Annotated in this window: 415 protein-coding genes, 7 tRNA genes, 1 other RNA gene, 8 pseudogenes and 1 riboswitch (2 of these 432 only partly in view); of the genes and pseudogenes, 278 read left to right on the top strand and 153 right to left on the bottom strand. The window is 73.5% G+C overall.

Translation table 11 applies throughout. The features are described 5' to 3' along the window. A protein-coding gene (locus H0S66_RS07845) for a M15 family metallopeptidase (RefSeq protein WP_258017158.1) crosses the window boundary here: on the top strand, positions 1–826 show its 3' portion. It extends 509 nt beyond the left edge of the window; only the last 826 of its 1,335 coding nucleotides appear in the window; the start codon falls outside the window, past its left edge; the stop codon is at positions 824–826. Positions 827–930: 104 nt separating this feature from the next. Next, positions 931–1,380, top strand: a complete 450-nt coding sequence (locus H0S66_RS20055; RefSeq protein ID WP_218876252.1) for a hypothetical protein — start codon at positions 931–933, stop codon at positions 1,378–1,380. A 15-nt stretch (positions 1,381–1,395) separates the two neighbouring features. On the opposite strand, the gene H0S66_RS07855 is transcribed toward H0S66_RS20055, so the two are convergent. Further along, entirely contained in the window at positions 1,396–2,214 is an 819-nt protein-coding gene (locus H0S66_RS07855) for an alpha/beta hydrolase fold domain-containing protein (RefSeq protein WP_218876253.1), read from the bottom strand. Between the two features lie 80 nt (positions 2,215–2,294). Between H0S66_RS07855 and H0S66_RS07860 the strand changes: the two genes are divergently transcribed. Beyond that, positions 2,295–3,269, top strand: coding sequence for an NADPH:quinone oxidoreductase family protein (locus H0S66_RS07860; protein WP_179614895.1), 975 nt, complete (start codon positions 2,295–2,297; stop codon positions 3,267–3,269). Positions 3,270–3,317: 48 nt separating this feature from the next. Here the strand turns inward: H0S66_RS07860 and H0S66_RS07865 are convergent, their stop codons facing one another. After that, positions 3,318–3,614, bottom strand: a complete 297-nt coding sequence (locus H0S66_RS07865) for a putative quinol monooxygenase (RefSeq protein WP_179614896.1) — start codon at positions 3,612–3,614, stop codon at positions 3,318–3,320. A 61-nt stretch (positions 3,615–3,675) separates the two neighbouring features. Here H0S66_RS07865 and H0S66_RS07870 point away from each other — a divergent pair, with 61 nt between their 5' ends. Both H0S66_RS07870 and H0S66_RS07875 read left to right on the top strand, forming a co-directional pair. Further along, positions 3,676–4,008, top strand: coding sequence for a hypothetical protein (locus H0S66_RS07870; protein ID WP_179614897.1), 333 nt, complete (start codon positions 3,676–3,678; stop codon positions 4,006–4,008). Positions 4,009–4,089: 81 nt separating this feature from the next. After that, entirely contained in the window at positions 4,090–6,057 is a 1,968-nt protein-coding gene (locus tag H0S66_RS07875; protein WP_276529363.1) for a M13 family metallopeptidase, read from the top strand. A 24-nt stretch (positions 6,058–6,081) separates the two neighbouring features. Here the strand turns inward: H0S66_RS07875 and H0S66_RS07880 are convergent, their stop codons facing one another. Continuing rightward, a complete protein-coding gene (locus tag H0S66_RS07880) occupies positions 6,082–6,522 on the bottom strand; it encodes a hypothetical protein (protein WP_179614898.1) in 441 nt (146 codons plus the stop codon). 126 nt (positions 6,523–6,648) lie between these two features. Here H0S66_RS07880 and H0S66_RS07885 point away from each other — a divergent pair, with 126 nt between their 5' ends. Both H0S66_RS07885 and H0S66_RS07890 read left to right on the top strand, forming a co-directional pair. After that, complete coding sequence (locus H0S66_RS07885) at positions 6,649–8,781, top strand: DEAD/DEAH box helicase (RefSeq protein WP_179614899.1); 2,133 nt, start codon at positions 6,649–6,651, stop codon at positions 8,779–8,781. A 90-nt stretch (positions 8,782–8,871) separates the two neighbouring features. Continuing rightward, positions 8,872–9,750 carry an LLM class flavin-dependent oxidoreductase gene (locus tag H0S66_RS07890; RefSeq protein ID WP_179614900.1) on the top strand — a complete coding sequence of 293 codons (879 nt, stop codon included), beginning with the start codon at positions 8,872–8,874 and terminating at the stop codon, positions 9,748–9,750. Between the two features lie 85 nt (positions 9,751–9,835). Here the strand turns inward: H0S66_RS07890 and H0S66_RS07895 are convergent, their stop codons facing one another. Then, the gene (locus H0S66_RS07895) at positions 9,836–10,336 is read right to left on the bottom strand and encodes an inorganic diphosphatase (protein ID WP_179614901.1); all 501 of its coding nucleotides are present in this window, start codon (positions 10,334–10,336) and stop codon (positions 9,836–9,838) included. Between the two features lie 125 nt (positions 10,337–10,461). Here H0S66_RS07895 and H0S66_RS07900 point away from each other — a divergent pair, with 125 nt between their 5' ends. After that, a complete protein-coding gene (locus H0S66_RS07900; protein WP_179614902.1) occupies positions 10,462–12,072 on the top strand; it encodes a sulfatase family protein in 1,611 nt (536 codons plus the stop codon). 3 nt (positions 12,073–12,075) lie between these two features. Here the strand turns inward: H0S66_RS07900 and H0S66_RS20395 are convergent, their stop codons facing one another. Together H0S66_RS20395 and H0S66_RS21120 are read right to left on the bottom strand one after the other, a co-directional pair. After that, a complete protein-coding gene (locus H0S66_RS20395) occupies positions 12,076–12,546 on the bottom strand; it encodes a helix-turn-helix transcriptional regulator (RefSeq protein WP_258017159.1) in 471 nt (156 codons plus the stop codon). A gap of 109 nt (positions 12,547–12,655) precedes the next feature. Next, positions 12,656–13,060 (bottom strand): annotated as a pseudogene (locus H0S66_RS21120) (AraC family transcriptional regulator ligand-binding domain-containing protein); the annotation flags it as partial. A 138-nt stretch (positions 13,061–13,198) separates the two neighbouring features. Between H0S66_RS21120 and H0S66_RS07910 the strand changes: the two are divergent. The 5 genes from H0S66_RS07910 to H0S66_RS07930 all read left to right on the top strand — a co-directional run bounded on the left by H0S66_RS07910 (position 13,199) and on the right by H0S66_RS07930 (position 17,705). Continuing rightward, positions 13,199–14,551 (top strand): flavin-containing monooxygenase, encoded by a 1,353-nt coding sequence (locus tag H0S66_RS07910; RefSeq protein ID WP_179614904.1) that lies wholly within the window; start codon positions 13,199–13,201, stop codon positions 14,549–14,551. Then, entirely contained in the window at positions 14,548–15,465 is a 918-nt protein-coding gene (locus tag H0S66_RS07915) for a bile acid:sodium symporter family protein (RefSeq protein ID WP_179614905.1), read from the top strand. The genes H0S66_RS07910 and H0S66_RS07915 overlap by 4 nt, the downstream gene beginning before the upstream one ends. Then, the gene (locus H0S66_RS07920) at positions 15,462–16,412 is read left to right on the top strand and encodes an SDR family oxidoreductase (protein WP_179614906.1); all 951 of its coding nucleotides are present in this window, start codon (positions 15,462–15,464) and stop codon (positions 16,410–16,412) included. The genes H0S66_RS07915 and H0S66_RS07920 overlap by 4 nt, the downstream gene beginning before the upstream one ends. Positions 16,413–16,422: 10 nt before the next feature. Continuing rightward, on the top strand, positions 16,423–17,205 hold the full coding sequence (locus tag H0S66_RS07925) for an SDR family oxidoreductase (protein ID WP_179614907.1): 783 nt from the start codon (positions 16,423–16,425) through the stop codon (positions 17,203–17,205). A 173-nt stretch (positions 17,206–17,378) separates the two neighbouring features. Continuing rightward, positions 17,379–17,705 (top strand): hypothetical protein, encoded by a 327-nt coding sequence (locus H0S66_RS07930; RefSeq protein WP_179614908.1) that lies wholly within the window; start codon positions 17,379–17,381, stop codon positions 17,703–17,705. Positions 17,706–17,898: 193 nt separating this feature from the next. Here the strand turns inward: H0S66_RS07930 and H0S66_RS07935 are convergent, their stop codons facing one another. Both H0S66_RS07935 and H0S66_RS07940 read right to left on the bottom strand, forming a co-directional pair. Then, positions 17,899–19,473: a DHA2 family efflux MFS transporter permease subunit gene (locus H0S66_RS07935; protein ID WP_179614909.1), complete on the bottom strand. Its 1,575-nt coding sequence runs from the start codon at positions 19,471–19,473 to the stop codon at positions 17,899–17,901. A gap of 79 nt (positions 19,474–19,552) precedes the next feature. Beyond that, positions 19,553–20,041 (bottom strand): glutathione peroxidase, encoded by a 489-nt coding sequence (locus H0S66_RS07940; RefSeq protein WP_179614910.1) that lies wholly within the window; start codon positions 20,039–20,041, stop codon positions 19,553–19,555. Positions 20,042–20,112: 71 nt separating this feature from the next. On the opposite strand from H0S66_RS07940, the gene H0S66_RS07945 reads away from it, so the two are divergent. From H0S66_RS07945 to H0S66_RS07960, 4 genes are all read left to right on the top strand, one after another. Further along, positions 20,113–22,917, top strand: a complete 2,805-nt coding sequence (locus tag H0S66_RS07945) for a DEAD/DEAH box helicase (protein WP_179614911.1) — start codon at positions 20,113–20,115, stop codon at positions 22,915–22,917. A gap of 241 nt (positions 22,918–23,158) precedes the next feature. Continuing rightward, positions 23,159–23,614, top strand: coding sequence for an SWIM zinc finger family protein (locus tag H0S66_RS07950; protein WP_258017160.1), 456 nt, complete (start codon positions 23,159–23,161; stop codon positions 23,612–23,614). A gap of 110 nt (positions 23,615–23,724) precedes the next feature. Further along, the gene (locus tag H0S66_RS07955) at positions 23,725–24,786 is read left to right on the top strand and encodes a class I SAM-dependent methyltransferase (RefSeq protein ID WP_179614912.1); all 1,062 of its coding nucleotides are present in this window, start codon (positions 23,725–23,727) and stop codon (positions 24,784–24,786) included. 37 nt (positions 24,787–24,823) lie between these two features. Further along, positions 24,824–26,296: a protein adenylyltransferase SelO gene (locus H0S66_RS07960; RefSeq protein ID WP_179614913.1), complete on the top strand. Its 1,473-nt coding sequence runs from the start codon at positions 24,824–24,826 to the stop codon at positions 26,294–26,296. Here the strand turns inward: H0S66_RS07960 and H0S66_RS07965 are convergent. Continuing rightward, entirely contained in the window at positions 26,272–26,853 is a 582-nt protein-coding gene (locus H0S66_RS07965) for an SACE_7040 family transcriptional regulator (RefSeq protein WP_179614914.1), read from the bottom strand. The genes H0S66_RS07960 and H0S66_RS07965 overlap by 25 nt on opposite strands. Positions 26,854–27,031: 178 nt before the next feature. On the opposite strand from H0S66_RS07965, the gene H0S66_RS07970 reads away from it, so the two are divergent. From H0S66_RS07970 to H0S66_RS07995, 6 genes are all read left to right on the top strand, one after another. Continuing rightward, positions 27,032–28,597 (top strand): carboxyl transferase domain-containing protein, encoded by a 1,566-nt coding sequence (locus tag H0S66_RS07970; RefSeq protein ID WP_179614915.1) that lies wholly within the window; start codon positions 27,032–27,034, stop codon positions 28,595–28,597. Positions 28,598–28,608: 11 nt separating this feature from the next. Then, the gene (locus H0S66_RS07975; RefSeq protein WP_246305118.1) at positions 28,609–30,558 is read left to right on the top strand and encodes an acetyl/propionyl/methylcrotonyl-CoA carboxylase subunit alpha; all 1,950 of its coding nucleotides are present in this window, start codon (positions 28,609–28,611) and stop codon (positions 30,556–30,558) included. Next, a complete protein-coding gene (locus H0S66_RS07980) occupies positions 30,555–31,550 on the top strand; it encodes a hydroxymethylglutaryl-CoA lyase (protein ID WP_179614916.1) in 996 nt (331 codons plus the stop codon). The genes H0S66_RS07975 and H0S66_RS07980 overlap by 4 nt, the downstream gene beginning before the upstream one ends. Next, positions 31,547–32,650 carry a hypothetical protein gene (locus tag H0S66_RS07985; protein ID WP_179614917.1) on the top strand — a complete coding sequence of 368 codons (1,104 nt, stop codon included), beginning with the start codon at positions 31,547–31,549 and terminating at the stop codon, positions 32,648–32,650. The genes H0S66_RS07980 and H0S66_RS07985 overlap by 4 nt, the downstream gene beginning before the upstream one ends. A 141-nt stretch (positions 32,651–32,791) precedes the next feature. Next, positions 32,792–33,880: a hypothetical protein gene (locus H0S66_RS07990; protein ID WP_180923852.1), complete on the top strand. Its 1,089-nt coding sequence runs from the start codon at positions 32,792–32,794 to the stop codon at positions 33,878–33,880. Then, entirely contained in the window at positions 33,877–35,094 is a 1,218-nt protein-coding gene (locus H0S66_RS07995) for a hypothetical protein (RefSeq protein WP_179614919.1), read from the top strand. Before H0S66_RS07990 ends, H0S66_RS07995 begins: the two co-directional genes overlap by 4 nt. Here the strand turns inward: H0S66_RS07995 and H0S66_RS08000 are convergent. Beyond that, complete coding sequence (locus H0S66_RS08000; RefSeq protein WP_258017161.1) at positions 35,055–35,747, bottom strand: EcsC family protein; 693 nt, start codon at positions 35,745–35,747, stop codon at positions 35,055–35,057. The genes H0S66_RS07995 and H0S66_RS08000 overlap by 40 nt on opposite strands. Before the next feature lie 85 nt (positions 35,748–35,832). Here H0S66_RS08000 and aat point away from each other — a divergent pair, with 85 nt between their 5' ends. The 3 genes from aat (at position 35,833) to H0S66_RS08015 (ending at position 37,698) form a co-directional block, all read left to right on the top strand. Next, positions 35,833–36,513 (top strand): leucyl/phenylalanyl-tRNA--protein transferase, encoded by a 681-nt coding sequence (gene aat / locus H0S66_RS08005; RefSeq protein ID WP_338037235.1) that lies wholly within the window; start codon positions 35,833–35,835, stop codon positions 36,511–36,513. A gap of 32 nt (positions 36,514–36,545) precedes the next feature. Beyond that, positions 36,546–37,010 carry a hypothetical protein gene (locus tag H0S66_RS08010; protein ID WP_179614922.1) on the top strand — a complete coding sequence of 155 codons (465 nt, stop codon included), beginning with the start codon at positions 36,546–36,548 and terminating at the stop codon, positions 37,008–37,010. A 190-nt stretch (positions 37,011–37,200) separates the two neighbouring features. Then, the gene (locus tag H0S66_RS08015) at positions 37,201–37,698 is read left to right on the top strand and encodes a hypothetical protein (protein WP_179614923.1); all 498 of its coding nucleotides are present in this window, start codon (positions 37,201–37,203) and stop codon (positions 37,696–37,698) included. 13 nt (positions 37,699–37,711) lie between these two features. On the opposite strand, the gene H0S66_RS08020 is transcribed toward H0S66_RS08015, so the two are convergent. Next, positions 37,712–38,047 carry a rhodanese-like domain-containing protein gene (locus H0S66_RS08020; RefSeq protein ID WP_179614924.1) on the bottom strand — a complete coding sequence of 112 codons (336 nt, stop codon included), beginning with the start codon at positions 38,045–38,047 and terminating at the stop codon, positions 37,712–37,714. Between the two features lie 70 nt (positions 38,048–38,117). Here H0S66_RS08020 and chrA point away from each other — a divergent pair, with 70 nt between their 5' ends. The 3 genes from chrA to H0S66_RS08035 are packed head-to-tail and all read left to right on the top strand — an operon-like array spanning position 38,118 to position 40,530. Then, positions 38,118–39,476, top strand: a complete 1,359-nt coding sequence (chrA, locus tag H0S66_RS08025) for a chromate efflux transporter (RefSeq protein ID WP_179614925.1) — start codon at positions 38,118–38,120, stop codon at positions 39,474–39,476. A 32-nt stretch (positions 39,477–39,508) separates the two neighbouring features. Continuing rightward, positions 39,509–39,874, top strand: coding sequence for an ArsR/SmtB family transcription factor (locus tag H0S66_RS08030; protein ID WP_218876254.1), 366 nt, complete (start codon positions 39,509–39,511; stop codon positions 39,872–39,874). Beyond that, on the top strand, positions 39,871–40,530 hold the full coding sequence (locus H0S66_RS08035) for a cation diffusion facilitator family transporter (protein ID WP_258017162.1): 660 nt from the start codon (positions 39,871–39,873) through the stop codon (positions 40,528–40,530). Before H0S66_RS08030 ends, H0S66_RS08035 begins: the two co-directional genes overlap by 4 nt. Positions 40,531–40,545: 15 nt before the next feature. Here the strand turns inward: H0S66_RS08035 and H0S66_RS08040 are convergent, their stop codons facing one another. Further along, positions 40,546–41,412 carry an Fpg/Nei family DNA glycosylase gene (locus H0S66_RS08040; RefSeq protein ID WP_179614926.1) on the bottom strand — a complete coding sequence of 289 codons (867 nt, stop codon included), beginning with the start codon at positions 41,410–41,412 and terminating at the stop codon, positions 40,546–40,548. Between the two features lie 139 nt (positions 41,413–41,551). Between H0S66_RS08040 and H0S66_RS08045 the strand changes: the two genes are divergently transcribed. From H0S66_RS08045 to H0S66_RS08060, 4 genes are all read left to right on the top strand, one after another. After that, positions 41,552–42,757: an ATP-binding protein gene (locus tag H0S66_RS08045; RefSeq protein WP_179614927.1), complete on the top strand. Its 1,206-nt coding sequence runs from the start codon at positions 41,552–41,554 to the stop codon at positions 42,755–42,757. A gap of 218 nt (positions 42,758–42,975) precedes the next feature. Further along, positions 42,976–43,260 carry a hypothetical protein gene (locus tag H0S66_RS08050; RefSeq protein ID WP_179614928.1) on the top strand — a complete coding sequence of 95 codons (285 nt, stop codon included), beginning with the start codon at positions 42,976–42,978 and terminating at the stop codon, positions 43,258–43,260. A 40-nt stretch (positions 43,261–43,300) separates the two neighbouring features. Further along, a complete protein-coding gene (locus H0S66_RS08055; RefSeq protein ID WP_179614929.1) occupies positions 43,301–44,092 on the top strand; it encodes a glycerophosphodiester phosphodiesterase in 792 nt (263 codons plus the stop codon). A 29-nt stretch (positions 44,093–44,121) separates the two neighbouring features. Next, positions 44,122–45,084, top strand: a complete 963-nt coding sequence (locus tag H0S66_RS08060) for a DUF5926 family protein (RefSeq protein WP_179614930.1) — start codon at positions 44,122–44,124, stop codon at positions 45,082–45,084. 16 nt (positions 45,085–45,100) lie between these two features. Here the strand turns inward: H0S66_RS08060 and H0S66_RS08065 are convergent, their stop codons facing one another. The 6 genes from H0S66_RS08065 to larB all read right to left on the bottom strand — a co-directional run bounded on the left by H0S66_RS08065 (position 45,101) and on the right by larB (position 50,576). Further along, positions 45,101–46,141: an adenylate/guanylate cyclase domain-containing protein gene (locus H0S66_RS08065; protein ID WP_179614931.1), complete on the bottom strand. Its 1,041-nt coding sequence runs from the start codon at positions 46,139–46,141 to the stop codon at positions 45,101–45,103. A 16-nt stretch (positions 46,142–46,157) separates the two neighbouring features. Next, a complete protein-coding gene (locus H0S66_RS08070; protein WP_179614932.1) occupies positions 46,158–46,547 on the bottom strand; it encodes a Crp/Fnr family transcriptional regulator in 390 nt (129 codons plus the stop codon). Between the two features lie 210 nt (positions 46,548–46,757). Further along, on the bottom strand, positions 46,758–48,017 hold the full coding sequence (locus H0S66_RS08075) for an arginine deiminase (RefSeq protein WP_179614933.1): 1,260 nt from the start codon (positions 48,015–48,017) through the stop codon (positions 46,758–46,760). 34 nt (positions 48,018–48,051) lie between these two features. Continuing rightward, positions 48,052–48,663, bottom strand: a complete 612-nt coding sequence (locus tag H0S66_RS08080) for a TMEM165/GDT1 family protein (protein ID WP_179614934.1) — start codon at positions 48,661–48,663, stop codon at positions 48,052–48,054. 9 nt (positions 48,664–48,672) lie between these two features. Continuing rightward, positions 48,673–49,896 (bottom strand): nickel pincer cofactor biosynthesis protein LarC, encoded by a 1,224-nt coding sequence (gene larC / locus H0S66_RS08085; RefSeq protein WP_180923855.1) that lies wholly within the window; start codon positions 49,894–49,896, stop codon positions 48,673–48,675. Continuing rightward, complete coding sequence (gene larB / locus H0S66_RS08090; protein ID WP_179614936.1) at positions 49,893–50,576, bottom strand: nickel pincer cofactor biosynthesis protein LarB; 684 nt, start codon at positions 50,574–50,576, stop codon at positions 49,893–49,895. Before larB ends, larC begins: the two co-directional genes overlap by 4 nt. A gap of 125 nt (positions 50,577–50,701) precedes the next feature. Between larB and H0S66_RS08095 the strand changes: the two genes are divergently transcribed. Beyond that, positions 50,702–51,052 carry a hypothetical protein gene (locus tag H0S66_RS08095; RefSeq protein WP_179614937.1) on the top strand — a complete coding sequence of 117 codons (351 nt, stop codon included), beginning with the start codon at positions 50,702–50,704 and terminating at the stop codon, positions 51,050–51,052. Positions 51,053–51,073: 21 nt separating this feature from the next. Here the strand turns inward: H0S66_RS08095 and H0S66_RS08100 are convergent, their stop codons facing one another. Next, complete coding sequence (locus H0S66_RS08100) at positions 51,074–51,916, bottom strand: prephenate dehydratase (protein ID WP_179614938.1); 843 nt, start codon at positions 51,914–51,916, stop codon at positions 51,074–51,076. 23 nt (positions 51,917–51,939) lie between these two features. Here H0S66_RS08100 and H0S66_RS08105 point away from each other — a divergent pair, with 23 nt between their 5' ends. Then, positions 51,940–52,335, top strand: coding sequence for a DUF4446 family protein (locus H0S66_RS08105; protein ID WP_179614939.1), 396 nt, complete (start codon positions 51,940–51,942; stop codon positions 52,333–52,335). Between the two features lie 43 nt (positions 52,336–52,378). Here H0S66_RS08105 and H0S66_RS08110 read toward each other — a convergent pair whose 3' ends face one another. Then, entirely contained in the window at positions 52,379–53,953 is a 1,575-nt protein-coding gene (locus H0S66_RS08110) for a bifunctional phosphatase PAP2/diacylglycerol kinase family protein (protein ID WP_179614940.1), read from the bottom strand. An 83-nt stretch (positions 53,954–54,036) separates the two neighbouring features. Here H0S66_RS08110 and serS point away from each other — a divergent pair, with 83 nt between their 5' ends. Genes serS through H0S66_RS08135 form a run of 5 tightly spaced genes read left to right on the top strand, consistent with a single transcriptional unit; the run spans position 54,037 to position 58,157 of the window. Beyond that, complete coding sequence (serS, locus tag H0S66_RS08115) at positions 54,037–55,326, top strand: serine--tRNA ligase (protein WP_179614941.1); 1,290 nt, start codon at positions 54,037–54,039, stop codon at positions 55,324–55,326. Between the two features lie 20 nt (positions 55,327–55,346). Continuing rightward, complete coding sequence (locus tag H0S66_RS08120) at positions 55,347–56,150, top strand: HAD family hydrolase (protein WP_246305417.1); 804 nt, start codon at positions 55,347–55,349, stop codon at positions 56,148–56,150. Next, the gene (locus H0S66_RS08125; RefSeq protein ID WP_179614943.1) at positions 56,147–56,671 is read left to right on the top strand and encodes a GNAT family N-acetyltransferase; all 525 of its coding nucleotides are present in this window, start codon (positions 56,147–56,149) and stop codon (positions 56,669–56,671) included. Before H0S66_RS08120 ends, H0S66_RS08125 begins: the two co-directional genes overlap by 4 nt. Continuing rightward, positions 56,668–57,474, top strand: coding sequence for an HAD family hydrolase (locus H0S66_RS08130; RefSeq protein WP_258017163.1), 807 nt, complete (start codon positions 56,668–56,670; stop codon positions 57,472–57,474). The genes H0S66_RS08125 and H0S66_RS08130 overlap by 4 nt, the downstream gene beginning before the upstream one ends. A 17-nt stretch (positions 57,475–57,491) precedes the next feature. Continuing rightward, on the top strand, positions 57,492–58,157 hold the full coding sequence (locus H0S66_RS08135) for a hypothetical protein (RefSeq protein WP_179614944.1): 666 nt from the start codon (positions 57,492–57,494) through the stop codon (positions 58,155–58,157). A 268-nt stretch (positions 58,158–58,425) separates the two neighbouring features. Here H0S66_RS08135 and H0S66_RS08140 read toward each other — a convergent pair whose 3' ends face one another. The 4 genes from H0S66_RS08140 to mobA all read right to left on the bottom strand — a co-directional run bounded on the left by H0S66_RS08140 (position 58,426) and on the right by mobA (position 61,325). Next, entirely contained in the window at positions 58,426–58,956 is a 531-nt protein-coding gene (locus tag H0S66_RS08140) for a bacterial proteasome activator family protein (protein WP_179617266.1), read from the bottom strand. A gap of 170 nt (positions 58,957–59,126) precedes the next feature. After that, positions 59,127–60,101 carry an NAD(P)H-quinone oxidoreductase gene (locus H0S66_RS08145; protein WP_179614945.1) on the bottom strand — a complete coding sequence of 325 codons (975 nt, stop codon included), beginning with the start codon at positions 60,099–60,101 and terminating at the stop codon, positions 59,127–59,129. A 22-nt stretch (positions 60,102–60,123) separates the two neighbouring features. Then, positions 60,124–60,546 carry a DUF6457 domain-containing protein gene (locus H0S66_RS08150; protein WP_179614946.1) on the bottom strand — a complete coding sequence of 141 codons (423 nt, stop codon included), beginning with the start codon at positions 60,544–60,546 and terminating at the stop codon, positions 60,124–60,126. Between the two features lie 209 nt (positions 60,547–60,755). Next, on the bottom strand, positions 60,756–61,325 hold the full coding sequence (gene mobA, locus H0S66_RS08155) for a molybdenum cofactor guanylyltransferase (RefSeq protein ID WP_179614947.1): 570 nt from the start codon (positions 61,323–61,325) through the stop codon (positions 60,756–60,758). 45 nt (positions 61,326–61,370) lie between these two features. Here mobA and H0S66_RS08160 point away from each other — a divergent pair, with 45 nt between their 5' ends. From H0S66_RS08160 to H0S66_RS08170, 3 genes are all read left to right on the top strand, one after another. After that, the gene (locus H0S66_RS08160) at positions 61,371–62,135 is read left to right on the top strand and encodes a carbon-nitrogen hydrolase family protein (protein WP_179614948.1); all 765 of its coding nucleotides are present in this window, start codon (positions 61,371–61,373) and stop codon (positions 62,133–62,135) included. Between the two features lie 11 nt (positions 62,136–62,146). Next, the gene (locus H0S66_RS08165; RefSeq protein WP_179614949.1) at positions 62,147–63,172 is read left to right on the top strand and encodes a hypothetical protein; all 1,026 of its coding nucleotides are present in this window, start codon (positions 62,147–62,149) and stop codon (positions 63,170–63,172) included. Between the two features lie 75 nt (positions 63,173–63,247). Continuing rightward, positions 63,248–63,478 (top strand): biotin/lipoyl-binding carrier protein, encoded by a 231-nt coding sequence (locus tag H0S66_RS08170; RefSeq protein ID WP_179614950.1) that lies wholly within the window; start codon positions 63,248–63,250, stop codon positions 63,476–63,478. Between the two features lie 5 nt (positions 63,479–63,483). On the opposite strand, the gene H0S66_RS08175 is transcribed toward H0S66_RS08170, so the two are convergent. After that, a tRNA-Ser gene (locus tag H0S66_RS08175) sits at positions 63,484–63,571 on the bottom strand. A 98-nt stretch (positions 63,572–63,669) separates the two neighbouring features. Between H0S66_RS08175 and H0S66_RS08180 the strand changes: the two genes are divergently transcribed. The 3 genes from H0S66_RS08180 (at position 63,670) to H0S66_RS20400 (ending at position 64,664) form a co-directional block, all read left to right on the top strand. Continuing rightward, on the top strand, positions 63,670–64,143 hold the full coding sequence (locus H0S66_RS08180; RefSeq protein ID WP_179614951.1) for a hypothetical protein: 474 nt from the start codon (positions 63,670–63,672) through the stop codon (positions 64,141–64,143). 84 nt (positions 64,144–64,227) lie between these two features. Further along, a tRNA-Ser gene (locus tag H0S66_RS08185) sits at positions 64,228–64,321 on the top strand. 208 nt (positions 64,322–64,529) lie between these two features. Then, positions 64,530–64,664: a hypothetical protein gene (locus H0S66_RS20400; protein ID WP_258017165.1), complete on the top strand. Its 135-nt coding sequence runs from the start codon at positions 64,530–64,532 to the stop codon at positions 64,662–64,664. Between the two features lie 95 nt (positions 64,665–64,759). Here H0S66_RS20400 and H0S66_RS08190 read toward each other — a convergent pair whose 3' ends face one another. Beyond that, the gene (locus tag H0S66_RS08190; RefSeq protein WP_179614952.1) at positions 64,760–65,797 is read right to left on the bottom strand and encodes a phospholipase D-like domain-containing protein; all 1,038 of its coding nucleotides are present in this window, start codon (positions 65,795–65,797) and stop codon (positions 64,760–64,762) included. Between the two features lie 178 nt (positions 65,798–65,975). Beyond that, a complete protein-coding gene (locus H0S66_RS08195) occupies positions 65,976–67,793 on the bottom strand; it encodes a phosphoenolpyruvate carboxykinase (GTP) (RefSeq protein ID WP_179614953.1) in 1,818 nt (605 codons plus the stop codon). A gap of 341 nt (positions 67,794–68,134) precedes the next feature. Between H0S66_RS08195 and H0S66_RS08200 the strand changes: the two genes are divergently transcribed. Together H0S66_RS08200 and H0S66_RS08205 are read left to right on the top strand one after the other, a co-directional pair. Further along, positions 68,135–68,207 (top strand) — tRNA-Arg (locus H0S66_RS08200). Positions 68,208–68,699: 492 nt separating this feature from the next. Continuing rightward, a pseudogene (locus tag H0S66_RS08205) lies at positions 68,700–69,148 on the top strand (transposase); the annotation flags it as partial. Between the two features lie 301 nt (positions 69,149–69,449). On the opposite strand, the gene H0S66_RS08210 reads toward H0S66_RS08205, so the two are convergent. After that, complete coding sequence (locus tag H0S66_RS08210; RefSeq protein WP_218876255.1) at positions 69,450–70,403, bottom strand: alcohol dehydrogenase catalytic domain-containing protein; 954 nt, start codon at positions 70,401–70,403, stop codon at positions 69,450–69,452. A 202-nt stretch (positions 70,404–70,605) separates the two neighbouring features. Between H0S66_RS08210 and H0S66_RS08215 the strand changes: the two genes are divergently transcribed. The 4 genes from H0S66_RS08215 to H0S66_RS08230 all read left to right on the top strand — a co-directional run bounded on the left by H0S66_RS08215 (position 70,606) and on the right by H0S66_RS08230 (position 74,666). After that, positions 70,606–71,835 (top strand): acyl-CoA dehydrogenase family protein, encoded by a 1,230-nt coding sequence (locus tag H0S66_RS08215; RefSeq protein WP_179614955.1) that lies wholly within the window; start codon positions 70,606–70,608, stop codon positions 71,833–71,835. A 26-nt stretch (positions 71,836–71,861) separates the two neighbouring features. Then, complete coding sequence (locus H0S66_RS08220) at positions 71,862–72,977, top strand: acyl-CoA dehydrogenase family protein (protein WP_179614956.1); 1,116 nt, start codon at positions 71,862–71,864, stop codon at positions 72,975–72,977. Continuing rightward, on the top strand, positions 72,952–73,845 hold the full coding sequence (locus H0S66_RS08225) for an alpha/beta fold hydrolase (protein WP_179617267.1): 894 nt from the start codon (positions 72,952–72,954) through the stop codon (positions 73,843–73,845). Before H0S66_RS08220 ends, H0S66_RS08225 begins: the two co-directional genes overlap by 26 nt. A 71-nt stretch (positions 73,846–73,916) precedes the next feature. Further along, positions 73,917–74,666: a FadR/GntR family transcriptional regulator gene (locus H0S66_RS08230; protein ID WP_180923857.1), complete on the top strand. Its 750-nt coding sequence runs from the start codon at positions 73,917–73,919 to the stop codon at positions 74,664–74,666. A 15-nt stretch (positions 74,667–74,681) separates the two neighbouring features. On the opposite strand, the gene H0S66_RS08235 is transcribed toward H0S66_RS08230, so the two are convergent. Continuing rightward, the gene (locus H0S66_RS08235; protein WP_179614958.1) at positions 74,682–75,518 is read right to left on the bottom strand and encodes an SDR family NAD(P)-dependent oxidoreductase; all 837 of its coding nucleotides are present in this window, start codon (positions 75,516–75,518) and stop codon (positions 74,682–74,684) included. 86 nt (positions 75,519–75,604) lie between these two features. Here H0S66_RS08235 and H0S66_RS08240 point away from each other — a divergent pair, with 86 nt between their 5' ends. Beyond that, positions 75,605–76,060, top strand: coding sequence for a MaoC family dehydratase (locus H0S66_RS08240; protein WP_276529364.1), 456 nt, complete (start codon positions 75,605–75,607; stop codon positions 76,058–76,060). A gap of 13 nt (positions 76,061–76,073) precedes the next feature. On the opposite strand, the gene H0S66_RS08245 is transcribed toward H0S66_RS08240, so the two are convergent. Genes H0S66_RS08245 through H0S66_RS08260 form a run of 4 tightly spaced genes read right to left on the bottom strand, consistent with a single transcriptional unit; the run spans position 76,074 to position 80,189 of the window. After that, positions 76,074–76,856: an enoyl-CoA hydratase/isomerase family protein gene (locus tag H0S66_RS08245; protein WP_179614960.1), complete on the bottom strand. Its 783-nt coding sequence runs from the start codon at positions 76,854–76,856 to the stop codon at positions 76,074–76,076. After that, positions 76,853–77,881, bottom strand: a complete 1,029-nt coding sequence (locus tag H0S66_RS08250) for an acyl-CoA dehydrogenase family protein (RefSeq protein WP_180923859.1) — start codon at positions 77,879–77,881, stop codon at positions 76,853–76,855. The genes H0S66_RS08245 and H0S66_RS08250 overlap by 4 nt, the downstream gene beginning before the upstream one ends. Further along, positions 77,878–79,008: an acyl-CoA dehydrogenase family protein gene (locus H0S66_RS08255; protein WP_179614962.1), complete on the bottom strand. Its 1,131-nt coding sequence runs from the start codon at positions 79,006–79,008 to the stop codon at positions 77,878–77,880. Before H0S66_RS08255 ends, H0S66_RS08250 begins: the two co-directional genes overlap by 4 nt. After that, the gene (locus tag H0S66_RS08260; protein ID WP_179614963.1) at positions 79,005–80,189 is read right to left on the bottom strand and encodes a CaiB/BaiF CoA transferase family protein; all 1,185 of its coding nucleotides are present in this window, start codon (positions 80,187–80,189) and stop codon (positions 79,005–79,007) included. The genes H0S66_RS08255 and H0S66_RS08260 overlap by 4 nt, the downstream gene beginning before the upstream one ends. A 75-nt stretch (positions 80,190–80,264) precedes the next feature. Here H0S66_RS08260 and H0S66_RS08265 point away from each other — a divergent pair, with 75 nt between their 5' ends. From H0S66_RS08265 to H0S66_RS08275, 3 genes are read left to right on the top strand one after another with little or no spacing between them, the layout of a single operon-like run. Further along, complete coding sequence (locus tag H0S66_RS08265) at positions 80,265–80,678, top strand: Zn-ribbon domain-containing OB-fold protein (protein ID WP_179614964.1); 414 nt, start codon at positions 80,265–80,267, stop codon at positions 80,676–80,678. Further along, positions 80,678–81,841, top strand: coding sequence for an acetyl-CoA acetyltransferase (locus H0S66_RS08270; RefSeq protein ID WP_179614965.1), 1,164 nt, complete (start codon positions 80,678–80,680; stop codon positions 81,839–81,841). Before H0S66_RS08265 ends, H0S66_RS08270 begins: the two co-directional genes overlap by 1 nt. 13 nt (positions 81,842–81,854) lie before the next feature. Next, positions 81,855–82,502: a GntR family transcriptional regulator gene (locus H0S66_RS08275; RefSeq protein ID WP_179614966.1), complete on the top strand. Its 648-nt coding sequence runs from the start codon at positions 81,855–81,857 to the stop codon at positions 82,500–82,502. A gap of 2 nt (positions 82,503–82,504) precedes the next feature. On the opposite strand, the gene H0S66_RS08280 is transcribed toward H0S66_RS08275, so the two are convergent. Continuing rightward, a complete protein-coding gene (locus tag H0S66_RS08280; RefSeq protein ID WP_179614967.1) occupies positions 82,505–83,134 on the bottom strand; it encodes a cysteine hydrolase family protein in 630 nt (209 codons plus the stop codon). Beyond that, a complete protein-coding gene (locus H0S66_RS08285; RefSeq protein ID WP_179614968.1) occupies positions 83,131–83,595 on the bottom strand; it encodes a nuclear transport factor 2 family protein in 465 nt (154 codons plus the stop codon). Before H0S66_RS08285 ends, H0S66_RS08280 begins: the two co-directional genes overlap by 4 nt. 92 nt (positions 83,596–83,687) lie before the next feature. Between H0S66_RS08285 and H0S66_RS08290 the strand changes: the two genes are divergently transcribed. Beyond that, a complete protein-coding gene (locus tag H0S66_RS08290; RefSeq protein WP_179614969.1) occupies positions 83,688–84,530 on the top strand; it encodes a TIGR03619 family F420-dependent LLM class oxidoreductase in 843 nt (280 codons plus the stop codon). Between the two features lie 60 nt (positions 84,531–84,590). Here H0S66_RS08290 and H0S66_RS08295 read toward each other — a convergent pair whose 3' ends face one another. After that, positions 84,591–85,319 carry an SDR family NAD(P)-dependent oxidoreductase gene (locus H0S66_RS08295; RefSeq protein ID WP_179614970.1) on the bottom strand — a complete coding sequence of 243 codons (729 nt, stop codon included), beginning with the start codon at positions 85,317–85,319 and terminating at the stop codon, positions 84,591–84,593. A gap of 83 nt (positions 85,320–85,402) precedes the next feature. Between H0S66_RS08295 and H0S66_RS08300 the strand changes: the two genes are divergently transcribed. Genes H0S66_RS08300 through H0S66_RS08310 form a run of 3 tightly spaced genes read left to right on the top strand, consistent with a single transcriptional unit; the run spans position 85,403 to position 88,334 of the window. Continuing rightward, positions 85,403–86,572, top strand: a complete 1,170-nt coding sequence (locus H0S66_RS08300; protein WP_218876257.1) for a thiolase domain-containing protein — start codon at positions 85,403–85,405, stop codon at positions 86,570–86,572. After that, a complete protein-coding gene (locus H0S66_RS08305; protein WP_179614972.1) occupies positions 86,569–87,003 on the top strand; it encodes a Zn-ribbon domain-containing OB-fold protein in 435 nt (144 codons plus the stop codon). The genes H0S66_RS08300 and H0S66_RS08305 overlap by 4 nt, the downstream gene beginning before the upstream one ends. A gap of 11 nt (positions 87,004–87,014) precedes the next feature. Then, positions 87,015–88,334, top strand: a complete 1,320-nt coding sequence (locus H0S66_RS08310) for a phenylacetate--CoA ligase family protein (protein WP_179614973.1) — start codon at positions 87,015–87,017, stop codon at positions 88,332–88,334. 47 nt (positions 88,335–88,381) lie between these two features. On the opposite strand, the gene H0S66_RS08315 is transcribed toward H0S66_RS08310, so the two are convergent. Next, positions 88,382–89,173 (bottom strand): enoyl-CoA hydratase-related protein, encoded by a 792-nt coding sequence (locus H0S66_RS08315; RefSeq protein WP_179614974.1) that lies wholly within the window; start codon positions 89,171–89,173, stop codon positions 88,382–88,384. Beyond that, a complete protein-coding gene (locus tag H0S66_RS08320) occupies positions 89,170–89,940 on the bottom strand; it encodes a crotonase/enoyl-CoA hydratase family protein (protein ID WP_179614975.1) in 771 nt (256 codons plus the stop codon). The genes H0S66_RS08315 and H0S66_RS08320 overlap by 4 nt, the downstream gene beginning before the upstream one ends. A 65-nt stretch (positions 89,941–90,005) precedes the next feature. Here H0S66_RS08320 and H0S66_RS08325 point away from each other — a divergent pair, with 65 nt between their 5' ends. From H0S66_RS08325 to H0S66_RS08340, 4 genes are read left to right on the top strand one after another with little or no spacing between them, the layout of a single operon-like run. Next, a complete protein-coding gene (locus H0S66_RS08325) occupies positions 90,006–91,172 on the top strand; it encodes an acyl-CoA dehydrogenase family protein (RefSeq protein ID WP_179614976.1) in 1,167 nt (388 codons plus the stop codon). Continuing rightward, positions 91,162–92,178, top strand: coding sequence for an acyl-CoA dehydrogenase family protein (locus tag H0S66_RS08330; RefSeq protein ID WP_180923862.1), 1,017 nt, complete (start codon positions 91,162–91,164; stop codon positions 92,176–92,178). Before H0S66_RS08325 ends, H0S66_RS08330 begins: the two co-directional genes overlap by 11 nt. Next, a complete protein-coding gene (locus H0S66_RS08335) occupies positions 92,168–94,291 on the top strand; it encodes an acetate--CoA ligase family protein (protein WP_179614978.1) in 2,124 nt (707 codons plus the stop codon). The genes H0S66_RS08330 and H0S66_RS08335 overlap by 11 nt, the downstream gene beginning before the upstream one ends. Further along, the gene (locus H0S66_RS08340; RefSeq protein ID WP_179614979.1) at positions 94,288–95,058 is read left to right on the top strand and encodes an SDR family NAD(P)-dependent oxidoreductase; all 771 of its coding nucleotides are present in this window, start codon (positions 94,288–94,290) and stop codon (positions 95,056–95,058) included. The genes H0S66_RS08335 and H0S66_RS08340 overlap by 4 nt, the downstream gene beginning before the upstream one ends. Before the next feature lie 6 nt (positions 95,059–95,064). Here the strand turns inward: H0S66_RS08340 and H0S66_RS08345 are convergent, their stop codons facing one another. After that, complete coding sequence (locus H0S66_RS08345) at positions 95,065–95,772, bottom strand: FadR/GntR family transcriptional regulator (protein WP_179614980.1); 708 nt, start codon at positions 95,770–95,772, stop codon at positions 95,065–95,067. Between the two features lie 145 nt (positions 95,773–95,917). Between H0S66_RS08345 and H0S66_RS08350 the strand changes: the two genes are divergently transcribed. From H0S66_RS08350 to H0S66_RS08405, 12 genes are all read left to right on the top strand, one after another. After that, positions 95,918–96,676 (top strand): SDR family NAD(P)-dependent oxidoreductase, encoded by a 759-nt coding sequence (locus tag H0S66_RS08350; protein ID WP_218876258.1) that lies wholly within the window; start codon positions 95,918–95,920, stop codon positions 96,674–96,676. A 41-nt stretch (positions 96,677–96,717) separates the two neighbouring features. Continuing rightward, complete coding sequence (locus tag H0S66_RS08355) at positions 96,718–97,626, top strand: cyclase family protein (RefSeq protein ID WP_179614981.1); 909 nt, start codon at positions 96,718–96,720, stop codon at positions 97,624–97,626. Beyond that, on the top strand, positions 97,623–99,554 hold the full coding sequence (locus H0S66_RS08360; protein ID WP_180923863.1) for a flavin-containing monooxygenase: 1,932 nt from the start codon (positions 97,623–97,625) through the stop codon (positions 99,552–99,554). Before H0S66_RS08355 ends, H0S66_RS08360 begins: the two co-directional genes overlap by 4 nt. A gap of 122 nt (positions 99,555–99,676) precedes the next feature. Next, the gene (locus tag H0S66_RS08365) at positions 99,677–100,435 is read left to right on the top strand and encodes an ABC transporter ATP-binding protein (protein ID WP_179614983.1); all 759 of its coding nucleotides are present in this window, start codon (positions 99,677–99,679) and stop codon (positions 100,433–100,435) included. 89 nt (positions 100,436–100,524) lie between these two features. After that, complete coding sequence (locus tag H0S66_RS08370; protein WP_179614984.1) at positions 100,525–101,712, top strand: ABC transporter substrate-binding protein; 1,188 nt, start codon at positions 100,525–100,527, stop codon at positions 101,710–101,712. Between the two features lie 70 nt (positions 101,713–101,782). Further along, positions 101,783–102,745 carry a branched-chain amino acid ABC transporter permease gene (locus H0S66_RS08375; RefSeq protein WP_179614985.1) on the top strand — a complete coding sequence of 321 codons (963 nt, stop codon included), beginning with the start codon at positions 101,783–101,785 and terminating at the stop codon, positions 102,743–102,745. A gap of 22 nt (positions 102,746–102,767) precedes the next feature. Next, a complete protein-coding gene (locus H0S66_RS08380; RefSeq protein ID WP_179614986.1) occupies positions 102,768–104,531 on the top strand; it encodes a branched-chain amino acid ABC transporter ATP-binding protein/permease in 1,764 nt (587 codons plus the stop codon). Between the two features lie 49 nt (positions 104,532–104,580). Beyond that, positions 104,581–105,312 carry an SDR family NAD(P)-dependent oxidoreductase gene (locus H0S66_RS08385; RefSeq protein ID WP_180923866.1) on the top strand — a complete coding sequence of 244 codons (732 nt, stop codon included), beginning with the start codon at positions 104,581–104,583 and terminating at the stop codon, positions 105,310–105,312. Then, positions 105,309–106,130, top strand: coding sequence for an SDR family NAD(P)-dependent oxidoreductase (locus H0S66_RS08390; protein ID WP_218876259.1), 822 nt, complete (start codon positions 105,309–105,311; stop codon positions 106,128–106,130). The genes H0S66_RS08385 and H0S66_RS08390 overlap by 4 nt, the downstream gene beginning before the upstream one ends. Continuing rightward, positions 106,127–106,903 (top strand): SDR family NAD(P)-dependent oxidoreductase, encoded by a 777-nt coding sequence (locus H0S66_RS08395; RefSeq protein ID WP_218876260.1) that lies wholly within the window; start codon positions 106,127–106,129, stop codon positions 106,901–106,903. The genes H0S66_RS08390 and H0S66_RS08395 overlap by 4 nt, the downstream gene beginning before the upstream one ends. Before the next feature lie 34 nt (positions 106,904–106,937). Beyond that, a complete protein-coding gene (locus H0S66_RS08400) occupies positions 106,938–107,741 on the top strand; it encodes an SDR family NAD(P)-dependent oxidoreductase (RefSeq protein ID WP_179614988.1) in 804 nt (267 codons plus the stop codon). A gap of 88 nt (positions 107,742–107,829) precedes the next feature. Next, on the top strand, positions 107,830–108,537 hold the full coding sequence (locus H0S66_RS08405; RefSeq protein WP_179614989.1) for an SDR family NAD(P)-dependent oxidoreductase: 708 nt from the start codon (positions 107,830–107,832) through the stop codon (positions 108,535–108,537). Positions 108,538–108,601: 64 nt separating this feature from the next. On the opposite strand, the gene H0S66_RS08410 is transcribed toward H0S66_RS08405, so the two are convergent. Continuing rightward, the gene (locus tag H0S66_RS08410) at positions 108,602–109,528 is read right to left on the bottom strand and encodes an SDR family NAD(P)-dependent oxidoreductase (RefSeq protein WP_179614990.1); all 927 of its coding nucleotides are present in this window, start codon (positions 109,526–109,528) and stop codon (positions 108,602–108,604) included. 30 nt (positions 109,529–109,558) lie between these two features. After that, on the bottom strand, positions 109,559–111,124 hold the full coding sequence (locus tag H0S66_RS08415) for an acyl-CoA synthetase (RefSeq protein ID WP_179614991.1): 1,566 nt from the start codon (positions 111,122–111,124) through the stop codon (positions 109,559–109,561). A gap of 116 nt (positions 111,125–111,240) precedes the next feature. Here H0S66_RS08415 and H0S66_RS08420 point away from each other — a divergent pair, with 116 nt between their 5' ends. From H0S66_RS08420 to H0S66_RS08500, 17 genes are all read left to right on the top strand, one after another. Then, complete coding sequence (locus H0S66_RS08420; RefSeq protein WP_179614992.1) at positions 111,241–112,404, top strand: acetyl-CoA C-acyltransferase; 1,164 nt, start codon at positions 111,241–111,243, stop codon at positions 112,402–112,404. Positions 112,405–112,454: 50 nt separating this feature from the next. Then, complete coding sequence (locus H0S66_RS08425) at positions 112,455–113,207, top strand: enoyl-CoA hydratase/isomerase family protein (protein WP_179614993.1); 753 nt, start codon at positions 112,455–112,457, stop codon at positions 113,205–113,207. 13 nt (positions 113,208–113,220) lie between these two features. Beyond that, positions 113,221–113,838 (top strand): nitroreductase family protein, encoded by a 618-nt coding sequence (locus H0S66_RS08430; protein ID WP_179614994.1) that lies wholly within the window; start codon positions 113,221–113,223, stop codon positions 113,836–113,838. Then, the gene (locus H0S66_RS08435; RefSeq protein ID WP_179614995.1) at positions 113,835–115,421 is read left to right on the top strand and encodes a class I adenylate-forming enzyme family protein; all 1,587 of its coding nucleotides are present in this window, start codon (positions 113,835–113,837) and stop codon (positions 115,419–115,421) included. The genes H0S66_RS08430 and H0S66_RS08435 overlap by 4 nt, the downstream gene beginning before the upstream one ends. A gap of 80 nt (positions 115,422–115,501) precedes the next feature. Continuing rightward, entirely contained in the window at positions 115,502–117,448 is a 1,947-nt protein-coding gene (locus tag H0S66_RS08440) for a flavin-containing monooxygenase (RefSeq protein WP_179614996.1), read from the top strand. 1 nt (position 117,449) lies between these two features. Beyond that, positions 117,450–118,079: a TetR-type transcription factor C-terminal domain-containing protein gene (locus H0S66_RS08445; RefSeq protein WP_218876261.1), complete on the top strand. Its 630-nt coding sequence runs from the start codon at positions 117,450–117,452 to the stop codon at positions 118,077–118,079. Between the two features lie 113 nt (positions 118,080–118,192). After that, a complete protein-coding gene (locus tag H0S66_RS08450; RefSeq protein ID WP_179614997.1) occupies positions 118,193–119,518 on the top strand; it encodes an MFS transporter in 1,326 nt (441 codons plus the stop codon). Between the two features lie 894 nt (positions 119,519–120,412). Then, entirely contained in the window at positions 120,413–121,015 is a 603-nt protein-coding gene (gene cofC / locus H0S66_RS08455; protein ID WP_246305432.1) for a 2-phospho-L-lactate guanylyltransferase, read from the top strand. 327 nt (positions 121,016–121,342) lie between these two features. Then, a complete protein-coding gene (locus H0S66_RS08460; protein WP_179614999.1) occupies positions 121,343–121,789 on the top strand; it encodes a VOC family protein in 447 nt (148 codons plus the stop codon). Between the two features lie 334 nt (positions 121,790–122,123). After that, positions 122,124–123,659, top strand: a complete 1,536-nt coding sequence (locus tag H0S66_RS08465) for a Re/Si-specific NAD(P)(+) transhydrogenase subunit alpha (RefSeq protein ID WP_179615000.1) — start codon at positions 122,124–122,126, stop codon at positions 123,657–123,659. A 34-nt stretch (positions 123,660–123,693) separates the two neighbouring features. Continuing rightward, positions 123,694–125,124 (top strand): Re/Si-specific NAD(P)(+) transhydrogenase subunit beta, encoded by a 1,431-nt coding sequence (gene pntB, locus H0S66_RS08470; RefSeq protein ID WP_218876262.1) that lies wholly within the window; start codon positions 123,694–123,696, stop codon positions 125,122–125,124. Between the two features lie 701 nt (positions 125,125–125,825). Further along, positions 125,826–128,609, top strand: a complete 2,784-nt coding sequence (locus tag H0S66_RS08475) for an amidase (RefSeq protein ID WP_179615001.1) — start codon at positions 125,826–125,828, stop codon at positions 128,607–128,609. A gap of 392 nt (positions 128,610–129,001) precedes the next feature. Then, the gene (locus H0S66_RS08480; protein WP_258017167.1) at positions 129,002–129,766 is read left to right on the top strand and encodes a transporter substrate-binding domain-containing protein; all 765 of its coding nucleotides are present in this window, start codon (positions 129,002–129,004) and stop codon (positions 129,764–129,766) included. A gap of 47 nt (positions 129,767–129,813) precedes the next feature. Further along, positions 129,814–130,599 (top strand): amino acid ABC transporter permease, encoded by a 786-nt coding sequence (locus tag H0S66_RS08485; RefSeq protein WP_179615003.1) that lies wholly within the window; start codon positions 129,814–129,816, stop codon positions 130,597–130,599. A 4-nt stretch (positions 130,600–130,603) separates the two neighbouring features. Continuing rightward, positions 130,604–131,353: an amino acid ABC transporter ATP-binding protein gene (locus H0S66_RS08490; protein ID WP_258017168.1), complete on the top strand. Its 750-nt coding sequence runs from the start codon at positions 130,604–130,606 to the stop codon at positions 131,351–131,353. 31 nt (positions 131,354–131,384) lie between these two features. Next, the gene (locus tag H0S66_RS08495; RefSeq protein ID WP_179615004.1) at positions 131,385–131,888 is read left to right on the top strand and encodes a mycothiol transferase; all 504 of its coding nucleotides are present in this window, start codon (positions 131,385–131,387) and stop codon (positions 131,886–131,888) included. Positions 131,889–131,999: 111 nt separating this feature from the next. Next, complete coding sequence (locus H0S66_RS08500) at positions 132,000–133,364, top strand: short-chain fatty acid transporter (RefSeq protein WP_179615005.1); 1,365 nt, start codon at positions 132,000–132,002, stop codon at positions 133,362–133,364. A 22-nt stretch (positions 133,365–133,386) separates the two neighbouring features. On the opposite strand, the gene H0S66_RS08505 is transcribed toward H0S66_RS08500, so the two are convergent. Together H0S66_RS08505 and H0S66_RS08510 are read right to left on the bottom strand one after the other, a co-directional pair. Beyond that, on the bottom strand, positions 133,387–134,721 hold the full coding sequence (locus H0S66_RS08505; protein ID WP_179615006.1) for a M20/M25/M40 family metallo-hydrolase: 1,335 nt from the start codon (positions 134,719–134,721) through the stop codon (positions 133,387–133,389). After that, complete coding sequence (locus H0S66_RS08510; RefSeq protein ID WP_179615007.1) at positions 134,718–136,907, bottom strand: prolyl oligopeptidase family serine peptidase; 2,190 nt, start codon at positions 136,905–136,907, stop codon at positions 134,718–134,720. Before H0S66_RS08510 ends, H0S66_RS08505 begins: the two co-directional genes overlap by 4 nt. Positions 136,908–136,985: 78 nt before the next feature. Between H0S66_RS08510 and H0S66_RS08515 the strand changes: the two genes are divergently transcribed. The 5 genes from H0S66_RS08515 to H0S66_RS08535 are packed head-to-tail and all read left to right on the top strand — an operon-like array spanning position 136,986 to position 142,762. Continuing rightward, positions 136,986–138,815, top strand: a complete 1,830-nt coding sequence (locus tag H0S66_RS08515; RefSeq protein WP_179615008.1) for an ABC transporter substrate-binding protein — start codon at positions 136,986–136,988, stop codon at positions 138,813–138,815. Continuing rightward, positions 138,812–139,855 carry an ABC transporter permease gene (locus H0S66_RS08520; protein WP_179615009.1) on the top strand — a complete coding sequence of 348 codons (1,044 nt, stop codon included), beginning with the start codon at positions 138,812–138,814 and terminating at the stop codon, positions 139,853–139,855. The genes H0S66_RS08515 and H0S66_RS08520 overlap by 4 nt, the downstream gene beginning before the upstream one ends. Continuing rightward, the gene (locus H0S66_RS08525) at positions 139,852–140,772 is read left to right on the top strand and encodes an ABC transporter permease (protein WP_258017169.1); all 921 of its coding nucleotides are present in this window, start codon (positions 139,852–139,854) and stop codon (positions 140,770–140,772) included. The genes H0S66_RS08520 and H0S66_RS08525 overlap by 4 nt, the downstream gene beginning before the upstream one ends. Further along, positions 140,769–141,737 (top strand): ABC transporter ATP-binding protein, encoded by a 969-nt coding sequence (locus tag H0S66_RS08530; RefSeq protein ID WP_179615010.1) that lies wholly within the window; start codon positions 140,769–140,771, stop codon positions 141,735–141,737. The genes H0S66_RS08525 and H0S66_RS08530 overlap by 4 nt, the downstream gene beginning before the upstream one ends. Beyond that, complete coding sequence (locus H0S66_RS08535) at positions 141,734–142,762, top strand: ABC transporter ATP-binding protein (protein ID WP_179615011.1); 1,029 nt, start codon at positions 141,734–141,736, stop codon at positions 142,760–142,762. The genes H0S66_RS08530 and H0S66_RS08535 overlap by 4 nt, the downstream gene beginning before the upstream one ends. Positions 142,763–142,775: 13 nt before the next feature. Here the strand turns inward: H0S66_RS08535 and H0S66_RS08540 are convergent, their stop codons facing one another. Beyond that, positions 142,776–143,174, bottom strand: coding sequence for a hypothetical protein (locus H0S66_RS08540; protein WP_179615012.1), 399 nt, complete (start codon positions 143,172–143,174; stop codon positions 142,776–142,778). Positions 143,175–143,267: 93 nt separating this feature from the next. On the opposite strand from H0S66_RS08540, the gene H0S66_RS08545 reads away from it, so the two are divergent. Next, complete coding sequence (locus H0S66_RS08545; RefSeq protein WP_179615013.1) at positions 143,268–144,626, top strand: NupC/NupG family nucleoside CNT transporter; 1,359 nt, start codon at positions 143,268–143,270, stop codon at positions 144,624–144,626. A gap of 78 nt (positions 144,627–144,704) precedes the next feature. Here H0S66_RS08545 and H0S66_RS08550 read toward each other — a convergent pair whose 3' ends face one another. Beyond that, a complete protein-coding gene (locus H0S66_RS08550) occupies positions 144,705–145,007 on the bottom strand; it encodes a hypothetical protein (protein ID WP_179615014.1) in 303 nt (100 codons plus the stop codon). Positions 145,008–145,219: 212 nt separating this feature from the next. Continuing rightward, the gene (locus tag H0S66_RS08555) at positions 145,220–145,774 is read right to left on the bottom strand and encodes a type 1 glutamine amidotransferase domain-containing protein (protein WP_179615015.1); all 555 of its coding nucleotides are present in this window, start codon (positions 145,772–145,774) and stop codon (positions 145,220–145,222) included. 150 nt (positions 145,775–145,924) lie between these two features. Here H0S66_RS08555 and H0S66_RS08560 point away from each other — a divergent pair, with 150 nt between their 5' ends. Then, complete coding sequence (locus tag H0S66_RS08560) at positions 145,925–146,809, top strand: aldo/keto reductase (RefSeq protein WP_179615016.1); 885 nt, start codon at positions 145,925–145,927, stop codon at positions 146,807–146,809. A 140-nt stretch (positions 146,810–146,949) separates the two neighbouring features. Continuing rightward, positions 146,950–147,993 (top strand): alcohol dehydrogenase catalytic domain-containing protein, encoded by a 1,044-nt coding sequence (locus H0S66_RS08565; protein WP_179615017.1) that lies wholly within the window; start codon positions 146,950–146,952, stop codon positions 147,991–147,993. A 156-nt stretch (positions 147,994–148,149) separates the two neighbouring features. Here the strand turns inward: H0S66_RS08565 and H0S66_RS08570 are convergent, their stop codons facing one another. The 3 genes from H0S66_RS08570 to H0S66_RS08580 are packed head-to-tail and all read right to left on the bottom strand — an operon-like array spanning position 148,150 to position 150,784. Beyond that, positions 148,150–149,439 carry a patatin-like phospholipase family protein gene (locus H0S66_RS08570; protein ID WP_179615018.1) on the bottom strand — a complete coding sequence of 430 codons (1,290 nt, stop codon included), beginning with the start codon at positions 149,437–149,439 and terminating at the stop codon, positions 148,150–148,152. Between the two features lie 26 nt (positions 149,440–149,465). Continuing rightward, positions 149,466–150,272, bottom strand: coding sequence for a DUF2786 domain-containing protein (locus tag H0S66_RS08575; protein WP_179615019.1), 807 nt, complete (start codon positions 150,270–150,272; stop codon positions 149,466–149,468). Further along, positions 150,269–150,784, bottom strand: coding sequence for a TIGR04338 family metallohydrolase (locus H0S66_RS08580; protein WP_218876263.1), 516 nt, complete (start codon positions 150,782–150,784; stop codon positions 150,269–150,271). The genes H0S66_RS08575 and H0S66_RS08580 overlap by 4 nt, the downstream gene beginning before the upstream one ends. Positions 150,785–150,889: 105 nt before the next feature. On the opposite strand from H0S66_RS08580, the gene H0S66_RS08585 reads away from it, so the two are divergent. Further along, the gene (locus H0S66_RS08585) at positions 150,890–151,282 is read left to right on the top strand and encodes a hypothetical protein (protein ID WP_179615021.1); all 393 of its coding nucleotides are present in this window, start codon (positions 150,890–150,892) and stop codon (positions 151,280–151,282) included. A gap of 66 nt (positions 151,283–151,348) precedes the next feature. Here the strand turns inward: H0S66_RS08585 and H0S66_RS08590 are convergent, their stop codons facing one another. Then, positions 151,349–152,296: an NAD(P)H-binding protein gene (locus tag H0S66_RS08590; RefSeq protein WP_179615022.1), complete on the bottom strand. Its 948-nt coding sequence runs from the start codon at positions 152,294–152,296 to the stop codon at positions 151,349–151,351. A 207-nt stretch (positions 152,297–152,503) separates the two neighbouring features. On the opposite strand from H0S66_RS08590, the gene H0S66_RS08595 reads away from it, so the two are divergent. After that, positions 152,504–153,388, top strand: coding sequence for an SDR family NAD(P)-dependent oxidoreductase (locus H0S66_RS08595; RefSeq protein ID WP_179615023.1), 885 nt, complete (start codon positions 152,504–152,506; stop codon positions 153,386–153,388). Beyond that, positions 153,385–154,269 carry an SDR family NAD(P)-dependent oxidoreductase gene (locus H0S66_RS08600; RefSeq protein ID WP_179615024.1) on the top strand — a complete coding sequence of 295 codons (885 nt, stop codon included), beginning with the start codon at positions 153,385–153,387 and terminating at the stop codon, positions 154,267–154,269. The genes H0S66_RS08595 and H0S66_RS08600 overlap by 4 nt, the downstream gene beginning before the upstream one ends. 2 nt (positions 154,270–154,271) lie before the next feature. On the opposite strand, the gene H0S66_RS08605 is transcribed toward H0S66_RS08600, so the two are convergent. Further along, complete coding sequence (locus H0S66_RS08605) at positions 154,272–154,847, bottom strand: cysteine hydrolase family protein (RefSeq protein ID WP_179615025.1); 576 nt, start codon at positions 154,845–154,847, stop codon at positions 154,272–154,274. 136 nt (positions 154,848–154,983) lie between these two features. Further along, positions 154,984–157,782: a phosphoenolpyruvate carboxylase gene (ppc, locus tag H0S66_RS08610; protein WP_179615026.1), complete on the bottom strand. Its 2,799-nt coding sequence runs from the start codon at positions 157,780–157,782 to the stop codon at positions 154,984–154,986. Positions 157,783–157,877: 95 nt separating this feature from the next. On the opposite strand from ppc, the gene H0S66_RS20405 reads away from it, so the two are divergent. Both H0S66_RS20405 and H0S66_RS08615 read left to right on the top strand, forming a co-directional pair. Next, positions 157,878–158,072, top strand: coding sequence for a hypothetical protein (locus H0S66_RS20405; protein ID WP_258017172.1), 195 nt, complete (start codon positions 157,878–157,880; stop codon positions 158,070–158,072). Further along, positions 158,033–159,139, top strand: a complete 1,107-nt coding sequence (locus tag H0S66_RS08615; RefSeq protein WP_258017173.1) for a cysteine desulfurase-like protein — start codon at positions 158,033–158,035, stop codon at positions 159,137–159,139. The genes H0S66_RS20405 and H0S66_RS08615 overlap by 40 nt, the downstream gene beginning before the upstream one ends. A gap of 119 nt (positions 159,140–159,258) precedes the next feature. On the opposite strand, the gene H0S66_RS08620 is transcribed toward H0S66_RS08615, so the two are convergent. The 3 genes from H0S66_RS08620 to egtB are packed head-to-tail and all read right to left on the bottom strand — an operon-like array spanning position 159,259 to position 161,946. After that, positions 159,259–159,606, bottom strand: coding sequence for an MmcQ/YjbR family DNA-binding protein (locus tag H0S66_RS08620; RefSeq protein WP_219633637.1), 348 nt, complete (start codon positions 159,604–159,606; stop codon positions 159,259–159,261). A 13-nt stretch (positions 159,607–159,619) separates the two neighbouring features. Continuing rightward, positions 159,620–160,597 carry an L-histidine N(alpha)-methyltransferase gene (gene egtD / locus H0S66_RS08625; protein ID WP_179615028.1) on the bottom strand — a complete coding sequence of 326 codons (978 nt, stop codon included), beginning with the start codon at positions 160,595–160,597 and terminating at the stop codon, positions 159,620–159,622. Next, complete coding sequence (gene egtB, locus H0S66_RS08630; protein WP_179615029.1) at positions 160,594–161,946, bottom strand: ergothioneine biosynthesis protein EgtB; 1,353 nt, start codon at positions 161,944–161,946, stop codon at positions 160,594–160,596. The genes egtD and egtB overlap by 4 nt, the downstream gene beginning before the upstream one ends. Before the next feature lie 228 nt (positions 161,947–162,174). On the opposite strand from egtB, the gene H0S66_RS08635 reads away from it, so the two are divergent. Next, a complete protein-coding gene (locus tag H0S66_RS08635) occupies positions 162,175–163,128 on the top strand; it encodes a phosphotransferase (protein WP_179615030.1) in 954 nt (317 codons plus the stop codon). Between the two features lies 1 nt (position 163,129). On the opposite strand, the gene H0S66_RS08640 is transcribed toward H0S66_RS08635, so the two are convergent. After that, complete coding sequence (locus tag H0S66_RS08640) at positions 163,130–163,717, bottom strand: class F sortase (RefSeq protein WP_258017174.1); 588 nt, start codon at positions 163,715–163,717, stop codon at positions 163,130–163,132. Between the two features lie 13 nt (positions 163,718–163,730). After that, on the bottom strand, positions 163,731–164,975 hold the full coding sequence (locus H0S66_RS08645) for a hypothetical protein (RefSeq protein ID WP_179615031.1): 1,245 nt from the start codon (positions 164,973–164,975) through the stop codon (positions 163,731–163,733). A gap of 179 nt (positions 164,976–165,154) precedes the next feature. On the opposite strand from H0S66_RS08645, the gene H0S66_RS08650 reads away from it, so the two are divergent. After that, entirely contained in the window at positions 165,155–165,364 is a 210-nt protein-coding gene (locus tag H0S66_RS08650) for a hypothetical protein (protein ID WP_179615032.1), read from the top strand. A 39-nt stretch (positions 165,365–165,403) separates the two neighbouring features. Here the strand turns inward: H0S66_RS08650 and H0S66_RS20410 are convergent, their stop codons facing one another. From H0S66_RS20410 to H0S66_RS08660, 3 genes and pseudogenes are all read right to left on the bottom strand, one after another. Then, the gene (locus H0S66_RS20410; protein ID WP_258017212.1) at positions 165,404–165,784 is read right to left on the bottom strand and encodes a hypothetical protein; all 381 of its coding nucleotides are present in this window, start codon (positions 165,782–165,784) and stop codon (positions 165,404–165,406) included. Then, positions 165,785–166,677: pseudogene (locus H0S66_RS20415) on the bottom strand (pyridoxal-phosphate dependent enzyme); the annotation flags it as partial. 143 nt (positions 166,678–166,820) lie between these two features. Beyond that, on the bottom strand, positions 166,821–167,987 hold the full coding sequence (locus H0S66_RS08660; protein WP_179615034.1) for an acyl-CoA dehydrogenase family protein: 1,167 nt from the start codon (positions 167,985–167,987) through the stop codon (positions 166,821–166,823). Positions 167,988–168,073: 86 nt separating this feature from the next. Here H0S66_RS08660 and H0S66_RS08665 point away from each other — a divergent pair, with 86 nt between their 5' ends. Then, positions 168,074–168,700 carry a TetR/AcrR family transcriptional regulator gene (locus tag H0S66_RS08665; protein WP_179615035.1) on the top strand — a complete coding sequence of 209 codons (627 nt, stop codon included), beginning with the start codon at positions 168,074–168,076 and terminating at the stop codon, positions 168,698–168,700. A gap of 78 nt (positions 168,701–168,778) precedes the next feature. Continuing rightward, positions 168,779–170,350, top strand: coding sequence for a hypothetical protein (locus H0S66_RS08670; RefSeq protein WP_179615036.1), 1,572 nt, complete (start codon positions 168,779–168,781; stop codon positions 170,348–170,350). A gap of 27 nt (positions 170,351–170,377) precedes the next feature. On the opposite strand, the gene H0S66_RS08675 is transcribed toward H0S66_RS08670, so the two are convergent. Beyond that, entirely contained in the window at positions 170,378–171,280 is a 903-nt protein-coding gene (locus tag H0S66_RS08675; protein WP_179615037.1) for a sulfite exporter TauE/SafE family protein, read from the bottom strand. Positions 171,281–171,468: 188 nt separating this feature from the next. Here H0S66_RS08675 and H0S66_RS08680 point away from each other — a divergent pair, with 188 nt between their 5' ends. The 9 genes and pseudogenes from H0S66_RS08680 (at position 171,469) to H0S66_RS08710 (ending at position 182,781) form a co-directional block, all read left to right on the top strand. Further along, complete coding sequence (locus tag H0S66_RS08680; RefSeq protein ID WP_179615038.1) at positions 171,469–171,927, top strand: PGPGW domain-containing protein; 459 nt, start codon at positions 171,469–171,471, stop codon at positions 171,925–171,927. Then, positions 171,924–172,418 (top strand): PGPGW domain-containing protein, encoded by a 495-nt coding sequence (locus tag H0S66_RS08685; RefSeq protein WP_179615039.1) that lies wholly within the window; start codon positions 171,924–171,926, stop codon positions 172,416–172,418. The genes H0S66_RS08680 and H0S66_RS08685 overlap by 4 nt, the downstream gene beginning before the upstream one ends. A 65-nt stretch (positions 172,419–172,483) precedes the next feature. Next, complete coding sequence (recC, locus tag H0S66_RS08690; RefSeq protein WP_179615040.1) at positions 172,484–175,825, top strand: exodeoxyribonuclease V subunit gamma; 3,342 nt, start codon at positions 172,484–172,486, stop codon at positions 175,823–175,825. Then, positions 175,822–176,733, top strand: a pseudogene (locus tag H0S66_RS20420) (UvrD-helicase domain-containing protein); the annotation flags it as partial. The gene recC and the pseudogene H0S66_RS20420, both read left to right, overlap by 4 nt. Positions 176,734–177,244: 511 nt before the next feature. Continuing rightward, positions 177,245–179,248 (top strand): 3'-5' exonuclease, encoded by a 2,004-nt coding sequence (locus H0S66_RS20425; protein ID WP_258017175.1) that lies wholly within the window; start codon positions 177,245–177,247, stop codon positions 179,246–179,248. A gap of 175 nt (positions 179,249–179,423) precedes the next feature. Next, positions 179,424–180,728, top strand: a complete 1,305-nt coding sequence (locus H0S66_RS08700) for an AAA family ATPase (protein ID WP_420873736.1) — start codon at positions 179,424–179,426, stop codon at positions 180,726–180,728. Then, positions 180,689–181,147, top strand: coding sequence for an ATP-binding domain-containing protein (locus H0S66_RS20430; protein WP_258017177.1), 459 nt, complete (start codon positions 180,689–180,691; stop codon positions 181,145–181,147). The genes H0S66_RS08700 and H0S66_RS20430 overlap by 40 nt, the downstream gene beginning before the upstream one ends. A gap of 9 nt (positions 181,148–181,156) precedes the next feature. Then, positions 181,157–181,762: an ACT domain-containing protein gene (locus tag H0S66_RS08705; protein WP_179615042.1), complete on the top strand. Its 606-nt coding sequence runs from the start codon at positions 181,157–181,159 to the stop codon at positions 181,760–181,762. Between the two features lie 101 nt (positions 181,763–181,863). Then, positions 181,864–182,781, top strand: coding sequence for a 1,4-dihydroxy-2-naphthoyl-CoA synthase (locus H0S66_RS08710; RefSeq protein ID WP_179615043.1), 918 nt, complete (start codon positions 181,864–181,866; stop codon positions 182,779–182,781). Positions 182,782–182,811: 30 nt separating this feature from the next. On the opposite strand, the gene H0S66_RS08715 is transcribed toward H0S66_RS08710, so the two are convergent. Continuing rightward, positions 182,812–183,681 (bottom strand): sulfotransferase family protein, encoded by an 870-nt coding sequence (locus H0S66_RS08715; protein WP_179615044.1) that lies wholly within the window; start codon positions 183,679–183,681, stop codon positions 182,812–182,814. A gap of 338 nt (positions 183,682–184,019) precedes the next feature. Here H0S66_RS08715 and H0S66_RS08720 point away from each other — a divergent pair, with 338 nt between their 5' ends. Then, positions 184,020–184,718, top strand: a complete 699-nt coding sequence (locus tag H0S66_RS08720; protein ID WP_179615045.1) for an NAD-dependent deacylase — start codon at positions 184,020–184,022, stop codon at positions 184,716–184,718. Between the two features lie 20 nt (positions 184,719–184,738). Here the strand turns inward: H0S66_RS08720 and H0S66_RS08725 are convergent, their stop codons facing one another. Further along, positions 184,739–185,497, bottom strand: coding sequence for a TetR/AcrR family transcriptional regulator (locus tag H0S66_RS08725; RefSeq protein WP_179615046.1), 759 nt, complete (start codon positions 185,495–185,497; stop codon positions 184,739–184,741). A 146-nt stretch (positions 185,498–185,643) separates the two neighbouring features. Between H0S66_RS08725 and H0S66_RS08730 the strand changes: the two genes are divergently transcribed. Continuing rightward, positions 185,644–187,833, top strand: coding sequence for an MMPL family transporter (locus H0S66_RS08730; RefSeq protein ID WP_179615047.1), 2,190 nt, complete (start codon positions 185,644–185,646; stop codon positions 187,831–187,833). A gap of 34 nt (positions 187,834–187,867) precedes the next feature. Next, positions 187,868–188,614 (top strand): hypothetical protein, encoded by a 747-nt coding sequence (locus H0S66_RS08735; protein WP_179615048.1) that lies wholly within the window; start codon positions 187,868–187,870, stop codon positions 188,612–188,614. 20 nt (positions 188,615–188,634) lie between these two features. Here H0S66_RS08735 and H0S66_RS08740 read toward each other — a convergent pair whose 3' ends face one another. The 4 genes from H0S66_RS08740 to glgX are packed head-to-tail and all read right to left on the bottom strand — an operon-like array spanning position 188,635 to position 196,011. Then, on the bottom strand, positions 188,635–189,588 hold the full coding sequence (locus H0S66_RS08740) for a hypothetical protein (RefSeq protein WP_179615049.1): 954 nt from the start codon (positions 189,586–189,588) through the stop codon (positions 188,635–188,637). A 27-nt stretch (positions 189,589–189,615) separates the two neighbouring features. Further along, positions 189,616–191,391: a malto-oligosyltrehalose trehalohydrolase gene (gene treZ / locus H0S66_RS08745; RefSeq protein WP_179615050.1), complete on the bottom strand. Its 1,776-nt coding sequence runs from the start codon at positions 191,389–191,391 to the stop codon at positions 189,616–189,618. Beyond that, positions 191,391–193,772: a malto-oligosyltrehalose synthase gene (gene treY, locus H0S66_RS08750; RefSeq protein ID WP_179615051.1), complete on the bottom strand. Its 2,382-nt coding sequence runs from the start codon at positions 193,770–193,772 to the stop codon at positions 191,391–191,393. Before treY ends, treZ begins: the two co-directional genes overlap by 1 nt. 1 nt (position 193,773) lies before the next feature. Then, on the bottom strand, positions 193,774–196,011 hold the full coding sequence (glgX, locus tag H0S66_RS08755) for a glycogen debranching protein GlgX (RefSeq protein ID WP_179615052.1): 2,238 nt from the start codon (positions 196,009–196,011) through the stop codon (positions 193,774–193,776). Between the two features lie 143 nt (positions 196,012–196,154). Between glgX and H0S66_RS08760 the strand changes: the two genes are divergently transcribed. The 7 genes from H0S66_RS08760 (at position 196,155) to H0S66_RS08790 (ending at position 202,191) form a co-directional block, all read left to right on the top strand. After that, positions 196,155–197,300, top strand: a complete 1,146-nt coding sequence (locus tag H0S66_RS08760) for an acyl-CoA dehydrogenase family protein (protein ID WP_179615053.1) — start codon at positions 196,155–196,157, stop codon at positions 197,298–197,300. 66 nt (positions 197,301–197,366) lie between these two features. Continuing rightward, entirely contained in the window at positions 197,367–198,107 is a 741-nt protein-coding gene (locus tag H0S66_RS08765) for a VIT1/CCC1 transporter family protein (protein WP_179615054.1), read from the top strand. Between the two features lie 165 nt (positions 198,108–198,272). Then, complete coding sequence (gene thpR / locus H0S66_RS08770; protein WP_180923870.1) at positions 198,273–198,839, top strand: RNA 2',3'-cyclic phosphodiesterase; 567 nt, start codon at positions 198,273–198,275, stop codon at positions 198,837–198,839. Between the two features lie 37 nt (positions 198,840–198,876). Further along, a complete protein-coding gene (locus tag H0S66_RS08775) occupies positions 198,877–200,016 on the top strand; it encodes an NAD(P) transhydrogenase subunit alpha (RefSeq protein WP_179615056.1) in 1,140 nt (379 codons plus the stop codon). Next, entirely contained in the window at positions 200,013–200,327 is a 315-nt protein-coding gene (locus H0S66_RS08780; protein WP_179615057.1) for an NAD(P) transhydrogenase subunit alpha part 2, read from the top strand. Before H0S66_RS08775 ends, H0S66_RS08780 begins: the two co-directional genes overlap by 4 nt. Continuing rightward, a complete protein-coding gene (locus H0S66_RS08785) occupies positions 200,327–201,697 on the top strand; it encodes an NAD(P)(+) transhydrogenase (Re/Si-specific) subunit beta (RefSeq protein WP_179615058.1) in 1,371 nt (456 codons plus the stop codon). Before H0S66_RS08780 ends, H0S66_RS08785 begins: the two co-directional genes overlap by 1 nt. A gap of 62 nt (positions 201,698–201,759) precedes the next feature. Beyond that, on the top strand, positions 201,760–202,191 hold the full coding sequence (locus tag H0S66_RS08790) for an organic hydroperoxide resistance protein (protein WP_179615059.1): 432 nt from the start codon (positions 201,760–201,762) through the stop codon (positions 202,189–202,191). Between the two features lie 90 nt (positions 202,192–202,281). On the opposite strand, the gene upp is transcribed toward H0S66_RS08790, so the two are convergent. Beyond that, the gene (gene upp, locus H0S66_RS08795) at positions 202,282–202,923 is read right to left on the bottom strand and encodes a uracil phosphoribosyltransferase (RefSeq protein WP_179615060.1); all 642 of its coding nucleotides are present in this window, start codon (positions 202,921–202,923) and stop codon (positions 202,282–202,284) included. Between the two features lie 140 nt (positions 202,924–203,063). Between upp and H0S66_RS08800 the strand changes: the two genes are divergently transcribed. Together H0S66_RS08800 and H0S66_RS08805 are read left to right on the top strand one after the other, a co-directional pair. Continuing rightward, entirely contained in the window at positions 203,064–203,549 is a 486-nt protein-coding gene (locus H0S66_RS08800; protein WP_179615061.1) for a tRNA adenosine deaminase-associated protein, read from the top strand. Positions 203,550–203,587: 38 nt separating this feature from the next. Beyond that, positions 203,588–204,019 carry a nucleoside deaminase gene (locus H0S66_RS08805; protein WP_179615062.1) on the top strand — a complete coding sequence of 144 codons (432 nt, stop codon included), beginning with the start codon at positions 203,588–203,590 and terminating at the stop codon, positions 204,017–204,019. 182 nt (positions 204,020–204,201) lie between these two features. Here the strand turns inward: H0S66_RS08805 and H0S66_RS08810 are convergent, their stop codons facing one another. After that, positions 204,202–205,227, bottom strand: coding sequence for a LacI family DNA-binding transcriptional regulator (locus tag H0S66_RS08810; protein ID WP_179615063.1), 1,026 nt, complete (start codon positions 205,225–205,227; stop codon positions 204,202–204,204). Positions 205,228–205,407: 180 nt separating this feature from the next. Between H0S66_RS08810 and H0S66_RS08815 the strand changes: the two genes are divergently transcribed. From H0S66_RS08815 to H0S66_RS08910, 20 genes are all read left to right on the top strand, one after another. Continuing rightward, positions 205,408–206,943 carry a sugar ABC transporter ATP-binding protein gene (locus H0S66_RS08815; protein ID WP_179615064.1) on the top strand — a complete coding sequence of 512 codons (1,536 nt, stop codon included), beginning with the start codon at positions 205,408–205,410 and terminating at the stop codon, positions 206,941–206,943. Then, on the top strand, positions 206,940–208,076 hold the full coding sequence (locus tag H0S66_RS08820) for an ABC transporter permease (protein WP_219633638.1): 1,137 nt from the start codon (positions 206,940–206,942) through the stop codon (positions 208,074–208,076). Before H0S66_RS08815 ends, H0S66_RS08820 begins: the two co-directional genes overlap by 4 nt. Next, on the top strand, positions 208,073–209,161 hold the full coding sequence (locus H0S66_RS08825) for an ABC transporter permease (RefSeq protein ID WP_179615065.1): 1,089 nt from the start codon (positions 208,073–208,075) through the stop codon (positions 209,159–209,161). Before H0S66_RS08820 ends, H0S66_RS08825 begins: the two co-directional genes overlap by 4 nt. Positions 209,162–209,256: 95 nt before the next feature. Next, a complete protein-coding gene (gene rhaS, locus H0S66_RS08830; RefSeq protein ID WP_179615066.1) occupies positions 209,257–210,288 on the top strand; it encodes a rhamnose ABC transporter substrate-binding protein in 1,032 nt (343 codons plus the stop codon). An 88-nt stretch (positions 210,289–210,376) separates the two neighbouring features. After that, entirely contained in the window at positions 210,377–210,733 is a 357-nt protein-coding gene (locus H0S66_RS08835; protein ID WP_218876265.1) for an L-rhamnose mutarotase, read from the top strand. Then, complete coding sequence (gene rhaI / locus H0S66_RS08840) at positions 210,726–211,904, top strand: L-rhamnose isomerase (protein ID WP_179615068.1); 1,179 nt, start codon at positions 210,726–210,728, stop codon at positions 211,902–211,904. The genes H0S66_RS08835 and rhaI overlap by 8 nt, the downstream gene beginning before the upstream one ends. Before the next feature lie 28 nt (positions 211,905–211,932). Beyond that, complete coding sequence (locus tag H0S66_RS08845) at positions 211,933–213,978, top strand: bifunctional aldolase/short-chain dehydrogenase (protein WP_179615069.1); 2,046 nt, start codon at positions 211,933–211,935, stop codon at positions 213,976–213,978. Beyond that, positions 213,975–215,453 carry a rhamnulokinase gene (locus H0S66_RS08850; RefSeq protein WP_179615070.1) on the top strand — a complete coding sequence of 493 codons (1,479 nt, stop codon included), beginning with the start codon at positions 213,975–213,977 and terminating at the stop codon, positions 215,451–215,453. Before H0S66_RS08845 ends, H0S66_RS08850 begins: the two co-directional genes overlap by 4 nt. Beyond that, positions 215,453–216,244, top strand: a complete 792-nt coding sequence (locus H0S66_RS08855; RefSeq protein ID WP_420846870.1) for a (Fe-S)-binding protein — start codon at positions 215,453–215,455, stop codon at positions 216,242–216,244. Before H0S66_RS08850 ends, H0S66_RS08855 begins: the two co-directional genes overlap by 1 nt. Then, positions 216,241–218,550, top strand: a complete 2,310-nt coding sequence (locus H0S66_RS20435) for an LUD domain-containing protein (RefSeq protein ID WP_179615072.1) — start codon at positions 216,241–216,243, stop codon at positions 218,548–218,550. Before H0S66_RS08855 ends, H0S66_RS20435 begins: the two co-directional genes overlap by 4 nt. Next, the gene (locus tag H0S66_RS08865; RefSeq protein WP_179615073.1) at positions 218,547–219,818 is read left to right on the top strand and encodes an FAD-binding protein; all 1,272 of its coding nucleotides are present in this window, start codon (positions 218,547–218,549) and stop codon (positions 219,816–219,818) included. Before H0S66_RS20435 ends, H0S66_RS08865 begins: the two co-directional genes overlap by 4 nt. Positions 219,819–220,072: 254 nt before the next feature. After that, on the top strand, positions 220,073–220,834 hold the full coding sequence (locus H0S66_RS08870) for a DeoR/GlpR family DNA-binding transcription regulator (RefSeq protein WP_179615074.1): 762 nt from the start codon (positions 220,073–220,075) through the stop codon (positions 220,832–220,834). 104 nt (positions 220,835–220,938) lie between these two features. Then, positions 220,939–222,303 (top strand): ABC transporter substrate-binding protein, encoded by a 1,365-nt coding sequence (locus H0S66_RS08875; RefSeq protein ID WP_179615075.1) that lies wholly within the window; start codon positions 220,939–220,941, stop codon positions 222,301–222,303. Positions 222,304–222,424: 121 nt separating this feature from the next. Then, positions 222,425–223,429, top strand: coding sequence for a carbohydrate ABC transporter permease (locus H0S66_RS08880; protein WP_179615076.1), 1,005 nt, complete (start codon positions 222,425–222,427; stop codon positions 223,427–223,429). Further along, the gene (locus H0S66_RS08885) at positions 223,426–223,599 is read left to right on the top strand and encodes a hypothetical protein (RefSeq protein WP_180923872.1); all 174 of its coding nucleotides are present in this window, start codon (positions 223,426–223,428) and stop codon (positions 223,597–223,599) included. Before H0S66_RS08880 ends, H0S66_RS08885 begins: the two co-directional genes overlap by 4 nt. Beyond that, the gene (locus tag H0S66_RS08890; RefSeq protein ID WP_258017179.1) at positions 223,593–224,363 is read left to right on the top strand and encodes a carbohydrate ABC transporter permease; all 771 of its coding nucleotides are present in this window, start codon (positions 223,593–223,595) and stop codon (positions 224,361–224,363) included. Before H0S66_RS08885 ends, H0S66_RS08890 begins: the two co-directional genes overlap by 7 nt. Further along, positions 224,360–225,862, top strand: a complete 1,503-nt coding sequence (locus H0S66_RS08895) for a mannitol dehydrogenase family protein (protein WP_179615078.1) — start codon at positions 224,360–224,362, stop codon at positions 225,860–225,862. The genes H0S66_RS08890 and H0S66_RS08895 overlap by 4 nt, the downstream gene beginning before the upstream one ends. Positions 225,863–225,900: 38 nt before the next feature. After that, positions 225,901–225,988, top strand: a tRNA-Ser gene (locus H0S66_RS08900). 92 nt (positions 225,989–226,080) lie between these two features. Continuing rightward, entirely contained in the window at positions 226,081–226,614 is a 534-nt protein-coding gene (locus H0S66_RS08905) for a gamma carbonic anhydrase family protein (protein WP_179615079.1), read from the top strand. Further along, complete coding sequence (locus H0S66_RS08910) at positions 226,611–227,411, top strand: crotonase/enoyl-CoA hydratase family protein (protein WP_179615080.1); 801 nt, start codon at positions 226,611–226,613, stop codon at positions 227,409–227,411. The genes H0S66_RS08905 and H0S66_RS08910 overlap by 4 nt, the downstream gene beginning before the upstream one ends. Before the next feature lie 110 nt (positions 227,412–227,521). Here the strand turns inward: H0S66_RS08910 and H0S66_RS08915 are convergent, their stop codons facing one another. From H0S66_RS08915 to H0S66_RS08925, 3 genes are read right to left on the bottom strand one after another with little or no spacing between them, the layout of a single operon-like run. Further along, a complete protein-coding gene (locus H0S66_RS08915) occupies positions 227,522–227,866 on the bottom strand; it encodes a hypothetical protein (protein ID WP_179615081.1) in 345 nt (114 codons plus the stop codon). Between the two features lie 38 nt (positions 227,867–227,904). After that, positions 227,905–228,093 carry a hypothetical protein gene (locus H0S66_RS08920; protein WP_180923874.1) on the bottom strand — a complete coding sequence of 63 codons (189 nt, stop codon included), beginning with the start codon at positions 228,091–228,093 and terminating at the stop codon, positions 227,905–227,907. After that, a complete protein-coding gene (locus H0S66_RS08925) occupies positions 228,093–228,269 on the bottom strand; it encodes a hypothetical protein (RefSeq protein WP_180923876.1) in 177 nt (58 codons plus the stop codon). The genes H0S66_RS08920 and H0S66_RS08925 overlap by 1 nt, the downstream gene beginning before the upstream one ends. 70 nt (positions 228,270–228,339) lie before the next feature. Between H0S66_RS08925 and H0S66_RS08930 the strand changes: the two genes are divergently transcribed. Both H0S66_RS08930 and H0S66_RS08935 read left to right on the top strand, forming a co-directional pair. Further along, positions 228,340–229,215, top strand: a complete 876-nt coding sequence (locus tag H0S66_RS08930) for an AAA family ATPase (RefSeq protein WP_179615083.1) — start codon at positions 228,340–228,342, stop codon at positions 229,213–229,215. Between the two features lie 6 nt (positions 229,216–229,221). Then, positions 229,222–230,700, top strand: coding sequence for a vWA domain-containing protein (locus tag H0S66_RS08935; protein ID WP_179615084.1), 1,479 nt, complete (start codon positions 229,222–229,224; stop codon positions 230,698–230,700). Position 230,701: 1 nt separating this feature from the next. Here H0S66_RS08935 and H0S66_RS08940 read toward each other — a convergent pair whose 3' ends face one another. From H0S66_RS08940 to H0S66_RS08955, 4 genes are all read right to left on the bottom strand, one after another. After that, positions 230,702–231,001 carry a hypothetical protein gene (locus H0S66_RS08940; protein ID WP_180923878.1) on the bottom strand — a complete coding sequence of 100 codons (300 nt, stop codon included), beginning with the start codon at positions 230,999–231,001 and terminating at the stop codon, positions 230,702–230,704. Then, positions 230,938–231,951 carry a hypothetical protein gene (locus H0S66_RS08945; RefSeq protein WP_180923880.1) on the bottom strand — a complete coding sequence of 338 codons (1,014 nt, stop codon included), beginning with the start codon at positions 231,949–231,951 and terminating at the stop codon, positions 230,938–230,940. The genes H0S66_RS08940 and H0S66_RS08945 overlap by 64 nt, the downstream gene beginning before the upstream one ends. A gap of 124 nt (positions 231,952–232,075) precedes the next feature. Then, a complete protein-coding gene (locus H0S66_RS08950; protein WP_179615086.1) occupies positions 232,076–233,065 on the bottom strand; it encodes a hypothetical protein in 990 nt (329 codons plus the stop codon). Between the two features lie 7 nt (positions 233,066–233,072). Further along, positions 233,073–233,525, bottom strand: a complete 453-nt coding sequence (locus H0S66_RS08955; RefSeq protein WP_179615087.1) for a hypothetical protein — start codon at positions 233,523–233,525, stop codon at positions 233,073–233,075. Positions 233,526–233,727: 202 nt separating this feature from the next. Between H0S66_RS08955 and H0S66_RS08960 the strand changes: the two genes are divergently transcribed. Next, positions 233,728–235,149 carry a YncE family protein gene (locus H0S66_RS08960; protein ID WP_179615088.1) on the top strand — a complete coding sequence of 474 codons (1,422 nt, stop codon included), beginning with the start codon at positions 233,728–233,730 and terminating at the stop codon, positions 235,147–235,149. A 17-nt stretch (positions 235,150–235,166) separates the two neighbouring features. On the opposite strand, the gene H0S66_RS08965 is transcribed toward H0S66_RS08960, so the two are convergent. The 4 genes from H0S66_RS08965 to H0S66_RS08980 all read right to left on the bottom strand — a co-directional run bounded on the left by H0S66_RS08965 (position 235,167) and on the right by H0S66_RS08980 (position 239,933). Next, positions 235,167–236,630 (bottom strand): hypothetical protein, encoded by a 1,464-nt coding sequence (locus H0S66_RS08965; protein ID WP_179615089.1) that lies wholly within the window; start codon positions 236,628–236,630, stop codon positions 235,167–235,169. Then, positions 236,627–237,010 carry a hypothetical protein gene (locus tag H0S66_RS08970; protein ID WP_179615090.1) on the bottom strand — a complete coding sequence of 128 codons (384 nt, stop codon included), beginning with the start codon at positions 237,008–237,010 and terminating at the stop codon, positions 236,627–236,629. The genes H0S66_RS08965 and H0S66_RS08970 overlap by 4 nt, the downstream gene beginning before the upstream one ends. A gap of 117 nt (positions 237,011–237,127) precedes the next feature. Further along, complete coding sequence (locus H0S66_RS08975) at positions 237,128–238,351, bottom strand: pyridoxal phosphate-dependent aminotransferase (protein ID WP_258017180.1); 1,224 nt, start codon at positions 238,349–238,351, stop codon at positions 237,128–237,130. A 94-nt stretch (positions 238,352–238,445) separates the two neighbouring features. Then, the gene (locus tag H0S66_RS08980) at positions 238,446–239,933 is read right to left on the bottom strand and encodes an FAD-binding protein (RefSeq protein WP_179615092.1); all 1,488 of its coding nucleotides are present in this window, start codon (positions 239,931–239,933) and stop codon (positions 238,446–238,448) included. Positions 239,934–240,010: 77 nt separating this feature from the next. Here H0S66_RS08980 and H0S66_RS08985 point away from each other — a divergent pair, with 77 nt between their 5' ends. Next, the gene (locus H0S66_RS08985) at positions 240,011–241,522 is read left to right on the top strand and encodes a potassium/proton antiporter (RefSeq protein ID WP_179615093.1); all 1,512 of its coding nucleotides are present in this window, start codon (positions 240,011–240,013) and stop codon (positions 241,520–241,522) included. Between the two features lie 6 nt (positions 241,523–241,528). Here the strand turns inward: H0S66_RS08985 and H0S66_RS08990 are convergent, their stop codons facing one another. Together H0S66_RS08990 and H0S66_RS08995 are read right to left on the bottom strand one after the other, a co-directional pair. Beyond that, a complete protein-coding gene (locus H0S66_RS08990) occupies positions 241,529–242,056 on the bottom strand; it encodes a LytR C-terminal domain-containing protein (RefSeq protein ID WP_179615094.1) in 528 nt (175 codons plus the stop codon). 97 nt (positions 242,057–242,153) lie between these two features. Beyond that, positions 242,154–242,426 (bottom strand): hypothetical protein, encoded by a 273-nt coding sequence (locus H0S66_RS08995; protein WP_179613739.1) that lies wholly within the window; start codon positions 242,424–242,426, stop codon positions 242,154–242,156. Positions 242,427–242,610: 184 nt separating this feature from the next. Between H0S66_RS08995 and H0S66_RS09000 the strand changes: the two genes are divergently transcribed. From H0S66_RS09000 to H0S66_RS09010, 3 genes are all read left to right on the top strand, one after another. Next, positions 242,611–243,096 (top strand): nuclear transport factor 2 family protein, encoded by a 486-nt coding sequence (locus H0S66_RS09000; RefSeq protein ID WP_258017181.1) that lies wholly within the window; start codon positions 242,611–242,613, stop codon positions 243,094–243,096. Positions 243,097–243,268: 172 nt separating this feature from the next. Beyond that, a complete protein-coding gene (locus tag H0S66_RS09005) occupies positions 243,269–243,955 on the top strand; it encodes a type IV toxin-antitoxin system AbiEi family antitoxin domain-containing protein (protein WP_179615095.1) in 687 nt (228 codons plus the stop codon). Between the two features lie 94 nt (positions 243,956–244,049). After that, on the top strand, positions 244,050–244,805 hold the full coding sequence (locus H0S66_RS09010) for a hypothetical protein (protein ID WP_258017182.1): 756 nt from the start codon (positions 244,050–244,052) through the stop codon (positions 244,803–244,805). Positions 244,806–245,151: 346 nt separating this feature from the next. Here H0S66_RS09010 and eccCa read toward each other — a convergent pair whose 3' ends face one another. Further along, a complete protein-coding gene (eccCa, locus tag H0S66_RS09015; RefSeq protein WP_258017183.1) occupies positions 245,152–249,186 on the bottom strand; it encodes a type VII secretion protein EccCa in 4,035 nt (1,344 codons plus the stop codon). Between the two features lie 220 nt (positions 249,187–249,406). Between eccCa and H0S66_RS09020 the strand changes: the two genes are divergently transcribed. From H0S66_RS09020 to H0S66_RS09050, 7 genes and pseudogenes are all read left to right on the top strand, one after another. After that, positions 249,407–250,792 (top strand): ubiquitin family protein, encoded by a 1,386-nt coding sequence (locus H0S66_RS09020; protein WP_179615096.1) that lies wholly within the window; start codon positions 249,407–249,409, stop codon positions 250,790–250,792. A 153-nt stretch (positions 250,793–250,945) separates the two neighbouring features. Then, entirely contained in the window at positions 250,946–251,272 is a 327-nt protein-coding gene (locus H0S66_RS09025; RefSeq protein ID WP_179615097.1) for a WXG100 family type VII secretion target, read from the top strand. A 49-nt stretch (positions 251,273–251,321) separates the two neighbouring features. Then, positions 251,322–251,615 (top strand): WXG100 family type VII secretion target, encoded by a 294-nt coding sequence (locus H0S66_RS09030; protein WP_179615098.1) that lies wholly within the window; start codon positions 251,322–251,324, stop codon positions 251,613–251,615. A gap of 126 nt (positions 251,616–251,741) precedes the next feature. Then, a complete protein-coding gene (gene eccD / locus H0S66_RS09035; RefSeq protein ID WP_179615099.1) occupies positions 251,742–253,127 on the top strand; it encodes a type VII secretion integral membrane protein EccD in 1,386 nt (461 codons plus the stop codon). Positions 253,128–253,130: 3 nt separating this feature from the next. After that, complete coding sequence (locus H0S66_RS09040; RefSeq protein ID WP_179615100.1) at positions 253,131–254,594, top strand: type VII secretion protein EccB; 1,464 nt, start codon at positions 253,131–253,133, stop codon at positions 254,592–254,594. Positions 254,595–254,872: 278 nt separating this feature from the next. Continuing rightward, positions 254,873–255,229 (top strand): annotated as a pseudogene (locus H0S66_RS21005) (S8 family serine peptidase); the annotation flags it as partial. Between the two features lie 179 nt (positions 255,230–255,408). Beyond that, positions 255,409–255,927 carry a S8 family serine peptidase gene (locus H0S66_RS09050; RefSeq protein WP_420873732.1) on the top strand — a complete coding sequence of 173 codons (519 nt, stop codon included), beginning with the start codon at positions 255,409–255,411 and terminating at the stop codon, positions 255,925–255,927. A gap of 172 nt (positions 255,928–256,099) precedes the next feature. On the opposite strand, the gene H0S66_RS09055 is transcribed toward H0S66_RS09050, so the two are convergent. Beyond that, a tRNA-Ser gene (locus H0S66_RS09055) sits at positions 256,100–256,187 on the bottom strand. A 149-nt stretch (positions 256,188–256,336) separates the two neighbouring features. On the opposite strand from H0S66_RS09055, the gene ffs reads away from it, so the two are divergent. The 7 genes from ffs (at position 256,337) to H0S66_RS09090 (ending at position 263,063) form a co-directional block, all read left to right on the top strand. Beyond that, positions 256,337–256,427, top strand: an RNA gene (gene ffs / locus H0S66_RS09060) — signal recognition particle sRNA small type. A gap of 91 nt (positions 256,428–256,518) precedes the next feature. Beyond that, on the top strand, positions 256,519–258,849 hold the full coding sequence (locus tag H0S66_RS09065; protein ID WP_180923884.1) for a DNA polymerase III subunit gamma and tau: 2,331 nt from the start codon (positions 256,519–256,521) through the stop codon (positions 258,847–258,849). A gap of 99 nt (positions 258,850–258,948) precedes the next feature. Continuing rightward, a complete protein-coding gene (locus H0S66_RS09070) occupies positions 258,949–259,341 on the top strand; it encodes a YbaB/EbfC family nucleoid-associated protein (protein WP_179615103.1) in 393 nt (130 codons plus the stop codon). Positions 259,342–259,353: 12 nt separating this feature from the next. Beyond that, positions 259,354–259,950, top strand: a complete 597-nt coding sequence (recR, locus tag H0S66_RS09075) for a recombination mediator RecR (protein ID WP_179615104.1) — start codon at positions 259,354–259,356, stop codon at positions 259,948–259,950. Next, a complete protein-coding gene (locus H0S66_RS09080; RefSeq protein WP_179615105.1) occupies positions 259,947–260,591 on the top strand; it encodes a DUF5063 domain-containing protein in 645 nt (214 codons plus the stop codon). Before recR ends, H0S66_RS09080 begins: the two co-directional genes overlap by 4 nt. A gap of 124 nt (positions 260,592–260,715) precedes the next feature. Next, positions 260,716–262,020 (top strand): aspartate kinase, encoded by a 1,305-nt coding sequence (locus tag H0S66_RS09085; protein ID WP_218876267.1) that lies wholly within the window; start codon positions 260,716–260,718, stop codon positions 262,018–262,020. Then, a complete protein-coding gene (locus H0S66_RS09090) occupies positions 262,017–263,063 on the top strand; it encodes an aspartate-semialdehyde dehydrogenase (RefSeq protein WP_179615107.1) in 1,047 nt (348 codons plus the stop codon). The genes H0S66_RS09085 and H0S66_RS09090 overlap by 4 nt, the downstream gene beginning before the upstream one ends. Positions 263,064–263,120: 57 nt before the next feature. Here H0S66_RS09090 and H0S66_RS09095 read toward each other — a convergent pair whose 3' ends face one another. The 3 genes from H0S66_RS09095 to H0S66_RS09105 all read right to left on the bottom strand — a co-directional run bounded on the left by H0S66_RS09095 (position 263,121) and on the right by H0S66_RS09105 (position 265,183). Then, positions 263,121–263,948, bottom strand: coding sequence for a hypothetical protein (locus tag H0S66_RS09095; protein ID WP_179615108.1), 828 nt, complete (start codon positions 263,946–263,948; stop codon positions 263,121–263,123). Between the two features lie 114 nt (positions 263,949–264,062). Then, positions 264,063–264,136: transfer RNA gene (locus H0S66_RS09100), tRNA-Pro, on the bottom strand. A gap of 108 nt (positions 264,137–264,244) precedes the next feature. Continuing rightward, positions 264,245–265,183 (bottom strand): metallophosphoesterase, encoded by a 939-nt coding sequence (locus H0S66_RS09105; RefSeq protein ID WP_179615109.1) that lies wholly within the window; start codon positions 265,181–265,183, stop codon positions 264,245–264,247. Between the two features lie 26 nt (positions 265,184–265,209). Here H0S66_RS09105 and H0S66_RS09110 point away from each other — a divergent pair, with 26 nt between their 5' ends. After that, positions 265,210–265,668: a GatB/YqeY domain-containing protein gene (locus H0S66_RS09110; protein WP_179615110.1), complete on the top strand. Its 459-nt coding sequence runs from the start codon at positions 265,210–265,212 to the stop codon at positions 265,666–265,668. Positions 265,669–265,772: 104 nt separating this feature from the next. On the opposite strand, the gene H0S66_RS09115 is transcribed toward H0S66_RS09110, so the two are convergent. Beyond that, positions 265,773–268,145 carry a transglycosylase domain-containing protein gene (locus H0S66_RS09115; protein ID WP_179615111.1) on the bottom strand — a complete coding sequence of 791 codons (2,373 nt, stop codon included), beginning with the start codon at positions 268,143–268,145 and terminating at the stop codon, positions 265,773–265,775. A 296-nt stretch (positions 268,146–268,441) separates the two neighbouring features. Here H0S66_RS09115 and H0S66_RS09120 point away from each other — a divergent pair, with 296 nt between their 5' ends. After that, entirely contained in the window at positions 268,442–268,744 is a 303-nt protein-coding gene (locus tag H0S66_RS09120; RefSeq protein WP_179615112.1) for a WhiB family transcriptional regulator, read from the top strand. A 363-nt stretch (positions 268,745–269,107) separates the two neighbouring features. Here H0S66_RS09120 and bagB read toward each other — a convergent pair whose 3' ends face one another. Together bagB and bagA are read right to left on the bottom strand one after the other, a co-directional pair. Then, a complete protein-coding gene (gene bagB, locus H0S66_RS09125; RefSeq protein WP_179615113.1) occupies positions 269,108–270,316 on the bottom strand; it encodes an ArsA family ATPase in 1,209 nt (402 codons plus the stop codon). After that, entirely contained in the window at positions 270,313–271,314 is a 1,002-nt protein-coding gene (gene bagA / locus H0S66_RS09130) for an ATPase BagA (RefSeq protein ID WP_258017184.1), read from the bottom strand. Before bagA ends, bagB begins: the two co-directional genes overlap by 4 nt. Before the next feature lie 270 nt (positions 271,315–271,584). Between bagA and H0S66_RS09135 the strand changes: the two genes are divergently transcribed. The 5 genes from H0S66_RS09135 (at position 271,585) to H0S66_RS09155 (ending at position 275,781) form a co-directional block, all read left to right on the top strand. After that, positions 271,585–273,309, top strand: coding sequence for a BCCT family transporter (locus H0S66_RS09135; RefSeq protein ID WP_179615114.1), 1,725 nt, complete (start codon positions 271,585–271,587; stop codon positions 273,307–273,309). Between the two features lie 132 nt (positions 273,310–273,441). Next, on the top strand, positions 273,442–273,597 hold the full coding sequence (locus H0S66_RS09140; protein WP_179615115.1) for a Sp36 family protein: 156 nt from the start codon (positions 273,442–273,444) through the stop codon (positions 273,595–273,597). Between the two features lie 5 nt (positions 273,598–273,602). Then, positions 273,603–274,073, top strand: a complete 471-nt coding sequence (locus H0S66_RS09145) for a RidA family protein (RefSeq protein WP_179615116.1) — start codon at positions 273,603–273,605, stop codon at positions 274,071–274,073. Next, on the top strand, positions 274,073–274,942 hold the full coding sequence (locus H0S66_RS09150) for an NUDIX hydrolase (protein ID WP_179615117.1): 870 nt from the start codon (positions 274,073–274,075) through the stop codon (positions 274,940–274,942). The genes H0S66_RS09145 and H0S66_RS09150 overlap by 1 nt, the downstream gene beginning before the upstream one ends. Then, positions 274,939–275,781, top strand: coding sequence for an MBL fold metallo-hydrolase (locus H0S66_RS09155; RefSeq protein WP_338037236.1), 843 nt, complete (start codon positions 274,939–274,941; stop codon positions 275,779–275,781). The genes H0S66_RS09150 and H0S66_RS09155 overlap by 4 nt, the downstream gene beginning before the upstream one ends. Here the strand turns inward: H0S66_RS09155 and H0S66_RS09160 are convergent. The 3 genes from H0S66_RS09160 to H0S66_RS09170 all read right to left on the bottom strand — a co-directional run bounded on the left by H0S66_RS09160 (position 275,760) and on the right by H0S66_RS09170 (position 278,448). Then, entirely contained in the window at positions 275,760–277,163 is a 1,404-nt protein-coding gene (locus tag H0S66_RS09160; RefSeq protein WP_179615118.1) for a PD40 domain-containing protein, read from the bottom strand. The genes H0S66_RS09155 and H0S66_RS09160 overlap by 22 nt on opposite strands. Then, positions 277,160–277,684, bottom strand: coding sequence for a SigE family RNA polymerase sigma factor (locus tag H0S66_RS09165; protein WP_179615119.1), 525 nt, complete (start codon positions 277,682–277,684; stop codon positions 277,160–277,162). The genes H0S66_RS09160 and H0S66_RS09165 overlap by 4 nt, the downstream gene beginning before the upstream one ends. Positions 277,685–277,770: 86 nt before the next feature. Next, positions 277,771–278,448, bottom strand: coding sequence for a Crp/Fnr family transcriptional regulator (locus H0S66_RS09170; protein ID WP_179615120.1), 678 nt, complete (start codon positions 278,446–278,448; stop codon positions 277,771–277,773). Positions 278,449–278,646: 198 nt separating this feature from the next. On the opposite strand from H0S66_RS09170, the gene nth reads away from it, so the two are divergent. Genes nth through H0S66_RS09190 form a run of 4 tightly spaced genes read left to right on the top strand, consistent with a single transcriptional unit; the run spans position 278,647 to position 281,924 of the window. After that, positions 278,647–279,351: an endonuclease III gene (nth, locus tag H0S66_RS09175; RefSeq protein ID WP_179615121.1), complete on the top strand. Its 705-nt coding sequence runs from the start codon at positions 278,647–278,649 to the stop codon at positions 279,349–279,351. Continuing rightward, positions 279,348–279,971, top strand: coding sequence for a TlpA family protein disulfide reductase (locus tag H0S66_RS09180; protein ID WP_179615122.1), 624 nt, complete (start codon positions 279,348–279,350; stop codon positions 279,969–279,971). The genes nth and H0S66_RS09180 overlap by 4 nt, the downstream gene beginning before the upstream one ends. Further along, positions 279,968–280,750 (top strand): NUDIX hydrolase, encoded by a 783-nt coding sequence (locus H0S66_RS09185; RefSeq protein WP_258017185.1) that lies wholly within the window; start codon positions 279,968–279,970, stop codon positions 280,748–280,750. The genes H0S66_RS09180 and H0S66_RS09185 overlap by 4 nt, the downstream gene beginning before the upstream one ends. Positions 280,751–280,754: 4 nt before the next feature. Further along, positions 280,755–281,924, top strand: coding sequence for a MarP family serine protease (locus tag H0S66_RS09190; protein ID WP_179615123.1), 1,170 nt, complete (start codon positions 280,755–280,757; stop codon positions 281,922–281,924). Between the two features lie 109 nt (positions 281,925–282,033). Here H0S66_RS09190 and H0S66_RS09195 read toward each other — a convergent pair whose 3' ends face one another. The 5 genes from H0S66_RS09195 to H0S66_RS09215 all read right to left on the bottom strand — a co-directional run bounded on the left by H0S66_RS09195 (position 282,034) and on the right by H0S66_RS09215 (position 288,180). After that, positions 282,034–282,444 carry a phage holin family protein gene (locus H0S66_RS09195; RefSeq protein WP_179615124.1) on the bottom strand — a complete coding sequence of 137 codons (411 nt, stop codon included), beginning with the start codon at positions 282,442–282,444 and terminating at the stop codon, positions 282,034–282,036. An 85-nt stretch (positions 282,445–282,529) separates the two neighbouring features. After that, positions 282,530–283,903 carry a Na+/H+ antiporter NhaA gene (gene nhaA, locus H0S66_RS09200; RefSeq protein WP_179615125.1) on the bottom strand — a complete coding sequence of 458 codons (1,374 nt, stop codon included), beginning with the start codon at positions 283,901–283,903 and terminating at the stop codon, positions 282,530–282,532. A gap of 246 nt (positions 283,904–284,149) precedes the next feature. Further along, a complete protein-coding gene (acs, locus tag H0S66_RS09205; protein ID WP_179615126.1) occupies positions 284,150–286,129 on the bottom strand; it encodes an acetate--CoA ligase in 1,980 nt (659 codons plus the stop codon). 102 nt (positions 286,130–286,231) lie between these two features. After that, positions 286,232–287,905: a sodium:solute symporter family protein gene (locus tag H0S66_RS09210; RefSeq protein WP_179615127.1), complete on the bottom strand. Its 1,674-nt coding sequence runs from the start codon at positions 287,903–287,905 to the stop codon at positions 286,232–286,234. Next, positions 287,902–288,180 (bottom strand): DUF4212 domain-containing protein, encoded by a 279-nt coding sequence (locus H0S66_RS09215; RefSeq protein ID WP_179615128.1) that lies wholly within the window; start codon positions 288,178–288,180, stop codon positions 287,902–287,904. The genes H0S66_RS09210 and H0S66_RS09215 overlap by 4 nt, the downstream gene beginning before the upstream one ends. A 310-nt stretch (positions 288,181–288,490) precedes the next feature. On the opposite strand from H0S66_RS09215, the gene H0S66_RS09220 reads away from it, so the two are divergent. Continuing rightward, a complete protein-coding gene (locus H0S66_RS09220) occupies positions 288,491–288,934 on the top strand; it encodes a hypothetical protein (RefSeq protein WP_218876268.1) in 444 nt (147 codons plus the stop codon). A 3-nt stretch (positions 288,935–288,937) separates the two neighbouring features. Here the strand turns inward: H0S66_RS09220 and H0S66_RS09225 are convergent, their stop codons facing one another. Beyond that, the gene (locus tag H0S66_RS09225; RefSeq protein WP_179615129.1) at positions 288,938–289,459 is read right to left on the bottom strand and encodes a metallophosphoesterase family protein; all 522 of its coding nucleotides are present in this window, start codon (positions 289,457–289,459) and stop codon (positions 288,938–288,940) included. A 199-nt stretch (positions 289,460–289,658) separates the two neighbouring features. Between H0S66_RS09225 and H0S66_RS09230 the strand changes: the two genes are divergently transcribed. From H0S66_RS09230 to H0S66_RS09260, 8 genes are all read left to right on the top strand, one after another. Continuing rightward, complete coding sequence (locus H0S66_RS09230) at positions 289,659–291,188, top strand: MFS transporter (protein ID WP_179615130.1); 1,530 nt, start codon at positions 289,659–289,661, stop codon at positions 291,186–291,188. Positions 291,189–291,253: 65 nt separating this feature from the next. Beyond that, positions 291,254–293,278, top strand: a complete 2,025-nt coding sequence (locus H0S66_RS09235) for a molybdopterin oxidoreductase family protein (RefSeq protein ID WP_246305124.1) — start codon at positions 291,254–291,256, stop codon at positions 293,276–293,278. Continuing rightward, on the top strand, positions 293,275–294,561 hold the full coding sequence (locus H0S66_RS09240) for an NAD(P)/FAD-dependent oxidoreductase (RefSeq protein ID WP_258017189.1): 1,287 nt from the start codon (positions 293,275–293,277) through the stop codon (positions 294,559–294,561). The genes H0S66_RS09235 and H0S66_RS09240 overlap by 4 nt, the downstream gene beginning before the upstream one ends. Beyond that, on the top strand, positions 294,558–294,713 hold the full coding sequence (locus H0S66_RS20440) for a hypothetical protein (protein WP_258017190.1): 156 nt from the start codon (positions 294,558–294,560) through the stop codon (positions 294,711–294,713). Before H0S66_RS09240 ends, H0S66_RS20440 begins: the two co-directional genes overlap by 4 nt. Positions 294,714–294,825: 112 nt before the next feature. Then, entirely contained in the window at positions 294,826–297,402 is a 2,577-nt protein-coding gene (gene nirB / locus H0S66_RS09245; RefSeq protein ID WP_179615133.1) for a nitrite reductase large subunit NirB, read from the top strand. Next, positions 297,399–297,797 carry a nitrite reductase small subunit NirD gene (gene nirD / locus H0S66_RS09250; protein WP_179615134.1) on the top strand — a complete coding sequence of 133 codons (399 nt, stop codon included), beginning with the start codon at positions 297,399–297,401 and terminating at the stop codon, positions 297,795–297,797. Before nirB ends, nirD begins: the two co-directional genes overlap by 4 nt. Before the next feature lie 417 nt (positions 297,798–298,214). After that, a complete protein-coding gene (locus tag H0S66_RS09255) occupies positions 298,215–298,979 on the top strand; it encodes a uroporphyrinogen-III synthase (RefSeq protein ID WP_258017213.1) in 765 nt (254 codons plus the stop codon). Then, positions 298,976–299,665 carry a sirohydrochlorin chelatase gene (locus H0S66_RS09260; protein ID WP_179615135.1) on the top strand — a complete coding sequence of 230 codons (690 nt, stop codon included), beginning with the start codon at positions 298,976–298,978 and terminating at the stop codon, positions 299,663–299,665. The genes H0S66_RS09255 and H0S66_RS09260 overlap by 4 nt, the downstream gene beginning before the upstream one ends. Positions 299,666–299,687: 22 nt before the next feature. On the opposite strand, the gene H0S66_RS09265 is transcribed toward H0S66_RS09260, so the two are convergent. The 10 genes from H0S66_RS09265 to H0S66_RS09310 all read right to left on the bottom strand — a co-directional run bounded on the left by H0S66_RS09265 (position 299,688) and on the right by H0S66_RS09310 (position 309,335). Beyond that, the gene (locus H0S66_RS09265; RefSeq protein WP_179615136.1) at positions 299,688–300,413 is read right to left on the bottom strand and encodes a fibronectin type III domain-containing protein; all 726 of its coding nucleotides are present in this window, start codon (positions 300,411–300,413) and stop codon (positions 299,688–299,690) included. 126 nt (positions 300,414–300,539) lie between these two features. Further along, entirely contained in the window at positions 300,540–301,298 is a 759-nt protein-coding gene (locus tag H0S66_RS09270; RefSeq protein ID WP_179615137.1) for an iron ABC transporter ATP-binding protein, read from the bottom strand. Then, positions 301,295–302,308, bottom strand: a complete 1,014-nt coding sequence (locus H0S66_RS09275) for an iron chelate uptake ABC transporter family permease subunit (protein ID WP_218876269.1) — start codon at positions 302,306–302,308, stop codon at positions 301,295–301,297. Before H0S66_RS09275 ends, H0S66_RS09270 begins: the two co-directional genes overlap by 4 nt. After that, a complete protein-coding gene (locus H0S66_RS09280; RefSeq protein WP_218876270.1) occupies positions 302,298–303,227 on the bottom strand; it encodes an ABC transporter permease in 930 nt (309 codons plus the stop codon). Before H0S66_RS09280 ends, H0S66_RS09275 begins: the two co-directional genes overlap by 11 nt. A gap of 116 nt (positions 303,228–303,343) precedes the next feature. Next, positions 303,344–304,309, bottom strand: coding sequence for a siderophore ABC transporter substrate-binding protein (locus tag H0S66_RS09285; protein WP_218876271.1), 966 nt, complete (start codon positions 304,307–304,309; stop codon positions 303,344–303,346). Between the two features lie 235 nt (positions 304,310–304,544). Continuing rightward, a complete protein-coding gene (locus H0S66_RS09290) occupies positions 304,545–306,089 on the bottom strand; it encodes a sodium/solute symporter (protein WP_219633640.1) in 1,545 nt (514 codons plus the stop codon). Beyond that, positions 306,086–306,487, bottom strand: coding sequence for a hypothetical protein (locus H0S66_RS09295; RefSeq protein WP_179615138.1), 402 nt, complete (start codon positions 306,485–306,487; stop codon positions 306,086–306,088). The genes H0S66_RS09290 and H0S66_RS09295 overlap by 4 nt, the downstream gene beginning before the upstream one ends. Further along, complete coding sequence (locus tag H0S66_RS09300; RefSeq protein ID WP_338037241.1) at positions 306,484–307,230, bottom strand: LytR/AlgR family response regulator transcription factor; 747 nt, start codon at positions 307,228–307,230, stop codon at positions 306,484–306,486. The genes H0S66_RS09295 and H0S66_RS09300 overlap by 4 nt, the downstream gene beginning before the upstream one ends. Next, positions 307,227–308,360: a sensor histidine kinase gene (locus H0S66_RS09305; RefSeq protein ID WP_179615139.1), complete on the bottom strand. Its 1,134-nt coding sequence runs from the start codon at positions 308,358–308,360 to the stop codon at positions 307,227–307,229. Before H0S66_RS09305 ends, H0S66_RS09300 begins: the two co-directional genes overlap by 4 nt. Before the next feature lie 33 nt (positions 308,361–308,393). Further along, entirely contained in the window at positions 308,394–309,335 is a 942-nt protein-coding gene (locus H0S66_RS09310; protein WP_179615140.1) for a class I SAM-dependent methyltransferase, read from the bottom strand. Between the two features lie 35 nt (positions 309,336–309,370). Here H0S66_RS09310 and H0S66_RS09315 point away from each other — a divergent pair, with 35 nt between their 5' ends. Further along, a complete protein-coding gene (locus H0S66_RS09315; protein WP_179615141.1) occupies positions 309,371–310,102 on the top strand; it encodes a Fic family protein in 732 nt (243 codons plus the stop codon). A gap of 310 nt (positions 310,103–310,412) precedes the next feature. Here H0S66_RS09315 and H0S66_RS09320 read toward each other — a convergent pair whose 3' ends face one another. Then, positions 310,413–311,198, bottom strand: coding sequence for an HAD family hydrolase (locus H0S66_RS09320; RefSeq protein WP_179615142.1), 786 nt, complete (start codon positions 311,196–311,198; stop codon positions 310,413–310,415). Positions 311,199–311,360: 162 nt separating this feature from the next. Between H0S66_RS09320 and ssd the strand changes: the two genes are divergently transcribed. The 7 genes from ssd to H0S66_RS09355 all read left to right on the top strand — a co-directional run bounded on the left by ssd (position 311,361) and on the right by H0S66_RS09355 (position 316,409). Then, positions 311,361–312,467, top strand: coding sequence for a septum site-determining protein Ssd (gene ssd, locus H0S66_RS09325; protein ID WP_179615143.1), 1,107 nt, complete (start codon positions 311,361–311,363; stop codon positions 312,465–312,467). After that, positions 312,464–313,642 carry a TadA family conjugal transfer-associated ATPase gene (locus tag H0S66_RS09330; RefSeq protein ID WP_179615144.1) on the top strand — a complete coding sequence of 393 codons (1,179 nt, stop codon included), beginning with the start codon at positions 312,464–312,466 and terminating at the stop codon, positions 313,640–313,642. The genes ssd and H0S66_RS09330 overlap by 4 nt, the downstream gene beginning before the upstream one ends. Beyond that, a complete protein-coding gene (locus H0S66_RS09335; protein ID WP_179615145.1) occupies positions 313,639–314,514 on the top strand; it encodes a type II secretion system F family protein in 876 nt (291 codons plus the stop codon). The genes H0S66_RS09330 and H0S66_RS09335 overlap by 4 nt, the downstream gene beginning before the upstream one ends. Next, positions 314,511–315,251, top strand: a complete 741-nt coding sequence (locus H0S66_RS09340) for a type II secretion system F family protein (RefSeq protein ID WP_179615146.1) — start codon at positions 314,511–314,513, stop codon at positions 315,249–315,251. Before H0S66_RS09335 ends, H0S66_RS09340 begins: the two co-directional genes overlap by 4 nt. Before the next feature lie 152 nt (positions 315,252–315,403). After that, on the top strand, positions 315,404–315,622 hold the full coding sequence (locus H0S66_RS09345; RefSeq protein WP_179615147.1) for a DUF4244 domain-containing protein: 219 nt from the start codon (positions 315,404–315,406) through the stop codon (positions 315,620–315,622). Between the two features lie 89 nt (positions 315,623–315,711). Further along, positions 315,712–316,044 (top strand): TadE family type IV pilus minor pilin, encoded by a 333-nt coding sequence (locus H0S66_RS09350; RefSeq protein ID WP_219633641.1) that lies wholly within the window; start codon positions 315,712–315,714, stop codon positions 316,042–316,044. Continuing rightward, positions 316,041–316,409, top strand: a complete 369-nt coding sequence (locus tag H0S66_RS09355) for an Rv3654c family TadE-like protein (protein WP_258017191.1) — start codon at positions 316,041–316,043, stop codon at positions 316,407–316,409. The genes H0S66_RS09350 and H0S66_RS09355 overlap by 4 nt, the downstream gene beginning before the upstream one ends. A 7-nt stretch (positions 316,410–316,416) precedes the next feature. On the opposite strand, the gene H0S66_RS09360 is transcribed toward H0S66_RS09355, so the two are convergent. Then, positions 316,417–316,725 (bottom strand): hypothetical protein, encoded by a 309-nt coding sequence (locus H0S66_RS09360; protein ID WP_179615148.1) that lies wholly within the window; start codon positions 316,723–316,725, stop codon positions 316,417–316,419. Between the two features lie 9 nt (positions 316,726–316,734). Continuing rightward, complete coding sequence (locus H0S66_RS09365; protein WP_179617294.1) at positions 316,735–319,074, bottom strand: DEAD/DEAH box helicase; 2,340 nt, start codon at positions 319,072–319,074, stop codon at positions 316,735–316,737. A 252-nt stretch (positions 319,075–319,326) separates the two neighbouring features. Between H0S66_RS09365 and H0S66_RS09370 the strand changes: the two genes are divergently transcribed. After that, positions 319,327–319,665: an anti-sigma factor antagonist gene (locus H0S66_RS09370; RefSeq protein ID WP_179615149.1), complete on the top strand. Its 339-nt coding sequence runs from the start codon at positions 319,327–319,329 to the stop codon at positions 319,663–319,665. A gap of 266 nt (positions 319,666–319,931) precedes the next feature. Continuing rightward, positions 319,932–322,244, top strand: coding sequence for a sodium-translocating pyrophosphatase (locus H0S66_RS09375; protein ID WP_179615150.1), 2,313 nt, complete (start codon positions 319,932–319,934; stop codon positions 322,242–322,244). Between the two features lie 106 nt (positions 322,245–322,350). On the opposite strand, the gene H0S66_RS09380 is transcribed toward H0S66_RS09375, so the two are convergent. Next, a complete protein-coding gene (locus tag H0S66_RS09380; protein WP_179615151.1) occupies positions 322,351–323,982 on the bottom strand; it encodes an Ig-like domain repeat protein in 1,632 nt (543 codons plus the stop codon). A gap of 147 nt (positions 323,983–324,129) precedes the next feature. Here H0S66_RS09380 and H0S66_RS09385 point away from each other — a divergent pair, with 147 nt between their 5' ends. Further along, positions 324,130–325,677 (top strand): DUF7059 domain-containing protein, encoded by a 1,548-nt coding sequence (locus H0S66_RS09385; RefSeq protein ID WP_179615152.1) that lies wholly within the window; start codon positions 324,130–324,132, stop codon positions 325,675–325,677. A 90-nt stretch (positions 325,678–325,767) separates the two neighbouring features. Here H0S66_RS09385 and H0S66_RS09390 read toward each other — a convergent pair whose 3' ends face one another. The 3 genes from H0S66_RS09390 to H0S66_RS09400 form a co-directional block, all read right to left on the bottom strand. Next, a complete protein-coding gene (locus tag H0S66_RS09390; RefSeq protein ID WP_179615153.1) occupies positions 325,768–326,505 on the bottom strand; it encodes a hypothetical protein in 738 nt (245 codons plus the stop codon). After that, the gene (locus H0S66_RS09395) at positions 326,502–327,044 is read right to left on the bottom strand and encodes a sigma-70 family RNA polymerase sigma factor (RefSeq protein ID WP_179615154.1); all 543 of its coding nucleotides are present in this window, start codon (positions 327,042–327,044) and stop codon (positions 326,502–326,504) included. The genes H0S66_RS09390 and H0S66_RS09395 overlap by 4 nt, the downstream gene beginning before the upstream one ends. A gap of 138 nt (positions 327,045–327,182) precedes the next feature. After that, positions 327,183–328,055 (bottom strand): hypothetical protein, encoded by an 873-nt coding sequence (locus H0S66_RS09400; protein WP_179615155.1) that lies wholly within the window; start codon positions 328,053–328,055, stop codon positions 327,183–327,185. 240 nt (positions 328,056–328,295) lie between these two features. Between H0S66_RS09400 and topA the strand changes: the two genes are divergently transcribed. The 5 genes from topA (at position 328,296) to H0S66_RS09425 (ending at position 335,853) form a co-directional block, all read left to right on the top strand. Further along, on the top strand, positions 328,296–331,037 hold the full coding sequence (gene topA, locus H0S66_RS09405) for a type I DNA topoisomerase (RefSeq protein ID WP_179615156.1): 2,742 nt from the start codon (positions 328,296–328,298) through the stop codon (positions 331,035–331,037). Between the two features lie 194 nt (positions 331,038–331,231). Then, complete coding sequence (locus H0S66_RS09410) at positions 331,232–332,308, top strand: spore photoproduct lyase family protein (RefSeq protein ID WP_179615157.1); 1,077 nt, start codon at positions 331,232–331,234, stop codon at positions 332,306–332,308. A gap of 79 nt (positions 332,309–332,387) precedes the next feature. After that, positions 332,388–333,059 carry a dTMP kinase gene (gene tmk / locus H0S66_RS09415; RefSeq protein ID WP_179615158.1) on the top strand — a complete coding sequence of 224 codons (672 nt, stop codon included), beginning with the start codon at positions 332,388–332,390 and terminating at the stop codon, positions 333,057–333,059. Further along, on the top strand, positions 333,056–334,270 hold the full coding sequence (locus tag H0S66_RS09420; RefSeq protein WP_258017193.1) for a DNA polymerase III subunit delta': 1,215 nt from the start codon (positions 333,056–333,058) through the stop codon (positions 334,268–334,270). Before tmk ends, H0S66_RS09420 begins: the two co-directional genes overlap by 4 nt. Then, entirely contained in the window at positions 334,267–335,853 is a 1,587-nt protein-coding gene (locus tag H0S66_RS09425; protein WP_258017194.1) for an alpha/beta hydrolase, read from the top strand. The genes H0S66_RS09420 and H0S66_RS09425 overlap by 4 nt, the downstream gene beginning before the upstream one ends. Before the next feature lie 34 nt (positions 335,854–335,887). Here the strand turns inward: H0S66_RS09425 and H0S66_RS09430 are convergent, their stop codons facing one another. Both H0S66_RS09430 and H0S66_RS21010 read right to left on the bottom strand, forming a co-directional pair. Continuing rightward, positions 335,888–338,359, bottom strand: coding sequence for a DUF2309 domain-containing protein (locus H0S66_RS09430; protein WP_258017195.1), 2,472 nt, complete (start codon positions 338,357–338,359; stop codon positions 335,888–335,890). A gap of 590 nt (positions 338,360–338,949) precedes the next feature. Next, positions 338,950–339,828: pseudogene (locus H0S66_RS21010) on the bottom strand (proton-conducting transporter transmembrane domain-containing protein); the annotation flags it as partial. A 78-nt stretch (positions 339,829–339,906) separates the two neighbouring features. On the opposite strand from H0S66_RS21010, the gene H0S66_RS09440 reads away from it, so the two are divergent. Next, positions 339,907–340,212, top strand: coding sequence for a helix-turn-helix transcriptional regulator (locus H0S66_RS09440; protein ID WP_179615160.1), 306 nt, complete (start codon positions 339,907–339,909; stop codon positions 340,210–340,212). On the opposite strand, the gene H0S66_RS09445 is transcribed toward H0S66_RS09440, so the two are convergent. Together H0S66_RS09445 and H0S66_RS09450 are read right to left on the bottom strand one after the other, a co-directional pair. Next, the gene (locus H0S66_RS09445) at positions 340,209–340,604 is read right to left on the bottom strand and encodes a limonene-1,2-epoxide hydrolase family protein (protein ID WP_179615161.1); all 396 of its coding nucleotides are present in this window, start codon (positions 340,602–340,604) and stop codon (positions 340,209–340,211) included. The genes H0S66_RS09440 and H0S66_RS09445 overlap by 4 nt on opposite strands. Positions 340,605–340,642: 38 nt before the next feature. Continuing rightward, a complete protein-coding gene (locus H0S66_RS09450) occupies positions 340,643–341,569 on the bottom strand; it encodes a LysR family transcriptional regulator (protein WP_179615162.1) in 927 nt (308 codons plus the stop codon). 106 nt (positions 341,570–341,675) lie between these two features. On the opposite strand from H0S66_RS09450, the gene H0S66_RS09455 reads away from it, so the two are divergent. The 9 genes from H0S66_RS09455 (at position 341,676) to H0S66_RS09495 (ending at position 352,763) form a co-directional block, all read left to right on the top strand. Beyond that, the gene (locus H0S66_RS09455; RefSeq protein WP_179615163.1) at positions 341,676–341,858 is read left to right on the top strand and encodes a hypothetical protein; all 183 of its coding nucleotides are present in this window, start codon (positions 341,676–341,678) and stop codon (positions 341,856–341,858) included. Between the two features lie 118 nt (positions 341,859–341,976). After that, positions 341,977–342,052 (top strand) — tRNA-Thr (locus H0S66_RS09460). Between the two features lie 34 nt (positions 342,053–342,086). Beyond that, positions 342,087–342,500, top strand: a complete 414-nt coding sequence (locus H0S66_RS09465) for a hypothetical protein (RefSeq protein ID WP_179615164.1) — start codon at positions 342,087–342,089, stop codon at positions 342,498–342,500. Positions 342,501–342,583: 83 nt separating this feature from the next. Next, positions 342,584–342,844: a hypothetical protein gene (locus H0S66_RS09470; RefSeq protein WP_180923889.1), complete on the top strand. Its 261-nt coding sequence runs from the start codon at positions 342,584–342,586 to the stop codon at positions 342,842–342,844. A 199-nt stretch (positions 342,845–343,043) separates the two neighbouring features. Continuing rightward, a complete protein-coding gene (gene cls / locus H0S66_RS09475; RefSeq protein ID WP_179615166.1) occupies positions 343,044–344,507 on the top strand; it encodes a cardiolipin synthase in 1,464 nt (487 codons plus the stop codon). Positions 344,508–344,649: 142 nt separating this feature from the next. Beyond that, on the top strand, positions 344,650–348,210 hold the full coding sequence (locus H0S66_RS09480) for a SpoIIE family protein phosphatase (RefSeq protein ID WP_179615167.1): 3,561 nt from the start codon (positions 344,650–344,652) through the stop codon (positions 348,208–348,210). 86 nt (positions 348,211–348,296) lie between these two features. Next, positions 348,297–349,958, top strand: coding sequence for an amidohydrolase (locus tag H0S66_RS09485; protein ID WP_179615168.1), 1,662 nt, complete (start codon positions 348,297–348,299; stop codon positions 349,956–349,958). Between the two features lie 148 nt (positions 349,959–350,106). After that, on the top strand, positions 350,107–351,378 hold the full coding sequence (locus H0S66_RS09490) for an HNH endonuclease signature motif containing protein (protein WP_179615169.1): 1,272 nt from the start codon (positions 350,107–350,109) through the stop codon (positions 351,376–351,378). Between the two features lie 170 nt (positions 351,379–351,548). Continuing rightward, positions 351,549–352,763, top strand: a complete 1,215-nt coding sequence (locus tag H0S66_RS09495; protein WP_218876272.1) for a YibE/F family protein — start codon at positions 351,549–351,551, stop codon at positions 352,761–352,763. A gap of 12 nt (positions 352,764–352,775) precedes the next feature. On the opposite strand, the gene H0S66_RS09500 is transcribed toward H0S66_RS09495, so the two are convergent. Further along, entirely contained in the window at positions 352,776–353,387 is a 612-nt protein-coding gene (locus H0S66_RS09500) for a flavin reductase family protein (RefSeq protein ID WP_218876273.1), read from the bottom strand. An 82-nt stretch (positions 353,388–353,469) separates the two neighbouring features. Between H0S66_RS09500 and H0S66_RS09505 the strand changes: the two genes are divergently transcribed. Genes H0S66_RS09505 through H0S66_RS09515 form a run of 3 tightly spaced genes read left to right on the top strand, consistent with a single transcriptional unit; the run spans position 353,470 to position 356,312 of the window. Next, on the top strand, positions 353,470–354,042 hold the full coding sequence (locus H0S66_RS09505) for a thermonuclease family protein (RefSeq protein WP_179615170.1): 573 nt from the start codon (positions 353,470–353,472) through the stop codon (positions 354,040–354,042). Positions 354,043–354,094: 52 nt separating this feature from the next. Next, the gene (locus H0S66_RS09510) at positions 354,095–355,090 is read left to right on the top strand and encodes an alpha/beta fold hydrolase (RefSeq protein WP_218876274.1); all 996 of its coding nucleotides are present in this window, start codon (positions 354,095–354,097) and stop codon (positions 355,088–355,090) included. A 10-nt stretch (positions 355,091–355,100) separates the two neighbouring features. Then, entirely contained in the window at positions 355,101–356,312 is a 1,212-nt protein-coding gene (locus tag H0S66_RS09515; RefSeq protein WP_179615171.1) for a thiolase family protein, read from the top strand. Between the two features lie 66 nt (positions 356,313–356,378). On the opposite strand, the gene H0S66_RS09520 is transcribed toward H0S66_RS09515, so the two are convergent. The 3 genes from H0S66_RS09520 to xylB are packed head-to-tail and all read right to left on the bottom strand — an operon-like array spanning position 356,379 to position 359,824. After that, positions 356,379–357,173, bottom strand: a complete 795-nt coding sequence (locus H0S66_RS09520) for a siderophore-interacting protein (protein ID WP_219633642.1) — start codon at positions 357,171–357,173, stop codon at positions 356,379–356,381. 54 nt (positions 357,174–357,227) lie between these two features. Continuing rightward, positions 357,228–358,397, bottom strand: coding sequence for an ROK family transcriptional regulator (locus H0S66_RS09525; protein WP_179615172.1), 1,170 nt, complete (start codon positions 358,395–358,397; stop codon positions 357,228–357,230). A gap of 41 nt (positions 358,398–358,438) precedes the next feature. Next, positions 358,439–359,824, bottom strand: coding sequence for a xylulokinase (gene xylB / locus H0S66_RS09530; RefSeq protein WP_179615173.1), 1,386 nt, complete (start codon positions 359,822–359,824; stop codon positions 358,439–358,441). 193 nt (positions 359,825–360,017) lie between these two features. Between xylB and H0S66_RS09535 the strand changes: the two genes are divergently transcribed. The 8 genes from H0S66_RS09535 to H0S66_RS09570 all read left to right on the top strand — a co-directional run bounded on the left by H0S66_RS09535 (position 360,018) and on the right by H0S66_RS09570 (position 374,970). Continuing rightward, on the top strand, positions 360,018–361,301 hold the full coding sequence (locus tag H0S66_RS09535; RefSeq protein ID WP_179615174.1) for an ROK family transcriptional regulator: 1,284 nt from the start codon (positions 360,018–360,020) through the stop codon (positions 361,299–361,301). Beyond that, positions 361,298–362,821 (top strand): sugar ABC transporter ATP-binding protein, encoded by a 1,524-nt coding sequence (locus H0S66_RS09540; RefSeq protein WP_218876275.1) that lies wholly within the window; start codon positions 361,298–361,300, stop codon positions 362,819–362,821. Before H0S66_RS09535 ends, H0S66_RS09540 begins: the two co-directional genes overlap by 4 nt. Positions 362,822–362,959: 138 nt before the next feature. After that, entirely contained in the window at positions 362,960–363,898 is a 939-nt protein-coding gene (locus H0S66_RS09545) for an ABC transporter permease (RefSeq protein WP_180923891.1), read from the top strand. Between the two features lie 80 nt (positions 363,899–363,978). Then, positions 363,979–365,034: a substrate-binding domain-containing protein gene (locus tag H0S66_RS09550; protein ID WP_179615176.1), complete on the top strand. Its 1,056-nt coding sequence runs from the start codon at positions 363,979–363,981 to the stop codon at positions 365,032–365,034. A gap of 44 nt (positions 365,035–365,078) precedes the next feature. Next, positions 365,079–366,254 carry a Gfo/Idh/MocA family protein gene (locus tag H0S66_RS09555; protein WP_179615177.1) on the top strand — a complete coding sequence of 392 codons (1,176 nt, stop codon included), beginning with the start codon at positions 365,079–365,081 and terminating at the stop codon, positions 366,252–366,254. Continuing rightward, complete coding sequence (gene xylA / locus H0S66_RS09560) at positions 366,251–367,411, top strand: xylose isomerase (protein ID WP_179615178.1); 1,161 nt, start codon at positions 366,251–366,253, stop codon at positions 367,409–367,411. Before H0S66_RS09555 ends, xylA begins: the two co-directional genes overlap by 4 nt. A gap of 113 nt (positions 367,412–367,524) precedes the next feature. Beyond that, positions 367,525–373,665, top strand: coding sequence for a ThuA domain-containing protein (locus H0S66_RS09565; protein ID WP_218876276.1), 6,141 nt, complete (start codon positions 367,525–367,527; stop codon positions 373,663–373,665). Between the two features lie 297 nt (positions 373,666–373,962). Next, on the top strand, positions 373,963–374,970 hold the full coding sequence (locus tag H0S66_RS09570) for a sugar phosphate isomerase/epimerase family protein (protein ID WP_179615179.1): 1,008 nt from the start codon (positions 373,963–373,965) through the stop codon (positions 374,968–374,970). Positions 374,971–375,008: 38 nt separating this feature from the next. Here the strand turns inward: H0S66_RS09570 and H0S66_RS09575 are convergent, their stop codons facing one another. Continuing rightward, positions 375,009–376,223 carry an alcohol dehydrogenase catalytic domain-containing protein gene (locus tag H0S66_RS09575; protein WP_258017196.1) on the bottom strand — a complete coding sequence of 405 codons (1,215 nt, stop codon included), beginning with the start codon at positions 376,221–376,223 and terminating at the stop codon, positions 375,009–375,011. A 207-nt stretch (positions 376,224–376,430) separates the two neighbouring features. Beyond that, entirely contained in the window at positions 376,431–377,075 is a 645-nt protein-coding gene (locus H0S66_RS09580) for a flagellar type III secretion system protein FlhB (RefSeq protein WP_179615181.1), read from the bottom strand. A 471-nt stretch (positions 377,076–377,546) separates the two neighbouring features. On the opposite strand from H0S66_RS09580, the gene H0S66_RS09585 reads away from it, so the two are divergent. Further along, positions 377,547–378,815, top strand: coding sequence for an ATP-binding protein (locus H0S66_RS09585; protein WP_179615182.1), 1,269 nt, complete (start codon positions 377,547–377,549; stop codon positions 378,813–378,815). Between the two features lie 29 nt (positions 378,816–378,844). Here the strand turns inward: H0S66_RS09585 and H0S66_RS09590 are convergent, their stop codons facing one another. From H0S66_RS09590 to H0S66_RS09610, 5 genes are all read right to left on the bottom strand, one after another. After that, on the bottom strand, positions 378,845–379,768 hold the full coding sequence (locus tag H0S66_RS09590; RefSeq protein ID WP_179615183.1) for an alpha/beta hydrolase fold domain-containing protein: 924 nt from the start codon (positions 379,766–379,768) through the stop codon (positions 378,845–378,847). Continuing rightward, positions 379,761–380,831: an NADH:flavin oxidoreductase gene (locus H0S66_RS09595; RefSeq protein ID WP_179615184.1), complete on the bottom strand. Its 1,071-nt coding sequence runs from the start codon at positions 380,829–380,831 to the stop codon at positions 379,761–379,763. The genes H0S66_RS09590 and H0S66_RS09595 overlap by 8 nt, the downstream gene beginning before the upstream one ends. A gap of 69 nt (positions 380,832–380,900) precedes the next feature. Continuing rightward, a complete protein-coding gene (locus tag H0S66_RS09600) occupies positions 380,901–381,374 on the bottom strand; it encodes a GAF domain-containing protein (protein WP_258017197.1) in 474 nt (157 codons plus the stop codon). Further along, positions 381,371–381,589, bottom strand: coding sequence for a CDGSH iron-sulfur domain-containing protein (locus H0S66_RS09605; RefSeq protein WP_179615185.1), 219 nt, complete (start codon positions 381,587–381,589; stop codon positions 381,371–381,373). The genes H0S66_RS09600 and H0S66_RS09605 overlap by 4 nt, the downstream gene beginning before the upstream one ends. After that, entirely contained in the window at positions 381,586–382,644 is a 1,059-nt protein-coding gene (locus H0S66_RS09610; protein ID WP_179615186.1) for an iron-containing redox enzyme family protein, read from the bottom strand. Before H0S66_RS09610 ends, H0S66_RS09605 begins: the two co-directional genes overlap by 4 nt. Before the next feature lie 76 nt (positions 382,645–382,720). On the opposite strand from H0S66_RS09610, the gene H0S66_RS09615 reads away from it, so the two are divergent. Then, entirely contained in the window at positions 382,721–383,344 is a 624-nt protein-coding gene (locus H0S66_RS09615) for a methyltransferase (RefSeq protein ID WP_179615187.1), read from the top strand. A 26-nt stretch (positions 383,345–383,370) separates the two neighbouring features. Here H0S66_RS09615 and H0S66_RS09620 read toward each other — a convergent pair whose 3' ends face one another. Continuing rightward, the gene (locus H0S66_RS09620; RefSeq protein WP_179615188.1) at positions 383,371–383,622 is read right to left on the bottom strand and encodes a hypothetical protein; all 252 of its coding nucleotides are present in this window, start codon (positions 383,620–383,622) and stop codon (positions 383,371–383,373) included. 199 nt (positions 383,623–383,821) lie between these two features. Between H0S66_RS09620 and H0S66_RS09625 the strand changes: the two genes are divergently transcribed. After that, positions 383,822–384,472: a response regulator transcription factor gene (locus H0S66_RS09625; RefSeq protein ID WP_179615189.1), complete on the top strand. Its 651-nt coding sequence runs from the start codon at positions 383,822–383,824 to the stop codon at positions 384,470–384,472. A 20-nt stretch (positions 384,473–384,492) separates the two neighbouring features. After that, positions 384,493–385,578, top strand: coding sequence for an FUSC family protein (locus tag H0S66_RS09630; RefSeq protein ID WP_179615190.1), 1,086 nt, complete (start codon positions 384,493–384,495; stop codon positions 385,576–385,578). A gap of 21 nt (positions 385,579–385,599) precedes the next feature. Here the strand turns inward: H0S66_RS09630 and H0S66_RS09635 are convergent, their stop codons facing one another. After that, positions 385,600–386,046, bottom strand: a complete 447-nt coding sequence (locus H0S66_RS09635) for an SRPBCC family protein (RefSeq protein WP_179615191.1) — start codon at positions 386,044–386,046, stop codon at positions 385,600–385,602. A 119-nt stretch (positions 386,047–386,165) separates the two neighbouring features. Here H0S66_RS09635 and paaA point away from each other — a divergent pair, with 119 nt between their 5' ends. Genes paaA through paaE form a run of 5 tightly spaced genes read left to right on the top strand, consistent with a single transcriptional unit; the run spans position 386,166 to position 390,141 of the window. Further along, positions 386,166–387,206, top strand: coding sequence for a 1,2-phenylacetyl-CoA epoxidase subunit PaaA (gene paaA, locus H0S66_RS09640; protein ID WP_179615192.1), 1,041 nt, complete (start codon positions 386,166–386,168; stop codon positions 387,204–387,206). 14 nt (positions 387,207–387,220) lie between these two features. After that, positions 387,221–387,544 (top strand): 1,2-phenylacetyl-CoA epoxidase subunit PaaB, encoded by a 324-nt coding sequence (gene paaB / locus H0S66_RS09645; RefSeq protein WP_179615193.1) that lies wholly within the window; start codon positions 387,221–387,223, stop codon positions 387,542–387,544. Positions 387,545–387,552: 8 nt separating this feature from the next. Next, a complete protein-coding gene (gene paaC / locus H0S66_RS09650) occupies positions 387,553–388,488 on the top strand; it encodes a 1,2-phenylacetyl-CoA epoxidase subunit PaaC (RefSeq protein WP_179615194.1) in 936 nt (311 codons plus the stop codon). A 2-nt stretch (positions 388,489–388,490) separates the two neighbouring features. Next, the gene (gene paaD, locus H0S66_RS09655) at positions 388,491–389,039 is read left to right on the top strand and encodes a 1,2-phenylacetyl-CoA epoxidase subunit PaaD (protein WP_179615195.1); all 549 of its coding nucleotides are present in this window, start codon (positions 388,491–388,493) and stop codon (positions 389,037–389,039) included. Position 389,040: 1 nt separating this feature from the next. Continuing rightward, positions 389,041–390,141: a 1,2-phenylacetyl-CoA epoxidase subunit PaaE gene (gene paaE / locus H0S66_RS09660; protein ID WP_179615196.1), complete on the top strand. Its 1,101-nt coding sequence runs from the start codon at positions 389,041–389,043 to the stop codon at positions 390,139–390,141. Here paaE and H0S66_RS09665 read toward each other — a convergent pair. Then, a complete protein-coding gene (locus tag H0S66_RS09665; protein ID WP_179615197.1) occupies positions 390,119–390,763 on the bottom strand; it encodes a TetR/AcrR family transcriptional regulator in 645 nt (214 codons plus the stop codon). The two genes, paaE and H0S66_RS09665, sit on opposite strands and share 23 nt — an antisense overlap. 116 nt (positions 390,764–390,879) lie before the next feature. Between H0S66_RS09665 and H0S66_RS09670 the strand changes: the two genes are divergently transcribed. Then, positions 390,880–391,743, top strand: coding sequence for a serine/threonine-protein kinase (locus H0S66_RS09670; protein ID WP_179615198.1), 864 nt, complete (start codon positions 390,880–390,882; stop codon positions 391,741–391,743). A 19-nt stretch (positions 391,744–391,762) separates the two neighbouring features. Here H0S66_RS09670 and H0S66_RS09675 read toward each other — a convergent pair whose 3' ends face one another. The 4 genes from H0S66_RS09675 to H0S66_RS09690 are packed head-to-tail and all read right to left on the bottom strand — an operon-like array spanning position 391,763 to position 395,815. After that, positions 391,763–392,581, bottom strand: a complete 819-nt coding sequence (locus H0S66_RS09675; protein WP_179615199.1) for a glycosyltransferase family 2 protein — start codon at positions 392,579–392,581, stop codon at positions 391,763–391,765. Beyond that, positions 392,578–393,621, bottom strand: a complete 1,044-nt coding sequence (locus tag H0S66_RS09680) for a glycosyltransferase (RefSeq protein WP_179615200.1) — start codon at positions 393,619–393,621, stop codon at positions 392,578–392,580. The genes H0S66_RS09675 and H0S66_RS09680 overlap by 4 nt, the downstream gene beginning before the upstream one ends. Further along, positions 393,618–394,694, bottom strand: a complete 1,077-nt coding sequence (locus tag H0S66_RS09685; RefSeq protein WP_179615201.1) for a glycosyltransferase — start codon at positions 394,692–394,694, stop codon at positions 393,618–393,620. Before H0S66_RS09685 ends, H0S66_RS09680 begins: the two co-directional genes overlap by 4 nt. Then, the gene (locus H0S66_RS09690) at positions 394,691–395,815 is read right to left on the bottom strand and encodes a glycosyltransferase (RefSeq protein WP_258017198.1); all 1,125 of its coding nucleotides are present in this window, start codon (positions 395,813–395,815) and stop codon (positions 394,691–394,693) included. Before H0S66_RS09690 ends, H0S66_RS09685 begins: the two co-directional genes overlap by 4 nt. 174 nt (positions 395,816–395,989) lie before the next feature. Here H0S66_RS09690 and H0S66_RS09695 point away from each other — a divergent pair, with 174 nt between their 5' ends. From H0S66_RS09695 to H0S66_RS20445, 3 genes and pseudogenes are all read left to right on the top strand, one after another. Further along, positions 395,990–396,859 (top strand): pyruvate, water dikinase regulatory protein, encoded by an 870-nt coding sequence (locus H0S66_RS09695; RefSeq protein ID WP_179615202.1) that lies wholly within the window; start codon positions 395,990–395,992, stop codon positions 396,857–396,859. Continuing rightward, positions 396,856–398,724, top strand: a pseudogene (gene ppsA, locus H0S66_RS09700) (phosphoenolpyruvate synthase); the annotation flags it as partial. The gene H0S66_RS09695 and the pseudogene ppsA, both read left to right, overlap by 4 nt. 97 nt (positions 398,725–398,821) lie before the next feature. Continuing rightward, positions 398,822–399,298, top strand: a complete 477-nt coding sequence (locus H0S66_RS20445) for a putative PEP-binding protein (RefSeq protein WP_258017214.1) — start codon at positions 398,822–398,824, stop codon at positions 399,296–399,298. A gap of 69 nt (positions 399,299–399,367) precedes the next feature. On the opposite strand, the gene H0S66_RS09705 is transcribed toward H0S66_RS20445, so the two are convergent. Then, positions 399,368–400,513, bottom strand: a complete 1,146-nt coding sequence (locus tag H0S66_RS09705) for a hypothetical protein (protein ID WP_179615204.1) — start codon at positions 400,511–400,513, stop codon at positions 399,368–399,370. 172 nt (positions 400,514–400,685) lie between these two features. On the opposite strand from H0S66_RS09705, the gene H0S66_RS09710 reads away from it, so the two are divergent. Then, positions 400,686–403,229, top strand: a complete 2,544-nt coding sequence (locus tag H0S66_RS09710) for an AMP-binding protein (protein ID WP_218876278.1) — start codon at positions 400,686–400,688, stop codon at positions 403,227–403,229. Between the two features lie 190 nt (positions 403,230–403,419). On the opposite strand, the gene H0S66_RS09715 is transcribed toward H0S66_RS09710, so the two are convergent. From H0S66_RS09715 to H0S66_RS09740, 6 genes are all read right to left on the bottom strand, one after another. Then, complete coding sequence (locus H0S66_RS09715; RefSeq protein WP_179615205.1) at positions 403,420–404,547, bottom strand: ABC transporter ATP-binding protein; 1,128 nt, start codon at positions 404,545–404,547, stop codon at positions 403,420–403,422. After that, entirely contained in the window at positions 404,544–405,767 is a 1,224-nt protein-coding gene (locus tag H0S66_RS09720; RefSeq protein ID WP_180923893.1) for an ABC transporter permease, read from the bottom strand. Before H0S66_RS09720 ends, H0S66_RS09715 begins: the two co-directional genes overlap by 4 nt. Next, entirely contained in the window at positions 405,716–406,315 is a 600-nt protein-coding gene (locus tag H0S66_RS09725; protein WP_180923895.1) for an ABC transporter permease, read from the bottom strand. Before H0S66_RS09725 ends, H0S66_RS09720 begins: the two co-directional genes overlap by 52 nt. Position 406,316: 1 nt before the next feature. After that, the gene (locus H0S66_RS09730) at positions 406,317–407,351 is read right to left on the bottom strand and encodes an extracellular solute-binding protein (RefSeq protein WP_179615207.1); all 1,035 of its coding nucleotides are present in this window, start codon (positions 407,349–407,351) and stop codon (positions 406,317–406,319) included. A gap of 244 nt (positions 407,352–407,595) precedes the next feature. Next, positions 407,596–408,288: a response regulator transcription factor gene (locus H0S66_RS09735; RefSeq protein ID WP_179615208.1), complete on the bottom strand. Its 693-nt coding sequence runs from the start codon at positions 408,286–408,288 to the stop codon at positions 407,596–407,598. Between the two features lie 254 nt (positions 408,289–408,542). After that, positions 408,543–409,499, bottom strand: a complete 957-nt coding sequence (locus tag H0S66_RS09740; RefSeq protein ID WP_179615209.1) for a MerR family transcriptional regulator — start codon at positions 409,497–409,499, stop codon at positions 408,543–408,545. Between the two features lie 234 nt (positions 409,500–409,733). Here H0S66_RS09740 and H0S66_RS09745 point away from each other — a divergent pair, with 234 nt between their 5' ends. Beyond that, a complete protein-coding gene (locus tag H0S66_RS09745; protein ID WP_179615210.1) occupies positions 409,734–409,970 on the top strand; it encodes a hypothetical protein in 237 nt (78 codons plus the stop codon). A gap of 57 nt (positions 409,971–410,027) precedes the next feature. On the opposite strand, the gene H0S66_RS09750 is transcribed toward H0S66_RS09745, so the two are convergent. Then, positions 410,028–410,675, bottom strand: coding sequence for a sigma-70 family RNA polymerase sigma factor (locus tag H0S66_RS09750; RefSeq protein ID WP_258017215.1), 648 nt, complete (start codon positions 410,673–410,675; stop codon positions 410,028–410,030). Here H0S66_RS09750 and H0S66_RS09755 point away from each other — a divergent pair. The 3 genes and pseudogenes from H0S66_RS09755 to H0S66_RS20450 form a co-directional block, all read left to right on the top strand. Continuing rightward, positions 410,674–410,850, top strand: a complete 177-nt coding sequence (locus H0S66_RS09755) for a hypothetical protein (protein WP_180923899.1) — start codon at positions 410,674–410,676, stop codon at positions 410,848–410,850. The two genes, H0S66_RS09750 and H0S66_RS09755, sit on opposite strands and share 2 nt — an antisense overlap. Before the next feature lie 92 nt (positions 410,851–410,942). After that, on the top strand, positions 410,943–412,568 hold the full coding sequence (locus H0S66_RS09760) for an adenylate/guanylate cyclase domain-containing protein (protein WP_218876279.1): 1,626 nt from the start codon (positions 410,943–410,945) through the stop codon (positions 412,566–412,568). Between the two features lie 236 nt (positions 412,569–412,804). Beyond that, positions 412,805–413,614: pseudogene (locus tag H0S66_RS20450) on the top strand (acyltransferase family protein); the annotation flags it as partial. A 137-nt stretch (positions 413,615–413,751) separates the two neighbouring features. On the opposite strand, the gene H0S66_RS09765 reads toward H0S66_RS20450, so the two are convergent. The 3 genes from H0S66_RS09765 to H0S66_RS09775 all read right to left on the bottom strand — a co-directional run bounded on the left by H0S66_RS09765 (position 413,752) and on the right by H0S66_RS09775 (position 418,512). Beyond that, the gene (locus tag H0S66_RS09765; protein ID WP_179615213.1) at positions 413,752–414,501 is read right to left on the bottom strand and encodes a helical backbone metal receptor; all 750 of its coding nucleotides are present in this window, start codon (positions 414,499–414,501) and stop codon (positions 413,752–413,754) included. Between the two features lie 188 nt (positions 414,502–414,689). Next, positions 414,690–417,911 (bottom strand): fused isobutyryl-CoA mutase/GTPase IcmF, encoded by a 3,222-nt coding sequence (gene icmF / locus H0S66_RS09770; protein WP_179615214.1) that lies wholly within the window; start codon positions 417,909–417,911, stop codon positions 414,690–414,692. Positions 417,912–418,014: 103 nt separating this feature from the next. Next, positions 418,015–418,512, bottom strand: a complete 498-nt coding sequence (locus H0S66_RS09775; RefSeq protein ID WP_179615215.1) for a MarR family winged helix-turn-helix transcriptional regulator — start codon at positions 418,510–418,512, stop codon at positions 418,015–418,017. A 76-nt stretch (positions 418,513–418,588) separates the two neighbouring features. On the opposite strand from H0S66_RS09775, the gene H0S66_RS09780 reads away from it, so the two are divergent. From H0S66_RS09780 to H0S66_RS09795, 4 genes are read left to right on the top strand one after another with little or no spacing between them, the layout of a single operon-like run. Next, the gene (locus tag H0S66_RS09780; protein WP_179615216.1) at positions 418,589–419,794 is read left to right on the top strand and encodes an oxidoreductase; all 1,206 of its coding nucleotides are present in this window, start codon (positions 418,589–418,591) and stop codon (positions 419,792–419,794) included. A gap of 21 nt (positions 419,795–419,815) precedes the next feature. Next, entirely contained in the window at positions 419,816–420,916 is a 1,101-nt protein-coding gene (locus H0S66_RS09785; protein WP_179615217.1) for an NAD(P)H-dependent amine dehydrogenase family protein, read from the top strand. Further along, positions 420,913–421,716, top strand: coding sequence for an SDR family oxidoreductase (locus tag H0S66_RS09790; RefSeq protein WP_179615218.1), 804 nt, complete (start codon positions 420,913–420,915; stop codon positions 421,714–421,716). Before H0S66_RS09785 ends, H0S66_RS09790 begins: the two co-directional genes overlap by 4 nt. 33 nt (positions 421,717–421,749) lie before the next feature. After that, on the top strand, positions 421,750–422,856 hold the full coding sequence (locus H0S66_RS09795) for an MBL fold metallo-hydrolase (RefSeq protein ID WP_179615219.1): 1,107 nt from the start codon (positions 421,750–421,752) through the stop codon (positions 422,854–422,856). A gap of 80 nt (positions 422,857–422,936) precedes the next feature. Here H0S66_RS09795 and H0S66_RS09800 read toward each other — a convergent pair whose 3' ends face one another. Further along, on the bottom strand, positions 422,937–423,389 hold the full coding sequence (locus H0S66_RS09800) for a GNAT family N-acetyltransferase (RefSeq protein WP_179615220.1): 453 nt from the start codon (positions 423,387–423,389) through the stop codon (positions 422,937–422,939). A 35-nt stretch (positions 423,390–423,424) separates the two neighbouring features. Next, positions 423,425–423,546, top strand: a riboswitch (TPP riboswitch). Here H0S66_RS09800 and H0S66_RS09805 point away from each other — a divergent pair. The 5 genes from H0S66_RS09805 (at position 423,545) to H0S66_RS09825 (ending at position 430,461) form a co-directional block, all read left to right on the top strand. Then, on the top strand, positions 423,545–424,639 hold the full coding sequence (locus tag H0S66_RS09805) for a thiamine ABC transporter substrate-binding protein (protein ID WP_179615221.1): 1,095 nt from the start codon (positions 423,545–423,547) through the stop codon (positions 424,637–424,639). (Overlaps the previous riboswitch by 2 nt.) Next, entirely contained in the window at positions 424,639–426,297 is a 1,659-nt protein-coding gene (locus H0S66_RS09810; protein WP_179615222.1) for an ABC transporter permease, read from the top strand. The genes H0S66_RS09805 and H0S66_RS09810 overlap by 1 nt, the downstream gene beginning before the upstream one ends. Continuing rightward, positions 426,297–427,322, top strand: a complete 1,026-nt coding sequence (locus H0S66_RS09815; RefSeq protein WP_179615223.1) for an ABC transporter ATP-binding protein — start codon at positions 426,297–426,299, stop codon at positions 427,320–427,322. The genes H0S66_RS09810 and H0S66_RS09815 overlap by 1 nt, the downstream gene beginning before the upstream one ends. Before the next feature lie 25 nt (positions 427,323–427,347). Next, positions 427,348–428,394, top strand: a complete 1,047-nt coding sequence (locus H0S66_RS09820; protein ID WP_258017199.1) for a phosphatase PAP2 family protein — start codon at positions 427,348–427,350, stop codon at positions 428,392–428,394. A gap of 39 nt (positions 428,395–428,433) precedes the next feature. Next, a complete protein-coding gene (locus H0S66_RS09825; RefSeq protein ID WP_179615224.1) occupies positions 428,434–430,461 on the top strand; it encodes an acyl-CoA dehydrogenase family protein in 2,028 nt (675 codons plus the stop codon). A 120-nt stretch (positions 430,462–430,581) separates the two neighbouring features. Here the strand turns inward: H0S66_RS09825 and H0S66_RS09830 are convergent, their stop codons facing one another. Beyond that, positions 430,582–431,070, bottom strand: coding sequence for an inorganic diphosphatase (locus H0S66_RS09830; RefSeq protein WP_179617306.1), 489 nt, complete (start codon positions 431,068–431,070; stop codon positions 430,582–430,584). A gap of 128 nt (positions 431,071–431,198) precedes the next feature. Here H0S66_RS09830 and dacB point away from each other — a divergent pair, with 128 nt between their 5' ends. From dacB to H0S66_RS09905, 15 genes are all read left to right on the top strand, one after another. Continuing rightward, complete coding sequence (gene dacB / locus H0S66_RS09835) at positions 431,199–432,713, top strand: D-alanyl-D-alanine carboxypeptidase/D-alanyl-D-alanine endopeptidase (protein ID WP_179615225.1); 1,515 nt, start codon at positions 431,199–431,201, stop codon at positions 432,711–432,713. 13 nt (positions 432,714–432,726) lie between these two features. Further along, a complete protein-coding gene (locus H0S66_RS09840; RefSeq protein WP_179615226.1) occupies positions 432,727–433,764 on the top strand; it encodes a zinc-dependent metalloprotease in 1,038 nt (345 codons plus the stop codon). Positions 433,765–433,786: 22 nt separating this feature from the next. Continuing rightward, on the top strand, positions 433,787–434,767 hold the full coding sequence (tilS, locus tag H0S66_RS09845; protein WP_179615227.1) for a tRNA lysidine(34) synthetase TilS: 981 nt from the start codon (positions 433,787–433,789) through the stop codon (positions 434,765–434,767). Positions 434,768–434,980: 213 nt separating this feature from the next. Then, positions 434,981–440,731, top strand: a complete 5,751-nt coding sequence (locus tag H0S66_RS09850) for a peroxidase family protein (RefSeq protein ID WP_180923901.1) — start codon at positions 434,981–434,983, stop codon at positions 440,729–440,731. A 108-nt stretch (positions 440,732–440,839) separates the two neighbouring features. Beyond that, positions 440,840–442,150: an HNH endonuclease gene (locus H0S66_RS09855; RefSeq protein ID WP_179615229.1), complete on the top strand. Its 1,311-nt coding sequence runs from the start codon at positions 440,840–440,842 to the stop codon at positions 442,148–442,150. A gap of 48 nt (positions 442,151–442,198) precedes the next feature. Beyond that, entirely contained in the window at positions 442,199–442,933 is a 735-nt protein-coding gene (locus H0S66_RS09860) for a hypothetical protein (protein ID WP_179615230.1), read from the top strand. A gap of 52 nt (positions 442,934–442,985) precedes the next feature. Further along, complete coding sequence (hpt, locus tag H0S66_RS09865) at positions 442,986–443,537, top strand: hypoxanthine phosphoribosyltransferase (protein WP_179615231.1); 552 nt, start codon at positions 442,986–442,988, stop codon at positions 443,535–443,537. Between the two features lie 111 nt (positions 443,538–443,648). Next, positions 443,649–445,706, top strand: coding sequence for an ATP-dependent zinc metalloprotease FtsH (gene ftsH, locus H0S66_RS09870; protein ID WP_420846871.1), 2,058 nt, complete (start codon positions 443,649–443,651; stop codon positions 445,704–445,706). 23 nt (positions 445,707–445,729) lie between these two features. Next, positions 445,730–446,335: a GTP cyclohydrolase I FolE gene (gene folE / locus H0S66_RS09875; protein WP_218876917.1), complete on the top strand. Its 606-nt coding sequence runs from the start codon at positions 445,730–445,732 to the stop codon at positions 446,333–446,335. A gap of 19 nt (positions 446,336–446,354) precedes the next feature. Beyond that, positions 446,355–447,236 carry a dihydropteroate synthase gene (folP, locus tag H0S66_RS09880; RefSeq protein WP_246305127.1) on the top strand — a complete coding sequence of 294 codons (882 nt, stop codon included), beginning with the start codon at positions 446,355–446,357 and terminating at the stop codon, positions 447,234–447,236. Next, positions 447,229–447,600 (top strand): dihydroneopterin aldolase, encoded by a 372-nt coding sequence (gene folB, locus H0S66_RS09885; protein WP_179615234.1) that lies wholly within the window; start codon positions 447,229–447,231, stop codon positions 447,598–447,600. Before folP ends, folB begins: the two co-directional genes overlap by 8 nt. Continuing rightward, a complete protein-coding gene (gene folK / locus H0S66_RS09890) occupies positions 447,597–448,166 on the top strand; it encodes a 2-amino-4-hydroxy-6-hydroxymethyldihydropteridine diphosphokinase (protein WP_179615235.1) in 570 nt (189 codons plus the stop codon). The genes folB and folK overlap by 4 nt, the downstream gene beginning before the upstream one ends. After that, complete coding sequence (locus tag H0S66_RS09895) at positions 448,163–448,672, top strand: DUF3180 domain-containing protein (protein ID WP_258017200.1); 510 nt, start codon at positions 448,163–448,165, stop codon at positions 448,670–448,672. The genes folK and H0S66_RS09895 overlap by 4 nt, the downstream gene beginning before the upstream one ends. 9 nt (positions 448,673–448,681) lie before the next feature. Further along, positions 448,682–449,332 carry a hypothetical protein gene (locus H0S66_RS09900; RefSeq protein WP_179615236.1) on the top strand — a complete coding sequence of 217 codons (651 nt, stop codon included), beginning with the start codon at positions 448,682–448,684 and terminating at the stop codon, positions 449,330–449,332. 55 nt (positions 449,333–449,387) lie between these two features. Then, a complete protein-coding gene (locus H0S66_RS09905; protein ID WP_179615237.1) occupies positions 449,388–450,512 on the top strand; it encodes a GNAT family N-acetyltransferase in 1,125 nt (374 codons plus the stop codon). A 34-nt stretch (positions 450,513–450,546) separates the two neighbouring features. On the opposite strand, the gene H0S66_RS09910 is transcribed toward H0S66_RS09905, so the two are convergent. Then, positions 450,547–451,548, bottom strand: a complete 1,002-nt coding sequence (locus H0S66_RS09910) for an ABC transporter ATP-binding protein (protein ID WP_218876281.1) — start codon at positions 451,546–451,548, stop codon at positions 450,547–450,549. Between the two features lie 3 nt (positions 451,549–451,551). On the opposite strand from H0S66_RS09910, the gene H0S66_RS09915 reads away from it, so the two are divergent. The 3 genes from H0S66_RS09915 (at position 451,552) to H0S66_RS09925 (ending at position 454,049) form a co-directional block, all read left to right on the top strand. Next, positions 451,552–452,250, top strand: a complete 699-nt coding sequence (locus H0S66_RS09915) for an ABC transporter permease (RefSeq protein ID WP_179615238.1) — start codon at positions 451,552–451,554, stop codon at positions 452,248–452,250. Positions 452,251–452,254: 4 nt separating this feature from the next. Beyond that, positions 452,255–453,037 (top strand): ABC transporter permease, encoded by a 783-nt coding sequence (locus H0S66_RS09920; protein ID WP_179615239.1) that lies wholly within the window; start codon positions 452,255–452,257, stop codon positions 453,035–453,037. Between the two features lie 73 nt (positions 453,038–453,110). Continuing rightward, a complete protein-coding gene (locus tag H0S66_RS09925; protein WP_179615240.1) occupies positions 453,111–454,049 on the top strand; it encodes an ABC transporter substrate-binding protein in 939 nt (312 codons plus the stop codon). A gap of 1 nt (position 454,050) precedes the next feature. On the opposite strand, the gene H0S66_RS09930 is transcribed toward H0S66_RS09925, so the two are convergent. Then, a complete protein-coding gene (locus H0S66_RS09930; protein ID WP_179615241.1) occupies positions 454,051–455,157 on the bottom strand; it encodes a glycosyltransferase family 2 protein in 1,107 nt (368 codons plus the stop codon). A gap of 58 nt (positions 455,158–455,215) precedes the next feature. On the opposite strand from H0S66_RS09930, the gene H0S66_RS09935 reads away from it, so the two are divergent. From H0S66_RS09935 to panC, 4 genes are all read left to right on the top strand, one after another. Further along, the gene (locus tag H0S66_RS09935) at positions 455,216–456,334 is read left to right on the top strand and encodes a sulfotransferase family protein (RefSeq protein WP_218876282.1); all 1,119 of its coding nucleotides are present in this window, start codon (positions 455,216–455,218) and stop codon (positions 456,332–456,334) included. Between the two features lie 7 nt (positions 456,335–456,341). Next, positions 456,342–457,256 (top strand): glycosyltransferase, encoded by a 915-nt coding sequence (locus tag H0S66_RS09940; protein WP_179615242.1) that lies wholly within the window; start codon positions 456,342–456,344, stop codon positions 457,254–457,256. A gap of 188 nt (positions 457,257–457,444) precedes the next feature. Next, entirely contained in the window at positions 457,445–458,368 is a 924-nt protein-coding gene (locus H0S66_RS09945; RefSeq protein WP_179615243.1) for a Rossmann-like and DUF2520 domain-containing protein, read from the top strand. Positions 458,369–458,462: 94 nt separating this feature from the next. Beyond that, positions 458,463–459,209, top strand: partial view of a pantoate--beta-alanine ligase gene (gene panC, locus H0S66_RS09950; RefSeq protein WP_258016852.1) — the 5' portion only. The gene runs 75 nt beyond the window's last position; the window shows 747 of its 822 coding nt (coding positions 1–747); its start codon is at positions 458,463–458,465; its stop codon lies off the right edge, out of view.

Genomic DNA, 459,209 nt, shown 5'->3' on the forward strand with positions numbered 1-459,209 from the left:
CGGCCAGGTCCCGCAGAGCCGCGAGGTCTGGGACCGCGTCGCCGGCGGTGAGCTGGCCATCGCCCCCGAGCTGCAGAAGAAGCTGCCGATCGACGAGCAGGGCTTCGTCGAGCTCGACCAGGGCAGCCCCCAGGTGCATCTCGGCGCGCTGGCGCCGCAGATCGAGAACGCCGTCGACGCCGTGGTCAACGTCAAGTGGGGCGAGGAGCTGGGCGCCGAGCCCGGCAACGCACTGCTGATCTCCACCGGCATCACCGCCCCCGACAAGGTGGTCAAGCCGCTGACGGCGCTGCTGCCCCGGCAGACCTCCGTGCAGCGCCTCGACTCGGTGGCCCGCTTCGGGCTCGACATCAACGCCAAGCAGACCGCCTTCGTGGTCGGCTCGGTCTCCGAGGCGGTCGGTGTCTTCAACTACACCGTGCTCGGCGGCGGCCGGATCGCCCCCGCGGAGTCGTGGGTGCGCACCCACATCACCACCGCCCAGGTCCCGATCCTCGGCTCGGTGACCTGCAACAAGGCGATCATCCCCCAGCTCACGGCCGCCCTGCGCGAGGTCGTCGAGACCGGGCTGGCCGACGAGATCAACCCCGGCGAGTACGCCGGCTGCTACTACCCGCGCTTCATCGCCGGCTCCACCACGCTGTCCAACCACTCCTTCGGGCTCGCCCTCGACCTCAACACCCCCGGCAACCAGCGCGGCACCGTGGGCGAGATGGACCGCACCGTGGTGGCCATCTTCAAGAAGTGGGGCTTCGGCTGGGGCGGCGACTGGCGCTACACCGACCCCATGCACTTCGAGGCCGTGCGCATCGTCGACGTGCGCTGAGGCCGGGCAAAACCTCCAGCGAACTCCGGCGGCGCCACCGGCCGCTCGTCCACCATGGGGGCGACTGGCCGGCCCCCGCCGGTCCCTGAAGGAGGAGTCCCCCCATGGCTGCATCTCGTCTCACCACCCCGCTCGCCGGCCTCGCGGTCGCCGCCCTGCTGGCCGTCGGCCCCGTCCCCGGCGCCCAGGCCGCGCCCCCCGCCGACGGCGACTGCGCCAAGCAGCAGACCCAGGTCGACCGCGCGGCTGCCAAGCTCGAGCGGCTGCAGGACGTCTTCACCCGGGCCAAGCGCGAGGTGCGCAAGACCAAGAAGGCCGCGGCCCAGGCGGAGACCGAGGAGGAGCAGGCCGTGGTCGAGGAGGACCTCGACGAGGCGAAGCAGGACCGCACCAAGGCCAAGAAGGCGAAGAAGGCGCAGGTCCAGCGCCTCGCCAAGGCCGAGCAGCGGCTGGCGAAGTGCCAGGGCGCCACCGAGCCGATCGAGCCGACCGAGCCGACCGAGCCCACCGAGCCCACCGAGCCCACCGAGCCCACCGAGCCCACCGAGCCCTGAGCCGCAGCCGGGCGCTCAGCCGAGCGCCGCGCAGACCTCGGCCGCGACCCGTGCCATCGTGGTGCGGGCGCGGACCGGGTCCTCGGTGAGGAAGTAGTGGTCGACGCCCGGCGTGACGTCGTGCCACACCTCGACCCCGGCCTCGCGCAGCCGCGTCGCGTAGTCGTCGCCGTCGCGGCGCAGGGTGTCGCGCTCGGCGGTCAGCACCAGCGCCCGCGGCAGCCCTGCCAGCGAAGGCGCCAGCAGCGGCGAGGCGTGGGGGTGGGCGCGGGTCGCGGGGTCGGGGAAGTACGCCGCCCGCACCAGCGCGCGCAGCGACGGCGAGATCGCCCCCGCACCCCGGGGCAGCTCGCTGGCCAGGTCGAGCGCCGGCACCCCCAGCACCTGCAGCCGCGGCGTGAAGGAGTCCGCGTCCCGCGCCATCAGGCACACCGCCGCGGCCATCCCGCCGCCGGAGGAGAACCCGCCCACCGAGACCGGCGCCGTGCCGGCGGCCCAGGCCGCCACGTCGTGGGACTGCTCCTGGGCGCGCGGGAAGACGGCGTACGGCGCGGCGGTGAAGTCGACGTTGAGGACCCGCACCCGGGCGGTCGCCGCCAGGTAGCGGCACCACCAGTCGTCCATGAAGGGGTGCCGCATCAGCCACGCGCCACCGTGCAGGTGCACGTGGGCGGGGGCGTCGTCGCGGCCGGCGAGCGCGGGTGGGGCGTACTCCCAGACCGGGACCGGGCCGTGGCGGGTCGCGACCCGGCGCCGGCGCGGACGGGGCAGGTCGGAGCCCGCGAATCGCAGGTCCTCGCCGTAGCGGACGGTGAACCGGGCGGAGGCGTGCATCAGCATCGCCTGGAGACGTTGGGCGGGTCGCACAACGGACCTTCGGACCCGACGCCGTGACGGATGGCTACGGTGGCGCCATGCGAGCAGTCCAGGTCATCGACACCACCGGTCCCGAGCACCTCCAGGTCAACGACGTCGCGGAGCCGAGCCCCGGCCCCGACGACGTGCTGGTGGAGGTGCACGCCGTCGGCACCTCCTTCCCCGACCTGCTCCTCAGCCGCGGCGAGTACCAGCTGCGCCCCGAGCCGCCCTTCACCCTCGGCGTCGACTTCGCCGGCGTCGTGGTGCGCGGCCCCGAGGGGCGCGACGACCTCGCGCCCGGCACCCGCGTCGCCGGGGTGGCGCCGTACGGCGGCGCCGCCGAGCTGGTCGCGAACCCGGCCGTCTCGACCTTCGCGCTGCCCGACTCGATGAGCCTCGAGGAGGGCGCGGCGCTGCCGATGAACTACCTCACCGCCCAGTTCGCGCTCGCCGAGCGCGGCGACCTGCGCGAGGGCGAGACCGTGCTGGTGCACGGCGCCGCCGGCGGGGTCGGCACCGCGACCATCCAGGTCGCCAAGGGGTACGGCGCCCGCACCATCGCCGTCTGCTCCACCGAGGCCAAGTGCCAGGTCGCGCGCGACGCCGGCGTCGACGAGGCCGTGCTGCTCGACGGGTTCAAGGACGCCGTCAAGGAGCTCACCGGCGGGGCCGGCGTCGACATCGTGATGGACGTCGTGGGCGGCGACGTCTTCACCGACTCGCTGCGCTCGCTGGCCCCGCAGGGCCGGCTGCTGGTCGTCGGCTTCGCCGCCGGCCAGGGCATCCCCGAGGTCAAGGTGAACCGGCTGCTGCTCAACAACATCGACGTGCGCGGCGTCGGCTGGGGCGCCTACGCCATGGTGCGCCCCGGCTTCATGGAGGCGCAGTGGGCCGAGCTGGTGCCGATGATGGAGGCCGGCACGATCCGCCCGCCCGTCGGGGCGACGTACGGCATCGAGGACTTCGGCCGGGCGCTGCTCGACCTCGACGAGCGCCGCACGCTCGGCAAGGGCGTCGTCCGGATCCGCTGAGGCCCGCCGACCCGGCCGGTTCGCACCAGCCGGGTCGCGGGCACCGGCTCAGCCCAGCGGGCGCAGCGGGTGGATCGCCACGTCGCCGGCGAGCGCGGGGCCCAGCACCTTGAAGACCTCGGCCATGTGCGGGGTCGTCATGTGGGCGTCCATGGCCTCCTTGCTGGCCCACTCCTCGACCATCACGAAGGTGCCGGGGGCGGCGGCCGACTCGAAGCAGTCGTAGGCCACGCAGCCCTCCTCCTGCTGGGTGGCGGCGACCAGGTCGCGCAGCCCGGCGCGCACCGCCTCGGCCTGCTCGGGATCGGTGGGGATGGTCGCGACGACGCGCAGGTTCTGGCTCATGCCGCGAACCTAGCGGGCGCCGGGTGCGCGGCGACAGGGGGTGACCGGGGATGATGGGGGCGTGGACGAGCCCCCGCTGGACCCCGAGGAGCGGCTGCGCCGCGCCGGCCACGTGATCCTCGACGGCGTGGTGGCCGCCGAGGCCGACCCCGACGTGCTGCCCGGTGCGCCCAACCCGGTCGAGCTGGCCTTCGGCCACCTGCTCGAGATCGGCGCGGTCGAGCTGAAGATGGACGAGGACAGCGAGGAGCTCGAGCTCGACATCTCCCCGCTGATGGGCGGGGTGATGCTGGTCGTGCGCCGCCTGGTGGCCGAGCTCGCCGCGCGCGACCACGTCGACCCCGAGAGCGTGGTGATGTCGGTGCGCGCCGCCATCGACCAGGCCGCCGGCTGAGCACCGCCTGCTGCACCTCGCCTGTTCGCCCTGCGCGAAGCCACCCGTGGGGGCGGGGGAGCGGCGGCTAGGGTCGCGGACGTGAGCATCCTCGACGACGCCCGCCCGGGCATGGACCCTGACACCCGCCCCCAGGACGACCTCTTCGGCCACGTCAACGGGCGCTGGCTGGAGGAAACCGAGATCCCCTCCGACCGGTCGAGCTGGGGCCCCTTCGTGCAGCTGGCCGACGCCGCCGAGGCCCAGGTGCGCGACATCATCACCGACCTCGCCGCGCTGGCCACCGCGCCCGACCAGGAGGCGCCCGACGAGGACGCCCGCAAGATCGGCGACCTGTTCGCCTCCTTCATGGACACCGACGCGATCGCGGCCCGGGGCCTGGAGCCGGTGCGCCCGCTGCTCGACGCGGCGGCCGGCCTGCGCGACGTGCGCGACCTGGCGGCGTTCCTGGGTGAGTTCGAGCGGATCGGTGGCCACGGCCTCTTCGGCTCCTACGTCGACACCGACGACAAGCAGTCCGACCGCTACCTCTTCCACCTGGTGCAGGGCGGGCTCGGGCTGCCCGACGAGTCCTACTACCGCGACGACAAGCACGCCGAGACCCGCGAGAAGTACGTCGCCTACCTGACCCGCCTGCTCGGCCTGGCCGGCCACGCCGACCCCGAGGGCGCGGCCCGCACCATCCTGGCCATCGACACCCGCCTCGCGAAGGGCCACTGGGAGCGCGCGGCCACCCGCGACGTGCAGAAGACCTACAACCTGCGCACCCTCGCCGAGCTGCAGGAGCTGTGCCCGGGCTTCGACTTCGAGGTCTACACGACCAACCTCACCGCCTCGACCCGCACCGCCGCCGACGTGCTGGGCGAGGTCTGCGTGCGCCAGCCGTCCTACTTCGAGCACCTCTCGACGGTGCTGGAGGAGGTGCCGGTCGAGCAGTGGCGCGACTGGCTGACCAGCCGCGTCCTGCGCGCCACCGCGGCGTACCTGCCCGACGACTTCGTCGAGACCAACTTCGACTTCTACGGCCGCACCCTGTCCGGCACCCCCGAGCTGCGCGCGCGGTGGAAGCGCGGCGTGGCGCTCGTGGAGGGCGCGCTGGGCGAGGCGGTGGGCCGGGTCTACGTCGAGCGGCACTTCCCGCCGACCTCGAAGCAGATGATGGACGAGCTGGTCGCCAACCTGCTGGCCGCCTACCGGGTCTCCATCTCGCGCCTGGACTGGATGACCGAGGAGACCAAGGAGCGCGCCTACGAGAAGCTCGCGACCTTCCGGCCCAAGATCGGCTACCCCGAGAAGTTCCGCGACTACTCCGCGCTCGAGGTCAGCCAGGACGACCTGATGGGCAACTTCGCGGCGGCCTCGGCCTTCGAGACCGACCGCCAGGTCGCCAAGATCGGCTCGCCGGTCGACCGCGACGAGTGGTTCATGCTCCCGCAGACCGTCAACGCCTACTACAACCCCGGCACCAACGAGATCTGCTTCCCCGCCGGCATCCTGCAGGCACCGTTCTTCAGCCCCGACGCCCACCCCGCCGAGAACTACGGCGGCATCGGCGCGGTCATCGGCCACGAGATCGGCCACGGCTTCGACGACCAGGGCGCGCAGTACGACGGCGAGGGCAACCTCAACGACTGGTGGACCGCCGACGACAAGGCCGCGTTCGAGGTGAAGTCCAAGGCGCTCATCGAGCAGTACGACGCCTTCGAGCCGCGCGCGCTGCCCGGCGAGAGCGTCAACGGCGCGCTGACCGTCGGCGAGAACATCGGCGACCTCGGCGGGCTGACCATCGCCCACGAGGCCTACCTGATCTCCACCGACGGGCAGGCCTCCGTCGAGGACCGTCGCACCCTGTTCACCAACTGGGCCTACGTGTGGCGCACCAAGCGCCGCAAGGAGCAGGAGGCGCAGTACCTCACCATCGACCCGCACTCCCCGCCGGAGTTCCGCGCCAACATCGTGCGCAACCTCGACGAGTTCCACGAGGTCTTCGAGACCCAGGAGGGCGACGGGCTGTGGCTCGACCCGTCCCTGCGGGTGCGCATCTGGTAGCAGGGCCGCGGCCGGGGCGGGACGTCATGCGGGCGGGACGTCCGTCCCTGCGGGGGGTATGACGTCCTGGCTGGCGCCGGCGCGCAGGCTCAGGCGGTGCGAGTCCTTGAGCAGGGCGAGCGCCACCAGCACCGGAGCCACGGCGCCGAGGCTCCAGGGCAGGTCGCTCGTCAGCAGCGCCGCCCCTGTGCACAGCACCCCGAGCACCGCGATGCCGCGCAGCGCCCAGGCGAGCTCCCGGGCGGTGCCCGGGCGGTCGCCGCGCCACAGCGGCACCAGGGCCAGGGTGCCCAGGGCCAGCGCCACCAGCCCCACGGCCAGCGGGACGAAGACCCCGAGCGCCTCGGCGGGCCGGTCGCGCGGGCCGAGGAGGAAGAAGCCCGCCAGGGCGAGCGAGGCGAGGGCGACGAGGATGCCGACCAGGCCGCCGCGTCGGACCTCGACGGGGGACATCGGTGACGGCACTGCGGCTCCTCCTGAGGGAACCGCCAGAGTAGCCAGCGCCCTCGGAGCGGGGGCGGGGTGTGGTGCTCTCCACAGGTCCGGGCCCGTCCGGGTCGCGACGTCGGTGGGCGCTGGTAGACAGGCACCATGACCTCAGCAGCCTCGGCCACCATCGACCGCACTGCTGCCCGCGAGGCCGCGGAGACCCACCTGCGCGCGCTCGTCGGGCGCGACGACGCGGTGCTGCGCGAGGACCAGTGGTCGGCGATCGAGGCGCTGGCCGTCGACCGGCGCCGGGCGCTGGTCGTGCAGCGCACCGGCTGGGGCAAGTCGGCGGTCTACTTCGTCGCGACCCTGCTGCTGCGCGAGCGCGGGGCGGGCCCCACCGTGATCGTGAGCCCCCTGCTGGCGCTGATGCGCAACCAGATCCAGGCCGCCGAGCGCGCCGGCATCCGGGCGGTGACCATCAACTCGACCAACATCGGCGACTGGGAGCCGATCAACGAGGCCATCCAGGCCGGCGAGGTCGACGTGCTGCTGGTCAGCCCCGAGCGGCTCAACAACCCCGGCTTCCGCGACGAGGTGCTGCCCCGGCTCGCGGCCACGTGCGGCCTGCTGGTAGTCGACGAGGCGCACTGCATCTCCGACTGGGGCCACGACTTCCGCCCCGACTACCGGCGCATCCGCACCCTGCTCGACGACCTCACCGAGGGCATCCCCGTGCTGGCCACCACCGCGACGGCCAACCAGCGCGTCACCGAGGACGTCCAGCAGCAGCTGGGCCGCGACGTGCTGGTGCTGCGCGGCTCGCTGGACCGCGAGTCGCTGCGCCTGGGCGTGGTGCACCTCAAGACCGCCGACCAGCGGCTGGCGTGGCTGGCCGACCACCTGGCCGAGCAGCCCGGGTCGGGGATCGTCTACTGCCTCACCGTCGCCGCCACCCAGGAGGTCGCCGACTACCTGCGCAGCCGCGGCCACGAGGTGGCGGCGTACTCGGGCCAGACCGAGACCACCGAGCGGCAGGCGCTCGAGGGCGACCTCGCCGCCGGGCGGGTCAAGGCGCTGGTCGCGACCTCCGCCCTCGGGATGGGCTTCGACGCCAGCCTCGGCTTCGTGGTCAACCTGGGCGCGCCCAGCTCGCCGGTGGCCTACTACCAGCAGGTCGGTCGTGCGGGCCGCGGCCTCGACGCACGCAGCGAGTCCGCCACGGTGGTGCTGCTGCCGGCCGTCGAGGACCGCGACATCTGGGCCTACTTCGCCTCCCTGGCCTTCCCGCGCGAGGAGCAGGTGCGCGAGACGCTCGCCGTGCTGGCCGAGGAGGGCCGCCCGATGAGCACCGCCGCGCTCGAGACGCGCGTCGAGCTCAACCGCACCCGCCTCGAGACGATGCTCAAGGTGCTCGACGTCGACGGCGCCGTACGCCGGGTCCGCGGCGGCTGGGAGTCGACCGGGCGCGAGTGGGTCTACGACGAGCCGCGCTACCGCCGCGTCAGCGAGGCCCGCCAGCGCGAGCAGGACGCGATGCTGGAGTACCTGCGCACCGACCAGTGCCGGATGCTCTTCCTGCGCAGCCAGCTCGACGACCCCGAGGCGCAGCCGTGCGGCCGCTGCGACAACTGCGGCGGCCTCGAGCTCTCGACCGACGTCTCGGCCGCGGCGATCGAGGAGGCCCAGGCCCGCCTGGCCCGCCCCGGTGTCCCGGTCGCGCCGCGCAAGATGTGGCCGACCGGCATGGACCGTCTCGGCATCGAGCTCAAGGGCAAGATCAGCGACGGGGCCGCCGAGGAGGGCCGGGCCGTGGCGCGGCTGACCGACCTCGGCTACGGCCAGGCGCTGCGCGAGCTGTTCCGCGAGGGCGCCGACGGCGTCGTCGACAAGCCGGTGCCGGTGCCGCTGGTGCAGGCGGTCATCGAGGTGCTCGGCGATTGGCGCCCGCCGGTCGACGCGATCGTCTCCGTCGAGTCGGTGCGCCGCGGCGAGCTCGTCGACAGCTTGGCCGACGGTCTGTCCCGCTACCTCGGGGTGCCGCTGCTGGGCACCTGGGCGGTCGTCGACCCCGACGTCGCCCCCGGCCAGGGGTCGATGAACTCCGCCCAGCGGGTCGCCGCCGTGGGCCGCCGCTTCGACCTGCACGTCGACCCCGGCGCCCTCGAGGGCCGCTCGGTGCTGCTGGTCGACGACCTCACCGACACCGGCTGGACGCTGACCATGGCCGCCCGGGCGATCCGGCGCGCCGGCGCGGTCGCCGTCCGCCCGTTGGTGCTCGGCGTCTCCGGCTGAGCCGGTCGGTGCCGCGGGACGTCATACCTCCCGCACGCACGGACGTCCCGCCCGGATGACGTCCCGGCAGGGCGGGCCTAGGGTCGGGGCATGCGCTTCGGGCTGACGATCCTGACCGACCTGCCGTGGACCGAGGCCGCGCCGCGGTGGCGGGCGGTGGAGGAGATGGGCTTCGACCACGCCTGGACCTACGACCACCTGGTGTGGGGCGGGCTGCCGGAGAGCCCGTGGACGGGGGCGCTGCCCACCCTGGCCGCGGCGGCGGCCACCACCGGCCGGATCGGCCTCGGCACCCTCGTGACCGCGCCCAACTTCCGCCACCCCTACCCGTTCCTGCGCGACGTGCAGGCGCTCGAGGGCATCGCCGACGGCCGGGTGCTGCTGGGCCTGGGCGTCGGCGGCGACCGCGACTCCCAGGTGCTGGGCGGCGAGGAGCTGAGCACCCGCGAGCGCGTCGACCGGTTCCAGGAGTTCGTCACCCTGCTGGCGCGGCTGCGCGACGAGGACCACGTCGACGCCGACGGGCGCTGGTTCGCCACCCGCGACGCGCGCACCCTGCCGCCGCTGCGGCGTACGCCGTTCCTGGTCGCGGCCAACGGCCCCCGCTCGGTGCGCTTCTCGGCGCGGGCCGGCGACGGCTGGGTGACCACCGGGCCGCACGCCGAGACCACGCTCGACGGCTGGTACGCCGGGCTGGCGCGCTCGCGCGAGATCTACGACGAGGCGCTGGTCGAGGCGGGGCGCGACCCGGCCACGACGCCGCGCTACCTGCTCGCCGACACCGGCCGCGTGGGCCCCGACGGGTTCGCGCTGGCCAGCGTCGGGGCGTTCGAGGACATGGCGGGCCGGGCCGCCGAGCTCGGCTTCACCGACCTGGTCACGCACTGGCCGCGCCGCGAGCAGCCCTACGCCGGCGACGAGCGGGTGCTCGAGCAGGTCGCCGACGCCCTGCCCCGGCTGCGCGGCTGACCGGTCCCCGCCCGGCGGGGAACTGGCGCCGGCTCGGCGAGGAACTGGCGCCGGCTCGGCGGGGAAGTGGCGCCGGCTCGCGGGCTCAGCCCTGGCCGGCGACCAGCAGCTCGAGGGCGGTGGTGCGGTCGAGGCGCTCGCGCACGCTCACCGGCACCTCCTCGAGCATCCGGTAGGCGGTGAAGAACGAGTCCAGCTCGTCGAGGAAGGCGGGGGCGAGGTCGTCGAGGTCGCGCAGGTGGTCGGCGTGGTGGTCGGTCTCGGGCACCACGATCAGCTTGGTCTCCGCGATGTCGCCGACCTGGAGCGCGAAGCCCCCGATGACGCGGCAGCGCATGTGCACCCCCGGGAAGGTCGCCTCCTCCAGCAGCACCAGCGCGTCGAGCGCGTCGCCGTCCTCGCCGTCGGAGCCGATGACGTAGCCGTAGTCGCCGGGGAAGCCGGCCGGGCCGCCCAGGCGCCGGTCGAACCAGATCTCGCCGTCCTCGGAGGCCTCGTACTTGTTGCGGCTGCCGCGGGGTATCTCCACCACCACGTCGCAGCGGCCGTCGCGGTGCAGCTGGTCACGGTCCTGGTCGGTGCTCATCTGCTCGACCGTAGCCGCGCTCGGCCGGTGGCGACTCACCCGTCTGCGACGGCCGCGGGGCGGACCCGGCCGCAGGGGGGACCTGCCGGGGGATCGGGTGCCCCCGTCAACTAATCTTCCGCGCTGTGAGTCTCGCCCGCCGTCCCGGCCACCGCATCCCTCTGGCCCTAGGCGGGCTCGTCCTGGGGCTCGGCCTGCTGCCGCTCTCGGGCGCCCTGGTCGCCGGTGCCGGGCCGAGCGGGGCGAGCGAGGCCGCGGGCCCGCCGCCGGTGGCCTCGGAGGGGATCCGTCCGCTGCCCGAGGTGCAGCGGGCGGCGGCGCCCGACGCGCCCAACGTCGTGCTGATCACCACCGACGACCAGCGGCTCGACGACCTGCGCCACATGCCGCAGACCCGGAAGCTGCTGGGCCAGCAGGGCGCGGTCTTCAAGGACATGGTCTCCCCGCACCCGCTGTGCTGCCCGGCGCGCGCGGAGATCCTCAGCGGCCAGTACGCCCAGAACAACGGGGTGCTCTCCAACGGCGGGGAGTGGGGCGGCTACATGGCGCTGCGCGAGCCCGACAACACGCTGCAGCGCTGGGTCTACGAGGCCGGCTACCACACCGCGATGATCGGCAAGTTCATCAACTACTGGTTCCCCGACTCCCAGCCGGTGCCGCTGGGCTGGGAGTGGTTCGACGCGTCGGCGAGGAACTCCTTCGGCTACTACGACTTCGACATGTTCACCAACGGCGAGCGCACCCGCTACGACGACGGCGAGGCCTACTCGACGACGTACACCACCAACCGCACCGTGCAGCTCGTCGAGGACTGGAGCGCCGGGCGCGACCCGCTGCGCGACGGCAAGCCCGGCGAGGACAAGCCGTTCTTCATCTGGACGTCCTACTACGCCCCCCACGGCGAGTGCGGCGAGGGCTCCTGCAAGGTCGGCCCCGCCCCCGAGGCGCGCTACCGCGACCTCTACCCCGACGCGAAGCCGCCCAGCTTCGCCTCGTCGGCGTACGACGCCCGCCTCGACGACCCCAACCCGCACCTCAAGGGCAAGCGGGTGCTCGACCGCGCGAGGATGACGCAGTTCCACCGCCAGCGGATCCAGTCGCTGCGCAGCGTCGACGACGGGGTCGCGAGGATCGTGCAGGCGCTGCGCGAGACCGGCGAGCTGGACGACACGCTGGTCGTCTTCACCTCCGACAACGGCTACCTGCTGGGCGAGCACCGCTACCTGGGCAAGACGCTGGCCTACGAGGAGGCGCTGCGGGTGCCGCTGCTCGTGCGCGGCCCCGGCATCGCGCCGCGCACGAAGGTCGAGGAGCCGGTGACCACCGTCGACCTGGCCCCCACGATCGTCGACCTCACCGCCGCCGTCCCTGGGCGCACCCTCGACGGTCGCAGCCTGCTCGCCGCCGCACGCCAGGAGGGGCCGCGGCTGCGGGCCGACACGGTGCTGGTCCAGGCCGGCGCCCGCTCGGCCAAGGACGGCACCGGGCCCTGGATGTTCCGTGGGGTGCGCACCGACCGCTACACGCTCACCAAGTGGGTCAAGCGCTCGGGCCGTCTGCACATCGACCTCTTCGACCGCCGCCGCGACCCCGACCAGGTCGACAACCTGGCGGGCAGCCGCGCCTACCGGCCGGTGCGGCGCGAGCTGAAGAAGCGGCTGCGCTCGCTGGTCGGCTGCGTCGGCAGCGACTGCTTCCGCGAGTTCGGGCCGGTGCCCGACCCGAAGCGCCGCTGAGGCTCACCCGGGGGCCGCACCGGCCGACCGGGCCCGCAGCTGGCCGGGCGTCTCCCCGCGCCAGCGGCGGAAGGCCCGGGTGAAGGCGGTCTCGTCGGAGTAGCCGAGCCGCAGCGCCACGTCGGAGACCCGCTCCCCCTGCTCGAGCGCCCGCACGGCCAGCTGCTCGAGGGTGCGCTCACGCACCGCCGAGAAGCTCAGGCCGTCCTCGGCCAGCAGCCGGTTGAGGTGGCGCCCGCTGTGCGCGAGGTGCTCGGCCACGCGCTCGCGGCCCCAGTCGGGGTGGGCCAGCACCACCTCGCGCACCCGCACCGCGAGGTCCTGGCTGCCCAGGCGGGCCAGGGTGCGGTCGGCCAGCTCGCGCAGGTGGTCGCGCAGCGCCGCGTTGGCCTGCACCAGCGGCAGGTCGAGCTCCTCGGCGTCGAGCACCAGCGCGTCGACGGCGGCGCCGAAGCGCACCGGCACGCCCAGCACCGCGGAGTGCGCCGGGTCGGGACCGGGCGCGGGGTGCGCCAGGTCGAGCGCGGACCGCCCCGACGTGGCCGCCGGTGGCCCACCGGGCCAGGTGCAGCAGCGTCGTCAGCGCCGCCTCGGTGCGCTCCAGCGGGCGTACGGCGAAGTCGTGCTCGAACTCGACGCGCACCAGCGGCCCCTCGTGGCGCAGCGAGAACGACCCCGCCCCGATCACCGGTGCGTAGGCGGTCAGCTCCTCGAGGGCCTCGCCGAGGGTGGCGCAGGTGACCAGCAGCATCCCGGCGCTGTCGAGGTGCCCGACCTGCATCCGCAGCCCCAGCCGCAGCCCGGCCAGCGGGTCGGCGGCCCCCGCGCAGTACTGCTCCCACAGCTCGTCCTGCCAGGCCAGCGGCACCCGCTCGGCGCTGCGCAGCCGGGCGACCAGCGCCTCGTCGAGCGCGATGCCGGTTTCCTGCGCGGCCTGCAGCAGCGCGCGGGCGTACTGCGCGGTGACCTCGCGCCCGGCTGCCTGCATGGGCCGATCATCCCCCGCCCGTCGCCGCGGCGCGTCCCGGATTGCCGAGCGGCGCGTCCCGATCGGCCGGGCGGGGCCCCGGCGCCGCTCCTAGGGTGACGTGGGTCACGGCGCCGCCGTGGCGGGGAGGAGCAGACCATGCAGACGCACGGGTACGCCGTGGTGGGCGCGGGACCGATGGGGCTGGCGTGCGTGCGCAGCCTGCTGCGGGAGGGCCTGCCGGTCACCGGTCTCGAGCTGCACACCGACGTCGGCGGGCTCTGGGACATCGAGAACCCGCACTCGACGATGTACGACAGCGCGCACCTGATCTCCTCGCGGCACATGACCGAGTACGCCGAGCACCCGATGGACCCCGGCGGCGCGGCGTACCCGCACCACAGCGAGGTGCGCGACTACCTGGCCTCCTACGCCGACCGCTTCGCCCTGCGCGAGCACTACGAGATGGGCACGCGCGTGGTCTCGGCGCGGCCCCACGAGCTGGGCTGGGAGCTGGTCACCGAGCACGACGGCGAGCAGCGCACCCGCGTCTTCGACGGGCTGCTGGTGGCCTCCGGCACGCTGCACACCCCGCGCGTCCCGCGCCTGCCCGGCGAGTTCACCGGCACCGTGCTGCACTCCTCGCAGTACCGCTCGCCGTCGGTCTTCACCGGCCAGCGGGTGCTGGTCGTGGGCTGCGGCAACTCCGGGGCCGACATCGCCGTCGACGCGGTCCACCACGCCGCGAGCGTCGACCTCAGCGTGCGCCGCGGCTACCACTTCCTGCCCAAGTTCGTCGCCGGTCGCCCCATCGACACCCTGGGCGGCAAGGTGCGCCTGCCGCGCGCGGTCAAGCAGCGCGTCGACGGTGCGCTGATCCGCGCCCTGGTGGGCCGGCCCAGCGACTACGGCCTGCCCGACCCCGACTACCGGCTCTACGAGTCGCACCCGGTGGTGAACTCGCTGGTGCTGCACCACCTCGGCCACGGCGACATCACCGCGCGCCGCGACATCGCCGCGATCGAGGGCCGCCGGGTCACCTTCGGCGACGGCGAGAGCGCGGAGTACGACGTCCTGCTGCTGGCCACCGGCTACGAGCTCGACTACCCCTACCTCGACCGCGACGACCTGGCCTGGCCCGCGGGCGTCGACGCGCCGCAGCTCTACCTCAACGTCTTCCACCCCGAGCGCGACGACCTGTTCGTGATGGGGATGGTCGAGGCGACCGGGCTGGGCTGGGAGGGCCGGCACCAGCAGGCGCTGCTGGTGGCCCGCTACCTGGCGCACCGCCGGGCCGGCACCGGTGCCACCGGCGCCCTCGACCGGGCCCGGCGCGAGCGCGCCACCGAGCGCGAGGACGGCGGCTACGACTACCTGCCGCTGGCCCGGATGGCCTACTACGTCGACAAGCAGACCTACCTCGACGCGCTCGCCACGCACCTCGGCGAGCTGCCGGCGCTGGACCCGACGAGCACCGCTGTGGTGGGCCCACGCGAGCGGGTGGACGCATGATCGACATCGCGCTGCCCGACCTGACCCTGCTCAACATCCTGCTCGGGCTGATGATGTTCGGCGTCGCGCTCAGCCTGCGTCCCGCCGACTTCGTGCGCATCGTCAAAGCGCCCAAGGCCCCGGCCGCCGGGCTGGTGGCGCAGTTCGTGCTGCTGCCGGCCGGCACCTGCCTGGCCGCGTGGCTGCTGCCCGTCAGCGCCGAGGTCGCGCTCGGGATGATGCTGGTCGCGGCCTGCCCCGGCGGGTCGTTCTCCAACATCCTGACCTGGCTGGCGCGCGGCAACGTGGCGGTCTCGGTCTCGATGACGGCCGTCTCGAGCCTGGCCGCCACCGTGCTGACCCCCTTCAACTTCGCGCTCTACGGCACCCTCAACCCCCGCACCCGCGACCTGATGACCGACATCTCGCTCGACCGGGTCGACCTGCTGCTCCTCGTGCTGCTGGTGCTGGCCCTGCCGATGGCGCTGGGCATGCTCGTCGGGCGCCGGTTCCCGGGCTTCGCGGCGCGCAGCGAGAAGCCGTGGCGCATCGGCTCGATGCTGGTCTTCCTGGCCTTCGTCGCGATCGCCTTCGGCAACAACCTCGACCTCTTCCTCGACCAGATCGGCACCTTCTTCTGGGTCGTGGTCGGCCACAACGCGCTGGCGCTGCTGCTGGGCCAGGCGATCGGCCGCGGCCTGCGGATGCCGGTCAGCGACCGCCGCGCCGTCACCCTCGAGGTCGGCATCCAGAACTCCGGGCTGGGCCTGGTCATCGCCTTCACCTTCTTCCCCGAGCTCGGCGGGGCGCTGCTGGTCGCGGCGTTCTGGGGCGTGTGGCACCTGGTCTCCGGGCTCACCCTGGCCCAGGTCTGGTCGCGCCGCCCGCTGCCCGCCGACGACCCGGTCCACCGCGACCCTGTGGGTGCGCGATGAGGCGCCGCGTCGTCGTCACCGGTGCGGCCGGCTACCTCGGCCGCCAGCTCGCCACGCGTCTCGCGGCGTCGTACGACGTGCTGGGGCTCGACGTGCGCGACCCCGCCGAGGTGGCGCAGCCCGGCGAGCTGGGCTTCGAGCTGCGCCGCGGCGACGTGCGCGACCCGGCGCTGGTCGAGACGCTGCGCGGCTTCGGCGCCACCCACGTGGTGCACCTGGCCTCGGTGCTGGTCGCCTCCCGCGACCGGGCCCGCGACTTCGACATCGACGTCAACGGCACCCGCAACGTGGTCGAGGCCTGCCTGGGCGCCGGGGTGGAGCACCTGACGGTGACCAGCTCGGGCGCGGCCTACGGCTACCACCCCGACAACCCGGCGTGGATCGACGAGCGCGACCCGCTGCGCGGCAACCCCGAGTTCGCCTACAGCGACCACAAGCGCCAGGTCGAGGAGCTGCTGGCCGGCTACCGCCAGAGCCACCCGCGGCTGCGCCAGCTGGTGCTGCGCCCCGGCACCGTGCTCGGCGACAGCACCGACAACCAGATCACCGGGCTGTTCACCGGCCCCCGGGTGGTCGCGCTGCGCGGCTGCCCCTCGCCGTTCGTGCTGATCTGGGACCAGGACGTGCTCGGCGTGCTCGAGCAGGGCATCGCCACCGACCACGCAGGCATCTACAACCTCGCCGGTGACGGCGCCCTGACCATGCCCGAGATCGCCGAGCGGCTCGGCAAGCCGCTGCTGGCGCTGCCGGTGCCGCTGGTGCGCGCCGGGCTCCAGGTGCAGCGCTGGCGGGGGAGGCCGGTCGGGCCCGAGCAGGTGGCGTTCCTGCGCTACCGCCCGGTGCTGTCGAACCGGCGGCTCAAGGAGGAGATGGGCTACGTGCCGCAGCGCACCACGCTCGAGGTGCTCGAGGGCTTCGCCCAGGCGCGCGGGATGGTGCTGGCGTGAGGGGGCCGGCGTGAGCGTCGTCCTCGTGACCGGCGCGGCCTCCGGGCTGGGCTGGGCGATGACCCGGCGCTGGTACGAGGCCGGCCACGACCTGGTGCTCGCCGACGTCGACGCCGCCGGCCTGGCTGCCAGGACCGCCGGGCTCGACGCCGAGCGGGTGCTGGGCGTGGTCACCGACGTGACCGACGCGGGCGACCTGGCGGCGCTGGTGGAGGCCACTCGGGAGCGGTTCGGTCGCCTCGACGTGCTGGTCAACAACGCCGGCATCACCCACCGCAGCCCCGCGCACCGCACCGACCCCGCGGTCTTCCGCACCGTGATGGCCGTCGACTGGCAGGGCCCGGTCGAGCTGACGCTGGCGGCGCTGCCGCTGCTGCGCGAGAGCGGCGGCACGGTGGTGTGCATCTCGTCGATGGCGGGCTGGATGCCGGTCCCCGGCCGGGCGGCGTACGGCGCGGCGAAGGCGGCGCTCACCCAGTTCTTCGAGGTCCTGCGCCTCGAGCTCGAGCCGCAGGGCGTGAACGTGCTGGTGGTGCACCCCTCGTTCCTGGACACCCCGATCGAGCAGCATGCCCTGGGCGAGGACGGCCGGCCGACCGGTCGGGCCCGCTCGACGGTTGGGCGGCTGCGCTCGGCCGACGAGACCGCCGCGCGCATCGACCGGGCGCTGCAGGCCGGCCGCCCGCGGCTCTTCCCCGACCGGGGCACCGTGCTGGCGAGCCTGCTGTGGCGGGTGGCTCCGGCGGTCTACCAGGCGCAGGTGCGACGGCGCTTCGCCGAGGACCTGGGGTAGGCGCCCCGGCGTCGCGTGACCGCCCGCGCCGGAGCGAACTCCTGGCCGGTAGGTTCCGGCCGGGACGGTCCCGGCCCCGGGGGCCCTCGACAGCCGAAGGTGGGTCTCAGATCAAGCTGACTGCCGAAGAGTTCTCGCGCCGACTCACGTACGGAACCCTGCTCCTCACGCCCATGTTCGTGTTGGGAGTCTGGCTGACCATCCGGTTCTCCCCTTGGTCATTGTCTGGGTCCCTGGTCGCGCTCGCCGTCAGCCTGGTAGCCGCGGTCTGTGTGGGCTGGCTGCTGAGATCACGCGTCCTCACCCTGACGGACGAGCCCGGTCGGACGAGGAGATCGTCTGCGCTCGGCGCAGTGCTGACGCTGGCGCTCGTCTACGTGGTGATGGCCTTCGGCCAGGAGTTCTTGCTGTTCCTGGCTTGCTGCTCGGTTGTCGGTTTCTACGTGAGTGCTGGGCTGGGTTCGCTCGTCGACCTGCGACGGCTGCAGGTGCAGGACTGACCGGTCCCCCCTCTGCTGGTCGGGATCCACACGGCTCGCGCGGCGGGTCAGCGGTGAGCGAGCAACCATCGGTCGCCCCGAACCGGTTGCCAGCCCACCGCCGGCCACGGGGTACGGAGCCCAGCGGTGCGCTGGCAACCGAACCGGTACTGCGAACGGTTGCTGACGCACCGCCCGCGGCGACGGGCGCCGCTCAGTGCACCAGGGCGCCGGGCTCGACCTGGCGGGCCGGCTTGCGGCGGGGCAGGAAGAACGCCGGCACCAGCACCAGCGCCACCAGCACCGTGGCCACCACGAACGAGCTGCCGAAGGCCTCCGACATGTCGGACAGGCCCTGGGCCAGCACGCCCGGCTCGACCGGGGTGCCGTCGCGCATCGCGGCCTGGGCCTGGCCGACGGCCGGGGAGTCCTTGAAGCCGTTGGTCAGCAGCACCGAGAAGACGGCGGTGCCGATCGAGGCGGCGACCTGCTGGGTGATGTTCATCAGCGTGGAGCCGCGGGCGATCTCGTGGTCGCTGAGCGTCTGCAGCGCCGAGGTCATGATCGGCATCATCGTGCCGCCCATGCCCAGGCCCATGACGAAGAGCGCGCCGATCAGGTAGGCGTACGACGGGTCGCCGACCTTGGCGAAGGCCTCGCCGAGCTCGACGGAGCCGGGGCCGACCGAGACCTGGGTGAACATCGCCATGCCGACCACGATCAGGCTGATGCCGCTCATCACGATCTTGCCGGGGCCGATGCGGTCGGTCAGCACGCCCGCGACCGGCATCGTCAGCATCGCGCCGATGCCCTGCGGGGCCAGCAGCACGCCGGCGCCCAGGGTGGTCTCGTCACGCAGGAAGAGGAAGTACTGCGGGAAGAGGAGGCTGGCGCCGAAGAAGGCGATCGCGAAGAGCGACATCGCGAGCACCGCGGTGGTCAGGGTGCGGTTGCGGAAGAGGTGCAGGTCCATCAGCGGGTGCTCGGGCGGCGCCTTGAGGGTGCGCAGCACGAACGCCGCGACCAGCAGCAGACCCAGGGCGGCGGTGACCAGCACCTTGGCCGCCAGCACGGTGCCCTCCTCGGGGATCGAGGAGACGCCGTAGAGGAACAGCGCCAGGCCGGGGGAGAGCAGCAGCATCCCGACGAAGTCGAAGCGCTCGGAGGGCGTGGGCGCGTCGGCGGGCAGCACCTTGGCGGCGTACACGATCGCGCCGATGCCGATCGGCAGGTTGATCAGGAAGATCCAGTGCCACGAGGCGATGTCGATCAGCCAGCCGCCGAGGATCGGGCCGAAGATCGGGCCGAGCAGCATCGGCACGCCCAGCACGGCCATGACGCGCCCGATCCGGTGCGGGCCGGCGGCGCGGGTCATGATCGTCATGCCCAGCGGCATCAGCATGCCGCCGCCGAGACCCTGCAGCACCCGGAAGAGCGTCAGCATCTCCACGGTCGTGGCCGCCGCGCACAGCAGCGAGCCGGCGGTGAAGAGGCCGACGGCGAGCATGTAGAGGCGCTTGGTGCCGAAGCGGTCGGCCGCCCAGCCGGTCAGCGGGATCACCGTGGCCAGGGCCAGGGTGTAGCCGGTCATCGTCCAGGCGGTCTGCGCCGGGGTGGCGTCGAAGTCGGCCTGGAAGGTCGGCTGGGCGACGCTGACGACGGTGATGTCGAGGATCGACATGATCGCGCCGAGCACGACCACGCCGGCCACGAGCAGCACGTTCTTGTCGAGCTTGTCGTCGTCGTGGCGAGGGGCGGGTGCCGGGGTCGGCGCGGTGTCGGTGCTCACCGACCAAGGCTAGGTAGGGAACCCTCTCAGTGCGAGCCGATATCGCGTGCGTTGGGTCACGTCGCGGCGTGGGAGTGGCTCAGCCGCACGCGGCCTCGATGGCCGCCACCAGCCGCGGGTCGTCGGGCGCGACCGTCGGGCCGAAGCGGGCCACGACCGCGCCGTCGGGGGCGACGAGGAACTTCTCGAAGTTCCACCGCACGTCGCCGGCCTCGCCGTCCTGGTCGGGCGCCTTGGTCAGCTCGGCGTAGACCGGGTGCCGCGAGGGCCCGTTGACCTCGACCTTCTCGCTCATCGGGAAGGTGACGCCGTACGTCGCGGAGCAGAAGGTGGCGATCTCGTCGGCGGAGCCCGGTTCCTGCTCGCCGAACTGGTTGCACGGCAGCCCGACCACGGTGAACCCGCGCCCGGCGTAGGTGTCGTGCAGCTCCTCGAGCCCGGTGTACTGCGGGGTCAGCCCGCAGCGGCTCGCGACGTTGACCAGCAGCGCCGCGCGGCCACCGGTCAGGTCGCGCAGCGTCGCGTCGGTGCCGTCGAGGCGGGCGAGGGGCGCGTCGAGGATGCTCATGGCGCTGAGCCTAGGGCGAGCCCGGTCGGCCCCTGGACCGACGGTCGGTGGCGGGGGCTAGCGTCGCGGACGTGAGCTTCGTCCCCGTCACCGGCACGGCGACGTTCCTGCCGGCCGACCCGCCGCGCGAGGGCGTCGTGGAGTTCGTCGACGCCCGGCGCACGGTCGCGCTGCCGGTGCGTGCGGCGCTGCCGGTGCTGACCAAGGCCCACGCCCGCGACGACCTGCACCCCAGCGTCGGCCTGCTCTCCGGGGCGGTGCTGCTCGGCATGCGCCTGGTCGCGGCAGGCGCGTTCGAGCCGGCCCCCGACGACGGCCGCCCGCCGCAGTGGCGGGTGGCGCCGCTGGGCGACGACGACGAGGACCGGGTGCGGATGCTGGCCCGCGCCCGCGCCCACGAGGGGTGCGACGAAGCAGCGGCCGAGCAGGTCGTACGCCGGGTGCTCGACGCCGTGGTCGACGCGATGCCGCGCGGGGCCCCGGTCGCGCCGGCCCGACCCACGCGCCCCCGGCCCGTCCGCGGGGGCGGCCCCGAGGGGGCACCTCCGGCGGGCGGCGCGCTCCAGCCCTCCGCCGACTTCCGCGACCGGCTCCAGCGCCGCATCGCTCGCCACCGCCACGCCGGGCAGCTGCCGCACCTGGTCTCGCTGAGCCTGCGGGTCGAGGCCGACGAGGAGGAGCTGGTCGGCGGCACCGTGCGGGTGGTGCTGCAGGTGCACGACGAGCGCGACCCGCTGCACGTCACCGACGCCTCGTCGCTGTGGCTCGACGAGCCCGAGGTGCACGGCTTCGGCGAGCGCGCCCGCACCCACGCGACCATCGCGCTGCGCTCGGCCGCCGAGGCCTGGCCGGTGCTGGAGCGGCTGCTCGACCTGCGGGTCCCCGACCAGCTGACGCTCGACTCCGACGAGCTGGTGAGCCTGCTCGACGACGGGGTCGGGGCCCTGGCGGGCGCCGGCGTCGACGTGCTGTGGCCCAAGAGCCTCGGTCGCGAGCTGACCACCCGGGCCGTGCTCGACCGGGCGCCGCGCGACAAGGGCCCGCGCGAGGAGCCGCTGCAGACCGGGCTGCTGACCCCCGAGAGCATGTTCGCCTTCCAGTGGCAGGTGGCCCTGCACGGCGACCCGCTCACGCCCGAGGAGATGGACCGGCTCGCCGAGGCCGCGAGCCCGGTGATGAAGCTGCGCGGGGCGTGGATGGTCGTCGACCCGGCCGTCGCGCGGCGGGCCCGCAAGCGGCTGGTGCGCGAGGTCCGCCCCGCCGAGGCGCTGGCCTCCGCGCTGACCGGGGTGGCCGTGGTCGAGCGCGGCGCCGAGAGCGAGGAGGGCGTCGTCGTCGGCGCCAGCCTGCTGGCGGTGCGCGAGCGGCTGACCACCGCCGCCACCCGCGAGCCGGTCGAGGCGCCCGCGGGCCTGGCCGCGACCCTGCGCGACTACCAGCGGCACGGGCTGACCTGGCTGGCCGACCTGACGTCGTACGGGCTGGGGGCCTGCCTGGCCGACGACATGGGGCTGGGCAAGACCGTGCAGGTCATCGCGCTGCACCTGCACCGGGTCGAGGCGGCGCGCGCCGAGGGGCGTGAGCCGCTGCCGACGCTGGTGGTCTGCCCGACGAGCCTGCTCGGCAACTGGGAGGCCGAGGTGCGCCGCTTCGCCCCCGGCGTGCCGGTGCGGCGCTTCCACGGCTCCGCGCGCAGCCTCGGCGACCTCGAGGCGGGGCTCGACGGCGACCCCGGCTTCGTCCTGACGACGTACGGCACGATGCGCAGCGACGCCAAGGACCCCGACACCTCGACGCTGCGCCCGGTGGTGTGGGGGCTGGTGGTCGCCGACGAGGCGCAGCACGTGAAGAACCCCCGCGCGGCGACGGCGCGGATGCTGCGCACCCTGACCAGCCAGGCCCGGGTCGCGCTGACCGGCACCCCGGTCGAGAACGACCTGACCGAGCTCTGGGCGATCCTCGACTGGGCGATCCCGGGCCTGCTCGGCAGCCGCAACGCCTTCCGCCGGGTCTGGGCGGCGCCGATCGAGACCGGTGACGAGCCGACCAAGGCGCGCCAGTTCGCCGACCTGGTCGCGCCCTTCCTGCTGCGCCGGCGCAAGTCCGACCCGGGCATCGCCCCCGAGCTGCCGCCCAAGACCGAGACCGACCACCCGCTGAGCCTGACCCGCGAGCAGGTGGTGCTCTACGAGGCGTTCGTGCGCGACACGATGGAGTGCATCGAGCGCGCCGACCCCGACTCCCGTCGCGGGCTGGTGCTGATGCTGCTGACCGGGCTCAAGCAGATCTGCAACCACCCGGCCCACTTCCTCAAGCAGTCCGGCGGGCGCCTCGGCGGCCGCTCGGAGAAGCTCGACCTGCTCGACGAGCTGATCGGCACCGTGCTCGCCGAGGACGGCGCCGTGCTCGTCTTCACCCAGTACGTCGCCATGGCCCGGCTGCTCGAGCGCCACCTCGGCGCCGCGGGCGTGCCGACCCAGCTGCTGCACGGCGGCACCCCGGTGCGCGAGCGCGAGGCGATGGTGCGCCGCTTCCAGGACGCCCCGCCCGGCGAGGCCCCGGTCTTCCTGCTCTCCCTCAAGGCCGGCGGCACCGGGCTGAACCTGACCCGCGCCGACCACGTCGTGCACTTCGACCGGTGGTGGAACCCGGCCGTCGAGGAGCAGGCCACCGACCGGGCCTACCGGATCGGTCAGACCCGGCCCGTGCAGGTGCACCGCCCGGTCGTGCGCGGCACCATCGAGGAGAAGGTCGCCGAGCTGCTGACCCGCAAGCGGGCCCTGGCCGACGCGGTGCTCGGCAACGGCGAGGCCGCCCTGACCGAGCTCAGCGACGACGAGCTGCGCGACCTGGTCACCCTGCGCCGGGAGGACTGAGCGGTGGGCGGGCAGGGCGTGGTGCACCGCGGCTGCCGGCGCGGCGCCGCACCACCCGGGCCGAGCGGTGGTGGGGCAAGGCGTGGGTGCGCGCCGTCGAGGAGTCGGCGTACGCCGAGGGCGACCTGGCGGCCGCCCGCACCCTGTCGCGCTCCGGGCAGGTCGGGGCCATCGAGGTCGTCCCGGGTCGGCGGTCGCGGTCGTCGACGACCGCGACGGGCGCTGGCGGGTCGAGGTCGCGGTGCCGGTGCTCGACGACGCCGGCGCCGAGGCCCTGGTCGAGACCGTGGCGGCGCAGGCGGGCCGGGTCGGCGCGCTCCTGGCCGGCGACCTGCCGCACGAGCTGGTCGAGCACGCCGAGGAGGCCGGCGTCGAGCTGCTGCCCTACGGGGGCGAGCTGGCCACCACCTGCACCTGCGAGGGCTGGGTCGACCCGTGCGTGCACGCGCTGGCGGTGCTGCACCAGCTGACCTGGCTGATGGAGGCCGACCCGTTCGTGCTGCTGCACCTGCGCGGCACCGGTCGCGAGGAGCTGCTGGCCCGGCTGCACGCCCGCGCGCCCGCGCCCTCCGCCGGCGTCGACCCGGAGGACGGGGACGACGACCTGACCACGGCGTACGACGCCGCCGAGCGCGCCGCCCGGCTGCTCGAGCTGCTCGAGGGTGACGGTCCGCCCGACATCGACCACCTGCTCTGAGGCCGGGGACACCCCCTACCCACAACCGGTGAGATCCGCGGCGGCCCGGCTCCGGCCGGCTCCCGGAACCGGACACTGGCGGGTGGACCACCCCCGACGCAGGAGCCCCCATGCGCACCGACGAGCTCGCCGACCACCTGCTCGCGTCCGTCATCGGCGGCCTCGACGTGCTGACCGTGGCGGTCGGCGCCCACTTCGGGCTCTACGACCTGCTGCACCGCCGGCCGCGGACGGTGGGCGAGGCCGCGGCCGCGTCGGGCATGGCGCCGCGCTACGCCCGCGAGTGGCTCGAGCAGCAGTGCGTGGCGGGCCTGGTCGACGTCGACGACCCCGCGCTGCCCGCCGAGGAACGCCGCTACCTGGTCAGCGACGAGCACGCGGCGGTGCTGTGCGACCCCGACAGCCTCAGCTACACGACCCCCTTCGCGCAGATGGTCGCTGCCGCCGGCGTGCAGCTGCCGCGGCTGCTGGCGGCGTACGCCGCGGGCGGCGGTGTGGGCTGGGAGCAGTACGGCGAGGCGATGCGCCGCAGCCAAGCCGACGCCAACCGGCCGCTGTTCCTGCAGCTCCTCGGCTCCCAGTGGCTGCCCGCCCTGCCCGAGGTGCACGCGAGCCTCGAGCGCGGTGGGCGGGTCGCCGACATCGGCTGCGGCGACGGGTGGGCGGCCATCGGGGTGGGTCTGGCCTACCCCGGCGCCCGGGTCGACGGCTACGACATCGACGCGGCCTCCATCGCGGCCGCCGCCGCCAACGCCGCCGCGCACGGGGTCGCTGATCGCGTGCAGTTCCACCACGCCGACGCGGCCGGTGCCGAGCAGGAGGGCGTCTACGACCTGGTGCTGGCCATGGAGTGCGTGCACGACATGGCCGACCCGGTGGCGGTGCTCGGCTCGGCGCGGCGGCTGGCCGCCGAGGGCGGGCACGTCGTGGTCATGGACGAGCGGGTGCCCGACGCCTTCACCGGCCCTGGCGACCAGGTCGAGCAGCTGATGTACGGCATCTCGATGATTGTCTGCCTGCCCGACGGCCTCTCCCACCAGCCCTCGGTCGGCACCGGCACGGTGATGCGGGCGCCGGTGCTGCGCGGCTACGCCCAGCAGGCCGGCTTCGCCGACCTCGAGGTGCTGCCGATCGAGCACGACGTGTTCCGGTTTTACCGGCTCCTGCGCTGAGACGCCCGCCCTGGCCCGGCGGCGTAGCGTGGCAGGCATGAGCGTGAGCACCCTCGACGACCTGCGCCTCGGCACCCGGTTCGCCGACGTCCTGCCCGAGCTGGCGGTGCGCTGGCAGGCCGAGGAGGCACCCGAGCCGCAGCTGGTGGTGCTCAACGAGCCCCTGGCCCGCGAGCTGGGGCTCGACCCGGGGTGGCTGCGCACCGAGGCCGGGGTGCGGCTGCTGGTCGGGGCCGACGTGCCCGAGGGCGCGACCCCGGTGGCCCAGGGGTACGCCGGCCACCAGTTCGGCGGCTACTCCCCGCGCCTGGGCGACGGGCGGGCGCTGCTGCTCGGTGAGCTGGCCGGCCCCGACGGCGACCTGCGCGACCTGCACCTCAAGGGCTCGGGCCGCACCCCGTGGGCCCGCGGTGGCGACGGGCTCGCCGCGCTCGGCCCGATGCTGCGCGAGCACGTCATCAGCGAGGCCATGCACGCGCTGGGCATCCCCACCACGCGCTCGTTGGCGGTGGTGGCCACCGGCCGCGGTGTGCACCGCGACCAGGTCCTGCCCGGCGCGGTGCTGGCCCGGGTCGCGGCCAGCCACCTGCGCGTCGGCAGCTTCCAGTACGCCCGCGCCACCGGCGACCTCGACCTGCTGCGCCGCCTCGCCGACCACGCGATCGAGCGCCACCACCCGGCCGCGCGCGCCGCCGGCCTCGGGGGAGCGGCGTACCTGGCGCTGCTGGAGGGGGTCGCGGCCGCCCAGGCCCGGCTGGTCGCCCGGTGGGTGCTGGTCGGCTTCGTGCACGGTGTGATGAACACCGACAACATGACGATCTCGGGCGAGAGCATCGACTACGGGCCGTGCGCGTTCCTCGACGCCTACGACCCGAGCACGGTCTTCAGCTCGATCGACACCGGCGGTCGCTACGCCTTCCGCAACCAGCCCGCGGCCGCGCAGTGGAACCTGGCCCGGCTCGCCGAGGCGCTGCTGCCGCTGATCGACGACGACGAGGAGCGCGCCGTGGCCGCGGCCACCGCCGCCCTCGAGCGCTTCGCGCCGGCCTACACCGAGGCCTTCACGTCGGGCGCGGCCGCCAAGCTCGGGCTGCCCGAGGGGTTGGAGCAGGCCGTCGTCGCGCCCCTGGTCGAGGACCTGCTGGGCCTGATGGCCGCGGCGCGCGTCGACCACACGTCGTTCTGGCGCTCGCTGGCCGACGCGGCGCGCGGCGAGGCCGAGGGCGTGCGCGGGGTGGTGCTCGACCTGCCCGGCCTCGACGCGTGGCTCGAGCGCTGGCGGGCGCTGGACCCCGACGGCGACGCGATGGACCGGGTCAACCCGGTCTACGTGCCGCGCAACCACCTGGTCGAGGAGGCCCTCGAGGCCGCCACCGCGGGCGACCTGGCGCCGCTGCACCGGCTGCTCGACGCGGTCACCGCGCCGTACGACGAGCGGCCGGGGCTGGCGGCGTACGCGCAGCCGGGGCCGGAGGGGGCCGGGCCCTACGTGACGTTCTGCGGCACCTGAGCGTCCACCGGCTCCAGGCCCAGCGCGCCCAGCGCCATCCGGTGCAGCAGCTCGCCCATCGCGGGGTCGGGCAGCAGCGCGCTGTGCGGGGTGGAGTTGATCAGCCCGAAGGTGGCGTGCGCGGTCGCGCGCGCCTGCTCGAGACCGAGACCGGGGTGCACCGAGCGCAGCTGGGTGGCCCACACGTCGACGTACTCGCGCTGCAGGGCGCGCACCTGCTCGCGCGCCTGCTCGGGCAACGACTCCCAGTCACGGTCCTGCACGACGATGAGCGGGCGGTGGCGCAGCGCGAAGTCGACGTGCCAGTCGACCAGCGCCACCACCGCGGCCCGGGCGTCGGGCGCCGCGGCGGCCCGCTCGCGGCCCACCTCGAGCAGCTGCTCGCTGATCGAGACCAGCATCGCGGCCAGCACGGCGTCCTTGGAGGCGAAGTGCTTGTAGAGCGCGGGCCCGGAGACCCCGCAGGCGGCGCCCAGGTCGGCCACCGAGACCCCGTGGAAGCCGCGCTTGGCGAACAGCTCGGCCGCGGTGGCCAGGATCTGCTCGCGCCGGGACATGCCCCCGAGGTTATCGCCCATTAACCCCGACCCGGCTCATATCTCGCGCCCACCCGGCGCGAACCGGCACCCGGGGCGTCGGTTCGGGCCGGCTCGGCGGGAGATTCGGGACGGGTCAGCGTGAGATTTGCGACGGGTCGTGGTGGTGGGGGAGGTTAATGATCGCTAACCTGAGCGCGTGAGCGATCTCAAGGACCTCGTCGACGACCTGCGCGAGCGGCTGGCGACGGCACGGACGGGCGGCAGCGAGTCGGCGCGGGCCAAGCACACCGGGCGCGGCAAGATGCTGGCCCGCGAGCGCGTCGACCGCCTCCTCGACACCGGCAGCCCGTTCCTCGAGCTGAGCCCGCTGGCGGCGACCGAGATGTACGGCGCCCCGGGGGAGACGCCGGTGCCCAGCGCCGGCATCGTGACCGGCATCGGCCGCATCCACGGCCGCGAGTGCGTCGTCGTCGCCAACGACGCCACCGTCAAGGGCGGCACCTACTACCCGATGACGGTCAAGAAGCACCTGCGCGCCCAGACCATCGCCGCCGAGAACCACCTGCCGTGCGTCTACCTCGTCGACTCCGGCGGCGCGTTCCTGCCGATGCAGGACGAGGTCTTCCCCGACCGCGAGCACTTCGGCCGGATCTTCTTCAACCAGGCCAACATGTCGGCCGCCGGCATCCCGCAGATCGCCAGCGTGATGGGCTCGTGCACCGCCGGCGGCGCCTACGTGCCGGCGATGAGCGACGAGACCGTTATCGTCAAGGGGCAGGGCACGATCTTCCTGGGCGGCCCGCCGCTGGTGAAAGCCGCGACCGGCGAGGTCGTCACCGCCGAGGAGCTCGGCGGCGGCGACGTGCACGCGCGCACCTCCGGCGTGGTCGACCACCTCGCCGACGACGACGCCCACGCGCTCGCGATCGTGCGCAGCGTCATCGGCACCCTGCCCCCGGCCCGGCCGCACCGCACCCCGGCCGCCGAGGTCGAGGAGCCGCACGAGCCGCCCGAGTCGCTCTACGACGTGGTGCCCACCGACACCCGCACGCCGTACGACGTGCGCGAGGTGATCAGGCGGGTCGTCGACGGCAGCCGCTTCCACGAGTTCAAGAAGCTCTACGGCGACACCCTGGTCTGCGGGTTCGCCCGCATCTGGGGCCACGAGGTCGGCATCGTGGCCAACAACGGCATCCTCTTCAGCGAGTCGGCGCTCAAGGGCGCCCACTTCATCGAGCTGTGCAACCAGCGCGGCATCCCGCTGGTCTTCCTGCAGAACATCTCCGGCTTCATGGTCGGGCGCGAGTACGAGAACAACGGCATCGCCCGCGACGGCGCCAAGCTGGTCACCGCGGTCGCCTGCAGCGTGGTGCCGAAGTTCACCGTCGTCATCGGCGGCTCGTACGGCGCCGGCAACTACGGCATGTGCGGGCGGGCCTACGACCCGCGCTTCCTGTGGATGTGGCCCAACGCCCGGATCTCGGTGATGGGCGGCGAGCAGGCGGCCGGGGTGCTCTCCACGGTGCGCCGCGACGGGATCGAGGCCCGGGGCGAGGAGTGGAGCGCCGAGGACGAGGAGCAGTTCAAGGCCCCGATCCGCGAGCAGTACGAGACCCAGGGCTCGCCCTACTACGCCACCGCTCGACTCTGGGACGACGGCGTCATCGACCCCGCCGACACCCGCCGCGTGCTCGGGATGGGCCTCGCGGCCACGGCGTACACGCCGATCCCCGAGCCCCGCTACGGCATCTTCCGAATGTGATGGAGACACACATGCACACGCTCCTGGTCGCCAACCGCGGCGAGATCGCCCGACGGGTGCTGGTCACCGCGCGCCGCCTCGGCTGGCGCACCGTGGCCCTGCACACCGACCTCGACGCCGGCGCGCTGCACGTCACCGAGGCCGACGTCGCGGTGCGGGTCGGCTCCTACCTCGACATCGACGAGGTGGTCGCCGCGGCCCGTGACTCCGGCGCCGGCTACGTCCACCCCGGCTACGGCTTCCTCTCCGAGCGCGCCCCCTTCGCCCGCGCGCTCGCCGAGGCCGGCCTCACCCTGGTCGGCCCGACCGCCGAGGTGATGGACGCGATGGGCCGCAAGGACGCCGCGCGCGACATCGCGGTCGAGGCCGGCGTGCCCGTCGTGCCGTCGTACGACCTGGCCGACGACCCGGCCTCGTTCGCCTACCCCGTGCTGGTCAAGGCCGCCGCGGGCGGCGGCGGCAAGGGCATGCGGGTGGTCCGCTCGGCGGGCGAGTACGCCGAGGCGCTGGGCGCCGCGCAGCGCGAGGCGCGCTCGTCGTTCGGCGACGACACGATGCTCATCGAGAAGTACGTCGAGTCGGGTCGCCACGTCGAGGTGCAGGTCATGGGGGACACCCACGGCCACGTGGTGCACCTCTTCGAGCGCGACTGCTCCACCCAGCGCCGCCACCAGAAGGTGCTGGAGGAGGCGCCCGCGCCCACGATCAGCGAGGAGCAGCGGGCCGCGATCACCGCCTCGGCCGTCGCGCTGGCCGCGCAGGTGGGCTACACCGGCGCCGGCACGGTCGAGTTCCTGCTCGACAACGCGACCGGCGAGTTCTACTTCCTCGAGATGAACACCCGCCTGCAGGTCGAGCACCCGGTCACCGAGGAGGTCGCGCGGGTGCGCGGCGAGCGGGTCGACCTGGTCGCGCTGCAGCTGCAGGTGGCCACCGGCGAGCCGCTCGGCTTCGACCAGGACGACGTGACCCTCGAGGGCCACGCGATCGAGGCGCGCGTCTACGCCGAGGACTCCTTCGGCGGGTTCCTGCCGCAGGCCGGCCGCGCCTCCCTGGTGCGCTGGCCGGCCGCCGTCGAGCGTGCCGGCACCCGGGTGCGGGTCGACCACGCGCTGGTCTCGGGCCAGGAGGTCTCCACCGCCTACGACCCGATGCTGGGCAAGGTCGTGGTGTGGGGCGCCGACCGCGAGGCGGCGCGCACCGGCCTGGTCGCCGCCCTCGACGACACCGCCGTGCTGGGCCTGACCACCAACACCGGCTTCCTGCGCGCGCTGGCCGCCGGTGCGGAGTTCCGCGACGCCACCATCGACACCGCCTGGCTCGACCGCCACGAGGTGCCCGCCCCCGACGGCGACCTGGCCCGGGTCTTCGCGGCCTGGACCCAGGTGCTCCTCGACACCCTGCCCGCCGCCGGCGCGGGCCCGGGCGGGGCCGCCGCCGGCAGCTGGCACGCCGACGGCTGGCGGATGGGGGCCGACCCGGCCCCCGACACCGTCACCCTCGACGGGCACAGCCTGGTCGTCGACCGGCACCGCGGGCGCGTCGACGACCACCGCGTCCAGGAGGTCTCGGTCGCCGACCACACCGTGCACCTGATCGTCGACGGCCACGCCGAGCACGCCGTGCTCGACGTGCGCTCCGGCGACGTCGAGGTCGCCCACCGCGGCCAGCGCTGGGCCTGGCAGCGCCCCGACCCGTTCGCCGACCACGGCCCCGAGGCCGGCGACGGCTCCCTGGTCGCGCCGATGCCCGGCACCGTCCTCGACGTCCGCGTCGAGCAGGGCCAGCAGGTCGCGGAGGGCGACGTGCTCGGCGTGCTCGAGGCGATGAAGATGGAGCTCGCGCTCACCGCGCCCTTCGCCGGCACGGTCACCACCGTCGACGCCACCACGGGGCGCCAGGTGCCCCTGGGGCACGTGTTGTTCCACGTGGAACCAACGGGCCAGGAGGAGCAGGGATGACCACCACCCCCGACCGCGAGCCCGCCATCGGCGCCCTGCCCATGCGGGTGCCGGCACCCGGCCTGCCCGAGCGGGTCACGATCTACGAGGTCGGCCCCCGCGACGGCCTGCAGAACGAGCAGGCGCTGGTGCCCCTGGCCACCAAGGCCGCGTTCGTACGACGGCTGGTCGCCGCCGGGCTGCCGGTGGTGGAGGCCACCAGCTTCGTGCACCCGAAGTGGGTGCCCCAGCTCGCCGACGCCGCCGAGCTCGTGGCGCTGCTCGAGGCCGACGACCAGCTCGGCGACGCGGCCCGCGACCTGCCGGTGCTGGTGCCCAACGAGCGCGGCCTCGACCGGGCGCTCGAGCTCGGGATGCGCCACGTCGCGATCTTCGGCTCGGCCACCGAGACGTTCGCCGCCAAGAACCTCAACCGCACCCTGGCCTCGCAGATGGAGATGTTCGAGCCCACCGTGGCCCGCGCCCGCGAGGCCGGGCTCGACGTGCGCGCCTACGTCTCCATGTGCTTCGGCGACCCCTGGGAGGGGCCGGTGCCGATCGAGCAGGTCGTCACCGCGGGCCGTCAGCTGCTCGACCTCGGCGCCTCCCAGCTGAGCCTCGGCGACACCATCGGCGTCGGCACCGCCGGCCACGTCACGGCGCTCGTCGAGGCCTTCGGCGCGGCCGGCGTCGGCCCCGAGCGGCTCGCGCTGCACTTCCACGACACCTACGGCCAGGCGCTGAGCAACGTGCAGGCCGGGCTGCGCGCCGGCGTGACGACGTACGACGCCTCGGCGGGCGGCCTGGGCGGCTGCCCCTACGCCGTGAGCGCGACCGGCAACCTGGCCACCGAGGACCTGGTGTGGCTGCTCGACGGTCTCGGCATCGAGCACGGGGTCGACCTCGAGGCGTTGGTGGCGACCAGCACCTGGATGGCCGGCGAGCTCGGACGACCCAGCCCGTCGGCCGTCGTTCGGGCCCTCGGGGCCGATCGGGCACAATCACCCGCGTGAGCAACCGACGCGTCTACCTGCACATCGGCGCGCCGAAGACCGGCACGACCTACCTGCAGGACCGGCTGGCCCGTAACGCGAAGTCGCTGGCTTCCCACGGCGTCACGCTGCCGACCCGTAGCCCCGTGGTGAGCCCGGGCCTCTTCCACTTCCGCGCGGCGCTCGACCTGCTCGGCCAGGACTGGGGCGGCGAGCCCGGCCACGCCGAGGGCAGCTGGGAGGCCCTGGTGCGGCGGGTCAAGCGCAGCAGCGGCACCGTCATCATCAGCCACGAGATCCTGGCGCCCGCCCCGGCCGAGGCGGTGGCCCGCGCCAAGCGCGACCTGGGCGGCGGCGACGACGTGCACGTCGTCTACTCGGTGCGCGACCTGGGCCGCCAGCTGCCGGCCGCCTGGCAGGAGAGCATCAAGCAGGGCCGCAAGTGGACCTACCGCCAGTTCCTCAAGAAGGTGCGCCAGCGCCAGCCCTGGTTCTACCGCTCCTTCGACCTGCCCTCGGTGCTCGGCACCTGGAGCGCGGGCCTGCCCCCCGAGAACATCCACGTCGTCACCGTGCCCCAGCGCGGCAGCGCCGCCGCCCCCGACGAGCTGTGGCGCCGGTTCTGCACCGCCTTCGGCATCGACCCGGCCTGGGCGCCCGAGGAGTCCGAGCGGCGCAACCCCTCGCTCGGGGCGGCCGAGACGGTGCTGCTGCGCCGGCTCAACAAGCGGCTGGGGCGCCGTACCCGCCGCGAGGTCACCTACGACGCGCTGGTGCGCGACCTGCTCGCCGAGCAGGAGCTCGCCGGCCGCAAGGGCGCCGCGCCGCTGGGCCTGCCGCCCAAGATGTACGACTGGGCCGAGGACGAGGCCGAGCGCTGGATCGAGTACGTCGAGGGCTCGGGCGTGCAGGTCCTCGGCGACGTCGCCGACCTGCGCCCCCAGCGCCCCGCCGAGGGCACCGGCTGGGTCAACCCCGACAAGATCTCGGCGCGCGAGCAGCTCTCGGTGGCCGTCGACGCGCTGACCGCGATGACCCGCGAGGCCGCGCGCCGCGAGGACCCCGACCAGCAGCTGGTCAACCGGGTGCGTTCGCAGGCCCGGCGGCTGCGCGACCAGTGAGCGAGCGGCCCTCCGGACCTGCCGGGGACCCGGCGGGACCCGGAGGGCGAGCGCCGGGCCTGGGCCTGGGTCGCCCACCTGCGCGAGGGCGGTGCGACGCCGTGGTCGCAGTGGGCCGCGACCGGTGAGCGCAGCGGCCGGGTGCTGCCCGGCGCCCAGCAGCTGGAGCTGCTGCGACGCCTCAACGTGGCCGGTCGGCCCGGCCGGGCGCTGGCCCGCCGGGTGCTGGAGGCCAGCGCGCCCGGCCGGGGCCGGCCCGACCTCGAGCTGCTCGGCGCCGCGCCGCTGTCGCGCTTCGGCCCGGCGCCGGTCGACCCCGCGCAGCTGCCGGCCGACGAGCTGATCCGGGTCGCCACCAGCCTGCTCGCCGAGGACCTCGTGGCGCGCCCGCTGCCGGCGGCCGGGCCGACCTCGGTGGCCGCCCGGCTGCGCACCGGCGCGCTGCTGCGCCGCTGGCGCCCGCGCTACCGCCTGGTCGGCGACCCGTGGCGGGCCGACGCCGCGCGCCGCCACCTCGTCGCCGCGGGCCGCCCGCCCGGCGGACCGGACCCGACCGTGCTGGTCCTCGGCGGCGGCCTCTCCTTGATGCTGGTCGACCTGTGGACCGACCGCGCCTTCTCCACCGGTGGGCCGGTGCCGTCGTGGCGCAGCTGGATGGACACCGTGGTCGAGACCGGCCGGCTGGGCCGCGGCGCCGACCCGGTCGCCTCCGCCCGCCGCTGGACCGCCCGGGTCGGCCCCGACCGGGTGCGCCTGGTGCTCGACCCGACCGCCCTGCCGGGCGAGGTCGGCGTACGCCGGGTGCCCGCCGCGCCGCGGCTCTCCGTCGACGCCATCGACCTCGGGCGCCGCGTCGGGGGCGTGCTGGGCCTGCTGGTCACCCCGCCCGAGGGCCGCCAGGTGCTGCGCCGCGCGCTGCTGCTGCCGCGGCTGCTCGACGCGCCGGGGCCGCTGCTGGGGGTCCCGCCCGAGCACCACCGCTGGGTGGTGCGCCGCTCGCGCCGCCTGCGCGACGACCTGCTCGCGGCGCCGTACCCTGTCGTCGGCACGGTCCTGGGCCCCGCCGACGCGCTGCTCGACCACCCGCGCCGCCTGGCGGCCGCGGAGCCGGGGGAGCCGCACGACGACCGGGTGCTCGACCTGGCCGTGCGGATGCTCCTGGAGCACCCCACCGCCGACCGGCCGACCGACCACCAGCCCGACAGCCCGACACAGGAGGACCCCAGGTGAGCGCACGGGTCCTGCTGCACGTCGGCACCCCCAAGACCGGCACCTCGCACCTGCAGGACGTGCTGTTCCGCAACCGCGAGCGGCTGCTCGAGGCCGGCGTGCTCTACCCCGCCGACCGCTTCGACGCGCACTTCCTGGCCGCGCTCGACCTGATGCGGCTGCCCTGGGGCGGGCTGGAGACCGAGGCGATCGGGGCCTGGGACGAGCTGGCGGCCCGGGTGCGGGCCCACGAGGGCACCGCGATCATCAGCCACGAGATCCTCGCCACCGCCTCGCGCAGCCAGGTCGGCCGCGCGCTCGCCTCGCTGGGCCACGACGACGGCACCGAGGTGCACGTCGTGGTCTCGGTGCGCGACCTGGTGCGCCAGATCCCCGCCGAGTGGCAGGAGAACGTCAAGCACCGCAGCACCATCACCTTCGAGCGCTTCCTGGCCGAGCTGCGCGACCCCGAGCGCGCCACCCGCATCGCCACCTGGTTCTGGGGCGTGCAGGAGATCCCCGACATCCTCGACCGGTGGGGCCACGCGCTGCCGCCCGAGCAGGTCCACGTGGTCACCGTGCCACCGCCCGGCGGGCCCCGCGACCTGCTGTGGCAGCGCTTCTCCCACGCCTTCGGCCTCGACGAGCTCGGCGAGGTCGAGCTCGACCTCGAGGCCGAGCGGGCCAACCCCTCGCTCGGGGTCCCCGAGACCGCGCTGCTGCGCCGCATCAACAAGGCCGTCAACCCGGTCCTCGACCCGCCCGACTACCGCCCGCTGGTGCGCGAGCTGCTGGCCCACCAGACCCTCTCGGCGCGCACCCGCTCGGCCCGCCTGGGCCTGCCGCCCGACGTGCACCCCTGGGCCGAGGAGCTGGGCCACGCCTGGGTCGCCGAGCTGCGCGAGCGCGGCTACACGGTGGTCGGCGACCTCGACGACCTCACCGGCGCCCCCGCGGCCCCGCACTGGGCCGACCCCGACTCCCCGCGGGAGAGCCAGGTGGCCGCCGCGGGCGTCGACGCGATCCGGGCGCTGCTGCTCGACAACGCGCGGCTGCGCCACGAGGAGGCCCGCCTGCACGGCGAGGTCGACCACCTGCGCCGCGAGCTCGACGCCGCGCGGCCGGTGCAGCGGGCCAAGGAGCGCGCCCTGCGCGTCGTACGACGCTCACGCGCGGGTCGCGCGCTGCACCGCGGCTACCGGGTGGTCAGGGGCCGCAGCTCGCGCTCGGCGTAGCGCCCGATGCGCCAGGTGGCGTAGCCGTCGGCACCCATGCCGACCACGCCCCCGACCACCGGCACGCGACGACCGACGGTGACCGCGAGCCGCTTGCCCAGGATGCGCGAGACGATGTCGTCGGCCACGGCCGCCGAGACGGCCCGGTCGAGCGCCTGGTCGGGCTCGGGGCCGGTGGCCAGGTCGGCCGGGTGGGCGGGGATCGTGCCGGCCTTCACCAGGCGCGCCACGCTGTCCTCGCCGAGCAGGCAGACCAGGATCGCGTTGCGCACCCGCGGATCGGCGAGGTCGTAGCCGCGCAGGTGGGCGATGCCGGCGATCATCCGGCACTGCACCAGCGCCAGGCCGGTGATGTTGGCGGGGATCGCGACGGCGGCGGTGACCACGCCGCCGAGGTTGGTCAGGAACCCCTGGGCGCCGGCGTAGCGCACGTGGTTCTCGATCACCTCGTGCACGCCCTTCTCGACGTCGCCGTGCTGCTCGCGCAGCTGCTCGTCGGCGGCGGCCGCGGCGGGCGGGAGCGGGCCGACCCCGCTGATGGCGCGGTGCAGCGCCTCCCGCACGAACGACGACGTCAGCCCCGGCGCCATCCCGGTCACCCGGGGCGCCAGCCGGCGACCGATCTGCCCGGTCAGGGCTCCTCGCTTGCTCACGCCACCGATCCTACGAACCACCCGGTCACCCCCCACCTCCTTCCGGGTCTGTGATCGAGGTGGCGTGCTCGTTAACGTTCGACGAGTGCCGATCGAACCCCCCGCCTCGCCGTGGTCGTTCGGCGACCCGCGCCGCTTCGACGCGCGCGACGACCTGGTGGGCGTCGGCGCCGACCTCGAGCCGGGCACCCTGCTCTCGGCGTACCGCCAGGGCCTCTTCCCGATGCCCTCGGGCCACGCCGGCGACCCGATGTACTGGTTCTGCCCGGTCGAGCGCGGGGTGCTGCCGCTCGACGGGCTGCACGTCTCCCGCTCGCTGCGCCGCTCGGTGCGCACCTTCGAGACCCGCGTCGACACCGCCTTCGAGCAGGTCCTCGACGCCTGCGCCGACCCGCGCCGGCCCTCCGGCTGGATCGACGACGACATCCGCGAGGCCTACCTGTGCCTGCACGACCTCGGCTGGGCGCACAGCGTCGAGACCTGGCACGAGGGCCGGCTGGTCGGCGGGCTGTACGGCGTGGCGACCGGTGGGCTCTTCGCCGGCGAGTCGATGTTCCACCACGAGACCGACGCCTCGAAGGTCGCCCTGGTGGCGCTGGTGGGCCTGCTCGACGACGAGCACGCCGCCGACCGGCTGCTCGACGTGCAGTGGAGCACCGCCCACCTGGCCAGCCTCGGGGTGGTCGAGATCGAGCGGGCGGAGTACCTGCGACGCCTGGCCGTGGCGGTCGCGTTGCCGCTGCCGAAGGTCTTCTCCGACGCCTGAACCCGCCCCGTCCCCCCTCCCAGGAGCTGACCGTGCACCACCCCCTCCGTCCCCTCCACCGCTCCGCCCTGCGCCCGCTGGCCGGCGTCGCCGGGCTGGCCCTCGTCCTGGGCGGCGCTGCCGCCTGCGGCAGCGACGAGCCCTCCGCCGCGCCCGAGGACGCCTCCCAGGAGGACTTCTGCCAGGTCTACGCCGACATCGAGTCTGACGGCGGCGAGGACCTCGACAGCGTCAAGGAGGCGGTCGAGCAGCTCATCGAGGTCGGCACCCCCGACGACATCCCCGACGAGGCCCGCGCGGGCTTCGAGACCCTCGGCGAGCTGGTGCGGGAGGCGGACGACGAGACCGACCTCGAGACCCTGGGCGAGGACCTGGGCCCGGAGGTGCAGGGCAGCTTCGTGGCCTTCCTCGGCTACGTCACCGAGACCTGCGCCGACGAGCTCGACCTGCCCACCGCGGACGACCTCGGCCAGCTCGACCCCGACCTGCAGGAGTAGGGCCGAGCAGTCACTTGTGAACCCTCGAGCGGTCACTTTCGAACCCGGCCGTGGGTCGAAAGTGACTGGTCGGTGGTTCAGAAGTGACCGCTCGGCCGGCGGCGCCGTTCAGGTTCCTCTCGGGAAGGTGTGGCACCGTCGAGGGCTGCGTCGGGCGGCTGCCCGGCGCCCTCGATCGGAAGGACCCCCCGTGAAGCACGCTCTCGCCCCCCTCGCGGTGCTCGTCGCCCTGACGGCCACCGCCTGCGGCTCCGACGACGAGACGAACGACGCGGCCGCCGAGCCCACGACGGCGTCGTCGGCCTCGGCCGGCGGCGAGCCGGGCAGCGACGCCGCGTTCTGCACCGCGCTCGTCGGCAACGGCGCCCTGGAGGACGGCTCGGACGTCGAGCAGCTCGAGGCCGGCCTGACCGCCAGCGGCATCCCGGACGACGCTCCGCAGGACGCCGCGAAGGGCTTCGACGTCTACCTCGACATCCTCGCCGACATCGACGCCGACGCCAGCGCCGAGGACCTCGCGGCCATGGACGACTTCGACCTCTCCAAGGCCCAGCAGGACCAGATGAACGCGCTGGTGCAGTACGCCGGCGCGACGTGCGCCGAGACCGGCACCGAGGGCGGTGCCGAGGACGGCACCGACGAGGAGTCGGCGCCCGCCGAGGAGCAGGACGGCTCCTCCGAGCAGTGAGCAGCGGCCCCTGCTAGACGACCTGGGGCGGTCGGCCGGTCTCGCTGACCATCGGCCGGCCGGCCGCCTGCCAGTCGAGCATCCCGCCGTCGAGGTTGACCACGTCGTGGCCCTGCTGGCCCAGCCACGCCACGGCCTGGGCCGAGCGGCCCCCGATGCGGCATACGACCAGCACCTGGCCGTCGGGCACCTCCCCGACGCGGGCCCCGAGCTCGCCGAGCGGGATGTGCACGGCGCCGTCGATGTGGCCGTGCTCCCACTCCGCGGGTTCGCGGACGTCGAGCACCCCGAGGCCGTCGGGCACCGGGTCGGGCACGCCGTCTACGTGGACGGTCGGGATCGTGGTCATGGGTTCCTCCCCTGGACGACCCGTCCATCCTAGGGCCGCCGGCGGACCTGCGCGCCCGTAGTCTCCTCGCGTGAGCCGACCCGCTGGCGACGTCATCGCGCTGCGTGCCGCAGCGCGGGTGTGGTTCGCGATCTCGCTGCAGACCTTCGGCGGCCCGGCGGGCCAGATCGCGGTCATGCAGCGGGTGCTCGTCGAGGAGACCCGCTGGATCGGCCAGCAGCGCTTCCTCTTCGCGCTGTCCTACTGCACCCTGCTGCCAGGTCCCGAGGCCCAGCAGCTCGCGACGTACGTCGGGTGGCTGCTCAACGGCGTGCGCGGGGCGCTGGTCGCGGGCGTGCTGTTCATCCTGCCCGGGGTCGTGGCGCTGCTGGTGCTCTCCGGCGTCTACGTGACGTACGGCGAGACCACGCTGGTGCAGGCGCTGTTCCTGGGGCTGGCGCCCGCGGTGGTCGCGATCGTCGCGCAGGCGGTGGTGCGGGTGGCCCGCCGGGCGCTGGTACACCGCTCGCTGCTCGGTGTGGCGGTGGCCTCCTTCGCCGCGCTCGCCCTGCTCGGCGTGCCCTTCCCCGCGGTGGTGGCCCTGGCCGGGCTCGTCGGGTGGCTGCTCTCGCGGGTGCTGCCCGGTCTCGCCCGGCCGGCGGCGCCCGCGGCCGGGGGCGGCCCGCCGCCGCTCATCGCCGACGACGCGCTGCACAGCGAGCCGCCGGGGGCGCGCCGCTCGGGCCTGGTCCTGGCGGTGGGCCTGACCCTGTGGGCGGCCCCGGTGGTGGCGGCGGCGCTGCTGCTGGGCCGCTCGAGCATCCTGGTCGACCAGGGCCTGTTCTTCTCCGGCGCGGCGCTGGTCACCTTCGGCGGTGCCTACGCCGTGCTGGCCTACGTCGCGCAGCAGGCCGTGGAGGTCTACGGCTGGCTGGGGCCCGGCGAGATGGTGCGCGGCCTGGCGCTCGCCGAGACCACGCCGGGGCCGCTGGTGATGGTCGTGCAGTTCGTCGCCTTCGTCGGCGCCTACCGCGCACCGGGCCCGCTGGACCCGTGGGTGGCGGCGGTGCTGGCCGCGCTGCTGACCACGTGGGTCACCTTCGTGCCCTGCTTCCTCTTCATCCTGCTCGGGGCGCCGTACGTCGAGCGGTTGCGCGGCAACCGCGCCCTGGCCGGCGCGCTGGCCGGGATCACCGCGGCCGTGGTCGGGGTGATCGCCCACCTGGGCCTCTACTTCGCGCTGCACACGCTGGTGCGCAGCACCGGGACGGCCGCCTGGGGGCCGTTCTCGGTCGAGTACCCGCTGCTCGACACGGTGCGCTGGCCGGCGCTCGCCGTGGCCCTGCTCGCCGCGGTGCTGGTGCTGCGGCTCGACTGGCCGGTGCTGCGGGTGCTGGGCGTGTGCGCGGCGGCGGGCGTGGTGCTCGGGCTCAGCGTCGGGGTCGGGTAGCCGCTGCCGCATGCCGCCGCTATCATCGGCGCATGACGATGATGAGCGCGGGTCCGTGCGCGTCGCTCGGCTCCGCCGCCGCCCTCTTCCACGGCTTCTCCGACCCCTCCCGCCTCGCCATCCTGCGCCGGCTGGCGCAGGGCGAGCAGCGGGTCACCGACCTGGTCGCCCACCTGGGCCTGGCGCAGTCCACTGTCTCGCAGCACCTGGCCTGCCTGCGCGGCTGCGGGCTCGTCGACTCGCGACCCCAGGGGCGGGCCTCGGTGTGGTCCCTGGCCCACGGCGCGGAGCTCGACGACCTGTGGGTCGCCGCTGAGCGCCTCTTGGCCGCCACCGGCGAGGCGGTCGCGCTGTGCCCGAGCTCGGCCCCCGCCGCCGCCACGGGGGTCGACCGGTGAGCGCCACCCGGCATGCGACGATCCTGGGCGCCGAGGAGCGGGCGCGCCTGGGCCGCCGCGCCCAGCAGCTGGCGGCGGTCTCGGTGGTCTACAACTGCGTCGAGGCGGTCGTGGCGATCGCCGCAGGGATGGTGGCCGGCTCCGTGGCCCTGGTCGGCTTCGGCCTCGACTCCCTCGTCGAGGTGTCGTCGGGGCTGATCATCCTGTGGCAGTTCCGCCACGCCCTGCCCGAGTCGCGCGAGCGGGTGGCGCTGCGGCTGATGGCGATCTCCTTCTTCGCGCTCGCCGGCTACGTGGCGTGGGAGTCGCTGCGCGCCCTGGTCGGCTCCCACGAGCCGGACACCTCGACGGTCGGCATCGTGCTGGCGTCGCTGTCACTGGCCGTGATGCCGTTCCTGTCGTGGGCGCAGCGGCGTACCGGCCGGGCGCTCGGCTCGGGCGCCGTCGTGGCCGACTCCACCCAGACCCTGCTGTGCACCTACCTGTCGGCGGTGCTGCTGGTCGGGCTGGTCCTCAACGCGACGCTCGGGTGGTCGTGGGCCGACCCGGTCGCGGGCCTGGTCATCGCCGCGGTTGCGGTGCGCGAGGGCCTCGAGGCCTGGCGCGGCGAGGCCTGCGGGTGCGCGCCGGCGCCGGGGGAGCCGGGCTGCTCCTGACCGCCCGGCCCGCGGTCACTTCAGCAGCTTGCTCATCCGGCGGTCGGCCAGCGGCTTGCCGCCGGTCTGGCAGGTGGGGCAGTACTGCAGGCTGGAGTCGGCGAAGGAGACCTCGCGCACGACGTCGCCGCAGACCGGGCAGGCCTCGCCGGTGCGGCCGTGCACCGCGAGGTGGGTCTTCTTCTCGCCCTTCAGCTCGCTGGCCGCCAGCCCGCGGGAGCGGTCGACGGCGGCGCCGAGGGTCTCGCGCAGGGCGTCGTAAAGGACGGTGAGCTCGTCGTCGTCGAGCGAGGAGGCCGGCTTGTACGGCGACATCCGCGCCGCGTGCAGGATCTCGTCGGAGTAGGCGTTGCCGATGCCGGCGATGGTGCCCTGGTGGCGCAGCACCCCCTTGAGCTGCTTGCGGCCCTCGGCCTGCAGGATCTCGCCGAGCCGCTCGCGGGTGAAGTCGTCGGTCAGCGGGTCGGGGCCCAGGCTGGCGATGCCGGGCACGTCGAGCGGGTCGCGCACGACGTACATCGCCAGGCTCTTACGGGTCCCGGCCTCGGTGACGTCGAGGCCGGTCTCGTCGTCGAGCACGATGCGGGCCGCGATCGTCGACCTCGGGCTCGGCTTGGGCGGGGTCGCGGGCACCTCGTCGCGCCAGCGCACCCAGCCGGCGCGGGCCAGGTGCATCACCAGGTGGGTGCCGGAGAGGTCGATGTCGAGGAACTTGCCGTGCCGGGTGACCCCGTCGACCAGCACGCCCTCGAGCGCGGTCAGGGGCGGGTCGAAGGTCTTGAGCGCGCTGAACTGGGCCAGGTGCACCTTCGTGACCGCTCGCCCCTGCAGCCGGCCCCCCAGGTCGAGGGCCAGCGCCTCCACCTCGGGCAGCTCCGGCACGGGCCCACTCTAGGCCGCGGGCCGTGCCCCTGGTGGTGACTCCGGCGCCACACGCGGGCGCACGACCCGGCGCCGATCGGCGCTACGACTCGCTAGCGATGTATGCCGCCGGCGCTAGAGATCCCGATACCGTCCGATCGTGGACCCCGTGCGCAACCCCTACGCCCCAGGCGCCGGCCAGCGCCCGCCCGAGCTGGCCGGGCGCGACGAGCAGCTGCGCGCCTTCGACGTCGTGCTCGAGCGGGTGGCGCGCGGGCGCCCCGAGCGCTCGCTGGTGCTGACCGGGCTGCGCGGTGTCGGCAAGACGGTGCTGCTCAACGCGCTGCGCTCGGCCGCCGTACGCCGCGGCTGGGGCACCGGCAAGCTCGAGGCGCGCCCCGAGCAGGGGCTGCGCCGCCCGCTCTCCAGCGCGCTGCACCAGGCGATCCGCGAGCTCGGCCACCCCGAGCAGGACCAGGTCGACCAGGTGCTGGGGGTGCTGCGCGCCTTCGCGCAGCGCGAGGCCGGCGCCGACGCCAAGCTCAAGGACCGGTGGAGCCCGGGCATCGACGTACCCGCCGCCCGCGGTCGCGCCGACTCCGGCGACATCGAGATCGACCTCGTCGAGCTGCTCACCGACGTCGGCGGGCTGGCCTCCGACGTCGGCAAGGGCGTGGGCGTCTTCATCGACGAGATGCAGGACCTCGGCCCCGCCGACGTCTCGGCGCTCTGCGCGGCCTGCCACGAGATCAGCCAGTCGGGGCTGCCGGTGATCGTCGTGGGCGCCGGCCTGCCGCACCTGCCGGCGGTGCTCAGCGCCAGCAAGTCCTACTCCGAACGGCTCTTCAGCTACCAGCGCATCGACCGGCTCTCCCGCGACGCCGCCGACCGGGCGCTGTGCGCCCCGGCCGCCGAGGAGGACGCCGAGTTCACCGACGACGGCCTGGCCGCGATGTACGCCGCCACCGGCGGCTACCCCTACTTCATCCAGGCCTACGGCAAGGCGGTCTGGGACCACGCCCCGCGCTCGCCCATCAGCGCCGACGACGTGGCCGTCGCGGCCCCCGAGGCCGAGCGCGAGCTGGCGGTGGGCTTCTTCGGCTCCCGCTACGAGCGCGCCACGCCGGGGGAGCGCGACTACCTCTGCGCGATGGCCGACGCGGCCGCCGACCGGGGCGAGGACCCGGTGGGCGCGGTGGCCACCGCCGACGTCGCCGCCGTGCTCGGCAAGAAGCCCCAGTCGCTCTCGCCCGCCCGCGACGCGCTGCTCAAGAAGGGCCTGATCTACTCCGGCGAGCGCGGCCGGATCGCGTTCACCGTCCCCCACTTCGGCCGCTACCTGCGCGACCACGCCGACCCGGCGTGAATCTCGCGCCGACCCGGCGCAGATCTCGCACCGACCCGGCGCAAATCTCGCGCCGACCCGGCGCACACCTCCGTACCGGCTCAGGACGGCCCGCACTCGACCGCTCGGTGGTTCGAAACTGACCGGTCGGTGGTGCAGAAGTGACCGCTCGGCCGGCCCCCACCCACGCACCCCTCGGGGGGAGTGGCGGGGTACGCCGCCGTGGCAGCGTCGGAGGCATGAGCAGCCACGACCCCACGTCCGAGGCCATGGGCCCCACCGACGACGCGCGGCGCCACGAGCCCGAGCGGGGCCCGGGCCTCGCCGACCAGGAGGCCGAGCCGACCGTGGCGCTGCAGCGGGTGCTGCGCAGCGTCGGGGAGGAGCTTGCGGGACGCCCCGAGGAGGAGGTGCTGGCCGAGCTGCGGCGCCGGCTGCCCGAGGACTCCCGACCCCCGGAGGCCAACCTGCGCGCCGCGGCGACCGCGATCGCGGAGGGGCGGCACGAGGACGGCAGCCGCTGAGGTGCTCGCCCGGGCGGGCGAGGTGCGCGATGATCGCCGCATGAGGCCGCAGGTCCTTGCCCACCGCGGCGCCAGCCACGACCACGCCGAGCACACGCTGGGGGCCTACATCGCCGCGCTCGACGACGGCGCCCAGGGGCTCGAGTGCGACGTCCGGCTCACCGCCGACGGCCACCTGGTGTGCGTGCACGACCGCGACCTGCGGCGTACGGCGGCCACCCGCGGCACCGTGTCGACGATGGACCTCGCCGACCTCTCCGAGCTCGACTTCGCCACCTGGAAGCACCCCTGGGCCGAGCTCGACGACGAGCGCCCCGACGTCGACGAGGAGCACGGCAAGGTGCTCACCCTGCGCAAGCTCTTCGAGGTCGCGGCCGACTACGACCGCCGCGTCGAGCTCGCGGTCGAGACCAAGCACCCCACCAGGTACGGCGGCCTGGTCGAGCAGCGCGTCGTCGAGCTGCTCTCCGACTTCGGCTGGACCGGGCCGGACAGCCCGGCCCGGGTGATGAGCTTCTCGTGGCAGGCGCTGCGCCGGGTACGCCGCCGCGCCCCCGACGTGCGGGTGGTCCAGCTCGTCGACCAGATGGGGGCCTGGCCGCTGGTGCGCCGCGGCGTGGGCCGCGACTGGATCCTCGGGCCCGGGGTGCAGGAGCTGCGCGAGCACCCGCGCACCGCCCGGCGGATCGCCGACAGCGGCCACGAGATCCACGTCTGGACCGTCAACACCCGCGCCGACCTCAAGCTGTGCCTGGAGCTGGGGGTCAGCGCGGTGATCAGCGACCGGCCGGCGTACGTGCTCGAGCTGCTCGACGACCTCGGGGTCCACTAGCCGCCCGCGCGCCCGGTAGGTTCACGCCCATGGCGAAGAAGTCCCGCACCAAGGCCCGCGACCAGCGCACCACCGACTCCACCCCCGGCGAGGTCGGCCCGCGCCAGCCCTGCCCGTGCGGGTCGGGCAAGCGCTACAAGGCCTGCCACGGCGCCCCCGGCGGCGGCGCCGACGCGTTCGTGAACCGTCCCTTCGAGGGCCTGCCCTCCGAGTGCGACATCATCGCGCTGCGCGAGCTGGTGCCGGCCGGCACTGCCCCGCTCACCCTCGCGTCCTCGGTCGAGGGCTCCGACCGCACCGTCACCCTGTGCTCGCTGCTGCCGATGGCGGCGCCGGCGATGGTGCGCGAGAGCGGCGAGATCTGGCTGGGCCTGCAGGTCCAGCACTCCTTCGGCGACCCCGCCCGCGACCTCGGCGCGGTGCTGACCAAGGCGCTCGCGGCCGCGGAAGCCGGCGAGACCGGCGTGGTGGGTCTCACCGACGCCCCCGGCCAGGGCCCGCGCCTGCAGGACCTGGTCACCGGCGACTCGCTCGACGTCACCGTGCACGAGGGCTTCGACTACTGGATCGCCGACGTCGAGGACAAGGACTCGATGGCCGGTGCCCTCGACCCGGCCAACGAGGCGGCCTACCCGACCGCCCGCCTGACCCAGGTCGAGGCGGCGTACTGGACCAACGTCGGCACCAAGGAGCACCTGCGCTGGGTGATGCCCGAGCCCGAGGACCAGCTCCTCGACGCGCTGGCCCGGCTGCACGCCTCCGGCAAGGACGACATCGCCCCCGGCTCGCGCCTGGTCGGCATGTTCCGCGCCCACGGCCTGCTGGCGCCGGTCTGGGACCTGCCGGTCGGCACCGGCCCGGAGGCCCTCGAGGACCCGGCCGCGCAGTTCGCCGCCGACCTGGCCGCCGCGCTGGCCGACGAGTCGCCGCTCACCGCCGAGGAGCGCTCGGCCCGCAACGGCCTGGCCAACCGCCAGGTCACCATCCGCTGAGCGCGGCCGAGCACCCCTAGGCGCGGCGCAGCACCCACGGCTGCAGCCGCGAGTAGCCCTTGACCGACGCCCGCTGCGGGCGCCGGAACGTGTACGACGCCTGCTCGCGCTCGGCCTCGAGCGCGGCCAGGTGCTCGTGCGCGCTGTCGTCCACGAGCACCGTGCCGGGCCGGGCCAGCGAGGTGAGCCGCGCCGCGATGTTGACGGTGGGGCCGAGCACGTCGCCCAGGCGCAGCACCACGTCGCCGTGGGCGATGCCGGCGCGGACCGCGGGGAACGCGTCGTCGGGGTCGGCGCCGCGACGCGTCATCTCGAGCGCGATCTCGGCGGCGGTGGCCACGTCGTCGGCCACCAGCAGCACCTCGTCGCCGATGTTCTTGATGACGCGGCCGCCGTGCTCGACCACGATGCTGCTCGAGACGTGCTCGAACTCCTCGATCCAGGCCACCAGCTCGGCCTCGCGCAACGACTTCGACCGCGAGGTGAAGCCGACGATGTCGACGAAGCAGACCGCCTGCACGAGCACCGGCTCCCCGGGCCGACCGGCCTCGCCCGGCTGACCGCTCAGCGCCAGCAGCCGGCTCGACGCGCCGGCCAGGTGCCGCTTCCAGGCGTAGGCCTGCAGCTGCTCGACGCGCGGCAGCACCTCGGCGGTGAGGGCCGCCATCGCCTCCACCGGGTCGACGTCCGACTGGCCCGCCTCCCCGGCCCGCTCGGCGTGCTCGGCGGCGACCCGCGCCAGCAGCGTGGTCTGCCACTCCGCGAGGCGGGCGAAGGAGCGGCCCCAGGTGCGCACCAGCGCGGCCTGGGAGTCGTCGCCGAGGATGCCGAGGCCGGTCAGCTCGGCGCTGAGCCGCAGCGCCTCGACGTCGGCCTCGGTGAAGGCGACGTCGTCGTCGGCGGTCTCGGCGAAGCCCAGGAGCCGCCACAGCTCACGGGCCAGCTCGAGGGGCACGCCCGCCCGGGCGCTGACCTCGCGCCGGGTCAGGTGCGGGGCGTGCCCCAGCAGCAGCTCCTCGACGCGGTCGGCCGAGACGCCGGGCTCCGACGCCTCCACGCGACGTACCGCCGGCTCAGGGGTGCTTGGCGCGGTCGGCCTCGAACCGTTCGCGGGCGACGTTCTCGAGGGCCTCGCCGAAGCTGGGCATCTCGACGGCGAGGCGGTTGAGCGCCTCTGCGGTGAAGTGGATCAGCTCGAGCGGGCTGAGCGCGACCACGCTGGCGGTGCGCAGCGAGTGGTTGACGATCGCGGCCTCGCCCATGATGTCGCCGGGGCCGAGCTGGGCGATCTCCTCGCCGTGCTGACGGACCGACACGGAGCCCGACAAGATGATGTAGGCCTTGTCGGCGCCGGTGCGCTCGGAGATGGGCGCCCACCCCTCGGGCAGCGTCACGCGGGTGCCGGCCGAGGAGATCTTGGCGATCTCCTCGGGTGTGAACGCGCTGAAGAACGAGCTGGCCATGGGGACGACCTTTCGGGGGTTCGGGGGTGCTCCCGCGGCGATCCTCGCGGACCGGTCACGGGCTGGCAAGCACCCGTCGGGCGGGTCACAGGGTCAGGAGGCGCCGCCGCGGGGGAACTGGCGCCGGCTCGGCGGGGAACTGGCGCCGGCTCGGCCGGGAAGTGGCGCCGGTTCGGCGGGGAACTGGCGCCGGGTCGGGGTACGGGCGGGTCAGAGCGGGTCGCGCACGATCGGGCAGCTCATGCAGCGCGGCCCGCCGCGGCCCGAGCCCAGCTCGGAGCCGGCGATCCGCACGACCTCGATGCCGGCCTCCTCGAGCCGGTCGTTGGTCTCGTCGTTGCGCTCGTAGGCCACGGCCACCCGCGGCGCGAGGGCCAGGGTGTTGTTGCCGTCGTCCCACTGCTCGCGCTCGGCGGTGACCGGATCGAGGCCGGTGTCGATGTGGTGCAGCTGGTCGATGCCCATCGCCTTGGCGGCCGCGACCAGGAACGGCTCGGCGCCGGAGACCTCCAGGCGCAGCGTCGACTCGTCGTCGGTGTCCTCGGCGAGGGTGACGGTGTAGGCCTGCAGCGAGTCGGCGACGTTGGGGTACATCACGACCTTGTCGACGTCGACCAGCGTGCAGATCGTGTCGAGGTGCATGGTGGCGCGCTCCTGGGTGATCGGCACCGCCAGGACCGTGCGCGCGAGGCCCGCGTGGAAGACCTGGCGCGCGAAGCGCTCGACGCCCGCGGGGGTGGTGCGCTCGCCGACGCCCACGGCGATGACGCCGGGGGCCAGCAGCAGCACGTCGCCGCCCTCGACGTGCTCGGAGTGCCAGCCGTGGATCTTGCGGGTGCCGCGGAAGCGGGGGTGGTCGGTGTAGATCAGCTCGGTCAGCTGGGTCTCGCGGGTGCGCGCGGGCATCGCCAGGGAGGTCACCGCCACCCGGTCGCGCACCCACACGCTGGAGTCGCGGGTGAAGAGCAGGTTGGGCAGCGGGTCGACCAGGAAGTCGTAGGGCGAGAGCAGCGAGGTCACCAGGCCGTGGCCGCCGCGCACCTCGTCGTTGCGGATGCCCGCGGTCAGGTACGACGTGAGCTCGTCGGGGCTGGCGTCGTGCAGGAAGCCGGCCAGGTAGCTGCGCAGCGTGTCGCCCAGGTGCAGCCCCGAGAGCGCCGCGGTGACGGCGTGGTTGCGCGCCATCTGGTCCTGCAGCGTCTCGGTGAGCAGCTCGGTCAGGTAGAGCACCTCGACGTCGCGGGCGCGCAGCGCCTCGGCGAACGCGTCGTGCTCCTCCTGGGCGCGCGCCACCCACGGGATGCCGTCGAAGAGCAGGCGGTCGTTGTTGCGCGGGGTGAGCCGCTTGAGCTCGTTGCCGGGGCGGTGCAGCATCACCGTGCGCAGCCGGCCGACCTCGCTGTCGGCGCCGTGCTGGGGCTGGGCAGCGCTGTGGTCGGCGCTGTGGTCGGCGCTCGGGCTGGCAGTCATGGGCGACACCCTAGTGCCGCCGCCCGGGTGGGTGTCAGGCCAGCAGCTCGTACGTCGTCAGGGTGGCCAGGGCCAGGCAGACGGCGGCGCCGCCCCACATCAGCACGTGCACCGGCACCCGCCGGGTCAGCGCCCGCCCGACGAGCACGGCCAGGGCGCTGACGCTCAGCAGCGCGGCGAGCGCGCCGACGAAGACGGGGAGCACGGCGTCGAAGCGGGCCACCAGGGTGATCGTCAGCAGCTGCGACAGGTCGCCCCACTCGGCGGCGAAGAGCACCAGGAACGACGCGAGCACCGCGCGCCACCCGGTCGCCGGGGCCGCGCGCTCGAGGATCTCGGCGCCCTCGTCCTCGTCCTCCGCCTCGTGGCCGGCGCGGGCCTGGCGGGCCTCGCGCGCCAGCAGTGCGGCGCCGACGAGGAACATGGCCGCGGCCAGCCCCCGCACCAGGTCGTCGGGCAGGAACGAGACCGCGCGGCCCAGCAGCACCGCGACCCCGGTCTGCACGGTGAAGGCGAGGCCGACCCCGAGCCAGACCAGCAGCGGCCGGTAGCGGGTGCTGAGCACCAGCGTGGCCAGGAAGGTCTTGTCGGGCAGCTCGACCAGGAAGATCGTGCCGAAGGTGATGAGCAGGGCGCTCAGCTCCACGCTGTGTCCTCAGGGATCGGGGTGTCGCTCGTCGAGCAGGTCGTGGGCCAGCGCCTGCGCCTGCGCGAGGACCGCTCGCGCCGGGCGCCCCGTGGCCCGCGCCGCCGCGGCGACGTCGTCCCACTCGGGCTGGGCGGTGATCCTACGACCGGCGTGCTGCGCGACCTTGACCCGCACCCGGGTCCCGTCGACCTGCACCTCCACGACCTCCCGCGGCAGCGGGCGCTTGGTGACGGGGTGCTCGCGCAGGCCGATGGTGGTGGTCTCGGCGACGACCACCGCCCGCACCCGCTCGGCCAGCTCGGGGCGCACCAGCACCGACAGCGTGTGGGCGGGCCTGCCCTTCTTCATCACGATCGGCGTCAGCCACGCGTCGGCCGCGCCTGCCTCGAGCAGCGCCGCCAGCACCCCGGGCCACAGCCGCGGGTCGAGGTCGTCGACGTTGGCCTCGACGACCAGCTCGGTGGAGGGGTCGGTGGCAGGGCCGGCGGAGGGCCCCGTGGGGACGCCGGGCCCGGTCAGCAGCCGGACGACGTTGGGATGGGTGGCGGGGTCGCGGCCGCCCGCGCCGACCCCCACGGCCTCGACGCCCATCGCGGGCTGCGGGCCCCAGGTGTCGGCGAGGCTGACCAGCAGGGCCGCACCGGTGGGGGTGCACAGCTCGGCGGGCGGCGCCCCGGTCGGGCCGGCGTACGACGGGACCCCGCGCAGCAGCTCGACGACCGCCGGCACCGGCACCGGCAGCGACCCGTGGGCGGCGCCGACGCGCCCCGAGCCGACCGCGACCGGGCTGACCACGACCGGGCCCTCGTGGCGCCGGCGCAGGTGGTCGAGCCCGGCGCAGACCCCGACCACGTCGGCGATGGCGTCGAGCGCGCCGACCTCGTGGAAGGTCACGTCGTCGGGGGAGTGGCCGTGCACGGCGCCCTCGGCCGTGGCCAGCCGGGCGAAGACGCCCAGCGCGGCGACCCGCACCGGCTCGGCGAGGTCGGCGGCGACCAGCAGGCGGCGTACGTCGCGCCAGCTGCGGTGCGTGGTGGAGTCGGCGACCTCGACGTGGCAGCGGGTGGCCGCCAGCCCGGCGCGCCGCACCTCCTCGACGCGCAGGGTGACCGGCTCGGGGGAGGCGGCCTCGACGGCGCCCCGGAGCACCTCGAGCGGCACGCCCGCGAGCAGGGCGCCGAGCAGCATGTCGCCGCTGGCGCCGGCGGTGGCGTCGACCCAGGTGGTCATCGGGCGCTCTGCCGGGCGATCCGGGCGGCGAGGACGCCGGCGCCGTAGCCGTTGTCGATGTTGACCACGCCGATGCCGGGGGCGCAGCTGTTGAGCATGCCGAGCAGTGCCGAGACCCCGCCGAGCGAGGCGCCGTAGCCGATGCTGGTGGGCACCGCGACCAGCGGCACGCCCACCAGGCCGCCCACGACCGAGGGCAGCGCGCCCTCCATGCCGGCCACGACCACGAGCGCGTCGGCCGCGGCCAGCTCGTCGCGCACCGCGAGCAGCCGGTGCAGCCCGGCGACGCCGACGTCGTCGATGCGCGCGACCCCGGCCCCGTGGGCGGCCACGCTCAGGGCCGCCTCGGCGGCCACCGGGGCGTCGGAGGTGCCGGCGGCGACGACCAGCACCCGGCCGCGCGGGGCCGGGGGCGGGCCGAGGGTCGCGGCGCGGGCCACCTCGTCGACGTGGGCGTCGGGCAGCTCGCCGGCCACCAGGTCGAGCGCCTCGGGGCCGAGCCGGGTCGCGAGCACCATCCGGTCGGGGTGGCGCTCGTGCAGGGTGCGCAGCAGCGCGACCACCTGCTCGGGGCGCTTGCCCTGGCCCAGCACCACCTCCGGGTCGCCGGTGCGGGCGGCGCGGTCGACGTCGACGCGCGCGAAGCCCAGGTCGTGGGTGCGAGGATCGGTCGGGTCCACGGCGACGAACCTACTCGCCGGGGGCCCCGTCGTGTTGATGCAGATTTCACGTACCCAGGTTTGCTTCGTGGGTCCGGGGGTAAGGACCTCGAGAGGAACGACACGAGGACATGGGGGTCCGCGACGTGGAGATCGATCTGGAGCACGAGGTGAGCCGGGTCTCGGCCAGCCTGCTCGCCTTCGACCGGCTGGCGCACACGCTGACCTTCCGGCCGCGGGGCGCGAAGCCCGTCGAGATCGGCGTCGACGAGCAGACCCTGCGCAACTGGCTGCAGGGCACCCTGCTGGCCGCCGAACAGCCGGCCAGCCACGCCTTCCCGCACGAGCGGGCCATCGAGCTGCTGGTGCGCCGGCTCCAGGAGCTCCACGAGGGCGGACAGGACCCCTTCACCCCGTTCCGCGACCGGCTGCGCGCCGCGCTGACGCCGTCGCTGGACTTCTCGTCGCGTTCCCGGCCGGTCGAGCTGGTCTCCTAGCGCCGGTCCGGCTGCTGCGCCTCAGTCGGCCCGGAACGGGTCGGCGGGGTAGGTGCCGAGCACCTTCACCTCGGTGGTGAAGAACGCCAGCTCCTCCAGCGCGCGCCGCAGCGGCGGGTCGTCGGGGTGCCCGTCGACCTCGGCGAGGAACTGGGTGGCGGTGAAGTGCCCGTCGACCATGTAGCTCTCGAGCTTGGTCATGTTGACGCCGTTGGTCGCGAAGCCGCCGAGCGCCTTGTAGAGCGCGGCGGGCAGGTTGCGCACGTTGAAGACGAACGTCGTCACCAGCGGCCCCGAGCCCGCCTCGGCCGGCTGCGCGTCGCGGGAGAGGACCACGAAGCGGGTGGTGTTGTGCTCCTCGTCCTCGACGTCCTCGGCGAGCACCTGCAGCCCGTAGATCCCGGCCGCCAGCGGTGGGGAGATGGCCGCCTGGGTGGGGTCGCCGGCCTCGGCGACCTCGCGCGCCGCGCCCGCGGTGTCGCCGGAGATCTGCGGCGACAGGCCGTGCTCGCGGATGATCCGGCGGCACTGGCCCAGGGCGTGCACGTGGCTGTGCACGGTGCGGATGGTGCCCAGGTCGGCGCCGGGCACCGCCATCAGGTGGAAGCGGATGCGCAGGAAGTGCTCGCCGATGATGTGCAGCGGGGAGCCGGGCAGGAAGTGGTGGATGTCGGCGACCCGGCCGGCGATCGAGTTGTCGATCGGGATCATCGCCAGCTCGGCCTCACCACCTTCGACGGCCGCGAAGACGTCCTCGAAGGAGGCGCACGCCAGCGCCTCCCACTCGGGGTAGTGCTCCTGGCACACGATGTGGGAGTTCGCTCCGGGTTCGCCCTGGTAGGCGATGCGTCGCACGGTCGGCACGCGGTGAGTCTAGGGTCGGCCGCGTGCTCGCCCTCGCCGTCGTCTCCCTGGTGGTCGCCCTGGCCGCCCTCGCCCTCGCCGCCGCCGCGCTGCGCCGTACGCCGACCGGGGTCGCCGACGGCCCCGACGCCCTGCCCGAGGACGTCGTCGGGCTGCGCCAGGAGGTCGCGGCCCTGCGCGCCGAGGCGGTCGACGCGCTGCGCCACCTCGCGGTGGTGCGCTACGACGCGTTCGGCGACATGGGCGGGCACCTCTCGTGGTCGGTGGCGCTGCTCGACGACGGCGGCAACGGGATCGTGCTGACCTCGATCCACGGCCGCAGCGAGGCCCGCACCTACGCCAAGTCGGTGGCCGGCTGGACCTGCGAGCAGCAGCTCTCCCCCGAGGAGGAGGAGGCGATCGGGGCGGCCCGCCCCTGAGCCGGCCGCCGTACGCCGCCGCCGACCGGGCCCAGCCCGGCCCTCAGCGCGGCACCCGCACCAGCAGCCGGCCGTGGATGCACTCCATCCGCAGCTCGCGGCCCGGACCGATGGAGTCGCCGTCGAGCTGACGCGGGGTCTCGTCCTTGGTGCGCACCACCACCGAGGCGCCGGTCTTGCGGTCGACCAGCTCGTCGGTGTGCTTGCGCTTGAGCAGCACCCGCCAGGCCAGCGGGATCCAGGCCAGGAAGTTGCGCGGGTGCAGGATCACCACGTCGAGCTGGCCGTCGTCGATCGTGGCGTCGGGCAGCAGCGGCATCCCGGCCTGCAGGAAGCCGACGTTGCCGACGACCACGGTGCGGGCGCGGTGGGTGGTGAACTCGCCCCCGTCGACCGAGACCTCGACCTTCATCGCCGGGAACATCAGCGACTTCAGCCCGCTGAGCACGTAGGCCAGCCAGCCGACCCGCTTCTTGATGTCCTCGTTGACGCCCTCCATGATCGCGGCGTCGAAGCCCATCCCGGCCATCACCATGAAGTGGGTGCCCTCGATGCCGTCGCCCTCGACGGCGACCATGTCGATGGCGCGGTCCTGGCCGGTCAGCGCGACGTCGATCGCGGCGCGCAGGTAGAGCGGGATGCCGAGGTTGCGGGCCAGCAGGTTGCCGGTGCCGGCGGGCACGATCCCGACCGGGATGCCGGTGCCGGCCAGCTCGGCGCACACCTCGCGCACGGTGCCGTCGCCGCCGCAGACCAGCACCATGTCAGCGCCGGCCACGGCCGCCTCGGCGGCCATCCCGGTGCCCGGGTCCTCGATCGTGGTCAGGTGCCACGTCGGCTCCGACCAGCCGGCCTCGCGCGCCATCGTGGAGACGGTGTGGCGGAAGGCGCCCTCGTCCTCGACCTTGATCGGGTTCAGCACGACCGCGAGGCACCGCTGCGTCGGGATCGCCTCGGGCAGCGGCTCGGCCTTGACCGCGTGGCTGCGCGGCAGCGGCGAGTAGAGCGCCAGCACCAGCAGGCCCACACCCACGCCGAGCAGCACCCCGGCGACCACGTCGGTGGCGTAGTGGCGCCCCAGCAGCACCCGGTCGAGCCCGGCGACGACGACGAGCAGCGCCGCGGCGACGTACACCAGGCGGCGGGTGCCGAGGCGGCGCACCAGCATGATCGCCAGCACCACGCCGACGGTGGCGTAGGCCGCCGTCGAGGAGGCGTGGCCCGACGGGAAGGCGTTGCTGCTCAGCGAGCCGGCCTCGAGCTGCCAGTCGGGCCGGTCGCGGGCCACCAGCAGCTTGAGGCCGGTGGTGGCCAGCGCGGTCAGCGACATCACGGCCACGGCGTACGCCGCGGCGCGGCGGTGCCCGCGCACGAACATCGCGACGGCCAGCAGCACCGTCAGGACGGTCATCGCGATCGTGCCCAGCGCGGTCTCCACGACCCGCAGCGGGCCCTGCAGCCAGTCGGCGTCGACGGCGTCCGCGGCCAGCGGCTCCCCGCGGCCGTCGAGGCCCGAGAGCGGGCCCCAGCCACCGGAGACGGCGAGCGCGAGCAGGGCGAAGACCGCGAAGCAGGCAGCAGCCCAGCTCAGCAGCACGTATCGGGAGCGGTCCAGCACGCCGACCAGTATGGGCGACGCCCGGGAGGCGGCTGTCCACAACGGGGGTGAGGCGCCGCTCGGCCCGGCGATAGCCTCTCCCCATGATCGATCCCCGCATCCTGCGCGACGACCCCGACCGCGTCCGAGCCTCGCTCGCCAAGCGCGGCCTGTCCGCCGAGGTGGTCGACCGCGCCCTGGCCGCCGACACCGCGCGCCGCGCCGCCATCGCGTCGTACGAGACCAGGCGGGCCGAGCAGAAGCAGCTCGGCAAGCAGATCCCGCAGGCCCAGGGCGAGGAGAAGCAGGCGCTGCTGGCGCAGACCAAGACCCTGGCCGCCGACGTGAAGGCCGCCGAGGCCGCCCAGGTCGAGGCCGAGGCGACCTGGCAGGAGGCGCTGTCCTCGATGCCGAACCTGACCTCGGAGGAGACCCCGCCCGGCGGCGAGGACGACTTCGTGGTGCTCGAGACGGTCGGGACGCCCCGCGACTTCGCCGCCGAGGGCTTCGAGCCGCGCGACCACATCGAGCTCGGCCGGATGCTGGGCGCCATCGACATCGAGCGTGGCGCCAAGGTCTCCGGCAGCCGCTTCTACTTCCTCACCGGCGTCGGCGCCCAGCTCGAGCTGGCGCTGGTCAACCTGGCGATGGAGCAGGCCCGCGCCGAGGGCTTCACCCAGGTGGTGCCGCCCTCGCTGGTGCGCCCGCGCGCCATGGAGGGCACCGGCTTCCTGGGCCAGGCCGCCGACGACGTCTACCGCATCGAGGGCGAGGACCTCTACCTCGTGGGCACCTCCGAGGTGCCGATGGCGGCCTACCACTCCGACGAGATCCTCGACGGCGCCGACCTGCCGCTGCGCTACGCCGCGTTCAGTCCCTGCTTCCGCAAGGAGGCCGGCTCGCACGGCAAGGACACCAAGGGCATCATCCGGGTGCACTGGTTCGACAAGGTCGAGATGTTCGTCTACACCACCCTCGAGGACGCCGAGGCCGAGCACCGGCGGCTGCTGGACTGGGAGAAGGCCTTCCTCGACAAGCTCGAGCTGGCCTACCAGGTCATCGACGTGGCCGCCGGCGACCTGGGCCTCTCGGCGATCCGCAAGTTCGACTGCGAGGCCTGGATCCCCACCCAGGGCAAGTACCGCGAGCTGACCTCCACCTCGAACTGCACCGACTTCCAGACCCGTCGTCTCGACACCCGCGGGCGCTTCGCCACCGAGACGGGCAGCGAGATGCGCCCGGTCGCCACCCTCAACGGCACCCTGTGCGCGATGACCCGCACGATCGTGGCGATCCTCGAGACCCACCAGCAGGCCGACGGCTCGGTGCGGGTGCCCGAGGCGCTGCAGCCGCACATGGGCGGGCTGAAGGTCCTCGAGCCGGTCGCGCGATGAGCGGGGCCTGGACCCCGCGCCTGGTCGCGCTCGACATCGACGGCACCCTGCTGCGCTGGATCGACGGCACCGGCACCTCCCACGAGGAGATCACCCCCGCGGTCCACGACGCCGTACGCCGCGCGCGCGAGGCGGGCACGCACGTCGTGCTCGCCTCGGGCCGCTCGCCCGACGGGATGACCGGCGTCGCCGACCTGCTGGGCCTGGCCACCGAGGAGTCCCCGGTGTGGGTGGTGGCCTCCAACGGGGCCGTGGTCTTCCGCTACCCGCCGATGCAGGTGGTGCACGAGGAGACCTTCGACGCCCGGGCCGCGGTCGCGGCGGTGCTGGCCGAGCACCCGCGGGCGCTGGTCGCGGTCGAGGAGCGCGGGGTCGGCTACCGGGTCAACCGGCACTTCCCGATGGGCGAGCTGTCCGGCGAGATGATCCTCAGCGACGTCGACGACATGGTCGCCGAGCCGGTCAGCCGCGTGATCATCCGCGACCCCGACGCCACCGTCGACGACTTCGTCGCGCTCGCCGGGCGGCTCGGGCTGCACGGCACCGACTACGTCGTGGGCTGGACCGCCTGGCTCGACCTGGCCCCGGTGGGGGTCTCCAAGGCCTCCGGGCTGGCGGCGGTCTGCGACGACCTGGGCGTCGACGCCTCCGACGTGCTGGCCATCGGCGACGGCCGCAACGACCTCGAGATGCTCGCGTGGGCCGGGCGGGGCGTGGCGATGGGCCAGGCGATCGAGGAGGTCCGCTCCGCCGCCGACGCGGTGACCGCGACCGTCGACGAGGACGGTGCGGCCGTCGAGATGTCCCGGTACTGGCCGGCATGAGCGGCCCCGCCGCGCCCCCGCTGGAGATCCGCACCGAGCGGCTGCTGCTGCCGGTGTGGAGCCCCGGCGAGGCCGCCGACATCGCCGCGGGCCGGCGGCGTCCCGAGTGGCACGCCGACTACCCGCAGGCCGACGACGGCGACGCCGCGACCCTCTACGTGCCGCACAGCGCCTGGAGCCCGCGCCACGTCGTGCGCGGCACCACCGTGCTCGGCTCGATCGGCTGCTTCGGCCCGCCCGCGCCGGCCGCCGACGACGTGCCCGAGGTCGAGGTCGGCTTCGGGCTGGTGGCACAGGCCCGCGGCTGGGGCTTCGCCAGCGAGGCGCTCGCCGGGTTGGTGGCCGCCCTCGACGGGGTCGGCGTGCGGGTGCGCGCCGCCGTGCGGCCCGACAACCGCGCCAGCCTGCGGGTGCTGGCCCGCTGCGGCTTCACCGGGCTGCGCGGCTCCGACGAGGACGGGCGCCTGGTGATGGTGCGCCCGCTGCCGGCGCCGCCGGTGTCGTCCGCGGGGGACTCGTGAGCAGGCTGCCCCGGCTGCCCCGGCTGGTCGCCACCGACCTCGACGGCACGCTGGTGCGCAGCGACGGCACCGTGTCGGCGTACACCCGCGAGGTGCTGCTCGAGCTCGACCGGCGCGACGTGCCGGTCGTCTTCGTCACCGGCCGCCCGCTGCGCTGGGCCGCCGACGTCTTCGAGCACGTGGGCGCCCACGGGCTGGCGATCATCTCCAACGGCGCGCTGGTCTGGGACGTCACCGGCGACCGGGCCGTGCTCGAGCGGCCGATCCAGCCCGACCTGGGGCTCGAGGTCTGCGCGGCGCTGCGCGCGGCCGTGCCGGGTACGGCGTACGCCGTCGAGACGATGCGGGGCATCGAGCTCGAGCCGGGCTTCATGGAGCGCTACCAGGTGCCCGACGCGGCGCGCCGCGCCCCGGTCGAGGAGCTCTTCGACGCGCCGGCGCTCAAGCTGCTGGCGCGCCACGAGGAGCTGGAGCCGCAGGAGTTCTGGGACGTCGCCGAGGAGGTCACCGGCGGGCGGCTGGTGGTGACCTGGTCGTCCTCGACGACCCTGCTCGAGATCAGCGGGCCGGAGGTCACCAAGGCCTCCACCCTCGAGCTGCTGTGCGCCGAGCGCGGCATCGAGGCCGCCGACGTGATCGCCTTCGGGGACATGCCCAACGACCTGCCGATGCTGGGCTGGGCCGGCACGTCGTACGCCATGGCCGACGCGCACCACACCGTCACCGCAGTCGCCGACCACGTCGCGCCGGGCCACGACGAGGACGGCGTGGCGCGGGTCCTGGCTGGTGTGTTCGACCTGTGATCTGGTCTCATGTCACCGTGCCGAGCCCCCGCCCCGTGACCCCGCGCCCCTCCGGGCCGGTCGGCGTGCTCGCCACCCTGCTGGTCGCGGTGCTGCTGGGCTCGGCCCTGCTGCTGGGCCTCGGGGCGCTGCTGGCCCCCGCCGGGGCGACGGGCGAGAAGTGCGACAGCGACACCACCGTCAGCTCGCAGGCGCGCCAGGCCGCGGCGGTCTTCACCGGCTCGGTCGTCTCCAGCAGCGCCGAGCGCCGCTCCGGCGGGCAGCGCGGCGTCGACCTGACCCACCAGGTCGCGGTCGACCTGGTCTACAAGGGCACCAGCCGCATCACCGACATCGAGGTCGAGGTGATGACGACCCGCAGCTCGGGCGGCTGCGACCTGGGGCGGCTCCAGGACGGGACGACGTACGTCTTCTTCGTCAGCGCCGACCCCGACACCGAGGGCGTCTTCGTGGCCGCCGGCGACAGCGGCACGGCCGCCAGCGACGCGGCGCTGCTGCGCGAGGTCGAGGACATCTTCCCCAACCCCAAGCCCCCGGTGGCCGCCGAGCCGCCCTCGGCCGAGTTCGAGCGCCTCGAGCTCGACGAGCCCACCCCGCTGACCCGCGCCCTGGCCCCCGGCGCCGCGCTGGTGCTCATCGGCACCCTGGGCCTGGTCCTGGCCCGCCGCCTCGGCCGCCACTGACCACGCCCCGCCGACCCGGCGCAGATCTCCCCCTGACCCGGCGCATACTTCGCGCTGACCCGGCGCAGATCTCAGCCTGACCCGGCGCATACTTCCCGCTGACCCGGCGCACATCTTCCCGCGCAGCTGTGAGCCGGCTCGACGGGAGATCCAGGCCGGGTCGGTGAGAGATATGGGCCGGGTCGGTGAGAGATATGGGCCGGGTCGGTGAGAGATATGGGCCGGGTCAGTGGGAGATGCGACGGGTCGGCGTGGTGGCCGCGACAGGTCAGAGGTACATGCCGCCGGAGTCGCCGGGCTGGACGCCGGGGTCCCCGCCCTGGCCGGGCTGACCGGGCTGACCGGGGTGGCCGTGGCCGCCGGGACCGGCGGGCAGGCTGCGGCGCATCTGCTCGAACTGCGCCTTCGCGGCCATCTGCTGGGCGTAGATCGCGGTCTGGATGCCGTGGAAGAGCCCCTCGAGCCAGCCCACCAGCTGGGCCTGGGCGATGCGCAGCTCGCCCTCGCTGGGGATGCCGTCCTCGGTGAAGGGCAGGGAGAGCCGGTCGAGCTCCTCGACGAGCTCGGGGGCCAGGCCGTCCTCGAGCTCGGCGATCGAGGCCTGGTGGATGCCCTTGAGCCGCTGGCGGCTGGCCTCGTCGAGAGGAGCGGCCTTCACCTCCTCGAGCAGCTGCTTGATCATGCTGCCGATGCGCATCACCTTGGCGGGTTGCTCGACCAGCTCGGTGATGGAGCGCTCCCCGGCCTCGTCGTCGTCATCGTCCTGCGCGGTGGCCAGGTTGAGCGCGGAGGCCGGCATGGTGGCCAGGGGCTGGCCGTCGGGCCCGACGATCACGACGTGCTGCTCCTGCTCCCCGGCGGGAGCGCCGGTGCGCTCGGTCGGGGGCTGGTCCTGGGGCTGGTCCTGGGCGTCGGGCTCCTGGGTCATGGGCCCCAGCCTAGGAGGCGGCACCCGGCGGTGGTGCGGCCCTACAGGGTGAGCAGGATCTTGCCGGTGTGCGACCCCGAGCCCATCAGCTCGTGCGCCTCCCGCACCTGCTCGAGCGGCATCGTGCCGTGCACGACCGGACGCACCGACCCGTCGGCGACCAGCGGCCACACGTGCTCGACGACCGCGGCGCAGATCGCTGACTTGTCCTCGACCGGGCGCGAGCGCAGCGAGGTGGCGATGACCGCGCCCCGCTTGCGCAGCAGCACGCCGAGGTCGAGCTCGGCCTTGGTGCCGCCCTGCATGCCGATGACCACGAGGCGTCCCTCGAGGGCGAGGGCGTCGACGTTGCGGGCCAGGTACTTGGCCCCCATGTTGTCGAGGACCACGTCGACACCGCCGTCGGTGCTCTCGCGCACCACCTCGACGAAGTCCTGCTCGCGGTAGTCGATGGCCACGTCGGCGCCGAGCTCGCGGCAGAACGCCAGCTTCTCCGGGGTGCCGCCGGTGGTGAGGACCCGGGCGCCCATCGCGTGGGCGAGCTGGATGGCGAAGGTCCCGATGCCACCGGCGCCGCCGTGCACCAGCAGCGACTCGTCGGGGCGCAGGCCGGCCACCATGAACACGTTGGACCACACCGTCGCCGCCACCTCGGGCAGCGCCGCGGCCGTGACCAGGTCGACGCCCGCGGGCACCGGCATCACCTGCCCGGCCGGCACCACGACGTACGACGCGTAGCCGCCGCCGGCGAGCAGGCAGCAGACCTCGTCGCCCACCGCCCAGCCCTCGACGCCCTCGCCGAGCGCCGCGACGGTGCCGGAGCACTCCATGCCGATCACCTCGGAGACGCCGGGCGGCGGCGGGTAGAAGCCCTGGCGCTGCAACAGGTCGGCGCGGTTGAGGCCGGCCGCGGCCACCTCCACCAGCACCTCGCCCGGCCCGGGGATCGGGTCGGGGAGCTCGGCCACGGACAGGATCTCGGGTCCGCCGGACCCGTCGGCGACGACAGCACGCATGGCCCCACCCTAGGGGCCGCGGCTACTCCTCCTCGCCCGCTCCCGCGCTCGACCCCGTACCGGCGTCCGGCTCGGGGTCGCGGCCCAGGAGGTCGTCGAGGTCCTCGATCTCGGTCAGCGGGTCGGCCGCCCCGTCGAGCTCGTCCTCGGCGTCGTCGGTGCCGCCGGGGCCGTCGGGGCCGTCGAGCTCGTCGGCGGCCGCGGTCGCGGGCTGGTCCCACCCGTCGGCCAGGGCGCGGACCCGCTCGGCCAGCTCCTCCACCACCGCGGGGTCACCGCCCTTGGCGCCGGCGGCCAGACCGAGCAGGTACGCCGACAGCGGGGCCGCCGGTCGGGTCACGGCGTGGGCGACGTCGCGGGCCAGGTCGAGCAGCAGCGTCTCGTCGACCTCGGCGTCGAGGTCGAGCGCGTCGCAGAGCTCGTCGATCCAGTCGTGCAGGTTCACGTCCACAGCCTCCCGACCCGAACCGCCCGGCGCAAGACCTCCTGGGTCGTGGTCCGCGTCGTGGGTGGAGTCGTGGGTCGGGTCGTGTGGCTGAGGACGCGTCCAGGCGCGTCCAGGGGCCACGACCCGGGCCACGACCCGGACCACGACCCGGGCCACGACCCGGGCCACGACCCGGACCACGACCCTGGGGGCGGGGCGGGGCGGTGTCAGCCGTCGGCGAGGTCGCGCAGGTCGGCCCAGGTGTCGACGTCGCGGTGCTCGCGCCCGACCGAGGCCACCTCGGCGAGGTCGAGGCGGCCCAGCAGGCGGCGCAGGGCCATGCCGTGCTGCTCCTCCAGCGAGGGTCGTACGTCGTCGAGCCGGTCGAGCTGCACCACGAGCGCCAGCGCGTGGCGGCCGTCCGGCGCGACCAGCACCGCCCCGTCGCGCCCCGTCGCGGCGTGGCGCAGCCGGTCGAAGGTCGAAGGGCCCACATGGGGCATGTCGACGGCGAGCACGCCCAGGGTGCGGGTCGGGCGCAGCAGCGCGTCGCGGCCGGTCAGCAGCGCGGCCACCGGCCCGCCGTGGCGCGGGTCCTCGCGGGTGAAGGTGACCGGGCGGTGCGTGGGCACCGGGTCCCCGACCACGACGACCTCGGCGGCGTCGAGGCACGCGTCGAGCGCATGGGTCAGCAGGGTGCGGCCGTGCAGCTCCACGGAGGCCTTGTCGGCGCCGTCGAGGCGCACCGCGGTGCCTCCCGCGAGCACGACGGCGCTGAACGCGGCGGTCTCGCTCATGCCCACCAGGATGGCAGCACCGGCCGACGGTGGCAGGCTGGGTCCATGACCACGCTGCGCGTCGCCCTGGTCCAGGAGGCCTCCGACACCGACCCCGGGGCCAACCGTGCCCGCCTCGAGCAGCTGGTGCCCGAGGGGCACGACCTGGTGGTGCTGCCCGAGGCCTTCGCCCGCGACTTCGGCCCGGCCGGTTCCGACGTCAGCGCCGACGCAGAACCTGTCGACGGGCCGTTCGGCTCCGAGCTGGCCCGGGTCGCGCACGAGCGGCGTACGACGGTCGTGGCGGGCATGTTCGAGACCGGACCCGACCCCGAGCGGCCGTGGAACACCCTGCTGGTGCGCGGCGCGGCGCAGGCGGAGTACCGCAAGATCCACCTCTACGACTCCTTCGGCTACCGGGAGTCCGACCGGCTCAGCGCCGGCGAGCCGACCCCGGCGGTCTTCGAGGTCGGCGGGGTCAAGGTCGGGCTGATGACCTGCTACGACCTGCGCTTCCCCGAGCTCGCGCGCCTGCTGGTCGACGCGGGCGCCGAGCTGCTGGTGGTCCCGGCGGCCTGGGTGGCCGGCGAGCGCAAGGTCGAGCACTGGCGCACCCTGCTGCGCGCCCGCGCCATCGAGAACACGGTGTACGTCGCCGCCGCCGGCCAGCCCGCGCCGCGCTACAGCGGCCACTCGATGCTGGTCGACCCCCTGGGCGACGTGCTCGCCGAGGCCGGCGACGACGCCGGCCTGGTCGCGGGTGTGGTGGACCTCGCTCGGCTGGCCGAGGCGCGGCGCACCAACCCGTCGCTGGCCAACCGTCGGTTGTAGCCTTCCTCGTCGTGTCCCCAGCCGTCTCCACCCGCATCGCGCAGGCCAGCGACGCGGTCGACCGGTTGGCGGCCTCGCGCTGGCCCCTGGTCGCCTGGGCGGTCGCCGTCGTCGCCGGGCTCGCGGCTCTCGTGACCGGCGTGGTCGGGGTCGGCCCCGCGTGGCTGCCCGGCGCCGGTTCGGTCGCCGTCTCCGGTGCCTTCACCTGGGCCCTGGTGGCCCGTGCCGGAGGTCGCCCCGTCGTCTTCGGCACGCTCGCGGTCGCCGTGGGCGTGGCGGTGCTGGTCCTGGACGAGGACCGGCTGCGCACCGGCGCCGCGGTCTGGACCTGCGTGGTCTCCGCGGTGCTGGCCGTGATGGGCACCGTGCCTGCCCGCCGGCTGCGCCACGCCGCCCGCGAGGCGGTGCTGGCCACGGGCGTGGCGGCCGTGGGCGCCCTCGCGGTGGTCGGCTTCGAGCCCGTCATCAGCGTCGTCAGCTTCGAGTACGCGACCCTCGGCCTGGCCCTGGTGGCCGTCTTCGCGCTGGTCTTCCGCCTCGGCGCCGGCTTCCACGGCCTGGGCCGCCGCGGGCTGCTGATCGTGCTGGTCGGCGGCGCGGTGCTGCTGCTGACCCTGGCGTACGCCGAGCTGCTGCGGCGCTACGGGCCCGGCGAGGTGGTCACCGACCTCCTCGACGGGGTGCGCTGGTCGCGCGAGAACCTGGGTGCCTTCCCGCGCCCGATCGCCACCGTGCTGGGCGTGCCCGCGCTGGTGTGGGGCTGCCACATGCGCGCCCGTCGCCGGCAGGGCTGGTGGGTCAGCGCCTTCGGTGTCGCCGCCACCGCCTCGGTGGCCAGCTCGATGATGAACCCGTCGGTGGCCCTGCTCGAGGTCGGTCTCTCCATCGTCTACGGCCTGGTGATCGGGCTGCTGATCGGTGCCGCGCTGATCCGCCTCGACCTGCGCCTGACCGGCCCCCGGGGGCGACGGGCCCGCCGCGCCGAGGAGCGGGCGGCCGGTCGTCCCGAGCCGGCCCGCGGCCAGGCCCTGCTCTGAGACCACGCCCCGCCGCAGGGGCGTCGCCGGGTGCACGGATCCGGCGTACCTGCCGGTAACGGTTAGGTTCGAGAGGTGGCTCGCGAACAGGTGACGCAGATCGTGGCGGAGATGGTGGCCAACGTGCTCGAGGTGGCCGTGGCCGCGGGGGAGCACGTCGAGGTCGGCGACACCGTGGTGCTGCTGGAGTCGATGAAGATGGAGATCCCCGTCATCGCCGAGCTCGCCGGCACCGTCGTGGCGATCAAGGTCGCCCCCGGCGACGTCGTCCAGGAGGGCGACCTGCTGCTCACCCTCACCCGCTGAGGTCCTGGCAGAGGGGGCGGGATTCGAACCCGCGGTAGGTCTCCCTACGACCGCTTTCAAGGCGGTTCCGATAGGCCACTCCGGCACCCCTCCGTGCCCGCGCCGCTGGCGGCGCGTGCCAGGTCACTCTAGAAGACCGCCACCGACCGCCCGGGTGGCGCCCCGCGCGCGGGGTGGTGTGGAATCGAGTCATGCCCGACGCGCCGCTCCCGACCCCCTACGACTACCGCTTCGCGCAGTCCTTCACGGTGCGCCTGGTCGGCCTGAGCGTGATCGGTCTCGGGCTGGTCATGTTCGTCGGTACCGCGCTGGTCGCGATGACCGGGGTCAACGCCGACGTCCTGGTCGTGCTGCTGGTCCTGGCGCTGCTGGGCGTCTTCTGGCTGGGCTGGTGGCTGCGCAACCGCGCCTACGTCCTGCGGGCCGAGGAGGACGGGTACGTCGTGGGGCCGGTGCGCGGCGCCGGGGTCAAGCGTGCGCGGTGGAGCGAGGTCGTCGAGGCCGGGACCGCCCGGCGCCACGACATCGACTGCCTGGTGCTGGAGCTGGGCGAGGGGCGCAGCACCACGATCCCGGTGCAGGCGCTGGCCCTCGACCGCGAGCAGTTCGTGCGCGAGATGCAGCGTAGGCTGCGCGCCGGCCAGGGCCACCGGCCCCTCGGCTGAGACCTCGCCACCCGGCCGCCGCGGTGCCCGACGCCCCTGATTGGTGGCGGGCGGCCCCGGCCTTGTAGCCTGTCGGCGCTGCCGGGAGGCGTCGCCTAGTCCGGTCTATGGCGCCCGCCTGCTAAGCGGGTTTGGGGCTACAACCCCATCGAGGGTTCAAATCCCTCCGCCTCCGCCAGCGCACGACCCCCGCAGGTCCTCGACCAGCGGGGGTCGTGCCATGCCCGGGTCCCGCGGTGCGTGCGGGACCACCTGGGTCGTCCTGCAGGTTTGTGCATTGCAGGAACCTGGGGCAACGAGCACGGTCTCCCCGCACCGCTCCTGGGGCACACTTGGCGTTCCAGGGCCATGACCTGGTCCGACAAGAGTTGCGAGGAAGGTTCCCCATGAAGATCGTTCGCAAGGCCGGCGTGGTCGTCGCCTCCGCCGCCGTCACCGTCAGCCTGCTCGGTCTCATGTCCCCGGCCGAGGCTCGGGACAGCAGCTGGGGTTGTGGCGGCTACTGCCGCCAGGCTCCGTGACCGGCGTCCCCCGGTCCACCTGACCTGAGTCCCCCGCTGCGGCGTCGCCGCGCACGAGAGGCCCCATCCGTCCCGGTGGGGCCTCTCGTGCGTCCTCAGCGCTCCCGGTCGGCTGCGTCGTCGCCCTGGGCGGACTCGGCGTCCGCGTCGGTGCCCGAGAGCCCCAGGCGGCCCATCGTGTAGCCGAGCTGGAAGCGGGTCTCGGCCTCGTACTCGTCCTTGAGGTCGGCGACGTACCCCGCGTAGGTCCGCGGGCTGACCCCCAGCCGCTTCGCGCTGACCGGGTCGGCGTGGCCCTCGATCAGCATCCGGATCGTCATCTGCCGCTGCTCGACGGCGATGTCCTTGAGCAGCGAGGACTCCTTGTTGGTGAAGGCCCGGCCACGCTCCCAGGCCCGCTCGAAGACGTCGACGAGGTAGGCGACCACCGACGGCTCGCGCACCGCGATCGCCACCCGGAGGTCGTCACCGCCGGGGATCACCGCGACACGCCGGTCCACGACGATCATCCGGTTGAAGAACTCGTCGAGCGTGCGGACCTCGGCGCCCCGCTCGGTCACGGACGCGACGTAGCGGTGCGTGACGGTGCTGCGCCGCGCGCTGTGCTGGTAGAGCGTGCGGATCCGCACGCCCCGGTCGAGGGCGGCGATGTCGCGGCGGGCCGCGGCCTCGAGGGTCGCGGCGTCGCGGCCGGCCTGGGGTTGCGCGGTGAGCATCTCCTCCTCGACCTCGGCCACCAGGCCCTCCAGGTAGGTGCTGATGGCGTGGTCGCGCAGGTAGGTGAACGGGCCACCGCGCTCGCTCTGGGGGGCCCGGCGCCAGGTCTGGGCCAGCCCGCCGAAGGCGCGCGCCCACTGCGAGGACTCCTCGAGCAGCCGGCTGCCGTCCTGGCTGAGCGGGGAGACGACCCTTGACTGCACGCTGGCCGGGTCCTCGGGCAGGTACGACGCGCCCTCGGGGTCGAGGTGCAGGAGACCGAGCTCGAGCAGCAGGTCGAACGCGGGGCGGGTCTCGGCGCCGTCGGCGACGCGGGGGTCGTCGACGCGCAGCCCGCCCTCGGTGACGGCAGCCTCGTACAACGGGGCCGCCTGCGACTCCAGGAGCGTTCGCTGCTCGGGGCCGTAGCTCGACACCTGTTCCTCCTGGGGGGCGTGGGGGGGGTCTGCCTGGGGCTGGGTCTCCGAGGGGCTCGATCCTGTCACACCTCGCACACCCCCGGGGGCAGTCGACACCGCGGGCGCTCGACGCAGCGGACCCCGCCCCCGGAGCGGGGGCGGGGTCCGTCGTGACCTGCTGAGGTGCCGCGGGGGCTCAGACGCCCAGGCGGGCCTTGAGGCCGTCGAGCTCGCTCCACAGCACGCCGGGGAGGTCGTCGCCGAACTTCTCGAACCATTCCTGGATCTGCGGGATCTCGGCCTTCCACTCCTCGGCGTCGACCTCGAGCGCGGCGGCCAGGGCGGCCTCGCTCATGTCGAGGCCGTCGGTGTCGAGCGCCTCGGGGGTCGGCACGTGGCCGATCGGGGTCTCGACCGCGGCGGCCTGGCCGTCGATGCGCTCCACGACCCACTTCAGCACGCGGCTGTTCTCGCCGAAGCCGGGCCACAGGAAGCCGCCCTCGTCGTCGCGGCGGAACCAGTTGACGTAGAAGATCCGCGGCAGCTTGGAGGCGTCGTTGTCCTTGCCGACGTTGATCCAGTGGCTGAAGTAGTCACCGGCGTTGTAGCCGATGAAGGGCAGCATCGCCATCGGGTCGCGGCGCACCACGCCGACCGCGCCGGTCGCGGCGGCGGTGGTCTCCGACGACAGCGTCGCGCCGAGGAAGGTGCCGTGGGTCCAGTCGCGGGCCTCGAAGACCAGCGGGACGGTGGTCTTGCGGCGACCACCGAAGAGGATCGCGTCGATCGGGACGCCGCGCGGGTCGTCGTACTCGGCAGCGAGGATGTCGCACTGCTTGATCGGGGTGCAGTAGCGGCTGTTGGGGTGGCTGGAGAGCTCCTCGGACTCGGGCGTCCAGGGCTCGCCCTTCCACGAGGTCGCCTTGGCCGGCGGGTTCTCCAGGCCCTCCCACCACACGTCGCCGTCCTCGGTGAGCGCGACGTTGGTGAAGACCGAGTTGCCCTTGTTGATGGTGCGCATGGCGTTGGGGTTGGTGTGCTCGTTGGTGCCCGGCGCCACGCCGAAGAAGCCGTACTCGGGGTTGACGGCCCACAGGCGGCCGTCCTCGCCGATGCGCATCCAAGCGATGTCGTCGCCGAGGGTCTCGACCTTCCAGCCCGGGATGGTGGGCTGCAGCATCGCGAGGTTGGTCTTGCCGCAGGCGCTCGGGAAGGCCGCGGCGACGTACTTGGTGACCCCCTGGGGGCTGGTGAGCTTGAGGATCAGCATGTGCTCGGCGAGCCAGCCCTCGTCGCGCGCCATCACCGAGGCGATGCGCAGCGCGTAGCACTTCTTGCCCAGCAGCGCGTTGCCGCCGTACCCGGAGCCGAACGACCAGATCGCGCGCTCCTCGGGGAACTGCACGATGTACTTGGTGTCGTTGCAGGGCCACTTCACGTCGGGCTCGCCCTCGGCGAGGGGGTGGCCCACCGAGTGCACGGCCTGCACGAAGTCGGCGTCCAGCTCGGTCATGCGCTCGAGCACCTTGGAGCCCATCCGGGCCATGACGCGCATCGAGGCGGTGACGTAGGCGGAGTCGGTGAGCTCGATGCCGAACATCGGCTTCTCGGCGTCGAGGTGACCCATCACGAAGGGGATGACGTACATGGTGCGACCGGTCATGCAGCCGTCGTAGAGACCGCGCATGATCGACTTCATCTCGTCGGGCGCCATCCAGTTGTTGGTGGGCCCGCAGTCCTTCTCGTCGACCGAGCAGATGTAGGTGCGGTCCTCGACGCGCGCCACGTCGATGGGGTCGGAGGCCGCGTAGTAGGAGTTCGGCTTGATGCTCGGGTTGAGCTGGGTGAACGTGCCGGTGCCGACGAGCGCGTCGGTCAGCATGGTCCACTCGTCGTCGGAGCCGGTGCACCAGTAGATGGCGTCGGGCTTGGTCATCGCCGCGACCTCCGCGACGAAGTCCAGGATGCCCTGGTGGGTCGTGGGGGCGTCGTTCAGTGCCTGGTCGGCGGTCATCTGCCTTACCTCTCGCGCATTCGCGGGGACCTGGCCTCGCGGAGCGGGGTCGGCAGGCGCCCCGGCCGTCGAGCGTATCGACGGTGTGTCGTGGAGCTGGTGTGGATCGCGTGGCGTCGTTGCCGGCGACTTTTGTAGGGTCCTGGTGCGGTGCCGATGAGGGTCTCCGCCTGGGACTTCGGCGAATGTACCGCCGCGCTTTAACCCCGCATATTGGATCGTTCAACGCTGTGTGCCGCGGGTCACAGCCCGGCCGGCGTACGTCGTGGGGCACGGCCCGATTTCAACTCGCCGGGCGACTCGGCTACTCTTCTCAGGTCGCTCGGCACGCTGGGCGACGGGCGCCTGTAGCTCAACGGATAGAGCATCTGACTACGGATCAGAAGGTTTGGGGTTCGAATCCCTACAGGCGCGCAAGACACGAACATCCGCTGACCTGGTGAGAGACAGGGAAGCGGTTGTTTTGCTTGCAGGGCGCGGTAGCTCTGCGCAGGGCACGGACACGCTAGGGACACAGGTCCGTCGCCCGGAAGAGCGAGTCTCATGGGCCATCGGCTCTGGCTCCCGCGGAGGTAGTTCGCTCGTGCTGCGGTCGATCGCGCCGCAATGGTGTTCCAGGGGTTCCGGTACCCACCCGTTTCTGCGGCCGGCATGGCACCTCATCCCGATCGGGCTGGCCGAGCTGCATGCACGTCGAAGGCACCGCTCGGGACCGGCAGCCGTTGAGGCCGGGCTCCCTGCGTCGGCTCCAGGCTCCGTAAGGACACTGCGCCCGAGTTGGCTCGTTGCAGCGATGGAGCCTCAGGCCCTCGGGGGAACCCGCCTGTCATTGAGGAGAGTCCCGTGGAGTGGTGGGGTTTAAGGACCGGCGTGGTGGCGTGAAGTAGGCGGCCATCAGCGGGATCCTCCCTGCTCGCGCACGTCCCGAAGACGCACGCCGACATGGTCGCCGCGGTGTTCCGGACGATCTTCGCTCAACCCGACCCCGAGGCCGTCTCGACGGCTGGGACGAGGTCCGTGACCAGCTCGCCGGCTCGTTCCCGAAGGTCGGGCCGCTGATGGACGCAGGCAAGTCCGAGGTCCTCGCTTTCACCGGCTACCCCAAGGCCCACTGGCGCAAGATCTGGTCGACCAACCCACTCGAGCGGATCAACAAAAAGATCAAGCGCCGCAGCCGGGTCGTGGGGATCTTCCCCAACGCCGCCGCGGTCCTCCGCCTCGTCGGCGCGATCCTGGGCGACATGCACGACGAGTGGATCTCAGGCGACCGCCGCTACCTCACAGAGGAGTCCTTGGCCCTGCTCGCCGGCACCATGGATACTGGACACCGCGCCGCCACCAACAGCGGCACGTAGGGCTCCGAGGACCATCTCAAGGCCCACCACCCAGCGGGCCCTGTCCTCGGCGCCATTCCGGCGACCCGAGACACGTTCTCTCGACGTTTTGAGCCAGGACACCTACAGGCGCGCAAGACCCGACAGGTCCTGACCTGCGGCGTGGCGGATCCGGGGCTGATCGTCGTCAAGGCCCCAGCAGCCTGGAGACACAAGGACTCGTCAGCAGTCGCTGAGCCCCCCGACTTATGGTCTGCTCGCGTCTAGGCAGTCCCGGGGCTCCGGTTGCCGATGTGATGCTTGCTTCCTCGGGCTGGAGGTCTCACGGGACCAGGACGGCTCTGCCCGTTACGTCGCCGTTGAGCAGATCTGCGAAGGCGGCGGGTCCTTCATCGAGGGTGTACAGCACGGTCTCGACCGCGATGCTGCCGATCTGAGCTAGGTGCAGCACCTGGCGCTGATCGTCTCGAGTCCCTGTGTAGGAACGTCTGACGTCCACGCCCCAGGCAAGTGATCGCGGGCGGGGGATCGACGGGTATGTCACGGTGCCTCCACCGGCTCCGACCAGTCGCAGCGCACCGTCGCAGGCCATGGATTGGGCGGCCACATCCAAGGTGGCTTGGCTTCCGACGAAGTCGAAGGCAGCGTCGACGCCGTGCCCGTCAGTCAGCTCGCGGATTCCGGACACCACCTCCGCGCCGTTGAGCAGGACTTCGTCCGCACCTGCCAAGGTGGCGGTCTCCAGCTTGTCCCGACTCACATCGACGGCAACGATGCGCGCGTCTGTGGTGGCCTTGAGAATCTGCACTGCGATGTGCCCGAGTCCGCCAGCACCCAGGACGAGCGCAGTCGAGTGTGCACCGAGGCGGTGGCGAGCGCCGTTGATCGCGTGCATCGGTGTCAGGCCGGCGTCCGCGAGCGGCCCCGCTGTCACGGGATCGAGTGTCCCGAGAGGCTCGAGATGCCGGGCCGGCGCCTTCATGTACTCGGCCATCCCGCCGGCCGGGCCGAGGCCCGGGCACGGCGGGGTCCCGATCGCGGTGGCGGAGGTCGAACAGACGTTGTCCCTCCCGTCGAGACAAGCGCGGCAGGTGCCGCAGGCCCAGACCAGGCACACCAGGACCGGGTCTCCTTCGGACCAGCCCGTCACAGCCGACCCCATGGCTGCGATGGTTCCGGCGGTCTCGTGTCCGAGGGTCAGAGCGGGAGTGGGCCGTTGGGGACCGTGGAGCACCGACACGTCGGTGTGGCACAGGCCTGCGCCCGACACCTTCACCAGTACCTCGTCAGGCCCGATCTCGGGTAGGGGGACGTCTCGGAGCTCAAGCACGTGAGGAGCGAGAAGTTGGAGTGCGCGCATGCGGGCCTTCCGATCAGGTCGGGTGCGGGCCGCCGAGGATTCTGTTGCCTGGGAGCGCTGGTGCGCCACTCCGGCGGAGAGAGTGACGCGGTTCCTTGGATCTAGTATCATAATTGGTATGAATGACGGTGTGAAAGACCTGGTTGGGTCCGTCGACCCGGCCGACGCGTTCAGGCTCCGCGTGCGTTCCATGCTCGTCGAGGAGCTGCCGGAGGACTGGGCAGGGGTCGGCAGGCTCGACCATGACGAAGCGAGGGACTTCGCCGAGCGATGGCGTGGCGTGCTGGCGGAGCGCGGCCTCCTGGCAACGTCGTGGCCCATCGAATACGGAGGCGCGGGACTGACCGAGCTCGAACAGGTCGTCATGGCGGAAGAGTTCGCCAAGGTTGGTGTGCCGACCGGCACGATGAACGATCTCTTCAGCATCACGATGATCGGCAACACGATCCTGCACTGGGGCACCGAGGAGCAGAAGCAGCACTTCCTGCCCCGGATCCTGTCTGGCGAGGACGTCTGGTGCCAGGGCTACTCCGAGCCCGGCGCGGGCTCAGACCTCGCTGCACTGTCGACGCGGGCGGTGCTCGACGGCGACGAGTGGGTCATCAACGGACAGAAGATCTGGACGTCCGGCGGACACCTGGCCAACTGGATCTTCGTGCTGGTCCGCACCAATCCCGACGCCCCCAAGCACGGTGGCATCTCGATGCTCCTGGTCCCGATGGACCAAGAGGGTGTTGATGTCCGGCCGATCCGCAACATGGGCGGCGAGACTGATTTCAACGAGGTCTACTTCACCGACGCTCGGTGCCCCAAGAAGAACGTGCTCGGCGAGGTCGACAACGGGTGGCGCGTCGCGATGACCCTGCTGGGCTTCGAGAGGGGTGAATCGGCTGCGACGCTGCCGATCATGTTCCGCGCCGAGCTCGAGCGTCTCTTCGACCTGGCGCGCGAGAACGGTGCTGTGGACGAACCGGCTATGCGCGACAAGCTGGCCGACGCCTACATCGGCAACGAGGTCATGCGTTTCCTCGGCAACGACTCGCTGGCCCGCTACCTCGCCGGCAATCCGCCCGGGCCGGACGCGGCGATCAACAAGCTCTACTGGAGCGAGTACCACCAGGACGTGACGGAGCTGGCGCTCGACGTGCTCGACCGCGAGAGCCTCGTTGCCGAGGGTCGCCGCCCGACGAACACGATCATGTTCCAGACCGACGACGTCGGCGCTCCGAGCACCAGCGCCTCGTGGATCATCACGTTCGCGATCTCGCGCTCCGGGACCATCTACGCCGGCACCTCCGAGATCCAGAAGTCGATCATCGGCGAGAAGCTGCTGGGTCTCCCCAAGTGACGACGCACGCACAGAAGGCAGCAACCATGGAAACCTTGCTCGACGACGACCAGGTGTCGTACCAGCGCAGCCTGCGCAAGTTCTTCAGCACGCAGTGGACCGACGACCAGGTGCGAGCGGACATGGTTGCCGAGGCGCCCGACCGCACGACCTGGCAACGTCTGTCGGCCGAGCTCGGAGTGGCGGGGCTGAACATCCCCGAGGAGCACGGCGGTTCTGGAGGGGCGCCGGCCGAGGCGCTGCTCGTCGCCGAGGAGATGGGTCGCGCACTCTACGGCGGTCCCTACCTGAGCACCGTCGTGCTGGCCGCCAACGCGATCGTGCTCAGCGGCGACGCTGCGATCGCGGGGCAGACCCTCCCGGGGATCGCCGCCGGCGAGGAGACCGCAGCCCTCGCACTCATCGAGAACGGTCGCGACCGCTCCCGGGCCCCGGCGCCGGAGGCGACGTCGACGGACGAGGGGTGGGTCGTCAGTGGCGAGGCCCGGCGGGTCATCGGTGGCGCCGATGCCGATCACTTGCTGGTCGAGGCGTCGACGCCTGCGGGGCGGTCGCTGTTCCTGCTGACTGGCACCGGCGGCATCGAACGCATCGCAACGGAGACCCTCGACCCGACCCGACGCATGGCCACGCTGATTCTCGACGAGGCTCCCGCGCAGCTCGTCGGCAGTGACGGCCAGGCGGCCGAGATCGTCCTGGCACTGAAGCCACTCGTGTCGCTGGCGCTCTCGGCGGAGGCTGTCGGCGGGGCCGCTCGTTGTGTGGACGACACGGTCGAGTACGCGAAGGTCCGCCAGCAGTTTGGCCGACCCGTCGGGTCCTTCCAGGCCGTCAAGCACCGTTGCTCCGAGATGCAGGTCCGTCTGGACGGCGCCCGGGCCGGCGTCCGTCACGCCGGCAAGGTGCTCGTCGACCGCGACGAGGACCTCGACCTGCTCGCGTCGGTCATCAAGGTCTTTGCGACCAGGTCGTACTTCGAGACGGCAGCAGACATGATCCAGCTGCATGGTGGCATCGGCTTCACCTGGGAGCACTCGGCCCACCTGCACTTCAAGAGGGCCAAGTCGTTGGAGCTCTTGGGTGGAACCCACGCCGAACACCGAGCGGCCATCGCCGATGTCGTGCTTGCGTCCCGAGGCTGAGGTCGCCCCAGCCTGGTTCGTCGAGGCTCTGGCAGACCCCGGCGTGACCCGCGCCGTCCAAGTCTGCGGCGTCCGTGTCGAGTACCGGGTGTGGGGGCCGGAAGGCGCGCCCGTCGTGGTTCTGATCCACGGTGGGGCCGCGCACGGTGGGTGGTGGGACCATCTTGGTCCGCACCTGGCGAAGGGGCGCCGCGTGGCGGCCCTCGACCTCTCGGGCCACGGCTCGAGCGGTTCTCGCGTGGACTACGACTTCCTCACCTGGGCCGACGAGGTTGTCGAGGTGGCCTCGGCGGAGGGCTCGGACCAGCCGGTCGTCATCGGTCACAGCATGGGCGGCGTGGTGGCCCTGACGGCCGCCTTCCGTCATGCGGCGCGCCTGGCCGGCGCGGTCATCGTCGATCTGCCGGACTGGGTGCTGGAGGGTCGAGTGCCCCCACGGCTCGAGCAACTGCCCACGCGACGCCACCACGCGTCGCGCGAGTCGGCCGTGCGGCGCTTCCGCGCCCGCCCGGCGGACCCCATGCGGCAGGAGTACATCGAGCGGCACGTGGCGGGGCGCTCGGTCCACCTGACCGCCGATGGCTGGACCTGGCGGTTCGACCACGCGGTGACGACCCACGACTCGTTTCCGGCCGACCTCTGGGGCACTGCGAGGTGCCCAGTCGCCATCGTGCTCGCCGAGCGGAGCCTCCTGGCGTCAGAGGCTGTCGACCAGATGACCGACCGCCTTGGTGGCGTGGAGGTCGTCACCATCGCCGACGCCGGGCACCACATCATGCTCGACCAGCCGTTGGCGCTCCTGGCTGGCCTGGAGGACATCCTCGGCGGATGGTCATGGCGACGCGCGTCAGGTGCGGGATCGGGCTGAGCTGCGGAATCGTCGGAGAGGCACGCTCGGCCGAATGTCGATCGGGCAAAATCCTGCGTATCATAGTGCGAGTGAAGCCCGTCGAAATGAATGCGTTCAGACAGCGCACCCCCAAGGCGTCCGAACGACTCGCTCGCCACCTGGCGACGTCCATCGTCGAGGGGGAGATCGAGGAGGGCGCCCGCCTCCCGCACGAGGGCGAGATGCTGTCGCAGCTGCAGGTGGGCCGCGCAACCCTGCGCGAGGCGCTGCGCCTGCTCGAGGTGTGGGGACTCGTCGTCATCCGCACAGGCCCCGGCGGAGGGCCCACGGTCCGCCGCCCCAGCTCCGGTGAGTTCGCCGAGCAGCTCGCGCTCATGCTGCAGTTCCAGCAGCTGACCCTGCAGGACGTGTCCGACGCGCGGCTGGCCCTGGAGCCGATGATGGCTCGCCTGGCCGCCGAGCGAATCACCCCCGAGGCGATCGCCGAGCTCCGGGACTCCATCGAGATCATGCGGCGCAGCTACGACGACCCGGCCGAGTTCTGGTTGCAGAACGCCCGGTTCCACTCGGCAGTCGCCAAGGCCGGCGAGAGCACGATCATCAGCACGATCATCGACGCGCTGAAGTTCATCGGTGACGGAGCCTCCAGCGGCGTCCACTACGCCCGGCCGGAGCTCGAGGAGGTGGTCCACGCCCACTCGCAGGTCGTCGACCGTCTGGAGGCCGGAGATGCTGAGGGTGCTGCGTCGTCGATGCACCGCCACCTCGACGCCGGGCGTCGCTTCATCGGCAAACAGGCGCCGCAGGCATTGAAGGCCCGCATCCTCTGGCCGGAGTGACCGCGCTCGACCTGCTCAGATGAAGTCGCGCGGCACGTTCGTGAACCGCCGTTCGTCCCGCCGGAACCAACCCGACGAGGCCAGCGTGCCGCCATCCACGCGGATGGACTCACCCGTGATCCACTGGGCGGCGTCGGAGGCCAGGAAGGCGACCAGATCGCCGTGGTCGCGTGGCGTTCCGAACCTGCCCATGGGCACCCAGTTGCCGATCTGGTCGTGGTACTTCGGTGCGATCAGATCGTGCAGGGGGAACTGAGGGGTGTCCGTGACGTCGGGCGCGATCGCATTGACCCGGACGCCGAACTGGCCCACCTCGGTCGACAGGCCGGCGGTGAAGTTGAGGACTGCGGCCTTGTGCGCTGCGTACACCGCACAGTGCGGGACGCCGCGGAAGCCCTCGACGGAGGACACGTTGATGATCGAGCCTGAACGCCGCTCGATCATGCCGGGGAGGAATGTCCGCGTCACGCGCAGCACGTGCTCGAAGTTGACGGCGTAGATGGCGTTCCAGTCTTCCTCGCTGCTCTCCGCGAAGGGGCCCCAGGGTTGATGGTCGCCGACGTTGTTCACCAGGATGTCGAGCCCGGTGTCCATGCCCTGGGCGGCAGCCGCGGCGGTGAGTGCGTCGATCGACGAGCGCTCGCGGACGTCGGCTACGACCCCGGTGGCCTCGTGACCACCGGCGCGGATCGCCTCGACCTCGGCCTCGAGAGCGTCCGCGTCGATGTCGACGAGCAGGAGACGTGCGCCCTTGCGTGCGAGCGCCTCCGCCACCCCGGCGCCGATACCAGCTGCGGCTCCGGTGACGAGGGCGAGCCGGTCGTCGAGGCGGGTCAGGTCGTCGTTCTGCATGGGAGCCTCCGCGTGGAGTTGATGGATACTGGACGAAACTGCATACAGTAAGGATAATAATAACTATGACTATAAATACTGATCCAGTGGCACCCCTCACCGTCGATATCGCGGACATGGCCTCAGCGGTGGGCGCTGAGATCGGTCCCAGCGGGTGGTTGCTGATGGAGCAGTCGCGCATCAATGCCTTCGCAGACGCGACGGGCGACCACCAATGGATCCACGTGGACGAGGAAAGGGCAGCGTCGGGGCCGTTCGGCGCGACGGTCGCGCACGGTTACCTGACCCTCGCCATGGTTCCGCAGCTGCTGGCGGAGATCCTCCACGTCACCGGCCGCACCAGTGGCGTCAACTACGGCATGGAGAAGGTGCGGTTCATCAGCCCCGTGCGCGAGGGCGCAAGGATCCGGATGAGCGGGCGCATCGCCGGGGCAACGCCCCGAGCTGGCGGTATCCAGTACCGGCTCGAGATGGTCATCGAGCTTGAGGGTTCGGAGAAGCCAGCCATGGTCGGTGAGTTCCTGGTGCTCGCCTTCCCCTGACGCCGGCCACTCGTCAGCGACCGGTGAAGATCGGTGCACGTCGCTCCAGGCTCGCCGCGATGCCTTCGCGGCTGTCGGCTGACTGCCACAGACGTGCCTGCTCGCTCGCCTCGCGGTCGAGAGCCTCGACCACCCGGTCGGCGAAGTCGCCGCGCAGCGTCTCTCGGATCGAGTGCACGGCCAGCGGCGCACGGGCGGCAAGCTCCTGGGCCAGTGCGATCGCTCCGTCTCGTTCCTTGCCCGGCTCGGTCAGCCGGTCGGCCAACCCGAGCTCGAGCGCGCGGCCACCGTCGATCCGCTCTGAGCCGACCAGCATCAGTGCGGCAGCCTGCGCGCCGATGATCCGCGGCAGGCTGACCGACAGGCCGAAGCCTTGGTGAAAGCCGAGCGTGGAGAAGTTGGCCAGGAAACGGCTGTGCGTCGATGCGACCCTGAAGTCGGCGGCACACGCCAGCCCGAGTCCTCCGCCGACCGCCGATCCCTGGACGGCGGCGACGACAGGCAGGGGCGACTTGAACAGCCGTGCGCCCTCGGCGTAGAGGCGTCGGGACTCCGCCGCGCGGTCGACACCCTGGGCGGTCACCCCGAAGTTTGCGCCGGCGCAGAAGTGCTTGCCTTCCGAGGCCAGTACAGCGGCGCGGGTCGTGCCGTCCTCAGCCAGGGCGTCGAGGGCGTCGGCGATCGCCGTGATGAGGGGACGGTCGAAGTAGTTGGCCGGGGGCCGAGCGATCTCGAGTATCGCGACCTGACCGTCGTGATCGATCCGCAGCTCGTCGAAGATGGGCAGCGCGGTCATGAGGCCAGCTCCGGTCGGGTGTCGTCGAGGATCATCTGGGCGAAGGACGGCGCCTGGCTGGCGGTCGCCCCGAGTCGTGCCGACAGGTCGATGGTCTCGCCGAAGTCCCCGCTCCACGTGTGCAGCCGCCGGGTCAGCGTGTGGAGTCGGTACTCGCGTGTCATGCCGATAGCGCCGTGCGCCTGGTGGGCGGCTCGGCAGGCCTCGACCGCGTTCTCCGCGCTGACCACCTGGGCGGCGACGACGTCGAACGGATGCAGCTCGGGCTCGATCGCGAGGCGGTCGGCGAGACCGGTCGTCATGACGGCCATCTGCTCGAGCAGAACCACGTGCGCCTGAACGGCTTGAAAGGCGCCTATCGGCCTGCCGAACTGCACGCGCTCCCCGGCATATCGTCGCGTCAGGTCGGCCGTGGCCTGCAGGGCGCCGGCCGTCTGGGCTATTCGTAGGGCTGCGGCCCGGTGGCGGAGCTGCTCGGCCGACGCGCCGGTCGCGACGCCTCGGGGCCTGACGTCCTCGAGCACGAGGGTGTCGCGGGGCTGGCCGGCGAGATCGACCCCGGGCCGGGTCGTGGCGTCGGACGACGCGACCAGCACCGTCTGCCCGTCGTCGTCGACGGCGACGACCAGGTCTACGCTCGCCCCCCACGGCACGTCGATCAGTGTGCCGCTGACCGTGCCGTCGTCGCCTACGACGAGGTTCGTCGGGCCGATCGGGATGGAGTGGCTCGCGGCGCCGTCGATGGGCAGACCGGCCCGCTCGAGCAACCAGGCGGCCGTGGTCGCCTCCACGACGGGCACGTCGACCGCGTGGTACCCCGCGAGCTCAGCGAGCGCCATCAGGTCAGCGAAGGTCCCACCGGAGCCGCCGGCCGCCTCGTCGATCCCGACGAGGTGCAGGTCGAGTCCCCTGAAGGAGTTCCACGGCGACTCGGACAACGGGCCGCACTCCCCGGCCGCGGCGTCGGGCGGCCAGGTCGCGGAGAAGAAGTCCGCAAGAGCCGCGGTCAGGTCAGAGGTGCTCATCGCTGCACCAGTCCTTTCGAGATGACGGAACGCAGGATCTCGGTCGTGCCTCCGCGGAGGGTCCACGACGGAGCGACCAGGATGGCCTGGGCCAGGAGCGCCTCCCACGGGTCGGCAGAGTTCAGCGAGGGGGCGCGCCCGTAGTGTCGCCGAACGAGCGCAAGCGACTCCTGCTCGAACTGGGTCGCCATCTCCTTGACCAGTGCGGCCTCAACCACGGGGAAACGCCCCGCGTCGACGAGCCGGGCGATCGACAGGCTCATGCCCCTGTAGGCCCACAGCCGAGCAAGGATCCGCCCCAGGTCGATCTGAGCGGCCGCGGAGTCGCGGACCGTCTCCGTCGTCGCCCAGCGCTCGAGGATCGGCATCAGTGACATCCACCGATCGACTCCGCCGCGCTCGAGGGCGAGCTCGCTGGTGTTCTGGCCCCAACCTGCCCCGACCTCGCCCAGCCGGGCTGCGTCGGAGAGCTGCAGGTCGTCAAACACGACCTCGCAGAAGTGCTGGGTGCCGTCGATGAACGGAATCGGCGAGATCCTCATGCCGGGGGTGCCCGCCGGGATGATGAACTGCGTCATCCCGCCGTGGCGGTCGTCCGAGGTCCGGAAGAGGCCGAGGATGTGGGTGGCGGTGGCGGCGCCGGACGTCCAGATCTTGGTGCCGTTGACGTGCCAGGTGTTGCCCTCGCGCACGGCTTTCGACCGCAGCGACGCGAGATCGGACCCGGCGTCGGGCTCGCTCATGCCTATGGCGAAGGAGTACTCGCCGCGGGCGATCCCGGGCAGGAGCTCGCGGCGCTGTTCCTCGGTGCCGTTGTGCAGGATGTTCAGACCGGACTGACGGTCGGCGGTCCAGTGGAAACCGATGGGTGCGCCGCGCGTCAGCAGCTCCTCGACCACGATCTGGCGTTCGACTGCCGTGCGTCCGCCCCCGCCGTACTCGGTCGGCAGCGCCATGCCGACCCAGCCCTGGGCTGCGAGGTCGCGTGAGAAGTCGGGGTCGACGTCGCCAGCCATGCCCAGCCCGAGCGGGTAGGTGCCTGGAGGCAGTCGTTCGTCGAGGAATGCGCGGACCTCCGTCTGGAGGTTGCGCTCCTCGTCGGTGAGCTTCGTGGGTGCGAGATTCATGGTGCCTCCGTGGCGGCGGTGAGGTTGTCCGCGTCGAGCTCAGCCAGGACCTCGCCGGTGTGCTCGCCGACGAGGGGCGCCGGCGAGGGAGTCCCCGTGACGAGGCCGTGGAACAGGGACATCGGGGGGATGACCCGGTACCGGCCGGCGTGGGGGTGGTCGACGAGCGGCAACTGGTCGACCAGGTCCTGCAGGCTGGCGACGGCAGTCGCTGGAATGCCTGCCCCGCGGCAATAGGTGAGCCAGGCCCCGGTAGTGCGAGTCGGCGTGATGCGTCGGACGTCGCGGTACAAGGAGTCGGAGTTGGCGATGGTCGCGCGCAGGTCGGCGTACCGGGGGTCGTCGGCCGCGCCTGGCAGGCCGGCTTCGCTGAAGAGCGCCGCATAGTGCTCGGGGCGGTAGGGCAGCAGGTGGACCCAGCCGTCACTCGTCGGGTGAGGTCGCCGGTCGGGAGACAGCACTCGTGGGTACCCCGTTGCGGCACGGTTCGGCGCGAGGGCCGGAGGTTCGCTGATCGCGCCGGCGCCGTGCTCGACGAGCATGAAGGCGCTCATGGCCTGGGTCATCGGAACCTCGACGTGGCGGCCTCGGCCGGTGCGCTCGCGCTCGAGCAACGCGGCCGTGATCGCCTGTGCCATCACCAGCCCGCAGACCTTGTCGGCGAAGATCGTAGGCATCAGACCGGGCTGGCCCGTGACGCGCTCGACGATGTCGGAGACGCCGGTGGCCGCTTGGATGATGTCGTCGTACGCGGGTTCGTCGGCGCGGGGGCTGTCCAACGCGAAGCCCTGCGCCTGACAGTAGACGATGTCGTCACGCAGCGTCTTGACCGATGCGAAGTCCAGGCCGAGACGGGCCAGTGCGCGAGGCCGCATGGTCGACACCACGACGTCGCACCCGCGCACCAGGTCCCCGAGGATCCGGCGTCCCTCGGCGGACTTCAGGTCGACCGAGATCGAACGCTTGTTACGCAACAGGTTCAGGGCGATGCCCGACAGCTCTGGGTGCGGCCCAGGGCCCATCACGCGGTTGGTGTCACCGTCGTGGGCCTCGAGGAGGATCACGTCGGCACCCTGATCGGCGAGGACCTGGGTCGCCAGCGGTCCCATCACGACCCGAGTGAGGTCGAGGACCCGGATGCCTGTTAGGGGCCCACGGGATGTGGTGTCGTCTGTCGTCATGTCTGCTCCAGGTGGGGTGGATGAAACGTATGCTTAAATGAATACATCGTCAACGTCGGTGAACAGGATGTACAGATGACGCGAGATCTTCCAGGTGTCGCACACGACGCCCCCGCGCACGTCAGCGGGCCACACGAGGCATACCTCGCACTCCTCGCCGAGGGCGTCCTCGGCTTCCAGGCCTGCGGGTCGTGCGCCTGCGTCGTGTTCCCGCCGCGCGGACGCTGCTCCGGGTGCGGGGCCGACGCCCTCATGTGGCGGGCCTCGGCCGGGAGAGGTGCGGTGTACTCCACGACGGCGCTGTCCCCCCGCGACAAACCGCCCTACGCCATCGTGCTGATCGACCTCGACGAGGGGTATCGGATGATGTCACGGATCGAGGGGGTCGACGCCGAGGCCACTCGCATCGACGATCGTGTGTCCGTCCGGTTCACGCCGGCTGGCGAGGACGTGCTGCCGCTCTTCGTCCCCGATCGAGGAGACCGCTGATGGACGAGCGCCAGCTGCGTGGCCACACCGCGATCGTGGGCGTCGCCGAGTCCGATCTCGGCGAGGTGGGGCCGGGCGTCACGGCTCTCGACCTGGCCGAGCAGGCGGCTGGACGCGCGCTCGACGATGCCGGCCTGAGCATCGCGGACGTCGACGGGCTCTTCACCCACTCGGCCTTCTTTCCGATGCCGTCCGTGGTGCTGGGTGAGCGGCTCGGCGTCCGACCCCGCCACAGTGACAGCACCGCGACTGGTGGCAGCTCCTTCCTGGCCCACGTCCGCCACGCGGCAGCCGCGATCGAGACAGGGATGTGCGAGGTCGCACTCATCGTCTACGGCAGCAACCAGCGCTCAGCCTCCGGTGGCCTGGTCTCGTCCGGTCAGAATGCGATCCCGTCGTACGAGGTCCCGTTCGGCCCCCGCCTGCCCGTGTCCGCGTACGCGCTGGCTGCCGCGCGCCACATGCACGAGTTCGGCACCTCCCGAGAACAGCTGGCGGAGGTGGCCGTCGCGGCGAGGCGCTGGGCCCAGCTCAATCCGGTGGCCTTCGAGCAGGGAGACCTGACGATCGACGACGTCCTTGGCGCGCGCACGGTGTCGTCGCCGCTGACCGTGCGTGACTGCTGCCTGGTGACAGACGGCGGAGGCGCGGTCGTCATCACGACGTCGGAGCGCGCTCGCGACCTGCCCCGGCCACCGGTCTTCTACCTGGGCGGCGCCGAAGCGCACTCACACATGAGCATCTCGCAGATGCCCGACCTGACCCGGACCGCAGCAGCGGAGTCCGGGGCTCGCGCGTTCGACCTCGCCGGCCTGAGCCCGGCGGACGTCGACGTCGTCCAGCTGTACGACGCCTTCACGATCAACGTGCTGTTGTTCCTGGAGGACCTGGGCTTCTGCGCCAAGGGGGAGGGCGGTGACTTCGTGAGCAACGGGGGGATCGCCCCCGGCGGCCACCTGCCCGTCAACACCAACGGCGGCGGGCTGTCGTACTGTCATCCCGGGATGTACGGCATCTTCACCCTGATCGAGGCGACCCGTCAGATCCGCGGCCAGGCAGGGGACCGTCAGGTGCCCGACAGCCACGTCGCTCTCGCGCACGGGAACGGTGGCATGCTGTCCAGCCAGGTGACGGTGTTGCTCGGCGACGCGTCGGTGCTCTGAGGGGGGCGGTTCGATGGGCTCGCAGTCCGCGTCGCATGCCGACAGCTGCCTGGTCAGACTCCGCCAGCTCATCCTCACCGGCGTGTTGCTCCCGGGGGAGAAGGTCAACCAGGCCGAGCTCGCCGATCGGCTGGGTGTCAGCAGGGTGCCGGTCCGAGAGGCCCTCGCCTCGTTGCGCTCCGAGGGCCTGGTCGAGGCCCGACCCAACTCAGGTTTCACCGTGGTGCGGCCCACGGTGGAGGACCTCGCCGAGATCTACCTGATGCGCGGGCTCCTGGAGGACGCGTTGCTGGCGACCGTCGACCTCTCGGCAATCGATGTCGCCGAGCTGCGTCGTCTGAACGAACGGCTCGCGCAGCTCGACCCGTTGGCGGAGTTCGGCGACTACCGTGAGGCCAACGAGCAGTTCCACTTCGCGATCTTCGATCGCTCGCCGCAACGCATGGTGCGCCGCCAGGTGCACCAGTTGTGGGTCCTGTCGGAGTTCTACCGATCCATCTACATCCGGACCGACTCGGCCCACCGCCGCGTCATCGACGACCACACGCGGATCATCGACGCGATCGACCGTGGGGATCGCCCAGGGCTGGTCGCTCTGAGCAGTGAGCACCGGGCCGAGACGCAGGACTGGATGGCGCAGGTGCTGGCCCGGAGGTCGTGACCCTACCTTCGGGCAATGGCCTCGATGACGTCCTGCGACGTCGTGATCGTCGCCAGTGCTGGGAGGATGGTGCGGAACGTGACCTCCTGCACCTCGGCCGTCGTGGCGGCTGTCGCGTCCTCGGGGATGACGACCGGTAGGCCGCGGTTGACTGCCTCGACCGCCGTGCCTGGGATGGCGATGTTCACCGAGATGCCGACCAGCACCACGGTGTCGACGCCGCGCTCGCGCAGAGCGGCGCCCAGGCCGCTGCGGAAGAACGACGTCATGGCAGTGCGGCGGGGGAAGCGCAGGTCACCTGCCTGCGGGGTGAGGCCGGGATGGATGTCGGGTAGCGGGGTGCCGGCCCGGAACTCGCCGCGCTTGACGGTGACGGCAGCCAGCGGGGAGGCGACGTCGAAACCCTCGTACCCTTCGGCGGGCTCGATCGTCGCATGGGCGACCGGCAGGTCGGCTGCGCGGAATGCGTCGGCCAGCGCCGCGATCTTTCCGACGATGTTGCGCTCCTCAGCCTGCTGTGCGAGTCCGGCCATCGTGGTCGCGTGCTCGGGGTTGATCAGTCCGTTCTGGCACTCCGAGACGAGTAAGGCTGGGTGGCGGTCGGACCCCAGCCAGCGGTCGAGGTCGGTCATGACGGGTCCACCGTTCCACGGGCAGCCTCGTGCCTGTCGAGCCAGCCGCCGGGTGCGCGTCCCTCCAGCTGGAGGAGTCGGTGATGGATCAGCCACGTCGTTCCGTCGTGGCGAAGCGTGTCGCGGTACCGGCCCCAGTGGTCGGGCCCGGAGTCCGTGATCGCCAAGAAGTAGGCGGTCGTGCGGGCCTCGGTCGGGCTGCGCAGGTCGATGTTGATGCTCGACAGGTGGTGGCGCAGCGACGGGCTGGTCATGTGCTTGCGGATGCTTCGACCTGCGCGCTCGAAGTAGGCCCGGATCTCGTCCCGACCGGTGCATCCGGGGTCGCCGGTCGCCTCCATGAGCGCGTCGGGCGCGAACAGCTCGAGCATGCGCTCAGTGCGTCCCCCGTCAGCGCACTGGACGTACTCGATCAACAGGTTGCGGATCTCCTCGCGGGCGATCACCTCGGGTTCCAGCATCTGACCTCGCCTCTCTGGTGAAGAAGTAGCCAGTACAGGCTAAATATAGTAATTATGATACTACATTAGTCGACGACGTTCGCGAGGCTCCCATGCACATCGGCATCATGATGTTCTCCACCGACCAGACGGTGGCACCCGCTCCCTTGGCCCGCATGATCGCGGACCGTGGCTTCGAGGCGATGTTCCTGCCCGAGCACAGCCACATCCCGGCAACTCGCAAGACGCCCTATCCTCGTGGCGGCGACCTGCCGCCGGAGTACTACCGCACCTACGACATGTTCGTCGGCCTGGCCGCGGCAGCCGTTGCTGCTCCGACCCTGACGATCGGCACGGGCATCACCGTCGTGCCGCAGCACGACCCGATCTACCTGGCCAAGCAGGTTGCCAGCCTGGACCACGTGTCCGACGGCCGGCTGATCTTCGGGATCGGTTTCGGGTGGAACCAGGACGAGATCGAGGACCACGGTGTCCCGTACAAGAAGCGTCGAGGCGTGACGCGCGAGAAGATGCTCGCGGTTCGCCGGTTGTGGACCGAGGAGCTTGCTTCCTTCGAAGGCGAGCACGTCAGCTTCTCGCCGTCCTACATGTGGCCCAAGCCCGCCCAGCCGGGCGGTCCGCCGGTCGTCGTCGGTGGCCTCGCTGGTCCCAAGCTCTTCGAGCACATCGCGGAGTACGCTGACGGCTGGGCGCCGATCGGTCCCCGCACCATCATGGAGGGACTGCCGAACCTGCAGAGGGCGTTCGAGGAGGTCGGTCGCGACTCCGCCTCGATCCGGCTCCACGCCTTCGACAGTCGAGCCGAGGCGAGCCTCGTCGAGCACTACGCGAGTCTTGGTGTGGAGCGGCTCGTGATCAACATCGACCCGTTCGAACGAGCGGGCCTCGAGACGCGGCTCGATGAGCTCGCGCCCCTGGTGGACCTCGTCCGCTGACCGGTCATCCGGTGAGTGGGGCCGCGGCCCCGGACCAACGACGTCCGGGGTGCGGCGGGGTCAGCTCGCCGTGTGTCCGCCATCGACGACGTACTCGGCCCCGGTCACGAACGACGCCTCGTCGCTGGCGAGGAACGCGATCACGTTGGCCACCTCCTCGGCGGTGCCGAGTCTCCCCGACGGGGTGTCTGCGGCGATGCGATCGCGGTGATCTTTCAGCAGTGGTGTGTCGATGAAGCCCGGATGTACCGAGTTCACCCTGACGCCGGCTGGCCACCAGGCGATGGCTGTATTCTTGCTCAGCAACCGGATCGCGCCCTTGGCCGCGTGGTAGGCCGGGCTGCTGCCCGTGCCGCCGACCAGTCCGTAGACAGAGCTGATGTTGACTACCGATCCGTTTCCGCTGGCGTGCAGGGCGGCGCTGGCGGCCTTGGTGCCGAGGAAGACGCTGGTCTGGCTGAGCGCGATGACCTGGTCCCAGGTCTCGAGCGACGTCTCCTCAATCGACTCGTAGTGACCGCCACCGGCGTTGTTGACCAGGATGTCGAGTCGCCCGAAGGCGGCGAGAGTCCCCGTTACCGCGCGGGCCCATTCGTCTTCGCTCGTCACGTCGAGGTGGATGTAGCGCGCGCGGTCGCCCCAGGACGCAACGCGTTCTCGCCCGGCGTCGTCCTGGACGTCAGCGATGACGACCGAACCACCCTCACCGAGGATCCGTTGAGCCGTGGCGGCACCGATGCCGCTGGCCCCACCCGTGATGAGTGCGACGCGATGAGTGAAGCGGTCCATGGATCCTCCTGGTAGTGGTGCAGCGGGAACAACTATGAATATAGTAATGAGAAATATTCCGAGTGACGAGAGGTGGACGAGTGGTGGACCAGCTCAACGGAGCGGCGGTGATCGTCGGCGCGTACGAGCACCCCGGCCGAAGACTCCCCGGACACACACTCGCGGGCGTGCATCGCGACGTCGTGGTGGGAGCGCTGGACGACGCGGGCCTGAGCCTCGGTGACGTCGACGGCTTCTTCACCGACTCGACCGCCCCCGGGCTGGGCGTCATCGACCTGATGCAGTACCTCGGCCTGCAGTGCACCTACTCCGAGTCCTCCGAGATGGGCGGCGCGACCTACGTGGCCTACGTCGGTCACGCAGCAGCTGCCATTGCGGCCGGCAAGTGTCGCGTTGCGGTCATCTCGCTCGCGGGCCTGCCCGCACAGCGCCAAGTGGTCTCGCCGCCGGACATCCCGGCCCCCGCCGCGGCCTTCCAGATCAACGGTTACGGCGGCGGCTACGGGCCGGTCGCCGATTACGCGGTGCTCGCGCGCCGCCACATGCACGAGTTCGGCACCACGCGCGAGCAGCTGGCCTGGGTCAAGGTCGCGTCCTCGCAGCACGCGGTCCACAACCCGAACGCCTTCCTGCAGGACGAGGTGACGGTCGACGACGTCCTCGCGTCGTCGAGGATCGCAGACCCCCTGCACAAGCTCGACTGTTGCGTCGTGACCGACGGAGGTGGAGCTCTCGTGCTCGTCCATCCCGACGTCGCCCGAGAGCTGGGCCGCGCCGGCGCGACGCTGCGGGGCCACGGCGAGAGCCACAAGTCCTCGGTCGCCGGCGAGGTCGACCTCACCTACAGTGCCATCCGTCGCTCCGGAGAGCTCGCGTTCGCGGAGGCCGGCATCTCGGTGGACCGGATCCGCTACGCCTCGCTCTACGACTCCTTCACCATCACCGTGCTCATGGCTCTGGAGGACCTCGGTCTGTGCGGTCGGGGTGAGGGTGGAGCCTTCGTCGAGGAGGGGGGACTCGTCAGTGGTTCCGGCCGGCTCGCGGTCAACACCGACGGTGGCGGGTTGTCCAACAACCACCCGGGGAACCGTGGCGGGATGACCAAGGTCATCGAAGCAGTCCGACAGCTGCGTGGCGAGGCCCACCCCGCGGTCCAGGTGCCTGACCTGGAGTGGGCCGTCGCCTCTGGCACCGGTTTCCGCCTCACCAACAACCACTACAGCTCGACGATCGTCCTGGAGCGCTTCTCGTGAACGAGTTCTACCCCGCCGGCCTCCCGACCCCCCGGCCCCTCGTCGATCCGGCCACGCGTCCCTATTGGGACGCCGCCGAACGCGGCGAGCTGGTGGTGCCCCGCTGTCTGAGCTGTGAGCGCCACTTCTGGTACCCGCGCGGCTTCTGCCCCCGCTGTGGCGGCACAGAGATCGAGTGGCCCGTCGCCTCAGGCCGGGGAACGGTCTACAGCTTCTCGGTCGTCCGCCGCGCCGCGGAGCCGTGGGGCTCGCACACGCCGTTCGTGCTTGCCCACGTGATGCTCGAGGAGGGCGTCACGGTCCAGGGGAACATCATCGACTGCTCGGCGGAGGACCTCGCTCCGGATCTCCAGGTGCACGCCGTCTTCGAGCGACAGGAGACCGGGGACCTCCCGGTGCTCCGATTCTCACCGCTGAGGAATGAGGGCTGACCGTGGTGGACGTGCTGGACGAGATCGAGACGTGGGGCCTCGACCGATTGGCTGCGCACGAGTCGGTGCTGCTGCGCAAGCAGCTCAGCCACGTCGTCGCGGGTTCCGCGTTCTACCGCCACAAGCTGGCCGCGGCCGGTGTCGACCCTGCGTCGATCTCGACGGTGGCTGACCTGCGCAAGGTTCCTTTCACCGAGAAGGAGGAGCTGCGCCGGAGCTTGTCCGAGCGCCCGCCCCTGGGCTCGCACCTCGCCGTCCCGGTCACTGACCTGGCGCAGATCCAGGCCACGTCGGGCACGTCCGGCACTCCGTCCTACTTCGGACTGACCGAGCACGACCTGGTGGTGTGGGGCACCGCGGGTGCCCGCGGCTTCTACGCCGCCGGCGTCCGGCCGGGCGACCTCGTGCTGCACGGCTGGGGCATGAGCAAGGGGTTCGCTGGCGGTGTCCCGGCCGTTCGGGTGCTGCAGCAGCTCGGTTGCGTCGTCATCCCGATCGGCGGCGAGGCGGGTGCCGAGCGCCTCCTGACCGTAGCCGCCTCCCTGCGCCCGAAGGTGTTCTGCACTGGTCCGAACTTCGCGCTGCACGCGGGTCACATCGCCGACGAGGTCCTGGGCCGTCCCGCATCCTCGCTCGGCGTCGAGCGGCTCGTGGTCGGCGGCGAGCCCGGTGGGGGTGTCCCGGCGATCCGTTCGCAGATCGAGCAGGTCTGGAACGCTACAAGCTGCGAGACGCTGGGCAACTCTGATGTCGTCCCGATCGTCTTCGCCGAGTGCCTCGAGCGCGACGGCATGCACTTCGTGGGCCAGGGACTGGTGCACATCGAGCTGATCGACCCCAGGACGGAGGAGGGCATCGACTTCGAGACAGGCGCGAGCGGCGAGCTCGTGCTGACGGCTCTCGACCGGCTCGCCTCCCCGCTGGTGCGGTTCCGCACCCGTGACCACCTCGAGGTGCTCTCGACGTCGTGCCCGTGTGGCCGAACCGGTCCTCGGGTGCGCTGCGTGGGTCGGACCGACGACATGATGATCGTCCGCGGCATCAACGTGTGGCCCTCGGCTGTGCGCGAGGTCGCAGTGACGTTCCAGCCTCGGCTGACCGGCAACCTGCGGATCGTCGCCGACTTCGACGGTCACTCGACCGAGCAACGGCTACGTGTCCGGGTGGAGCACCGCGCAGGTCTCTCCGTCGATGAGGTCGTTGCTGTCGAGAGTGAGCTGGAACGGCGCATCACCCAGGTGCTGGCCTTCCGCCCACGCCTGGAGATGGTTCCGCCCGGAGTGATCCCAGAGGCCGGCGTGAACAAGACGGGCCTGGTCGAGCGGACCTGACGAGTCGTGGCTGGCGCCTGCCGACGTCGTCGGTGCTCGGGTCGTCGCTAGCTCCACGTCCAGTGCGGCTCGCGCTTCTCTGCGAAGGCTCGCATCGCCTCGGTCGAGTCGTGCAGGGCGCGCATCCGGGCGGTGTAGTCCTGCTCCGTGCGGTACTGCGCCTCCATCTGCCCACCTTCGATGCGCAGGATCGACTCCTTTGCCAGTCGCAGGGCCAGCGGGCTCTTGGAGGCGAAGACCTGGGCGATCTCGACAGCTCGCTCGGCGGCGGTTCCCGAGGCGACGACCTCTTCGACGGCGCCGAGCCGGTGCAGCTCATGAGCCGACTCGAGCTCGCCGCCGAACAGCATTCGCCGGGCGCGGTAGGGGCCGAGCATCCGGATGGCCTTGCTGGCACCGCCCAGGAGTCCCACGTTGATCTCGGTCAGGGCGAAGCGTGCGTCCTCGGCGGCGACGATGAGGTCACACACCCCGGCGAGGCCGAAGCCGGCGCCGATGACGTAACCCTCGACCGCCGCGACGACGGGGACGGCGCAGTGGTGGACCGCATGCTGGGCTCGCCGCCACTCGTGCCCCGCGTCGAGGGTGAGTGGGACGGGTCGCTGATCCTCGGAGCCGCTGCTGACCTCTGTCAGGTCGATGCCGGCGCAGAAAGCCTTTCGGCCTGATCCCGTGAGCACCACGGCGTGCACGGTGCGGTCGTCGGCGAAGGACTCGAAAGCTGCGGCCAGCTCGAGCTGCATGGTGCGGTTGACCGCGTTGACCGGCGGGCGGTCCAGGGTCACCACCGTCACGGCTCCGCGGGCGTCGACGGTCAACGTCTCGTAGGTCTCGGTCATGACTCAGCTGCTCCTGTCGGTGTGGGGCTGTCGCGGTCGAGGAAGGCACGTGCGCCACGGTGGGCCTCGCCGGAAGCGAGAACCCGTTCGAGCAAGGGGAGCTGGCGCTGGTAGGCGGTCGTGGTGTCGAGGTGGCGCGAGTTGCGGAGCACCTCGCGCGCGGCGGAGCACGCGACAGGCGGCGCTGATGCGACCGTGGCTGCCAGCTGGAGCGCCGTGCCGAGCGCCGCGCCGTCGGGGGTGACGTGGTTGACCAGTCCCCAGGTCGCTGCCTCGTGAGCGGTCATGCGGCGACCCGTCAGGACGAGCTCGGCCGCGATCGCGGCCGGCAGCCTGTGGCTGAGACGGATCAGGCCGCCCCCGCCAGCAATCATGCCGCGAGGAGTCTCGGGCAGCGCGACGAACGTGCTCTCGGCGGCCACGACGAGATCGCAAGCCAGCACCGCCTCGAAGCCCGCGCCGACGGCGAAGCCCTCCACTGCAGCGATGAGGGGCTTGGCCGGCGTGACCCTTCCAAAGCCGAGCAGTCCGCGCTCGTTGCTGTTCGGTCGTTCACCGGCGAGGAAAGCGGCGAAGTCCATGCCGGAGCTGAAGGCCCCCTCCGCGCCGTCGATCACCGCCGCGCGGAGCCGGTCGTCGTGTTCCAGGCCGACGATCGCACGAGCGACCTCGTCGGCCATCGCGCGGTTGATCGCGTTGCGGACCTCCGGGCGGTTCAACCGGATATGGAGCACCGAGTCGTGGCGTTCTGTGAGAACTACTGGCATGCGACCCCCTTAATAGGGCTATTATAGTCATTATTAACCACGAATGCATCGACTTGGGAGGTCGTATGGACCTGGACCTCACCGAGGCCGAGTGCGCTCTCCGGGACGCCGTGCGTGCCTGGCTGGAAGAGCACGTCCCCGCCGAACGACTCGCCTCGCCCGACACGCCCCGCGGGCTGGAGCAGCACCGAGACTGGGAGCGTCAGCTGTTCGACGCCGGGTTCGCCGCGGTGAGCTGGCCCGTCGAGCACGGGGGCGGCGGCCTCGACCCGATCGGAACGGCGGTCTTCTACGGCGAGTACGTCCGCGCGGGCGCACCCGGGCGGCTGAACCGGATCGGTCTCGGCCTGTGCGGGCCGACGCTGATGGAGTGGGGTACGCCGGCGCAGCAGAAGCGGTGGCTGCGGTCCATCCTGACCTGTGAGGACCTGTGGTGCCAGGGGTTCAGCGAACCGGACGCCGGCAGTGACCTCGCCGCGTTGCGGACACGAGGAGAGCTGACGCCCGAGGGAGTCGTCGTCAACGGCCAGAAGGTGTGGACCTCGCACTCGCGGCATGCCGCCTGGATGTTCGCCCTGGTGCGCACCGATCCGGACGGCCGGCGGCACGATGGGCTGACGCTGGTGATGATCGCGATGGACAGCCCCGGGGTCGAGGTGCGACCGATCCGTCAGATCCACGGGGGCGTCGACTTCTCCGAGGTCTTCCTCACCGACGTGCAGGTGCCGCGTGAGGGGATTGTCGGACCGATCGGTGCGGGGTGGCAGGTGGCGATGACCGCCTTGCGGCACGAGCGGGGCAGCGGGCTCAACACCCCGGACCACTTCGACCGGGCGCTGAGGGACGTGGCGGCGATGGTGCCGGCGGACCGTCGCGACGATCCTCGGCTTTTGGAGCGCCTCGGGCGCCTGGCCGAGGAGGTCGAGGCCTATCGGCGCATGTCGCTGCGGACGTTGACCGAGATGACCGAGGGCCGACCGCTGGGTGCCCAGTCGATGATGGGCAAGCTCTGGTGGTCGGAGATGCAGACGAGGATCTTCGACCTTGCCTTCGACCTGCTCGGGGAGGACGGTGTGCTCGCCGATTCCGACGACGAGGGCACGGCAGGTCTTTCCTACCGGTACTGGCTCTCGCGGGCCGCGCACATCTTCGCCGGTACCAACGAGATCCAGCGGGACGTGATCGCCGAGCGTGTGCTCGCCATGCCGAAGGGAACCCGTCGTGCGGGGTGACCTGCGAGCCGACCACCGCGAGTTCGGGCAGGTCGTCCGGACCGCCTTGGACACCCACGCGGGACCCGGGGCAGTGCGACGCGTCTGGAGCGACACGGTCGAGCGCGATCGGATGTGGGCCCTGCTGGCCGAGCTGGGCGTCCTGGCGATCGCCGTCCCGGAGCCTCACGGCGGCGTCGGCGGCGAGCCGATCGACCTCGCCCTGTCCCTCGAGGAGGTCGGCCGGCACGCCCTGCCCCTCCCGGTGGTCGAGACAGTCACAGCGACGATGGCCCTGCGCATGTCTCGGGACGACGTCGCGGCGGCCTGGCTCCCGTCGGTGGCCGACGGCCGGAGTCGGTTCTCCGTCGTGGGGGACTCGGGGCTGGCCCCGCACGGGGCGTCGACCCAGGCCACCCTGCGGCTGGCGCCCGATGGTGTCGACCTCTTCACCGCCGGGGACGTCGAGTGGTCACCCGTCGCCTCGACCGACCCCGGCCTGGACCTCGCGAGATGGATCGGCGCGACGGTCGACGGGCTCGCCCTCGGGGTGCCGGCCGAGCAGGTGCGTACCACCGCTGCATGGACCAGTGCACTCGTGCTGGTGGGCCTGGCTCACCGGATGGTTGAGATGGCACGGGACCATGCCCTGGCGCGGGAGCAGTTCGGTCGACCGATCGCCGAGTTCCAGGCTCTCAAACACCGTCTCGCCGATGCGATTGTGGCGGTCGAGGCGGCTCGCGGCTTGGCCTGGTTCGCCGCCTACGCTGCGGGTCGCCGCCCGGACGAGCTCGCCCAGGCGGCCCGACTGGCCAAGGGATCGGCGAGCGAGGCCGCCAGAGTCGCTGGCGCCGCGGCCCTCCAGCTGCACGGCGGCATCGGGTTCACCTGGGAGCACGACCTGCACCTCTTCCTGCACCGCGCCCGTTCGCTCGAGACATGGTTCGGATCGGCCGGCGCCCACCGCGTCGCCGCCGGCCGCGCCCTGCTCGACTCGCTCTCTGAGGAGATGCCCCATGGCCGTTGAGCCGTCCCTGCTCGCCTCCGTCGACCACAAGGTCGTCGCGATGCTGCGTACCGCCCGCCGGGTCGCGATCATCGGGGCCTCCGACGACCCGGCCAAGCCGTCGGGTCGGCCGCAGCGCTACCTGCGTCGCTACGGCTTCGACGGTGACGTCTACCCGATCAACCCGCGCCGCGCCGAGGTCCAGGGGCTTCGGTCCTATGCCTCGCTCGACGACGTCCCCCATCCGCCCGACCTCGCCGTGGTGGTGGTGCCCGCCGCCGACGTCGAGGACGCGATCGTCGCTTGCGGTCGCGCTGGCGTGGGCGTGGCGATCGTCTTCGCCGCCGGTTACGCCGAGGTGCCGGACGGTGCCGAGCGGCAGGCGAGCCTGCTGCGGGTCGCGCGGGCCCACGGGGTGCGGGTGGTCGGTCCGAACTGCGTCGGTGTCGTCGCCGCACCCTCGCTCGCAGCATCGTTCATGTCGGGGCTCGAGCAGGACCGGTTCGACCTGCGCGACGACGGGATCGCCTTCGTCTCCCAGAGCGGTGCGATGGGGGCCTTCATCCTCAACCTTGCCCAGGGAGAGCAACTTGGTCTCGGGCTGTTCGTCAGCACGGGCAACGAGATGGACGTGACCCTGCCCGAGGTCCTCGGCGAGCTGGTCGAGGACGCGTCGACACGCGTCGTGCTCGGGTATGTCGAGGGCATCCGTGATGGTCGCGCGTTCGAGGACGCCTTGGCCGCCGCCCGGCGCCGCGACCTGCCGATCTGCCTGCTCAAAGTGGGCAGCTCCGAGCGCGGCGCCGCGGCGGCGTCCTCGCACACCGGTTCCCTGGCCGGTGCCGACGTCGTCTACCAGGGGGTCTTCGACCGGTACGGCGTTCATCGGGCCGCCTCGGTCGAGGAGCTGCTCGACTTCGGGCGCGTCTTCGCACTGGCCCCTCGGGCGGCGGGCTCGCGCGTCTCGATCATCACCCTGTCCGGTGGGGCGGGGGCCCTCATGACGGACGAGGCCGACGTGGTCGGTCTGGCGGTGGAGGAGTGGGACGAACCGTGGCAAGCCACGATGGCAGCAGGACTTCCCGCCTTCGCCTCGACGGCCAACCCGATCGACGCGACGGGAGTCATCGCGATCGATGACACGGCGCTGCGCCATGCCATGACGGTGGCCCTGACCCACCCGGGCACCGACGTCGTGGTGCTGGTGCTGGGGAACCTCGACGGCGAGGAGGAGCGGATCTGCTCGGTCGTCCTCGATGTCGCGGCGACCTCGACCAAGCCGGTCGTCGTGACGTGGGTGGGCGGTTCCGGACTGGCGCCGCGGCTGCTGCACGCCGGCGGCGTCCCCACCTTCTCCGACCCTCGGCGGACCATGCGGGCCGTGGGTGCGCTGTGCCGGCAGTCTGCGACGCGCGCCGTTGCTGCTCCCCGGCAGGACCGGCTCGGGATCGACATCGATCTTCCTGGCCCCGGCCCGTGGGACGAGCACGTCGCGGCCGGCGTGCTGGCTGGGGCGGGCCTGCCCATGCTGCGTGGATGCGTCGTGACGACGCCGCAGGAGGCCGTCGCAGCGGCTGGATCGATGTCGCGCCCGGTGGTCATCAAGCTGCTCTCCACACAGGTGCACCACAAGTCTGACGTGGGTGGGGTGCGGGCCGGCCTGACCTCGGACGTCGAGATCGCCTCCAACGTCGTCGACGTCCTCGAGATATCCGCCAGCCTGGGACTCGCCGATGGACGCGTGCTGGTGCAGCCGATGGCCTCGCCCAGCGTGGAACTGTTGCTGGGTGCGCACGTCGATCCTGTGTTCGGCTCGGTCACGATGGTCGGCCTCGGCGGAATCCACGCCGAGCTGATCGGCGACGTCCGCGCCCGGCCCGGTCCCGTCACCCCCGCCGAGGCCCGCGAGATGGTCAACGGGTTGCGCGGAGCCGCGCTGCTGCGCGGCGCACGCGGCCAGGTCGCTGTGGACATGCCGGCTCTCGCCGAGACGGTGGCCGCCTTCTCGCAGGTCGCCTGCTCGCTCGAGGACCGCACGGCCTCGATCGAGGTCAACCCCTTGCGCTTCCTCGCCGACGGCACGCCGATCGGCGTCGACGCCCTCATGATCCCCATCGACCAGGAGGACGCATGACATCCGACGAGCGGTCGTCGAGGCGGCGAGTCGCGCTGGTGACCGGCGCTGGGCGCGGCATCGGCGCGGCGATCGTCGAGCGCCTGATCTCGACGGGCCACGTCGTCGTGGGCATCGACGTCGACGAGCCGTTGCTCGCCGAGCTGGCCCAGCGGTTCGCGCCAACCGACCTGCTAACGGTGGTCGGGGACGTCGGCGAGCCTGCGGTGTGGGACGAGGCCGTGCAGCTGGCTCACGCCGCGGCCGGTGCGGTGAGCGTGCTGGTCAACAACGCTGCGATCTCGCCCAAGGTCGACGGACACCGTGTGCCCAGCGACCAGGTGGCGCGCGCCGACTGGGACGAGGTCCTGCGCGTCAACCTCACGGGGGCCTTCCTCGGGTTCCAGGCGACGGTCGGCGACATGCGCGAGCAGGGCTGGGGTCGGATCGTGATGATGTCGTCAGGATCGGCCAAGGCCGGTGCCCGCGTGGCCGGGGTGCACTACGGCACCTCGAAGGCGGCGCTCCTCGGCCTGACCCGCACCCTGGCGCTCGAGCTAGGTCCGGAGGGCATCACGGTCAACGCCGTCACGCCCGGCCGCATCGCGACATCCATGGCGGCGGAAGTCTCGGCCGAGGTGAACCAGATGTTCCTCGACGAGATCCCGGTCGGCCGCCTGGGCACCGGCGCCGACATCGCCGCGATGGTCGACTTCCTCGCCTCGGATGACGCCGGCTTCATCACCGGGGCGACGTTCGACGTCAACGGGGGCGGCTACATCGGATGACGGAGGTCACGGATGCACGCGCGGGATGATCGGGTCGTCGAGCAGCCGCAGCTGTGCGACGAAGTCCCGGTACGCCTCAAGGTGTCGGCGCATGGCGGACTCGGCGGCGTCGGGATCGCCTGCGGCGACGGCGGCGGCGATCTCCTCGTGCTCGCGCACATTGCGCGCCGCCGTCCCGGCCGTCACGCGGTCGTACCGCACCTGGCTCTCCAGCGTCGAGCTCAGCGCGGCCAGGACGATGGCGTGCACGCCGTTGCCGGACGCGTCGGCGACGAGCTCGTGGAAGCTGGCGACGTGACGGCCGTCGCCACCGAGCCCGGCGATGTCGGTCAGTGCGGCGCGCTGGTCGTCGGAGGCGTGGGTCGCTGCGAGGCGGGCCACGGTGGGCTCGATGTCGAGCCGGAAGTCCGCGAACTCCCGCAGGGTCGTGTCCCGGCTGCTGAACAGCAGGGCCATCGTCTCGCTGATCTGGCCGATGCCGACCTCGCGCACGAAGATCCCGCCGGCGGCGCCCCGACGGATCTCGATCAGGCCGTCGCGCTCCAGCAGGCGCAGGCCCTCACGGACGGTGACGCGGCCGAGCCCGTGCTGCTCCATGAGCTCGGACTCCGAGGCGAGCCGGCTCCCGACCGGAAGTCGCTCGGACAGGATGCGGCCTCGGACATCGGTGACGACGAGGTCGCAGGCCTTCGGCAGTCGGCTGGACCTCGCCACCCCATGCTCCTTCGCCGACAGGGGCGCGCGCGTACTCCGCGTCGGTGCGGGGAGCGCTCCCTCATTCCTTGCCATGTTACCGGCGCAAACCCTCACGACCTGGAACGGACGGCCACCTATGACCAGCACGGGATACGCGCCACTGGTGACCGGACCGGCCCTGGACGGTCACATCGCCGTCGTGACGGGCGGCGTCGGCGGCATCGGTGCGGCCATCAGCGAGGCGCTGGCGAGGGACGGGGCGACCGTGGTCGCCGCCGACGTCGCGCCCGACACCCTCGAGCGCGGCGCAGCGATGTTCTCACACCTGCTCGACCAGCCCGGGGTCGGCGAGGTCCGCCCAACGGTCCTCGACGTCACCGATGCAGAGGCGGTCGAAGCGCTGGCCGCGGAGCTGGGCACGATCCAGGTGCTGGTCAACAACGCCGGTGTCGGCGGCACGACGGCGCCGGTCTGGGAGACAGGCATCGATCGATGGCATCGCGATCTCGACATCATGCTGACCGGGCCGTTCCTGATGTGTCGGGCATTCCTGCCGTCGATGCTGGCCGCCGGCTACGGACGCGTCGTGAACCTCTCGAGCATGGCGGGCAAGGAGGGGAACGCGAACACCGTCAGCTACTCCTCGGCCAAGGCCGGTCTGATCGGGCTGACCAAGGTCGTCGGCAAGGAGGTCGCCGGGACCGGCGTGCTGGTCAACGCCGTCGCCCCGGGTGTCGTCGAGAGCCCGATGAACAAAGCCGTGCCCGCAGAGTTCCACGAAGCGGTCCTCGCCAAGATCCCGATGGGTCGATCCGGGACACGCGCCGAGCTAGCCGAGCTCGTGCGCTTCCTGGCCAGTCCCCGGCTGGGGTTCTCCACGGGCGCCGTCTTCGACTTCAGCGGCGGCCGTGCGACCTACTGATCATCCCCGCCGCCCTACCGCACCCACCCGAGGAGCACACCATGTCCGACGGACGACGCAGCATCCCATGCTACCGCGACCTGCCTGACGGGGACGCCGCCGGCGTGTTCGGGGACGACGATGTCCTCGGTTCCCTCAACCGTCTCACCGACGAAAGGGTGGTCGATGCAGCCGCCCTCGTTCGCACGGGCGAGCGGTTCAGCCTCAGTGCACCGCTGAGCTGGCCGGACCCGCCGCTGTACGGGCGCGCCCCCCTCGAGCACATCATCGTGCGCACCGCGTTGGGCAACCGCGACGACGTCCTGCACAACTTCCACCCGCAGGGCTCGAGCCAGTGGGACGCTTTCACGCACATCCGCGACCCCGAGCTCGGCTGGTACAACCGGCGCGAGGTCGAGGACCTGGGTATCGAGACCTGGAGCCGGCGAGGCATCGTGGGCCGGGGAGTCCTGGTCGACGCGGCACACCACCGCGCCGTCTGGGGCCGTCCTCTGGGCTGGCGCGCGCGGGATACCGTGAGCGTCGACGACCTGGTCGCGATGATGGCGGCCGACGACATCGAGCGCCGGCCGGGCGACGTCCTGCTGCTGCGGACCGGCTGGACCGCCGGGTACCAGGGGGCCGACGACGCAACCCGGCTCGCGGTGAAGTCCGATCCCACCTCGCCGGGACTCGAGCCGACGGCCGAGATGCTGGAGTTCCTCTGGGACTGGGGAGTCAGCGCAGTCGCGAGCGACAACATCTCGGTGGAGGCGTTGCCACCCGACGGGTTCGTGCTGCATCCGCACCTGCTGAACAGGCTCGGGGTGCCGATAGGTGAGCTGTGGTGGCTCGACGCACTGGCCGAGCGATGTCGGTCTGACGGTCGATTCGAGTCGATGCTGGTGTCGGTGCCGCTGGACCTGCCCGGCGGCGTCGGGTCACCCTGCAACGCGGTGGCGATCCGATGACGGCGGCGCAGGACACGGCGATCGACGCGGGCGACGTCTCGCTCGAGTTCATCCGGGCAGCGGTCCAGCAGGCCGACCCCAACGCACTGCGGGTCGCGCTGCTGCAGGCGACCAGCGACCAGTCGTTGGTCGATCTCGACATCACGCTCGCCCCTGTGCGCGGAGGTGCGTTCTTCCTGCAGGCGCTGGCACCCGAGGGCGAACAGCTCGTCCAGCGCAAGGCCGTCGAGTTCCTGTCCGACCCGGCCCGGCGTGGTCCGGCTCCGGCGGAGCTCGCGGATGAGGAGATCCGCGACCTGGTCCGGGTCCTCAGCGGCGAGGAGATCGACGAGACGATGCTCGCGATGGCCCGCGAGGAGCTGGCCTTCGAGGACTTCCCCCGGGAGACGACATGGACGGGGGAGCGTCCGGCCGAGGCGCTGCAGGACTTTCGGGTGATCGTCGTCGGTGCCGGGGTCAGCGGCATCGCGATGGGTATCAAGCTGCAGCGTCTCGGCATCCCCTTCACCATCATCGAGCGGCTGGACGACATCACGGGGACCTGGCACCGCAACCGGTACCCCGACGTGCGTGTGGACACCAACTGCTTCCTGTACCAGTTCAAGTTCGAGAAGCGCTACCCGTGGCCGGAGTTCTTCCCCCGAGGCAGGGACGTCAAGCGGTATCTGGAGCACCTCGTGGACAAGTACGGGATCGCAGAGCACGTGGTGCTTGGTCAGGAGGTGGTCGACGCAGCGTGGAACGAGCAGGATGCGGCCTGGGAGGTCGAGGCGGTGGATGCCCACGGCGCCACGGTCCGGCACCGAGGCCAGGTGCTGGTCAGTGCGAGCGGGGTGTTCAGCACACCTCGCTGGCCCGACATCCCCGGGATGGAGACCTTCGCGGGACGTGTCCTGCACACAGCCGACTGGGACACCCAGCTGGAGTGGACCGGCCTGCGGGTCGGCGTCATCGGCAACGGCTCGACCGGAACCCAGTTGATGCCGCGGCTGGCGCAGAGCGCGGCGCACGTCACCGCCTTCCAGCGCACACCGCAGTGGATCATCAACTCGCCATTGCTGGGCGCCAAGATCACCCCCGAGCTGCAGTGGCTGATCGACGCCATGCCGTACTACTGGAACTGGGCAGGGTTCGTGCAGTTCTTCGGCACGGCGCAGACCCAGATGGCGCAGATCATCGACAAGGACTGGCAGGCCGCCGGCGGTCTGATCAACGAGCGCAACGACCGCCTGCGGGAGGCGCTGGTCGACTATGTCGAGTCCAAGGTCGGCCACGTGCCGCACCTGCGTGACCACTCGATCCCCGACTACGCCCCGCTCGCGCGTCGCCTGGTGATCGACAACGGGTGGTTCGACGCCCTGCTGCGCTCCAACGTGTCGCTCGAGGTCTCATCGATCGAGGAGATCGTGCCGGAGGGTGTTCGGCTCGTCGGGGGAGAGGTCGTCCCGCTGGACGTCCTGATCCTGGCGACGGGGTTCCACGTCTCGCGCTACTTCCATCCCGCCACCTACCGCGGACGCGACGGGCTGACCCTCGACGAGGCATGGAGCGGCGACGGCGCGCGAGCCTACCTGGGGCTGACGATGCCGGGATTTCCGAACTTTTACTCGCTGTACGGCCCGAACGCCACCCCCCGCTTCGGCGGCTTCCCGCAGTGGGTCGATGTCTGGTCGAGGTACATCCTCGATCTGGTCGTCGAGCAGGTCGAGACCGGTGCCCGGTCCGTCGAGGTGCGCCGCGACGTCTTCGACGACTACAACGCCCGGATGGACCGGGCAACCGCCGCCCTGCTCTGGGAGTCGGAGGGTCAGGGCAGCTACTTCGTGAACGAGCACGGGCGCTCCGGGCTGCAGATGCCCTGGGAGGCGAATCTCTACCACTCCTGGGTGCGAGCCCCCGATCGGGCCGACTTCTCGTGGTCGGACTGACCGGTCTGGCGCCGAGAAAATTTGATTCGACTACCCGGCTAATCATGCTAAGTATGATACTACTTAGAGCCGAGACGTGACCTGTCTAACACTGACCTCAATCAGCAGAGGAGCTGGCCCGCATGACCGAAGCCGGAACCAGCCTGGCGAGTACTCCCGACGGCCCGTCGTCGAACGTGGTGCTGGAGGTCCAGTCCGTCGATGCCGGGTATGGAGCCCACACGGTGCTTCGAGACGTGTCGCTGGATGTCCGTGAGGGTGAGATCATCAGCCTGCTCGGCCACAACGGCGCCGGCAAGTCGACCTTGCTGCGCGCTATCGCCGGGGCGATCGGCGTCGCCAAGGGCGACATCCGGTTCCGTGGTGAGAGCCAGATCGGCCACGGTTCCGCGCGAGTGGCACAAGACGGCATCGCGCTCGTCCCGCAGGGTCGCGGAATCTTTCCCACGCTGACGATCGGTGAGAATCTCCAGCTCGGCGCCGGGGTCGCTAGAAGGGTGACCGACCGGCCGACGGTCACGCAGGACTTCGTCCTCGATCTCTTCCCGGCGCTGGCCCGCCGTCTGCACGAGGAAGCCGGCACCCTCAGCGGTGGACAGCAGCAGATGGTCGCCATCGGCACCGCTCTCATGGCGAGCCCTCGTTTCCTGCTGCTCGATGAGCCTTCGACGGGGCTCGCGCCCGTGCTCGTCCAGACCATGCTCGATCAGATCCAGGCTGTGCACCGCGAGCTCGAGATCGGCGTGCTGATCGTCGAGCAGAACATCCACGAGGCGCTCCGGGTCTCCGACCGCGCCTACGTGCTGAGACTCGGGGAGATCGTGCGGGAAGGCCCCGCGGCGACTCTTCTGGACGATCCCGACATCTGGGGACTGTTCTGATCTGACGCCGCGCCCATCTCGTTGTCAGCACCTCAAGAGACAAGGAAACAGCAATGCGATTGATTCGAGCGACACAGACCGTGGTCGCCGTGGCGGCCCTCTCGCTGGCGGCGGCCTGCACGACCTCCTCGGACGCCGGTTCCTCCGGGTCGACGGGCGTCCAGGACGCTACCGGAGCGGCGGTGACAGCGGACGCGACCTACAAGCTCGGACTGGCGTTGCCGTTCACCGGCCCCGCAGCGTCTTACGGTGAGGAGTACCGCATCGCGGTGCAGCTCGGCATCGACGACGCCAACGAGCAGTTCGCCAGCGATGGCATCCAGCTCGAGATGGTGACCCAGGACAGCCAGGCGACGGCCGAGGGCGGCGTGAACGCCATGAACCGGCTCGGCGCAGTCGACGAGGCGCCCGCGGTGCTGACCGCATGGAGTGCGGTCGTGGCCTCGGGAGCCTCGGTCGCCCAGGACCTCGGCTTCGCCATGTTCAATGCCGGAGCCCAGAGCCCCAGCCTGATCGGCACCCCTCACCTGGTCAACGCGCTGCCGATGAACGACGCCCAGCTGTCGAACTTCTCGCAGTACCTTATGGAGGAGAAGGGCTACGAGGACTTCGCCATCATCTACGTCGACAACGAGAGCGGCCAGGGAACAGCCGACGCGTTCACGGAAGCGGTCGAGGAGCGCGGCGGGTCCATCGTCGCCGAGGAGTCGATCCGCCAGGACGCCACCGACGCCACCACCCAGATCGCCAAGATCCAGGAGTCCGGTGCCGACTTCGTCTACATCCAGACACTGCTGGTCGAGGGAGCAGCCACCATGCAGGCGGCCCGCGAGGCCAACCTGCAGATCCCCCTGGGCAGCTACGCGGGGTTCGGCGAGAGCCGCGTCATTCGTGATGCGGGTCAAGAAGCCATGAACGGCCTCATCTACATGTCGCACATCCCTGAGGACATGGACGCAGTCCGCGGGCTGCTCGATCGCATGCAGGCCGTCGAACCGGAGCGGGTCCTGGCTAACCAGTCCTACAACAGCTACTTCTACGCCGTGCCGTTCATCTATGCCGAGGCCATCAAGATCCTGCGTGAGCAAGGGGCGCCGGTCACCGGCGAGAACGTGCTCGCTGTGCTGGATGACGAGGCACTCACCGCTCCGATCCTCGGTGACGTGGACCTGACGAACCAGCTGACGTACACGGGTCCGACGCTGATCCAGCAGATCGACGACTACCAGGCCGACCCGCTCGACGACACCACCGTCGACGCGGTCTCGGCGGACTGACTCCCTGGGGCATCTGCCCTCCACCGCGGTGGAGGGCAGATGCGCCGACTCCACCAAGGAAGGCCGCAAAGTGGACCTGCTCTTCACCCTCATCAAGACCGGACTGGTCATGGGACTGCTGTACGGACTCTTCGCCTACGGCCTGAGCCTGATCCTGTCGGTCAACAAGGTCTTCCACGTGGCCCAGGGCGCCACATTCGGCCTGTCGGCCTACATCTTCTACACCCTGGGCACGACCTACGAGCTGCCCGTCGCGGTCGCCTTCCTCGGCGCCGTCGCGTTCGCCGTCCTGATCGCCGTCGCGATGCAGTACATGATCTACAACCCGCTGGCACGCCGCGACGCCGACCCGATGGTCGTGCTCGTCGCCTCACTCCTCCTGGTCGCGTTCGCCGCGTACCTCATCGAGTTCATCTGGGGCGGGGCGGTCGTGTCCACGCTCGTCCCGGAGTGGTTCCACTGGCAGACCAACATCGGGTACGTCCGTGTCGATGTCTACGACGTCAGCGTGCTGACCATGAGCGTTCTCCTCTTCGCGCTGATGCACGTGTTCTTGACCAAGACCCACGCCGGTCTGGAGTTCCGCGCGGTGGGTGACAACCCTGAGCGGGCTCAAGCCCTCGCGATCAACCTCGACCGTGTCTACCTGCGCTCGATGATCCTCGGATCGGTCCTGGTCGTGCCGGCCGCGGTGCTGCTGGCGCTCAAGGCACCGATCCACCCCAGCATGGGTTTCGACTTGCTGCTGAAGGCCGTCATCGCGCTGACCATCGGCGGCATGGGTCGCATGAGCGGTGCCCTCCTCGGAGGCATCCTCGTCGGCCTGACCGAGACCGTCCCCCTGTACTGGCTGCCCACCGAGTGGGGCGAGTTCATCCTGTTCATCGTGGCCTTCGCGTTCGTGCTGCTGCGCCCGACCGGAATCGTCGGGACCAGGCGCAAGCCACGCAAGTCCACGTCCTCACCCGTGCCTGCCTCGGTGGATGAATCAGCCGAACCGGCCGATCCGACCAAGCCGACGTCGGTTCACTGACCTCGTTGAGCGGAGAGCTGACATGACGTACTACCTGACCAGCCTGATGGGGCTGCTGCCGATCTTCATCATCCTCGGTGTCTCGTTCAACCTGCTCCTGGGCTACGGAGGCCTGCTGTCGGTCTCCCACGCCGGCTTCTTCGGCATCGGCGCCTATGCCACGGCGATCTTGATCAAGGACTACCAGCTCGAGTTCCTCCCAGCAGTCCTGGTGGGCGCTGTCCTGGCGGGGGTGATGAGTCTGACGGTCGGTTATGCCGCCGGCAGGCTGTCGGACGAGTTCTTGTTCATCGTCACGATCGCCGTGCAGGTCGCGCTCGTCGAGCTGTTCAACAACCTGCAGTTCACGGGACGATCGGCCGGCATTGCGGCAATCCCCCGCCCGACACTGTTCGGCTACCAGTTCGACACCAACCTCAAGGTGGCGATCTTGGCGTGGGTCTTCTGTGCCGTGATCGTGGCGATCTGCTGGCGTGTGGTGCACTCGCCCTATGGCCGGCTCCTGAAGGCGCTGCGCGAGGATGTTCCGGCGGCTCGATCACTCGGCAAGCGAGCCCTGTGGACAAAGGTCACCGTGTTCGCCTTCAGCTCGGCGATCGCCGGCATCGCTGGTGGCCTCTACACGACCCACACCCTCTACATCAGTCCGGCCGAGTTCACTCTCGACCGCTCGGTCGAGGTCCTGTCGATCACGATCATCGGGGGTCTCGCGGCCTTCTGGGGGCCCTTCGTCGGTGCGGTGGTGGTCCTGGCCCTGCCCGAAGCGCTCAGCTTCGCGAACATCCCGGACTCGGTGGCGGGTCCCATCAACGGCATCATCTACACCACGGCCGTGCTCCTGCTCCTGATCTACCGCCCACGCGGCCTGCTGGGACGCGACCCGACCCTCGAGTCCGAGCGCAACGCCGCGCGACGTGCAAAGGACGGCAAGGACACGCTGTCGGCGTCGTCGCAGGCCGCGACCAGCGAGAGCGGTGGGACTCTTCCGCTCGAGCTGTTCAACGTAGGCGGCCAGGCGCCCGCGACCAAGATTCTGCGCTCGGAGGGCCTCGGCATCGCCTTCGGTGGCCTCAAGGCCGTCGATGACGTGACCGTGGCCATCCACCCTGGCAAGATCACCGCGCTGGTGGGGCCGAACGGTGCTGGCAAGACCACCGTCTTCAACCTGTTGAGCGGTGCGCTGAAGGCCGATGAGGGCCGAACCTTCTACGGCGACAGGGACATCTCCGGACTCAGCATCGAGCAGCGGGCCCAGCTGGGCGTGGTGCGCTCGTTCCAGGAAGTTCGACTCTTCGAGGGCATGACCGTGCAGGAGAACATCCACGTCGCGGTCACCACCATCAAGAACGAGACGATCGTCGCGCAGTTCGTGCCGGCAGCTTTCCGTGGTCGCGACGAGGCCGACGAGAGACGGGCCGAGCGGATGCTGCTCAGCCTGGGACTGTACGACAAGCGTCACAGCCTGGCGCGGGACCTGTCCTACGCCGAGCAGAAGATGCTGATGATGGGTCGCCTGCTGGCCACCGGCGCCAGCTGCTACCTGCTCGACGAGCCGATGTCCGGCCTCGACCAGGGTGCCCGCGCACAGCTGTCGGATCTGCTCCAGCAGATCGTCGCCGACGGAAGCACCTCCATCTGCATCGTCGAGCACAGCATGCAGGTCGTGAGGGAAGTCGCCTCCTGGGTGATGTTCCTCGACCGCGGTCGACTCCTGACCGAGGGCACGCCCGAAGACGTCATGAACGACCCCGAGCTGACCGCCCTGTACTTCGGGCGGCCGGTGTGATCCGCCCATCCCACCCGAAGGAGCACCAGGTATGAGTCACTCCAGGGTCGTGGTCGTCACCGGTGGTGGCGACGGCATCGGAGCCATGGTGGTCCGCCGCCTCGCTTCCGAGGGCTGGTCAGTGTGCGTGGCGGACATCGATGAGACCTCGGCCACTGCGATCGCCGCCGACCTCACGGACAGGGGCCATCGCGTGATCGGTGTCGGGGCGGACGTGTCCTGCGAGGCGGACGTGGAGCGGATCGGCGAGGTGGCCGAAACCGAGCTCGGTGCCCTGTCGGGCTGGATCAACAATGCCGGGAACACCTCGCCGTCGATGCTGCTGAAGATGGAGGTCGATGCGTTCGACTCCGTGCTGGCGGTGCACGCCCGCGGGAGCTTCCTCGGAGTGCGCGAGGCCGCCCGCCGCATGGTCCGCAGCGAATCCGGCGGCGCCATCATCAACGTGACGTCGTCGGCGGGCCTCGGCGGGACGGTCGGCCAGATCAACTACGCCTCCGCCAAGGGCGCGATCATCGCGATGACCAAGTCCGCGGCCAAGGAGCTGGGCCGGTACAACATCCGAGTCAACGCGGTCGCCCCGTCGGCGTCGACCGAGATGACCCGCACGATCATGACCAACGAGAAGTTCGCCAAGACGTACCTCTCGCGCATCGCCCTCGGACGTTTCGCGGAGGCCGACGAGATGTCGGCGACGTTCTCCTTCCTGCTCTCAGACGATGCGGGTTACATGACTGGACAGGTGCTGTCGATCGACGGCGGCACCTACATGGTCTCGTGACGGTCCAGGCCGAACCGCTCGGCCGCCGGTTCGTGGGCAGAGTGGTCCTGGTCACCGGTGCGTCCGGGGGCCAGGGTGCGTGCGAGGCGCGCCTTTTCGCTGCCGAGGGCGCGACGGTCATGATCGCTGACGTCCAGGTCGAGCTGGGACAGGCGCTCGCCGACGAGCTGGTCGAGGTCGGCCTGAAGGCCGAGTTCGTCGAGCTCGACGTGACCGACGAAGACCGTTGGATCGAGGTCGTCGCGCAGATCGAGGCCGAGCATGGACGGCTCGACGTGCTGGTCAACAACGCCGGCGTCGGCGACGGTCGCGGCATCGTCGACCAGGGACTGCGCGGCTGGGACCGCTTGCTGGGCATCAACCTTTGGGGCCCCGTCGTCGGCATGCGCACCTGTGCGCCTCTGATGGCGAAGAGCGGCGGCGGATCGATCATCAACATCTCGTCGGTCGCCGGCATGACCGGCTACGACCACGCGGCGTACACGGCCAGCAAGTGGGGCTTGCGGGGCGTCACCAAGACCGCGGCGCTCGAGTATGCCGATGACAACATCCGGGTCAACTCGGTGCACCCCGGGACGATAGTCACGCCCATGATCGCAGTGGTGCCCGACGAGGTCGTCCAGAACTACGTGCGGATCAACCCGAACCGGCGCACGGGTGTGCCGGAGGAGATCGCCTGGACCGTCCTGCACCTCGGGTCCGACGAGTCGACCTTCACGACGGGTGCTGAGATCACGGTCGACGGCGGTTTCATCGGTGGGGCGTTGAATCGGGCGCTCGAGCTGGCCGTGCTTGCAGCGAAGGTGGAGAAGTCGTGAGCTTTGATCGGTTGTCACTCGAGGGCAAGGTCGCGGTAGTCACCGGCGCGGCCAAGGGCATGGGGGGCGAGCACGTTCGGACGATGACGGATCGCGGTGCTCGAGTGCTGGCGGTCGACCTCGACAGGGATGCACTTGACATGCTGGTCGCTGACATCGGGGCAGCGGCGGTCGCGCATGTCGCCGACGTCGCCGACCTCGAGCAGTGGGAGGACGTGCGGGACCGTGCGCTCAAGCTCGGCGGCGAGTTGTCGATCCTGGTGAACAACGCCGGGGTGGTCAGCCACACCCGCATCTCCCAGACGACGAAGGCCGGCTGGGACCGTGTCATCGACGTCAATCTCAAAGGCACCTGGCTCGGCATGAAGGTGCTCGCCCCGGTCATGCGCGAGGCTGGCGGCGGGTCGATCATCAACGTGTCGTCGGCGGCCGGTCTCGACCAACATCCCGACCCGGCGTACACCGCGAGCAAGTGGGGCGTTCGGGGACTGACCAAGACCGCAGCGCAGGAGCTCGGGCCTTGGGGCATTCGGGTCAACAGCATTCACCCGGGCTACATCGACACGCCGATGAACGACTTTGCGTCGGAGGAGCTGACGGGGGCGATGCTCTCCATGCTGCCGATCTCGCGGCCCGGGCAACCGCAGGACGCCGCCGAGCTGGTCGCGTTCCTCGCGTCGGACGCTGCCGGATTCATCACGGGTTCCGAGATCGCGATCGACGGGGGCTGGACCTCGGGAGCCCAGGCGTTCGAGGCCCGCCGGTTCCGCTGACCGATCACAGAACAACCGATCAGGAGGTACGGATGTGGGACGTCTGAGCGACAAAGTGGTGCTGGTGACCGGTGCATCCGGTGGGCAGGGCGAAGCCGAGGTGAGGCTCTTCGCCGACGAGGGCGCGACCGTCGTGATCGCCGACGTCCTCGTCGAGCAGGGTGAGAAGCTGGCCGCCGAGCTGGTCGGAGCGGGCCATCGGGTCGTGTTCATCGAGCTGGACGTGGTTGACGAGGTGCGCTGGGCCGAGGTGGTCGCCCAGATCGAGGCCGACTTTGGGCGTCTCGACGTACTGGTCAACAACGCAGGCGTCTCTGACCGTCGGGGTGTGATGGAGCAGCCTGAGGACGCTTTCGACAGAGTGCTTTTGATCAACCTGTGGGGTCCGGTGGCTGGCATGCAGGCGTGCGCACCGTTGATGGGCCGTACGGGCGGCGGGTCGATCGTCAACATCTCTTCGGTCGCCGGGCTCACCGGTTACGACGCCGCCGGCTACACCTCGAGCAAGTGGGGACTGCGCGGCGTCACCAAGACCGGGGCGCTCGAGCTCGCCTCGCTCGGCATCAGGGTCAACTCGGTGCACCCCGGCACGATCATCACGCCGATGCTGGCCCACACCACGACCGAAGTCATCGACAACTACGTGCGGGTGAACCCGGACCCCCGCGCCGGACGTCCCGAGGAGATCGCCCACACCGTAGTCCACCTCGCGATCGACGAGGTGTCGTCGTTCACGACCGGTGCCGAGGTCGCGATCGACGGCGGTTTCATCGCCGGCGGCGCACACCGCGGTCAGGCGCTCGTCATGGATGCCATCAAGGAGGCTGCTGATGTCTGACACCCACGAGCTGATCCGTTCCCGCACCGACCTCGCCGGGAAGGTAGCGGTGGTGACCGGCGGTGGCCACGGCATGGGGGCTGCCCACGTGCAGACCCTCACGGCGCGCGGCGCCTCGGTGCTCGTCACCGACCTCGACGAGGCAGCAGGCAGGGCCGTGGCCGACGAGGCCGTGGCGGCCGGTGGCTCCGCCGTGTTCGCGCCCGGCGACGTCCGCGACTCTGCCAGCTGGGCGACCTGGCGAGACCTCGCCCTAGAGCGTTTCGACGCAGTGCACGTGCTGGTCAACAACGCTGGCGTGTTCGGTGAGGAGACGATCCTCTCGGTGACCCGCGCAGGGTGGCAGCGCACCATCGGGGTCAACCTCAAGGGTTCGTTCCTGGGCATCAAGACCTTCGCTCCGGTCATCCGCGATGCAGGCGGTGGCGCCATCGTCAACGTGTCGTCGGCCGCGGGCCTCGACCAGAACCCCGACCCGGCGTACACCGCCAGCAAGTGGGGCGTGCGCGGGCTGACCAAGATGGCGTCGCAGGAGTTCGGTCCATGGGGGATCCGGGTCAACAGCATCCACCCCGGATACGTCCTGACGGCGATGACCGACTTCGCCTCAGCCGCGATGCGCGCCGCCAAGATCGAAATGACGCCGATGAAGCGGGCCGGCGAGGCGTGGGAGGCGGCCGAGCTGGTCGCGTTCCTCGTGTCCGACGCCGCGGGCTTCATCAACGGCGCTGAGATCGCAATCGACGGCGGCTGGACCTCTGGCTCCCAAGCCACCGAGGCGCGCCGCTTCCGCTGAGCATCGTGTACGGCCCGCCCCTGAGAGGGTGGGCCGTACACGTCAGGCGGCGGAGGGTCCCGGATCAGGCGGAGGGGGTGAGGGCTCCCACCTCGGTGGCCATCCGGCGCAACAGCGCCATCTCGTCGGTGCCGCTGTCGAAGACGTGCAAGGAGTCCAGGTCGCGGATCTGGTCGATGTGCTCGAGCACGTCGTCGGCCGAGGCTGGACCGGTACGCGTGATCCAGCCGTCGTTGACACCGACCACGTAGCGGGCGAACCGCCCACCACCGGCCGAGAAGACCTCGTGGGTCTGGTGGCACTGAGGCGACGCCAGGTAGACGGCCATCGCCGCCACTTGTGCCGGGTCGAGCAGCTCGTCCATCTCGCCCAGCAGACCCTCGGTCATCCGGGTGCGGGCCCCGGGGGCGATCGCGTTGGCGAGGATGCCGTGTCGGGCACCCTCGATCGCCGCGACGTGCACGAGACCGACGAGTCCGGTCTTCGCGGCGCCGTAGTTCGCCTGGCCGTAGTTGCCGAGCAGGCCGGACGACGACGAGGTCATGACCAGGCGGCCGTATCCCGCTTCCTTCATGCGGGCGAAGGCCGGGATGGTAACGTTGAATCCACCCTTGAGATGGACGTCGAGAACGCTGTCGACCTCCTCGGGCGTCATCTTGCTCAACGAGCGGTCGCGCAGGATTCCGGCGTTGTGGATCACTGCGTCGACGCTGCCGAACGCGTCCATCGACGCCTCGACGATGGCTCGGCCGCCTGCGGGGGTCGAGACGCTGTCGTAGCAGGCCGCGGCCTCACCACCGGCATCGCGGATCTCCTGCACCACGGCGTCGGCCATGTTCGTGCTCTCGCCGTCGCCGTTGACGCTGCCGCCGAGGTCGTTGACCAGGACACGAGCGCCGTGTTGGGCTAGTGCCAGGGCGTACTCGCGACCGAGACCGCCTCCCGCGCCGGTGACGATGACGGAACGACCTTCGTACTGGATCAGGCTCATGAGGTGTGGGTCTCCTGTGTTCTGGGGCTGTCAGAGGATGCGGGAGTCGTGTCCGACCCAGTACTTCTCGCGCAGCGGTGCCTTGTAGAGCTTGCCCGTGGGCGATCGCGGGAAGTCGTCGAGGAAGTCGATCGACCGGGGGATCTTGAATCGCGCCAAGTGCTCGGCGCAGTGAGCCAGCAGGTCGGCGACCATGGCTTCACCGGCGCGCGAGGAGTCAACCGGCTGGACAACCGCCTTGACTTCCTCGCCGAGGTCCTCGTTGGGCACGCCGAACACGGCGACGTCCTGCACCTCGGGGTGCAGCAGCAGCGCGTTCTCGATCTCCTGCGGGTAGATGTTGACGCCACCGGCGATGATCATGAACGACTCGCGGTCCGCGAGGTACAGGTAGCCCTCGTCGTCCAGCCGGCCGAGATCACCCAGAGCGGTCCAGTTCTCATGGTCAGGATGGTGGGCCCGGGCTGTCTTGTCGGGTTCTCCGTAGTACTGGAAGCCAGCCACGGCGTCGCTGGTCTCGAAGTAGATCCGGCCGATCTCGCCGGCAGGCAGCTCTCGACCGTCGGCGTCGCAGATGTGGATCGTCGACTCGAGCGCAGCCCGCCCGACCGAACCGGGGTGCTTGAGCCACTCCTCGGAGGTGATGACGGTGGCGCCGGTGTCCTCGGTGCCGGCGTAGTACTCGTGGACGATCGGTCCGAGCCAGTCGATCATCGCCCTCTTGGTCGGGATCGAGCAGGGCGCGGCGCCGGTGATCACGCACTCCAGGCTGGACAGGTCGTACGCGTCACGGACCCCGAGCGGCAGCTTGAGCATACGGTTGAACATCGTTGCGACGAGCTGCGTGTGGGTGACCCGGTACTTCTCGATCAGGGCCAGCACCTGCTCGGCGTCGAACTTCTCCATCATCACGACGGTGGCGCCGAGGGCCATGGCATCGGTGCTGAACAGCAGAGGCGCCGAGTGGTAGATCGGGGCGGGGGACAAGTAGATCGTGTCGGCGCCCATGCCGTACAGCGTCTGGTAGACGGGGACGAGAGCCGGCTTGCCCTCCTGGACGGTGCGGCCGGTCAGCGGGCGCCACACGCCCTTGGGCTGCCCGGTGCTGCCCGAGCTGTAGAGCATCGTGCGACCGAGCGGCTCCTCGTCGAGAACCTCGGCCGGGTGTGCGGCGACGGCTTCGTCAAAGGAGTCGTAGCCGGGCACGGTGCCATCGACCATCAGGCGGCGACGCACCTTGGGGGTCATCGAGACGACCGCGCTGGCCAGCTCGCTCATGTAGGACGACATGACCAACACCCGGGCGTCGCAGTCGTCGATGATGTAGGCGGCCTCCTTGGGCGTCAGGTACCGGTTGACCGCCGTCAGGTAGAGCCCTGAGCGGAAGGCTGCCCAGAACACCTCGATGTAGCGGATGTGGTTCTCCATCAAGATGGCGACGTGGTCACCGGGGCGCAGCCCTTCCGACCAGAAGAGACGGGCGAGTCGCTTGGACCGCTCGTCTAGCTGCGAGAACGTCAGTGACTCCCCGCTCCCGCCCATGATGATCGCGGGTCGGTCGGGAGTTTTCTGCGCGTGGGACGCGGGGTCGTACATGCGGTGACTCAGCCTTTCGTCCGTGGAAGTCGCCGAACCAGTCAGGTCCGTTGCGAATCTCTGGTCATTATTATAATGTAATTGCGATCACGCCGCCAGAGCTCTAAGGAACCTTCATGCCCGAAGCTGTCATCGTCGCCGCTGCCCGCACCCCGATCGGGCGTGCGTTCAAAGGTTCGCTGGCCTCCGTCCGAGCGGACGACCTTGCCGGCGGCATCATCGACGCTGTCATGGACAAGGTGCCCCAGCTGAACCGCAGCGAGGTGGGTGACGTCATGATGGGCGCGGCCAGCCACGCCGGCGAGCAGGGCATGAACGTAGGTCGCAACGCCGCGGCTCTCGGTGGCCTGCCCGACTCCGTGCCCGGCACCACGATCAACCGCGGTTGCGGTTCGTCGCTGCAGACCATTCGCATGGCCCACCAGGCCATCGCGACCGGCGAGGGCCACGCCTTCGTCGCCGCCGGCGTAGAGAGCGTGAGTCGCGCGCCGTCGTTCTACGACGAGGACGCGATGAATCCACGTTTCCTGGATCGCGGCCGATCCGACTACATCAACGACATGTACCTCGCGATGGGCCAGACCGCCGAGAACGTCGCCGAGCAGTGGGGCCTCACGCGCCAGTCGCTGGACGAGTTCGCCCTGTTGTCCCAGCAACGTGCGGCGGCGGCGATCGAGGCTGGTTTCTTCGCTCGTGAGATCACCCCTGTCACGCTGGCCGACGGCACGGTCGTCGACCGGGATGACTCCCCTCGTCCGACCACCACCCTCGCGGGGTTGAGTGCGCTGAAGCCAGCCTTCCGTGAAGACGGGGTGGTCACCCCGGGCAATTCCTGTCCGCTGAACGACGGCGCCGCGGCCGTCGTGGTGATGTCCGACGTCCGCGCCCGTGAGCTCGGCATCACGCCGCTCGCTCGCATCATCGGCTCGCACGTCACAGGCCTGGCTCCGGAGATCATGGGCGTCGGACCGATCAAGGCGGTCGGCGAGCTCCTCGAACGGCACCGCATGAAGATTGGCGACGTCGACGTCGTCGAGCTCAACGAGGCCTTCGCCGCGCAGGTCCTGCCGATCGCCGACGAGCTGGGCATCTCGATCGAGGACCAGCTCAACCCCCACGGTGGCAGCATCGCACTGGGGCACCCGTTCGGCATGACCGGCGCTCGCATCATGACCACGCTGATCAACGACCTGCAGACGCTCGACCGGCAGATCGGCATCGAGACGATGTGCATCGGCGGCGGCATGGGCATCGCGATGATGATCGAGCGTCTGTCCTGACGATGGACGATCTCACGGAGATCAGGCTCGACGTCACGGGCGCCGTCGGTGTGGTCACCCTGGCCAGGCCCGACAAGCTCAACGCCCTGGGCCGTGCCATGGTCGAGGAGCTCACCACCGTCGTCGAGCGACTCGTCGCGTCGGACGGCGTGCGAGCTCTGGTCCTGGTCGGTGAGGGCCGGATGTTCTCGGCCGGAGCCGACGTCGAGGAGTTCCGTGACTCCTTCCGGGCCGGGGACGTGGACCCAGCGGGGGTGGAGGCAGAGGCACGGCTCGGCTCACGGCTCGCCGACGCACTCCAGGCTGCGGGCCTGATCACCATCGCCTCGGTGCACGGCGCGGCCATCGGCGGTGCAGCGGCCCTGGTCGCGGCATGCGACCTGCGGGTGATGGCCGTGGGGTCACGCATCGTGGTCCCCGAGCTGATCATGGGGTTCCCGCTCGCCTGGGGAGGCATGGAGCGGCTGGTGCGGGACCTTGGCCCTTCGGTCGTCCGTGACCTGGTCTTGACCTGCCGTCCGTTGGAGGCCGACGAGGCCTTGGCCCGCGGCTTCGCCTGCCGCGTCCTGCCGGCCGCGGAGGCGCTGGACGGCGCGCGCGAGCTCGCCGAGCTGGTAGCCACTCGTCCAGCGCATGGCACGACGGTCGCGTTGAGACGTATCGCGGCGTTGTCTGACCGCACCGGTGCCCCCGACGTCGACGACGACGCGGCCTCCCTCGCCGCGGCCTCGACCGACCCCGACGCGATGGCGGCCACACGCGCCTACCTCGACTCGCTGACCACTGATGCATCGTCCCACTGACCCAGGAGAACCGATGGAACTGTTCGAAGCGATCCGCACGACTCGCGCGATGCGCCGGCTCGACCCCGAGCAGGACGTGACGGACGAGGACGTGCGCACGATCCTCGAGGCCGCACTGAAGGGACCCACCGGCGGCAATCAACAGCCGATCCGTTGGCTGGTGATCCGCGACCCGGACATCAAGAAGCGGCTGCAGAAGATCTACCAGCGTTGCTGGAACAGGGGGCGCAAACCCTACGAGGACGAGCCCGGCAAGGTCGCCCCGAACGTGCTGAGCTCGGCGGACCACCTCGCCGAGAACCTGCACCTGGCCCCCGTCATCATCCTGGCCTGCGCCGACACCGGCGCGGCCGACAAGCGACACCACGCGTCGGTGTACCCGTCGGTGCAGAACCTGCTGTTGGCCGCTCGCGCGCTCGGTCTGGGCACCGCACTGACAACGGCCCACCTCTTCGAGGAGGACGCAGTCAAGGAGGTGCTCGGCATCCCCGAGCACGCCACCACCTACGCGCTCATCCCTGTGGGTCACCCGACCGGCAAGTGGGGCGAGGCGAAGCGTCGCCCGCTCGACGAGGTGAGCTATCACGATCGGTGGGGGCAGAGAGGCCCCAGCGCTACCACGGCGTCATGACCGGCGCCCGCATCGACGTCGACGAGGAGGTCGAGGGGCTCACGATCGCCGGGCTGCTCGAACGTGCGGCCCGGCGGTGGCCCGACCGCCTTGCGTATGTTCATGAGGACCGCCGCCTCACCTGGGCCGACCTCTTCGAGGAGGTCGACCGGTACGCCCGCGCCTTCATCGCGTGGGGCGTGCAACCGGGTGACCGCGTCTCCCTGTGGATGGGCAACACCATCTCGTGGGTGCTGGTCGAGCTCGGTCTGATCCGTGCGGGAGCCGTCGTCGTTCCCGTCAACACCGGGTTCACCGTGGCCGAGGCCGCGTACGTCGTGGGCCAGTCCGACTCGGTCATGCTGGTGTCGTCCTCGAGCCTGCGGGGGCGTTGCCTTGCCGAGGAGTCGCTGGCCGTCACTGCTGACCCCGACGTCTCGGTGCAGGCCGTCGTCACGGTCGGGCCGTCGTCCGCCGCGACCACCGACCTCGACACCCTCCTGGGGAGTGCCGAGAGCGTGTCCCCGCAGGACTCCGCAGCTCGCGCTGCAGCGATCGGACCTGACGACGTCGTGCTGATGCTCTACACGTCCGGCACGACGGGTTTCCCCAAGGGGGTCATGCACTCGCACAGAGTCATCGGCAACATGAGCGACGCCGCCGCCCGGCTGGAGCTGACGGAGGACGACCTCACCGTCATGTACCTCCCGCTGTTCCACATCTTCGCCGTCGCCGCCACCGTGACGTTCATGGCCCGCGGCGCCGCCATGGTCCTGCTCGAGGTGTTCGAAGGTGGTGCATCGCTCGACTTGATCGAGGGTGAGCGGGCCACGGTGGCCTACGGCGTCGCGCCCCACTACCTCGACCAGATCCGCCACCCGTCCCTCGCTGGTAGGGACCTCTCCTCGCTGCGCCTCTGCCTGGCACCCGGTTCACCCGACCTGGTGCGCATGGTCTCGGAGCACATGGGCCCGGCCATCAGCGTCTACGGAATGACCGAGACGACGTCGATGACATCGTTGGGCTCGGTCCACGACCCGCTCGAGGTGCGGGCCGAGACTGTTGGCAGGGTGCTGCCGCGCTCGAAGGTCAAGGTCGTCGACGAGCACGGGGACGAGGTGGAACCGGGGGTCGTCGGACACCTCCTGGTCCAGGGGTCGCCGGTCATGCAGGGCTACTACAAGCGTCCCGACGCCACGGCCGAGGCAATCGTCGATGGCTGGTTCCGCACTGGCGACGCGCTCGCGCTCGACTCCGACGGGTATCTGCGCTTTGTCGGACGCATCACCGAGATGTTCAAGGTGGGCGGCGAGAACGTCGACCCGATCGAGGTCGAGTCCGTACTCATGCGGCACCCGTCCGTCGCATTCGCGTCGGTCCAGGGTGTGCAGGACGAGCGGTTGGGCGAGGTGGGGCTCGCGCACGTCACCGTCGTCGCGGGGGAGACGGTCGACGGTGAGGAACTGCGCCGTTTCGCTCGCGACCAGCTCGCCTCCTTCAAGGTCCCGCGGCACGTGGTCGTGGTGGACCAGCTGCCGATGACGGCGAGCGGCAAGGTGCGCAAGTTCTTGCTGCGCGAGCAGTTCCTGGGCGAGGACGCCTGATGGGCAATCGGCTCGGTCGGGGCGGTGGCGTCGCCGCGGATTTTAATCTACTTTAGATTCAACGAACCAAGGAGTCCTGCATGAGCTTCGAGCCCAAGCCCTTCGATCCGGAGGCGTTGCGCGGCGGCCTCGCGGTGGCCAACCTTCCGACCCTGCTGATGGTCATGTTCCAGCTCAGCGGCGACCGCCGATGGCTGAGCGACCCTTATCGGCCGGTCCGCACCAAGGGCATGAGCGACAACGACACCGGTGGTTTCGCCCCCGAGGTGCAGGACGAGATCCGAGCGGCCGCGTTCGACGTCCTGATGGCCTGGAGCAACGGCGAGCCGATGGCCCTTCCGCTCCCTGACGACGACCTGCTCGTCGAGATGATCACGACCTGCATGGGTGAGGAGGTGCCGGTCGAGTTCGGACCCATGTTCTCCGAGGACATGCGCGCCGTCGTCGAGGGCGGTCGTGAGCGCACGCCCGTGGACGGCGCCGATGACTTCTCGGTGATCATCATCGGAGCCGGCATCTCGGGCATCTCCGCGGCAGTCGAGCTGAAGGGCGCCGGGGTCCGAGCCCAGATCTTCGAGAAGAACCCCGACGTAGGCGGCACCTGGTGGGAGAACCGCTACCCGGGCTGTGGCGTCGACACCCCCAGTCACGTCTACAGCTTCTCGTACCAGCCGCGTCGCTGGTCCACCTACTACGGCAAGCGCGACGAGGTGCTGGGATACGTCCGTGACGTCGCCCGCACGACTGGTGTGCTTGACCAGGTGCAGTTCGACACGGACGTGCAGGCGGCCGTCTACGACGAGCGGACCCACCTGTGGACCGTGACGGCCCGCGCGGCCGACGGCACGGTCACTGAGCACGTCGCGCAGGTGGTCGTCACCGCGGTGGGTCAGCTCAACCGGCCCGCCGTGCCCGCGATCGATGGCTCCGAGGCCTTCGCCGGTCAGCAGTTCCACTCGGCCCAGTGGCCAGAGGGGTTCGACGTCACAGGACTCCGGGTCGGGGTGGTCGGCGCAGGTGCCAGCGCGATGCAGATCGTGCCCGCGGTGGTCGACAAGGTCGAGCACCTGTCGGTGTTCCAGCGCTCGCCGCAGTGGATCGCGCCGAGCTACAACTACTCGAGCCCCGTGCCTGACCACGTGCACTGGCTCATGGACCACGTCCCCAACTACCGCCTCTGGTTCCGCCTCCGTCTGTCGTGGCTGATCAATGACCGGCTCTACCCGTCGCTCGAGATCGACCCCGACTGGGAGCACCCGGAGCGGTCGGTCAACGCCCACAACGACGCGCACCGCCGAGCGCTGACGCGCTACATCGAGGAGCAGCTCGACGGTCGTGACGACCTGTTGGAGAAGTCGCAGCCGACCTACCCACCCTTCGGCAAGCGCATGCTGATCGACAACGGCTGGTACGAAGCGCTCCGCAAGGACGGTGTCGACCTGATCACCGACCGGGTTACCTCCATCGACGAAGGCGGGTTGGTCACGGCCGCCGGCGAGCACGTCGACCTCGATGTCATCGTCTACGCCACCGGCTTCGAGGCCAAGAAGATGCTCTACCCGATGGACGTGCGCGGTCGCGACGGCGTGTCCATCCGCGAGCGGTGGGGCGACGAGGACGCCAAGGCCTACCTCGGGCTCACCGTCCCGGACTTCCCCAACCTGTTCGTCATGTACGGCCCCAACGTCAACCTCGGCCACGGGGGCAGCTACATGTTCGCCGGCGAGTGCCAGGCGCGCTACATCACCGAGATGTGCGTCCGGATGATCGAGCACGACCTCGGCTCCTTCGAGGTCCGCCGCGACGTCCACGACGCGTACAACGAGAGCGTCGATGCGCAGCACAGCCGGATGATCTGGAGCCACCGCGGCATGGACACCTGGTACCGGAACGCGAACGGCCGCATCGTCACGAACTCGCCGTGGCGGGTGGTCGACTACTGGCAGCTGACCCGGCAGGTCGATCCCGACGACTTCGTGTTCGAGACCGCAGCCAGCTCTGAAGAGCTCGTCCGAGCCGGTCTCTGACGTGGCGACAGCGGAGGTACCCAGGACCCTGACCGACAAGTCGGCCCGGACGCAGGAGCGTATCCGGGCCGCGGCGGCCCGGATTCTCAGCGAGCGTGGCATCGCCACGGCGCGCCTCGGTGACATCGCGGCGGCGGCGGGTGTGCAGGCGCCCGCCATCTACTACTACTACGCCTCGCGTGAGGAGCTGATCGAGGACGTCATCCGCCTCGGCCAGATCGGCACCGAGGCGCGGGTGACGCAGGCGATCGAGGAGCTCGATGGCCACACCCCTGCGCTCGAGAAGATCTGTGTCGCGGTGGAGGCGCACCTGCGGGCGTTGCACGAGTTGTCGGACTACACGACTGCGGCGGTGCGCAACGTCGGCCAGATGCCGACAGAGATGCGCGAGCGCATGCGGGCCGACCAGCGTCGCTACGGCCGCGTGTGGAAGCGGCTGTTCGAGCAGGCGCGCGACCAGGGCGAGCTGCGGGCCGGGCTCGACCTGCGCACGGCGCAGCTGCTCGTCATTGGAGCCCTCAATTGGACGCCCGAGTGGTGGGCCGACAGCCGTGTTCCGCTCGAGACGCTCGTGACCACTGCCTGCGAGCTCACGCGGCACGGTCTCGCCTCCGACCCCGTGGCGCCCTGAGCGCCATCGACGGCCGCCCCGCCCCGACCGGGCCGGCGTGGGACCCGCTGGATCCACCGGCCTCGTCGCTCGGCCGCGACGTGGCTGTGACGGGCGTCCTGGCGTTGGCGATCATGTCGTTCGCGCTGGTGCAGGCGATGTCGATCCCCGTCATCGGCTCTATCGCCGAGGTGTACGACACCAGCGCCGCCACGGCGACGTGGGTGCTGACCGCCTACCTGGTGTCAGCATCGGTAGCGACACCGATGCTGGGCCGGCTCGGTGACATGGTCGGTCCCGTCCCGATCATGGTGCTGTCCCTCGCGGTGCTCTCCGCCGGCTGCTTCCTGGCCGCCGTCGCTCCCAGCATCGGGGTCCTCATCGCGGCTCGGGCGGTGCAGGGGATCGGTGGCGGCGTCATGCCGCTGGCCTTCGGGATCGTGCGCGACGTGTTCCCAGCCGCCGTGGTGGCGCGGCGCATCGGTCTGCTGAACGGCCTGATGGCGGTCGGCATGGCCACCGGGATGGTCGCCGCCGGGCCCCTGCTGAGCGCGACGAGCCTAGGCTGGCTGTTCTTGGTGCCGGGAATCGTGACGGCACTCGCGGCGATCGCCGCCTTCCTCGTGGTGAGGTCGCCTGCCCGAGCCGTCGGCGAGTGGATGAGTCCATGGTCGGCCGCCTTCCTGGCCGGCTGGCTGGTGCTGCTGATGGTGGCCACTACGTGGGCGCCGCAGCGCGGATGGACGGACTGGTCGGTGTTGGTGGCCTTCGTGGGCGGCGCCGTGCTGCTCGGCGCCTGGGTGGTCGCGGAGTTTCGGGTGGACGTGCCGGTCATCGACATGGCAGTGATGCGTCACCGCAGCGTGCTCGTCGGCAACCTCATCGCACTCGCGGCGGGGGCGGTCGCGATCGGGTCGTACGCGTTCATCCCTCAGTTCGTGCAGCAGGCGCCCCCGGTGGGCTTCGGCTCCACGGTCGGAGAGTCCGGCCTCATGCTGCTCCCGGCCGCGATCACCACCTTCGTTGCCGGCCTGGTCGCCGTGCCCGGCGCGCTGCGGACCTCGCCGGCTCGCGTCGTGGTCTTCGGCGGCGCGCTGGCAGCCACAGGCATGTGCGCCATGGTGGTCTGGCGCGATCACCCCTGGTCGGTCTTCGTCGCGACCGGGTCGATCGGGTTCGGCATCGGACTGATCTTCGCGTGTGTGTCGGCGGCGCTCGTCATGGCGGTACCGCGCGACCAGACCAGCGTGGTCAGCGGCATGAACGCCAACCTGCGCACCATCGGCGGTGCGATCGGCACCGCGGCGCTGACCAGCGTGGTCGCGGCGCATGTGGACCCGGCCTCGGGTGCCAGCGACGCAGAAGGGTTCATGACGGCGTTCGTCGTGCTGATCGGCACCGCAGCGGTGTGCGGCGTGGCCGGACTGTTCCTCCGGCCGGAGAGGTATCCGGCCGGCTGATCGTGGTGTGGAGGTGTCTCGCGCTCCCGGCGCTTACTGCGTATGAGACTAATTATTAGTATTGATCGGAGAGTCTTGTTGTTCTTCGCCGTCGTGAGGGACCGACCCACCCCGTCGTGACGCTGTGGTCAGGGAAGGCGCCCGCTGCACCCTGGTGCGACGTCGTGGTGGCGTGCGGCGGCGACGCTGCGTCGAAGCGTGTCGCCCGGCTCCTGGGGCGATGGGTGACGGCCCTGTCTATACCGGCTCTCCTGGCTGCCGCCGGCCACCCGGGTGAGCGTCAGGTTGCCCGAGCCATGACGTGTGAGGAGGCGATCGCCTGATGGCGGTGGTTCGACGCGTGCGTGACGTGGGGCTGGCCGGCGCGGGTTGTGTCGGCGTCCTGACGTACAGCAAGAAGGTGTCTGTCCCGCCGACCCGGCTGTGCCGAGACCGCTGTGACTGCTGCGGGTTCGTGACCACGCCGACCCAGCCGGCCGTGCAGGCGCCGGCGGGCATCCAGTGCGGCACGGGAGGCTCAACCGAGCTCGTCCCGTCGCCGTTCGTGCACCGGTCGGCCCACGCGAGGGCGCGAAGCATGCGTCACGGCTTGATCGACAGCGTCCAGTGCTCCTGGGTCAAGCCGGCCCCCGGACCAGTGCGCCCAGGTGCTCAGGGCGGGGTCAACGACCTCGGCGGCACCTTGGTGGAGGAGGCCATCGCCCGCATGGCCGACTCGACCAACCGGTCGGACCGTGCCGTGCTCGAAGCCACGGCCGACCTCGCAGGTCGCCCGGTCCGGCAGCGCACCACGACCCGGGGTGCGGACGATCCGTCGGGTCGCTCGGGGTCCGCATCGTGACCGGTTGGACCGCTGTGGTTCCCGTCAAGCGGTGGGCCCTGGCCAAGACGCGCATGGTTGGAGGCGCCCAGGTGCGCGAGGGTCTGGCGCGCGCCTTCGCGCTGGACCTGATCGGTGTCCTCGGCGACGTTGTCGGCATCGATGCGCTGATCATCGTCACCGGCGAGCCTGAGCTGGGCTTCGTCGGCCGACAGGTCGGCGCGTCGGTCGTGGAAGACCGTGCGCTGCCCTCGGCGGACCCGTTGAACCGGGCCATCGACCTCGGTCGCAGTCACGCTGCCGTGATACGACCGCGCTCGCCGATCGTCGTCGTCCCTGCGGACTTGCCGGCCCTCACCGCGCACGCGACCGACCAGGCGCTCCACAAACTCGCTCAGGTGAGGTCCTCGTTCGTCCCCGATGAGAGTGGGGCGGGGACCACCTTGCTCGCGGCAGCCGAACCGTCGCTGCTGCGCCCGGCGTACGGTCCGGGATCGGCTCGGCTCCACGCGGCTCAGGGTGCGCAGATGGTCGTCGACGTCGACCCTCGTGTCCGACGCGATGTCGACACGGTCCGGGATCTCCAGGAAGCGGTGGCGCTCGGAGTCGGTCCGCGCGTCAGGTCGATCGTCGAGGGCTTGCGGGCGAGCCCGAGCGGCGCTTGTGCCACCGCTTGACCACGCGGCGGCGTGGAGGGCGGGCGGCCAAGGTCGCATGACGAACTGGCGATGACCGCCACCGACGTCCCATGGGGGACGTCCACGAGCCGAGTCCGTGAGGGGGGACCTGCACCGCCCGGGGGAACGTGCTTTCGTCGCTGCCGACCTGCCCTCGGTCGGTAGGTGCGACGGCGGTGGGTGTGGTGAAGGAAGCGCCGGCGCTGCCCAGGCAGCGATCCTCGTGACAGACCGGCTGGTCGGTGTCGACTACGGGCTCGCTCTTCCGCAGCGGATAGAAGTATGACTATAGTTAGGATAATGATCCTGATCTAGTGGAGGTCGACGATGGAGATACAGCGGATGGAGCTGGTCGGGCTCGAGGTCTCTGACCTCGAGGCCGCGATGCAGGAGTTCGGCAGCATCCTGGGTGTGGACTTCATCAGGATCGACTTCGACGAGAACTCGGACATCGAGTACCTGCCGGCGGACGGTGACGCTAATGCGCTGGCAGCCCGGACGAGCATGGCCATGGACACGACGGGTTACCTCGAGCTCATCCAGTCCTATCCTCCGACGACACATGAGCGGGTGCGCAACGTCCACTTCAAGGTCGACGACATCGAGTCCTCGATCGAGGAGATGAGGGCCAAGGGCTACCGGCTGGTGGCCAACCTGCGAATAGGGCAGATGCGAGAGGCTGTCTTCGGTGCTCGCGAGCTCCGCGGCCTACGGATGTGCTTGGTGCAGTACGACGGCCCGAGCATGGTCGAAGCAATGCTCAGCACGTCGTAGTCTCACGACGCTCCGCTCGACCGAGGGTGACGAGTCGAGGTCCAGGCGGGTTCCGGTGTGCTCGCGACGACGACGGCGACCACGCCGCCGCGAAGCGGGCGTTGCCGGCACCAGGACCGCAGGCGAGGACCTCTTCCGCTCTCTACCCGCCCAGACGCGGGGGTCGCCGGCATCGTGCATCCGGGCGACGGATCGGCTCGGACCCTCAGACCGACCGGACCGCTCGCCACCCATCGTGTCACCGCCGGGGGGTGCCATGCGGCCCGCGCGCGTCAACGGCCCCCGGTGCATCGCTAGACCTGGCTGCCACCCACGAGACTCATGGAGATTGAGAATGCTGATCGGTGTTGTGCGCGAATCACGACCTGGAGAGGCACGAGTTGCGGCCACGCCGGCGACGGTGGCGATGCTGCTCAAGCTCGGATACTCCGTGACCGTCGAAGCGGACGCAGGTGCTGCGTCGAGCTTTGCTGACGCGGCGTACGTCGAAGCGGGAGCGTCGATCGGGGATGCTGCGCAGTCCTGGGCGGCCGACATCGTGCTGGGGGTGAACGCTCCCTCTCGTCATCAGCTGGACATGCTGAGGGGGGGCGCCACCTTCATCGGCGTTCTCTCCCCGAACCTGGACCCGGATCTGGTCGAGGAGCTGGCCAGCCGGCCGATCACCGCCCTGGCGCTGGACGCGGTTCCGCGAATCAGTCGAGCTCAGTCGTTGGACGTGGTGTCATCGATGGCGAACATCGCCGGATACCGCGCCGTCGTCGAGGCTGCGCACGCGTTCGGTCGCTTCTTCACCGGTCAGGTGACTGCGGCGGGAAAGGTGCCGCCCGCCAAAGTGCTCGTGGCCGGGGCCGGGGTGGCAGGTCTGGCCGCGATCGGGGCGGCGGGATCGATGGGAGCGATCGTCCGTGCCACCGACCCACGCCCAGAGGTCGCCGACCAGGTCAGGTCCTTGGGTGGGGAGTACCTGGCCATCGAGTCTCCCGAGGTCGAGGTCTCCGCTACCGGGTACGCCAAGGAGATGGGCGACGACTACAAGAGGCGGGAGGCGGAGCTGTACGCCGCCCAAGCCGCGGATGTCGACATCATCATCACCACGGCACTCGTCCCCGGTCGCCCGGCGCCGAGGCTGATCAGCGCCGAGATGGTCGCGTCGATGAAGTCCGGGTCGGTGATCGTGGACATGGCTGCTCAGAACGGCGGCAATGTCGAGGGGGTGGTCCCGGACCAGTCCATCGTCACTGCCAACGGGGTCACGATCATCGGATACACCGACCTCGCAGGTCGGCTCCCGGGCCAGGCTTCTCAGCTCTACGGCACCAACCTGGTCAACCTCCTCAAGTTGATGACGCCTGCCAAGGACGGCCAGCTCGTGCTGGACCTCGACGACGCGGTGCAGCGCTCCATCACCGTCGTCCGCGACGGCGAGCTCATGTGGCCGGCACCACCGGTACAGGTCTCCGCAGTCCGACCTGCGACTGGCGCGGCGGCCGAGCCTGTGACCCCCCATGCGAAGCGGAGACGGTCGTCCACGCGGCGGTTCACGACCGTTGGCATCGGGACGGCCGTCTTCCTCCCGCTGGCGGCGCTGTCCCCTCCGGCACTGTTGGGGCACCTCACGGTGTTCGTACTCGCGATCGTGATCGGCTACTACGTGATCGGCCACGTGCACCATGCACTCCACACCCCGCTGATGTCGGTCACGAACGCGATCTCCGGAATCGTCGCAGTCGCGGCGATGGTGCAGATCGGGCACGGGAGTGCGGGGATCACGGCCCTCGCCGCGACCGCCATCCTGCTGGCTTCCATCAACATCTTCGGTGGCTTCGCGGTCACCCACCGCATGCTCGCGATGTTCTCCCGGTCCTGACCGGGGACGGCGCTGACGAGGAGAGACGACCAGCATGAATGATCTGTTCACCACGGAAACCTCCGCACGCGCGGCCGACATCGTCGCAGCCTTGCTCTTCATCCTGGCTCTGGCGTGCCTGTCCAAGCACGAGACCGCCAAGAGTGGGAACATCTTCGGGATGGTCGGAATAGGCGTCGCCTTGCTGGCCACGATCGTGCTGACGATCGACGGGGACATCGATGGCACGGACCTAGCGCTGCTAGGGGGTGCGATGGCGCTCGGAGCCGCGATCGGGATCTACCAAGCCCGCGTCGTCGAGATGACCGGAATGCCTGGCCTGATCGCACTCCTGAACTCCTTCGTGGGCCTTGCGGCGGTGCTGGTCGGCTGGAACGGGTACCTGCTGGTCGAGGCAGATCCCGAGGGAGAAGAAGCTCAGCGACTCGACCTGATCGGGACCCTGGGGATCCACCATGCCGAGGTCATCATCGGCATATTCATCGGCGCGGTCACCTTCACCGGGTCGATCGTGGCGTTCCTCAAGCTCTCGACGAGAATCAAGTCCCAACCGCTCTCGCTGCCCGGCAAGAACATCCTCAACCTCGGCACCCTGATCGCTTTCGCTGTGCTGACGGTCTGGTTCTGCATCGATCCTCAGCTCTGGTCGTTGATCGCAGTCACATTGCTCGCCCTCGGGCTGGGTTGGCACCTGGTCGCCTCCATCGGAGGTGGAGACATGCCCGTCGTGGTCTCGATGCTCAACAGCTACTCGGGCTGGGCCGCCGCCGCATCGGGCTTCCTGCTGGAGAACGACCTTTTGATCATCACCGGAGCCCTGGTCGGCTCCTCGGGTGCGTATCTGTCCTACATCATGTGCCGTGCAATGAACCGCTCCTTCTTGTCCGTGATCGCCGGTGGCTTCGGTTCCGAAGCGACCAGCACGAGTGACGATGACCACGGCAAGCACCGTGAGATCACCGTTGAGGGCGTGGCCGAGCTCCTGGTTGAGGCCGATTCAGTGGTGATCACCCCTGGGTACGGCATGGCGGTGGCCCAGGCGCAGCACGGCGTTGCCGAACTCACTCGCACGCTTCGCGAACGCGGCGTCGATGTCCGATTCGGCATCCACCCGGTCGCCGGACGCCTACCCGGCCACATGAACGTGCTTCTCGCCGAAGCCAAGGTGCCCTACGACATCGTCCTGGAGATGGACGAGATCAATGACGACTTCAGCAGCACCGCCGTCGTCCTGGTCATCGGAGCCAACGACACCGTCAATCCTGCTGCCCTCGACGACCCCGCGAGCCCGATCGCCGGGATGCCCGTCCTGAGCGTCTGGGATGCGGACGATGTTGTCGTATTCAAGCGCTCGATGGCTTCGGGCTATGCCGGTGTACAGAACCCTCTGTTCTTCCGCGACAACTCAACGATGCTCTTCGGAGATGCCAAGGACCGCGTCGAGGACATCCTCCAGGTCCTGTGAGCACCATGTCATGGCCAGGCGAGCGCGCGGGGCGCCGACAAGCTGGACCCCTCAGACCGTCGGTGACCTAGGTGGCGCGCCGGTCCTGAGAGGCGTCGGTCCAGGTGGGATTCTGCGGACAATGACGGGATACGGCCCCGCGCGGACGATCTGCAGGGAGGGTCACCCGGGGTGGCGCCCGCCAGACGCGGATAACAGCGCACTGTCGCGGGGGCAACCACCTGCTCTCAGTGGGGTCGGTGCTCGTCGCGCTGCCGTTGCTGATCGGCTTCGTCGGACCGGAGCAGCAGCTCGTCTCGCTCTGAGGCCGACGAAGACCAAGGGTCGAGCGCCTGCCTGGACGGTGGCGGCCGCGGCACCGCGTCGCTACTCGACCACGGCGTCGAGCTCGGACGTTCCGGCAGTGGCGGTCCTGAACGGGGCAGACCGCCACAACCGGTCCGAAACGTTCTCGACACGTGCCGGGCCAGCCGAGAGGTGCTTGAAACGCGGAGGACACCTGATGCGCGGTTCAGGTCCATAGCGTCGCCGTCGCGATCAGCGCCGCTCGCCACCGTGACTGCTGTTCGCGCCGGCCCCGGCCTGCGCGGACCCGCTTTGGAGGTTTCATCTTGGAACACCGTCAAGCCCTACGTTCGCCGCGAGGTCGTGCCGTCCTGGCATCCGGCCTCGCAGCGGCCGCCCTCACCGCCGGTCTGCAGGTGGCGCCCACCGCCCAGGCCTACAACTCCGTCGGGACGGGCGGGGGTGACCAGTGGAACGTCAACGACGCCGCGATCCCCGGCCTCGACACCGGGAGCGTGCGGGACACCACCGCCAGCGCCCTGCAGGGGTACGGAGGTGTCCGGCTCAAGGTGATCAACGGCGACGACCGGCTCAACGGCGCCCTGATGCGCGGCTTCGGACTGACATTCGACGGTCGTGACAGCTTCGAGAGCGCCCGCGCGGTCGTCATCGACGGTGTCGCCGTCAAGCGTGAGCTGAAGATCGACCAGGAGGAGAGCTACGGCCGCTTCCTCGACACCTTCACCAACACCTCCAAGCAGCCGCAGGAGATCGAGGTCGCCTTCGGCGGCCAGGTCGGCTACGACACCGGCACCAACCAGTCCGACGTCGCGGACACCTCCGACGGCGACGACGAGGTCACCTCGGCCGACGGCTGGGTCAGCTTCTACACGCCCAGCGACGGCCCCGGCTCGGCCTCGGCCAACGGGCCGTCGGCGACGACGATCGGCACGCCCGGCTACGCCGGGTCCCTCGACCGGGTCGGCATCTTCCTGCGCGACCCGTTCGTCAACGACCTGCCGGAGACGGGCGACGAGGCCAACCACCCGGGGTTCGTCAACACGATCACCTTGGCGCCGGGCGAGTCGCGCTCGGTGGTGCACTTCGTCGTCACCGGGCTCTCCGAGACCAGCGGTGCCCCCGACGGCTCCGGCGTGCCGGCTGCCGGCTCGCAGGTGGCGGCGGTGGAGGCCAAGGCCGCCGAGCTGACCGCCGCGCCCGACCTGGCGGGCATGACGGTGCCGGAGATCTGCTCGCTGGCCAACTACGACGTGTCCGCCCTCCCCGGCTTCGACGCCTCCGACTGCGACGGGCTGAGCGGGGAGCCGCTGGCCGGAGCCGTCCGCGGCGCTGTCTCGGCCCCGGAGGTCAAGACGACGTCGCCGTACGACGTCGTCGGCAAGTCGATCACCGACCTCGTCGCCGACATGGAGTCGGGCACGACCAACGCCCAGCAGATCGTGCGCGCCTACCTCGACCGGATCGCCGCCTACGACCAGGGCCCTCTTGGGCTGCACTCGGTGCTGGCCGTGGCTCCGGACGCCATGCAGCAGGCACGCGCCGCCGACCGGGCCCGCGAGGCCGGCGACGACCGGCCGCTGCTCGGCATCCCGATCATGATCAAGGACATCATCGACACCGAGGACATGCCCACCACCGGTGGCTCGCTGATCTTCGACGGCTACCAGCCGACCTCGGACGCCTGGCAGGTCGCCAAGCTCCGCGAGGCCGGCGCCATCATCCTCGGCAAGGCCAACCTCTCCGAGTTCGCCAACAGCGGCTACTACAGCGAGAGCGCCTTCGGCCAGGTGTGGGGCGCCTTCGACCCCTCGCGCAGCCCGATCGGCTCGTCGGGCGGCTCCGCGGTCGCCGTGGCGTCCGCCTTCGCCGCCGCCGCGATGGGCACCCAGACCGGCGACTCGCTGTGGGGTCCCTCCGGTGCCGCCAGCCTCTACTCGCTGCGCGGGACCGACGGGATGCAGAGCAGCGCCGGCACCATGCCGCTCACGGTGGTGCAGGACTACGTCGGCCACATGGCGCAGTCCCTGGACGACCTCGCGCTGCTGCTCAACGCCAGCGCCGTCGGCAACCCCGACGACCCGCTGGACGACATCTCCGACGGCCGCCGGCCCGACGACTGGACGGCAGCCCTCGACCCCGACGCCCTCGAGGGCGCCCGCATCGGCATCCCCGAGACCGTCTTCGACGACCCCTTCGGCACCACCGTGGTCAGCGACGCCCTGCGGGCGCAGTTCGCCTACTTCGAGCAGGCCGGGGCCACGCTGGTCCCGATGGACGACTACCCCGGTCGCCCCGACCGCACCTACTCGGGTGACACCAACTACGAGGGCTGGCGCCGCTGGATCGCCGAGCACCCGGACAACCCGTACACGGACCCGGTGGAGATCACCCGATCGCCGCTGCGCATCCCGTTCCGCCGCAACACCTCGCCGTACACCGGCAGCGGGGCCATGTCGGATCAGGACATCGCCGACATGGAGGACTGGCGCGCCACCTACCGCGCCTCGGTCGGGACCTGGATGGACGAGTTCGACGTCGACGCGGTGCTCTACGCCACCGAGCTGAGCGACATCCACCTCAACGACTCCATCCACCCCAGCTTCGGGCGGATCAACCCCAACAGCTCCTACGCCGGGGTGCCGTCGGTGGTCTTCCCGGCCGGGCTCAACGCGCACGACCAGCCGGTCGGCTTCCAGCTCGAGGGCAAGGAGTTCGACGACGCCAAGATCCTGGGCTACGCCTACGCCTTCGACCAGCTGGCCGACGGTCACGTCGTCTCGACCAGCGCGCCCGCCCTGGAGTACGACGCCGACGCCATCCCGGAGCCGGTCGACGACCTGGAGCCGCTGCCGGACGCCGAGGTGCGCACGCTGACGGTGCTCGACCGCACCGAGGTCGCCAACCGCGCGGCCCGTCGCTTCACGCTCGACATCGGCTGCGCCAGCGCCGATGGCCGGTGCGCCGGCGACGTCACCGTCAAGTGGAGCGGACGCACGCTCCTCGACAAGACCGTGAAGGTGCGGGCCGGGGGCGTCAAGAAGGTGGGCGTGAAGCTCAAGCCGGCCGCCCGTCGCAAGCTCGAGAAGGGCAGGAGCATCAGCGTCAAGGTCCTGCTGGTCGGGACCGGCAAGACCCAGACGGCCGAGCCTGTCCGGGTCAAGGTGCGGCCCCGCGGCTGATCCTTCACCACCCGCTCGACCACGCGGCCCCTAGCGACCACCGCTGGGGGCCGCCTGGCGTCCGCGCCCCGTTCAGACCACGGCCTTGACCACCTGCCCGGTCGCCACCAGCTGTCGCCGAAGGAGGCCGTCGAGCTGACGGTCACGCGTGCGACTCGTCAGGCAGGGTCTCGAGGAGCCCGAGGAAGCAGGTCACGTCGTGGAGGAGCAGCACGAGACCGCCGTGCAGGACCGCCGAGGGGTCGGTCGTCGCCTCCGTCACCGTCATCGAGAGGGCAGGCGCGCATCGGAGGGATTGGGCCGCCTGCCCCCGTCCGATCCCGGGCGGCTTTCCGGGCTCGGTGCAGGGTTAGGATCGTTCAGTGAGATCTAAGGTATTGAAGAACTTGTCCGTGGCTACGGCCCTCGCCCTGAGCCTGTCGGCCTGCGGCTCGGACGAGCCCGAGGCCGCCGAGGGCGAGCCCGAGCTGAGCTCGGCCGGTCAGCTCACCGTGTGCACCGACGCGCCGTACAAGCCCTTCGAGTACCCCGACGACTCCTCGCCGACCGGCTACACCGGCTTCGACATGGAGATCGTCGACGCGATCGCCGCCGGGATGGACCTCGAGGTCGTCGTCAAGGACGCCGGCTTCGACGGTCTCCAGAGCGGTGCGTCCCTGGCCGCCGGGCAGTGCGACATGGTCGCCAGCGCGATGACGATCACCGAGGAGCGCGAGGAGAACCTCGACTTCTCCGAGCCCTACTACGACTCCAAGCAGTCGCTCCTGGCCGCGGCCGGCGGCGACGTCACCTCCATCGACGACCTCGACGGGCGGAAGGTCGGCGTGCAGCAGGGCACCACCGGGGCGCAGTACGCCAAGGACAACGTGCCCGAGGGCGCCGAGCTGGTCTCCTTCCCCAGCGACGCCGAGCTCTACGCCGCGCTCAACTCCGGCGGCGTCGCGGCGGTCCTCCAGGACCTGCCGGTCAACCTCGACCACACCGACGACGGTGCCTACGAGATCGTCGAGGAGTACGACACCGACGAGTCCTACGGCTTCGCGGTCAAGGAGGAGGGCAGCGAGGACCTCCTCGAGGCCATCAACGAGAACCTCCAGGCGATCCGCGATAGCGGCGAGTACGACACCATCTACGAGAAGTACTTCTCCGACTCCTGACGCTGCTGCGTCCTCGTCCGTAGCCGACCACCGTTGAGGAGTCCCTCGTGAAGAGGACCACGAAGACCCGTCTCACCCGCGGGTCGCTGTACGCGATCTTCGTGGCCGCCGTTGCCGCGCTGGTCCTGGCCGCGGACTGGCCGGCCATCCAGGAGGCGTTCTTCGACGTCGAGATCGCCCGCGAGCTCTTCCCCGACGTGGTCGTGGTCGCGGCGAAGAACACGATCATCTACACCGCGATCGCCTTCGCGGGGGGCATGGTCTTCGGCCTGGTCCTCGCGTTGATGAAGCTCTCGCCGGTGGCGCCCTACCGGTGGGTCGCGACGGCCTACATCGAGTTCTTCCGAGGCCTGCCGGCACTGCTGGTGATCTTCACCTTCGCCTTCGCGGTGCCGATCGCCTTCCAGTGGCGCCCGCCCGGTGGCAACGCGGGAGCAGGCCTGATCGCGCTCATCGTCGTCTCGGCGGCCTACATCGCCGAGACGATACGCGCCGGCATCCAGGCGGTCCCCAAGGGCCAGGTCGAGGCGGCGCACTCGCTGGGCATGCCGGCGGGCTGGACGATGGTCTCGGTGGTGCTGCCCCAGGCCTTCCGGATCGTGATCCCTCCGCTCACGAACGAGCTGGTGATCCTGATCAAGGACACCTCGCTGCTGTTCATCGTCGGCATGACCCTGTCGCAGCAGGAGCTCACCACGTTCGCCCGCGACGGGGTCTCCTCGGTGGCGAACTCGACGCCGCTGACCATCGCAGCCCTGATGTACCTGGCCGTCACCCTGCCGCTGACCCGGCTGGTGGCCTACATGGAGCGCCGCGGCGCGAGAGGACGTTGACCACGTGACGAGCAACCCCGCCTACGAGCACGCGATCGACGTCCAGCAGCTGCACAAGTCGTTCGGCGACAACGAGGTCCTCAAGGGCATCGACTTCCACGTCGACGACGGCCAGGTGGTCTGCGTCATCGGGCCCTCGGGATCGGGCAAGTCGACGCTGCTGCGCTGCGTCAACCGGTTGGAGGTGCCGACCAAGGGCCGGGTCCTCGTCGAGGGCGTCGACATCACCGACCCCGAGACGGACCTCAACGAGGTGCGCTCGCGGATCGGGATGGTCTTCCAGTCCTTCAACCTCTTCCCGCACCTGACCGTCACCGCCAACCTGACCCTGGCCCAGCGCCGGGTCAAGAAGCGGAGTAAGGACGAGGCCCGTGAGTGCGCGCTGAGGAACCTCGAGCGGGTGGGTCTCTCGGACAAGGCCGACGCCTACCCCGCGCACCTCTCCGGCGGCCAGCAGCAGCGGGTGGCGATCGCCCGGGCGCTGTCGATGGACCCCGACCTGATGCTCTTCGACGAGCCGACCAGCGCGCTGGACCCCGAGCTCGTCGGCGACGTGCTCGCGGTGATGAAGTCGCTGGCCTCCGAGGGCATGACGATGATGGTCGTGACCCACGAGATGGGCTTCGCCCGCGAGGTCGGCGACAAGCTGGTCTTCATGGACGAGGGCGTCATCATGGAGGAGGGCGACCCCGCCGAGGTGCTCTCCGACCCGCAGCACGAGCGCACCCAGGAGTTCCTCTCCAAGGTGCTGTGACGGACCTGCCCGGGCGGCGTACGGTCGAGGCATGACGCCCGGTGAGCTGCTGGCCGACTCCCTCGACCGCACCGCACAGAACGTCGAGTCCGTCCTCGACGGCCTCGGCCCCGACGACCTGGCGCACCGCCCGGCGCCCGGGGCGAACTCGATCGCCTGGCTGGTCTGGCACCTGACCCGCATCTACGACGACCACGTCGCCGCGGCCGCCGGGCGCGAGCAGGTGCACGTCGCGTCCGGGTACGCCGAGCGGCTCGGGCTGCCGTTCGACGCCGCCGACACCGGCTACGGGCACGGCGACGACGAGGTGGCCGCAGTCCGGGTGCCGGGCGACCTGCTCGGCGCCTACCTCCGCGCGGTGCACGAGGCGATGCGCCCCTGGGTGCAGGCGCTGGACGCCCCCGACCTCGACCGGGTCGTCGACGAGCGCTGGGACCCGCCGGTCACCCTCGGGGTGCGGCTGGTCTCCGTGGCCGACGACTGCGCCCAGCACGCCGGGCAGGCGGCGTACGTGCGGGGGCTGCTGGGCCGCTGAGCCCCCGACCCGCCCGCCGGGTGCTGGACGGGGTGGTTGACGCCCGGCCCGCTCCTGGGATGGGGTGAGCCAGGCCACAGCCGTCTCGGGCGTGGCGCCTCGGGAGGACGCATGCTGCGCAAGATCGCCGGTCCGGCGAGCCGTTTCGTCGAACGCTGGATGCCGGGGGCCTTCGTGTTCGCGGTCGCCCTGACCCTGCTGGTGGCGGTGCTGTCGCTGACGCTGACCGACACCGGTCCGCGCGAGCTCACGCTGGCCTGGGGCGACGGGCTGACCGGGCTGCTGGCGTTCATGACCCAGGTCGCGCTGGTGCTGCTGCTGGGCTACACGCTCGCGAACCTGCCGCCGGTGCACCGGCTGCTGACCGCGGTGGCGGGGGTGCCGCGCACCCCGCGGGCGGCGTACGCGTTCGTCACCGTGGTGGCCGGCCTTGCCTCCCTGCTCAGCTTCGGCCTCGGCCTCATCGTCGGCGGGGTGGTGGCCGTCGAGGTGGCGCGCCGCTTCCGCGACCGGGGCACGCCCCTGCACTACCCGCTGCTGGTGGCCTCGGGCTACACCGGCTTCGTGGTCTGGCACATGGGCTACTCGGGCTCGGGACCGCTCAACGCCGCCACCGAGACCGGGGTCTACGCCACCACGCTCGGGATGGGCGTGGTGCCCGTCTCCGAGACCATCTTCGCCTGGTGGAACCTCGTGGCCGTCGCGGTGACGCTGCTGGTGATCGCGGTGGCGATGCCGCTGATGGCGCCCGGCGAGGGGGAACCGGTGCGGCCCGCCCCCGACGCCGTCTTCGAGGACTCCCAGGGACCCGCCGGCGCCGCCGCGGGTGCCCCGCAGGAGCAGGGCTCGCCCGCCGACCGGCTCGAGACCTCACGCCTGGTCACCTCGGTGATGGGCGTGGCGCTGGGCCTCTACCTGGTCCTGCACTTCCTCGACAACGGCTTCGACCTGACCCTCGACATCGTCAACTGGACGTTCCTGTGCCTGGTGCTGCTGGTCGTCGCCAACGCCCGCCAGCTCGCGGCGCTCGTGGCCCGCGGCGGCCGCACCGTCGTTGAGGTGCTGCTGCAGTACCCCCTGTACGCCGGCATCGCGGCGATGATGGCCGCCAGCGGGCTGGCCGAGATGCTGAGCAGCTGGGTCGTCGACGCCGCCACCCCCGGCACCCTGGGGGTCTTCGCGTTCCTCTCCGCCGGGCTGCTCAACCTCTTCGTGCCCTCGGGTGGGGGCCAGTTCGCGCTCCAGGCGCCGATCTTCGCCTCCGCGGCGGAGTCCCTCGACGTCACCCAGCCGGTGGTCATCATGGCGATCGCCTACGGCGACCAGTGGACCAACATGATCCAGCCCTTCTGGGCGGTGCCCCTGCTGGCCGTGGCGGGTCTGCGGGTGCGCGACATCATGGGCTACACCAGCGTGGTGCTGGTGGTCACCGGCGTCGTCTTCGTCTCCACGCTGCTGCTCGTCGGCGCGGGCTGAGCGCGGCCCAGCTCAGCCCGGCTCAGCCCAGCAGCCGGCGGGCCAGGGCCTCGTGGAACTCGACGCTGTGGAGCAGGTCGTCGACGTGGATGCGCTCGTCGGCGTTGTGGAAGCCCTCCGCGACCACCTCCGCCGAGGTCGCCCGGTAGGGGTTGAAGCCGTACGCCGTCGTGCCGGCGCCGGCGCGCAGGTAGACCGAGTCGGTGAAGCCGGTGCCCAGCAGCGGCAGCAGGCTGCCGGTCTCGCCCTGCTGGGCGAGCACCGCGCCGATCGCGTCGATGAGCGGTGACTCCTCGGGGCTGCTGCTGCCGGCCACCAGGTGCTCGGGCCAGGTCAGCTCGTAGCGCAGGTCGTCGCCCAGCCGGGCCCGCACCGCGCGCTCGACGTCGGCCTCGGTGGTGCCCGGGAGGATCCGGCAGTCCAGCTCGACCCAGGCCCGGGCCGGCATCACGTTGCGCTTGGACGAGCCGCCGACCAGGGTCGGCGCCATCGTGGTGCCCACCAGCGCCGGGAGCACGTCGAGCAGCAGCGGCTGCAGCCGCCCGGCGCGGGCCAGCGCGTCGTCGAGGTCGCCGGGCGGCTCCCCGAGCAGGATCTCCAGGGTGCGCTCGAGCAGCGGCGAGCGCTGCGGCTCGGCGGTGCCGAGCCCGATCCGGCGCAGCACCTCGCCCAGGTGCGGCACCGCGTTGTCGCCGATGGTGGGCGTCGAGGCGTGGCCGGCCTCGCCGACGGCGGTGACCCGCACCGGGTAGGTGCCCTTCTCGCCGACCCCCACCGGCAGCACGACGCGCCCGTCGCTGAGCACCATCCGCTCGCCGCCGCCCTCGTTGAGCGCCAGGTCGGGACGGATGTCGGGGCGCGCCTCGAGCAGCCAGCGCATCCCCACGTCGTACATGCCGTCCTCCTCGTCGGCGACGGCCAGCAGCCACAGGTCGCCGCGCGGGCGGAACCCGGAGCGGGCCAGGGCGGCCATCGCGACCGCGCGCCCGGCGACCTCCCCCTTCATGTCGATCGCGCCGCGCCCCCACAGCCAGCCCTCGTCGTCGACGACGGCCTCGAACGGCGGGTGGGTCCAGTCGCGCGGGTCGGCCGGCACCACGTCGGTGTGCCCGACGAAGGCCAGCGACGGCGCCCCGCCGGTGCCGGGGATGCGGGCGACCAGGTTGGCGCGCCGCTCGTCGCGCGCGACCAGCTCGCACTCGACGCCGTGGCCGCTGAGGTAGTCGTGGAGGTACTCCGCGGCCTGGGTCTCCTCGCCGGGTGCGCGCCCCAACGCCTCGGCGGGCGCGTTGCTGGTGTCCATCCGGATCAGGTCGCGGGCGACCCGCAGCACCTCGTCGTGCACGCCCGCGGTCATCGCGCGCCGTCCTTCCCGCTGTCCTGGTCGGTGTCCTGGTCGGTGATCTTGTCGAGGACCCACGCGTAGACCTCGGCCTCGTAGTGCAGGTGGCCCAGGCGCCCCGAGGGCCCGGAGTGGGCGCCGGCGCCCACCTCGCAGCGGAACAGGCAGCGCGGCCCCCACCCGGGGTCGCTGTGCCGCAGCGCGGCCACCCACTTGGCAGGCTCGTGCACCAGCACCCGCGGGTCGTGCAGCGCGCCGGTGACCAGCAGGTCCGGGCGCGAGCCGGCCGGCGGCAGGTTGTCGTACGGCGAGTAGGCCAGCATCCACGCGTGCTCGTCGGGCCGGCGCGGGTCGCCCCACTCCTCCCACTCGTTGACCGTCAGCGGGATGCTGGCGTCGAGCATCGTGGTGACCACGTCGACGAAGGGCACCTCGGCGACCACCGCCCGCCAGCGCTCCGGCCGCTGGCTGAGCACCGCACCCTGGAGGAGGCCGCCCGCGCTCAGGCCCCGGGTGGCCAGGCGGCGCCCGTCGACGAGGCCGTCGAGCGCGTCGGCGACGGCGAGGTGGTCGGTGAAGGAGTGCTGCTTGGCCGCCAGCCGGCCGTCGAGCCACCAGCGCCGGCCGCCCTCGCCGCCGCCGCGCACGTGCACGTGGGCGAAGACCACGCCCCGGTCCAGCAGGCTGGGCAGGGCCGGGTCGAAGTCGGGCTCGAAGACGTACTCGTAGGCGCCGTAGGCGTAGAGCAGCGCCGGGGCGGTGCCGTCGAGCGGGGTGTCGCGGTGCCGCACGAGCGTCACCGGCACCGGGGTGGCGTCGGCGGAGGGGAACCAGCGGCGCTCGGTCACGTAGTGCGCGGGGTCGTGGCCCGGGGCCTCCTGCCGCCCCAGCTCGCGCTGCCCGCCGCTGGCCAGGTCGACCTCGAGCCACCGGGTGGGCTCGACGTGCGCGCGGTCGTGGACCGTCACGGTCGTGGCGTCGTAGTCGGTACAGCGACCCAGGTGCACGGCGCCGCCGGGGAAGCCGCTGGCGACCACCAGCCCCGGGCCGGCCAGGTCGTCGTGCGGCAGCAGGCGCAACCGGTGCTCGGCCTGCGTGCGCAGGCCGAGCACCACGTGGCCGGCGAAGGCGTCGACCCGTTCGAGGCGCTCGGCGGGGTCCTCGGGGCGGACCTCCACCCAGGAGGTCTCGTCCTGGCCCTCCGCCGTCGCGGGCACGGGCGCGCGGACCAGCCGCATCTCCTCGGCACCGTCGTCGGTGACGAGCAGCAGGTGGCCGCCGTCGGGCCCGCGCACGTGCTCGGCGCGGTAGACCACGCCGGGGCGCCGGCCCCCGACCGAGCGGGGGGCCGCGGTCGGGTCGGCCGTCGGGACCACCCAGGTCTCGCCGGTGGTGCGGCTCTCGCTGGTGATGATCACCAGCTCGCCGCTGCGGCTGGCGCGCAGGTGCAGCTCGTGGGCCTCGTCGGGCTCGCTGAGCACCAGCACGTCGTCGGCCACGTCGCTGCCCAGCCGGTGCCGCCAGACCTGGTGGGGGCGGTAGGCGTCGTCGTGGACGGTGTAGAAGAACTCGCGGGAGTCCGCGCTCCAGGCCCCGCCGTAGTAGCAGCGTGCGACCTCGTCGGGCAGGTCGGCGCCGGTGCGCAGGTCGCGGAAGCGCAGCCGGTAGACCTCGTCGCCGGTGGTGTCGACGGCGTGGGCCAGCACCTGCTCGTCGGGGCTCACCAGGGCCAGCCCGAGCTCGAGGTGGCCGCTGCCGGTGTCGAGCTCGCCGACGTCCAGGACGACCTCGTCGCGGGTCTTGTCGGCACCCTCGGAGCGGCCACGGAAAACATCGGTAAAATCTTGATCTACAACGGATTCCGTCTCAGAATGTGACTTATTACCACGGATTCTTCGGCGAATAACCGCGTACTCACTACCGGCCGGGTGCTCGGTGTAGTAGGAGTACCTCGAGCGGTCCCACGAGGGTGACCGCTCGTCGTTCGGCACCCGGGACGCCATCTCGGAGGCCAGCCCCACCACCTGGGAGTGCAGATGCGCAGAGGCAGCGTCGTAGTAGGACCGCTCGGCGGCGAGGTGCGCCAGCACCTCCGGCGAGGACACGTCGTGCAGCCAGGCGAAGGGGTCGGGTCGCTCGACCCCGTGCTCGCGGTGGGCGTGGGTGCGCGGAGCGGCGACCGGGGGCGCGGGTGGCTTCACGGGCGTCAAGGTACGACGAAGCGGCGCGCCGCGGCAGGGGTCCGGCCGACCGGTGCGCGGGCCCGCGCGCTCGTGGGCGTGCTGGCCGCCTGCCTGCTGCCGCTCGGCCTGCTGGCCGGCCCGGGCGGCGCGGCCGCGTCGGCGAGCCAGGGCGAGGACCCGGTGCGGTTCACCGTCGCGCTGCTCAACGAGGTCGACAGCTTCAACCCCTTCCTCGGCATCGAGGTCGAGTCCTACGAGATGTGGGCGCTGACCTACGACTACCTGGTGGACTTCTCCACCGACGACCTGTCCCTGCAGCCCTCGCTGGCCACCGACTGGGAGAGCAGCGACGACGGGCTGGAGTGGCGCTTCACCATCCGCGACGACGTCACCTGGTCCGACGGCGAGCCGCTGACCGCCGACGACCTGGCCTTCACCTACGGCCGGGTGCTCGGCAAGGGCCCCGAGGCCGCCACCTGGAAGTCGTGGCTGGCCGGGGTCACCGACGTCGAGGCCACCGACGACACGACGCTGGTGATGACGCTGTCGCGGCCCAACAGCGTGCTGCCGATGGTGCCGATCCCGATCGTGCCCCAGCACGTGTGGTCGGACGTGACGGGCGAGCAGATGAAGTCCTACGCCGCCGAGCCCACCGACGGTGCGCCGGTGGTCGGCTCCGGGCCGTTCCGGCTCGTCGAGGGCACCGCGGGCGGCTCGACGTACCGCTTCGAGGCCAACCCCGACTACTGGAACGGCGCCCCGCACGTCGACGAGGTCGTCTTCCGGGTCTTCAAGAGCGAGGACCCCGCCGTGCAGGCGCTGGTCAAGGGCGAGGTCGACTTCGTCGAGGGCATCTCGGCGCTCCAGGTCGCCTCGCTGGAGGGCCGCGACGGGGTGCTGGCCCAGAACGCCGACACCCCGGGCTTCGACGAGATCTCCTTCAACGCGGGCTCGGTCGACCTCGAGACCGGGGAGCCGATCGGCGACCCCAACCCGGCCGTGCTCGACCCCGACTTCCGCTTCGCGCTGGGCCTCGCGCTCGACCGCCAGCAGCTGGTCGACACCGTCTACCAGGGGGCCGGGCGGCCCGGCTCGACCATCGTCCCGCCGGGCTACGCGACCTTCCACTGGGAGCCGCCGGCCGAGGACTTGAGCCACGACCCCGAGCGCGCCGCGGCGCTGCTCGACGAGGCGGGCTACACGACGGGCCCCGACGGGATGCGCACCCTGCCCGACGGCTCGCCGATCGGCACCCTGCGCCTCTTCGCCCGCTCCGACTCCGCGACCTCGACCGACGTGATGGCCTACTTCAAGGAGTGGCTCGCCGACCTGGGCATCGACTCCGAGGTGACCACCGTGGAGTCCTCCAAGCTCACCGACATCATCCTGGCCGGCGAGTTCGACGCCTTCGAGTGGGGCTGGTTCGTCGACGCCGACCCGACCTCGATGCTCAGCTACATGACCTGCGACCAGCGGGGCAACTGGTCGGACTCCTGGTACTGCGACGAGGACTACGACGCCCTCTTCGAGCAGCAGGGCTCCGAGCTCGACCCCGAGGCCCGCGCCGAGCAGATCCACTCGATGCAGGAGATGCTCTTCCGCGACGCGCCCTACCTGGTCACGGCCTACAACACCACCGGCCAGGCCGTGCGCAGCGACCGCTTCGCCTGCCTGCTGCAGCAGCCGGCCGGGACCGGGCAGTGGATCTTCCAGCAGGGCACCCACACCTACCGCTCCATCCGGCCCGCCGACGAGGCCGGTGACTGCGACGGCAGCACCGGCGCCACCGAGGCCTCCGAGGCCGGGGCCGACGAGGGCGTCGGCACCGGGGTGCTGGTGGGCATGGGCGGGCTGGCCGTGCTGCTCGCGGCCGGCGCGGCGGTGCTCGTCGTACGCCGTCGCGCGAGCGCGGAGGACCGCGAGTGACCCTCGCGGCCAGCGCCGAGGGGGTGCTCGCGGCCCCGTCGGGCGGGCGCCGGGCGCGCGGCGGCTACGGACGCTACGCCGGGGGCAAGGTGCTGGGCTCGCTCGGCAGCCTGGCGTTCGTGCTCGTGGTCAACTTCTTCCTCTTCCGGGTGCTGCCCGGCGACCCGGCGCGCACCCTGGGCCGGGGCCGGTTCAGCTCGCCGGAGCAGCTCGAGGCGTTCAGCGCGACGTACGGGCTCGACGAGCCGCTGCCCCGGCAGTTCCTGACCTACCTGGGCAACACGCTCACCGGCGACCTCGGCGTCTCGCTGCGCTACCGGGTGCCGGTCGCCGACCTGCTGCTCGACCGGATCGGGCCGACCCTGCTGCTGGTCGGCACCTCGACGCTGCTGGCCGCGATGATCGGGATGTGGCTGGGCACCCGCGCGGCCTGGGCCCACGGGCAGCGCTTCGACCGGCTCTCGACCGGCGCCTCGCTGACCCTCTACTCGATGCCCGAGTGGTGGCTGGGGCTGCTGCTCATCGCCACCCTGGCCGTCGGGTTCGGGCCGGTGCCCGGGCTGTTCCCCACCGGCGGGCTGCACTCCGTCGACGTCGACCCCTGGTCGCCGGGCGGGGTGCTCGACGTGGCGCGCCACCTCACGCTGCCGGTGCTGACCCTGACCCTGGCCTACCTGGCCGACTACGCGCTCATCATGCGCAGCTCGCTGCTCGACGAGCTGGGCTCGGACTACCTGACCACCGCCCGGGCCAAGGGCCTGCGCGACGTCGCGGTGCGCAACCGGCACGCCGTGCCCAACGCCCTGCTGCCCGCCACCACGGTGCTCGCGCTCAACTTCGGGTTCGTGGTCGCCGGCGCGATCACCGTCGAGACCGTCTTCTCCATCCCCGGGCTCGGCCTGCTGGCCACCGAGGCGCTGGAGATCCCCGACTACTGGGTGCTCCAGGGCGCGTTCCTGGTGGCCTCGGTCGGCGTCATCCTGGCCAACCTCCTGGCCAACCTGCTGTACGGCGTCCTCGACCCGCGGGTGCGCACGTGAGCGCGGGGGCCGGGGTGGAGGCGGGCGCCAGCGCCGCGCAGCTGGCCCGCCGCCGACGCGCCGAGAGCCGGCGCCGCGGGTGGCGCGAGTTCCGCCGGCACCGCTCGGGCGTGGCCGGGCTCGTCGTGCTCGGCGCGTTCGTGCTGCTGGCCCTGCTGGCGCCCGTGATCGCCGACGCCGAGGGGCTCTCGGTGACCCGCGCCCAGGGCGGGGTCCTGCAGCCGCCCTCGACGACGTACCTGCTCGGCACCGACGACAACGGCCGCTCGGTGCTGACCCTGCTGATCTGGGGCGCCCGCGTCAGCCTGCTGGTGGGGCTGCTCGCGACCGTCATCTCGATGGTGATCGGCACCCTCGTGGGCCTGCTCTCCGGCTACTTCGGCGGCTGGCCCGGGGCCCTGCTCTTCCGGCTCACCGAGTGGTTCCTGGTGATCCCGTTCCTGCCGCTGGCGATCGTGCTGGCCAGCGTGCTGGGCCGCTCGCTGCTCAACATCGCGCTGGTCATCGGGGTGACGTCGTGGACGAGCACCGCGCTGCTGATCCGCAGCCAGACCCTGTCCATCAAGGAGCGCGCCTACCTGGAGCGGGCCCGCGGCCTCGGTGCCGGCCACCTGCACCTGCTGCGCCGCCACGTGCTGCCCAACGTGGCGCCGCTCGTCTTCGCCAACACCACCCTGACCGTGGCCGTGGCGATCCTGGCCGAGACCACGCTCAGCTTCCTCGGCCTCGGCGACCCCACGCGGGTCTCGTGGGGCTCGATGCTCGAGGACGCCTTCCGGGTCGGGGCGATCACGACCGGCTCGTGGTGGTTCATCGTGCCGCCCGGGCTGTGCGTGGTGCTGGTGGTGCTCTCCTTCACGCTGATCGGCCAGGCGCTGGAGTCCGTGCTCGACCCCCGGCTCAGGGAGCGACGATGACCGACCTGCTGCAGGTCAGCGACCTGCGTGTCACCTACCGCACCGAGGAGGGGCCGCTGGCGGCCGTGCGCGGCATCGACCTGCACGTGGCGCGCGGGGAGGTGCTGGGCATCGCCGGCGAGTCGGGCTGCGGCAAGTCGACCCTGGCCAGCACGGTGCTGCGCCTCCAGCCGGCCTCCGCGGAGGTGAGCGGCACAGTGTCCTTCCAGGGCGACGACGTGCTGACGATGCGCTGGGGCGCGCTGCGCGCGGTGCGCTGGGCGGGCGCCTCGATCGTCTTCCAGGGGGCCCTGCACTCCCTCAACCCGGTGCGCCGCGTCGGCGTGCAGGTGGCCGAGCCGATCCGGGTGCACGAGCCGGAGGTCGCCGACGCCGAGGTCGAGGCCCGCGTCGCGGCGCTGCTCGAGCAGGTCGGGCTGCCGGCCGCGCGGGCGGCGGCGTACCCGCACCAGCTCTCGGGCGGTCAGCGCCAGCGGGTGATGATCGCGATGGCCCTGGCCTGCCGCCCCGACCTGGTGGTGGCCGACGAGCCGACCACCGCCCTCGACGTGATGGTCCAGGCGCAGGTGCTCGACCTGCTCTCGGGGCTGGTGCGCGAGCTGGGGGTCGGCATGGTGGTGATCAGCCACGACCTCTCCGTGCTCGCCGAGCTCTGCGACCGCATCGCCGTGATGTACGCCGGCCGCGTGGTCGAGCAGGGGCCGGCCGCCGAGGTCTTCGCGCGGGCGCTGCACCCCTACGCCGGCGCGCTGTCGGCGGCCTTCCCCCGCATCGGCGACCCGGCCTCGCGCTACGCCCCCGCGGGCCTGGCCGGCGACCCGCCCGACCCGCGCGCCGAGCTGGTCGGCTGCGCCTTCGCGCCGCGCTGCCCGCGGGCCGTGGAGCGCTGCACCACCCAGGAGCCACCGCTGGAGGAGCACCAGCCCGGCCGCACCGCGGCCTGCTGGAGGATCGGGGAGCCATGAGCGCCGAGCAGACCCTGGACGCACCCGCGACCGGCACGCGCACCCTCGAGGCGCGCGGGGTGCGCGTCGAGTTCGCCGGCCGCGGGGGAGCCGTGGCCACCGCGCTCGACGGGGCCGACCTGACCGTGCGCTCGGGCGACATCGTCGCCCTGGTGGGCGAGTCGGGCTCGGGCAAGACCACCCTGGCCCGCACCCTCGTCGGCCTCCAGGCGCCCACCTCGGGGGAGGTGCGCCTCGACGGGGCGCCCCTGGGCCGGGGGGCCCGGGCCCTGAAGGCGGTGCGCCGCCAGGTGCAGATGGTGCTCCAGGACCCCGCCGGCGCCCTCAACCCGCGCCACACCGTCTACGAGTCGGTCGCGGAGGGGCTGCGCCTGCACGGCCTGTCCGGCGGTCGCGGTGGCGGCCCGGGCGAGGAGCAGCGGGTCGGTGCCGCTCTGGCCGCCGCCGGGCTGCGACCACCCGAGCGGTTCTACCTGCGCTACCCCCACGAGCTCTCCGGCGGCCAGCGCCAACGGGTCCTGATCGCCGGGGCGCTGGCCCTCGAGCCGCGGCTGCTGGTGGCCGACGAGCCCGTCTCCTCCCTCGACGCCTCGGTGCGCGGCGAGCTGCTCGCGCTGCTGCTGCGGCTGCGCGAGGAGCGCGGCCTCGGGGTGCTCGTGGTCACCCACGACCTGGGGCTGGCCTGGAACATCGCCGACCGGACCGCGGTGATGTACCTGGGCCGGGTCGTCGAGTCGGGCCCCACCGAGCAGGTGCTCGGCGACCCCCAGCACCCCTACACGCGGGCGCTGCTCTCGGTGGTGCCCGAGTCGCGGCGGGTCGAGCCCGTGGTGCTGGCGGGCGAGATCCCCGACCCGACCCGCATCCCGCGCGGGTGCCGCTTCCACCCGCGCTGCCCGGCGCTGGCCGACGGCACCGCGGCCGCGGCCGGGGTCGACGCGGCGTGCCGCGGCACCGCGCTCCCGGTGCTCCCCGCGGTCGACGACCACGTCGCGGCGTGCCACCTGCTCGCCGCGCGCGACTGAGCGGCGTACGGGCTCAGAAGGTGTCGCGCTGTCCGGCGAGCCAGCGCTTCGCGTCGGGCACGTCGAACCACAGCGAGACCGCGTCGACGACCAGCAGCACCACGAGGTACGCCGCGTACGCACCGCCGACGTCGTCGCGCCCGAGCAGGGCGTAGCCGATGACGCCGAGCAGCGGCACCCACAGCACCACGTGCGGCAGCGCCATCGCCAGCGAGAAGCCGCGGTCGAGGACCATCACGACGCCGTTGACGGCCAGGGCACCGACCGCGAGCGCGGCGACGAGGGGGCCCAGCGGCTGACCGACGACCACCAGGGCGGCCAGGTTGACCGGCATCAGCACCAGGAAGACCCAGGCCTGCACCGCCAGCGGCAGGCGCTGGGCGCTGCCCAGGACGTCTCGGACCAGACTCATGCGATGCCTCCGGCGGCTCGGTGGTGGGTCGTGCCAGCATGACCCACGCGCCGACCGACCGGTCGCCGACGTACGGGTGCGAGAGGTGGAGCCATGATCGACGTCCTCTGGGGAGCCGGCGGGATGCTGGTACTGCTGGCCATCGCGGTGGCGGTCTCGAGCGACCGCCGCGCCATCCGCCCGCGCACGGTGCTGGGTGCCCTGGGCCTGCAGATCGTCTTCGGCGTCGTCGTCCTCTACTGGTCGGTGGGCCAGCGGGCCCTCGAGGCGGCCTCGCGGGCCGTGCAGGCCGTCATCGACTCCTCCCGCGAGGGCATCGGCTTCCTCTTCGGCCCGGTCCTGCCCGAGGAGGGGCAGGTCTTCGCCTTCCAGGTGCTGCCGGTCATCGTCTTCTTCGCCTCGCTGACCGCGGTGCTCTACCACCTCGGCATCCTGCAGCGCGTCGTGCGCGTGCTCGGCGGCGGCCTGGGCTGGCTGCTCGGCACCGAGAAGGCCGAGTCGACCAACGCCGCCGCCAACATCTTCGTCGGCCAGACCGAGGCGCCGCTGGTGATCCGGCCGTACGTCGCCGGGCTGTCGCGCTCGGGCCTCTTCGCGGTGATGGTCGGTGGGCTCTCGACCGTCGCCGGGTCGGTGCTGGTGGGCTACTCGCTGCTCGGCGCCCGCCTCGACTACCTGATCGCCGCCAGCTTCATGGCCGCGCCGGGGGCGCTGCTGATGGCCAAGATCATCCTGCCCGAGGAGCGGGTGGACGACGAGGCCGAGCAGGGTGGGCAGGACCGGTCGCCCAGCACGGTCCCGAGCGGAGCGGCCTCCGGCAGCGCCGAGGGCGACGGCGCGGACTCCGAGGACAGGGACTGGTCCAGCGCCGACGAGGTCCTGCGCGCCGAGAAGGAGGCGGCCGAGAGCAAGGGGCCGGCCGACGACGGGATGCGGGCGCGCAACGTCATCGACGCCGCCGCCAACGGTGCCGCCGACGGGCTCAAGCTGGCCGCGACGATCGGCGCGATGCTGCTGGCGTTCATCTCGCTGATCGCCCTGCTCAACCTGCTGGTCGGCGGTGTCGGCGGCTGGTTCGGCGCCGGGGACCTGACCATCGAGGAGATCCTCGGCTACGTCTTCGCGCCGCTGATGTCGGCGATCGGTGTGCCGTGGGGCGAGGCGGTCGAGGCGGGAAGCTTCGTGGGCCAGAAGGTCGTGGTCAACGAGTTCGTCGCCTTCGCCAACCTCGGCGAGGTGATCGGCGGCTTCAGCGACAAGACCGCCGCCATCGTCACCTTCGCGCTGACCGGCTTCGCCAACCTCGGCTCGCTGGGCATCCTGCTCGGCGGGCTCGGCGGCATCGCCCCCGAGCGTCGTCCCGACATCGCCTCGCTCGGGCTGCGCGCGATCCTCGCCGCCACCCTGGCCAACCTGATGAGCGCGGCGATCGCCGGCATCCTGATCGGCTGACGCCGCCGGCGCCCCGACCGACCGGTCGAGGGTGCGAAAGTGACCGGTCGATGGTTCAGAAGTGACCGCTCGGCCGTGTCAGGCGCGGTCGGCGAGGCGGGCGAGGGCCAGGACCAGCCCGGCGGCGGCCACGGCCGGGGCGACGACCCAGGGGTGGGCGTCCGCGGCGACGAGGCCGAACGACGTGCTCAGCAGCAGCAGCGCGCCTGAACCCCCGGCGAGGGTCAGCGTGGTGCTCCGTGCCCGCGAGAGGGTGGGGGCGTCGCGCTGCAGCAGCACCGCCAGCACCGCACCGCCGAAGAGGGTGAGCACCAGCCCCGCCTGCCCCGAGGTCTCGGGCAGGGCCGGGGAGGCCACGAAGGCCCCCACCAGCAGGGCCATGCCCACCTGCAGCCAGGTCCGGTCGGTGCTCCCGACCTCGAACGTCCTGCCAGTGCCTGTATCCGTGCCTGTCCCTGTGCCGGTGCCTGTCGGTGTGGCGGGCACGTGGTGGTCGGCTCCCATGTCGCACTCCCTCTCCGCGGGCTGCCCGAACAGCCCGTCGCGCGCGACGCTACCCGGCCTCCGGCGGCCGGTCCAGGGAGTCGCGCGGGTCAGGCGAAGGCGGCGACTGCCGCCTCGCAGAACGCGTCGAGGTCGCCGGGGTTGCGGCTGGTGACCAGCGTCCACCCGTTGTGCTCGCAGGTGAACGACTCCTCGTCGACCCAGGTGGCGCCGGCGTTGCGGATGTCGGTCTGCAGGCTCGGGAAGCTGGTCAGCGTCTTGCCCTCGAGGCGCCCGGTCTCCACCAGGGTCCACGGGCCGTGGCAGATCGACGCCACCGGCTTGCCCGCGTCGATGACCTCGCGCATGAAGGCCACCGCGTCCTCCTCGACGCGCAGGGCGTCGGCGTTGGTGGTCCCTCCGGGCAGCACCACGGCGTCGAAGGTCGCCGGGTCCGCGTCGCCGAGGGCGAGCGTCGCCTCGAAGGTGCCGGCCTCGTTGACGTCGCTCTCGAACGCCTGCACCTTGCCGGTCTCGGGTGCGATCAGCACGGCGGTGGCGCCGGCGTCCTCGACGGCCTGCCAGGGCTGGGTCAGCTCGGGCTGCTCCACGCCCGACTGGGCCACGATGAACGCCACGCGCTTGCCGGTCAGGTCGTTGCTCATCAGGTCCTCCTGGGGTCGGGGCCTCGGGCCCGCGTCTGGGGGTCGTCGTACGTCGCTGTGCGTGCTCTCCACTGCACCAGCCGGTCCGGCGGCGTTCGACACCCCCAGGGGTGGGCGGGGGCGCTGCAGCGGGGCGGGTAGACAGGGGGCATGCAGACACGAGAGATCGGCAACGACACCGTCGGGCGCGTCCAGGTCGGGGCGATCGGGCTGGGCCTGATGACCTTCGACCAGTCCGGCACCCAGCCGCGCGAGCAGCTGCTCGACACGATGCGCGCGGCGCTCGACGCGGGCGTGACGCTCTGGGACACCGCCGACGCCTACGGCCCCGGCGACGAGCTGGGTGCCGACGCCCAGGGCGCCAACGAGCGCCTGGTCGCCGGTCTGATCGACGAGCTCGGGGTCCGCGACCAGGTGCTGCTGGCCACCAAGGGTGGCCACGTGCGCGCCGGGGGAGGCGCGTGGGCGCTCGACAGCTCCGCCGCCCACCTGCGCTCGGCCGTCGACGCCAGCCTCGAGCGGCTCGGTGTCGACCAGATCGCGCTGTGGCAGCACCACCGCCCCGACCCCGAGGTGCCCTACGAGGACGTCGTCGGCACCCTCAAGGAGATCGCCGACTCGGGCAAGGTCGCCCGCGTCGGTCTCTCCAACGCCGACCCCGCCCAGATCCGCCTGGCCCACTCGGTGCTCGGCGACCGGCTGGTCAGCGTGCAGAACCAGTTCTCGCCCGCCTTCCGCTCCAGCGCGCCCGAGATCGACGTGTGCGAGGAGCTGGGACTGGCGTTCCTGCCGTGGAGCCCGCTCGGCGGCCTCTCCGACGCCAAGGGGCTCGCCGAGAAGCACCCCGGCTTCGCCCGCGTCGCCGAGGACCGCGGGATCAGCGCCCAGCAGGTCGTCCTGGCCTGGGAGCTCGCCCAGTCGCCCGTGGTCATCCCGATCCCCGGCGCCAAGCGGCCCCAGTCGATCACCGACTCGGCCGCCGCCGCCGAGATCGAGCTGACTCCTGACGAGCTTGCGGCGCTCGACGCGTCCTGAGGCTGGACCGGCCCGGCGGGGGGGCGTGCGGGGTGGCAGCGGTGAGCTGCCAACCGAGCTGACGGACCGGACGGTTGCCAGCCCACCGCCGCCACCTCCGCCGCAGGGTGGGACGGCGGCCGGACCGTAGGCTCCGCGCCATGAGAGCCGTCCTGCTGGAGACGTTCGGCGGACCCCTGTCGGTCGCCGACCTGCCCGACCCGGCCTGCCCCGGGGACGGGGTGGTGGTGCGGGTCGGGGCCACCGGGCTGTGCCGCAGCGACTGGCACGCCTGGCAGGGCCACGACGACGGCGTCCGCCTGCCGCACGTGCCGGGCCACGAGCTCGCCGGCACGGTGGTCGAGGTCGGCCCGGCCGTCTCGACGGTGGCGGTCGGCGACCGGGTGACCACCCCGTTCGTGCTGGCCTGCGGCACCTGTGCCACCTGCCGGCGCGGCGACCAGCAGGTCTGCGAGCGCCAGGAGCAGCCCGGCTTCACCGGGTGGGGCTCCTTCGCCGAGCTGGTGGCGCTGCCCCGCGCCGAGGTCAACCTGGTGCGGCTGCCCGACGAGGTGCCCGACGACGTGGCCGCGGGCCTCGGCTGCCGGGTGGCGACGGCGTACCGGGCGGTCGCGCAGGTCGGGGGAGTGCGCCCCGGTGAGCGGGTCGTGGTGCACGGCTGCGGCGGCGTCGGGCTCGCGGCGGTGATGGTGGCCCGGGCGCTCGGCGCCGAGGTGTACGCCGTCGATCCCGCGCCGGCCTCCCGCGACCTGGCCGCGCGGCTCGGCGCGGTGCCGGTCGACCCGGCGGCCGGAGCGGTGGTCGAGGCGCTGGTCGACCTCACCGGCGGTGGCGCCGACGTCTCGCTCGACGCCTTCGGGGCCGCCTCGGTCGCGAGCGCCTCGCTGCGCTGCCTGCGCCCGCGTGGCCGGCACGTGCAGGTGGGTCTCCTCGGCGGAGCCGACGCCGGCGCCGGGGCCGACCTCGGGCTGGTGGTCGCCCGCGAGCTGCAGGTGCTGGGCAGCCACGGCCTCTCCGCCACCGGCTACCCCGAGCTGCTCGCCCTCGTCGCCGACGGCACCCTGCGCCCCGACCTGCTGCTGCGCGACCGGGTGGGGCTCGCCGAGGGCGCCCGCCGCCTCGCCGCCCTCGGCGAGCCCGGCGCCGGCGCCGGCGGCGCCACCGTCGTCCTGCCCCACCGCTGACCCGGCCCGAATCTCACGCCGACCCGGCGCAGATCTCACGCTGACCCGTCACATTCCTCCCCCTACGAGGGAAGTAGCGCCGGCTCGGCGGGGAAGTGGCGCCGGCTCGGCGGGGAAGTGGCGCCGGCTCGGCGGGGAAGTGGCGCCGGCTCGCGGCTACCCGGCGACGCCGCTGGGCGGGTCGAGGTGGCCGGTGCGCCACAGCCCGCCGTTGGTCTCGAGCCAGCGCTGGGCGTCGCGGCGGCCCAGGGCGGCCGCCTCGTCGAAGAAGTCGGGGTCGAACATCAGGTAGGACAGCAGCTCGCCCTGCAGCGGGCTGTCGCTGCCCAGCAGCCGGTGCACCACCTGCAGGTCGGGGTCGCCGATGGTGCGGCGCACGGTGGCGTGGTTGGCGCGGAAGACGTCCATCGCGACCTGGGCCAGCTCCTCGCCCTGCTCGGGGGCGACCGCTGCGTAGGGCAGCACCCGCTGCGGCGCCCGCCCGCGCGCACGCCGGTGCCGCTCGAGGTGCGGCGCCAGGTCGGGGTCGTCGACCAGCACGTTGGTCTCGGCGAGGCGGCGCAGGTCGTGGCGCAGCGGGTCGTCCATCACCGCGCCCAGCAGCGTCGCGCCGCCGTCGCCCAGGTCGACGGCCTGCTGGTCGCGCTCGGCGTCGGGCTGCGCGGGGCGGATGCTGCCAGTGCCCACGACCACCACCCGATCGGCGCCCAGCTCGACCGCGGGGGCGAGCGGTACCCGGCGCCGGGTCGCCCCGTCGACGTACCACCCGGCCGCCTCGGCGGGCTCCTCGACCTGCACCGAGGGGAACAGCGCCGGGATCGCTGCGGAGGCCATCAGGTGCTCGACACCGGTGCGGGCGCGCACGTAGGCGCGGTGGTGCTCGGCCGGCGGCACCGGCAGGTCGCCGTACGCGCCCGTGGCCTCGGTGAACATGGTGACCCGGCCGGTGCGCACCGCGGTGGCCGTCAGCGCGAGCGCCTCGACCCGGCCGGCGTCGACGTTGTCGTGCAGGGCGTCCCAGTCGATGGCACGGCCCAGGGTCGCGGCCAGCGGTGCGGTGCCGAAGAGCCCCCGCAGCCGGAAGCCGGTCAGGCCCAGCGTCTCGGAGGCGTAGCGGGCCAGCACCACCGGCGCCTGGCGCCACAGCGGCTGCATCACCTGCTTCTTGGTGGCCTGGGCCAGCACCTCGAGCAGCCGCGCCCCCTGCTCCTCGGCGTCGAGGTGGGCGGTGGAGGTGAGGGCGGCGCTGAGCAGCGCCCCGGCGCTGGTGCCGACCAGCAGCGTGGGGCGGTGGCCGTCGGCCTCGAGCGCCGGCAGCAGCACCCCCAGGGCCCCCACCTGGTACGCCGACCGGGCGCCGCCGGCGTCGAGGACCAGGCACGTGCCGCCATCGGTGGGCTGGTCGGCGGGCTGGGCGGTGGAGTCGGCGGTGGAGTCGGCGGCCATCCCCCGAGACTCTCACGCGCCAGCCCTCACGCGATCTGGGTGCGCCCCCCGGGCAGCCGCTTCGCGGCGCTGAGGCGGGCGGCGGCCCCGGACCGGGTGCCGGCCTCCCAGGCGGCGACCCCGCCGTCGAGCCCGGTGCGCCGACGACCGGCCTGCCACGAGCCGCGCGCGGTCGAGGTGCGGCCGTAGAAGTCGGCGACCTCGGCCTCCTTCTCGGCCAGCACCAGCGCGGTCGAGGCGCCCGGGTCGGCCTCGGCGGCCTCGAGCCGCTCCCGCTCGGCGCGGGCCTCGGCGTCACGGCGAGCCGCCCACAGCCGGGCCGCGATCTGCTCGACGAACGCCTCGTAGAACGCCAGCCGCGCGGTCTTCTTGCTCGGTGGCGCGAAGGTGCCGGTGCGGGGGTTCCACACGGCGGCGTCGACGAGGTGGGCGTCGCTGGCCAGGAAGGCCCCGGCGTCGTGCACCATCTGCAGCGCCAGGTGCACGTAGAGCGCCTCGACGACCTCGAGGTCGGAGGGGAAGCCGTAGGCGTAGACGGTGGTGGAGTTGCGGGCGACGTCGGCGCGGACGTCGTTGGGCTGCGCGCAGGCCAGGAAGAGCGCCACCAGGCGCGAGTTGCCCATCGCCCGGGCCTCGCCGATCGTGATCGTGCGCTGCACCGGCTCGGCGCGCTGCTCCTGGCGCTCGGTGTGCTGGCGGGCCGTGGCCAGGTCGATCGACCACCGGGTGGAGAGGTACTGGGCCTTGGCCAGGAACGCCTCGGCCTCCTCGGGCGTGGAGGCCGCCTCGGCCTGGGCCAGCACCTTGGCCAGCTTGTCGATGAACGCGCTCACAGCGGTGCTCCTGTCGTCACGCCGCGCTCGGCCAGGGCCACGCGCAGCAGGTGGGCGGCCTCGGGGCCGATGACGTGCTCGTAGAGGTGCAGCAGGTGGGCCAGGAACAGCGGTCCGTGGGCGGGCCGGTCGAGGCACAGGTGGTGGGCCAGCTCGTGCAGCACCGTCGTCTCGGTCAGCGCCCACCGCCCGCCGGCGGCGTACGGCGGCACCGCGATGGTCGGCCCGCCCGCAGCCTGGGGCTCGTAGTGGGCCGCCCGGGCGCCGCGGCGCTCGCGCACCCCGACCGGCACCGAGGCCCGCGGCAGCGCGGCCACCGGGGGGTGCGCCAGGACCCGCTCGAGGTACGCCGGCACGTCGGCGACGTCGCCGAACTTGCGCAGGCCCGGCAGCACCAGCGTCGAGCCGTAGTGCTCGATCGTGCCGCCCCGCTCGAGCACCCGGCCCACGGCGTCCTCGGCGTCGTACACCGTCGAGCGGTGCCGGTCGCGGGGCGTGGCGGTGGCGCTCACGTGGTCTCCTCTCGGGTGCGGTCCAGGGTGTGCGGGGTCCTTCCTACCCGCTCGCGCCGACAGGCCCACGTCGTCGTCCACAGGCGGTCGGGTCATGATGGGGTGGTGCGCTTCACCGAGAACGAGATGACCCAGGCGATGGCGGGGGCGGCCAAGTCCGTGCTGGCCACGCGCAAGGACGTGCGCAAGCAGAAGCTCGACGTCGACGACGTGTGGGAGCAGATGTCGCGCTACGAGCGCTTCCAGGTGCTCGACGCCCTCGGCGACCAGGTGCTGCCGGTGCTGGTGGCGCTGCCCGACGTCGAGGTCGAGCCGGGCACCCGGCCCACCTTCACCGACGAGCAGGTGCGCGAGACGGTCGAGGCCGGGGTCGGCGACGTGGGCCGCCTGCAGCGCGCCGTGCTGGTGCGCACCCGCATCGCGCTGGTCAACGCGGCGCTCGCCGCGATCCCCCCGCGCCAGGACCCCGACGCGCTCATCGTCCCCGACCACCTCTGACGCCGACCCGGCTCGTTCGAACCGGCCGGCTCGCGACCCGGCCGGTGGGAACCGGCCGGCTCGCGCTCAGGCGGGGTCGGTGGGCGCCGCGGCCTGCACGTCGCCGACGCGCGAGGTGCCGCCGCTGGTGCCCAGCGAGCGCGCGATGGCCTCGTCGAGGCCCAGGAACGTGTGGCCGGGCACCAGCTCACGACGTACGTCGTCCTCGCCGCACACCATGTCGTGCGAGAGGCTCTCGGCCAGCGCGACTACGGTGCCGCGCGGCATCCCGGTCAACAGGGCGCTGGCCCGGCCCACGACCCACATCGGGACGCCCGGGACCATCGGGCGCCAGCGCCGCAGCCCGGCGACCTTCGCGTAGCGCGCGAGCAGGTCGGGGTAGGACAGCACCTCGTCGGCGCCCAGGTCGTAGGCCCGGTTGCGCGGCTCGCCCTCGATGGCCGCGGCCAGCACCGTGACGACGTCCTCGACGGAGACCGGCTGCAGCCGGCGCTTCATCCAGCTCGGCACCGGCGTGATCGGCAGCCGGTCGCTGAGGCGGCGCAGCAGCTCGAAGGAGGTCGACCCGGAGCCGACGATCATCGCCGCGCGCAGCACCGTGGCCGGCACCGACGCGTCGAGGAAGACCTGCTCGACCTCGGCGCGCGAGCGCAGGTGGTCGGAGAGCTCGCCGGGCGGGATCAGCCCGGAGAGGTAGACGATGCGCCCGACGCCCGCGGCCTCGGCGGCGCGGGCGACCCGTTCGGCCGCCTCGCGGTCCTTGCGCACGAACTCGCCCGAGGCCATCGAGTGCACGAGGTAGACGACCGCGTCGGCGCCCTCGACGGCCTTCGCAACGAGGTCCTCGTCGGTGATGTCGAAGTGGCGTGCCTCGACCTGCGCGCCCCAGGGGTAGTCCTCGAGCGCCTCCTCGTCACGGGTGGCGGCGAGCACCTCGTGCCCGGCCTCGAGCAGCACCGGGACCAGCCGCGAGCCGACGTACCCGGTGGAGCCGGTGACCAGGACGCGGCTCACGACCGTGCCTCGGGGTGTACGACGCGCTGGCGGGGGGTGGCAGAGGAGGTGGCGGGAGTGGGAGTCACCGTCGCAACGTAGCGGGGCCGGGGGACCGCCCGGCACCCCCGGAAGGGGCGGGTGGCGGCTCACCCGGGGTGATGTCCGGGCCCGGCGGCGTGCCTAGCGTGGTGGCGACCGACAGCACCGAGACCCGAGGACGCCACCGTGAACCTGCTCGACCCCTTCGGGCTGCTCGCCGGGGCCCTGCCGCTGCCCGCCCGACCCGTCGACGACCCGCGGGTCGTCCTGGTCACCGGTGCCACGAGCGGCATCGGCGAGGCCACCGCCCTGCGCGCCGCCGCCGAGGGCCACGACCTGGTGCTGGTCGCCCGGCGCGAGGAGAAGCTGCAGGAGGTGGCCCGCGCCTGCGACGAGGCCGGCGCGGCCTCCACCCAGGTGGTGCCCACCGACCTCTCCGACGACGACGAGGTCGCCGCGATGGTCGCCACCGTGCTGGAGCGCCACGAGCGCATCGACACGGTCCTGCACTGCGCCGGCGTCGTGTCCTACGGGCGCACCGAGGACACCTCGGCCGCCGACTTCGCCGACGTCGTGTCCACCAACCTGCTCGGCACCGCCTGCGTCGCGCGCCACGTGCTGCCGGTGCTGCGCCGCCAGCGGCGCGGCGACCTGGTCGTCGTCGGGTCGCTGCTGGGCTACATCGCGGTGCCCGAGATGACGCCGTACGTCGTGAGCAAGTGGGGGGTGCGCGCCCTGGTGCGCCAGCTGCGCATCGAGAACGTCGACCTGCCGCACGTGCGGATCAGCCACGTCTCGCCCGGCAGCGTCGACACCCCGATCTACGACAACGCCCTCGACTCCGCGGGCGCGGTCAACACCCCGCCGCCGCCGACGATCAGCCCCGAGCGGGTCGCGCGGGTGGTGCTGGCCCAGGTCGGGTCGCGCCGGGCCACCCGGCAGACGGCGCTGAGCAACTACGGCCTGATGGCCGTCTTCACGATGGCGCCGGCGGCGGCGTACGACCGGCTCGTCGGCCCGCTCTTCCACGTCGCCTCCCGGCGCAAGCAGCCCCAGGACAGCACGGCATGAGCCGGGTGGTGATGGTCGTCGGGGGCACCTCCGGCATCGGGCTGGCCACCGCCCAGCAGGTGGTCGCCGAGGGCGGCACCGCGGTGGTCGTGGCCCGGCACGCCGGCCGCGTCGAGGAGGTGGCCGCCGGCCTGACCCGCACGGGCCCGGGCCGCGCCACCGGCACCGCCGCCGACGTGACCGACGAGGCCTCGGTGCGGGCCGCGGTCGACGGCTGCCTGGCCGAGCACGGCCGCCTCGACGCCCTGGTGCTGACCGCCCAGGTGGTCGCCTACGGCACGGTCGAGGAGGTGCCGCCGGAGATCTTCGGGCGGGTCCTCGACACCGGGCTGCGCGGCACCCAGCACGTGGCCCGTGCGGTGCTGCCGCACTTCCGCGCGCACGGCGGCGCCCTGGTCGTGGTCAGCTCGCTGCTCGGCCAGATCGCGGTGCCCTCGATGGGCGCCTACTGCGCCGCCAAGTGGGGCCAGCTGGCGCTGGTGCGCGGGCTGCAGGCCGAGCTGCGCGGCGAGCGCGGGGTCAGCGTCTCGCTGGTGCTGCCCGGGGCCGTCGACACGCCCGTCTACCAGCAGTCCGCGACGTACGCCGGCCGGGCCGGCCATGCCCCGCCGCCCGTCGTCGGCCCCGACCGGGTCGCGCGGGCCTGCCTGCGCGCCATCGACCGGCCGCGCCGCCAGGTGCACGTCGGGCCCGCCAACCGGCTCACCGTGCTCGGCTTCCGGCTGCTGCCCGGCGTCTACGACCGCCTCGCCCCGGTGCTGGTGCGCCGGGTGGCGCTGCGCGGGCGCCGGGTCGAGCCGCACACCGGCAACGTCGAGGAGCCCCGCCCCGAGCTCGAGGGCGTGCGCGGGGGCTGGTCGCTGCTGGGGCGCCGCCGCTAGCTCTAGTTCCCCGGCTCGGCGCGCCAGCGCTCGGCCACCTCGGCGCCGGTGAGCACGTCCTGGCGGTGCTGGGTCTCGAGCATGGCCAGCGTGTGGTCGTGCTCCGACCAGTCCACCGAGGCGGTCGCGTCGGAGACCAGCGTCGCCTCGAGGTCGAGCGCGAACGCGTCGCGCGCCGTGGCCGCGATGCAGGACTCGGTCGAGACGCCGCACAGCACCACCCGCCGCACCCCGGCGTCCCGAAGACGCTCGGCGAGGTCGGTGCCGAAGAAGGCGCTGTCGCGGGTCTTCTCGACGACCTCGGCGCCACCGGGGTCGAGCCCCTCGACCCGCTCGACGCCCTCGGTGCCGCGCTCGACGACCCCCTGGCCGTCCTCGTGCATGGTCAGGGTCCAGGTGCTGCGGTCGGTCTCGTGCACGGTCTGCACCTCCACGACCGGCACCCCGACCTCGCGGGCCGCCCGCACCAGGTCGTTGCAGGTGGCCACCAGGTCCTCGCGGCAGCGGTCGAGCTCGGGGTCGGCGAAGTAGTCGCGCTGCAGGTCGATCAGCAGCAGCGCCTCGGACGGTGCGGGCACGGGGTCTCCTCCTCGAGTCGCAGGACGGCCGGACCATGCTGCGACCCGCTCCGCCCCGGCGACCACACCCTCGAGGACGACCCGCGCCGACCCGTGCCGCCCCGTGCCACCCTGCGCCACCCTGCGCCGCCCCGGGTCAGCCGGTGTTGCGCAGCCCCGCGGCGATCCCGTTGATGGTCAGCAGCAGCGCCCGCTGCAGCTCCGCCGGCGGCTCCTGCCCCTCGGGCACGGCCCGCACCCGCGCCAGCAGCGAGACCTGCAGGGCGTGCAGCGGCGCCAGGTAGGAGTCGCGCAGCTCGAGGGTCTGGCGCAGCACCGGCGCGCCCTCGAGCAGCTCGTCCTGGCCGGTCACGCGCAGCACCTCGGCGACGGTGCGCGCGTGCTCCTCGCGCACCCGCTCGAAGAGCGCCGCCGAGTCGTCGTCGACGAGGGTCCGCACGTAGCGCGCGGCGATCTCGAGGTCGGTCTTGGCCAGCGTCATCTGCACGTTGGACAGGAAGGTGCGGAAGAACGGCCACGAGGCGTACATCTCGCGCAGCACCTCGTCGCGCCCGGCCTCCCGCGCGGCCGCCAGCCCCGACCCGACGCCGTACCAGCCGGGCAGGATCATCCGCGACTGCGTCCAGCCGAAGACCCACGGGATCGCGCGGAGGTCGTCGAGGCCGCCCTCGCCGCCGGGGCGCTTGGCCGGGCGGGAGCCGATGTTCATCTTGCCGAGCTCGTCGACGGGGGTGGCGGCCACGAAGAAGCGCACCAGCCCCGGGTCGCGTACCAGGGCGCGGTACGCCGTCTGGCCGCCCGCCGCGACGACGTCCATGGTGTCGTCCCAGCCGTCGAGCACCTCACGGGGCAGCAGCCGGTCGCGGTGCAGCACCGACGCCTCCACGACCGCCGCCAGCGCGCCCTCGAGGTTGTAGCGGCCCAGCTCGGGCAGCAGGTACTTGTCGGAGATGACCTCGCCCTGCTCGGTCACCTTGATCGGGCCGTCGAGGCTGCCGTTGGGCTGCGACAGGATCGCCTCGGCGGTCGGCCCGCCACCGCGGCCCACCGAGCCGCCGCGGCCGTGGAAGAGCCGCAGCAGCACGCCGTGGCGCTGCGCCACGTCGCGCAGTGCGCGCTGGGCGCGGTGGATCTGCCACTGCGAGGCCGCGATGCCGGCGTCCTTGGAGGAGTCGGAGTAACCCAGCATGATCTCCTGCACGTCGCCGCGCGCCGTGACCACGCGGCGGTACGACGGGTCGCTGAGCAGGGCGTCGAGGAGCGGGCCGGCGATCTCGAGCTCGGCGACGGTCTCGAAGAGCGGCGCGAAGCCGAGGCGGGCCGTCGCGGGCTCGGTCTCGGAGCCGAGGTCGACCAGCCCGGCCTCACGAGCCAGCACGACCACCGCGAAGAGGTCGTCGACGTCGTGGGTCATCGAGACGATGTAGGTCTCGACGACGTCGGGGCCGTAGGTGTCCTGGGCGTGGCGCAGCGTGTGCAGCAGCCGCAGCGAGGCCGCCGCGGGGCCGTCGGGCGGCACCTGGCCCGCCCCGACGAGCGGGCGGCGCCCGGCCATCTCGGCGCTGAGCACCCGGGTGCGGGCGTCGTGGTCGAGGTCGCCGTACGGCGTCTCGAGCTCGTCGAGGCGGTCGTAGAGCTCGGCGAGGGCCTCGTGGTGCTTCTCGGAGTGCTCGCGCACGTCGAGGGTGGCCATGCCGGTGCCGATCGCGGTGGCGGTGCGCAGCAGCCGCAGCACCGAGCCGTCGCCGGTGAGCCGGTCGCCGTCGGCGATCATCGAGTCGCGCACCAGTCGCAGGTCGTCGATCAGCTCGCCCAGGTGCAGGTAGTCGCGGCCCGGCTCGTGGGCCGTGGCGTTGGCGAGCCGGTCGCGGGTGCGCATCAGCCGCACCCGCACGAACGACAGCTTGAGCCGGTAGGGCTCCTCGGCGTTGAGCCGCCGGATGGTCGAGTAGGTGATCGGCAGCGCCTCGGCGTCGGCCTCGAGCGAGGCCAGCAGCTCCTCGCTGGCGCTGACGACACGGGTCGAGGCGGAGACCTCGGTGAGGATCTCCTCGACCTGCGCGACCAGCTCGCGCAGGCCGGTGTCGTGCTGCAGCGCCAGCACCTCGAGGGTCACCTCGGGGGTGACGTTGGGGTTGCCGTCGCGGTCGCCGCCGGCCCAGCTGCCGAAGCGCAGCGGACGCGCCGTGACCGGCAGCTCGACGCCGATCACCCCCAGCCGCCGGTCGAGCTCCTGCAGCAGGTCGGGCACCACGCGCCGGGCGATCTGGCCCAGGTAGTACAGCGAGGTGCGGGCCTCGTCCTTGGGCTCGGGGCGCGCGATGCGCAGCTCGTCGGTCTGCCACAGCAGGTCGACCAGCTCGGCGAGACGGCGCTCGTGGCGCAGCGCGTCGCCGGGGCGGGCGCGCGGGTCCTCGGCGGCGTGCACGACGTCGGCGATCTTGCGCAGCAGCCGCAGCACGGTGCGGCGGCTGGCCTCGGTCGGGTGGGCGGTGAAGACGGGGCGGTACTCCACGCGCTGCAGCACCTCGGAGACGAGGTCGACGTCGACGCTGCCGTCGTCGAGCGCCTTGCCGATGCGGTCGACCGCGACGGCGAGCGGGCCCTCGTCCTCGGCGGTGACCTCCTGCCAGCGGTGCAGCTGCTCGGTGACGTTGACCAGCTGGAAGTAGCCGGTGAACGCGCGGGCCAGCACCACCGCGGTGTCGTCGTCGACCCCGGCCAGCAGGTCGTGCAGCGCCCCGTCGTCGGGCTCGCGCGCCAGCGCGCGCACCTGCTCGACGAGCGCGAGGAGCTCGGGGCCCTCGTGGCGGGTCAGCGCCTCGCCCAGCAGGGCTGCCAGCTGGCGCACCGAGGCGCGCAGGGCGGCGTGGTGCTCGTCGGAGGAGACGCCGGCGGCGAAGCGGGTCACGTCGGGCTGGTCGGTGTCGGCCATGCCCCAGTCTCGCCTGCCCGGGCCGTCGGCGGCAGGGGGTGCCCGCGGCGTGGGCACCCGCGGCCCGGCTGGGGACGGGTGGCAGCATGCGAGGCATGGCTGCTCCCGACCCCGCTCCCGACCCCGCCCCCGCGCTCGGCTCCGACCTCGGCTCGCCCCTCGACGTCGACCGGGTCCGTGGCTGGTTCCCGGCGCTGTGGTCGGGCCCGGGTGCCGGGGAGGCCCGTTCGACGGGCCCGGCGGGTCGCTGGTGCCGAGCCGGGTGGCCGACGCCGTGGCCGACGCGATGACCGCCGGCATGTGCCAGCGCGGCTCGCTGACCCCGGTGCAGCGGCGTACCGAGGAGACGGTGGGGGCGGCCCGGGCCGCCCTCGGCGACCTGCTCGGCACCGACCCGCGCGGCGTGGTCGTCGGGCGCTCGATGACCGCGCTGACCTTCGAGATGGCCCGCACCCTCGCCCAGGGCTGGGGCCCCGGCGACGAGGTGGTCGTCAGCCGCCTCGACCACGACAGCAACATCCGGCCGTGGGTGCTGGCCGCCGAGGCGCGCGGCGCGACGGTGCGCTGGCTCGACTTCGACCCCGCCACCGCCGAGCTGCACGACGTGCGCGAGGTGCTCTCCGAGCGCACCCGCCTCGTCGCGGTCACCGCGGCCTCCAACCTCCTCGGCACCCGCCCCGACGTCGCGGCGATCAGCGCCGCGGCCCACGAGGTGGGCGCGCTGGTCTACGTCGACGCGGTGCACCTGGCCGCGCACGCGGTCGTCGACCGGACCGCGCTGGGGGCCGACCTGGTCGCCTGCTCGCCGTACAAGTTCTTCGGCCCGCACCTCGGCGCGGTCGCCGCCGACCCGGCGCTGCTGGAGACCCTGAGCCCCGACAAGCTGCTGCCCTCGACCGACGCGGTGCCCGAGCGCTTCGAGCTCGGCACCCTGCCCTACGAGATGCTCGCGGGCGTCACCGCGGCCGTCGACGCGCTCGCCGACCTCGTCGCGCAGCCCGCCGACCGGCCCCGCCGCGAGCGGCTCGCCGTGTCACTGACCGGCCTCGAGGTGCACGAGGAGACGCTGCTAGCCCGGCTGCTCGACGGGGTCGACCGGTTGCCGGGGGTGCGGGTGCACGGTGCCCCCGCCCGGCGCACGCCGACGGTGCTGCTGGGCGTCGAGGGGCACGACCCGGTCGCGGTGCAGGAGCACCTGGTCACCCACGACGTGCTCGCCCCCGCCGGCAGCTTCTACGCCCTCGAGGCCTCCCGGCACGCGGGCCTGGGCGACACCGGTGGCGTGCGCGTGGGCCTCTCGCCGTACACCACCGCCGACGAGGTCGACCGCCTCCTCGCCGGCCTCGCCTCCCTCTGACCCGGCGCAAATATTGCGCTGACCCGGCGCATATCTCCCACCGAGCCGACGCAGATGTCGCGTCGACCCGGCGCAGATGTCGCGCCGACCCGGCCCGGGCCGGCACGTCAGAGCGGCCGTCAGGTCGGCAGGACCTCGCCGCGCTCCTCGAGCAGGTCGGCGGGGGCGCTGAGCCGCCACGCCTCGAAGACCAGCTCGGCGAGCTCGTCGCGCTCGACGTGGCGCAGGTGCGCGACGACCCACCCGAAGCCGCCGGCGGTGAACTGCACCTCGAAGACGTCGGGGCGCATCGCGACCAGCGCGTGCTGCTCGGCGAGGGTCTGCTTGAGGCCGACCGTGACGGTGGGCTCCCACAGGTAGCCGAACGTCCGGCCCGCCACCCTGAGCCGGGTGTAGCGGCCGTGGTCGGTCCGGGCGGTGCCCGGCAGCTGGTCGACCAGCTCGACGACGTCGCGGGTGCTGCTCACCGCCGAGAGCCGCTCAGGTGAGACGGGCCAGGGTGACCGCGAAGTCGCCGGCGGGGTCGGTCCAGGTCTCGCGCACCTCGAACCCGGCCGCGCCCAGCTCACGCGCCACCTGCTCGGGGCGGAACTTGGTGGAGATCTCCACCTGCACCTCCTCGCCCGCGGCGATCTCGACCTCGACGTCGGCGCCGGGCACCTTGACGACCTGCGCCTCGGTGGAGCGCAGCCGGAGGTCCATCCGGCCCCGCCGGGCGTCCCACAGCGGCGCGTAGTCGAAGCGGGCCGGGTCGAAGTCGGCGCCGAGCTCGCGGTTGAGCACCACCAGGCAGTTGCGCACGAACGCCTCGGTCACCCCCTGCGCGTCGTCGTACGCCGCCACCAGCCGGTCGGCGTCCTTGACCAGGTCGGTGCCGAGCAGCAGCCAGTCGCCCGGCGCCAGCGCGTCGGCCAGCTCGCCGAGGAAGGCGCTGCGCTCCTCGGCGTAGAGGTTGCCGATCGTGCTGCCGAGGAACGCCACCAGCCGGCGCTGGCCCTCGGGCAGGTGGCCCAGGTGGAGGGTGAAGTCGCCGACGATCGCCTCGACCGCGGTGTCGGGGTAGCGCTGGGTCAGCATCGTCGCGGCGTCGCGCAGCGTCTGCTCGGAGACGTCGACCGGCACGAAGCGGTGCAGCGCGCCCGCCCCGGCGAAGGCGTCGAGCAGCAGCCGGGTCTTGTCGCTGGTGCCGCTGCCGAGCTCGACGACGGTGGTGGCGTCGCAGGCCGCGACGATGTCGTCGGCGTACGCCGCCAGGATCGAGCGCTCGGCCTCGGTCGGGTAGTACTCGGGCAGCCGGGTGATCTCGTCGAAGAGCCGGGAGCCCTCGTCGTCGTAGAGCCACTTGGGCGGCAGCCGCAGCGGCCGCGCGCCCAGCCCGGCGCGCACGTCGTCGACCAGCGACCCGGTCGCCCAGTCGGGGTCGAGCAGCACCTGCACGACCGGCTCGGGCGCGCTCATGCGGGCGCCCCGCCGTCGGCCAGGCGCACCCCCGACAGCGCCCAGCGGGCGGCGTGCGGGAAGAAGTTGCGGTACGACGCCCGCGCGTGGCCCGCCGGGGTCAGGGCGCAGCCGCCCCGCAGCACCATCTGGTTGGACATGAACTTGCCGTTGTACTCGCCGATCGCGCCGGCGGGCGGGTGGAAGCCCGGGTAGGGGTGGTAGGCCGAGGCGGTCCACTCCCAGCAGTCGCCGTGCACCTGGCGCAACCGGCTGCCGGCGGGGGCGGGGCCCGCGGGCCGGGGGTGGAAGGAGGCGTCGTCGGCGAGGTTGCCGACCACCTGCGGGTCGCGGCCGTGCTGGCCGCCCTGGCCGTCGGTGACGACCGCGTGCTCCCACTCGGCCTCGGTCGGCAGCCGCTTGCCGGCCCAGGTCGCGAACGCCTCGGCCTCGTAGAAGCTGACGTGGGCCACCGGCAGGCCCGGGTTGACCGGCCAGGTGCCGTGCAGCGTGTGCTCGAACCAGACCCCGTCGTGCTCGGTCCAGTAGAGCGGGGCCGCCCAGCCCTCGCCGCGCACCTTGCCCCAGCCGTCGGAGAGCCACAGCTCGTGGCGCTCGTAGCCGCCGTCGGCCATGAAGGCCAGCCACTCGCCGTTGGTGACCAGGCGGTCGGCGAGGCGGTAGGGCTCCAGCCACTGCCGGTGCCGGGGCATCTCGTTGTCGAAGGAGAACCCCGCGCCCTCGTGCCCGACCTCCACCAGACCACCCTCCACCTCGACCCAGCCGAGGGTGTCGGGCTCGCAGCGCTCGACCGGGCTGCCGGCGTACACGGGCTGCAGGGGGTTGCGGGAGAGCACGTGCTTGATGTCCATCAGCAGCAGCTCCTGGTGCTGCTGCTCGTGGTGGAAGCCGAGCTCGATCGTCGGGGTCAGCTTCTCGAGGCTGCCGCCGTCGAGGGAGTCGACGAGGTCGCGCACGCGGGCGTCGACGTCGGCGCGGTAGTCACCCACCTCGTGCGCGCCGGGGCGGGTCACCAGCCCCCGGTCGGGCCGGGCGTACCTCGGCCCGAGGGTCTCGTAGTAGGAGTTGAAGAGGAACCAGTACTTGTCCTGGAAGGGTGTGAAGCCCGGCTCGGCCTCGGCGAGCAGGAACGTCTCGAAGAACCAGGTCACGTGGGCGCGGTGCCACTTCGTGGGCGAGACGTCCGGCATCGACTGGACCGTCTGGTCCTCGGGGGAGAGGGGGGCGGCGAGCGCCTCGGTGCGTCCGCGCACCTCCTCGAAGCGCCGCCCGAGCGAGTCGGCGTCCCACTCGCTCCCGGTCTCGCTGCTGGTGCTGCTCGTGGTCGTGGTGGTGCTCGTCTGTGTCATCTGCCGGCAGTCCTCGTGGTTCCGGTGTGAAGGCACGCCGTACGACGCGTCCAGCTCCACCTTGACGCAGTGGTGGTGACGCGTCGACCACCCGCAGGGACAGGAACCCGGTCCCGGGTGTCGGAACGCGCCGGGTCAGCGCGAGATCTGGGCCGGGTCAGCGGGAGATCTGCGCCGGGTCGGCTAATTGGGTGGCGCGGGGTGCGGGTGGCGGCGGAGCCTGGACCGGTGACGACGTACGACGACCCGGCGGCGCCGGCCCTCCGCGAGGAGCTGCTGGCCTGGGTGCGGTCGCGCCTCGAGGTCTTCGGGCTCGGGCTGGACGGCGAGGCCACCCAGCCGCACGTGCGCCCGTGGGGCACGGTGCTGCGGGTGCCGACCACGTGCGGGCCGGTGTGGGCCAAGGCGGTCGTGCCCGCCCTGCGCCACGAGGTGGCGGTCACCACCCTGCTCGCGCGGCGCCGGCCCGAGGCCGTGGCACCGGTGCTCGGGGCCGACGCCGAGCGCGGCTGGCTGCTGCTGGCCGACGCGGGCGAGACGCTGCGCGAGCTCGGCGCCCGCGAGCGCACCCTCGCGCCCTGGCACGACGCGCTGTCGCTCTACGCCTCGCTGCAGCGCGACGTCGTGGCGGACGCCCCGGCGCTGCTGGCCGAGGGGCTGCCCGACCTGCGCCTGCCGCTCCTGCCCGACCGGTACGCCGACCTGGTCGGCCGGCTGGCTCCCGACCTCGGCGACCTCGGGGCGGCGGCGCTGGCGGCCGTGCCGCTGGTGCGCGACCTGTGCGCCGAGCTGGCCGCCTCGGGGCTACCCGACACGTTGCAGCACGACGACCTGCACGACGCCCAGGTCTTCGTGCGCGAGGGACGGGTCCGGGTGCTCGACTGGGGCGACGCCTGCCTGACCCACCCGTTCCTGACCCTGGCCGTGACGCTCGACGGGGTGCTGGCGTGGGGCCTCGACGACGTCGAGCGCTCCGAGGACGTCACGCCCTACCGCGACACCTACCTGGCGGGGTGGCAGGGCGTGGGCGGGGCGAGCCACGAGGACCTCGTGCGGGCCAGCGACGTGGCGCGCCGGCTCGGGTGGGTCTGCCGCAGCGTCAACGACCCGCCGGGGCCCGGGTCGCTGGGCTCGCTGCGCAGCCGCCTGCAGATGTTCCTCGACGGGCGGGTCGCCGACTGACTCAGGTGGCCGAGGTCGAGACCGGGCTGCCGACGGGGTCGGCGTAGACGACCACGTTGCTGTCGTAGGCGCTGCCGTCCCAGTCGGCGCACGAGACCAGCACCAGCCGGCCGTCGCCGGCGTCCTGGCCGAAGACCGTGGCGGCGTTGCGGGCCAGCTGGTGCTTGTCGTAGACCTTGGTGCGTCGCACCTCGTAGCGCATCGTGCCGTTGCGGGTCAGCACGTCGATCACGGCGCCGCGCCGCACGTCGGCGAGCCGGTCGAGCGAACCGCCGCCGGTGTGCACGGTGTGCCCGGCGATGACGGTGCGCCCGGTGTCCTGGCCCGGCAGGGCGCTGCCGTCCCACCAGCCGACGTCGAGGACGTCGGCCGGCGGGTCGAGCACGCGGTCCTCACCGACCTCGATGGCGTTGACGGGGGCGCGGATGTCGAGCGAGGGCACCGAGAGTCGCACCGGGGCGGCGGGGTCGAGGGAGGTGTAGCCGTCGTCGTCGCCGCTGGGCAGGACGATCCCGAGCAGCACCATCCCGAGCGCCAGCACGCCCAGCGCGGAGGTCAGGGCCCGCAGCCGGGCCGTCAGCACCTCCACGACCGAGCCCGCCTCAGCCGCGCAGGCTGCGGCGCCAGCTCGCGACGCCGGCGCCCGCGGCCAGGGCCAGCAGGCCCACCAGCGAGAGGTTGCCCGCGGCGCCAATGCCGCCGTCGGAGGCGGCGGTCTCGACACCGGCCGGCACCGAGGTCGGCACCGGGGCCGGCGGGTCGGTGGGCTCGGGGGTCGGCTCCGGGGTCGGCGTGCCGACGCGACCGGTCGGGCCGCAGTGCGAGCGGCCGATCTCGGCGCGCAGCAGGTCGACGTCGAACTCCTGGGCGGCCGGCAGCACCGACAGGTTCAGCGCGGTCACCTCGATCTCGTCGTCGGCGACCTGCACCTGCTCGTTGAGCAGGATGTCGATGACGTTGTCCTCGAGGGGGGCCAGCTGCTCGCCGACCTGGCCGAGGGCCTCGGCCAGCACCTCGGCGCCGTCGACGACCGCGGTCAGGGGGCCCAGGGCGCCGTCGACGGCGGTCTCGAGCTCGGTGCGCACGGCGTCGAGCACCTCCTGCGTGACCGCCCCGAGGTCGGTGACCACGTGGGTGTTGGGCTCGGGGTTGACCGGCAGCGCGACCAGGTCGACGCGGCTGCCGCCGACCTCGACGTACGCCGCCGCGTCGACGATCTGCGCGGAGCCCGCGGAGGTGCCGGGGCCGGCGGTGCACTGGCTCTGGATGACGCCGGCGTCGAGGAAGACGCCCAGGTCGCCCAGGCCGGTCAGGGCCTGCTCGAGCCCCCCGGAGAGCGCCGGGAGCAGCTCGTCGAGCACCGGGGCGAGGGCGTCCTGCAGCTGCTGGTCGAGACCGGCGAGGAACTCGGCCTCGACGATGCGCAGGCCGGACAGGTCGACGGTCGCGGCGTTGAGGCGCACGTTCTGGCCCGGGGTCAGGCAGCCGCCCTCGCCGACGCCGACCACGGTGGCGCCGTCGCCGGCGAGCCCGGCGCACGCCTCGGCGTAGCCCTGCTTCTCCTCGACGCGGGTGCGGGCGTCCTGGGCGAGGGTGCCGACCTGGGCGAAGGACTGCCCGGTGGCGACCGAGAGCGCCGGCCGGTCGGAGCCGGAGGTGGACTCGGAGCTGCCGTCGTGGGTGGAGGAGAAGGCGCCGGAGTCGGTGGGCGTGCTCGCCACCGTCAGCGTCAGCGCCGTGGCGTCGGCCTGGGCGACGGGGGTCGCGGCCGTGGCGGGTGCGGCCGAGAGCGCGACGAGGGCGCCGGTGGCCACCAGCGCCAGACCGCGAGCGGGCTTGTGGGTCATGTCCGAGTCCTCCCCTGGGGGCGTCCGAGCGCCCTCGAGTGCATGGTCGCGCCCCCGACGGCCGGGGGGCCGAGGGAGGTGCTCACTGGTGCAACTGGCCAACGGGCCGCGGGTTACGCCCGTCACAGCCGGTGTCCGCCATGCGGTCAGGGTGGGCGGGGCCGCGCTAGCGTCGAGGCATGGACGCCACCGAGCCCACCGGGCACGCCCCCGACCACGACGGCCCCGACCCCGACGCGGTCGCCTCGCGCGCGGAGCTGCTGCCCGAGGAGCGCGAGGCCGGCAGCGCCGACCCGCAGGCGCAGGCCGAGGCGATCCTGGCCGACTCCGAGGAGCGCACCCAGGACCCCGAGGGCACCCGCGACGACTCGACGCAGACCCCCGACTAGCCCCACCAACTCCCGGACCAGCCCCGGACCGGCGCGGGTCTACATCACCCAGCGGAAGAGCGGGCTCTCGGGCGGCACCTGCTCCACGCGCAGCGGCGAGGCCTCCATGCGGCCCAGCAGCCCGGCGAGGTCGCCGGCGTCGGCGAGCTCGACGCCGACCAGCGCCGGGCCGGTCTCCCGGTTGCTGCGCTTGACGTACTCGAAGAGGGTGATGTCGTCGTCGGGGCCCAGCACCTCGTCGAGGAAGCGGCGCAGCGCGCCGGGCTCCTGGGGGAACTCGACCAGGAAGTAGTGCTTGAGCCCCTCGTGGACCAGCGCCCGCTCGACCACCTCGGCGTAGCGGCTGACGTCGTTGTTGCCGCCCGAGACGATCGCCACGACCAGCGACCCGGGCGCCAGCACCGGCCCGCCGGCGTCCATCGGCAGCCGCAGCGCGGCGCTCGCGAGGGCGCCCGCGGGCTCGGCGATGATCCCGTCGGACTGGTAGAGGTCGAGCATCTCGACGCAGGCCAGGCCCTCGGGCACCGCCACCATGGGCGGCTCGTGCCGGGCGACGACGGCGTGGGTCCAGGTGCCGACGCGGCGTACGGCGGCGCCGTCGACGAAGCCGTCGAGGTCCTCCAGGGTCACCGGCTCGCCCGCCTCGAGCGCCGCGGCCATGCTGCCCGCCCCCGCCGGCTCGGCGCCGACGACGCGCACCTGGGGGGCGTGGACGCCCAGGTAGGTCAGCAGACCGGCGACCAGCCCACCGCCGCGACCGGCACGACCACCGCGTCGGGCGTGCGGCCGGTCTGCGCGTCGAGCTGGGTGAGCAGCTCGCGCGCCACCGTCCCCTGCCCGGCGATGGTGCGCGGGTCGTCGAAGGCCGGCACCGGCGTCGCGCCGCTCTCGAGGGCGTACGCCGCACTGGCCGCGGCCGCCTCGTCGTAGGTGTCGCCGACGATCACCACCTCGACGAGCCCGCCGCCGAGCACCGCGACCCGCTCGCGCTTCTGGCGCGGGGTGGTGCGGGGCAGGTGCACGCGGGCGCGCACCCCGGCGCGGGCGCAGGCGAAGGCGACGCCCTGCGCGTGGTTGCCGGCGCTGGCGCAGGTCACGCCGCGTTCGCGCGCCTCGGCGGGGAGCTGGTCGATGAGCGTGAACGCGCCGCGCAGCTTGTAGGAGCGCACCGGCTGCAGGTCCTCGCGCTTGAGCCACACCTCGAGCCCGAGCAGGGTCGAGAGCCGGTCGCTGCGGTGCAGCGGCGTCGGGCCCAGGATGTCGGCGAGGCGGTCGGCGGCCGCGTCGACGTCGGCGGCGGTCGGGAGGTCCACCGGGCCAGCCTCCCACCCGGCCTCCCGCTCCCCGCGACCCGGCGCCAGTTCCGCGCCGACCCGTCGCCAGTTCCGCGCCGAGCCGTCGTGAGTTCCCGACCCGAGAGGAACTGGCGCCGGCTCGCGGGGGAAGTGGCGCCGGGTCAGCGGTGGGTGATGGCCCCGGCGGCGTCCTTGTCGAGCGAGCGGGCCACGACCATCCGCTGGATCTGGTTGGTGCCCTCGAAGATCTGCATCACCTTGGCCTCGCGCATGTAGCGCTCGACCGGGAAGTCGCGGGTGTAGCCGTAGCCGCCGAGCACCTGGACCGCGTCGGTGGTGACCTTCATGGCGTTGTCGGTGGCCACCAGCTTGGCGATCGAGGCCTCTCGACCGAACGGCTGGCCGGCGTCCTTGAGCCGGGCCGCGTGCAGCACCGTGGCGCGGGCGCTCTGCACGGCGGCCTCCATGTCGGCCAGCACGAACGCCAGCCCCTGGTGCTCGATGATCGGGCGGCCGAAGGTCTCGCGCTCGCGGGCGTAGGCCAGGGCGTGGTCGAGGGCGCCCTGGGCCACGCCGGTGGCGACCGCGGCGATGCCCAGCCGCCCGGAGTCGAGCCCGGCCAGCGCGATGCGCAGCCCCTCGCCCTCGGCGCCGAGGCGCCGCTCGACCGGCACGCGGACGCCGTCGAAGCGCATCGTGGCGGTGGCCGAGCCGGTCAGGCCCATCTTGCGCTCGGGAGGGTCGGCGACCAGGCCGGGGGTGTCGGCCGGCACCAGGAAGCAGGAGATGCCGCCGCGGTCCTCGGACGTGCGGGCCATCACCTTGTAGAAGTCGGCGTGCCCGCCGTGGGTGGTCCAGGCCTTCGCCCCGTCGATGACGTAGTCGTCGCCGTCGCGGCGCGCGGTGGTGCGCATCGCGGCCGGGTCGGAGCCGGCGTGGGCCTCCGAGAGGCAGTAGGCGCCGAGCAGCTCGCCGCCGAGCATGTCGGGCAGCCACCGGCGGCGCTGCTCGTCGGTGCCGAACTCCGCGAGCCCGAAGCAGCTCAGGGCGTGCACGGAGACACCCACCCCGACCGACGACCACACCGCGGCGATCTCCTCGAGCACCTGCAGGTAGACCTCGTAGGGCAGGCCGGCGCCCCCCTGCTCCTCGGGGTAGGGCAGGCCCAGCAGCCCGCTGCGGCCCAGCAGCCGGAAGACGTCGCGGGGGAACTCCTCGTCGGCCTCGGCCGCGGCCACCCGGGGGGCCAGCTCCTCGGAGGCGATGCGACGTACCAGCGCCAGCAGCTCGGCGGACTCGTCGGTGGCCAGGACGCGGCGGGCGGGCATGGGTCCTCCTGAGGACGGGGGCGGGGTCGGGTACCAGACTACGGGATCTGGTACCCGGTCGGTCGCCGAGCGCCTAGGGTGCCGGTGTGAGCACGGTCGACCCCCTCCCACGGGCCGAACAGCGCCGCGTCGAGCTGCTCGACCGCCTGGCCCGCCTGTTCCTGGCCGAGGGCTTCCTCGGGTTCGGGGTCGGCGACCTGGCCGCGCGGCTGCGCTGCTCGCGCTCCTCGCTCTACCTGGTGGCGGCCTCGAAGCCCGAGATCGTGCTCGCCACGCTGCGCGACTGGTTCCGCGGCGCGGCGCAGCGCATCGAGGAGCGGGTGCTCGCCGAGCCCGACCCGGCCGCGCGGCTGCGCACCTACCTGCTCGCCGTCTCCGACGAGCTCGCGCCCGCCTCGCCGCAGTTCTACGCCGACCTCGTGGCGCACCCGCCCGCCGGTGAGGTCTACGAGGAGAACACCCGGTACGCCGCCCGGCGGGTGCGCGCCCTGGTCGACGCGGGGGTCGAGGCGGGGGCCCTGCGCCCGGTCGACGCGGTCTTCGTCGGCGCCGCGGTCGCGGAGGTGATGACCGGCATCCAGGCCGGCCGGGTCGGCGCCGCGACCGGGCTCAGCGACGCCGAGGCCTACCGGGCGCTGGCCGACGTCGTGGTCGGGGGCCTGGCCCGCACCGGGCAGGTGACCGACCTCACCCGCACGGGTGAAGCACGCTGACTGCGTGGGGACCGATCTTTACTCTTTGTCCTCACAGTCGGCGCACAGCCGGCTCACAGGACCAGGAGGGGATGGCGCGTGGGTACGGAGCAGTCCCGTGGCGCCCCCCTCAAACCCCTCGACGACCCCACGCCCCTCGGCGGCCCGTCCATCGACGTCGGCGTGCGCGTCGGGTGGCTGCTGCGCATGGCCCGGCTCACCGCTCCGGAGCGTCCGGCCCACCGCCTCGGTGACATGGTCACGCGGCTGGAGTGGCAGGGCCTGAGCACCAGCACGTCGTCGCTGCACCGCGTCGAGACCGGCGTCGTGCGCGACGACCGGGTCGTGGCGGCGTACGAGGAGGCGCTGGCGCTGGCGCCGGGGTCCCTGCGTGCCGCCGTCGACATCGTGTGCCGCACCTTCCCCTACAGCCCGGTCGACCGCGCGCCGCTGGCCCGCGTCTCCGGCCCCGAGGAGATGTCGCGGCTGCACGCGCCCGTCCTCGAGGACCGCGCCACGGGCGGTCAGTGGCGCGACTGGGCGAGGTCGCTGTCCCAGCCCGGGAACGTCTCGCTGCCCGTCGACGTCGCCCAGGAGCGGGTCCGGGCGCTGATGACGGAGCTGGTGCGCGCCCAGGGCCCCAGCTACGTCACCCGGTACGACGCCCTGGCGACGCTGCGGCGCAGCGAGTGGGGCGGGGTGGTGCGCGCCGCTGCCGCGGAGATGCTGGCCGACCCCCACGTGCAGGTGGTCAACGACCTGATGAGCGCGGTGGGGGAGGCCTCGGACCCGGCGACCCGGTCCTGGCTGGTCGACCTGCTGGGCGACACCCGGGACATCGTCGTGCAGGGCGCCGCGGTGGGGCTGAGCACGATGGCGGAGTCGCACGGGTCGCCCGACTTCTGGGGCCCGGTGCTCGACCTGCTCGTCGAGCACTACAACGACGCCGGCCCGGCCGGAGCCCGCTGGCACTGGCTCTCGCACCTCCTGCGGCTGGTGCCGCCGGCCGACCTGGCCGAGGTGCGGGGGCGGCTGGGCCACGCCCCGGCCCCGGTCGGCGAGGCGCTCCAGCCCGAGGGGCGCGAGGCCCTGCTGCGGGTCTGCCAGCTGCACGCGGAGGAGGCCTCGGCCGCGCTGGGGCTGCCCTACCAGCCGCTGCTGGCCCGGCTGCTCCACGAGTTCATCGGCGACGGCCGATCGGCGCGCTCGCAGACCAGCGGGGTGCTGCTGGCTGCGCTGCCGTCGGTGAACCAGGCCTGCGTCGACGCCATCGTCTCGATCTCCGAGGAGCACCCCGACCCGAGGCTGCGGGAGCGGGCGGCGTCGCGGGTCCTCCTCCTGGTCGACGGCTACCTGCCGGCCCGGGTGCGCGAGCGGCTGGTGGGTGACGACCTGCCCCTGCGCGACGTCCTCTGGGCGGTCCGTGCGCACGTCCCGGTCAGCGACGCGTCGCTGCGCCGGGTGGTCGACGACCCGGAGACCGGGCTGGGCCCGGTCGGCGGCATGCACGCGGCCGGGCTCGCCGGCTGGCCGTTGCTGGGCGAGCTGGCCGACGACCCGGAGGTGCCGGAGCCGGTCCGGGGAGCGGCGCGCTGGTGGCTGCGCATCGGGAGCCACCTGCGCGACCCCCTCCCGGACGCCGCGACCGGGCAGCCCCCCGTCGAGGAGTGACCCGGACGCGGCCCCGAGGTGGGCTCGTCAGGCGTCGACCGGCGTCAGGGCGGCGAGCTCGGCGTCCAGGCGCCGCGAGGCGCGCTCCTGGCGCACGGCCCAGACGATGCCGCTGACCCACAGCACGAACAGCGCCGCGGCGAGCGTGCCCACCTGGGCGCCCGAGGCGCCGAAGGCCTCGGCGATGGTCTTGGAGTTGGTCAGCACGATCAGGCCGCCGGCCGCGACGCCGAGCACGCGGGCGGCCATGATCTTGACCAGCCACGCCGCCACCGGCGCGGCCACGACGCCACCGGCGAGCAGCGCCAGCGCGTAGGACCACGGGATGCCGGCCGAGCCGAGCGCCCAGATGAAGCCGAGCGAGCCACCGACCGCGACCACGAACTCCGAGGTGTCGATGGAGCCGACCACCTTGCGGGGCTCGAGGCGGCCCGAGGAGAGCAGGGTGGTGGTGCCGACCGGGCCCCAGCCGCCGCCGCCCACGGCGTCGAGCGCGCCACCGACGAGACCCATCGGCGCCAGCATCCGCACCGAGGGGCGCGAGCGGAACTGCGGTCGACGCCCGCCCAGCACCAGGAAGCGCCAGATCACGTAGAGGCCCAGGCTCAGCAGGATGCCGGCGACCCACGGCTTGGCGACCGCTCCGTCGAGGTTGGCCAGGAAGGTGGCGCCGGCGAAGGCGCCGACGAAGCCGGGGCCGGCCAGGATCGAGACGGTGCGCCAGTCGACGTTGCCGAGCTTGTGGTGGCTGATGCCGGAGACGAGCGAGGTGCCGATCTCGGAGAAGTGCACGGCGGCGGAGGCGGCGGCCGGGGCGAGTCCGACGGCGAGCAGCAGCGTCGAGGACGTGACGCCGTACGCCATGCCGAGCGAGCCGTCGATCAGCTGGGCCAGGAGGCCGACGAAGCCGAGCACGAGGAGCTTGCGCATCTGGGGAAGCCTTTCAGTAGTTACTTACTTAAGTCGAGTGAACAGGTAGAGATTATGCACATAACGCGGCGGCGGTGCGACACGACACCCGCCGCGTGGCGCGGAGTTCACCGGTCGGGCACCGTCCGGCCGCCCGTCGGCAGGGCGGCGGACGCCTCGCCGTCGCCGTCGCCCCGCACCCTGGCTCGATGAGGACCCGCCTGCTGCTCGCGCTCGGCTGGGCCCTGGTCCTGCTCGGGGTGGTGCTCTACCCGCTGCCCGGCCCGGGGCTGCTGGTGCTGGCCGCGGGCGTGCACGTGCTCGCGCGCGCCGACGAGCGGGTGGCGGCCCGGCTGGCGCCGTGGAAGGCGCGAGGGCTGCGGGCCGCGGCCCGCTCGGTCGCGACCTGGCCGCGCACCCTGGTCTCGCTGGCCGGCACCCTGGCCCTGGGCGCCACCGGCCTGGTCTGGCTGCTCGACCCCGCGGCCCCGTCGTGGTGGGCGCTGCCGGCGTGGACGTGGCTGCCCGGCGGCACCTGGAGCGGCGTGGCCCAGGTCGCCTCCGGAACCGTCGGTGTGGCCCTGGTCGTGTGGTCGCGCATCCGGCTCGAGGCTCCTCCCGCGGGGTCTGGCGGGGCTTGGACACCTCTGGGATGCTCGAGACCATGAAGTCCGCTGCGCGCCGCGTCACGCTCGAGGTGGTCGGGTGGACGCTGGTCGTCGCCGGCATCGCCGCGCTGATCCTGCCCGGCCCCGGCCTGCTGATGCTCTTCGCCGGCATGGCGGTGCTCTCGCAGCAGTACGACTGGGCCGCCAAGCGGCTCGCCCCCGTGAAGTATCGCGCCATGCGGGGAGCCGCCGACGGGGTCGCGACCTGGCCGCGCATCATCGGCTCCACCCTGGCCGCGCTGTTCGTCGCCGGCCTCGGCGTGCTGTGGATCGTCGGCCCGGAGGCCCCGCGCTGGTGGTTCCTCGACGAGACCTGGTGGTTGGCCGGAGGGGTGGCCTTCGGCATCACCCAGGTCCTCTCCGCAGGCATCGCCCTCGGGCTGATCGTGTGGAGCTACCGCCGCTTCCACGGCAAGCCGGAGGCGATCGACGACCTCGAGCGCGACATCCAGCGGGCCGACTCGGTGCACGAGACCAGCTCGCACCGCTAGTCCGCGCGCCGGCCCCAGCGCCGGCGGTCCGTCCCGCTGTCGGCGGCGCGTGCGATGCTGCCGCCGTGCCGCTCCACCTCCACCGCGCCACCCGCACCGACCGGCTCGTCGACGGCCTCGGGGCGCTGCTCGCCGAGCCCCTGGCCGACCCGTTCGCCGAGGAGGTCGTGGTGGTGCCCGCCAAGGGCGTCGAGCGCTGGGTGACCCAGCGCCTCTCGCACACCCTCGGCACCGGCCCGCGCGGCTCCGACGGCATCTGCGCCGGCGTCCGGTTCCTCACCCCCCGCTCGCTGGTCTCGCTGCTGCTCGACCGCGACCGCGACGACCCGTGGGACCCCGACCGGCTGGTCTGGCCGCTGCTCGCGACCATCGACGCCTCGCTCGACGAGCCCTGGTGCGCCACCCTGGCCCAGCACCTGGGCCACGGCCGCGACGGTGACGACGCCGAGCTGCGCCGCGACCGGCGCTGGTCGGTGGCGCGACGCCTCGCCGGCCTGCTCTCGTCGTACGCCGTGCAGCGCCCGTCGCTGGTCACCGACTGGCGCGAGGGGCGCGACACCGACGGCTGGGGCGGTGACCTGCCCGACGACCTGGCCTGGCAGCCCGAGCTGTGGCGCCGCCTGCTCGAGCGGGTGCCGGCCGACCCGCCCGACGTGCGCCTGGCCCGCACCGTGGCCGCGCTCGAGGCCGGCGGCGACGGCCTCGACCTGCCCGGGCGGCTCTCGCTCTTCGGCCACACCCGGCTGCCCGCGGGCGAGGTCGCGCTGCTGGGCGCGCTGGCCCGCCGCCGCGAGGTGCACCTGTGGCTGCCCCAGCCCTCCCCGCGGCTGTGGGAGGCCCTCGCCGACGTCGAGGGCCCCGTACGCCGCCGCGCCGACCGCTCCACCGAGCGCACCGGCCACCCGCTGCTGGCCTCGCTGGGGCGCGACACCCGCGAGCTGGCGCGCACCCTCGCGCCCCTGGCGCCCCACGACGAGCCGGTGCCCGAGCCCGACGAGGCCCCCACGACCCTGCTGGGCCTGCTCCAGCACGACCTGCGCGCCAACCACGCCCCCACGCCCGAGGAGCGCGCGAGCAGGGTGCACGACCCCGCCGACCGCAGCCTGCAGGTGCACGCCTGCCACGGCCCCGCCCGGCAGGTCGACGTGCTGCGCGAGGTGCTGGTCGGGCTCCTCGAGGACGACCCGAGCCTGCAGCCGCGCGACATCCTGGTGATGTGCCCCGACATCGAGACCTACGCGCCCCTGGTCTCGGCCGGGTTCGGCCTGGCCGAGGCCGTCGAGGACACCCCCGGCGGCGGCCACCCCGCCCACCGGCTGCGGGTGCGGCTGGCCGACCGGGCGCTGAGCAGCACCAACCCGCTGCTGGCGCTGGCGGGCCGGCTCGTCGAGCTCGCCGGCGGCCGGGTCACCGCCTCCGACGTGCTCGACCTCGCCTCCTCGCCGCCCTGCCGGCTGCGCTTCGGCCTGGGTGACGACGACCTCGACCGGGTCGCGCGCTGGGTCGGCTCGGCCGGCATCCGCTGGGGCCTCGACGCGCCGCACCGGGCCGCCTTCTCGATGGCCCGCTTCGAGCACAACACCTGGCGGGCCGGCCTCGACCGGGTGCTGCTGGGCGTGGCCATGAGCGAGGACGACCACCGCCGGGTCGGGCGGGGTCTGCCCCTCGACGACGTCGGCAGCTCCGACATCGACCTCGTCGGGCGCCTCGCCGAGCTCGTCGACCGGCTCGACACCTGCGTCAGCGCGCTGTCGACCGCCGAGGACGCCGCCACCTGGATGAGCGCCCTCGCCGACGGCGTGCGCAGCCTCGGCGACGTGGAGCCCGACGACGCCTGGCAGCTCGCCCAGCTCGACACCGAGCTGTCCCGGGCGGCCGCCTCGGCCGCGGACGGGCCGGGGGTGCGGCTGCGGCTGGCCGACGTGCGCGCCCTGCTCGTCTCACGCCTGGGAGGACGCCCCACCCGGGCCAACTTCCGCACCGGCACGCTGACGGTCTGCACCATGGTGCCGATGCGCTCGGTGCCCCACCGGGTGGTCTGCCTGGTCGGCCTCGACGACGGCGTCTTCCCGCGCAGCCTGGCCCCCGACGGCGACGACGTGCTGGCCCGCGACCCCCTCACCGGCGAGCGCGACGTGCGCAGCGAGGACCGCCAGCTGCTGCTCGACGCGCTGCTCTCGGCGACCGAGACGCTGGTGGTGACCTACACCGGCGCCAACGAGCACTCGGGCGCGTCCCGGCCGCCGGCGGTCCCGCTGGGCGAGGTCCTCGACGCCGCCGACCGCACCTGCGCCGCGCCCGTGCGCCAGCAGGTGCTGACCCACCACCCGCTTCAGCCCCACGACGCCCGCAACCTGACCCCGGCGGGCCTGCTGCCCCACGACCCGCGCCCGTTCAGCTTCGACACCGCCGCGCTCGGCGGGGCCCGCGCCGCGGTGGCCGAGCGGGTCCCTCCGGCGCCGCTGCTCGACGGCGACCTGCCGGCCCAGCCGCCGGGCGACGTCACCCTCGCCGAGCTGCGCTCCTTCTTCCTGCACCCGGTGCGCAGCTTCCTGCGCCAGCGCCTCGACGTCTCGACGCCGCTCGAGCCCGACGAGGTCGGCGACGCGATCCCGGTCTCGCTCGACGCCCTGCAGGCCTGGGCGGTCGGCGACCACCTCCTGCGCGAGGTGCTGGCCGGCCAGGACCCGGTCGCGGTGATGACCGCCGAGCAGCTGCGCGGCACCCTGCCGCCCGGCGTGCTGGGCGAGCAGGCGCTGCGGGGGGTCGTCGAGGAGTCGCAGAAGCTCTTCGAGCGCACCGCCGACCTGCGGGTCGGGGCGCCGCGCACCCTCGACGTCGACGTCGACCTGGGCGACGGCCGCCGCCTGACCGGCACCGTCACCGGGGTCCACGGCAGCAAGGTGCTCTCGCTGGGCTACTCGCGGCTCCGGGCCAAGCAGCGCCTGGGGTCCTGGATCGACCTGCTCGCCCTCTCCGCCGCCCACCCCGACGAGGTCTTCACCGCCCACGCCGTCGGTCGTGAGCGCGCCGGGCCCCGGCGGGCCCTGGCCGGCCCGCTCGACCACCGGGCCGAGGAGTGGCTGCGCCGCCTCGTCGAGCTGCGCGACCTCGGTCTGCGTCGTCCGCTGCCGCTGCCCGTGGCCACCTCCGCCGCCTGGGCCGAGGCCCACGCCCGCACCCTGCTGGGCGACGACGTCTCGCCCGAGGAGCAGGCGCGCAAGGCGTGGGAGACCGACCCGCACCACCCCTACGGCATCCAGGGCGAGGACGCCGACCCCTACCACCGGCGGGCCTTCGGCGAGCGGGCCGACCTCTCGGTGCTGCTGGACGCCGGGCTGGGTGAGCACGCGTGGACCCTGTGGGAGCCGCTGCTCACCGGTGGCGAGAGGGTGGGGCCGCTGTGAGCACACCCGCCCGGCCCGACCCTGCGGTCACCGGCTTCGACGTCTGCACGCCCGACCTGCCCGCCCCGGGCACCACCACGCTGCTCGAGGCCAGCGCCGGCACCGGCAAGACCTGGACCATCGGCGCCCTGGTCACCCGCTACGTCGTCGAGGGCACCGCCCGCCTCGACGACATGCTCGTGGTGACGTTCGGGCGGGCCGCCAGCCAGGAGCTGCGCGAACGGGTCCGGGCCCAGCTCGTCGAGGCCGAGCGGGCCCTGGCCGGGGACCCCGACGTGCCCGCCGGCACCGACCTGCTGCGCCTGCTGGTCGGCGACGGGAGCGACCGGGAGGTGCGCCACCGCCGCGTCCTCGAGGCGCTCGCCGGCTTCGACGCGGCCACCATCGCCACCACCCACCAGTTCTGCGCCCTGGTGCTCGAGTCGCTGGGCGTCGCCGGCGACACCGACGCCCGGGCCCGGCTCGTCGAGGACCTCGACGACCTGCTGCGCGAGGTCGTCGACGACCTCTACCTGCGGGCCTTCGCCTACGCCGAGGGCGACCCGGTCTTCAGCCACGCCGACGCCCTGGCCATCGCACGGGCCGCCGTCGGCGACCCCCAGGCCCGCCTCGAGCCGGCCGACGCCGACCCCGCCACCCCGGCCGGGCGGCGGGTGGCCTTCGCCCGAGCCGTGCGCGACGAGCTCGACCTGCGCAAGCGCCGCCTGGGCGTGCTGTCCTACGACGACCTGCTGGTCCAGCTCGCCCACGCCCTCGAGGAGCCCGGCTCCCCGGCCCGCAGCCGCATGCAGGAGCGCTGGCAGCTGGTGCTCGTCGACGAGTTCCAGGACACCGACCCGGTGCAGTGGACCGTGCTCGACCGCGCGTTCAGCGGCGTGGCGACCATGGTGCTGATCGGCGACCCCAAGCAGGCCATCTACGCCTTCCGCGGCGGCGACGTCACGACGTACCTCGCCGCGGCCCGCAGCGCCGACCGGCACGAGACCCTGGCGGTCAACTGGCGCAGCGACGGCGCCCTGCTCGAGGCCACCCAGGAGCTCCTCGCCGGCGCCCAGCTCGGCGACGAGCAGATCGTCGTGCACCCGGTCACCGCCCACCACCAGGAGCGCCGCCTCCTGGGCGCCCCGGTGGCCGCGCCGCTGCGCCTGCGGGCGGTGCGCCGCGAGACCTTCCGGCGCGGGCCCGGCGTCGCCCTGCCGGTCGCCCAGGTGCGCCCGCACGTCGCCCGCGACCTGGCCCTCGACGTGCGCCGCCTGCTGGCCTCAGGCGCCACCTTCGACGGCCGACCGCTCGAGCCCCGCGACGTCGCGGTCATCTCCTACCGCCACGCCGACCTGGCCGCCGCCCAGCGCGCGCTGCTCGAGGAGGGCGTCCCCGCCGTGATCGCCGGCGGCGGCAGCGTCTTCGCCCCCGGCCGCGGTGGAGTGGCTGAGCCTGCTGGAGGCCCTCGAGCAGCCGCACCGCAGCGCCCGGGTCCGCGCGGCCGCCCTGACCTGCTTCCTCGGCCGCACGGCCGCCGAGCTCGCCGGCGACCCCGGACCGGGCGGACGCACGCCCGACGACGTCACCGACGACGTCGCCGACGTGCTGCGCCGCTGGGCCGACCTGGCCGCCCGCCGCGGCGTCGCCGCGGTGATGGAGGCCGCCTCGGCCGGCGGCCTGCCCGCCCGGGTGCTGCGCGAGGTCGGCGGCGAGCGGCGCCTGACCGACCTGCGCCACATCGGCGAGGCGCTCCACGAGACCGCCCAGCGCGAGCACCTCGGCCTGGTCTCGCTGCTGGCCTGGCTGCGCGAGCAGGTCGCCGAGGGCCGCGCCGGGCGGGGTGCCGAGCGCACCCGGCGCCTCGACTCCGACGCCGCCGCCGTGCAGCTGGTGACCATCCACGCCAGCAAGGGCCTGCAGTACCCCGTGGTCTACCTGCCCGCACTCGCCGACCGGTTCGTGCCCAAGCCGGTGCGTCCGCTCTTCCACGACGACGACGGCGAGCGGTGCCTCGACGTCGGCGGCCCGCGCGACGCCGGCGCCGACGGCTGGGGCGACAGCGTGCGCCGCTGGGGCGACGAGGAGGCGGGGGAGTGGCTGCGGCTGCTCTACGTGGCGATGACCCGTGCGCAGTCACAGGTCGTGTGCTGGTGGGCGCCGACCAAGAACGCGCCGGCCTCGCCGCTGCACCGGCTGCTCGCGCGGGCGGAGGGCGAGCCGGTGGTGCCGCGCACGCCGCCGGTGCCCTCCGACGACGAGGTCGTCGGCCTCTTCGGCGCCTGGGCCCGGCGCGGTGGCCCGGCGCCCGAGGCGGCGCTGTGGGCCGACCCGCCGCCGGTGCCCGCGCCCGGCGCGCCGCCCCCGCTCGCGGCGCGCCGCTTCGGGCGCGCCGTCGACACGGCGTGGCGGCGCACGTCGTACTCGGCGCTGACCGCGACCCTGACCGCCGACCCGTCCACGGCCCCCACGGGCGGCGGGACCGGGCCGGGCGTGGGCAGCGAGCCGGAGCGCACCCCCCAGGACGACGAGCCCGTCACGGCGGTGCCGGTCCTGCCCCCGACGCTCGCGCCGCAGCCGGTCCCGGCGCAGCTGCAGGTCGCCTCCCCGATGGCCGACCTGCCGGTCGGGGCCACCTTCGGGTCCCTGGTGCACGGCGTGCTCGAGCACGCCGACCCCGCGGCGCCCGACCTGCACGCCGAGCTGCTGGGCCACGTGCGCGAGCAGCTCGTCTGGTGGCCCGTCGACGTCGACCCGGAGGCGCTGGCCGGGGCCCTGGTCACGGTGTGCGACTCCCCGCTCGGCAGCGCCGCGCCCGGGGTGCGGCTGCGCGACGTCGCGCTGGGCGACCGGCTGCGCGAGATGGACTTCGAGCTGCCGCTCTCGGGTGGCGACCTGGCTGCCCCGCTCCAGGGCGGGCCCGAGGTGCGCCTGGGCGACCTGGCACCGCTGCTGCTGGAGCACCTGCCCGCCGGCGACCCGGTGCGCGGCTACGCCGCCGCGCTCGAGCAGCCGGCCCTGGGCGACCAGCCCCTGCGCGGCTACCTGACCGGCTCGGTCGACGTCGTGCTGCGCACCGCTGGCGCGGGCGGGGCGCCGCGCTACCTGGTGGTCGACTACAAGACCAACTGGCTGGGCCCGCCCGACGAGCCGCTGACCGCGCACGCCTACCGGCCCGAGGCGCTCGACGCGGCGATGACGCACTCCGACTACCCGCTCCAGGCGCTGCTCTACGCGGTGGTCCTGCACCGCTTCCTGCGCTGGCGCCAGCCGGGCTACGACCCCGCGCAGCACCTGGGCGGGGTGCTCTACCTCTACCTGCGCGGCATGTGCGGGGCAGAGACCCCGCTCGTCGACGGCGAGCCCTGCGGGGTCTTCCGCTGGACGCCGCCGGTGGCGCTGCTCGAGGCGGTCTCGGACCTGCTGGACGGAGGACGGCCATGACCAGCCCGACGAGCACGACGGGCACCGGCGCCGTGGCGGGAGCGGGCGAGCCGCCCGAGCCGCTGCCCGCCCACGACCAGCGCCGGGTGCGCTCGGCGACCGTCTGCTGGCCGGCTTCAACGACACCGGCCTGCTCGAGGCCGCCGACGTCCACGTCGCCCGCCGGGTCTCGGCGCTGGCCGGTGAGGACGACGAGCAGGTGCAGCTCGCGCTCGCCCTGGCGGTGCGCGGGGTGCGCTCCGGCTCGGTGTGCGTCGACCTCGCGGCGGCGCCCGCCCTGCTCGAGCACGCCGGGTGGCCCGACCCGGCCGGCTGGGTCGAGGCGGTGGCGGCCTCGCCGCTGGTCGACCAGGGGGTGCTGCACCTGGAGGACGGCACCGTCTACCTCGACCGCTACCACCGCCTCGAGAGCCAGGTCTGCGACGACCTCGTCGAGCGGGTGGGCGCCCGGCCCCCGGTGGTCGACGCGGCGGCCCTCGACGCGGCGCGCGCCCGCATCCGTGGTGACCGGCTCAGCGAGCAGCAGGAGCGCGCCGCCGTCGGTGCGGTCGGGCGCTGGACCACCGTGCTGACCGGCGGTCCCGGCACCGGCAAGACCACCACCATCGCGCGGCTGCTGGTGCTGCTCGCCGACCAGGCCGCCGCCCGCGGCGAGCGGTTCTCGGTGGCGCTGACGGCCCCCACCGGCAAGGCCGCCACCCGGTTGCAGGAGGCGGTGCTCGACGAGCTCGCCGGTCTCGACCCGGCCGACCGCGAGCGGGTCGGTCGCCCCGAGGCGATGACGCTGCACCGGCTGCTCGGCTGGCGGCCCGACAACGCCACCCGGTTCCGCCACCACCGCGGCAACCGGCTCAAGCACGACCTCGTCGTGGTCGACGAGTCGTCGATGGTCGAGCTGACGATGATGGGGCGTCTGCTCGAGGCGGTGCGCCCGCAGGCGCGGCTGGTCCTGGTCGGCGACCCGCGCCAGCTCACCTCGGTCGGCGCCGGCGCGGTGCTGGCCGACGTGGTGCGCGGCTTCGGCGACCACTTCGGCGAGGGCACCGACGACTCGCCCGTCGCCTCGCTGACCGAGAACTTCCGCTCCACCGAGGACATCAAGCAGCTGGCCGAGGCGCTGCGCGCCGGCGACGCCGACGAGGTGCTGGCCACGCTGCGCCGGCCCAGCGACGAGGTCGAGCTCGTCGAGCGCGGCCGGCGGGGCGCGGTGGCGGGCGCGGCGGCGGGCCCGGACGGGCGAGGTGCTCTCCGGCGCGCTGCGCCAGCACTCCCTCGACTGGCCCTGCGGTGGGGCCACGCGCCGTGGCCGGCGAGCACGAGCTGGCGGTCGCGGCCCTCGACGACCACCGGCTGCTGTGCGCCCACCGCGACGGGCCCTACGGCGTGCGCTCGTGGAACCGGCAGGTCGAGCGGTGGCTGGCCGACGACGTCGGCGAGCCCGTGCTCGGCCAGTGGTACGTCGGGCGCCCCCTGCTGGTGACCACCAACGACTACGCGCTGGAGGTCTACAACGGCGAGACCGGCGCGGTGGTGCGCGCCCCCGACGGTCGGCTGCGGGCCTGGATCTCCGGCTCCGAGCGGCTGCGCGACTTCTCACCGGCCCGCCTCGAGGACGTCGAGACGATGCACGCGATGACCGTGCACAAGAGCCAGGGCAGCCAGGCGGCCCACGTCACCGTGCTGCTGCCCGAGGCCGACTCGCGGCTGCTGACGCGCGAGCTGTTCTACACCGCCATCACCCGGGCCCAGCAGCAGGTGCGGGTGGTCGCCTCGGAGGCCGCGGTGCGCGCCGCGGTGGCCCGCGAGGCACAGCGGGCCTCGGGGCTGCGCGACCGGCTGGCGCGGCGGCTCGCGGCCGCCGACCGCGCGCGTCACGTGCCCGCAACACACGAGGGCTAGGGTCGTTGCGTGTCCTTCCTTCTGCGTGTCGAGCTGCCCGACGTCCCCGGTTCGCTGGGCCGCCTGGCGAGCGCCATCGGTGAGGCGGGCGGCGACATCGAGGCGATCGAGATCGTCGAGAAGCGCGACGACGTGGCCGTCGACGACGTGCTGCTCGACCTGGTGCCCGGCACCATGCCCGACACCATCGTCTCGGCCTGCCACGCGCTGCCCGATGTCCGCGTGGTCTGGATCAGCCGGTACGCCGCCGGCGGCAACCTCTTCCTCGACCTCGAGGCCGTCGAGGAGCTGACCGCCAGCCCGGCCCAGGCGATCAACCGGCTCGTCGACCTGCTGCCGGTCACCTTCCGTGCCGACTGGGCCGCCCGCGTGCACCGCGCCGACGGCATCCTGCACGCCACCGACGCGGCCCCGCCCGAGCTGCCGTTCGTCGAGGTCGTGCGCACCAAGCGCATCGAGATCGACGGCGATGACAACAACATCTACGTCGCCGCCGACCTCAGCGGCAACGAGGTCGTGCTGCTGGGCCGCCGCGGCGGCCCCGAGTTCCTGGACTCCGAGCTCGCCCGGGTCGGCCACCTGGCCGCCCTCGCGGTCAGCATCGCCCGCCCCTGACTCCCGCCGACCCGGCGCAGATCTCGCGCCGACCCGGCGCAGATCTCGCGCCGACCCGGCCCGTTCCGACACCTCGTGGGGGCGCCGATAGCCTGCTCGTCATGAGCGCCATCGACGGGGTGTCGGAGATCTTCGACGCCGAGGCCTGGGACGTCGTGCCCGGCTTCGAGGACCTGACCGACCTGACCTACCACCGGGCCCGCGCCCACGGCACCGTGCGGGTCGCCTTCGACCGGCCAGACGTGCTCAACGCGTTCCGCCCGCACACCGTCGACGAGCTGCTGCGGGTGCTCGAGCACGCCCGCACCACCAGCGACGTCGGGTGCGTGCTGCTGACCGGCAACGGCCCCAGCGACAAGAACGGCAAGTGGGCCTTCTGCACCGGCGGCGACCAGCGCATCCGCGGTCGCGCCGGCTACCAGTACGCCGAGGGCGAGAGCGCCGAGACCGTCGACAAGGCCCGCCTGGGGCGGCTGCACATCCTCGAGGTCCAGCGCCTGATCCGCTTCATGCCCAAGATCGTCATCTGCGTGGTCCCCGGTTGGACCGCCGGCGGCGGGCACTCGCTGCACGTGGTCTGCGACCTGACCCTGGCCAGCGCCGAGGAGGCCCGCTTCAAGCAGACCGACGCCGACGTCGGCTCCTTCGACGGCGGCTTCGGGTCGGCGTACCTGGCCCGCCAGGTGGGGCAGAAGAAGGCCCGCGAGATCTTCTTCCTCGGCCAGACCTACTCCGCCCAGGACGGCGTCGAGATGGGCACCGTCAACAAGGCCGTGCCGCACGCCGAGCTCGAGGCCACCGCCCTGGAGTGGGGCCGGCTGGTCAACGGCAAGAGCCCGACCGCGCAGCGGATGCTGAAGTACTCCTTCAACGCCATCGACGACGGTCTGGTCGGCCAGCAGCTCTTCGCCGGCGAGACCACGCGTCTGGCGTACATGACCGACGAGGCCGCCGAGGGCCGCGACCAGTTCCTCGAGAAGCGCGACCCCGACTGGTCGCCCTACCCCTGGTACTACTAACGCGGCCGAGCAGCGCGACAGCTCGAGGCGCTAGCGAGACAGACGCCGGGCCATGCGGTCGGCTACGTCCTGAGCCGACATGTCCTTACGTAGGACACGGGCGAGGGTCCACCCGCCCGTGTCGATCGTCGATTCGCTCGCGAGGTCCCCGAAGTCGTCGGCGTAGTACTCCACGAGTGCCGCGACATCGCGAGCCGTGGGGGCCGCAGCGCCAGGAGCGCCGGACGACGGGTTGGCCCGGACCGGGGACAACGGCTTTCGGAACGGGCTCAGACCGAGGAAGTTTAAGCATCGGCGCGCCAACGCATCCTGCTGTGTCACCACCTCTTCGAAGTCGACCTGCAGCACCTGCTCGTCCGGAAAGTAGTCCCGCAGCCGCCGCAGCTGGTGGGCGTACAACCCGCGAGGCAGGACAGTTAGCTGACGCACCTCGCGGGCGGGCACTTCTTGGGAGGCTTTGCCGGGAAGTTTCGCCGGGTGGCGCGTTTGATCAGAGACGAGTTCCGAGAAGCTCGGGTACCGCCTGCCGGTACTCAAGGCTCGCGCATACGTCATGAGCCACTGCGAGAAGGCTCGATCAATGGGGTCGCGCAAAGAGACAATGATCTTCGCTGAGCTGTTGTAGCGGCGCAGCCGCGGGAGCGCCTCGGGCCAGAACAAATAAGAGGGTGTCGCGTCGATCCCGAATCGCTGCCGGGGCTTCGTGCGGTTCGCCAAGTACGATGAATAGTCGGGCATGGACCAGTCACGGGTTTCGTCGTCGAAGAAGTGCCGTTCCTTCGGTCCGGAACCCGCGACCGCGGGATGGCGCGCCAAGATCGCGAACAGCGTGCTGGTGCCTGCCTTCTGGGCCCCGACGATGAAGCACTCGAAGGGAAGCTTCTCGGCCGCCTCGTCCACCTCTAGAGCATAGCCGGGCTCGACGCAGCTGTTCAGCCTAGTGCGGCGGGCTCGGACGCCACTGCCTCGGACACCGAGAGGCGACAGGAGCCCGAGAACGAGACCATGGACGACACATATGAAGCGGAGTAGGACCGGTTCGACGCGATGGTCCCAGTCCCACAGGGAAACCGTCGCAACCGGGGGAGCGACTACCACTCGCAAACATCAGCTCTCAGGCCGAGGGCGCGTGCAGGTCGAGGCCACGACCACCTCCGTCGAGGGGCTCGTCGTGAACTTCGATCTCACCGTGGTGTCCTGACTCACACGCCCCGCAACGACGGGCCTACCCTGGGCGCGTGAGCGTCGTCGTGCTGACCGGGGCCGGTATCTCCGCCGAGAGCGGGGTGCCGACCTTCCGCGACGCCGACGGGCTGTGGGAGGGCCACCACGTCGAGGACGTCGCCACCCCCGAGGCCTACGAGGCGGCCCCCTCGCGGGTGCTGCGCTTCTACGACGAGCGCCGCAGCTCTCTGGCCCGGGTCGAGCCGAACGCCGCGCACCACGCCCTGGCCCGGCTCGAGGAGACCCTGGGCGACGACCTGCTGCTGGTCACCCAGAACATCGACGACCTGCACGAGCGTGCGGGCTCCCGCAACGTGGTGCACATGCACGGCGAGCTGCTCTCGGCGCTGTGCCGGGCCTGCGAGGGCCGGGTGCGCTGGGAGCGCGAGCTGCTCGACCACCCGCCGTGCCCCGGCTGCGGCCACGCCGAGCTGCGCCCCGACGTCGTGTGGTTCGGGGAGATCCCCTACGAGATGGACCGCATCCTCGAGCACCTCGGACGCGCCGACACCTTCGTCTCCATCGGCACCTCCGGCGCGGTCTACCCCGCGGCCGGGTTCGTGCAGCACGCACGCCGCAGCGGCGCTCGCACCCTCGAGCTCAACCTGGAGCCCTCCGAGGGGTCGATGTGGTTCCACGACTCGCGGCACGGCCCCGCCGGTGTGCTGGTGCCGGCCTGGGTCGACCAGCTCCTCGGGGCCCGGCTCGCCTGAGCCCGCTCCTGGTCCGGGGCTCAGCCGCGCGCGATCCGCTCGCGCACCAGCACTTCGAGGCGCGGCATCTCGTCGGTGACCCCGATGGTGGGCGCGAAGCGGGTCAGCACGTCGACGAACATGTCGCCGCTCTCGATCAGCCGCGGGTCCATGTGGCCGAAGACCTCGAGCGCCACGACGCCGTACAGCTGGGTCCAGCCCTGCATGTAGACCCACATCAGCCCGCGGTCCTCGGGCGCGATGCCCTCGCTCTCGGCGGGGATGAGCGGGTCGAGCACGGAGGTGCGCGCGGTCTCGGTGAGGTCCTCCAGCGCCGGCACCGGGAAGCGGCGGTGCTCCCAGATGGCGCGCATCTGGTCGGTGAAGAGCAGCCCCGAGCTCGACAGCGTCAGCGCCTCGCGCCGGCCGCACACCGGGTCGGCGACGGGATTGGCGAAGACCAGCCCGAACTCGCGGGGCGCGTCGAGGGCCCACATCCGGAACTCCGTCGTCGACAGCACCAGCCGGCCCGCGACGTCGTCGGGGGGCAGGGTGTCGGCGGCCGCGGCGAACCGCGCGGTGGCGGCCTTGTCGATCTCGAAGGCGACCAGGTCGACGAGGTCCTGGTAGCTGGACACGTAGCGGTACAGCGCCGGCGCCGTCATCCCCATCCGGGCGGCGACCGCGCGCAGCGACAGCTCCGCGCCCGCGACCAGCAGCTCGCGGGAGACCCGCACGATCTCGTCGTACGTCGCCTCGCGCTGGCGCTCGCGTCGCGTCGGCTGGCCGGTCTGGGTCATCCGGGCTCCCTCTCGGTGTCGTGTGGCCGCTCCCGAGGGCCGTTGACAGCCGGAGTTTACACCGTTTACGGTTTACACCGTTCACTTTCATGATGCCCCGTCACGGCAACCGGCCGCGGGGGCAGTGGCACCGGGGGTTGGGTCCGATGATCGATCGTTGGGGTGCCTTCGTGGCCCGTCGTGCCCGCGCGGTGCTGCTGGTGGCCGTCGCCCTCGTCCTGGCCGCCGGGGCCTACGGCGCCGGTGTCTTCGACTCCCTCGAGCAGGGCGGCTTCGACGACCCCTCCTCCGAGACCGCACGCGAGCTGGTGGCCGAGCGCGAGCTCTTCGGCAACCGCACGGTCGACGTCGTGGCCGTCTACTCCGACGAGGACCGGCTGGCCGACGACCGGGGCTTCCGCGCCGCGGTCGAGGAGGTCGTGGCGGGCATCCCGGGCGACCTGGTCACCCAGGTGGTGCCCTACTACGCCGCCGGGCCCGACAGCGGGCTGGTCAGCGCCGACGGCCACCACGCCCAGGTGCTGGTCTCGCTCGCGGGGGAGAGCCAGGACGACTTCCTCACCGCCTACGACGAGCTGGCCCCGCTGCTGGAGGCCGACGGGCTCGAGACCGGGCTCACCGGCTCGTACGCCGTCTACAACGACGTCAACGAGATCACCTCGAAGGACCTCAAGCGGGCCGAGCTGATCTCGCTGCCGCTGGTGGTGCTGCTGGCGCTGCTCATCTTCGGCTCGGCGGTCGCCGCGCTGATGCCGGCGATGGTGGGCCTGGTGGCGATGCTCGGCGCGCTGGCGGTGGTGCGGGTGATCGCCGGCCTCACCGACGTCTCGGTCTTCTCGATCAACATCATCTCGCTGCTCGGCATCGGGCTGGCCATCGACTACGCGCTCTTCGTGGTGAGCCGCTTCCGCGAGGAGCTCGCGATCCTCCCGGTCGAGGACCCCGACGCGGCCGCGACCGCGATCCGGCGCACGATGGCCACCGCAGGCCGCACGGTGCTCTTCTCGGGCCTGACCGTCGCCGCGGCGATGTCGAGCCTGCTGATCTTCCCGCAGGGCTTCCTGCGCTCGATGGGGTACGGCGGCATGGCCGCGGTCGTCGTGGCGATGCTGGCCGCGCTGACGGTCCTGCCCGCCGTGCTGCGGCTGCTCGGCCGCCGGGTCGACGCCGGCCGGATGCCGTGGCGGCGCCCCGGGGCCGAGGCCGCCGACGGGGGTCGATGGGCGGTGCTGGCGCGCGGCGTGATGCGCCGCCCGGTGGCCGTGATCGCCGTGACCGTGGTCGTGCTGCTCGCGGTGGCCGCCCCGTTCCTCGGGGTGCGCTGGGGCAGCGTGGACCACCGGGTGCTGCCGGCCGACGCGCCGGCCCACCGGACCGCCGACCTGCTCGTCGAGGAGTTCGGTGCCGAGACCTCGACCGCGAGCCTGCTGCTGCGCGGCACCCGCGCCGACGACGTGGCGGCGTACGTCACCGCGGCCCAGCAGGTCGACGGGGTGGGGACGGTGCAGACGGTCGCCGGCCCCGAGCAGGCCCGCGGCGACGAGGAGGCCACGCTGCTGCGCGCCACCTGGACCGGCAACAGCCAGACCGAGCGCTCCCAGGAGATCGTGCGCGACCTGCGTGCGGTCGAGCCGGCGAGCGGCACCGCCCTGGTGGGCGGGATGAGCGCCGACACCGTCGACCTCGTCGACTCGGTCGCCGACCACCTGCCGTGGATGGCCCTGGTCGTGGTGGTGGTGATGCTGGTGCTGCTCTTCGTGGCCTTCGGGTCGGTGGTGCTGCCGGTCAAGGCCGTCGTGATGAACCTCTTCTCCATCGCCGCGGCCTTCGGCGTCGTCACCTGGATCTTCAGCGACGGCCACCTGGCCGACCTGCTCGGCTTCACCCCCCAGGGCTTCCTCGACGCCACCAACCCGATCCTGATGGTGGCGATCCTCTTCGGGCTCTCGATGGACTACGAGGTGTTCCTGCTCAGCCGGGTGCGCGAGGAGTGGGACCGCACCGGCGACAACGACCTCGCCGTGGCCACCGGGGTGCAGAAGACCGGGCGGATCATCACCAGCGCCGCACTGCTGCTGGGCGTGGTCATCGGCGCCTTCGGCACCAGCGGCATCGTCTTCATGAAGATGCTCGGCGTGGGCATGCTCGTGGCCCTGCTCATCGACGCGACGGTGGTGCGGGCGCTGCTCGTGCCCGCGACGATGAAGCTGCTCGGGCGCTGGAACTGGTACGCCCCCGCCCCGATGGCGTCCTGGTGGGCGCGGCACGGCTTCCGCGAGGAGGTCGCGTCCACCCCTGTGGAGAACACTCCCGAGCGGACGCCGCACGTGGTGTGATCGTGGGCAGCACCCACGAGAGAGGCGACACCACATGAGCACCTGGGTACGACGAGCGGCCGGTGCCGCGGCACTGGTGACGGCCACCGCCGGGCTGGCCGCCTGCGGCAGCGACGACGACACCGCTGACGTCGGGGACGCCACCGGCGCCGAGACCTCGGCGTTCGCCGAGCAGGACGGCGCCGAGGTCCGCGACGCCGCGGCGGCGGCGATGGGTGAGCTGGAGAGCCTGCGGGTCACCGGCGAGCTGACCGTCGACGGTGAGCAGATCTCCATCGACCTAGCCTCGAGCAGCGGCGGCGACTGCACGGGCACGATCGGCGTCGACGGCGCCGACGCCGAGGTGCTCAGCGCCGGCGGCGAGACCTGGTTCCGGCCCAGCGAGGAGTTCTGGCGCGCTCAGGGCGGCGCGCAGGCCGACCAGATCATCGAGCTCGTCGACGGGCGCTGGGTCGTGCTGGGCGGCGACGAGGGGTTCGCCGAGCTCTGCGACCTCGACCAGCTGCTCGAGGAGCTGCTCGACGAGGCCGACGAGGGGACGACGTACGAGACGGGCGAGGTCAGCGACGTCGACGGGGTCTCCGCGGTCGCGGTGGTCTCGACCGACGAGGACGGCGAGGTCTCGACGGGCTACATCGCCGTCGAGGAGCCGCACTTGCTGCTGCGCATCGAGAAGACCGAGGGGGAGGAGCCTGGCACGGTCGACTTCTCCGAGTTCGACGAGCCCGTCGAGGTCGAGGCGCCCGCCGCCGACGACACCGTCGACCTCGACAACCTCTGAGCCGCCGCGAGCCGGCCGGTTCAGCCCAGCTGACTCGCGGTCGGGTTCCGACGGCGCACGACGAGCGGGACGAGCGCCACGACCGCGCTCACGACCAGCGTCGCCACCACGGCCGTCCAGAGCCCGCCCAGCAGCGCGTCCCAGACGTTGAGCACCAGCATGCGTGTCTCGCCCGGGTCGACCGCGGACTGCAGGAACGACCGTGCCGCCACGAGCGTCAGGGCCAGCACACCCACGGAGAACAGGGCCATGAGCCCGGCCACCACCGCGGTCCGGCGGCGCAGCGGCGAGACGAGCAGTGCCAGGGCGAGGAGGGCGGCGCAGGTCAGGGGCAGGGCCAGGCCGAGACTGTCGACTCGTTGATAGACGCTCCGGCCCAGGTCGAGGTCCTCGGATCCCGCCACCGAGAACCCGGTGACCGTGCTCTCGACCGTTGACCTCGTCGTGACCAGCCCTTCGGCGCGCAGCAGCACCAGCGCGGCGTCGACCACCGGGCGCAGGTCGATGCTCACCGCGTCGGCGCCCGTCCCCGGGGCGTCCTCGAGGAGGTCCATCAGCGCGGCGTGGGCGCTGCGGTTGCTGGCACGCCAGAGCTCCTCGAAGGCCGGGGACTCCACGACCCGCGTGGTGGCGAGCCCGGCGGCGTCCTCGACGTAGGCCTGGAGCGCCGCCGTGCCCTGCTCGCCCACGCGGCGCTCGTAGCGCGAGAGCGCGGGTCGACCGATCTGGCGGCGCAGCTGCTCGGCCCTCCCGGGCACGTCCACCGCCCGCACCACGGCCGGCTCGACACGCGAGGCGACCGCGCTGCGCACCTCGGCCCGCTCGGCGAGCGGACCGACCGCCTCGACGTACCCCTCGGTGTCGGCGACGACGGCGTCGAGCCACCACGACCCCAGCGCGACCGGCAGCAGCGCCACCGCCGGCAGCAGCAGGAGCACGGAGAGGACGCGGCGCAGGGCCAGGGGGAGGGTCACCGCAGGATGATCCCATCCCGTGGGGTGCTAAGCCGGCGACACGTGGACGACGGCCCCGGCGTGGCCGGGCAGCACCAGCAGCCCGTCCGCGTCGAGCTCGGCGCCGGAGGCGGTGGCGACCAGCACCTCGCCGGGCCCGGTGTGCACCTCGAGCGGGCGCTCGCCGAGGTTGAGCACGACCTGCAGCCGCCCGCGGTGCAGCACCACGAGCCGGGCTGCCTCGTCGACGTCGCAGGTGGTGGCCGTGAAGGACGGGTCGGTCAGCTCGGGCCAGGTGCGGCGCAGCCGGCCCAGGGAGCGGTAGAGCTCGAGCAGCCGGGCGTGACGACCGTGCTCGAGCTCGCTCCAGTCGAGCTTGGAGCGCTCGAAGGTGGCCGGGTCCTGCGGGTCGGGCACGACCTCGGGGTCCCAGCCCATCTGCTCGAACTCCGCGATCCGGCCCTCGGCCGTGGCGGTGCCGAGCTCGGGCTCGGGGTGGCTGGTGAAGAACTGGAACGGTGTCGAGGCCGCCCACTCCTCGCCCTGGAAGAGCATCGGGGTGAACGGGCCCAGCAGCGTCAGCATCGCCGCGCAGCCGAGCTGGTCGTCGTCGAGGTGGCCGGGCGAGGGGTCGCTGAGCCGGTCGCCGACCGCCCGGTTGCCGACCTGGTCGTGGTTCTGGTTGGCCACCACGAGCCGCCAGGTGGCGGTGTGGTCGGTGTCGATCGGCACCCCGTGGTCACGGCCGCGGAAGGAGCTGAAGGTGCCGTCGTGGAAGAAGCCGCGCTCCACGACCTTCTTCAGCGCGGTGAGCGGCTCGAAGTCGGCGTAGTAGCCGGTCGTCTCACCGCTCAGCGCCACGTGCACGGCGTGGTGGTAGTCGTCGCTCCACTGGGCGTCGAGCCCGCGGCCACCGGCCTCGCGGGGCCGGATCATCACCGGGTCGTTGAGGTCGGACTCCGCGACCAGCGTCAGCGGACGCCGCTGGTGGGCCGACAGGGCCGCGACCTCGACGGCCATCTCCTCGAGCAGGTGCACCTCGGAGTCGTCGGAGAGCGCATGCACGGCGTCGAGCCGCAGCCCGTCGACGTGGTAGTCGCGCAGCCACGTCGCGACGTTGTCGAGGATGTAGCGGCGCACCTCGGCCGAGCCCTCGCCGTCGAGGTTGACCAGGTCGCCCCAGGTGTTGCGGCCGTCCTTGAGGTACGGCGCGTAGAGCGGCAGGTAGTTGCCCGAGGGGCCGAGGTGGTTGTGCACCACGTCCTGGATGACACCAAGGCCGGCCGCGTGGCAGCCGTCCACGAAGCGCTGGTAGGCCTCGGGGCCGCCGTACGACTCGGCGACCGCGAACCAGGCGACGCCGTCGTAGCCCCAGTTGTGGGTGCCGTTGAAGGCGTTGACCGGCATCACCTCGACCAGGTCGACGCCCAGGTCGACGAGGTGGTCGAGGCGTCCGAGGGCGGCGTCGAGGGTGCCCTCGGGGGTGAAGGTGCCCACGTGCATCTCGTAGATCACCGACCCGGCCAGCTGGCGACCGGTCCACGCCCGGTCGGTCCAGGCGAAGGCCGACGGGTCGTAGGTGCGCGAGAGCCCGTGGACCCCGGCGGGCTGGCGGCGCGAGCGCGGGTCGGGCCGCGGGTCGGGGTCGTCGTCGAGCAGGTAGCCGTAGTCGACCTCGCCGTCGGGGACCGGCCCGCCGGGCGACCACCAGCCGTCGTCGCCGTGCCGCATCGGCACGGTCCGGCCGTCGACCAGCAGCCGCACCCGCTCGGGGCGCGGCGCCCAGACGTCGAAGCGGCCGCGGCCGTGGGCTGTCGAGACCATCAGTCCTCCTGGACGAGCAGGGCGACCGGGTAGGTCGCCAGCAGCGTGGCGAGGTCGCCGTCGGTGACCTCGCCGGTCAGGGCGTCGCGCCAGGTGCCGGGCGGCAGGGCGAGCCGGGTGCCGCCCCAGCCGCCCCGGGCCGCGAGCCCCAGCGGGAGCCGGGTCGCGACGCTCACGGCCCCGCCGCGGTCGAAGGCGACCACGTGGTCGGCGGCCTCGCCGGAGGCGGCCACCGGCGCGTAGCCGGTGAACAGCTCGGCCCGGTCGCGGCGCAGCCGCAGCGCGGTGGCGGTGACGTGGAGCTTGGCGGTGCCGGGGTCGTCGACGCCCGACGGGGCGGGCGGTCGCTGCCCCGCGTCGATCTCGGCGAGCAGCCGGGCGCGCAGGTCGAGGTCGACGGGGCGCCGGTTGTCGGGGTCGACCAGCGACTGCTCCCACAGCTCGGAGCCCTGGTAGACGTCGGGCACGCCCGGCATGGTGATCGCCAGCGCCTTGGCGGCCAGCGCGTTGGACCAGCCCGCGTCGACGACCTCGGCCAGCAGGCCCTCGAGGTCGCCGCGGACCTCCTGGTCGTCGAAGGCCGCGTCAACGGCGGCGTGCACGGCCGCCTCGTACGTCTCGTCGGGCTCGGTCCAGGTGGTGCGGTCGCCGGCCTCGCGCATCGCCTTCATCGCGTAGCCGTGCAGCCGCTCGCGCAGCACGTCGTCGGGGTCGGAGCCCCAGGCACCGAGCACGGCCTGCCACAGCAGGGACCCGAAGCCCGGGTCGGGCAGCGGCGCCAGCGCGAGCAGCCGGTCGAGGGTCTCCTCCCAGCGCTGCGGCACCTCGGCGAGCACGGTGATGCGGGCGCGCACGTCCTCGCCGCGCTTGGTGTCGTGGGTCGAGAGCGTGGTCATGGCGTGCGGCCAGTCGCGCTGGCGCGCCGCCAGGTGCTCGTGCAGCCCGTCGACCCCGAGCGAGAACTCGTGCGGGTCGCCGCCGACCTCGTTGAGCGAGGTCAGGCGCGAGTAGCGGTAGAACGCGCAGTCCTCGACACCCTTGGCCATCACCATCCCGCTGGTCTGCTGGAAGCGGCGGCAGGCGTCGAGCGAGGGGTCGCGCAGCCACGGCTCGATGGTGTCGAGGGTGGCCGCGAGGTCGGGCCGGCGCTCGCGGGCCGCGGCGAACGCCTCGTCGACGTGCTCGGAGCCCTCGGGGAGGTAGGAGCGGTAGACCGGGAAGCAGGCCATCAGCTCGGCGACGGCGTCGGCGGTGCTCGAGGGCACCCGCTCGGGCACGTCGCGGCGCAGGTCGCGCACGATGCGGCGCACCTCGCTGTGCAGGATCCCGTCGGCCACCTCGCGCTTGAGGTCGTGCACCATCCCCGGGTAGTCGACGACCTCGCCCGCGGGCAGCCCCCGCAGCCGTGCCTCGAGCGCGTCGAGCGGCGCCTGCCCGGCCGGGTCGGTGAGCACCCGGTCGACCCAGGCCAGGGCGTCGTACCCGGTGGTGCCGTCGGTGGCCCAGCTCGTCGGCAGCGCCTCGCCGGGCTCGAGGATCTTCTCCACCAGCGTGTACGCCGACCCGGTCAGCTCGGCGAGGTCCTCGAGGTAGCCCTTCGGGTCGCGCAGGCCGTCGGGGTGGTCCACGCGCAGCCCGTCGACGAGCCCCTCGGTGAACCAGCGGCGGATCTCGACGTGGGTCTCGTCGAAGACCTCGGGCTCCTCGACCCGCACCGCGGCGAGGGTGTTGACGGCGAAGAAGCGGCGGTAGTTGAGCGCGTCGTCGGCGCGGTGCCAGTCGACGAGCTCGTAGTGCTGGCGCGCGTGCACGGCCTGCGGGTCGTCGTCGACGCCCGAGGCGGTGCCGTCGGCCACGGGGAAGGCCTGGTCCCAGTAGTGCAGCTCGAGGCCGCGCCCGCCCTCGACGAGGCGCAGGTGGTCGACCTGCCCGTCGGGCAGCAGGTCGTCGTCGCCGACGACGGGGATCCGCAGCCGCTGGTCGGCGGTGTCCCAGTCGATGTCGAAGGCACCCGCGTGCTCGGCGTCGCGGCCGTCGCGCAGCACCTCCCACCACCAGGGGTCCTCGCTCGGTGTCGCGACCCCGACGTGGTTGGGCACGATGTCGACGAGCACGCCCAGCCCCCGGCGCCGGGCCTCGGCGCTCACGGCGGCCAGGCCCTCGGCCCCGCCCCGCGACTCGTCGAGGTGGTCGTGGGCCACGACGTCGTACCCGTGGCTGCTGCCGGGCTCGGCGGCCAGCAGCGGGGAGAGGTAGACCCAGTCGACGCCCAGCCCGTGCACGTACTCCAGCCGGCGCGCGACCTCGTGCAGGTCGAGGTCGGCGCTGACCTGGAAGCGGTACGTCGAGACCGGTCGACGCGTGGGCCCGGAGCCGCCCACGTCAGGCGTCCTCGGGGGCCGCGCCGGTCGCGGTCTGCGACCGGGTGGTGGAGTGGGCCGCGATCGAGGCGGCCACCGAGTGGTCCACGTCGGTCTCGGGCTCGGAGTGCTCCTGCAGCACCAGCACGCTGCGCGAGGCCATCGTCAGGGTGCTGGCCGGCTCGATCGGCTCGGGCCGGTCGCCGTTGCCCGCGGTGTTGATGGCGACCTGCCAGCGCGCGGCGTACTCCTCGGGCGGCAGGGTCACCTCGACGTCGAAGTCGGCTGCGTTGAAGTAGAGCAGGAAGTGGTCGTCCTCGATGACCTGCCCGCGCGGGTCGCGCCCGGCGATGCCGTGGCCGTTGAGGTACATGCCCAGCACCCGGTCGTCGCCCTCCCAGTCCTCGTCCTCCATCGGGCGGCCCTCGGGGTGCAGCCACACGATGTCGTTGAGGCGCTCGGCGCCCTCGGGGCCGGTGCGCACGGTGTGGCCGGTGAAGAACCGCTTGCGGCGGAACGTCGGGTGCTCGGCGCGCAGCCGCGAGACCGCGGCGGTGAACTCCACCAGCGGGGTGTCGAGGCGGTCCCAGTGCATCCAGGCGATCTCGGAGTCCTGGGCGTAGGTGTTGTTGTTGCCGTCCTGGGTGCGCCCGGCCTCGTCGCCGTGCAGCAGCATCGGCACGCCCTGGCTCAGCAGCAGCGTGGTGATGAAGTTGCGCTGGGCGCGGGCGCGCAGCTCGAGCACGGCGGGGTCGTCGGTGGGGCCCTCCGCGCCGTGGTTCCACGAGCGGTTGTGGCTCTCGCCGTCGTTGTTGTCCTCGCCGTTGGCCTCGTTGTGCTTCTCGTTGTAGGAGACCAGGTCGCGCAGGGTGAACCCGTCGTGGGCGGTGACGAAGTTGATGCTGGCGAACGGGCGGCGCCCGGAGTGCTCGTAGAGGTCGGAGGAGCCGGAGAGCCGGCTGGCGAACTCGCCGAGCGAGGGCTCGCCGCGCCAGAAGTCGCGCACCGTGTCGCGGTAGGCGCCGTTCCACTCGGTCCACTGCGGCGGGAAGCCGCCGACCTGGTAGCCGCCGGGCCCGACGTCCCAGGGCTCGGCGATGAGCTTGACCTGGCTGACCACCGGGTCCTGCTGCACGAGCTCGAAGAACGTCGCGAGCCGGTCGACCTCGTAGAACTCGCGCGCCAGCGCCGAGGCCAGGTCGAAGCGGAAGCCGTCGACGTGCATCTCGGTGACCCAGTAGCGCAGCGAGTCCATGATCAGCTGCAGCGAGTGCGGGTGGCGCACGTTGAGCGTGTTCCCGGTGCCGGTGTAGTCCATGTAGTAGCGCGGGTCGTCCTCGACGAGGCGGTAGTAGGCCTGGTTGTCGATGCCCTTCATGCTCAGGGTCGGGCCCAGGTGGTTGCCCTCGGCGGTGTGGTTGTAGACCACGTCGAGGATCACCTCGATGCCCGCCGCGTGCAGCTCCTTGACCATCGCCTTGAACTCCTGGACCTGCTGGCCGCGACCGACCCCGGCGTGCGCGGAGGCCGAGTAGTCGGCGTGCGGGGCGAAGAAGCCCAGGGTGTTGTAGCCCCAGTAGTTGCGCAGGCCCTTCTCGAGCAGCGTGTTGTCCTGGATGAACTGGTGCACCGGCATCAGCTCGACGGCCGTCACCCCGAGCTTCTTGAGGTGCTCCACGACGGCCGGGTGCGCGACGCCGGCGTACGTGCCGCGCAGCTCCTCGGGCACGTCGGGGTGCAGCTGGGTCAGGCCCTTGACGTGGGCCTCGTAGACGACCGTGTCGTTGTAGTCGACGCGCGGGCGGCGGTCGCCCTCCCAGTCGAAGAACGGGTTGATGACCACGCCGAGGGTCATGTGGGCCGCGGAGTCGTCGTCGTTGCGCGAGTCCTCCTCGCCGAAGGTGTAGGCGAAGAGGCTGGGGTCCCAGTCGATCTCGCGCCACGTGGCCTTGGCGTAGGGGTCGAGCAGCAGCTTGTTGGGGTTGCAGCGCAGGCCCTGGTCGGGGTCCCACGGCCCGTGCACGCGGTAGCCGTAGCGCTGGCCCGGCTGGACGGTCGGCAGGTAGCAGTGCCAGACGTGGGCGTCGACCTCCTGCAGCTCCACGCAGGTCTCGAGCAGGGGGCCGTCGGGGGCCTCGGGGTCCTCGTCGAAGAGGCAGAGCACGACGCTGTCGGCCACCTCGCTGAAGAGCGCGAAGTTGGTGCCGCTCCCGTCGAACGTCGCGCCGAGCGGGTAGGCGGTGCCGGGCCAGGTCTCCATGCGGGTGGTGCTCCCTCGAGTTGCGTGGTGGGGCGGGTTGGATCGATCAAAGCACGACCGGCGGCCGCGGCTGTCCACCCGGAAGGGGGCCTTCCCCGATCACCCCTGTGCCACACGCCCTACCCGTCGGTAGCATGTGCGGCATGAAGCGGAGCATCTACGACGAGGACCACGAGGCCTTCCGCGCATCAGTGCGCGAGTTCCTGGAGCGTTCGGTCATCCCGGACGTCGAGCAGCACGCGGCCGACAAGGCCCTGCCGCGCGAGTTCTGGCTCGAGGCCGGCAAGCAGGGCTTCCTGGGCCTGGAGATCCCCGAGGAGTACGGCGGCGCCGGCGCCGAGGACTACCGCTTCAACGCGGTGGCGGCCGAGGAGCTCAACAAGGTCAACGCCGCGCTGGGCTCGTGCTGGGGCATCCACGCCGACATCACGGCGCCGTACATCGTCGAGCTCGGCACCGAGGAGCAGAAGCAGCGCTGGCTGCCCGGCGTGGCGGCCGGCGAGATCCTGCTGGCCATCGGCATGACCGAGCCCTCCGGCGGCTCCGACCTGGCCGCGCTGAAGACCACCGCCGTGCGCGACGGCGACCAGTGGGTCATCAACGGCTCGAAGACCTTCATCACCAACGGCTACTCCGCCGACCTGGTGATCACCGCCGTGCGCACCGACCCCGAGAAGGGCGCGCGCGGCATCACCCTCTTCGCGATCCCCTCCGACGCGCCCGGCTTCAGCCGCGGCCGCAAGCTCGACAAGGTCGGCCAGGACGAGTCCGACACCGCCGAGCTGTTCTTCGAGAACGTCCGCCTCGGCGACGACCACGTGCTCGGCGAGCTCGGCGGCGGCTTCATCGCGATGATGCAGAAGCTCCCGCAGGAGCGCCTGGGCTGCGCCATCTCCAACGTCGCGCACGCCAAGCAGATCCTCGTCGAGACGCTGCAGTACACCAAGGACCGCAAGGCCTTCGGCCAGTCCATCGGGCAGTTCCAGCACAACAAGTTCCTGCTGGCTGAGCAGTTCACGGCCATCGAGGTCGCCGAGGCGTACGTCGACCAGTGCGTGGTGGCCCACGACAAGGGCGAGCTGACCCCCGTCGACGCGGCGAAGGCCAAGTGGTGGACCAGCCAGGTGCAGAACGACGTGCTCGACCACTGCGTGCAGCTGCACGGCGGCTACGGCTTCATGAACGAGTACCGCGTGGCCCGCGCCTGGCGCGACGCCCGCGTCTCGAAGATCTGGGCGGGCTCCAACGAGATCATGAAGGAGCTCATCGGCCGCGACCTGGGGCTGTGACCCAGGCCGCGCAGCGCAGCCTCACCTTCGTTGCGAGGGGGTCGTGGGCCCGTCGATGATGGGCCCATGACCTCCGACCTCGAGCGCGCCCCGATCGACGTCGGCCCGCACGACGACGAGCCGCACGGCGAGGGCATCAACTCGAGGCTCAACTGGCTGCGCGCCGCCGTGCTCGGCGCCAACGACGGCATCGTGTCGACGGCCGGCGTGGTGGTCGGCGTGGCCGGCGCGACCACCGACCGCAACGCGATCCTCATCGCCGGCGTCGCCGCGGTCGTCGCGGGGGCGCTGAGCATGGGTGCCGGCGAGTACGTCTCGGTGAGCACCCAGAGCGACTCCGAGCGCGCGCTGCTCGACAAGGAGCGCCGCGAGCTCGAGGAGGAGCCCGAGGAGGAGCTGGCCGAGCTGGCCGCGATCTACGTCGGCAAGGGCCTCGACGAGGACCTCGCCCTGCAGGTGGCCCGCCAGCTCACCGAGCACGACGCCCTCGGGGCGCACGCCGAGGCCGAGCTCGGCATCGACCCCGACGACCTGACCAGCCCCTGGCACGCCGCCTGGGCCTCGATGCTCTCCTTCACCCTCGGCGCCCTGCTCCCGCTGCTCACGATCCTCTTCGTGGTCGCCGACCTCCGGGTCGGGGTCACCATGGGCGCGGTCGCCCTGGCCCTGGCCCTCACCGGCTACGCCAGCGCCAAGCTCGGCTACGGACCCCCCGGCCGCGCCGTGCTGCGCAACGTCGGCGGCGGTCTCTTCGCCATGGCCGTCACCTTCCTCATCGGCACCCTGCTCGGCACCCAGGTCGGCTGACCCGGCGCAAACTTCGCGCCGACCCGGCGCGAATCTCGCGCCGACCCGGCGCAAACTTCGCGCTGACCCGGCGCGGATCTCGTTGACGCCAGGACGGGCCGGCTCGATGGGAGATATGCGCCGGGTGGGCGAGATATTCGGGCCGGGTCGTGGTGGGGTGGTGGGGTGCGACTGTTCGCTGCGCTGGTGCCGCCGCCGGAGGCGGTGGAGCACCTCGACGCGTTCCTGGAGGTGCGCCGCAGCGCCGCCGGGTTCCGCTGGAGCGCGGCCGAGCACCTGCACGTGACGCTGGCCTTCTACGGCGACGTCGAGGAGTGGCGCCTCGACGAGCTGGTCGAGCGGCTGCGCACCGCGGCCGCTCGTCGTACGCCGCTCGCCGCCCGGGTCGCGGGTGGGGGCGCCTTCCCCGACCCCGCCGCCGCGCGGGTGCTCTGGGCCGGGCTCGAGGTCGAGCCGGCCGGCGAGCTCGACCGGTTGGCCGAGGGCTGCCGCACCGCGGGTGGCGGTCAGCGGCGCCGGGTCGACGGGCAGCGGTTCCGCCCGCACGTGACGCTCGCCCGCCTGGGGCGCCCGGCCCACGTCGAGGACTGGGTGCGGCTGCTCGACGGCTACCGCGGACCGGAGTGGCGCGCCGAGACCGTGGCCCTGGTCGCCTCCCACCTCGGCGAGGGGCCGCGGCGCCGCCCCCGCCACGAGCTGCTCGAACACATCGGGGTCGGCCCCGGCGCGTGACGCGCGGGCGTCGGCGATCTCCCCTAGGTTGACCAGGGTGAGAGTCGCAGTCGTGCGCGAGACCCGCGAGGCCGAGGCCCGGGTCGCGCTGGTGCCCGAGCTGGTCGCCAAGCTCACCGCCGTGGGCCACACGGTCGCCGTCGAGACCGGCGCCGGGCTGGGCGCCCTCGCCGACGACGCGGCGTACGCCGAGGCGGGCGCGAGCGTCGTCGACGACCCGCTCGCCGACGCCGAGCTGGTGCTCTCGGTGCAGCCGCTGGACCGGGAGGCCGCCCGGCGGCTGCCGGAGCACGCGGTGACGGTCTCGTTCCTGCCGACCGCGCTCGAGACCGACCTGGTGCGCGACCTGCGCGACCTCGGCATCACCAGCCTGGCCATGGAGCTGGTGCCGCGCATCTCGCGCGCGCAGTCGATGGACGCGCTGTCGTCGCAGTCGCTGGTGGCCGGCTACCGCTGCGCGGTCGTCTGCGCCGGGCTGCTGCGCCGCTTCTTCCCCCTCAACATGACCGCCGCGGGCACCGTGCCGCCCGCCGAGGTCGTCGTCCTCGGCGCCGGGGTCGCCGGGCTGCAGGCGATCGCGACCGCCAAGCGCCTCGGCGCCGTCGTCAAGGCCTACGACGTGCGCGCGGCCGCCGCCGAGGAGATCCGCTCGATGGGCGCCCAGGCCATCGAGCTCGACCTGCCGACCCTCGAGGGCGCCGGCGGCTACGCCCGCGAGATGGGCGAGGAGCGGGCCCGGCTCCAGCGCGAGCTCCTGGCGCCGTACGTCGCCAACGCCGACGGGCTGATCACCACCGCGGCGGTGCCGGGCCGCACCGCGCCGGTGCTGGTGACCCGGGCGATGGTCGAGCAGATGCGCCCCGGGTCGGTCGTCGTCGACCTGGCCGCCGACTCCGGCGGCAACGTCGAGGGCGTCGTGGCCGGTGAGGTGGTGCGCATCGGCCAGGCGCAGGTCTGGGGCGGTCGCAACGTGCCGGCGCAGATGCCGGGGCCGGCCTCGCGGCTCTACGCCCAGAACGTGGTCAACCTGGTCGCGCTGCTGGCGCCCGAGGGCGAGCTGGTCCTCGACCTCGACGACGAGATCCTGGCCGGGGCCTGCGTGACCCACGCCGGCGTCATCCGGCACGAGCCGACCCGGGTGCTCCTCGAGGGCCCGGCGGAAGGGGGTGGCGCATGAGCGAGGGCGTGGTCTGGCTGACCATCTTCGTGCTCAGCGTCTTCGTGGGCATCGAGGTCATCTCGAAGGTGTCCTCGACGCTGCACACACCGCTGATGTCGGGCGCCAACGCGATCCACGGGATCATCCTGCTCGGCGCCGTCATCGTCACGGGCAGCACCGACTCGACCGTCGCCCTGGTCGTGGGGCTGGTCGCGATCGTGCTGGCCGCCATCAACATGGTCGGCGGTTTCGTGGTCACCGACCGGATGCTGCAGATGTTCTCGCGCCGCAAGCCGCGGGCCGCGTCCTCCGAGCGGACGGAGCGCTGATGCCGACCTGGGTCCAGCTGGTCTACCTGGGCTGCGCGGTCTGCTTCATCCTGGCGCTGAAGGGGCTCTCGGGCCCACGCACCGCGCGGCTGGGCAACCTCGTCGGCGCCGCTGCCGCGGTCGTGGCCGTGGTGGTGCCCTTCGCCTACCTCGAGCTCGACCACGTGCCGCTGATGCTGGCCGCGATCGCGGTCGGCTCGCTGGTCGGCGTCGTGGGGGCGCGCAAGGTCCAGATGACCCAGATGCCGCAGATGGTGGCGCTCTTCAACGGCGTCGGTGGTGGCGCCGCCGCGCTGGTGGCGCTGCTGGAGCTGCAGCACATGGGGGCGCGCACCCCCGCCTTCGACCTGGCCGCCACGGCGTTCACCGTCGTCGTCGGCTCGGTCTCCTTCGCCGGCTCGGCGGTCACCTTCGCCAAGCTCCAGGAGCTGATGACCTCGCGCCCGGTGGTCTTCCCCGGGCTGCCGGTGGCCTTCGGCGGCGCCCTGGTGGCCGGCGTCGGGCTCTCGGTGCTGGTGGTGCTCGACGCCTCGCTCGCCGTGGGCGTCGTGCTCGGTCTCGTGGGCCTGGCCCTGGGCGTCCTGCTGGTGCTGCCCGTCGGCGGGGCCGACGTGCCGATCGTGATCTCGCTGCTCAACGCCTTCACCGGCCTGACCGTCGCCGCGGGCGGCTACGTGCTCGGCAACGTCGTGCTGCTGGTCGCCGGCACCCTGGTCGGCGCGGCCGGCACCTTCCTGACGCTGCTGATGGCCGGTGCGATGGGCCGCTCGGTGGCCAACATCCTGTTCGGCGCGCTGCGCGGCGGCTCCACCCTCGGGGCGGGCGTGGCCTCCGACCGGCCGGTCCGCTCGGCCGGGCCCGAGGACGTCGCGATCCTGCTGGCGTACGCCGACCGGGTCATCGTCGTGCCCGGCTACGGCCTGGCGGTGGCCCAGGCCCAGCACACGCTGCGCGAGCTGGTCGAGGTGCTGCTGGCGCGCGGCGCGAAGGTCGACTACGCCATCCACCCGGTCGCCGGGCGGATGCCCGGCCACATGAACGTGCTGCTCGCCGAGGCGCAGGTGCCCTACGACCAGCTCGCCGAGATGGACGACATCAACGGCGAGTTCCGCCAGACCGACGTCGTGCTGGTCGTCGGCGCCAACGACGTGGTCAACCCGGCGGCGCGCACCACGCCCTCGGCGCCGATCTACGGGATGCCGATCCTCGACGTCGACCAGGCCAAGCAGGTGGTCTTCCTCAAGCGCTCGATGCGCCCCGGCTTCGCCGGCATCGAGAACGAGCTGCTCTTCGAGCCCACCACCACCCTGCTCTTCGGCGACGCCAAGGAGTCGCTCGCCAAGCTGCTGGCGGCGCTCAAGGCGGTCTGAGCCCCCGCGGGCCCACCCTGGGGGTGAGACAGGTCGTCGGGGCGCCGGGTTGGCTGGTCGGCATGACCAACACACCGGAGAAGATCGTCTACACCGCCCGCGCCACCGTCCACGGCGGCCGCGAGGGCCACGCCAAGTCCGACGACGGCGTCCTCGACCTGACCCTGACCGCCCCGAGGGAGACCGGCGGGCCGGGCACCGGCACCAACCCCGAGCAGCTGTTCGCGGTCGGCTACGGCGCCTGCTTCCAGGGGGCGCTGGCCATGGTCGCCAAGCAGCACGGCGTCGACGCGCGTGACTCGGTGCTCGAGATCGCGGTGGGCTTCGGGCCGGAGGGCGACTCGTTCGCCATCACCGCCGACATCACCGCCACGATCCCGGGGGTCGACGACGCCAAGGCCCAGGAGCTGGTCGAGGCCGCGCACCAGGTGTGCCCCTACTCCAAGGCGACCCGCGGCAACGTGCCGGTGACCGTCACCGGCAAGGGGGCCTGAGCCCGGCCCCGGCGCCGCAGCGCCGGGACGTCGTACGTCGAGCAGGGACGGACGTCCCGCCCGTATGACGTCCCGGTCGCTCGGTGCAGCTCAGTGGGCCACGCCGTACAACCGGTCGCCGGCATCGCCGAGACCGGGCACGATGTAGCCCTTGTCGTTGAGCCGCTCGTCCATCGCGGCGGTGACGACCGTGACCGGGACGTCGAGGCCCTCGAGGTCGGCGGCCAGCCGCTCGCAGCCCTCGGGGGCGGCCAGCAGGCAGATCGCGGTGATGTGGTCGGCGCCGCGGTCGGTGAGGAAGCGGATCGCCGCGGCCAGGGTGCCGCCGGTGGCCAGCATCGGGTCGAGCACGTAGCACTGGCGCCCCGACAGGTCGTCGGGCAGCCGCTCGGCGTACGTCGACGCCTCGAGCGTCTCCTCGTTGCGCACCATGCCCAGGAAGCCGACCTCCGCGGTCGGCAGCAGGCGCATCATCCCGTCGAGCATGCCCAACCCGGCGCGCAGGATCGGCACCACCAGCGGCTTGGGCGAGTCGAGCCGGACGCCGGTGGCGGGGGAGACGGGGGTCTGGATCTCGACGGTGGAGACCCGCACGTCGCGGGTCGCCTCGTAGGCCAGCAGGGTCACCAGCTCGTCGGTCAGCGCCCGGAAGGTCGGGGAGTCGGTGCTCTGGTCCCGCAGCGTGGTGAGCTTGTGGGTGACGAGGGGGTGGTCCACGACGTGGGTGCGCATGGCGACCACCCTAGTGGCCGGGCCCGGAGGGGTGGAGCGCGGGAAAGGGGCTGGTCGCCGGGCGTGGGCGTCTGTCACTGTAGGAGGTGCCGCACACCCGTGCGGCAGCGTGGTTCGTCCGTCCACCGGAGGGTGCCCCCATGGCCGAGCAGCTCGACGAGGTCGACTTCGCCCTGGCGGCCTACCGCACCGAGGGCGAGTGGGTCGTGGCCGAGCTGACCCACGACCACCTCGGGGACGTCGACGTGCTGGCCAGCGCGCTGCGCCGCTTCCCCGGCGACGCCGGCACGCTGGGCCTGGTCGCGATCGACGAGGACTTCTTCGTGCTCGTGCGCGTCTCGGGCGGCTCCACCCGGCTGCTGCTCTCCGACGTCACGGCGGCCGAGGAGTGGGAGCTGGCGGCCTCGGTGCTGGAGCACCTGCACCTGCCCGACCCCGAGGACGACGACGAGCCCGAGCCCGCCGGCGAGGTGGGGCTGCTGGCCGACCTCGGCGTCAGCGCGGCCACGATGGCCGAGCTCATCGACGACGAGGAGCTCTACCCCGACGAGCTGCTCTCGGAGGTCGCGCGGATGGTCGGCTTCGGCGAGCTCTTCGACGACGTGGTCGGCCTGACCTCGGCGTGAGCGCCTCGCTCCACCCCACCGGCCCGTGGGAACCAGCGATGCGGGCCGCCCTCGACGAGGCCCGCGCCGCCCGCGCCACCGGTGACGTGCCGATCGGCGCCGTGGTCGTCGACGCCGCCGGAGCGGTGCTGGGCCGCGGCCGCAACGTGCGCGAGGCCGAGGCCGACCCCACCGGGCACGCCGAGGTGGTCGCGCTGCGCGCAGCGGCCCGGGCCCGGGGGGAGTGGCGCCTCGAGGGCTGCACCCTCGTGGTCACCCTCGAGCCGTGCACGATGTGCGCCGGTGCCGCGGTGCTGAGCCGGGTCGAGCGCGTCGTCTTCGCGGCGTACGACGACAAGGCCGGGGCCGTGGGCAGCCTCTGGGACGTCGTGCGCGACCGCCGCCTCAACCACCGGCCCGAGGTCCTCGCCGGGGTGCTGGCCGAGGAGTCGGCGGCTCTGCTGCAGGAGTTCTTCGCCGCGCACCGGTGAGCGGTCAACCCGGGGCCGTGAGCGCGCTCGCTTCCTGTCCCGGCCGGTCGTGGCCCGGGTCGTGGGTTCGGTCGTGGTCTGGGTCGTGGTCTGGAGGCGCGCCAGAGCGCGGCCTCAGGCACACGACCCGAGCCACGACCCGAGCCACGACCTCGCCGGTCGGCTGGACGTAGCCGGAGGCGTCAGCTCCGCGTCGACTGGCGAGCGATCAGCTCGGGTGTGAAGAGCACCTGCTGGTGGGTGTGTCCCGTGCCCGTGGCCTCGTCGAGCACCAGGGCAGCGGCCCGGGCGCCGAGCTCCTGCCGGGGTTGGCGCACCGAGGTGAGGGGCACCGCGGCGGCGGCGGCGAAGTCGATGTCGTCGTACCCGACGATCGCCAGCTGCTCGGGGACCCTGGTGCCCGAGCCGATCGCCTGCTGCAGCAGGCCGAGCGCGACGAGGTCGTTGAGGCAGAACGCGGCGGTCGGCCGGCGGGCCGAGGAGAGCCCGGCCAGCCGATCGCCCGCCTCGCGTCCCGCGGCCACGTCGAGCGCCGGCGTGGGCAGGTGCAGCAGCGTGTCGGCCGGCCGCCCTGCCTCCGCCCAGGCCTCCCGGGCGCCCTTGAGCCGGTCGCGCACCTGTCCCAGGTTGTCGGGCCCGCCGACGACCGCGACCCGGGTGTGGCCCCGGTCCAGGAGGTGCTCGACAGCCAGGCGGCCGCCGAGCACGTCGTCCACGGCCACGGAGCAGAACGAGTCGTCGGTGCGTCGTCGGTCGACGATGACCAACGGCGTGCCCCGCCGAGCCAGCTCGTCCAACTCAGGGGAATCGGGGTCGACCGGCGTGACCAGCACGCCCTGGACCCGCTGCTGCTCCAGCAGGGCGAGGTGGGCGCGCTCGCGGTCGGCGCGGTTGGCGCTGTTGCACAGCACCACCGTGAGGTCGGCGCCCTCGGCAGCGTCCTCGATGCCCTGCGCCACGTCGGTGAAGAAGGGGTTGCCCGCGTCGAGCATCACGTAGGCGAGGGTGCGGCTGGTGCCGGCCCGCAGCTGGCGCGCCGACTCGTTGCGGACGAAACCCAGCTCGCTCATCGCCTGCTGCACCCGAGCGCGGGTCGCCGGACTGACACGGTCGGGTCGGTTCAGCACGTTGGAGACGGTGCCGAGCGAGACGCCGGCAGCTGCCGCCACGTCCTTGACGGACGCGCTGCGACTGGGGTCGAACGGCACCGGTGCTCCTGCATCAGAAGGGGCTTGAAACGATCAATCCTCACACTATCGCTTCTCGAGGCCCTTCTTCGGGATGCAGGACGAGACGGAGCAGGTGAAGTTGAGACGTGGTGCTTGACGAGTGTGACCGCGGCCACCTACCGTGACGGCATCGATTAAAACGTTTCAAAAGGAGGAGTCATGGCAGACGCCACGCTGGTGCTCCAGGACGTGACCAAGTCCTTCGGCGCCGTGGCCGCCCTGCGGTCGGGCAGCCTGACGGTGCGCCCGGGCTCCATCCACGCCCTCGTGGGCGAGAACGGTGCCGGCAAGTCGACCCTGGTCAAGATCGTCTCGGGAGTGCACCGACGCGACGGTGGGCGGTTCGCCTTCCAGGGTCGCGACGCCGACTTCTCCTCGACGGCCGAGTCGAAGGCGGCCGGCATCGCGGTCATCTACCAGGAGCCGACGCTCTTCCCGGACCTCTCGGTCACCGAGAACATCTTCATGGGCCGCCAGCCGTTGGGCCGGGGTCGACGCATCGACCGCGCGCGGATGCACAGCGAGGCAACCGCCCTCTTCGATCGCCTCGGGGTCGCTCTCGACCCGCGCCGCCCCGCCCGCGGCCTCTCCATCGCCGACCAGCAGATCATCGAGATCGCCAAGGCCATCTCGCTCGACGCGGCCCTGCTGGTCATGGACGAGCCGACCGCCGCGCTGAGCGGTGTCGAGGTCGAGCGGCTCTTCGCGGTCGCGCGGAGCCTGCGCGACGAGGGGCGGGCGCTGGTCTTCATCTCGCACCGCTTCGACGAGGTCTTCGACCTGTGCGACACCGTCACCGTGATGCGCGACGGCGAGTACGTCTCCACGCACGCCATCGCCGAGACCGACGTCGAGAGCATCGTCGGGGAGATGGTCGGTCGCGAGGTCGGCGAGCTCTTCCCCAAGACCCCGGCCCCCCTGGGTGACGTTGTCCTCGACGTCGAGGGGCTCTCCTCCGCCGGCGTCTTCCGCGACGTCTCCTTCCAGGTGCGGGCCGGCGAGATCGTCGGCCTGGCCGGACTGGTCGGCGCCGGACGCAGCGAGATCGCCCGAGCGGTCTTCGGTGTCGACGGCTACGACAGTGGCGCCGTCCGGCTCGGCGGGACGCCGGTGGCGCGCAGCAACCCCCGCGCAGCCATCCGGGCCGGCATGGCCTTCGTGCCCGAGGACCGTCGCAAGCAGGGTCTGGTCACCGAGGGGTCCGTGGCGCGCAACGTGGCCGGCGTGATCCGCCGCGGCCTGACCCGCGCGGGGCTGCTCACCTCGGCCGCCGAGAACCGTGCGGCCGCCCCGTGGGCGGCGCGGCTGCAGGTCAAGACGAGTGCCCTCGACATGGACGCCACCACGATGAGCGGCGGCAACCAGCAGAAGGTCGTGATCGCCAAGTGGCTGGCCACCCAGCCGCGGCTGCTGATCATCGACGAGCCCACCCGCGGCATCGACGTGGGGACCAAGGCGGAGGTGCACCGGCTGCTCTCCGACCTGGCCGGCCAGGGGATGGCGATCGTGATGATCTCCTCCGAGCTCCCCGAGGTCCTCGGCATGGCCGACCGCGTCCTGGTCGTCTGCGAGGGGCGCATCACCGCCGAGCTCGACCGCGCCGAGGCCACCCCCGAGAAGGTCATGCACGCGGCCACCCGCACCGGCCCGACCCCCGGGTCCACCCCGACCGCGACCGAGGAGGTGCCGGTGTGAGCACCGCACTGGTCAACGATCCCGCCACCCCGACCCGAGGTGCCCGCGGCACCCAGCTGCTCGGCGCGCTGCTGCGTTCGCGCGAGCTCGCGGTGCTGGTGGTGCTGCTGCTCATCGTGCTCGGCACGACCCTGAAGAGCAACGGATTCCTCTTCAGCTCCGACGGCTTCCGCAACCTGCTGGTGACCCCCTCGCTGCTGCTGCTCCTGGCGGTGGGCCAGACCCTGGTGATCGTCACCCGCAACGTCGACCTCTCCGTCGGGTCGGTGCTCGGCCTCACGGCGTACCTGACCGGCCGCCTCTTCGCCGACAACCCGGGCATCCCCGTCATCGCGGTCTTCGCGGCGGGCCTGGCCATGGGGGCCCTGCTCGGGCTGGTCAACGGGGTGCTGGTCGCGTTCGGCCGGGTGCCGGCACTCGTGATCACCCTGGGCACCCTCTACATCTACCGCGGCATCTTCCTCACCTGGGCCGGCAGCGACCGGATCAACGCCTCCGACATGGACCCGGGCTTCCTGGCCCTGGGCACCCGCAGCATTCTGGGCATCCCGGTGTTGACCCTGATCGCGCTCGGGGTGCTCGCGGCGGTCGGCTACTACCTGCACACCGCCCGGGGCGGCCGTGAGCTCTACGCCATCGGCTCCGACCCCGACGCAGCGACGCTCTACGGCCTGAGGGTCACCCGCCGCGTGCTGGTCGCGTTCGTCCTCAGCGGGGCCCTCGCCGGCCTCGCCGGGGTGGTGTACGCCGCTCGCTACGGCACCGTCAGTTCGGGGGCCGGCTCCGGCATCGAGCTGCAGGCCGTGGGGGCGGCCGTCATCGGCGGCGTGGCCATCTTCGGGGGCAGCGGCACCGTGTGGGGCGCCGCCATCGGCGCCTTCCTCCTGGTCACCATCAACCGGGCGCTGCCCATCGTCGGCATCTCCGACTTCTGGCAGCGCGCCGTGGTCGGCGCCCTCATCCTCGCCGCCATCGTCCTGGACCGGGTGCTGGCCAACCGCCAGGAGCGCCGCCTGCGGGAGCAGCAGGGTTCGAGCGCCGCCGAGGCGGCACCGCCCGGACCCGACGGTCCGCCCGTGCCGGCGGGACCGACCGACCCCACGACCCACCACGACGAGGAGGCCCGCGCATGAGCGCCCCCACGCTGAGCGACGCGCCCACCTCCCGCGAGCCCCGCAGCGAGCGGACCTACCCGGCGTACTCCCGGCCCCTGTGGCGCCGCGCGCTGCTGACCCGCGAGTTCGCGGTGGTCGCGCTCCTCGGGGTCGTCTACCTCTACTCGTTCAACGAGGTCCCCGCCTTCGACGGGCCCCTGACGCTGTACTACCTCTTCCTCGACATCGCCCCGATCCTGCTGATCGCGATGCCGATGACGATGGTGATCATCACCGGCGAGATCGACCTGTCCGTCGCCAGCGTCGTCGGGCTCTCGAGCGTGCTGACCGGCGTGCTGCACCAGGACGCCGGACTGTCGATCCCGGTGGCCGCCCTGGTGGCGGTGCTGGTCGGTGGGCTGTGCGGCGCCTTCAACGGCTTCCTGGTCGCCTACGTCGGACTGCCCTCGCTGGCCGTCACCATCGGCACGCTGGCGCTCTATCGCGGGATCGCGGTGGGGCTGCTCGGCACCACCGCCGTCACCGGCTTCCCCGATCGATGGACCGACCTGGCCAAGCAGCGCATCGTCGAGGGCTCGAGCTGGCCGATGATCCTGGTCCCGTTCCTGCTCCTGCTGCTCTTCACGACCTGGCTGCTGCACTTCTCGACCTTCGGGCGCGGCGTCTACGAGATCGGTCTCAACGACGAGGCGGCCCACTTCACCGGGGTGAACGTCGAGCTCACCAAGTTCTGGCTGTTCGTCTTCGCCGGCGCCGTGGCCGGGTTCGCGGGTGTCTACTACACGCTGCGCTACGGCAGCGCCCGCGGTGACAACGCCACGGGGCTGGAGCTGCAGGTCATCGCAGCCGTGCTGCTCGGCGGCGTGTCGATCTTCGGTGGTCGGGGCGCCCTGCACGGGGTCGTGGCCGGGGCGGTGCTCATCGGCGTCATCTCCAGCGCGATGCGCCTCGAGAACCAGACCGTCAACCTCATCAACATCGTCATCGGGGTGCTCCTCGTGCTCTCCGTGACCTCCACCAGCTTCCTCGCCTGGGCCTCGGGTCTTGCCGCGGGCAGGAGGCGGGCGCGGTCGACCGACCGTTCTCGCACGTCGTCCGGCTGACGGCGACCGACCCACCTCTGCACAGCACCAGACAGCACGACACAGCACCCGACAGCACCGGGCGGACCGGGCTGCACCGACGAAAGGGCACCACCATGAAGCTCCACAACCGACGCGCCTCGGGCCTCGCGGCTCTCGCACTCGCCGCGGGCATGAGCCTGACCGCCTGCGGCGGCGACGGCGACGCCGCCCCCGGCTCCGACGGCGGCGACGGTGACGTCACGGTCACGATGCTGCCCAAGAACCTCGGCAACCCCTACTTCGACACCAGCACCTCCGGTGCCGAGAAGGCCGGCGACGAGCTGGGCGTCACCGTCGAGGAGGTCGGCCCCGACGCCGCCTCGCCCGAGGCCCAGGTGCCCTTCATCAACACCGCCGCCCAGCAGGGCGTCGAGGCACTCGTCGTCTCGGCCAACGACCCCACCGCGATCTGCGACGCGCTCGACGAGGCGCGCAGCGCCGGCACCAGCGTCGTCACCTTCGACTCCGACACCGATCCCGAGTGCCGCGACATCTACGTCAACCAGGCCGACGCCGGGGGCATCGCCCAGGTGCAGGTCGACCTGATCGCCGAGCAGATCGGCGACAAGGGCGAGGTGGCGGTGCTCTCGGCCGCCGCCAACGCCACCAACCAGAACGCCTGGATCGAGCTGATGGAGGCGGAGATCGAGGAGAACCACCCCGACATCGAGCTCGTCGACGTGGTCTACGGCGACGACGACGACCAGAAGTCCTTCGACCAGACCGCAGCGCTGCTGCAGCAGTACCCCGACCTGGCCGGCATCATCTCGCCGACCACGGTGGGCATCTCCGCCGCTGCGCGCTACCTCTCGACCTCGAACGCCAAGGGCAGGGTCTCGCTGACCGGCCTCGGCACGCCCAACCAGATGCGCGAGTACGTCGAGGACGGCACCGTCGAGGCGTTCGCACTGTGGAACCCCGCCGACCTCGGCTACCTGGCGACCTTCACCGCCGCCGCGCTGGCCAACGGCGACATCGAGGGCGAGGAGGGCGACACCTTCGAGGCCGGCCGCCTGGGTGAGTACACCGTCGGCGCCGACGGGGTGGTGCTGCTCGGCGACCCGTTCGTCTTCGACGGCGAGAACATCGGCGACTTCGACTTCTGAGTCGTCGGCCCGCTACCCACCCACCCGCCGGAACAGGGAGACCGCCGTGCCGCGCTACTGCTTCACGCTCCAGGTCAGGAAGGACCGGATGACGGAGTACGTCCAGCGGCACCGCGCCGTGTGGCCCGAGATGTGCCAGGCCCTCCACGAGACCGGCTGGCGCAACTACTCCCTGTTCCTGCGGGAGGACGGTCTGCTGGTCGGGTACGTCGAGTCCGACGACCTGGCCGCCTCGCAGACCGCGATGGCCGCCACCGAGGTCAACGCCCGGTGGCAGGCCGAGATGTCGCCGTTCTTCGTCGGCATCGACGCCCGCCCGCCCGACGAGGGGTTCTGGCTGCTCGAGGAGGTCTTCCGCCTGGACGACCAGCTCGCGCCCGCCCCACCTGCCCCACCCGCCGTACCCGCCACCTCGCTACCCGGATCGAGAGCTGACCATGACTGACTTCGCCGCCATCGCGCCCCTGCTGGAGGGCCAGGCCATCGAGCTGCCCTCCTGGGCCTTCGGCAACTCGGGGACCCGCTTCAAGGTCTTCGGCACCCCGGGGACCCCGCGCTCGGTCCAGGAGAAGATCACCGACGCCGCGACCGTGCACCGCTTCACAGGGCTGGCGCCGAGCGTCGCCCTGCACATCCCCTGGGACCTCACCGACGACTGGGCGGCGCTGAGGGCGCACGCTGAGGAGCAGGGGGTCGCCCTGGGCACGATCAACTCCAACACGTTCCAGGACGACGACTACAAGCACGGTGCCCTGACCCACACCGACCCCAAGGTCCGGCAGAAGGCCATCGACCACCACTTCGAGTGCATCGACGTGATGCACCAGACCGGCAGCCGGGACTTGAAGATCTGGCTGGCCGAGGGCAGCAACTACGCGGGCCAGGCCGACCTGCGCGGCCGCCAGGACCGGCTCGCGGAGTCGCTCGCCACGATCTACGAGCGCATCGGCGAGGAGCAGCGCCTGGTGCTGGAGTACAAGTTCTTCGAGCCGGCGTTCTACCACACCGACGTCCCCGACTGGGGCACGTCCTACGCCCAGGTCGCGGCGCTCGGGGAGCGGGCCGTGGTCTGCCTCGACACCGGTCACCACGCCCCCGGGACCAACATCGAGTTCATCGTCATGCAGCTGCTGCGGCTGGGGAAGCTCGGCTCCTTCGACTTCAACTCCCGCTTCTACGCCGACGACGACCTGATCGTGGGCTCGGCGGATCCCTTCCAGCTCTTCCGGATCCTCTTCGAGGTGATCCGGGGCGGCGGCTACGGGCCCGCCAACCCCGACGGCCACAGCGACGTCGCCTTCATGCTCGACCAGTGCCACAACGTGGAGGAGAAGATCCCCGGGCAGATCCGCTCGGTCCTCAACGTGCAGGAGATGACCGCCCGGGCGCTCCTGGTCGACCGTGTGGCCCTGGCCTCGGCCCAGGAGGCCGGTGACGTCCTCGGTGCTCACGAGGTGTTCATGGACGCCTTCAGCACCGACGTGCGCGCCGACCTGGCCGCCTGGCGCGAGGAGCGTGGCCTGCCCGCGCACCCGATGCGCGCCTACGCCGAGTCCGGCTACCAGCAGCAGATCGAGTCCAGCCGCGTCGGCGGCACCCAGCTCAGCTGGAACTGACCCTTCCCCTTAGGACGTGAAAGGCATCATGACCAACCCCACCCCGAGCACCGCCGCCGCGCTGATCGCGCGCTCCAACCGTCTCGGCGCCGACCCCAAGAACACCAACTACGCGGGCGGCAACACCTCGGCCAAGGGTTCCGAGACCGACCCGGTCACCGGCGAGCCCGTCGAGCTGCTGTGGGTCAAGGGGTCCGGCGGAGACCTGGGCACCCTGACCGAGAAGGGCCTGGCCGTGCTGCGGCTGGACCGGATACGCGCCCTCGTCGACGTCTACCCCGGCGTCGAGCGCGAGGACGAGATGGTCGCCGCCTTCGACTACTGCCTGCACGGCAAGGGCGGTGCCGCGCCGTCGATCGACACCGCGATGCACGGCCTCGTCGACGCCCCGCACGTCGACCACCTGCACCCCGACTCCGGCATCGCGATCGCGACCGCGGCCGACGGGCAGGAGCTGACCACCACGATCTTTGGCGACCGCGTCGTCTGGGTGCCGTGGCGCCGCCCCGGTTTCCAGCTCGGCCTCGACATCGCCGAGATCAAGGAGAAGAACCCGCAGGCGGTCGGCTGCATCCTGGGCGGGCACGGCATCACCGCTTGGGGCCAGACCTCCGAGGAGGCCGAGGCGAACAGCCTGTGGATCATCGACACCGCCGCGGCGTACATCGACGAGCACTCACGGCCCGAGCCCTTCGGCCCCGCCCTCGACGGGTACGCCGCCCTGCCGGCGGACGAGCGGCGCGCCAAGGCCGCCGCGCTCGCCCCCACCATCCGCGGCATCGCCTCGATCGACCGCCCCATGGTCGGTCACTTCACCGACTCCGACGTGGTGCTGGACTTCCTGGCCGCCTCCGAGCACCCCCGCCTGGCTGCCCTGGGCACCTCCTGCCCCGACCACTTCCTGCGGACCAAGGTCAAGCCGCTCGTGCTCGACCTGCCCGCCGGCGCCGGCGTGGAGGAGAGCATCGCCCGGCTCAAGGAGCTGGCGAGCGCCTACCGCGAGGACTACCAGGGGTACTACGACCGCCACGCCACCGCCGACTCGCCCGCCATCCGCGGCGCCGACCCACTGATCGTGCTGGTGCCGGGCGTGGGCATGTTCAGCTTCGGCAAGGACAAGCAGACCGCGCGCGTGGCCGGGGAGTTCTACACCAACGCCATCAACGTGATGCGCGGCGCCGAGGGACTCTCGACGTACGCCCCCATCGACGAGGCCGAGAAGTTCCGCATCGAGTACTGGGCCCTCGAGGAGGCCAAGCTGCAGCGGATGCCGAAGCCGAAGCCGCTCGCCACCCGGATCGCCCTGGTCACCGGTGCTGCCGGCGGCATCGGCCGGGCCACTGCCCAGAAGTTGGCGGCCGAGGGCGCCTGCGTGGTCGTCGCCGACCTCGACCTCGCCAGGGCCGAGGCCGCCGCCGCCGAGATCGGTGGTCCCGACGTGGCGATCGGGGTGGCCGCCGACGTCAGCAAGGCCGACGCCGTGCAGGCCATGGTCGACGCCGCGGTGCTCGCCTTCGGCGGCCTCGACCTGGTCGTCAACAACGCCGGGCTGTCGTTGTCGAAGTCGCTGCTCGAGACCACCGAGGCCGACTGGGACCTGCAGCACGACGTGATGGCCAAGGGCTCGTTCCTCGTCTCGAAGGCCGCGGCCAAGGTGCTCATCGAGCAGGAGATGGGCGGCGACATCGTCTACATCTCGTCGAAGAACTCCGTCTTCGCCGGCCCCAACAACATCGCCTACTCCGCCACCAAGGCCGACCAGGCCCACCAGGTGCGGCTGCTGGCCGCCGAGCTCGGCGCCCACGGGGTCAAGGTCAACGGCGTCAACCCCGACGGTGTCGTGCAGGGCTCGGGGATCTTCGCCTCGGGCTGGGGCGCCAACCGTGCCGCGGTCTACGGCGTCGAGGAGAAGGACCTGGGCAAGTTCTACGCCCAGCGCACCATCCTCAAGCGCGAGGTGCTGCCCGAGAACATCGCGAACGCGGTCTTCGTGCTGTGCGGGCCCGACATGACGCACACCACCGGCCTGCACGTCCCGGTCGACGCAGGCGTCGCCGCGGCCTTCCTCCGATGACGGGCGGGGACGCCGGGGTGCGGGTCGCGGCCGTCGACCTGGGCGCCACGAGCGGCCGGGTCATGGCCGGCACCGTCACCCCGGCGACCCTGCGCCTGGAGGAGGTGCACCGCTTCCCGAACGGTGGCGTGCGTGCCGGTGGCGCGCTGTTCTGGGACGTGCTGGGCATCCACCGCGAGATGCTGGTCGGGATCGCCGAGGTGGCCCGCACCGGACGCCTCGACGGCATCGGCATCGACTCCTGGGCCGTCGACTACGGGCTCCTGGACCGCGACGGCCAGCTGTTGGGCAACCCCTACAGCCACCGCGACACCCGCACCGACGGGGTCATGGCCCGGGTGCTGGAGCAGGTCGGCGCCGACGAGATGTACGCCGTCACGGGGCTTCAGCAGCTGCCGTTCAACACCATCTACCAGCTGGTGGCGGCCCGGGGGACTGCAGCGCTGGAGTCGGCCGACTCGCTGCTGCTGCTGCCCGACCTGCTGGGCTACTGGCTCACCGGCGAGGTCGGCGCCGAGCGCACGAACGCCTCGACCACCCAGCTCTACGACGTCACCACCCAGGACTGGTCGGTCGAGCTGGCCAAGCGGGTCGGCCTGCCGTGGGCGGTGCTGCCGCCGCTGCGCGACCCCGGGTCCGTCGTCGGCCCCCTGCTCCCCGACCTGGCCGAGCAGGTGGGCGCCGACCCCGGCACACCCGTGGTGGCCGTGGGCTCGCACGACACCGCCTCGGCGGTCGTCGGGGTGCCGGCCGAGGGTGACGACGTCGCCTACATCTCCTCGGGCACCTGGTCGCTGGTCGGCCTCGAGCTCGACCGTCCGGTCCTCACCGAGGCGGCGAGGCTGGCCGACTTCACCAACGAGGGCGGCGTCGACGGCACCATCCGCTTCCTGAAGAACGTGATGGGGCTGTGGGTGCTCTCGGAGTCGGTGCGCCAGTGGCAGCACAAGCGCGTCGCCGGTGCCGACCTGGCCACGCTGCTCGACGCGGCCGCGGGCCTGACCCCGCTGCGCACGGTCGTCGACATCAACGCCCCGCGCCTGCTGCCACCCGGCGACATGCCCGCCCGCATCCGGGCGCTCGCCCACGAGGCCGGCGAGCCGGTGCCACAGACACCGGCCGAGGTGACCCGCACGATCCTCGACTCGCTGGCGCTGGCCTACCGGCGCCACCTGCGCAGCGCCGCCGAGCTCTCGGGCCGCTCCTTCGACATCGTGCACGTGGTGGGCGGCGGGTCGCAGAACCACCTGCTGTGCCAGCTCACCGCCGACGCCCTGGGCGTGCCGGTGCTCGCCGGACCCGCCGAGGCCGCGGCCCTGGGCAACGTGCTCGTGCAGGCGCGGGCGCTCGGCGCCGACCTGCCCGACCTGGCGGCGATGCGCGCGCTGGTGCGGCGTACGCACGAGCTGCGACGCTTCGAGCCCCGCCCGGGTCTCGACTGGGACGCCGCCGAGGCGCGCGTGGTGCGGCCCTGATGACAAAGCGCGTCCCCACCCCGGAAGGTGGTCCCATGCGAGTCGCCCTGTCGGTCACCTGCGTCAACGACGCGATGTTCCCCGAGACCGGCAAGGCGGTCGTGCGGCTCCTGCGACGCCTCGGCTGCGAGGTCGACTTCCCGCGCGCCCAGACCTGCTGCGCCCAGCCGATGGTCAACACCGGCTACCTCGACGAGGCGGTCCCGGTGGTGCGGACCTACGTCGACGCCTTCGCCGGGTACGACGCGGTCGTCACCCCGAGCGGGTCGTGCGCCGGGTCGGCGCGTCACCAGCACGCGCTGGTGGGCCGTCGTGGCGCCGAGAACGGCAGCGACCCGGGGCTGGGGGCGGCGGTGGCGGGTGCGCCGCCGACGTACGAGCTCTCGGAGTTCCTGGTCGACGTGCTGGGCGTGGTCGACGTGGGGGCCTACTTCCCGCACACGGTGACCTACCACCCGACGTGCCACTCGCTGCGGATGCTGGGGGTCGGTGACCGGCCGCGGCGGCTGCTGGAGGCGGTGCGGGGGCTGCGGCTGGTCGAGCTGCCCGGCGCGGAGGAGTGCTGCGGGTTCGGCGGCACCTTCGCGGTGAAGAACGCCGACACGTCGGTGGCGATGGGCGCCGACAAGGCGCGGCACGTGCGCTCGACCGGCGCCGAGGTACTTGTCGCGGGCGACAACTCCTGCCTGATGCACGTGGGCGGGGTGCTGTCGCGGCAGCGCTCGGGGGTGCGGGTGGTGCACCTGGCCGAGGTGCTGGCGGCCACCGAGGGCGCGGAGGGACAGTCGTGAGTGGGACGTTCGTGGGGATGCCGGCCTTCCCGGAGGCGGCGCGCGCGGCGCTGGGCGACACCCAGCTGCGCCACAACCTGGCGCACGCGACCGGGGTGATCCGCGGCAAGCGGGCGGCCGTGGTCGGCGAGCTGGAGCAGGCCGGGATCTGGGAGGACCTCCGACTGGCCGGGGCCGCGGTCAAGCAGCGAGCCCTCGACGACCTGGCCACCCACCTCGAGGAGCTGGAGCGCACCCTCACCGCGGCGGGTGCGACCGTGCACTGGGCGCGCGACGCCGCCGAGGCCAACGCGGTCGTGGCCGAGGTCGCCCGGGCCCACGGGGCCGACGAGGTCGTCAAGGTCAAGTCGATGGCGACCCAGGAGATCGGCCTCAACGAAGCGCTCGAGGCCGAGGGGATCGCGGCGTGGGAGACCGACCTCGCCGAGCTGATCGTGCAGCTGGGCGAGGACCTGCCCTCGCACATCCTGGTGCCGGCCATCCACCGCAACCGTGCCGAGATCCGCGAGATCTTCCTGCGCCGCATGGCCGACGTCGGCCGCCCCGCCCCCGCCGGCCTGACCGACGAGCCCGCCGTGCTCGCCGGGGCCGCCCGCGAGCACCTGCGCGAGAAGTTCCTGCGCGCCAAGGTCGGCGTCTCGGGGGCGAACTTCGCGGTGGCCGAGACCGGCACCCTGGTGGTGGTGGAGTCGGAGGGCAACGGGCGGATGTGCCTGACCCTGCCCGAGGTGCTCGTCAGCGTGGTCGGCATCGAGAAGGTGGTGCCGACCTGGGCCGAGCTCGACCCGCTGCTGCGGCTGCTGCCGCGCTCCTCGACCGGGGAGCGGATGAACCCCTACACCTCCACCTGGTCGGGCACCACGCCCGGCGACGGGCCGCAGGAGGTGCACGTGGTGCTCCTCGACAACGGACGCACCCGCGCGCTGGCCGACGAGACCGGGCGCCAGGCGCTGCGCTGCATCCGCTGCTCGGCCTGCCTGAACGTCTGCCCGGTCTACGAGCGCACCGGCGGGCACGCCTACGGCTCGGTCTACCCCGGCCCGATCGGGGCGATCCTCAACCCGCTGCTGGCCGATCCCGACGAACCGGATGCGGCCGCCCGGGCGCAGACCGATTCGCTGCCCTACGCCTCGTCGTTGTGCGGGGCCTGCTTCGAGGCCTGCCCGGTGCGCATCGACATCCCCGAGGTGCTGGTGCACCTGCGCTCCAAGGTCGTCGACTCCCACCGCGCCGACCGGGTGCCGAAGGCCGAGGCGGTGGCGATGAGGGCCGCGGCCTGGGTCCTCGCCGACGCCTCGCGCCTGGGTCTGGTCGAGAAGGCCTCCGGTCTGTCGGGCCGGGTGCTGTCGCGGCTCTCGCGCACCACGCTGCCCGGCGGTCGCGCCGCGGCGGGCCGCCTGCCCGGTCCGGGCGCTGCGGCCTGGACCGGCGCCCGCGACCTGCCCGCCCCGCCGGCGGAGTCCTTCCGGGCCTGGTGGGCCCGCACCGGCGGTGGGAGCGGTGAGCCGGCAACCGACCTGCCGAGCCGGACGGTTGCCGACGCACCGCCCCCGACGACGCCGTACGACGCCCCGCACCCGGTCGCTGCGCCGGCGGTGAGCCCACAACCGAACGCGGCCCCCGGGCGGGTGCCACCTCACCGCTCCGACGACAACCTCGACGCCCCCGCCGACCCGACCGGTGCCAGAGCCGAGGTCCTGGGGCGGGTCCGCACGGCGCTCGAGGGGGTCGCCCCGACGCCGGAGCCGGTCGTGGCCCCGGTCGGCACTCCGGGCTCGCCCGCCGAGGTCGTCGACCTGTTCGCCGAGCGGGTCGCCGACTACCGCGCCGTGGTCGAGCGGGTCGGGGCCGACGACCTCGCCGACCACCTGGCGTCGCTCTTCGCGCCGACCGACCGGGTCGTCGTGCCGCCCGGGACCGACCCGGCGCTGCTCGCGGCGCTGGGCGAGCGGGCCGTGGCCGACGACGACCTGTCGGCCGCCGACCTCGACGCCCTCGACGCCGTGGTCACCACCGCCAGCGCCGGGGTCGCCGAGACCGGCACGATCGTGCTCGACCACGGGCCCGGGCAGGGCCGCCGGGCGCTGAGCCTGGTGCCCGACCGGCACGTGTGCCTGGTGCGCGCCGACCAGGTCGTGCCCGACGTCCCCGACGCGGTGGCCCGGCTGGCCGCAGCGGTGGAGGACGGCCGCGCGCTGACCTGGATCAGCGGCCCCTCGGCCACCAGCGACATCGAGCTCGACCGGGTCGAGGGCGTCCACGGCCCCCGCCGGCTGCACGTCGTCGTCGTCGAGGACCGCGCGTGAGCGCGGCGCCGGTCCGCAACTGGGCCGGCAACCACGGCTACCGGTTCGGGGCCTTCGCCGAGCCGACGAGCCTGGCCGAGCTCCAGGAGGTGGTGTCGCAGGCCGAGCGGGTGCGGGTGCTCGGCACCGGCCACTCCTTCAACGCCCTGCCCGACACGACCGGCACGCTGGTCTCGCTGCGCCGGATGCCCGACGCGGTGCGCGTCGACCCGCAGCGGGCGGTGGCCGCCGTGGGCGGGGGAGTGCCGTACGCCCGGGTGGTCACCGAGCTGCACCGGCGCGGCTGGGCGCTGCCCACCACCGGGTCGCTGCCCCACATCTCCGTGGCCGGCGCCGTCGCCACCGGCACCCACGGCTCGGGCGTGGGCCACCAGGTGCTGGCGGGCCCGGTCTCGGCGATCACCACGGTGCTGGGCGACGGCTCGCTGCACACCGCCCGCCGCGGCGAGCCCGGCTTCGAGGGCCACGTGGTCGCCCTGGGCGCCACCGGGGTCGTCGTGGACCTCGAGCTCGACCTGGTCCCGACGTACGACGTCGTCCAGCAGCTGCACCCCGGGCTGACCTGGCGCGACCTGCTCGCCGACCCGGCGGCGGTGCTCGCGCTCGGCAGCAGCGTCAGCGTGTTCACGCTCTGGAGCGGCGCCGACGACGAGCCCGTGGGCGAGGTGCTGGTCAAGCAGCGCACCGACGCGGACCCGGCCACCACCCCCGGGCGCGAGCGGCTCCTCACCCGCCTGGGCGACCCGCGGCCCCCCGAGGCCCCCTCGAGCGTCCTGGGCGACGGCGACAACCTGACGCCGCGCGGCAGCGCCGGGCCGTGGCACACGCGGATGCCCCACTTCCGCCACGACCGCGAGCCCAGCTGGGGCGACGAGCAGCAGAGCGAGTGGTTCGTGCCGCTCGAGCGGGCCGCCGAGGCGGTGGCCGCGGTGCGCTCGGTCGCCGACGTCCTCGCCCCGGCCCTGATCGCCGGCGAGCTGCGCAGCATCGGCGCCGACGACATCTGGCTCTCGATGGTCCACGGCCGCGACTCGCTGGCGCTGCACTTCACCTGGCGCAACGACGACGCCCTGGTCGGCGAGGCCGTCCGCGCGGTCGAGGCCGCGCTGGCGGCGTACGACGCCCGCCCGCACTGGGGCAAGGTCGCCGGTCCGGTCGACGTCGACCGGCTCTACCCGCAGGCGGCCGACTTCCGCCGCCTGCGGCGCTCGCTCGACCCCGCCGGCGTGTTCCTCAACGACCACCTGGAGCGCCTCGGCCTGGCCTGACCCCGGGCCCGACCGGGCAGCCGGTGGGCGCCGTTCCACCCCATCCGGGTGCCCGACCGGGCCGGAACGGTGGGAAGCAGGTCCCGCCAGGCGGGCGAAACGGCCGCAATCGGGCACCACTCGGGCATCCGGTTACCGCCATCCGGACTCGCCACGCGCATGTGACGAGGGGCACCATGGAGGTGCACCGCCCGACGTGACACCAGTCACAGCCCGACTCGGCCCGATCGGGCACACCCGGAGAGGAGATCGACATGGAAGCCGTCCGGCGCCAGCGCGAGATCCTCGACCGGGCCCGCTCCGACGGCCGGGTCGACGTCGTCGCCCTGGCCAACGACCTGGGCGTCGCCCCCGAGACCGTGCGTCGCGACCTGCGCCACCTGGCCGACCGCGGGGTCGTCCAGCGGGTGCACGGCGGGGCCTACCCCGTCGAGAGCGCCGGCTTCGAGAGCGACCTCGCCGCCCGGACCCTCAGCGGGGTCAGCCAGAAGCGCCGGGTGGCCGCGGCCGCCGCCGAGCACCTCGAGGGCGCCGAGACCGTCTACGTCGACGAGGGCTTCACCCCGCAGCTGGTGGCCGAGGCGCTGCGGCCCGAGGGGCCGCTGACCGTGGTCACCTCCTCTCTGCTCACCGCCACGGCGCTGGCCGGCCAAGCCGGCGTGACCGTGCTGGTGCTCGGCGGCCGGGTGCGCGGGCGCACCATGGCCACCGTCGACCACTGGGCCACCAGGATGCTCGACGACCTCGTCATCGACCTGGCCTTCCTGGGCTCCAACGGCGTGTCCCGCGAGCACGGGCTGACCACCCCCGACCCGGCCGTGGCCGCGGTCAAGAACCTGGTCGTCCAGCGCTCGCGACGACGCGTCTTCGTCGGGGTCGCCAAGAAGTTCGGGGTCTCGAGCTTCTGCCGCTTCGCCGACATCGCCGACTTCGAGGCGCTGGTGACCGACACGGGTCTCAGCGCCACCGAGGCGCACCGCTACGCAGCACTCGGACCCCAGGTGGTGCGCGCCTAGCCGGCGCGTCCCTCTCCCGCTGACCGTCGTCCGACGGTCGGCCTGCCGGCCACGCCCGTGACCGGTGCCAGACCGCACACGCACGACCTCATGGAGGACCGAAGATGGGCACCACGACAAAGCGGCTCGCCGCAGCCGCCATCGCACCCGCGGTGGCAGGCCTCGTACTCAGCGGATGCGCAGGCGCCGGTGGGGGCGGGGAGGCCGGCACCGACGGGGAGGGTGGCGCGATCACCGTCCTCATGGTCGGCAACCCGCAGATGCAGGACATCCAGCAGATCACCGAGGACACCTTCACCGCCGACACCGGCATCGAGGTCAACTACACGGTGCTGCCCGAGAACGAGCTGCGCGACAAGGTCACCCAGGACGTCGCCACCGGCGCCGGGCAGTACGACGTGGTCTCGGTGGGCGCCTACGAGGTGCCGATCTGGGCCAAGAACGGCTGGCTCAAGCCGCTCGACGAGTACGTCGAGGGCGACGACGACTACGACGTCGACGACCTGCTCGACCCGATGATCGCCTCGCTGTCCTCCGACGACCAGCTCTACGCGCTCCCCTTCTACGGCGAGTCCTCGTTCCTGATGTACCGCAAGGACGTGCTCGAGGACGAGGGCCTCGAGATGCCCGAGCGGCCCACCTGGGACGAGGTCGCCGACATCGCAGCCGAGGTCGACGGCGCCCAGCCGGGCATGAAGGGGATCTGCCTGCGCGGGCTGCCGGGCTGGGGCGAGATGTTCGCCCCGCTCACCACGGTGGTCAACACGTTCGGTGGCACCTGGTTCACCGAGGACTGGGAGGCCCAGGTCGACGGCCCCGAGTTCACCGAGGCCGTGCAGTTCTACGTCGACCTGGTGCGCGAGCACGGTGAGGCCGGCGCCTCGCAGGCGGGCTTCACCGAGTGCCTCAACGCGATGAGCCAGAGCAAGGTCGCGATGTGGTACGACGCCACCTCGGCCGCCGGCTCCCTGGAGGACCCCAAGGTCAGCAACGTGGCCGGGAAGATCGGCTACGCCTTCGCGCCGGTCAAGGAGACCGACTCCAGCGGCTGGCTGTGGACCTGGTCGTGGGCGATGCCCGAGACCACCACCAACTCCGACGCGGCCGCCGAGTTCATGAAGTGGGCCACCTCGAAGGAGTACGAGCAGACCGTCGGCGAGGAGCTCGGCTGGTCGCGGCTGCCCGCGGGCAAGCGTGAGAGCACCTACGAGATCCCCGAGTACCAGGAGGTCTCGGAGGCCTTCGGCCCGATCACGCTGCAGGCCATCGAGGAGGCCGACCCGACCGACCCGGGCGTCCAGCCCCGCCCGACCGTGGGCGTCCAGTTCGTCGGCATCCCCGAGTTCGCCGACCTCGGCACCAAGGTCTCGCAGGAGATCTCGGCCGCCATCGCCGGCAGGGGCACCGTCGAGGAGGCGCTGGCCCAGGGCCAGGAGCTCGCCGAGGAGGTCGCGGCCGAGTACCAGTGACCACGCCCGGGCGGGTCGGCGCGAGCCGGCCCGCCCGGTCCCCGCGCCGGCGTCGCCGACGTAGACCCCGCTCCACCCGCCCCATCTCGCACCACGTCGAGACCGCCCGACCGGAGGACGCATGAGTGCCACCGCCACCCCGGCGCCGGAGGACCAGGCCCGTTCGGGCCACCGCTCCCGCCCGCCTCGCCACGAGCTGACCCGCGCCCAGAAGTGGCGTCGCCGCGGCCCGCTGATGCCGGCGCTGATCTTCACGATCATCGTCACCCAGCTGCCGTTCCTGCTCACCATCGCCATCTCGACGCTGAACTGGAACGTGCTGCAGCCCGGGGACAAGAACTTCCTCGGGATGGGCAACTTCAGCTCGTTCGCCGGGTTCGACAACTACCGGACCGTCTTCACCGACAGCCGGCTGCGCGACGCCGTGGTCAACACCATGGTGCTCACCGTCTCGGTGGTCCTGATCAGCATGCTGCTGGGCCTGATGCTCGCGCTGCTGCTGGACCGCAAGTTCCCCGGTCGCGGCCTGGCCCGCACGCTGCTGATCGCACCGTTCCTGGTGATGCCGGTGGCCTCCGCGCTGATCTGGAAGCACGCCCTCTACAACCCCGACTACGGCCTGTTCAACGGCACGCTCAACTGGGTCTGGCAGCTGTTCGGGGCCGAGGAGGGACCGGTCATCGACTACGTCTCGACCTTCCCGATGCCGGCGGTCATCGCCGCGCTGGTCTGGCAGTGGACGCCGTTCATGATGCTGATCCTGCTCGCCGGGCTGCAGTCGCAGCCGGGTGACGTGCTCGAGGCCGCCAAGATCGACCGGGCCTCGGGGATGCAGACCTTCCGCTTCATCACCCTGCCGCACCTGCGCCGCTACATCGAGCTGTCCATCCTGCTCGGCTCGATCTACGTCCTGCAGACCTTCGACGCCATCTTCACCATCACCCAGGGCGGCCCCGGCTCGGCGACGACCAACCTGCCCTACGAGATCTACCTGACCCTGTTCCGCAAGTTCGAGTACGGCGAGGCCGCTGCGGCCGGCGTCGTGGTCGTCATCGGCTCCATCGTCGTGGCGACCTTCGCCCTGCGGGTCATCTCGTCCCTCTTCAGCGAGGAGCACCAGCGATGAGCACACGAACCCCCGCCCAGGCCGACCCGCTCGACGCCCACGGCGCCGACCCCGGCGACGTCGCCGAGGGCATCGCGCCACCGCGGCCCAGAAGCGCCGCCGCCGGCGCAGCAGCGGCGGCGACGGCGATCGGGCCGGGTGGCGCTGGGCCACGCTGGCCTGGGTGCTGACCCTGCTCTTCGTCGCCCCGGTCTTCTGGATGGTCCTGACCTCGTTCCACCAGGAGTCCGACGCCGCGACCAGCCCGCCGTCGATCTTCGCGCCGCTGAGCTTCGACAACTACGCGGCCGTCTTCGACCGGGGGGCCAGCACCTTCCTGATCAACTCCGCGATCGCCAGCGGCGTCTCGACGCTGCTGGTCCTGATCCTGGCGGTCCCGGCGGCGTACGCGCTGTCGATCCGGCCGGTGGAGAAGTGGACCGACGTGATGTTCTTCTTCCTCTCCACCAAGTTCCTGCCGCCGATCGCCGCGCTGCTGCCGGTCTACCTGATCGTCAAGCAGATCGGTGGGCTCGACAACGTCTTCACGCTGGTCATCCTGTACACGGCGATGAACATGCCGATCGCGGTCTGGATGATGCAGTCCTTCCTGGCCGAGATCCCGCCCGAGATCCTCGAGGCCGCCCAGGTCGACGGTGCCGGCTTCCTGCGCACCGTGTGGAGCATCGTGACGCCGATGGCCTCGCCGGGCCTGGCCGCGACCGCGCTGATCTGCTTCATCTTCAGCTGGAACGAGTTCATGTTCGCGGTGAACCTGACGGCCACGGTCTCCGCGACCTCGCCGATCTTCCTGGTCGGGTTCATCTCCAGCCAGGGCCTGTTCCTGGCCAAGCTGTGCGCCGCGGCCACCCTGGTCTCGCTGCCGGTGATGATCGCCGGGTTCGCAGCGCAGGACAAGCTCGTCCGCGGTCTGTCCCTGGGAGCCGTCAAGTGAGCGCTGCCACCACCGCCCGCACCCCCCTGCGCCAGGACACCCTGGCGCAGGTGGGGGAGCGGGTCCCCGTCCCGACGTACGACCGCGGCGCGCTGCGCCACGGGATCGCCCACCTCGGCGTGGGCGGCTTCCACCGCGCCCACCAGGCGATGTACCTCGACGAGCTGATGAACCGCGGGGAGGCGCTCGACTGGGCCATCACCGGCGTCGGGCTGATGCCCGGCGACGCCCGGATGGCCGAGGCGATGGCCGCCCAGGACTGCCTCTACACCGTGGTGGTCAAGCACCCCGACGGCTCGCGGGAGCCCCGGGTGGTCGGCTCGATGGTCGACTACCTCTTCGCCCCCGAGCGCGGGGCCGAGGTGCTCGACCTGCTCGCCGACCCCGCCACCCGCATCGTGTCGCTCACGGTCACCGAGGGCGGCTACCACGTCCACCAGGTCACCGGCGAGCTCGACGCCGACGACGACGGGCTGCGCCACGACCTCGCGCTGGCCGACGGCGAGCTGCCCGTCACCGCGTTCGGGTACGTCGTCGAGGCGCTGGCCCGCCGCCGGGCCGCCGGCACGGCGCCGTTCACGGTGATGTCGTGCGACAACATCCAGGGCAACGGCCACGTCGCCAGCCGGATGCTCACCGCGTTCGCGCGGCTGCGCGACCCCGCGCTGGCCGACTGGATCGCCGCCGAGGTGCGCTTCCCCAACTCGATGGTCGACCGGATCACCCCGGTCACCACCCCCGAGGACCGCGAGGACCTGGCCGCCCACTCGGGCGTCGCGGACGCCTGGCCGGTCGTCTGCGAGCCGTTCACCCAGTGGGTGCTGGAGGACGACTTCGTCGGGGGCGATCGCCCGGCGCTCGAGGACGTCGACGTGCAGGTGGTGCCCGACGTGACGCCGTACGAGCTGATGAAGCTGCGGCTGCTCAACGCCGGTCACCAGGCGCTGGCCTACCTCGGCGTGCTCGCGGGCTACACCTACGCCCACGAGGCGGCCGCCGACCCGCTCCTGGAGCGCTACCTGCTCGGCTACATGGAGCAGGAGGCCAGCCCGACGCTGGCGCCGCTGCCCGGGCTCGACCTCGACGCCTACCGGCACCGGCTCATCGAGCGCTTCGCCAACCCCGAGATCCGCGACACCCTGGCCCGGCTGTGCGCCGAGAGCTCCGACCGCATCCCCAAGTGGCTGCTGCCGGTGGTCCGCGAGCGGCTCGCGGCCGGTGGCGAGGTGCGGCACGCCGCGCTGACGGTGGCCGCCTGGTCGCGCTACGCCGAGGCGGTCGACGAGCAGGGGCAGCCGATCGAGGTCGTCGACCGGCGCCGCGACGCGGTGCTGGCGCGGGCCCGTGCCCAGGCGGAGGACCCGCTGGCCTTCCTGCGCGACCCCGACCTCTTCGGCGACCTCGTCGACGAGCCGGGGTTCACCGGCCCCTACCTCGAGGCACGCGCGCTGCTGCACCAGGTCGGCGCCAAGGAGACCCTGCGCCGCTGGGTCGGCTGATTTCGCCCGAGCGCGGCGCCTCCGGTACATTCACCGGCGGTGGCGTGTCCGAGAGGCCGAAGGTGCATCACTCGAAATGATGTGTGGGGAAACCCACCGTGGGTTCAAATCCCACCGCCACCGCCAGCTGGGCCGAACGCCCCGGAGCACCGCTCCGGGGCGTTCGTCGTGCGTGGGGTGGACCCACCGGCGGCGCCGCACCGGGCAGGATGTGCGCCGTGAACCTCTTCGAGCTCGACGGCAAGCGACCCTCCGTGCACCCCGAGGCCTGGGTGGCCCCCACCGCGACCCTCATCGGCGAGGTGGTCGTCGAGAAGGACGCCAGCATCTGGTACGGCGTCGTGGTGCGCGCCGACGTCTGCTCGATCGTGGTGCGCGAGGGCACCAACGTGCAGGACAACTCGGTGCTGCACGCCGCCCCCGGCGAGCACCTGGTCATCGGCCCGAACGCCACGATCGGGCACGGCTGCGTCGTGCACTGCAGCGAGGTGGGCGAGCAGGCGCTGGTCGGCAACGGCTCGACGCTGCTCGACGGGGCCCGCATCGGCGGCGGCACCCTCGTCGCGGCCGGGTCGGTGGTCACCCCGGGCACCGAGATCCCCGCCGGCGTGGTCGCGGCCGGCGTCCCGTGCAAGGTGGTCAAGCCGATCGAGGGCACCAGCTCCCAGCAGTGGGTCGAGCACAACGCGGCCGGCTACCAGGAGCTGGCCCGCCACCACGCCACGAGCGCCCGGCGGGTCGAGGGCTCGTGAGCCCGGCGGCGTACGACCCGGAGCCGGGGGCGGTGCGGGTCGAGGTCGACGGCCCGGTCACCACGGTGGTCCTGCACCGCCCGCACGCCCGCAACGCCGTCGACGGACCCACCGCCACCGCGCTGGCCGACGCATTCCGTGCCTTCGAGGCCGACGAGACCCAGCACGTCGCGGTGCTGTGGGGCGACGGCGGCACGTTCTGCGCCGGCGCCGACCTCAAGGCCGTCGGCACCGAGCGGGGCAACCGGGTGCTCGACCCGGCCGACGGGGTCGACGCGCCGATGGGGCCGACCCGGATGCGGCTCTCGAAGCCGGTGGTCGCCGCCATCGAGGGGTACGCCGTCGCCGGCGGCCTCGAGCTCGCCGCCTGGGCCGACCTGCGGGTGGCCGCGACCGACGCCGTCCTGGGTGTCCTCTGCCGGCGCTGGGGCGTGCCGCTCATCGACGGCGGCACGGTGCGCCTGCCGCGCCTCATCGGCACCAGCCGGGCCCTCGACCTGGTGCTCACCGGCCGCGAGGTCGGCGCCGAGGAGGCCGAGCGGATCGGCCTGGTCAACCGCCTCGTGGCCCCCGGCACCGCGCGGGCCGAGGCCGAGGCCCTGGCCCACCACCTCGCCGCGCTGCCCCAGGAGTGCCTGCGCCGCGACCGGGCCTCGGTGCTCGACCAGCACGGTCTCGACGAGGAGGCCGCCCTGGCGGTCGAGCTCGACCACGGCCGGGTCTCCCTCGCGGCCGGGGCCCTCGACGGGGCCGCCCGCTTCGCCGCTGGCGCCGGCCGGCACGGCGGGCCGGTCTGACGGCCGAGCAGTCACTTTCGAACCATCCACCGGTCACTTGTGAACCCGGCGCGTCCACCCGGGTGGACCGGAAGTGACTGCTCGAGGGTTCAGAAGTGACTGCTCGGCCGTCAGGTGAGGGGGCGGGCGCAGACGGCGACCAGCGTGCCCGAGGCCGTCCCCTCGTCCGCCGCCCAGCCGCGCTCGAAGTCGACCATCCGCAGGGCGCCCTCCTCGGAGCGCAGCACCGCCGAGGCCGGTACGGCGCCGTCCTCGAGGCCGGCCGTCGAGCACCCGTGCAGCGTCATCAGCCGGTCCAGGCGGTCACTCGTGGGGTCGGAGGGTGAGACCGAGGGGGAGGGGGCGCCGGTGAGGGTGCCGGTCAGCACGGCGACGACCGCCAGCACGGCGCCGAGCTTGACCGCGCCCAGCAGGAGACGCCTGCGGGGGCCGGGGGAGGGGCGGGGGGAGCTCACTGCCTCGATTTTACTCGCGCGGTGGTGACGGGTAGGGCTCATGCGTCCTCGGCCGCCCGGGTGCCGAGGCACACCGCGACGAGGGTCCCGGGCCGCACCCCCTCGTGGGCCGCCCAGCCGCGGGCGAAGCCCACCACCCGCAGCTGCCCGCGGGGGGTGCGCAGCAGGGCGGCCGAGGGCAGGGAGCCGTCGAGGAAGCCGGTGGTGGAGCAGCGGTGGTCGGCCATCAGGTCGGCACCTGGGCGACCGGGTCGGGGCCCGCCGGGGACGCCGGCTCGGCCTGGCCGTGCACGCCCAGGGCGACGCTCACCACCGTCGCGAGCGCGCCCCAGCGGAACAGGCGCAGCCCGCGCAGCACGGCCCGCGACGGGGCGGGGGCGACGAGGCGGTCGGGGACGGGCACACGGGTCCAACGAGCCAGGGTGAGCCGGGTCACGAGCCGGTCCGGCCCAGGCGTGGGACAGGATGGGCCCATGACCTGGTTCAGCTCGCCGACCGACGCCGCCGACCGCCTGGGTGCGACCGGCTACCTCACCGACGCGGCGACCGCGACGACGACGTACCTGGCGGGGGCGCTGGAGAAGCCGCTGCTCATCGAGGGCCCGGCCGGTGTCGGCAAGACCGAGCTGGCCAAGGCGGTGGCCCGCGCGAACGGCGCCGAGCTGGTGCGGCTGCAGTGCTACGAGGGGCTCGACGAGGCCCGCGCGCTCTACGAGTGGAACTACAAGAAGCAGCTGCTGCGCATCCAGGCCAGCCAGGGAACCGACGCGTCGTGGGACGAGACCCACGACGACATCTTCACCGACGAGTTCCTGCTGACCCGGCCGCTGCTCACGGCGATCCGCCGCGAGGAGCCGACCGTCCTGCTCATCGACGAGGTCGACAAGACCGACGTCGAGGTCGAGGGGCTGCTGCTCGAGGTGCTCTCCGACTTCCAGGTCACGATCCCCGAGATGGGCACCGTGGCCGCGGTGCGCCGCCCGTTCGTGGTGCTGACCTCCAACGCGACCCGCGAGCTGTCGGAGGCGGTCAAGCGCCGCTGCCTCTACCTGCACCTGGACTACCCCGACTCCGAGCGCGAGCGCGAGATCGTCGTCTCGCAGGTGCCCGGCCTCGAGGAGGCGGTCGCCACCCAGCTCGTCGCCATGGTCGCGCGGCTGCGCGAGCTGGAGCTGAAGAAGGCGCCGTCGATCGCGGAGTCCGTCGACTGGGCGCGCACCCTCATCGCCCTCGAGATCAGCGACCTCGACGACGCGGCCGTCAACGCGACGCTCGGCGTGGTGCTCAAGCACGTCTCCGACCAGGAGCGCGCGGTCAAGGAGCTGCGCCTCGACCGCGCGGGGCGCTGACCCACGATGAGCATCCCTGATGACGCTTCCCCGCACCCTCCCGGGGCGCGCTCGGGCCTGCTCGACCGCCACATCTCCTTCCTCGAGGCGCTGCGGGCGGCCGGGCTCCCGGTCTCGCTGGCCGAGGACCTCGACGCCGTCGCGGTGCTGACCGCGCTGCCGTGGGACGACCGGGCCGTCGTGCGCGAGGGGTACGCCGCCGCCGTGGTCAAGCGGCACGCCCAGCGCGCGACCTTCGACGCGCTCTTCGACCTCTACTTCCCGCGCCTGGTGGGCGACGGGTCCACCCGGCTCGACGGTGGCGAGGGCCCCGACGGACCCGACGGCTCCGACAGCCCCGACAGCAGTACCCAGGACGCCGACGAGCGGCCGGTCGTGCCGGGCTCGCGCGACAACGCGGAGGCGCTGCGCGACTTCCGCGAGCGCCTCGAGGCCGCGATGGCCGCCGGCGACGAGGAGCAGCTGGCCCGCCTGGCCGCGGAGGCCGTGGGCCGCTTCGGCGCGATGCCCGGGCGGGGGCCGGGGCTCTCGTCGTGGTCGGCGTACACCGCGCTCCAGCGGGTGGCGCCCGGCGAGATCGTCGAGCGCCTGGTGCAGGGCCTGCTGGCCGAGGGCCGCGGCGAGGAGGAGGCGCAGCGGGCGGCGGGGCAGCGCGTCGGCGACTTCACCCGCCGCGTCGAGGCCGACGCGCGGCGCCGCATCGGCGAGGAGAAGGGCGCCGACCACGTGGCCCGCACCGCCCTGCGCCCGACCATCGACCGCCTCGACTTCCTGCAGATGCGGCGCAGCGACCTGGAGCAGATGCGGCGCGAGATCTACCCGCTGGCCCGCCGGCTCGCGACCCGGCTGACCCAGGAGCACCACGCGCAGCGCCGCGGTCCGCTCGACTTCCGCCGCACCGTCCGGGCCTCGGTGTCGACCGGCGGGGTGCCGCTGACCACCCACCACAAGCCCAAGCGGCCGCACCGCAGCGAGCTCGTGGTGCTCTGCGACGTCTCCGGCAGCGTCGCCAACTTCGCGCAGTTCACCCTGCTGCTGGTCTTCGCGCTGCGCGAGCAGTTCACCAAGGTGCGCGCCTTCACCTTCATCGACCACATCCACGAGGTCACCCACCACTTCAAGCCGGGCGCCGACGTGGTCGACGTGATGGCAGACCTGGCCGCGAGCGCCTCGCACGCCGCGCTGTGGGGGCGCACCAACTACGGGCGCGCCATCGACAAGTTCGCCGAGCAGCACGCCGACGCGATCGGCCCGCGCACCTCGCTGCTGGTCCTCGGAGACGCCCGCTCCAACTACTCCGACCTGGCCCTCGACACCCTGGCCGACCTGGCCGGGCAGTGCCGCCACGCCTGGTGGCTCAACCCCGAGCACCGGCGCCACTGGGACACCGGCGACTCCGCGGCCAGCCGCTACGCCGAGGTGGTGCCGATGGTGGAGTGCCGCAACCTCACCCAGCTCTCCGAGCTGGTCCACGACCTGCTGTGAGTCAGCGGCGCAGGTAGCCCAGGGCGGACAACCGGTCGAGCTCGGCGACCAGGCGCGGGTGGGAGGAGCTGTCGGCGGCGCGACCACCGGCGACGTAGACCTCGCCCCGGCGGCCGTGGCCCTGCTCGGGACCGCCGGGGCCGCCGGGGCCGTCGAAGACGACGGTCAGCCGGTGCTCGGCGCCGGCGTTGATGAGCGAGCCGAGCAGGGCGACCGGGTCGCCGCGGTGCTCCAGGCTCAGCACCCGCGTGGTGGGCGGGATCCGCGGGACCTGCGCGGCGGGCGCGCCGGCGGTGACCACCTGCTCGACGGTGAAGGTGGCCGGCAGCGCGCCGGCCGCCACCTCCGCCGCGGTGGCCCCGCCGTGGGCGCCGCCCCCAGCATCACCCGCGCGTCGGGGGTCTCGCCCACCGCCCGCTCGAGCGCGTCGACCACCGCGTCGGCGTACGCCGCCCGGTCGCCGCTGACCAGCCGCAGCCGGCCGGTGCGGCCCGAGTCGGGCCCGGCCAGGTAGGCGATGAACCGGCCGCCACCGACCGCGCGCACCTCGACGCTGCGCTGGGTGTGGGTGAGGGTGACCAGCAGCTCCTCGAGCCCGGTCGGCGCGGTGCCGGTCGCAGGGCCCGGCTGCGGGGCCGGGCCGGGACCGTCGGCGTCCGGGGACGCGCCCGAGGACGCGCCCGACGCGGTGCCGTCGGGCTCGAGCATGCCGCCAGCGATGTCGCGCGCCGCGGCGCCGACGTCGAGGCCCAGGGAGTCGATCCCGACCGCGCGGAGCCCACCGGCGGCCGCGAGGCCCGTGTCGTCGCGGGCCAGGGCGCCCACGGTGAGCAGCGAGCGCATCTGGAGGCTGTCGAGGAGCCCGCCGCCGCTGCTGACGTGGTCCATCAGGTCGGGGTGGTGCTCGGCGAGCTCCTCGAGGTAGCCCGCGACGCCGTCGCGGTCGAGGGCGTCGGTCTCGATCAGGCCCGCCGAGACGATCGCACCGCCCAGCGCCACCTCGGGCGCCAGGTAGCCGATCGCGCGCCCGGCGATCGAGCCGAGCGTCTCGTAGGCGGCGCTCTGCAGCTCGTCGATCCACCGGTAGGTCTGCACGGTGGCACGCACCACGAGCGCGTCCGCGTCGAGCTCGACCGAGCGGTCGTGCAGCCCGCCGCGTCCGGTGGTCGCCCCCCGCACCGCGGCCTCGGCCTCGGCCCACGTGGGCGGGGAGAGTGGTGCGGAGCCGTGCACGGCGGGGTCCTCGAGCACCGCGCCGCCCAGGCGGGCACGCCCGCGCAGGTCCGCCCCGGCCCGGTCGAAGAGGTCGGCCAGGCGCAGCAGCTGGTCGAGCCGTCGTCGCGGTCGGCGCGCTCGACCGCGCTCGGCGGCTCGGTCACCGGGGCACCTGCCCCGGCTCGTCCAGGACCTCGGCGAGCACCGGCGCCAGGTCGGCGGCCAGGCCGGCCGGCTCGATCCGTACGACGTCGACCCGGTGCTCGGCGCCGTCCTGGCGCCCCTGCCGGGCGCCGGTGCCGTGCGGGCGCACGGCGCGCCAGGCGTCGGCCAGCAGCACCCACGACACGACACCCACGACGGTGGTCTCGGTGCCCGAGACGTCGGCCACCAGCGCGCGCAGGCGTCCGCGCGGCTCGTGCAGCAGCGCCGCCAGCGCGGCTGCGGCCTCGACCTCGTCGAGGGGGCGGCCGCTGCCGTCGCGCAGCACGCCGGGGTGGCGCGCCAGCAGCACGGGCAGCAGGTCGGGCCGGTCGCTGCGCACCGCCTCCCCGGCGGCGTCGAGCAGCTCGTAGGGCACGTCGAGGCGGTCGGGCACGCTGCTGCGGCCGGTGGCGGCGTCCTCGGGCAGCACCGCGACCCGGGCCAGCTCGAGCGGCCACTGGTCGACCCCGAACCAGGTCAGCTCGAAGACCAGCCCGTCGACGGTGGCCAGGGTCGCGACGGCGCCGCCCGCCTGGCGGTGCCAGGCGCGGGCCCGCTGCCCCTCGACCGCCAGGTCGAGGTCGAGGGCCACCTCGGGCGTGGCGAGCAGGCCGACGGCGCCGGCGAGACCGTCGTCGACGCGGCCGTCGGCGAGCAGGCCCCGGCGCGCCAGGCTGTCGGCGGGGTCGTGCAGCGAGCCCAGCGCCTCGGCGTACGCCGCCTCCTCGCTCGAGCCGCGGCTGCGCCCGAGCCGGTCCTCCAGCCCACCGGGCACCGGCTCGGCGCCGGCCTCCGGGGCGGCCGCGAGGTCGAAGGGCAACGGCGCGCCGCCGGCGGCCTCGGCGACGAGCTGCAGCTCGCGCAGGGTCACCGTGATGCGTCGCGGCAGCGCCTCGAGCCGGGTGGGCCGGGGCGGCGGGCTGCTCAGGTCGATGGTCGGCGGCACTCGGTGCTCACAGCCCCGGCAGCTCGACGTCGAGCCAGTCGCGGTGGCCCGGGGGCGGCAGCTCGGCGTCGAGGAGCTGCTGGTCGGCGGGGTCGGGCTCGCGCACGATCCCGGCCTCGCGGTCGGCGGCCGCGTGGGCCAGCACCGCTGCGACCCGCGCCCCGGCCTCGGCGCGCAGCGACCCGGCCCGCCGCTCGCGCTCGGCGATGGTGTCGCGGGCCCGCTCGGCCTCGGCGAGGTGGCGCTGCAGCGCCTCGGCGGCCGCGTCGTGCCGGCCGGCGGCCTCGCGCAGGTGGGCGGCGCGCTCGCGCACGCGTTCGCGCATCGACGCGGCGGCCCGGCCGCTCCAGCCGACCGCCTCGGCCTGGGCCACGAGCCGGTCGGCCAGTGCGCGCACGTCGACCCCCTGCTCGCGCAGCTGGTCGACGCGTCTGCGGATCACCTCGGTGTCGCCGTACACGTCGTCTCCCTGCTCTGCTCGTGGCTCGGCATGGTCGGTCAGGACCCTTCCCCGGCCCTCCGGGACCAAACGCCTGACCAGACCGGTCGCACCGGGCATTGTGCTGGGTGTCGTCACCGTGAGCGTCGTCACCCCCACGGGCGTGACCGTCGGCACACCGCGCTCGTTGCACAGGCGAGGCACCCGCTGCGAGAGGACCCCCATGTCGCTGCCCACCCCCCACGCCCAGCCCCCGTCGCGACGGCCCGGGCCCACACGACGCCGGGCCCTGACGGGGCCCCGCCGTGCCCTGGTCGGTGCGCTCGGCATCGCCCTGGCCGCCGGTCCGGTGGCCGCCGTGGCCGTCGCCGCCCCCGACCGGGCCCGGACGACCACCGCCGTCGCCGCGGCCCTCGAGCCCGGCGCCGGGACCCTGCTCGACGAGGTGCGGGCCGCCGAGGCCCGGGCGGTCGAGCGCGGCTCGACCCAGGACGTCCGGGTCGGGCGCAAGAAGCGCCGCGTGGTGTTCGTCGGCAACAACTGGGAGGGCACCGCCGACCTGCTGCGACCCGGCTCCTTCAAGCGGGTCGCGCGCGTCGACGTCGTGCCCGACCGGGAGGAGCGGATGGCCGAGATCCTCTCCAACCCGGTGCGCCTGGCCTTCTACGCCGCCATCCAGCAGTTCATCGGCGAGGGCAACGACCAGCTCGTCGACGACATGTACTCCTCCAACGACGGGCGCCTGCTGGTCGTCTCGCGGCCCTCGTACGCCGACGTCGTCGCCATCGACCTGCGCACCCGCGATATCGTGTGGCGCTTCGCGGTCGACGGCTACCGCTCCGACCACATGGCGCTCTCGCCCGACGGGCGCACCGTGGTGGTCTCGGCCTCGACCGGCAACGTGGTGCACGCCCTCGACGTGCGCACCGGTGAGGAGGTGGGCCGCTTCGAGTCCGGCGGCTCGCCGCACGAGAGCGTCTTCATCGACGGTGGGCGACGCATCCTGCACGCCAGCATCGGCATGGTCTACACGCCCTTCGACCAGCCGGCGCTCGACCCGACCAAGGACGAGCGGGTGCTGCAGGTCGTCGATGCCCGCACCTTCGAGATCGAGCGCCGCTACGACCTGCGCGCCGCCCTCGACGCCGCCGGTCTCGAGGACGCCTCGACCGCGGTGCGGCCGCTGACCCTCTCGCCCGACGAGCAGCAGGTCTACTTCCAGCTCTCCTTCATGCACGGCTTCGTGCAGATGGACCGGCGCAGCGGCGAGATCGTGCGGGTCAAGCGGCTGCCCGACCTCGTCCCCGAGCTGCCGCGCGAGCTCTACCTGCTCGACTCCGCCCACCACGGGATCGCGATGGACCCCACCGGGCGACGGATCTGCGTCGCCGGCACGATGTCCGACTACGTCACCGTGGTCGACGCCCGGTCCTTCCGGCGGACCCGGCTGGTGGTGCGCGAGGACGGCAAGCCCTACTGGGTCACGCCCAGCCACGACGGCCAGCACTGCTACATCTCCTGGAGCGGCACCGACGAGGTCTCCAAGGTCTCCTACCGCACCGGCCGGATCGTGCGCACCACCAGCGTCGGCGACCACCCGCAGCGGGTGCGCAACGGCGTGGTGCGCAAGAGCCACCTGCGCTGACGGGGTCGGGGCGTGCCTCACGGCGCCCGGGTGATCCGGTAGACGGTGTGGCGCACCCCGCCGGGCGGCTCCCCGCCCAGGAACCCGGCGTCGTGCAGGCTGCGCACCTGCTCGGCCACGCCGGGGTCGGTGCTGGCGTCGGCGGCCGCCGCGCCGGCGGCGTACGCCGCGAAGCCGTGGTGGCCGCCCACGTCGTCGCCGGCGACGTGCCCGGCCTCGAAGGTGAGCGTGAGGTGCTCGGGCGAGTCGGGGTTGGCGGCGCCGTCGAGCAGCGGCACCACGTCGCCCTGCTGCTCGAGGGAGAGCACGTGGCTGCCGGGCGGGAAGGGACCGAGGTGGGCCACGGGTGAGCCGGCGGTGACCACGTGGGTCACCGAGTAGCCGTGGTCGGCGGCGCCCAGCGAGCCCAGCAGCTGGGCGGCCTGCAGCCCGCCCTGGGAGTGCCCCGCGAGCAGCACCGGCTCGTCGGGCCCGACCCCGGCCTGCTCGAGCGCCGCGAGCACGCCGTCGCCGTACGCGGTGGGCGCGTCGCCGACCAGCATCAGGTTGGCGCCCAGGTCGCGCACGTCGTCGTCCTGGGTCCACGGCAGGGTCGTCATGTCGTCGGTGCCGGGCAGGTAGACGACGTGGCGGGCGCCGCCGTCGGGCCCCTCGAACGACTGGACCTCGATCGTCCCGTTCATCTCGGGACGCGCCGGGCCCGACAGCTCGCTGAGCTGCGAGAGGTGGTCGACGAGGTCCTCGACGCTGCGCGGGCGGCGGGCCGAGCCGGCGACCGTGACGCCCGGCAGCGCCAGCACCCGGGCCCGGCCCGGGTCGTAGACACCCGCGAGAAGCCGGGCGAGCACCGCGGTCTCCGTCACCCGCAGGGGCAGCCCCACCAGTCCGTCGAGCACGCCACCGGCCCCGCCGGCCAGCCGCTCGACCAGGCGGGGGTGGTCGGTCCCCCACTCCTCGAGCGCCTCCCCGCCGGGCTCGAGCCGCCCGCGCAGGCGCTCGCGACCGTCGGCGGGCAGGTGCGACCAGAGCAGCGCGGTGGCGCAGGTGGCGCCGGCGAGCGTCGGCAGCCAGAGCGGGGCACCCAGCCCGAGGGTGCGGCCCAGCGCCCGGCCCAGGGCGTGGTCGAGCGACGAGACCGCGCCCTCGGCCAGCTCGTCGGCCCCCTCCAGCAGGCGCACGGCCAGCCGCACCGCCTCGGCGTCCAGCGTCCAGCCGAACGACTCGGTCAGCACCCCGTCGCGCCCGGTCGTGGCGCCGGCGACGGCCGCGCCGGCCTCGGCCAGGCTCAGCGGGGCCAGGGCCGCGGAGGCGACCAGGTCGTCGTTGACCAGGGTGCGGGCGCCGAGCGCGGCCCAGTCGCGCATCCGGCCGGCCGCGGCGTCGTAGGCCTCAGCGAGCGCGAGCAGGCGTGCGTACGTCGCCGCCAGGCCCGCGACGCCGCCGGTCACCGAGACGACGACGGCGCCGTCCGCCCCGCTCACGCGACCACGCCCCGCAGCGCGTCGGGCAGCAGGTCCGGCAGCCCGTCCGGCAGCACCTCCGGCAGCAGGTCCGGCAGGGCGCGGGCGTCGTCCAGCAGCTCCTCGGCGCGTCGCGCGGCGGCCAGCAGCAGCGCCAGCCGCTCCTCGACGGCCTCGGCGTGCCGCTCCAGCGCGGCGGCCGCGTCGTCGTGGCGGGCCGCGCAGCGGCGCAGCGCCGCCCCCTGCTCGCGCACCCGCCCCAGCAGGGCCTCCCCGGCGCGGCCCTGCCAGCCGGCCGCCTCGGTGAGCGCGACCAGCCGGTCGGCCTCGGCGCGGACGTCGTCGCCCTGCTCGTGCAGGGCGCGGGCCAAGGAGCGGATGGCGGCGGGGTCGGCGGTCATGGGGCCTCCCGGGGGCGAGGACGGGGTCGAGGACGGGCCTCGATGGTGGCCCCGGGGCCGGGTGTGCGGCAGCGGCCGCGGTGGTGCCTGTGGAGGAGCGCCTGCGGGGGCGTCCGCTCAGTGCGCCGTGAGCGCCGGCGCCAGCCGCTCGAGCCCGGCCTCCACGTCGCTGCGCGGCCCCGCGAAGGAGAAGCGCAGTGAGCGGTGGCCGTGCACGGTGTCGAAGTCGACGCCGGGGGCCAGCGCCACGCCGGTGGTGGCCAGCAGGTGGTGGGCGAAGGCCATCGAGTCGTCGGTGAGGTGGGAGACGTCGGCGTAGACGTAGAACGCCCCGTCGGCCGGGGCCAGCCCGGTGACGCCGAGGCCGCGCAGGCCCTCGATCAGCACGCGACGGTTGTCGGCGTAGCGCGCGACGTGCCCGTCGAGCTCGGCGTACGACGCCTCGGTGAAGGCCGCGACGCCCGCGCGCTGGGCGAGCACCGGGGGGCAGATGGTGAAGTTGCCGGTCAGCACGTCGACGGCGCGGCGCAGCCGGCGCGGCACCAGCATCCAGCCGATCCGCCACCCGGTCATCGAGAAGTACTTGCTGAAGCTGGAGAAGACGACCGCCTCGCGGCTGGTCTCCCACGCCGAGCGGGCCAGGGTCTCGCCGCCGTCGACGGCGGCGTGCTCGATGCCGTGGTAGATCTCGTCGGAGATCAGCTGCACCCCGTGCTCCTCGCACCAGGCGGCGAGCGCGGCGAGCTCCTCGGGCAGCAGCATGGTGCCGGTCGGGTTGGCGGGGCTGGCCACCACCAGCCCGCGCAGCCCGCCGCTGCCGGCGAGCTCGGCGTGCAGCGCCGCGACCTGCTCGACGGTGGGCTGGAAGCGGGTCTCGGGGCCGGCGTCGATCTCGACCACCTCGCAGCCCAGCGCCGCCAGCACGTTGCGGTAGCAGGGGTAGCCCGGCCGGGCCATCGCGACCTTGTCGCCGGCCTCGAACGCCGCCAGGAACGCCAGCAGGAACCCGCCGCTGCTGCCGGTGGTCACCACCACGTCGTCGGGGTCGACGGCGATGCCGTGGGCGCGCGCGTGGTGGCCGGCGATCGCCTCGCGCAGCTCGACCACCCCGGTCGAGGGGGTGTAGCCCAGCGGGTCGCCCGAGCCGAGCAGCCGCACCGCCTCGGCGTTCACCGGCGCCGGCGCGCCGGTGCTGGGCTGGCCGGCCAGCAGGTTGATGACGTCGCCGTGGGTGCGCTGGCGCCGCGTCGAGGCCTCCAGCAGGTCCATCACGTGGAAGGGCGGCACGTTCGCCCGCGAGGCGACCCGCAGTCGCTGGGCGGGAGGCTCGGGCTGGCTCACCTCCCCGAGGCTAGGCGAGGCGGCCGGGAGGTTCATCGGGTACCCGATGGAACTCGCGCCACCCCCACGAAGGTTCAGCCAGGCAGCGCCAGTTTCATCGGGTGCCCGATGAACCATTCCGGGCGCGGGCCGCAGCCGCCACCCCGGCCCGGCGGCCGAAGAACGAGCCCTCGCCGAGCTGGGTGCCCGAGCAGTAGCCGTTGCCGTCCTGGGCGAGGTTGGAGGCGCAGGCGCCGGCGGCGAAGAGGCCGGTGACGGGGGAGCCGTCGGGGCGCAGGGCTCGGCCGTCGACGTCGGTGGCGATGCCGCCGAGGGTGAAGCCGGCGTAGAGCGCCTTGCCCAGGCGCAGGTCGAAGACCGCCCACGGGCCGGTGGACTGCGGGGCCAGCCACTGCGGGTGCTTGTGGAAGTCGGGGTCCTCGCCGCGCGCGGCGTGCTCGTCGTAGCGGGCCAGGGTCGCGCGCACCGACCCGATGGGCAGCCCCAGCGAGGTCTCGAGCTCCTCGAGCGTCTCGTAGCCGTCGACCAGCGGCGCGAGCGGGAACGCGGGGTACTCCACGTGCTCGCTGTCGACCACCAGGTAGGCCTCCGAGCCGGGCTGGGCGATCACGTGCTGGCTGGTGCGGGAGTGGTAGCTGTCCTCGGCCACGAACCGCTCGCCGCGGTTGTTGACGATCACCCCGGTCAGCAGGGTCGCCGGCGGGTAGACCGGCGCGGTGATGAAGGGCTCGTCCATGTGCTGCAGCGCCGCCCCCGCCGACCGCCCCAGGCGGATCCCCAGCCCGTCGTCGTACGTCGAGCCGAGGGTGAAGAGCTTCTCGGCCAGGGCCGGGGTGTGCTCGGCGACCATGTCGGGGTTCATCACGAACCCGCCGGCGGCCAGCACCACGGCGTCGGCCAGCACCACGCCGGTGCGCTCGAAGCTGCGCCAGCCCACGCCGCGCACCGTCCCGGTCTCGTCGAGCACCAGCGCGGCGGCCCCGGTCTCGTAGCGCACCTCGACGCCCGCCTCCTCGACGCGCTCGCGCAGCAGGTCCATCACCAGCCGGGTGCCCTCGGTGTCGCCGGCGACCGGCACCTTGTGCCCGCGCGGCGCCGGGCGGGACAGGTCGCGGAAGGGCCAGACCTTCTCGTTGCCGGTGTACATCAGGCCCTGCGTGCCGGGTTGGATGACCGCCTTCTCGGGGTAGTAGGAGCGCTCGAACTCGAAGCCCAGCGCCTCCAGCCAGTCGAAGTGGGCCACCGACCCCTCGCAGTAGGCCCGGATCTTCGTCGCGTCGGGTGCCTTCGACGACGCGGTCAGGTAGGCGACCATGTCCTCGACGCTGTCGTCGTGGCCGGTCGCGCGCTGCACCGCGGTGCCGCCGCCGAGGTAGAAGTGCCCGCCCGACATCGACGACGTGCCGCCGTGCACCGCGGCCCGTTCCAGCAGCAGCACGCGCGCCCCCGCGCGCGCCGCCTCGAGCGCCGCGCAGCCGCCCGCGATGCCGAAGCCGACGACCACCACGTCGTACGCCGGGGCGCCGGGTGCGACGTCGGTGGCCGCAATGGTCTCGGGGACGGTCGTGCCGGGGCTGCTCACCCTGCAAATCTAGAACATGTTCCAGTCGATGGCGACGGTAGGCTGCGACCTCGCGGCCCACCGTCTGATCGGATGAGATGACCATCGACGTCCAGATGCTCAACGAGTTCGTCCTCGTGGGCTCGGCCGTCCTGCTGCTGGCCATCCTCGCCGTGCGGCTCTCGAGCCGCGCCGGGCTGCCCAGCCTGCTGGTCTACCTGCTGATGGGCGTGCTGCTCGGGGAGTCCTTCATCGGTGTGCCCTTCGAGGACGCGATGCTCGCGCAGGTCATCAGCTTCGGGGCGCTCGCGATCATCCTGGCCGAGGGTGGGCTGACCACCAGCTGGCGCGAGACCCGGCCGGTGCTGCGCCTGGGCCTGTCGCTGGCCACCGTCGGCACGGTCGTCTCGATCACCGTGGTGGCGGTGGGGGCCCACTACGTGCTGGGGCTGCCGTGGGAGCTCGCGGTGCTGCTCGGGGCGGTCTGCTCGCCCACCGACGCGGCCGCGGTGTTCTCGGTGCTGCGCGTGGTGCCGCTGCCGCGCCGCGTCACCAGCGCCCTCGAGGCCGAGTCGGGCTTCAACGACGCGCCCACCGTCGTGCTGGTCACCCTCATCTCCACCGGCGCCGTCGGCGACCACCACCCCGGCGTGGTCGGGCTCATCGTGCTCGGCCAGCTCGCGCTCGGCATCGGCGTGGGCCTGGCCGCGGGCTTCGGCGGGGCCTGGCTGATGCGCCGCGTCGCGCTCCCGACCGCCGGCCTCTACCCCCTGGCGGTGCTCTCGATCGCGCTGCTCGGCTACGGCTCCGCGGCCGTCCTGGAGGGCAGCGGCTTCGCGGCGGTGTACGTCGCCGCGCTGGTGCTGGGCAACTCCGAGCTGCCGCACCGCGCGGCGACCCGCTCGTTCGCCGAGGGGGTGGCCTGGTTGAGCCAGATCGGGCTGTTCGTGGTGCTCGGGCTGCTGCTCAGCCCCGGCACGATCACCCTCGAGACGGTCGGCCTGGCGCTGGCGGCGGGGCTGCTGCTCACGCTGGTCGCCCGGCCGGTCTCGGTGGCGGTCAGCGCCCTGCTGCAGCCGATGCCGTGGCGCGAGCTGTCCTTCATGAGCTGGGCCGGGTTGCGCGGCGCGGTGCCGATCGTGCTGACGACCATCCCGCTGTCGCAGGGCGTGGAGGGCGCCGAGCGGCTCTTCGACCTGGTCTTCGTGATGGTGGTCGTCTTCACCGTCGTCACCGCCCCGAGCCTGCCCCTGGTGGCCCGGCTGCTGCGGGTGGCCCGCCGCTCCGAGCCGCGCGACCTGGAGGTCGAGACCGCGCCGCTGGAGCGGATCGCGGCCGACCTGCTGCAGGTCACCATCAGCCCCGTCTCGCGCCTGCACGGGGTGGAGGTGGGCGAGCTGCGGCTGCCGCCGGGGGCGTCGGTCTCGCTGGTGGTGCGCGACGGCGCCTCGCTGGTCCCGCAGGGCTCGACCTCGCTGCGGCACGGCGACGAGCTGCTGGTGGTCACCCCCCGCAAGGTGCGGGAGCGGACGGAGGCGCGGCTGCGCCAGGTCAGCCGCGGCGGGCGGCTGGCGCAGTGGCTGCAGGACGACGAGCGCCCCGAGGGCTGAGGCGGCTCAGCCCGCGGTCGGCGGCGGGGCCACGCAGACCTCGACCGTGCTCTGGACGGTCACCTTCTTGCGGCCCTTGGCGACCTTGTCGAAGCGGTCACCCACGACGACGACCACCCCGGGCGCGGTCACCTCGCGGTCGACGACGGGGACCTTCTTGCCCAGCGTCGACAGCACGAGCTGCACCTCGGGGGCGCTGCGGTCGGGGGCCCAGACCTGCACCCGCTCGACCTCGGCGTCACCGGGCGCGTTGCCGCTGGTGCCCTCGGCGAACCCGCGGGCGGCGAGCTGGGCCAGCACCCGGGCGGCGAAGCTGCCGCGGTTGCCGGCGTTGAGGACGCTGACCTCGACCTGGTCGGTGTAGAGCTTGTCGCCGGCCTCCAGGGTGGTGGGCGTGCAGCTCTCGTCGGAGGTCGTCGACTCCGGCAGCGGCTCGGTGGCCGCCGACCAGCCCCACACGACCCCGACGACGAGCAGGAGGCCCAGGACGGCGAGGGTCAGGGCGGAGCGGGCCGGGGCGGGGAGCTGGTTCATCGGTCCACGGGGTCCACGCGCTCGGAGGTCACACCCGGGAGTGTAACGAGCGGCCCGGGTGTGACCTCGCGGTGAGCAGGTGGGTGGGCGAGCAGGCTCAGACCGACCAGCGCACCGCGTCGTCGACCAGGTCGGCCAGGGCGTGCACGCCGCGCAGGTCGTCGCGCGCGGTCATCAGCCGGGTCAGGCCCTCGGTGTGCCGGTCGCGCAGGGCGTCGCGGCGGGCCCGCTCGAGCGCCGGGTCGAGGCCCTGGTCGCGGGCGCCGGGTCGGGTGCTGGTGCGGGTGCTGGTGGTGCGGGTGCTCGCGGTGCGGGTGCTGACGCGGGCGCGGGACCGGGCATCGCTGCTGGTGCGGAGCTGCTGGGTCATCAGTTCTCCTCGGGTCGGCCATTGCTGGCGGGGTGGGTGCGCCCAGACTCACCCGCCCAGGTCGCCGGGGTGTTGACGCCAGGTGTCGCGCACGTTTCCTCTTCGGGGAAGGGCCGTGACCTGCGCCACGTCCGTGCCGTAGGTTGCCTCCGTGACCCGAACTGATACACGTTCTAGTTCTGTGGTGGGGGAGCGCGACCTCGCCGCCGAGCTCGACCGCCTGCACGCGCTCGAGGACGTCCGTGCGCTCAAGCACCGCTACCTGCGCTGCCTGGACACCAAGCTGTGGGGCGAGTTCGAGGACTGCTTCGTGCCCGCCGCGACCGGCGACTACAACGGGCTGGTCTTCGAGGACCGCTCGGCACTGGTCGACTACATGCGCACCCACATGGGCCCCGGGCTGATCTCCCTGCACCAGGCCCACCACCCCGAGGTCGTCGTCGACGGCGACCACGCCACCGGGCGCTGGTACTTGCAGGATAAGGTGATCGTCGCCGAGCACGGCTTCATGCTCGAGGGCGCGGCGATCTACGACGACCGCTACGTGCGCACCCCCGAGGGGTGGCGCATCGAGCACACCGGCTACCGCCGCACGTACGAGGCGACGTACCGGCTCGCCGACCTCCCGGGGATGCGGGTGCGCGGTCCCGGGGAGCACACCCACGCGTGACTGGGCGCGTCCCGTGTCTCGGCTGTGCTCTCTCCGAGAGCCGAGCGTGCTGGTGGTGGCGATTGCCGACGATCGGCGAGAGCGCAACAGCCTGCCCCTCCGGGAGGACGAGTCTGCATCGGGTAGGCGACGTGGCTTTACAGATAACCACCGGAAGAGGCACTATTCTGTCATGGCGAGCAGGGGCGACCTCCTGACGACCCGCGAGGTATCCGACCTCCTGGGGATCGAGTCGCGCCAGGTCCGCGGCCTCGCCGAGAAGGGGGTCATCACGCGCATCGCCCGAGGCGTCTTCGACCGCACCTCGGTGGAGCGGTACCGCCTCGAACGCGGTTCGGGCCGGACCCGGACCTGGGCCGAGCACACCGCCTGGGGAGCGATCGCACTGCTCTCCAACGCCGCGCCGCTCGGCCTCGGCGACACCCAGCGGTCCCGGCTCCGCACCACCCTGCGCGAGATCACCGACCCGACCGAGCTGACCGTCAGGCTGCGCGACCGCGCGGTCGTCACCACCTGCGCCGGGCACCGTTCCGTCGCCGAGCGCCTCCGCGCCGAGCTCGTCGTCCCCGGCCGCCAGCGACTCGGCCTCGTCGAGGACGACACGGTCCTCGACGGCTACGTCCACGCCGACCAGCTCGCGGACCTCGTACGGCGCTACCGACTGATCGAGGACCCCGCCGGGCCCATCGTCCTGCGCAGCACCCACACGGACATCGACTTCGTCCGGTACCTCGCGGCCTCCAACCGGACGCTGGCGGCCGTCGACGCCGCCACTTCCCTCGACCCGCGCGAGCGTGGCATGGGGGAGCACAACCTGCTCAGCAGGCTCGAGCTGTTCCGCGAGAATGACCGCCTCTGACCAGCCGGGCGCCGTCGAGCGCCCGACCATCGACGTCGCGACCCCGATCGGCGGGTGGCCCGACCCGCGGCCGAACGTCGCCGAGATCGCCGCGGTGCTGCCGAGTGACAAGTGGACCTTGGTCGGCGGCCTGATGACCCAGTTGCACTCCATCCACCGCAACCTCGGGATCGTGCGGCCGACCAACGACGTCGACATCGTGCTGCACATCGAGACCACTCGCGGCATCGCAGCCGAGACCGCGGATGCGCTCCGATCCCTCGGCTACAGCCTGCGCCCGGCCGTCGACCCGCGCGACAACACCGCACACCGCTTCTACCGCGGCACCAGCAAGGTCGACCTGGTCGCCGGACACCCGGACGAGGGCTCCGAGGGGCAGCAGCACGAACAGGAAGAACAGGAAGGGGAGCAGCAGGAGGAGGTCGTGGACGTCCTGGTCGCCGACCACCACGCACCGAGGGTCACCCAGCGGCTCGAGGGCCGCGACATGGTTCGCATCGAGGGCGGAACGCAGGCGCTCCGGCGCACTGTCTACGCGCGCCTGGAGATCGAGCCTGGAGCCCTCACCACGGTCTCGGTGCCCGGCCCGTTCGGGGCGCTTGTCTTGAAGGCTGCCGCCCACACGGCCGACACCCGTGACCGCGACCGCCATCTGCGCGACGCCGTCGTGCTGCTCGCCTGCATCGACGACCCGTTCGCCGAGCGCGACGGCTTCACCGGCTCAGACCGATCCCGGATCCAGACGCTCCGCACCAGGCTCACACCTGACGAGCTGTCGTGGACCGCGCTGTCCGGCCAGGACCTCGTCGACGCGAGAACCGCGCTGGAGATCCTCGCCGACGAGAACTGACAAGCACGCCGGTAGCGGACGACAAGCGGTCGACGACCCCTGCGCAAGAGCGCACACTCATCGCTATGAGCGGACGTGATGGCGGACGGGGCTGTCCCGCTCGAAACTGCAACAGTTGCAGATTCGCCCGTCGTCAGCAGCGATGAGCGCGTGGGAGGCGCGCGCAGCCGCGGGCACACTGTGGTCATGATGCTTGGGTCCCCGCTCCCTGGCGCGGGCAACACCGGCTCCAGCGGCGCCCACTGCTCGTCGGTCTGGTCAGTTGAGACGACATGGCCCAGACGGTGTCGTCAGGGCTGACTGGCGCAGTCGACGCCGAACAGGACTCGCTCGGTGAGGGCGCGGGTCAGACGGTGGGGTCGGTCCAGGCCGTCTGCACCACCTCGGTGCCCCGCTCGCGGGTCAGCAGCCGGCCCCGGCCGGGCGCGGTCGGGGTGGGGCGCAGGGTGCCGATGAGCGGCCCCTCGTCGGGCGAGCCCGAGAGCAGCAGCCCGGGCATCGCCAGGTCGCGCAACGACTGGATGACCGGCTCGTAGAGGGCGCGCGAGGCGCCGCCGGAGCGACGGGCCACCACCACGTGCAGGCCGACGTCGCGGGCCTGGGCCATGAGCGGCGCGAGGACCTGCACCGGCGAGGACTGCTGGGTCGCCACCAGGTCGTAGTCGTCGACCAGCACGAAGACCTCCGCGCCCTGCCACCACGACCGGTTGCGCAGCTGGTCGGGGGTCACGTCGGGGCCCGGCAGGCGCTGCTCGAGGTAGGCGGCCACGTCCTTGAGCGCGGGGCCGGCCTGGGTCGCGGAGGTCAGGTAGTTGAGCAGGTACTGCTCGGGAACCTCGCCGAGCATCGAGCGGCGGTAGTCGACGACGATGATCTGCGCCTGCTGCGGGCTGCGCGTGCGCATCACCTCCTGGGCGTAGGTGCGCAGCAGCGCGCTCTTGCCCGACCGGCCGTCGCCGAAGACCAGCAGGTGCGGCTCGGCGTCGGGGTCGAGGGAGACCGGCGCGAGCTCCTTCTCGTTGACGCCCAGCAGCAGGCGGCCGCCGGTCTTGGCGTCGTCGGCGGGCGCCGGGTCGACCTGCGCCTGCTCGCGGACCCGCGCCAGCTCGATGCGCTCGGGCAGCAGCCGCAGCTTGGGGCCGCGGGGCCCGGTCCAGGCGGCGCCCACGCGCGCGACCAGGTCCTCGATGCCCTCGCCCAGGGTGCTGCCGTCGTGGTCCGCGTCGACGCGGGGCAGCGCGCCGAGGAAGTGCAGCTTCGACTGCACCAGGCCCCGCCCCGGCCGCCCGGTCGGCACCAGCGCGGCCAGCTTGCGGTCGACCTCGGAGTCGATGTGGTCGCCCAGCCGCAGCTCGAGGCGGGTGCCGAAGACGTCGCGCATCGCCGCGCGGAAGTCCGACCAGCGCGCCGCCCCCGCGACGACGTGCAGGCCGAAGGTCAGGCCGCGCCCGGCCAGCTGCTGCAGCGCCAGCTCGAGGTCGTCGAAGTCGGCGCGCAGGGTGCTCCAGCCGTCGACGACCAGGAAGACGTCGCCGTAGCCGTCGTCGACGCGCCCGGCGGCCCGGCGCGCGCGGTAGGTCTCGATCGAGTCGATGCCCTGGGCACGGAAGTAGGCCTCGCGACGGTCCACGATGCCGTGCACCTCCGCGACGATGCGGCGTACGACGTCGGGCTCGGAGCGGGTGCCGACGCCGGAGACGTGCGGCAGGTCGGCCAGCGGGGCGAAGGTGCCGCCGCCGAAGTCGAGCACGAAGAACTGCGACTCCAGCGGCGTGGTGATCAGCGAGGTGCTGGCCACGATGGTGCGCAGCAGGGTGCTCTTGCCGCTGCGCGGGCCGCCGACGACCGCGACGTGGCCCGAGGCGCCGGCGAGGTCGACGGTGAGGGTGTCGCGGCGCTGCTCCCGGGGCCGGTCGACGGTGCCGAGCGGGACGGCCAGGCCGCCGAGGCGGCGCCAGGACGGTGAGACCAGGCCGAGCTCGGGGTCCTCGACCAGGTCGGGGAGCAGGTCGTCGAGGGTGTCGGGCACGTCGAGCGGCGGCAGCCAGACCTGGTGGGCGGCCGGGCCGTGCCCGCGCATCCGGGCGACGGCGACGTCGAGCAGCGAGGCCTGGTTGCCGTCGGCGGCCGGCGCCGCCGGGGCCGGGACGGCGGGCTCGGTCTCGGGCTGCTCGAGCTGCTGGACCTCCGAGATCGTGAACGGCAGGATGCCGGGCACCTTGCCGCCCTCGTCGCGACGCACGCGCACCCGGCCCGAGGGCGGACCGGAGACGTAGGCGGCCTTGAAGCGGACCATGCTGGTCGGGTCGGGCTTGAGGTAGCCCAGGCCGGGCACGGCCGGCAGCTCGTAGGCGTCGGGCACGCCGAGCACGGCGCGCGACTCCTGGGCGCTGAAGGAGCGCAGCCCGATGCGGTAGGACAGGTGCGACTCGAGCCCGCGCAGGCGGCCCTCCTCCAGCCGTTGCGAGGCCAGGAGCAGGTGCAGGCCCAGGGAGCGGCCGAGGCGCCCGATGGCCACGAAGAGGTCGATGAACTCGGGCTTGGCCGAGAGCATCTCGGAGAACTCGTCGACGACGATGAACAGCGAGGGCAGCGGCTCCAGGTCCTCGCCGGCGGCACGGGCCCTCTCGTAGTCGCGCACCGAGGCGAAGTTGCCGGCCTCGCGCAGCAGCTCCTGGCGGCGCACCATCTCGCCCGACAGCGCGTCCTGCATGCGGTCGACGAGGGTCAGCTCCTGGGAGAGGTTGGTGATCACCGCGGAGACGTGCGGCATCTCGGTCATCCCGGCGAAGGTGGCGCCGCCCTTGAAGTCGACCAGCACCAGGTTGAGCTGCTCGGGGGAGTGGGTCAGCGTCAGGCCCAGCACCAGGGTGCGCAGGAACTCCGACTTGCCCGAGCCGGTGGCGCCGATGGCCAGGCCGTGGGGGCCCATGCCCTGCTGCGCCGACTCCTTGATGTCGAGGTGCACCAGCGCGCCGCCCTCGCCGAGCCCGATCGGCACCCGCAGCCGGTCGCGGGCCGGTCGCGGCCGCCACGCCGCCTGCGGGTCCAGGGTGTGCACGTCGCCGAGCGCGAGCAGCTCCATGAAGTCGGTGGGGCCCGAGATCTCGCCGCTGCCGGCCCCGGCCTCCGCGCCCGCACCGGCGCCCCCGTGGGTGACCGTGTGCAGCGGGGTCAGCCGGCGCGCCAGCGCCTCGGCGGTCGCCAGGTCGCACTGGTCGGCGGTGGCGCGCACCGGTGCCTCGCGCAGCCGCACCGCCAGCAGCGGCACCCGGCCGGCGGCGTCGGCGGCGGAGCCGACCTCGAGGCGCAGCCGGGTGGCGTCCTCCAGCTCGTCCCAGCGGGTCGGCAGGTCGAGCACGGTGACGCCGTGCAGGCCGTCGGGCGGAACGACGTGGTTGCCGGGCGGCAGCGCCACCCCGTCGGTGACGAGCAGGATGTGGGGCGAGGCCGGGCGCTCGTCGGCGCCGAAGCGCGGGCGGTCGCCAAGGTCGGGGGGCAGCAGGTCGGCGAGGTCGTCGAGGGAGGTGGTGACCATCCGCTGCGCACCGACGGCGTCGGAGCGCTGGGCCGAGAGCCCGTGCGGCAGCCACTTCACCCAGTCCCAGTGCGCCAGGTTCTGCTCGGAGGCGAGCACCGCCACCACCAGGTGCTCGGGCGACTGGAAGGTCGCGGCCGAGCAGATCAGCGCCCGCGCCAGCGACCGGGCCGTCTCTTCGGCGCCGCAGAGCTCGATGCGGTCGAAGGCCCGCAGGTCGACCGAGGCCGGCAGGTCGGGCTGGTTGCGGTGCACCACGAGCAGGCGGTGCAGCGCGGAGGCGGCGACCGGGTCGACCTGGTCGATGGGGGCGCTGTCGGGCGGCACCAGCGAGAGCGCGAGCTCCTGGCTGCAGCGGCCGTAGCGCACGTGCAGGAACTCGGGGTCGCCCACGCCGTGCTCCCACACCCGGGTGCGGTCCTCGGCCAGCGCGGGCAGCGCCGACGGGTCGGGGTGGCGCCAGGACAGGGCGCGCCGCTGCTGGTCGGCGGCGTCGCGGGCCACCTGGCGCACGGTGCCGAGGTAGCGCAGGTACTCGGTGCGCGAGCCGGTCACGCTCTGGGCGCGCTGCTTCCGCTGCCGGTCGATCTGGACCACGATGAAGCCGAGGGTGGCGAAGAGGAACATGCCCGCGGCGATGAAGCTGCGCCCGCCGTTGCCCGAGGACTGGCCCATCGTGGCGACCAGCACGATGGAGCCCAGGCTGCCCAGCATCGGGATCGCGTTCATCAGCACCCCGGCGGCACCCTCGGAGCGGTCGAGCTCGGGAGGGGCCTGGAGCCGGATCTCGCCGGAGGGCATCTCCGGCTCCTCGAGGCGCTGGCCCCGCAAGGTCGTGGTCACTGCTCTCCTCGGTCGAGCGGGGCGCTGCGGGGCGCCGCAGGGGGAGTGGGGACCTCGGGCTGGTGGCCCCCGGCGCGTGCTGGGGTGGCCCCCGGCGCCCGTGCCAAGCACTACCCTGCCTCACCACGGGCCAAACCGTCCTGACCTCTCCGGACCCCAGGGCCCGCGACGCTCGTCGCGCGACCCGGCGCGGCGCCCGACCGGGAGCGGAGGTGGTCGCGTGACGACCGGCAGCGAGGCCCTCGACCGCGTGGCGCTGACCGTGCACGGCCCCGCGGGCGCCGTCGACCTCGTCGTGCCCCTGGGGGCCAGCGCCGCCGACGTCGCCCGCGAGTACGCCGCCCAGGCCGGGCTCGCCCGCCCGCCCGCGCTCGGCACGGCCGCCGGCCGCCGGCTCGATCCCGACGAGCCGCTGGCGGGCGCCGGGCTGCGCAGCGGCGCCCTGCTCGTCGCCCTCGGCGACCCCGGACGCCCCGACGCGGGCACCGGCGTGCCGGGCCCCGTCCCCGAGCGGCGTACCGACGCCACGGCGCCCGGCCCGGTCGCGGGGGCCTGGGTGGGGGCCTGGATGGGGGTGGCCGCGGGCCTGGCCGCCCTGGCCGGGTGGGCCGCGGCCCGTGCCGACGGCGCCCTGCACCAGGCGAGCGTCGGGCTGCTGGTGCTGGCCGCGCTGGTGGGGGTGCTCCCGCTGGGCCGGCTGGCGGCGCACCGGGTCGTGGCCGCCCCCGCCTTCGCCGGGGCGGCCGCCTTCGCGGTGGTCTGGGAGCCGGAGGTGGTGCTGCGACCCACCGCGGTCGGGGTGGCGGCGCTGGTCGCGGCGCTGGCCGCCGCCGTGGGCCGGTCCCTCTCGCGCGCCCAGGAGCAGGTGCTGCGGGTGTGGGTGGTCGTGGGCGCGGGCGTCTTCGGCCTCACCGTCGCCGGCGCCCTCGTGGGCGCCCCGACGGCCCTGGTGTGGGGCGTGCTCCTGGTGCTGGCCGTCCTCGCCCCGCGCTTCGTGCCAGGTCTGGCCGTCGACGTGCCCGACCAGCTGCTCCTCGACCTCGAGCGCCTCGCCGTCACCGCCTGGTCCGCGCGCGAGCGCCCGGCGGGGCGGCGCGGGCGCACGATCGTGGCCCCCGAGGCGGTGGCCGAGGTCGCCGCCGGCGGCGCGCGCACCGTCACGGCCGCCTGCGCGGCGGTGGTGGCGGTCGCGGTGGTCGCCGCGAGCGGCCTGCTGGGTGCCGTCGAGGCCGGTGTCGACGTCGTGGGGGCCCGGGTGATGGTGCTGTTCTCGGGGGCGGCGATCGTGCTGGCGGCGCGCAGCTACCGCCACCGGGCCGCCAGGGCGCTGCTGCGCCTGGCGGGCCTGGGCTGCTGGGTGGCGCTGGGCGTCGACGTCGCGCCGGCCCTGCAGGGGAGCGCCGGGATGGCGGTGGCCGTGGGTGCGGTGCTGGTGGCCGGCCTCGTGGTGCCGGTGGCGGTGGCGACGGGCCGCGGCTGGCGCTCGGCCTGGTGGGCCCGCCGGGCCGAGGTCGCCGAGGGCCTGTCCTCCGCGCTGGCGCTGTCCGCGCTGGTCGTCGCCTGCGGGTTCTTCCGCCACCTGTGGGAATCCATCCCCGATGTTTAGAGGGTAAAGGCCGGGGTAGAGGTCTGCGCGACAGCTCCATGCCGGGTCCGCGATGACGACACCGAATCGGCCCGCAGGCTGAAACGACAGATCCAGCGCGCACCCAGCGCAGACACCCGTGGCGACCCGGTCGCGACGGGAGAGGAGCAGGAGATGAGCAACGAGTTCGGACAGGGCGAGAAGACCCTCAGCCGGGCGGCCGGCATGGTCGCCCAGGCCCGTGGCGAGTTCGACGGCATCAGCAAGACGCTGATGGGCAACGTCGAGGCGATGCGCTCGCAGTGGGGCGGTCAGGGGTCGGTGGCCTTCCAGGCGCTGGCCATGGCCTGGAACGAGAAGCAGCAGAAGATCGTCAGTGCGCTCAACGAGTTCGAGTCGAACCTGGTGACCACCGAGAAGGACAACATGGCCACCGACGACTCCCAGTCGTCGTCCATGACGTCGCTGCAGAACAGCCTCGGCCAGCTGCCCAACGGCTGAGCCCCCCACCAAGCGCACCCACACTCACGGACCTGGAGAACCCCAGATGATGAACGACGGCATCCGCGTCAACCACGCCGGGCTCGACACCGGCGCCGGCGACCTCGCCAACGGCGTCAAGCAGATCGAGGACCGCATGAACCGTCTCGAGGACGACCTCAAGGAGCTCAAGGGCGCCTGGGTCGGAGACGCCAAGGACTCCTACGCGGTCGCGAAGGCCAAGTGGGACCAGGCGATCCTCGAGATGAAGGACCTGCTGCAGAAGACCAGCGTGGCCGTGTCGCAGGCCAACCAGGACTACCGCTCCGCCGACCAGCGGGGCGCCTCGCTGTTCAACGGCTGAGCCGCAGCAGGCACCACCGCACGACGCACGAGTCCACCAGGGGGCCGGCACCGCGAGGTGCCGGCCCCCTGGTGACGCGCCGCAGTAGCATCACCGTCCGGTCGAGACCTCCGGCGAGGAGACGAGATGAGCCCCCCGATCAGCCCGGCGCCCGTGAGCGCCACCGGTCTGGTGCGCGTGACCGTCGCCTCCGGCACCCGGCGCGTCGACCTGGTCCTGCCCGGGGCGGTCCCGGTGGCCGAGCTGGTGCCCGAGCTGGCCCGCAGCGTCGGGCTGCTCGACCCGCTCACGGTGCACGGCGGCTACCGCGTGCTGACCGCCGAGGGCCGGCTCCTGGCCGCCGACGCCGGCCTCGTCGTCCAGGGCGTCGAGGACGGCGCGCTGCTCACGGTGACCGCCGGGGTCGACGACGAGCCGCCACGGGTCTACGACGACGTCGTCGAGGCGATGACCGACGTGGTCGAGCGCGACCTGCGCCCCTGGTCGCCGGCCTCGGGGCGGCGTACCGCCCTGGGGGCCGCGGGGCTGCTGATGGCGATGGGCGCCGCCGCTCTGCTCGTGCAGAGCGACACCCTGCTCGCCGGCAGTGCCGCCGGTGTCGTGGCCGCCGTGCTGGTGGCCGGTGCCGTGGTCCTCTCCCGCGCCCAGGACGAGCCCGAGGCGGCCGTCGCGGTCGCCTGGATGGGCACGGCGTACGCCGCCGTGGCGGGGCTGCTGCTGGCCCAGGACGGCGCCCCGCTGACCGACCTCTCCGACCTGGCCGGCGTGGCCGTGGCCACCGCCGGCCTCGGCGCCGTGGTGGCGGGCCTCGTCGCGCTGCTCGGGCTCGGCGACGGGCGGGCGCTGGTGCTGCCGCCGGTGGTCGTGGGCGCCGCCTTCACCGTCGTGGGGCTGGTGCTGCGCACCGGCGACGTCGACGCCGGCGTGCTGCTCGCGACCGTGCTGGTGCTGGTCGTGCTGATGGGCAGCCTGTTCCCGTGGCTGGCCCTCGGCATGACCGGAGCCCGGGTGGAGCAGATCTACAGCACCGCCGACATCACCGCCGACCCCGACGAGGTCGACCCGGACCAGGTCGGGCGCGAGGCCCGGCTGGCCCACGAGATCCTGCTGGCCATCACCGCGACGGTGGGGCTGCTGCTCGTGCTGGTGGCCCCGGTCGCGGTCGCGCTGGGGGTCTCCGGCACGCTGCTGGCGCTGGTCTGCTGCCTGGTCGTGATGCTGCGCACCCGTCAGTACCGCACCGGCAGCGAGGTCCTCGTCGGGCTGGTCTCCGGGATCGCCGGGCTGGCCTCGGTCGCCGTCGCGCTGCTGTGGCTGCAGCCGCAGTGGCGGCCCACCACCGCGCTGGTGCTGGCCGCCGCGGGGGCCGTGCTGCTGGCGGTCACCCTGCTGCCCGCCACCCCGTCGGTGCGCCGCGGCCGCCTCGGCGACGTGGCCGAGAGCATCTGCCTGCTGACGCTCGTCCCGCTCGCGCTGGTCGCCACCGGCGTCTTCTCGGCGATCGCCGGCTGAGCCGTGGCCACCAAGCGCGACCTCGTCGAGGCGCACGCCTTCAGCAGGCGCCGCCTGGTGACGGCCTTCGTCTCCGGCGCCCCCGGCGGCCGCGAGGTCGAGCCCGCGCGGCCCGGTCGCACCATCGTCGGCGGCGTCGCGCTGGGCGTGCTGCTGGTGGCCGGTGCCGCCATCACCGGCGTCTTCACCGACAACGCCCCCACCGACTGGGACGAGCCGGGCCTGGTCATCAGCAAGGAGCAGGGCGCGGCGTACGTCATCCTCGAGGAGGGCGCCGACCCCGACCCCGACCCCGACGCGGAGACCGACGGCGACGCCGGGCCGCAGCTGCGGCCGGTCCTCAACATCACCTCGGCCCACCTGATCCTGGGCGCCGAGGGGCTCGAGCCCCGCATCGTCTCGCAGGAGACGATCGAGACCCGGCCGCTGGGCGAGGACATCGGCATCCTCGACGCGCCCGCGAGCCTGCCCGGCACCGACGCGCTGGTCGAGTCGGGGTGGAGCGCCTGCACCGGCGACGGGCTGGGGCTCAAGGTGGCGCTCAGCGAGACCCCCGAGGTCACCGCCGCGCCGGGCACGGCGTTCCTGGTCAAGGTCGCCACCCGCAGCCGCAGCGACGCGGCGTACTGGGTCGTGGCGACCGCGGAGCGCACCGGGCAGGAGACCGAGGCCTACCGCTACGCGCTGACCATGCCCGGCGGGTCCCAGCGCAACGCGTTCCTCGCCGCGCTCGACCTGCCGCTGCTCGACACCGCGACCAAGGTGCCGGCGGAGTGGCTCGAGCTCTTCCCGCGCGGCGCCGACCTCGACGCCGGCAGCTTCGACGTGCCCGGGCTCGGCGACCCGCTGCCCGGTGGCGGCGGGCGCATCGGCGACTACGTCGTCGACGAGGGCGGCGGGGGCTACCTGGTCACCGCCGACGGCGCCGAGCTGCTCGACGAGTTCGCGCTGCAGGTGCTGGCCGCCTCCGAGCTGCCCGGCGGCCGGCTGCCCCGGGAGCTCGCCGAGCTGCCCTCGGGCAGCGACGGGTCGTCGCTGGTCGCGGCCAACCGCTGGCCCGAGGACGTGCTCGACGACGAGCCCGGCGAGCACTGCGCGCTGCTGGAGACCGCGGCGGGCGAGGCCCCCCGGGTCCAGGTCGCGGTCAACCCCGTCGGCGAGGCCGCGGCGCTCGACGTCCCCCGCGGCGAGCGGGTCGTCGAGGTCGAGCCCGGCGGCGGCGCCTACGTCATGAGCGGCGGCTGGGGCGACGTCGAGAGCGGCAGCCGCTGGGCGGTCGACCAGAAGGGCCGCGCCAACGCGCTGGTCGGCGACGACACGCCGACGCTGCTCGGCTACGGCGGGTACGACCCGGTGCTGGTGCCCGACGCGTGGCTCGAGCTCTTCGCCCAGGGCGTGCCGCTCTCCCAGGCGGCCGCGCTCTGCCCGCCCGACCGCGACCCGGACGCCGGGTCGGGCTGCGCGTGAGCACCCGGGGCGCCCGCTGGGCCGCGGCGACCTGCGGGGTGCTCGCCCCGCTGACCCTGCTCGGTCTCGGGGCCGCAGCGCCCGGCCAGGAGGCCCAGGCGGCCCAGCAGGGGCCGGCCGCCCCCGAGACCCGCTCGTGCACCGAGGTCGCGGCCGACGACCCGCGCGTGGGGCCGTGGGCCGGGCCCAGCCGGGCCCTGGCCGCGACGGGGGTCCTCGAGGCCCAGGACCTGCTGCGTCGCCGCGGCGTGACCCCCGGGGCCGGGGTGGTGGTCGCCGTGGTCGACAGCGGGATCGCCGACGCGGCGAGGCTGCCCGCGGCGCCCGGGGTGGCGGCGTACGGGCAGGGCGGCGCCGTGGTCGACCCGCACGGCACGATCGTCGCCGGCCTCGTCGCGGCCCCGCCGCGTCCCGGGGGTGGGGGCGCCGTGGGCGTGGCGCCCGGCGCCCGGCTCGTCGACGTACGGGTGCTCGACGCCTTCAGCCCGCAGGAGGGGCAGGCGGGGCCGCTGGCGGTGCGCGTCGCCGAGGGCCTCGAGCACGTCCTGGCCGAGGTGCGCCGGGCCGGTGGCGGCGAGCCGGCCGTCGACGTCGTCAACGTGTCGATGGCGGTGCCGCCCGAGCCGCGCATCGACGCGGCGGTCGAGGCGCTGTGGCGCGAGGGCGTCGTGGTAGTCGCCGAGTCGGGCGACCGGCCGGTCGACGAGTCCGACCCGCTGCCCGACGACCTGGCCGTCGCGACCCCGGGGAGGACGCCGCGACGCAGGTGCACCCGGCGGGGGCGGGGAGCGACGGGGAGGAGCCGGGCCGCCACGTGCTCGCCGTCGGCGCGGTCGCCTCGCCCGACGGCTCGGGCGGCCCCGCCGACGAGCTGCTGCGCAGCAGCGCGATCGACGTCGCCGCGCCCACGGCCGGCGGGGTCTCGATCGGTCTCAACGGCGGCTCGTGCGGCGTCGACTCGGTGTCGACCTCGTGGGCGGCCGCCCAGGTCACCGGGGTGGTGGCGCTGCTGATGTCGGCCTACCCCGACGACACCCCCGCGCAGGTCCTCGACCGCTTGGTCTCCACCGCCGACGGCCGCGCCGACGTCCGCTCGCCCCTGCGCGGTGCCGGCGTCGTGCGCGCCGACGAGGCGCTGGCGCGGGGGCTGGCCGTCCGCCCCGACGCCGCCGCCCCAGGAGCCGAGGCCGAGCCCGCCACCGCCCCGGCCGCGGAGCCCGACCTGCTCGCCGGCATCCGCGACGACGCCGTGTGGTGGGGCGTGCTCGGCGGTGGCGCGCTGCTGCTGGCGCTGGTGCTGCGCCCGGTCCTGGCCCGCCGTGACCCGGCCTGAATCTCCCCCTGACCCGGCTCAGATCTCGCGCTGACCCGGCCCGGATCTCGCGCTGACCCGGCGCAGATGTCGGGTGGGGTGGAGATATGGACCGGGTCGACGCGAAGTTCGGGCCGGGTCGTCGGGGAACACGAACGGCGCCGCTCCCACAGGGGGAGCGACGCCGTCCGGATGGCGGAGGATAGGGGATTCGAACCCCTGAGGGCGTTAACCCAACCCGCTTTCCAAGCGAGCGCCATAGGCCACTAGGCGAATCCTCCGCCGAGGAGCGTACCGGTGCCCCGGGACGGGGCGAAATCGCCCCCTCACGTCGTACGCCGGTGGCGCGCCGCCGAGGCGCCGGGCCCGGCACCGCGCCCGGGGCCGGCCTCGTGTTGGTCGCCCCGGCCACCTCACCTACACTCGTGCCAACCCCCCGTGTGGCGACATCTTGCCCAACTCCCCCAGGGCCGAGAGGCAGCAAGGGTCAGCGAGCTCTGTCGGGTGCGCGGGGGGCCTTTTCATGCCCGGACGCGGGTGGCCCGGGGGTCCTGCTCCCCAGGCCCCCTCCTGGCGATGGTCAGTGTCGGACCTGCTGGTTAGGGTCGTCGTGTGGAGTCCCCCCTCGCCCTGTACCGCCGTTACCGGCCCGAGACGTTCTCGGAGGTCATCGGGCAGGACCACGTCACCGAGCCGCTGCGCGCCGCGCTCGCCAACAACCGGGTCAACCACGCCTACCTGTTCTCCGGGCCGCGCGGGTGCGGCAAGACCACCTCCGCGCGCATCCTCGCCCGCGCGCTGAACTGCGAGCAGGCGCCGGTCGCCGACCCCTGCGGGGAGTGCGACAGCTGTCGCGACCTGGCCCGCGGCGGGCCCGGGTCCATCGACGTGATCGAGATCGACGCGGCCAGCCACGGCGGTGTCGACGACGCCCGCGACCTGCGCGAGAAGGCGTTCTTCGCGCCGGTGCGCAGCCGCTACAAGGTCTACATCATCGACGAGGCCCACATGGTCACCACGCAGGGCTTCAACGCCCTGCTCAAGCTCGTCGAGGAGCCGCCGCCGCACCTGCGCTTCATCTTCGCGACCACCGAGCCCGACAAGGTGCTGCCGACCATCCGCTCGCGCACCCACCACTACCCCTTTCGGCTGATCCCGCCGCGGCTGCTCTCCTCCTACCTCTCCGAGCTGTGCGAGCTCGAGGGGGTCCCTATCGAGCAGGCGGCGCTGCCGCTCGTGGTGCGCGCCGGCGCCGGCTCGGCCCGCGACACGCTCTCGGTGCTCGACCAGCTGCTCGGCGGCGCCGGGTCCGCCGGCGTGACCCACGCCCTGGCCACGGGGCTGCTGGGCTACACCCCCTCGCTGCTCGACGAGGTCGTCGACGCGTTCGCCGCCGGTGACGGCGCCGCGGTCTTCGGGGTGGTCGACAAGGTGATCGAGACCGGCCAGGACCCGCGCCGCTTCACAGAGGACCTGCTGCGCCGCCTGCGCGACCTGGTGATCGTGGCCGCGGTGCCCGACGCCCCGGCCACCGGCCTCATCGACGTCAGCGAGGACGCCGGTGAGCGGCTCGTGGCCCAGGCCGCCCGCTTCGGCGCGGCCGAGCTGACCCGGGCCGCCGACCATGTGGCCGCCGGCCTGACCGAGATGCGGGGCGCCACCGCGCCCCGGCTGCTGCTCGAGCTGATCTGCGCCCGGGTGCTGCTGCCAGGTGCCGACCACTCCACCGACGGGCTGACGGCCCGCCTCGACCGCATCGAGAAGCGGATGTCGGTCTCGGGGGTCCCCGCCAGCGCCCCGGCCCGCCCGCAGACCCAGGTCCCGGCCCAGGACCGGCCGGCCCCCGCGTCGTCGACGCGTGCGCCGGACCAGGTCGCCGAGGCTCCCGCCGGGGCGGCGGTCGCGCCCTCGGCCACCGCGCCGCATGCCGAGCCGGCGCCCGAGCCGGTGCCGGCCCCGACCCCGCGCGCCTCCACCCAGGCACCCACCCAGGCACCGTCTGTCCAGCCGACGTCCCAGCCCACGCCCGAGCAGGCCGTGCAGGCCCAGGCCACGCCCGCCCCGCAGGCGTCGGCGTCCCCGCAGGCCAGCACCCCGAGTCCCCAGCAGCCCAGCGGCCAGCCCAGCGGCCAGCCCGGCGACCAGTCCGCCGAGCCCGCGGCGGGTGCGCTGAGCCTGGTCGAGGTCCGTCGGCTGTGGCCCGACATCGTCGAGGCCACCAAGGTGCGGCGCCGCGTCACCTGGATCCACCTCACGCAGAACGCGCAGGTGGTCGCGGTCGACGCGAAGACGCTGACGCTGGGCTTCGCGAACGCGGGTGCCCGCGACTCCTTCGACGGCAACGGCAGCGCCGAGATCGTGCGCCAGGCAGCGATCGACGTGGTGGGCTCCGACTGGCGCATCGAGACGATCGTCGACCCGGGCGCCACTCCCGACTCGACCCCGGTCGTGACCCGGCAGGCGGCCCCCAGCGCGCCCGCAGCGCCGCCCGAGCAGCCCGCCGCCCCCGCGGCTCCGGTGCGCCCGGTCGACCAGCAGCCCGCCCAGCAGTCCGCCCAGCAGCCGGTGGTCCGCGACACCCCGCCGTCCGCACCCGAGGCCCCGTCGCCGGCCGCGCCGGCCCCGGAGCGCCCCCCGGCCTGGATGGACGAGCCGCCCCCGGACGACGACCCGCGCGAGCCCGGTCCGCCGCCGGGCGAGCCCCAGGCTGCCGCGCCCGCGCAGCGCCCCCAGGCGGGCCCCGGCTCGATCGCCGCCGCCCGGGGGGCGATCCAGCAGACCCGGGTGGCCGGCCCCGACACCTCGCGCTCCGACGACCTGCGCGCCGCCGACGCCGACGCCCACCCCGACGACCTCGACGCCGACGACGAGACCCTCGGTGGCGCCGCGCTGCTCGAGCGTGAGCTCGGCGCCCGGGTCATCGAGGAGATCCCCCACCAGTGACGACCCGGCGACCGCCCGGGTGACCTGCCGCACGACACACTGAGCACACCAGCTCCCACGACTCCCGATGACTCCCCACGACACCCAGAGGTGACTCCCATGAGCCAGAACCCCTTCGATGCCCTCGGCGGCGCAGGCGGCGGCCTCGACATGAACGCCCTGCTGCAGCAGGCCCAGCAGATGCAGGAGCAGCTCCAGCAGGCCCAGGAGCGGCTGGCCGAGGCCGAGGTCGAGGGCACCGTCGCCGGCGGAGCCGTCACCGTGCGGGTCAACGGCGTGGGCGAGCTCGTCGGTGTCGACATCAAGGCCGGCGGCTTCGACGGCAGCGACGCCGACGACCTGAACGACCTCGGCGACATGATCGTCGCGGCGTACCGCGACGCCAAGGCGCAGGCCGACACGATGGCCGGCGAGGCGCTCGGCCCGCTGGCCGGCGGCGGCATGCCCGGTGGCGGCGCTCCGGGCGGCCTGCCCGGCCAGCTCGGCTTCTAGGGGCGCACGACCTTGTACGAGGGCGTCGTCCAGGACCTCATCGACGAGCTCGGGCGGCTGCCCGGGGTCGGGCCGAAGAGCGCCCAGCGCATCGCGTTCCACCTGCTGCAGGCCGACCCGGTCGACGTGCGCCGGCTCGCCGACGTGCTGCTCGAGGTCAAGGCGAAGGTGAAGTTCTGCTCCACCTGCTTCAACGTCTCCGAGGACGAGCAGTGCCGCATCTGCCGCGACCCCCGCCGCGACCCGTCGGTGCTGTGCGTCGTCGAGGAGTACAAGGACGTCGTGGCGATCGAGCGCACCCGCGAGTACCGCGGCCGCTACCACGTCCTGGGCGGGGCGATCAGCCCCATCGACGGCATCGGACCCGACCAGCTGCGCATCCGCGAGCTGATGACGCGCCTGGCCGACGGGGTGGTCACCGAGGTCATCCTGGCCACCGACCCCAACCTCGAGGGCGAGGCCACCGCGACCTACCTCACCCGGATGCTCAAGGTGATGGACTTGCGCGTGACCCGGTTGGCGAGTGGACTGCCGGTGGGTGGAGACCTCGAGTACGCCGACGAGGTGACCCTCGGACGGGCGTTCGCAGGAAGGCGGGCAGCGGAATGACGAGCACGAGCAGCACCGACGGAGCGCACGAGGCGGGCAGCGGACTGGCGGAGGGGCTCGTGGAGGCCCTGGCGCTCGACGCGGAGACCCACGAGTTCGCGCAGCAGATCGCCGACCAGGTCGCCAGCTTCCTGCTGGCGCTGCGGGCGATCGCCGAGGAGGCGGACGGCGGGCGGGCGATCTCGCTGCTGCTCCTCGAGATCAGCCAGGTCCTGCTGGCCGGCGCCCGCCTCGGCGCCCAGCAGGACTTCACCCCGCACTCGCGCTACCAGCCCGACGTCGGCCCCGAGCCCGACCTCGACGAGCTGCGGATGCGTCTGGCGGCGATGCTCGACAACATCGACACCTACAGCTTCGTCTTCGACCCCTACGTGCCCGACGTGGTCGAGAGCCAGCTCTCCGACGACCTCGCCGCGATCGCCACCGACCTCGACACCGGCCTGCGGCACTTCCGTGACGGCAACGTCGGTGAGGCGCTGTGGTGGTGGCAGTTCTCCTACGTCTCCTCGTGGGGCAACCTCGCCGGCGCCGCGCTCAATGCCCTGCTCTCCGTGGTGGCCCACGACCGCCTCGACGTCGACGTCGACCTCGACGCCGACCAGGTCGCCGCGGCCGACGCGCTGCTCGGCGACCGTCCCTGACCCCGGCGGCCGGCGGGGCCCGGACGGGCCGGACGGTGGGCGTGAGATGCGTCCGGGAGGTGGCGTCGAGCCCCGGTAGACTCCGACCCGGTCATGGTGGGCCTGCCGGCCCACGCCCCCTCACATGCGGAACGGGAAGTCTGTCGTGGGCATTGTCGTCCAGAAGTACGGCGGTTCGTCGGTCGCTGACGCAGCTGCGGTCAAGCGGGTCGCGCGCCGCATCGTCGAGGCCAAGAAGGCCGGGAACGACGTCGTCGTGGCGGTGTCCGCGATGGGGGACACCACGGACGACCTGCTCGAGAAGGCGCAGGCGGTCAGCCCGCTGCCGCCGGCCCGCGAGCTCGACATGCTGCTCACCGCCGGCGAGCGGATCTCGATGGCCCTGGTGGCGATGGCGATCTCCGACCTCGGCTACAGCGCCCGCTCCTTCACCGGCTCGCAGGCCGGGGTGATCACCGACTCGGTGCACGGCAAGGCCAAGATCATCGACGTCACCCCGGGGCGCATCCGCACCGCCATCGACGAGGGCCACATCGTGATCGTGGCCGGCTTCCAGGGCGTCTCGCAGGACACCAAGGAGATCACCACCCTGGGTCGCGGCGGCACCGACACGACCGCGGTCGCGCTGGCCGCGGCGCTCGAGGCCGACGTCTGCGAGATCTACACCGACGTCGACGGCGTCTTCACCGCCGACCCCCGCATCGTGCCGACGGCGCGCAAGCTCGACCGCGTCACCTACGAGGAGATGCTCGAGCTGGCCGCCAGCGGCGCCAAGATCCTGCACCTGCGGTGCGTCGAGTACGCGCGCCGCTTCGACATCCCGATCCACGTCCGGTCCTCGTTCAGCCAGCTCGACGGCACCATCGTCTCCGGCAGCATCGAGGACCCCGCGCCCGAGGAGGGCACCATGGAGCAAGCGATCATCGCCGGCGTCGCGCACGACCGCAGCGAGGCCAAGATCACCGTCACCGGTGTGCCCGACAAGGTCGGCGAGGCGGCCCGGATCTTCGCGGCGCTGGCCGAGGCGCAGATCAACCTCGACATGATCGTGCAGAACGTGTCGGCGGCCTCGACCAACCTCACCGACATCTCCTTCACGCTGCCGCGCACCGACGGCCAGACCGCGATGACGACCCTGGCGGGCCTGCAGGACCAGATCGGCTTCGAGTCGCTGCTCTACGACGACAAGGTCGGCAAGGTCTCGCTGATCGGGGCCGGCATGCGCAGCCACCCGGGCGTGACCGCGAAGTTCTTCTCGGCCATCGCCGAGGCCGGGGTCAACCTCGGCATGATCTCCACCTCCGAGATCCGCATCAGCGTCGTCGTGGCCGACGAGGACGTCGACGCCGCGGTCGCCGCGACCCACACGGCCTTCGACCTCGACGCCGACGAGGTCGAGGCGGTCGTCTACGGCGGGACCGGCCGATGAGCGGGCTGCGCATCGGCGTCGTCGGCGCCACCGGCCAGGTCGGCGTGGCGATGCGCCAGATCCTCGCCGAGCGCGACTTCCCGGTCGAGGAGATCCGTTTCTTCGCCTCGCCGCGCTCGGCCGGCAAGGTGCTCGACTTCGCCGGCACCGAGGTGGTCGTCGAGGACTCCGAGACCGCCGACCCCACCGGCCTCGACATCGCGCTGTTCTCCGCCGGTGCCACGGCTTCGCGGGCCTTCGCGCAGCGCTTCGTCGACGCGGGCGTCATCGTGGTCGACAACTCGAGTGCTTTCCGCAAGGACCCCGCCATCCCGCTGGTGGTCGCCGAGGTGAACCCCGAAGCCGCCGCCGACGTGATCGCGGCCGGGCGCGGCATCATCGCCAACCCCAACTGCACCACGATGGCCGCGATGCCGGTGCTCAAGCCGCTGCACGATGAGGCGGGGCTGGTGCGGATGATCGCGTCGACGTACCAGGCCGTCTCGGGCTCCGGCGTGGCCGGCGTCGAGGAGCTGGCCGGCCAGGTCGAGGCGGCGGGCGGGAAGGCCCGCGAGCTGGCCTACGACGGTGAGGCCGTCGACTTCGGCGAGCCGGGCGTCTACCGGCGCACCATCGCCCACAACGTGCTGCCCTTCGCCGGCAACCTCGTCGACGACGGTCTCGGCGAGACCGACGAGGAGCAGAAGCTGCGCAACGAGTCGCGCAAGATCCTGGGGCTGCCCGAGCTGGCCGTCTCGGGCATCTGCGTGCGGGTCCCGGTCTTCACCGGGCACTCCCTGGCGCTCAACGTCGAGTTCGCCTCGCCGCTGAGCGTCGAGCGCGCCACCGAGCTGCTCGGCGCCGCGCCGGGCGTCGAGCTCAGCGAGATCCCCACCCCGCTCCAGGCCGCCGGCAAGGACCCGTCGTACGTCGGCCGCATCCGCGCCGACGAGGGCGTGCCGGGTGGTCGTGGGCTCGCGCTCTTCGTCTCCAACGACAACCTGCGCAAGGGCGCGGCCCTCAACACGGTGCAGATCGCCGAGCTGGTCGCCGCCACCCGCTGAGCGCCGCACGACCGGCCCGCCGTCGGCGGCCGGTCGCGGCCGCCCGGTCGTGGCTGCTCAGCCGCGGGCGGGCTCGACGACCGCGGTGGTGACCCAGTGCGAGAGCACGAAGGTGCCGACGCTGACCAGCGGGATGACCAGGGCCATCCACGGTGACATCAGCGCGTCGACCAGGAACAGCAGCGCGACCACGCACAGCAGCCCCACGGCGAGGAAGGCGGTGCTGGTCGGGTCGGGCGCGCCCGCGGCGCGCAGCATCGCCCCACCGAGCACGACCATCGCGACCATGATCGCGAGCAGCAGGAAGAAGCCGGGGTTGCCGCACGAGGGCGTGCCCTGCAGCACCTCGCACAGGCGCAGCGCGCCCCAGGTCAGGGCGACCACGAGCAGTCCGACGACGGCCCCGGTGAGCGCCGCGGCGCTGCGCCCGCGCAGGCCGAGCAGGGTGGCGAACGGTGAGCGGCCCCGGGCGGTCGCCGGCTCCTCGACCGGCACGGGCTCCTGAGCCGGCTCGGGCACCTCGTCGGCGAACAGCGGGGTCCCGGTGCCCTCACCGGCGCTCTCGGTCCTCCGGGGCTCCGGAGCAGGCGCCGCGGCGGCCATCGGTGCCGGCGCGGGGGCGGGCCGGCGAGCGGCCGGCCGGGAGACCGGCGGGGGAGCGGGTGTCGGCTCAGGCTCGGGCTCGGGGGCCGGTACGGGGTCGGGCTCGGGGTCGGGGGTCGGCTCGACGTCGGGCAGCGGCTCCGGCTCGACGACCGGGATCGTCGCCGTGGGGTCCTCGACCACCTCGTCGGAGGTGTCCTTCTTCCTGCGGCGCCACCTGCCCAGCCCCAGGGAGGGTGCCTCCAGGGACGGGGTGTCCGCGGAGCGGTCGTCGTCTGCCATGGGCGCAGTCTGCCACGCGGGCAGCGGCCTCAGCGCCGGCCCGGGGCCGGAAATGACAGCAGCCGGGCCCACTCGCGTGGGCCCGGCTGGTCGATGTCGGGAAACATCACTACGTCGGGCTGACAGGATTTGAACCTGCGGCCTCCTCGTCCCGAACGAGGCGCGCTACCAAGCTGCGCCACAGCCCGATCCATGGGTCCAGCCGAGGCTGACCCCACGAGCACCGGAGCATACCGGAGCACCGAGGGGCCACCCCAATCGGGCCCCCGGCGGACGCGTGCGGCCGCGCGGGGGCTTCAGTGCGGGCGCGGCACCAGGGTCAGCAGGGTCGCCTCGGGGCGGCAGCTCGTGCGCACCTGGGCGAACGGGCTGGTGCCGACGCCGGCGCTGACGTGCAGCCAGGCGGAGCCCGCGTCGCCGGGATCTGAGGCGGCGGGGTGGCGGTGCAGGCCCCGGGCACGGGCGGGCTCGAGGTCGCAGTTGGTGGTCAGCGCCCGACCGCCCGGCAGGCACACCTGCCCGCCGTGGGTGTGCCCGGCGAGGATCGCGTCGTGGCCGTCGGCGGCGAACTGGTCGAGCACCCGCAGGTACGGCGCGTGCGCGACGGCCAGGCGCACGTCAGCGCGGGGGTCGGCCGGGCCGGCGACCGCGGCCAGGTCGTCGTACTCAAGGTGCGGGTCGTCGACCCCGACGAAGGCCAGGTCGAGCCCGGCGACCTCCAGCCGGCCACGGGCGTTGGTGAGGTCGAGCCAGCCGTGCTCGGTGAAGGTGGCGCTCAGGTCGCGCCACGGCAGCTGGGGCACGTCGGTGTGGCGGGTGCCGTCGTCGGGCAGCACGTAGCGGATCGGGTTGCGCAGCCGCGGCTCGAAGTAGTCGTTGGAGCCGTGCACGAAGACGCCCGGCACGTCGAGCAGCGGCCCCAGCGCGTCGGTCACGTACGGCACCGCGCCCTGGTGGGCCAGGTTGTCGCCGGTGTCGACGACCAGGTCGGGACGCAGCGTGGCGAGCCCGGCCAGCCACTCCTGCTTGCGCTGCTGGCGCGGTGTCATGTGCACGTCGCTGAGGTGCAGCACCCGCAGCGGATCGGCCCCCGGCGGCAGCAGCGGCACCTCGACCCGCCGCAGCACGAACTGCCGGGTCTCGCGCACGGCGTACGCCGTCACGGCCGCACCGCCGAGCGTCGCGGCCCCGAGGAGGGCGGCGCTGCCACGGGCGAGAACTGGGGTGAGGCTCACCAGCACAGGCTGTCACAATGTCGGTCATGAGCACCCTCAAGGACCAGCTGCGCGCCGACCTGACCACCGCCATGAAGGCCCGCGACCAGGTCCGCTCCTCGACCCTGCGGATGGTGCTCGCCGCCGTGGCCAACGCGGAGGTGGCCGGCAAGACCGCCCGCGAGCTGTCCGACGACGAGGTCGTCACCGTCCTCGGCGCCGAGGCCAAGAAGCGTCGCGAGGCCGCTGCGGCCTTCGACGAGGGCGGGCGCGAGGAGAGCGCCGCCAAGGAGCGCGCCGAGGCCAAAGTGATCGCCGTCTACCTGCCCGAGCAGCTCGACGCCGCCGAGATCGAGCGCATCGTCGCCGCGGCCGTCGAGTCGACCGGTGCTGCCGGCGAGGGCATGAGGGCGATGGGCAAGGTCATGGGGGTCGTGCAGCCCCAGGTCAAGGGCCGTGCCGACGGCGGTGCCGTCGCGGCCGAGGTGCGTCGCCAGCTCGGCTGAGAGGCCCACGGCCCCTGACCCGGGAGGTCCGGGCCGGGTCAGTGCGAGATGTGCGCCGGGTCAGTGCGAGATGTGCGCCGGGTCAGCGCGAAGTTCGCGCCGGGTCAGCGGTTGTTGCCGTTCCCGTTCCCGTTCCCGTTCCCGTTGCCACCGCCGCCGCCGCCGCCGTTCCTGCCGCCGCCGTTGCCGTTGCCGCCGCCACCGTTGTTGGAGGGCGGCGGGGGCGGCGGGGTGCCGTTGGACTGGTAGAGGGTGATCTGCGAGCCCGAGGGGGCGCTGCCGCTGGGCGAGGAGTAGGCGACCGTGCCGGCGGAGTACGACGAGTTCACGTACCCGCCGCTGCTGACGCCGAACCCGGCGTCCTCGAGCACCTGGGTGGCCCCCTCGAGGGTCATCCCGCTCACCGACGGCACCGAGATCGTCACGCCGTTGACGACGGTGGCGTCGGGGGGCGTGAAGCCGGTGTCGGGGAGCTGGTCGTCGATCGCCTTCATCGCGTCGCCCCAGATGGGGCCGGCGTAGCCCGAGCCGGAGGCCGAGAAGATGGTGCGTCCGCCGACGGTCTGGCCGGTCAGGGTGATCGGGGTGCCGGACTGGTTGGCGCCGGCGATCATCGCCGCGGCCGCCATCTCAGGGGTGTAGCCCACGAACCAGACCGAGCGACCGTTCTGGGTGGTGCCGGTCTTGCCGCCGGCGGGGCTGTCGAGGGCCTCCGCCTGGGCGAAGCCGCCGGGCTCGATGACCCCGCGCAGGATGTCGTTGACCGCGTCGGCGGTCGAGGCCTTCAGCACCTGGCGGCACTTGGCGGGGTACTGCTTGAGCACGTTGCCGTTGGCGTCCTCGATCGAGGTGACCGGGCGCGAGGCGCAGTGCTGGCCGCGGGCGGCGAAGGTCGCGTACGCCTCGGCCATCTCCAGCGGGCTCACGCTGGCCACACCGAGCGGGAAGGAGGGCACCATCTCGGTGTTCTTGTCGGTCAGCCGCACGCCCATCTTCTTGGCCAGCCGGTAGGGCTGGCACAGCCCGGTGCGCTGCGCGAGCTGGATGAAGAAGGTGTTCACCGAGCGCTGGGTGCCGGTGTAGAGGTCGAAGGTGCCCGCCCCGGTGGAGTTGCCGACCGGGTAGGTGTCGGTCGACTGGTAGTTCTGGCCGCCGCAGACCGCGAACGAGCTCTGGGGGACCTCGATCTGCTCGGGGCTGTTGATCTGGGTGTTGAGCGGGATGCCCTGCTCGATCGCCGCCGCCAGCACGAACGCCTTGAACGTCGAGCCGGGCTGGAAGCCGCCGGAGTCGCCGTACTTCCGCGGCACGACGTAGTTGAGGTAGGTCTGCCCGGGCCCGTCGCCCACGGGCCGGGACTGGGCGATCGCGCGCACCTGCCCGGTGCCCGGCTCGACCATCGCGAGCGCGCCGATGGCCTGGTCGGTCGGGTTCACGCCCTCCCGCACGGCGGCGTCGGCGGCGTCCTGGAAGTCCTGGTCGAGGGTGGTGCGGATGGTCAGGCCGCCCGACTCCAGCAGCGCGCGGCGCTCCTTCTTGGTGTCGCCGAGGGCGGGGTCGGTCACCAGGTAGCGCAGCACGTAGTCGCAGAAGAAGGGGGCCGCGGTGAACACGCAGCCGTCGGAGGTCTTCTGGACCTTCAGGCCCAGCGGCTTGTCCTTGAGCCGGTCGGCGCGCTTCTGCTTGAGCACGCCCAGCCCGGCGAGGCTCTGCAGCACCACGTTGCGCCGCTCGGTGGCGCGCTCGGGGTTGTCGACGGGGTCGTAGCCGACGGGGTTGCGCACCAGGCCGGCCAGCAGCGCCGACTGCTGCATGTCGAGCTTGTTGGCGTTGACGCTGAAGAAGTGCTGGGCGGCGGCCTGGATGCCGTAGGCGCCGTCGCCGAAGTAGGCGATGTTGAGGTAGCGCTCGAGGATCCAGTCCTTGGAGTGGCGCTGCTCCATCGCGACGGCGTAGCGCAGCTCCTTGAGCTTGCGGGCGTACGTCGTCGCGGTGGCGGCCTCGCGCTCCTCGTCGGTCTTGGCCTGGTTGACCAGGGTCTGCTTGACCAGCTGCTGGGTGATCGTGGAGCCGCCCTGCACGTCGCCGCCCTGCGCCTGGTTGGTCACGAAGGCGCGCAGCGTGCCGCGCACGTCGAGCGCGCCGTGCTCGTAGTAGCGGGCGTCCTCGATGCCGACGATGGCCTTGACCATCTTGCGCGAGACCTGGCTCAGTGGCACCTCGACCCGGTTCTGGTCGTAGAGGGTGGCCAGGGTGTTGCCGTCGACGTCGAGGATGGTGGTCTTCTGCGCCAGCGCCTCGGTCTCGAGCTCGGCGGGCAGCTGGTCCATCGTCTCGGCCAGGTTGCGCGCCCCGATCCCGACGACCCCGGCGAAGGGGATGGCCAGCCCGGCGACGACGACACCCAGCACGGCCGAGATCGCGACCATCACGGCGAGGTGGGAGGCGACACGGCTGGCGGGACGAGACGCAGGCATGGCGCCCAGGGTACGGGAGCACGGCACACCGATCCCATCGTCGGAGCCGGGCACCGTACCCCTGCTGGGCCCGGCGCGGGCCGGAATGGGTCATCCTGCCCCACCGGACCCCAGTGAGCCTGACCACATCGGTCTAGTCATTTCGGGCCATGTCCTTTGGGTCGAAATGACCTGTCCCCAGGTGGGTCACCCCTCTTTACTGAGAGGCAGGGACATGAGAGCAGAGGCGCAGCCGACTCCAGGGGACGCAACGGAGCCGGCGGCACCCGCTCTCGCAATAAGGATGGGGACTTGTCATGTGGGTTGAGGACTGGACGCCGCGCGCCGCCTGTCGGGCTGCGCAGCCGGATCAGCTGTTCGTGCGAGGCGCTGAGCAGAACAAGGCCAAGCAGCTGTGCGCGGGCTGCCCCGTGCGCACCGAGTGCCTCGCCGAGGCGCTCGACAACCAGATCGAGTGGGGCGTGTGGGGCGGCATGACCGAGCGTGAGCGCCGGGCCCTCCTGCGCCGCCGCCCGGCCGCCTCGTGGCGCTCGGTGCTCGAGAACGCCCGCACCCGCGGCACGGTCGAGGTCGAGCCGCTGCCCGCGCGCGCCCGCTGACCCCGTAGTCCTCCCGACCCGCCGGTTCGAACCGGCCGGTTCGCGGCGCGCGCCGTGGGGTGCCTGCCGTACGCCGGGTGCGTGCGGGGTTTCGACGACGCTCGAGCCTTCGGCCCTCGCTGCTCAACCAGCGGTGGTGCTTCGTTGGTCGAGCAGCGACGAGCGCCAGCGAGGAGCGTCGTCGAGACCCCGTGAGGGACGCGGTCGTCGTACGCCGGGTGCTTGCGGGGTTTCGACGACGCTCGAGCCTTCGGCCCTCGCTGCTCAACCAACGGCGGGAGTGCGTCGAGTCGGCGCCAGTTCCCGCCGTACGCCATGGGGTCGCGGGGTTTCGACGACGCTCGAGCCTTCGGCCCTCGCTGCTCAACCAGCGGGGTGCTGGGTGCCCAGCAGGTCGCCGACGCGGCGCAGGCCGTCGAGGTCGTGCACGTCGCCGGCCAGCGCGGGGACCACGGCGGTGGCCACGTCGGGGTGCGCGGCCGCGAAGCGCTCGCGCAGGCCGGTCTCACGCTGCACCAGCCGCACCCGGTCGGCGTGCAGGCGCAGCAGCGCCGCGCCCAGCTCGTGGCCCCCGGTGGCCTGCAGGCGGTGCGAGGCGGCCATCGCCTCGTCGGCGCCGATGTCGTCGTACGGCGCGGCGCTGGCCCGGTTGACCACGAGACCCGCCAGCGGCATCCGGTCGCCGCGCAGCCGCTCCACGAAGTAGGCGGCCTCGCGCAGGGCGTCGGGTTCGGGTGCGGCCACCACGACGAAGGCGGTGCCGTCGGCCTGGAGCAGGGCGTAGGTGCGCTGGGCGCGCTGGCGGAAGCCGCCGAAGACGGTGTCGAGGGCGGCGACGAAGGTCTGCAGGTCGGTGAGCACCTGCGCCCCCAGGATCTTGGTGAGGGCACCGGTGACCAGGCCGAGGCCGGCGGTCACGAGCCGCGCCGGGCCGCGGGCCGGGGCCAGCATCAGCCGGATGAAGCGTCCGTCGAGGAAGCTGGAGAGCCGCTCGGGGGCGTCGAGGAAGTCCAGCGCCGAGCGGGAGGGCGGGGTGTCGACGACGATCAGGTCGTAGGTGCCGTCGCGGCGCGCGTCGGCGTGGATCTGGCCGAGCTTCTCCATCGCCATGTACTCCTGGGTGCCCGCGAACGAGCTGGACAGGGCGACGTAGAACGGGTTCTCCAGGATCTGGCGGGCCTTCTCGGGGGTGGCCTGGCTCTCCACCACCTCGTCGAAGGTGCGCTTCATGTCGAGCATCATCGCGTCGAGGCTGCCCCCGCCGTCGACGCCGGCGACGGGTCGCGGGGTGTTGTCGAGCTCCTCGATGCCCATCGACTGGGCCAGGCGCCGCGCGGGGTCGATGGTCAGCACCACGACCTTGCGCCCGCGCTCGGCGGCGCGCAGCGCGAGGGCCGCCGACGTGGTCGTCTTGCCGACCCCGCCCGAGCCGGTGCACACGATGATCCCGGTCGCCGGGTCGTCGAGCAGCGCGTCGACGTCGAGGTGCGGCGTCGGCGCCGGGTGCGCGGCCAGCGGCCCGACCCGCGGGCGCGAGCGGTCGGCGGTTCTGGGTGCTGGTGTCCTGCTCATCCGAGCCCCTGTTCCCTGAGCGTGGCGGCGAGGTCGTAGAGCCCGCCCAGGTCGACCCCGCCCGGGAGCCGGGGCAGCTCGACCGAGGGCACGTCGAAGCCGGCGACCAGCGCGCGCTGGGCGTCCTCGAGCGCCCGGCGCTCGGCGTGGTCGCGCGCCTCGGCGACCAGCCCGTCGAGCAGCTCGGGGCTGGGGGTCACGCCGCCGGCCTCGAGGTCGGCGCCCAGCTGGGCCCGGTCTAGGCGCCCGGCGAGGGCGTCGGCCAGGTCGTCGGGGCCCACGTCGCGCGGGCGCACCTGGTTGACGATCACGGCACCGACCGGCAGCTCGGCCTCGCGCAGCTGGGCGATGCCGTCGGCGGTCTCCTGCACCGGCATCTCCTCCAGCACCGTCACCAGGTGCACCGCGGTGCGCGGGGAGCGGAAGAGGGTCATCATCGTGTCGGCCTGCGAACGGATCGGCCCCACCTTGGCCAGGCCGGCCAGCTCGTCGCTGACGTTGAGGAACTGGGTGATCCGACCGGTCGGCGGGGCGTCGAGCACCACGGCGTCGTACTGCACGGCCCCCTTGTTGCGGGCGTTGCGCTGCACCGCCTCGTAGAGCTTGCCGGTCAGCAGCACGTCGCGCACCCCGGGGGCGATCGTGGTCGCGAACTCGACGACCCCGAAGCGGTCGAGGGCACGCCCGGCGCGGCCCAGCTTGTAGTAGAGGGCCAGGTACTCCAGCAGCGCGGCCTCGGGGTCGATGTGCAGTGCGTGGACGGTGCCGGGCCTCGCCCCGCCGGCCAGGCCGGTCGCGATCCGGCGCTCGGCGTACGGCAGCGGGTCGACGTCGAACATCCGGGCGATGCCCTGGCGCCCCTCGACCTCGCAGAGCAGGACCTGGCGCCCCTCGGCGGCCAGCGCCAGGGCCAGCGCCGCCGCGGCCGTCGACTTGCCGGTGCCGCCCTTGCCCGTCACCACGTGCAGCCGCACGCCGGACCAGTCGGTACGTCTCACGCGGCCGAGCCTAGTGGGCGTCCCACCCACCCCTCAGGAGGCGCCGGAGGAGTTTCAGCCCCCTCCCAGCCGGTGGGGCACCACCCGCAGGTGTGACGCGAGGGGCGACCCTTCGGTAACGTGATGGGTTGCCCCGCACCGGCCTCGGGGTCCGGTGGCCCCCACGGGCGTGCGACGGCGGCTCCGCAATGGCCGGTCCGACGCACCGCAGGCGCTCCAGCACGAGACTCAGCACGACCGACTCAGAGTGATCCCGACCGAGAGGCAGTCATGACGTCCAGTCCGCCCACCGAACGAACCACGCCGCCGGGCGAGCCGTCCGACGACGGTTCCCGGCCCACCCCGCGCACCGCCCGTGGCCGGTTCCCGATGGCCGCACCCCGCGTGTTCATCCCCGCTGCGGTGATCCTGGTGCTCTTCTCCGCCACCGCCGCGATCTTCCCCGACCGCATGGGCGACTGGCTGGCCTCGGCCAACACCAACGTCGTCATCGACCTCGGCTGGTGGTACGTCCTGGTCGTGACGTCCTTCGTGGCGTTCTCGCTGTGGATGGCGCTCTCGCCGATGGGCTCCATCGTCCTGGGCAAGGACGACGAGGACCCCGAGTTCGGCCTCAAGTCGTGGTTCGCGATGCTCTTCGCCGCCGGCATGGGCATCGGCCTGGTCTTCTGGGGCGTCGCCGAGCCGCTGAACCACCTGGCCACGCCGCCCCCGGGCACCGACGTCGCCGGCGGGCCCGACCAGGTCGCGCGCACCGCCATGGACACCACCTTCCTGCACTGGGGCCTGCACGCCTGGGCCATCTACGTCGTCGTCGGCCTGGCGATCGCCTACGCCGTGCACCGCAAGGGCCGCCCGATCTCGATCCGCTGGGCGCTCGAGCCGCTGCTCGGCAAGCGGATCCTGGGCTTCTGGGGCGACGTCGTCGACGTCGTGGCCATCGTCGGCACGCTCTTCGGTGTCGCGACCTCGCTCGGCTTCGGCGTCAAGCAGGTCGGCGCCGGCCTGAGCTTCCTCGGTGTGGTCGACGAGGCCAGCACGCCGCTGCTGGTCCTGCTGATCGCCATCATCACCGGCGTGGCGCTGGTCTCGGTGGTCACCGGTGTCGACAAGGGCATCCGCTACCTGTCCAACATCAACATGGGCGTCGCCGCCGGCCTGCTGGTCGCGGTGCTGCTGCTGGGCCCGACGGTCTTCCTGCTCAGCGACTTCGTGACCCAGATCGGCTCCTACCTGCAGAACTTCCTCAAGCTCTCCTTCGACGTGCGCCCCTTCCAGGGCGAGGCCGGGCAGAGCTGGCTGTCGGGCTGGACCACCTACTACTGGGGCTGGTGGATGAGCTGGGCCCCGTTCGTGGGTGTCTTCATCGCTCGCATCTCGCGCGGTCGCACCGTGCGCGAGTTCGTGCTCGGCGTGCTGCTGGTGCCGACCATGGTCACCTTCCTGTGGTTCTCGGTGCTCGGTGGCACCGCCATCTGGACCGAGATGTTCGGCGGCGGCGGGCTGATCGGCGAGGAGGGCGTGAGCACCGACCTCGCGCTCTTCCAGATGCTCGACACCCTGCCCCTGGGCACGGTCCTCAGCGTGGTCGCGATCTTCCTGATCGTGGTCTTCTTCGTGACCAGCTCCGACTCGGGCTCCTTCGTGGTCGACATGCTCGCCGAGGGCGGCGACCCCAACCCGCCGGTGTGGAGCCGTGCGTTCTGGGCGTCCATGGAGGGCGTCGTGGCGGCCGTGCTGCTGATGGCCGGCGCCGGCGGACTGGCGGCGCTGCAGACCAGCGCCATCCTGGTCGCGGCCCCCTTCAGCATCATCATGGTGCTGCTGATGATCGCGACCGCGAAGGCGCTGCTCGCCGAGAACCGCGTGATCCAGCGCAAGAAGCGCAAGTGGCTGGCCACGCAGATCGCCGACGAGGTCACCGAGGGTCTGCAGGACAGCGGCACCATCCCCGCGGTCGACGCGACCCCGACGAAGGGCAGCCCCCGCCGCTGACCTCGCCCAGCACGACCCAGCACGACCAGCACCACCCAGCACGACCCCCGGCCCCGGCCGCGCCCCGCGCGCGGTCGGGGCCGTGTCGTACGGGGCGGCGCCGCGCACGGCGGCCCGAGTAGGGTGCGGGCCATGACCAAGTGGGAATACCAGGTGGCGCCGATTCCGCTCCACAACGAGGCTCTGATGCTCAACAACTTCGGCCAGGACGGCTGGGAGCTGGTGACCATCCAGACCAACGCGCAGGGTGGCCTCGTGGCCTTCCTCAAGCGCCAGGCGCAGGGCTGACGCGCATGCCCACCCCCGAGGAGCGCCTGGCCGAGCTCGGCCTGGCCGTGCCCGAGGTGGCCACGCCGGTGGCGGTCTACGTGCCGGCGGTCCGCTCCGGGTCGCACGTCTACACCTCCGGGCAGCTGCCGATGCGCAGCGGCGAGCTGATGGCCACCGGCAAGGTCGGCGGCGAGGTCACCGCGGAGGAGGCCTACGAGTGCGCCCAGCAGTGCGCGCTCAACGCCATCGCCGCGGTGCGCGCGCAGGTCGGCGAGCTGTCGCAGGTGGCGCGGGTCGTCAAGGTCGTGTGCTTCGTGGCCTCCACCCCCGACTTCACCGGCCAGCCCGGGGTCGCCAACGGCGTCTCCGAGCTGCTCGGCAAGGTCTTCGGCGAGGCCGGGGTGCACGCCCGCTCGGCGGTCGGCGTGCCCGTGCTTCCCCTCGACGCCCCCGTCGAGGTCGAGCTGGTCGTCGAGCTGGTGGCCGACGCCTGATGCGCATCCCGCTGCCGCCCGTGCCGCTGCCCGACACGGTGGTCGCGCTGGCGCGCGAGTACGCCGACGGCACCCGCGAGCCCGCGGAGCCGCGCAACGCGGCCACGGTGATCGTGCTGCGTCCCGGCGACTCCGGCCCCGAGGCCTACTACCTGCGTCGCCAGGTCTCCATGGACTTCGCGGCCGGCATGGCGGTCTTCCCCGGCGGCGGCGTCGACCCGCGTGACTTCGACGCCCAGGTCGGCTGGGCCGGTCCCGAGCCGGCGGCCTGGGCCGCGCGGCTGGGCTGCGACGAGGAGACCGCGCGGGCGCTGGTCTGCGCGGCGGTGCGCGAGACGTTCGAGGAGTGCGGGGTGCTGCTGGCCGGCGCCTCCGACGGGGAGGTGGTCGCCGACACCACCGCCGACGACTGGGAGGCCGACCGGGTCGCCCTGGAGTCGCGCGAGCTGGCGATGACCGACTTCCTCAACCGCCGCGGCCTGGTGCTGCGCACCGACCTGCTCGGCGTGTGGGACGCCTGGCTGACCCCGGTCTTCGAGCCCAAGCGCTACCGCACCTGGTTCTTCGTGGCCGAGCTGCCGGCCGGGCAGGTCACCCGCGACGTCTCCACCGAGTCGTCGTCGGTGCACTGGCTGCCGGCCCGCGAGGCCGCCGACCAGGCCGACGCCGGCGAGCTGGCGATGATGCCGCCGACGTACCTGACCTCGATGGAGGTCGGCACCTACCCCGACACCGGCGCGGTGCTGGCCACGGCCCGCGAGCGCTCGGTGCAGATGTTCACCCCCACGGTGGAGCCGCTGGGGGACGGCTGGACCCTGTCGATGCCCGACCGGCTGCGCCCGCTGGTGAGCGAGCGGAGGCAGGCGTGAGCGGCGTGGGCGGCCCCGTGGTGGGGCCGTCCGGCTGGGCCGGCGGTGCGTTCGGCGAGCGGGCCCGCTGCGTACTGGCGCCCAACGCCGACCACATGACCCTCGACGGCACCAACACCTGGGTGCTGCGCGAGCCGGGCGCCCGGCGCTCGGTCGTGGTCGACCCGGGGCCCTCGATCCTCTCCCACCTCGACGCGGTCGCCGAGACCGCCGGGCAGGTCGGTGTGGTGCTGCTGACCCACCACCACCACGACCACGCCGAGGCCGCCAAGGAGTTCGCCGAGCGGATGGGCTGCGGGGTGCGCGCGCTCGACCCGCGCCACCGGCTCGGCTCGGAGGGCCTGGCCGACGGTGACGTCGTCGAGGTCGACGGTCTCGAGGTGCGCGTCGTGGGCACCCCCGGCCACACCGCCGACTCGCTGTCGTTCGTGCTGCCCGCCGAGCGCGCCGTGCTCACCGGTGACACCGTGCTGGGCCGGGGCACCACCGTCGTGGCGCACCCCGACGGCGAGCTCGGCGCCTACCTCGGCTCCCTGGGGCGCCTGCACGCCCTCGCCGAGGCCCAGGAGATCGCGACCATCTGGCCCGGGCACGGGCCGGTCATCGACGACGCGCTCGGGGCCATCGGCTACTACCAGGACCACCGCCGCGAGCGCCTCGAGCAGGTGCGCGCCGCCGTCGAGACCCTGCGCGCGACCCCGCACCCCGAGGGCCTCGCCGTCGACGAGCTGCCCCGCCGGGTCGTCGAGATCGTCTACGCCGACGTCGACCCGGTGCTGTGGGGCGCCGCGGAGATGTCGGTGCGCGCCCAGCTGGCCTACGTCGCCGAGGGCCGCTGAGCGCTGCGCCGGCGGCGTACGACGGCCCAGGCGAGCGCGAGCACCAGGACCAGGGTCAGGCCGCCCAGGAGGGCCGTGACCACCCAGCGCTCCTCCGACCAGGGCCAGTCCGGAGCGGGCCGGGTCACGGTGGGGCGCTGTGCGGTGACCAGGTCGGTCGCCACGCTCAGCGAGCCGATGCCCGCTCGGGTGTCCGTGCCGCCGTCGACCGTGCCGACGTCGCGCAGCGGTTGGTCGCCGTCGACCGGGACCAGGGTGAGGCGTCCCGCGCCGCCGTCGGCGGGGGTGCGCTGCACCAGGACGGATTCGCCCACCCAGCCGAGCGGGCGTATCGACCAGGTCTGGTCGTCGGGGGCGGCGCCCGACCTCGTGGCCACCTCGTCGCGCTGCAGCTCGAGTACCACCAGGTCCTGGCGCGCCGAGGTGCCGAGGGCCAGGCGGTCGCCGGCGGTGGAGAGCGCACCCGTCGACGTGACCTCGGCGACCGCAGTGCTCCGCTCGACGACCCCCGCCCCGTCCGCCGGGTGGATCCACAGCTGAGGTCCGTTCAGCACGGTCGCGGTGCCGGCGTCGTCGACCACGGTGGCCTCACCCGGGGGCCGCAGGCGCTGCCGTGCGCCGTCCGGGGCGACCACACCCGCGACCGCGGTGTTCGCGGTGAGCGCCGAGGTGGTCCAGTAGGAGGTCTGGCGCCCCGCCCACGCCAGCCACTCGCCGTTCGGTGACCACGAGACCTGGGTGACGGCCACGCCCGTGCCACCTCGCAGGTACAGCTCCCGCGTCACCTCCCCGGCCACCAGGTCGACCACACGGATGCCCGACGGCACGCTGGTGCCGTCGTCGGTCGTGGGCCGGGCGAAGCCGAAGGCCAGGCGGGTGCCGTCCGGGGAGAGCGCCAGGGGAGCCCGGTCGCCGGGGAACCAGCCGGCGACCAGGCTGTCGCTGGGCAGGAAGTCGGGCAGGTCGAGCAGGTGGTAGCGGCCGTCGACGGCGTCGACCACCACGGGCAGCCCGGACGGGGTGACCCACGCGGCGGCCGCGCGCCCGACGGCCAGGTCGTCACTCACCTCCTCGCGCAGCCAGGAGCCGTCGTTGTCGCGGTCCGACATCCGCTCGGGCACCGCGTGCAGGTGGTCGGGCAGGCCCGGCCCCGACGCCCCGCTGCCGGCGGGCTGCGGGGCGGAGCGGTCCGTCGCGCGGTCGAGCAGCCCGGGCGTCGCGGCGACCAGGGCGACGACCCCGACGACGGCGGCGGCCCGCAGCGCCAGGGAGCGGCGGTGCCGGCGCCGGCCGCGCTGCCAGGTGTCGCGGGGCACGTCGGCGGGCGGCACGGTCTCGGCGGCCTGCTCGAGCAGGTCCTTCAGGGGCGGGTGCGGGCTCATGCGGGGTCCTCCACGAGGTCGGCCAGGTCGGGGGCGAGGACCCGCAGGCGGGCGAGCGCGCGGTGGACCGTCGACTTCACCGTGCCCCGGCTGACCCCGAGGACGTCGGCCACCTGGGGCTCGGTGAGGTCTTCGAAGAAGCGCAGCACCAGCACCGTGCGCTGCCGGGTGGTGAGCCGGCGCAGCGCCTCGACCAGGCTGAGCCGCAGGTCCGGGTCGCCGGCGTCGGTCGCGGCAGCGGCGTCGTACGCGCCCAGGGTCTGCTCGCGCACGTCGCGGCGACGCCGCCACACCGAGACCTGCTGGGTGTAGAGCGTGCGGCGCACGTAGGCCTCGGGCGAGGTCTCGATGCGGTGCCAGTGCTCGGCCGCCTTGAGCAGCGCGCTCTGCACCAGGTCCTCGGCGAGGTGGACGTCGCCGGTGAGCAGGTACGCCGTGCGTGTCAGCGCGGGCGTGCGGGCCAGCACGAACGCCTCGAAGGCGGCGTGCTGCTCCTCGCGCCTGGCCTGGCGTGACCCCATGGTGTGCTCCTCGTCCTCACCTGCTCAGACGCGGTGGGGACGGGAAAAGGGGGCACCCCGCAGGAAGTTTTTTTCTCGGGCGGGCCTCAGCGGGCGCGGCGTGACATCCGCTCGAGGTCCATGATGACCACCGAGCGGGGCTCCAGGCGCAGCCAGCCGCGCGAGGCGAAGTCGGCGAGCGCCTTGTTGACCGTCTCGCGGGAGGCGCCGACCAGTTGGGCGAGCTCCTCCTGGGTGAGGTCGTGGTGCACGTGCACGCCGTCGTCGGCGGTGCGCCCGAAGCGGTCGGCGAGGTCGAGCAGCGCCTTGGCCACGCGGCCGGGGACGTCGGAGAAGACCAGGTCGGCCACGACGTCGTTGGCCTTGCGCAGGCGGCCGGCGAGCTGGGTGAGCAGGCCGCGGGCGACGACCGGGCGGCCCTCGAGCCAGCGCAGCAGGTCCTCGTGGGACAGCGAGGCGAACGACGCGTCGGTCACCGCGGTCACGGTCGCCGAGCGAGGGCCGGGGTCGAAGAGCGAGAGCTCGCCGAACATCTGGCCCGGGCCGAGGATCGCGAGCAGGTTCTCGCGGCCGTCGGAGGAGGTACGGCCGAGCTTCACCTTGCCCTCGAGCACGATGTAGAGCTTGTCGCCGGAGTCGCCCTCGCGGAACAGCACGTCACCACGGCGCAGCCGGCTCTCGGTCATGGACGTGCGCAGCGCGGACGCAGCCTCGTCGTCCAGGGCGCTGAAGAGTGGGGCCTGACGCAGTACGTCGTTGTCCACCGGACCTCCTGTAGGCGTGCGGGTGCTCGAGACTCGACCGCGCAGGGGCGCACGGATGTGGGCAATGCTATCCAGTGGACTTGCTCACACGCATCATCGCCCCTCTTAGGCGCGGCGGCCCCGGCCCCGGCGCTGCCCCGGCGCCGGACCGGCGCCGGTCCTGCCGGAGGCGTCGGTGCCGTCTCGTAGGCTGGCGGGGTGCCCGCCGCCGAGACCCCCACCGCCCTCGTGCGACGCGCCCGCAAGACCCACCGGGTGCTGGCCGAGACCTACCCCGACGCGGCCTGCGAGCTCGACTTCGACGACCCGTTCCAGCTGCTGGTCGTCACCGTGCTCTCCGCGCAGACCACCGACCGGCGGGTCAACGCGGTGCGTCCGACCCTCTTCGCGGCCTTCCCCGACGCCCGGGCCATGGCGGCGGCCGACCGGGCCGTGCTCGAGGAGATCGTCGGTCCGCTCGGCTTCTTCCGCGCCAAGACCGAGTCGCTGCTCAAGCTGTCGGCCCACCTGGTCGAGCACCACGACGGCGCCGTGCCGCCGCGGCTGGTCGACCTGGTCAAGCTGCCCGGGGTGGGGCGCAAGACCGCCAACGTGGTGCTCGGCAACGCCTTCGACGTCCCCGGCATCACCGTCGACACCCACTTCGGCCGGCTCGCCCGCCGCCTGGGCTGGACCGACGAGACCGACCCGGTCAAGGTCGAGCACGCGGTGGGGGCGCTGTTCCCCAAGAAGGACTGGACGATGCTGAGCCACCGGCTGATCTGGCACGGCCGTCGGCGCTGCCACGCCCAGCGCCCGGCCTGCGGTGCGTGTCCCGTGGCGCGGTGGTGCCCGGCGTACGGCGAGGGCCCGACCGACCCCGAGACCGCCGAGAAGCTCGTCAAGACCGAGGCGCGCCGGTGACCCGACGTCGCCTCGTGCCGGCCCTGGCGGCGGCCGCGCTGCTGCTCAGCGCGTGCGCGGGCGAGGACGGCTCGTTCGTCGCCGCGCCCGGCCCGGCGCAGATCGACGTCGACACCGCCGCCCTGCGCGAGGCGAAGGCCGACGCCGGGATCGAGGAGTGCCGGCCCGGGGACGCCTCGGCCGGCCCCGTCGAGGGCGGTCTGCCCGCGCTGGAGCTGCCGTGCTTCGGGGGCGGCCCGGCCGTCGACCTGTCGACGCTGCGCGGGCCGCTGGTGCTCAACGCCTGGTTCGCCACCTGCGCCCCCTGCAAGCGCGAGCTGCCGGTGCTCCAGGACTTCTACAGCCAGCACGGCGACCGGGTCGACGTCCTCGGTGTCGACTTCGCCGACCCGATCACGGAGGGGGCCATGGAGCTGCTCGTCGACAGCGGGGTGACCTACCCGCAGGTCGCCGACACCCAGGGGGAGCTGCAGGTCGACCCGGTGGTGCGCGCGGTCGCCTTCCCCACCACGGTGCTGGTGGGTGCCGACGGTGTCGTCGAGGCCGTCCTGCCGGTCGAGATCCGCAGCGTCGAGCAGCTCGAGGACCTGGTCGCCGAGCACCTGGGGGTCGAGCTGTGAGCGACCCCGGAGGCGCTGGCGGGCACGGCGGGCTCGGTGGGGACGGCGGGCACGGCGGCTCCCTGGCCCCGTTGCCCGAGTGGCTGCTGCCGGTCCAGCAGGGCGCCGCCTCGATCACCGCCGACCACCTGACCCGCTTCACCCCGCCCGCCGACGGCAGCGCCCGCCTCGGGGCGGTGCTGATGCTCTTCGCCGAGGGCGCCCAGGGCCCCGAGCTGCTGCTGACCGAGCGTGCCCACGACATGCGCTCGCACCCGGGCCAGGTCTCCTTCCCCGGCGGCGGGCTCGACCCCGGCGAGACCGCGGTGCAGGCCGCGCTGCGCGAGGCCGAGGAGGAGGTGGGCCTGGAGCCCGCCGAGGTGCGGGTCTTCGCGACCCTGCCCGACCTGTGGCTGCCGCCCAGCAACTTCGCCGTCACCCCCGTGCTGGGCTGGTGGGCGCACCCCAGCGGGGTCCACATCGCCAGCCGCGACGAGGTGCACGCGATCCACCACGTGCCGATCAGCGAGCTGCTCGACCCCACGCACCGCGTCACGGTCCGCCATCCCCGCGGCTACCAGAGCCCGGGGTTCATGATCGGTCCCGACAACGACGTCATCCTGTGGGGCTTCACCGGCGGCATCATCGCCAAGCTCTTCGACTTCCTCGGCTGGACCCAGCCGTGGGACGAGACGCGGGTGCGCGACCTGCCCGACTACATGTTGGCCGCCGACCCGCGGCCCACCCCGGGGCTCCTCGACATCGAGGACGAGCCCGACCGACCCCACGAGGACATCTGACGTCATGAACCTGCTCGACTGGCTGCTGGTCCTCCTCGTCGTCGCCTACGCCCTCTCCGGCTACTGGCAGGGGTTCATCACCGGCGCGTTCGCGACCGCGGGCCTGCTGGCCGGCGGCCTCTTCGGCATCTGGCTCGCGCCGATCGCGCTGGGCGAGGCCAACCCCTCGCTGCTGGTGACCCTGGGCGCGTTGTTCATCGTGATCCTGGCCGCCTCGCTGGGCCAGGCGACCCTGCAGTACGTCGGTGCCCGGCTGCGCTCGCGCATCACCTGGCAGCCCGTGCGTGCCCTCGACGCGGTGGGCGGCGCGGCGCTGAGCGCGGTCGCGGTGCTCCTGGTGGCCTGGGCGCTGGGCGTGGCCGTCTCGGGCTCGCGGATCGCGGGCGTCACCCCGATGGTGCGGGCCTCGACGGTGCTGGCCAAGGTCGACTCCGCGCTGCCGCAGTCGGCCGGCGGCCTGCTCCAGGCCTTCAACACCGTCGTCGGCACCAGCTTCTTCCCCCGCTACCTCGAACCCTTCGCCCCCGAGCGGATCGTCGAGGTCGGTCCCGGCTCCGAGCGGATGCTCCAGCGCCCCGCGGTGCAGCAGGCCGCGCCCAGCGTGCTGAAGATCCGGGGCGCCAACTCGTGCGGCAGCGGGGTCGAGGGCAGCGGGTTCGTCTACGCCCCCGACCGCCTGATGACCAACGCCCACGTGGTCGCCGGCGTCGACAACCCGCAGGTGCAGACCGAGGGCGGGCCCGTGGACGGGCAGGTCGTCTACTACAACCCCGACGTCGACGTCGCGGTCATCTCCTTCGACTCCGGCACCCTGCCCGCGCTGGACTTCGCCGACGCCGCCCCGCGGGACGCCGTGGCGGTCCTGGGCTACCCGCTCGACGGGCCCTACGACGTGCGGGCCGCCCGCATCCGCGCCGAGCAGCGGCTGCGCTCGCCCAACATCTACGGCGACGGCACGGTGATCCGCGAGGTGTTCTCGCTGCGCGGGCTGGTGCGCCCCGGCAACTCCGGTGGCCCGATCGTCTCCACGTCGGGCGACGTCGTGGGCGTGATCTTCGCGGCCTCGGTCACCGACGGCGACACCGGTTACGCCCTGACCAGCGACCAGGTCGAGCAGGCGGCCGAGCAGGGCCGGGCCGCCACCGGGGCGGTCTCGACCGGAGCCTGCGCTTAGCGCGCAGCCGTGACCGAGGAACGAGGTCGCGGCGTGGGTGCGCAAAGGTCGAGCAAGCCGCGCGTCCGAGGAACGAGGACGCGCAGGGCGGGTCGAGACCCAGGCGGGCTCAGGCGGAGTGCTTGCCCTTGAGGGCCGAGGGGATCTGCTTGCCCTGGCTGATCGCCTTCTCGGGCGGGCCGACCTGCTTGACCTTCTTCACGCCGACCAATACGAGCAGCCCGGCCAGGGCGACGTACGCGCCGAAGACGATCAGGAACGCCCAGTGCAGCGACAGGCCGGAGCCGTTCCAGTGGATGAAGTAGGCGATCGCCACAGAGAGCATGATGATCGCGAGCACGCCGATGAAGCCGGCGGCCGCGAACAGGCCGACGCCGATGCCGCCGGCCTTGACGCTCACCTTCAGCTCCGACTTGGCGAGCTCGATCTCCTTGGAGATCAGGGTCGAGATGTCGCGGCTGGCGTCGGTGACCAGACGCCCGATGGTGGGATCGGTGTCCTTGACCGGCTCGATGGCCATGCGGTTGCTCCCAGGTGGTGAGTCGGGTGTCGGGTTCTGACCCTACAAGCCCGGCACCCCTCCCGTGCCGCCAGTGGGGTGAGGCTCAGGCAGGCGGGGTCGCCGGGTCCTTGTCGCCGGTCTGGTAGACGTCGGGGATGTCGTCGCGGTCCTCGTCGACCTGCTCGGCGTCCCAGAGCTTCTTGTAGACCCGGTTGCGGGCGCGCAGCACGATCGTGGCCAGCAGCACGGCAAGCAGCGAGCCGATCAGGACGCCGACCTTCACGTGCTCCTCCCGCTCCGGGGAGCCGGCGAAGGCGAGCTCTCCGATGAGCAGCGAGACCGTGAAGCCGATACCGGCCAGCAGCGAGAGCCCGACGACGTCGATCCAGGCCAGGTCCTCGTCGAGGTCGGCCTTGGTGAACTTCGCCAGCAGCCAGGTGGAGCCGGTGATGCCGATCGTCTTGCCGAGCACGAGGCCGGTCACGATGCCGATGGCCACCGGGTCCTGCAGCGACTCGACGAGGCCGCTGAAGCCGCCGACGGTGACGCCGGCGGCGAAGAACGCGAAGACCGGGACGGCGAAGCCCGCGGAGATCGGCCGCACCAGGTGCTCGAGGTGCTCGGCGAGGCCGGGCTTGTCGTCGTCGCGGTCCTTGCGCAGCACCGGCACGGTGAAGCCCAGCAGCACGCCGGCGACGGTCGCGTGCACGCCGGACTCGTGCACGAGCACCCACGCGACGAGCGCGAGCGGGATGAGCAGCACGCCCCGGAAGATGCGCATCTGCACCAGCACCGCGAAGACCAGGATCGGCAGCAGCCCCAGCGCCAGGAAGAGCAGGTCGAGCTCCTCGGTGTAGAAGAGCGCGATGATCGTGATGGCCAGCAGGTCGTCCACCACGGCCAGGGTCAGCAGGAAGGTGCGCAGGCCCGAGGGCAGGTGGGTGCTGATGACCGCCAGGATCGCGACCGCGAACGCGATGTCGGTGGCGGTGGGGATCGCCCAGCCGCTGGGCCCGCCGTCGGCGAGGGTGAAGTTCCAGGCCAGGTAGATCAGCGCGGGCGCGACCATGCCGCCGACGGCCGCAGCCATCGGCAGTGCGGCCCGCTTGGGGTCGCGCAGGTCGCCGGCGACGAACTCGCGCTTGAGCTCGAGGCCCACGACGAAGAAGAAGATGGCCAGCAGCCCGTCGGCCGCCCAGGTGCCGATGCTCAGGTCGAGGTGCAGGGTGAAGGCGCCCAGGTCGAGCGGCTCGCTGAGCGGCTTGAAGTCGCGGATCGCCTCGTAGGTGCTCGCCCACGGGGTGTTGGCCCAGACGATCGCGATGAGGGCACCCGCGATGAGCAGCAGGCCGCCGGTGGTCTCGGCCCGCAGCACCCCCGCGATGCGGGAGTCCTCCAGGAAGCTGCCGCGCGAGAAGAGGCGGGTCGAGCCCGACGAGCCGGACGTGTCGGGGGGAGTGGGGCTGCTGGAGTTCACGAGGTCTCCTCGGATCGGTCAGCGGTCATGGGCAGGGCCCGTCGACAGGGGTCGACGGACGAGCTGCCGACCAGACTTCCCGGCGCACCAGGCGCCCACTCTACCGGCGTACGACCCCACCCCCCACCGCCGACCCGGCGCCAGTTCCGCGCCGAGCCGGCGCCACTTCCCGCCCGGCGAGGGAAGTAGCGCCGGCTCGCGGAGGAAGTAGCGCCGGCTCGCGGAGGAAGTAGCGCCGGCTCGGGGCTACTCGTCGCTCTTGCCGGTCGAGGCCCCCGCCGCGATCAGGTCCATCACCGAGGAGTCGGCGAGGGTGGTGACGTCGCCGACGTCGCGGTGCTCGGCCACGTCGCGCAGCAGGCGGCGCATGATCTTGCCCGAGCGGGTCTTGGGCAGCTCGGGGACGATCATGATCTGGCGCGGCTTGGCGATCGGGCCGATCTCCTTGCGCACGTGGTTGCGCAGCTCCTCGACGATGTCGGCGCCGCCGTCGCCGGCCTCGTCGCGCAGGATGACGAACGCGCAGACCGCCTGGCCGGTGTCCTCGTCCTTGGCGCCCACGACCGCGGCCTCGGCGACCTTGGGGTGCGAGACCAGGGCCGACTCGATCTCGGTCGTCGACAGGCGGTGGCCCGAGACGTTCATGACGTCGTCGACGCGGCCCAGCACCCACAGGTCGCCGTCGTCGTCGAGCTTGGCGCCGTCGCCGGCGAAGTAGAAGCCGAGCTTCTCGAAGCGCGACCAGTAGGTCTCCTTGAACCGCTCGTCGTCGCCCCAGATGGTGCGCAGCATGGCCGGCCACGGCTTGGTCAGCACCAGGTAGCCGCCGGCGCCGTTGCCGACCGGCTCGCCCTGCTCGTCGACGACCTCGGCGCTGACGCCGGGGATCGGGATCATCGCCGAGCCGGGCTTGCCGTGGGTCACGCCCGGCAGCGGGCTGATCATGATCTGGCCGGTCTCGGTCTGCCACCAGGTGTCGACGACCGGGGTGCGGTCGCCGCCGATGACGTGGCGGTACCAGACGTAGGCTTCCGGGTTGATCGGCTCGCCCACCGAGCCCAGGACCCGCAGGCTGGACAGGTCGTGCGCGTCGGGGATCTCGCGGCCCTGCTTCATGAACGAGCGGATGGCGGTCGGGGCGGTGTAGAAGATCGAGACCTTCAGCTCCTCGACGATCTTCCACCAGCGCCCGCGCTCGGGGGAGTCGGGCGTGCCCTCGTAGAGCACCTGGGTCGCGCCGTTGGCCAGCGGGCCGTAGACGATGTAGGAGTGCCCGGTCACCCAGCCGATGTCGGCGGTGCACCAGTAGACGTCGTCGGGCTTGAGGTCGAAGACCGCCCAGTGCGTGTACGCCGCCCCGGTGAGGTAGCCGCCGGTGGTGTGCAGGATGCCCTTGGGCTTGCCGGTGGTGCCGGAGGTGTACATGACGTAGAGCGGGTGCTCGGCGTCGAAGGCCTCGGGGGTGTGCTCGGTCGAGGCGGCGTCGACGCTGTCGTGCCACCACACGTCGACGTCGTCGTCCCAGCCGTCGAGGTCCTGGCCGGTGCGGCGCACCACGAGCACCTTCTCGACCGTGTGGCCCAGCTCGGCGGCCTTGGTGCGGGCCTCGTCGACGGCGGGCTTGAGCGCCGAGGCGCTGCCGCGGCGGTAGCCGCCGTCGGCAGTGACGACCACCTTGGCCTGGCAGTCCTCCAACCGCGAGGCCAGCGCGTCGGAGGAGAACCCGCCGAAGACCACGGTGTGCGGGGCGCCGATGCGGGCGCAGGCCAGCATCGCCACGACGGCCTCGGGGATCATCGGCATGTAGATCGCGACCCGGTCGCCGGTCCGCACGCCCAGGTCGACCAGGGTGTTGGCGGCCTGGCTGACCAGGTCCTTGAGCTCGGCGTAGGTGATGTCGCGGGTGTCGCCGAGCGGCTCGCCGACGAAGTGGAAGGCGACCTTGTCGCCGCGGCCGGCCTCGACGTGGCGGTCGACGCAGTTGTACGCCGCGTTGAGGCGCCCGCCCTCGAACCACTTGGCGAAGGGCGGGTCGTCCCAGTTGAGCACCCGGTCCCAGGGGGTGGCCCAGTCCAGGCGCCCGGCCTGCTCGGCCCAGAAGCCCTCCGGGTCGCGCTCGGCCGCGGCGTACGCCTCGGCGGTGACGTTGGCGTTCGCCGCCAGGTCGGCCGGCGGCTCGAAGCGGCGGTCCTCCTTGAGCAGGTTCGACAGGGTCTCGTCGCTCACGTCTCTTCGTCTCCTTCGTCGGCGGGTGCGTGGTGGGGCCGTCGTCACACTAGGACGCCCGGGCCGGTGGGGGGAACGGCCCCACCGGCCACGGGTGCGTGCTCAGAGGTCGATCTCGCCCGCCTGGTGCTGCGCGACGAGCTTGGTCTTGCCGGGGTAGCGGATCTCCTCGACCAGCTCCTGCATGATCGGGGACGGCTTCGTGGTGAACTGCGAGACCACGATCGTGACCGTGAAGTTGATCAGCATGCCCACGGTGCCGAAGCCGGTCTCGGGGATGCCGAGGATGCCGTCGGAGTTCCCGTAGATGTCGATCGTCCAGATCATGTAGGCCAGCGTCACCGTCAGGCCGGTCAGCATGCCCGCCACCGCACCCTTGGCGGTGCAGTTCTTCCAGAAGATGCCGAGCACCAGGATCGGGAAGAAGCTGGCCGCCGCCAGCCCGAAGGCGAGCGCGACCACCTGGGCCACGAAGCCCGGCGGGTTGATGCCGAAGTAGCCGGCCACCAGGATCGCCCCGGCCATCGCGATGCGCCCGACCATCAGCTGCTTGGCCTCGGTCGCGGCCGGGTTGATCTTCTTGTAGTAGACGTCGTTGGCCACCGACGAGGAGATCACCAGCAGCAGGCCCGAGGCGGTCGAGAGGGCCGCGGCGAGCGCGCCCGCCGCGACCAGGCCGACGATCGGTGCCGGCAGGCCGCCGATCTCGGGGCTGGCCAGCACGATGATGTCGTTGTTGATGACCGTCTCGGTCGCGAAGTCGATGACCCCGTTGCCGTTGGCGTCGGTCGCCGAGACCAGGCCGACCTCCGACCAGGTGCTGAACCAGCCCGGCTCCGAGCCGATCGCGGTGCCCTCGAGGTCCTGGAGGATCTGCAGCTTGGTGAAGGCCGCCACCGACGGCGCGGTCGTGTAGAGCAGGGCGATGAAGAAGATCGCCCACAGCGCGCTGTAGCGGGCCGCGCGCACGCTCTTGGCGGTGTAGAAGCGCACGATGACGTGCGGCAGGCCCGCGGTGCCGAACATCAGCGCCGCGGTGATCAGCACCATGTTGGGCATCGAGGTCTGCGTGAAGGCCTCGGTGTACGCCGCCAGCCCGAGGTCCTGCTGCAGGCCGTCGAGCTCGGCGAGGATGTCGCCGAAGCCGATCTGGGGCACGGGGATGCCGGTGACCTTCGCGGACACCGCGAACGCCGGGATCATGTAGGCCACGATCAGCACGGAGTACTGCGCCACCTGGGTCCAGGTGATGCCCTTCATGCCGCCGAGCACGGCGTAGAAGAAGACGACCGTCATGCCGATGACGACGCCGGTGGTCGTGCCGACCCCGAGGAACCGGGTGAAGACCAGGCCGGCGCCGGCCATCTGGCCCGCGACGTAGACGAACGAGACGACGATCGCTGCGACCACGGCCACCAGCCGGGCGGTCTCGGAGTACCGGTCGCCCACGAAGTCGGGCAGCGTGTACTTGCCGAACTTGCGCAGGTACGGCGCCAGCAGCAGCGCCAGCAGCACGTAGCCGCCGGTCCAGCCGAGCAGGAAGACGCCGCCGGCGTAGCCGTTGTAGGCGAAGGCCACGATGCCGGCCAGCGAGATGAACGACGCCGCGCTCATCCAGTCGGCGGCGATCGCGGCGCCGTTGGCCACGGCGGGGATGCCGCCGCCGGCGACGTAGAAGCCGGAGGTGGTGCTGACCCGGCTGGCGTAGGCGATGTAGATGTAGACGCTGAAGGTGATGACCGTGAAGATCAGCGTCCAGAGCTGGATGTCGCTCACGAGTGGTGCACCTCCTGCTCGTACTCCTCCACGCCGAACTCCGCGTCGAGCTTGTCCATGCGCCACACGTAGACCGCGATGATCGCGACGAACGTGATGATCGCCCCCTGCTGGGAGAACCAGAAGCCGAGCGGGAACCCGGCGACCACGATCTCGTTGAGCGGCTCCACGAACAGGATCCCGGCGCCGAACGACACCAGGGCCCAGATCGTCAGCAGCACGGCCATCAGCCGCACGTTGCGGCGCCAGTACTCCCGGCGCTGTGCGTCATCCATCGCTTCCTCCTCGTCTCGACGTCGCGTGAGGTGGACCACACGTCAGGTCGTCGAGACGGGATGCAAGCGCCTGGGTGGTGCCCGCCACAAGAGGTCGGCGTGACACCGGTCACAGTTTGCGACGAGCGGCCGGGTGGCTGCGACGAGCGGCGGGCGGACACCGTCGGAGGTCGCCATCCGTGGGGTTCACGGGGCGTCACCGACCGCTCGTCGCCGCGCGCCGACCGCTCGTCGCACGACGTACGACGCTCGGCGGGCGCCGGGCCGCCGCCCCTGCCGTGACGTGGGTCACTCGTCGTAGCCTCCGAGCATGACCACCCGCGCCGGCGCTCCCGCCACCACCGCCCCGACCGGCCCGCGACGCACCGCCGCCCGGCCGCGGCGCGGCGGCGAGCCGGGCCGCCGCAGCCTGCTCGGTGCCAGCCTGCTGGTGCTCTTCGGCTCCTTCATGCCGTGGGTCGACACCCCGCTCGGCACGGTCCTGGGCGGGCAGGGTGCCGGGCTGTGGACGTTCTACGCCTGCATGCTCGGCCTCGCCGGGGTGATGGTCCCGCTGCGCGGGCTGGCGGTGGCGCAGGCCGCGCTGCTGGGAGTCGTGGCGCTGGCGCTGCCGCTGTGGCAGGTGGGCCACCTGCTGAGCCTCGTGGGCACGGCGGGCTGGATGCCCGGTCCCGGCCTGGTGCTGGTGCTGGGCGGCGGCGTGCTGGCCTGCGTCAGCGCGGTGCGGCTGCACCGCGGACCGCGCGAGGCCTGAGCCTCACCCGCGGGGCGGGACCCGCGGCGGGAGCCGGTGCAGGGTGACCTCGCCGAGCCCACCGTCGTCGACCACCGCGGTCAGGTAGGTGCAGTGCGGCTGGCGGCGCCGGTCGGTGGGCGAGCCCGGGTTGAGCAGCCGCAGGCCACCGGGCGTCGTGGTGTCCCACGGGATGTGGCTGTGGCCGAAGACCAGCACGTCGAGGTGCGGGTAGGCCGCGTCGCAGCGCTGCTCGCGACCCTGCTTGGCCCCGGTCTCGTGGACCACCCCCAGGCGCAGCCCCTCGACCTCGGCCTCGGCCACCAGCGGCAGCCGCTCGCGCAGCACCCCGTGGTCGTTGTTGCCGTGCACCGCCACGAGGCGCGCGCTGCGCGCCTCGAGCTCGTCGAGCAGGGCCACGTCGACCCAGTCGCCGGCGTGGACGACAACGTCGGCCTCCTCGACGGCCGCCCACACCTCCTCGGGCAGCGCCTTGGCGCGCAGGGGGAGGTGGGTGTCGGCGATGATCAGCAGTCGGGTCGGCACCGCCCCAGTGTGCGCCGTGGGGTGTGCGCCCCCGGGACCGACGGTGAGGTCGTGAGGGGCGTGAGGCCGTGAGCGGAAGTTGACGGGAGCGACGCGCCAGGCGCACGCGGGCTGAAACCTGCGCTCGGGAGGCTGGCGGCACGCCGGTCACCGACTGGTCGGCGCGCACCCGTCCCGTGCTCCTCCGAGGAGAACCGCCATGACCACCCTGCAGCCCACACCCCCCGCCGCGGCGCCGCCAGCCAGCCCAGCCAGCCAGGCCGGCCCGGCCGCCGCCCCGCCGGCACGGCGCACCCGGCGCTGGATCGACGACTGGCGCCCGGAGGAGCCGGACTTCTGGGAGGGCGGCGGCAAGCAGGTCGCGCGCCGCAACCTCGGCTGGTCCATCTTCGCCGAGCACCTCGGCTTCTCGGTGTGGCTGATCTGGAGCGTGTCGGCCGCGATGCTGGGCAGCCGCTTCGGCTACAGCCCCCAGCAGCTGTTCTTCCTGGTCGCGGCGCCCAACCTGGTCGGCGCGCTGATCCGGATCCCCTACACCTTCGCGGTGCCCCGCTTCGGTGGCCGCAACTGGACGGTGGCCAGCGCGCTGCTGCTGCTGGTGCCCACCGTGCTGTTCGTGGTGGCCGTCCAGCACACCGGCACGCCGTACTGGGTGATGGTGCTGATCGCGGCCACCGCCGGGCTCGGCGGCGGCAACTTCGCCTCCTCGATGGCCAACATCAACGCCTTCTACCCCGCCGACAAGAAGGGCGCCGCGCTCGGCCTCAACGCCGCGGGCGGCAACATCGGCGTGGCGGTCATCCAGTTCGCGCTGCCGGTGATCGTGGGCGGGGCCGGGGTCTTCGGGCTGGTGCAGGCCGCCGAGGGCGGCATCCACCTCGAGCGGGCCGGCTGGGTGTACGTCGCCCTGGCCGTGGCCGCCGCGCTGGGCGCCTACTTCTTCATGGACAACCTCGGCACCGCCACCGGCTCGACCCGCGAGAGCGCCGCGGTGCTGCGCCGGCCGCAGACCTGGGTGATGAGCTTCCTCTACATCGGCACCTTCGGCTCCTTCATCGGCTACTCCGCGGCGATGCCGCTGCTGATCAAGGTGAACTTCTCGGTCGTCGACCCGGCGAGCGGAGCGGTCACCGGCGGCATCAACTTCGTCTTCTACGCCTTCCTCGGCGCCCTCGTCGGCTCCTTCACCCGGCCCTTCGGCGGCTGGCTGGCCGACCGCTTCGGTGGCGCCCGGGTGACCCTCGCGGCGTTCGGCGCGATGATCGCCGCGACCTGCGCGGTGCTGTGGACGCTGAGCCAGGTGGTGGCCAACCCCACGGGCGACAGCGCCGTGGCCGACGCCAACTCGTCCTGGTTCCCGCTCTTCCTGGCCTTCTTCCTGTGCGTCTTCGCCGCCACCGGCGTCGGCAACGGCTCGGCCTACCGGATGATCCCGACGATCTGGCGCCACCAGCACACCGCGGGCACCGCGGCCGGCACTCCCGAGCACCGTGCCGCGCTGCTGCGGGCGACCAAGGAGTCCTCGGCGGCGGTCGGCATCATCGGCGCCGCAGGCGCGATCGGCGGGTTCCTGATCCCGATGATGTTCGGGGCGCCGTGGATCGCCGACCCGCTCGCGGCCGTGCAGACCGCCTTCGTGCTCTTCATCTCCTACTACGTGCTCTGTGCGCTGGTGACCTGGTCGACCTACGTCCGGCGCGGCGCCCCGCTCGCCGCGGCCCGCGCCTGATGCCCGGCGCGGCGCCCCCGCCGGGGACCCGGACCCACTGCCCCTACTGCTCGCTGCAGTGCGGCATGACCCTCACCGGCTCCGGACGCGGCGGGACGCGCCTGGAGGTGCAGCCGTGGGAGGAGTTCCCGGTCAACGAGGGGGCGCTGTGCCGCAAGGGGTGGACCGCCGGCGGGCTGACCGGGAGCCGCGAGCGGCTGACCACGCCGCTGCTGCGCGACCGGGCCACCGGCGAGCTGCGGGCGGCCTCCTGGGACGAGGCGCTCGACCTGGTCGCGGCCCGGCTCGACCACTTGCGCGCCGAGCACGGCGCCGACGCGATCGGGGTCTTCGGCGGCGGCGGGCTGACCAACGAGAAGGCCTACCAGCTCGGCAAGCTGGCCAGGGTCGCGATCGGCACCAGCCAGATCGACTACAACGGGCGCTGGTGCATGAGCTCGGCGGCCTCGGCCGCCACCCGCACCTTCGGGATCGACCGGGGGCTGCCCTTCCCGCTGGCCGACGTCGAGCAGGCCGACGTCGTGGTCCTGGTCGGCTCCAACCTGGCCGAGACCATGCCGCCGGCGGCGCGCCACCTCGACCGGCTGCGCCAGCGGGGCGGCAAGGTCGTGGTGGTCGACCCCCGCCGCACCCCGACCGCCGACCACGCCGACCTGCTGGTGCAGCCGGTGCCGGGCGGCGACCTGGCGCTGGCCCTGGGCGTGCTGCACCTGCTGGTCGCCGGCGGCCACGTCGACACGGCGTACGTCGAGGCGCGCACCCGGGGCTGGGAGGCGCTCGCCGACTCGGTCGCGGGCTGGTGGCCCGAGCGCGTCGAGCGGGTCAGCGGCGTGGCGGTCGCCGAGCAGCGGGCCCTGGTCGACCTGCTGGCCGGGGCGGGGCGGGTCGTCGTGCTCACCGCGCGCGGTGCGGAGCAGCACGCGCAGGGCTCCGACACCGTGCTGGCCTGGATCAACGTGGCGCTGGCGCTCGGCATGCCCGGCCGGCCGCACGCCGGCTACGGCTGCCTGACCGGGCAGGGCAACGGCCAGGGCGGCCGCGAGCACGGCCAGAAGGCCGACCAGCTGCCCGGCTACCGGATGATCGACGACCCGGCGGCCCGGGCCCACGTGGCGGGCGTGTGGGGGGTCGAGCCCGGCTCGCTGCCCGGCCGCGGGCGCTCCGCCTACGAGATGCTCGACGCGATCGGCACGCCGACGGGGCCCCGCGCGCTGCTGGTGATGGGCTCGAACATCGTGGTCTCGGCGCCCCGGGCCACGCGGGTGGCCGACCGGCTCGCCGCGCTCGACCTGCTGGTCGTCTGCGACCTGGTGCTCTCGGAGACTGCCGCCCTGGCCGACGTGGTGCTGCCGGTCACCCAGTGGGCCGAGGAGACCGGCACCATGACCAACCTCGAGGGACGGGTGGTGCTGCGACGCCAGGCCCGCCCGGTGCCCGAGGGGGTGCGCTCCGACCTCGAGGTGATGGCGGGCCTGGCCCAGCGGCTGGGCTCGCCGGTGGAGCTGTCCACGGACCCCGAGGAGGTCTTCGCCGAGCTCGGCCGGGCCTCGGCGGGCGGCGTCGCCGACTACAGCGGTATCACCTACGCGCGCATCGAGGCCGAGCACGGCGTGTTCTGGCCCTGCCCCTCGACCGAGGGGGCGCCGCACCCGGGCACCCCGCGCCTCTTCGCCGAGCGCTTCGCCACCGCCGACGGGCGGGCCCGGCTGCACCCCGTCGACCACCGCGGACCGGCCGAGCCGCCCGACGCCGACTACCCGCTGCACCTGACCACCGGCCGGGTCCTGGCGCAGTACCAGTCGGGCGCGCAGACCCGGCGCATCGCCGCCCTGCCCGACCCGGGACCGTTCGTCGAGATGCACCCCCAGCTCGCGGCCCGCCTCGGCGTCGCCGACCGGATGCTCGTCGAGGTCGCCACCCGGCGCGGCACCCTGCGCGCCCCCGCCCGGGTCGTGGCCACGATCCGGCCCGACACCGTGTTCGTGCCCTTCCACTGGCTGGGGGTCAACCGGCTCACCAACGACGCGCTCGACCCGGCCAGCCGGATGCCCGAGTTCAAGGTCTGCGCCGCGCGCGTGGGTGTCGCATGAGCCCCGAGCGGCTCGTCGTGGTCGGTCACGGCATGGCCGCGACCCGGCTGGTCGAGCAGCTCGTCGACGGCCGGTACGACGGGCAGGTCACGGTCCTGGGGGACGAGCCGGTGCCGGCGTACAACCGCATCCTGCTCTCGGCGGTGCTCGAGGGCACCCACGCCGACAGCGCGATCACGCTGCGCCGCGCCGAGTGGTACGCCGAGCACGGCGTCGACCTGCGCCTGGGCAGCCGGGTGCTGGCGATCGACCGCGAGCACCGCGACGTGATGCTCGTCGACGGCACCGTCGTGCCCTTCGACCGCCTGGTGCTGGCCACCGGCTCGCTGCCCACCCTGCCGCCCGTGCGGGGGCTGGTCACCCCCGAGGGCCGGCTGCACCCCGCGGTGCACGCCTTCCGCTCGCTGGCCGACTGCGAGCGACTGCTCGGGGCCGTGCCCGGGGCCCGCCGCGCCGTGGTCGTCGGCGGTGGGCTGCTGGGGCTGCAGGTCGCCCGCGCGCTCTCGGTGCGCGGGGTGGCGACCGAGGTCGTGGAGGGCACCGAGCACCTGCTCTCGCGGCAGGTGGGTGCGGGCGCCGGAGCGGTCCTGGCGCGCAGCCTGCGCCGGCTCGGCACCACGGTCTACACCGGCGCCCGGGCGGTGCGGCTGGTCGAGCCGACCTCCGGCGAGGGCGTCACCGGGGTGCGCCTCGACAACGGCGTCGTGCTCGACACCGACCTCGTCGTCCTCACCGCGGGCGGACGGCCGGCGACGTCGCTGGCCCGCGCCGCCGGCCTGGCGGTGCGCCGCGGGGTCGTGGTCGACGACCACCTGACCTCGCCCACCGACCCCGCCGTGCACGCCATCGGCGACTGCGCCGAGCACCGCGGCGCCACCACCGGCTTCGTGCCCCCGGCCTGGGACCAGGCCACGGTGCTGGCCCGGCGCCTCTGCGGCGACGACGTCGAGCACGCCGGGTCGCGCGGGGTGGCCCGGCTGCGGGCCACCGGCCTCGACGTGGCGGTGCTCGGCGACCCGGTCGGCGCCGAGGGCGAGGTGGTCGAGGTGACCAACCCCGTGGTGGGCAAGCACTCGCGGCTCGTGGTGCGCGACGGCGTCGTCGTGGCCGCCGCGCTGGTCGGCGACCTGTCGCGCGTCGGCCTGATCACCCAGCACTACGACCGCGGCACCGTGCTCGGCCCGCACGAGCCCGGGCAGCTGCTGCTGCCCGAGCAGGGGCCGCGGCACCCACGGCCGTCGCGCTGCCCGACGACGTCGAGGTCTGCGCCTGCGCCGGCGTGAGCGCCGGGCGGCTGCGGGCCTGCGCCGACCTCGCGCAGGCGCGCGAGCAGACCCGGGCCACCACCGGCTGCGGGTCCTGCACCGCGACCTGCGCCCAGCTGGTGGGCACCGCCGCGGCCGACCCCGCCTGTGAGGTCGTGCGGACAAAGTGACACGACGTGATCGACGAGGTCATCGCGGGGCAACGTCGCCGGCCCACTGTGGTCGAGCAGTCCCACACCACCCGAGCCCCGCCCCGGGCACCGCACCCGTGAGGGAGAACCGATGACGAGCACCACCCCCCGCCCCCGCCTGGTCGTGGTCGGCCACGGCATGGTCGGCCACCGCCTCGTGCAGGCCGCCGTCGAGCGCGGGCTGAGCGCCACGCACGACATCGTCGTGGTCGGCGAGGAGCCGCGGCCGGCCTACGACCGCGTCGCGCTGACGTCGTACTTCGCCGCGAGCGGGCCCGAGGAGCTCTCCCTGCTGCCCTCCGGCTCCTACGACGACCCCGCGGTCGAGCTGCTGCTCGGCACCGAGGTGACCGCGCTCGACCGGGCCGACCGCACGGTGGCGCTCTCCGACGGTCGGGTGCTGGGCTACGACCAGCTGGTGCTGGCCACGGGCGCGGCGCCCTTCGTGCCACCCGTGCCGGGCCGCGACCTCGACGGCTGCTTCGTCTACCGCACCATCGAGGACCTCGACGCGATCCGGGCCGCGGCCGGCCCGGCCACGGCCGGCGTCGTGGTGGGCGGCGGCCTGCTGGGCCTCGAGGCCGCCAACGCGCTGGTGCAGCTGGGGCTCGAGACCCACGTGGTCGAGATGGCGCCCCGGCTGATGCCGGTGCAGCTCGACGAGGCCGCCGGCGCCACGCTGGTGCGCCACGTCGAGGGGCTCGGCGTGCAGGTGCACACCGGCGTGGCCACCGAGTCGGTGAGCGGCGCCGACCGCGTCGACGGCCTCGTCCTGGCCGGCGGGGCACGGGTCGAGGCCCAGGTGGTGGTCTTCTCGGCCGGCATCCGCCCGCGGGACGCGCTGGCCCGAGCGGCCGGGCTCGAGGTCGCCGAGCGCGGCGGGGTGCTGGTCGACGAGCAGTGCCGCAGCAGCGACGAGCGGATCTGGGCCGTCGGCGAGTGCGCCGCGCCCGGCGGGCGGATGTACGGCCTGGTCGCGCCCGGCTACGACATGGCCGAGGTGGTCGTCGACGCGCTGCTCGGCGGGGCGGGGCGCTTCGTGGGCGCCGACATGTCCACCAAGCTCAAGCTCCTCGGGGTCGACGTGGCCTCCTTCGGCGACGCGTTCGCCACCACCGAGGGCGCCCTCGAGCTGGTCTTCTCCGACGCCGTCGCCGGGCTCTACAAGAAGCTGGTGGTCAGCGACGACGGGCGGCGCCTGCTGGGCGGGATCCTCGTCGGCGACGCGTCGGCGTACGGCGTGCTGCGGCCGATGGTGGCCAGCGGGATCGACCTGCCCGACAACCCCGAGGAGCTGATCCTCCCGCCGGGCCGCGGCGGTGCGGCGACCGGCGTCGCGTCCCTGCCGCCCGAGGCCCAGGTCTGCTCCTGCAACAACGTCACCAAGGCCGACCTGCTCGAGCGGCTCGACCAGGCGCACCCGGGCCCCGACGGGGCCGAGCACCACTGCGAGGACGTCGCCGCCCTCAAGGCCTGCACCGGCGCCGGCAGCACCTGCGGCTCGTGCGTGGGCACCGTCAAGGCGCTCGTCGAGGACCACTTCGCCGCCCAGGGCCGCGAGGTCAGCCGGGCCCTGTGCGAGCACTTCGCGCTCTCGCGCGCCGAGCTCTTCGACGTGGTGGCGATCCACGGCTACCGCAGCTTCGACGAGGTGGTCGCCGCCCACGGCACCGGCCGCGGCTGCGACGTGTGCAAGCCGACCGTCGCCTCGGTGCTGGCCAGCCTGGTCAACGAGCACGTGCTGGGCGAGCAGCGCGCGGTCCTCCAGGACACCAACGACGCGTTCCTGGCCAACATCCAGCGCAACGGCAGCTACTCCGTGGTCCCGCGCATCCCGGGCGGCGAGATCACCCCCGACAAGCTCATCGTGATCGGCGAGGTGGCCCGCGACCACGGGCTCTACACCAAGATCACCGGCGGCCAGCGCATCGACCTCTTCGGGGCGCGCGTCGAGGAGCTGCCCGTGATCTGGCGCCGGCTCGTCGACGCCGGCTTCGAGTCCGGGCACGCCTACGGCAAGTCGCTGCGCACGGTGAAGTCGTGCGTCGGTTCGACGTGGTGCCGCTTCGGGGTGCAGGACTCGGTGCAGATGGCCATCGACCTCGAGCTGCGCTACCGGGGGCTGCGCTCGCCCCACAAGCTCAAGGGCGGGGTCTCGGGCTGCGCCCGCGAGTGCGCCGAGGCGCGGTCGAAGGACTTCGGGGTGATCGCGACCGAGAAGGGTTGGAACCTCTACGTCGGCGGCAACGGCGGGGCCACCCCGGCGCACGCCCGGCTGCTGGCCGGCGACCTCGACGACGAGACGCTGGTGCGCTACCTGGACCGCTACCTCATGTACTACGTGCGCACCGCGGACCGGCTGCAGCGCACGGCGCCGTGGCTCGACTCCCTCGAGGGCGGGCTCGACCGGCTCCGCGAGGTGGTCGTCGACGACGTGCTCGGCCTGGGCAGCGAGCTCGAGGCCGCCATGGCCCGCCACGTCGCGACGTACGTCGACGAGTGGTCGGCGGTCCTCGACGACCCCGACAAGCTCGCCCGCTTCGTCTCCTTCGTCAACGCGCCCGAGACCCCCGACCCGGCCGTCTCCTTCGGCACGGTGCGCGAGCAGATCGTGCCCAACGGGCCGGTCGACCTGGGGGCCACCATCCCGGTGGGGGCACCGGCATGACCACCTCCACGAGCACCTCCACGAGCACCTCCACGAGCGCGGGGCCGGACGAGCTGCTCTGGGTGCCCGTCTGCCCGCTGGACGCGCTGGCCCGCGAGGCCGGCGTGCCGGCGCTGGTGCGCGGCGAGGCGGTCGCGGTCTTCCGCACCCACGACGACCAGGTGCACGCGCTGTCCAACATCGACCCTGTCACCGGGGCGTCGGTGCTCTCGCGTGGGATCATCGGGACACGCGGCGACGAGGTGTTCGTGGCCTCGCCGCTGCACAAGGAGCACTACGCGCTGCGTGACGGCCGGTGCCTCGACGACCCGACCCTGCGGGTCGCCGCCTACGACACCCGTGTCGTCGACGGAGAGGTCCAGGTCGGCGGGCGGCGCCCCGAGTGCCCGCAGTGACCTCCGGGAGGGCCCTGGCACCAGGCTCCGGCCCGGACGCCGAGGAGAGGGCCGAGGAGATGGACGAGTCCGGGGGCGGCAGCCTCGACGGCTTCCGCATCGGCGTCACCGCCTCGCGCAAGGTCGAGGAGCAGGTCGCGCTGATCGAGCGCCGCGGCGCCGAGGTCGTGTGGGCCCCGGCGCTCTCCGACGACCCCACCCGGGTCGACGACGCCGCGCTGCGCCGGGCCACCGAGGCCGTCATCGCCCAGCCGCCGGACCTCTTCCTCGCCACCACCGGGGTCGGCATGAGGGCGTGGCTGCGCGCGGCCGAGTCGTGGGGCTGCGCGAGGACCTCGTGGCGGCGCTGCGCCCGGCCGAGATCCTGCCCGCGGCCCCAAGAGCGTCGGCGCCCTGCGCGGCGCCGGGCTGCGCGAGCTGTGGTCGCCGGAGTCGGAGCTCTTCGAGGACGTGCTCGACCACCTGCGCGGGCGCGACCTCGCCGGCCGGCGGATCGTGGTGCAGGAGCACGGCCAGTCGCTCTCGATGGTGGCCCACGCCCTGCGCCGCCAGGGGGCCGTCGTCGACGTGGTCACCGTCTACCGCGTGGTGGGCGCCGACGACCCGACGCCGATGTTCCGCCTGGTCGACCAGATCGCCGACGGCCAGGTGCACGCCGTCACCTTCACCGCCGCGCCGGCGGTCGCGGCGCTGCTCGACGCCGCCGCGTCGGTGGGGCGGCGCGACGACGTGGTCAGCGCCTTCCAGGCCGACGTGCTGGCCGTGTGCGTCGGCCCGGTCACGGCCGCGGCCTTCGAGCTGTGGGGCGTGCCCACCGTCTACCCCGAGCGCTCCCGCCTGGTGGCGATGGTCAAGCTGCTGGCCAGCGAGCTGCCCTCGCGGCGCTCCGGCCTGGTCGTCGAGCTGGTCGGCGGGCACCAGCTGCTCCTGCACGGCGACAGCGTCCTGCTCGACGGCGCCGAGGTGCGGCTCTCGCCCGCCCCGGCCTCGGTGCTCCAGGCCCTGGTCGCCAACCCCGGCAACGTCGTGTCGCGGCGCGCCCTGCTGGCGATGCTGCCCAGCGGCACCGCCGGCTCCGAGCACGCCGTCGAGATGGCGGTCGCCCGCCTGCGCGCCGCCCTCGGCACCCGCACCGTGCAGACCGTCGTCAAGCGCGGCTACCGCCTCGCGGTCGAGCCGTGAGCCGGACGCCGCTGCTGGTCACCGTCGCCCACGGCACCCGCCGCGCCGGCGGCAACGAGACCGCGCGGCGCCTGACCACCACGGCGGCCGAGCGGCTAGGGGTGCCCGCCACGGCGGCGTACGTCGAGCTGAGCGAGCCGCTGCTCGCCGACGTGGTTGCCGGGCTGAGAGCGCCGGCGGTGGTGGTGCCGCTGCTGCTCTCGACCGGCTTCCACGTGCGCCAGGACCTGCCCGAGGCCTGCGCCGGTGCGCCGACGGGGGTGCCGGTCGCCCTGGGGCGGCCCCTGGGACCCGACCCGCTGCTGGCCCGCGCCCAGGTCGACCGGCTGGTCGAGGCGGGTGCCGAGCCGGGCTCGCCGCTGGTGATGGTGGCCGCGGGCTCCACCGACCTGCTCGCCTGGCGGGACCTGCGCGGGGCCACCCGGCTGCTGGCCGGGGCGTGGGGCGGGCGCGTGCGGCTCACGACCCTCTCCGGCTACGGGCGCCGCCCGGAGACCGTGCTGCGCGCCGGCGACGCGGTGTCGACGTACCTGCTCTCGCCGGGGCTGTTCTCGCGCAAGGTGCGCGACGTCGCCGAGGCCGCCGGGGCGGTCGCCTGCGCCGACGTCCTGGCCGAGCACCCGCTGGTGGTCGACCTCGTGGTCGAGCGCGCCCGCGACCTGCTGGCGCGGCCGGGCCGGCCCTGACCGGGCGACCTCAGGGGCGACCTCAGGGGCGACGCAGGTAGACCCGCACCCGGGCGGCCGGTCCCTCGCCACGGCCGTTGGTGGCCCGCACCCGGAAGGTGTGCCAACCGGGCCGCAGGCCGTCCCAGACGAGCTGGGTCCGCGGCGCGGCGGGGATCCAGCCCTGGGTGGTGCGGTCCTCGCCGCCGTGCCGGACCCGGTAGGTGTGCACGGGCGACCCGTGCGGTTCGGCCCCGCCGTGCCAGCGCACGACGACCTCCCCGCGGCGCGGCCGCGCCTTGGCGCGCAGGTCCTGGGGTCGACCGGGCGCCTCGGCGCCGATCACGGTCGTGGTCCGCGAGCTCTCGTTGCCGGCGAGGTCGCGCGCGTAGAAGGTCACCTGGTGCGTGCCCTGCGGCACGCCGACGACCATCGCGTAGTCGACCGGCTCGATCGTGTCCTGCCCGGGCGCCATGAACGAGCCGTGCGGCACGAAGCCGGACCCGTCGTCGTACTCGTGCTCGGCGACCGGCTCGCCGTCGAGCAGCGCACCGAGGACGGCCAGGTCGTCGCCCTCGGCGAGCCACCCGGCGACGTACGCCGCCTCGAGCTGGCAGGGCTCGGACCCGGGGCAGGGGTCGAGGTCGATCCGCGGTGCGTCGGTGTCGGCAGGGGGCTGCTGCGCCGCGACGGCCACCGGGCCGAGCAGCGGCAGCATGGTCGCGGTGGCGCACAGGAGCAGGGCAGCGGGGAGGGTCCGAGATCGCACGGTGCGATCCTCCCACGGCGGGCGGGTGCTGGGTCGTGGTCCCGGTCGTGGTCCCGGTCGTGTGGCCAGGGACGCGCCCCGGCGCGTCCACAGGCCACGACCCGGGCCACGACCCGGGCCACGACCTCAGCCGTAGTGGACCGCCACCCGGTGCCCGCGCACCGTCTCGACGTGCACGTCGACGCCGTACAGCCCGCGCAGCACCTCGGGGGTGACGACCTCGGTGGGCGGGCCCTGCGCCACCACCCGGCCCCCGGCCATGGCGATGATCTCGTCGGACCAGCGGGAGGCGAAGTTGATGTCGTGCAGCACCACCACGACGCGGGCGCCCAGGGTGTCGGCGGCGGTGCGCAGCATCCGCATGATGGCCACGGCGTGGGTCAGGTCGAGGTTGTTCAGCGGCTCGTCGAGCAGCAGGTACTCCGTCTGCTGGGCCAGGGTCATCGCGATGAAGGCACGCTGGCGCTGGCCGCCGGAGAGCTGGTCGAGGAAGCGGTGGGCGAGCCCCGTGAGGTCGAGCCGGGCGAGCACGTCGTCGACGACCGCGACGTCCTCGGTGGTCGGTCGCCCCCGTGAGTGCGGGAAGCGGCCGAAGGACACCAGGTCGCGCACGGTCAGCCGGGCCGCGAGGTCGTGCTCCTGGCGCAGCACCGCCAACCGGGTCGCCAGCTCGCGCGAGCCGGCGCGGTGCACGTCGAGGTCGTCCACGTGGGCCGTGCCCCGCTCGGGGCGCAGCAGCCGCGCCACCACCGAGAGCAGGGTGGACTTGCCGGCACCGTTCGGGCCGATCAGGGCGGTGACGCCCGCAGTCGCGAGGTCGAGCGTGACGTCGTCGACGACCGCGGCGTCGTCGTACTGCTTGGTGAGCGAGCGGACGGTGATCACCGGCGGGACCTCCTGAGGACCAGGGCGAGGAAGAGCACGCCGCCGGCGAAGTCGATGATGATCGACAGGCCGGTGGCGTAGGAGAACACGCGCTCGAGGAGCAGCTGGCCCAGCACCAGCGTCACCACCCCGAGCGCGGCGGCGGTGGGCAGGCTGTGGCGGTGCCGGTGCCCCACGAGGCGGTAGGCCAGGTGGGCCACGAGCAGGCCGAAGAACGTGATCGGCCCGACCAGAGCGGTCGAGACCGAGACCAGGACCGCCACGGCCACCAGCACACCCATCACGGTGCGCCGGTGGTCGACGCCCAGGCTGGTCGCGACCTCACGCCCCAGCGCCAGCACGTCGAGGGTGCTGCGCAGGCGCCACACGGCCGCCACCGTCAGGGCCACGGCCAGCGCGGAGATCCCCAGCAGGGTCTCGTCGACGGTGTTGAAGGAGGCGAAGAAGGAGTCCTGCAGCACCGCGAACTGGGTCGGGTCGAGCATCCGCTGCAGCAGGCTGGTCACCGAGCGCAGGAGCGTGCCGACCACGATGCCCACGAGCACCAGCACGTGCAGGTCTCGGCGGGCGCCGACGAAGAGCCACTGGCTGAGCAGGGCCACCACCGCGACCATCACCGTCGTCTCGACGACCCACAGGACACGGGCGCCGTCGGTGCCGGTGACCGCGTTCTCGCTGGTGCCGACCGAGAACACCACCAGGGTCGCGACCAGCAGGTGCAGCGCGTCGAAGCCCATGATGCCGGGGGTCAGGATCGTGTTGGCCGTGACCGTCTGGAAGAGCACCGTCGAGACCGCCACGGCGACGGCCACCAGGGCCAGCGTCGCGACCTTGCGCACCCGCAGCTCCAGCACGTACTCCCAGGCCGGGGGCAGGTCCCACAGCACGAACGCCGCGCAGACCGCCAGCGCCGCGACCGCGCTCAGCGCCGTCGCGGCCCGGGCGCGGTGCTCGTGGGTGGCCCGCGGGGCGGGCGCGTACGCCGCCGCGGGTGCGTTCTCAACCGACACGGGAGGACCCCTTGAGGAGGAGCACCAGGAACACCACGCTGCCCACGACGCCGACGACCACGCCCAGGGGGATCTCGTAGGGGTGGCGCAGGGTGCGGCCCAGGACGTCGCAGACCAGCACGAAGCCGGCGCCGACGAGGGCCACCCAGGGGATGCTGCGGCGCACGTGGTCGCCGAGGAACAGCCGGACCACGTTGGGCACCACCAGGCCCAGGAACGGGATGACCCCGGCGGTCGTCACGACCACGGCGCTGACCAGCGCCACCACCACGAGACCGGTCATCAGCACGCGCCGGTGGTCGACGCCGAGACCGGTCGCGACCTCGGCGCCCAGGCCGGCGATCGTGAAGCGGTCGGCGACCACCCAGGCGACCACGGCCAGCCCGCCGGCGACCCAGAGCAGCTCGTAGCGACCGCGCAGGATGCCCGAGAAGTCGGCGGTGGTCCACGCGAGCAGTGACTGCACCAGGTCGTGGCGGTAGGCCACGAAGGAGGCGGCCGCCCCGACGACCCCGCCGAACATCAGGCCCACCAGCGGCACCATCACCGGCGAGCGCAGCGGCATCCGGCTCAGCAGCAGCAGGAACACGGCGGTGCTGGCCAGCGCGAAGAGGCTGGCCACGCCCGCCTTGGCGATCAGCGGCAGCCCCGGCGCGAACAGCATCACCACGACCAGGCCGAGGGTGGCGGAGTCGACCGTGCCGGCGGTGCTGGGGTCGACGAACCTGTTGCGCACCAGCACCTGCATGATCAGCCCGGCGATCGAGAGGGAGACGCCGGCCAGCACCAGTGCGGTGGTGCGGGGGCCGCGGCTGACCGCGACCAGCTCCCAGGCGCCGGGCTCGCCGCGCAGCAGCGCGGCGGGGGAGACGTCGCTGACCCCGACGAACAGGCTGACGAGGGCCAGCGCCGCCACCACGACGGCGCCGAGCAGCAGCGGGCCGGCGCCGGACCGCCGGCCCCGGCCGGCACGGCGTACCGCGTCGACCGGGGCCGGTGGGGGCGGGGCGGTGGCCAGCGACCGGGGTGCTGCGCTCAGGACGCGATCCCGTCGGCCACGTCGGAGACCATGGTGCGGGTGGCGGTCAGGCCGCCGCTGACGATGTACCAGGCCAGCGGGTCGAGCTGCACGACCTGGTCCTGCGACCACGCGGTGGTGCGCGCCACCAGGGCGTTGTCGAGCACCTGCTCGGCCGACTCGCCCGAGGTCTCGCCGATGGCGACGTCGCGGTCGACCACGAAGAGCCAGTCGGGGTCGGCCTCGGCGACGAACTCGAAGGAGACCGGCTCGCCGTGGGTGGCGGAGTCGATGTCGACGGCCGGCTCGACGCCCAGCGCGTCGTGGACCAGGCCGAAGCGCGAGCCGGCGCCGTACGCCGAGACCTCGCCGGCCGACGTCATCACGATCAGGCCGGTGCCGGCCTCGGCGCCCGCGGCGCGGGTCTCCTCGACCTCGGCCTCGAGGTCGGCGAGCGCCTGCTCGGCGGCGTCCTCCTCGCCGAGGACCGCGGCCAGCGACCGCACGTTGCGCTCGACCGAGCCCAGGTAGTCGCTCTCGTCGACCGACAGGTCGATGGTCGGGGCCAGCTCCTCCAGGTCGGGCATCGCCTCCAGGCTCCGCCCGGTCACGATGATCAGGTCGGGGTCGATCTCGGCGACGGCCTCGAAGTCGGGCTCGAAGAGGCTGCCGATGATCGGCGCGTCGTCGTACGCCGACAGGTAGTCGGGCAGCGCGAACTCGGGGACGCCGGCCACCTCGCCGCCCAGCGTGTCGATGGTGTCGAGGACGCCGATGTCGAAGGTGAGGACGCGCTCGGGGTCCTGGGGCACCTCGACGGGTCCCCGGGCGGTCTCGATGGTGACGGTGGCGCCGCCGCCGGCGTCGGTCGCGGTCTCCTCGGAGCCGCCGCAGGCGGTCAGGGCCAGGGCGGCGGGCAGGGCGAGGGTGGCCAGGGCGACCGAGGTCGGCCGGGGACGGCGCAGGTGCATCGGGGACTCCATCTTGAGAGGTGAGGCTTACCTAAGTAAGGCTACCCTCAGTGGAGCCGGGGTGTGCGAGGGGTCCCACCACGTGGCCGCTCGGGTCGTGGCCTGGGTCGTGGCCTGGGTCGTGGCTTGGGTCGTGTGCCCTCGGACGCGCCATGGCGCGCGCATGGCCCACGACCCGGACCACGACCCGGACCACGACCTGGACCACGACCCAGCCAGGAGCCGGCGCGGGGCGGAGAGCAGGTGCTCAGCCGCGGTCGAGGTCGACGGCCTCGGGGGTGTGCAGGCGCACCATGAAGCGGCGCACGTGCAGCGGGGCGGTGCGCCGGGTGGCGCGGCTGACCACGACCATCACCAGGAACGACAGCGGCACGCTCCAGGCGGCCGGTCGGCGCAGCAGGATCTCGACCCAGCCGTCGGCCCAGCCGGGGAAGAGGGTCAGCAGCGCCGCCAGCCCGGACCCGAGACCCCCGGCGGCCAGCCCCGCGAGGGCGCCCGCCGCGGTCAGCCCGCGCCACCAGATGCCGAGCAGCAGCAGCGGGCAGAAGGTGGAGGCGGAGACGGCGAAGGCGAGCCCGACGGTGGTCGCCACGCCGACCTGCGACTCCGAGAGCGAGACCACCGCCGGCACCACCACCGCCAGCACCGCGCCCACCCGGAAGGCGGCGACCCCGCCGAGCCGGCGCCCGGCGTACGGGCGGCCGGTGACGTCCTGGCTCAGCACGCCCGCGACCGCGATGGCCAGCCCCGACGACGTCGACAGGAACGCGGCGAAGGCGCCGCCGACCACCAACCCGGTCAGCAGGTCCCCGCCGAGGCCCGGGAGCATCAGCCGCGGCAGCTCGAGGACCAGCACGTCGGAGCGCCCGCTGGCCGCGAGCTCGGCGGCGTACACCCGCCCGAGCGCGCCGTAGACCGGCGGCACCATGTAGAAGACGCCGATCAGCACCAGCACCACCAGCGTCGTACGACGCGCGGCCCGGCCGTCGGGGTTGGTGTAGAAGCGCACCACCACGTGCGGCAGCCCCATCGTGCCCAGGAACGTGGCGACGATCAGCGAGTAGGTCAGGTAGAGCCCCATCGAGCCGGACTCGGCCAGCGGGCTCGACCACGACAGCGTCCGGGTCGCGCCGGCGTGCACCGCGGCCGGGTCGGCGCCGGGGCGGCCGTCGCCGGCCCACACGACCAGCAGCACGGCGGCCGGGACCAGCAGGGCGGTGAGCTTGAGCCAGTACTGGAAGGCCTGCACCAGGGTGATCGAGCGCATCCCCCCGCTGATGACGTTGACCAGCACCACCGTGCCCACCACCAGCGAGCCCAGCCACGTCGGGCCGCCCACGGCGCTGGCCAGGGTGATGCCGGCGCCCTGGAACTGCGGCAGCAGGTAGAGCCAGCCGATCGCGACCACCAGCAGCGAGCAGGCGCGGCGCACGGTCTGCGAGTCGAGCCGGGCCTCGGCGAAGTCGGGCAGCGTGTAGGCCCCCGAGCGGCGCAGCGGCGCCGCCACCAGGGTCAGCAGCACCAGGTAGCCCGCGGTCCAGCCGACCGGGTACCAGAGCATGTCGGCGCCGAAGGTGAGCAGCAGCCCCGCGACCCCCAGGAAGGAGGCGGCCGAGAGGTACTCGCCGCTGATCGCGGAGGCGTTCATCCGCGGCCGCACCGTGCGCGAGGCGACCATGAAGTCGCTGGTGGTGCGCGAGAAGCGCAGCCCGTAGGTGCCGATGGCCAGCGTCGCCACGCTGACCACCACGAGCGCGACGATGCCGGGCGCGGCGTCGAGGTCGGGGCTCACCGCCGCGGACCCCTCCCGGGCCGGGGGCCGGGGGCGCGGCCGGCCTCCATCAGCTCCACGAACGCGTCCTCGTTGCTCTCGGCGCGGCGCAGGTAGCGCCACCCGAGCAGCACCAGGAACGGGTAGGCCAGCACGCCCAGCAGCAGCCAGGCCAGCGGCAGGCCCAGCACCTGCACCTCGGTCAGCCCCGGCGCCAGCACGAACAGCACCGGCAGCACCCCCAGGCCCAGGACCAGCACCACCAGGGTGCGCACCGCGAGCCACAGCTGCTCGCGCAGCAGCGAGCCGAGGTAGAGCGTGCCGAGCGGGGTCTCGTCGTCGACCTCGCGGGTGCGCGCCAGCGGCGTACGCCGGCGCGGTGGGCCGGTGACCCGCACCCGGGCCGGCGGCTCGTTCACCCGCCACCCCGGCGCAGCAGGAGGTCGCGCAGCTCGCGGGTGTGGCGCCGGCTGACCCCCAGCTCGACGCCGGGGCCCCCGCCGGGTCCGGTGACCACGACCGAGCAGCGCCCGGCGTCCATCCGCACCTCGTGCACGTGGGCCAGCGAGACCAGCAGCGAGCGGTGGATGCGCACGAAGCCGGCGGCGGCCCACTCCTCCTCCAGCGTCGAGAGGGCGGCGCGCACCAGGTGGGAGCCGCCGGCGGTGTGGAGGCGCACGTAGTCGCCGTGCGCCTCGACGTGGGTGAGCTCGGAGCGGTGCACGAAGCGGGTCACCCCGCCGAGCTCGACCGGGATCTGGAGGTCCTGGTCGGCGGGGGAGCGGGTGTCGCCGCCACCGACGCGGCGCACGGCCTCGGCGAGCCGCTCGGCGCGCACCGGCTTGAGCACGTAGTCGACGGCCTGCAGGTCGAAGGCGTCGACGGCGTGGCCCTCGTGGGCGGTGACGAAGACGATCGCGGGCGGCTGCTTGAAGCGGGTCAGGACCTGCGCGAGCTCGAGGCCGCTGAGCCCGGGCATCTGGATGTCGAGGAACAGCGCGTCGACCTCCTGCTCCTGCAGCACCCGCAGCGCCTCGGTCGCCGAGTCGCAGGTCAGCACCTCCCCGACGCGCTCGTCGCGCTGCAGCAGGTAGGCCAGCTCGCCGAGGGCGGGCCGCTCGTCGTCGACCACCAGCACCCGCATGCGGGCGGCGGCGCTCACGCGTGCACCCCCGGGGCGAACTTCGGCAGCCGCACCACGACCTTGGTGCCGGCGCCGGGCGCGGTCTCGACGACCAGGCCGTGGTCGTCGCCGTAGACCGCGCGCAGGCGTCCGTCGACGTTGCCCAGCCCGACGGAGTCGAGCGACTGGTCGCCCGCGAGCACGCGTCGGATGTGCTCGGGGTCCTCCCCGGCGCCGTCGTCCTCCACCTCGATCACGCACTCCTGTCCCTGGTCGATGGCCGCGATCCGGATGTGGCCCCCGCCCTCGGCGGACTCCAGACCGTGACGCACCGCATTCTCGACCAGGGGCTGGATGCAGAGGAAGGGCACGGCCACGCTCAGCACCTCGGGCGCGATCGAGAGGGTGACCCGCAGCCGGTCGCCGAAGCGGGCCTGCTCGAGCAGCAGGTAGCGCTCCACCGAGCGCAGCTCCTCGGCCAGGGTGGTGTACTCGCCGTGGCGGCGGAAGGAGTAGCGGGTGAAGTCCGCGAACTCCAGCAGCAGCTCGCGGGCCCGGTCGGGGTCGGTGCGCACGAAGCTGGCGATCGCGCCCAGCGAGTTGTAGACGAAGTGCGGGCTGATCTGGGCGCGCAGGGCGCGCACCTCGGCCTCCATCAGCCGCGTGCGCGAGGAGTCGAGCTCGGCCAGCTCGAGCTGCCCCGAGACCCAGCGGGCCACCTCGTCGGCGGCGCGGACCAGCCCGGCCGAGGCGTAGGGGCCGAAGACCAGGAGCGCGCCGATGACCCGGTCGTCGACCACGAGCGGGCTGATCACCGCGGCCCGCACCGGGCAGCCGCCCTGCTTGTCGGCCGGGCAGGGCAGCTCGCGCCGCGAGACGACCTGGGTGCCGCTGCGGGCGAGGGCCTCGGCCACCAGCGCCGGCACCTGCGCGGCGTGGTGCTGCCCGGCGCCGTCCCAGGCCAGCAGCCCCGAGGTGTCGCTCAGGGCGATCGCGGGCGTGCCGAGGAGGGCGCGCAGGTGCTTGATGGAGCGCTCGGCGCTCTCGCGGGTCAGTCCAGCACGCAGGGCGGGCGCGGCCAGCGAGGCGGTGTGCAGGGTGCGGAAGGTCGCGCGGTCGGCGTCGGAACCGAGGTGCGTACGCCGCCAGGGGCGCGGCAGGCGTGCCACGGCGCGGCCCTCAGCCCTTGTTCATCGCCGGGCTCACCGGAAGTCGATGAGCAGCATCGAGGTGTCGTCGTCGGCGACCGAGGGCCGCGGCGCCTTGGTGACCTCGTCCTCGATGCGCGGCATGCTGCCGGTCGTGACGGTCCACGGCGGGTCGGACTGGTGGGTGTCGTCGATCTCGGCGGCGGCGCGCTGCTCGGGGTGGCCGGGGTGGCCGGGGGCCGGTTCGGGAGCCGCCAGCGGGCGCACCCGCGCCCGGAAGCACGAGGTCAGGTAGGGCAGCTGCATGCCGTCCATGCCGCGGCCGTAGTCGTCGTAGAGCGCCAGCACGTCGGCCAGCAGCCGCTCCCGCTCGGCGGCCTCGAGGGTCGAGACGGAGGACAGCGAGCCGACGTAGTCGAGGATCGACTCGCGGTCCAGGACCTGCCAGTGCTTGGCGGTGTGCTCCTCGGCGTCGTCGAAGAGGTCGCTGTCGGCCAGCGGGCGGGTCAGCTCGTCGAGCGGGTGCTCGGGGCCCAGGATCCGGCTGAGCTTGCGCACCCACGGGATGCGCACGTCGCGCTGGTGCCAGACCAGGGACAGGTGGCCCCCGGGCTTGAGCACCCGGGCGATCTCGGGCAGGGCCCGCTCGTGGTCGAACCAGTGGAAGGCCTGCGCGGCCACCACGACGTCGTACCCGCGGTCGGCGGCGGGCAGCTCCTCGGCGCCCGCCACGCTGGTGCGCACGCCGGGCAGGCGCTCGCGCAGCACGCCCAGCATCTGCTCGTCGGGGTCGGTGGCGTGCACCACGTGGCCCAGGGCCACCAGCTGCTCGGTCAGCCGCCCGGTGCCGGCCCCCAGCTCGAGCACGGTGAGGCCGCCGCGCTGCTCGCCGCCGCCGAGCCAGGCCGCGACGTCGCGCGAGTAGGTCGGGCGGCCCCGGTCGTAGGCCCGGACCACCTGCCCGAAGGATCGCGCGTGCAGGAGGGGATCACTCATCGGGGCGAGCGTATCGGCTCGCTACCCTCGACGCCGTGACCTCCGATCCCTTGTCCTGGCTGGTGTCGCTCGAGGGTGTCCCCAGCGGCCTGGCCGCCGCCCGCGACGGGATCGACGTCGTGCTGCGCGACCGCGGCCTGCGGCGCACCAGCCCCGAGACCACCGCCGAGTCGCTGCTGCGCGGCGCGCACGCCAGCGCCGTGCTCGAGGGGTCGACCTCGACGCTCGCCGAGGTGCGCGCCGGCGAGGGCGACGCGGTCGCCCAGGACTCGCTGCGCCTCTCGACCGAGCTGCTCTCGCTTGTGCCGACGCTGGGTCGCTCGCCGCTCCAGGCACTGGCCCGGCTGCACGCCCTCGCCTCCGCCTCGAGCCTGCCCGCCGAGGAGCGCGGTCGCCCCCGCGACGCCGGGTCCGCCGGTCGGCTGCGCGACCTGGCCGACCTGATCACCTCGAGCGCCGGCTCGCCGGGCCTGCTGGTGGCGGCCGTGGTGCACGCCGACCTCGCCACCGCCGCCCCCTTCGCCTCCCACAACGGCCTGGTCGCCCGGGCCGCCGAGCGCCTCGTGCTGGTGGCCCGCGGGGTCGACGAGAAGTCGTTGGTGGTGCCCGAGGCCGGCCACCTCGCGCTCCGGGAGGCCTACGAGTCCAACCTGCGCGGCTACGCCACCGGCGGCGACGCGGGCGTGCACTCCTGGCTGCTCTACGCCACCGAGGCGTACGCCGCGGCCGCGGAGGCGTCCCCGCTGCGGAGGCCGGCGGAGGGCTGAGCCCGCCAGCGTCGGGCAAGCAGATGGCCCCGGGAGCAGTGCTCCGCGGGGCCATCGCTGACACGTGTCCTGGCTGGCTACCAAGCGTGCACTCATAAGCTGTCTCGGAAGTGTTCCGTGGACAAGCGCCCTGTAGGAAGGGTGGATCGCCGCGTGGGTACCCCTGGTCACGTGTACGTCTATGGAGTTGGTACCCCCTTGTGTACGCCGATGTGACGCGCGACACAAGGGGACGGCATGAAAATGCCGAACCTCGTACCTGCGGGAGCACCCGCCCCGGAGGTGGCCGGGCGAGCGTGCGTCGGAGAGCTCAGGCGGTCGGGCCGCGGCGGCGCGCACCGGCCCAGACTGCCCCGCCCACGGCCACCGCGCCACCCACGGCGAGGGCGGCCAGGGTCGGTCGCACCCGCACCCGGCTGCGCAGCGCGACCGGGCGCATGAAGACCAGGACCGGCCAGTCGCGCTCGGTGGCGGTGCGGCGCAGCTCCTTGTCGGGGTTGACCGCGTGGGGGTGTCCCACGGCCTCCAGCATCGGGACGTCGGTCACCGAGTCGCTGTAGGCGTAGCAGTCGGCGAGGTCGTAGCCGCGCTGGGCGGCCAGCTCGAGGATCTCCACGGCCTTCTGCTCGGCGTAGACGTAGGTCGCGATCTCGCCGGTGTAGCAGCCGTCCTCGACCTCGAGGCGGGTGGCGACCACGGTGTCGGCGCCGAGCATCGCGCCGATCGGCTCGACGACCTCGGTGCCGGAGGCCGAGACGATCACGATGTCGCGTCCTGCGGCCCGGTGCTCCTCGATGAGGGCGACGGCCTCGTCGTAGACGATCGGGTCGACGACGTGGTGCAGGGTCTCGGCGACGATCTCGTTGACGGTCGCGACGTCCCAGCCCTTGCACAGCTGCGACATGAACTGGCGCAGCTTCTCCATCTGGTCGTGGTCCGCGCCGCCGACGAGGTAGACGAACTGGGCGTACGCCGAGCGCAGGACGGCGCGTCGCGAGATCAGCCCTCCCGCCTGGAAGGGCTTGCTGAAGGCCAGCGTGCTCGACTTGGCGATGATCGTCTTGTCGAGGTCGAAGAAAGCCGCGGAGGCGGTCATGGGTCGAGCCTAGGCGGTGGTGGCCACCGTGCGGGGCGGTCCGGGGCGGGCGCGGCGTGGGATGCGCCACCTCGGGCGCACACCCGGGCCGTGGCGCGGGGTCGTTCCACAGGGTCCGTACGACGTCGCGCCGGGCCGCTGCGGCCGGGGCAGCGTGGGCCCATGAGCCCACTGCGCAGCGCACCCCTCCCCACCGGTCCCGCCAGCCCCTCGGCCGAGGCCGAGCCCGACCCGCCGCTGGTGGTGACCCGCGACCGCGACCTGCTCGACGAGGTCGGGCGGCTGGCGGCCGCGGCCGGCACGGCGCTGGCCGCCACCGGTGAGCCCGCCCAGGCGCTGCGCCGCTGGTCCCGGGCGCCGCTGGTGCTGCTCGGCGCCGACCTGGCCGGGGAGATGGCGGTGCTGGGTCCGCCGCGCCGCCCCCGGGTGCACGTGGTCAGCACCCGGGCGGTGCCCGACGACCTCTTCCGCCTGGCCCTCGCCGTCGGGGCCGCCGACGTCTCCGACCTGCCGGACTCGGCGGGCTGGCTGACCGAGCTGCTCACCGACCTCGGCGAGGCGCGGGTGCGCCCGGCCCGGGTGGTGGCCGTGGTCGGGGGCTCGGGCGGGGCTGGCGCCACCACGCTGGCCTGCGCGCTCGGCCAGCGCGCCGCGCGGCGCGGACCCACCCTGGTCGTCGACACCGACGCGGCGGGCCCCGGCCTCGACCGGGTGCTGGGCCTCGAGCGGCGCGACGGCGTCCGGTGGGACTCGCTGGGGCGCACCACGGGCCGGCTCAGTGCCAGGTCGCTGCGCGACGCCGTGCCGCGCGAGGCCGACCTGGGCGTGCTGACCTGGCCGCCGGGCCGGGCCGACACGCTGGCCCCCTTCGCCGCCCGCGAGGCGCTCTCGGCCGCCCGGCGCGGGCACGAGACCGTCGTCGTCGACCTGCCGCGGGTGCTCGGCCCGGTCGCGGAGGAGGTGGTCGCGCACTGCGACCTCGTGCTGGTGGTCGTGGTCCCCACGGTGCCGGGGCTGGCCTCCGCGGCCCGGGTCTGCGCCCGGCTCGGCGACCCGGGCCGCACTCGCCTCGTCGTGCGCGGCTCGGCGGACCCGTCGCTGGTGAGCCGGGCCGTCGGAGCCCCCGTGCTCGCCGCGATGGGCGACCAGCGCGGCCTCGACGAGGCCGTGGACCTCGGGCGCGGCCCGGCGGCCTCCGAGCGCGGCGTGCTGGCCCGCACCGCCTCGGGGCTCCTCGACCGCCTCGAGGTCCTCGGCGAGGCGGCGTGAGCCAGGTGCCGACGGCCCTCGACACCGGCGACCTGGTCGAGGTGGTCCGCGACCACCTGGCCCGCGACCCGGGCCCGCTGACCCCGCACCGCGTCGCCACCGCGCTGCGCGCCACCGGCCGGCCCGTCGGTGACACCACGGTCCTGGCGGTCCACGAGGCGCTGCGTCGCGACGTGCTCGGTGCTGGTCCCCTCGAGCCGCTGCTGCGGCGCCCCGGCGTGACCGACGTGCTGGTCAACGGCGCCGCCCAGGTCGTCGTCGACCGGGGTCAGGGGCTCGAGCCGACCGGGGTCGTCTTCCCCGACGACGCGGCCGTGCGCCGGCTGGCCCAGCGCCTGGCCGCCGCGGCCGGGCGCCGCCTCGACGACGCCACGCCGTACGCCGACGTGCGGCTGCCCGACGGCACCCGGCTGCACGCGGTGCTGGCGCCGGTGGCCCGGCCGGGCACCTCGATCTCGCTGCGGGTGCCGCCGAGCCGGGCGATCCGCGTCGACGACCTCGTCGCCGACGGCGCGCTGCCGGCCGGCGGTGCCCGGCTGCTGCGCGCCGTGGTGGCCTCGCGGCTCGCCTTCCTGGTCACCGGCGGCACCGGCAGCGGCAAGACCACCCTGCTGGCGGGGCTGCTGGGCCTCGTCGACCCGGCCGAGCGGCTGGTGCTCGTCGAGGACTCCTCCGAGCTGCGGCCCGACCACCCGCACGTGGTGGGGCTCGAGGGCCGGCCCGCCAACATCGAGGGCGCCGGCGCCGTCGACGTGCGCACCCTGGTGCGCCAGGCGCTGCGGATGCGGCCCGACCGGATCGTGGTGGGGGAGGTGCGCGGCGCCGAGGTCGTCGACCTGCTGGCCGCCCTCAACACCGGCCACGAGGGCGGCTGCGGCACCCTGCACGCCAACTCCGCGGCCGACGTGCCCGCCCGCGTCGAGGCGCTGGCCCTGGCCGCCGGCCTCGACCGCGCCGCGACCCACAGCCAGCTGGCCTCGGGGGTGCACCTGGTCGTGCACCTGGCCCGCGGTCGCGACGGCGTACGCCGGGTGCGTGAGCTGGCCGTGCCCGAGCGCGGCCCCGACGGGCTGGTGCGGATGCTGACCGCCGCCCGGCTCGACGGCGACCGGGTGCAGGACGGCCCCGGCGCCCCGCGGCTGGCGGCGCTGCTCGAGCCCGCGGACCGGCCGTGACCGTGGCGGTGGGCGCGGCGGCCGGCCTCCCCGTGGGCCCGCCCGTCCTCCTGGCCGTCCTGGCCGCCGTCGCAGCGGCCGGGGCGGCCGCGCTGCTGGTCCGGCCCGACCCGACGAGGAACCTGCGGGGGCGCACGGGGACGGACGCGGGGAACGGCAGGGGGGAGGACACGGGGAACAGGAGGGGGAGCAGGTGGCTGGCGCTCGGCCTGCTGGGCGCGGCGGTGCTCGCGGCCGGTGGGGTCGCCCTGGTGCGGCTGCTGGCGCCCGTGCTGGTGGCGCTGGCGGCGGCCTGGGTGCTGCTGGTCCTGCACCGTCGTCGTCGCGCGGACCGGCTGGCCACCGAGCGCGCGGAGCGGGTGCGTGAGACCTGCGAGACGCTCGCCTCCGAGCTCGCCGCGGGCCGCCCGCCGGGCGCTGCGCTGGAGCGGGCCGCCGAGGAGTGGGCGGTGCTGGCCCCGGTCGCGGAGGCGCACCGGGTCGGGGCCGACGTACCGGCTGCGTGGCGGGCGGCAGGGGAGGTCCCGGGCGCCGGTGACCTGCGGCTGGTGGCCGCGGCCTGGCAGGTGGCCCACCGCACCGGCCACGGCCTGGCCCACGCCGTGGCCCGGGTGTCGGTCGACCTGCGCCGGGCGCGCGGGACCCGGCGGGTCGTGGCCGGCGAGCTGGCCTCGGCGCGCGCGACCGCGCGGCTGGTCGCGGTGCTGCCGGTGGGGGCGCTGCTGATGGGCTCGGGCGCGGGTGGCGACCCGGTCGCCTTCCTGCTCGGGCACCCCGTGGGCCTGGCCTGCCTGGCCGCCGGGGTGGCGCTCGCCCTCGCCGGCCTCGCCTGGATCGAGGCGCTGGCCCGCGAGGCCGGGCGCGGCGCGTGAGCCCCTGGGCGGTGGCGCTGCTGGCCGCCGCGGCCACGGCGGCGTGGGTGCCGCCCGCCCGTGGTCGCCCGTCGATCCTGGGCTCCGCCGGGGTGCCGGGCGGCGCCACGGGCGCCGCGGAGCCCGCTGCGGCGCAGGGCTGGATGCGCCGGCACCGCTGGCTGCTGGCCATGTGCGCCGCGGCGGTGGGCCCGACCGTCGTCGGCGGGGCGACCGGGGCCGTGGCCGGGCCGGTGCTGGCAGTGGTCGTCTGGGTCGTGGTCGGTCGCTCCGAGCCGCCGGCGCTGCGTCGCCGACGTGAGCAGGTGCGCCGCGACCTGCCCCACCTGGTCGGGCTGCTCGCGGTGGCGCTGCGGGCGGGGGCCGCCGCCGGTGACGCCGTGGCGGTGGCCGGGGCCGCCCTGCCCGGGCCGGCCGCCGACCACCTGCTGGCGCTGACCTCGAGGCTGGGCCTGGGTGTCGACCCGGGCGCGGTGTGGCACGACGTGGCGGGCGACCCGCTGCTGGCCCCGCTGGGCCGCGCGCTCGCGCGCGCCCACACCAGCGGGTCGTCGGTGGTCGAGGCGGTCGAGGACCTGGCCGACGCCCTGGCCCGCGAGGCCGGCGCCGACGCCGAGGACCTGGCCCGGTCCGTGGGGGTGCGGGCCGCGGTGCCCCTCGGCGTCTGCCTCCTGCCCGCCTTCGTGCTGGTCGGCATCGTGCCGCTGGCCGCCGGGCTGATGCGGACCCTGCTGTGAGCCGCCGGCGCTGCGGGCCAGGGGCCGTGCACAGGCGCTGCGTCGCGCGGGCCCGCCCACACGCCGCCTGCGGCCGGCCCCGGGGTGCGCCCGGGCGACCCAGGATCGGGGGACCGGTCGCGACCCCGCGGCCCCGACAAGGAGGAGCACCCGTGCACCACGACCCCGACCACACCCAGCACCCCGACGACGCCCGGCCGCCCGACCCGACCCGCGGCGACGACGGCATCACCACCGCCGAGTACGCCGTCGGCACCGCTGCCGGCGCCGGCCTGGCCGGTCTGCTCTACGCGATGCTCACCGGCGGCTTCGGCGACCAGCTGCTCACCACCCTGTTCGACCACGTGCTCGGCCTGCTGGGCATCGGGTGAGCCGCGGGTCGCGCCGCCGGCACCCGCCGCGTGCTCCGGGTGGCCCGCGTGGCCCGGGTGGCCCGGGGGCGCGACCCGAGCGCGGCGCCGTGACCGCCGAGCTGGCGATGGTGCTGCCGCTGCTGCTGGCCGTCGTGGTGGCGATGACCTGGCTGCTCAGCGTCGGCCTGGCCCAGGTCCGCGTCGTCGACGCGGCACGCGAGGCCGCCCGGGCCCTGGCCCGCGGCGACGACCAGGCCCGCGCGGTCGCGCTGGCGGCGCAGGTGGCGCCACCGGGCAGCCGGGTGGCGGTGGCCCGGGCCGACGGCACCGTCGTGGTCACCGTGACCGGCACGGTCAGCGGGCCGGGCGGGCTGCTCGCGGCGCTGCCGGGCGCCGAGGTGTCGGCGGCCGCGACGGCGCTGGAGGAGCAGGCACCGTGACCCGCCCACGGGCCCGGTGCGGGGGCCGGGCCGTGCCCGACGAGGCCGGTGCCGCCACCGTGCTGGGCGTCGCCCTGGCCGGCCTGCTCCTGCTGCTCGGGGTCGCCCTCGCCGAGCTGGGCGCCGTGGTCGTCGCCCACCGCCGCGCCCAGGCCGCCGCCGACCTCGCCGCGCTGGCCGGCGCCACCAGCCGGGCCGACGGGTGCCTGGCCGCCGACCGGGTAGCCCTGGCCAACGGGGCGGCGCTCACCGCCTGCACGCCCGAGGGCAGCGCGGTGCTGGTCACCGTGCGCGTCGACGCCCCGCCGGGGCTCGACCGGGTGCTGGTCATCGAGGCCCGGGCCCGGGCCGGCCCGGCGCCCTGAGGGCCCGTCAGTGCGAGGCGGCGTCCTCGTCGGGGTCGCGGCGGCGCTCGGCCTCGACGGCGTCGAGCTTCTGCGACAGCTCCTCGAGCTGCTTGTGCTCGCGGCGTGCCTGCAGCGAGCGGCGGGTGCCGATGCGGATCAGCACCACGCCCAGCAGCACGGCGACGCCCGAGGCGAGCCCGAGCAGGAAGAGCGTGGGCGCGCCCACGTCGACGCCGAGCACCTGGACGACCCCGACCGCGTTCTCGGCGGTGAGCACCCCGGCCAGGATCGTGGCGACACCGGCGGCGAGCAGGATCAGACCCAGGACGACCATGCGCGGAGCCTAGGCCATCGCGTCGGTGGCCGGGCCGGCCTCGGCGAGCAGCACCTCCAGCAACCGGGCCGCCCCGGTCTTGTCGAGCGGGTTGTTCTGGTTGCCGCACTTGGGCGACTGGATGCACGAGGGGCAGCCGGCCTCGCACTCGCACGACACGATCGCCTCGCGGGTCGCGCCCAGCCACGCGCGGGCGGTGCGGTAGCCCCGCTCGGCGAAGCCGGCCCCGCCCGGGTGGCCGTCGTGCACGAAGACGGTCAGCACCCCGGTGTCGGGGTGCCGCGCGGTGGAGACGCCACCGATGTCCCAGCGGTCGCAGGTCGCGAAGAGCGGCAGCAGGCCGATCGAGCAGTGCTCGGCCGCGTGTGCCGCCCCCGGCAGGTCGCCGGGGTCGATCCCGCTGTCCTCGAGCACGTCGTCGGGCACGCTCCACCACACCGCGGTGGTGCGCAGGGTGCGCTCGGGCAGGTCGAGCGGCTCCTCGCCGACGACCTCGCCCCCGGGCTGGCGGCGCAGCAGGTAGGAGACGACCTGGTGGCTCACCGCCACCTCGCCCACCGAGAGCCGGCACCGGCCCCAGTCGGTGTGCTCGCGCTCGGCGAGCACGCTGATGTCGGTGATCTCGCGGGCCGAGGTGGAGTGGTCGGGCTCGGCACGCTCGATGACCGCCACCGACTCCTCCAGGTCGAGCGAGGTGACCAGGTAGGTCTCGCCCCGGTGCAGGTAGACCGCCCCGGGGTGGGCGGTGCCGTGGGCGCTGCCCGCGTCGACGGTGCCGACGACCCGGCCGGTCCCGGCCTCGACCAGCTGCACCGGGCGCCCGCCCGCGGAGCGGATGTCGGCGAGGTCGGCCGCGCGGCGACGGTCGGTCCAGAACCAGCCGTTGGCCCGGCGGCGCAGCAGCCCCGCGGCGACCAGCTGGTCGAGCACCGCCCGGGCGGTCGGGCCGAAGAGCGGCAGGTCGGCCTCGGTCAGGGCCTGCTCCTGCGCGGCGGCGCACAGGTGCGGGCCCAGCACGTAGGGGTTCGAGACGTCGAAGACGCTGGCCTCGACCGGTCGCCCGAACAGCGCCTCCGGGTGGTGCACCAGGTAGGTGTCGAGCGGGTCGTCCCGCGCCACCAGCACCGCTGCCGCGTCCCGGGCGCCGCGCCCCGCGCGGCCCACCTGCTGCCACAGCGCCGCCCGGGTGCCGGGGAAGCCGGCCATCAGCACCGCGTCGAGCCCGCTGACGTCGATGCCGAGCTCGAGGGCGTTGGTGGCGGCCAGGCCCAGCAGCTCGCCGGCCCGCAGCTGCTGCTCGATCGCGCGGCGCTCCTCGGGCAGGTAGCCGCCCCGGTAGGACGCCACCCGGCCCGCGAGCGCGGGGTCGACTTCCTCGAGCAGCCCGGCGGTGGTCAGCGCGACCTGCTCGGCGCCGCGCCTCGAGCGCACGAAGGCCAGGGTGCGCACGCCCTCGACGACCAGGTCGGTGAGCAGGTCGGCGGTCTCGGAGGACGCCGCGCGACGCACCGGCGCGCCGTTCTCGCCGGCGTACGACGTCAGCGGGGGCTCCCAGAGCCCGAGGGCCACCGAGCCGCGCGGGGAAGCGTCGTCGGTCACGGCGTGCACCGGCAGCCCGGTCAGGCGGCCCGCGGCGTCGGCGGGCTCGGCCACCGTCGCCGAGGCCAGCACGAAGGTGGGTGCGGAGCCGTGCAGGGCGCAGACCCGGCGCAGCCGGCGCAGCACCTGCGCCACGTGGGCGCCGAAGACGCCCCGGTAGTGGTGGCACTCGTCGACGACCACGTAGCGCAGCGTGCGCCAGAAGTGGTGCCAGTGCTCGTGGCCGGGCAGCAGGCTGCGGTGCAGCATGTCGGGGTTGGTCAGCACGTACTCCGCGTGGTCGCGCGCCCAGTCGCGCTGCTCGCGGGTCGAGTCGCCGTCGTGGGTGGTCACCCCCAGGCCCAGCCCGAGGCCGCGCAGCGACGCCAGCTGGTCCTGGGCCAGGGCCTTGGTCGGCGCCAGGTAGAGCGTCGTCGCCCCGCGCTGGCCGCGCCGGCCGCGGGCACCCAGAAGGGTGGTCAGGGCCGGCAGCTGGAAGGCCAGCGACTTGCCCGAGGCGGTGCCCGTCGAGACCACCACGTGCCGCCCGGCCCACGCCGCCTCCGCGGCCTCGACCTGGTGCTCCCAGGGGCGTGCCACGCCCCGGGCGGCGAAGGCCTCCACGACCCCCGGGTCGGCCCAGCCGGGCCAGTCGGTCGAGCGCCCCGGACGCGCCGGGAGCCGCTCCAGGTGCGTCAACCGGCCCTCGCGGGAGGGCAGGGAGGCGAGTCGCTCGACGACGTCGCCGACGCCGCCCGGCGGCGTCCGCAGGGTCCGCCCCGGGGCAGGGGGACGGGGGGCGTCGGAGGGGTCGGCGGGCACGTCCCGATGGTCCCAAACCCCGCCGACACCGCTGCCTCCAGCAGGGTCGCGGACCGGTCCGGGCCGACACGATGTGGGACCGGCTCTTTACTGTGGTGTGCGTGCGGGTGCCGCACGTGGTTTCATATGCCTGATCCGATGCTCGGGACCGGGGGCGTCCCGCCGCCTCCGAGCGCCAGTGCAGCTGACAGGGAGTAAGACGTGGACCTCACCCTTGCGACACGCGATGCCGATGGCAAGACCATCGTTGCGGTCGGCGGGGAGATCGACGTCTACACGGCTCCCAAGCTGCGTGACAAGATCACCGAGCTGGTCGCCGCCGGCGTCTACGACCTCGTCGTCGACATGGAGGCCGTCGAGTTCCTCGACTCCACCGGTCTCGGCGTGCTGGTGGGCGGGCTCAAGAAGGTCCGTGCCCACGACGGCTCGCTCCAGCTGGTCTGCACCCAGGACCGGTTGCTCAAGATCTTCCGGATCACCGGCCTGGCGAAGGTCTTCGTGATCCACGAGTCGGCCGACGACGCGCTCGCCGCCAACTGAGCCGACCGCTCCCGCACCACCGCCGCACCGCGGCCGCAGCAGCGCCGCGCTCGGCGCCGGCGTACGTCGCCGCGCCGCCCCGTCGAGCCCGCTCTAGCGGCCTGAGGGCAACGCACGTAGGGGATGCGCGCCACGACACGATGTGGCGCAGGTCACATCGGCGTGCTTTCCGGGTGCCTGATCTGCGTAGAGTCTGCCTCGTTCCGTGAGACCTGGGTCACACCTGGTGGCCCCGACCCGCACGACCGAGTCGCAGGAGGCAGCACATGACGGGATTCGCTCCCGCTGTCGTGGACGTCACCGGTGGGAACCTCGTCCTGGTCATCGTCGTCGCACTGATCGCGCTCGGCGCGCTCGCGATGGCGGCGATGTTCAGGCAAGAGGTCCTAGCCGCCGGTGAGGGCACCGACAACATGAAGACCATCGCCCGCGCGGTCCAGGAAGGAGCCAACGCCTACCTGACCCGCCAGTTCCGGACCCTCGCGATCTTCGCGGCCATCGCGTTCTTCGCGCTGCTGCTGCTGCCGGCCGACGACGCCGTGGTGCGGATCTTCCGCTCCGTGGCCTTCCTCGGTGGCGCGGGGTTCTCCGCGGCCGTGGGCTACCTCGGCATGAGCCTGGCCGTGCAGGCCAACCTGCGCGTGGCCGCCGCCGCCGAGACGCAGGGTCGCGACCCGGCGATGCACATCGGCTTCCGCACCGGCGCGACCGTCGGCATGCTGACCGTCGGTCTCGGCCTGCTGGGCGCGAGCCTCGTGGTGATCTTCTTCCAGGACAACGCACCCAAGGTGCTGGAGGGCTTCGGCTTCGGCGCCGCCCTGCTGGCGATGTTCATGCGTGTCGGTGGCGGCATCTTCACCAAGGCCGCCGACGTGGGTGCCGACCTGGTCGGCAAGGTCGAGCAGAACATCCCCGAGGACGACCCGCGCAACGCCGCGACCATCGCCGACAACGTCGGTGACAACGTGGGCGACTGCGCCGGCATGGCCGCCGACCTCTTCGAGTCCTACGCCGTGACCCTGGTCGCCGCGCTGATCCTCGGCTCGCAGGCCTTCGGCGACAAGGGCCTGGTCTACCCGCTGCTGATCCCCGCCATCGGTGCGCTGACCGCGGTCGCGGGCGTCTACCTGACCCAGCCCCGTGCCGGCGAGAGCGGCCTGAAGACGATCAACCGGGCCTTCTACCTCTCGGCCGGCATCGGCGCGGTCGGCTCGGTGCTGCTGTCCTTCGTCTACCTGCCCGGCGACTGGGCCTCCCTCGGCGTCGACGTGAGCGCCGAGGCCAGCCCGCGGGTCTTCGCCTCGGTCTCGGTGGTGATCGGCATCGTGCTGGCCGCCGCGATCCTCTCGCTGACCGGCTACTTCACCGGCACCGAGCACCGCCCGGTCAAGGACGTCGGCAAGACCTCGATGACCGGCGCCGCCACGGTGATCCTCTCCGGCCTCGCGGTCGGCTTCGAGTCGGCCGTCTACACCGCGCTGGTCATCGGCGCCGCCGTCTTCGGTGCCGCGCTCATCGGCGGGCAGGTGGCCCTCTTCGGCGTCGCGCTGGCCGGCTGCGGCCTGCTCACCACCGTCGGCGTCATCGTCGCGATGGACACCTTCGGGCCGGTCTCCGACAACGCGCAGGGCATCGCCGAGATGTCCGGCGACGTCAGCCCCGAGGGCGCGCAGATCCTCACCGAGCTCGACGCGGTCGGCAACACGACCAAGGCGATCACCAAGGGCATCGCGATCGCGACCGCCGTGCTGGCCGCCAGCGCGCTGTTCGCCTCCTACACCCAGGACGCCTTCGAGAAGTTCGCCGAGGTCGCCAACGACGCGGACATCAGCCCGTTCTTCGAGGGCTTCTGGGTCTTCGACGCCAAGGTCCTCGTCGGCGCGCTGCTCGGCGCCAGCGTGGTCTTCCTGTTCTCGGGCCTGGCCATCAACGCCGTCGGACGGGCCGCGGGCGCGGTCGTCTACGAGGTGCGCCGCCAGTTCCGCGAGATCCCCGGGATCATGGAGGGCACCGGTCGCCCGGAGTACGGCAAGGTCGTCGACATCGTCACCCGCGACTCGCTGCGCGAGCTGGCCACGCCCGGCATCCTCGCGATCCTGGCGCCGATCGCGGTCGGGTTCGGGCTCGGTGTCGCCCCGCTGGCCGGCTTCCTGGCCGGTGCGATCGCCACCGGCACGCTGATGGCGGTCTTCCTGGCCAACGCCGGCGGCGCCTGGGACAACGCCAAGAAGCTCGTCGAGGACGGCCACCACGGCGGCAAGGGCTCGCCGGCCCACGAGGCGACCGTCATCGGCGACACCGTCGGCGACCCGTTCAAGGACACCGCCGGCCCGGCCATCAACCCGCTGCTCAAGGTGATGAACCTGGTCTCGCTGCTGATCGTGGCCGCGATCGTCGACCTCTCCTACGGCGAGGGCGAGAACGACGTGGTGCGCATCCTCATCGCGATCGTCGCCGCCGGCGGCATCGCGGTGGCCGTCTACATCTCCAAGCAGCGCCCCACGGTGATGGGCGAGGAGGAGCCGGCCGTGGCTGCTCCGCCGGTCGGCGGCACCCCGCCGGGCGGTCCCACCACCTGAGGTCCTGCGACCGCTCCGACGAACGCCACAGCCCCCGCCCGGTCCTCCGGGCGGGGGCTGTGTCGTGCCTGGTCGGTCGTGGTGCTCCAGGACCGGGCGTGCGGGGCTACCTCTTCCGCTTCTTCAGCACCCGCACCACGACCTTCCGGGCCCGGGAGTCCGCGGTGGTCTCGGAGCCCAGGTAGCCCACGCGCAGCGTGTGCTTGCCCGTGGCGAGCTTCTTGATCCGCACCTTCTTGGAGCCCTTCGCGATGGAGAAGGTCTTCAGGGTCCGCCCACCCTCGGTGATCGCGACCTTGCCGTCGGGGCTGGCCGGCGCCGCGTCGACGGTGATGGTGAGCACCGCCGCCCTGCCCTGGCGGATCTTCTTCCTCGCCGCCTTCGCGGTGGTGCTGGTGGTGGCCCGCGCCACCGGCAGGGCGGCGGTGGTGAAGCTGCCCGGCGCGTAGCCGGTGCGGGTCGCGGTCACCCGCAGCGCCAGGTCACGGCCCAGGTCGGCGACCGTGACGGCGTACGACGAGGCGGTGGCGCCGCTGACGGGCGAGCCGTCGCGCAGCCACTGGTAGGCGACGACGGGGGTCTCGCCGGCGCCCCAGGTGCCCGGGGTCGCGGTGAGGGCCTGGCCCAGCGCCGCGGTGCCGGTGACGCGCGGCTGGAGGGTGGCGACGATGGCGTCGCCGAGGGTCGCGGTCAGCGCGTTGCTGTCCACGGTCGCGCTGGTCCAGCCCTCCTTGGTGCCGGTCACCGTCGCGCTGACGGCGTGGCCGAGGTCGGCGGGGGTGAGCTGGTAGGCCGCCAGGGTGGCGCCCTCGACGGGCGCCCCGTCGCGCAGCCACTGGTAGCCGTGGGCGACGCCGTCGGTGTTCCACGCCGGGTCGCTGACGGTCAGGACCTTGCCGACCTTGGGGGTGCCCGAGACGGTCGGCTGGGAGGTCGCGCCGAGCTCCTCGGCGGGCGCTGCCGGGATCGGCAGGTGGTTGGTGAGCACGCTGACCAGCGGCAGCCCGGCCAGGACACCGGTGACCTGCACGTAGATCGTGGTGCCGGCCTGCTCGAGGCCGGGCACGAACGTCTGGCCGGTCGCCCCGGGGATCGCGGCGTCGTCGGCGAACCACTGGTAGGTCGTCGAGACGCCCGGCAGGCTCCACACCGGGTCGAGCACCTGCAGCAGCGACCCGACGCCGGGGATGCCGGTCAGCCGGGGCAGCTGCGTCGCCTCGAGCGGGTCCGTCGTGCTGCCGCCCCCGCCGCCACCGCCGCCGGGCACGAGGACCCGCACCACGCCGGTGACGGCGTCGACGGGCAGGAAGCCGAGCACCTTCCCGGTCACGACGGCCTGCAGGTTGCTGCCCGCGTCCGCGAGGGTCGGCAGGTAGGAGTCGCCGGTGGCGCCGTCGATCGGCTTCCCGTCGCGCAGCCACTGCACCGACTCGGTCACGGTCAGGAGCCCAGTCAGGTCGGGGAAGCCCCAGGACGGGCGCTGCAGGCCGAGCAGGGTGCCCGGCTGGGCCGTGCCGTCGAGGGCCCCGAGGATCGCGGCCGGGCTGAGGATCTCGAGCAGGCCGAACGCCCGGTGCTCGCTCGCCCACGCCGAGGACGGCGGGGCCGCCGGGGCCGCGGTCGCGGGCGTGGCCAGCCCGGCGCCGGAGGCGACGAGGGCGGTGGTCAGTGCGGCGCCCAGGCCGGCGCCGAGCCGGGTCCGCAGGCGGGTGTGCGGGGTGCGTCGAGCTCGGTTCATGTGGGTTCCCTCCCCATGGTGGTCGCCGCTCCCCGGGCTCCCGACCGGTCGCGGAGGTGACCTGGGCAAGGTAAAGCGCCGGGTCGGCCCCCGTCCGGCGAATGCGCAAGGTGTGCCCGACCGGTCGCGGTCACTAGGCTCGCCCGGGTGAGCGACCTCCCCCACCTGCTGCGCGACGCCCTGGTCCGTGCCGACTTCACCTACGACGCCGTCGCCGAGCTGCTCGGCCCCCGCGCGCACGACGCGCTGGCACGCAACGAGACGACCCCCGGGCTGCGGCGTACGGCGCAGGCGGACGGCTCGCCGCTCGCCACGCTGGTGCGCCTCTTCCTGCTGCAGGTGCCGGTCGACCTCGCCGCCGCCGAGGCGGCGCTGCCGGGCCTGGTCGACCGGATGTGCGTCGAGGGGCTGCTGGAGCAGTCGGTCGGCGAGGTCGCCGCGCGCCTCGACGTGCGCCCCTACGCCACCGAGCACGCCGGCCCTGCGGGCGTCGGCGGCACCGTCACCGAGCACCTGTGGGTGGTCTCCGACCTCACCCCGGGCCTCGACGGGGCGCCCCAGCGCGTCGGCACCGACCACGTGCTGGGCATCAGCCCCGCCTCGACCTCGCTGGCCCAGCTGACCAGGCGCGAGCCGGTGCGGCGCGCGCTCGACCTCGGCACCGGCTGCGGGGTCCAGGCGCTGCACCTGGCCCGCCACGCCGATTCCGTGGTCGCCACCGACGTCAACGCCCGCGCGCTGCGGCTGACCCGGTTCAACGCCGCCCTCAACGACGTGGCCGACCGGGTCGACGTGCGCGACGGCTCGTTCTTCGAGCCCGTCGTCGGCGAGCGGTTCGACCTGATCGCCACCAACCCGCCGTTCGTGATCTCGCCGGCCACCGGCGAGCGGCTGGTCTACCGCGACTCCGGGCTGCCCGGTGACCGGGTCGTCGAGGACATCGTGCGCACCGCCCCCGACCACCTGGCCCCCGGCGGCTGGTGCCAGGTGCTGGCCAACTGGGTGATCAGCGAGGACCAGCCCTGGGACGAGCGGCTCGGCGCCTGGCTGCGCGACGACGTCGACGCGCTGGTGGTCCAGCGCGAGGTCCTCGACCCGGCGTCGTACGTCGAGCTGTGGCTCAAGGACTCCGGACACCACCCCTCCACCGGCTCGGCCACCGCGGCCGCGACCGCCGACTACCGGCGCCGCTACGAGACGTGGCTGTCGTGGATGGAGGAGCAGCGCATCGAGGCGGTCGGCTTCGGCTGGGTGAACCTGCACCTGCGCGAGGACCGCGCCGCGGCTCCCGCCCGCGAGCTGCTCTCGTGGCCCTACGAGGTCGAGCAGCCCATCGCCCCCGCCATCTCGGCGTGGGGGGCCGCCGCGCGGCACGAGGTCGGCCCCGAGAGCCGCCTGGTCACCCGCCCCGACGTGCAGCAGGAGACGCAGGGCGCCCCCGGCGCCGAGGACCCCGAGACGATCGTGCTGCGCCAGCAGACCGGTCTGCGCCGTGCCCGCACCGCCGACACCGTGGTGGCCGCCCTGGTGGGCGCCTGCGACGGCGACCTCGAGGTCGGCCAGATCCTCGACGCGCTCGCCGAGCTCCTCGACCTGGAGCCCGCCGCGACCCGCGAGGACTACCTGCCGGTGGTGCGCGAGCTGGTCCGCGAGGGCTACCTCACCCCCGCCGACCAGGCCCACCCCTCCCGCTGACCCGGCCCGAATCTCGCGCTGACCCGGCCCATACTTCCCACCGACCCGGCCCGAATCTCGCGCTGACCCGGCCCGAACCCGCGGCGAGGGTCAGGGCAGCGCCAGGCGACCCTCGACAGGGAGGGCCGGTTGCCCGACCTCGCTGCCGAGGACGGCGTCGATGGTCACGTCGAGGGAGGGGACGTCGCCGCAGGTCGCTGCGTCGAAGCGCACCGTGCCGGTGGAGTCCGGGAGGTCGCTGCCGATCTCGTTGGCCTCGCCCGCGGGGTCGGCGGCCGGGACGGCCGCGAAGTAGACGAACGTCCACTCGTCGGACGACACGTTCTTCTTCTCCGGGCTGCCCTCGAAGGGCAGCGTGTAGGTGCGGCCGGGTTCGACGTCGTCGACGAGGACCGAGATGTGGAGCAGCGGCTCGAGCAGCACCTCCTCGGACCCGGGGGCGAGCACCAGCTCGGTGGTGGCGTTGAGCCGCTCGCCCGAGCGGCCCGCCGTCTCACAGCTGAGCTCGACCGGGCCGAAGGTGAGCCCCTCGCCGTCGTCGCGGGTGACCACCACGGTGTTGGTGCCGCCCTGGCCTGCCGGGTCGGGCGCCCGCTCGGGCCCGCTGCCGCCGGTGGTGAGGGCGAGCCCGCCGACCACGACCGTGGCAGCCACGGCGCCGCCGGCCACCCGCGCCGCCGTACGACGCCGGCGACGGCGGACGATCGCGGTGCGCAGCGAGGGCCCGAGGTCGGTCGGTGCCGCCAGCGCCGCGGTCAGCCGGCCGTAGGCCCGCGCCAGCTCCTCGTCGCGTCCGTCGGTGGTCTCGTGCAGGTCGGTGGTGCTCATCGCGAGGTCGCTTCCTGGGTGCCGGGACGGGTCGGTCGAGCGGTGGTGCGGTGCCGGGCGAGCTCGGCCTGGAGCCGTTCGGTGCCGCGGGAGAGGTGGGCCTTGACGGTGCCCTCGGCGCAGCCCATCCGGGCCGCGATGCCGCGCACGTCGAGGTCCTCGACGTAGCGCAGCGCCAGCGCCGTGCGCTGGCGTGGGGTGAGGGTCGCCAGCGCGTCCACGAGCCACCCGTCGAGCTCGCCGACGAGCTCCACGCGCGCGTCCTCGCGGTGGTGCCCGGCGATCAGCACCTCGCGCCGGAAGCGCCGCAGCCGGTCGATGTTGAGACGGGTCATCACCGTGCGGGCGTACGCCGCCGGCTCGTCGAAGCGGGTGCGTCCCCAGCGCTCGCCCATCCGCACCAACGTCTCCTGGGTCAGGTCCCAGGCGTCGTGCGGGTTGCCGGTCAGGGCGTGCGCGAGCCCGAGTAGCCCGGGGGTCTGCGCGTGGGCGAAGTCCCCGAAGTCCCCGAGGCCGCGGCCGTCGTCGTTCGTGCTCATCCGAGTCCTCTGCTCGCAGTTGCTGACACCACCTTGACGGTGCTGCGGCGCGGAACGTTGAGGGCAGGACCAGAAATCGGAGGTACGTGACGGCTCGACGCGAAGTTCGGGCCGGGTCAGCGTGAGATATGGGCCGGGTCAGTGTGGGTGGTCGGCGTCGCGGGCGGCCCGGGCCCGGTCCCGCAGGTGCAGCAGCCGGGCCCGGGTGGCCCCGGTGAGCAGGTCGGCGTGGCCCAGGTCGAGCAGGTCGGGCACGCCCAGCGGGCGGTGGTGGCGCGAGGCGAGGTGCCGGAAGCCGAGCAGGCCCGCGCGCACCGGGGCGGCGTACGCCGACGGGCTGCTGCGCAGGTCGAGGTGGTCCTTGAGCGCCCCGACGCGCACCCCGCCGGTGGGCGCGAGCAGCCCGTTGGCCTTGGCGACGGCCCAGGAGATGCCGCCGGCGCAGCTGGCCGCGGTGGCGGCCCGGGCGACCGCCTCGGGCTCGAGGCGCCACAGCGTGAGCAGCGCGGTGCGCAGCGCGGTGGCGACCTCGGCGTCGAGGAAGCGGCCCGCCACCGAGTCGAGGAGCTCGGCCACCGCCTCGACCCGCTGCCGCTCGGCCCGGCTGCCGCACTCGTCGGGCAGGTCGGGTGCCTCGCCCAGCGGCTCGTCGTGCAGCGCGGCCAGCGCGCGCTCGCCCCCGACGCGGTCGCCGAGCCAGTCGAGCACGTCCTGCCACAGCGGGGTGGGCGGTGGCGGGGGCGGCAGCTGCCGCTCGCGGTCACGGTCGGCGGCCAGCCGGGCCCACTCGGTGCCCGCCACCGGGCCGGTGCGGTGGCAGACGAGCCGGCCGTCGAGGAAGACCAGCTCGGTCAGCCGGTCGTCCCACGCCGGCCCGTCGAGCCACGGCTCCCGGAAGCCGGGCACCCCGAAGGCGGGCTCCCCGAACGCGGGCTCCCCGAAGGCAGGCTCGTCGAGGTAGCGGTCGTCGTAGGACGGGCGCAGCCGTGGGCTGCCGTGGCTGTCGTGCACGGGTCTCTCCTCGGGTCCGGGGTCGCCGCGGGGGCGTGGAGCCAGGAGGCTGGCACGCCGCGGCCGGTGCCGCCGGGCTCCTCCACAGGGCCCTCGAGCGCCGGGCCCCACAGCCCCGCTGACCTGCGCAAAGCGTCCGCGGTCACGCCGCAGCAGCGGCGTACGGCGCGGCACGCGCTACCGTGACGGCCGGCGGGACCCGCACGGGCGCCGCCGCTCTTCCCCACCTCTTCCGAAGGAATGACACACGCAGTGGCACACAAGTTGGTGATCGTCGAGTCCCCGGCGAAGGCCCGCACCATCGGCGGGTACCTCGGCCAGGGCTACGTCGTCGAGTCCTCCATCGGCCACATCCGCGACCTCCCGCAGTCGGCCGCGGACACCCCGGCCAAGATCAAGGACAAGCCGTGGGGGCGCCTCGCGGTCGACGTCGACAACGGCTTCGAGCCGTACTACGTCGTGCCGCGCGACAAGAAGAGCCACATCACCAAGCTCAAGGGCCTGCTCAAGGACGCCGACGAGCTCTACCTCGCCACCGATGAGGACCGCGAGGGCGAGGCCATCGCGTGGCACCTGCTCGACGAGCTGAAGCCGAAGAACATCCCGGTGCACCGGATGGTCTTCCACGAGATCACCAAGTCGGCGATCCAGGAAGCGGTCGCCAACCCGCGCACCATCAACGACGACCTCGTCAACGCCCAGGAGGCGCGCCGCATCCTCGACCGCCTCTACGGCTACGAGGTCTCGCCGGTGCTGTGGAAGAAGGTCATGTCGGGCCTGTCGGCCGGGCGCGTGCAGTCGGTGGCGACCCGCCTGGTCGTCGACAAGGAACGCGACCGGATGGCGTTCAAGATCGCCTCCTACTGGGACCTCGAGGGCACCTTCGACGCCGGGTCCAAGCACGACCAGCGGATGTTCCCGGCCAAGGTCTACTCGGTCGACGAGCGCCGCGTGGCCCGCGGCTCCGACTTCACCTCGGAGGGCGTGCTGAAGGCCTCGGCCGAGGGCAAGGTCGTCCACCTCGACCGCACCCGCGCCGAGGCGCTGGTCGCCGGGCTGGGCGAGTCGACCTTCGAGGTCCGCTCGGTGGAGGCCAAGCCCTACCGCCGCTCGCCGTACGCGCCGTTCCGCACCACGACGCTGCAGCAGGAGGCCAGCCGCAAGCTCGGCATGGGCGCGAGCGTGACCATGTCGGTCGCCCAGCGCCTCTACGAGAACGGCTTCATCACCTACATGCGTACCGACTCCACGACGCTGTCGGGCACCGCGGTCAACGCGGCGCGCGCCCAGGTCCAGGAGCTGTACGGCGCCGAGTACCTGCCCGACGCGCCCCGCACCTACGCCTCGAAGGTCAAGAACGCCCAGGAGGCGCACGAGGCGATCCGGCCCGCGGGCGACTCGTTCCGCACCCCCGCGCAGACCGGCCTCAAGGGCGAGCAGTTCCGCCTCTACGAGCTGATCTGGATGCGCACCGTCGCCTCGCAGATGAAGGACGCCGTCGGCCAGTCGGTCACGATCCGCCTCGGCGGGGCCGCCTCGACCGGCGAGGACGTCGTGTTCTCGGCCAGCGGGCGCGTCATCACCTTCCACGGCTTCCTCAAGGCCTACGTCGAGGGCACCGACCACGGTGCGGCCTCCGACGACCAGGAGACCCGCCTGCCGCAGCTGGCCCAGGGCGACGCCGTCTCGGCCGCCTCGATCAGCGCCAACGGCCACGAGACCAAGCCGCCGGCGCGCTACACCGAGGCCACGCTGATCAAGGAGCTCGAGGAGCGCGAGATCGGCCGCCCCTCGACGTACGCCTCGATCATCGGCACGATCCTCAACCGCGGCTACGTCTACAAGAAGGGCACGGCGCTGGTGCCGGCCTGGCTGGCGTTCTCGGTGATCCGGCTGCTCGAGGAGCACTTCCCGCGCCAGATCTCCTACGAGTTCACCGCGCAGATGGAGGACGTGCTCGACGAGATCGCGGCCGGGCGCAAGCAGCGCAACACCGAGCTCGGCGAGTTCTACTACGGCAACAGCGAGCTCGACGGGCTCAAGAAGCTCGTCGACGAGCTGGGTGACATCGACGCCCGCGAGCTGGCGACCTTCCCGGTCGGCGGCCCCGACTCGGGCATCAACCTGCGGGTGGGCCGCTACGGCCCCTACCTCGAGGGCCCCGACGACGACGGCAACGCCGCGGGCGTGCGCGCCAACGTGCCCGAGGACCTGCCGCCCGACGAGCTGACGCTGGAGAAGGCCAAGGAGCTCTTCGCCAATCCCGCCGGCGAGGAGATCCACCTGGGCGCGCACCCCGAGACCGGCCTGGAGGTCGTGGCCAAGAACGGCCGCTTCGGGCCCTACGTCACCGAGGCTCTGCCCGAGGACGCCAAGAAGAGCGCCAAGCCGCGCACCGGCTCGCTCTTCAAGTCGATGTCGCTCGACACGATCACCCTCGAGGACGCGGTCAAGCTGCTCTCGCTGCCGCGCGTGGTGGGCGAGGACCCCGAGACCGGCGACGAGATCACCGCCCAGAACGGTCGCTACGGGCCCTACCTGAAGAAGGGCACCGACTCGCGCTCGCTGACCAGCGAGGACCAGCTCTTCACCATCGGTCTCGACGAGGCGCTGAAGATCTACTCCCAGCCCAAGCAGCGCGGCCGCGCCGCCGCGGCCCCGCCGCTCAAGGAGCTGGGCAACGACCCCGTCTCCGGGCAGCCGGTCGTGGTGAAGTCTGGCCGCTTCGGCGAGTACGTCACCGACGGCGAGTACAACGCCACCCTCCGCAAGGACGACACCGTCGAGGACCTCACCCTCGAGCGTGCCGCCGAGCTGCTCGAGGAGCGTCGCGCCCGCGGCCCGGCCAAGAAGGCGGCCAAGAAGGGCGCGAAGAAGGCCCCGGCCAAGAAGACGGCCACCAAGAAGACGGCGGCCAAGAAGACCACCAAGAAGGCCGCCGCCAAGAAGACGACGAAGAAGGCCGCGGCCAAGAAGTCCTGACGCCGCCCTGCATGAGTCCCCGGCCGGCCGGGGACTCATGCACTTGTCAGGGGTTGCAACACCTGACAAGTGAGCGACTCGCCCGCCCAGCACCCGTCCCGCACCCGGCCCGTACGCCGCCCGCTCGCCCACCCCGGGCCGGGCGGCGTACGCCGTCGCCGGGCGCCGTCGGTGGGCCCGCCTAGCCTGGGTCCATGCCACCCGCGACCGCAGCCGAGCGCCTGCTCGAGGTGCGCCGGATCTACCACGAGCCCGACATCGAGCGGTGGCCGCGAGCCGTGCAGGTGCTGGAGCGCTTCCCCGACGCCGAGCGGGTCGAGGTGGCCTCCCACCAGGACATCCCGGGGCTCTACGGCAACCCCGGCGGCGTGGAGCGGTGGGTGCGCACCAAGCGCGAGGTGCTGGTGCTGGGGGAGAAGCGGAGCCTGCAGGCACGGCCCAACGGCCGCTCGGCCGACTTCATCGCGCCATCCACCAGCAACGGCTGCGCGATGGCCTGCAGCTACTGCTACGTGCCGCGGCGCAAGGGGTTCGCCAACCCGATCACGGTCTTCGTCAACATCGAGAGGATCGCGGGCTACCTGGCCCGGCACGCGGCGCGGCAGGGGCCGAAGCCGGAGCCCAACCAGTGCGACCCGGTCGACTGGGTCTACGACCTGGGCGAGAACGGCGACTGCTCGGCCGACGCGCTGGTCTCCGACAACGTGCGCGACCTCGTCGACCTCTTCGGCGACCTGCGCGGGGCCAAGGCCAGCTTCGCGACGAAGCTGGTCAACCGCGACCTGCTCGACTGGGACCCGCGCGGCGGCACCCGGGTGCGGTTCTCGTTGATGCCAGAGCCGATGGCGCACCGCCTCGACCTGCGCACCTCGCGCATCCCCGAGCGGATCGCGGCGGTCAACGACTTCGTCGAGGCCGGCTACGAGGTGCACCTCAACTTCAGCCCGGTGGTGGTGCACGAGCAGTGGCTGGGCCAGTGGGCCGAGCTGTTCGACCAGGTCGACGACGTGCTCAGCGAGCGGGCGAAGGCCCAGCTGGCGTGCGAGATCATCTTCCTGACCCACAACGAGCAGCTGCACGAGGTCAACCTCGGCTGGCACCCCCGCGGCGAGGAGCTGCTGTGGCGCCCCGACCTGCAGGAGCCCAAGACCAGCCACTCGGGGCAGGCCAACGTGCGCTACCGCGCCGGGTGGAAGGCGCGCTGGCGCGACCAGCTCACCGACCTGCTGGCCGAGCGGATGCCCTACTGCCGGGTCCGCTACGCCTTCTGACCCGGTCGGGCGGGCCCTCGGGCGCCCGGCTGTGGACCGGTGCTGGTCGGCGTCGGTGCCCCCACGTAGGTTCGGGGCCGTGACATCGCCCGGCACCTACACCCAGCGCGGCGTCTTCGTGTGCTTCGAGGGCGGCGAGGGCTCCGGCAAGTCCACCCAGTCGCGCCTGCTGCGCACCTGGCTGGAGGAGCAGGGCCACCGGGTCGTGCTGACCTTCGAGCCCGGTGACACCCCCGTCGGCCAGCAGCTGCGCCGCATCGTGCTCTCGCCCGAGACCGGGGCGCTCGCCGACCGCACCGAGGCGCTGCTGTACGCTGCCGACAAGGCCGAGCACGTCGAGACGATGGTGCTGCCCGCGCTCGAGCGCGGCGAGGTCGTCGTCACCGACCGCTACGTCGACTCGACGCTGGCCTACCAGGGGGCCGGTCGCAGCCTGCCGGTCGCCGAGGTCGAGCAGGTGGCCCGCTGGGCCACCGGCGACCTGCGGCCCCACCTGACCGTCGTGCTCGACCTCGAGCCGGCCACCGGCCTGGGCCGCTTCGAGGGCCGCGACCGCATCGAGGGCGAGTCCCTCGACTTCCACCAGCGCGTGCGCGAGTCGTTCGTGGCGATGGCCGCCGCCGACCCCGAGCACTACCTGGTGCTCGACGCCCGGGCCCCGGTCGAGGAGGTCGCGGAGGCCGTCCGGGCCCGGATGGTGCCGCTGCTGGCGAGCCTGACCGACGCGGTCCCCGGGCAGGTGGCCCCGTGACCCAGCAGCCGACCCACCAGCCGACCCACCTGCCGACCCACCAGGACGCCGGCACCGTCTGGGAGCGCCTGGTGGGCCAGCGCCCGGCCATCAAGGCCCTGCGCACCGCCGCCGCCGGCCACGGCATGAGCCACGCCTGGCTCTTCACCGGCCCGCCCGGCTCGGGCCGCTCCAACGCCGCGATCGCCTTCGCCGCCGCGCTGCAGTGCGAGAACGCCCCCGGCGACGCCGGCTGCGGGCGCTGCCACGGCTGCCACACCACGATGGTCGGCAGCCACGCCGACGTCGCGGTGATCCGCACCGAGAAGCTCTCCATCGGCGTCGACGAGGTCCGCGACCTGGTCCGCAAGGCCTCGCTGTCGCCGGTCGGCGCCGGGCGCCAGGTCCTGATCGTCGAGGACGCCGACCGGCTCACCGAGCGCGCCTGGAACGCGCTGCTCAAGGCGATCGAGGAGCCGGGCGAGCGCACGGTGTGGATGCTCTGCGCCCCCACCCTCGAGGACGTGCTGCCCACGGTGGTGAGCCGCTGCCGCCTGGTCACGCTGACGACGCCGACCTCGCCCGACGTGGCGGCGTTCCTCTCCCGCACCCTCGGCGTGCCCGACGCGCTCGCGTCGTACGCCGCCCGCGCCAGCCAGGGCCACATCGGCCGCGCCCGTGCGCTGGCCACCGACGAGGCGACCCGCAACCGCCGGCGCGAGGTGGTGCTCTACCCCGCCAAGCTGACCACGCTGGGCGGCTGCATGCAGGCGGCCGCCAACCTCGTCGAGGTCGCCAAGGAAGAGGCGGAGGCGATCACCGCCGAGCTCGACGCGCGCGAGAAGGTCGACCTCGACGCCTCCTACGGCGTGGTCGAGCGCGGCCGCCGACCCCGCGAGTACGCCCCCGCCCTCTCGGCGCTGGAGAAGGGGCAGAAGACCCGCGCCAAGCGCCGGGTGCTCGACGTGGTCGACCGCAGCCTGATGGACCTGGTCTCGGTCTACCGCGACGCGATCGCGGTGGCCGTGGGCGCCGCGGGTGCGCTGGTCAACGAGGAGATCCGGCCCGACGTCGAGGAGGTCGTGCGCACCTCGAGCCCCGAGCTCAACCTGCGCCGCATCGACGCGATCTTCGAGGCGCGCGAGCAGATGCTGGAGTTCAACGTGCCGCCGGCCTTGGCGCTGGAGGCCATGATGGTCGCCCTGATGGTGCCCGAGGGGAGCAGCCGGTGAAGCAGGTCGTGGCGATCGTGGTCGTCCTGGCGATGGTGCTCAGCGCCCTGGGCCTGGCCCTGGCGCTGGTGCTGGGCGGGGTGCTCGGCAGCGACGACCCGGCCGAGGCGCCGCAGCCGCGCACCGGCCCCGCGCCCACCACCAGCCCGTCGGGCGACGCCACCGAGCCGCCCGACGAGGCCCTGGCGCCGTTCTACTCCCAGTCCCTGGACTGGCAGCCGTGCGAGAGCGACCCCGCCCACGAGTGCTCGCGCCTCGAGGTGCCCCTCGACTACTCCGAGCCCGACGGCGAGACGATCGAGGTCGCGGTCCTGCGGGTGCCGGCGGCCGACCCCGACGCCCGCATCGGCTCGCTGGTGGTCAACCCCGGCGGCCCCGGCGCCCCCGGCACGACGTACGCCGCCGCCGGCGACCGGGTCTTCCGCCAGCCGCTGCTGAACCGCTACGACGTCGTGGGCTTCGACCCGCGCGGCACCGGCGGCTCCGCGCCCGTCGACTGCCTCTCCGACGAGGAGCTGACCGAGTTCCTGGCCGGCGACCCCGCCCCCGACGAGCCCGCCGAGGTCGACGCGCTGGTCGCCGACCTGGAGGCCTTCTTCGAGGGCTGCGTCGAGCGCTCCGGCGACCTCGCCGCCCACGTGTCGACCGTCGAGGCGGCCCGGGACATGGACGTGCTGCGCGCCGCGCTCGGCGAGACCGGGCTGACCTACCTGGGCGCCTCCTACGGCACGAAGCTGGGCGCGACCTACGCCGAGCTGTTCCCCGAGCGGGCCGACCGGCTGGTGCTCGACGGAGCGGTCGACGTCGGGCTGAGCAGCCGCGAGCTCAACCTGGGCCAGGCCGCCGGCTTCGAGCGCGCCCTGCGGGCCTACGTGGCCGACTGCGTCGACGCCGGCGACTGCTTCCTCGGCAGCACCGTGCAGGAGGGGCTCGACCGGATCGAGGAGTTCCTGGCCGACGTCGACGAGGAGCCGATCGAGGGGCCCGGTGGTCGTGAGCTCAGCGTCGGCACCGCGTTCTACGGGCTGATCACGCCGCTCTACGTCAGCGACTACTGGTTCCTGCTCAGCCAGGGGCTCGAGGCGGCCTTCGAGGGCGACCCCACCACGCTGCTGCTGCTCGCCGACACCTACGCCTCGCGCACCCCCGGCGGGGAGTACACCGACAACTCGGCCGAGGCGATCTACGCGATCAACTGCCTCGACGACCCCTCCACGACGCCGGTCTCCGAGATCCCGGCGCAGGTGCCCGACTTCCTCGAGGCGAGCCCGACGCTGGGCGAGGTCTTCGCCTGGAGCCTGGTGGGCTGCCGGGGGCTCGAGGTCGAGCCCGACGAGTCGACCCGGCTCGACGACATCGACGCCGCGGGCGCCGCGCCGATCCTGGTGGTCGGCACCACCCGCGACCCGGCCACGCCCTACGAGTGGGCCGAGGCCCTGGCCGACCAGCTCGAGCCCGGCGTGCTGCTGACCCGCGACGGCGACGGCCACACGGCGTACAACTCGGGCAACGACTGCATCGACGAGGCGATCGAGGCGTTCCTGCTCGAGGGCACCGTGCCCGCCGACGGCACCACCTGCTGAGGGGCGGGGCCCGGCCCGGGCCCCGCCCCCCGGTTCACCCCCGCATCCCGAGCCCCTGGCCGGCGGCCCGCCCGGGACGGGCCGGGACCCAGGTGCGCCAGGTCAGGTCGGGCAGGAGCGCGTGCGCCCCGTCGTCGACGACCACCGCCTGCGACCAGCCGTGGGAGACCAGCTGGCGCAGCACGTCGTGGCGGGCCACGACCGCGCGCACCGACTCGCGCCCGGCGGCCACCACGACCAGGTGCCGCGCGGGCTCGTGGGCGCCGGGCTGGCGGCCCGGACCCGTCGGGGGCGCGGTGAAGAGCGACTGCCACGGCAGCCCGAGCCGCAGGTCGCCGTGGGCCCCGCTCAGGACACCGACGTCACCGACGACGTTGAGGGTGGTCTTGTCGCCGGCGCCGAAGACCTCGGGTGCGACCGAGGAGAGGTGGTACTGCGCGCTGATCCACTGGCTGACGACCACGGGGGCGGTCATCAGCTGCTCGAGCACCCGGTCGTCCGTGTCGAGGTCGCGCTCGTAGGACTGCAGGAAGACCCGTCCGCCCAGGTCGAGCCCGGCGGTGAGGCGCCGTGGGCCCACGACGATCGCCTGGTTGCCGGCCAGGCCCCACTCGGGCGTCGGCTCGGCCCAGCTGCTGGCCCGGCGGGCCACGTCGCGCATCGCGGTGCGCGTGTCCGCGGGGTCCCCTCCGTCGACCCGCTCGGCGCGGGGGAGGCCACGCACCCGCTCGAGAGCGGTCCGGCGACCGGCCTGGGCCAGGGCGTCGGCCACCGCGTCGACTGCGGGGCTGGCCACTGGGCCGACCTCGGGGCCGACCACGGGATCGACCACGAGCCCGACCTCGTCGGTGGCGGTGTCGTGCAGGGCGGCCACGGCCACGGTGTCGTCCGGCAGGTCGATGCCCCGTTCCCGCAGGCCCGCGCGGACCTGCGGGTCGTTCAGCGCGTCGACCAGCAGGCGGGCGTTGACGAGGCCGGAGCTCGCCCCGCAGGCGCCGCACTGGTACGTCGCGGCGTGGGCGTTGTTCTCGGTGCTGGCGCCGTGGCCGACGACCGCCAGCACGGGCGCGAAGCCGTCGACGAGCCCGATGCCCCGCAGCACGGCCTCGGCCGTGGAGACCCTGGTCTCCAGGTCGACCAGCCAGGTGGGCGGGGCCGCGGCGGTCCTGCCGGTCCACGCCGAGCGCAGTCGCCGGGCGCGGGCCGGGGCCAGCGTGGCCGCGGCCGAGACGCCGGCGGCCAGCAGCCCGAAGACCTCGGCGGTGACGAGCGGGACCAGCGGCGCCCGGTTGGCGCCGGTGGACAGGCGGTGCAGCACCTGGGCCAGGCCGAGCGGGCCGGCAGGGGTGTGCGAGGCCGACGAGGGGGCGATCAGCACGGGGCACTGGTCACTGGAGCCGCCGTCGGCGCTCGTGTGCCGGGTGGCGACCCCGAAGAACCCGGCGAAGCCGAACGTCTCGTGGCGACCGCTCGCCTCGAGGTGGCGCCGCACCCGCTCGGAGCGGACATCGATGCACCAGACCGACTGGCTGAGGGCCCGGCGGCGGGCGGCCGGCCCCGTCTCCGCACCGGCGCTTTCGGCGTGCACGAGGGCGGGCAGCAGGCGCTCGGCGACGGAGAGGTCCAGTGCGCGCTGCCAGGTGCGGCGGTAGAGGTCGCCGACCTGCGTGCCGCAGTCGTCGTACGCCGCCGCGGGGCTCAGGTCGAGGTCGTGGCCACCGACGGCGCCGGTGTGCAGGAGGTCCAGCGCCATCCGCAACGCCAGGAGCTCCAGGACGGCGTCGCCCTGGCCGCGTCCGGCGCGCCACTGCGCGTGGGCGCTCCATCCCGGTGCGGAGGCGACCGACCGGGTCAGGTAGCCGACCAGGGCGGTCCCCGGGAGGCCGGTCGCGCGCACCAGCACGGCGACGGCGGCGGCGGGGTCCGCCGGGAGGTCGCGCACCAGCGCGGTCACGCCGGTCAGCCCCGAGGCGCGGGCGTACCCGGGACGGGAGGCCGCCCGGTGCCACCGGCGGTAGGGGCCGGGACCCGTCCCGGCGCTGTCCGCCCAGGCGCGCTGGCACCACCAGCCGGACTCCTGGTCGACGCGCGCGGTGACCCGCTGCCGCGTGCTGCGGGGCTCCAGGGCCTCGCAGAGGCGGGGGGTGGACCCGGCGGGGACCGAGCCCGGCTCGTGGCGGGGCTGGGTGGGCAGGGCGGAGCTGGTGGACACGAACGTGGCGACGTCGGCGGGCAGGGCCGCGGCGTCGGGGCCCTCGGCGTCCGCGAGCGCCCGGAGCAGCCCGGCCGGGGTGATGCGACCGGCCGCCCAGCGGTCGTGGAACCACTCGAGGCTCGGCAGCAGCTCGGCGCCGTGGGTGCGGCGGGCGAGCTCGACGACCTCGTCGAAGGGGAGCGACTCCAGCGGGGCCAGGGGGTTGACGGCGACGGCGGAGTGCAGCGGCCACGCGGGGCCCACCACCCGTGCGGCCACCCGGCTCGCCAGCAGCACGTCGTCGGCCTGCACGGCGCGCTTGGCACTGGGCGGGGCCGCGACCGCCGGCCAGGTGGCGCGGGCCCGGCGGCGCAGCCCGGGGAGAGGGCGGCGGGCAGCAGCGCCACCGCGAGCGGGCCGGTGGGGTCGCGCTGGAGGAGGTGCAGACCGGCGAGGGTCGCGGCGGCGGCCGCGGCGACGACGAGGACCAGGGCCCAGGCCGAGGGGCCCGACCACGTCTGGGCCTGGGCCGAGAGCAGCGGTGCGGCCCACGCCTTCCACAGGTCCAGGGCCCACAGGGCCCCGGCGGCCGTGGTGCCGGCCAGTGCGGCGGCAGCGGCCCGGGTCGGGACGGTGACGTCGGCGAGGGTCGCCAGCTCGCGGCCCGAGGTGACGGCGAGAGCGGTCACCAGTGCGACCGGCACGAGGGCGACCGGCCCGCGGTCGGCCAGCATGGTGACGGCCGCGGGTGCGCCGAGCAGTCCGCCGAGCAGGAGGGGGGTCCAGGTCGTGAGGGGGTCGCGGCGACGCGGGGCGTGGCCGGGCGCTCGGAGCCGGTCGGCGGCGCCGGCCGCCCGCAGGAACAGCCACGACTTCCAGGAGCCGTGCCCGACGACGTGCAGCAGCGCGGCGGCGGGCATGCCCAGACCCACCTGCACCGACACGAAGCCCATCTGGGTGGTCGTCGAGCAGACCAGTCGTCCCTTGACGTCGTCGCGCGCCCGGCCCGCCCAGGTGCCCAGCACGACCGAGACGCACCCGAGGACCACCAGTGCGACCAGCGCCGGCCGCCAGGCGGAGGTCAGCGGCCACAGCAGGACCAGGAGCAGGCCTCCGCCGTTCACGATGCCCGCGTGCAGGAACGCGGAGACGGGCGAGGGAGCCTCGGTGCTCTCGAGCAGCCAGGTGTGCGCCGGGACCAGGGCGGAGCGGACGACGCTGGCCACGACGACCAGCCCGCCCAGGACGGCCGCGGTCAGCGCGTCGGTCGCCGCCATGGCGGCCGGCAGCCCGGCGCGGTCGAGGTCGGGCAGCCGGACCATGGCCACCAGCACCAGCGACCAGAGCGCGAGGTCGCCCCAGAGCAGGGTGCGGCGGGCCGTGGCGGCGCTGCGCAGCGCTGCGGGGGTGCCGGGGTGGGCGATCATCCGGGCGGCGGCCAGGCCGCTGAGGGTCCAGCCGAGGGCCATGACCGGCAGGCTCGCCCCGGCGACGAGGAGCACGAGGGCCAGCACGGCTGTGGTGGCCGCCCGGGCGAGGCGGGTCCCGCCGGGCTGGCCGGCCAGGTTGGTGTGGCTGTAGCCGGCCACCACCCAGGCGAGTGCGCCGACGAAGCCGGCGAGCAGCGTGGCCGTCAGGTCGAGCCGGAGGCCGACCGAGGTCCCGAGGACGTCGACGGCCAGGTGCAGGGGCCGGCCGCGCAGGGCGGTGTGGAGGGCGCCGGCGAGGGCGAGCAGCAGCACCGCCGTGGCGGTGCGTCGGGTGGCGAGGAGTGGCAACATGCGACCGAAGATACCTGAATAAAAATACGTGTATATAGGTTCGCGTGTGCTGTCGGTCACTCGACTAGAGTCAGCGCCGTGACGGAGCCCGGAGCAAGGACGTGGACCCTGTTGAGCAACCACGGGCACGTGCTGGTGGCGCTGAGCCGCAACCCGACGGCACGCATCCGTGACCTCGCCGTCTCGGTGGGCATCACCGAGCGCGCGGCGCAGAAGATCCTCGCGGACCTGGAGGAGGCCGGCTACGTCACGCGCGAGAGGGTCGGGAGGCGCAACGAGTACCGGCTGCACCCCGACCGGCGGCTGCGCCACCCCGCGGAGTCGATGGTGCCCGTCCGCGACCTGCTCGACGTCTTCGCGACCGACCGGGCGCCGGAGGACTAGCTGGCGCGCAGCAGCCGCAGCAGGCCGACGACGGAGGCCACCGAGGCCTCGCCCCAGCTGAACCGGTCGTCCCACAGCGTGATGAGCCCGTCGCGGACCTCGAAGGTGCCGTCGACGTGGAAGCGGCTGCCGTAGGCCTTCCAGGTCAGCGTGTCGTGGCGGTCGGTGAGCACGGTCGACCCGTCGGCGCCGACGTGGTGCAGCTCGACGCGGACCCCCACGCCGCGCTCGCCGAGCATCGTCAGCGCCTCGGCCACCTTCTCGCCGCGCACCGTGGGCAGGCGGGTGTTGCGCCACACGACGTCGGGGGCGAGCAGCGCGTTGGCCTGCTCGGTCTCGCCGTCGGAGAGGTGGGTCAGGAAGGCGCGGACGACGTCGCGGGGCTCGCTCATGGAGCCAGCCTAGGCACCCGCGGCCGGGCGGGCCGGGGTCAGCGAGGGTTGATCGGCTCGGCGATGGCCTGCATCCGCCGGGTGGCCAGGTCGATCATCAGCCGGGCGGCGGGCGAGAGGACCGCGTTGGAGCGGTGCACGATCGCGAAGGTGTCGAACTGCCGCGGTCGCAGGGAGACGAAGCCGGCCCGCGGCGCCAGGCGCGGCAGGAGCTGCTCGGCGGCGCCCCGTGGGATGACGCTGTCGGCCAGGCCCATGCCGACCAGCTCGACGGCCGTCTCGACGTCCTCCACCTCGATCCGGCTCTGGGGGTTGCGGCCGGTCTCGTGGAGCATCTGGCGCAGCGTCGCGCGGGTCGAGTCCACGGCGCGGTACGTCGTCTCGGGCATCACCAGCGAGGCCTGCGCCAGGCGGTGTGCGGTGACCGGGGAGGTCAGGTGCTCGGGGTCGGCGCTGATGTAGACCAGCTCCTCGCGGGCCACGGGCCGTACGGAGATGCCCTCGCCGTCGACCGCCGAGATCGCCAGCATGGCGGCCTCGAGCCGGCCGCGGCGCAGGTCCTCGACGACCTCGGTGGAGTTCTGCCCGACCAGCTCGACCCGCACGCCGGGGTAGCGCTCAAGCACGTCGGCGATCAGCGCCGAACCGGCGTACAGGCGCGCGATGCCGAACATGCCGAAGCGGATCGTGCCGGTCTCGAGCGACCGCACGCTCGCGACCGCCCGCTCGGTCTCGGCGATCGCGGCGAGCACCTGCTCGGCGTGCGGTCGCATCGTCTCGGCCACCGGGGTCGGCACGACGCCCCTGCCGACCCGGTGGAAGAGCTGCACGCCGAGCGACTTCTCGAGCGCCCGGATCTGCTCCGAGACCGAGGGCTGGGCGTAGCCGAGCTCCTCGGCGGCGCGGGTCAGCGAGCCCTGCTCGTAGGCGGCGAGGAAACATGTGAGCTGGTGCACAGAAAGCACAAGGCTGATCCTATGTCTCCTGCTGGAAAGTCAGGCTACCCCTATTGCTACCGGCGAGTCAGACTAGTCGCAGACACCATGTCTCCGAGCCGAGAAAGGAACCGCCGTGCTCACCCACCTCTGCACCTCCTGCAGCAAGCGCCAGCTCATCTTCCCCTCCCAGATCACGGCCGTGACCGGCGCCGAGACCGGGCCGATCGCCACCTTCACCTGCTGGTGCGGCTCCGAGCAGTCCGCCCCGCTGGGCTGGGCCGACGCCGAGCCCCGCAAGCGCGTCCTCGCCGCCTGAGCGAGCCCCGCACCGCGTACGTCGCCGCCCCCGCCGCCTGATTTCTCGCGGCCGGGGCGGCGTCTGTATGCTCACCCGCGTTGCCCTGGGCCCGGACACCCCGGACCGCGGGCGGCACGCCGCCTTAGCTCAGTCGGTAGAGCGTCTCACTCGTAATGAGAAGGTCGTCGGTTCGATTCCGACAGGCGGCTCCATGAAGGCCCCCCGGGAAGCGCTCCAGTGCCCCGGGTGAGCGACGCCGTCCTCCGCAAGCAGGTGACCCGCGGCCCGGTGCTCGTGCTCGCCTCGGTGGCGGCGCTGCTCTGGGCCTGGTGGGGCCTCGTGCCGACGCCCCTGCTGCTGCTCCTGCCGGTGGTGCTGCTCGCGGTCGGGGCGGGGTGGGGTCGCCTCCTGCCTCTGCACCCGCGCAGGCACACGTGGGCGCCGCTGGTCGTCGCGCTGTCGACGCCCCTCACGGCCGCCGCGCTGGTCCGCGCGACGCCGCCTGGTGCGGAGCGGGAGCTGGCAGGTGCCTGCGCTGCGCTGTCGGTGGTGCTCGGCGCCATGATCGTGGTCAAGGCCCGTAGGCTGCGCAGGTTCCGCGACAGCATCCGCCCCTGGAGCAGGGAGCCGCGGACGAAGGTGGTCGTCGTCACCGAGTGACGAGCGGCCGGGGAGCGCCGGCTCGCAGGGACGTCATGGTGGTCCATCAGGTCCCTGTCAGGTCGGTGGCGCAGGCTCGGTGCATGACATCGGCAGCCCGTCCCCGCAGGACCGCCCGTCTCGCCGCTGCACTCCGCTCCGTCCCGGCGCGCGGCCGGCGCGCCGCCGTCACCGCGGCGCTCGTCGGCGCGACCCTGCTGGCGGGGCCGCTGCCCGCCGCCGAGGCCGGCACGGCGGCGTCCGCCTCCGTGCCGGTCGTCGACGGGGCCACCACGGCCGTCGAGACGAGCTCGCCGCCGGCCTCGCGGCCGAGTACACGGGGGCGGTCGACGCGCAGGACGTGACCGCGCTCGTGCACGGGGTGGCGCGACGCCTGCAGGCCGAGTCCCTCCCACCGCGACTGGCGCTGCGGACCGCCGAGGCCGTCAGCCGCCGGGCGCTGACCGACCATCTCGCGCGCGGGACGGCCCTGCCGTCCTGAGGCCGCGTCGCCGGCTTCCCGAGAGCCCGCCGTGCCACCCGAACAGGCCCTAGGGTCGTCGGGTGACCTGGGTGTCTGTGCTGACCGGTGCTTTTCTCGTGCTCGAGTACGTGCTGAAGGTCCTGGCCGTCGGCACGGTCCCCGAGAACCGGCGACCGTCGTCGTCCTCGGCCTGGTTGCTGCTCATCCTGTTCGTGCCCGTGCTCGGCTTCGTCCTCTACTGGCTGATCGGCAGCCCCTGGGTCCGTGGGCGACGCGTCGAGATCCAGTCGGCGGCCAACGAGCTGCTGCGCGAGCGGATGTCGAGGTTCTCGGCCTGGCGTCCCGACCAGGTCGCCGCGCCGGGGCTGGCGTCGGTGCTGGCGATGAACGAGCGGCTGACCTCGATCCCGTGCCTCACCGGCGCCGAGGAGGGGCTGTACGGCGAGACCGCCGACTTCTTCGCGGCGATGACCGAAGCCGTCGCCGCCTCCGAGTCCCATGTGCACGTCGAGTTCTACATCGTCAGCTGGGACCCCTCGACCGACTCCTTCTTCTCGGCGCTGGTCGACGCGGCGGCCCGAGGTGTGCGGGTGCGGCTGCTCCTGGACCACCTGGGGTCTCGCACGTATCCGGGCCGCAAGGAGATGTTCCGGCGGATGAGCGAGGCCGGCATCGACTGGCACCTGATGATGCCGATCGACCCGCTGCGCGGTCGCTGGCGACGACCCGACCTCCGCAACCACCGCAAGCTCCTCGTGGTCGACGGCGAGGTGGCCTTCCTGGGCTCGCACAACCTCATCGACCCGTCGTACGGCAGCGACGCGAACAAGCGGGACGGACGGCTCTGGAAGGACCTGAGCCTCCGGGTCAGCGGCGACATCGTGCTCTCGGTGCAGGCGGTGTTCCTCACCGACTGGCACACCGAGACCGGCGAGGTCCTCGACCTGGGGACCTACTTCGTCGACAAGCCCGACCTCGTGCCGGGCGGGCGCGCCAACGGGATGCAGCTGGTGCCGTCGGGTCCCGGGTTCCCCACCGAGCCCAACCTGCGGATGTTCACCTCGCTGGTGCACCTCGCGACCGAGCGGATCTCGATCACCAGCCCCTACTTCGTGCCGGACGACGCGCTGCTGGCGGCCATCACCTCGGCGGCGTACCGCGGGGTCGAGGTGGAGCTCTTCGTCGGCGAGAAGGCCGACCAGTTCCTCGTCGGGCACGCGCAGCGCTCCTACTACTCCGCGCTGCTCGACGCGGGGGTGGTCATCCACCTCTACCCGGCCCCCACCGTGCTCCACGCGAAGTACATGACGATCGACGGCACGGCCGGGGTGATCGGCTCGTCCAACATGGACTTCCGCTCGTTCGGGCTGACCTACGAGGTGATGCTGCTCGCCTTCGGGGGTGACCTGGTGACCCACCTGCAGCGCAACGACGAGGAGTACCGGGCGGCCTCGAGGGTGCTGGGCCAGGCCGAGTGGCGCAGCCGCCCGTGGCACCAGCGCTACATCGACAACGTCTGCCGCCTGACCGCGGCCCTGATGTGAGTCGACCGCACCCGCGTCGCGGACCACCCGGGAGCCGGCACCCCCTCCCCAGGGGCGAAGCGCCGCGGCCCCGCAGTCGATACGATCCGGTGCCGCGCAGACGCGCGGGGAGGTCAGCCTCCGCGAGCGTGGAGGCACGACCATGGCAGCGACGGGTGCGTCGGGGGCGCCGTACGGTGCGGGCGAGGTGCCCGACGTGCGCGGAGCGCTCGTGCGCCGGTTGGTGGCCGGCAGCGACCGCAGCTCCTCGCTGGACCGGTTGTGCGAGCTCGCCGCGGCCCTGCTGGAGGCCGGCTCGGCGCAGGTCTCGCTGATCGGCGAGACCCAGGTCGTGGTGGGTGGTCACGGCGCCGGCAGCGCCGTCGTCGGCGTCCCGACCCCGGTCGAGCACTCCTTGTGCACCGTCACCGTGGGGCTCAGCGCCCCGCTCGTGGTGCCCGACGCCGCGAGCGACGGCCGCGTCGCCGGTCTGCCGCCGGTCACCGCCGGCGCGGTGGGTGCCTACCTGGGCGTGCCCCTGGTGGTCGGCGGCGACCAGGTCGTGGGGGCGCTGTGCGTCTACGACACCCGGCCCCATCCGTGGTCGGAGCACGACGTCAGCACCCTCGAGCGGCTGGCCCGGGCGGTCGTGGGCGACCTCGAGCTCGCGGCGATGAGCTCCGACTACGAGGTCCAGCAGGTCGCCTGGCGGCTGGCCACCGACGCCGCCGGGGTGGGGGCGTGGGAGTGGGACCTGGTCTCCGGCGAACTCCGCTTCGACGACCGGCTGCTCGAGATCTTCGGGTTCGACCACGACTCCTTCGGCGGCACGCTCGAGGCCTTCACCGACGTCGTCGATGGCGAGGACGTGCCTCGGGTCACCGCCGCCCTCGACCGGGCGATCGCCTGCTGCGGCGAGTACGCCGCGGAGTACCGGATCCACCTGCCCGACGGCTCGGTGCGCTGGATCGCCGCCCGCGGCCGCGCGCTCGGTGACGAGCAGGGGGAGGCGGTGCGCGTGCTGGGGGCGGCGTACGACACCACCGCGGTGCAGGAGGGCGAGGCCCGCGTCGCCCGGGTGCTCGAGTCGATGCCGACGGCGTTCTTCCAGCTCGACCGCGGCTGGAGCTTCACCTACCTCAACGGTGAGGCCGAGCGGCTGCTCGGGCGCAGCCGCGACGAGCTCGTCGGTCACGACATCTGGCAGTCCTTCCCAGCCGCGGTCGGCAGCGACTTCGAGCACCACTACCGCCTCAGTGCCCGCACCGGCGAGCCGGTCGCCTTCGACGCCTACTACCCCGAGCCGCTCGATGCCTGGTACGAGGTGCGGGCCTGGCCCAACCCCGACGGGCTGGCGGTCTACTTCGTCGACGTCACGGAGCGCCACCGGGCCCAGGAACAGGTGGCCCGCACCGCCCGTCGCGACGCACTGGTCGCCACGGTGACCGAGCAGCTCGCCGGCACCCTCGACCTCGAGGAGGCGGTGGCGCGCCTGGGCGCGCTCGTGGTGCCGGCCATGGGCGACTGGTGCGTGGCGACCCTGGTCGAGGAGACCGGCCCCGAAGGGCGGTTGCCGGGGCTGCGCGACGTCGGCGGCTGGCACCGCGAGCGCGACGCACAGCCGCTCGTCGACCGGTTCGCGGCGGTGCGTCTCTCGCGCCTGGCCGACGACTCGTTCCTGCCTGCCCTGCTGGCGGCGGAGGCCCCGGTCGTCGGCACCGACGCGACCGAGGGGCTGTGCAGCGTCTTCGAGGAGGGCGAGGTGCACGACCTGGTGCGGGCCCTGGGCCCCGAGCACGTCGCCGTCGTCAGCCTGCGTGGCCGCGACCGGGTCGTCGGTCTGCTCACCGTGCTCCGCGACGCCACCCGCGGTGCCTTCACCGACGCCGACCTCGACACGCTGGCCCAGGTCGCCCAGCGTGCCGGCCTCGCCGTCGACAACGCCCGGCTCTTCGCCGAGCAGCGCGACCTCGCCGAGGGCCTCCAGCGCAGCCTGCTCACCGCCCCGCCGCAGCCCGACCACCTCGAGATCGTGGTGCGCTACGAGGCCGCCGCCGAGACTGCCCAGGTCGGCGGTGACTGGTATGACGCCTTCGTGCAGGACGCCGGCGCCACCATGCTCGTCATCGGCGACGTGGTCGGCCACGACACCGCCGCCGCGGCCGCCATGGGCCAGGTGCGCAACCTGCTGCGCGGCATCTCGGCCTTCAGCGGGCAAGGGCCGGCCGACGTGCTGCGCGGGGTCGACCGGGCCCTGGCCACCCTCGGGGTCGACACCACCGCGACCGCCGTGCTGGCACGCCTCGAGCAGACCCCCGAGGAGCTCCAGCAGGGCGTCACCCGGTTGCGCTGGTCGAACGCCGGGCACCCGCCGCCGGTGGTCCTGGGGGCCGACGGCAGCGTCGAGCTGCTCTCGGCCGACGACCCCGACCTGCTGCTGGGGCTCTTCCCCGACGCCGAGCGAGGCGAGCAGGAGGTCGTGCTGCCGCGGGGCTCGACCGTGCTGCTCTTCACCGACGGACTGGTCGAGCGGCGCGGCGAGGACCTCGACGTGGGCCTCGACAGGCTGCGCCGCGAGCTGGCGAGCCTCGCGGCGGGCGACCCCCCGCTCGACGAGCTGTGCGACCGGCTGCTGGTCCGGATGGTCCCCAGCATGCGCGAGGACGACATCGCGCTGGTCGCGGTCCGGCTCCACGACCAGACGCAGCCCCCGCCCACCGGGCGTGGACGGCGCGCGGGCACGGTCGTGGAGGACCTCGAGTCGCCCGTGGTCAGCGGCCGCATCGTGCGGACCCGGCTGCCGGCGCACCCCTCGGGCGTGCCCGGGGCGCGGCGCTTCGTGCGCGAGGCGCTGCGCGGGCGCGGCATCGAGCTGGTCGACGACGCCGAGCTGTGCGTCGGCGAGCTCGCGGCCAACGCCGCGCTGCACAGCGGGGGCGCCTCCATGGACGTCGCCGTGCGCCTCGACCACGGGGCGGTCACCGTGACCGTGACCGACGAGGGCAGCGTCCCGGCCGACGCCGTGGTCCCGCGCCTCGCCGACCCGGGTTCCTCGTCGTGGGGCGAGCCCACCACCGGGCGGGGGCTCGGCATCGTCGCCGTGCTCGCCGACGACTGGGGCGTCGAACGGGTCCCCGGTGGCACGAGGGTCTGGGCCCGGCTGCTCGACGAGCGGGCCGACAGCGCCGTACGGCCCCCCGACTCGCCGCCGGAGCCGGACCCCGAGCCGGCCGGCGGCGGGCCCGGGACGCAGCCGGTGCTGCTGCGCGGCTGCCCGGTGCAGCTGTGGCTGCGCCAGGACGAGCACATCGACGAGCTGGTGCGCGACCTGCAGCTGCTCTCCGCCACCCACGGGCACGAGCCGGGGCTGGCCCTGGTGGGCGAGGTGCGCGCGCTCCTCGACGTCTTCGCACCCCTGCGCCGCGCGACGCGGCGTCGGGTGGAGGCCGCCCGCGAGCAGGGGCGTACCGAGATCGACGTCGAGGTGTCGCTGCCGGTCGCGGCGGCGGGCCGGGCGGCCCGCCTGGTCGACCTGCTCGCCGTCCCCGACCAGGGGCTCGACGAGGGGCGCCTGCTCACCGTGAGCGCCGAGCCGGAGGTGCAGTGGCTGCGCACCTGGATGATCGCGCAGGTCCGCGCCCAGCTGGAGGACGGCGACGAGCCCGAGTCGTGGCCCGACTGGCTGACCCGCACCGCTCCGGGCGTCGAGCAGGGGCAGGCCTAGTCTCGACAGGACCGGCCAGCCCGAACCAGCACGAACCAGCACGAACCAGCACCGATCTCGACCGATCTCGACCGAACGGGGCAGCAGTGAGTGACCTGATCTTCGCCAACGGGCGACTCTTCGACGGACTGAAGTACCACCACGAGCACGCCGTGGGCGTGCGCGGCTCCACGATCTACGCCGTGGGGCCGCTGGAGCGCGTGCGCGAGGAGATGGCCGCGGGCGGGCGGCGCGTCGAGGAGGTCGACGCCGACGGCGGCCTGGTGATGCCGGCCTTCCACGACGCCCACGTGCACCCGCTCATCGGTGGGCTCGAGCTGCGCAACGCGCTGCTCACCAGCTGCAGCAGCGCGGACGAGTGCCTCGAGACGATCGCCGACTGTGCGGCCGAGCAGGACGACTCGCACGGGGACTCCTGGTTCCGAGCAGGCGGTTGGTCGCTGGACCACTTCGACCCGCGCACCGGCCCCACGGCCGAGATGCTCGACAAGGTGGTGCCGCACCGCCCGGCGTTCCTGCCCAGCAACGACCACCACAACGCCTGGGTCAACACCCGGGCGCTCGAGCTGGCCGGCATCGACCGCGACACCCCCGACCCGCCCGACGGGTGGATCGAGCGCGACGAGGACGGCAACCCGACCGGCACGCTGCGCGAGGCCGCGGCCCTGCTGGTGCACCGCCTCGTCGACACCACCCGCGAGGAGAAGCACGCGGCCCTGCTCGACGCGCAGGCGCACCTGCATTCGTGGGGCATCGTGGGCTGGCAGGACGCGCTGGTAGGCGGGTACGCCGGCATCGACGACCCGACGCAGGCCTACCTCGACCTCGTGGCGGCCGACGAGCTCACCGCGCGCGTGCGGCTGGCGCTGTGGTGGGACCGGCACCGCGGCGTGGAGCAGCTCGAGGACCTGGTGGCCGAGCGCGAGCGGCTGCGCGAGGCCGGGCTGGACGCCGGCTCGGTCAAGCTGATGGTCGACGGGGTCTCCGAGACCCTGACGATGGCGGTGGACGAGCCCTACCTCGGGGGCGCTCGCTGCCCCTGCGCCGGTGGCGAGCGCGGGCTGGCCTTCCTCGAGCCCGAGCAGCTCGACGAGGCCGTCACCGCCCTCGACGCCGCCGGCTTCCAGGCCCACTTCCACGCCCTGGGCGACCGGGCCGTGCGTACGTCGCTCGACGCGATCGCCGCCGCCCGCCGCCACAACGGCTGGAGCAACCAGCGCCACCAGCTGGCCCACCTCCAGCTGGTCGCGCCCCGCGACCGCAACCGCTTCCGGCTGCTCGGCGCGATCGCCAACGTCGAGGGCATGTGGGCGCGCTACAACACGCCCGCGGTGCAGATGGTCGAGCCCTACCTCGACCAGGAGCGCCGCGACTGGCAGTACCCCTTCGCCGACATCGTCGACAGCGGCGCGCTGGTGGCCGGTGGGTCGGACTGGCCGATCAACCCGCCCGACCCGATGGAGGGCATCCACGTGCTGGTCAACCGCTCCTCGCGCACCACCGACGAGAGCGACGAGGAGCCGCCGATGCGCGACGAGCAGGGCCTCACCCTGCTCCAGGCGCTGCAGGCCTACACCAGCGGCGCCGCCCACGCGAACCACCAGGAGGACTCCGGCAACCTGCGCGTCGGCGCCTCCGCCGACGTGCTCGTGCTCGACCGCGACCCCTTCGACCTGCACGAGGACGAGATCGGCTCCGCCGAGCCGGTCACGGCCTGGGCCCGTGGCTCGGAGGTCTACCGCCGCTGACGGCCGAGCAGTCACTTCTGAACCCTCGAGCGGTCAGGTTTGAACCCTCGACCGGTCACTTACGCACCGTCGAAAAAGTTTTCGATCTGCCTGTGGAAAACGGGGTTTGACCTGGTGCTTTGTCGGTGGCGGCTGAGATACTTCACTCATGTCGACCACCGCCGCGCACCCCATCGGGAGTGCTGTCGCGCGGGCGCGTTCGGTGCTGAGCGAGGTCGCCGGGACGCCGTTGTGGTCGATGAGCCAGGGCGAGGCCGCCGAGGTGCTGGCGGAGGTCGCACAGGTGGAGGCCATGTTGGTCGAGGTGCGCTCGGGGTTGCTGACCCATGCCGAGACCGTCGCGGTCCAGGAGCGCAACGCCTCCCCGTCGCTGGCGGTCTGGCACTCCAACGTCACCCGGTCGACCAAGCGGGAGTCGTTCCGGCAGGTACGCCTCGCCGAGGGCCTGGCGCGTCACGTCCTGGTGCGTGAAGCGCTGGGGCGTGGGGACCTGGTCGCGGAGCAGGCGTCGGTGATCTGTACGGCGCTGGATGACCTGCCCGACGACCTCGAGGCGTCGATCCTCCGAGAGGCCACTGCGGCGTTGGTCGAGTTCGCGCAGGTGCACGACGCGAAAGCGTTGCGGGTGCTGGGGCGTCGCATCCTGGACGTCGTCGCCCCGGAGGTCGGTGAGGCGTGGGAGGCCGAGCTGCTCGACCGCGAGGAGCGGGAGGCGGAGAAGAGCTCGGTGTTCCGGATGCGCGAGGACGGCCACGGTCGCATCCGGGGGTCCTTCACGGTGCCGCTGCTGGTCGGGCAGATGCTCGAGCGGGCGCTGCTGGCCTTCGCGGCCCCCAAGCACCAGGTCGCCAACCGCGTCAACAGTGACGACCAGGACACACCTGACGAGGCACCGGTGCCCGTACGCCGCCCGACCGCGCAGCGCCTGGGGGCTGCGTTCGTGGAGCTGGTGGAACGCCTCGACCCGGCTGCGCTTCCGCGGGCCGGCGGGGTGAACGCCACCGTGGTGGTGACGATGACGCTGGAGTCGCTGCAGGGTGGGCTGGCCGCGGCCACGCTCGACACCGGTGGGCGGCTGAGTGCTGCGACCGCGCGCCGGCTGGCGTGCGAGGCCGGGATCGTGCCGGTGGTGCTGGGCGGCCGGAGCGAGCCGCTCGACGTGGGGCGCAGCCAGCGGCTGTTCACGGTCCCGCAGCGTCTTGCCCTGGGTGTGCGTGACGGCGGGTGCACCGCGAAGGGGTGCGATGCCCCGCCTGCGATGTGCCACGCCCATCACGAGGACTTCTGGTGCAGGGACGGTCACACCAAGGTGGAGCGGGGGCGGTTGCTGTGCCCGTACCACCACCGACGCATCCACGACCCGGAGTACGAGACCGAGATCGGTGGGGACAACCAGGTCAGCTTCCACCGGCGCACCTAGAAGACACCCCCTGCAGCAACAAGACGCCGTACGCCGTGAACTGGCGCCCACTCGGCGTACGACGGGAACTGGCGCCGACTCGGCGCACGTGAGGGTGACGTCGCACGGCGTACGCCGTGAGCCCGCGTCGACCCGGCGGGTAGGTTGTGGCGCGTCCGAGACCACGCGGGGTGCGCACGCCCCGCCGCACCCAGGAGTGGCAGCGCATGGGCGGGCACCACCGCAGACCCGACGAGCACGAGCTGGGGCGCACCCCGCGGGCGGCGTGGCTGGTGCTGGCGCCGATCGCGCTGCTGACGGTGGTGGCGATGGCGTGGCTGTGGCCCACCGAGGACCTGACGCCCCCGGAGGGGCAGGGCGGCGCGGCGCAGTACGACGGCACCATCACCGCCATCGAGAGCAGCGAGTGCACCGAGGACCTCACCGACGACGTCAACGGCTGCGGCACCGCCACGGTCGCGCTCGAGGTGCCCGAGGACGACCCGCGCCAGAACCCGGTCGACGAGGCCGAGGTGCCGCTGCCCAACGGGCCGGGGGCCCCCGAGGTCGCCGAGGGCGACGACGTCGTGCTGATCCTCAACGAGACCCCCGACGGCGAGTCCTACGCGATCGTCGACCACCAGCGCGGCACCGGGCTGGTGGTGCTCGTCGGCGCGTTCGTGCTGGCGATGGTCGCCTTCGGCCGCTGGCGGGGGGTGAGCGCGCTCGCGGGTCTCGGGGTCACCTTCCTGCTGCTGCTCTACTTCGTGGTGCCCGCGATCCTCGCCGGCTCGCCGCCGCTGCTGGTCGCGATCGTGGGGTCGGCGGCGATCATGCTCACCGTCCTCTACCTCACCCACGGCCTGGCCGCCACGACCACCGTCGCGGTGCTCGGCACCCTGGCCAGCCTCACCCTCACCGGGGTGCTCTCCGCGCTCGCGGTCTCGGCGCTGCACCTCACCGGCGTCACCGACGACCTCTCGCTGGCCGTGGGGATGACCCAGGGCGTCAACACCGAGGGCCTGCTGCTGGCGGGCATCGTGATCGGCTCGCTGGGCGTGCTCGACGACGTCACCGTCACCCAGTCCGCCACCGTCGCGGAGCTCGCCCGCGCCAACCCGGCGTACGGCGCCCTGCAGCTCTTCCGCGCCGGCAGCCGGGTCGGGCGCTCCCACATCGCCTCGGTCGTGAACACGATCGTGCTGGCCTACGCCGGCTCGGCGCTGCCGCTGCTGATCCTGATCGTGGCCAACACCGAGTCGCTCGGCAGCGTGGTGACCGACCAGATCATCGCCCAGGAGGTGGTGCGCAGCGTGGTGGCCACGCTCGGCCTGGTCGCGGCGGTCCCGCTCACCACGGGCCTGGCGGCGCTGGTGCTGCGCTCCCACCCGGACCCGCAGGCCTGAGGACGCCCCCGCTCAGGCGGGGCGGGTCATCCGCAGCATCGTGTCGGCCACGAGGTACTCGTCGGTGTAGCCGGCGCGCATCAGCGGCTGGGCCGCGAGGGTGTCGAAGCGGCCGTCGGCGGTGATCATCGCCGGGTCGACGTGCACGCCCACGACCTCGCCGACGACCAGCCACTGGTCGGTCTCGGCGCCGTGCCGGTCGCGCAGCCGGGTCGAGTGCACCACGACGCACTCCAGGGAGGCGTGGCTCGCGACCACCCGCGGGGCGCCCACCAGGTGCCCGGGGGCCAGCTCGAGCCCGACCTCCTCGGCCTCGTCGGTGCCCCGCGGCAGCGAGCGCGACGTGGCGTTCATCTGCTCGGCCAGCCCGCGCGAGACCAGGTTCCACACGAACTCGCCCGACTCCAGGGCCAGGCTCGCGGTGTCCTTCATCCCCACGCTCGAGAACATCACCATCGGGGGCCGGTCGCCCACGGCGTTGAAGAAGCTGTACGGCGCCAGGTTGGTCGTGCCGTCGGCCGTGCGGGTGCTGATCCACCCGATCGGGCGCGGGGCCACGATCGCCTTGAACGGGTCGTGGGGGAGCAGGTCGCGGTCGCGTGCCGAGGGCTCGTAGAACACCATGCGCCCATTGCACCAGCACCGGGCCCACCCTCCTCGTCGGCCCGGCGGCGGCCCGTCGGTGGTGGCTGCCAGGCTGTGCGCCGTGGACGTCAGGTGGATGCCCGTGGCCGGGCTCGCGGTGGTGCTGCTCGCCGGCTGCACCGATGTGGGTGGGGTCGGTGGGGTCGGCGCCGGCGGCGTCGTGACGGTGCCGGAGCAGGCGCCCGCCCCTGTCGACGGCGGGGGCCGCGAGCGCGGCGAGGTGGTGCGCATCGTCGACGGCGACACGCTCTACCTGCGCGGCGACGGCGCCCTGCTGGGCGACGGCGGCGCCGACGGCACGGCGGTGCGGCTGCTGCAGATCGACACCCCCGAGACCGTGGCGCCGGGGTCGCCGGTGGAGTGCTGGGGCCCGGAGGCGTCGGCCGCGCTCGAGGACCTGGTCCCGCCGGGCTCGGGCGTCAGCGTGGAGGCCGACGACGAGCTGCTCGACCGCTACGGGCGCACGCTGCTCTACGTCTACGACGCCGACGGCGAGATGGTGAACCTCGCGATGGTGCGCGCGGGGCACGCCGAGGCGGTGCTGTACGAGCCCAACGACCGCCACATCTCCGCCATGCGGGCTGCCGAGAGCGAGGCCCGCGAGGCCGGGCGGGGCCTGTGGGGCGCCTGCTGAGCGGCTACCTGCGACAGTGGAGTCCGCCGTCGCCGCACCGCCCGAGGACCCCATGATCACCCGCACCCCCGTCTCCGCCGTCCGCCTGGGCGGCCGTCCGGACCAGCCGCTGCTGCTGCTGGGCCCCGATCTCGGCACGAGCGCGCAGGCGCTCTGGGCCGCGGCCGCCGTCCACCTCGCCGAGCACTTCCAGGTGGTGGCCTGGGACCTGCCCGGGCACGGCACCAACCGGACCCCGCTCGAGGCGCCGGTGACGGTCGCCGGCCTGGCAGCCGGGGTGCTCGAGGCCGTCGACGCGATGGGGCGGGGCCTCCAGCCGCCGACCTTCCACTACGCGGGCGCCGGGGTGGGCGCGGCCGTCGGCCTCCAGCTGCTCCTCGACGCGCCCGCCCGGGTCGAGTCGGCCACCCTGCTCGGCGCCGGGGCCGTGGCGCCCGACCCGCTCCCCGAGCGGCCCGCGGCCGCCGCCGACGCCGACGACGACGCTGACGACGAGGGGTACGCCGCGGTGCGCGCCGCCCTCGCCGGCTTCGACGTACGCCGGCGGCTCGGCCGGATCGCCACCCCCGTGCTCGTCGCGGCCGGCGCCGACGACGCGACGACGCCGGTGGCGTCGCTGCGCGAGGTCGCCGACGGCGTGCAGGACGGACGGCTCGAGGTGGTCGCGGGAGCCGGCCGCCTCGTCCCGGTCGACGCGCCCGCCGAGGTCGCTCGTCTGGTGCGGGAGCACGCGTTCGGGCCGGCCGCGACGGCCCTCGAGGACATGACCACGCGCTTCGAGGCCGCGGTCGCCGACGTGTGGGGCGCCGTCGCGTCCCGACCGGGCCTCGACCCGCGCTCCCGCTCGCTGGTCACGCTGACCGCCCTGGTGGTCGGCGGCCACCACGACCGGCTGGCGCAGGAGGTGCCGGTCGCGCTCGAGCAGGGCGTCGGGGTCGAGGAGATCACCGAGCTGCTCGTCCAGGCGGCGGTGCTCTGCGGCGTCCCCGCCGCCGAGGCCGCCCTCCGCACCGTCCGGACCACCCTCGCCGAGCTGGGGGAGGGCTAGCCTCGACGCCGTGACTGCGAGCTACCTCTACGCCACGGCACGGACCCCCTTCGGTCGCTTCGGCGGCGCCCTCGCGGGGGTGCGCCCCGACGACCTGGCCGCGACCGCGCTGCGCGGCGTGCTCGCCAAGGCGCCCGGCCTCGACCCCGCCGAGGTCGACGAGGTGGTGTGGGGCTGCGCCAACCAGGCCGGCGAGGACAACCGCAACGTGGGCCGGATAGCGGTGCTGCTGGCCGGGCTGCCGACCTCGGTGCCGGCGATCACCGTCAACCGGCTCTGCGGCTCCTCGCTCGACGCGGCCATGCAGGCCTCACGCGCCCTCGAGACCGGCGACGCCGAGGTCGCCGTCGCGGGCGGCGTGGAGTCGATGACCCGCGCACCCTGGGTGCTGCCCAAGCCGGAGCGGGCCTTCCCGGCCGGGCACGCCCAGATGGTCTCCACGACCCTGGGGTGGCGCCTGGTCAACGAGCGGATGCCGCCCGAGTGGACCGTCTCGCTCGGCGAGGCCAACGAGCAGCTGGGCGAGCGGTTCGGGATCAGCCGTGAGCGCCAGGACGCCTTCGCCGCCCGCTCCCACCGGCTCGCCGCCGAGGCCTGGGCCGCGGGTGCGTACGACGACCTGGTGGTCGGCGTCGACGGCGTCGACCTCGGTCGCGACGAGGGCATCCGCGACGGCTCCACCCCCGAGGCGCTCGCCGGGCTGGCGCCGTCCTTCCGCAGCGACGGCACCATCACGGCCGGCAACGCCAGCCCGCTCAACGACGGCGCCTCGGCGCTGCTGCTCGGCTCGGAGGCCGCCGCCGACCGGATCGGTCTCGCGCCGCTCGCCCGGGTCGCGGGTCGCGGGGCGCACGCGCTCGACCCGCAGGACTTCGGGTTCGCCCCCGTCGAGGCCGCGACCAAGGCCCTGGCCCGCGCCGGCATCGGCTGGTCGGACGTCGGCGCCGTCGAGCTCAACGAAGCCTTCGCGGTGCAGGCGCTGGCCTGCGTCGACGCCTGGACGCAGCAGGGGGACGTGGACCCCGAGGTCGTCAACGCCTGGGGCGGCGCGATCGCGATCGGTCACCCGCTGGGGGCCTCCGGCGGCCGGGTGCTGGCCACCCTCGCCGCCCGGTTGCGCGCGAGCGGCGAGCGGTGGGGCGTCGCGGCGATCTGCATCGGTGTCGGCCAGGGCCTGGCCGTGGTGCTCGAGAACGTGGCCGACGCCGCCAGCGCCTCCTGAGCCCGCGGGACGTCATGCGCCGGGCACGGACGGACGTCCCGCCCGGATGACGTCCCGGGGCGGGGCTCAGGCGGTGTCGCCCTCCATCGCGGTCACGAACTGCTTCTTGACCGAGCGCCACTGCTCGTCGTCCATGCCGCGGCGCCAGTACGGCGAGCACGACAGGTCGGCGCGGGCGACGCCGCGGTCGCGCAGCAGGTGGGCACGGATCGCGCGGATCTCCTCGGCCTCGCCGTGCACGAAGGCGTGCACCCGCCCGGTGGGCAGCTCGGCCTGCTCGACGGCCTCGACCAGCGGCCGGGGCGACCGGGCGCTGCGGTGCACCCACCGCAGGTCGAGGTCGGCGGGGCTCTCGACGGCGATCTCGTGCTCGGGGCCGTCGACGACCAGGAGCGCCACGGCGCGGTCGGCGGGGCGCAGGACCTCCAGCGAGGCGGCGATGGCCGGCAGGGCCGACTCGTCACCGACCAGCAGGTGCCAGTCGGCACCGGGGTCGGGACGGTAGTCGCCGGCGGGGCCGTTGAAGACGAGCACGTCGCCGGGCTCGGCGCGGTCGGCCCACGGGCCGCCGTGCCCGCTGTCGCCGTGCACCACGAGGTCGAGCGTCATCTCGCGCCGCTCGGCGTCCCAGCGGCGCACGGTGTAGCGGCGCCGCAGCGGCCACTGCTCCTGGGGGTGGGTGTCGCGGACCTCGCGCGGGTCGAAGACCGGCCCGTACGTCGCCCCCGCCGGTGGGATGGCGGCGTTGATGTAGCTGTCGGTGCAGTCGGGCATTTCCAGCCCGTCGAGCCCGTCGCCGCCGAGGACGACGCGGACCATGGTGGGGGAGATCTGCTCGGTGCTCTGGACGACGCCGTGCACGGGCGGGCCCCTTTCGGTGGAACAGGTCGCCGAAGCGCTGGAAGTTAGGCAAGCCTAACTCCCTGCCCCTGACGGAGGGCCACCGGGCGTCGACGGGGCCTCGAGGGCGGCCTCGCCGGAGAGCACCGCCATCAGCCCGCGCTCCGCGGCACCGGTGGCGGCGGCGCGGATGCCCAGCGCGCCGAGGCGCAGGTCGGGGACGGGGCGCTGGGCCGGGGCGGAGCGCCGGGCGAGCGCCAGGCGGGCCGGTGCGAGCACGTGGTCGCCCAGGGGCACGAAGTACCCGCCCAGCACCACGACCCGGGGGTCGAGGACGGCGGTCAGGGCGCTCAGGCCCAGGCCGACCAGCTCGCCCAGCCCGCGCAGGGCACCGGCGACGGCCGGGTCGGTGCGCGCACGCACGGCGACCGCGGCGGCCGTCGTGAGCGGGTCCTCGAGCTCCGGCATCCGGGTCGCGCGCAGCAGCGCGTGCAGCCCGATCGAGGCCTCCCAGCACCCGGTGCGGCCGCACCCGCAGACCGCCCGCGGGTCGCCCAGCGGCATGTGCCCCACCTCGCCGGCGAAGCCGTGCGCCCCGGTGCGCAGGACGCCGCGCTCGAGGATGCCCGCGCCGATGCCGACGGTGCCGGTCAGGTAGACCGCGTCGTCGAGCCCGGCGGCCGCACCGTGCCGGCTCTCGGCGAGCGCGGCGCAGTTGGCGTCGTTGGCGATCTCGACGGGGCAGCGGGAGTCGAAGACGGCGGCGACCCGGTCGTGCAGGCGGGTGCCGTGCTCGATGCCGAGGTTGGGGGTCCACACCACCTCGCGCCGGTCTGCGGCGATCAGTCCGGGCACCGCGACCGTCACCCCGACCGGGGCCGCGCCCGCCGCCTCGACCTGCGCGTGCACCGCCCGTGCCAGGTCGACGAGCGCGACCAGGGGGTCGGGGTCGCGCGAGCGGCGCGACCGGGTCTCGCTGAGCCGGGTCCGGCCCGCCAGGTCGAGGACGACGGCGCTGACGTAGTCGACGTTGACCTCCAGGCCCACCGACACGTGCGGCTGCGACCGGAGCCGCACCGGTACGGCGGGCCGCCCGCGCCCGGCGCGGCTGGAGGCCTCCTCCTCGACGGCCGCCACCTCGAGCAGCTCCGTCACGATCGCGCTGACCGTGGTCTTCGACAGCCCGGTGCGCTCGGCCAGCCGGCTGCGCGACGCCGCACCCTCGAAGCGCAGGGAGCGCAGCACGGCCGCGACGTTGTGCCGGCGCAGCCGCTCGGGCGCGGTCGTCAGGACCAGGCCCCGGTCTGCTCGCGGAGCCGGACGTAGGCCTCGCGCACCTCCGGCGTGGGCTCGGCGGTGAGCGTGCGTGTGCCCGTGGTCGGCCAGGCCGGCGGGGTCGCCGCGCCCGACAGGGCCCAGGCGGCCTGGCGGGCCGCGCCGCGGGCGACGTACTCGCCCGGCTCCGGGAGCTCGAGGTCGCGGCCCAGCACGGCCGGGAGGATCTGCTGCAGGGCCCTGCTGCGGGTGGCACCCCCGATGAGGAGGACCCGTCCCACCGGGCGGTCCAGCTGCGCGGCCAGGGCGTCGACCGTGTCGGCCAGGCTGCAGCCCAGCGCCTCGAAGGCCGCGCGGGCCAGGTCGGCCCGGTCGGTCGTGGTGGTCAGCCCCGTCCACGTGCCGACGGCGTGCGGCCGGTCGGGGGTCCGCTCGCCGCCGTAGTAGGGCAGCAGGGTGGTGCCGTGCGAGCCCGGCGGGGCGGAGAGCGCGAGCGCCGCCAGCTCGTCGTGGTCGACGCCCAGGAGCCGGGCCTGCAGGTCCAGGATGCGGGCCGCGTTGAGGGTGACGGCCAGGGGCAGGAACCCGCCGGTCGCGTCGGCGAACCCGGTGACCAGCCCCGACCCGTCGTGGACCGCGGCCTGCGTGCGCGCCGAGGCGACCCCCGAGGTGCCGACCGAGATCAGGACGTCGCCCGGCTGCAGGTCCAGGGCCAGGGCGGCGGCCATGTTGTCGCCCGTCCCGGGCCCGACGACCTGCCCGTGCCGCGTCTCGGCGGCGGCCTCGCCGGCACCCGCGACGCGGGGCAGCTCGACCTCGCGGCCCAGGGCGGCGGCCGCGAGCTCGGGGCGCCAGCGGTCCTCCCGGGTGGAGAAGTAGCCGGTGCCGGAGGCGTCGCCGCGGTCGGTGAAGGCCGCCGTGCCCGGCGCCGCCAGGTGCCGGGACAGGTGGTCGTGGGGGAGCAGCACCCGGTGGGTACGGCGCGCCGCCTCGGGCTCGTGGTCGCGCAGCCACCTCAGCTTCGTGACGGTGAAGGAGGCCACCAGGACGCTGCCCACCAGGTCGGCGCACGCCTGGGGGCCACCCCACTCCTCGACCAGCTGGCGGGCCGCCCCGGCGGAGCGGGTGTCGTTCCACAGCAGTGCCGGTCGCACCGGTGCGTCGTGCTCGTCGAGGGCGACCATGCCGTGCTGCTGCCCGGCCACCGAGACGCCGGCGGCGCGCGGCAGCAGCGGCCCGGCCGCTGCCTCGAGGGCGGTGGTCCAGGCGTGCGGGTCGACCTCGGTGGCGTCGGGGTGCGGGGCCGCGTCCTGGGCCACGACGGTGCCGTCGTCGGCGTCGACGAGCACCGCCTTCGTGGACTGGGTCGAGGAGTCGATGCCGAGGACGAGAGTCATGCCGACGATTTAGTGCGGGAGGCGCACAAAAGTCAAGGCCGGGGCGTCGCGAGCGCTCGTACGCCGCCCGCGCCGGTCTGGTCCACCCGCACGCTCAGCGGGGCGCGACCCTTGACGTGATGGCAGTCACTACTTAGTTTGTTGCACCGACAGACAAACTCTGTGACCGCCGTCATACCGAGGAGCAGACCCCGTGAGCCGACGCCCGAGCCTCACCGGCAGCAGCGCGACTGCCGACCAGGTCGCCGTGCGCCGGCACAACCTCTCGCTGGTCCTGGGCCACCTGCGCCGCCACGGCGACCGCTCCCGGGCCCGGGTCGCGGAGGAGACCGGCCTGAACAAGGCGACGGTCTCCAGCCTGGTCGCCGAGCTGGTCGAGCGTGGTCTGGTCAGCGAGGGCGAGGCGGAGCGGGGCGGGGTCGGCAGGCCGGCGCAGGCCGTCGGGCTGGACGGTCGCCACCTGGTCGCGCTCGGCGCCGAGATCAACATCGACTACCTCTCCGTCCTGGCCCTCGACCTGCGCGGCGAGCTGGTCGCCGAGCGACGCGTCGCACTCGACACCGCCGGCATGGAGCCCACCCGGGTCCTGGGCGAGCTGGCCCGGGTGGTCAGGGAGGTGCTCGACGGTCTCGACGGCCGGTCCCGTCCGGTCGGGCTCACCGTCGCGGTCCCCGGCCTGGTCGAGACCGCGACCGGGACCGTCTTCGACGCGCCCAACCTGCGCTGGCAGCGCACGGCGGCCGTGGCCCAGCTGTGCGCCGACCTCGACGCCCCCGACTACCCGGTGACGCTGGACAACGAGGCCAACCTCGCGGCCGTCGCCGAGCTGGCGGCCCGGGCCGACGCGCCCCCGGACGACCTGCTGCTGCTGACCGGCGGCGCCGGTGTCGGTGGCGGCATGGTCGCCGGCGGCCGCCTGCTGCGCGGGGGCCAGGGCTTCGCCGGCGAGGTCGGGCACATGCGCGTGGAGCGTGCGGGCGCGCGGTGCGGCTGCGGGCGCACCGGCTGCTGGGAGACCGTCGTGGGCCTGCACACGCTGCTGCGGCTGGCCGCCGACGAGGGCGACCCGGTCCGCGACCCGGCGCGTGACCTGGTCCAGCGCCTCGACGAGCTGCGGGGGCGCGCCGCGGCCGGCGACACCCGCACCCTGGCCGCCCTCACCGAGGTCGCGGACTGGCTGACGGTCGGCGCCGGGATCCTGGTCAACGTCCTCAACCCGCAGGTCCTCGTCCTCGGCGGCTACTTCGCCGCCCTCGGGCCCTGGTTCGCCGAGGCGCTCGAGGCGGGCCTCCAGCAGGAGGTCTTCGCCCCCGGCAGCGGCGGCTGCCGGGTCGAGATGTCGACGCTCGGCTTCTCCGCCGCGGTCCGCGGCGGCGCGCTGCAGGCGCTCTCCGTCGTGTTCGACGACCCCACCCGGGCCGGCCTCGCCCCGCCGGCCCGCACCACCGACGACCTCGCGACCGGAGCCACCCGATGACCGAGCAGCCCCGCCCCGCCCCCCTGCTGGAGATGCGCGGCATCACCAAGACGTTCCCCGGCGTGCGCGCCCTGGGCGGGGTCGACCTCGAGGTGCGCGCCGGCGAGGTGCACTGCCTGCTCGGCCAGAACGGCGCCGGCAAGTCGACCCTGATCAAGATCCTCTCGGCCTCCTACCAGCCCGACGAGGGGGAGATCCTGTGGGAGGGCGAGCCGGTCGCGCTGTCGACCCCGGTGGCCGCCATGCGGCGCGGCATCTCCACGATCTACCAGGAGCTCGACCTGGTCGCCGGTCTCACCGTGACCGAGAACATCTTCCTGGGCCACGAGCTCTCGGTGGGCGGCTTCACGCGGGCCATCGCCGCCGACCGCCGCGCCCGTGCCCTCCTCGAGCGGCTCGGCCACGCCGAGATCGACCCGCAGTGCCAGGTCGGCGAGCTGTCGCCCGCGGCGCAGCAGGTGGTCAGCATGGCCCGCGCCCTGTCCCACGACACGCGGCTGCTCATCCTCGACGAGCCGTCGGCCGTGCTGGACCAGGAGGAGGTCCGCAACCTCTTCCGGGTCGTGCGCGACCTGACCGCCGAGGGCGTGGCCATCGTCTACATCTCCCACCGGCTCGAGGAGATCCGCGAGATCGGCGACCGCATCACCGTGCTCAAGGACGGCGTCACGGTCGGGCGCAACCTCGCCGTCGACGCCACCCCCACCCCCGACCTCATCCGCCTGATGACCGGCCGCTCGATCGAGTACGTCTTCCCGGCGCGCTCGGGCGCCGCCCGCCGCGAGGGCGAGCCGGTCCTGCAGGTGCGCGGCCTGGCCTGCCCCGGCATCTTCTCCGGGGTCGACCTCGACGTCCACGGCGGCGAGATCGTCGGGCTCGCGGGGCTGGTCGGTGCCGGGCGCTCCGAGATCGTCGAGACCGTGTACGGCGCCCGCCGGGCCTCGGCCGGGACCGTCACCGTCGACGGACGCCGGCTGCGCCGCGGCTCGGTCGCCGCGGCCGTCGGCGCGGGGGTCGGGCTGTGCCCCGAGGAGCGCAAGAGCCAGGGCCTGCTGCTCGACCAGTCGCTCTACCGCAACATCACGATCTCCAGCCTGGCCCGCTTCGCCCGCGGCGGCTTCCTCGACAGCGGCTCCGAGCGGCGCCGCTCCGAGGAGCTGTGCGCCTCGCTCGACGTGCGTCCCACCGGCGTCGAGCGGGTGGCGCGCACCCTCTCGGGCGGCAACCAGCAGAAGATCGTGCTGGCCCGCTGGCTGCTGCGGGAGTGCCGGGTGCTGATCCTCGACGAGCCCACCCGCGGCGTCGACGTGGGCGCCCGCGCGGAGATCTACAGCCTGATCCGCGGCCTCGCCGACTCCGGTGTGGCCGTCCTGGTGGTCTCGAGCGAGGTCGAGGAGGTGCTCGGTCTCTCCGACCGGGTGCTCGTCGTCCGCGAGGGCACCGTCGTCCACGAGGGCCCGGCCGAGGACATCGACGAGTCCCGCGTCCTCGACCTCGTCATGGAAGGAAACGTCGCATGAGCCACCAGGAGCCCGTGAGCACCACGGCCGCCCCCGGCACCCCGGGGGCGCTGCCACCGGGGGACCGCGCGGAGGGCACCCGCGGCGGGCCCCGCGCGCGCCGGCCGGGGTGGGGGCGCCCAGCGCCTGCGCACCGGGATGGGCCGCAACCTGGGCCTGGTCCTGGCCCTCGCCCTGCTGTGCGCGGCCGGGGTCCTCACCGCCGGCGACCGCTTCGCCGACGTCGACAACGTGCTGACCATCCTGCGCCTGGCGGCCGTGATCGGGGTGGTCAGCGTCGGGATGACCTTCGTGATCACCGGCGGCGGCATCGACCTCTCCGTCGGCGCGATCCTCGCCCTGTGCTCGGTCTGGTCGACCACCCTGGCGACCCAGGCGCTGGCCAACGACGTGCACTGGATCGTCATCGTCTTCACCGCGGTCGCGGTCGGGGCCGGGTGCGGCCTGGTCAACGGGGTGCTCATCGCCTACGGCAAGGTCGTGCCGTTCATCGCCACCCTGGCCATGCTGGCCAGCGCCCGCGGCCTGGCCGAGATCATCTCCAACCGCCGCACCCAGATCGTGCAGGTCCCGGAGTTCCGGGACTTCTTCGGCGCCGACGTGCTCGGCGTGCCGGTGCTGGTCCTGCTCTTCCTGGTCGTGGCCGCGCTCGGCTGGGTGCTGCTGAACAAGACCACCTTCGGCCGGCGCACGCTGGCCGTCGGCGGCAACCCCGAGGCGGCCCGGCTGGCGGGCATCCGGGTGCAGCGCCACACCGTGATGCTCTACGTGCTCGTCGGCGTGTGCTGCGGCATCGCCGCGGTGATGCTGGTCTCGCGCACCACGACCGGCAGCTCCACGCACGGCACCCTCTACGAGCTCGACGCCATCGCGGCGGTCGTCATCGGCGGCACCCTGCTCTCGGGCGGTCGCGGCACCATCGTCGGCACCGTCCTGGGCGTGCTCATCTTCACCACGCTTTCGAACGTCTTCACCCTCAACAACCTCTCGATCTCGGCCCAGTCCGTCGTGAAGGGCCTGATCATCGTCGTCGCCGTGCTGCTCCAGCAGCGCCTGGCCGAACGCAGTCGCACCTAGCGCTGCGCCCGCCCCTCCCGTCCCGTCCTTCTCGGGCACCACCACACACCCGTGACACACCACGTCCCAAGGAGCTCGTCATGTCGCACCGTCCCGTCCTGCGCCGCACCCAGATCGGCCTGGCCGCCGCCGCCACCTCGCTGCTCGCGCTCACCGCGTGCACCAGCAACACCACCGAGTCCAGCGAGGCCGCCACCGGCGGCACCTCGCAGGCCGAGGCGGGCTCCAACGACGAGGCCGGCGAGACCGTGGTCATCGGGTTCTCCGCCCCCGCCGCCGACCACGGCTGGATGGCCGCCATCACCGACGCCGCCAAGAGCACCGCCGAGGGGTACGACGACGTCGAGCTCAAGGTCGCCGAGGGCACCAACGACGTCAACCTCCAGATCAGCCAGGTCGAGACCTTCATCAACGAGGGCGTCGACGCCATCGTGCTGCTGCCCTTCGACGGCGCGGCGATGACCCCCGTGGCGCTCAAGGCGATGGCGGCCGGCATCCCGGTCATCAACGTCGACCGCGAGTTCAACGACCCCAACGCCGCGCGCGTGACCGTGCTCGGCGACAACTACGGCATGGGCGTCTCGGCCGGGCAGTACATCTGCGAGCAGGTCGGCGACGACGCCGACGCCGTGGTCGCCGAGATCGCCGGCATCGACTCGCTGCCGCTGACCCAGGACCGCAGCCAGGGCTTCGAGGACGCGCTCGCCGAGTGCGGCCAGGACGTCGACAACCGGGTCGCCGCCGACTTCACCGTCGAGGGCGGCGAGAAGGCCGCCGCGAACCTCCTGCAGGCCGCGCCCCGCATCGACGCGGTGTGGAACCACGACGACGACCAGGGCGTCGGTGTCCTGGCCGCCATCGAGAACGCCGGGCGCGACGAGTTCATCATGGTCGGCGGCGCCGGCTCGGCCAACGCGATGCGCTCGATCCAGGCCGACGACGGGGTGCTCAAGGCCACCGTCATCTACCCCTCCACCCAGGGCGCCGACGGCATCAAGCTGGCCCGCCTGCTGGTGCAGGACAAGGCCATGAGCGACACCGTCGAGGTCGAGGTGCCCCGCATGCTCCAGCTCTTCGCACCGGTCGTGACCCAGGAGAACGTCGACGAGTTCCTCGGCTCGGCCTTCGAGTCCTGAGCCGCCGGCCCGGTCACCGCTCCACGCACACCTGAGGAGATCGCATGAGTGCCACGCAGGACACCCTCTCGGTCGGGATGGTGGGCTACGCCTTCATGGGTGCCGCCCACTCCCAGGCCTGGCGCAACGCGCCACGGTTCTTCGACCTGCCGCTGAGGCCGCTGATGACGGCGGTGGCCGGGCGCGACGCGACCCGGGTCGCCCGGGCCGCCGAGGTGCTCGGCTGGGCGGGCACCGCCGGGTCCTACCAGGAGCTGGTCGAGCGCGACGACATCGACCTGGTCGACATCTGCACCCCGGGCGACACCCACGCCGAGATCGCCATCGCGGCCCTCGAGGCGGGCAAGCACGTGCTGTGCGAGAAGCCCCTGGCCAACACCGTCGAGGAGGCCGTCGCGATGGCCGAGGCGGCCGAGCGGGCGGCCGCCTCGGGGGTGCGCGCCATGGTCGGGTTCACCTACCGGCGGGTGCCGGCCATCGCCCTGGCCCGGCGCCTGGTGGCCGAGGGCAGGATCGGCACCGTGCGCCACGTGCGCGCGCAGTACCTCCAGGACTGGATCTCCGACCCCGAGGCGCCGCTGTCGTGGCGGCTGCAGAAGGAGCGGGCCGGGTCGGGGGCGCTGGGCGACATCGGCGCCCACATCGTCGACCTGGCCCAGTTCATCACCGGCGATCGGATCGGCGAGGTGTCCGGGCACCTGGAGACCTTCGTCAAGGAGCGGCCCCTCGCCGCCGAGCACGCCGGGCTGTCCGGGACCGCCTCGAGCGGGCGCGGGGCGGTGACCGTGGACGACGCGGCCATGTTCCTGGCCCGCTTCGCGAGCGGGGCCCTGGGCGTCTTCGAGGCGACCCGCTTCGCCCAGGGCCGCAAGAACGCGATCCGCCTCGAGGTCAACGGCTCGCGCGGCAGCCTCGCCTTCGACTTCGAGGACATGAACCTCCTGCACTTCCACGACGCCGACGAGGACCCGGCCACCGCCGGCTTCCGCCGCATCGTCGTCACCGAGCCCGAGCACCCCTACCTGGCCGCCTGGTGGCCGCCCGGGCACCTCATCGGCTACGAGCACGGCTTCACCCACCAGGTCGTCGACCTGGTGGGCGCGATCCACGCCGGCGAGGACCCCACCCCGACGTTCGCCGACGGTCTCCAGGTCCAGCGGGTCCTGGGCGCCGTCGAGCAGAGCTCCCACAAGCGCACCTGGCAGGAGATCCCAGCATGAGCGACTACACCCCCACCCCCGACGACAAGTTCTCCTTCGGCCTGTGGACCGTGGGCTGGGAGGGCGTCGACGTGTTCGGCCCCGCCAGCCGGGCCCCGCTCGACCCGGTGGCCGCCACCGAGCGGCTCGCCGAGATCGGCGCCGCGGGCGTGACCTTCCACGACGACGACCTGGTGCCCGACGACGGGACCCGCGAGGCCGTCCTCGAGCGCTTCGCCAAGGCGGTGGCCGCCTCCGGGCTGACCGTCGAGATGGTCACCACCAACCTCTTCGGCCACCCGGTCTTCAAGGAGGGCGGGCTGACCGCCAACAACCGCGACGTACGCCGCTACGCGCTGGCCAAGGTGCTGCGCAACGTCGACCTCGCGGCCTCCCTGGGCGCGCAGACCTTCGTGCTGTGGGGCGGTCGCGAGGGCGCCGAGCACGGCGGCTCCAAGAACGTGCAGGCCGCGCTCGACCGGTACGCCGAGTCGCTCAACGTGGTGTGCCGCTACGTCCGCGAGCAGGGCTACGACATGCGGCTGGCCCTCGAGCCCAAGCCCAACGAGCCCCGCGGCGACATCCTGCTGCCGACCATCGGCCACGCGCTGGCCCTGATCGGCGAGCTCGAGCACCCCGAGATGGTCGGGCTCAACCCCGAGGTCGGCCACGAGGAGATGGCGGGGCTGAACTTCGCCCACGGCATCACCCAGGCGCTGTGGCACGACAAGCTCTTCCACGTCGACCTCAACGGCCAGCACGGGCCCCGCTTCGACCAGGACCTGCGCTTCGGCGCCGGCAACCTGCGCGGCGCCTTCTGGACCGTCGACGCGCTGCTCGGCGGCTCCGCCGGCCGGGCCTACGACGGCTACGTGCACTTCGACTTCAAGCCGCCGCGGGTCGAGGCCGAGGACGGTGTCTGGGAGTCGGCGCGCGGGTGCATGCGCAACTACCTCGTCCTGCGCGAGAAGGTCCGGGCCTTCCGGGCCGACCCGGCCGTGGTCGAGGCGCTCGCCGCCGCGGGCGTCGAGGAGCTGAGCACCCCCACCCTCGCCGAGGGCGAGCCGCTCGCCTCGGTGCGCGAGGCGTCGTACGACATCGAGGCCCTGGGCCGGCGCAGCGTGGCCATGGAGGCCCTCGACCAGCTCGCCCTCGACCACCTGCTCGGCGTCCGCTGAGCAGCACCACCCAGCACCACCCAGCACCACCCAGTAGCACCAGGGGCCGAACGGCCGGGGACCCGCCCCGGACACGCAGGAGCGCAGATCGTCCACTCACGAAGGAGTACGCGATGACGTACGTCGTCACCCGGCTGCGCTCACGAGCCAGGGCACTGCTGACCCTGGCCGTGGCCATGCTCGTCGGGCTACCACTGGCCGGGGTCTGGCTGGCCGCGCCGGCGCAGGCCCACGAGGGCCACGGCGAGACCGACCCGTTCCGGGCCCTCGTCTTCTCGAAGACGTCCGGGTTCCGGCACGGGTCGATCACGGCCGGTGTCAACGCGATCAAGCAGCTGGGGGTCGATCACGAGTTCACGGTCGACGCCACCGAGGACGCCGGCGACTTCACCGAGGCCAACCTCGCGCAGTACGACGTGGTGGTCTGGCTCTCGACCACGGGCGACGTCCTCAACGCCAGCCAGCAGGCCGCCTTCGAGGGCTACATCCGCGACGGGGGCGGCTACGCCGGCATCCACGCGGCCTCGGACACCGAGTACGACTGGGAGTGGTACGGCGACCTGGTCGGCGCGTACTTCAAGGGCCACCCGGCCCAGCAGCAGGTGACGGTCAAGGTCGAGGACCCGGCGCACCCCTCCACGGCGGAGCTGCCCGCCCTGTGGAACCGCTTCGACGAGCTCTACAACTACCGCACCAACCCGCGCGGCAAGCTGCACGTGCTCGCCTCGCTCGACGAGGCGACCTACAACGGCGGTGACATGGGGGTGGAGCACCCGATCACCTGGTGCCAGGACTACGACGGCGGCCGGGCCTGGTACACCGGCCTGGGCCACACCGACGCCAGCTTCGCCGACCCGCTGTTCCTCGACCACCTGCTCGGCGGCATCCGCACCGCCGCGGGCGTGCTGCCCGCGGACTGCTCGGCGACCCTGCCGGCCAGCTTCGAGAAGGTGACGCTGGACGACAACACCCAGAACCCGATGGAGCTCGCCATCGCTCCTGACGGCCGCGTCGTGTACGTCGACCGCAACGGCGCGGTCAAGATCATCCTGACCAACGGCAACGTCGTGACCGCCGGCTCGCTCAACGTCTACACGGGCCAGGAGTTCGGGCTGCTCGGCGTCGCGCTCGACCTCGACTTCGACGACAACGGCTGGGTCTATCTCTACCACTCGCCGGCCGGGGCGAGCGCGATCGACCGGGTCTCCCGGATCACGTTGAGCGGCAACACCCTCGACATGTCGACGAAGAAGGACGTGCTCGACATCCCGGTGCAGCGCGACCAGTGCTGCCACGCGGGCGGCGCCCTGGAGTTCGACAACGACGGCAACCTCTACATCGCCACCGGCGACAACACCAACCCCTTCGCCTCCGGCGGCTACAGCCCGATGGACGAGGGCGAGGGGCGCTCGGCCTGGGACGCCCAGCGCACGTCCGGCAACACCTTCAGCCTCTCCGGCAAGGTGCTCCGGATCACCCCGACCGCCGCCGGTGGCTACACGGTGCCGGACGGGAACCTCTTCGAGCCCGGCACCGCGAAGACCAAGCCGGAGATCTACGCGATGGGCTTCCGCAACCCGTTCCGGATCGGTCTCGACGAGCGCACCGGGGCACTCCTGGTGGCCGACTACGGGCCGGACGCTGGCTCGGCCAACGCCCAGCGTGGACCCGACGGCCGCGTGGAGTGGAACATCCTGGACCGCCCCGGCAACTACGGCTGGCCCTTCTGCGTGGGCGCGAACACGCCCTACAACGACTACGACTTCGTCACCCAGACCTCCGGGCCCGTCCACGACTGCGACGCCCCGGTCAACGACTCGCCGAACAACACCGGCCTGACCCAGCTGCCGCCGGCCATCGGTGCCGCCATGTGGCAGGGCAAGTCGTCGAGCGGCAACCCGGAGATCGGCAACAGCGGCGCCCCGATGACCTCGGGCACCTACGCCTACGACCCGGAGCTCGACTCGGACCGCAAGTGGCCGGCGTACTTCGACAACAAGGCGATCTGGGCCGATTGGAACAACAGCCGCCTCTTCACCGTGCAGCTCGACGCCGAGGGCAGCGCCGTCACCGACGTCAACCGGTTCCTGCCGGACCTGCCGATGACCCGGCCGCACGCGCTGCAGTTCGGCCCCGACGGGGCCCTCTACATGATCGAGTGGGGCAGCGGCTTCGGCGGCAACAACGCCAACTCCGGCATCTACCGGATCGACTACGTGCAGGGCAACCGGGCGCCGATCGCCAAGGCGACGGCCGACGTGACGTCGGGCGCCGCGCCCCTGACCGTCGCCTTCGACAGCGCCGGGTCGCGTGACCCCGACGGCACCCCGCTCACCTTCGCCTGGGACTTCGACGGCGATGGGACGACGGACAGCACCGAGCCGACCGCGTCGCACACCTACACCGAGGTCGGCGACTACACCGCGCGGCTCACGGTCACCGATGCCGGTGAGCGCACGGCCGTCTCCAACATCGACATCGTGGTCGGCAACACCGCCCCCGAGGTCGAGCTGGTGCTGCCGCTCGACGGCGGGTTCTTCTCCTTCGGCGACACCATGCGCTACGAGGTGGTCGTCACCGACGCCGAGGACGAGGAGATCGACTGCGACAACGTGGTCGTGCAGCCCGCCTTGGGCCACGACGAGCACGCCCACGGCTACGAGCAGTACCGCGGGTGCTCCGGCACCGTGCCGCTGCCCGGCGACGAGGGCCACGTCGGTGCCAACATCTTCGGCACCATCACCGCGACGTACACCGACGGTGGCGGCGAGGGCGTGGGCTCCCTGACGGGGCAGGACACCGTGGTGCTGCACACCAAGCGCACCGAGGCGGAGTACTTCCAGTCCACGGGTCGCCTGGCCGACTCGACGTCCTCCGGCACGCCCGGTGTCCAGACCGAGACGACCGGCGACACGGCCGGCGGCGGCAAGAACGTCAGCTACGTCGAGGGCGGCGACTGGTTCGGCTGGGACCGCATGAACCTGACCAACATCGACCAGATCTCCATGCGAGCGGCGTCGTCGCGTGCCGGCGGAGCCACCTGGGAGGTGCGCACCGGCGAGCCCACCGGGCCGACGGTCGCGACCATCGCGGTGCCGAGGACGGCCGGTTGGCAGGTCTACGGGGACTACTCCGCCGAGCCCACCGGGCCGAGCACCGAGGTCAGCGGTCCGCTGTACTTCGTGCAGACCACCGGTGGCTCCAACATCAACTGGATCGACTTCATCGGCCGCGGGGTCACCGACAACGAGAAGCCGCAGCTGAGCGCCACCGCCGACCCGGTCACCGGTCTCGCACCGCTGGAGGTCGACTTCACCTCCTCGGTGAGCGACCCCGACGGGGACGACCCGGTCAGCGTCGAGTGGGACTTCGGCGACGGGGCGGGCGCCGAGTCCGCCGACGCGACGCACACCTACACCACGCCCGGGACGTACGCCGCCAAGGTCACCGCGACGGACGCGCGGGGTGCCGAGGACTCGAAGACCTTCGCGATCACCGTGCAGGCCGAGCCGGACACCTGCTTCACCGGTCGCTCCGACGACTTCGTCGGTGACAGCCTCGACACGGACCGGTGGGACTCGATCGTGCGGCCCAGCGGCAACGCGACCGTCTCCGGCAGCCACCTGTCGATCCCGCTGACCGCGACCGACATCCACGGCGCCAACGGCACGCCCACCCCGGACATCGTGCTCCAGCACCTGCCCGGCGGTGCGTTCGAGGTGACCACCAAGGTCACCCTCGAGGCGCGGCGGCAGTACCAGCAGGCCGGTCTCATCGTCTACGGCGACGACGACAACTACCTGAAGATGGTCCTGCAGGGCCGGACGGGCAGCCCGAGCGCTGCCGGCCGGGTCTTCCAGTTCGCCGGCGAGCTGGCGGGTCGGGCGACCGAGACGAACACGCCCGCCCTGGGCGAGGAGTTCCCCGACACCTTCTGGGTGCGGATGAGCAGCCCCGACGGGCTCGATGTCACCGCCTCGTACAGCAGTGACGGGATCACCTTCACCGAGATGGACGGCACCCGGTCGCTGAGCGGGATCAACGAGCCGCGGGTCGGGGTCTTCGGCCTGGCCAACAGGACCGAGGCGCTCCCGATCACGGCGCACTTCGACCACTTCCGGATCACCCCGGACGACACCGCGACGTCGTGCGACGCCGGTGGCGAGACCTGCTTCACCGGGCGCTCCGACGGCTTCGACGGCGACGCGCTCGACACGCAGCGCTGGGACTCGGTGGTCCGGGCCAACCAGGACCTCACGGTGTCGGACGGTCTGCTGAGCATCCCGCTCACGGCCACCGACATCTACGGCACCAACAACACCGGGACGCCCAACATCGTCCTTCAGGACCTGCCCGACGGCGAGTTCGAGGTGACCACCAAGGTCACCCTCGAGGCCCGGAGGCAGTGGCAGCAGGCCGGCTTGATCATCTACGGCGACGACGACAACTACCTGAAGATGGTCAAGGTGGGACGCGCGTCGTCCCCCGACGCCGCCGCGCGGCGCTTCCAGCTCACCAAGGAGGTGGAGGGAAGCGCCACGGAGGACAACACCCCGGACGTCGGGGCCGGCTTCCCCGACACCTACTGGGTGCGGCTCAGCAGCACCGACGGGGAGAGCGTCACGGGCTCCTACAGCGCCGACGGCGTGTCGTTCACCGAGATGTCGCGCAGCTTCACGCTGGCGGGGATCGCGGGGGCGAAGGTCGGTGTCTTCGGCCTGGCCAACAAGGACTCGGCCCTGCCCGTCACCGCCGAGTTCGACCACTTCCTGCTCACCCCCGACGACACGGCGACCCCGTGCGAGGAAGAGGAGGAGGAGGAGGAGGAGGACACGACCGAGCCCCAGGTCGGCACGACGGTGCTCGGTGACTACGCCGGCGAGCTGGTCAGCCTGGTCGACACCGAGATCGGTGGCGAGGCCACGCTGGTCTCCGCGATCGACGGGGACGCCCGCACCACCAGCGCGACCCTGTCGCTGACCGGTCTGGAGCCCGCAGCGGGCTACGAGTCCCACCTGCACGTCGGGACCTGCGACACCCTGGGGCTGCACTACCGCGACGACCCGGAGGGCGACGGCACGCCGCCCAACGAGCTGTGGCCGACCACTCCCGGCTGGGAGTCCGGTCCGCGGATCGTGGCCGGCGAGGACGGCCGGGCCGAGGCCGCGGCAACCGTGGCGTGGGCACCTCGCACCGACGGTCGCTCCCTGGTGCTGCACCGTGACGGCGCCATCGTCGCCTGCGCGACGCTGGACCTGACCGGGCCCGGCACGGTGGTGCTCGACGCCACTGACGACGCCACCGACGACACCGGCGTCGACACGGTCGAGCACCGCGTCGACGGGGGCGAGTGGACGACGTACGAGGGCCCGTTCGAGATCAGCGAGCCGGGCACGCACACGGTCGACTACCGGGTCTCCGACCTGGCCGGCAACACCACCCAGGGCTCGCTCGACGTGGTCGTCCCAGAGCCGGACGTCGAGCCGGTCGCACCGACGGTCGAGATCGCGGTCTCGCCGGAGGAGCCCGACGGGGACGACGGCTGGTACACCGGTCCCGTCACCGTGACGCCGAGCGCCACCGGCGGAGTCGGCGAGCTGAACCTCGAGCAGCGGGTCGGCTCGGATGAGTGGGCGCCGTACGTCGAGCCGGTCGTGGTCAGCGAGGACGGCAGCACGACCGTCGCCTTCCGGGCCACCGACGAGGAGGACACCGCCTCGGAGGTGGTCAGCACCGAGGTCCGCGTCGACCAGACCGCCCCGGTCGTCCGGGTCGAGCGCCTCACCCAGGGCCAGGTCCTCTCGGTCGCCGCCGTCCGCCGGGTGCGCGTCCTGACCCAGGACGAGACCGCGGGCGTGGCGTCGACAGTGGTCCGTCTCGACGGCCAGGTCGTCGACGCACCGGTCGACGTGGACGCGGTGGCCCTGCTCAGCGGCAAGCACCGGCTCGAGGTGCGGGTGGTCGACGCCGCCGGCAACCGGACGACCGAGGAGGTCGTCTTCCGCGTCGCGGCGACCTACCGCGGCGGGCGTGCCCTGCTGAATCGCCTGGAGGGGGAGGGCCGGATCTCGGTCGGCCTCGACAAGCTCCTGGGCAACCGGCTCGACAAGGCCCAGCGCAAGGACCGCCAGGGCAAGGAGGCCCAGGCCCGCAAGACCCTGGTCAAGTTCGTGCGCGCCGCACGCCGCGCGGACGACCAGCAGGCCACCCGGGCCCTGGTCGACCTGGGCCGGGTCCTGCGGAGCCAGGTGTGACCGGGCGGCCCCACCAGGAGACGTCCGACGGTGAGTGAACGCCCCTGCTGCGCCTCGCGGCGCAGCGCCCGTCGCCCGGCAGTTCGGCTCTGCCGGCGGCGGTGGGGCGCTTGCTCGCCCTCGGCCGGGGGAGCGGGCCCTGCGGGCCCGCTCCTTGCGGGACGGTGCCGGGGCACCAGCGCTCCGCCCCGGCACCGGCCCCGTGCCACCGCCACCCGCCCGATCCATCCGCACTTGACCCGACCTGACCTGAACGACCTGATCTCCACGACAGTCGAGTAGAGAAAGAGGAAGCGCATGCCACGACCGATCACCCTGTTCACCGGCCAGTGGGCCGACCTGCCGCTGGAGGAGGTGGCCCGGCTCGCCTCGGGCTGGGGCTACGACGGCCTCGAGCTGGCCTGCTGGGGCGACCACTTCGACCCCTGGGCGGCCGTGGAGGACGACGACTACGTCCCGGCCAAGAAGGCCCTGCTGGATAAGTACGACCTCCAGGTCTTCACGATCAGCAACCACCTCAAGGGCCAGGCCGTCTGCGACGACCCGATCGACGCCCGCCACCAGGCGATCCTGCCCGAGCGGATCTGGGGCGACGGCGACGCCGAGGGGGTGCGCCAGCGCGCGGCCGAGGAGATGAAGATGACCGCCCGGGCCGCGCGCAAGCTCGGCGTCGACACCGTCGTCGGCTTCACCGGGTCCTCGATCTGGAAGTACGTCGCGATGTTCCCGCCGGCCACCCAGGACATGGTCGACGCGGGCTACGAGGACTTCGCGCGCCGCTGGAACCCGATCCTCGACGTCTTCGACGCCGAGGGGGTGCGGTTCGCGCACGAGGTGCACCCCAGCGAGATCGCCTACGACTACTGGACCACCGTGCGCGCGCTCGAGGCGATCGGCCACCGCGAGGCGTTCGGCCTGAACTGGGACCCCAGCCACTTCGTGTGGCAGGACCTCGACCCGGTGGGCTTCCTGTGGGACTTCAAGGACCGGATCTACCACGTGGACTGCAAGGACGCGAAGCGCCAGACCGGCAACGGGCGCAACGGTCGGCTCGGCTCGCACCTGGCCTGGGCCGACCCGCGCCGCGGCTGGGACTTCGTCTCGACCGGCCACGGCGACGTGCCGTGGGAGCAGTGCTTCCGGATGCTCAACTCGATCGGGTACGACGGCCCGATCTCGGTGGAGTGGGAGGACGCCGGGATGGACCGGCTGGTGGGGGCGCCCGAGGCGCTCGAGCTCGTGCGCCGGCTGGCGTTCGACGCCCCCGACGCGGCCTTCGACGCCGCGTTCAGCACCAACGACTGACCGAGGTCACCGGGGCCCGCGCGGGCCCCGGTGGCCGGTCACGGCGTCGTGGCGCTGCTCGCCGGGTCGATGAGGATCTTCGCGTGCTCCTCGGGCTCGGCGAGGGCCTCGAACGCGGTGGCCACGCCGTCGAGCCCGACGGTGCCGGTCACCAGCGGTGAGGCGTCGACCTCGCCCTCGGCCAGCTGGTGCAGCGCGTCGCGCAGCTCGAGCGGGGTGTAGGCGAGCACGAAGCGCAGGTCGATCTCCTTGTTGATCGCCATCGTGGGGCGCAGCCGGTCCTCGCCCATGCACACCCCGACGACCACCACCCGGGTCCCGATCGGCGCCGCGCTGACGACGCCCTCGATCATCCCCGGCACGCCCACGCACTCGAAGACCACCGGCCCGGTGATGTCGGCCGCGCCCAGCGCGTCGGCCGCGCGGTAGAGGTGCACCCAGCCCGGCAGGCGGCGCAGCCGCTGCATCGAGTCGACGGCGTGGTCGAGCACCTGGGGTGCCGAGCGCATCCACCCCGCCGCGGCAGCGGCGTCGTACGGCGACTCCTCGGCGGGGTCGACCACCGTGTCGGCACCGCAGGCCAGCGCCAGCGCACGGCGGGCTGCGGAGAAGTCGGAGGCCACGACCCGGCGCACGCCCCGGGCCTTGAGCTGCAGGACCACCGCGAGCCCGACCGGACCGCAGCCCAGCACGACGGCGACGTCCTTGCGGCCCACGTCGCTGCGGTTGACCGCGTGCAGCGCCACCGCCATCGGCTCGGTGAGCACCGCGGTCTCGGCGGGCAGCCCGTTGGGCACCTTGAAGCTGAGCGCGCCCTCGACGAGCACCCGCTCGGCGTAGCCGCCCGGGGCGCGCGGGGAGAGACCCGTGGGGTGCACGCCGGCGGCGTCGCGCAGCAGCGGGAACGGCACCACGAGGTCGCCCTCGCGCAGCCCCCGCCCCGCCCCGCGACCGCGCTCGAGGACCTCGCCGACGATCTCGTGGCCCGGCACCACGTGGTTGTCGCTGCGGATCGAGTGCTCGTAGCCCAGCTCGTCCATCACCTCGGCGAGCGCGTCGCCGTGGTCCTTGGCGTGCAGGTCGGAGCCGCAGATGCCGCAGCGGCGCACCGCCAGCACCAGCTGCCCGCGACCCGGGCGCGGGTCGGGCAGGTCGACGACCTCGAGGTGGCCGCCGGAGCAGTCGACCGCCCTCACCGCGGCGCCGCCGCGCGCGCGCTCGTACGTCGGTCGGCCGGGCGCGCAGGGAGTCATGGGCCGCAGTATGCCGCTCCACCCCGCCCGCGCCCGGCGTACCCGGGCCCGGGTCGTGGTCCGGGTCGTGGTCCGGCTCGTGGTCCGGGTCGTGGTCCGGGTCGTGTGCCTGAGGACGCGCTCCGCCGCGGTCAGGGGCCACGACCCGAGCCACGACCCAGGCCACGACCCAGGCCACGACCCAGGCCACGACCCGGGGGTGGCGCGTCAGGCCGCGAGCACCGGCTCCGGTACGGCGACCGGCTCGGCGCGCGCGACCAGGGCCGGGGTGCGCACGCTGACCGCGCAGAGCACGCTGATCGAGGAGGCGACGCACACGACGCCGAAGACGAGGCCGCCGACGAGGAGCCCCGGGAGGGACTCGCCGAACCACACCAGGCCCTGCGCCAGCAGCAGCCACCAGCTCAGCGGCGAGATGCCCGAGAGCGACGGCGCGCGCCAGACCCCGACCGCCTGCGGCACGAAGACCAGCAGCGAGCCCAGGCCGAGCAGGCCGCCGAGGAGCGCGGGCGCGAGGGCGACGACGGCGAGCAGCACGACGGCCCAGAGGCCCGGCACCACGCAGGCGCGGCTCCAGGCCAGGCCGCGCACGGCCAGCCCGGTGACCACGACCCACACCAGCCCGGCCAGCACGTTGCCGACCAGGAGCCCGGTGGCGTCGGTGCCGGCGAGGTAGTAGGTCCAGGCGGTGTAGTTGACCAGGCCCGCGAGCAGGGCCGGCAGCGAGAGCCCGGTGGGGTCGCCGGTGCGGGCGAGACGGGCGAGCTGGGGCAGGAGCGGGACGACGCCGATGGCGACGACGCCGACGGCGTAGACGGTGTCGAACGAGAGGGTGTCGAGCGAGACGGGCACGGAGGACCTCGGGGCGGGCGGGCGCGCACGCGCACGCACGGCGCCGACCGCCGGCGACCCCCGCCGCCTGCGCGGGCGCAGGCGGGCAGGACGACGACCGGTCGGTCGGAGGACGAGCAGGACGCGGGACGGGCGGACGGGACGGGACGTGGGTGGCGCCGCGGTCGGGCCGGGTGCGCGGAGCGCCCCTGACCGACCCCCAGGTGACGTCGTACTCGCCGGCCGCGTGGGCCTCGTCGTTCTGTCGGGCTGGTGGTGCTGGTGCCGGGAGAAGCGTACGACCCCGCGACCCGGTCCCGACGCCATTTCTCCTGGGAGGTGCGCCGTCGGGGTGTGGAGTGCCTCACGTCCCCCGGGTCGTGGCGGCGGGACCCTTCTCGTCAGGTGGGTCAGACATGAGAACGGTCGATGCTGGGTACGATGCCGGAGGCGGCACCCGTCGCCCGGGGCGCACGAGGGGGTGGCCGCCCGGTGTCAGCAGTGTTGAGCGAGGAGCGGGTGCTGCCCGCGGAGCCCCGCAGCGCCCTGGAGGCACGGCGCCTGGTGCGCCGCCTGCTCGAGCAGGCCGGGGCGGAGCGCTTCGCCGAGGCCACCGAGCTCGCCGTCTCCGAGCTGGTCACCAACGCCGTGGTGCACGCCGGCGGCGAGGTGCGGCTGCGGGTGCGCTGCGACCCCCAGGCGGTGCGCGTCGAGGTCGACGACACCAGCTCGCACCGACCCGTGCCGCGGCACTGGACCACCACCTCCGGCACCGGGCGCGGCCTGCACCTGCTCACCGACTGCGTCGACGTCTGGGACGTCGACATGCGACCCGGGGCGGGCAAGACGGTCTGGTTCGAGATCGGCGGCAGCCACACCCGCGACCCGCACGACAGCGCCGCCACCGCCGACAGCGCGACCGGGGTCGTCGAGGTCGAGCTGCGCGGGGTGCCGCTGCTGATGCACCACGCCTGGCAGGAGCACGCCGCCGGGCTGCTGCGCGAGCACCTGCTGCTGCGCCTCGACGAGGACCTGGCCGCGCTCGACGAGCACGCCGCCGCCAGCGACGCCCTCAACCTGCTGCACGAGCAGCTGCCCGTGCCGCCGCTGCACGACGACGGCGAGGCGATCATGGCCGACGCCGTGGAGCCGGCGGTCTCCGCCGAGCGCCTGGTGCTGCGGGTGCCGGCCGCCTCGGTGGCGCACTTCGAGGTGCTCTCCGAGGCCCTCGCCTCGGCCCTGCAGCACGCCCGCGAGGGTCGCCTGCTGGCGCCGCCCACCCAGCCCGAGATCGAGCTGATGCGCGTCTGGCTCTGCGGCGAGGTCCTCGGCCAGGCCGAGGGCGCCGCCCCCACGGCCTGGCGCAGCACCGGGCTCGACGTCGGCCGCCCCGCGACCCCTCGCCTGGTCGGCTCCGCGGCGGTCGCCGCGATCGTCGACGCCGACCCGGTCATCGTCACCGACGAGCGCCACGACATCGTCGGGGTCAGCCCGACCGTGGCCGCGTTCCTGGGGTACGACGACCCGGCAGCGCTGGTGGGTCGCCGCGTGCTGGCGGTGGTCCCGGCCCGCTTCCACCAGGCCCACGTCGCCGGCACCACCATGCACGCCTCCCACGGACGCGACGTGCTGCTCGACCAGGTGGTGCGGGTGCCGATGGTGCGCGCCGACGGCAGCGAGGTGGAGGCGGCCTTCGAGGTCACCGTGCACCGCGTCGACGCCGACGACCGGGTCTTCGTCGCGCGCTTCCTGCTCGACTGACCGGCCCGCCCCACGAGCCGTGCCGGCGCTCAGTCCGTGAGCCAGGCCGCCAGCTCGTCGACCAGGTCGCGCTGCTCGGGCAGCCCCGGGAAGAGCGCCCAGTCGTGCGGCAGCCCCTCGCGCACCCGCAGCTCGAGGTCGGTGCCCTCGACCTGCGCCGCCCGCTCGGCCAGCCGCTCGCACTGCGGCCAGAACAGCTCGCGGGTGCCGACCAGGGCCAGCACCCGGCCCAGGCCGGAGAGGTCGGCCAGCCCGGGGGAGACCCGCGGGTCGTCGAGACCGTGCGGCCCGGCGTACAGGCGCGCGGCGCCGTGCAGCGCCCGCCTGCTCAGCAGCGGGTCGAGCCGGTCGGCGGCCACGGTGCCGGCGTCGCCCATCACCGCGTCGACCCACGGCGAGAGCAGCACGCTGGCGCGCGGCATCGCGGCCCCCTCGTCGCGCAGCTGCTGCAGCAGCGCCAGCGACAGGCCGCCGCCGGCGGAGTCGCCCATCAGCACCGGTGCTGGCCGCCCGGCGCGGGCGGCGGCGGCCAGCGCCTGCTCCCACGACTCGCGCACCATCGGCAGGGTCTCGTCGACGGTGTGCTCGGGGGCCAGCGGGTAGTCGACCAGCGAGACGGCGTACCCGCGCCCGAGCAGCCGTCCGAGGAAGGGCCAGTGCTGGGCCTGGAGCGTGTAGGCGCCGCCGTGCAGGAAGAAGACGTGGTCGCGGGCGCCCGCCGGGGTCACCGTGGCGACCCGGCCCGCGGCGACGTCGGTGACGACGACGTCGTGCTGGGCGGCCAGGGACCTCGGGACCAGCGCGGTGCGCAGCCGGGGCGGGTGGGTGAAGACGTGGGTCACCACGGCGCCCGGGAGCAGCCCGAAGGCCCGCACCGCCAGGCGCGCCTGCCAGGAGGGCGTGCCGGTGGGGGCCCAGCCGGGGCCGGGTGCGGGGGCGGTCGGCTCAGCCAACGAAGTCCCACCCCGCGGCGAGGTACTCGATGAAGTCGGCGCCCAGCCGCTCGGTGCGCAGGTGCTCGCGGCTCACCGGGGTGCTGGTCATCGTGAACTCGGGGTCCTCCAGCGCGCGCCGCGCGAAGTCGTGGTGCAGGATGCCGGCGGTGCCGACGGTGACGAAGTCGGCACCCCGCTCGAGGCACCACTGCGCGTCGGAGGTCGACACGATGCCGCCCGCCACCCCGAGCCGGGTGGTGCCGCGCTCGAGCGCGGTGAACTGGTCGATCAGCAGGCCGTCGTACGCCGTCTCGAAGGGCTCCTTGCGCACGTCCCACAGCGACATGTCGAGGTGGTCGAGCGCGCCGGAGAGCATCAGCTGCTCGGCCAGCGCGGTCGACTCGGCGACCGCGATGCCGCTGCGCTCGGGGGTCAGGCGCATCCCGACCTGGAAGTCGGGGCCGGTGGCGGCGCGGATGCCGTCGACGACCTCGTGGAAGACGCGGGCCCGGGCCTCGGGCGAGCCGCCGTAGGCGTCGGTGCGGTGGTTGGAGCGGGCGTCGAGGAACTGCGCGAGCAGGTAGGCGTGGGCCCCGTGCACCTGCACGCCGTCGAAGCCGGCGCGCTCGCAGCGCACCGCCGCGTCGACGAAGTCCTGGACCACCCGCTCGACCTCGGCGGTGGTCAGCGCCCGGGCGCCCTTCGACTCGTCGTCCCACGGGGCGACCGGCTGGTGGCCCGACAGCGCCTGCGAGGCGCGCATGCCGCCGTGCTGCAGCTGCACGCACGAGGTGGTGCCGGTGGCGCGCAGCGCGTCGGCGAGCCGGGTCAGCCCGGGCAGGAACCGGTCGTCCCAGACCGCGAGCTGGCCGTCCCAGCACTGCCCCTCGGGCGAGACGTGCGCCGCGCAGGTCATCACCATCGCGAAGCCGCCCTCGCCCCGCGCGACGAGCCAGTCGAGCTCGTCGTCGGAGAGGCTGCCGTCGGCGTGCGACTGCAGGTTGGTCAGCGGCGCCAGCGTGATGCGGTTGGCCCACGCGGGGCCGCGGTCGAGGGGCAGGGTCTCCTGGAGCGAGGTCACGCCCCCATCATCCACACCCCGCCCCGGCGCCCACCGCGACCCGGCCGGTTCGAACCGGCCGGGTCGCGCTCAGCCGTCGTGGATGCGCTGCAGGTTGCGCCCGCCGCGGGCGAAGGAGCGGCGTACGGCGGGAGGGACGTCGGCGTCCGGCACCTCGCCCCAGGTGCAGGGCCGCACGTGCACCAGGTCGAGCGCCCTCGCCCCCGGGGAGTCGTCGTGGCGCCACGGGCCCTCGAGCCGGCCGCGCCACCAGCCGCCCCGGTCGTCGCGGGTCCAGGCGATCGTCCGGTCGGGTTCGGCGGCGAAGCGCCGCAGGCGGGCGGCGAAGCGCGGCCCGTGCTCCTCCTCGAGCAGCGCCAGCGCGTCGGCCAGGTCGTGGGGCGGGCGCGACAGGCGCCCGCCGATGCCGCAGACGCCCTCAGCGAGTGCTCGCCGCACCGCCGCCGCGTGGTCGACGGTGTCGTCGCGGGAGCGCATCGGCGCCCGCAGGACGCTCGGCTGCTCGCCCAGGCGCTCGTCCGGCTGCTCGACCGGCGGGGTCACACCGAGCCGAGGCGCCGGGCGCGCGGGCCGCCCGCCGCCAGCAGCTTGTGCGAGCCGTCGCACCAGGGCTTGAGGGAGGAGGCGCCGCAGCGGCACACGGCGGTGACCGGACGCGTCGAGACGTGCCGCTGGCCGTCCTCGTCCTCCACGACGACCTGGCCGCGCACCAGCATCGGCCCGTCCTCGCAGAGCAGGATCTCGGTGGGCTCGCTCATGCGACGTCCTCCGTGTCCTGGGGCTCCACGGCGGCCTCGCCGGCGCCGCGGCGCACGTGCTCGAGCAGCGCGGTGGCGGTCGCGGCCTCCGCCAGCAGGCACACCGCCGCCCCGAAGGCGACCTCGGCCTCGCTGCCGGGCACCTCGGCGACGTACGAGCCGACCAGGTCGCGCACGGCGACCTGCTCGTGCACCGCGTCGGCCGCCATGTGCTCGCGGTAGTAGGCGACCATCGGCTCGGGCACGCCGAGGCGCTCCATGCCGCGCACCACCCGGCGCGAGGGCACCGCGCTGGTGACCTCGAAGGCCGCGAGGTGGCCCAGCGCCGCCGGCACCAGGCGCCGGTGCAGCCCCAGCAGGGTCATCAGGTTGTTCTGCTCCAGCACCGCCGGCAGCGCGGTGTCGACGTGCGCGGCGTACGACGCGTCGAGGCCGCAGGCGACCATGCCCCGCGCCCACAGCGCGGCGTGCAGGTCGTCGGGCCGGCCGTTGCCGTACTCGTCGGCCGCGATCGTCATCAGGTGCGCCTTGGTGGTGTCGGGCAGCCGCGGCAGCGTCCACATCGCGGCGTCCTGCTCCTTGACGTGGTAGATCGAGCGCTGGCGCAGCACCTCGTCGAGCTGGTCGCGGTCGGCCTCGCGCTGCACGAAGCGGGCCACCGACTCCGCGCCGGTGTCGGCCTCGCAGAGTGCGAAGAACGCGCGGGTCAGCTCACGCGGGTCGCCGCCGACCGGCAGCGCGGGCAGGTCGGCGGCCGCGACCCGCTCGCGCCAGCGCTGCTCGAGGCGTCGCTCGAGCCGGCCGCGCAGCGACAGCAGGTCGGGTCGCCACTCGTGGTCGGTGCCATCCGGTCCGTCGGGGGGCTCGACGGCGTTGTCGAAGCCGTGGTGGTGCAGCTCGTAGAGCACCCACAGCGCTAGCTCCTCGTCACCGGAGCCGGCGGGACCGGGCCGGGGCGCGTCGACCGCGTGCCCGACCGGCAGCGGCGCCTCGCCGCGCAGGTCGGCGAGCAGCGCGGCGCTGAGGGGCCCGCGGGCCCGGGGGAGAGTCGGCATGTCCTGACCGTTCCCCGACCACCCGTGGTCCATGCACCCCCACAAGGGTGTTCGTGGGTGCCCTAGCGTGCGGTCCATGCCCGAGTCCACCGTCCAGCAGATGACCTTCGGCCCGCTCACCATCACCTACGACGACAGCGTGCTCGAGCCCCGCCCGTGGACCCGGGCGCAGTCGCTGTGGGCCCGCGAGCTGCTCGACGACGCCCCCGCCGGGCGGGTGCTGGAGCTGTGCGCAGGGGTGGGCCACATCGGCCTGCTGGCCGTGCACGGCACCGACCGGTCGATCGCCTGCGTCGACCTGTCGCCCCGGGCCTGCGAGCTGCTGGGCGCCAACGCCGCGGCCAACGCGATGGCCGGGCAGGTCGAGGTCGTGCACAGCGACCTGGCGCGGCTGCCGCTCGACGAGGAGCGCTTCGCGCTCGTGGTCGCCGACCCGCCGTGGGTGCCGACGGCCGACATCGGCCGCTACCCCGCGGACCCGGCGCTGGCCATCGACGGCGGCCCGCAGGGCCTCGACGTGGCCCGGGCCTGCGTGCGCGCCGCGGGTGCGTGCCTGGTCGCGGGGGGCACGCTGGTCCTGCAGGTCGGCACCCCCGAGCAGGCGGCGGCGCTGGCCCCCGACCTCGAGGCGGCCGGCCTGGCCACCGCGGAGGTGCGGGCGCTGGAGCGCGGGACGCTGGTGCGCGCCGACCGGCGCTGACCCCTCAGCGGGGCGTCAGTGGGGCGTCAGCGGGGCCCGGCGGCCGGCTCGGGCACCACGGTGGAGTCGGCCTGCTCACGCACCTGGTCGCACAGCCCGGCCAGGCGCAGCGCGTACTCGTCGGTGTCGAGGCGCCGCGCGGTCCAGGCCCGGTGCAGGTCGATGGCCTGCAGCCGCACCCGGGCCGAGAGGACCGGATCTCGCCGCTCGATCCGAGCGAGCTGCTGCATCAGGCTCATCCGCGTCTGGGTCACCTGTGCGTCGACGTGCGTGTCCATGTCCCACCTCCCGGGTGTCGTTGGTCTGGTGCCTCCATCGTAGGTCGCACCCCCTCGCCGGGCCGACTCGGCGAGCACCCGCCCAGCGCCGGTCCGGCACCGGTCCGGCACCCCGCCCGGTGTCGGCCGGCCCGCGCGAAGCCTCGCCCCAGCGGGTGGTCGGAGGGCGTCCGGCACACGTCGTCCTTATGATCGGGACATGTCCAGCAGTCCCGTGCGCGTCGCGATCGTCAACGACTACGAGATCGTCGTCGCCGGCATCGCCGCCGTCCTCGAGCCCTTCTCCGACCGTCTCAGCGTCGTGGAGCTCGACAGCGGGGTGCCGGTGCTGGGCGACGTCGACGTGGTGCTCTACGACTCCTTCGGGCAGGTGCAGGGCGGCGACGTCGACGTGGCTCGGCTGATGGCCGGCGGCCGCGGGCGGCTGGTGATCTTCAGCTGGAACACCGAGCCCGAGCTGGTCGAGGCGTCGCTGGCCGGCGGCGCGGCCGGCTACATCGCCAAGGGTGTCTCCGCCAAGCAGCTGGTCGACCTCATCGAGGCCGTGCACCGGGGCGAGCGGGTGGTCCCCGACACGATGCAGTCGCCGGAGAGCGACGACTTCGGCCGCTGGCCCGGCAGCGAGCACGGGCTGAGCCCGCGCGAGGCCGAGGTCCTGGCGCTGATCTGCCAGGGGCTGAGCAACCAGGAGATCACCGAGCGCGCGTTCCTGGGGCTCAACACCGTCAAGACCTACATCCGCTCGCTCTACCGCAAGATCGGCGTCGACAGCCGCACCCGGGCCCTGCTGTGGGGCATCGACCACGGCTTCCGCCCCGACCACGTGCGCCGGCCCGGCCCGCACGCCTGAGCCCGGCGACGTACCGGCCGATGCAGTCCTCGGACCTCGCCGCCCGTCTGCGCGGCCGGCTGCGCAGGCTGCGCGACCCCGCGGTCCACACCGACCTGCTGCAGGTGGTCAAGGCGACCGTGGCGGCGGTCGGCGCGTGGATGGTGGCCGACCGGGTGCTCGACCTCGAGCAGGCCTTCCTGGCTCCGTGGGTGGCGCTGCTGACCGTGCACGCCACGGTCTACCGCTCGGTGCTGCGGGGCGGGCAGTCGGTGGCGGCGACGGTGCTGGGGGTGCTGCTGGCCTACGGGCTGGTCGAGACGATCGGCTACGGCGCGGTCTCCCTGGGCCTGGGCCTGTTCCTGGGCCTGCTCGCGGCCCGGTGGCGTCCGTTGCGGCTCGAGGGCGTGGCGGTGGCCACGACCGCTCTGTTCCTGCTCACCATGGGCGGGACCCGGCAGGAGTCCCTGCTGGTCGACCGCCTCATCGACACCGCGATCGGCGTGGTCACCGGCGTCCTGGTCAACCTGCTGGTGGTCCCGCCGCTCGACGACCGCTCGGCCGAGCACCAGCTCGACCGCATCCATCGCCGGCTCGGTGAGCTGCTGCGCCGGATGTCGCGCGAGCTCGACGAGGGCGTCGACGACGACGGCGTGCGGGCCTGGATCGAGGAGACGCGCGGCATCGACGACGAGGTGGACCGCGCGGAGTGGCTGCTGGAGTACTCCCAGGAGGCGCAGTGGTGGAACCCGCGCCGGCACCGCTCGCGCCGGGTCAGCGACACCGAGCGCGGCCGCGAGGTGCTGGTGCGGCTCGAGGAGGGCGTCGCCCAGGCCCGCGCGATCGCCCGCACCCTCGAGGAGTCAGTCGTGGCGGCCGAGGAGTGGGACCCGCGCTTCCGCGACCCGTACCTGGCGCTGCTGGACCGGGTGGGCCGGCGGGTCGCCGACCCCGACAGCGGGGTCGAGGGGCTGCGCGAGCAGGTCGACGACCTCGCCACCGAGCTCTCCGCCGACGACCTGCCGGCCCTGCGCTGGCCGCTGTACGGCTCGCTGATCACCTCGCTGCGCCACGTCGTGACCATCGTCGACGACGTGGCGTCCACGCAGCCCTACGGCGAGGGCTGAGCGCGCCCACCGTCGTGGCGCTCAGCGCTCGAGGAGCGCCTTGAGCCGCGCGAGGTCCTTGGTGGTCGCGCGCCGCACCGCCAGCGCCATCGCCGGCGCGGCGACGCCGGCGAAGCCGCTGGGCCGGCCCCGGTTGGCCAGCGTCATCAGCGTGCCCTCGCCCGCGGAGGTGCTGTCGGCCGCCCACGTGTAGGTGGTCTCCATCGGGAACGGCCCGTCGGCGGTGCGCATCACCAGCCGCTCATCGGGCACCAGCTTGACGACCTCGTAGGTGTAGGCCAGCCGCCGGCCCAGGAAGGCCGCCACGAAGTCCATCCGCGACCCGACCGCCAGCGGCGGCGGGGTGCGCCACTCGACGCTGCGGATGTTGGCGTACCACTGCGGGGCGTTGCCGGGGTCGCCGGCGTACGCCGCCACCTCCTGCGGCGGGCGGGCGATGCGGGTGCGCACCTCGACGTCGACGTCCATCGCCCCATCGTGGCGCACGGGCCGGCCCGGGCCCTCTTGTGACCTGGGCCACGGCGTGGTGCAATTAACAGACCGATCGGTCAGTAATCCCCGGTCGGTCGATCCTGCGAGGAGACCCGATGAGCACCAGCACCGACGAGCGCGCCGACGAGGCCCGGCTCGAGCAGCTGCTCGAGGAGCAGTTCGAGGCGGTGGTCGCGCGCCACGAGCGCATCGAGCCGCGTGACTGGATGCCCGAGGGCTACCGCCGCACCCTGGTGCGCCAGATCGCCCAGCACGCCCACTCCGAGATCATCGGCATGCAGCCCGAGGGCCGCTGGCTGACCCGCGCGCCCTCGCTGCGCCGCAAGGCGGTGCTGCTGGCCAAGGTGCAGGACGAAGCCGGCCACGGGCTCTACCTCTACTCGGCCTGCGAGACGCTGGGGGTCTCGCGGGCCGAGCTGACCGAGATGCTCATCGACGGCCGCCAGAAGTACTCCTCGATCTTCAACTACCCGACGCTGTCCTACGCCGACGTCGGCACCATCGGCTGGCTGGTCGACGGGGCGGCGATCTGCAACCAGGTGCCGCTGTGCCGCACCTCCTACGGGCCCTACGGCCGCGCGATGATCCGGGTCTGCAAGGAGGAGTCCTTCCACCAGCGCCAGGGCTACGAGCTCCTGATGACGATGATGGCCGGCACCGACGAGCAGCGCGCGATGGTGCAGGAGTCCGTCGACCGGTTCTGGTGGCCGGCGCTGATGATGTTCGGCCCGCCCGACGACGCCTCGCCCAACACCGCCCGCTCGCTGGCCTGGGGGATCAAGCGCAACACCAACGACGAGCTGCGCCAGAAGTTCGTCGACATGACGGTGCCGCAGGCCGAGCGGCTCGGCGTCACCCTGCCCGACCCCGACCTGAGGTGGGACGAGGAGCGTGGTGCCCACGACTTCGGCCAGCCCGACTGGGACGAGCTGACCCGGGTGATCTCGGGCGCCGGCCCCTGCAACGCCGAGCGCATCGCCCACCGGCGCCGCGCCCACGAGGACGGCGCGTGGGTCAGGGAGGCGGCAAGCGCGTTCGCGCGGGCGACGAAGGAGCCCGGGCGAGACCGCGCGCAGGTCGAGCAAGCCTCGGGGTCGAGCCTGCGAGACCCCGAAGGGCGGGTCGAGACCCCGTGAGCGAGGAGACAACAGTGACCACCACGCCCACCACGACCACCACGACCAGCAGGCCCCGGGCCGAGTGGCCCCTCTACGAGGTGTTCGTGCGCGGCAAGCGCGGCCTCAACCACGTGCACGTCGGCTCGCTGCACGCCGCCGACGACACGATGGCGCTGCACCACGCCCGCGACGTCTACACCCGCCGCAACGAGGGCGTGAGCATCTGGGTGGTGCGCGCCGACGCGATCACCGCCTCGAGCCCCGACGAGAAGGACCCGCTCTTCGCGCCCTCGGGCGACAAGGTCTACCGCCACCCCACCTTCTACGACGTCCCCGCCGACGTCCCCCACATGTGAGCGCCCCGATGAGCCACGACACCAGCGGCCACGAGTCGGTGTACGACGGCCTGGTCGAGGACCACGGCGACGTGTCGGGCCAGTGGGCCTTCGGCACCTCCTTCGAGGACCCGCTCGCGGGTGTCGACACCACGCTGCCCGAGGGGGTCGACGGCGCCGACCTGGCGGCGTACTGCCTGGGGCTGGGCGACGACGCGCTGGTGCTCTCGCACCGCCTCTCGCAGTGGTGCAGCCGCGCGCCCGACCTCGAGGACGACATCGCGGTCGCCAACATCGCCCTCGACCTGCTCGGCCAGGCCCGGCTGCTGCTGGCGCGGGCCGCGGCTGCCGACCCCGCGGTGGTGCCGGCGCTGCCCGAGGGGTCGCCCGCTCCCGACGAGGACCGGCTGGCCTACTTCCGCGAGGCCGCCGCCTTCCGCTGCACCCGCCTCGCCGAGCTCGAGCACGGCGACTTCGCCCACCTGGTGGTGCGGCTGCTGCTCTTCTCCACCGCCCGGCTCGCGCTGCTGCACCGGCTGGCAGCCAGCCGCGACCACGTGCTGGCCGCGATCGGCGCCAAGGGCGCCACCGAGGTGACCTACCACCGCGACTACGCCGCGCGCTGGGTCGTCACCCTGGCGCGCGGCACCGAGGAGTCGCGCCGCCGGCTGCTGGCGGCGCTGGAGCAGCTCGCCCCGTGGCACCCCGAGCAGCTCGAGGCCCACCCCGTCGCGACCCGGCTCGCAGAGGCCGGCGTGGGCGTCGACCCGGCCGGGACCGCCGACGAGGTCGGCGCCGTGCTCGCCCAGGTGCTCGACGAGGCGCACGCCGCCTGGCCCGAGGCCCCGCCCCGTGCGGGCGTGCGCGGGCGGGCCGGCCGCGACGGCATGCACACCGAGGCGTTGGGTCTGCTGCTCGCCGAGATGCAGGTGGTCGCCCGGGCGCACCCGCTGGGGCGGTGGTGACCATGGGCGCCGGGCAGGTGCGTGAGCGGGCGCTGACCCGCGCCGACGCTGAGGCCGCCGCCGGCACCGTCACCGACCCCGAGATGCCGATGCTGACGCTGCTCGACCTCGGGGTGCTGCGCGAGGTCACGGTCCGCGGGGCTGCCGACGGCAGCGAGGGCGCCGCGGTCACCGTGGCGCTGACGCCGACGTACTCGGGCTGCCCGGCGATGGCCACGATGCGCGACGACCTGGTGCGCGCCCTGACCGGGGCGGGCTTCGACGAGGTGCGGGTGCAGGTGCGCCTGAGCCCGCCGTGGACCAGCGACTGGATCACCGAGCGCGGCCGCGCGGCCCTGCGCGAGCACCGCATCTCGCCTCCCGGCACGGCCGGGCCGCGGCCGTCGGGTCCGGTGCCGCTGCGGCTGACCGCGACGCGGCGGCTGCTCGCCTGCCCCCGGTGCGGGGCCGAGGACACCGAGCTCACCTCGGAGTACGGGCCCACCGCCTGCACCGCGATCTACCGCTGCACCGTGTGCCGCGAGCCGTTCGAGCACGTCAAGGAGATCTGAGATGAGCGCACCCGCGGTGGAGCGCCCGCGCAGCCGCACCTTCGAGGCGCTGCGCGTCGCGGCGGTCACCCCGCTGACCGACGACGCGGCGGCGATCACCTTCGAGGTGCCCGAGGAGCTGCGCGAGCGGCTGGCCTTCGACGCCGGCCAGTCCCTGACGGTGCGCCGGGTCGTCGACGGCGTCGAGCACCGCCGGTCCTACTCGATCTGCGCGCCCGTGGGGGCCGCGCCCCGCATCGGTGTGCGCGAGATCCCCGGCGGCGTCGTGTCGTCGTGGCTGGTGCGCGAGGTGCGCCCGGGCGACGAGGTCGAGGTGCAGCTCGCCCCGGGCGGGTTCCGCGCCACCCCCGACGTGGTCGCCGCGGGCGGTCGGCACCTGTGCGTGGCGGCCGGCTCGGGCATCACGCCGGTGCTCTCCATCGCCGCCAGCCTCCTCGAGCACCCCGACGCCCGGGTGACGCTGCTCTACGGCAACCGCACGACCGGCTCGGTGATGTTCGCCGAGGAGGTCGCCGACCTCAAGAACGCCCACGTCGACCGGTTCCAGGTGGTGCACGTGCTCAGCCGCGAGCCGCGCGACGTCGAGCTGCTCTCGGGCCGCCTCGACGCCGAGCGCCTGGAGCGCATCCTGACCACGCTCGCGCCGGTCGGTGCCCAGCACCGCCCCGACCACGCCTGGCTGTGCGGCCCGCACGCCATGGTCCAGGACGCCCGCGACGTCCTCGGACGCCTCGGCCTGGCGCCCGAGCAGGTGCACGCCGAGCTGTTCTTCGTCGACGAGCCGCCGCCCGAGCTGGTGCGCGAGGTGGCGGCGCCGAGCGGCGCGACCAGCGAGGCCACCGTGGTGCTCGACGGGCTCAGCTCGACCTCGACGGTCTCCCGCGACCGGCCGCTGCTCGACTCCGCCCAGGAGACCCGCTCGGACCTGCCGTTCGCCTGCCGCGGAGGGGTCTGCGGCACCTGCCGCGCGCTGGTGCGCGACGGGGAGGTCGAGATGGCGCGCAACTACGCGCTCGAGCCCGCCGAGGTCGAGGCCGGCTTCGTGCTGACCTGCCAGGCCCGACCGGTGACCGACGCGGTCACGGTCGACTTCGACGCCTGAGGTCGTCGGGGCGCGCCGCGTGCAGGCCGTCGAAGGCCAGGGTGGTCACCGCGCGGGCCAGGTCGGCGGCGTCGACGTCGCCGCGGGGTCGGTGCCACTCGACGAGCGAGTTGACCATGCCGAAGAGCAGCCGGCTGACCAGGAGCGGCTCGACGTCGTCGCGCAGCGAGCCCTCCTCGACCGCGGCGCGCACCAGGTCGGCCAGGCGGGCGTCGATCCAGCGCCGCCGCTCCAGCGCGGCCAGCTCCACCGGGCTGTTGCCGCGCACCCGCAGCAGCAGCGTCACCTCCGGCTGGTGGGCCACGAGCACCTCGACGCTGCGCGCCACCAGCGCCCGCAGCCGCTCGTACGCCGACGTCTCGTCGTGCGCCAGCCCCGTCGCGGCCTCTACGGCGTCGGTGAGCTCGCCCAGCGCGGCGTCGAGCGCCATCCCGAGAAGGTGCTCCTTGCTCGGGACGTGGTGGTAGATCGCCGACTTCGTCAGCCCCAGCTCGCGCGCCAGGTCACCCATGCTGGTCGCGTCGTAGCCCTGGGCGTTGAACAGCGCCACCGCCTCGCGCAGCACGTCGGCCTGGTCGTGGCCGGGGCGCCCGCGGCGGGCCGGGGCAGCGGGGTCGGCCATGGGAGCAGGATGCCACGTCCCGGGCGCGGTGCACCGGCTCCTGCGGGACGTCCCGACTCACCTTTACGGGCGGGGAGGTGGCCAGGGGTGGGGTGGTCGGTGCGATCATCACGACGATGACCGCGCACAGCTCCCCCGAGACCCCGGCGACGACGTCGCTGGTGGTCGGTGGTCGCTACGAGCTGGTCGAGCTGATCGGCAGTGGCGCGATGGGCAGCGTGTACGCCGCGCAGGACCTCGTCGACGAGCGCCTGGTCGCGCTCAAGCGGCTGCACGCGCAGCGCGCCGACGACGACACCGCCCGCACCCGCTTCGAGGCCGAGGCGCGCACCCTGCGCCAGCTCTCCCACCCCGGCCTTCCCCAGGTCTACGACGTGGGGGAGGAGGACGACGGCGTCGCGGTGCAGCCCTACCTGGCGATGCGCCTGGTCACCGGTGACACGCTCTCCGACCTGGTCACCGAGCGGGGGCCGCTGCCGCCGCTGGAGGTCGCCGGGCTGGTCGCGCAGCTGGCCTCGGCCCTCAGCGCCGTGCACGCCGCCGGTGTCGTGCACCGCGACATCAAGCCCGCCAACATCGTCGTGGGCGAGACCGGGCAGCCGGTGCTCGTCGACTTCGGGATCGCCACCGGCGACGACGTCGAGCCGCTGACCAGCACCGGCGAGGTGCTCGGCACGATGGAGTACATCTCGCCCGAGCAGGTCTCGGGCCGGCGGGCGACCGCCGCCTCCGACGTCTACTCGCTCGGTGTCGTGGCCTACCAGTGCCTGACCGGGGTCAAGCCCTTCCAGCGCGAGTCGCCGGTCGCCTCGGCGCTGGCCCACCTCAACGACCCCGCGCCCGACCTGCCGCCCAGCGTCGACCGGCGCCTGGGCGAGGTCGTCCAGCGGATGCTGGCCAAGGAGCCGGAGGCGCGCCCGCTGGCCGCCGACGTCGCCCGCCTCCTCGAGCGCGTGCTCGCGCGCCGCCGGCGCCGCTGAGCCGACCCACCGGCCGCGCTCAGCCGCCGGCCCGGACCCACCGCCCGTCCTGCCGGGCGACCAGGCCCTCGGCCTCGAACGCCTCCAGCCACCCGGTCATCGGCCACCAGCCCCACCGCCGGTGGAAGAGCGCGGCGTTGCGCAGCACGTCGTCGACGTGCTGGCGCGGCGGGTCCTGGGTCGGGTGGTGCTGGTGGAAGCCGCGCGCCGACCCGACCCAGCCGAGCGGGACGCCGCCGGCGACCGCGAGGCGCGCGAAGTCGGTGTCCTCGCCGCCGTAGCCGACGTAGTCCTCGCAGAAGCCGCCCACCCGCTCCCACGCCTGCGCCGAGGTGGCGAAGGACAGCGACCAGAACAGGTCGGGCGAGGCGTCGCGCAGCACCTCGCCGGGCGTGGGCGCCGGCCGCGCGGGGTGCGGGTCGTCGAGGGCGCCCAGCGCGCCGAGGTCGTAGCCGCCGGCCGGCGGCGGGGGCAGGTAGGTCACCGGCCCCGACCAGAGCGCGACCGGGTCGCAGCGCACCACGTCGGCGTACGCCGCCACCAGCCCGGGCCCGGCCAGCAGGTCGACGTCGAGCAGCACCAGCACGTCGGCGCCCAGGCGCACGGCCTCGGCGACGCCCCGGTTGCGCGCCCGCGCCAGCGGCAGGCCCTGCGGCTCGGCCGGCAGGTGCAGCACCCGGGTCTCCACGCCGCGCAGCGCTGCCACCGGCGGGTCGTCGTCGATGGCCACCACGACGCTCAGGTCGGGCAGCACGTCGCCGAGGGCCAGCGAGGCGCGCTGGCGGGCCAGGTGGTGGTGCCGGCCGTGCACGATGGTGACGACCGCGGTGCCGCTCACGGGCACACCCCCGTCACCACGTCGGCGAACCTGCGCGCCGCCCCGCCGTCGCACCAGGCGGCCCAGGCGTCGCCGTCGAGGGCCCGGGCCTGCTCCAGCACGTCGGGCCAGCGGCCCGCGCCCAGCGCGCGCAGCACCACGGCCGGCCACCCGTTCCGCGCCAGGGCGGCGCCGGTGCGCGCCTGCTCGTCGTGCGGCCGGGCGGCCGGTACGACGACCGCCGGGCGCCGCATCGCCGCGACCTCCGCCAGCGCGTTCTGGCCGGCGTGGGTCAGCACCACGTCGGCGCGGCGCATCGCCTCGCGGGGGTCGGCGACCCAGGTGCCGCGCGTGCCGCCCAGCACCTGCCACTCCCACCCGGGCGACGCGGCGACGGCGCGGTCGAGCTCGTCGTCGGTCCAGGCGTCGCCGCCGCTGCCGCCGAGCACCAGCACGCGCGGTGGCCCGGGGTGCCGCTCGGCCACCCGGGCCGGCTCCACCGGGAAGCGGGACAGCCCGCCCAGCGCCTGCACCCGCGCCCCCACCTCGGGGGCGACGTCGAGCACCGAGCGGGTCTCGCTGGCGGGCCACAGCCCCACCAGGGCGTCGGCGACGTCGTGCCCGAGCCGGTGCGCCACGTCGTCGCGCACCCCGGGCAGCACCACACCGACCACCGGCACCCCGTGCAGGCGCACCAGCAGCGCCACCTCGACCGACACGTCGACCACGACCGCGGCGGGCCGGACGGCGTCGAGCCAGGCGGAGATGCGGGCGTGCCGAGCGCGCAGGCCGGCGTGGCCGCGGGGCACCCAGTGCAGCCGGCCGCTGGCGTCCGGGGCCCGCGCCGCCGGGTCGTCGAGGCCTTCCTCCGCGGTGTCGTCGCGGGGCAGGTCGACCCACTCCCCGGGCCAGTCCGCCGGGCGGGGCAGCGAGGAGAGGCCCGTGGTGACCACACCGCGGGTCGCCAGCTCGCGGGCCAGGGCGCCGGCGCGGTGCAGGTGGCCGCTGCCGTGGTGGTGCACGTAGCAGCCGACGGCGGCGGGGCCGCTGCCGCTGCTCATGCGGCGGGCCGCCCGACGCGGGCCAGCGACCGGTAGATCGCCTCGTACTCGTCGACCATGCGCTCCAGCGAGCACTCGCGCACCGCGGTGGCGCGCACGGCGCCGCGGGGCAGGGTCGCCGCGCGCAGCACCGCCTCCGCCAGCGCGTCGACGTCGTCGGCGGGCACCACCACGCCCGCCCCCGGCGAGACGACCTCGGCGATCGCGCCGCGGTCGTAGGCCGCGACCGGGGTGCCGCACGACATGGCCTCCGCGGCGACCAGCCCGTAGGGCTCCTCCCAGCGCGGGGTGACCAGCGCGACCGACGCCTCGCCGACCACGGTGACCAGGTCGTCGTGGGCGAGGTGACCCAGGTGCTCGACGTCGCCGCCGAGCAGCGGGCGCAGGCACGTCTCGTAGTAGTCGCGGTCGCTGACCGGGCCGACCAGCCGCAGCGGCACCCCCGCGCGCCGGCAGGCCAGCACCGCGTCGTGCGGGGCCTTCTCGGCGGTGATCCGGCCCGACCAGACCGCCGGGCCGCCGCCCGGGCCGGGGCGCCACCGGTCGGTGTCGACGCCGTTGCGCACCACCGAGGCGCGCACCCGCGGCGCCCACATCCGGCGGCACGTCTCGGAGACGGCCACCGCGGGCGTCTCGGGGCTGAGCTGGAACGCCGACTCCAGCCACGGCAGGGGCGGGGTGTGCAGGGTCGTGACCACCGGCACCGGCAGGGTCCGGGCCATCGCGACCGGCAGGTGGTGCAGCGAGTTGTTGTGCACCACGTCGACACTCGCCCCGCGCGGCCCGGCCAGGTCGAGCATCAGCGCGAGGTAGGCGTGGTGCTCGGCGATCCAGCGCGCGGGCGGGGCGTTGACGTCGGCGCAGGCTGCGTCGCTGGGCCAGAACGGGTCGACGTCCAGCTCGACGGCGCCCAGCGCGGGGTCGGAGCCCGGGGCGGCGTACAGCGAGACCTGGTGGCCGCGGCGGCGCAGCTCGCGGGCCAGGTAGTGGGTCTGCGACTCCAGGCCGCCGGCGAACGGCTCCCGGATGGGGTGCTGGGACGAGGCGACCAGGCACACGCGCAGCGGGGTCACCGACCGACCGTCCCCAGCACCTCGGCGTACACCCGCTCGTGCGCGGCCGCGACCTGCCTGCGCTGGGCGCGGCGCTCGTCGATGCCGGCGCCCCACCGGGGCCGCTCGGCGTGGGCGCGGCGCACCGCCGCGTCGAGCGAGCCGAGGTCGATGTGGTCCTCGTCGTGCTCGTAGGACAGCACCGGGCCCTGCTCGGCGAAGTAGCCGCAGGTCGGCGCCAGCACCGTGGTGCCGAGGTCGCGGCAGGCCTCCAGCCAGCCCGAGTGGGTGCCGAAGCGGTAGGGCAGCACCGACAGGTCGAGCGAGCCGAGGTAGTCCCACAGCTCCTTGTCGGGCAGGAAGTCGTGGACGCGCAGGTCGATGCGTCCCTCGGCCGCGGCGCTGCGCAACCACCCGCGCAGCGCGACGTCCTCGCGGGCCCCGCCCTCCATGACGTCGCGGTGCGCGTTGACCTGGAGGACCGCGTCGGGCAGGTCGGCGACGGTGTCGGCGAGCGTGGGCAGCAGCCGCATCGGCGCCATGCCCGCGCGCAGGCTCTTGACGTGCAGCCCCACCCGGAAGGCGCCGGTGCGGCGCCGCGCCCGGCAGTCGGCGGCCACCGCCATCGTGCGCAGGTCGACGACGTGCGGGTGCGGCACCACCGTGGCCTCGCGGCCCCAGCGACGGCGGATCTCGTCGGCCGCACCCGGCGTCAGGGTGAGCAGCGCGTCGGCGCGGGGCACGAGTGCGTCGAGCTGCTCGTCGTGCAGGCGCCGGTCGACGTGGTGGGGGTTGCGCAGGTCGTGGACGGTCTGCACGAACCCCCGCCCGGTCTCGTGCACGGCGTCGACCAGGGCGGCCAGGTCGCGGGGGTCCAGGGCGTCGAAGCCGAAGTGCAGGTGCATCAGGTCGAAGTCGTGCGCGCGCACCCAGGCCGGGTCGAGCATCGCCGGCGGCCACCACTGCCCCGGCTCGGGATCGGCGACCCGCGGCGGCGGGTCGGGCAGCCGGTGCGCGCCCGCCGCGGCGAGGCCGGGCTCGGGGGCGAGGTGGCGGACGTAGACGTGCCCGCTGGGCACCGACGCGATGGTCGGTGGCCGGGTGCCGGCCTGCGGGGCGGCCGGGGCGACGGAGATGCTCACGTCGTTCCCTCTACCCACGCCCCCCGCTCGTCGATCCCCTCCCAACGGGTGACGCGGGCGCGACCAGCCCCGACCACATGGCGGCGCCCTGCCCGAGCGCCCCGGTCAGGCGCTACCGTGCCGACCGGGGCCCGAGCGGGCCGCACCCGGGGAGTCCGGCTCAGGAGGTGGCAGGTGGGCGACGTCGCGGAGCCGGTCGTGCCGGTCTTCTTCCTCTCCGACTCCACCGGCATCAGCGCCGAGACGATGGGCAACGCGCTGCTCATCCAGTTCCCCGACACCGTGTTCGAGCGCACCACCATCCCCTTCATCTCCACCGTCGAGCACGCCCGCGAGGTCGTGGCGATGCTCGACGAGCAGATGGACGGCCCGGTGACGCCGCTGGTCTTCACCACCGCGGCCGAGGACCTGGTGCGCGAGGAGCTCAACCGCACCCGCGCCCCGCTGATCGACTTCTTCGGGATGCACATGCAGCGCGTCGAGTCGGTGCTCGGGCGCTCGGGGCGCCGCGAGGCGGCCCGGCTGCACGGCGTCGGCGACATCCAGCGCTACAACAGCCGGATGGCCGCGGTGGAGTTCACCATCGAGCACGACGACGGGCAGAGCCTGCGGGCGATGGACCGCGCCGACGTCATCCTGCTGGCGCCCTCGCGCTGCGGCAAGACGCCCACCAGCATGTACCTCGCCCTCCAGCACGGCCTGTTCGTGGCCAACTACCCCCTCGTCGACGAGGACCTCGAGCGCACCGACCTGCCCGGCCCCGTGGCGGCGTACGCCGACCGGTGCTGGGGCATCACCACCAACGTCGACCGGCTCAGCCGGGTGCGCAACGAGCGCCGCCCCGGCTCGCGCTACGCCTCGGCCGAGCAGTGCCGCTGGGAGCTGCGCCGCGCCAAGCAGCTCTTCGAGGCCCACCGCCTGCCCGTCGTCGACTCCTCGTCCAAGTCGGTCGAGGAGATCAGCGCCCTGATCCTGCAGAACCGCACCTCCCGAGCCAAGGCCGCCGAGCGCGTCCGTCGTACCCAGGAAGAGAACCCCGCATGAGTGAGCAGACCACCGGCACCGCCCGGCCCGACCACCACGCCGACGTCCGCTGGTTCTCCGACCTCGGGCTGGGCGACCTCGAGCAGGTGGGCGGCAAGAACGCCTCCCTGGGCGAGATGGTCTCGCACCTGAGCGACCTCGGGGTGCGGGTGCCCAACGGCTTCGCCACCACCGCCGACGCCTTCCACCGCTTCATCGGCGACACCGGCCTGGCCGAGCGGATCTCCGGGCTCCTGGCCGACCTCGACACCGACGACGTGCGCCGCCTGGCCGAGGTGGGCCGCGAGATCCGCGAGGCCGTGGTGGGCCAGCCGTTCCCCGAGGACCTCGAGGCCGGCATCCGCGCCGCGTACGACGCCCTGGTCGAGGAGTCGACCCGCGAGGGCGCCGACGCGCCGTCCTTCGCGGTGCGCTCCTCGGCGACCGCGGAGGACCTGCCCGACGCCTCGTTCGCGGGCCAGCAGGAGACCTTCCTCAACGTGCGCGGCATCGACGAGGTGCTCCAGGCCGTGCGCGAGGTCTACGCCTCGCTCTACAACGACCGGGCCATCGCCTACCGCGTGCACCACGACTTCGCCCACGACGCGGTCGGCATCTCCGCGGGCGTGCAGCGGATGGTGCGCTCCGACATCGGCTCCTCGGGGGTCATGTTCACGATGGACACCGAGTCGGGCTTCACCGACGCCGTCTTCATCACCTCCGCCTTCGGCCTCGGCGAGGGCGTCGTGCAGGGCGCGGTCAACCCCGACGAGTTCTACGTCTACAAGCCGGCCCTGCGCGCCGGTCGCCCGGCGGTGCTCAAGCGCAGCGTCGGCGGCAAGGCCACCCAGATGGTCTACACCCAGGACACCGCGGTGGGGCGCACCACCGAGTTCGTCGACGTCGAGCCGGCGCGCAGCCGCCTGCTGAGCCTGACCGACGACGAGGTCACCGAGCTGGCCCGCCACGCGCTGGTGATCGAGGAGCACTACGGGCGCCCGATGGACATCGAGTGGGGCAAGGACGGCGTCGACGGCCACCTCTACGTGCTGCAGGCGCGCCCCGAGACGGTGCAGTCGCGGCGGACGGGGGCGCTGGAGCGCTACGCCATGGACCCCGCGGTCGCCAAGGGCGCCGAGGTGCTGGTCGAGGGCCGCGCAATCGGCCAGAAGATCGGCTCCGGCGCGGTGCGGGTGCTCACCGACATCGACCAGATGCACGAGTTCGTGCCCGGCGAGGTGCTGGTCGCCGACATGACCGACCCCGACTGGGAGCCGATCATGAAGCGTGCCTCGGCGATCGTGACCAACCGCGGCGGTCGCACCTGCCACGCCGCGATCATCGCCCGCGAGCTCGGCATCCCCGCCGTCGTCGGCACCGGCGGCGCCACCCGCTCCCTCACCGACGGCCGCGAGGTCACCGTGACCTGCGCCGAGGGCGACACCGGCCTGGTCTACGAGGGGCTGCTCGACTTCGAGGTCGAGCGCACCGAGCTCGACTCGCTGCCCGAGGTCCCGGTCAAGATCATGATGAACGTCGGCACCCCCGAGCAGGCCTTCGCCTTCTCGCGGCTGCCCAACCAGGGCGTGGGCCTGGCCCGTCTCGAGTTCATCATCAACCGCCAGATCGGCATCCACCCGCGCGCGCTGCTCGAGCTGGAGTCCGATCCCGACGCGCTGCCCGCCGACCTGCGCGGCGAGGTCGAGGAGATGATCGCGGCGTACCCCTCGCCGCGCGAGTTCTTCGTGCAGCGGGTGGTCGAGGGAGTGGCGACGATCGCGGCGGCCTTCGCGCCGGAGCCGGTGATCGTGCGGATGAGCGACTTCAAGTCCAACGAGTACGCCAACCTCGTCGGCGGCGAGCGCTACGAGCCCGAGGAGGAGAACCCGATGATCGGCTACCGCGGGTCGCGGTACCTCTCGGAGGACTTCGCGGGAGTGCTTCGCGATGGAGTGCGAGGCGCTGCGCCACGTGCGCGACGAGATGGGCCTGACCAACGTCTGGGTGATGATCCCGTTCGTGCGCACCCTCAAGGAGGCCCGCGGCGTCATCGAGCTGCTCGCCAGCCACGGGCTCGTGCGCGGCGAGAACGGCCTCAAGGTCGTGATGATGTGCGAGGTGCCCTCCAACGCGGTGCTGGCCGAGCAGTTCCTCGAGCACTTCGACGGCTTCTCGATCGGCTCCAACGACATGACCCAGCTGACCCTGGGTCTGGACCGCGACTCCGGCCTGGTCGCCGACGGCTTCGACGAGCGCGACCCGGCGGTGCTGCACATGCTCGAGCTGGCCATCAAGGCCTGCAAGAAGCAGGGCAAGTACGTCGGCATCTGCGGCCAGGGCCCCTCCGACCACCCCGACCTCGCGCAGTGGCTGCTGGAGCAGGGCATCGAGTCGATGTCGCTGAACCCCGACACAGTCGTGGACACCTGGCTGCGCCTCGGGGGCGTCGAGACCGCCTGAGGCTGCGCTGGGGGAGCCGGGGGAGCCGGGGAAGCGTCGTCGGCCGCTCGACGACGCTCCCCCGGTGTCTCAGGCCCGCGGGACCGGCAGGCCGCCGAGCAGGCCGCCCAGGATGTCGCCCAGGATGTCGCCGAGCGAGGCCAGCAGACCGGCCAGGGCGCCGGTGTCGAGCACGCCGCTGAGCTGGTCGAGGAAGCCGGTCGAGCCGAGCTCGCCGACGAGGGCCTCGAGCACCTGCGAGAGGACGGCGGTGGGGTCGCTGCCCTCGAACGCGCCGAGGTCCTCGAGCTGGGAGAACAGCTCGAGCAGCGGGCCGAGCTGGCCGCCGCCGGTGAGCGCGGTCGCGAGCCCCTCGACCGCGGCGATGAGGCCGGCCGGGCCGGCGGCCGGGTCGAAGGAGCCCAGGGCGCCCTGCAGCGCGGCCAGGGCGCCGCTGAGCTGGCCCAGGTCGGCCCCCGGCAGGGCGGTGCCGCCGGGCAGCCCGCCCAGCAGCGTGTCCAGCACGGCGCTGAGCGCGGCCGGGTCGGCGCCCTCGAGACCGCCGCCGGTGAGCTCGCCGAGCAGCCCCTGCAGCGCGGCGACGAGGGCCGGCACGTCCAGGGCCTGCAGGGCGGCGAGGATCTCGTCGAGCTGGCCCGCGTCGGCGCCGGGGATGCCGGCCTCGAGCTGACCCAGCAGCGCCTGCAGCTGCGCGGTGGCGGTGTTGAGCTGGTCGGCCAGGTCTGCGGGCAGCAGGGCGCCCAGCTGGTCGAGCGGCAGCGCGCCGAGCGCGTCCTGCGACTCGTCGACCTCGCCCTGGGCCTCGTCGGGGGTGGTCGTGCCGCCGCCGGCCGCGCAGAGCTTGTCGCGGCGGTTCTTGCGCTTCTCCACGCGCTTCTTGGCGCGGGTGACCTTCTTGGCCTTGTTCTTCTTGGCCTGCTTGGCCTTCTTGACCGACTTCTTGGCCTTGCGCAGGTCGGCCTTGGCCTCCGCGCAGGTCCGGGCCCGGCGCTCGCCGGAGGCGAGGTCGCCGCCGGTGCTCGCGGTGCCGGCGACGGCGGCCGCGGAGATCCTGGGGGAGGTCTCCGCGGCGGCGCCGGTCGTGGCGACGCCCATGGCGCCGGCGGTCAGGGCCAGCACCGTGACGCCGCTGGCGCCGAGGCGGGCCAGGCGGCGGGCGGCCGGTGCTGCGCCGGCTCGGCCGGCGGGGTCGGTGGTGGGTCGGTGCAGGTGCATGTGCGGGGCTCCCTCGTGTCCTCGGTCCGGCCCCTCCCGGGCCGCTCGAGGTCATCGTGGACCGTCGCGCCCGGCGGTGTCAGGAGAAGTCTTATGTCTGACCGATCGGAGGAGGCGACCATGCCGCGGACGTCGACTCGTGCATAGGTGAGGCTTGCCTTACCATCGACGGGTGAGCATCGCCCCGCACCCCCCGGAGCACTCCGGGTCGCCCGCCGCCGCACCCGCTACGGGTGTCGGCTTCGCGCGCGACCTCGCCTCCTGGGGAGCGCGGCGAGCGCTCGTGCACGCCGGGCGCGTCGTCTCCTACGCCGACCTGGCGCGGCTCGTCGACGACCGCGCCGCCCGCCTCGGCCCGGTGCGCCGCCTGGTGCTGCTCGAGATGGCCTCCGACGTCGACTCGGTCGCGACCTACCTGGCCGCCCTCGCCGGCGGGCACCCCGTGGTCGTCGTCGACGCGGCCCGGCCTGACGTGGTCGCCGCGACCCGGGCGGCGTACGACCCCGACGTGGTGGCGCGCGGCGACGTGCTCGACGAGCAGCGCGACGGCACCGCCCACGACCTGCACCCCGAGCTCGCCGCCCTGCTCTCGACCTCCGGCAGCACCGGCTCGCCGCGGCTGGTGCGCCTGAGCGCCGAGAACCTGCAGGCGAACGCCGAGTCGATCGCGGCGTACCTGCCGCTGCGCGGCGACGACCTGGCGGCGCTGAGCCTGTCGCTGCACTACTGCTACGGCCTCTCGGTGCTGCACACCCACCTGCTGCGCGGGGCCGGGGTGCTGCTGGGCGACGCCTCGGTCGTCGACCCGTGCTTCTGGGCCGCCGCCCGCGAGCACGGCGCCACCTCGCTCGCCGGGGTGCCGCACACCTTCGAGCTGCTCGACCGGGTCGGCCTCGACACCGTCGCCCCCGACTCGCTGCGCTACCTCACCCAGGCCGGCGGGGCGATGGCCCCCGACCGGGTGCGCTCCTACGCCGAGCTCGGCCAGCGCCGCGGGTTCGACCTGTTCGTGATGTACGGCCAGACCGAGGCCACCGCACGGATGGCCTACCTGCCGCCCGACCTCGCCGGCACCCGGCCCGGGGCGATCGGCGTCCCCGTGCCCGGCGGCCGCTTCGACCTGGCCGAGGTGCCGGGCGCGCCCGAGGGCACCGGCGAGCTGGTCTACGAGGGTCCCAACGTGATGCTCGGCTACGCCGAGCACCCCGACGACCTGGCCCGCGGGCGCGAGGTCACCCGGCTGCGCACCGGCGACCTGGCCCGCCGCGGCGACGACGGCCTGTGGGAGGTCGTGGGCCGGCTCTCGCGCACCGCCAAGGTGCTCGGGCTGCGCATCGACCTCGACCGCGTCGAGCGGGCGCTGGTCGCCGACGGCGTGCGCGCCCTGGTCGCCGGCACCCCGCCGACCGACGGCGCCACCGAGCAGCTGGTCGTGGCCGTCGAGCCGCGCGCCACCGGCGGGTCGGCCCGTCTCGTCGCCCGCGTACGCCGCCTGGTCACCGCCCTGACCGGGCTGCCGGCCGCGGCGGTGCAGGTGCACCCCGTGCCGCAGCTGCCTCGGCTGGCCAACGGCAAGCCCGACCACCGCGGCGTGGCCGCCCTCGCCGCCCCGGCCCCCGAGCGGGCGACGACGGCGGCGACCGGCGTGCGCGACGTGCTGGGCGAGGTCCTGGGCCGCCCGGTCGGCGACGACGACACCTTCGCCGGTCTCGGCGGCGACTCCCTGACCTACGTCGAGACCTCGGTGCGCCTCGAGGAGGCGCTGGGCCACCTGCCGGCCGACTGGCACCTGCGCACGGTCGCCGAGCTCGAGGCCGGCACGACCACCCGCACCCGGCGCGGCCGCGGCGTCGAGACCAACGTGGTGCTGCGTGCCGTGGCCATCGTGGCCGTGGTCGGCACGCACGCCGACCTGTTCACGCTGCTCGGCGGGGCGCACCTGCTGCTGGCGCTCGCCGGCTTCAACCTGGCCCGCTTCGCCCTGGGCGACGTCACCCGTCGCGAGCGGGTGCAGCGGCTGCTGACCGCGGCCGCGCGGGTCGTGGTGCCGGCGGTGCTGTGGATCGGCGGCACGGCCCTGCTCCTCGGCGCCTACCCGTGGCAGACCGCGCTGCTCGTCAACGGCTTCCTGGGCCCCCCGGGCTGGACCGAGCCCGCCTGGCACCACTGGTTCGTCGAGGCGCTGGTGCTGCTGGTGCTGGGTGTCGCGGCGCTGGTCGCGGTGCCCGTGCTGGACCGCACCGAGCGGCGCTGGCCGTTCTGGTTCCCGGTCGCCCTGACCCTGCTGGCGCTGCTGACCCGCTACGAGCTGGTGCCGCTGCCCGACGGGGACGTCATCCACCGGGCCCCGGTGGTGGCCTGGCTGCTGACCCTCGGCTGGGCGGTCGCCCGCGCCCGTACCACCGGGCACCGACTGGTCGTCTCGGCGCTGGCCGTGCTGACCGTGCCCGGCTTCTTCGCCGACGACGCCCGCAGCGCCGCCGTCATCGTCGGCCTGCTGCTGCTGACCTGGTCGCGCCAGGTCCGCCTGCCCGGCCTGCTCGCCCGCCTGGCGGCCACCCTGGCCGGCGCCTCGCTCTACATCTACCTGACCCACTGGCAGGTCTACCCCCACCTCGAGGACGACCTGCCCGCCCTCGCCACCCTGCTCAGCCTCGTCGTCGGGGTCGCCGTGTGGCGCGCGGTGACCACCACCGAGCGCCGCCTGCGCCGCTGACCCGGCGCAGATCTCTCCCTGACCCGTCGCAAATGTCGCGCCGACCCGGCGCAGATCTCGCACTCATCGGGACGGCGCTCGACAGGGACGATCCGGGCCGGGTCAGCGCGACATACGGGCCGGGTCAGCGCGAAGTTTGCGCCGTCTCAGCGCGAGATTTGCGCCGGGTCAGCGCGAAGTTTGTGCCTGGTCAGCGGCGGGCGGCGGCGGGCGGCGCGGTGAGCGCGTCGTCGCCGGCCAGCAGCACCGGCCGCGAGCCCGGGACGACCGAGACCGCCACCGGGGTGCCGGGGGCGTGCTGGACGTCGTGCTGCTGCCAGGAGCGCACGGTGCTGCCGGAGGCCAGGCGCACGTGGTGGAGCACGAACGCGCCGTAGTACTCGACCCGCTCGACGCGGTGGGTGGAGTCCCGCTCGACGCGCAGCGCGACCTCGTGGGGGCGCAGCATCACCTCGACGTCGAGGTCGGTGCGGCCCCAGCCCGGCACGGTCGAGACCACGCCGATCTCGCAGGTCAGCAGCGCGTCGCGGACGTGGGCGGGCAGGAAGTCGGCCTCGCCCATGAAGGAGGCGACGAAGCGGCCGCTGGGCGACTCGTAGACCTCGCTCGGGGTGCCGATCTGGCGCACGACGCCGTCCTTGAGCACGGCGATCCGGTCGCCCATCGAGAGCGCCTCGGTCTGGTCGTGGGTGACCACGAGCGCGGCGCTGCCGGTCTCGTGCAGCGCCTCGAGGGTCTGGGTGCGCACCTGCGTGCGCAGGTTGGCGTCGAGGGAGGAGAACGGCTCGTCGAGCAGCACCACCGTGGGGCGCGGCGCGAGCGCGCGGGCCAGGGCGACCCGCTGCTGCTCGCCGCCGGAGAGCTCGTGGGGGTGGCGGTGACCCAGGTGCGAGAGGCCGACCAGCTCAAGGACCTCCGCGACCCGGCCGGCGCGCTGGGCGCGGGGCAGGTCGTCGAGCCCGAAGGCGATGTTCCGCGCCACGTCGAGGTGGGGGAAGAGCGCGTGGTCCTGGAAGACCATGCCGACGTGGCGGCGCTCCGGCGGCACCCAGGTCGGGCCGGCCACGACCTTGCCGCCGACCCGCACCTCGCCGCCGTCGGGCCGCTCCAGGCCCGCGGCCAGGCGCAGCAGCGTCGACTTGCCGCAACCGGAGGGGCCGATGACGGTGACCACCTCGCCGGCGGTCACCGCGAGGTCGACCTCGCAGACGGCCGGGTGCGAGCCGTAGCTCTTGGTGGCGCCCACCAGCTCCAGCGCGGGTACGCCGTACCCGACGGTGGTCCCGTCGGCCCCGGGCGCGCTGCGGGTGCTGGTCATGGGTCCATCCTGCCTGGCGGGCCCGCGCGGCCCCGGTCGAGGGTCAGCGTGGTGCTGACCTGCCCGGGCGCCGGCGGCAGCGAGCCGGACAGCGCCGCCGGGGCGGCAGCGCCCACGCCGCCCCCCGGGGCGCCGGGCTCGGCCGGGTCGGCGCGGCCGCCGGTGGCGCGGAAGGTCAGCACGACCGGCACCACCGCCACCAGCACGATCAGCAGGGCCGGCAGCGCGGCGCGCTCCCAGAAGTTCTCCGAGGCCAGCTCGTAGACCCACACCGAGAGCGTCGTGAAGCCGAAGGGGCGCAGCATCAGCACCAGCGGCAGCTCCTTGACCGCGTCGATGAGCACCAGCGTCGCGGCGACCGCCACCCCGGGGCGCGCCAGCGGCAGGTGCACCCGGCGCAGCAGCCGCCCGGGGCCGGCGCCGAGGGTCATCGCGGAGGCGCTGACGCTGGGGGAGACGCGCGAGAAGCTCGCCTCGACCGCCTGGTAGGCCGGGGCGGTGAACCGGACGACGTACGCGACCAGGATGCCGAGCACCGACCCGGTCGCCAGCAGGCCGGTGCCGCCCTCGACGCCGAGGGCCACCAGCGCCCGGTCGGCACCGGCGAAGACGGCCAGCACGCCGATGCCGACCACCGCACCGGGCACGGCGTAGCCGAAGGTGGTGACCTGGGCGGCGGCGTGCACCACGCGACCGCCGCCCAGGCGCATGGCGTGGGAGATGGTCAGCGACACCACGACGCACACGACGGCGGCGATCGCGGCGACCACCAGCGAGCTGGTCAGGTTGTCGACGAAGCGCTCGTCGAGGACGGCGCCGGCGTCGTCGCCCAGCGCCGAGAGGGCCCAGGTGACCAGGCGCAGCACCGGCAGCGCGAACGCCGCCCCCACCACCGCGAGACCGGTCGCGGTGGCCGCGCCGGCACGCCAGCCGGTCAGCCGACGACGCTCGAGGCCGCGGCCCCGGCCGCCCTTCTGGTGGTAGCGCGCCCGGCCGCGCAGCGCCCGCTCGGCGGCCAGCACGGCCACGGCGAAGACCAGCACCAGCACGGCCAGCGAGATCGCGGAGCCGACGTCGTAGGTGCCCTTCCAGGTCAGGTAGACCCCGACCGAGACGGTGCGCACGTTGAAGTACTGCACCGTGGCGAAGTCGGTGAGGACCTCCATCGTCACCAGCGCCAGCCCGGCGGCCAGCGAGGGCCTCGCCAGCGGCAGCAGCACCGCGCGGAAGGCCCGCGCCCGGAGGCGCCCAGCGTGCGCGCGGCGTCGTACGCCGTCGGCGCGAGCTCGAGGAACGCGGCCCGGGTCAGCAGGTAGACGTAGGGGTAGAGCGTGAGGACCAGCACGACCGCGGCGCCGCCGAGCGAGCGCACCGGCAGCGCGCCGAGGTCGTCACCGAGCACCGAGCGCAGCGCGCCCTGCACCGGCCCGGCGTAGTCGAAGGTGGAGAGGAAGACGAAGCCCAGGATGTAGGCCGGCATCGCCAGCGGCAGCACCAGCAGCCAGCTCAGCGCCCAGCGCAGCGGGAACTCGTAGGCGGTGACCAGCCAGGCCAGCCCGGTGCCGAGCACGGCGGTGCCGGCGGCGACCAGCAGCAGCAGCGCCAGGGTGGTGGCCACCATCTCGGCGACCCCGCCCGGCATCCGCAGCCCGCCCTGGCCCAGGGCGTACGCCGCCACGGCCAGCACCGGGCTGGCCACCAGCAGGGCGATCAGGACGACCGCCGCCGACCACCCGGGCCGCCCCGCGCCCCGGGCGAGTGCGGTCACGTCAGCGGTACCCGGCCTCGTCGAGCAGCTCGACCGCGTCGGAGTTCAGGGCGCCGTAGGCCTGCGCGTCGACCGGCATCCGGTCGAACTCGCCGAAGGAGGCGACCAGCGGCTCGGGCTCGACCTCGGGGTTGACCGGCAGCTCGTGGTTGGCGTCGACGAACGCGCTCTGGCCGTCGGTGGCCAGCCACTCGAGCAGCTGCTGGGCCTCGGGGGCGGACTCGGTGCCCTCGACCAGGCCGGCGCCGGAGATGTTGACGTGGGTGCCGTCGCCCTCCTGGCTGGCCCAGAACAGCTCGACGTCGAAGTCGGGGTCCTCCTCGAGCATCCGCGCGAGGTAGTAGTGGTTGCTGATGCCGATGTCGCAGCCGCCGGCGTCGATGGCCTCGAGCAGCTCGACGTCGTTGCTCATGATCTGCACGTCGTTGGCCACCCAGCCCTCGACGATCTCGAGCGCCTTCTCGCGCCCGTGCAGGTCGATCAGGCTGGCCACCAGGCTCTGGGTGTACGACGCCGTCTCGTCGCGCATGCAGACCCGACCGGCCCACTGCGGGTCGCCGAGGGCCTCGTAGGTGTCGACGGCGTCGATGTCGGCGGGGTCGACGCTCTCGGGGTCGTACACGACGGTGCGCGCGCGCATCGCCAGGCCGTACCACTGTCCGTCGGGGTCGCGCAGGTCCTCCGGCACGGCCGCGTCGAGCACGTCGGAGCTGACCGGCTCAAGCACGCCCTGCTCGGCGGCGTTCCACAGCATCCCGGCGTCGACGGTCATGAAGATGTCGGCGGGCGTGGAGTCGCCCTCGGCCTTGAGCCGCTCGAGCAGCTCGGCGTCGTCGCCGGAGAGGAACTCGACGCTGATCCCGGTCTCGTCGGTGAAGGCCGCGAAGGCCTCCTCGAGGTCGTAGTGGCGCGCGGTGTAGATCTGCAGGTCCGCCTCCTCGCCGCCCCCGAGGGCCGAGCAGCCGGTCACGGCGAGCGTGGCGGCGGTGGCCAGGGCGGTGACGACGGTGCGGACGGTGCGGGCGCTGCGCTTCACGCGGGTTCTCCTCAGGCGGCCGGGGAAGGGGCCACGGACGGACGTGGCGGTATTGGTGAGGCTAACCTTCCCACCCTGAGGTGGCCGATTCCAGGCCAGGGGCCGAGATCCGGCCCACCCCCGGACGCACCGCGGGCGGGGGCGCTCCTCCCGGACCGTGTGGGTCCGGCGCCCCCGCCCGTGCGGGTCGTGCTGGTGCTGCTGGGTGCTGCTGGGTGCTGATGGGTCGTGCGGGTCCCGCTGCTCAGCCGGCCATCGAGGTCTCGACCTCGTGGAGCTCGGCGGCCTCCACGTCCTCGGCGACGGCGAGGTTGTTGGCCATGCCCCAGGCGACGGCCTGGGTACGGCGCTCGACGTCGATCTTGCGGTAGGCCTGGCGGATGTAGGTCTTGATCGAGTTGATGCTCAGGTTGAGCTTCTCGACGATCTCGCCGTTGGTCATGCCCGCGGTGATCAGCGTGAGGATCTCCAGCTCGCGGGGGGTCAGGCGGCTGCCGGCCGGGGCCTCGGGGCGCAGCGGCGCAGGGGCCGGGGCCTCGACGACGGGGGCCTTCTCGGGGGCCGGGGCGGTCGGCACCCGACGCCCGGAGACCAGGTCCTCGAGAGCGACGACGAGCTGCGCCGCGGTGAGGGTCTTGGGCAGGTACATGTTGGCCGTGGACGTCGGCAGCTGGTCGCCGGGCGCCCAGCTGAAGACGACCGGGTGGGCGTCGGCGGAGCGCTGCAGGTCGCGCAGCATCGCGGCGCCGAAGGCGGACTGGCCGACGGGCTCGTAGAGCACGACGTCGAGGTCCTCGGGGTGCGCCAGCGCCTGGCGCATGTCGACCAGGCGGACCCGGTCGGCGTACGGCGTCAGCAGCGTCTGCAGGCCGGCGACGGCCAGGTCGTGGTCGTCGACCATCGTGATGGTCAGCGGGGCGGCGTTCTCGTGCGACATTCTCAACACCTCTGGGGTTTTCGGCTGTGACGGTGAACTGTGCGGTGACTGTGCTGTGACGGGTCGGGGACCGGTCGGGGACTGGTCCGGGGCGGCCGGGGCGACGGGCTGCGTCGTCGGCCTGCACTCCACTGATGTCCGCCTGGTGCAGACTTCAACCGTCCGTGGCGGTTATTTCACCCGTCCGGGTGGGCGGAGGTTTGAAGCCCGCGTGCAGGGGCAGAGTCCCGCCTCAGGTCCGGCTCAGGCCGGGCTCAGGCGGGGGAGGCGCCCCCGTTGCTCGGCCGGGTCGCCCGGCGGGCGGTGCCGACCAGGGACCCGGCGGCCGTGACCGGGTCGCCCTCGAGGACCTCGGCCCCCCAGCGCTCGGCGGCCGCCCGGTCGGCGCCGGCCCCGGCGAGCACCACGCGCGTGGCGGCCGCGAGGCGCGCCACCGCCTCGACGTCGTCGGGGTCGACGTGGAAGGACTCGGGGCGGGTGCCGGCGAGCACGAGGAGGTCGGGCTCGACGACCCCGACCGCGACCTCGAGCGAGCGCACGGGGGTCTGCGGGCCGAGGAAGCGGGTGCGCCAGCCGGCGCGCAGCAGCACCACCTCGAAGGCCTTGAGGGCGATGTCGTGCGACTCCGTCGGCGGGCAGGCCAGCACCGCCACCGGGCCGGTGCGCGAGCCCGGGCCGATCGAGAGGGCGGCCAGGCGTGCGCGCACCAGGTCGCTGGCGAAGTGCTCGTCGGCGACGTCGAAGTCGCCTGCGGCCCAGCCCGCGCCCACCGAGGCCAGGAACGGCAGCAGCACGTCCTTGATGGCGGTCTCGGCCGAGACCTCCACGAGGATCCGGTCGAGCGCGGCGTGCATCGAGCCCACGTCGTAGGCGACCATCGCGGCCTGCAGCTCGCTGAGGGTGCCCTCGGTGTCGAGCGCCGCCGTGGTGGCGTAGCGCGGGCCCGGTGCCCCGGGGAGCCGGCTGCTGGAGCGTTCGGAGGCCAGGATCTCGGCCGCCGCCTGGCCGGCCGGCACGCCGCGGCGGCGCGCGTCCTGCATGGCGCGGGCGCGGCGCTCGTCCTCGGGGCCGTAGAGGCGGTAGCCGGCGTCGCTGCGGGTGGGGCTCAGCAGCCCGTAGCGCAGCTCCCAGGCGCGCAGGAGGGTCTCGGAGACGCCCACGCGGGAGGCCAGGACGCCGATGCGCCAGCGCTGGGCGGGACGGGAGGCCATGGTGTCGCGGACCTCCTTCTCAAGGACCCGTGGTGGACCCGGTGATGGACCCGGTGGTGGACCCGGGCGCGGGAGCAGCCGGGTGGGTGCCGCGGGGCAGAGTTTAGACGAACTCTCCACGACCGGACGAGCCTTCCTGGGCGCCAACCTTGCACGGAGCTTGCACAGCGCGTGCTTGGATGGGAAGCAGCCGGCAGCCGTGCCGGGCCCCCGACCCGAGAGGCGTGACCCCCTGTGCCCGAGCCGCAGCCCATCGGACGACTGGTCGACTCCCTCGGCGTCGAGCACCGGCCCGAGGACGGCGAGCTGGTGCTCGGCGCGGTCGTGCTGCTCAAGGTGATGGAGCCCGACGGCGAGGTGTCGATGCGCGCGGCGTGGTCGCCGGGGCTGAGCTGGATGGAGCGGGTGGGCATGCACCAGGCGGCGGTGCAGTCCGACCTGCCGCAGCGCGGCGGCGTACCGGGGGAGTGAGCGGGGCCCCTCGGGGACCGGGGGATCCGGGGGCCCAGGAGGCCCGGAGGGTCAGCCTCAGACGGCTTCGCTGAGCGCGCCGCGCATCTGGGTGAGCACCCGCTGCAGCAGGCGCGAGACCTGGATCTGCGAGAGCCCGAGACGGTCGGCGATCTCGCGCTGGCTCAGCTCGTCGACGAAGCGCCAGCGCAGGATCTGCTGGTCGCGGCGGGCCAGGGAGGCGACCAGGGGCTGGACCAGCAGCCGGGCCTCGGCCTGCTCCTGCGAGCGGTCGCCGTGGTCGGCGACGTCGGCGGCCGGCCCCTCGTCCTCGGCGCCCCCGGCCGGCTGGTCGAGCGAGAGCAGCGAGAAGCAGGTGCGCGCCGACAGGGCCTCGCGCACCACCTCGACCGACTCCTCGACCTGGCTCGCGAGCTGCTCCAGCGCCGGGGCGTCGTAGCGCTCGAGGCTGGCGCCGGTGCGCACCAGGCGCGTGTGGGCGCGCTGCACGTCGCGCGGGGGCCGGATCGTCCAGCCGTGGTCGCGGAAGTGGCGGCGGATGTCGCCCTCGATGGTCGGGACGGCGTAGGCCAGCAGGTCGCGCTCGTGCGCGGCGTCGTAGCGGCGCACGGCCCGCACCAGCGCGAGGTAGGCGATCTGGGTGAGGTCCTCGACCGGGACCCCGCGGCGGGCGTAGCGGCGGGCGACGGCCTCGGCCACGCGCATGTTCACCCGCACCACCTCGTCGTGGCAGGCGCGGCGCTCGGTCGTCGTCGGTGGCCGCGGCGCGCGCCAGCAGGCTCGTGGTGGCGGCGGCGCGCTCGGCGTCGGAGGTCCGGAAGGCGCTGCGTCGTTCGGCGAGGGAGGTGGTCATGTGCGGCTGCCTTCCATGGGCGGCTGAGGAGAACTGCCTAACTGAACAGGAATCTACACAAGCCTCTACAAAGGTTCTACAGGATCACCCCTTCGGTTGCGTGCGCGATGATGCGCGGCGTGAGGAGCACCCGCGAGCCAGTCCCCGGCACCGGCCCGAGCACCGGCCCCGGCGCCGGCCGCCGCCGACGACGACCGCGGCGTACGCCGTTCGGCTCGTGGTTGCTGGGGCCCGAGGGCCAGTCGCCGCGCCGGCTGCGGGCGCGGGTGCAGGTGCTGCTGACGGTGGCGCTCACGCTGACCCACGGGGTCGGGGCGGCGGTGGTGCTGCTGCTCTCGGTCTTCGTGGTCACCGCCCCGGCGCCCGACGGCCCGACCTGGCTGGCCCTGGCGGTCGCCGTCCCGGTCTACGTCGGGGTGGCGCTCGTGGTCGGCACGGTGTGGGGGACCCGGGTCGCGCTGCAGGGGCTGCGCTGGGCCGCCGAGGGCGGCGGGTCGTCGCGCCGGGTGCGCCGCCGGATGCTGCGGGTCCCGCTGCGGCTGACCGTGCTGGCGGGCGTGCTGTGGGCCGCGGCCGACGTGCTCTTCGTCGGCCTCGCGCTGTGGCTGCAGCCCCAGCGCGCGCTGAGCACCGCGTTCACGGTGGCCATCGGCGGGGTCGTGGCCTGCGCCGTGGCCTACCTGTTCTCCGAGTTCGCGCTGCGCCCGGTCACCGCCCGCGCCCTGGACGACGGTGGCGGCCACGCGGCCTCGGAGCGCCCCCGCGGCCTGGGCGTGGGTGGCCGGATGCTGATGTTCTGGCTGCTGGGCACCGCCGCCCCGGTCGTCGGGCTCGTGGTGGCGGCGCTGCTGGTGCTGGTCGGCGACGACGTCAGCACGCGGCGCCTGGCCGTCGAGGTGCTGGTCCTCGGCGGCGTGGTGCTCGTGGTCGGGCTGCTGGTCACCGTCCTCAACGCGCGCTCGGTGGTGGCGCCGCTGACCGCGGTGCGCGGCGCGCTGCTCGAGGTGGAGCGCGGTGACCTCGACCAGCGGGTGGCGGTCTACGACGCCACCGAGATCGGCGAGCTGCAGGCCGGGTTCAACCACATGGTCGCGGGGCTGCGCGAGCGCGAGCACCTGCGCGACGTCTTCGGCCGGCACGTGGGCCGCGAGGTCGCCCGGGCCGCGGTCGACGGCGACGTCGAGCTCGGTGGCGAGGTCCGCGAGGTGACGGTGCTCTTCGTCGACCTCGTCGGGTCCACCACCATGGCCGCCGAGCGGGACCCCGCCGAGGTCGTCGCGGTGCTCAACGCCTTCTTCGAGGTCGTCGTCGACGAGGTCGACCGGGCCGGCGGCATCGTCAACAAGTTCATGGGCGACGCGGTGCTCGCGGTCTTCGGCGCCCCGGTCGAGCAGCCGGACCACGCCCGGGCGGGGCTGCTGGCCGCGCGCCGCATCGACGAGCGGCTGCGCGCCGAGCGGCCCGACGTCGCCGCGGGCGTCGGGGTGTGCACCGGGGCCACGGTGGCCGGCAACGTCGGCACCCGCGCCCGGCTGGAGTACACCGTGATCGGCGACGCGGTGAACGCCGCGGCCCGGCTCACCGAGCTCGCCAAGGCCGAGGAGCCGCGGGTGCTCACCACGCTCGCGACGGTGCGGGCGGCCGCGCGCGCCGGCGGGGACGACGAGGCGCGCTGCTGGCGGGAGGCCGGCTCGACGGTGCTGCGGGGGCGCCCCTCGGCCACCGACCTGGCGCGACCGGTGTGAGACCTGGTGAGACCTGGTGAGACCTGTGTGAGCCCTGGCCGCGCCCTGTGTGAAGCCTGTCACGACAGGGGGTCGTGATTGCCGCGGGCAGGGCCCCGCACCGGACACTCGGGAGCGTGCACACCCCCCTGCCCGCCGCCACCGCCCCCGTCGTCGCGGGCGCCGGCACGTCGCGGGTCCTGTGGATCGACGTGGCCAAGGGCCTGAGCATCCTGCTGGTGGTGCTGCACCACGCGGTGGTCAAGAACCTCGGCATCGACGCTCCTGAGTCGCTCGCCGGCGTCGTGGCCGGCTGGGGCGCGGTGACCAGCGCCCTCAAGCCCATCCGGATGCCGCTCTTCTTCGTGCTCAGCGGCTTCGTGGCGTCCCGCGCGGTGCACCGGCCCTGGGCCCAGGTGCGCCGCCGCGCCCTGTCGCCGTACTACCTCTACGTCGTGTGGCTGCTGCTGCTCGGCGCGGTCTTCTCGGTCGAGCGGCTGCTGCCGATGAACCGCACCCAGGACCTCGGCGAGCTCGCCCAGGACCTCGTGTGGGCCTCGACCGGCGTGTGGTTCCTCTACGCGCTGGCCGTCTACTTCGTGCTGGCCAAGCTGCTGGCCGGGCTGCCCGCCGGGTGGGTGCTGGCCGGCGCCGCCGTCCTCTCCGCGTCGTCGTCGGCGTTCGGCATCGAGCAGTGGAACCGCTTCTCGGTGCTCTTCCACTTCACCTACTTCGCCCTGGGCGCGCTCGCCCCGCGGCTGGTCCGCCGCCTGGCCGAGCGCCCCGCCGGCCCGTGGGGCGGGGCGCCGGCGCTGACGACGGCGTACGTCGCCCTGACCCTGCTGCTGTGGCGCCTCGACCTGCCCACCAGCGCCCACCTGCTGGTGGCCAGCGTCGTCGGGGTGCCCCTGGGGCTGCGGGTGGCGGTGCTGCTGGCCCGCAGCGGTCCGCCGGCCCGGCTGCTGGGCTGGGTGGGCCGCCGCACCCTGCCGATCTACGTGCTGCACACCGTGGTGCTGGCGAGCCTGCTGCACCTGCCGCCGCTGCTGGACCTCGAGCAGGGCTCGGTGGTGCGCGGCGTGCTGCACCCGCTGGTGCTCAGCGCGGTCGCGGTGCTCGTGTCGCTCGGCGCGCACTGGGTGCTGCTGCGGCTGGGGGCGACCTGGCTGTTCGCGCTGCCCGGGCGCCCCGAGCGTCCGCGCCGTCAGGCGCCGCGGCGCTCCACCGAGGTGCGGGCGTCGAGCAGCGAGGGGCCGTACCAGGTCAGCAGCCGCCCGTCGACGAGCTCGCAGGGCGAGCGCAGCGCCTCCGGCCCGTCGGCGTCCGTGAACTCGTAGGGCTCGTCGGGCAGCAGCACCGCGTCGGCGCCCAGCGCGTCGATCTGCTCGACGTCGAGCGTGGGGTAGCGCCCCTGCGCCTCCCCGGCGCCGGGCAGTGTCTGCCAGCCCAGCCGGCGGCACAGGTCGCTGGTGAAGGTCGCGGGGCCCACGACCATCCACGGGTCGCGCCAGATCGGCACCACCACGCGCCGGCTCACCGCGGGCAGCGGCCCGCACCACAGCTCGCGGGCGCGGGCCAGCCAGTCGGGGCGCTGCCAGCCGATCCCGTCGAGCAGCCGCTCCATCGAGGCGACCGCACCGGGCACGGTCTCGATGTCGGTGACCCACACCCGCACGCCCGAGTCCCGCAGCCGGCGCACGTCGAGCTCGCGGTTCTCCTCCTTGTTGGCCACCACCACGTCGGGCTCCAGCGCCCGCACCGCGGCCAGGTCGGGGTTCTTGGTGCCGCGCACCCGGGTGGTCTCCAGGTCGGTGGGGCGGATGCACCAGTCGGTCGCCCCCACCACCGCCGCGCGGTCCACCGAGACCAGCGCCTCGGTCAGCGACGGCACCAGCGAGACCACCCGCCGCGCCGGCCGCGGCCCGTCGTACGTCGTGCCCAGGTCGTCGTCCATGCCCCCACCCTCCCCGACCCGTCCCAGATCTCACCCTCACCCGTCGCAAACTTCGCACTGACCCGTCGCAGATCTCACGCTGACCCGTCCCAAAGTTCACGCTGACCCGGCCCGGATCTCCGCGGGAGGGAGATCCGGGCCGGGTCGACGCGAGGTATGCGCCGGGTCGGCGCGAGATACGGGCCTGGTCAGACGTTGCGGCGGTAGGCCCCGCCGACCTCGAAGAACGCCTCGGTGACCTGGCCGAGCGAGCAGACGCGGGCGGCGTCCATCAGCACGGCGAAGACGTTCTCGCCCGAGGTCGCGGCGGCCTTGAGCCGGGCCAGGGCCTCGGCGGCCTCGTTCTCGTGGGTGCGCTGGAACTCGCGCACCCGCCGCAGCTGCGACTCCTTCTCCTCGTCGGTGGCGCGGGCCAGCTCGACGTGCTGCGGGGTGGCGTCGTCGCCGACCTCCTTGAGGAAGGTGTTCACGCCGACGATCGGCAGCGAGCCGTCGTGCTTGCGGTGCTCGTAGAGCATCGACTCGTCCTGGATGCGGCCGCGCTGGTAGCCGGTCTCCATCGCGCCCAGCACGCCGCCGCGCTCGTTGATGCGGTCGAACTCGGCGAGCACGGCCTCCTCGACGAGGTCGGTGAGCTGGTCGATGATGAAGGAGCCCTGCAGCGGGTTCTCGTTCATCGCCAGCCCCCACTCGCGGTTGATGATCAGCTGGATCGCCAGGGCGCGGCGCACCGACTCCTCGCTGGGGGTCGTCACGGCCTCGTCGTAGGCGTTGGTGTGCAGGCTGTTGGCGTTGTCGTAGATCGCGATCAGCGCCTGCAGCGTGGTGCGGATGTCGTTGAAGTCCATCTCCTGCGCGTGCAGCGAGCGACCCGAGGTCTGCACGTGGTACTTCAGCTTCTGCGAGCGCTCGCCGGCGCCGTACTTGTCGCGCATCGCCACCGCCCAGATCCGACGCGCGACGCGGCCGATGACGGAGTACTCGGGGTCCATGCCGTTGGAGAAGAAGAACGACAGGTTGGGCGCGAAGTCGTCGATGTCCATGCCGCGCGCGAGGTAGGCCTCGACGTAGGTGAAGCCGTTGGCGAGGGTGAAGGCGAGCTGGCTGATGGGGTTCGCCCCGGCCTCGGCGATGTGGTAGCCGGAGATCGAGACCGAGTAGAAGTTGCGCACCTGCTTCTCGATGAACCACTCCTGGATGTCGGCCATCATCCGGAGGCTGAACTCGGTGGAGAACAGGCAGGTGTTCTGGCCCTGGTCCTCCTTGAGGATGTCGGCCTGCACGGTGCCGCGGACGCTCGCCACCGCGTGGGCGGCCAGCATCGCGGCCTCGTCGGCGTCGGGCTCGCGGCCCTCGCGCTCGCGGAAGGCGTCGACCTGCTGGTCGATGACGGTGTTGAGGAAGAACGCCAGCACCGTCGGCGCCGGGCCGTTGATGGTCATCGAGACCGAGGTGCTCGGCGCGACCAGGTCGAAGCCGTCGTAGAGCACCTTCATGTCGTCGAGGGTGGCCACCGAGACGCCGGAGGTGCCGACCTTGCCGTAGATGTCGGGGCGCTCGTCGGGGTCGCGACCGTAGAGGGTCACCGAGTCGAAGGCCGTCGAGAGGCGCTTGGCGTCGCCGTCCGCGGAGAGGATCTTGAAGCGGCGGTTGGTGCGCGCGGGGTCGCCCTCGCCGGCGAACATCCGGGCCGGGTCCTCGCCGTCGCGCTTGAACTTGAAGACGCCGGCGGTGAAGGGGAAGAGCCCGGGCAGATTCTCGCGGCGCCAGAAGCGCACCAGCTCGCCGTGGTCGGCGTACGCCGGCAGCGCGACGCGGGGGATCTTGTTGCCGCTGAGCGACTCGCGCGTCAGCGTCGTGTGGATCTCCTTGTCGCGCACGACCACGACCTGCTCGTCGCCGGAGTAGGACTCCACGACCGCGGGCCACTGCTCGAGCTGCTCGGCGACCTCGGGGTCGAGCTGCTTGCAGGCCTTCTCGAGCAGGGCCGGCACGTCGCCGGCGTCGTGGTCGACGAGCTCGGCGCTGACCGCCTCGAGGCGCTGCACGCGGCGCGCGGCCTCGGCCAGCTCGTCGGTGCGCGCGTGGTAGGCGCGCACCGTCTCGGTGATCTCGGCCAGGTAGCGCACCCGGTCCTGGGGCACGACGGCGCGGATGCCCGAGGAGTGCTTGACCTCGACGGGGGCCAGGGTGCCCTCGTCGGCGGGCAGGCCCTTCTCGACCAGGATGCCGCGCAGGTGCTGGTAGAGCGCGGTGACGCCGTCGTCGTTGAAGGTGGCGGCGCTGGTGCCGAAGACCGGCATCTGGTCGGGCTGCTGGCCGAAGGCCTCGCGGTTGCGCACCAGCTGGCGGCCCACGTCGCGCAGCGCGTCCTTGGCGCCGCGGCGCTCGAACTTGTTGATCGCCACGGTGTCGGCGAAGTCGAGCATGTCGATCTTCTCGAGCTGGCTGGCGGCGCCGAACTCGGGCGTCATGACGTACATCGCGGTGTCGACGAACGGCACGATCGCCGCGTCGCCCTGGCCGATGCCGGGGGTCTCGACGACCACCAGGTCGAAGCCGGCGGCCTTGACCACGTCGATGACGTGGGGCAGGTGCTCGGGCAGCTCGTGGGCGCCGCGGGTGGCCAGGGAGCGGAAGAAGACCCGGTCGCCGTCGAGGCTGTTCATCCGGATGCGGTCGCCGAGCAGCGCCCCGCCGCCCTTGCGGCGGGTGGGGTCGACGGCGATCACGGCCACGCGCAGCTTGTCCTGCTGGTCGACGCGGAAGCGGCGTACGAGCTCGTCGGTCAGCGACGACTTGCCCGAGCCGCCGGTGCCGGTGATGCCGAGCACGGGTGCGTGGCTGCGGGTGGCGGCCTCCCGGATGGTGTCGAGCTCGCCGCCCAGGCGGCCCAGCTCGGCGCCGGTGATCGCGCGGGCCACGGCGAAGCGGTCGCCGCTGAGCACCTGCTCGGCGGTCACGGCGCCGGCGGCCCACAGGTCGTGGTCGCAGTCGGCGACGACGCTGTTGATCATCCCGACCAGGCCCATCCGCTGGCCGTCCTCGGGGGAGAAGATGGTGACCCCGGAGTCGCGCAGGCGCTGGATCTCGTCGCGCACGATGACGCCGCCGCCCCCGCCGACGACCTTGACGTGCCCGGCGCCGCGCTCGCGCAGCGACTGGACGAGGTACTCGAAGTACTCGATGTGCCCGCCCTGGTACGACGACACGGCGACGCCCTGCACGTCCTCCTCGAGCGCGGCGTCGACGACCTCGGCGACCGAGCGGTTGTGCCCGAGGTGGATCACCTCGCAGCCCTGGCTCTGGAAGATCCGCCGCATGATGTTGATCGAGGCGTCGTGGCCGTCGAAGAGGCTCGAGGCCGTGACCAGGCGGATGGGGTGGGTGGGCTGGTGCAGGTCGCTCATGTGGGGCTCGCTCCGGGGAAGATAGTTGGACGTCCAACTATCTCAGCATAGGTGATGCCCGTCGCACCGGGAACCCCTACGCGGCGGTAGCCGGCGCGGGGTCTCAGTCCACCCGGTCGCCGGCGCTGGCGCGCAGCTCTCCGAGCAGCCGGGTCAGCGTGCTCGTCGACCCCGCCCCGATGCCGGGGGAGCCGAAGACCTCGGCGTTGAGCCCTTCTGTCGCCCGCTCGACGACCTCGCGCCCGGTGTCGGTGATCTCGGCCAGCACCACGCGCCGGTCACCGTCGCCGCGCACGCGGCGTACGAAGCCCTGGCGCTCGAGCCGGTCGACCGCGCTGGTCACCGAGGTCGGGTGCACCTGCAGCAACGAGCCGAGCCGCATCATCGGCATCCGCCCGGTCGAGGAGAAGGCCAGCAGCCGCAGCACCTCGTAGCGCGCGAAGGTGAGGTCGAGGGGGCGCAGCACCGCCTCGATGCGGCCGGTGAGCAGCTGGTGCACGCGCACCACCGAGGTCACCAGTGCCATGCCGTCGGCGGCCTCGGCCCAGCCGTGGGCGACCCACTGGCGGTGGGCCTCGCGGATCGGGTCGCGCTCGCTCATGGGGCCGCAGTCTGGCAGGCGGGGTCGAGAGGCACAGAACTAGAACACGTTCTCGCTGACGGCGTACGATCCGACCATGACCGCGACCCCCGACGTGCTGGCCCCGGCGACCCTCGGGCCGGTGCGGCTGCGCAACCGCACGGTCAAGGCCGCGACCTTCGAGGGCCGCACCCCCGAGGGGCAGGTCACCGACGCGCTGGTCGACTACCACCTCGAGGTGGCCCGCGGCGGCATCGGGATGACCACGGTCGCCTACCTCGCGGTCGCCCCCGAGGGGCGCACCCACCGCGAGCAGGTCGTCGTCGGCCCCGCCACCGAGGCCGGGCTGGCCCGCCTCGCCGACGCCGTCCACGACGCGGGCGCGGCCGTCGCCGGCCAGGTCGGGCACGCCGGGCCGGTCGCCAACGGCCGCTCCAACGGGGTCCGGGCGATCGCCGCCAGCCGGATGCCGAGCCCGCTGTCGATGCAGCTGGTCGCCGCGGCCACCGAGGCCGACCTGACCCGCGTCACCGGCGCGTACGTCGCGACCGCGCGCACGCTGGTGCGGGCCGGCTTCGACTGCCTCGAGCTGCACATGGCGCACTCCTACCTGATCTCCTCGTTCCTGGCCCCCGGGCTCAACCGCCGCACCGACCGCTGGGGCGGGTCGCTGCCGAACCGCGCCCGGCTGGCGCGCCAGGTCGCCCGGGCGGTGCGCGAGGAGGTCGGCGACGCGGTCGCGGTCACCGCCAAGCTCTCGCTCTCCGACGGCTTCCGGTGCGGGGTCACCCTCGACGAGGCGGTCGAGGTGGCGCAGATGCTGGAGGCCGACGGTGCCGTCGACGTCCTCCAGCTCTCCGGCGGCTCCTCGCTGATGAACCCGATGTACCTCTTCCGCGGCGACGTGCCGCACCGCGAGCTCGCCGCCGCGATGGGCGGCCTGGCCGGGTGGGGGATGCGCACCCCGGTGGGGCGCTCATTCCTGAGGTCCTACCCCTTCGAGGAGGCCTACTTCCGCGACAAGGCGCTGCGCGTGCGGGCGGCGGTCGACCTGCCGCTGATGCTGCTCGGCGGCATCAACCGCCTCGACACGATGGAGCTGGCCATGGCCGACGGGTTCGAGTACGTCGCCCTGGCCCGCGCGGTGCTGCGCGAGCCCGGCCTGGTCGACCGGCTGGCCCGCGAGCGCGCGGCCGGGCGGAGCGGTGAGGGGGCGTGCATCCACTGCAACCGGTGCATGCCCTCGATCTACGACGGCACCCGCTGCCCGGTCCGGGAGGACGCACCCCTTCCGCGGATGTAGAACGTGTTCTAGATTGCCGCCATGACACAGGTCGTCCCCGAGAAGCCCCTGCGCGTCGTCGTCTGGTCCACCGGCACCATCGGCTGCCACGCCATCGCCGGCATCGACGCCCACCCCGACCTCGAGCTGGTGGGGGTCTGGGTCTCCAACCCCGCCAAGCACGGTCGCGACGCCGGCGAGCTCGCCGGCCTCGGCCGCGAGCTGGGCGTGCGGGCCAGCACCGACCGCGACGAGGTGATGGCGCTGGCGCCCGACGCCGTGCTGCACGCCGCGATGACCGACGACCGGCCCTTCGAGGCGATCGAGGACCTGCTGTGGATGCTCGAGCAGGGCGTCGACGTCGTCTCCTCCGGACCGGTGCTGCTGCAGTGGCCCGCCGGGATCCTGCCGCCCGACATGATCGAGCGGATCGCCGAGACCGGCCGCCGCGGCGACGCGAGCCTCTACGTCAACGGCATCGACCCCGGGTTCGCCAACGACGTGCTGCCGCTGGTGATGACGAGCCTGTCGCAGCGCATCGACCTGGTGCGGGTCAGCGAGATCGCCGACTACTCCACCTACTACCAGCCCGTCGTGATGGGCGACCTCTTCGGCTTCGGGCGCCCGATGGAGGAGGTCGGGATGCTCTGGCAGCCCGGCATCCTGTCGATGGCCTGGGGCAGCGTGGTGCGCCAGATCGCCGCCGGCCTCGACATCACCCTCGACGAGCCGCTCACCGAGGAGGTCGACCGCCGCGCCGCCGAGGTCGACACGCCCAGCGTCAGCGGCGACATCGCCGCCGGGACGATGGGCGCGGTCCGCTTCCGCGTGGTCGGCAAGGTCGACGGCGTCGAGCGGGTCGTGCTCGAGCACGTCACCCGCACCGCCCCCGACCAGGTGCCCGAGTGGCCGACCCCGCCCGAGGACGACGGCTGCTACCGCGTGGAGGTCCTCGGCGAGCCGATGATGAAGGTCGACCTCACCCACCACGGCGAGCACGGCGACCACAACGTGTCGGGCATGATCACCACCGCCCAGCGGCTGGTGAACTCGCTGCCGGCCGTCTGCGCCGCCGAGCCCGGGCTGGTCACCGCCCTCGACCTGCCGCTGGTCACCGGCCGCGGGCTGGTGGCGCGGGCGTGAGCATCCTCGACCGGTTCACCCTCACCGACCACGTCGCCGTCGTCACCGGCGCCGGGCGCGGCATCGGCGCGGCCACCGCCGTCGCCCTGGCCGAGGCCGGCGCCGACGTGCTGCTCTCCTCGCGCACCGAGGCCCAGCTCGAGCGGGTCGCCGAGGCGGTGCGGGCCACCGGCCGGCGCGCCCTCGTGGTGCCCGCCGACCTGTCCGACACCGACGCGGTCGCCGCGCTCGCGGGGGCGGCGTACGAGGAGTTCGGGCGGCTCGACACGGTCGTCAACAACGTCGGCGGCACCATCCCCAACGCCTTCCTCGACACCGACGTGGCCTACCTGGAGGAGGCCTTCCACTTCAACGTCTCGACCGCCCACGCGCTCAGCGTCGCCGCGGTGCCGCTGATGCTGAAGGGGCCCGACGAGGCGCAGCGCTCGATCGTCAACATCTCCTCGATGATGGGCCGGGCCTCCGGGCGGGGCTACCTGGCCTACGGCACCGCCAAGGCCGCGCTCGCGCACTGGGCGCGGCTGGCTGCCACCGACCTCGCACCCCGCATCCGCGTCAACGGCATCTACGTCGGCTCGGTGATGACCAGCGCGCTGGAGTTCGTCGCCGGGCAGCCCGAGATGATGGACCAGCTCGAGACCAAGACCCCGCTCGGCCGGGTCGGCGAGGCCGAGGACATCGCCGCGGCGGTGCTCTACCTGTCCTCGCGGGCCGGGCAGTACGTCACCGGCAAGGTGCTGGAGGTCGACGGCGGCATCCAGCAGCCGAACCTCGACCTCGGGCTGCCGGACCTCGGGTGAGGTGCCCGCGGCGCGGGGCCTAAGGTCGGACGGGTGACCGCGTCAACCAGTTCAGGCCAGCAGACCCCGCAGCCGCGTGAGCCCCGCGGCGGCACGCCCACGGCGTACGCCGTCTCGCCCGACTCGGGCGAGCACTGGACCGCCGAGGGGGCCTGGCAGGTCGCGCCCGGCATCCACCGGATCCCGCTGCCGCTGCCCATGGACGGGCTCAAGGCGATCAACGTCTACACGATCGAGACCGACGACGGGCTGACGCTGGTCGACGGGGGATGGGCGATCCCGGAGGCGCGCGAGCTGCTCGAGCGGTGCCTCAAGGGCATCGGTGCCGGCTTCGCCGACATCAACCGCTTCCTGGTCACCCACGTGCACCGCGACCACTTCACGATGGCCACCGTGCTGGGCCGCGAGCTCGGCATCGACGTGGCGCTGGGGCAGGAGGAGAAGCCGGCCCTCGACCTGCTCAACCACGCCGGCGACCTCACCGAGAACCCGTTCGTGGCGGTGCTGCGCTCGGCGGGCGCCCACGAGGTCGCCGAGGTGTGGCTGGGTGTCGGTGAGGACGACCCCGACCTGACCCACTGGCAGTACCCGACCACCTGGCTCACCGGCGACCAGCGCATCGAGGTCGGCGCGCGGGTGCTCGACGCCGTGCACACCCCGGGCCACACCCCCGGCCACTTCGTCTTCGCCGAGGCCGACGCCGGGCTGCTCTTCGCCGGCGACCACGTGCTGCCCACCATCACCCCCTCGATCGGGTTCACCGTGCCGCCGATGGACCAGCCGCTGGGCCACTTCATGGCCTCCCTGACCAAGGTGCGCTCGCTGCCCGACCTGCAGGTCCTGCCCGCCCACGGCCCCGTCTCACCCTCGACCCACGCCCGGGTCGACGAGCTGCTCGCCTTCCACGAGGACCGGCTCGACCAGAGCCTCGCCGCGCTGTCGGCCGGCCCGCTCACCGGCCACGACGTCGCCGGGCGCCTCGGCTGGACCCGCCACGAGAAGGCCTACGACAGCCTCGACGTCTTCAGCCAGGGCATGGCCGCCATGGAGACCAAGGCCCACCTCGAGCTGCTCCACGCCCGCGGCCAGGTCACCCGCGAGGAGACCGACGGCGGGGTCGTCTTCACCGCCACGCCCTGACCGGGCCGTTTGCATGAGTCCCCGGTCAGCCGGGGGTTCCTGCACTTGTCAGGTGTTGCAACCCCTGACAAGTGCATGAGTCACCGGTCGACCGGGGACTCATGCACCCGGCGCATCGGCACGTGCGGGATGCCGTCCTCGAGGAACTCCTCGCCGTCGGGGGTGAAGCCGAAGGTGGCGTACCAGCCGGCCAGGGGCGACTGGGCGTCCAGGACGACGTCGCGGTCGGGGCAGACCTCCAGGGCGGTGTGCACCAGCTGGTCGGCGAGACCGCGCCCGCGCACGCTGGGGGCCAGGACGACGCGCCCGACCCGCCAGGTGGTCGCGTCGTCGAGCACCCGGGCGTACCCGACCAGCACACCGTCCTCGGTCAGCAGCACGTGGCGGGTGCCGGGCTCGGGGTCGCGGCCGTCGAGGTCGGGGTAGGGGCACTGCTGCTCGACGACGAAGACCAGCTGGCGCAGCCGCCACACGTCGTACGCCGCCGCGGGGTCGAGGGCGGCGAAGGGCTGGGCGGTGATGGCGAGGGTCACCGGACCATCCCACCACGTCGCCGGATACCCTCGAGGGCGACAGACAGGGGAGCACCCGCCCGGCCGAGCCGGGGTGGTGCTGAGAGTGCGGACCCGCCGCAGACCCTCCGAACCTGCTCCGGTTAAGACCGGCGAAGGGAGTCCAGGTGCGACGCATGCGTACGCCCATCCACCCCACGAGGACAGCCGCCGCGGCGCTGCTGGCCCTGACCGTCAGCGGCTGCTCGCTGGTCGGCACCGGCGACGACGAGTCGGCCACCGCCCCGGGCGGGGCCGCCGGCACCGACGGCGAGGCCGGCGGCACGGTCGTGCTCGTCACCCACGACAGCTTCTTCCTGCCCGAGAAGCTGGTGAAGCGCTTCGAGCGCGAGAGCGGCTACGACCTCGAGCAGCGCGCCGGCGGCGACGCCGGGGCGCTGACCAGCCAGCTGGTGCTCAACACCGACAGCCCGATCGGCGACGTCGCCTTCGGCGTCGACAACACCTTCGGCTCGCGGGCGCTCGAGGCCGACGTCTTCGCCCCCGCCGAGATCGACGCCCCCGCCGGCGTCGAGGAGAACGCGCTGCCCGGCGACGACGAGGGCACGCTGGTCGCCGTCGACACCGGCAACGTGTGCGTCAACGTCGACACCACCTGGTTCGCCGAGCGCGACCTCGACGCGCCCGAGACCCTCGACGACCTGGTCGACCCCGCCTACGAGGGCCTCTTCGTGACCCCCGGCGCGACCACCAGCTCGCCCGGCTTCGCGTTCCTGCTGACCACCATCGCGGCGTACGGCGACGACTGGCAGGAGTGGTGGGAGGAGCTGCTCGACAACGACGCGAAGGTCGTCAACGGCTGGGAGGACGCCTACCAGGTCGACTTCACCCAGGGCGGCGGCAAGGGCGACCGGCCGATCGTGACGTCCTACGACTCCTCACCGGCCTTCACCGTCGACGGCGAGGGCGGCACGACCACCCGCGCCCTGCTCGACACCTGCTACGAGCAGGTCGAGTACGCCGGCGTGCTGCGCGGCGCCGACAACCCCGAGGGGGCGCAGGCGGTGCTCGAGTGGCTGGTCTCCCCGGAGGTGCAGGAGGCGCTGCCCTCCTCGATGTACGTCTACCCGGTCGTCGAGGGCACCGAGCTGCCCGAGGAGTGGGCCGACCTGACCGAGCGGCCCGAGGACCCGTGGGCCGTGGAGCCCGCCGAGATCGACGAGAACCGCGACGCGTGGCTGCGCGAGTGGGGCGACCTGGTCAGCAGCTGATGACCGCCCCCCGCCGCGTGCTCGGCCTGGTCGCGCTGGCCGGGCTGCCGCTGGCGGTGCTCGGGGTCTTCTTCGTGCTGCCCGTGGCGGGCATGCTCGAGCGCGGGTTCGTCGTCGACGGCGACCTCGACGTCGGGGCCGTGCTCGAGGTCCTCACCCGCCCGCGCACCGGCCGGGTGCTGTGGTTCACGGTGTGGTCCTCGGCGGTCGCGACGGTCCTCGCGGTGCTGCTCGGGCTGCCGGCGGCGTACGCGCTGCACCGGCTGCGCTGGCCCGGACGCCGCGCGGTGCGGGCGGCGCTGCTGGTGCCGTTCGTGCTGCCGACGGTCGTGGTCGGGGTCGCCTTCCGCCAGCTGCTGGGGGAGTCGGGCCCGGTGGTGGCGCTCACCGGTGGTCGGGTCGACCTCGACGGCACCGCCGCGGGGATCGTCGCCGGCCTGGTGTTCTTCAACGTGGCGGTGGTGATCCGCGGCGTGGGCGCGGCCTGGGAGGGCCTCGACGTGCGGCCCGGGGAGGCCGCGGCGGCCCTGGGTGCCTCGCCGGCGCAGGTCTTCCGCACCGTCACCTGGCCGATGCTGCGCCCGGCCGTGGTCTCCTCCGCCAGCGTGGTCTTCCTCTTCTGCGCCACCGCCTTCGGCGTCGTGCTCACCCTCGGCGGGCTGCGCTACTCCTCGGTCGAGACCGAGATCTACCTGCTCACCGTGCAGTACCTCGACCTGCAGGCCGCCGCGGCGCTGTCGATGGTCCAGCTGGTCGCGGTGGTGGCGCTGCTGGTGGTCGCGGGCCGGCTGCGCGCCGTGCCCGACCCGACGCTGGCGCGCAGCACAGCCCGTCCGCGCCGGCCCCGGCGCAGCGACACCCCCCAGCTGGTGGCCACCGCGCTGCTGCTGGTGCTGGTCGCTGCCCCCGTCGCCACCCTCGTGGTCGGCTCGCTGCGCGTCGACGACACCTGGTCGCTGGCCTACTACCGGGCCCTGGCCGCCGACGGCGAGCAGCAGGCCCTTCAGGTGCCCGCGCTGGAGGCGCTGGTGACCTCGCTGCGCACCGCCGTCGACGCCACCTGGATGGCGCTGCTGCTCGGCGGCCTGGTCGCCCTGGTGCTGACCCGCCGCTCCCACGGGCGCGCCGAGCGCCGCGTCCGCTCGGTGCTCGACGGCTTCTTCATGCTGCCGCTGGGGGTCTCCGCGGTGACCCTGGGCTTCGGCTTCTTCATCACCCTCGACTCCCCGCCCCTCGACCTGCGCGAGTCGCCGGTGCTGGTGCCGCTGGCCCAGGCGCTGGTGGCGCTGCCGCTGGTGGTGCGCACCCTCGTGCCGGTGCTCGCCGGCGTCGACGACCGCCAGCGCCAAGCCGCGGCCTCGCTGGGCGCCGGGCCGCTGCGGGCGGTGGCCACCGTCGACCTGCCGGTCGTGTGGCGCCCGCTGCTGGCCGCCTCCGGCTTCGCGTTCGCGATCTCCCTCGGCGAGTTCGGCGCCACCTCGTTCCTGGCCCGGCCCGACAGCCCGACGCTGCCGGTGCTGATCTTCCGGCTCATCGGGCGCCCCGGCGAGCTCAGCTACGGCACCGCCCTGGCCGCCTCGGTGGTGCTGGCCGCCACCACCGCCGTCGTCGTGCTCGCCGTCGAGCGCCTGCGCGTGCCCTCCCTAGGAGCCTTCTGATGCTGTCCCTGACCGACGTCGACGTCGCCTACGACGGGGTGCCCGCGGTGCGCGGGGTCTCCCTCGACCTGCCCGACGGCCAGGTGCTCGCCGTGCTCGGCCCCTCGGGGTGCGGCAAGTCGACGCTGCTGCGCGCCGTCGCCGGGCTCGAGCCCAGCGCCGGCTCGATCCGCTGGGACGGCCAGGACCTGGCCCGGGTGCCCACCCACAAGCGCGGCTTCGCGCTGATGTTCCAGGACGGCCAGCTCTTCACCCACCTCACCGTGGGCCGCAACGTCGGCTACGCCCTGCGCCTGCGCCGCGCCCCCGGCGCCGCGCGCCGTGTCGAGGAGCTGCTCGAGCTCGTGGGCCTCGCCGGGTACGCCGACCGGCTGCCCGGCACCCTCTCCGGCGGGGAGCGGCAGCGGGTTGCCCTGGCCCGGGCGCTGGCCGTGCAGCCGCGGCTGCTGCTGCTCGACGAGCCGCTCTCGGCGCTCGACGCCGGGCTGCGCGAGCGGCTGGCCGGCGACCTGCGCGACATCCTGCACCGCGCCGGCACCACTGCGCTGATGGTGACCCACGACCACGACGAGGCCTTCACCGTGGCCGACCGGCTGGCGGTGATGCGGGAGGGCCGCCTGGTGCAGGAGGGCGCGATCGAGGCGGTCTGGCGCTCGCCGGCCGACACCGCGACCGCGCTGTTCCTCGGCTACGCCCGGGTGCTGGAGGGCGCCGGCGCCCAGCGGGTGCTCGACGCCGCGGGCCCGCACGACCGGCGCGCCGCCGCGGTCGCCGTACGACGCTCGGCGCTGCAGGTGGGCGACGACGGGCCGCTGGCCGGGGTGGTGCGCTCGCTGCGCGCGACCCCCGAGCAGCAGCGGCTCGTGCTCGACGTCGACGGCGTCGGCGAGTGCGACGCCGTGGCCGGGCTCGACCGGCGCCTGGGACCCGGCGACCGGGTGCGGCTGCGGGTCGACCAGACCCGGCTGGCGGTGCTGCCCGAGGTGCTGCCGGAGGTGCCGCCCGGCGCGCCCGACGCGCGGTGAGGACCGTTCACTAGACTCCGGTCCCGTGTACCGCCGCGCCTATGCCCTCCTCGTGGGCACCGCCCTCGTCATGGGCCTGTGGGCCATCATCACCGCCGTCGTCCTCGACAAGCGGCTGGTCGACCCGGAGGGCAGCTTCCTGGGCCCGTCGTGGCTGCGGCTGCCGCTGCTGCTGACCGGCGCGCTGCTGCTGGACCTGCTGCCGCGCTCGCTGTGGTTCGGCAAGGGCCACCCCGGCGCGATGCTGCGGGTGGCGCGCGAGCGGCTGCGCACCCACTGGAACCGCGAGCGGCTCACGCTGGTGGTGCTGGGCATCGTGAGCTTCTACGTCACCTACGTCTGCTACCGCAACCTCAAGTCGTTCCTGCCGTTCATGATCGAGACGAAGTACGACCGTGAGCTGCACCTGCTCGACCGGGCGCTGTTCTTCGGCAACGACCCGGCGATCGTGCTGCACGGGCTGCTCGGCACCGACGTGGTGGCCTACCTGCTGTCCTACATCTACCTGTGGTTCCTGCCGCTGGTGCCGCTGGCGCTGACCGCGTGGCTCGTGTGGTCGCGCAACATGTCCTACGGCTACTGGTTCGTCACCTCCCAGTGCATCGCCTGGAGCCTGGGCACCGTGTCCTACTACGCGCTGCCGACCCTGGGCCCGGGCCTGGAGTACGTCTCGCTCTACGCCGACCTCGCCCAGACGCCCACCAACGACCTGATGGACTCGCTGGTCTCCTCGCGCCAGGGCGTCATCCTCGGCGGTCTGACCGGGCAGGTGCAGTCGGTGGCCGGGTTCGCGAGCCTGCACACCGCGATCACCCTGCTGGTGGCGCTGCTGGTGCAGTACACGCTGCGCTCGAAGGTCCTCAAGATCGTCTTCTGGGTCAACTTCGGCGTCACCGTGGTGGCCACCTTGTACTTCGGCTGGCACTACGTAGCCGACGACCTGGCCGGCATCATGATCGCGCTCGTCGCCTTCTACGTCGGCGGCCTGGCCACCGGGCAGAAGTTCGACCACGGCGGGCTCGCCTCGCACCCGACCACGACGACCTCGAAGATCCCGGTCTCGCGGGACTGAAGCCCGGTCCTCACCCCTCCGGGCCGGTAGCGTGGCGACATGGCGACCCAGACCACCGCGCCCGGCACCACGCCCCCCTCGCACGGCGAGGAGCCGGCCCAGGAGCCGGCCCAGGAGGCGGCCGCCGACGGCTACGTGCAGCCCGACGTCGACGTCGAGGCGCTGCAGCGGCTGCTCGACGGGCGCTACGCCGAGGTGCGCGCGCTGGTGCGCCGCAACCTCGTCGACAACGCCGACATCCTCACCGACGCCGAGACGATGAGCCGCGGCGACTACCGCGAGAGGGTCAAGGACCTCATCGTCGAGCTGGCCGCGACCGGGCAGACCGGCATGGGCTTCCCGACCGAGCACGGCGGCGGCGGCGACCCGGGCGCGTCGGTCGCGGCCTTCGAGACCCTCGCCTTCGGCGACCTGTCGGTGCTGGTCAAGGTGGGCGTGCAGTTCGGCCTCTTCGGCGGCGCGATCCAGCAGCTCGGCACCCGGCGCCACCACGACGAGTACCTGCCCCGGCTGATCACCGGTGAGCTGCTGGGCTGCTTCGCGATGACCGAGACCGGGCACGGCTCGAACGTCCAGGCCCTCGGCACGGTCGCGACGTACGACGTGGAGGCGGGGGAGTTCGTGATCACCACGACCCGCGAGGACGCCCGCAAGGACTACATCGGCAACGCCGCCGCCCACGGCGAGCTGGCCGTCGTCTTCGCCCAGCTCGAGGTCGGCGGCGAGGGCCGCGGCGTGCACGCCTTCGTGGTGCCGATCCGCGTCGACGGCGAGCCGGCGCCGGGGGTGCGCATCGAGGACGACGGCCTCAAGATGGGCCTCAACGGCGTCGACAACGGGCGGCTGTGGTTCGACGGGGTGCGGGTGCCGCGCGAGGCGCTGCTCAACCGGTTCGCCGACGTCTCCGAGGCCGGTGTCTACGAGAGCCCCATCGACAACCCCAACCGGCGCTTCTTCACCATGCTCGGCACCCTGGTCACCGGTCGCGTCAGCGTCGGCGCCGCCGGGATCAGCGCCAGCAAGGTCGCGCTGGCGATCGCGGTCAAGTACGCCCTGCAGCGCCGCCAGTTCGAGGCCAGCGACGACGAGCAGGAGTCGCTGCTGCTCGACTACGGCATGCACCAGCGACGGCTGCTGCCGCTGCTGGCGCGCACCTACGCGCTGCACTTCGCCCAGGAGGAGCTGACCTCCCAGCTGCACGACGTGCTCACCGGCGCCGCCGACGACGAGCAGACCAGGCGCGAGCTCGAGTCGCGCGCCGCCGGCACCAAGGCGCTCGGCACCTGGCACGCGACCCGCACCATCCAGGAGTGCCGCGAGGCGTGCGGCGGCGCGGGCTACCTGGCCGAGAACCGCTTCACCGCGCTCAAGGCCGACACCGACGTCTTCACGACCTTCGAGGGCGACAACCACGTGCTGCTGCAGCTGGTGGCCAAGGGCCTGCTGACCGACTACGCCAGCGAGTTCGAGGACATGGACCAGCTCGGGATGGCGCGCTTCGTGGCCGCCCTGGCCGTCGACACGGTCGTGGAGAAGACCCGCGTGCACCAGCTGCTGGAGCGGGTGCGCGACCTGCTGCCCGGCGGCGACGAGTGGGACCAGGAGGCCGGCCTGCTCGACCCGGAGTACCAGCTGGCGATGCTGCGCTTCCGCGAGGAGCACATGATCAGCGGCGCGGCGCGGCGCCTCAAGCGCGGCGTCGACCAGGGGATGCCCGCCGGCGCGGTGTTCTCCCGGGTGCAGGACCACGTCATCGGCGCCGCCGACGCCCACATGGAGCGCCTGGTGCTCGAGGCGTTCGTGGCCAAGACCCGCTCGCTGCCCGACGGCGACCAGAAGGTCGCCCTCAACCTGCTCTGCGACCTCTACGCCCTCTCGGTGATCGAGGGCGACCGGGCGTGGTTCATGGAGCACGGCCGGCTCTCCGTGCAGCGCTCGAAGGCGATCAGCCGCGAGGTGGCCGCGCTGTGCCGCAAGGTCCGCCCGCTGGCCGGCGACCTGGTCGACGCCTTCGGCGTACCGACCGAGATGCTGCGTGCCCCCGAGCTGGTCGGCGAGCTGGGCTGAGGGGCGCTCCCGGGAGTTTCATCGGGTACCCGATGGAACTCGCGCCGCCTGACCGAAGCTTCAGTCAGGCGGCGCCAGGTTCATCGGGTACCCGATGAACCATCAGGGGCCGTACGTCGCTCAGTGGCCGTTGGTCTTGGCGCGCTCGAAGGAGGCGACGACCTCGGCCTCGGCCTCGGTGCGCCCGACCCACTCGGCGCCCTCGACGGACTTGCCGGGCTCGAGGTCCTTGTAGACCTCGAAGAAGTGCTGGATCTCCAGGCGGTCGAACTTGGAGACGTGGCTGATGTCGCGCAGGTGCTCCAGGCGCGGGTCGGCCGCGGGCACGCACAGCACCTTGTCGTCGCCGCCGGCCTCGTCGGTCATCCGGAACATGCCGATCGCGCGGCACTTGATCAGGCAGCCCGGGAAGGTGGGCTGCTGCAGGATCACCAGGGCGTCGAGCGGGTCGCCGTCCTGACCGAGGGTCTCCTCGATGTAGCCGTAGTCGGCGGGGTACTGGGTCGAGGTGAAGAGGGTCCGGTCCAGGCGCAGCCGGCCGGACTCGTGGTCGACCTCGTACTTGTTCCGCTCGCCCTTGGGGATCTCCACCAGTACGTCGAACTCCAGCACGTATTGCCTCCGCGTGTCGGTCCGGCACGAGGGCCGGTCGTCAAAAGTCGTTGTCGGGCCCCGTGGCGGAGCCGCCGACAGTCTCGCGCACAATGGCTCGAAACGTGAACGGGGAGGTTCATCAGGTGGCTCGACGTGACCCACGCCACTCCCCGGCGACCCCGCGCGACGACGCCGGACGGGCCGCCACGTGGCTGGTCCTGCTGCTGGTGCTGGCCCTCGCTGCGGGTGCGGCGGCCTGGCGCCTCGACCTCGTCGACCCCGCCCGTGAGCGGCTCGAGAGCCTGCGCGAGCGGGTGCTGGGCGACGAGGAGGAGCCCGACCCGAGCACCGACCCGGCCGCGGTCCCGCTGCCCGAGGGGCTCAGCCTGCCGGCGCTGACGGACCCGGCCGAGGTGGCCGAGGCGCTCGACCCGGCCACCGCCGGCGAGCTCAGCCCGACCGCCGTACGACGCGCGCTGCAGCAGCGCCTGGGCGACGACCGGCTCGGCAGGCGGGTCTCGGTGGCGGTCGCGGGGGCCAGCGGGGCGCCGGCGTACGAGAAGGGTGCGGCGCTGGTGCCGGCCTCGACCACCAAGCTGCTGACGTCGGTGGCCGCGCTGGAGACCATCGAGCCGGGCACCACCTTCCGCACCACGACCGTGCTGCGCGGCGACCGCCTGGTCGTCGTCGGCGGCGGCGACCCCTTCCTGATGCGGGCCCCCGACGAGCCGGGCACCGCCAGCGTGCCGGCCCGCGCCGACATCACCACCCTGGCCCGGCTCAGCGCCGCCGAGCTGCGCGAGCAGGGCGTGCGCCGGGTGCGGGTGGGCTACGACGACCGGTTGTTCTCCGGGCCGGCGTTCAACCCGCGCTGGCCCGACACCTACGTCGGCGACGTGGTCGCGCCGATCACCGCGCTGTGGGTCGACCAGGGCCGCCCCGAGACCGGCTACGGCCGGGTCGCCGACCCGGCGGCGGTGGCCGCGCAGGTCTTCGCCGATGCGCTGGCCGCCGAGGGCGTCCGGGTGCAGGGCGCCCCTGCCGCCGTCCGTGGTCGAGGGGAGGAGGTCGCGGCGGTCGAGAGCGCGCCCGTCGACGACGTCGTCGACCGGCTGCTGCAGGTCAGCGACAACGAGGCCACCGAGGTGCTGCTGCGCCACGTCGGGCTCGCCACCGGCGGCGCAGGCTCCTTCGTCGACGGGGTCCGCGGGGTCGAGACCGTGCTGGAGCGGCTCGGGGTGCCCGCGCCGCAGCGCCTGTACGACGGCAGCGGGCTGTCGCGGGAGAACCTGATCGCCCCCGAGACCCTCGTCGGGCTGCTGCAGGCGGTGCTCGGCGCCGAGGCCGACGACCCGGTGCGGGCGGTGCTCGGCGGGCTGCCGGTGGCCGGCTTCAGCGGCTCGCTGACCTTCCGCTTCGACGACGCCCCGGCGGCGGCCGTGGGGTCGGTGCGGGCCAAGACCGGCACGCTGAGCGGCGTGAGCAGCCTGGCCGGCACGGCGGTGAGCCGCGACGGCGTACCCATGGTGTTCGCGCTGATGCTCGACCGGGTGGGCGAGGTCGACGAGGCCTACGCGCAGGCGGCCCTCGACAGCGCCGCGGCCGCACTGGCGGCCTGCCGGTGCGCCCGGGGTGGGTCGGCCGCAGCCGGTCGGTGAGTAGGTTCGTCCCATGACGACGAGCCCTCCGCAGATCATCGACTGGGACCTCGCGGTGCGGCTCGGCACCAGGCTGGCCGGCGACGGGCCGACGGTGGGTCGCGACGAGGCCGCCGCAGCCGTGGCGGAGCTGCGCGCCGGGGCGCACCGCTCGACGCCGCTGGTCGCCGAGTTCACCGGGTTGCACGCCGACGCCGACACCGCGCCGGTGCTGGTGGTCGACCGCGGCGGCTGGGTGCAGGCCAACGCCGACGCCTTCAGCACCGTGCTCGCGCCGATGGTGGCCAAGCTGGTGGAGAAGAAGCCCCCGAGCGGGCTGTCGCTGGCGGTCGGCTCCCGGATCACCGGCGCCGAGGTCGGCGGCCTGCTGGGCTTCCTGGCAGGCAAGGTGCTGGGGCAGTTCGACCCCTTCCACGACCCCTCCGGCCGGCTGCTGCTGGTGGCGCCCAACATCGTGCAGGTCGAGCGCGAGATCGGCGCCGACCCCACCGACTTCCGGCTGTGGGTGTGCCTGCACGAGGAGACCCACCGGGTGCAGTTCACCGCGGTGCCCTGGATGCGCGACCACATCTTCTCCCTCGTCGAGCAGCTCAGCGCGACCATGGACAGCGCCAGCCTGCTCGAGGACGGCCTCGCCCGGGTCAAGGCCGCCGTAGGCTCGGGCACCTCGGGGGGCAGCCTCGTGGAGATGTTCAGCACCCCCGAGCAGCGCGAGCTGATGGACCAGGCGACCGGTGTCATGTCGCTGCTCGAGGGCCACGCCGACGTGGTGATGGACGGCGTCGGCCCCGAGGTCATCGGCTCGGTGGAGGAGATCCGGGCGAAGTTCAACGAGCGCCGCAAGGGCGTGGGCACCCTCGACCGGCTCGTACGCCGGCTGCTGGGCCTCGACGTCAAGATGGCGCAGTACCGCGACGGGGCGGCGTTCGTGCGCGCGGTCGTCGACAAGGTCGGGATGAGCGAGTTCAACGCGGTCTTCGCCGGGCCGGAGAACCTGCCGAGCAAGGCCGAGATCCACGACCCGCAGGCGTGGGTCGCGCGCGTCCTGTGACGCCGCCGACGAGGCCGGCACCGTGAGGCTGCACCCGTCGGTCGCGGCGGTGCGGGTCGCCGTACGACGTGACCTCGAGGACCTCGCCGAGGGCGACACCGTGGTGGTGGCCTGCTCCGGCGGCCCCGACTCCCTGGCGCTGCTGGCCGCGACGGTGCACGAGGCCCGCGCCGGTGGGTGGCGGGTCGTCGGCGCCACCGTCGACCACGGCCTCCAGGAGGGGTCCGCCGAGCAGGCGGCACGGGTGGTGGAGCAGATGGCGGCGCTGGGCGCCGCCGAGACCCTGACCGCCCGGGTGCAGGTCGGCTCCGACGCCGGCATCGGGCCCGAGGCAGCGGCCCGGCGCGCCAGGTACGCCGTGCTCGAGCAGGTCGCCGACCACGTCGGCGCCGCGGCGGTCCTGCTGGGCCACACCCGCGACGACCAGGCCGAGACGGTGCTGCTCGGGCTCGCGCGCGGCTCGGGCGGCCGGTCGCTGGCCGGGATGCGCCGCCGCTTCGACCGCTACCGCCGCCCCCTGCTCGACGTCCCACGCGACGACACCGTCACCGCCTGCCAGGTCGAGGGCATCGAGACGTGGGACGACCCGCACAACCTCGACCCCGGCTTCGCCCGGGTGCGGGTGCGCCGCACCGTCCTCCCGGTCCTCGAGGAGCAGCTCGGCCCCGGCATCGCCGCCACCCTCGCCCGCACCGCCGACCAGCTGCGCGCCGACGCCGACCTCCTCGACGACATCGCCGAGGCGACGTACGCCGACCTGGTGACCGCCGAGGGCGCCCTCCCGGTCGAGGCGCTCGAGGGCGCCCCCGACGCGCTGCGGCGCCGCGTGCTGCGGCTCGCCGCCCTCGCCGCCGGCGCCCCGGCCGCCGAGCTCTTCCACGAGCACGTGCTCGCCCTCGACTCCCTCGTCACCCGCTGGCGCGGGCAGAAGTGGGTCGACCTGCCCGGGCACCTGCGCGGGGTGCGGGTGGGTGGCCTGGTCCAGGTGGTCTCCTCGCGCTAGTCGACCGACCCCTGAGAGTGACCCCTGGGGGCGGAGCCGGCCGGAGACTGGCGGTGGGCAAGCGCCGGGTCCGGCCCCTGCTGTCGTGCCTGGACCAGTCGCGCCGGCGTGTCCCCGATCTGAGGTAACTAGCACCCCTTCGACCCCGATGAGGGGTCCTCGTCTCCACACACTGGCGCAGCGGACCGGATGTGCCCGCGGCCATGCAGATGCGTGGTCAGACTCGACGGGGGAGCTCAGATGAGCCGAAATCACACGTCCGTGGTCGCAACGCCACGGAAGTTCCGCGCCGCCATGCTGGGGGCGCTCGCCACGGTGATGGCGATCTCGGGGGTGGCCGGCCTGGGAGCTGCGACCAACGCGGCGTTCGCGGTCGACCCGGATCCTGACTTCATCCTGATCGAGGAGGACCTCGAGCACATCCTGAAGCAGATCCAGATCGCCGAGGCGCACGCCGCCGGCGGTCGGCTGCTCTGCGCGCGCCCGACCGACACGACGGGCAAGTGCGTGGCGGACCCGGCTCTCCCCGACGGCCTGCGGACGGTGGACGGCTCGAGCAACAACCTCGAGCACCCGGAGTTCGGCGCCGCGGACCAGCCCTTCCCGCGCCTGCTCCCCACGCGCTGGCGCAAGGGCGAAGCGGCACCGCCCGGGGCGCCCGGCAACAACCCGGCCGACACCAGCATGTGTGACGCGGGGACGACGTGCTACTCCCAGCAGCAGGGCTTCGTCTACGACTCCCAGCCACGCATCATCAGCAACCTGATCGTCGACCAGACGATCGCCAACCCGGCCGCCCAGAACGCCCACGACAACACCCCTGGCTCGACGATCGACGCCGAGGGCAACGTCTTCGTCCCCAACACCGCGCCGGACGAGGCGCTCTCCGCGCCGTTCAACGCCTGGTTCACCTTCTTCGGCCAGTTCTTCGACCACGGCCTCGACCTGGTCAACAAGGGCGGGAACGGCACCATGGTGGTGCCGCTGCGGCCCGACGACCCGCTCTACCAGGAGGGCGGCCGGACCAACTTCCTGCTGCTGAGCCGGGCCACCCGCTACCCCGGACCCGACGGCACGGTCGGCACCGAGGACGACGTGCACAACAACCAGACCACGCCGTTCATCGACCAGAACCAGACCTACACCTCGCACCCCTCGCACCAGGTCTTCCTCCGCGAGTACCGGCTGGGCGACCACGACGGCGACCCGGCCACGCCGGACGCGCCGATCGACACCGGACGGCTGCTCGACGGCACCCTGCCCGGTGGCGGCACCGGCGGGCTGGCCACCTGGGCCGACGTGAAGCGGCAGGCCCGTGACGTGCTCGGCATCGCCCTCGGGGCCGAGGGCGCCCCGGGGCCGGACAACAACGACTACCCCGACGTGGTCAACGTCCCGCAGGTCGACGTGGACCAGTACGGCAACTTCATCCCCGGGGCCAACGGGTTCCCGGTGCTGCAGATGGCGGACGGCACGGAGGTCGAGGGCGACCCGACGAACCCGGCCACGACGCAGGGCGCGGCACGCACCGACCACGCGTTCCTCGACGACATCGCCCACGGAGCCAGTCAGGATCCCAGGGACCTGAGCGGCTACGACAACGTCACCCTCGACGAGCACTTCGTCACCGGCGACGGCCGGGGCAACGAGAACATCGGCCTGACCTCGGTGCACCACATCTTCCACGCCGAGCACAACCGGATGGCCCAGGCCATCGAGGACATCCTCGACAAGCCGGGCAACGAGCAGCTGAAGCTGGCCTTCCAGGGCGAGACGAACACCTACGAGGAGCTGCTGGGCGAGCCCCTGCCCGAGGGCCCCGAGGCCGATGACTGGACTTACGAGCAGCGGATCTTCCAGGCTGCGAAGTTCCCGACCGAGATGCAGTACCAGCACCTCGTCTTCGAGGAGTTCGCCCGCAAGATCCAGCCGGCGATCGATGCGATCGTGTTCAACGAGAACAGCTACGACGCCACCATCAACCCGGCGATCCGGGCCGAGTTCGCGCACGTGGTCTACCGGTTCGGCCACTCCATGCTGACCGAGGAGATCCAGCGCGACCTGCCCGGTGTGCCGGGGGTGCAGGACGTGTCCCTGCTCGAGGGGTTCCTCGATCCACGGGCCTACGACAACGACGGGACGCTGACTCCCGAGCAGGCGGCCGGTGCGGTCGTCAACGGGACGACCAACCAGGTCGGCGGCCAGATCGACGAGCACATCATCGACACGCTGCGCAACAACCTGCTCGGCCTGCCGCTCGACCTGGCGACGATCAACATCGTCCGGGCCCGGGACGCGGGTGTGCCGCCGCTGCAGGTGGCGCGCAGGACGTTCTTCGAGGAGAGCGGCGACCCGATGCTGGAGCCGTACACCAGCTGGGTCGACTTCGGCCTCGGCATGAAGAACGGCGACAACTTCGGCCGCGAGTCGGCGAACCCGAACGCCTCGCTGGTCAACTTCGTGGCCGCCTACGGCAAGCACGAGACGATCCAGGCCGCGACCACCGTGGCGGCCAAGCGCGAAGCGGCCGACCTGATCGTCAACGACGGCGCCGGAGCCCCGGTTGACCGCCTGGACTTCATGAACAGCACGGGTGCCTGGGCCAACGTGGACGGTCAGACCACCACCGGCCTCGAGGAGGTCGACTTCTGGGTGGGCGGCCTGGCCGAGGCGCTCGAGCCCTTCGGTGGCATGCTCGGCTCGACGTTCAACTACGTCTTCGAGAAGCAGATCGAGGACCTGCAGTTCGGCGACCGGTTCTACTACCTGTTCCGCAACCAGGGCAACCAGCTCTTCTCCGCCCTGGAGGGCAACTCGTTCGCCGGCCTCATCCGGCGCAACACCGATGCCTCGCTGCTCCCGGCAGACATCTTCTCGGTGCCGGACCCGTTCATCGACCTGGAGAACCTGCCCACGCCGCTGCCGGACGGGCTGGTGCTGATGCCGGACGGCACCTACCGGTGGGACGGCGACGAGCACGTCGAGATCCATGGGCTGCGCACCGGTGAGGCCCCTGCCACCAACGACAGGATCCGCGCCGGTCAGGGTGACGACTCGCTCTGGGGCTATGGCGGCGACGACCGGATCGAGGGCGGTTCCGGCAACGACAGCCACCTCGGTGGGCCGGGCAACGACATCCTCACCGACACCTTCGGTGACGACAACATGAAGGGCGGGTTCGGCAACGACGCCATCAAGGGCGGCTCCGGCGACGACCTGATCCTGGCCGGGCACGGCCACGACTACGTCAGCACCGGCAAGGACTTCAAGACGGTCTTCGCGAGCACGGGCCGTGACGTCGTCATCGGCGGCGGTGGTCGCGACACCGTCTTCGGCGGTGAGCACGACGACTGGATCGAGGGCGGTGCCCACGCCGACCTGCTCCAGGGCGACAACGCCAACCAGTTCCAGTCCAACCCGCACGGCGGCGACGACATCGTCGACGGCGGCGCCGGCAACGACGACAACGAGGGCGAGGGTGGCGACGACATCCTGATCGGACGGGCGCAGGGCACGGACCGGATGGAGGGCATGCACGGGTACGACTGGGTCACCTACCGAGGTGACCGCCGCGGCGTGGACGTGGACCTGAGGTTCACCACCCTGCAGCGCCCGGACGTCCAAGCCGTGCGTGACCGCTTCGACATGATCGAGGGTGTCTCCGGCGGCGACGGGAACGACGTGCTGCGCGGCGTCGGCCGGGCGATCGACGACATCGCCGACCCGACGGACCACGTCATGACGCAGGCCTCGATGGACAAGATCGGGGGGCTCAGGGCGATGCTCGACCCGGGCCACGCCCAGAACTACGCGGAGCGGTTCATGCGCCAGGAGATCGGCGTCGACACCGAGATCGTCAACAACCTGCTGCTCGGCGGCTCCGGGAGCGACATGATCCAGGGTCGGGCCGGTGACGACTTCATCGACGGTGACGCCTACCTCGACGTCTACGTCCGGGTCAACGGCACCCGCTACACCAGCCCCGGCGACAAGGCTCTGCAGGCGGCCATCTTCAACGGCACGGTCGACCCGGGCGACATCGAGTTCGTCCGCGAGATCGTCGAGAGCCCGGGTCCGGACGACAACGACCTCGCGGTGTACAGCGCGCCCAGCTCGCAGTACGACGTGACCGACCTGGGCGACGGCTACTGGCGCGTCGACCACCCCGCCACCGACGGGGAGGACCGGGAGCTGGACGGTTCCGACGTCCTGCGCAACATCGAGCTCCTCGAGTTCGACGACGGGTGCTTCGTCCTCGGCCCTGAGCCGATGGAGGCCTGCGGCAGCTACGGAACCGCAGCCCTCAGCTACCAGGCTCCTGCGACCGAGGACGCACCGATCACCGCGACCGTGGTGTTCGACGGCCAGAACACGGTCCAGAACCCGACGGACATCCAGTTCCGCTGGATGATGACCGAGGACGACGCGGTGCCCGAGTGGCTGGCCACCACGGTCCAGAGCCCGAGCAGCTGCGCGCCCAACGCGGCCGGGGTCCTCGAGTGCACCGTCACCTTCACCCCAGGGGACTTCGAGGTCGACCACCTGCTCAGGGTCGAGGTGACCTTCTTCGACGACCAGGGCGTCCTGAGGACGATCAAGTCCGAGCCGACGACCGAGACGGTGGTCAACGTCCAGGACGTCCCGATCCCGCCGGTGCTCAGCACCCAGAGCCCCGTCGTCGGACAGGTGGTCCGTGCCTCCGGGCTGCAGGACGGGGACGGCCTGGCCCTGGCCGGGGACACCCTCACCTGGACCTGGCAGGTGTCCGAGACCGGCACGGGCGAGTGGACCGACGTGGCGACCAACCCGTACAACGTGACGGGCTTCGTCCCGCTGGCCGAGCACGTGGGCAAGTTCCTCCGGGTGGTCGCCGACTACACCGACGACCACGGCACCGTGGAGAGCGCAGCGTCACTGCCCACCGAGAACCCGGTGGCCGAGACGGCGACCGGGCCCGCGGCCCCGACACCGCCGATCAGCAACGTCGCGTCCGTCACCGCTCTGGGTCGCATCCAGGTCTCCTGGACCCGGGCGGTCGACAACGGCGGCGCCGAGATCACCGGTCACGTCGTCACGGTCTACGCCGACGAGGCCGTGCTCGGCACCCGCACCGCCGGGCCCGAGGCGACCAGCCTCGTCGTCGACGGTCTCGACCCCGATCCGGCCATCGCCTACAAGTTCACGGTCGCTGCCGTGAACGCGGCGGGCACCGGTGCCGCGTCCGAGCCGATGGGACCGGTGAGCTTCACCGGGACGGAGCCGGAGGAGCCCACAGAGCCGGAGGAGCCCGTGGAGCCGGAGGAGCCTGTGGAGCCGGACCCCGACCCGGCTCCGGACCCTGACCCGGCTCCGGACCCTGACCCGGCTCCGGACCCTGACCCGGCTCCGGACCCTGACCCGGCTCCGGACCCTGACCCGGCTCCGGACCCTGACCCGGCTCCGGACCCTGACCCGGTCCCGGACCCTGACCCGGTCCCGGACCCTGACCCGGTCCCGGACCCCGACCCGGTCCCGGACCCCGACCCGGTCCCGGACCCCGACCCGGTCCCGGACCCCGACCCGGTCCCTGACCCCGACCCGGTCCCTGACCCCGAGCCGGCGGCACCGGTCTCGTCCAAGACCAGGCTCAAGGTGCTGGACAAGCCGGTGCGAGCCGGTCAGCGAGCTGACATCAAGGTCGTGGTGCGCACGGCCGACGAGACCGTGCCGACCGGGGAGATCCGGGTGAGGGTGCGGGGTGCCAAGAACCTGACCCGCACGCTCGACGCGGACCAGGCCGGAGTGCTGCGGCTGAAGCTGCCCAAGCTGGCCGTGGGGACGCACCGCGTCAAGGTCCGCTACCTCGGCTCGTCGGACGTGGAGTCCTCCGCGGCCAAGACGCGGAAGGTCCGGGTCAAGCGGGCCAAGGCGGGGAAGTCGGCCACGAGCAGCCCTCGTGGTGGATGGAGCGCGGTCGACTCCTGACCGCCCGTGCGCAGGGGCCGGACCGCATCCGCGGCCCGGCCCCTGCCGCTGTCCACAGATCTGCTTGCACTCCTATGCATCGAACGTGCGTTCGACTAGAGTCGGGGCATGACAGCCGCTCCCTCCACCACCGATCTCGCCGCCCTCGGCGAGGCCGAGCTGGTCGAGGAAGTCCGGCGGCTCGAGGAGCTCAAGGCCCACGCCGCCGCGCTGCAGGTGGAGCTGACGGCTCGTCTCGACGAGGTCGTACGCCGCCGGCACGCCGCGGCCGGTCTGCCCGAGGAGCGGCAGGGCGTCGGTGTCGCTTCGCAGGTCGGGCTGGCGCGGCGCGAGTCACCCAACAGGGGTGCCCGCCACCTCGGGCTGGCGAAGATCCTGGTGGCCGAGATGCCGCACACGCTGAACGCGATGCGCGCCGGTTGGTGTAGCGAGTGGCGCGCCACCCTCCTGGCCCGCGAGACCGCGTGCCTGTCGCTGGAGGACCGGCGCCGGGTCGACGCGGAGTTGATGGCCGACCCCGAGACCACCGAGGGCTGGGGTGACAAGCGACTGGTGGCCGCGGCCCGGGCCCGCGCCTACGAGCTCGACCCGCACGCCGCGTTGAAGCGGTCGAGGAAGGCCGAGGGTGAGCGGTACGTGTCCCTGCGACCGGCACCGGACACGATGACCTACCTGACCGCGCTGCTCCCGGTCGCCCAGGGCGTCGCGGCGTACGCCGCGCTGACCCGCGCCGCCGACTCCGCCCGCGCCGACGGCGATGAGCGCTCCCGCGGGCAGGTCATGGCCGACACCCTCGTCACCGCGATCACCGACCGCACCGCCGAGTCGGCGCCAGTTCCCGCGGTGCCGGTGGCGGTGAACCTGACGGTCTCCGACGCCACCCTCCTCGGCGGTGGCCACCAGCCGGGGTGGGTGGCCGGATACGGGCCGGTGCCGGCCGGGTTCGCCCGCGAGCTGGTCGCGACCGCGATCGCCGACGCGCAGGCGACGCTGCGCAGGCTCTACACCACCAGCACCGGGACGCTGGTGGCGATGGACTCCCGGGCCCGCACCTTCCCCGCGAGCCTGGGGTTGTTCATCGACCTGCGCGACCAGTCGTGCCGCACCCCGTGGTGCGACGCACCGATCCGCCACCGCGACCACGTCGTCCCCGACCACGCCGGCGGCCCCACCAGCGCCACCAACGGACAAGGGCTGTGCGAGGCCTGCAACCAAGCCAAGGAGGCCCCCGGCTTCACCGCCACCACCGTGGGCGGCACCGTCGTCACCACGACCCCGACCGGCCACCAGGTCCGCTCCAGGGCACCCGACCTCCCACCCGGCGACCCACCGGTCACACCCGAACCCCCACGACCCCGGGTCGACGTCCTCCACCCCCGCCTGCAGATCGTCCTCGACGACTACACGCCGGCGGCCTGAGCCACCGAAACGACCACGGGCCCGGCGCCGGACGCCGATACTCCTCGCATGCAGACCACGCGCCTGCGCCGCGCGGGCATCGCCGCCGTCGCCACTGCCGCCCTCGTCGTGCCCCTCGCCCAGGCCACGGGCGCCCAGCAGCCCACCGGGGCCCGCGCCCCAGCGGTGGGGGAGACCGGGCGCTCGATCATCCACGGCCAGGTCGTCGACTCCCGGACGGGCAAGCCCCTCGACGATGTGCACGTGGAGGCTGTGCGGGTGACCGCGCGCGGGGAGGAGGTCGCGGCCAGCGACCTGAGCTACGCCAGCCCCGACAACGCCATCACCCACGGCTACTTCGCGATGCACGTGCAGCGCGGCGGCTACCGGGTCACGTTCGACCGCCCGGACTACGCGACGACCCGTGTCGAGGTCGAGAAGGGCCAGCGCGACCGCGCCGGCCTGGGTTCCCCCGTCGACCTGGTCCGGCTGCCCGCCACCCGGATCTCGCTCAGCGCGATCCGCGGGCGGGGCCTCAGCGTCCGGACCGGACGACGCATCGAGCTCGACCTGCGCCTGAGGGGCAAGGGCGCGAGGACCAGCCCCACCGGCACGGTCGCGGTCTCGCTGGAGCGACGCTCGAGCGCCGTGGCCCCGCGACGGTGCTGCGGCGTCGCGACGGGGGTCGCAGCACCGTCGACATGGGCCGCGCCCCCGCGCCTGGGCGCTACGACGTCGTCGTGTCGTACGCCGGCGACGCAGCCCACCGCAGCGCCGAGCAGGCCTTCACCCTGCGCGTGGTGAAGAAGGGGTAGCCCCGGGGCGCAGCGACCCCGTGCCCCCTTAGGCTCTGCCCATGGATTCTGCCCACGTGGAGCACGACCTCGTCAACGTCCTCTTCACCGAGGAACAGATCCAGGACCGGCTCAAGGAGATGGCCGCCCAGATCGAGCAGGACTACGAGGGGGAGGACCTCCTCATCGTCGGCATCCTGCGCGGCGCCGTGATGGTGATGGCCGACCTGGCCCGCTCCTTCACCCGCCACCTCGAGATGGACTGGATGGCGGTGTCCTCCTACGGCTCGGGCACCAAGTCCAGTGGCGTCGTGCGCATCCTCAAGGACCTCGACACCGACATCTCCGGTCGCCACGTCGTGATCGTCGACGAGATCATCGACACCGGCCTGACCCTGTCGTGGCTCACCTCCAACCTGAGCAGCCGCAACCCCGCGAGCGTCGAGATCGCCACGCTGCTGCGCAAGCCCGAGGCGCTGCAGATGCCCGTCGACGTCAAGTACGTCGGCTGGGACATCCCCAACGAGTTCGTGGTGGGCTACGGCCTGGACTACCGCGAGAAGTACCGCAACCTGCGCGACATCGCCACGCTCGCCCCGCACGTCTACTCCTGAGCCGGCCCCGGTCGTCCCGGGACCCCGCGATCACCAGTCGCCTGCGAGGATGAGCCTGACGCGGGCATGTACCGTCGTCGGTCCGTTCGACGTCTGAGACGAGAGAAGTCCGTGAAGCGCTTTGTCAAGGGTCCCTGGCTGTGGATCGTGGTCGCCGTGGTCGGCGTCCTGCTCGCCCTGCAGTTCCTGGCCCCCAGCAGCGGCGGGGACGAGATCCCCGCCTCCGAGATGTCCGCCTACATCGAGTCGGGGGAGATCAAGGAGATCACCTTCGTCGACGGTGACCAGGAGATCCGCGCGACCCTCGACGAGGGCGTGCGCGAGGAGGGCTCGGAGGTCTTCTCCTACTGGGTGCAGGGCACCCAGCCCCGTCTCTACAACGCGGCCAGCGACCAGGTCGACAGCGGCGAGATCGAGGAGCTGAAGACCGAGATCTCGCGCCCGAGCGCGCTGAGCTCGTTCCTGTTCTCGTTCCTGCCGCTCATCATCATCTTCATCGTCTTCCTCTGGCTGCTCAACAACATGCAGGGCGGCGGCGGCCGCGGCGTCATGCAGTTCGGCAAGTCCAAGGCCAAGCTGATCTCGAAGGACATGCCGAAGTCGACGTTCGCCGACGTCGCCGGCGCCAACGAGGCCATCGAGGAGCTCGGCGAGATCAAGGAGTTCCTCCAGGAGCCCGCCAAGTTCCAGGCCGTGGGCGCCAAGATCCCCAAGGGCGTGCTGCTCTACGGCCCGCCGGGCACCGGCAAGACGCTGCTGGCCCGCGCCGTGGCCGGCGAGGCCGGCGTGCCCTTCTACTCCATCTCCGGCTCCGACTTCGTCGAGATGTTCGTCGGCGTCGGCGCGTCCCGCGTGCGCGACCTCTTCGAGCAGGCCAAGGAGAACGCCCCGGCCATCGTCTTCATCGACGAGATCGACGCCGTCGGTCGCCACCGCGGCGCCGGCATGGGCGGCGGCCACGACGAGCGCGAGCAGACCCTCAACCAGCTGCTGGTCGAGATGGACGGCTTCGACGTGCGGGGCGGGGTCATCCTCATCGCCGCCACCAACCGCCCCGACGTGCTCGACCCCGCGCTGCTGCGCCCCGGCCGCTTCGACCGCCAGATCGGGGTCGACGCCCCCGACCTGGCCGGGCGCCAGAAGATCCTCGAGGTCCACTCGCGCGGCAAGCCGATGGCCCCCGACATCGACCTGCGCTCGTACGCCCGCCGCACCCCCGGCTTCACCGGTGCCGACCTGGCCAACGTGCTCAACGAGGCTGCGTTGCTGACCGCGCGCAACAACGAGAAGCAGATCACCAACATCTCCCTCGACGAGGCCATCGACCGCGTCATCGCGGGGCCGCAGCGCAGCTCGCGGCTGATGAGCGAGAAGGAGAAGCTCATCACCGCCTACCACGAGGGCGGCCACGCCCTGGTGGCCGCGGCGCTGCCGGGCAACGACCCGGTCCACAAGATCACGATCCTGCCGCGCGGTCGCGCGCTGGGCTACACGATGGTCCTGCCCGACGAGGACAAGTACTCCCAGCCCCGCTCGCAGATGCTCGACCAGCTCGCCTACATGCTGGGCGGGCGCGCCGCGGAGGAGCTGATCTTCCACGACCCCACCACCGGCGCCGGCAACGACATCGAGAAGGCCACCAACCTGGCCCGCGCGATGGTCACCCAGTACGGCATGACCGAGCGCCTGGGCGCGATCAAGCTCGGCGACTCCAACTCCGAGCCGTTCCTGGGCCGCGACCTGGGCCACCAGCGCAACTACTCCGAGGACGTCGCGGCCAAGGTCGACGAGGAGACCAAGAACCTCCTCGCGGCCGCCCACCAGGAGGCCTTCGACATCCTGGAGGAGAACCGCGACGTGCTCGACGCGCTCGTCCTGGCGCTGCTGGACAAGGAGACCCTCGACAAGGAGCAGATCGCCGAGGTCTTCGTGCCGCTGCGCCGCCGCGACCGGCGTCCGGCCTGGACCGGCTCGCCCGACCGCCGGCCCTCGCAGGTGCCCGCGGTCGAGATCCCGCAGGAGATCCGCGACCGGGCCCGCACCAACGGGGTCGACCGTCCGGCCGAGACCGACGAGGCCGGTGGCGGGGCCGTGGTGACCCCGCCGGGCGCCGGCGGCGACGTCCACGGCGGCACGCCGCCCCCCTCCGACGACACGTGGCGTCCGTGACCGACGGGATCGGCCCGGTCAGCATGGTCGAGCGCGACCCCGGCGAGGTGCCCGACTTCGACCAGGCGCGCGCCGAGGCCGCGGTGCGCGAGCTGCTGCTGGCCATCGGCGAGGACCCCGACCGCGAGGGCCTGCTCGAGACACCGGCCCGCGTCGCGCGGGCGTACGCCGAGGTCACCGCGGGGCTGCGGATGCGCGCCGAGGACGTGCTCACCACGACCTTCGACCTCGGTCACGACGAGATGGTGCTGGTGCGCGACATCGAGCTGTGGTCGATGTGCGAGCACCACCTGGTGCCCTTCACCGGGGTCGCGCACGTCGGCTACATCCCGGCCGAGAGCGGCAAGATCACCGGCATCTCCAAGCTGGCCCGCCTGGTCGACGTCTACGCCCAGCGCCCCCAGGTGCAGGAGCGGCTGACCACGCAGGTCGTCGACGCGCTGATGACGATCCTCGAGGCGCGCGGCGCCGTCGTGGTGATCGAGGCCGAGCACCTGTGCATGACCATGCGCGGGGTCCGCAAGGCCGGCGCCCGCACCGTCACCTCCGCGGTCCGCGGCACGATGCTCACCGACCGCGCCACCCGCGCCGAGGCGATGGCCCTGATCCACGGGACCACGCGCCGCTGAGCAGCGCGCCGAGCAGCCGATGATCCCCGCCCTGGCCGTGCCGCTGGGACGCCCGCGCGTGATGGGCGTCGTCAACGTCACCCCCGACTCGTTCTCCGACGGGGGCCGGTACGCCGCCCCCGCCGCCGCGGTCGAGCACGGCCTGGCGCTCCTCGAGCAGGGCGCCGACCTGCTCGACATCGGCGGCGAGTCGACCCGGCCGGGCGCGACGCGTCCCCTGGTCGCCGAGGAGCTGGCGCGCGTGGTGCCGGTGATCCGCGAGCTGGCGGGTGCCGGCGCGGTCGTCTCGGTCGACACGATGCGCCACGAGGTCGCCGAGGCGGCCCTCGAGGCGGGCGCGGTCGTCGTCAACGACGTCTCCGGCGGCCTCGCCGACCCCGCGCTGCTCGAGGTCGTGGCGGCCGCCGGGGCGACGTACGTCGCCATGCACTGGCGCGCCCACAGCGACCGGATGCGCGAGTTCGCGGTCTACGACGAGCCGGGCGGCGTGGTCGCGGCGGTCTGCCGCGAGCTGGAGGAGCGGGTCGCGGCGATCCGGGCCGCCGGCGTGGCCGACGACCGCATCGTGCTCGACCCCGGGCTGGGCTTCGCCAAGACCCCCGCGCACAGCTGGGAGCTGCTGCGCGACCTCGACCCGCTCATGGCCCTGGGGCACCCGCTGCTGGTCGGCGCGAGCCGCAAGTCCTTCCTCGGCTCGCTCCTCGCCGACGCCGCCGGGCCCCGCCCGGTGGGCGAGCGCGAGGCCGCCCACCTGGCGGTGGTGCTCGAGCTGGCCAGGGCCGGGGTGTGGGGGGTGCGGGTCCACGACGTACGGTCTGCTCGCGACGCGCTCGCGGCCCGGGCCGCGATGCTCGCCGACGAGACCGGCAGGACCGACGCGCAGGGAGGTGGGCATGACTGACGAGATCGCCGTCCTCGGCGTCGAGTGCTTCGCCCACCACGGCGTCCTGGCGCACGAGAAGCGCGACGGGCAGACGTTCGTGCTCGACCTCGCGCTGGGCGTCGACACCGCTCTCGCCGCCGCCTCGGACGACTTGCGCGACACCGTCGACTACGGAAGTCTCGTGACCGCGGTCAAGACCGCGGTGGAGCGCGAGCCGGTCGACCTGATCGAGACCCTGGCCCAGCGGGTCGCCGACGTCTGCTTGTTGGACGACCGTGTTGAATGGGCCCGGATCACGGTCCACAAGCCGCACGCCCCCATCAGCGCGACGTTCTCGGACGTCACGCTGACGATCACCCGGAGACGCGAGGACTCGACGTGACTGAGACGCCCAACCCGCACATCATCAACGCCGACACCCTCACCGGTGAGATGCGCCCGATCCGCCGTGCCGTGCTGGCGGTCGGGTCCAACCTCGGCGAGCGGATGGCCATGCTCCAGGGCGCGGTCAACGCCATCGCCGACACCCCCGACGTGTGGGTCACCGGCGTCTCGCCGGTCTACGAGACCGAGCCGGTCGACTCCCCGGAGGACGCCCGCAACTACCTCAATGCCGTGGTGCTCATCGACACCACGCTGGCCGCGAACCGGTTGATGGACCGGGCCCTGGCCATCGAGGACGCCTTCGAGCGCGAGCGCAGCGACGTGCCGAACGCCCCGCGCACCCTCGACGTCGACCTGATCGTCGTGGGCGACCGCCGCAGCGACGAGCCCCACCTGCGCCTGCCGCACCCGCGTGCCGCCGAGCGCGCCTTCGTGCTCAAGCCGTGGTTCGACCTCGAGCCCGACGCCGCCCTGCCGGGCCGCGGGCCGATCGCCGACCTGCTGGCCGAGACCGGCCTCGATGGCATCACGCTGCGCGAGGACCTCACGCTCGCCGTCGAGTGAGCGAGCCCGAGCAGACTCCCGAGCAGCCCCCGGGGCGGCCCCCCGGCCAGGGCTGGGGCCGTGCCCCGGCCTCGCCCGCGCTGCTGACGGCCGCGGTCGTCGTCGGCCTCGTCGCCGGGTGGCTGGCCCGCCCGGTCAGCACCGCCTGGCTGGGCTCCGCGCCCGTGGTCACCTGGGTGCAGCCCACGCTCCTGGCGATGCTCGCGCTGGTCATCGGCGTCACCGCCCGCCACACCCACACCGCCCTGCAGGTGCGCCGTGAGCCGATGGAGCCGCACCGCGCGGTCAACCGGCTCGCCTTCGGGCGCGCCAGCGCCTACGTCGGCGCCCTCGTGGGGGCCGGGTACGCCGGCTACGCGCTGTCCTGGCTGGGCCTGAACGCCGAGCTGGCCGGCCAGCGGATGCTCTGGTCGGGCCTCGCCGCGCTCGCCGGTGTGGGCGTCGTCGCGTGCGGACTGCTGCTCGAGCGCGCGTGTCGCGTGCCGGGAGACGACTCGGACGCCTAGCCTGGCGCTATGTCCACTTCTGTCGCTGGGGCCACGCAGGCCACAACCGCCGCGTCCGTCACATCCGCCACGCGGGCCTCGCGGCGTCGCCAGCGCTCGACCCGCCTCACCGTCGCCACGGTGCTGCTGGTCCTCTCGGCGCTGCTCGTCCTCGGCGCCGTCGCCAGCGGGTCCGCCCTGCTGGTGACCGTCGCCGCCCTGGCCGCCGTCGTCCTCGGCGCCGCCGCCACCCGCATCACCCACGCCGAGCTGCTGCAGTCGCGCCGCGACGCCGCCCGCGACCGCGCCGAGCAGGCCCAGGCCTACCGCCGTCTGGCCGAGACCCGCGCCGACGAGCACGCCGCCCGCGTCGCCGAGCTGACCGAGCGCCTCGAGGAGCGCGAGAGCGCCCTGGGCGACCTGCAGACCGAGCTGGTCAAGACCCAGCGCACCGCCGCCGACAGCGCCCGCCAGGTCGACGTCGCGCACCGGCGCAACGTCGAGCTCGAGAAGGAGGGCCGCGTCGTGGCCCGCAGCCTGGAGTCCGCCGAGGAGCGCGCCGCCGACGCGATCGTGCGGGTCGCCGAGCTCGAGGCCGAGATCGACGTGCTGCGCGCCGAGCTCGAGACCGTCACCGCCGCCTGGCGCACCGCCGAGGCCGGGGCCCGCCGCCGCGCCTGAGCCCCGGGACCACCACGCCCGAGCGGGCGAGGCGGCGTACGGCATCATGACCCCCGTGAACGACGAGGAAGCGCTGCCCGAGGAGAACCGTTTCGAGAGCGACCCGGGGGAGATCCTCGACGACCTCCCCCTGCCGGACGGCTGGGAGGTCGGGACCCCGGACGCCGAGGACCGCTTCGAGGTCGCCCGCCTGACCCACCTGCTGCGCGCCCACGAGCGCCACGGCCGCGGCTGGGCCGGCGCCGGCGTCGACGACGTGCTGGTCGAGGTCTCCGAGCACGGCCTGCGCACCCGTGCCAACGTGGTGATCCGCGACCCCGAGGGCAGCATCCAGGCCTGGGGCAGCGTCCACGACCGCGCCGGCGGCCGGATGCTCTACTCCCACATCGTCAGCCGCGAGCTGGCCCCGCCGATCGCGCGCAAGTGCTCCGACGCCCTCTTCGAGTGGGCGGCCGGCCAGGCCCGCGCCGTCGGCGAGGCCCGCGGTCTGCCGACCCAGCAGATCGACACCGGCGCCTTCGAGGGCGACGAGCGCCAGTACGAGTGGCTGACCCGCGCCGGCTTCCGCAAGGTGCGCACCTGGTGGCAGATGAACCGCCCGGTCACCCCCGAGGAGCGCGACCTGGTGCCCGACAACGAGGAGTGGGAGGCGCGCGGCGTGCGCTTCCGCCTCGTCGACCGCGAGGGCCAGGGCCTGCCCGACGAGGCCGACCTGCGCGCGGTCCACGACGTGCTCGAGCAGTCCTTCACCGACCACTTCAACAACTTCGAGGAGTCCTACGCCGAGTTCCTGCACCGGCTGCGCGAGGACCCCGGGCACCGCTGGAACCACTGGTGGCTGGCCGAGATGGTCGAGGACGTCCCCGAGGGCCTCGTGGCCGAGGAGGGCCGCCACCCCGCGGTCGGTGCCCTGATCGGCACCGTCTCGGAGAACGCGACCGGCCCCGACTCCTCCTACGTCTCCTACATCGGCGTCGTCGAGGCCGCCCGCGGCCGCGGCGTGGCCAAGGGCCTGCTGCGCACGATCATCTGCGACGCCGCGCGCCGCGGCCGGGTCGGCGTGGGCCTCGAGGTCGACGCCGACTCCTCGACCAACGCCCACGAGCTCTACACCGCGATGGGCTGGCGCACGAAGTACGTCACCGAGTCCTGGCACCGCGACGTGCCCGTCGAGGGCTGAGGTCCGGCCGCGCCGATGGGACTCCTCGGGGCGGCTAGGCCTGCTCGGCCAGCGAGGCGCGCAGGGCGCGGTGCACCCCGTCGGGGGTGAGGACGCCGACGAACTGCGCGCCCTCGCGCACCCCGACCATGCCCCTGTCGTCGCGCAGCAGGTGGGTCAGGGCGTCCTCGAGGGTGGAGTCGAGGTCGATGGCGGCGCCGAGCTGGCCGGCGCTGACACCGTCCATCGGCTCGAGGTCCTCACGCCGCAGGGGGACGACGCTCAGGCGCCGCAGGCTCTTCTCGGAGCCCACGAAGTCGGCGACGAACTCGTCGGCGGGCCCGCCCAGCAGCTCGGCCGGGGTGCCGTACTGCGCCAGCCGGCCGCCCTCGGCGAAGACGGCGACCCGGTCGCCCATCTTCACGGCCTCGTCGATGTCGTGGGTGACCATCACGACGGTCTTGCCCAGCTCGCGCTGCAGGCGCAGGAACTCCTCCTGCAGCCGCACCCGCACGATCGGGTCGACGGCCCCGAACGGCTCGTCCATCAGCAGCACCGGCGGGTCGGCGGCCAGGGCGCGGGCCACCCCGACACGCTGGCGCTGGCCGCCGGAGAGCTGGTGGGGGAAGCGGTCGGCGTACCGCTCGGGGTCGAGGCCGACGAGCTCGAGCAGCTCGACCGCGCGGGCGCGCGCGGTGGCCTTGGACTCGCCGTACAGCAGCGGCACGGTCATCACGTTGGTGACGATGCGCTGGTGGGGGAAGAGCCCGATCTGCTGGATGACGTAGCCGATGCCGCGCCGCAGCCTGACCGGGTCGGCGGTGGTGACGTCCTGGCCGTCGATCTCGATCGTGCCGGTCGAGGGCTCGATGAGGCGGTTGATCATCTTCAGCGTGGTCGACTTGCCGCAGCCCGACGGCCCGACCAGCACCACCATCTCGCCCTCGCGCACCTCCAGGTCGAGGTCCTGCACGGCCACCGTGCCGTCGTCGTAGCGCTTGCCCACGCCGGAGAGACGGATCATCACGTTCGCGGGAGCCGACCCGGTAGCGTCCATGCGGTGACCCTACTCGCGCAGGCCGACGACGGGCCGAGCTGCTACGGACGGCTCACCAACGAGTGGCTGTGCTGGGACTACGTGGTCGACTACCGCCCCGAGATCGTCGAGGCCACCACCCAGCACGTCGCCATCACGATCGTCTCGGTGCTCTTCGGCCTGGCCCTGTCCTTCCCGCTGGCGCTGCTGGCCCGGCGCCTGCCGCGCCTCGAGAGCACCGTGCTGGGGGTCAGCACCGGCCTCTACACGGTGCCGTCGCTGGCGCTCTTCCCGCTGCTGGTGCCCTTCACCGGCCTGAGCGCCACCACGGTGGTCATCGGCCTGGGCCTCTACGCGCTGACGGTGCTGGTGCGCGCGATCCTCGAGGGGCTGCGCGCGGTGCCCGAGGAGGTGCGCGAGTCGGCGCGCGGCCTGGGGTACGGCGACGGGCGGCTGCTCCTGCGCGTCGAGCTGCCGCTGGCGGTCCCGGTGGTGATGGCCGGGCTGCGGGTCGCCACGGTCTCGACGGTGGCGCTGACGACCGTCGGGTCGCTGGTGGCCTACGGCGGGCTGGGCAACCTGATCGCGGAGGGCGTGCAGAGCAACTTCCGCGCCCAGCTGCTGACCGCGGCCGTGCTGTGCGTGGCGCTGGCGGTGCTGCTCGACGTGGTGATCGTGGCGGCGCAGCGGGTGCTGACGCCCTGGACCCGGACGGCGGGCTGATCTCGTGGACGTGCTCCTCGACGCGCTGGCCTACCTGCGCGACGCCGACAGCTGGACCGGCCAGGGCGGGATGCTCGAGCTGCTGGTCCAGCAGCTGCTGGTCACCGTCACCGCGCTGGCGGCCGCGATGCTGGTCGGGCTGCCGGTCGCGCTGTGGCTGGGCCACCTGGGCCGGGGCGGGTTCCTGGCCATCAACATCTCCAACGTCGGTCGTGCGGTGCCGACCTTCGCGCTGCTGGCGATCTTCGTCGCCGGCGACGCGTGGGCGTGGACCGGCGGGGCCTTCCCCGGCACCGGCACCGTCGGCCCGTACGGGCGGGCCGGCATCTCCACCCTGGTCGCGCTCGCGCTCTTCGCGCTGCCGCCGCTGATCACCAACGCCTACGTCGCGGTGCGCGAGGTGCCGCCCGAGGTGCGCGAGTCGGCGCGCGGGATGGGCATGAGCGGGTGGCAGCAGTTCCGCCGCGCCGAGCTGCCGCTGGCGCTGCCGCTGGTGATGTCGGGGGTGCGGCTGGCGCTGGTGCAGGTCTGGGCGACTGCGACGATCGCGGCCCTGGTGGCCGGGCCCGGCCTGGGCCGGGTCATCACCGACGGGTTCTTCCGCACCGACTACGGCAAGGGCATCGCCGGGGCGATCGTGGTCGCCGCGGTGGCGCTGGTCCTCGAGGTGCTGGCCGCCGCGGTGCAACGCTGGCTCGACCCGGTGCGGCGCGCCGCCCGGACGGGTGAGCGGGCGGTGTCCCCGGAGGTGTCTACCCTGGAACCGGCGGCCCGCGAGGGCGGCTGAGCAGTGGGCGCCGCCTGCTGACCGGACACGCGCGGGGCCGACCCGCGGGACACAGAAGGTAGGACCCCACATGATGGTGCGACGTTCCCTGGCCGCGGTGGTCTCCGCCGCCGCCCTGACCCTGACGGCCTGCGCCGGCGACGACCTCGCCGCCGAGGGCGACGACGGCTCCGCCGAGCCCAGCGGCGGCGGGCCGGTCACGATCGCCTCGCAGTCGTTCCCCGAGGCCGCGCTGATGGCCTCGATGTACGAGCTGCTGCTCGCCGACGCCGGCTACGAGCCCACCGTGCAGCTCGTCGACTCCCGCGACGCCTACATGGCCACGTTCCCCGGCGACGTCGACGTCGTCCCCGAGTACGTCGGCGGCATCGTGAACTTCCTCAACTCCACCTCCGACCAGGGCTCCGGCGACCAGCTGACCGCCGGCGACGGCCAGGAGCTCGCCGACGCCGGCGCCGACCTGCTCGACGAGGCCGGCATCGAGCTGCTCGAGCTGTCGGAGGCCACCGACACCAACGCCTACTTCGTGACCATCGAGCGCGCCGAGGAGGAGGGCTGGGAGGTCCTCTCCGACCTCGAGGGCGAGTCGGTCGTGCTGGCCGCCGCCCCCGACTGCGAGGGCCGCCTGGACTGCGAGGCCGGGCTGCGCGACGAGTACGGCATCGACATCACCAAGGTCCTGCCGCTGGGCTACGCCGGCGACCAGACCTACCAGTCGGTCCTCGACGGCGAGTCCGACCTGGGCCAGACCTCCACCACCGACGGCACCCTGGAGTCGCTGGGCCTCGTCGTGCTCGACGACGACCAGGAGATCCAGCCCGCCCAGAACCTGGTGCCGGCCGTCTCCGAGGACTTCCTCGAGCAGAACGAGGGCGTCGCCGACATCCTCAACGAGCTGATGGCCGCCCTCGACACCGACACCCTCACCGAGCTCAACGGCCGGATGGCCGTCGACCGCGAGAAGCCCGAGGACGTCGCCCGCGACTTCCTGGAGTCCGAGGGGCTGCTCTGACTCAGCGCTCGTGCGCGCGCAGGGCCACGGCCTCGTGCGGCACGGGCGCTGCGTCGTCCCCGAGGGGTACGTCGATGACCGGGCCGGCCGGTGAGTCCCGCCGGGGCACCGGCCCGGGGTGCCGGGCCACGTAGGTCATCACGGCCGCGGCGTCGGCGCGCCGGCCCTGCTCGACCAGCCAGCCGGTCAGCCGGTGCACCGGGGTCAGCCCGGAGTGCACCAGCGAGCGCTCGCCCCACAGCGAGACGACGCCCTCGTGCAGCAGCGCCCACCACTCGTCGGAGCAGCCGGGGATCTCGGTGAAGTAGCGGTGCAGGTCGCCGGCGAGCACCCGGTCGAGGAAGACTTCGGTGACCTCGGGGGAGCCGTGGGCGCGCACGCTGGCCAGCGACATCTGCTTGGTCGTCCACCGGTCGCGCAGGTCGTCGACCGACGAGCGCTGCTGGGTGATCGAGGAGCCGTCGGAGCGGATCCGCCAGTGGTAGACGACCTCGGGCAGCACCGCGAAGCGGCGCGCGGCCAGGAACGCCCGGGTCGTGGTGGGCTGGTCCTCGTAGCGCAGCCCCTCGGGCCACGAGAGGCCGTGGTCGTCCCAGAAGGAGCGCCGCACCAGCTTGTTCCAGGCGAAGACGTCGCCCAGCACCTCGGGGTGCTCCTCGACGGTGACGGTGCGCCTCTCGCGGTGCAGGCGGCGCATCCACGGCGGCTCGACGAGCGCCTCGCCCTCCCACCGCACGATCGAGCCGGTCGCCAGGTCGACCCCGCGCCCGCGCAGCGCCCGCGCCAGGACGTCGTACGCCGCCGGCGGGACGACGTCGTCGGAGTCGGCGAAGGCCAGCAGCTCGCCGCGGGCGTGGGCGACGCCGGTGTTGCGGGCGGCGCCCAGGCCGTGGTTGGCGGTGTGCACGACCCGGATCTCGTCGTGGCGGGCGGCCCACTCGTCGGCGACCGCGCCGGAGCCGTCGGTGGAGCCGTCGTCGACGACGACGACCTCGAGGGGCCGGTAGGTCTGCGCCAGCAGGCTACCCAGGCAGGCGGGCAGGTAGTCGGCCACGTCGTACACGGGGACGACCACGCTCAGCAGCGGGGCGCGCCGCCGGAGTTTCATGGGTCCCACGCTATCCAGGACGGGCGCTGCGGCGCGGGCGGGGATAGCATCGCCTCCCGTGAGTGCCGACCCCTTCGCCGTGCCCGCCGACCCGGATCCCTCGAGCTACCCCCGCAAGGTCCTCTTCGTCGCGGGCGCCGGGAGGTCCGGCACCAGCACGATGGCCGGGCTGATGAAGATCCTGGGCCTGCACGTGCCGCAGCCCGAGGTCGAGCCCGACGAGACCAACCCCAAGGGCTTCGCCGAGCCGGCCTGGGCCGTCGAGCACCACTCGCGGCTGCTGCGCGAGGCCGTGGTGCAGGTCAGCGACTCGCGCCCCGACGCGTGGTTCGAGACCGCCCGGGTCTCCGCGCGCGAGCCCGAGCGGATCGCCACCGCCGAGTGGCTCGAGGGCCACTTCGCGGTCAACCCCGAGCTCGTCGTCAAGGACCCGCGGCTGAGCTGGTTCCTCTCGCTGTGGCGCGTCGCCTCGATCCGGTGCGGCGCCACCCCGGTCTTCGCGACCATGCTGCGCCCGCCCTCGGAGGTCGTGGGCAGCAAGCAGAAGTACTACGCCAACCGCCTCGGCTCCGCGCACCTCGCGGCCTCGTGGCTCAACATGCTGCTGCACACCGAGCGCGCCACCCGCGAGTCCGTCGCCGACGGCGGCCGCGTCTTCGTGCGCTACGGCGACCTGCTCGACGACTGGGTCAAGGCCACCAGCCACGTGGGGGAGACCCTCGGCCTGCAGCACGTCGTCAACGCCAAGTCCGAGCGGATCCGCGACGGGCACCGCTTCGTCGACCCGGGCCTGCGCCGCGTCTCGGGCTCGCTGGAGGACCTGGGCCTGCCCAAGCGCCTGCACGAGCTGACCGCCGACACCTGGAACGAGCTCAACAAGCTCGCCGAGCCCGGCGGCGACCAGCCCGAGGTGCACCAGGCGCTCGACCAGCTGCGCGAGACCTACGTCGACCTCTACGAGGAGTCCGAGGCCATCTCGCGCTCCTCGGTGGTCGCGGCCGAGCAGAAGACCCGGCGCGGGCGCGACAAGGCTCCCGCCGCCGCGGCTCCCGCGCCCGGCGCCCCCGCTGCCCCGGCCGGCGGCTCCGCCGTCGACCGCATCCCGCACGGCCTGCGCGCCGCGATCCCGCCGAGCGTGCGCCGCGGGCTGCGCAAGGCCGCCGGTCGCGAGCGCTGACCCGGTCGTGAACGCGATCCGCAACGCCGAGGGCCTGCGCAACATCGAGGGCCACAGCGACTTCGACATCACCTGGCCGTGGAACCGGCCCGGCGGGCTGCGCCCCGGCGCGACCGCGGTGCTGCGCGTCAAGGACGAGTCGATGGCGCTGCCCTTCGTGCTGCCGCCGCTGCTGCGCGCCACCGACCACGTGGTCGTGGTCGACAACGGCTCGACCGACGGGACCCCCGAGGTGGCCGCCCGTGCCGCCGCCGACGCCGGGCTGGCCCACAAGCTCACCCAGCTGACGTACCCCTTCGAGGTCGCCCGCGCCGGCGCCGAGCACCTCGCGGTGCACGAGCTGTCGGTGCACTCGCTGTCGTACTTCTACAACTGGTGCTTCGCCCAGGTCGGCACCCGCTACTCCTGGAAGTGGGACGGCGACATGGTGCTGACCACCGAGGGCGAGGTCTCGATGGCCGACCTCACCTGGCAGGTCGGCGGCGTGCAGTCGATCGTGCGGGTGCCGCGCCACGGGCTCTACATCGAGGACGAGTCGCTGGCCTACCTCGACCTCGGGCTGCGCAACGCCGAGGAGTGGGGCTACCCCGTGGGGCCCGACTTCGTCTTCACCAAGGCCTTCGAGTGGGAGATCCGCTCGACCCCCGAGAACTGCCGCACCATGGGCCTGCCGCACGGGCTGTGCGTCGAGCTCAAGGACCTGCACGGCGACGAGTTCGCGCACTGGACCGACCCGTCGTCGTTCGCGACCTCGTGGCGCAACCGCCGCAAGCGCCGCGAGTGGGCGGTCTTCCACGCCCTCAAGGAGGGCACCGTGCCCCCCGGCGTGCACGAGATCCGCGCCCCCGAGGGCGTGCACGTGGTCGACCACGTCACCCACGACTGGCTGCCCCGCGCCCCCCGCCCCCTCCAGGTCGGCTGACCAGGGCCGCGTACGACGACCGTGGGTCAGGTCACACCCGGGTGGGTTACGCGCCCGAGCGGTGCGGCGTACCGTTCATGGGGTATCTGACGGACACGACGTCCGGTACCCACACCGGCCCCCGCGCCAGCAGCCCCGGCTGCGCCGACGAGGGGGTGGTCGGAGGGACTGGAACGAAAGGTTCTGACATGTCTCACCCCGCACTGCGGGTGGGGGTGGTCGGCGCGGGCCGCGTCGGCGCCGTCCTCGCTGCCCGACTGCGCGCCGCCGGCCACGAGGTCGTCGCCGCGGCCGGAGCCTCCGACGCCACGCTCCAGCGCATCTCGGCGCTGCTGCCGGGCGTCGCCAACGCCAAGCCGACCGCGGTCGCGCGGGCCTGCGACCTGCTGCTGCTGACCGTGCCCGACGACATGCTCGACAACGTCGTCTCCACCCTCGCCGCGGCCGGGGCCCTGCACGAGGGCCAGCTGGTCGTGCACACCTCGGGCCGCCACGGCCTGGCGGTGCTCGAGCCCGCCCGTGCTGCGGGCGCCCGCACCGCCGCGATCCACCCCGCGATGACCTTCACCGGCACCGCCCTCGACCTCGACCGCCTCGCCGGGTGCGTCTTCGGGCTCACCGCCGGGGCGGGGGAGCGCGAGGTCGCCGAGCGCCTGGTCGCCGACCTCGGCGGTCGCCCGATGTGGGTGCCCGAGGAGATGCGCACGCTCTACCACGCCGGTCTCGCCCACGGCTCCAACCACCTGGTCACCCTGGTCACCGAGGCCATGGAGGTGCTGGCCGCGGCCGGCGCCGACGACCCGGCGGGCACCCTGCGCCCGCTGCTGGTCGCGGCCCTCGACAACGCCCTCGCCCACGGCGACGCCGCGCTGACCGGCCCGATCGTGCGCGGCGACGTCGGCACCGTGCGCGCCCACCTCGAGGACATCACCGCCAACGCTCCGCAGACCAAGGCGTCGTACGTCGCCCTCGCGCGCGCCACGCTGGGGCGCGCGGTCACCGACGGGCGGATCGTGCCGCTGCGCGCGATGCGCATCCACGAGCTGCTCGACGAGCACTCCGAGGCCCGCGCCGGCGACGCGTCCACCGGCCGGCCCGCGGACGCCCGGTGAGCGGCCCGGTCCTCGTCCGCACCCGCGCCGAGCTCGCCGACCAGCTCGCGCCCGCCGGCGCCGGGCCGGGCAGCGGGTCGGCCTGGTGCCGACGATGGGTGCCCTCCACGAGGGCCACGCCTCGCTGGTGCGCGTCGCGCGCGAGCACGTCGACCAGGGGCCCGTCGTGGTCTCGGTCTTCGTCAACCCGCTGCAGTTCGGCGAGGCCGCCGACCTGGAGTCCTACCCGCGCACCCTCGAGGCCGACCTCGAGGTCTGCGCCCGCGAGGGTGTCGACGTCGTCTTCGCGCCGACCGTCGACGAGGTCTACCCGGGCGGCGACCCGGAGGTCACCGTCGAGCCCGGCCCGCTGGCCGACGTGCTCGAGGGTCGCACCCGCCCGGGCCACTACCGCGGCGTGCTGACCGTGGTCGCCAAGCTCTTCGGCCTGGTGCGCCCCGACGTGGCGGTCTTCGGCCAGAAGGACTACCAGCAGCTGGTGCTCATCCGCCGGATGGTCGCCGACCTGTGCCAGGGCGTCGAGGTCGTGGGCGCCGAGACCCGCCGCGAGCCCGACGGGCTGGCGATGTCGAGCCGCAACGTGCACCTCGACCCCGAGCAGCGCGAGCAGGCCGTCGCGCTGAGCCGCACCCTGTACGCCGCCGTCGAGGCGAGCGGGTACGGCGCCAAGGTCGCCCTCGACGCCGCCCGCGGCGAGCTGCGGGCCGCCGAGGGCGTCGACCTGGACTACCTCGAGATCACCGACCCCGCCCTGGCCGTGCTGCCCGACGACGTGCCCGACGGCACCGACGCGCGGGTGCTGATCGCCGCCCGCGTCGGCAGCACCCGCCTGATCGACAAC

This window comes from Nocardioides marinisabuli (assembly GCF_013466785.1).
Classification (GTDB): Bacteria; Actinomycetota; Actinomycetes; order Propionibacteriales; family Nocardioidaceae; genus Nocardioides; species Nocardioides marinisabuli.

Coding starts and splice junctions, on each gene's coding strand:
- H0S66_RS08760 (WP_179615053.1), top strand. CDS start 196,155: ATGAAGCGGAGCATCTACGACGAGGACCACGAGGCCTTCCGCGCATCA.
- H0S66_RS09085 (WP_218876267.1), top strand. CDS start 260,716: ATGCGGAACGGGAAGTCTGTCGTGGGCATTGTCGTCCAGAAGTACGGC.
- H0S66_RS09110 (WP_179615110.1), top strand. CDS start 265,210: ATGAGCACCCTCAAGGACCAGCTGCGCGCCGACCTGACCACCGCCATG.
- upp (WP_179615060.1), bottom strand. CDS start 202,923: ATGCGCACCCACGTCGTGGACCACCCCCTCGTCACCCACAAGCTCACC.
- pntB (WP_218876262.1), top strand. CDS start 123,694: ATGAATGATCTGTTCACCACGGAAACCTCCGCACGCGCGGCCGACATC.
- H0S66_RS09930 (WP_179615241.1), bottom strand. CDS start 455,157: ATGAAACTCCGGCGGCGCGCCCCGCTGCTGAGCGTGGTCGTCCCCGTG.
- egtD (WP_179615028.1), bottom strand. CDS start 160,597: ATGAGCGCGCCCGAGCCGGTCGTGCAGGTGCTGCTCGACCCCGACTGG.
- H0S66_RS09605 (WP_179615185.1), bottom strand. CDS start 381,589: ATGAGCGAGCCCACCGAGATCCTGCTCTGCGAGGACGGGCCGATGCTG.
- serS (WP_179614941.1), top strand. CDS start 54,037: ATGATCGATCCCCGCATCCTGCGCGACGACCCCGACCGCGTCCGAGCC.
- cofC (WP_246305432.1), top strand. CDS start 120,413: ATGGTTGGAGGCGCCCAGGTGCGCGAGGGTCTGGCGCGCGCCTTCGCG.
- H0S66_RS08050 (WP_179614928.1), top strand. CDS start 42,976: ATGAGCAGCCACGACCCCACGTCCGAGGCCATGGGCCCCACCGACGAC.
- H0S66_RS08765 (WP_179615054.1), top strand. CDS start 197,367: ATGACCTCCGACCTCGAGCGCGCCCCGATCGACGTCGGCCCGCACGAC.
- paaE (WP_179615196.1), top strand. CDS start 389,041: ATGAGCGCACCCGCGGTGGAGCGCCCGCGCAGCCGCACCTTCGAGGCG.
- H0S66_RS09755 (WP_180923899.1), top strand. CDS start 410,674: ATGTTCACCCGCACCACCTCGTCGTGGCAGGCGCGGCGCTCGGTCGTC.
- H0S66_RS09120 (WP_179615112.1), top strand. CDS start 268,442: ATGTGGGTTGAGGACTGGACGCCGCGCGCCGCCTGTCGGGCTGCGCAG.
- H0S66_RS08735 (WP_179615048.1), top strand. CDS start 187,868: ATGAGCACCTGGGTACGACGAGCGGCCGGTGCCGCGGCACTGGTGACG.
- H0S66_RS08815 (WP_179615064.1), top strand. CDS start 205,408: ATGGCAGACGCCACGCTGGTGCTCCAGGACGTGACCAAGTCCTTCGGC.
- H0S66_RS09160 (WP_179615118.1), bottom strand. CDS start 277,163: ATGAGCCCGCACCCGCCCCTGAAGGACCTGCTCGAGCAGGCCGCCGAG.
- H0S66_RS09900 (WP_179615236.1), top strand. CDS start 448,682: ATGTCCACTTCTGTCGCTGGGGCCACGCAGGCCACAACCGCCGCGTCC.
- H0S66_RS08295 (WP_179614970.1), bottom strand. CDS start 85,319: ATGGACCGCTTCACTCATCGCGTCGCACTCATCACGGGTGGGGCCAGC.
- H0S66_RS09615 (WP_179615187.1), top strand. CDS start 382,721: ATGCCCGAGTCCACCGTCCAGCAGATGACCTTCGGCCCGCTCACCATC.
- H0S66_RS08500 (WP_179615005.1), top strand. CDS start 132,000: ATGCTGCGCAAGATCGCCGGTCCGGCGAGCCGTTTCGTCGAACGCTGG.
- H0S66_RS08730 (WP_179615047.1), top strand. CDS start 185,644: ATGATCGATCGTTGGGGTGCCTTCGTGGCCCGTCGTGCCCGCGCGGTG.
- H0S66_RS08125 (WP_179614943.1), top strand. CDS start 56,147: ATGAGCGGCCCCGCCGCGCCCCCGCTGGAGATCCGCACCGAGCGGCTG.
- H0S66_RS08555 (WP_179615015.1), bottom strand. CDS start 145,774: ATGAGCAACGACCTGACCGGCAAGCGCGTGGCGTTCATCGTGGCCCAG.
- H0S66_RS20410 (WP_258017212.1), bottom strand. CDS start 165,784: ATGGACGCCGGCGGGCCGGTGCTGGCGCCCGGGTCGCTGGTCGTGGCG.
- H0S66_RS07890 (WP_179614900.1), top strand. CDS start 8,872: ATGCGCTTCGGGCTGACGATCCTGACCGACCTGCCGTGGACCGAGGCC.
- H0S66_RS08930 (WP_179615083.1), top strand. CDS start 228,340: ATGACCTGGTTCAGCTCGCCGACCGACGCCGCCGACCGCCTGGGTGCG.
- H0S66_RS08805 (WP_179615062.1), top strand. CDS start 203,588: ATGCGGGCCGCCCTCGACGAGGCCCGCGCCGCCCGCGCCACCGGTGAC.
- H0S66_RS08885 (WP_180923872.1), top strand. CDS start 223,426: ATGAGCACACGAACCCCCGCCCAGGCCGACCCGCTCGACGCCCACGGC.
- H0S66_RS08365 (WP_179614983.1), top strand. CDS start 99,677: ATGACCGAAGCCGGAACCAGCCTGGCGAGTACTCCCGACGGCCCGTCG.
- H0S66_RS07885 (WP_179614899.1), top strand. CDS start 6,649: ATGACCTCAGCAGCCTCGGCCACCATCGACCGCACTGCTGCCCGCGAG.
- folB (WP_179615234.1), top strand. CDS start 447,229: ATGACTGACGAGATCGCCGTCCTCGGCGTCGAGTGCTTCGCCCACCAC.
- H0S66_RS09480 (WP_179615167.1), top strand. CDS start 344,650: ATGGCAGCGACGGGTGCGTCGGGGGCGCCGTACGGTGCGGGCGAGGTG.
- H0S66_RS09235 (WP_246305124.1), top strand. CDS start 291,254: ATGACCCTCACCGGCTCCGGACGCGGCGGGACGCGCCTGGAGGTGCAG.
- topA (WP_179615156.1), top strand. CDS start 328,296: ATGACACACGCAGTGGCACACAAGTTGGTGATCGTCGAGTCCCCGGCG.
- H0S66_RS09775 (WP_179615215.1), bottom strand. CDS start 418,512: ATGAGCGAGCGCGACCCGATCCGCGAGGCCCACCGCCAGTGGGTCGCC.
- H0S66_RS09135 (WP_179615114.1), top strand. CDS start 271,585: ATGACGTCCAGTCCGCCCACCGAACGAACCACGCCGCCGGGCGAGCCG.
- H0S66_RS08250 (WP_180923859.1), bottom strand. CDS start 77,881: ATGAGCACCTCTGACCTGACCGCGGCTCTTGCGGACTTCTTCTCCGCG.
- H0S66_RS09805 (WP_179615221.1), top strand. CDS start 423,545: ATGCGTACGCCCATCCACCCCACGAGGACAGCCGCCGCGGCGCTGCTG.
- H0S66_RS09715 (WP_179615205.1), bottom strand. CDS start 404,547: ATGACCAGCACCCGCAGCGCGCCCGGGGCCGACGGGACCACCGTCGGG.
- H0S66_RS09030 (WP_179615098.1), top strand. CDS start 251,322: ATGAACGACGGCATCCGCGTCAACCACGCCGGGCTCGACACCGGCGCC.
- H0S66_RS09860 (WP_179615230.1), top strand. CDS start 442,199: ATGCAGACCACGCGCCTGCGCCGCGCGGGCATCGCCGCCGTCGCCACT.
- H0S66_RS09095 (WP_179615108.1), bottom strand. CDS start 263,948: ATGGCAGACGACGACCGCTCCGCGGACACCCCGTCCCTGGAGGCACCC.
- ssd (WP_179615143.1), top strand. CDS start 311,361: ATGAGCCCACTGCGCAGCGCACCCCTCCCCACCGGTCCCGCCAGCCCC.
- H0S66_RS09840 (WP_179615226.1), top strand. CDS start 432,727: ATGACGACGAGCCCTCCGCAGATCATCGACTGGGACCTCGCGGTGCGG.
- H0S66_RS07930 (WP_179614908.1), top strand. CDS start 17,379: ATGTTCGTGTTGGGAGTCTGGCTGACCATCCGGTTCTCCCCTTGGTCA.
- H0S66_RS08360 (WP_180923863.1), top strand. CDS start 97,623: ATGACGGCGGCGCAGGACACGGCGATCGACGCGGGCGACGTCTCGCTC.
- H0S66_RS08875 (WP_179615075.1), top strand. CDS start 220,939: ATGGGCACCACGACAAAGCGGCTCGCCGCAGCCGCCATCGCACCCGCG.
- H0S66_RS08960 (WP_179615088.1), top strand. CDS start 233,728: ATGTCGCTGCCCACCCCCCACGCCCAGCCCCCGTCGCGACGGCCCGGG.
- H0S66_RS08880 (WP_179615076.1), top strand. CDS start 222,425: ATGAGTGCCACCGCCACCCCGGCGCCGGAGGACCAGGCCCGTTCGGGC.
- H0S66_RS07910 (WP_179614904.1), top strand. CDS start 13,199: ATGCAGACGCACGGGTACGCCGTGGTGGGCGCGGGACCGATGGGGCTG.
- H0S66_RS09550 (WP_179615176.1), top strand. CDS start 363,979: ATGTCGCACCGTCCCGTCCTGCGCCGCACCCAGATCGGCCTGGCCGCC.
- H0S66_RS09500 (WP_218876273.1), bottom strand. CDS start 353,387: ATGGTGTTCTACGAGCCCTCGGCACGCGACCGCGACCTGCTCCCCCAC.
- H0S66_RS08725 (WP_179615046.1), bottom strand. CDS start 185,497: ATGACCCAGACCGGCCAGCCGACGCGACGCGAGCGCCAGCGCGAGGCG.
- H0S66_RS09625 (WP_179615189.1), top strand. CDS start 383,822: ATGTCCAGCAGTCCCGTGCGCGTCGCGATCGTCAACGACTACGAGATC.
- H0S66_RS07865 (WP_179614896.1), bottom strand. CDS start 3,614: ATGAGCCAGAACCTGCGCGTCGTCGCGACCATCCCCACCGATCCCGAG.
- H0S66_RS09765 (WP_179615213.1), bottom strand. CDS start 414,501: ATGGACGACGACCTGGGCACGACGTACGACGGGCCGCGGCCGGCGCGG.
- H0S66_RS07965 (WP_179614914.1), bottom strand. CDS start 26,853: ATGTCCCGGCGCGAGCAGATCCTGGCCACCGCGGCCGAGCTGTTCGCC.
- H0S66_RS08970 (WP_179615090.1), bottom strand. CDS start 237,010: ATGACCGCCGACCCCGCCGCCATCCGCTCCTTGGCCCGCGCCCTGCAC.
- H0S66_RS08235 (WP_179614958.1), bottom strand. CDS start 75,518: ATGCAGAACGACGACCTGACCCGCCTCGACGACCGGCTCGCCCTCGTC.
- H0S66_RS09555 (WP_179615177.1), top strand. CDS start 365,079: ATGAGTGCCACGCAGGACACCCTCTCGGTCGGGATGGTGGGCTACGCC.
- H0S66_RS08835 (WP_218876265.1), top strand. CDS start 210,377: ATGACGGAGTACGTCCAGCGGCACCGCGCCGTGTGGCCCGAGATGTGC.
- H0S66_RS08440 (WP_179614996.1), top strand. CDS start 115,502: ATGAGCTTCGAGCCCAAGCCCTTCGATCCGGAGGCGTTGCGCGGCGGC.
- H0S66_RS09145 (WP_179615116.1), top strand. CDS start 273,603: ATGCCCACCCCCGAGGAGCGCCTGGCCGAGCTCGGCCTGGCCGTGCCC.
- H0S66_RS08270 (WP_179614965.1), top strand. CDS start 80,678: ATGGACGAGCGCCAGCTGCGTGGCCACACCGCGATCGTGGGCGTCGCC.
- H0S66_RS08850 (WP_179615070.1), top strand. CDS start 213,975: ATGACGGGCGGGGACGCCGGGGTGCGGGTCGCGGCCGTCGACCTGGGC.
- H0S66_RS09735 (WP_179615208.1), bottom strand. CDS start 408,288: ATGTCGCACGAGAACGCCGCCCCGCTGACCATCACGATGGTCGACGAC.
- H0S66_RS08060 (WP_179614930.1), top strand. CDS start 44,122: ATGGCGAAGAAGTCCCGCACCAAGGCCCGCGACCAGCGCACCACCGAC.
- H0S66_RS08680 (WP_179615038.1), top strand. CDS start 171,469: ATGAGGACCCGCCTGCTGCTCGCGCTCGGCTGGGCCCTGGTCCTGCTC.
- H0S66_RS08275 (WP_179614966.1), top strand. CDS start 81,855: ATGGGCTCGCAGTCCGCGTCGCATGCCGACAGCTGCCTGGTCAGACTC.
- H0S66_RS08195 (WP_179614953.1), bottom strand. CDS start 67,793: ATGACCGCCGACCAGGCACTGAACGACGCCCCCACGACCCACCAGGGC.
- H0S66_RS20055 (WP_218876252.1), top strand. CDS start 931: ATGGCTGCATCTCGTCTCACCACCCCGCTCGCCGGCCTCGCGGTCGCC.
- H0S66_RS09925 (WP_179615240.1), top strand. CDS start 453,111: ATGGTGCGACGTTCCCTGGCCGCGGTGGTCTCCGCCGCCGCCCTGACC.
- H0S66_RS09240 (WP_258017189.1), top strand. CDS start 293,275: ATGAGCCCCGAGCGGCTCGTCGTGGTCGGTCACGGCATGGCCGCGACC.
- H0S66_RS08660 (WP_179615034.1), bottom strand. CDS start 167,987: ATGCCCGCCCGCCGCGTCCTGGCCACCGACGAGTCCGCCGAGCTGCTG.
- H0S66_RS09025 (WP_179615097.1), top strand. CDS start 250,946: ATGAGCAACGAGTTCGGACAGGGCGAGAAGACCCTCAGCCGGGCGGCC.
- H0S66_RS08870 (WP_179615074.1), top strand. CDS start 220,073: ATGGAAGCCGTCCGGCGCCAGCGCGAGATCCTCGACCGGGCCCGCTCC.
- H0S66_RS08225 (WP_179617267.1), top strand. CDS start 72,952: ATGTCGTGCTTGCGTCCCGAGGCTGAGGTCGCCCCAGCCTGGTTCGTC.
- folE (WP_218876917.1), top strand. CDS start 445,730: ATGGTCGAGCGCGACCCCGGCGAGGTGCCCGACTTCGACCAGGCGCGC.
- H0S66_RS09470 (WP_180923889.1), top strand. CDS start 342,584: ATGACATCGGCAGCCCGTCCCCGCAGGACCGCCCGTCTCGCCGCTGCA.
- H0S66_RS09635 (WP_179615191.1), bottom strand. CDS start 386,046: ATGGACGTCGACGTCGAGGTGCGCACCCGCATCGCCCGCCCGCCGCAG.
- H0S66_RS08505 (WP_179615006.1), bottom strand. CDS start 134,721: ATGACCGCGGGCGTGCACGACGAGGTGCTGCGGGTCGCCCGCGACCTG.
- H0S66_RS09005 (WP_179615095.1), top strand. CDS start 243,269: ATGGCGAGCAGGGGCGACCTCCTGACGACCCGCGAGGTATCCGACCTC.
- H0S66_RS08650 (WP_179615032.1), top strand. CDS start 165,155: ATGGACGCCACCGAGCCCACCGGGCACGCCCCCGACCACGACGGCCCC.
- H0S66_RS09395 (WP_179615154.1), bottom strand. CDS start 327,044: ATGAGCACGAACGACGACGGCCGCGGCCTCGGGGACTTCGGGGACTTC.
- bagB (WP_179615113.1), bottom strand. CDS start 270,316: ATGAGCAGGACACCAGCACCCAGAACCGCCGACCGCTCGCGCCCGCGG.
- H0S66_RS08215 (WP_179614955.1), top strand. CDS start 70,606: ATGAATGACGGTGTGAAAGACCTGGTTGGGTCCGTCGACCCGGCCGAC.
- H0S66_RS08535 (WP_179615011.1), top strand. CDS start 141,734: ATGAGCGCCGAGCAGACCCTGGACGCACCCGCGACCGGCACGCGCACC.
- H0S66_RS20405 (WP_258017172.1), top strand. CDS start 157,878: ATGGCTGCTCCCGACCCCGCTCCCGACCCCGCCCCCGCGCTCGGCTCC.
- H0S66_RS09490 (WP_179615169.1), top strand. CDS start 350,107: ATGTCGACCACCGCCGCGCACCCCATCGGGAGTGCTGTCGCGCGGGCG.
- H0S66_RS08030 (WP_218876254.1), top strand. CDS start 39,509: ATGACGATGATGAGCGCGGGTCCGTGCGCGTCGCTCGGCTCCGCCGCC.
- H0S66_RS07980 (WP_179614916.1), top strand. CDS start 30,555: ATGACCACCACCCCCGACCGCGAGCCCGCCATCGGCGCCCTGCCCATG.
- H0S66_RS08355 (WP_179614981.1), top strand. CDS start 96,718: ATGTCCGACGGACGACGCAGCATCCCATGCTACCGCGACCTGCCTGAC.
- H0S66_RS08070 (WP_179614932.1), bottom strand. CDS start 46,547: ATGGCCAGCTCGTTCTTCAGCGCGTTCACACCCGAGGAGATCGCCAAG.
- H0S66_RS09360 (WP_179615148.1), bottom strand. CDS start 316,725: ATGGTCGTCCTGGGTCTGATCCTGCTCGCCGCCGGTGTCGCCACGATC.
- H0S66_RS08845 (WP_179615069.1), top strand. CDS start 211,933: ATGACCAACCCCACCCCGAGCACCGCCGCCGCGCTGATCGCGCGCTCC.
- H0S66_RS09410 (WP_179615157.1), top strand. CDS start 331,232: ATGCCACCCGCGACCGCAGCCGAGCGCCTGCTCGAGGTGCGCCGGATC.
- H0S66_RS09815 (WP_179615223.1), top strand. CDS start 426,297: ATGCTGTCCCTGACCGACGTCGACGTCGCCTACGACGGGGTGCCCGCG.
- H0S66_RS09910 (WP_218876281.1), bottom strand. CDS start 451,548: ATGGACGCTACCGGGTCGGCTCCCGCGAACGTGATGATCCGTCTCTCC.
- H0S66_RS09285 (WP_218876271.1), bottom strand. CDS start 304,309: ATGGAGTCCCCGATGCACCTGCGCCGTCCCCGGCCGACCTCGGTCGCC.
- H0S66_RS09740 (WP_179615209.1), bottom strand. CDS start 409,499: ATGGCCTCCCGTCCCGCCCAGCGCTGGCGCATCGGCGTCCTGGCCTCC.
- rhaI (WP_179615068.1), top strand. CDS start 210,726: ATGACTGACTTCGCCGCCATCGCGCCCCTGCTGGAGGGCCAGGCCATC.
- H0S66_RS08245 (WP_179614960.1), bottom strand. CDS start 76,856: ATGACCGCGCTGCCCATCTTCGACGAGCTGCGGATCGATCACGACGGT.
- H0S66_RS08600 (WP_179615024.1), top strand. CDS start 153,385: ATGAGCCGGGTGGTGATGGTCGTCGGGGGCACCTCCGGCATCGGGCTG.
- H0S66_RS08495 (WP_179615004.1), top strand. CDS start 131,385: ATGACGCCCGGTGAGCTGCTGGCCGACTCCCTCGACCGCACCGCACAG.
- H0S66_RS08785 (WP_179615058.1), top strand. CDS start 200,327: ATGCCGACCTGGGTCCAGCTGGTCTACCTGGGCTGCGCGGTCTGCTTC.
- H0S66_RS08430 (WP_179614994.1), top strand. CDS start 113,221: ATGGAACTGTTCGAAGCGATCCGCACGACTCGCGCGATGCGCCGGCTC.
- xylA (WP_179615178.1), top strand. CDS start 366,251: ATGAGCGACTACACCCCCACCCCCGACGACAAGTTCTCCTTCGGCCTG.
- H0S66_RS08260 (WP_179614963.1), bottom strand. CDS start 80,189: ATGACGACAGACGACACCACATCCCGTGGGCCCCTAACAGGCATCCGG.
- H0S66_RS09140 (WP_179615115.1), top strand. CDS start 273,442: ATGACCAAGTGGGAATACCAGGTGGCGCCGATTCCGCTCCACAACGAG.
- glgX (WP_179615052.1), bottom strand. CDS start 196,011: ATGGAGACCTGGCCCGGCACCGCCTACCCGCTCGGCGCGACGTTCGAC.
- rhaS (WP_179615066.1), top strand. CDS start 209,257: ATGAAGCTCCACAACCGACGCGCCTCGGGCCTCGCGGCTCTCGCACTC.
- H0S66_RS08855 (WP_420846870.1), top strand. CDS start 215,453: ATGACAAAGCGCGTCCCCACCCCGGAAGGTGGTCCCATGCGAGTCGCC.
- H0S66_RS09630 (WP_179615190.1), top strand. CDS start 384,493: ATGCAGTCCTCGGACCTCGCCGCCCGTCTGCGCGGCCGGCTGCGCAGG.
- H0S66_RS09705 (WP_179615204.1), bottom strand. CDS start 400,513: ATGCACCTGCACCGACCCACCACCGACCCCGCCGGCCGAGCCGGCGCA.
- H0S66_RS08220 (WP_179614956.1), top strand. CDS start 71,862: ATGGAAACCTTGCTCGACGACGACCAGGTGTCGTACCAGCGCAGCCTG.
- H0S66_RS08435 (WP_179614995.1), top strand. CDS start 113,835: ATGACCGGCGCCCGCATCGACGTCGACGAGGAGGTCGAGGGGCTCACG.
- H0S66_RS08465 (WP_179615000.1), top strand. CDS start 122,124: ATGCTGATCGGTGTTGTGCGCGAATCACGACCTGGAGAGGCACGAGTT.
- H0S66_RS09195 (WP_179615124.1), bottom strand. CDS start 282,444: ATGGCCATCGAGCCGGTCAAGGACACCGATCCCACCATCGGGCGTCTG.
- treZ (WP_179615050.1), bottom strand. CDS start 191,391: ATGGTCTCGACAGCCCACGGCCGCGGCCGCTTCGACGTCTGGGCGCCG.
- H0S66_RS09540 (WP_218876275.1), top strand. CDS start 361,298: ATGACCGAGCAGCCCCGCCCCGCCCCCCTGCTGGAGATGCGCGGCATC.
- H0S66_RS09620 (WP_179615188.1), bottom strand. CDS start 383,622: ATGGACACGCACGTCGACGCACAGGTGACCCAGACGCGGATGAGCCTG.
- H0S66_RS09445 (WP_179615161.1), bottom strand. CDS start 340,604: ATGAGCGAGCCCCGCGACGTCGTCCGCGCCTTCCTGACCCACCTCTCC.
- H0S66_RS09670 (WP_179615198.1), top strand. CDS start 390,880: ATGACCGCGCACAGCTCCCCCGAGACCCCGGCGACGACGTCGCTGGTG.
- larC (WP_180923855.1), bottom strand. CDS start 49,896: ATGACCACCTGGGTCGACGCCACCGCCGGCGCCAGCGGCGACATGCTG.
- H0S66_RS20400 (WP_258017165.1), top strand. CDS start 64,530: ATGAAGATCGTTCGCAAGGCCGGCGTGGTCGTCGCCTCCGCCGCCGTC.
- H0S66_RS08450 (WP_179614997.1), top strand. CDS start 118,193: ATGTCGTTCGCGCTGGTGCAGGCGATGTCGATCCCCGTCATCGGCTCT.
- H0S66_RS09780 (WP_179615216.1), top strand. CDS start 418,589: ATGACCGCGACCCCCGACGTGCTGGCCCCGGCGACCCTCGGGCCGGTG.
- paaA (WP_179615192.1), top strand. CDS start 386,166: ATGAGCACCAGCACCGACGAGCGCGCCGACGAGGCCCGGCTCGAGCAG.
- H0S66_RS09320 (WP_179615142.1), bottom strand. CDS start 311,198: ATGACCGCCTCCGCGGCTTTCTTCGACCTCGACAAGACGATCATCGCC.
- H0S66_RS08685 (WP_179615039.1), top strand. CDS start 171,924: ATGAAGTCCGCTGCGCGCCGCGTCACGCTCGAGGTGGTCGGGTGGACG.
- H0S66_RS08145 (WP_179614945.1), bottom strand. CDS start 60,101: ATGCGTGCTGTCGTCGCCGACGGGTCCGGCGGACCCGAGATCCTGTCC.
- H0S66_RS08285 (WP_179614968.1), bottom strand. CDS start 83,595: ATGCTGGAACCCGAGGTGATCGCCCGCGAGGAGATCCGCAACCTGTTG.
- H0S66_RS07975 (WP_246305118.1), top strand. CDS start 28,609: ATGCACACGCTCCTGGTCGCCAACCGCGGCGAGATCGCCCGACGGGTG.
- H0S66_RS09380 (WP_179615151.1), bottom strand. CDS start 323,982: ATGAACCGAGCTCGACGCACCCCGCACACCCGCCTGCGGACCCGGCTC.
- H0S66_RS07940 (WP_179614910.1), bottom strand. CDS start 20,041: ATGAGCATCCTCGACGCGCCCCTCGCCCGCCTCGACGGCACCGACGCG.
- H0S66_RS08710 (WP_179615043.1), top strand. CDS start 181,864: ATGAGCGCCATCGACGGGGTGTCGGAGATCTTCGACGCCGAGGCCTGG.
- H0S66_RS09785 (WP_179615217.1), top strand. CDS start 419,816: ATGACACAGGTCGTCCCCGAGAAGCCCCTGCGCGTCGTCGTCTGGTCC.
- H0S66_RS08550 (WP_179615014.1), bottom strand. CDS start 145,007: ATGGCCCTGCTGGTGGGGGCCTTCGTGGCCTCCCCGGCCCTGCCCGAG.
- H0S66_RS08020 (WP_179614924.1), bottom strand. CDS start 38,047: ATGACCACGATCCCGACCGTCCACGTAGACGGCGTGCCCGACCCGGTG.
- H0S66_RS08825 (WP_179615065.1), top strand. CDS start 208,073: ATGAGCGCCCCCACGCTGAGCGACGCGCCCACCTCCCGCGAGCCCCGC.
- H0S66_RS08570 (WP_179615018.1), bottom strand. CDS start 149,439: ATGGCCGCCGACTCCACCGCCGACTCCACCGCCCAGCCCGCCGACCAG.
- H0S66_RS07860 (WP_179614895.1), top strand. CDS start 2,295: ATGCGAGCAGTCCAGGTCATCGACACCACCGGTCCCGAGCACCTCCAG.
- H0S66_RS09150 (WP_179615117.1), top strand. CDS start 274,073: ATGCGCATCCCGCTGCCGCCCGTGCCGCTGCCCGACACGGTGGTCGCG.
- hpt (WP_179615231.1), top strand. CDS start 442,986: ATGGATTCTGCCCACGTGGAGCACGACCTCGTCAACGTCCTCTTCACC.
- H0S66_RS09230 (WP_179615130.1), top strand. CDS start 289,659: ATGACCACCCTGCAGCCCACACCCCCCGCCGCGGCGCCGCCAGCCAGC.
- H0S66_RS08335 (WP_179614978.1), top strand. CDS start 92,168: ATGGCCGTTGAGCCGTCCCTGCTCGCCTCCGTCGACCACAAGGTCGTC.
- H0S66_RS07915 (WP_179614905.1), top strand. CDS start 14,548: ATGATCGACATCGCGCTGCCCGACCTGACCCTGCTCAACATCCTGCTC.
- H0S66_RS08560 (WP_179615016.1), top strand. CDS start 145,925: ATGCAGACACGAGAGATCGGCAACGACACCGTCGGGCGCGTCCAGGTC.
- H0S66_RS09945 (WP_179615243.1), top strand. CDS start 457,445: ATGTCTCACCCCGCACTGCGGGTGGGGGTGGTCGGCGCGGGCCGCGTC.
- H0S66_RS09565 (WP_218876276.1), top strand. CDS start 367,525: ATGACGTACGTCGTCACCCGGCTGCGCTCACGAGCCAGGGCACTGCTG.
- H0S66_RS08410 (WP_179614990.1), bottom strand. CDS start 109,528: ATGAGCCTGATCCAGTACGAAGGTCGTTCCGTCATCGTCACCGGCGCG.
- H0S66_RS09610 (WP_179615186.1), bottom strand. CDS start 382,644: ATGCCGACTCTCCCCCGGGCCCGCGGGCCCCTCAGCGCCGCGCTGCTC.
- H0S66_RS09680 (WP_179615200.1), bottom strand. CDS start 393,621: ATGAGCAGCGGCAGCGGCCCCGCCGCCGTCGGCTGCTACGTGCACCAC.
- H0S66_RS07955 (WP_179614912.1), top strand. CDS start 23,725: ATGCGCACCGACGAGCTCGCCGACCACCTGCTCGCGTCCGTCATCGGC.
- H0S66_RS07920 (WP_179614906.1), top strand. CDS start 15,462: ATGAGGCGCCGCGTCGTCGTCACCGGTGCGGCCGGCTACCTCGGCCGC.
- H0S66_RS08790 (WP_179615059.1), top strand. CDS start 201,760: ATGACCAACACACCGGAGAAGATCGTCTACACCGCCCGCGCCACCGTC.
- nirB (WP_179615133.1), top strand. CDS start 294,826: ATGACGAGCACCACCCCCCGCCCCCGCCTGGTCGTGGTCGGCCACGGC.
- H0S66_RS09215 (WP_179615128.1), bottom strand. CDS start 288,180: ATGGATGACGCACAGCGCCGGGAGTACTGGCGCCGCAACGTGCGGCTG.
- icmF (WP_179615214.1), bottom strand. CDS start 417,911: ATGAGCGACCTGCACCAGCCCACCCACCCCATCCGCCTGGTCACGGCC.
- H0S66_RS08075 (WP_179614933.1), bottom strand. CDS start 48,017: ATGACTGCCAGCCCGAGCGCCGACCACAGCGCCGACCACAGCGCTGCC.
- H0S66_RS08460 (WP_179614999.1), top strand. CDS start 121,343: ATGGAGATACAGCGGATGGAGCTGGTCGGGCTCGAGGTCTCTGACCTC.
- H0S66_RS08540 (WP_179615012.1), bottom strand. CDS start 143,174: ATGAGTCTGGTCCGAGACGTCCTGGGCAGCGCCCAGCGCCTGCCGCTG.
- H0S66_RS09665 (WP_179615197.1), bottom strand. CDS start 390,763: ATGGCCGACCCCGCTGCCCCGGCCCGCCGCGGGCGCCCCGGCCACGAC.
- H0S66_RS09190 (WP_179615123.1), top strand. CDS start 280,755: ATGAACCTGCTCGACTGGCTGCTGGTCCTCCTCGTCGTCGCCTACGCC.
- H0S66_RS08995 (WP_179613739.1), bottom strand. CDS start 242,426: ATGACCCAGCAGCTCCGCACCAGCAGCGATGCCCGGTCCCGCGCCCGC.
- folP (WP_246305127.1), top strand. CDS start 446,355: ATGATCCCCGCCCTGGCCGTGCCGCTGGGACGCCCGCGCGTGATGGGC.
- H0S66_RS09375 (WP_179615150.1), top strand. CDS start 319,932: ATGACGGGATTCGCTCCCGCTGTCGTGGACGTCACCGGTGGGAACCTC.
- H0S66_RS08530 (WP_179615010.1), top strand. CDS start 140,769: ATGACCGACCTGCTGCAGGTCAGCGACCTGCGTGTCACCTACCGCACC.
- ppc (WP_179615026.1), bottom strand. CDS start 157,782: ATGGCCGACACCGACCAGCCCGACGTGACCCGCTTCGCCGCCGGCGTC.
- eccD (WP_179615099.1), top strand. CDS start 251,742: ATGAGCCCCCCGATCAGCCCGGCGCCCGTGAGCGCCACCGGTCTGGTG.
- H0S66_RS08380 (WP_179614986.1), top strand. CDS start 102,768: ATGACGTACTACCTGACCAGCCTGATGGGGCTGCTGCCGATCTTCATC.
- H0S66_RS08325 (WP_179614976.1), top strand. CDS start 90,006: ATGGACCTGGACCTCACCGAGGCCGAGTGCGCTCTCCGGGACGCCGTG.
- H0S66_RS08280 (WP_179614967.1), bottom strand. CDS start 83,134: ATGACCGACCTCGACCGCTGGCTGGGGTCCGACCGCCACCCAGCCTTA.
- H0S66_RS08180 (WP_179614951.1), top strand. CDS start 63,670: ATGCCCGACGCGCCGCTCCCGACCCCCTACGACTACCGCTTCGCGCAG.
- H0S66_RS09575 (WP_258017196.1), bottom strand. CDS start 376,223: ATGACTCCCTGCGCGCCCGGCCGACCGACGTACGAGCGCGCGCGCGGC.
- H0S66_RS08420 (WP_179614992.1), top strand. CDS start 111,241: ATGCCCGAAGCTGTCATCGTCGCCGCTGCCCGCACCCCGATCGGGCGT.
- H0S66_RS08985 (WP_179615093.1), top strand. CDS start 240,011: ATGACCATCGACGTCCAGATGCTCAACGAGTTCGTCCTCGTGGGCTCG.
- H0S66_RS07960 (WP_179614913.1), top strand. CDS start 24,824: ATGAGCGTGAGCACCCTCGACGACCTGCGCCTCGGCACCCGGTTCGCC.
- H0S66_RS07895 (WP_179614901.1), bottom strand. CDS start 10,336: ATGAGCACCGACCAGGACCGTGACCAGCTGCACCGCGACGGCCGCTGC.
- H0S66_RS08800 (WP_179615061.1), top strand. CDS start 203,064: ATGGCCGAGCAGCTCGACGAGGTCGACTTCGCCCTGGCGGCCTACCGC.
- H0S66_RS09220 (WP_218876268.1), top strand. CDS start 288,491: ATGACCACCCGCGCCGGCGCTCCCGCCACCACCGCCCCGACCGGCCCG.
- H0S66_RS08055 (WP_179614929.1), top strand. CDS start 43,301: ATGAGGCCGCAGGTCCTTGCCCACCGCGGCGCCAGCCACGACCACGCC.
- H0S66_RS09080 (WP_179615105.1), top strand. CDS start 259,947: ATGACGAGCACGAGCAGCACCGACGGAGCGCACGAGGCGGGCAGCGGA.
- H0S66_RS08290 (WP_179614969.1), top strand. CDS start 83,688: ATGCACATCGGCATCATGATGTTCTCCACCGACCAGACGGTGGCACCC.
- H0S66_RS08565 (WP_179615017.1), top strand. CDS start 146,950: ATGAGAGCCGTCCTGCTGGAGACGTTCGGCGGACCCCTGTCGGTCGCC.
- H0S66_RS08990 (WP_179615094.1), bottom strand. CDS start 242,056: ATGAACCAGCTCCCCGCCCCGGCCCGCTCCGCCCTGACCCTCGCCGTC.
- H0S66_RS08415 (WP_179614991.1), bottom strand. CDS start 111,124: ATGTACGACCCCGCGTCCCACGCGCAGAAAACTCCCGACCGACCCGCG.
- H0S66_RS08675 (WP_179615037.1), bottom strand. CDS start 171,280: ATGCGCAAGCTCCTCGTGCTCGGCTTCGTCGGCCTCCTGGCCCAGCTG.
- mobA (WP_179614947.1), bottom strand. CDS start 61,325: ATGAGCGAGACCGCCGCGTTCAGCGCCGTCGTGCTCGCGGGAGGCACC.
- H0S66_RS09115 (WP_179615111.1), bottom strand. CDS start 268,145: ATGCCTGCGTCTCGTCCCGCCAGCCGTGTCGCCTCCCACCTCGCCGTG.
- H0S66_RS08935 (WP_179615084.1), top strand. CDS start 229,222: ATGAGCATCCCTGATGACGCTTCCCCGCACCCTCCCGGGGCGCGCTCG.
- H0S66_RS08315 (WP_179614974.1), bottom strand. CDS start 89,173: ATGACCGAGACCTACGAGACGTTGACCGTCGACGCCCGCGGAGCCGTG.
- nirD (WP_179615134.1), top strand. CDS start 297,399: ATGACCACCTCCACGAGCACCTCCACGAGCACCTCCACGAGCGCGGGG.
- xylB (WP_179615173.1), bottom strand. CDS start 359,824: ATGACTCTCGTCCTCGGCATCGACTCCTCGACCCAGTCCACGAAGGCG.
- paaD (WP_179615195.1), top strand. CDS start 388,491: ATGGGCGCCGGGCAGGTGCGTGAGCGGGCGCTGACCCGCGCCGACGCT.
- H0S66_RS08160 (WP_179614948.1), top strand. CDS start 61,371: ATGACCACGCTGCGCGTCGCCCTGGTCCAGGAGGCCTCCGACACCGAC.
- H0S66_RS09310 (WP_179615140.1), bottom strand. CDS start 309,335: ATGAGTGATCCCCTCCTGCACGCGCGATCCTTCGGGCAGGTGGTCCGG.
- H0S66_RS08265 (WP_179614964.1), top strand. CDS start 80,265: ATGACGCGAGATCTTCCAGGTGTCGCACACGACGCCCCCGCGCACGTC.
- H0S66_RS09810 (WP_179615222.1), top strand. CDS start 424,639: ATGACCGCCCCCCGCCGCGTGCTCGGCCTGGTCGCGCTGGCCGGGCTG.
- H0S66_RS08320 (WP_179614975.1), bottom strand. CDS start 89,940: ATGCCAGTAGTTCTCACAGAACGCCACGACTCGGTGCTCCATATCCGG.
- H0S66_RS09090 (WP_179615107.1), top strand. CDS start 262,017: ATGAGCGGGCTGCGCATCGGCGTCGTCGGCGCCACCGGCCAGGTCGGC.
- H0S66_RS08920 (WP_180923874.1), bottom strand. CDS start 228,093: ATGGCCGACCACCGCTGCTCCACCACCGGCTTCCTCGACGGCTCCCTG.
- H0S66_RS08780 (WP_179615057.1), top strand. CDS start 200,013: ATGAGCGAGGGCGTGGTCTGGCTGACCATCTTCGTGCTCAGCGTCTTC.
- H0S66_RS08340 (WP_179614979.1), top strand. CDS start 94,288: ATGACATCCGACGAGCGGTCGTCGAGGCGGCGAGTCGCGCTGGTGACC.
- H0S66_RS09570 (WP_179615179.1), top strand. CDS start 373,963: ATGCCACGACCGATCACCCTGTTCACCGGCCAGTGGGCCGACCTGCCG.
- H0S66_RS08140 (WP_179617266.1), bottom strand. CDS start 58,956: ATGCCGGCCTCCGCGCTCAACCTGGCCACCGCGCAGGACGATGACGAC.
- H0S66_RS09825 (WP_179615224.1), top strand. CDS start 428,434: ATGGCGACCCAGACCACCGCGCCCGGCACCACGCCCCCCTCGCACGGC.
- egtB (WP_179615029.1), bottom strand. CDS start 161,946: ATGACACAGACGAGCACCACCACGACCACGAGCAGCACCAGCAGCGAG.
- H0S66_RS09165 (WP_179615119.1), bottom strand. CDS start 277,684: ATGGGGTCACGCCAGGCCAGGCGCGAGGAGCAGCACGCCGCCTTCGAG.
- H0S66_RS08645 (WP_179615031.1), bottom strand. CDS start 164,975: ATGACCCACAAGCCCGCTCGCGGTCTGGCGCTGGTGGCCACCGGCGCC.
- H0S66_RS07855 (WP_218876253.1), bottom strand. CDS start 2,214: ATGCACGCCTCCGCCCGGTTCACCGTCCGCTACGGCGAGGACCTGCGA.
- H0S66_RS09070 (WP_179615103.1), top strand. CDS start 258,949: ATGAGCCAGAACCCCTTCGATGCCCTCGGCGGCGCAGGCGGCGGCCTC.
- H0S66_RS08255 (WP_179614962.1), bottom strand. CDS start 79,008: ATGAATCTCGCACCCACGAAGCTCACCGACGAGGAGCGCAACCTCCAG.
- H0S66_RS20445 (WP_258017214.1), top strand. CDS start 398,822: ATGGGCCTGACCAACGTCTGGGTGATGATCCCGTTCGTGCGCACCCTC.
- H0S66_RS09390 (WP_179615153.1), bottom strand. CDS start 326,505: ATGAGCACCACCGACCTGCACGAGACCACCGACGGACGCGACGAGGAG.
- H0S66_RS09545 (WP_180923891.1), top strand. CDS start 362,960: ATGGGCCGCAACCTGGGCCTGGTCCTGGCCCTCGCCCTGCTGTGCGCG.
- paaC (WP_179615194.1), top strand. CDS start 387,553: ATGAGCCACGACACCAGCGGCCACGAGTCGGTGTACGACGGCCTGGTC.
- H0S66_RS09855 (WP_179615229.1), top strand. CDS start 440,840: ATGACAGCCGCTCCCTCCACCACCGATCTCGCCGCCCTCGGCGAGGCC.
- H0S66_RS08545 (WP_179615013.1), top strand. CDS start 143,268: ATGATCGACGTCCTCTGGGGAGCCGGCGGGATGCTGGTACTGCTGGCC.
- H0S66_RS09750 (WP_258017215.1), bottom strand. CDS start 410,675: ATGCGCGTGGCCGAGGCCGTCGCCCGCCGCTACGCCCGCCGCGGGGTC.
- H0S66_RS09510 (WP_218876274.1), top strand. CDS start 354,095: ATGATCACCCGCACCCCCGTCTCCGCCGTCCGCCTGGGCGGCCGTCCG.